We start from the raw sequence: 461,373 nt of genomic DNA on the forward strand, positions 1-461,373 counted from the left end.
CACGTAATAGGTTAAGCGTGAAAACAACGTCGTACGCGGTGACGGGCTCGCCATCCTGGAAACGTGCTTCTGGGCGCAGGTCAAACTCAATCCAGTGCCGATCAGGATCAAGACGCACGCCTTCTGCAAGCAGGCCGTAAAGACTAAACGGTTCGCCGGGGTTACTGGCCATCAGTGTGTCGTAAATTTGTGAAATGCCGCTGGCGGGGGTGCCTCGAATAATAAACGGATTGATAGAGTCGAAGCTTGCGCCTACTGCTGTATGCGTAATTGTGCCACCTTTGGGGGCATGGGGATTTACATGCGGAAAGTAGGCAAAGTCCTCGGGGAGCTCGGGGCTATCATAGAGCGATAGCCCATGAACCGTTTCCACCGGCACTACGTTGTTTTCATCAGTATTTAGATCACCGACAACGCTATTTCTATCAACGCTGTTTTTAGCAACGTAGGAGGGCGCCTCGGTATCAGGCGTTTGCTCTATCGCGAGCGCCGATACATTGAAAACTAAGCAGCTGACGAATAACAACGTTTTCGCAAAAAATACACCACGCGGCATTGGTGATTTCCTATGTGAAAAAAGCCTACTGTTATGACAATGCTATCAGTACGGTATGATCAATGGCTGCTTAAAAAAAACGATTATTCTAAACGCTGACGATTTTTACTCGGCATAGTGTCAGCGCTCTGAAAGCGTCAGTAATTGGCCAGGCTGTAGAGCGCCGGGCCGATCAATCGCATTCCAGCGTATTAGGTCTTGCTGGTTGATATTATACTGGGCTGCGATCGCTGAAAGACTGTCGCCTCGCTCAACGCGATGTGTCTCGCTACTAGCGTTTTGCGCGAATGCCGGGCTATTGCCTTGTGCCAATTGAGCCAACACTTGAGCATCGACCTCTTCAGGGACTAGCAGCGTCTGAGCACTACGCGGATCAATGCTGCCATTAAGCAGGCCGGGGTTCAGCTCCGCCAGTGCAGTTTGGCTTACATCTAGCAACTGAGAAGCTTCAGAAAGGCTCACCGCATGGGCTAGCTGCACTTTTGCAAACGCTGGATCAGAGTGGATCTCAGGCAAAATGACACCGTAACGTTCTGGATCATTGATAATCGTTGCGATGGCTTTTAGCTTAGGCACGTATTGCATAGTTTCATATGGCAGGGAAAGGTCCCAGTAACCGCCGTTTAAACCCTGGTCCTGGGCCTGGTGCTGAGCACGATTGACAGTCCCAGCACCGGCATTGTAAGCGGCCAATGAAAGCATTAAATCACCTTCATACCACTGGTCAGCCTGCATTTCTAAGTAGTCAAGTGCCGCATCGGTAGATGTTACAACGTCTAACCGACCATCATAGTTGCCGTTGCGCACTAGGCCTAATGCGTCGCCGGTACCGGGCATAAACTGCCAAAGGCCAGCGGCTCCACGATGGCTTTTGGCAGCGGGGTCAAACGAGCTTTCTACAAAGGGAATTAGAGCAACTTCGCCCGGAAGACCACGCTCGCTTACCTGTTGGCTAATCCAGGCAAGCCAGGGTGTTGCGCGTTCAGTGATGGTGGCGATATTTTCTGGGCTTGACTGATAGTGCTCAATCCACGCATCTACCCTTGCTTGGGCATCTGCTGAGAGCGGGGCATCTTGCCATTGGAAGCTTTTACGTAGCGTTGTCCAGGCGTCTTGAGGCTCTAGCTCCAAAGCTTCCCAGAAATGCGACTGGAAAGCTGAGGGGCTTGGTGTAGCGTCCGGCATGCCAGTATTTGCAGCATATTGCGCGGTGGCGGTAGACGATGTTGATGCTTCATACGCCGATGCCTGAGAACTTGCAGCGGCGGCTAAAATTAGGCCCATAATGACGGAGCTGCCAGCGCTCAGCATCAAGCGCTGGCGAATCGTTCGATAGGTCATAGTTGCATTCGTTTCGTTTCGATAGCGTTATTAAAAACGGTTCTTCCACTCACGTAGAGTAGTGAACGTAGCGAGATCATTATCATTAATACCCTGAGTGCCAGCTGCTTGGCGCACGCTATCGGTGGCCACGCGTAAGTAGGGATTAATTTTCAGCTCGCGTCCTATCGTGCTGGGTAAGGTCGGGCGATCCAGTGCCCTGGCCTTTTCACACTCCTGTAAGGCGTGTTTGACATCATCATTATCAGGGTCCGCAGCACGAGCAAACGCAAGATTCGCTTGTGTGTACTCATGGGCTGCAAAGACCAGCGTATCTTCTGGGAGTTCCGCAAATTGTTTCAACGCTGTGAACATTTGTTCCGGAGTGCCTTCAAATAAACGGCCACAGCCAGCGCAGAAAAGTGTGTCACCACAAAACAGCAGGGCAGGGATGCCCGGCGTAAAATAGCTGATATGGTCAAGCGTGTGGCCGGGCGTCGCCATGACTTCAAATAACCGCCCCATAATGCGGATTTGGTCGCCATCCTCCACAAACTCATCAATACCTTGAATGGTGGGGTTGTTGGGGCCGATCACATGCGGAGAATAACGTTTGATCAATTCGGCTAGGCCGCCGGTATGATCATGATGGTGATGAGTAATCAGAATGCTCTCTAGGCGTAGCGACTCTCGCTCCAGAAACTCGATTACAGGGGCGGCTTCACCCGGGTCCACCACGCAAACGTTTTGACTGGTATCTTGTCTTAATAGCCAAATATAGTTGTCGCTAAGGGCTGGAATCGGTGTCACGCTCATCATCGGCGAGATCCTTTAAGTGTCAAAAAATAGAGCTGGTAAAAAGAACGTATAAATGTAAAACGCAGCTAGAAATGCAAAACATGGCGCTAAATTGGTGCTTAAAAGGCGCTAAAAGCCGTTACTTTGGAGGGAAGTGCTGTTCATGTCAAATTCGACGACGGCTACAACACTCGCCAAGCGCTTGATAAATAGCCAGACGTATTGGCAAAGCGAGGCCGGTCGCTCGCTTTGGGAGTCTCAGCGGGCGTGTCTTGGACCTGTGGCTGAAACGCGAGTGGGCGGGCACAGTTTGGAAATGGGCATGGGGCCTGCAATGCTGACAATGTCAGCCATTCCGCATGCCATACGCTGGTCGCCAACTCGCCAGCTAGCGCATTCAGATACGACCTTGGTGTGCCCGCCTGATCAACTGGCACTGCCAGACCGCTGTTTAGACGTGATGGTTATTCACCACTGGCTTGAGCATCTGCCGGATGCTCATCTGACGCTCAAAGAGGCTGCTCGGGTAACGGCTGATAATGGCATTTTAGTGCTTTTTGGCTTTAATCCTATTGGCGTCAGTGGGCTTGTCCGCCAGTTGCGTAAACGCCAGCAGCAGTACCCTTGGAGTGGCGAGTGGCGTTCGTCGAACCGCCTTCGCGACTGGTTGGCGTTTGTCGACTTTGATGTTCAGCGCGTAGACTATTGCTGCTTTAGAGGGCGCATAAACGCCAAGTGTGGTGAGTATTGGGAGTCTTTGGGGCGTCGGCATAACCTGCCACTCGGTGAAAGCTATATGATTCTTGCCCGGCGCAAGCAGCGCCAGGCGCCCGTTCAGCGCCTGAGATTTGGATTAAAAGCACCGGCGTCTCCGGCGTCATTAGGCGTTACCCGCTCTGGCTCATCCGCTCACTTGCAATCCTATCAAGAGCATCAGGCTCCAACGCATTCAAAGAGAGATCAAGAGATTGACTAATAAGGCTGCCGAGCACCTACCCTGTGTGACGGTGTATACCGATGGCGCTTGCCGGGGTAATCCTGGCCCCGGTGGCTGGGGCGTCGTGCTGGCGAGTGGTGAGCATGAAAAGACCTTAAAAGGCTATGAGGCAGATACGACTAATAACCGTATGGAATTGATGGCCGCGATTATGGCGCTACGCACACTCAATACACGCTGCGAAGTGGCGCTGTGGACTGACTCTCAGTACGTGCGCCAAGGTATCACTCAGTGGATTCATAACTGGATCAAGCGGGGGTGGAAAACTGCCGCCAAGCAGCCAGTTAAAAATGCCGAGCTATGGAAAACCCTTCACGAAGAGACTCAGCGCCATCAAGTGGCGTGGCATTGGGTGAAAGGGCATAGCGGCCATCCCGGCAATGAGCACGCCGACACGCTGGCCAATGAGGCTATCGATGAGCACCAGAAGAGGAAAGTGTGATGCGGCAAGTCATCTTAGATACTGAAACGACGGGTATTGACCCTAAAGATGGGCATCGCTTAGTTGAGATTGGTGCCGTGGAGATGGTTAATCGTCGTTTCACTGGACGTACCTACCACCAGTATATAAATCCTGAGCGTCATATCGATGCTGAAGTAGTGGCTATTCACGGTATTGATAACGCTAAAATAGCCAATGAGCCGGTGTTTGCCAAAATAGCCGATGAGTTTTGGGCGTTTATTGAGGGCGCTGAGTTGGTGATCCATAACGCGCCCTTTGACGTGGGCTTTATAGATCATGAGCTCGGCATGCTTAATAAGCAGCGCAGCGGTTTGTCATTAGGGCCTGTTCGTGAGCACTGCGGCGTTCTTGATACGCTGACGATGGCTAGGAAAATGCATCCTGGTCAGCGCAATAGCCTTGATGCGCTGTGCAAACGCTACGATATTGATAATGGTCACCGTGTGCTGCACGGCGCTTTGTTAGACGCCGAAATCCTCGCTGACGTATATCTAGCGATGACGGGCGGGCAGACGGCGCTGACATTAGATGCCGCCTCTGCCTCCGAGCAGCAGCAAACCGACACCTCTAGTGAAGGGCTGTCGATTCAACGTTTAACGCTAACCCCCGGTCAACTGAGCGTGGTTCGCCCCACCGAGCAGGAACAAGCAGCGCATGAAGCTAAGTGTGAAGCACACCAGCTGACTTGGTTTGAGGACGCAAGTAACGATGCTTAGGCGAGAAATTCCCTATGATGAGCAGGCAGGGCGTGTTATTCGGCTATCGCGCAGCTTATTGGCGCCTGCTCCGTTAAGCGGCAGTGATCAACTCACTCCGTTACAGCCTTTTCAGCCCTGGACCGAGCAGATGCAGCCGCTGTGCTATTGGGATGATGAACCCGTAGCCCTGCTTGTGGAGGCCCAGGCTGAAAGTGGTTGGATTGATGGTCGTCAGTGGATGAGCGAGCTGCCCACCGCATGGTTTAGCCTGCTATCGACAGCCTTACAGGTAGGCGCATGGTTAGAAAATCATCGTTTCTGTAGCCGCTGTGGGGCTTCTGCCACCAAACTGGCTGCCGAATTTGCGATGCACTGCAACGCCTGCGGACATCGTAATTATCCGCGCATTTCGCCGTGCATTATTACCTTGGTGACCAGCGGTGAGGCGATGCTCCTTGCTCGCAGCCCGCGTTTTCCACCTGGCCGCTATTCGACCCTGGCTGGATTTATTGAGCCAGGTGAGTCTGCAGAAGAGGCCGTGCATCGAGAGGTATTTGAGGAAGTGGGGGTGCATATTGATCAACTACGCTACCACCAAAGTCAGGCGTGGCCTTTCCCTCATTCACTGATGTTTGGCTACTTTGCCGAAGCAACGACGCGACGCATACGTATTGACGGTGTCGAAATCAGCGATGCGGCGTGGTTTTCCCCTCGTCAGCTGCCGTCTTTGCCACCGCCGTATTCGATATCGCGTGAACTTATCGAGACACATTTAGCACGCTGGCGCTGAAAAACGCCGCGTGCTTAAACATGCTTACTTGCTAGGAAACAGGCTGGTCAGTTTAGTGGCCAGCATCACATTGCCGGTTGCTTTTAGCTTTCCAGTCATGAACGCAGTCATGCCGTTGATGTCGCCATTCATGATGCCTTTCAGCGTCTCGGTGCTTAGGCTTAAGCTGACGGAAGGGTCATCGTGTTCGCCTTCTTGAACATCAAGCGCGCCATCTTGAATGTTCAGATAGTGGCTGCCCGCATCTGAGAAATGAAATTGAAAAATTTCGTTCATCCCCTTGGCGGCTTCTGGATTGAAACGTGCTTTCAGCTTATCAAGGGTAGTCGTTGACATCATAAATCTCGCAAGTAAGTAGATAAATTAGCTTAAGGTTATCGATAGTAGTTCAAAGAAACAATCGGATATGGGACGAGACTATTTCATACGTGCGTTTCAATCAAGCGCTACAATTATGCGTCTTTAGGATACATGTGAGCATTGTCTCTGTTTTAGAATTTAATTACCTAGTGGAGAACGTAAATGAGTGAATGGGTTGCAGAATTAGGTACGTTTTTAGTCCAGACAGCCATCGTGATAGCGATGCTGGTGATTGGTTTATTGCTCGTAACTCGCTCTAGGCAAGCTAAAGAGCGTGGTCTGACGCTTCGTGTTGAGCCGCTTAATGACCAGCGATTGGATCGTAGCCGCCGCCTGCGTTTGGCCACTGCGCTGCCTTCTGCGCGTAAAAAGCTGCTAAAAACATTTCGTCAAAATGAGAAAAAGCGCTTAAAGGTTCAAAAAAACGATCAACAAGCGCCACCAGCATCTCGTGTATGGGTGTTGGATTTTTATGGTGATTTAAAAGCCTCACAAACCGAGCATTTTGCTCAAGAGATCTCCGCCATTATCGACGTGGCTAGTGAAGAGGATGAAGTGGTGATCCGGCTGGAGTCAGCGGGCGGCTTAGTGCATGCCTATGGCTTAGCGGCTGCACAGATGGACCGGCTAAGTGCTGCGGGCCTTATTACGACGGTATGCATCGATAAAGTGGCGGCCAGCGGTGGCTATATGATGGCCTGTACCGCGCAGCATATTAAGGCTGCTCCTTTTGCTGTTATTGGATCGATAGGCGTTGTGGCGCAAGTGCCTAACATCCATAGACTGCTCAAAAAGCACGATATTGATGTCGAGTTGCTAACCGCGGGAAAATATAAGCGTACGTTGACCGTACTTGGTGAAAATACCGATGAAGGCAAAGACAAGTTCTTGGATGATTTAGAGAACACCCATCGATTATTTAAACACTATGTTACAGAGCGTCGTCCCACCATGGACATTGACTCGCTGGCCACCGGTGAAATTTGGTACGGCAGTGAGGCATTGCCCCAGCTGCTTGTCGATAGCGTAGGGACCAGCGAAGCCTATTTGACAGAGCGTATGGCGCAGGTACAGGTTTATACCGTCAAGCTTGAGGCGCCTAAAACAATGAGCCGGAAGCTTGGCTTAGCCGTTTCAGCGGGTGTCGAAACAGCAGCGCTCAAGGCACTGGGACTGATCGAGGCGGCTGGATGGCAGCGCCGCTAGCACTCATTCTGAGTAGTGGTGCGCCAATGCATCAAGAATGGCTTTGGCGCTTTCACTGCTTAATGAATAGTAGATGGTTTGTGATTCTCGGCGTGTGCTGACCAACTCATCACGCCTCAATATCGCTAAATGTTGGGATAGAGCTGACTGACTCAAGGCAAGCTGTTGATTTATTTGAGTAACTGACAGCTCTTTTTCAGCAAGTAAGCACAGTATTTGTAAGCGTTTTTCGTTTGCCAATGCTTTCAGTAAGCTGGTTCCCGCCTCAATAGCTCGGCAGTTGTGTTCAAGCAAACGTGTCGCGGCGCTTGTAGAAGCAGACATAGTGATCTCCTCGCCTACACTGTTACATAAGCTTATTTATATGCATTGTTATAATTTATCTCGGCATCGTCGCGTCGCGAAGATCAAGTTGTTTAATGATCAGTAATTTAGCGAGTTTTGTCCAAGGCTTTGTTTAACGGTTTATCAATGGTAAGTCCTTTGGTGCATTGTCGACAATAGAAGGGAGTGTTGCATCCTTCTATGGCACGTTAGCCGATAGTATGAGGGTGCTAAGGCGATTTACTTTATACAGTGTCAACAATGCGTTTGCATAATAACGATGAGAACACTATGAGTCGCTACCACAATGCTTTCCAGCAGTCGGTTGAACACCCTGAAACATTTTGGGCCGAGGAGGCTAAACGTATCCCCTGGTACACGATGCCCCGCACGATACTCAGCTATGACGATCAGCATCACGCACGCTGGTTCAGCGATGGAGAAATGAACCTTTGCTATGCAGCTTTGGATTACCACGTTGAGCAGGGCAGAGGTGATCAAGCGGCCATTTTCTGGGATTCCCCCGCCACGCAGTCTAAGCAAACTATCAGCTATCGGGACTTGCGTGATCGCGTCGCTCATTTCGCCGGTGCCTTAGCCCAGCTAGGCGTTGAAAAGGGTGATCGTGTCATTATTTATATGCCTATGATTCCCGAGGCATTGATTGCGATGTATGCCTGTGCACGGTTGGGGGCAGTTCATTCGGTCGTCTTTGGGGGCTTTGCACCCCATGAGCTGGCCGCACGTATTGAAGACGCTGAGCCCAAGGTGGTGGTCGCGGCCTCGTGTGGCATCGAACTAGGTAAAGTGCTGCCTTATAAACCGATGATTGATCAGGCGATTACTCTCAGTGCTCATAAGCCAAACGCTTGTGTCGTTTACCAGCGCGCAGCGCATCAGGCACCGCTAGGCGCTAACGACTATGACTGGAATCAGTTAGTCGCAGGAGCGCCATTTGCCGATTGTGTCCCGGTGAAGGGCACTGACCCGCTCTATATACTTTACACCTCAGGTACGACCGGTAAGCCCAAGGGTGTGGTGCGTGACACCGGTGGATACGCGGTGGCATTGGCGTATTCAATGGAGGCTATTTATGCCATGAAGCCCGGTGAAGTGTTTTTCACCGCATCCGATGTAGGCTGGGTGGTCGGTCATTCTTATATTGTTTACGCCCCCTTACTGCTGGGTTGCACGACTGTTGTATATGAAGGTAAGCCGGTTAAAACACCCGATGCAGGCAGCTTCTGGCGTTTAATTGAAGAGTATCAAGTCACCAGCTTCTTCACGGCGCCCACTGCATTCAGGGCAATGAAAAAAGAAGATCCCGATGCCGAGCTGCTGAAAAAATATGATATCAGTAGCCTGAAGCATCTTTACGTCGCCGGTGAGCGGCTTGATCCTCCGACGTTTCATTGGCTTGATGACTTGCTTGAAGTGCCGGTTATTGATCACTGGTGGCAAACTGAAACCGGCTGGCCGATTGCGGCAAATTTGCCTGGTATCGAACCGATGCTGACCAAAGCCGGTTCCGCGACGTACCCTGTACCAGGTTTCAATGTGCAGGTGCTTAACCGCGAAGGAGGCCAAGCTGAGCCTATGGAGCAGGGCAGTGTCGTCATTAAGCAGCCGATGCCTCCAGGCTGCTTAATTGGCGTATGGCGAGACCCTCAGCGTTTCCACTCGGCGTATATGGCGGCGTTTCCCGGCTACTATTTAACCGGTGATGGCGGCTATTTTGATGAGCAGGGCTATTTGTTTATTATGGGCCGTACCGACGATGTTATTAATGTTGCAGGGCATCGGCTTTCTACTGGAGAGATAGAAGAAGTGGTGGGTGCACATCCTGCCGTCGCAGAGTGTGCGGTAATTGGTATTCATGATGAGCTGAAAGGGCAACTGCCTATCGGGCTGGTGATTCCCAAAGATGGCTTCACAGGCGATGAGGCGACTCTGGAGGCAGAGCTAATCGCTCGAGTTCGTGAGCACATTGGGCCTATTGCCTGTTTCAAGCAGGTGTTAGTGGTTGATCGATTGCCTAAAACTCGCTCGGGTAAGATCTTGAGAAAGCTGCTGCGTACGATTGCTGATGGAAAAGAGTTTGGTATTCCTTCTACCATTGATGACCCTGCTAGCTTGGCCGATATTCATACGACTATGCGCCAGCGTTCGGTGGGTGCCGCCGACAAAGCTACGCCGCTTTGATTGATGCCATACGCCGCTCACGTAGTTGAGCGGCTTTCATTGCGCGGTAGAAGCCGTATAATGCTGCCCCCTAGCGCCACCTTGCGCTAATGACCTCGAGGGTTCCCTAACCCCTCTTCTTATGTACAAAAAGGCTTATCGACATGTTCGCATTGAGTGACGCTCAGCACCGCCGCTGCTTATTAGTAATGGTGGCCTTTCACATTGGCATTATTGCCGCCAGTAATTATCTTGTTCAGTTGCCGTTTACGCTGTTTGGATTTCATACCACCTGGGGAGCCTTCAGCTTTCCGTTTATTTTTTTAGCCACTGATTTAACAGTGCGCTTATTTGGCAAAGGGCCCGCCCGCGCTATCATTCTTCGCGTTATGCTTCCTGCCCTGGTGGTGTCCTACGTGGTCTCAGTTGTGTTTCCACGGGGGAGCTTTGCCGGTATTGCAGCGCTTTCTGAATGGAATCTATTTGTCGCTCGCATCGCGCTCGCTAGCTTCTTAGCCTATGTGATAGGTCAGCTGCTTGATGTCCAGGTGTTTGACCGTTTACGCCAGTTATCCTGGTGGGTCGCGCCAGTGTGTTCAACGGTGCTGGGTAACCTTGCCGATACGTTCGCATTTTTCTCTACGGCGTTTTACAACAGCCCTGATCCGTTTATGGCGGCCCATTGGGTTGAAATTGCCGCCGTCGACTATGCAATCAAATTAGCGATCAGCCTGTTATTCTTCTTGCCACTGTATGGCCTGCTACTCGCCTGGTTATCGCGCCGTTTAGTTGTTTGGACAGGGCAGGTAGATAGCGTGCCGCGCACTGCCTAAAAACATTGTTTGTAAAAACATTGCTAAGACATAGGAGCTTGCATGACTGACGCTGCCATCGTTGATCTCCACTGTATTGATATGCCCGCTGATGAGAATGCCTCTGACGCTACTCCGCTGGTGATAATTCACGGCTTGCTAGGAAGTGCTGACAACTGGCGCTCGCATTTGAAAGCGTGGCAGCGCACGCGTCGGGTCATTGCTGTCGACCTGCGCAACCATGGCAGGTCTCCTCATGCTGAGGGCATGCGCTACGCAATGATGGCGGACGATGTTATAGCACTGCTCGACAGCCTTTCAATTGAGCGTGCGCATGTGCTGGGCCACTCAATGGGGGGCAAAGTAGCAATGAGCTTGGCCCGCCTGTCGCCTGAGCGGGTTGTTTCGCTGATCGTTGCCGACATAGCGCCAGTCGCGTATGAGCATGGCCACGATGATGTGTTTGCCGCACTCGAAAGCGTTCGTGAAGGTAAGCCTAAAACGCGCAGTGAGGCCGATGTAATGTTGGGCGAACATGTCGACTCTCGCCCCACGCGGCTTTTCTTAGCGACTAACCTGGTGCGTAACGACGATAACGTGATGGCGTTAAGAGTGGGGCTAGATCAGATCAAACGGGGTTATAGCGATATTATTGGCGAGCCGGACGGTGAGCAACCCTACGAAGGGCCGACGCTGGTGCTGCGTGGGGCTGATTCCCCTTATGTCGCTGACGCCATGATACCCGCACTACGTGAGGTAATGCCCAGCGCACGCGTCGTAACGCTTAAGAATGCCGGTCATTGGCTGCACGCCGATCAGCCTGAGGCTTTCCAGCAGGCCGTTGAGATTTTTTTAAACGCTCAATAAGCGAGATGGCGATCAAAGCTCTGTAACGGTAAGTCCATATTGCTCTGGATGACGCAAAAAACGGTTTAAAATTCGATAGCTATCAACATCAAAGAGCGTGGGGGTATCGGCTAACGCTCTGGCTTGTTCAATGCTCGCCGCGCTACCGAGGTAGCACCACTGGCGAACCACGTGCCAGGCAGGAGGGGAGTTGCCTGTCGGGCGCTCTTCAATAGCAATGCTGCCAGGCCAAGGCCATGCATTGATTTGCAGTTGCTGTAACGCGCCCTTTGCGCGCTGTGTGTGAGCAACTATGGGTTCTTGCCCGTTACACGCTCCATTGCACTTGCCCAGCTGGTTAGCAAAACAGCGGCCCTTTCCCTTCTCAAGTCCCATAACGCGTGGGCAAAGCTGGTGTTCCTCAACGATTGAGCGAAGTGCCTTCTTAGCATCCGTTGCATTGCGAAATAAACCATACAGCTTTTTACTCTGTGGTTGGTTGAGGGCGCTACCGCTAATGAGCTCAGGGCAGTTTGCGCCTTCCGGCCAATGCCAGGTCGCCAGTTTTCCCTGTTTGCGTAGCTGCCGATTCATAATGGGCATTAATCTTTTCACTAGCTGCGCTTCGCGCAATTGAGCGCCTAGATCGCCGGCTGCCTCCTCCCATTCAATCTGCTGAACCTGTTGCGCCAAGCGCATCTCTTTATCGTCCTGGTGGTCACGCTGAAAGTGGCCCAGCACGCGGCTGCGCAGATTAATGCTTTTACCCACGTAGAGTGGCAGTCGATTGTGGCCATAAAATAAATAAACACCCGGCGTGGCGGGTAATCCTTCGAGTTGAGCGCTATCAAGATGCGCAGGCAGCGTGCGGTGGCGCTGCTCTTCATTAAGAAGGTTCTGCCACGTATCGGTACTGTGTTCCTTCTGCCAGGCCTGCCATAGGGACCACAGCGCATTGACATCGTCACCAGCCCGATGATGGCGAAGGGGAATGATATCGTAACGGCTGAGTAATGCTTTGAGATTATGCTGCCGCTCTTGAGGCGCTAATCGCCGCGACATGCGTAGCGTGCAGATAATCGATGTGCGGTAATCCAGACCTGCGCGTTTAAATTCGTTGCGTAAAAAACTGTAGTCAAAGCGTGCGTTATGCGCGACTAAATGCCCATCGCCAAGCCACTCGCGCAGCGGCTTAGCTATCTGCACAAATCGTGGGGCGCTGCTTAGCATGCGATCATCTATACCGGTCAGCTGGCTAATTTGTGCCGGGACCTTACCCTCTGGGTAGATCAAGCTCGACCAACGATCAATCACCTCGCCGTTAGCAATTTTTAATGCCGCTATTTCGGTAATACGGTCACGTGTCGCGCGTGTTCCCGTTGTTTCTAAATCAATAAAAATGAGGGCGTTTTCGCTCATGCGCCTCCCAAGCGATAAGTAAGCAGTTAGAGTACATGTGGGTCTACTGCCAAACGTGAGAGAGGGAGCGTGTCGTCTATAAGGCCCATTTGCAGCAAGTAAGTTTCAAATGCGGTGTAGCGGTGACTGTCAACGGCGGCAGGGCTCAGTGCCATGCGGCGTAAGATATCCTGCCAGGCGGCCGCGTTGATGTCATTGTCGAGCACGGGATGAGTGGCGGTTAATAGCGCCCATGCTGCGTCATGGTTTTCAACTATCCAATTGCTGGCCTCTTCAATAGCGGTTGTGAAGCGTGACCACGTATCTGCGCGGCGCACGACGGAATCACTGTTCGCGAGCACCACTAGCCCATCGTGGCGAGGGATGTCCAGCTCCTCAAAGCGTATCAAGTGCGTGGTAATCCCTTCGGTTGCTAGCTGCGGCGGTAGGTAGTGAAAGAAACCATCAGCCACTGCGTCTGCCTGGCCCTCTCTCAATGCTCTTGTCGGATCAAAGTGTAAATTCTGAGGGGCAGAAAAATCATCTGTTTGTTGTACAGAGCGCGGCACTAGTCGTGGGATACTTAAATTAAGTCCTTCGCGGGTGGTGTAGCCATAATGCAATCCCGCTAGATTTTTTGCGTTATCAAGCTGCTCAGGCCCCATTACGACTACCGCTGTTAATGCTGTTTCAATCAGTGTCGCAATTCGAATAATAGGGGCGCCTTCATGGGCATAAAGGTGTAGCAAAGGCTGGCGCGTTAACGCTAAATCTACCTCCCCGGCCGTTAGTAGTTTGATAGCGATAGATGGATCTGCCGGTGACTGAATGTCTACCTCAAGGCCTTGAGCGGCATAGTAGCCACGTTCTTTGGCCACCACGAGCGCTGCATGCTGGGGGCTTAAGTACCAATCCAGCATTAGCGTAATGTTTTTTAATGGCGGTGGCTCTAGCGCAGGCGCCGGTGTCAGGGCCATGGTCGGCACTTCATCTTCGCTGACATCCTCAATAGGAGTCCACAGTGAAGGTGGCACTACCACAACGGTTTCTAGCGTCAGCGGAATCGCTGTCTGGTCGTTTTTCTGATCGTCGCTGTCAGCGTGACAAACGGAAGTGAAGAGCAACAAAGTGACAATAACGGTGAGTAACGCAAAGTGCCACTGGCGTGATCGGCAGCGCAGCATAGTCAGTAACTCCAAATCTTGTGACGGCGAAGTGTAGCCGCCGAGTAAAGCTCCTGACCAGCCCTTTAGGCATAAGCGTAAGCCGTCAAGACACAGTAAATTAAATGGTTACATGCAATAATAGCGCTGTATTGAAGTAGAGGCAGAGAGTCATGGATGCAATTTATATGTTCTTTTTGGTGGGCGGCGCGCTGATGGCGCTGAGCATCTTGGCAAGCCGCTTATCTTCAATGATGGGTGTACCTGTACTACTTATTTTCCTAGGGCTGGGCATGCTGGCGGGTGAAGAGGGCGTGCTTGGTGTGGTGTTTGATGATTACTCCATGGCGTTTGCTATTGGTCATCTCGCGCTTGCCATGATCTTGTTAGATGGCGGCTTGCGTACTCGCCTTAAAACCTTCCGGGTTGGTTTTAAACCGGCACTTTCTTTGGCCACGTTTGGCGTTTTTATCACCAGTGGTATCGTTGGCTTAATCGCGATGTGGATTTTTGATCTCACGCTGGTGCAGGGGTTATTAGTCGGTGCGATTGTTGGTTCGACCGATGCTGCTGCCGTATTTTCAATGCTTAGTGGCAGCGGCGTTAATCTTAATGAGCGGGTAGGGGCTACGCTTGAAATAGAGTCAGGCACCAACGACCCGATGGCGATTTTCCTGACGCTAATGTTGGTGGAGTTGCTGGTAGGTGAGATTGGCGGCCCAACGGACACGCTGCTATTTTTCATTTCGCAATTTGGAATTGGCTTAATTGTTGGGATCGGCGGTGGCTGGCTAAGTGCCAAATTGCTGCGCTGGCTCGACTTAGCACCGGGCCTTTATGCAATGTTAGCGCTGGCGTTAGGATTTAGCGTTTTCGGCTTCGCCAGCGTATTGGGCGGTAGCGGATTTTTGGCGATTTACCTAACCGGTCTGATGATTGGCAATCAGCCGGGGCGGCACCTCAATTTCATTTTGCCTGTACATGACGGCTTGGCATGGCTCAGTCAAATCGGCCTATTCTTGGTGCTGGGTTTATTAGTAACGCCCAGTGAGCTATGGGACGTAGCGCTGCCTGCCAGCTTGGTGGCGCTAGCGCTGATATTTATCGCTCGCCCATTGGCCGTGCTGATTGCTATTAAGCCATTTTTCAAATTCCGCTGGCGCGAAACCTTCTTCATATCCTGGGTAGGGTTGAGAGGCGCCGTTCCGATTGTGCTGGCCATCTTCCCGGTTATAGGCGGGGTCGAAAATGCCTCTCTGTACTTTAACATCGCCTTTGCTGTTGTATTGATGTCACTGCTGATCCAGGGCGGCTCGCTAACGCTAATGGCCCGGTACCTAAAGGTAGAGGTGCCGGTTGGCACCGTCCCCAACCGACGGGGTCCGCTGGGTATTTTGCCCGAAAATGACTTTGAGCTATTTGTTTATGGCGTAGAAAATCAAGATTTAGAAGACGTGCCTATTCGCCTGCTGCGTTTTCCTTCTGGGGCATTAATTTCTGCGCTGTTTCGTAATCACGCCATGCTGCAACCGAAGGGCAGTACGCGCCTGCAACTGGGCGACGTGATTTGCGTTATTGGTCGCTCAGCGGATTTGAATACCCTTAATCGGTTGTTTAATGGTGATGCGAAACTAAAACAGGAGCGCGAGTTCTTCGGCACCTTTACGCTGGATGGCACCTCACTAATGCAAGATGTGGCCCTAGCCTATGGTTTAACGTTAAGCGACGGAGAGGCGAGCATAACGCTGGCTGAATTTGTTGCCATGCGCGTAGGAGGGCATCCAGTGCTAGGGGATGATGTGGACTGGCACGGCATTCACTGGGTAGTCAGCGAGATGGAAGGTGGAAACATTACTCGCGTTGGTATTCGATTGTACTAAGGGCGTTGACTTACAAGGAAAAGCTGGTAGTATATGCACGCATAAGCCGGAGGGATGGCAGAGCGGTTGAATGCACCGGTCTTGAAAACCGACGTAGGTGAATAACCTACCCAGGGTTCGAATCCCTGTCCCTCCGCCACCTATTAGGAAAAAGCCGCTGATTTCAGCGGCTTTTTTGTGTCTGTAACAAGGGAAATACAGTTGGGGAAATCCTATGCCTGCTTTGCAGCGAGAGAGTACCTTGGCTGCAAGTATCTGCGGCTCTTACAATTACGTTTGGGCCATCTCAATTAGGTTCAACTCAGAGCTGCCTTAGTTCAGCCTCGCTGGAGTGACGCACCACAGAGAGATGCGGCCTTAAGATTGCAAACGCCTTCTGAGATCATCCAGTAGCCATTGTCCAGCATGCCCTAGGGGCCGGTTACGCTTATGCGCGGCATAAATTGTTAACCCTTCCTCAGGCGTTGGATCGTTCTCAATGCGCAGTGGTACCAAATTTCCAGCACTGACTGACTTCGCTATGAGATGTTCCGGCATGCGGCACCAACCGAAACCACCCAGCAGAAAATCTAGCCGTCGGCCAAGATCCGCGAAGCGCCAAATTCTTGCGCTTGCAAGCCCAAAGTTAGCGCTTCCTGGATCGATCGGATCCGATAGAACGAGCTGAACATGTGGCTCCAGGTCGAGTTGCGTCGCCGCTCGTCCAAGTTGTGCCAGCGGATGCCCAGGAGCTACCACAGCCTGCATCCGAACGCGAAGCAGTGGATAGGCAGTCATATCATCCGGAATGGCAGGAAGCAGCAAGCAGATACCAATGGCTGCCGAGTCGCTTCTTAGCTTCCGCAGCGAACCTCCCAATCCTTCGGTCGAAAAATTGACGGGCAAATTCAGAAAGGTCTGGTTTAAGGCAGATAGGCTTTCGATGAGGGGTGCCGATGGAACTAAAGGATCGATTGCAATGACAAGCTCTGGTTCCAATCCCATGCGCACTCCCATAGCGACTCCCTCAAACCTAGCGGCGCTTGCCAATACTAATCGCGCCTGCTCGACAAGCACTCGTCCTGTGTCCGTTAATACGGGACGGTAGCCACTACGCTCAAACAGCGAGACGCCCTGTATATCCTCAAGCGTCGCGATCGTTTGGCTAATTGCCGATTGGACGCGACCCAGTTTCCGGCCCGCCGCTGAAAAGCTTCCCTCATCAGCAATCGTCACTAAAACGCGTAGCTGATCAAGTGTAAGGCTTTCTATCAAAGTGGATTCTCCTCAATCTCTATCATAAAAACCGATTGACTTAATCATAATTTAATCACTTCCGGTAATTAACAAATGTCTTTATATTTTCCAAACACACTCATTTGGAGAGACACGCCGATACGGCGCTATCTTCTTTACTTTTTTGGGGATTTAAAATGGAAAAGCTTTTGGTTATAGAAGCTAGCCCTCGCGGTGAAAGCTCAGTATCACACAACATGGCGCGGAGATTTGTACAAGAGTGGGAAACCGCTCACTCTGATGGTGTCATCATCAACCGCAACCTTTTGGAGACAGGACTTCGGTTCGTTGACGCTGCATGGCTACAAGCCTACTTCACACCTGTGGATAAACATTCACCCGAAATGGCTGCCGCATTGCAGCTTTCAGACGAACTTGTTGCGGAATTGCTCGCCGCTGATCACATCGTTATTGCAACACCTGTTTACAATTACAATGTTCCGGCTGTCCTGAAGGCTTGGGTGGATCACATTGTTCGTAAGGGTTTGACGCTTGGCTTTGATGGAAGCGGTTTAGTGACTGGCAAGAAGGCGACTGTACTGATCGCATCTGGAGGTGTATACACTGAGGGCTCACCCATTAAGAACCGCGATATCGCAACTCAATATTTGCGTCTGGTACTGAATGTCATTGGTATTTCCGACGTAACGCTAGTGGCTGGAGGTGGGGCAAAGGCGGTAGATCTAGGCGAGGAAAGCATGGCGAGCTTCGTGGAAAAGCTCGGCAAGCAGCTTGAATGGGCTTCTAAAGTTTAATATCAGGCAGTCCGGCATACGGCCTGTGCTGTTTATCGATATGCTGAAAGTTGCCAGTTTAATCGGCAGCAACGCTTATAAGCGCGAGTAGATGGCCAGCACTATTTTGAGCGAGAAGCTTGATATTTCGGTTTGTCAGGCGTGAAACAACCGGATGCCGAAAGACGTAAAGTTGTGGCTATCAATCTGGCCGATGCCGAATTGGCGACCGAGCTTGTCATACCTGAGAATAAGGATGTCATGAACGATGCGGCCCTGTTCGGCGTACATCTGCTGACAGACTTATCTCTGTGATGCGCATACTCAGATGCGCCGCTTCACGCTTGATGGTACTGCTGACGGCACGGATCAACTGCCAGGGATAGGCAGCGCTAAAGCTTGGCACCGAGCGGGACAGTTGGAGAACAAGCAGAATGTCTTTGATGATTTTATCGCGGTCAGTGAGTTCCTTATAACGCAAGGCATCACGATGGAAACTGGTTTGGTTGTCCAGGGCGAATCCAATGGTGGGCTGGTAGTGGATGCTGTAGTGAACCAACGACCAGACCTTTATGCGGCAGCCTTACCTGGCAGGAAACTCAGCGACCGTTTTGGGGCATCGGTTTCCGCGCTTCGTGTACAGTAGACCAAGTGTACCGGCTGTCACTACTTCGTAATCCGCGAAGATACGATTGATGCACGTGATCTGTTGCAACACTTTGAGCGAAACCATACTTATTTGTCTCTTTTTAACCTGGCGTGGGTGCGGATCGCCTACATAAACAGCCGAAGGATCAACCCTTGCTCATTCTCATTCAACATTATGACTGACTCCCCAAAAGTCGTTTTTTTCGAGTGCGAAGGTCGTCTTGTTCTAGAGCCGCCGAAAATATTGGCCTCCAGCTAAGAATGTGGTGCTGCAAGAGTGTAATAAGCTCGCCCGTCTCACCGGCATCAATAAGTTCAATAATGCTGTAATGCTCCCCGACTGATTCACGTTGTCGGTCCACCCCTGCACCCGAGCGAATACCGAAGAGGCGCATCCTATCTCGAAGGGAGAGTGCTGTCTTGGCTAACAGTTCATTTCCAGACGCCATGAACATGGCGTTGTGAAAGGAACGGTCGGCGACAAGATAAGCACGAACATCATCCTCCTTGACGGCACGTTCGATTTCGCGGGCATAGTGTTTTAGCGGTTCTGTGTCGCATGGCGTATCGGCCATCATCAATTTTGCGGCCTGTATTTCTAAAAGATCGCGCATAGCGAAAAGATCGTGCAGCTCCTTCATCGACGGTCGCGAAACCCTAAAGCCTTTATTTCTAACAGGCTCGACCAACCCGGAATTTGCCAATTCGAGCAATGCTTCACGAACGGGAGTCGTTGAAACATCGAGCTCAGCTGATAATGCAGGGACGGAGTAGAGCGTCCCTGGAAGGCTCTCACCTGAAATGATTTCGGAGCGAAGCTGCTTCAGGATGCGCTCGCGAAGATTCTGTTGCATTGGCGTGTTCACTCAGATTTTTGGATGCATTTTTTCAATGATAATTCGTTACCTTTGACAAGGCCAGAATCCAAATGCATTATTGTAGCGCGCTACAATAATGCATTTAAAAGTGCGAGGTCGACTCATGACTGAACAAAGGTTCAAGGGATATTGCACGCTCTGCCGTTCACGCTGTGGCTCAGAGACGGTTGTGCGTGGTAACCGTGTTGTGTCTATTGAGCCCTTGCGTGACCACCCAACTGGCGGTGCTCTTTGCGCGAAGGGGCGAGCTTCTCCCGAGATGGTTCACAGTCCTGAGAGGCTACGCACTCCTTTACGGCGAATTTCTCCCAAAGGCGCTCCGAACCCCAAATGGGAGGCAATTTCTTGGAACGATGCGCTTGACGAAGTTGCTAGCCATCTGGGTGACATCAGGGACGTAGACGGTCCCGAAGCGGTTGCTTTTGCGATTACCACGCCGAGCGGTACCCCCATGGTGGATAGTTTCGAGTGGGTTGAACGTTTCGTTAGGTGCTTCGGCTCGCCCAATCTTATCTACGCCGTTGAGGTTTGTGGCTGGCACAAGGACTATGCCCATGAACTAACCTTCGGACGCGGCATCGGTTTTGCCGACTATGAAAATGCCGACGTTATCCTCCTTTGGGGTCATAATCCGGCAAGGACATGGCTTGCCCAGGCTAGTCGAATTGCCGAAGCTCGCAGCCGAGGCGCGAAGGTTGTCGTCATTGACCCCAAGCCAAATGGATCTGGGCAGCAAGCCGACGTTTGGCTGCGAGTGCGTCCAGGAGCTGATTCGGCGATCGCGATGGGCGCCATCCGCCATCTAATCAAAACGAACACCTATAATGATGCGTTTGTCCGCCGGTGGACAAACGCCTGCGTGCTGGTCAACCAGCAAACGGGCCATCTTGTCCGCGCGGAAGATCTCTGGGGCGGGGAAGGGCCCAAGCATCTTGTTGTGGTCGATAAGAGTGGAGTACCGCGAAGATTCGATCCTTGGGCCTCTGAAGCAATGGCTGATGATTTCAAACTCAACCATGAACTTCGGCTGACCGATCGAAACGGTACCGAATTTATCGCCAAGACGGTTTACTCCTTGCTTGAGGAAACTGCCGAACCTTTTACACCGGCACATGTCGCTGACGTCAGTTGGGTAGATAGGTCCGCACTTATACAGTTTTACGCCTTACTCGAGGGTAATCCAAAGCTGGCATACCATTCTTGGACGGGGGTCGGGCAACATACCAATGCCACTGCCATCGAGCGTGCCATTGCGAGTATGTATGCCTTGACGGGCGCGTGCGATATACCTGGCGGAAATATATGGCCGACACCGCCACCGACGCGTACCGTCAATCAGCTTTCACTGTTACCGAAAGGGCAGAAGGAGAAGGCCCTTGGACTTTCTGAGCTGCCCCTTGGACCTCCATCCCGCGGATGGATTACCGCCCGCGATTTCAGCCGTGCAGCTACCGAACATTTACCTTACCGAGTTCGGGCATTGATGAGCTTCGGTACTAACTTTGTGGTATCGCAGGCTGATGCTGAGCGCAATCTGGCGGCGTTACGCGCATTAGACTTCCATGTACACGCGGACATTTTCATGAACCCGACAGCGGAGTGTGCTGACATCATACTACCGGTGAATTTGTCCCCAGAGCGTGATGCATTAAAAATCGGTTTCGAAATCAATCAGGCGGCGGTTGAGACCCTCCAGTTTCGCCCCAAAATGATCGATTGTGAGTTCGATGCTCGCGCCGACTATGACATTGTTTTCGATCTTGCCTGCCGTCTGGGTCTTGAGGTGGATTTCTTTGGCGGTAGCATAGAGGCGGGGTGGAATTGGCAGCTTGAGCCATTGGGAGTGACGGTCAATCAATTGCGACAATCCCCCGGCGGAAAGAGGTTTCCCCAACCATCGTCATTGCAGAAACATGGCCAGCTCGCGCTAAAGGATAGGCTTAAAGGATTTCCTACTAGCTCGGGGCTTGTCGAACTCTATTCTGAGCAACTTCTAGACATTCACTACCCCGCCATTGCCTGCCATGTCGAGCCTTTGGAAAGCCCAATGCACGCGGATAGCAAGGGAGCGAACTTCCCTCTTACATTGACTACTGCAAAATCCGGCTGGTTCGTGCACAGCTCTCATCGGCATATTACGTCCCTCCGTAAGAAATCACCTGACCCCATGATAGAAGTTAGCGGGACGCTTGCGCGTTCACGTGGGCTGTCCGAAGGAGACTGGGCCTATGTCGCGACCACTGCCGGTAAAGCTCTGCTGCGGGTGAAACTGAATGAGGCGCTGGACGATCGTGTGGTTCTGGCTGAATTTGGCTGGTGGCAGTCTTCGCTAGCTCTTAACCGTGCTGAAACTCCAGTATCTGGTCCAAACACAAGTAATATAAATGCGGTACTGAGCGATACAGCACACGATCCTGTCAGCGGTTCAGTTCCATTGCGTGCCATCCAGTGCGAAATCAGCCCGCACCCAACCCGGAATATCGGGCGTTGGAACGGTTGGCGTGATTTCAACATTGTTCGAATACGGCCAGAGGGTAGCAATATCATCGCTATTGAACTGGCACCTGCGGACGGTCAGGCCCTGCCGGAGTTTCTGCCAGGGCAATATGTCGCTACCAGAGTCGGCCCAGATGGCCCAGCCCGTTCCTATTCATTGACCGGCTCTGGCTTGTTCTCCAACACACTATCGATTGCCGTTCGGCGTCAGGGCACAGACCTCGAAGGGCTGGAAGGAAAATCGCTCTCGGCTTCCCTTCATAAATTATCTATCGGTGACGGCCTCCAGCTTGAATCTCCAGCCGGGGTGTTTAATCCTCCAACGCATGGTGACCGACCCATTGTCTTCATCGCAGCTGGTATTGGCATCACACCGTTTATCAGTGCACTGGAACGCCTCGTGGCCGAAAGTGGAAACACTGAAATCATGTTGCTTCATGGATGCCGAAGTGGGGACGAGCACCCCTTTTCAAACAGGCTAAAAGAGTTTCGTACGGCGCTGCCTAATCTGCATAGCATCACCGCATATTCTGCTCCTCTACCGTCCGATGAGATTGGCAAGGATTACACGGTTCACGGTCGGGTAGATTTTTCGGCGGTCACTCTGCTCCAGTCAAGAAGACCACTCATCTACATCTGTGGATCCCCTGGCTTCATTGACAGTGCGAACCAGGCGATGAAAGCACTAGGCATTCCGGCGTTTGACATCATGTTCGAGGCCTTTACCTCGCCTAACCCTGTTCCCCTTGAGTTACAGCCTCAAATCGTTCACGTAGCAGGAACAGGGAATAGCTTTGAGTGGCGACCAGAAATGGGCTCGATCCTTGACGCCGCCCTTGAGCATGGCTTTTCGCTACCGAGCGGTTGTCGCGTCGGTCAATGTGAGAGCTGTATCTGCGAGCTTATTGATGGAGAAGTCGCGCATCTTAGCGGCAGCGAATTGGAAGCAAATCAGTGTTTAACCTGTCAGGCCGTGCCGTTGACAGAGATTACAATCGCCACGTAAGAATAAAACAAAAAGGAGGTAAATGAAGTGTGCACTCCAAGACGAGATCCCAAGTCAGCCCAAGCGGGAAATGAGAACATGGTTATGCGCTTATCACGCGTCATGGTCTCACCCTGTGGTCTGCTCGTGAAATAGTGCTAGCAGAGAAAGGAGCATAGTACTACCAGAGGAAGGGTATTCGTCGATGTCTGCCGGATGGTGGAACACCAGCATATCGATTGGGATAACACTATAAAAACTGACCAGCGCCACTCTGACCTACCGTCATCATCGCGGTATTAATCACTGACCTCCAGGCGGAACCACATCATGTTTAAAACATTCACTAACGGCTTTGTTAACGCGTTTGATCGCTACATGCCCGACCCGCTAATTCTGGTACTTTTCATCACATTAATTGTGTTCTTAGCTGGCATTGTTTTTCAAGGCCAAGCACCTGTGGCAATGCTCGGCTATTGGCAAGATGGGTTTTGGAATCTGCTAAGTTTTGCAATGCAGATGACGCTTATTCTTGTGGCAGGGTTCTCTGTAGCGCGTACGCCAGTATTTATGGGGCTGGTAGATCGTATCGCTGGCGTAGCGAAAACGCCTGGACGTGCCATTTTAACAGTGAGTTTCACAACGTTAGTCCTATGCTGGATTAACTGGGGCATGGGCCTAGTGGCTGGTGCAATTCTTGCCCGCGAATTGGCCCGGCGAGTCGAAGGTGTCGACTATCGACTATTGGTGGCCAGTGCCTATGCGGGCTTCATCAGCTTTCATGCTGGCCTATCAGGGTCAGCAACGCTACTTATTGCAACGCCAGGGCACTTTCTTGAAGATCAGATCGGTTTGATCCCGACCAGCGAAACAATCTTCAGTGCACTGAACCTAAGTATATGCGCGGCGATCCTTATCGTGTTACCGCTGACCTGCCGCTTATTGATGTGGGGTATCGATAAGCCTGTGACTGTAAATTCTGACAACCTAAAAGAAGACGTCGTTAAGGACAGCCCATCAGAGGCGCTGCGTCCGGCTGAACGTTTAGAGCGGTCCAAGACATTAGCATGGGTAAGTGCGGCATTGGGCTTTGCTTCGGTGGTCGTTTATGCCGTAAATGGGGGTGGCCTCAATCTAAACATCATCATCTTCGTGCTCATTTTTCTAGGCTTGGCTCTGCACGCTAGCGCACGCAGCTTTCTTGCCGCTATCGATGAGGCGGCGCGCGGGGTTTCCGGCGTGCTTATCCAGTTTCCGTTCTATGCTGGGATTATGGGCATGATGAGTGCTTCAGGTCTGGGGGCTGAGTTAGCACAAGCGTTTGCCAATATTTCGACGCCTGGCACATTGCCGTTTGTGAGTTTTCTATCGGCGGGCATACTCAATATCTTCATTCCATCGGGAGGAGGGCAATGGGCGGTTCAAGGGCCTATTCTTGTCGAGGCGGCCCAGTCGCTAAACGCAGATCTCGCGGACGTTGTTATCGCGTTTGTGTGGGGTGATGCTTGGACCAATTTGATTCAGCCATTCTGGGCACTGCCCGTATTGGCAATTGCTGGGCTCAAGGCGCGCGATATTATGGGTTTCTGCGTGATAATGATGGGCACAACAGGCGTCGCGATTTCCGCCATATTGTTGTTATTTTGAAAAAAAAACGGGACAGAGTTCGTTTGGCCTACCTGTGTCGAAGCGCTATGTTTTCTGGTATTTCGTGATATTTATTTGCCTCTAGCTTTCACAAGGTTGTTGTTAATATAGCGCTTCATTGCTGGGGTTACTTGCTAGATAGCGTCCTGGGCAGTCTGTTCATTGTGCCGCTGCAGTAGAGCAAAGGCTCAAATTCGCTTTCCCATCTGGAGATACTCAACCTCGCCAACGACAGTGGTATAGGCGCGACCCGTATAGTTCACTCATAGAAGCCACTTTAATGCCTCTGACTCGCCAGGGGCATTTTTTTCTAAAATTCTCCTGTGTGCACGAGCTATCTTTCATTAAGAGTCATTTAGTCACTTATCTTTTCATCATCCTTGGTTGAACCTATTCTTCTGCTTGTTGCTCAATAGATATGGGTACGGCAAAAGGAGATCTGCCATGAACAGTGTAGATAAGTGCCAAAAGTGCGGTAAGGAATACAACCCCGACGTTGAGATCGAATCTAAAGCGACACCTACATGTGATTCTTGTGGGGCAGCGCTTTTTGAGCCAACCGCGGAAGCAGACTTTGAAAGAGAAGGTGAGGAACATCTTATTGAAAAAGGGCTGCGAAAAATCGCGGGTGAAATAACAGGCGATAAGAATTAATTCCGTGGCTAGGATTTAATCTTTCCTATCATTTACCTCTAATGTCGACTTCTAAGCCCCTACGCTTGTCGCGGTGGGGGGCTTAGAGCTTTGCTGAAAAGGCTTCTAGCTTTCTAGAGAACCCGGCTGAGCCGTATCAAAAACCAGACGTATTAATCTTTGTCCCTCGCATACAGTCACCGTAGGCCATCGTGTCGCCCATTTTTTCTGCTACATCGCGGCAATCTGCGGTTCGTGATGAAGAAGGACCTGAGCTGCAGCCTGCCAGCAGTACGGCAATTAAACACAGTGGAATGAGTGCTTTCATGGATAACTCCTTATCAGTTAAATAATCCTGCTACATTTAACAGCATCTATGCGGTCTATGTCGATTGGCTAAAATTTATGCGTGCGAATGCGAAGCATATCTCCGCCATTGATATGCGAATATTCCTCAGAGCCGTAAAATGGCAATCAACCATCGGGTCTGCTCGTGACGGAACGTCAACGTAGGCACTAGTGTCTTAGCTGAAATATTCTTTAACGAGGAGTGGCGTATGGAGCGTGTATTCGCATGGGATCATCGACGCGAGCAAGTGGTTTATCGTATTCCAGGGCATACGCATGATGATGGTAGAGAAGATAGCGACTTCTCACCTGTCTGGCTGCCGAGCAGCGAGTCAGAGTTGCCGGATGGCATCTCCGTCGATGACCTGCGAAAAGTAACCGTTAAGGATTGATTCTATCGATGGAAAAATACCAATCCTGCTGAAGCGGACCACCTGATACAGGCGTTAAGTATTTGAGAGACAGATAATTGTGAATAGGAATATCATTCAAAAGTCTTCTAAGAGCGGTTAACATTATTTAATTCACGTTAGGCCCCGTTGTTTATCTAAAAATAATCGTTATTATGCTGTCAGCTTGATGCTATTAATTCACTAAGGAAGATCTACCATGTTGAAAGGATTGATTGTCTGCTTTGCGGTGCTATTTGCTCAATTGGCAGTGTTGCATGTGATCGATGCACGTCTATATAGCTCTCCTCAAGATGCCCGTCAAACGGCAGTCACGACCGTGACCGCCCACAAAGATGATGAAGAAGAAGCACAAAGTTAAATAATTCTTCCATCAGACGATGACCTAGTGGCACGGCTCGCGTCACTAGGTGTTCGTAAGAGTTAGATTTATTTAGGTATCTCATTTAGCCAGCCTTTAAACGTTGCCCACGAACGCTGGTCGGCGTTTTCTCGGTAGGCAGCGCTTCCAAACACGCTAAATGCGTGCGGGGCACCGAAATAAATACCGACTTCGTAGGCAATGCCCGCTGTTTCAAGCTCACCTGTGAGTAGTGCAACGTCGAATTACCATTTGCGTAGACGACAAGTACTTGCGTCTGGAACTCAGTAACGGCATTCTTGTCCGTCGGTAGAATACTATTAGGGAGCATTAACACATGGCTTACAACGACTCACGTATGGCACGCCCCCAGTCCGGTGGTGTGGCAAACAGTGTCAGTACGAATAAAGTATTGCGTAATACCTACGCACTGCTGGCGATGACACTCTTGTTTTCGGCAGTAACAGCGGGTGCCGCTGTTGCAATGGGCATCCAGCAAATGAACATTATCGTGTTCTTTGTCGGTGCTTATGGACTGATGTTCCTTGTCCATAAAACGGCGAATTCAGCGACAGGGTTGCTGGCTACGTTTGCGTTTACGGGGTTCATGGGCTTTACCCTTGGGCCGATTCTTTCTGCCTACCTAACGCTCCCAAACGGCGGTGCATTGATCATGAATGCGCTTGCTATGACCGGGCTTACGTTTGTTGGTTTGTCCGCTGTGGCACTTACGACCAAAAAGGATTTTAGCTTTTTAAGTAATTTCCTGATGGCTGGTGCCATCGTGCTGATTCTTGCCATGGTCGCGGGTATCTTCTTCAATATTCCCGCGCTGTCACTAATGGTATCTGCAGGCTTTGTACTGTTTGCTTCAGCTGCCATTCTGTATCAAACCAGTGAAATCATTCACCGCGCTGGTGAGACTAACTACATTCTCGCTACCGTGACGCTTTACGTATCCATCTACAATCTGTTTATTAGCCTCCTGTCGATTCTGGGCATTATGAGTAACGACTGATTTTAAACAGCGTTAGACGATAGGACAGGCCCTTTTGGAGGGCCTGTCTTTTTTTTTGAGCTAGCTGTGACTAGGTATTAAGATGATGCAGTACGGTTTACTGGTGATGGGCGCCCCTTATAGCAGTCCTGCACCGCATTCTGCTTTACGTTTTGCCCACGCAGCTATTGCGCGGGGGCATCGGTTAGCGGGAGTTTTTTTCTATCACGACGGTGTTCATAATGCGTCTTCACTAATGGCACCTCCGCAGGATGAACTCAATCTCAATGAAGCTTGGCTCGAGCTTCATCGCCTACATGACGTACAATTAGATGTCTGTATTGCCGCAGCGTTGCGTCGAGGGCTAATGAGCGAATCAGAAGCGCAGCGGCATGGTAAGCAAGTCTTTAATATTGAAAAGCCCTTTGAATTAACCGGCCTTGGACAATTGCTTGAATTACAGCAGCGGTCTGACCGGTTTATTACTTTTGCTTAAAAGGGGAGTCAATGGCGACACCTGACACACTGCTGGTGATTATTCGCCATGCACCTCACGGCTCTAGTTGGTTGCGTGAAGGGTTAGATGCAGCACTGGTTGCAGCGGCTTTTGGGCAGCCGGTGGAGCTGCTATTTATGGGGCAGGGTATAATGGCACTATTAAAAGGGCAGGGTAGTGGCGCGCCAGGTCAGAAAGCCTCGCTGCCAACAATCGATATGCTAGAAATGTACGATATTGATAAACTCTGGGTGCCTAAAGAGGCACTACAAAACCTAGATATATCCACAGATGCGCTTGTCGACGGCGTAACGTTAATAGCGAATGTAGATATACCTGATTTATTGCAGCAACACGCCAAAATACTTAGCTTTTAGTGAGGCAATGACCATGTTACACATCCTCACCAATACGCCAGATAGTAGTGCATTTACTCAAATGCAGCATGCGGTAGGGGCTCAAGATACAGTGCTATTGGTTGAAGAGGCGGTGACAGCCGCTCTTAATCCTACTTGGAGCGCATGGCAGCACTTCCATCAGCGTATCTATTTGCTTTCTGAAGACCTTACTTCTAGAGGCCTTGCAAACATAGCTGCTGATAATGGACTACCTACTGTAGATGTAGACGGTTTTGTAGTATTGACAGAGCAGAATGAAAAAACAGTAACGTGGTATTAAGCATGTCTATCGGAAAAGTATACCGTTATCTTGACTTAGAAAAAAAATGGGGCCTCGATCCTGAAGGATATCTAGTTAACCAAACGGACTGGAGTAAATCAGTGGCTGAGTTAATGGCCAATGAAGAAGGTTTGCCGTTAACGCCTGCACACTGGGAAATAATTGATGTCGTCCGGGCTTTTTATCAGCGCTATGAAATGGCACCGGCGATGAGGCCGTTGGTAAAAGCAACCAAAACGGCACTGGGTGAAGAGAAGGGGCGTTCTATCTACTTGATGCAGCTTTTCCCAGGCAGCCCACCTAAAAGAATTGCCCGGTTAGCCGGTTTGCCAAAGCCGACTAATTGCCTCTAACACGCATTTTTCTATCACGTTAAGCAACATCGCCGCGCGTACACACCGAAAGCACCACTGCATCGCTATGGCTGGTCGACACGAGCGCATGGCCCATATCACTATCGAAGTAGATACTATCGCCTTCGGCTAAGACTAGCGGGGCATAAAACTCGGTGTGGAGCATGATATCGCCATGCAGCACCATTAAAAATTCTTCGCCATCATGGCGCACCCATTGTTGATACTCATCGAAACTGCGGGCGCGTACGATAGTTTTGAAGGGGATCATGCGCTTTTGGGCTAGCTGATGCCCGAGCAATTCATGTTCGTAGGTAGGCGTAGGATGTAGCTGGCCTTTACCTTTACGGGTTAAATCGCGACGGCCCATGGTGTAACGCTCACGCTTAGGTGGCGTCAGCAGTTGGGGCAGGTCAATGTTCAGGCCCGTCGTCAGTTTCTGCACCACGCTAAAGGTAGGTGACACTTGATCATTCTCAATTTTAGACAGCGTTGAACGCGCAAGCCCTGTACGTTGGCTTACATCTTCCAGCGTCCATTGGTTAGCAAGACGAATTTGCTTGAGTCGTTCGCCCAGGCGCAGCGGTTCAACAAACGGTTTGCTTCCCGATGCAATACGCAGCGCGGCATGCTCTTCAGTAGTTGCGGTCATAAATCGTCACATTGGCTGCGTTAACGTGGGGCATTTGAATATAAATATGATACCACAGCTCAAACTCACTCCCATTAGCCAGGCCCAATAGAGTCGGGCCTTAAGGCACTTCGGCGAAGGGCAGACCAAGCAACGCTTTTAGATGCGCCTCGACACCACTGGCTAACGATTTTGGGTTATAGCCACCTTCAAGCACCGAAACAATGCGGTTATCGGCGTATCGTGTAGCGATTTCCATAGCAAGATGAGTGATCCAGTAAAAGTCTTCATCCTCCAAGCAAATGTCGCCCATTGGATCATCACGATGGGCATCAAAGCCTGCAGATATCATAACTAAATCTGGCTTAAAAGCATGCAAAGCGGGCATCCAATGGCTTTCGATAATGCGCCGGAACTCGGGCCCATCGGTGCCTGCTTCTAATGGCGTATTCACAACGTTTTGCCACTCACTGCGCAGATAGCGCCACGGATAAAACGGGTATTGGAAGCTTGTGCAAATAAGAATGTCAGGATCGTTTTTGAAAATATCAATCGTGCCGTTGCACTGGTGCACATCAAAATCCAGTATGGCAATACGCTTTGCACCATATTTTTCGCGGGCATGGGCTGCGCCAACGGCAATATTATTATAAAAACAGAAGCCCATCGCATCGCTGGCTTCCGCATGATGCCCAGGCGGCCTAACGGCACAAAACACATTATCTGCCTGGCACTTAAAAACCTGATCAACCCCTTTAATAACAGCGCCGGCAGCCATTCTAGCGGCTTGCAGGCTGTCAGGATTCATCATGGTATCGTCATCCAATGCGATGATGCCTTCTTTGGGTAAACACTTTTCCAGCGAGCGAAGATGACGCAAGGGGTGTACCCTGGCTAATGCCTCTTCACTCGCTTCTTTAGCGTCAGCCTGCATGGTCTGCTGTAGTAAACCAGCAAGCGATAGGTGGGCGCGAATAGCCTCCAGACGCTGTGGGCTTTCCGGATGCTCTGGCCCCATATGATGCAATGAGCAATCGGGGTGGGTAAGGTAGGCGGTAATCATTCAAGCGCTCCATTATTATTGATGACACCTTAATCGCCTCCAGGCCCTACGCGACAGTCTCAATAAGTCGTACAGCCGCTATTTATGTCAGGGGAGATCCCTTTGTGAGCACGCGCTTCTTACACCATTTTTTTCAACCTCGTACACTCGCGGTGTTTGGTGCCTCTGAAAAGCCCTCATCGCTGGGCGGTTTAGTGCTGAGAAACATTCAAGAGGGCGGCTTCAAAGGGTCGCTATGGGCCGTGAACTTGAAAGGCTATGCTCAGGTATTCGGAGTCCCGTGTGTTAGCCGCGTAAGTGAGCTGCCCGAAGTGCCCGACCTAGCCGTGGTGTGCTCACCTATTGAGGGTATACCCAGTTTAATTAAAAAGCTTGGGCAAGCAGGTGTCAAAGCCGCTCTGGTACTGTCTGGCGGTGCTTATCTGGATCGTGATAAGGGCAATAAAGGCTCTATCCGTGAAAGGATGTTGAGTGCGGCTCGCGTTTCGGGTATTCGGGTATTGGGTCCTGAATGCATGGGGCTGATTGTACCGGGCAAAAATCTTAATGTTTCTTACGCCAGTCAGCCGGTAAAAGCGGGGCGTGTCGCTTATTTGGGCCAGTCCGGCATGCTGGCCAATGCAATGATAGATTGGGCCGCTGGGCGAGATGTAGGCTTTTCGCATCTAATTACGGTTGGCGATAGCGTAGACGTTCTATTGCCGGATCTTATTGATTACGTTAATCAATACTCGCCAGCTCAGGCTATATTGCTACACCTCGAGCGGGTTAATGATGCCCAGCATTTTATGACGGCCGTGCGCGATGCATCGCGTAATCGCTTAGTGCTGGCGATAAAAAGCGGGCGCACGCCCGAATCTGACATTTCGGGCATGGCGCCAACGCCCGGCATTGCGAATCGCGATGTGGTATTTGATGCTGCCTTTGCCCGGGCTGGCGTTGTGCGCGTTGATGATTCTGATGAGCTGCTTGATGCACTAGAAACGCTTTCACGCATGAAACCCCTGAAGGGGGATCGCCTGGCCATTGTCTCGAACGGATTGGGGCCAGCCATGCTAGCTATCGATAAGCTGATTAGCGCTGGCGGTAAGTTAGCCGAATTTAGCGCTGAAACGCAGGCGGCGTTGCATCTTAGCCAGGTCGATATGAGTAAGCCGGGAGAGAACCCGGTGGATTTAGGCGGCAATGCGTCGCCAGAGCGATTTGTTCAAGCGCTAGAAATTGTCGCATCTGATGCCAATGTCGATGCCGTACTGGTCGTTCACGCGCCCACTCGTATGGCGCCATCGCTCGTCACGGCACAAGTGTTGATTGATAATCGTAAGAAGTTTCGTCGCAACTTACTGACCAGTTGGATGGGCCTAAAAGAAGCTCTGAATGCACGTCATATATGTAATTTAGCCGGAATCCCTACCTACATTTCACCGGAGAAAGCCGTTAAGGCCTTCATGCACATGGTGATCTACCAGCGTGTTCAGGCGCTGCTGCAGGAAATTCCGCCCAGCTTACCTTTTTCAACGAGCCCTGAAATACGCGCTCAGTGCCGCACGCTCATCAAGCAGGCAAAAGAACAGGGCCGGCAAACGTTAACTCACTCTGAAACTGCTCAAGTGCTTGAGGCATACGGTATTCCCACGGCACCCAGCGTGTATTTATCTAGCCCTGAAGAAGCGCTTGAAAAAGCCGTAAGCATTTCGGGAAGCAAAGCCCTCAAGGTTGTCCATGAAGGCAATTGCCGTCCTTATCGCTACCGTAAGCATCCGCATAAAATTTCTGCAGGCTTGTTGCAGGATTTAGAAACCCCAGAGCAGGTGGCTGAGGGTATTCGTCAGCTGGGCGATAAAGTCGCGGAAAAATTCCCGGAGTATGCGATCCGCGAATACTGTTTGCAGCCCATGCAGCGCGGCAAGCATTCCATGCAGATCTGCGCAGGAATTACCCGTGATCCGGTGTTTGGTCCCCTTATTGTCTTTGGTATCGGCGGTTATAAGGTCAATGTCTTGGCTGATCGCCAGGTAGCACTGCCGCCGCTGAACATGAGCCTAGCCGCCGACGTAGTGGGCAGAACGCATGCGGCCTCGTTAATCCGCGAACACTCCGCCGACCCTGAGCGGGATATACAGCATCTGTGCCAAATGCTGGTTAAATTATCGCAGATGGCGTCAGATCTTAGCGATCTACGCGGGCTTGAAGTGAATCCGCTAATACTTAATCGCGATGGTATGATCGCCGTTGATTTCGCAATGGATCTAGGTACGCCGTCGCGCTTTGCGATCATGCCTTATCCAGAAGAACTACGTGAATGGATGACGCTAAAAAATGGCTGGAAGGTCGAGGTCAGGCCTATTCGTGCTGAAGATGCGCATTTAATTACCACGTTCCACCGCCAGCTTTCAGAAGAGAGCATTCGCTTTCGCTACTTCCACAATAAATCCAATTTAACGCAGCGTGATTTGTCGATTTTGTCGCATATCAATTACGACCGCCAGATGGCCTTTATCGCTGAATATTTAGGTGAAGACGATAACAAAGAGATGCTTGGCGTGGCGCGGGTGTGGAACGACCCTGACAATATTCGTACCGAGTTTTCAATCATCATTCGTGATGACCTGCAGGGGCTCGGCATTGGCAGCCTGTTAATGAAGAAGATGATCGACTACTGCACTAACATCGGCACCCTGGAAATGATCGGCAAAATCATGGTCGATAACCATCCGATGCGGGCCTTGATGAAACACTTAGGTTTTAAATGCCGTTACAACATGGAAGAGCAGGTGATTGATGCCGTGCTACGCCTCAATGAACCTGAAAGTGAGTGGCAGCGGCATCGCCTTGAGAGCCTGCCAGACTAACCGCGAAAAGGCCTGCAGCTAGCTCTGTAGGCCTTTTGAACACTGTTTTATGTACTTGGCTAGTTAAGGCGCTAAGCGAAAGCGGCTCCACTCATGGCTATCGCGACGCTCAAACCGCAGCCGGTCGTGCAAACGGCTGGGCTGGCCTTGCCAAAACTCGATCATGTCAGGTGCTACGCGGTAGCCGCCCCAGTGAATTGGGCGCGGTATATCTTGTCCGTCGTAGGCTTGTTCAAAGCGCTTTTGACGCTCTTCAATCCAGTTACGCCCTGGAATCACAACGCTTTGCGTAGCAATCCAGGCACCAAGCTGGCTCCCGCGCGGGCGGCTGGCAAAATACTCATCTGACTCTTCGGTGGGTATCCGCTCAACGAGTCCTTCGATACGGACTTGCCGGGAAAGTGATGGCCACCAAAACGTCATCGCCGCGTAGGGCACATTGCTTAACTCACTACCCTTATGGCTATGGTAGTTGGTGAAAAACACCATTCCGCGTTCATCAAAGCCTTTTAACAGCACTACCCGTGCGTGAGGCCTGCCTTGGCTATCCACACTCGCCAGCGTCATGGCATTGCCATCCTGGCCTTCTTTTTCCAGGGCGAGAGTGAACCATTCATCAAATAGTACAAAAGGATCGTTGGGTGCCAGCGACTCATCTAGCCTGCCGCCTTCATAATCACGCCTAATATCGGCTATGTTACGTGTCATCGAATGACTCTCCCTTGAATTTCATCCATGGTCGCCGGTTTCACCTCAAAGCTCAAACCGCTACTCTCGATTCTCAAAGAATTTAGAGCGATCCACTTGGCTTTCGCCAGCAAGTGAGTACAGCGTTATTTTTGATAGAACTGTTAATAGAATTATTTTTGGCGCAACTGCCGGCTACGAAAACGCGCATAGCCCATACAGCCCGCAAACAGGGCAAGCGAAACGATGGCTTCCGAAATGCCACGAAAGCTTTGCCCTGGAACGCTTGCCAGCATGACACCTTGAGTGAAATAGAGCAGGCTGACGAACGCAAGCCATGCGTGTCCACGCGCCCGCCGGCCAATAATCGAAGGTAAGAACAGCACAAGAGGAAGCACAAAAGCCACGACAGGGCGCCAGTTGAATTCATCGCCCTGTACTAAAAAGCTTCGATAAATAACTAATACCAGCAAGATGGCACTACTGATTAGCACCAGCTGGCGGCTTTTTAGCGTGAGCTTATCTAATCCATGACGTGCCTCGATATCTTCCAGCCACTGCCTCATAAAGCATTCTGCCGCATGACATCCAACGCTAACGCAAGTCGAGCCAGCCGTTTTCCCTGTGCAACGCAAAGCGCGCGCTCATGCGCATCAACAGAGTGATCGCTGCGAGCTCCAGCTAGGTGGCTCGCACCATAGGGCGTTCCGCCCGTGCGTGTCTCTAATAGCACTGTTTCGCTATACGGCACACCCGCGTAAACCATGCCATGATGCAGCAAAGGCACCAACATCGTCAGCAATGTGCTCTCCTGACCGCCATGTAGGCTTGAGGTTGATGTGAATGCGCAGGCAGGTTTATCAATCAGTGCACCGTTCATCCATAGGCTGCTAGTGGAATCGATAAAATACTTAAGCGGCGCTGCCATGTTGCCAAATCGCGTTGGGCTGCCCAGTGCCAACGCGCTGCAGTTGCGCAGATCGTCTAGATCAGCATAGATCGCGCCCTCAACAGGAATTTCGGGATCAACGGCTTCACAGGTTGTTGAAACCGGTGCCACAGTGCGCAAACGTGCCTGAATACCGGGTACGCTTTCTACGCCGGCTGCGATTTGCTGCGCCATGGTGGCGGTAGCGCCGGAGCGAGAGTAGTAGAGAACCAAAACGTATGGGGTCATATCACTCATCATCATTCCTGAATAAGGTCATAAAAGCGGTCTTGGTAAATACAGATAAGCCTATCTGTCCTATGGTACCAGAGCTACCGGCAATGCTGGGTAGGAGGCAAGCGCAGTTCGTGTACCTGGACGGCGCAAGTAAACCCAGGCACGAGTGCCGTCCTCAAGAGTTATAGTCCTACGATCGTAGCGTACGCCCAGTCGTTCATAGCGGTCTAGGCGGCGCAATTCAGCGGCGTCTATAGTGAGTAGCAGCCCATTGACTTGACTCCCGGGCTGGGACGAAAGGTCGAGACCATTGCGCTGATAACCCACAAGCACGGCGTCTTCAGGAGAGCCGAAACTCCCCATGACGGCCAGGCGCACCGGAGCATAGCGCAGCGTACCGTATACAAAGACCTGATGGATGCGCTGCTCGATGTCGTCTAGATCGTCTGGGCGATCATAAAACCATGGGCTGAGCATGGTTAGCCACAGCCATCCTGCCATGCCCACAATCCCCACACCGCTGCCGATCGCTAGGCGTTTCAACCAAACTGTTTTAGCCAAAACAGAGTGCCTCTCACTGAATGGTAAATAAGTGCAGGCATAGCTTGGCGCTCTGAATAGATGATGACAAGCCCTATGTTATCGACTTATTTAATCTGTTTAAGCACAGTCTTCGAGTTTGTTAGGATAGTCATTAGACCCTGTCAGAGGAGCCTGCAATGAATCAGCCACTTCGTGATGATATGGATTTTCGAGCTCTCGTCGGTGATGTTAGGCCGCTACCGGCAAGTAACCGCGCCGATCCTACTGCTCATCGTCAATGTCCTTCTGACGCTCAGCTGGCACGGCGTGAGTGGGCAGAAGAAGAGCGAGGAGCGCGCAATTTTTTATCCGACGACTTTGTCGACCTGCTTCCTCCTTTTGATCCTATCGAGTATCGCCGTGAGGGCATACAGCAGGGCGTTGTCGATAAATTAAAGCACGGCGGTTATAGCGTTCAGTCCCAGCTCCATCTGCTCAGGCGTCCTTTAAGCGAGTGTCGGCGGCTGCTTTTTCCTTTTATTCAGGAAGCCTATGCCCACGATTTACGCTCGGTGCTGATCGTGCATGGCCGCGGGCGTGAGATTGATAGTCCGGCTAACGTTCTGCGCTCTTATCTTGCCAAGTGGCTCAGCCAATTTGAGGAAGTGCAGGCGTATGTATCAGCCCAGCCGTCTGAAGGAGGGCTAGGCGCCACGTGGGTAATGCTGCGTAAAAGCGATCGCGCTAAAGCCAATAACCGCGAGCGCCAGCAAAAGAGACGTGGCTAATTGAATTAGATTCATCACAAGATGCTATTATTGTAACATTAAGCCATTTTAAGCCATTAATGTCCTTGTTTTAGATCTTTAAAAACTGATGGCTTGATATTAATTGATCTACTTAATAACCATGCTTCATAATGTGCTATATTTAGATCATAGCAGATATTTTTTTCAACTATGTTCGCTTAAGAGCATCTTATGATTACTGAAAATAAATCACCCGCCGCGATTGCTGAAACGTTAGGGGAGCGCCTAAAGCAGGCGCGCCTCAATCATGACATGACGCAAGCAGAAGTAGCAGCTCTAGCGGGTTTATCCAGAAAGGTGGTGCTGAATGCTGAAAAGGGAAAAATCCAATTAGAAGGACTGGTAGCCATCATGATGGCTCTCGATATGACGGCCCAGCTAGAGCACTTTTTACCACCACAAACTATTTCACCACTGCAGCTTTCCAAGCTACAGAGCAAGCAGCGTCAGCGTGCCTCTGGCCAGAGAAAAACCAAGGATGAGGAGCCGCTTGAATGGTAATGGAAGTTATCAACGTCAGCTATCTCGACCGCTACGTAGGGGCAGTGAGTTTCGATACTCGTACCGGCGTTGGTGCCTTTGAATACGATGGCGCCTTTATTAACGACGGCGTTGAGCTTTCTCCTATTAAAATGCCACTTGGCAAAAAAATATTCAGCTTTCCTGAGCTCAATATTGAAACCTTCAAGGGCCTGCCAGGACTCATTGCCGACTCACTGCCCGATGACTTTGGTAATGCCGTGCTTAATGCATGGGTGGCCAGCAAAGGCGGGCAGGCTGGCGATATTACGCCGCTGCAAAGGCTGCAATATACCGGCAAGCGGGGCATGGGAGCGCTGGAGTATTCGCCCGCCACGAAATTAAAAAGTCTCAATGCCTCCGCTCACGTTGAAATAGCCACCTTAGTCGGCATTGCGCAGGAAATACTCGATAGCCGATCAACCTTTTCCGTTGAGCTTAACAAAGACGGCCAGGAAGACAGAGAAGCCATGATGGCACTACTGTCTGTCGGAATGAGTGCTGGAGGCGCTCGTCCTAAAGCGGTTCTGGCGTTTAATCAGGATTTCACCCAAGTGCGCTCGGGACAAACACGCGTACCGGGTGGGTTTGCTCACTTTCTAATGAAGTTTGATGGTGTCAGTGAGCATAATAAAAATCGTGAGACGTTTGGCGACCCGCTAGGCTATGGTGCCATGGAGTACGTTTATCACCTGTTAGCGAAAGCCTGCGGCATTGAGATGATGCCTTGTAAGCTGATTAATGAAGGTCCGCGGCGTCACTTTATAACGCAACGGTTTGATCGAATCGGCAATCGTAAACTGCACGTACAAACCCTGAACGGCATAGCCCACGTTGACTATAAAAAACCAGGCTCATTCTCATACGCTGAATTATTTGGTGTGGCGAGACAGCTACAGCTTTCTGCCGCAGATGCCGAACAGCTCTTTAGACGCATGGTTTTTAATATAGTGGCTAGAAACCATGATGATCATGCGAAAAATTTTGCATTTATGCTGAAAGGGGGAGCCTGGTCACTTTCACCAGCCTATGACCTTGCTTACAGCTACAAACCGGGGAGCCCGTGGGTGAACAGCCACTGGATGAGCCTCAATGGTAAGCGCGACCATTTCTCTCGCAGTGACCTTTATTCGCTAGAAAGGCTGAGCCCTTTGTTTACCCGCAAAAAAATCAACGCCATGATTGATGAAACCATTGCACACGTTGCCCAGTGGCGAAAGCTTGCCGGCGAACACGGCGTGCCGGAATCATTGATAGACGAAGTGGCGTCAAACCTTAGGCTCGCGCTTTAAAATCAAAAAAAACGGCAAAGGCGCTGGGCCTTTGCCGGCTGATACTCAATGTTACTTGCTGGCAACTAAGCGGCGTTCAAACAACGCCTGGCGCTCTTCAACATCCGTTTGATAACGAACGCTAAAAGCATTCAGCGCACGCAAGGCATCTTCTGGATGCTGGTCGTCGCGCAGGGCCATTGACGTAAAGCCACAGCGGCGCATGTAGTCCAATTGATCAACCAAGACATCGCCGACGGCACGCACTTCACCTGCGTAGTGAAAGCGCTCACGCAGCAATCGAGCGACCGTGTAGCCGCGCCCGTCGGTAAAGGCAGGAAAATCAATCGCAATGGCCGCCACACTGCCGATCTGCTCACTCAGCGCGGGGGTTAATTCGGTATCACTGGTAAGCAGCGGCGCCAGTTCAGCATCTTCTTGATTCGCTTGCCATAACGCCAGCGGTACAAACGCAGGGCGCTGTTCAGGCAAGGTATCGGTGTCATAGGAGACGCACCAGGCGTTCTCGGCCGCTAGCTCGCCATTCACAATTAAATGATCAGCGTGCACCGGCGTCTGCTCTAGCACCTCCGCCTCATCATTGAGCGCGTCTGTCGTTGGGGTGCTTTTATTTGGCATGCTCTTATTTGGCATAAACATGCTCCTTGAAGGGTTTTAGGCCAATACGACGGTAAGTATCTAAGAAGCGCTCGTCTTCATGGCGCTGGTCCACATAGACCGCCAATACTTTTTCGACCACGTCAGGTACATCTTGGCGGAAGAATGAAGGGCCCAAAATTTTTCCCAGCGAGGCATCGTCGGTAGAGTTACCGCCAATCGATATCTGATAGTACTCTTCACCCTTTTTATCGACGCCCAAAATACCGATATGGCCGACATGGTGATGCCCGCAGGCATTCATGCAGCCAGATATATTCAGATCCAGAGGGCCAAGGTCATACAAGAAATCCAGGTCTTCAAAACGTTCCTGCAGCGCTTGTGCGATAGGAATAGACACTGCGTTGGCTAAGCTGCAGTAGTCGCCGCCTGGGCAGCAAATAATATCGTTGAGCGTTCCTACCGTAGGGTTCGCCATGCCGAGCGCGTCTAGCTCTTGCCAAAGCGCCTGCATTTCATCGACAGGAACATCGGACAGCACTAAGTTCTGTTCATGCGTCACGCGCACTTCGCCAAAGCTGTAGCGGTCAGCCAAATCTGCGACGGCTTCCATCTGATCAGCGGTGACGTCACCCGGGGCATGCTCTCGGCGTTTAGACAACGTCACCGCTTTATAACCAGCCACCTTGTGATTAGTGACGTTGTTGGTCACAAAGCGCGCAAAACTGCGATTATCCGCGCGCAGGCGATCAAAATCTTCAGTGGCTGAGGCGGCTACTGGACGGCGATCAGGCTCAGGGAAGTGGTCTTTAGCGGCGTCGACAGCGGCTTGATTAAGCGTTTGAGGGCCGTCTTTTAAGTGCGCCCACTCTTCATCTACCCGGCGGCGGAATTCATCAATCCCAAGCGCTTTAACGAGAATTTTGATCCGCGCTTTGAACTTGTTGTCGCGCCGGCCGAACTGATTGTAAACCCGTACACAGGCTTCCAGATACGTCAGCAAGTGCTGCCAAGGCAGGTCTTCACGCACTACGTCAGCAATCATGGGCGTTCGGCCTAAGCCGCCACCGGCCAATACTTTAATGCGCAGTTCACCCTCGGCGTTGTACCAAAAGCGCAGACCAATATCATGCACTTGAATCGCTGCGCGGTCTTGCGCTGCACCGCTAACCGCGATTTTAAACTTACGGGGCAAATAAGCGAATTCGGGGTGCAGGGTAGACCACTGGCGGATTAGTTCGCACCAGGCGCGCGGATCTTCCACTTCATCATTGGCGATACCCGCGAACTGATCGCTGGTCGTGTTACGAATGCAGTTGCCGCTCGTTTGAATCGCGTGCATCTGAACCTTGGCGAGATCGGCCAAGATATCCGGCACATCTTCGAGAGCCGGCCAGTTCAGCTGTAAATTTTGACGCGTGGTAAAATGGCCGTAGCCACGGTCATAGCGGCGAGTAATCTCAGCCAGGGCACGCAGCTGATGGCCAGCCAGCATGCCATAGGGAATTGCAATGCGCAGCATTGGCGCATGCCGTTGAATATAAAGGCCGTTTTGCAACCGTAACGGACGGAACTCTTCTTCGCCCAAACGCCCAGCGCGATAGCGTTCCATTTGGTCGCGAAACTGAGCGACACGCTCATCAACCAGCGTTTGGTCGTGAATATCATAACGGTACATGTGGCACGATCCTGCTAAAAAGCGAAATGGTCACGTTGAGACGGGGGTTAGCGTAGTACCACCTTAACGCGGGCGTCATATTCTACAAAAGAATATATAATTATCTTTTTAGTTCTAAAAGCTATTTAAAATCCATTGAGGCCCAGCGACGGCGCTGCCAGACCCACACAAATCCGATCGAGTTAACCAGCCGGTATAATAACTGCACCAGCCATACACCCAATAAGCCATGTCCTAAGTCAATACCAACCCACCAGGCCAGCGGTAGAAAAAACAACCACTGCATACCCAGGGTTAGAATCATGACAGTACGTTGAGCGCCAGCGCCCATTAACGCCTGAGCAAGCACCAGCGCCGCCGCATCCATAACGATCATCACACCGGTTAGCTGAAGCGGCACGGCGCCCATTGCGATGAGTTCTGGGCTGCTAAAAAAAGCGCTAAGTATCTTTTCAGGCATTAGCAGCATAGGCAGCGCCAACAATAACAGCAGCAGCCAGGCCACGCGAAGCGCATCCAGACCCCACTGATGCGCTTCGCGCTGGGCATCTCGCCCTAGGGCTTCGCCCACTAAGCTCATCGCGGCAACGCCGATGCCGACACCCGGTAAAATCAGCAGGAGCGATAGATTAATTAGGACATGCCCAACAGCAACGCTAGCGGTGCCTAGCTGACTTAATAGCCAGAATAAAACGGCATAGCCCGCAGCGAACCAAAGCTGCTGGATAGAATGCGGTATGGCTAATGCGAGCGTTGAGCGTAGCGTGGCGAAGCTAGGCAGACATGTCAAAAAATGCGTATTGAATGCACTTTTCAAGCTAATCCGGCTCCACACTACCAAGCCGACAAAAAGCGATAGGGTCGTGCCTGCACCGGCACCGCTGGCCCCCATTTGCGGCAGGCCGGCAACGCCGTAGATCAAGCCCGCACTAGCGACGACATTCAGCAGGTGCACCGCCACAATAATCTGCAAATAAAGCTGCGTCTGCTGACGACCGTTCCAGTAGCCACGAAAGCATAGCGTTAGCGCAATGGCTGGTAACGAGATGATCCGCCAACGAAAGTAGTTAACGGCAACCTCATGTACATCCAGCGCCGAGGTGATAAAGCCAATTAAAAGAGGCGCCTGCCACCATGCCAATATCGACAGCGGAAGCGCCACAGCAGCGCCTATCATTAACCCTGACTGCAGCGGATGGCAGCGTTCTGTGGCAGATACGTCGGCGCGCTGAGCCGTCTGTGACTGCACGCTAGAGGAGAGGCCAAAGACAACAGCGGTGAGCATAAACATCGCGTAGCCGCCAACGCCAACACCGGCCAATGCGACTTCACCCAGCCGTCCTACAAGCGCCGCGTCGATCAAGTTGAGCACGCTTTGTGACAGCATGCCCAACATAATCGGCAGGGCTAGGCGAATTACCTTACCGTGACGGCGAGTGACAAACAGACCCATCGATGCCAATCAGCTTGGGTCGTAGGAAAGCACCGGTGAAAGCCAGCGCTCCATCTCCTCAAGCGGCATGGGCTTACGGGCAGCGATTGCCTCAACCTGGTCACGGGTGATTTTGCCGGTCGAGAAATATTTCGACTGCGGATGAGCAAAGTACCAGCCCGCAACAGCGGCAGCAGGCCACATAGCAAAGCTTTCAGTTAATGCTAGGCCGGTATTCTCAGTCGCATTGAGCATTCTAAACAGCGTGGCTTTCTCAGTATGATCAGGGCAGGCCGGGTAGCCGGGAGCAGGGCGAATACCCTGGTATTTCTCAGCAATTAACGCATCGTTATCTAACACTTCTTCTGGCACATAGCCCCAGAACTCCTTACGTACACGCTCATGCATACGTTCGGCAAAAGCTTCTGCGAGTCGATCCGTTAATGCCTGGACCATAATCGCGTTATAGTCGTCACCCGCCGCCCCATAGGCTTTAGACAGCTCATCGACACCGTGGCCGGTGGTCACCGCGAAGCCGCCAATCCAGTCGGCTTTGCCGCTTTCCTTGGGGGCGATAAAGTCAGCCAAGCTGTAGCAAATGCCGTCGCGGCCTTTTGTGGTTTGCTGGCGAATATGATGGAGGCGCTCAACGACCTCGCTGCGCGACTCGTCGGCATAAACCTCAATCACGTCATCGTCAACGCTATTGGCAGGCCAAAGCCCGATAACGCCCCGTGCCTGCACGCGCTTTTCATCGATTAGCTTGCGCAACATGCTTTTCGCGTCTTCAAACAGGTTACGAGCAGCTTCACCAACAACGTCATCATTGAGAATCTTGGGATACTTACCCGCGAGCTGCCAGCTCATGAAGAAGGGCGTCCAGTCGATAAACGCTACAAGCTCTTCGAGATCATAGTTATCGAATGTTTTTAATCCGACCATCGTGGGTTGAGCGGGCGTATGGTTGCTCCAGTCAGTGCGAAAGCGTCGCTTGCGTGCTTGGGTATAATCGAGGTCTGCCGCTTTAGGGCGGCGCTTAGCGTTACGCTCACGAACTTTTTCATACTCTTCGCGAATTTCAGCCACATAGGTGGGCTTTTGAGCAGAAGAGAGCAGCCGCCCCGCGACGCCTACTGCGCGCGAGGCATCGGTGACATAAATGACCGGGTGCTCATATTGAGGCTCAATTTTGACCGCTGTGTGGGCCTTAGATGTCGTTGCACCACCAATCAGCAGCGGTAAATCCATGCCGCGGCGCTGCATTTCTTTAGCCACACTAACCATTTCATCCAGCGACGGCGTAATGAGGCCGGATAGGCCGATAATATCGGCGTTATGATCCTTCGCTGCCTGCAAAATTTTATCGGCGGGCACCATCACGCCAAGATCAATCACTTCGTAGTTATTACACTGCAGCACCACGCCGACAATGTTTTTGCCAATATCGTGAACATCGCCTTTTACCGTCGCCATCACGATCTTGCCTTTGGCTTTCACCTTTTCGCTTTTCTCGGCTTCAATAAAAGGAATCAGATAAGCCACCGCCTGCTTCATCACCCGCGCGGACTTAACGACCTGGGGCAAAAACATTTTCCCGTCGCCGAAGAGGTCGCCAACGACATTCATACCGTCCATTAACGGACCTTCGATGACTTCGATAGGGCGCTCGGCCTGGCTACGAGCTTCTTCAGCATCGCCTTCTATATAAACCGTAATACCTTTCACAAGCGCGTGTTCAATACGCTTATTGACCGGCCAGCTACGCCATTCAAGGTCTTCTTTTTTGGGCCCGCCGCTACCGTCCCCTTTAAACTTATCGGCAATATCGAGCAGGCGCTCAGTACCGTCGCTGCGGCGGTTTAACACCACATCTTCAACCGCATCACGCAGCTCTGCAGGCAAGTCGTCGTAAACGGCTAGCTGGCCCGCATTGACGATGCCCATGCTGAGACCCGCACGGATCGCATGATATAGAAACGCCGAGTGAATCGCTTCGCGCACCGCATTATTGCCGCGAAACGAGAACGAAACATTGGAAACGCCGCCTGAAATCATGGCGTGGGGCAGGTTGTCACGAATCCATTGAGTAGCTTCAATAAAGTCGACCGCGTAGTTATTGTGCTCTTCAATACCTGTCGCGATCGCAAAAATATTAGGATCAAAAATAATGTCTTCAGCAGGGAAGCCAATCTCGTCCACCAGCAAACGATAGGCACGCTGACAAATTTCCGTTTTACGCGCAAAAGTATCCGCTTGGCCTTCTTCATCAAAGGCCATTACGACGATAGCAGCACCAAAACGCCGGCATTTGGTCGCCTGCTCGCGAAAGGCGGCTTCTCCCTCTTTTAATGAAATGGAGTTAACGACCGCCTTGCCTTGGACGCACTTCAGGCCTGCTTCGATGATCTCCCACTTGGAGGAGTCGATCATAATAGGCACACGGGCGATATCGGGTTCACCGGCAATTAGATTAAGAAAGCGCTCCATGGCTTCCTTAGATTCAAGCATGCCCTCGTCCATGTTGATATCAATCACCTGAGCGCCGTTCTCTACCTGCTCAAGGGCGACTTCTAACGCCGTGGTAAAATCTTCTTCAACAATCAACCGCTTAAAACGTGCCGAACCGGTGACGTTCGTACGCTCGCCAACGTTAACGAATAACGAGTCGGCTTGAATATTGAACGGCTCAAGCCCTGATAAACGGCAGGCATGGCTAAGCTCGGGAACAACGCGGGGCGCCATATGGCGTACGGAGTCGGCAATGGCGCGAATATGGTCTGGCGTTGAACCGCAGCAGCCGCCAATGATGTTGACCATGCCGCTGGCAGCGAACTCACTGACAATCTCAGACATCTCCTCTGCTGTCTGATCATACTCGCCAAACTCGTTGGGAAGCCCAGCATTGGGGTGCGCCGAAACGAAGGTATCGGCCTTCTTGGAGAGTTCCTCCACATAAGGGCGCAGCTCCTCAGCACCTAGCGCGCAGTTTAGTCCTACGGAAAGCGGCTGAGCGTGGCGCACCGAGTTCCAAAACGCTTCAGTGGTTTGGCCCGAAAGCGTGCGCCCAGAGGCGTCTGTGATGGTGCCCGAAATCATCACTGGTAATCTTTCACCACGATCATCGAATAGCTCTTCGAGCGCATAAATGGCCGCTTTTGCGTTGAGTGTATCGAAGATCGTTTCGATCATAATCAGGTCAGCGCCGCCGGCAATAAGTGCTTCAGCAGCCTCATAGTAATTTTCGCGCAGCGCATCAAAGGTTACGTTGCGCTTGGCGGGATCATTAACATCTGGCGATAGAGAGGCCGTGCGCGACGTAGGGCCTAGCACGCCAGCAACATAGCGGGGCACGCCGGTTTCAGCCGCGACCGCATCGCAGACCTGGCGCGCCAGGCGTGCCGATTCGTAGTTGAGCTCTACGACCAGCGCTTCCATACCGTAATCAGACTGTGACAGCTGGGTACTGTTGAACGTATTGGTCTCAATAATATCAGCACCGGCCTCAAGATAGTCGCGATGAATTCGCGTGACTAAATCGGGGCAGGTGAGCGCTAGTAAATCGTTATTGCCTTTGAGATCCGAGGGCCAATCGCTGAATCGTTCTCCACGAAAATCTTCCTCACTCAGCGAGGCATTCTGCAGCATGGTACCCATGCCGCCGTCCAGAATCAGGATGCGTTGGGTAAGGCGCTGCGTGAGGGTTGCGATCAAAGCACTATCAGCCATGGCAGGGGGAATTCTCCAGCGTCACAGTCGTCAAAGGGGATGTTGTTATCGTCGGAAAAGCAGCATCAGTGGTTAAGCGGCGCATAATGATAACAAAAGGCAGTACAAAAGGCCCCTCTAGGAGCCGCCAGACAATGCCGGTGGGACAGACAGGTGATCATCTACCGACAAAAGTAGTCTTTTAAATAGCCTACTAAATTACTCGGGATTGTGTCAGAGCGGTGTTTTGCTTACCATAGTAACAAATGACATGTGAAGTGGTTCAGTCATTAGGCTTAGCCACTACCACGGGAGGAAGACACCCCTCATGACCACGACTAGCGAAAACAACACCAGCGTCGATACTCAAGGTATCGATATCACTGATAGTGCTCAGGAATATCTCTCCGAGTTGCTTGAAAAGCAAAACGTAGAAGGTATTGCAGTACGCATCTTCATTACCCAGCCAGGCACGCCGTACGCGGAAACCTGCCTGGCTTACTGCCGCCCCGGTGAAGAAGAACCCACCGATGTCACGCTGGAACTCGCGAAAATAAACGTTTTTCTCGATAAGAACAGCCTGGCCTTTCTGGAAGAGGCGGTCGTCGATTTTAACGCGGACCGCATGGGCGGCCAGCTGACGATCAAAGCACCGAACGCCAAAATGCCCAAGGTTAACGCAGATAGTCCGCTTGAAGACCGTATTAACTACGTTCTTTACAGCGAGATTAATCCCGGCCTGGCAGCACACGGTGGTGAGATAAAGTTAATAGAGCTAACCGAGCAGCAATACGCGGTCTTAGCTTTCGGCGGCGGTTGCCAGGGCTGCTCAGCGGTTGATTTAACGCTGAAAGATGGGGTGGAGAAAACCTTGATGGAGCGCATTCCGGAGCTTGCCGGCATCCGCGACGTCACCGACCACTCTGATACCACCAACGCCTATTATCAGTAATATGGCAGCAATAGGCTGAAGCCGCTGTCATTGATTTATTGATAATCTATCGTTGTTGAGCAAAACACCCAGCCCCTGTGCTGGGTGTTTTCGTGAGCATGGGAGCAAAATGGCCTATCAGCGTTCTGGTGCCCCTGATTGAGGCGTTTTATCAGCAAGCGATGCTGGCAACTCCGTTAGTTGTTGCTGTAACGCCTCCATCCGGCTCCAAAGCTTTTCTTGCCACTCTTGTTGGAGCACGGCCTCGTTCTGCGCATGCAGCTGGGCCTGCTGATTTAGTGCTGTTTGAGCCTGGTTTAGCTGCTCCGTTAACGCTTGGTGCTGCTTCGTTAGCGTGGTGATTTGCTGCTCATGCTCGCTCACCTGCTGTTCTCGCTCACCGGCATCGAGCTGCGTTTGGTGAAGGGCCTGCTGCTTAACGTTTAATTCTTCGCTTAGCGCCTCTATACGTTGCTGGCTCTGAGCAAGGCGTTTTTGAAACGCCTTTTCCTCCTGAGTACGTGTTTGCTGTGCCGCATCTAGCATCGCCATTAGCCTACCCTCAGCGGCTTCGTGGCGCTGCTCTTCTTGTCCAAGACGCTGCTCTGCGGCTAAACGCTGCTGGTTAAGCTCGTCCGCCTGAGCCTGCGCATTCTCCTCTGCCTGTTTCAGCAAGTTCTGATGCGCTTGTTTTAGCTGAACGCTTTCATCGCGCGCCGCTTGGGCTAGCTGTTGCCAGTGATGCTCGTTTGTCTGACTGGCCGCCAACTCACGATTGAGCGCTTCCATACGTTGCTCAACGTGGCGTAGATGTTCGGCGAGGGCGCTTTCACGCTGCTCGGCATCAGCCGCTTGTCGACCGGCTTCTTGCTCTGCCTGCTGGGCGGCCTCTACCTGTCGGTTGGCTTCTTCGCGGTAATGCACTAGCGCTTGATTTGCGGCTTCTTGAGCTTCTTGCCATAGCTGACTAGCCGCCATCACCACAGCTTCGGGTACGCCCTTGGGCGGGGGAACATCGCGATTTTGTTCGCGCTCACTGCGCCATAGCCTGAAGTGCTCACTAATTGTCGTAAAGCTACCCGTGCCTAAGACATCGCGGATGCGCTGTACGCTGGGATTGTCGCCACGCGTCAGCAGCACATCTATGGCTTGCTGCACATCGCTGTACTGAATGCCGTTGCGGGCCATCGAGCTTTCCTTTTTAGCTAAATTCGTATTCCTATTGTCGTGATAATTTACATAAAAGGCAATTATTACATATTACATTTTACGTAATATTATTTATTTATCGATGTATAAATTCAAGATTACCCGTATTATCTTGAATTTATACACCGATAGATGCAGACTTTGCCCATAGTCATCTAGCAATTGCATAGCCAAAGAGAAGGGGATTATTCAATGCCAGATAGACAGCCTCTTGCCGAAGCAGAATTTATAACGCTTAACAAAGTGTTAACAGCTGAGCCTGCTGGCGGCAGGATTGCTGCTGAAAATGATGCCCAGGCAGTCATGGCATGGCTTAAGGAATACGAAGATAGCAGCCAAACGTTTAAGGCGTATCGGCGTGAATCTGAGCGGCTATTGCTTTGGTTAAGCAGCCAAGGGCTCACGCTGCCTGATATAAATCGTGAAACGCTACATCGTTTTGAAGCATTTCTTGCCGATCCACAGCCCAGCGAACAGTGGGTTGGCCCTTCAAAGCCACGCGTGCACCCAGCATGGCGCCCGTTTCGCGGCCCGTTATCACCACCTAGCCGGCGCCAGAGTCTCGTCATACTGCAAGGAATGTTTAGCTGGCTGGTGGAAGCAGGCTGGGTCAGCCATAACCCGTTTCGCTTGATGCGCGACAAATCAAGACGCCTGAACAACCAAACCCCGCGCATTGAGCGCTATTTGGAAAGCGAGCTATGGGCGTGGCTATGGCAATGGCTGAACATACCGTTAGAGAGTGGCAAAAATAGCCGCATTCATTTTGAACAGGCAAGACGACAGTTCATATTTGGCTTTGCCTATTTACTTGCGCCACGCATTAGTGAAATGGCCGATGCCCGCATGGGTGATTTTCAACGCAGCGAAGGGCGCTGGTGGTGGTCCGTGGTGGGTAAAGGCAACAAGATAGCGCGCATCCCGCTACCTGATGACATGCGGGCATGCCTGCACCAATGGCGCCAAGCGATTGGCTTGCCTGAGCAGACTAGCGAGCTGGAAGCTGTAGCACCGGTGCTGCGCTCACTGGATGGGCAGCGCGGCCTTGGCCACAACCAGCTTTATCGCCTGATTCGCGCCACGTTCCAAAAGGCGGCGGATGCGCTTGAAGATCAAGGTGGCGAGCCTGTGCACGTTGCCACACTGCGCCGGGCGACACCACACTGGTTACGACATACCTCTATCACTCACCAAGCCCAGTCAGGCATTAGCCTAAGGCATTTAGCGGAAAGCGCCCGCCACGCTCGCTTAGAAACAACCTCACGCTATTTGCATAGTGAAGACAACGAGTGGCATCGCGAGCAGCAACGGCATCGATTACAGCACCCGCACGGTAATTCAGATACCAATGACTCCCTCAAGCCGCCGCTGAGTCGTTATAATAAGCAGATTGATAATCTCTAAACGAGAGCATTTAAGCAGGCAATCCCTATTTAGAAGGACATACCATGAGCACTTCCGGCGCCGAACTGGCCCAGCAAGAGCTGATTGAAGATTTCGAGATATTCGATAATTGGATGGATCGCTATCAATACATTATCGATATGGGCAAGCAGCTAACTGACTTCCCTGATGAATGGAAAATCGAGGAGCTTAAAATACAAGGCTGCCAGTCAAATGTATGGATGCGCCATGAAGAGCAGGGCGATAAGCTGATTTTCAAAGCAACGTCGGATGCCGCCATTGTCTCTGGCCTTATTGCGATACTGCTGCGCATTTACAGTGAACGAACGGCGGCTGAAATTCGCGCTACTGAGCCTCACTTTTTGGCCGACTTAGGGTTGGATAAACATCTTTCGCCCACGCGCAGCAATGGCTTGCACTCCATGCTAGAAAGAATTTATCTGGTTGCGCAGCAAAAATAGCTGTAAGAAGAATTGCTTAGCGGGGAGGGTGCTCACAGCACGAGTCATCGTCCTCGCGGCAAAGTTGCTCACTTCGTCCCCCAGGAACAGGGTCCATGCCGCCTGCGTGGCCAGGATGGCATTTAACGATACGCTTAATTGCCATCCAGCCGCCGGCAAGGGGGCCGTGCAGCTGAATAGCCTCAATTGTGTAAGATGAGCAGCTAGGCCAGAAACGGCAGCGAGGGCCTAGTAGCGGGCTAAGCGTATACTGATAAACTCTCACCAAGCCAATCATTACTTTCATTAACGCCCAGCGCGGGCCTGATCGCAGTGCTGATTTCCAGCTTGCCATTGCTAAGACTCGTGTTTTTTACCGTACAGTTGATCAGGGTCGATTAACGGCGTACTGGTAATTACGGCCTGATTTTCATCTATCGCAATATAGAAGCAGCTGCGACGACCGGTGTGGCAGGCAGGCCCCGTTTGATCGACGTACAGAAGGAGTGTGTCAGCATCGCAATCCAGTGCTGCGGATACTAACTGCTGCTGCTGACCCGATGACTCGCCTTTACGCCACAGTGTTTGCCGCGAGCGCGAGAAATAACAAACGCGATGAGTCGAGAGCGTCTCCTCTAATGCCGCGCGATTCATCCAGGCCATCATCAATACTTCTTTTGAATCATGCTGCTGCGCAATGGCAGGAATCAAACCATCAGTATTGAATTTGACAGCGGCGAGAAGGGCGGCAACAGAAGGTAGGCTATCGTCAGGTGACGCTCCCTCTAACTGCTTAAAGAGAGTATTTGGCGCAACCTGATCAAAACGGGACATTGAATATACTCACTAGCAATTCGATTAAGAAGTGGCTCGACAGCGCTGACAAAGCCCCTGTAGTTCAATAGTTTGGCGCTCGATCTTAAAGCCTTGCCGCTGAGCAAGCGCGACGAGCTGCTCGCTGATTTCATCTAAATGCAGCTCTTCGACATAGCCACATTGACGACAGATCAGCAGTTGAAAACCGTGAGCATGCTCAGGACAGGCGCAGGCTACGTAGGCATTCAAAGATTCAATGCGGTGGACAAGCCCCTGATCAATCAAGAACTCCAAGGCACGATAAACCGTCGGCGGTCGAGCCGCGGCATGCTCAGTGGAAAGCTTATCAAGCAAATCATAAGCTTTCAGCCCACCGCCATTTTCAGCAATTAACTCCAATACTCGCCGACGAATGGGAGTAAATCGCACGCCACGGATATGGCACTGAGATTCAGCCTGCTGCAGTAATGTATTCGCTTGGGTCATGGGCAACTCAGTGAACGCTGACAGCGCAAATTTCGACTAGAACCTAATGTTTATAGACCTAGTTTTTATAGACCTAGTTTACGCATTCGCAGACGAGGTGTCTTTGCTTTCGACTAATTCGCTCTGGCGCGCAAAATGATGTTGTGCAAAGGCCACGCGCTCAATAGTAGGCACATTGTCTGGCTGCTGCTCAATAAGATCAAGCCGGCGGCGCAAACCTTCGCCATTGGTCATTTGAATGGCAAGACCAGGGCGAGCGTTAAGCTCAAGCAGCATCGGACCATGCTCGCGATCCAACACCATGTCAGTACCTAGATAGCCTAGTCCCGTCATCTCATAACAGCCTGCCGCTAAATGAAGCAACGTATCCCACTGAGGAACCACTAAGCTTGCTAAGTCGTGCCCCGTATCCGGATGGCTAAAACAAGGCATATCAAATTGAACGGCACGCAGTGCAGCGCCAGTGGCTATGTTTAAGCCAACACCCACCGCACCTTGGTGGAGGTTCGCTTTGCCATCGGATGCCGCGGTAGAAAGGCGCATCATCGCCATCACCGGATAGCCTTTGAAGACAATCACCCGTATATCGGGCACGCCTTCATAAGTGTAGTCCATCAAGCTTTCATCGAAGTTAATCAGCGTTTCAATCAAGGCCACATCAGGCGAGCCGCCCAGTGAATAGAGGCCAGAGAGAATGTTCGAGACATGACGCTCAATATCGGTAATGGACTGGCGCATACCGCTGGGCTTGATGAAACCGTCTTCATCAACATGCTCAATTACCAGTATGCCTTTACCGCCGCTGCCTTTGGCAGGCTTGATGACAAACCCGCCGTGCCCAGCCAACATTTCACTAATGTGCTTCACGCCAAACTGAGTGGTCACAGTACCGATCAGTTCTGGCGTGGTTATTCCATACTGCTGAGCCAACAGCTTAGTCTTGAGCTTGTCATCGACAAGCGGATAAAGGCGACGACGGTTATAGCGGCCAATATAGCGAATATTGCGCCGATTCATACCGATAATACCTTTATCGCGCAGGCGCGTTGGCCAGGTCCAGTTTTTCAACCAACTCATGAAAGCTTCTCGTCGTCAGTAATTGGCTTAAAGCGGCGCAGCTCTAACAAACGATAACCGGTGTAATTACCCAGCAATAGAATCAGTGCCATCAGTATCAACTGCACACCTAAGAAGTTGAACGTGATATGGCGTACCCAAGGATTGTTCATCGCCAAGTAAGCAAGAACAGCCGTTACCAAGCTACCGCCACCTTGAATTAGCACCTGCTTTGGACCTTCTTCCTCCCATAAAATCGACATGCGCTCGATAGTCCAAGCGAGAATAATCATCGGGAAGAAGGTGATGGTAAGCCCTGCGCTGAGCCCCATACGGTAGGCCAATACGGTAAAGATCGAGATAATCGCAATGACCGTAATGATGACCGCCGACACCCTAGCTACCAACAGTAAATTAAGATAGGACAGGTAGTTACGAATAATAAGGCCCATGGCAACGATCAGTAAAAAGCCGATCAATCCAGTGGTAAGAGAGATTTGAATGAAGGCGAGGGCAATCAGTACCGGCATGAAGGTACCGGATGTTTTAAGACCCACTAGCACTCTCAACAATACCACCATCAATGCACCAATCGGGATAAGCAAGATAGTCTGGAATAGCGCCTGCTCTTCTAATGGCAGGCTATGGATAGAGAAATTCAGCAGCGTATCGTCAGAGTAATGATTACGCACCGCAGCGGATGCAGGCTGATCATGGGTCATCATTGAGAATGAAACCCGAGAATTCGTGCCGCCTTGAACTTCAAGCACCGCTCGGCCGCCTGTTTCCCAAAGCAGCAGGTTATCAGGCTTGCCTTGCTCGCCGGTAGCGGGATTGAAGATAGACCATTGCTCGCCGTCAGCGGCAAAGACTTGGATCCAGCTGCTTAGCGTTTGACGGCGACGGCCGTCCTCCAATATAAGACCGCTGACTTCACGGGCTAATACGCCGGACTGATTAAGCAGGCGTACTACCAGGGCTGCAGGGGCTTCTTGTGACAGCAGCAACCGCGCACTTTCTTCCTGACGTTCGCCGTTAAGATCACGAATAAGCTCACGTGCAAAGGTAGCGTTATTAGCGCTGCGCGCCCAGGCCTGTTCAATTAGCTGGCTAGCAGCGGAATCATAGGGGCTTTCCCATGGCGTGGCGGCAGTTAATGTGGGCGGTGTTTGGATCGGAGAGCGTGCGTCTTGAGATACGAGCATCTGGACCGAGTAATACAGCTGCTGGCTACCCGCAGCGTTACGGATAGTCCACTGTGCCGTGCGACCTAACTCATCGGCCTGATAAGCAAGACCGTATCCTGAGGAAGCCGTGTTTTCGGTTAACACTCGATAGCCTGCTTGATGGGAAGGCAGCGCCATATCGACCTGCACAGGCCCATTCTGAGCGTTGAAGGTAATGCCCGCCTCAATTTCCCATACCTGGCGCTGTTCACCCGGTAGCCAGGGGATTTCGAACTGCACATGGCGATGCACGCTAGACGCAATACCAACAACCAATAAAAAGCCGACAATAATATAAAACATTAACCGGGACATGCAGATTCCTTTCAGGGTAAAGCGCCAGGGAGATCAGTTACTCTTCGGTGTCGTCTTCATCAACCGCTTCATCTTCAGCAGCTTGATCGGGTGACTCGCCACCTGGAAACTCAGGTCGATCGTGCAAGAACGTATCGGCCACATCGATCAAAGCGATATCCATCAAGAATCGCCGACCAAGCAGCACAGGATAATCAAGGTGCGTTCGATCATTGAGGGTAAAATCAACGTTTTCACGTATCGGGCCCAGCGTCATTAATAATGAGATAACCGGGCGTGACTCTTCGCCAGAGGCTTGAACAATGCGCACTCGACGAACTATCGGCGCTTCAATCCATTCATCTCGCTGAGCTTCAACGGCAATATCGTCCTCATTGAGCGCCAGTTTGAAACGTACCCAGTCTTCACCATCGCGCTCAAACCGCGTGATATCGGATGCAGACAAAGATGACGTATTAGCACCGGAATCCACCCGCGCTTTAAGATAAGTCCCCATGCTGGGCAAACCCACCCATTCGCTGCGACCCAGCAGCGTTTTGGTGGTTAGGCTTTCATCGACTTCACATTCTTCGCGAATGATGACGGGCTCGTCATCGCGTGCTTCCAACTGCTGTACGTCTTGGCGCAGGTAGCGCAGAAGGCTGCCCACTTCACGCACATCCGCGGTTAAAACCTGCTGCTCATCAAGTTGACGCGACTGTAGCTCAGAGCGAGCATCGCATTGCTGCATCAGCTGGCTTTCTAGCTCAAGGATACGTGAATTGAATGACGCCTCACTTAACGGCGGCGGGCCACTAGGTTCCGGCTGGGTTGCTGCACAGCCTGCGATTGAGAGCGACAAGCCAGCTACTAGCCACAAAACACCTGGGCGCATAACGAGTGATATCCTTGGACAATAAGTGGAAGGATGATAAGGAGAAGGGGGACTAGTGTCCAACGCCATTGAGGTTTTTCCAACACCTACTTTACTTAGGGTGTCTTATGCGCAGTGACTACAGCTCATGAATCTGATCGAAGCAAGGAGGCCCAAGAGAGCGAGGTTATTAACAGAATCAGAGATATGCCGACCCATGAAGCTTGTTCATATGGCTGAATATGTGCCACCGCGTGAACCGGCGGTGGATATTATAGCACTGCGTTAGAGGCCGCTAGCGTGACCGAGAATTACCCGTCAAACAGCGCGCTTTTTCTTTTGAAAAGACGCGCTGTTCATCCCAAGCCTTATAGGAGTCGGCGTCGCCACCGACTATGCCAGATACGAGACTGGGTTAACCAGATTTGCTTGCTAACGCAGGTAAAACATTAGGGGCAAGAATCTGTGACAGAATTTCAGCCTCTGTATCGCCTGGGCCGTACCATAAGTAGAGAGGCACTCCTGAGCGGCCGTGTTGCTCTAAAAAAGCGGTGATGGCGGGGTCGCCATTGGTCCAGTCGCCCTTCATTGTGATCACGCCCGCATGCTCAAATGCCTGCTGCGTGCTGGGCATATCGATTGCCCGCTGTTCGTTGATCTTACAGGTGACGCACCAATCTGCGGAAAAATAGACGAAGATGGCGTGTTCTTGTTGCCGAAGCTCGGCCAAGCGGCCCGCGTCGAAGTCGAGCGAGCGTGTTTCAGCTGAGTTAGTGAGCGCATTGCCCCTTTCGTCTTGCTGGGCAAAGGAACCCGGAACCAGGACGCTTCCCATCAACGTGAGTCCGGCCGCTAGTCCTGCCGGAAGCCAGCTTAATCGTTTGGCGCTGCGTTGGCGCAGTCCGGTGAACCAAAGCCCTATCGCCAGCAGCATTATCAGAGCGAGGCTCGCAATCATGCCGTTGTTGTTGAGCTGGCGGCCAAGCACCCAAGCCAAGGCTAGAGTGGTTAGAAACATGGGGATGGCCATGATATGCCGGAAGCTTGCAAGCCAAGGGCCAGGGCGAGGAAGGCGGCGACGCAGCACCGGCACGAAGCCAAGCAGTAGAAAAGGCAGGGCAATGCCCAGGCCCAGGCCTGCGAAAACTGTCAGCGCGGCAACCGTGGGAAGTACCAAGGCTGCGCCAAGAGCCGTAGCCATAAAGGGGCCGGAGCAGGGCGTTGCGACGAAGGCAGCAAGCACGCCTGTCCAGAATGCACCGGCTACGCCATCCTGGCTTGCTAGCTTACCCCCGGCATTGATGGAGCCCAGCTCAAAAAGGCCTGCCAGGTTAAAGCCGATGGCTGCGGTCAACAGTGTCAGCACCACGATGACCCGTGGATCTTGCAGTTGAAATGCCCAGCCAACATGGATGCCTGCTGCGCGCAGAGCAATAATGGCCGCGCCAAGTATTAAGCAAACGACAACCACTCCAGCGGTATAGGCTAATGCCTCGCGCCGGACTTCGCGCTCGCCACCGGATAAGCGCGCAAGGCTAAGCACTTTGAGGCTGAGGATCGGGAAAACGCAGGGCATGATATTGAGCAGAACACCGCCTAGCAGGGCACCGAGAAATGCTGTCAGTAGTAAAGTAGAGCTACTTTGTACGCTGGCGGCTGCACTTACCACGTGCGTGCTATCACTATGGCTAACGAGTGCCAGGCCAATGCCGGTGCCCAATGACAGCAGCGCCTCGAACTCGTCAGTCGGGCTGCCTGCTTGCCAGGATTTTGCCAGCTTGGTTTCTACCATTAGCGTATCGCCTTCACGGCTAAATATCTGCTCAGAAGCGGGATCCACGATGTTGTCGGTGGCGACAAATAAGTGTGGATTGCTCAGCGCCACGCTAGCAGGAAGAGGGATGCTGACACGCAAATGGCTATCGTCGGTCGTCATGAAGCTGGCTGGTGAGCCTAGAGGCCTGGGCTGTGCTTGGCGCCATTCATCGAAGCGCGCTTTGCGCTCATCCGTAATATGGCCATCGCCTGCGATGAGCGTAATGGCAAGCGTTGATTGTTCGGGAACGCAGGCGTCAGCGCGGCAAGCAAGGTAGTTGAAAACAACGGAGATTGGTAGAGAGGTCCCCGGCGCCACCGAAGCATCTATTTCAACAGGGAGCAATAGCGCGTAAGGATGCTCAAAGACATGATTCATCAGGTCGCCGGTCATCAGCGTATGTGGGACCGGATAGGCGGCATCGCCCACGCTGACACCATCCGGCAATTGCCAGTCGAACTGCGGTGCCAGGCCAATACTGCCCGGCTGTTTCCAATACCCATGCCAGCCGGATTGCGGCTCCATGAAAACGGCTAACGTGCTAGAGGCACCGGCAGCGGGTTGATCCGTTTCCGCGATCAAGCTGCTCTTGATCAGCACATCGCCCGAGGTGCCGGGAAACCCTTGGGCTGCGCCGACTTGAGGAGTCAACATTAAAACCAAGCAAAAGAGGGCACAGTAGCGGTAAAGGAATAGGGGCATTGGCTATCAGCCCGCTTGATACGGGCGGCTCCATTAAAGGGTATACCGCGCCGTGGCCTGCGCGAAATGGCGGTGGGCTATTGGCTGACACGCTCGACAGCTTCGGCTAAGGCGGTGTCTTGTGGCCCAAGCTTTTCAGCTATCTTGCCGTCGGCATCAATTAGCACAACGGTTGGTATCTGTTGAATGCCGAAGCTACGGTGTATCTCGCCGTCTGCGTCGAGCAGCACGGGAATGGCCGTCTCAGTGGACTCGAGATAGCTTTCGACATCGGACTCTTTGGTCCAAAGGCCAGAAATAATGCCCACCCACTGTACATTGTCATCTTCGCTCAGTTGGTTGACGGTTTCGCGAACGCGTTGGCAAGCGGTGGCTGTGTCCGGCTGGCTCTCGGCAAGATAGGACTCACACCACGTGGCAAAGAACACCACACCCAGTGGCTTGTCTGACGTTGCTTGGGATAGGTCGATGGTATCGCCGTCACGCGTTGTGATGTTAAGGTTCGTAACCGTATCGCCCACCGTTAAGGCGCTGGTATCGATATCCCCGACGGCAACACCTTCGGTCGTTGCTGAGCTTGGATCAGTGGGTTCCAGCAATGCCTGTAGCGCCTCTTCCAATACCTTATCGTCACGATGGCCAATGTGAGTGATGTGACCACTGCGATCAATCAGTACGTGCTGCGGGGTGACTCGCAGATTCAGTGCTTCGGCCAGCGTGCCATCATCTATCGTGATAGGCATGGTCAGACCCATTTCCTCGCGGTACTCACGTGCGGACGCTTCGGTATCAGCGTAACCGGTGTTCACGGCGATGACCTGAATGTCATCACCATGCGCTTCCTGGAATGCCTGAAATCCTGGCATTTGCTGACGGCAGGGCACACACCAGGTTGCCCAGAACTTAATATACACCGGCTTGACGCCATACAGTGTGCTGAGATCAATGATGTCACCATCCAGCGTGGTAACGCTCAGCTCGGGCCCAGGTTGACCTATTAGCGACTCACCAGCGGTTTTGGCACGCTGCTCGCCATCGGCATCCTGATCATAGACTTGATCGGTTGTTTGTTGATCGCCTGCTTGCACTGAGCCCATATAGCCCACCAACAGGGCGAGCAGTATCGCAACGGAAAGTTTCATGTTTATTATCCGCATTGGTTTGATCCTTTTGGCAAATTGTCCGGGTCGGGTTCAGTCGTTCTGGGCTCATTTAAAGAATGAGTGAAAAGGTTCAGGCCGATAAAAGTAATATGATTGTGAGCGACGCCATGGTCTAAAAAAAGCACCAAGAATGACGGATTTTTATGTACCATGGCGTTATGGGCATACTTCGCTTTTCACTTGATCGCCAAGGCGAGCAATCTCTTTCAGAGCAAATACGTTTAAGCATCGCTGACGCCATTCGCCAGGGGTATTTGTATGAGGGCGCGCGGCTGCCTTCATGGCGTGATCTTGCGGCGCAGTTAGGCGTTTCGCGAGGCACCATTAAAACGGCTTATGATCGGCTAAGCGATGATCAGCTCGTCCTTTCAAAGGGGGCCGCCGGCACTTTTGTTAGCGCCGTACTCCCCTTGGCGCCACAAGTGACCGCTGCGACTTCGCGCTTGCCGCTGCCTGAGCTTTATCAGGATCTGGATAGCGCGCCCAAGCTGTTTCAAGTGGGCGTGCCAGCACAAGACGGGTTTCCCTTTAAGCATTGGTCACGCATCATGCTGCGCTGTACGCGACAAGCGGTGGCTGAGCCACTACGTTATCCAGACCCGCGCGGAGAGCACGTCTTACGCAAAGAAATTGCTGCCTATCTAGCCGTCTCCCGCGGGCTGCTCTGCTCTGCCGACCAAATTATCATTACCAATGGTTATGCGGGTGCGCTGGGCCTGGCATTGCACTTGCTGCGACTGGATTCACGCCAAGTGTGGGTTGAGAACCCCGGCTATCCACTGACGTGGCACGCCTTATCGCTAGCAGGATATATCCCGGTTCCCGTTCCAGTGGATGATCAGGGGATTTGTGTTGAGCAAGGGATAGCGCTGGCAGCAGATGCCCGTTTGGCGATTGTGACGCCAAGCCAGCAAGCCCCCTTGGGTGTACAGCTGTCGCTGGACCGGCGCCAAGCACTGCTAATATGGGCACAAGAAAAGGCTGGCTGGATCATCGAAGATGATTATCTAAGCGAGCTGCAGCTAAGCGGCCAAGCAACACCGGCACTGGCTTCGCTGGATCGAAACGGTAGGGTGATCCACATCGGTACGTTCAGTAAAACCATCAGCCCACGCTTGCGGCTAGGTTTTATGGTAGTGCCGGCCAGCTTGTCAGAGCGCGCTGGCGATACGGCGGCCGCTTTATCGCCAGCGTCTGGACTGCCTAGCCAACTCGCCGTGGCGGAGCTTCTGCGCGATGGCCATTACTTACGCCATATTCGGCGTATGAAGCGTTTGTATATACAGCGCCGGAATGCGCTGCTTGCGCTCATGAGCGCATCAGTTTCAGCCAAGAATATAGCGGGCCTGTCACTGTTGCTCAGCCTGGATGATGATGTTGACGACGTTGCTATTGCCGAGGCTGCGAAGGCCTTTAACTTAGCACCGGCACCGCTGTCACCCTGGTATGCCACGCAAACCAAAGCACGCAAAGGGTTGCTCTTGGGCGTGACCAATCTATCGAGTCCTGCACTCGAAGAGGGTTATCAGCAGTTGGCGGAACTTGTCGCTCGCCATCGATCCTAGTAGCTGGCTTTACGTTATGGCAGCGGGTTAGTCAGTACGCCAACCTCGACCAGCGCGGCCTGCGCCTGATGCCATGCTTGAGTGATAGCGGGCTCACCAAACGCTAAACCCTGCAGATACACAAAGCGAATATCCTGAATGCCGATAGTGTTGAGAATAAGCGTGAGGTAAGGCGTCAGAAAATCCGGTTGCGGATTACCTCCCTGTAAGATGCCGCCAGCGCTCACCAGAATGGTGGTCGGACGATCTTGCAATAATCCCTGCTTGCCCTCAACCGAGGCGATAAACGTACGGTTAATACGTACCACATGGTCTATCCAAAGTTTCAGCGCAGCCGGTACGCTGAAGTTGTGCATCGGCATTGCGATTAACAAGCGATCACTCTGCTCGAGCTCACTAATCATTTGCTCTGACTCTGTCAGGTCAGCATTGGGGCTGTCGCCGATGTTATAGCTAACGAGCGCAGAGGCGTAGCGGTGGGTCAGAGGCGACAGAGGGGCGGTTAGCAAATCACGTTCGATTAAACTCACTCTGGAATTTATGAGCATTTCCTCTGCCAGAATCTTTTCAGCCAGACGATAGCCTAACGCATACTTACCATGCGGGCTGGCATGAACGAATAAGATGTTATTCATGACAAAATCCTATGAGCTATAATGAACAGCACACCATATTTAACATAATATATATTAAGCGAACCAAAAGGAATGGCCAGAGAGCGCTGCGGTTTGTGATTCATGAGCGACGTCATTGAGCCTCAGTTTCTATAAACCCCATCGCCGTTGAGTCTGTTGCCCTGAAGAAAAATCCACTATCTGAAATTTATTGCTGCTGTTGAGGTTCATAATCTCTTCTTTTTTATAGCGTGTCGAAAGCGTTTTATGGCTAGGCATTTGCTAAAGCGTTTATTGTTATAGGCGTCATTTGGTCAACACTTAACTGCACCGTAGGCGGCCTTCATCCCTTCCTGTACCGCATCGCGGAAACCATGCTGCAGCATGGCATTTAACCCTTCAGTAGTGGTTCCGCCATAATCTAAAAAGCGGGCCACCATGTCGGCAGGCGACGCGTTCTCATCCAGCATCAGTTGACTAGCGCCTGACAGCGTTTGCAGTACGCCGCGCTGGGCCACTGTTGGAGAAATTCCTTGTGTGATTGCATGCTGTATCAGAGCATCAGCCAAGAGCGCAGGAAAAGCAGGGCCGCTGCCCGTTAACGCGGTCAGATAATCGATTTGCGATTCATCTTCTACTTCATCGCTTACGCCACAGGCAGAAAACAGGCGCTGAACGAAAGCGCAATCTTCCGCGCTCAAGCCTGGCATTGCGCACCAAGGGGTATAGGAGCGCCCTACTGACGCAGCTGCGTTGGGCATGGCACGCACGATTCGATTGCTCCCCGTTGCCGCAGCCAGTGCGACTATTGGCACCTTGGCCATTAACGAAATCACCAGCCGATTTTCAAGTGAAAGCGTTAGTAGGGAAAACTGCTCAGGCCTCACAGACACCACGACGACCTCAGCAACTTCAAGCAGTGCGTCAGCGCTCTCGACACAGATCACTCCTGGCCAGTCCTGATAGCGGTTATGCTCTCGACTGGCCGTCACCACCAGCTGGTTTGGTGATATTAGTCCGCTAGATAACACTGAGCGGCCCAACGCACTGCCTAACCAGCCGTTACCCCCGATAATGCCGAGCGTTAATATCGGTTTCATCCGTCATCTCCTGTTGTGCCGCCATCTCTTTGGGCGTAAACCTCGCTCTATGCCGCGCAGCAAATCGCTCAAGATCGGCATGGGCGCACATCTGCCCGGTAAAAATATTAATGTACTGAGCCACTCGGCCGATCCGCGTATCTTGGGTCTCCTGGGTATGCATCGAGATATAGCCGATCTGAATCAAATAAACCGTGCGCGCACGGGTATCGGCTTCCAATGAGTCGTAGCCAAAGCGAATAAACATTTCTCGAAGTGCTTGCAGGCGTAGGTTATCGGCCTGGCTAACTCGCTTGGCAACCGCGAGATCTTGCAGACTCCAACTTCTGATGGCGTACTCAAACTCAGAATCAAATACCGCCGGGTCAAACCAACAATCAAAGACATTGAGCGTGGCTTCCACGATAGAAGACGCATATTTCTCCGATTGCTCAATGACGGCCTGTGTATTTTGACGCTCCCATCGCTGTAGCAGTGCAGTAAGCACCTCTTCGCGATCTTTAAATAACCAGTAAAAACTGGTTCGCGATGTCTTTAACTTCTTTGCTAACGGTACGATCTTGACGGCACTGACCCCCGAGGCAATCAGCAGCTCGTAAGCAGTATCAATCCAAGCCGTTTGGTTAATCGTGTCGCGTCCATTTTTCACGTATTTTTCTCTTTGCCATGCTGATGAAGTCGATCATATCAGGAAATCTGTCACCTTAATGTACATAACTGTCAATTATATTGACAATCTCGCACAGAGAGGGCTAGCGTGTGTCAACCATCAAAACAACAAGGGAAGACGACCGTGAAAAACGACCCTTTGCTACAGCCGTTACAACTAAAACATTTAACTCTGAAAAATCGGGTAATGCTGACCTCTCACGAACCGGCCTACCCCGAAGATGGCATGCCTAAAGAACTATACCGGGCTTATCATGTTGAACGTGCTAAGGCAGGTATTGCCCTGACCATGACGGCCGGATCGGCGGCGGTTTCCCGAGACAGTCCGCCGGTTTTTAACAATATCCTGGCGTATAAAGACGAAGTGGTGCCGTGGATGCGCGATCTCACCGAGGCATGCCACGAACACGGTACGGCGGTAATGATTCAGCTAACGCACTTGGGCCGCCGTACCCGCTGGGATAAAGGTGATTGGCTACCGACCGTTTCGGCATCCAATCGTCGGGAAGCCTCCCACCGCGCCTACCCGAAAAAAGCCGAGCTTTGGGATATAGAACGGTTGATCAAGGATTACACCGATGCCGCCGAGCGCATGTACGCAGCGGGCTTGGACGGCATGGAAATCCAAGCGTACGGCCATCTGATGGATCAGTTCTGGTCGCCATTAACCAATGAGCTAGATGCGCCTTATGGAGGCAGCCTGGAAAATAGACTCCGGTTTACCTTTGAAGTGCTTCAGTGCATTCGCGAGCGCGTTGGCGAAAAGTTCTTGCTTGGCGTGCGCTACACAGGTGACGAATGCCTGCCTGGCGGCTTCGATGCCCGGGATGGCATGACTATTTCTCACCGATTGAAAGACAGTGGCCTGGTAGATTTCCTCAATGTCGTCAAAGGGCACATTGATACCGACCCGGGTCTAACGGACGTAATTCCGATCCAGGGCATGCCCAGCGCACCCCACCTGGATTTTGCTGGCGATATCAAGCGCGAGGTCGATTTCCCCACTTTCCATGGAGCCAAAATTCAGGATGTTGCAACGGCTCGTCATGCAATTGCGTCCGGCAAGGTCGATATGATCGGCATGACCCGTGCCCATATGGCCGACCCGCACCTGATGAAGAAAGTCATTGAGGGACGGGAAGAGGAGATCCGCCCCTGCGTGGGCGCCAACTATTGCCTGGACCGCATCTATCAGGGCGGCGCCGCGTACTGTATTCATAACGCCGCGACCGGCCGCGAAACCACCATGCCGCATACCATCCCCCCCGCTGATACCAAACGTAAGGTAGTGGTGATTGGCACAGGTCCAGGCGGGATGGAAGCCGCTCGCGTAGCTGCTGAGCGTGGACATGAAGTCGTCGTATTTGAAGCGGCAGATGCCCCCGGCGGGCAGGTTCGCTTAACGGCACAGAGCGAGCGCCGCCGAGAAATGATGGGTATTATCGACTGGCGCTTCGAGCGCTGTCAGGCAATGGGCGTCACGTTCCACTTCAATGTCTTTGCCGAACAGGATGAAGTGCTCGGCGAATCGCCGGACGTGGTCATTGTGGCGACGGGTGGGCAGCCTAATGAAGAGGCGCTTAAAGAGGGTAATGAGCTGGCAGTTACGGGTTGGGATCTGCTTTCAGGACATGTAACGCCAGGCAATAACGTACTAGTCTATGACGATGCCGGTGACCACACCGCCCTGCAAGCCGCTGAGATTATTGCTAAAGCAGGCGGCAAGGTCGAATACATGACAGCCGACCGCGCCCTGGCGCCAGAAGTCATGGCCATGAACCTGGTGCCCTATATGCGCACGTTACAAGTGCTGGATACCACATTCACTCCGACGTTCCGCCTGACAGGCATCAAACGCGATGGTAATGAGCTGGTTGCCTCTGTCAGCAGTGACTACACCAATGTTGCCAAAGAGCGGCGCGTGGATCAGGTCGTCGTTAACTTTGGCACCTTACCTATGGAAGATCTTTACGAAGAGTTGAAGCCGCTATCGAGCAATCAAGGTGCCGTCAACTATGAGAACCTGATTGTAGGCAAACCACAGCCTGTGGCTATCGAAGGACAGTTCCAGCTATTCAGGATTGGGGATGCTATTTCGCATCGAAATACCCACGCAGCAATTTATGATGCCCTTCGCATCGTGAAAGACCTGTAGAATCCTGGCGCTTAAGTGAGCCGGTTTCGACCGGTTCACTATATAGTTCCGTCAGAAACTTTTGAATTATTTTTGTATTAAAGCTAGCGGCTCGGCACAGACATAAAGCGTGTATCGTCAAAACAGTAAAGGGGTTCGATAAAATCTAGGTGTGTAAATACGATAAAATGAGGGAAACCAAATCAGTTACTATTCTAGAATTTACTTTAAATTTTTTTAGCAATTGATGTAAAAAAAGCTGCTAAACATCTGATCTATAGTGAACCAAGTTTAGTGCTTTGCTTGATTGTCTACTCTATGCTGGATAAATATGCCCACCACCCGTATACAAACACGCAGGCTTCATACAGGAAACATCCACATGGTTCGATCACTACGCTTGGGCTTGTTTACACTGCTTTTTTTACTGGTTGGCTGTGCTGGCGTTGATGTTGAAGACTACGCAGATTCTGATCCGCGCCTGGATATCGCCGAATACTTTACCGGCACTACCCGCGCTTGGGGCATGGTGCAGGATTACTCAGGCGAGGTACAGCGACGTTTCAGCGTTGATGTCGAGGGCAGCTATGAAAATGACACGCTGACGCTGGACGAGTCTTTTGTCTTCTCAGATGGTCAAACCGACCGCCGGGTTTGGACATTTAAGCGCATTGACGAGCACCACTGGATCGGCACAGCTAGCGATGTTGAAGGTCCCGTCGAAGCCCGTCAGTACGGCCATGCTTTCCATATGCGCTATCCACTCGAAATTGAAGCCAGTGGACGGATGATAACCTTCACCATGGATGACTGGATGTACCTGCAGCAAGACGGCCGCTTAATCAATCGTACCGCTATGCGCAAATTTGGCCTGACATTCGGCGAAATCACCCTGGCATTTGAGAAAATTGATCGCTGATAAACGTTTATTTATTCACTAACAAAAAAGCAGCCTGCTCTTCAGCAAGGCTGCTTTTCCCATTTCATACTGACGCTTACCTAAATACGGACCTTTTATCTAGCAGGTGCATTTTATTCAGAAGCGGTGTAAGAGCCGTCTTCTTGATGAACTTCATTACCGGTAATCGGCGGTGTAAATACACAAGCAACCGTCATGCCTTTCTCTTTACCACGCAGCAGATGCTCATCGTGCTGGTCTAGCATGTAGACATCGCCTGCTTTGATCGGCCAAATTTTGCCATCGGCTAAAGTTTCTACTTCGCCTTCACCTTCATAACAAAACACCGCTTCGTAATGGTTTTTGTAATGAATGTGCGTCTCAGTACCGGGGAAAATGCGGGTAATGTGGAACGAGAAACCTGCATTATCGTTGGCTAAAATAAGGCGAGTACTGTCCCAGTTACCGTTTTCGGCGGTCACAAGACGTTCTGTTTTACGCGCTTCTTCAAGGTTACGAACGATCATAAAAGTACTCCGTTTCAAAGTGACTGGCGGTTACCAGCCACTATATCCCCAATTAAAAAACGTACTGCTATCGTCTTAATTTACGTAACAACAGCTTACTTTCCAGCCACTGACTTGACACACATCTCAAGAATATCGAGACCCTCCAGCAGATCTTCATCGGTAATGGTCAGCGGGCAAAGGCATTTAACGACTTCACCATCTTGGCCGCTGGTTTCAATCACCAGGCCATTCTCGAAGGCTTTGCTGGTAATCTTATCAGCGATATCACCCGACACTACGTCAATCCCGCGCATCAGGCCGCGGCCGCGTTCAGTTGCCGGCATACCGCTTTCTGTTAGCAGCGCCGCCAGCTTTTGGAAACGCTCTTCTACAATACGCCCTTTACGCTGAACATCACGCTCAAAGGTGTCATCGGACCAATATTTTTTAAGAGCAGCGGTGGCCGTTACCATTGCTAAGCTAAAACCACGGAACGTACCGTTATATTGGCCCGGTTTCCATTTATCCAGCTCAGGACGCATAAGAACATGCGCAAACGGCAAGCCAAAACCAGAAAGTGATTTTGAATTGGTAATAATGTCGGGCGTAATACCGGCATGCTCAAAACTAAAGAACTTACCGGTACGGCCGCAGCCTGCTTGGATGTCATCAATAATTAGCAGGATGTCGTGGGCACGACAAATACCTTCTAAACGTTTCAGCCAATCCAGGCCTGCCACGTTAATACCGCCCTCGCCTTGCACGGTTTCAATAATGACACCGGCAGGAATATCTAGACCACCAGACTTATCGCCGAGCAGTTTTTCGAAATAATCAAGCGTGTCAGTATGCTCACCCATATAGCCATCAAAAGGCAGGAAGCTAGCGCCTTGAGTGGGTATGCCGCCGGTTGCTTCACGGAATTTACGATTACCGGTGGTTGCTAGCGCCCCCATGGTGACGCCATGGAAACCGTTGGTGAAGGTCACAATATTGTGGCGACCCTTGGCAACACGCGCTAAACGGATGGCAGCTTCTACGGCATTAGTGCCTGTCGGACCTGGCAAGTGCACTTTATACTCAAGCCCACGTGGCTTGAAGATGACCTCTTCCAGTGTTTCTAAATAATCACGTTTTGCATTAGTCCACATATCCAAACCGTGCACAACGCCATCAGTGGCCAGGTAATCAATCATCGCCTGTTTCATGTGCGGATTATTGTGGCCGTAATTGAGCGTGCCCGCGCCGGCTAGAAAATCAATGTACTCACGACCATTCTCATCGGTTAGACGCGCATTTTGCGCTTTGGTAAACACCACCGGAAATGAGCGTGAATAAGTACGTACGTTGGATTCCATGCGTTCAAGTGTCTGGGTCTGCATTAGCGACCTCCTTAGTTGATCATTTTGCTTTAGGGCGTCTTTAGCCCGGAGCAACATGAGCGGGAAAACAGTATGTTAAGAACGTGCTTTTACTTTAATAAAAGCGGCGTATTAGATTCGACCTGTTTGAAACGGGCCGATACGCACCAAGTTTTCCGGATCATGCTCTCCTCCAAGCTGTTCAGTAGAGAAGTATTCGCGGCTGTTAAGCGGCGCATGCCAGCGTGCTGCTAGGCGGCGAAATAACCCCCATGAAGCCTGGTTATCGGGGGTAATAGTCGTTTCCAAGTGATGTACATCGTCAAGCTCAGGACGCGACATGATGGCTTCCACCAAACGCCGAGCAAGCCCGGTGCCACGTGCCTTTTCACCAACTGCCACCTGCCACAGAAAATATGTGTCGGGAGCATTGTCTTTTACATAGCCGGATACGAAACCAACGATTTCACCGCTTTCGTTGGTTGCTACGGCACACGTATCACGAAACTGAGTGGCGAGTAGCAAATAAGCGTAGGCGGAATTGACATCCAGCGGCGGGCAGGCTTTAACCAGCTCATATACGCCCCAGCCATCGTCTGCATTCGGCTTACGTATAAATAATGGAGTCTCTGCATGCCCTACCACGGCATCCGCGACCGTTGGCCTAGCAAGGTCTGCAGAAGGAGTAAAAGGTTGCGTCGGCGTACTCATAGTTATGCTTTGCTGTAGCGAATTTGACGACCATTATAACAGCTGATTATGAGCAATTCAAAAACCATATTATTCTCCGCCCCTATTTCCATAATTATTTGTTATGCAAGGCCGCTAGAAAATCGCATTTATAATCCAAGCGACTTATATAATTTAAGAGACTTACGTGCGTGTCAGCGTTCGCATAGTAACGAACTCTTCTGCCCCGGTTGGGTGAATACCCACCGTCCGGTCAAAGTCCTGCTTGGTCAGCCCCGCCCTTACCGCGATGGCAATTCCCTGGATGAGTTCACCAGCATCGTCACCGACCATGTGAGCGCCCACAACAACATCGGTCGCGTCGTCCACTACCAGCTTCATTAAGGTACGCTCTTGGCTACCCGAAAGCGTGTGCTTCATGGCACGAAAGTCGGTGCTGTAGACGCGGATATTAGTAAACTTTTCACGCGCATCCTCTTCAGAAAGCCCCACGGTGCCGATATTAGGATGGCAAAAAACAGCCGTTGGTATCGTGGCGTAATCTAACGGCTTGGGCACACTGTCTGAAAAGTGATAATCAACGACCTGCATCGCTTCTGCCAGGGCCACCGGCGTTAATTCGGGCCCAGCCGTTAAGTCACCCAGTGCTAGCACCGAGGGAACATCCGTTTCAAAACGCTCATTAACGGGCACTTTTCCCGATTCATCCAACGCCAAGCCAAGATGATCAAGCCCTAAATCGCCAATATTGGCTTTACGCCCAGTGGCGGCTAACACTACATCGACTTCAAGCATGTCACCGCTGGTGAGGTGGACCTTATAGGCATTGTCGGTCGCTTCAATGCGTTCGATATTGGTATTGAAGTGAAGGTTGACGCCCTTTCTTTCCATTTCAGTGCGGGTGAACTCGCGAACCTCTTGATCAAAGCCTTTCAAGAATAGCTCACCGCGATAAACAAGGTGCGTCTCGCTTCCGAGCCCATTAAAGATGCTGGAAAACTCAACCGCAATATAGCCACCACCCAGCACGAGAAAACGCTTAGGAAACGTATCCAGGTCAAAGATTTGATTTGAATCTAAGGCATATTCGCTGCCTGGAAAAGTAGGAACCCAAGGCCAGCCACCGGTGGCGAGCAGAATTTTTTGTGCGGTCACTGACGTGTCGCCATGCTCACCGCTTAGCGTTACGGTATGGGCATCGACCAACCGTGCCCGGGCATTAAATAGAGTAACTCCAGCGCTTTCTAGCATGCGCTGATAAATACCGTTTAGACGTTTAATCTCGCTGATTTTATTGTCGCGCAAGGTCGCCCACTCAAAATTCGCGGGTCCGGGAAGCTGCCAGCCAAACCCTGCTGCATCGTCAAAACTGTCATGAAAATGCGCAGCATATGAGTAGAGTTTTTTAGGCACGCACCCAACGTTGACACAGGTTCCGCCCAGGTATCGATCTTCGGCAATTGCCACGCTAGCGCCGGTTGCTGCAGCCATTCGCGCGGCACGCACACCGCCAGAACCAGCGCCGATCACCAGCAGGTCGTAGTCGTATTTGGAAACGTCTGCCATGGTTTGCTCCTATCGATTAAAAAATTTTAATGCCAACAATTGCAACTTATCTTTGTTGACCTAGCTCTCAGAGAAGGTTAAAACCATCCGCTACTATTTGATACTTGCTATTGCTTCATATTATCTGAAGCTGTAAGCGACTTAATATTATGGAGACTCTATGTCTGATGCTATTGCGACGCTACTGGATAATAATCGTGCCTGGGCTGAGCGCATGTGCGAGGAAGATCCTGAGTACTTTAAGCGCCTCTCCAGTCAGCAAAACCCTGACTATTTGTGGATTGGTTGTTCCGATAGCCGCGTGCCAGCCAACCAAATCATTGCGCTCCCGCCTGGGGAGGTATTTGTACATCGTAACGTAGCCAATTTACTCCACCATACAGACATGAACGCTCTGTCGGTGGTTCAGTTTGCCGTGGACGTGCTGAAAGTTAGCCATATTATGATTGTGGGTCACTACGGCTGTGGCGGCATTAAGGCGGCCATGACCGGAGGCGAGTGCGGCGTCGTCGATTACTGGCTGCACTCTGTGCGCGAACAGTACAACCAGCATAGAAATGCTCTCAGTCATCTTCCTATAGAGGATCAGATTGACCGTATGTGTGAAATTAACGTCAAAGCACAGGTTAATAGTCTATGTCGCACTAAGATTTTGCAGCGTGCCTGGCAGCGCGGTCAGGATATCTCAGTACATGGGTGGGTCTACGGATTAAGCGATGGCCGTGTCAAAGACCTTAACTGCACTATCACTGGCTTAGAGCAAGTCGAAACGCTTTATCGCATTGATCGCCTGCATCAAGGCGATTAAACGCCCTTACCGCGCCTGCCACTTGCGACAGGCGCGTTTCTAGCTCAAACAGTACTCACTTAGTTAATAGCGCAGGTAACGCCGGTCCCCTTTAAGCCACAGTAGCCATTAGGGTTTTTATCGAGGTACTGCTGGTGATAAGCCTCAGCGTAATAAAAAACATCCAGCGGCTTAATTTCCGTGGTAATACGCCCCTTACCCGCGTTACTCAATGCCTGTTGAAAAGCAGCGGCACTCTTTTCAGCCGCCGCTTGCTGGGCAGCCCCCGTTGTGAAAATGGCTGAACGATACTGCGAGCCAGTGTCATTTCCCTGACGGTCCCCTTGAGTAGGGTCGTGCTGCTCCCAAAATACTTGCAAGATCGTTTCAAGCGTCACTTGCTGAGGGTCAAAGATCACTCTCACTACTTCAGTGTGGCCAGTGCGCCCTGTGCAGGTCTCGTCGTAAGTCGGATTCGGAGTTTCGCCTCCAGCGTAGCCTGCTGCCGTCACGTAGACACCAGGCAGCTGCCAAAAAAGCCGCTCTACGCCCCAAAAGCATCCCATACCCAGCACTATTTGCTCATAGCCCTGGGGAAATGGTGGATGTAACGAGTGGCCACTAATAGTGTGTGTTTCACTCGTTTCAATCGGGGCGTCGCGGCCTGACAATACGCGGCCTGTACTTGAAACAGTACTTGAAACAGTACTTGAAACAGTGCTGGAAAATAGCGACATATCGCCCTCACTTATTGCTGTTTGAGAATTTCAGGATTACCAGAGCGGGTAAACGTATAAATCAAATCCACCGCTTGGTTAGCGCCTGATACGGCCTGCAAATAAAGATTACGCAAAAGCGTATAGCGTAAGGTTAGTTCTGCAATTGGCGAGAAAATTCCTACCCCGTAACTAATACGAAGATCGTCCGTCAACTGACCACTCACGGCAACTTGGCTATCGTCACCAGCGCCGGTGGTATCTAGGGACAAGTCATCAATACCAAAAGCCTGGCCGATTGAGCCCACTGCACCGCCTGTCCGCCCCAGTGACATGCCAATTAACGCGGTTGTCAAAGCGCTATCAATACCGCCACCCGCAGCATCCGGCGCGCGGCCACGTAGAAGATAAGATAATGCGCTCGATTCATTCATCGCAGGCTCAGAGAATATCGCTACATTAGGTTCTTGGGCGTTGCCCGTTACCCGCAGACCAGCGATGACATCGTCCTCGGTTACATCCGGATTGCGAATCGCTTCGAAATCAAGCCTAGGCTGGCCAGGAGGACCGCTGAACAGTATTTCTCCGCGACGAATCAACAGGTCCTGCCCAAAAGCCTGGAACCGACCGTCAACCAGATTCACATCACCAAACAGCTGCAATGCCCCGCCGCTTTGACGAATTTCTAGCGATCCCCCAAGGCCTGATTTTAAACCGTAGGCCGCGAACTGCATATCGCCACCCAGGGTCAGGGTTACCAGTATATCGAGCTCCATACCGGTCGCTGCAAGCTCATCCGACGTACTTGGACCTTCACCGCTGGCAGCAACACGCTGCCTTTCAATCTCCGCCTGGCGATCCTCGCGCTCGGTAATAATCACTTCATCGCCACTGGGCGTTACTGCGGATGCCGGCATATCGCCAATTTCAAGGCGAGCCCAGGGTACATTGATATCGCCCCTTACTTGCAGCCTTTCCGGCGTCACTCGCACGCGAATATCCGGCGCGGCTTCCAGCCGACCAAACTGCGGCAATACGATCAGGATTGGCTCCTTCACGGCGTTCAAGTCCACGCCAATACGCCAGTCATCGCCGCTTGGCCAATAAGCATCACCGGTTATTTCTAAACGCCCGCGCTCAGCCGCTAGAAATCCATTAATATCGCCCTGCTCACCATCGAATGAAACAATGAGCTCACCATCTTGAACATCAACCGGAATGTCAGGGCCATTAACTTGGATACTGCGCAGCCCAAGCTGGCCCTGTAAATCAGGCTGACTGGTCGTTCCCGTTATTTGTACGCTGCCCGTCAAATCCCCGGCTAAGCGGTCCATACCCACAACCATCGGCCGATAAGGTTCTAGCGAAACATTATTGGCGCGCAGCTCCCCATTCAGCACGCCGCGCCCTAACGGATCGTTAATCGAGAGGTTAAAATTCAGATCACCCGCCTCTGCGAGAGACAGCGCAATGTCCGCATCAGCTTGAGCCTGGTTAGCCTCAACTTGCGCATCTAAACTGATTTTGGGCAATTGCACTGGCTGGCCATAGTCATTGACCGCTGTAATTGCCACATCGCTTAAGATGCGTAGATCCGCCTGCCATTGAGCGCCGCCCCGACGCCAGTTTGCGGCAAGATCCGCCGTGGTATCACCTTCTAACTGCCACTCTTCGGGCAAAAAGGGCTCTAGCATCTCCATTGGAACTTCACGCACCGTCAGCGTTGCATTACCTTGTTGCGCCGAGGCAGTAATTACCTCTTCAGAACACACAAGGCCACCTTCTTCACGACGCAAGCAAAACGGTGACAAGCGAGCCTGACCATCGGCAAGGTTGTAGCGTAAATCTAGCGGCGCTTCGAGGCGGATGGTGCCCGCTTCAGAATCAATTTCTAAGGGCGTTAAACGTGCCTGATATTGTTGACTTTGCTGATTAAAGCGGCCTTCTAATGCGATCAAAGCACGGCTTAATACTGCATCATTTTGCCCCAGAACCGTCAGCTCTAACTGATGTTGCGAAAGACGGCCGGACAACGTCGCTGTAATATCTGACAGTGATTGACCACCCGCTAATACGTTGGTCATGGCTAACTGAACATCTAACCGCGGATCTTCTAGCCCTTTCACATCAGCGGTTAGCTCAAGCTGTTCAATACGGTTTTCAGCAAAGCGCAGTGCGTCACCTTGCAAGTTGGCAATTAATTGAGGTTGGTTAAAGCTACCGCTTGCCTGCAGTGTACCCACTAAGGTGCCGGCAAGATCCGGTGACAGCGTTTGCAATTGGCGCAGGGCTATATCCGCATTCAACGACATCGCTTGTTCACTGATTTGGCCTGCCGCTTCTATGCGATTATTGCCTTGAGTGAACAGCAGTTCATCAATATCAACTTCCAAATTACTGTTAGCGTCAAAAGCAGCTTGCAGAGTTAGCGGATAGTCGCGCAGCTCGCCATCAATGGCGAGATTGGGCACGCTTATAGCCCACTGATCCTCCAACTGGCGCACTGACAGCTCAATGTCACCATTTAAATTACCGTCCAATTGATCTACAAAAAGCCCCGGGTCAAACTGATCCAAGCGCACACTCGCATCTACCTGCAACGGTGCTAACCAATTGACGGTACCTTCGCTACTCAAAGTGCTATCGCCCACGGCCAATGTGAGAGGCTGCCAGCTGAAGTGCTCAAGATCGCCTTGCCCCCTGAGGTTAACTTGGGTTTGCGGAACACTGGGACCCTGCACAGAAAGACCTAGCTGGGCACTATAGTCGCTAATAGTACCCGTTAGCTGTAGGTCTAAATCGTCGATGATATAAGGATCGACGGCATCGCCGCCCTCAAGCGTATCGGCAACCTCGTTAGCAGCAGTGGCTGTCTCATTACCCAGCAACGGCCACTGCACTTGCTCACTTTGCAAGCGCAGCTGGAAAGGCAACGTGGGTGCTAGCGCATCAATCTGCCCGCTAAGTGTAGCGTTCACCACTCCGGCGGCCTCAAGCTGCGCCTCAAGCGCATCCATTGAGCCAGACAGCACCAGGGTCAGCGTTTCACCGTTCAGCTCTGGAAACAGTTCAGGTAAGAAAAGCTCTACATCTAAGCGGGCTGCTAAAGGATAGTTGCCGCTCAGGGTAGTCTCTGCCGTTAATTCTGCCTGGGCATCCTGGGTCACGACCGACAGCTGCGTTACTTCAACGTCGCTACCGTCAGTTAAAAGCCCTAATCGAAGGCTCTCAACACTATATTCAACGGCGCCTTCTAAGCGGAAATCACTGACGGTAAATTCAGGTATCTGAACATTGACGGGCAGTGTGATATCCGGCAGCACAAGACGCTCTCGTGCTTCAAGCGGTTGTTCGACTGATTCGGCGATTTCTACTGCATCATTTTGTGGCTGATGGAGCGCTATAGAAGCATCAATAGCCTCACCATAAAGCGGCGTATCTATACCTTGGGTTAACAAAATACCAGGGGATGGCGGTAAATAGACGCGAGGCGCCTCTAAATGCGTTGGCGCGAGGCGTACCTCGTTACCTTCGGCAACGGCTGAGGAATTTAACGAACGCCAAGATACCTCGGTGCCATCAGCAAGTCGGAGGCTGACATCCTCTAGCTGTAACGAGCGCAGTTCGATAGGAAAGGGAAAGCGGATCGATAGCGGCGCACTGTCTTCTTTGGGAGGGGACTCCTGCTCACTGGCTGCTCCTAGCCGAATATCAGCCCCCACAACACGAAGCGTATCAATGCATAAGCGCTTTGACAGTACGCAGTCATCGGCCCAGCCCAATTCAAACTCATCAATACCAATGCGCGTTTCACCCAGTCTTAGCTGAAAATCCTCAATCACGAAATGATCGAGTAAACCGCCTTCATGATGGGCATACGAGAAAAAATCGCGCTGCTCGCCTTGTGAAAGCAACATGCCCGTTCCCCATGGGGATAGCGCGGTACCCAGAATTAACGCTACAAGCCCAAACAGCCAAATGGGCAGCAGGATAATGATACGCACCAGACTCCAAACCAACAGCCAGATTCGAGATTTCGAAGACAGCACATGGCGCTGTTCAGCAGTAGATGATTCAACCTGTGACAAATCTTTCTCCTAGAATTCCGGTCCGATGGAAAAATGCAAGCGAAAAGCATCTTCATCGTCAAAGGGATGGGCAATGTCTAAGCGAATTGGTCCCACCGGCGAGATCCAGCGTACGCCTGCGCCCGCACCGGTTTTCAGATCATCGGGAGCCCAGTCATCAAAGGCATCACCATTATCAACAAACGTGGCCGCCCACCAGTCGCCGGTAACACGCCGCTGATACTCCAGTGTCGACGTCAGCATTTGCTGACCACCCCGTAGACGCCCTTCATCATTACGCGGAGAGAGGCTTTCATAGGAGTAACCGCGTACGCTGCGATCACCGCCGGCAAAAAAGCGTAGCGATGGAGGCAACTTATCAAAGTCTTCCGTTTCTATCGCCCCTACACTGATGCGCGCTAAAAAGCGGTTATCGTTACCGATGGTACGAATCCATTCCGTATCCCCCGTCATGCGTGCAAACTGGGCATCCGAGCCCCAAACGGTGTCTGAGTATTCGAACGAAAGCTGCTGACGATCGCCCCATAGAGGGAAGCGCTGGGGCCGCGTGCGGGTACGCGTCCACTGAACACCGGGATAGAAGAGCCAAACTTTATCGGCCTCGCCGCCCTGTACAAAGTCTACATAGCTGGTGCGAAGGTACAGCAGCTGGACCCAGTCATTGTCAAACTGCCAGCGCCGCGCAAATTCCACGGTGCCTTCTAGCAACTCAGTATCGTTGTCATCAAGATTACGAACGCCGTATTGAAGCCGGTAGCTATCGCGTAACGGGTTTTCAAGAGGTATGTCGTATACCCCGGTGAAACGTTGCTCTGGTGCAGATAAATAAAGATCGTGGTCAAGGCTATGGCCATAGCGATTGATCCACGGCTGTTCCCAGCCAAAGCGAAGGCGCGGGCCCACATCGGTGGCGAAGCCGATACCTACCTCAAACTGATGGCGATCCGCAGGTTCAACGCTGACATCAATAGGAAGCTCTTTATCATCGGGTTTATTAATACTGAGTGCACCGGCTAAGGCAGCACTGCTCAAACGCGGGCGCTGCGGTTGAGAGGGCGTAGCCTCACTCCACCAAGGATCACTCTCGCCAGGAGGCGCAATAGTTAACTCCTGAGCGGTTGCGAGACGTGGGCGCACGGAAATAGAACTGAACCAGCCTGTGTCAGCGAGACGTTGACTATAAAGCGCTAAATTTTCTGCCAAATAGGGATCGCCAGACTCAAAGGGCTGTATACGGCGAAGACGGTCAAGTTCAATATGACTACCCTTGATCGAGGTGGGGCCAAATTGATAACGCGCACCGCTGTCAAAATCCATGTACAAGCGAGCACTTTGCAAGTACGGGCGAACCTCCATGCGCTTGTCGGTAAACCCCCAGTCAAAATACCCGCGCTCAATGGCTAGGCCGGACAGTTGACCACTAAGGCGATCCCACGGTGCATGGCGTAATACGTCACCCTCTTTAAGAGGAAACGCCTCTAATGCATCTTGAAAAGGCGGGTCATCTCTCGCACCGCCTTCAACGTTAACGGATAGTGTTTCGACTTTTACTTGCGGCCCCGGCTCAATGGTCAGCCACACACGGTCATCGGTGTTTCTTTCCAGCGTTATCTCTGGCTCATAGTAACCATATACGCGCATGGCTTCTTGAGTCCGGCGGCGCACTTCGCCCTCTAAGCGAGCGTCGGTATATTGCTCGGCGTCGACATTCTGTAAGTAGGCTTTAATGTTTTTATCGACTTCTCCGGTGACCCCCTCAATGGTCGCATCAACGGCCAATGCCCCAGATGATGCACAAAAAAGTGGTAGCACTACAAAAAAAACTCGCCCTGTAGCTGAAGTCCATCGCTGTTGTCTTCCCATACATTTTTTTCCTAAACTATATCAGCGGCTTCATCGTTCTACCCATTTAATGCATTAGCAAATCACAGGTGTCGACGTCAGAATATTCTTTCTTTAACGCAACATTTCTAACTGAGCACTGAAGGCGAGCTGCGCTTGACGCACCTGGCGCAGATCGCTTTCAAGTGTACCTAAGCGCTGGCTCCACTGCTGCTCTAATGCCTGCAAAGCTTCTTGGTCAACCGGGTCTTCACTATCAGCGATCGCTGCTTCAAACGAGTCGAATCGCGTTGCGAATTCGTCTCTTTGCGCTGCCAACTGCCCTTCCCAAGAGCGGCTAGCGCTGTCGATCTGGCTATCCTGTTCTTCAAGCCGCTGGTCAGTGAGTTGCTCTAAATGGGCAACTTCTTCAACCAAACTTTGTCGACCCGATACGCCCGTCTGCTCTAGTGTATTAAGCGATTCACGAATCGCCATCAGCTGACTATCGCGAAGCGCCGCCCGCTCTTGAAACTGCTTTATCTGCTGTGCGAGAGCATTAATCGAATCACTTGAAACCATATCATCACTATTAGTGAGCAGGCCGTACAGCTCTTCGCGAGTATCAATAAGCGAAACAGATAGCTGCTCTTGCTCTTGGAACAGCGTCGACATTTGCGCCTGCACAAAGGTAATCGTGTCTTGCACATCACCGTCGCCTGAATCAAGCCGGGCATGAACATTGGACACCTCTCCGCTGACCACGCGCAGTTCATCTAACAATCGTTCACGCTCATACCAAAGTCCAGCCGCTGCTGCGATCAAGACTCCCATGATCAAAAATATGAATAGCCACAGCGGCCAGAGCGCCGGCCCTTTTCGATGGCGTATAGGTTGCGTCGTCAAGCTTTGATCCACGTCGGGTACAATACGAGAGGAGGCGCTAGCGTCTGGCATGACATTTCCTCAAAGAGTCTTCGGGTCGGCACGGCGGCCTATTCCCCGGTACATTATTCCACAGCTGGCAACGAACTCAGGATCATAAATATTACGTCCGTCTAGTACTAGCTTAGCGTCTAATAACGACGCTAGCCGATGCCAGTCAGGATTCCAATACGTTTTCCATTCTGTGACTAGCATCAACACGTCGGCCCCTTCACACGCCTGATAGGGGTCATGGGTAAACGTACGCAGGTCATCGCGCTCACCCACAAAAGCCCGAAGCGCTGGGACGGCGGCGGGGTCATGCAACTGAACCGTCACGCCCTGGGCCCATAATGCCTCAAGCAGCGTCAGCACCGGGGCATGATCGATACGTGCGGTACCAGGCTTAAAGGCAGCGCCCCAAATCGCGACTGTTTTGCCCGCAAGCTCGCCGCCAAAGTGCGACCATAGTTTACGAAACAGCGTCTCTTTTTTCTGCTCGTTGATGTCCATTACCTGCTCAAGCAGGGCTGAGTAGCGGCCGCTCTGCAACTGAACATCGGCTAAGCGCATCAAGTCACGCGAGAAGCTAGGGCCACCAAAACCACAGCCTGGATACAGATATTCAAAACCGATGCGAGAATCGGCACCCATCCCTTGGCGAACATGCTCAACATCAACGCCTAGCGTATCCGCCAAACCGGCTATTTCATTCATGTAACTAATGCGCGTCGCCAGCATGCCATTAATGGCTAGCTTCGTTAACTCGGCGGCACGGCGCGGCATGCACTGAAATACTTCGCTGCGCCGATTAAACGCGCGTAAAAGCTCTCTTGCCACTTGCTCGCCGGTGGCATCATCACAACCCAGCAGCCACCTCGTCGGGCGAGTAAATGAATCCCAAGCACGGCCTTCTTCTAAGGTGTCAGGAAGGGCTACGCTGGTGTGCTGAGCGCCCATCAGCGTATGCAGGCGCTCGGTTTCCCCTACCGGAAAGGTCGAATTATTGACCAGTACAATACCATGCTGATCGGCTAACAGCGGATCTTCAAGCAGCGTGCTGGCAGCGCCGCGTTGAGCAGGTGATAACGCTAACCAGATAACGTCAGGGATAGCGGCTTCTGACAGCTGCTCAATGACTTGAAGCGTGCCCTCCGCTAAGCCCTGCTCAAGGTGCGCCCTCAACTGAGGTTCGCTCCGTAGCCAGTCGACCTGTGAAAGAGCAGACCAGGGCGCGTCCGCGTGTGGCAGCCACTGTACTTGATGGCCTACCCAAGCTAACGCGGCAGCGGCGGTCGCGGCACTTAATTCGCTTCCATAAAGTAGCACCCGCATGCATTACTCTCCTAGGTGGTAACGCGACAGCAGCGTTTGAAAAGCTTTTCCAAGCTCAAGATGACGACGAGCATAAGCGAGCGTAGCAAATACGTAGCATGGCTAACAGCTCATGGAATCACAGGTCTATCAACAATCGTAATCATCTCCTTGGGAATAGCCTTCGATGCGTGCAAGCAGCGAGCGCCAAATCCAGCCACGGGGAGCACGGCCTTGCGAATCATAGAGAGGTCCTTTTCATGCGTTCCGACACAGGAGTGGTTAGAATGTCCATAATACTGAAGGCGCGGGTGGATGCCACCTCGCATTAGACGATAACGATTGGGCAGCGTGTAATTATTTCACCAGCTGTGCAATGACAACGGAAGCCACACTATGCAAGCGACACCACAGGATAGCACTGCTGACCACTATCAAGGCAACGTCGATGCAGCGGAAGTCGCTAAATTTGAGGTACTTGCGAGCCGCTGGTGGGACCAACAGGGCGAATTTAAACCGCTGCACGAGATAAATCCGCTGCGCTTGGATTTTATTGATGCCCGCGCTGGTCTAGCCGGGAAAAAAGTCCTTGATGTAGGCTGCGGCGGCGGCATTTTAAGCGAGTCTATGGCACATCGCGGGGCTAAGGTGACAGGCATTGACTTGGGTGAAGCCCCCCTAGCGGTCGCCCGCCGGCATGCGCAAGAGCATGGCGTTGAAGTCGATTATCAGCACATTAGCGTAGAGGCCATGGCGGCCAAGCAGCCCGGCTTTTATGATGCGGTTACCTGCATGGAAATGCTTGAGCATGTGCCCGACCCCGCATCGGTGATCAGAGCCTGCAGTGCCCTTGTAAGACCGGGCGGCTATGTATTTTTCTCAACGCTAAATCGAACCGCAAAATCCTATGCGTTTGCCATTTTAGGGGCGGAATATGTACTCAAACTGCTGCCCCGCGGCACCCATAGCTATGCAAAATTTATTCGCCCGTCAGAAATGGCCGCTTGGTCGCGCAACAGTGGCTTAGAAGTGCGTGAACAGACAGGACTTACCTACAATCCTTTAACACGCCGCTATCGCTTGGCTAGCCACGATGTCTCGGTCAACTACATGATGTACTGCCGCAAGGTGAGCAGTTAAATGACGAAGCAAGCACCGCAAGCGATTCTCTTTGACCTAGACGGCACCCTCGTCGATACCGCACCGGATTTGGCGAATGCCACCAACGTGTTGCGCAGCCATCATGGCTTAGCGCCACTCCCGTTTGAGGTAATACGCCGTGAGGTATCTAACGGCGGTAATGCGCTGGTGACGCTGGCGCTTGGGCTCGATATTGATTCGTCACAACATATACAGGCACGAGAGTTTTTACTGGATGCGTACGAACAGGCCGTCGCTGTTCATAGCCGAGTTTTTTCGCCTTTGGACGTTTGGCTGAATGATTGGCATCGCAATGGGCAACCGTGGGGAATTGTGACCAATAAACCGCGCCGATATACCCTGCCACTGCTCGAAAAGCTGAATTTACAGCCAGGGGCGCTGCTATGCGCGGATGACTTGAGTGTCAAAAAACCGGCACCTGAACCACTATGGGAAGCTGCCAAGCGCTTGAACGTTAAGCCGGAGCAGTGCTGGTATGTTGGCGATCATGTTCGCGATATAGAAGCCGCCGTAGCAGCCGGAATGACGGCGGTAGCGGTGGGCTATGGCTATATTAGCAAAGAGGACAACTATAAGGACTGGCCTGCAGACATCTGGTTTGAAGAATGCGAAGCGCTCGTCGATGCCCTAAGCGAATTTAAACGCTAAGCGCCGTCAGGCATCGAGACATTTATTATATGCGCGGCGGCTGAGCATCTAGCTTCTGGCCGCTGACTCCCGTGCTGTCAGGCCCCATTAACCATAAGTAGGTCGGCATAATGGCTTCGGGTGAGCGCAGCGCAGCCGGGTCTTCACCTGGGAAGGCAGAACGGCGCATTTGAGTGCGCGTAGCACCTGGATTCAGCGAGTTAATGCGGATATTGGGTTGGCTCTGTAATTCATCGGCCAGTACGTCGACAAACCCTTCAGTGGCAAACTTAGAGACAGAATAAGCGCCCCAATAGGCACGGCCTTTGCGACCAACACTGGAAGAGGTAAAGATTACCGAGGCATCATCAGACTCTTGCAATAACGGCAGCAGCGCCTGGGTCATCCAAATTGGGCCATTGATATTGACCTGCATGACTTGCTGCCACAGCTCGGGATCGTACTGATCAAACGGTGTGATACGGCCTAACAGCCCTGCGTTGTGCAAGAGGCCATCCAAACGGCCGAACTCTTTGTCCAGCGTTTTGGCCATATCATGAAAATCTTTAAGCGTGGCACCTTCAAAGTTCAGCGGAAAAATGGCTGGCTGAGGCCCACCTGCCGCTTCGATTTCATCATAAACGCGCTCTAGCTTAGCAATAGTGCGTCCTAGCAAAATAACGGTCGCCCCATGCTGGGCATAGCTCAATGCGGCTGCGCGGCCAATTCCATCGCCTGCACCGGTTACCAACACAATGCGATTTTCCAATAGACTGGGCGCTGGTTGATAGTCGATCTTGCAGCTCATGCTGATTCCTTCAAGCAAACGTTGTTAACTGGCTGATTGGCGTAAAAAGTCGTTCGCAAGACCTGCGGCGCTGCTTTGTGGGTAGTCGTCACGCACTTGCTCAAGCAACTCTCGACTACCTTCTGCTTCACCTTGACGCGCCTTGACCAGACCCAGCTTATAAAGAGCATCAGGCACTTTACTGCTGCCGCTATAATCATTGATAACGCGGCTAAAGGACTGGTCGGCCTCCCCTAGCTCGCCTTCTGCGGCGTAAAGTTCACCCAACCAATAATGACCGTTAGCCGTTAAGCTAGTATCTGGGTGATCAGTAACAAAGGCTTCAAACGCTGCAATGGCTTCTGAAAAACGCCGGGCTTGCACGTGTGCAAAGGCTGCCTGGTAATCAGCCTGCGCGTCTTCACTTACATTTTTAGTAGAAGGCGCATTCACGACTTGCTCAGCGGCTTCAGGCTCTACGGCCGGTGTGGACTGCTCAATCTGAGTAGGGCCACTGCTCATCAACCGGTCTTCAATATCCAGGTACTGCTGCTGAGATTGACGACGCAACTGCTCTAGCTGGTGGCGTAATTCTTCTATTTGCCCCCGCAGTTGTTGAAGTTCTTGCTGATGTTCCTGCACCTGATTAAACAACACCAGATTGCCGCCAGACGATTCTTCACGCTGCGCCTGCTGATAAAAGCCATTGCTGGGAGCATTGGAAAGGTCTTGGACAAGCGGCTGTTGTGCTACGGCAATTAACGGCAATACGGACAGCGGGAGCACTAAGGCTCCCGCACCGCACAGCCTCCCAAAGTAACGTTTGAGACTGTGATTCATAACAACTCCATCGATGAAAAACGGCGTGCCATAAGCACGCCGAAATCAACCGTAGTTAAATACTTAGTAGTTAAATACAACGCGACGGTTTTGTGAAGAGGCGCTTTCGCCTTCACCACTCACTGCCGGACGTTCTTCGCCATAGCTAACAACGCTCATTTGCGAATTGGAAACACCTTGGATGTTTAAGAAACGCTTTACCGCTCCCGCACGACGCTCGCCTAGCGCCATGTTGTATTCGCGAGTACCGCGCTCGTCCGTATGCCCGTGGAGAACCACTTGTGCATTCGGGTTGGCACGTAGGTAACGCGCATGGGCCATCACTACAGATTCATATTCGCTTTTGATCGTGTCACGGTCAAAATCGAAATAAATGGTGCGCACTTCCGGAATGCGCGAATCAGCTTGCTGACCAGAACCTGAGCCTGAACCAGTAGATGAACCGTACTGGCTACCTGTGCCTGTACCGGAAGTGTTAGAACCTGTAGTGCTGCCGTCCTGGCTACCGTACGAGTCACCATCTTGGGTTCCGCCGGTGCTGGAACAGCCAGCGATTACCACGATAGATAGCACTGCTGCTAATGAGCGAGCCAACGGTTTAAGTTGCATAATCAGACTCCTTGCCTGAAAACTAAAATTTTCGATTTTCGATGTTAGTTAATTAAGTCGATCAATTTAAGAAGGGTGACCAAGCTGGATCACGTACATCACCTTGTGCTGATGGCAGTCTAAATGAAGAGCGTCCATCGGCAGAAACAGCACTTAGTACCCCACTATTACCCTCTTGGGTAGCGAAGATTACCATGGTCCCGTTCGGCGCAACACTAGGAGATTCATCTCTTGTTGATTCACTCAATACGACTAAGCGATCGCCGCTTAAATCTTGCCGTGCCACTTGATACCCGCGACTAGAACGATGTATCAAGAATATCTGCTCGCCATCAGGAGAATAGCGACCGCGAGCGTTGTAGTTGCCGGTAAATGTCAGGCGTTTAGCCTCACCACCGCCCATCGAATACTGATAAAGCTGTGGGCCACTGCTGCGATCAGAGGTAAACAGCAGACTCTGGCCGTCTGGCGCCCAAGCTGGCTCAGTATCAATACTATTATTATTGGTGATGCGCTCTACTGAACTGCTGCCGACATCCATAATATAAATTTCGGGCTGGCCATCTTTAGACAGTGACATCGCAATACGACGACCATCTGGCGACCACGCAGGTGCACCGTTAATGCCGTCAAATGACGTTGCCTGAACGCGCTGACCGGTTGCTACATCTTGAATATAGATGGCAGGGCGCTCTGTTTCAAAAGATACGTAGGCAAGCTTACTACCGTCGGGTGACCATGATGGTGACATAATCGGCTCATCAGAGGTCAATACCTGCTCACTGCGACGCCCATCGGCATCGGCAACGTACAAACCAAACTGCATATTATCGCCAATACCTTGGGCAGTCACATAAGCAATTTTGGTTGAGAACGCACCACGGATGCCGGTGATTTCTTCAAAGATTTGATCACTAATATAGTGAGCAGCACCGCGAAGATCATTACCTCTTACGGTGACTGTCTCACCGATCATCCTACGCTGACCGCTAATGTCCATGAGCTCAAACTGCAGCTCAAAGCCACCATCGGTTGGTTGCGCGCTGCCGACGACCAAGTAGCGCACATCAAGAGAATGCCATGTGCCGAACTGAACATCGTCAGACTGGCTGGGCGTCTCAAACATAGCGCTACGTGCTAGCGGGGCAAAATAGCCACTGCGTTCAAGATCATCCTGCACAATCTGTGCGACATCTTCGGGCATGCCGTCTGAACCTGCGAACGGCACCACGCCAATGGGTAGCGCCTGATCGCTACCTCGAGTAATTTCAATCGTCAAGTTGTCGGCACTCACTGCACTACTGACGAACAGCAGCACACAGAACAACCACACTTTGCTCAAGCTTTGCATCAGCGAACATCTCCCGGAGTAAATCGCAGATTAAACTGACGTAAATTACGCTGCTGATCGGCTGGTAAATCTCTCAATTCACCAAACGGTGCAGCATGTTCCACGGCCTGCATGACAGACCTGTCAAAAGCACTATCGCCGCTTGATGTCACAATCGACGTTGCTAACAGTTCACCCGATGGACCAAGACGTACCTGTAGCGTAGCACTCATCGAATCACTTGCACCGGCCGGAATCAACCAGGCCTGCTCAACCGCACGACGAACGATATTGATAAAGCTATTGGCCGCCTGCGCAGCCTGCTGTGCATTGGCAGCTGCTTCGGCTTCACCGGCTAGCTGGCGCTGCATGGCGGCCTCCGCTGCTTCCGCGGCCTGACGTTGACGCTCCGCTTCTGCTTCAGCTTCACGACGCTGCTGCTCTTGTGCCTCACGCTGACGCTGGGCTTCGGCTTCCCGCTCGCGTTCGGCCTCTTGCTCCTCACGCTGGCGCGCCTCTTCAGCTTCACGTTTTTGTGCGGCTTCGGCCTCATCTTCTTTACGCTGCTGCTCTGCCGCTTCGCGTTGACGCTCGGCTTCGGCGGCCTCTTCTTCTTCGCGCTGCTGTTCCGCGGCTTCCTGCTCGCGCTCGGCTTCGGCGGCTGCTTCCTCCTCACGCTTTTGCTCCGCCGCCTCCTGCTGGCGTCGGGCATCTTCTACTTCACGCTGACGTTCTGCGGCGGCTTCTGCTTCAGCTTGACGCTCCGCTGTCTCTGCTGCCTGCTGCTCAGCTTGCTCGGACGCTTCTGCCGCACGGCGCTGAGCTTCGGCTTCTGCCGCCTCGCGCGCTTCTTCTAATGCCTGAGCCTCAGCTTGAGAAGCGCGTTGAGCCGCTTCTGCTGCTGCTTGCTCGGCCGCCTCTGCAGCGGCTTGTTCAGCAGCCTGCTGCTCCGCGGCGGCTTGCTGCTCGCTTGCAGAAGGCTCATCGGGAGCATCAGGCTCTGTAGGCGCGTCAGCTGGCGCACTCATGGCCGCCTGCTGATCCGTTGCCTGCTGCGCTTGATCGGTAAATGTCTCCGTACTCACTAACGTCGCCTGAACAATCGAAGAGCTATCAGGCTCTGCCGTTCGGCTGGGCAAGCTAACCAAGCTAAACAGCACAATGGCAGCGTGCACGCCTATCGCCAAAACGGTGGGCCATTTATAGCCAACATCTTGGGGGTCGTGAGAAGACTTTCCTGCCATATACGCTTTGCCCTTACCCATCTTGCGGCGGCTCAGAAAGCAGCCCAACGTTGGCAACCCCCGCACCTTGGAGGGTACTCATAAGCACAACAATTTGGCCATAGGCCACATTGCGGTCGCCACGCACCATCACCGGTGTTCCAGGACGCCGTTGCAAAATAGCCACCACGCGCTGGGACATTTCATCGAGCGTTACTGAGGTGGAGTCCTCGCCGAGAGTGATGAAGTAACCACCGTCACTGTCAACCGAAATAATGATCGGATCATTTTCCTGCTCATCAATCGGCTGAGACGAAACCTGAGGCAGCTCAACTTGCACGCCCTGAGTCAACATAGGCGCAGTGATCATGAAAATCACCAGCAGTACCAGCATAACGTCGATAAAGGGGACGACGTTAATCTCCCCCATCGGCTTGCTTTTACCGCTACGATTAAATGGTCCTTGCATAGCCGTCTCCCTTAACTTGCGCTCGGTTTGCTGTCACGACCCTGCAGATTACGGTGCAAGATAGCGTGAAACTCTTCCGCAAAATCTTCATATTTGCCGAGCAACCGAGAAGCGTCATTAGAGAGACGGTTATAGAAAATAACCGCTGGAATAGCGGCAAACAGGCCCATCGCCGTTGCAATCAGCGCTTCCGCAATCCATGGCGCAACCGTTGACAAGGTTGCCTGCTGGGTCAACGACAGTGCCTGAAATGACCCCATGATACCCCAGACCGTCCCGAACAGACCGATATAAGGGCTTGCAGAAGCAACAGTGGCTAGAAAGACCAAGTGCTGCGTTAAGCGATCCTCTTCCCGTGACCACGCCACGCGCATACTACGCTGTACACCCTCTAACACGGTGCTAGCGTCACTCGTTTTAGGCATTAGCCGGTTGAATTCACGAAACCCAGCTTGGAAAACGTGTTCAGCCCCGTGTCGAGGGTCATCAACTGGAATCTCTCGATAGAGCTCATTCAAGTCGACACCGGACCAAAAAGACTCTTCAAATTGGTTGTATTCTTGCTTGGCACGGCGCAGCGCTATGCTGCGCTGAAAAATCACCACCCAAGAGAGGATTGACGCCACCACAAGTAGCAGCATTACCAGCTGTACGACGGTACTGGCATTCATTATCAGGTGGGGAATGGACATGGTGTTATCGTTCACAGGTGCCCTCATCAATCTATTAGGGTCGGTATTTCCGACGCAGTGAATGGCCTCTTGGTTAAGAGGCCTGTATCAAAATCTTAAGCGCGGGTGGCCAAGCTTTTGGCCGTAAACGCTCTTTACTCAAGCATGCTATCTCGACTGTGGCAGTGCATAGGAGTTCCTCAGCGCGCCAAACTTGCTGCTCGAAGGTCATCCGACAGCGCCCGACGTTAGTTACCCGTGCACTAATTTCCAACGCATCGTCCAAACAGGCAGGCTTTGCATAATCACAGGCCAAGCGGTATACCACTAGCTGTGTACCTTCGTCTAGCAGCGTTTGCTGATTAAGGCCTAGTTCGCGTAACCATTCACTGCGCGCACGCTCCATAAACTTCAGATAATTAACGTAGTAAACAATGCCGCCTGCATCCGTATCTTCCATATAAACACGTAGCGGCAGGCGATAACTAGCGGCGGTAGAGACACTCACGGGCGTCGCTCCCCTTCCATGTCGGACGCCTGTTCGTGAGGAACGCGCTCAAAGTGTAGCCAAGCCTGACGTGTGACGACGCGCCCACGAGGTGTACGCATGATTAAACCTTGCTGAATAAGATAAGGCTCAATCACATCTTCTATGGTGTCTCGCTCCTCGCTAATCGCTGCGGCTAATGAATCAATACCCACCGGGCCGCCATCGAATTTATCGATCATAGCCAGTAAGAGCCGCCGGTCCATATGATCTAGCCCATGATGATCTACATTGAGCATATTGAGTGCTGCGTCTGCGATTGCTACATCAACCACACCGTTGCCCTTCATTTCGGCGTAATCGCGCACACGGCGCAATAGGCGATTCGCTATACGAGGCGTTCCTCGTGAACGACGCGCCACTTCAATAGCTCCTTCGTGGCTGGTTTCTACGCCGAGTAGGCGCGCTGAGCGCGAAACAATTTCGGTAAGCTCTTCCAGATTGTAAAATTCAAGACGCTGAACAATGCCAAACCGATCGCGCAGTGGTGAGGTTAATAATCCTGCACGGGTGGTGGCGCCGACCAACGTGAAACGAGGAAGGTCTAGCTTTATGGAACGCGCAGCGGGGCCTTCACCAATCATGATATCCAGCTGAAAATCTTCCATGGCGGGATATAAGACTTCTTCGACGACGGGAGAAAGGCGGTGAATTTCATCGATAAAAAGCACGTCGCCAGGCTCTAAATTGGTCAGCATAGCGGCTAAGTCGCCGGCACGCTCAAGCACTGGCCCGGAGGTAGACTTCATGCCCACCCCCATCTCAGCGGCGATAATATGAGCCAGCGTGGTTTTACCTAACCCCGGCGGCCCGAACACCAGAGTATGATCTAGGCTCTCTTCACGTAACCGAGCGGCGCCAATGAAGATTTCCAGCTGTTCGCGAACGCGGGGCTGGCCAATATACTCATCCAGCCGCTTGGGGCGAATTGCGTAATCAATGCGCACCTCACCGTGCTCAGGCTCAGCGGCGATCAGCCGATCGTGTTCTAACATAAGTGCTCTTTTTTCAAGTGCATTTTTTAAGTGCGTTTTTTAATCGTAAATTCAACAACGGTCTATGCTCAACCTTTACGGCTAGCCATTCATACGTTGCGTCAGCGCGGCTTTAATAAGCGCCTCCGTCGACTGATTAGAGTCTATGTCCGCCAACATTTTTGATGCTTCGGTGAGTTTATACCCCAAACTTACCAATGCGGCCTCCGCATCGGCGAGGTTGTCTCGTGCAGAGCCCCGGCCATTGGTAGCCTCAAGAGGCAGTAATGCATTGCTACCATCTTCCCACTCTGGAAAGCGATCGCGCATTTCGATGATCAGCCGCTCGGCGGTTTTTTTCCCCACGCCTGGCAGCTTGGTTAGCGCCTTACTGTCATCGTCTCGGACACAGCGCATAAAGGCATCTTCGTCCATGCCCGACAAAATCGCTAACGCCAGCTTAGGCCCCACGCCGTTGACCTTTATCAGTGCTCGAAACAGAGCACGCTCATGCTCTCTTCCAAAACCGTATAGCAGGTGAGCGTCGTCACGAATGGTTAGATGTGTGAATAACGAAACGCTTTCCCCGACTGCAGGTAATGCTACCAACGTGTTCATTGACGTTTCTAGCTCGTAACCTACGCCATGAACGTCGATCACGATCCAAGGCGGTTGCTTTGCCAGTAACTGGCCACTCAGACGTCCAATCATAAAGTCGCTCGCGCTCGGGTGAAAACGATAGAGTAAAAACAGCCGTTTACTATAAAGTGACTATGTACAGATGACCAGTAGTAAGACTTTACATATTGTCGATTTAAAGACGCCAGCGCCCTGCAGAGCGGCTGCGACCCCGCGTCACCGTGCCAGTAAGCCCCGTTGCGCTGTAGGCATGGGTTAACGCAATGGCAAGCGCATCGGCGGCATCTGCTTGCGGAGTGGCCGAGAGCTGCAAAATAGCCGTCACCATATGTTGCACTTGAGCTTTATCCGCACCACCCTGGCCCGTCACCGACTGTTTGATTTGTCGTGCGGCATACTCGGCAAGACTTAACCCGTGATTTGCCATACAGACTAATGCGGCTCCTCTTGCTTGGCCCAGTTTAAGTGCTGAATCCGGATTTTTAGCCATAAAAACACGCTCAATAGCTACTTGAGAAGGCTTGTGCAAACCGACGACTTCGCTGAGTCCTGCATAAATTTGTGCCAAGCGTTGCTCTAAAGCGCCGTCAGCGGTGCGGATACAGCCGCTCGCTACGTAGCAAGGCTTGACGCCAATCACATCAATAACGCCGTAACCCGTCACGCGGGAGCCAGGATCAATGCCCAGTATGCGTATGGGTACAGCAGGCTTTCTCTCATCCATAACACCGTTACTCGAGTGGATTAGGCCTAACTATCAGAGCAGCATACAAAAACACCGACGCCGTAGCGTCGGTGCTGGTCAACGGTACAGGCGCTTTATTCTGCGACTGTTTCCGCCTTAACTTTTTGACGTAGGCGGATGTGAAGGTCTTTTAGCTGCTCTGGGCTGACTTCACCCGGCGCATTGGTCATTAAGCAGGCCGCGCTTTGGGTTTTCGGGAAAGCAATCACTTCACGAATAGTCTTAGCACCGACCATCAGCATCACCAAACGGTCCAGACCGAACGCTAAGCCACCATGCGGGGGCGCGCCGTATTGAAGCGCATCCAGCAAGAAGCCGAATTTCTCCTGGGCCTCTTCCTCACCAATGCCAAGAATATCAAATACGGTGCTCTGCATGGCTTGGTCATGAATACGAATAGAGCCGCCACCGAGCTCGGTACCATTAAGCACCATGTCATAAGCCCGCGAAAGCGCTTTAGCTGGATCAGCCTTGAGCTCCTCAGGTGTGCACGAAGGTGCCGTAAACGGATGGTGTAGCGGACTTAAACGACCGCTGTCATCGGCCTCAAACATGGGGAAGTCGACAACCCAAAGCGGCGCCCATTCCTGGGTGTAAAGCTCCAGGTCAGCGCCCAGCTTGACACGCAGCGCTCCAATGGCTTCGTTGACGATACGCGCTTTATCTGCACCGAAGAAAATAATATCGCCATCTTCTGCGCCTACGCGATCAAGCAGCTCTTCAACGATATTTTCCATAAACTTGACGATCGGTGACTGCAGACCCTCAAGCCCTTTAGCGCGCTCGTTGACCTTAATCCATGCCAAGCCCTTAGCACCGTAAATGCCAACAAACTTGGTGTACTCATCAATCTCTTTACGCGAGAGCTTAGCACCGCCGGGCACTTTGAGCGCCGCTACGCGGCCATCATCGGCACTGGCCGGACCAGAAAAGACTTTAAAATCGACCTGCTGCATTAGGTCATCAACGTCAGTCAGTTCAAGCGGGATGCGCAAGTCTGGCTTATCAGAGCCAAAGCGATCCATCGCTTCCTGCCACGTCATCCGCGGGAACTCAGGAAGCTCAGCGCTTAACACTTCTTGGAACAGCTGGCGAATCATGGTTTCAGTAATCCCCATGATATCGTTCTCATCTACAAACGATGCCTCAATATCAATCTGGGTAAATTCAGGCTGACGATCGGCACGTAAATCTTCATCACGGAAACATTTGGCAATTTGATAGTAGCGATCAAAGCCGGCCACCATCAAAAGTTGCTTAAACAGCTGAGGCGACTGCGGCAACGCAAAGAAGCTACCGGCATGCGTACGGCTAGGCACTAGATAGTCACGCGCCCCTTCTGGTGTGGCGCGTGTCAGCACAGGGGTTTCGATATCTAAAAACCCCTGACCTTCAAGGTAGGCACGAACGTTGTGAGAAATACGTGAACGCAGACGCAGTTTTTCAATCATGTCAGGGCGACGCAGATCGATATAGCGATACTTTAAACGCACTTCTTCGCCCACTTTCCCATGCTCATCAAGCATGAAAGGCGGCGTAATTGCCGCGTTGAGCACTTCAACATCTTTTGCTAACACTTCAATCATGCCCGTCGGCATGTTGGCATTTTGGGTGCCTTCTGGACGCAACCGCACACGGCCTGTAATGCGCAGGACGTACTCGCTGCGAGCGCGGTCCGCATGAGCGAACGCATCGGCGGTATCGGGGTCGACCACGATCTGAGCGATACCATCGCGGTCGCGCATGTCGAGGAAAATTACTCCACCGTGGTCACGGCGGCGATGAACCCATCCGCATACCGTAACCGTTTGATCCACCAAAGTTTCATTCAGCTGGCCGCAATAATGGCTGCGCATGTCAAATCCTGTTCTGTTACGTGGCAATTAATGTGTCGCGGGTCGTCCCAACCCTGGCAGCCTCGGCTATGCCGCGGCGCCCTTGTCTGTAGGAGTAGCGCTCTTAGAGGTAGCACTGGTATCACTGGTTTTGCCAGCATCTGTCGATGCCGTTTTGCCATCAGCGACTAAATTCTTTTTGCTACCCGTTTTAAAATCAGTTTCATACCAACCGCCGCCGGCCAAGCGAAACCCTGCAGCGGATACCAAGCGAGCCAAACCATCGCTATGACACGCTGGACAATCCTTTAAAGGATCAGCACTAATCTTCTGCAGTTTTTCCATACGATGGCCGCAGGCCTTGCACTCATATTCATAGATGGGCATGTTGATGACTCCTTATAAAGCTCAACGCTGACAGGTTCAGTTCTGACAGACGTGTTTCTGACAGAAAAATAGCAAAAATAAACGCTGCCGGGCTGCCAATATGTGGCCAGTCGGGATAAATTCCAAGGCTGCGGTTGATCAAGCGCCGCCATTATACCCTTTTGTGACCCCTGCCAAGCAAGGTTATGCAGACCAAGGCAGTTTATGGAGATAAGAAAATGCCCCACGCAGTGATATTGGATGCTAAGAGCTTAGGCCCCCAGATTGACTTAGCCGCCATTCGTGAGTCGGTTTCTCACCTTGAGGTGTTTGAGCAAAGTTCGACACAACAGGCGGCTGAACGCCTTGCTGACGCAGATATTGCGATTGTAAACAAGGTCGTTCTAGACGCAAAAACGTTGCAACAGCTGCCCAAACTGCGGTTGATATGTGTACTAGCAACGGGGCTTAATAATATTGACCTTGAGACGGCTAAAGCTAATAACATTGAGGTCAAAAACGTAGCGGCTTACGGCACTGCCAGCGTTTCGCAGCACACTTTAATGCTCATGCTCTCACTAGCCAATCGCCTCCCCCTTTATCAGCGCGACGTGGCCGCAGGTAAGTGGCAGCGCAGCGATTTTTTCTGCCTGCAGGACTATCCTACGCTACAGCTTTCAGGCAAACATTTAGTCATGGTTGGGCAAGGAGAGCTGGGCTCTGAAGTTGCTCGTTTAGCGGAAGCGTTCGGAATGAACGTCTCTTTTACCGCCCGACCAGGCAATGAGACCAACGACAAACGCCCGTCCCTTGATGATCTGCTTGATGATGCTGACGTTATTAGTTTGCATTGCCCGCTTAGCGACGCTACTAAGCATTTGATTAATCGGGAGCGCCTGGCTAAGGCCAAACCATCGCTGCTACTGATTAACTGCGCCCGAGGCGGCATGATTGACGAGGTTGCTGCATTAGACGCGCTACGCAGCGGCAAACTAGGCGGACTGGCGGTTGACGTACTGCCGGCAGAACCCCCCAGAAACGGGCATCCACTGCTTGACGCGCTCGCCGAACCGCTCAATTTGATTGTCACTCCACACAATGCCTGGGTCACACCCGAAGCCAGACAGAACATTGTGAGTTTAACGGCAAACAATATTAGCGAATGGAAAACATCTCAGTGAAAAACACCTGAAAATCATTTACGAGGCTGAGATGCCTTAACGGCGCTAGGGGCGTGGCGATCATCCAGGGTGTCATTACAAAACCTGGATGAGCCACACTCCTGAGGTGAATGCGCTGTACTGCGGGCTATTTAAACGTACTCTTGTTTGATAAGCACCGCGCTATTTCTTGGCACCAGAGCTCGACCGCGGCGCAACAGCAAGGACCGCGTAAATGCAGCACCAAACAGTAAAATCAATGAGCTGTAGTAAACCCAAAGTAAAATCATCACAACAGACCCTGCTGCGCCATAGGTTGAAGCGGTAGCGGTATGCGCTAAGTAAATAGCGATAACGCTACGACCTATAGTAAATAGTACCGCGGTGACAACAGCCCCCAAAAATACATCTTTCCACCGCAGCACGACATCGGGCAGTACTTTAAAAATAGTCGCAAATAGCAATGTCACCATGGCCACTGAAATAAGCGATTCTAAAGACGTCGTAAATAAACTGGCAAACGGCAGTAAGTTGTCTGTCGCTAGCAGCACTCCACGCAGCACGACTCCTAAAACTAATGACACCAGCAGGATAAACCCGATGGATAGGACAACCGTAAGCGATAGCAGACGGTTTTTAATAAACACGAAGGCGCTATTAGACGTTGGCTTTGCCGTCACTCCCCATATCGTGTTAAGCGAAAATTGCATTTGCGCGAATACGGTCGTGGCCCCCACGATCAGCGCGATGAACCCCAACACCGTCGGCAACAGCCCCGACTCTTCAATGCGCGACTGCGCGACCGCTTGTTCGATCGCCGTCGCGGCATCGGTTCCTAACGTACCCTGCAGCTGCGCGACTATTTGACCTTGGGCAGCTTCTTCGCCCAATACAACGCCGATTACCGTCACCGCAATGATAATAGTAGGTGCCAATGAGAACAGCGTATAAAAAGCGAGCGAGCCTGCATAGCTAAACGCATTTCGTTCTAGCCATAATGAAACGGCATCTTGCATTACATTCCACCAGAAGGTTGCCGTTTTTTTAATCATATTCACTTCCCATGTAATCGTTTAGACGCGTTTTGTAAGGCTTATCGGTATGCTACGTATATAGCATACCGAACCACAACGTTTAACGCAGTTTTCTGACACGTGACATGTCATCGTTGCTGCCATCCGTAACGGCCAAGCTCATGCTTGCAGAAAGTCCCGCGGTAGCTTCACCATCTGCCGCCATAAACGCTCTACACCAGGCTTGTGCACCATCGAGCAGCGATATAGGCGGATCTCAAGCGGTATATCCCAGTGTTGCTCACCGGCTCTGACCAAGCGCCCACTTTTCAACTCTTCGCGAATACAAAAATCAGGTATCCATGCCACGCCAGCACCCTGTAACACCATTCCTTTCAGGCCTTCGGCCATGGCGGTTTCATAAACGGTGCGTAACTTCATCCGTAGCGGATCATTTTTGAGCAGCATGCGTACCGTTCGGCCTAAAAATGCGGCTTGGGTATAGGAGAGATAGGGGATGGAGGCGTCATGCTGCAATGAAAATAGCGGCTTACCCTGCTCGTCTGGCAACGAAACGGGCAGCATATTGACCTTGCCGATTGAGAACGAGGGAAATACTTCGGCATCTAGCTGCATAGTGGCAAAAGGATCGTAATACGCGAGCATTAAATCGCAGTTACCCTCGCGCAATACGTGAATAGCCTCTCCTACGTTCATAGCCACTAAACGAGTGGGCAGCTCCCCCAGGCCTTTTTGTAACCGAGAAATCCACGGTGGATAAAAACTCAACGCTAAAGAGTGCGCCGCGACGATATCTAACGCTTCATTAGCAATAGACAAACCACGTAAATGGCTCAGCGATTCGTTCAGCTGTTCGACAAGGTTTCGCGCTGTGACTAAAAAAAGTTGGCCTTCGGGCGTTAACCCAACGGGCGTTGTGGAACGATCTACCAAAGTTACATCAACAGCTTGCTCTAGCGCGCGAATACGCCGACTAAAAGCCGGCTGTGTAACGTGTCGCTGGCGTGCTGAGGCCGAGAAGCTGCGTGTGCCGGCAAGCGCCACGAAATCCTCCAGCCATTTTGTTTCAAGATTCACCCATGACTCCTTGTTTTACTCGTCATCCACGCAGAGCTGCTTTTATTATCAGAGGTACCTGCATTATTGGACAGGAGCCGTTAAGTAAGCTGCCCGAGAAACTACTTTCATCCACATTGAACGCTGATTAATTTCATCCATTGTTACACGGCGGCATTGTTCAAAATCATTTTCTAACATCACCGCGACGCTGGCAGCAAACTCTGGGCTAGGTATAAACGCGGTGATTTCAAAATTTAATCGAAACGAGCGATTATCTAAATTGATAGTGCCTACCGTGGCTGCTTCACCGTCTACAAGCATTACTTTTTGATGTAGAAATCCCGGAAGATAACGGTATATTTTAACACCCGCTCTTAACATGTCAGGCAGGAATGAAAATGCTGACAAGAATACTAATAAATGGTCTGGTCGCTCAGGAATCATCACGCGCACGTCTACACCGCGCATCGCCGCTAAGCGCAACGCATCCTGAACGCCTTGATCGGGTACAAAATAAGGACTAGTGACCCACAGACGATGTTTCGCACTATGAATAACCTGCTGCACTAACAGGCTGGCAGTGTCCTGGCGGTCAGCGGGACCAGAAGGCACTATGACGACATGATGGTCGGTTGCTGTAGACGTATCGGCTATCCAGTTCAGGCTAATCACTTCGTCCGTTGCCCAGTGCCAGTCTTCCCAAAAGGCCTCCTGCAAGCCCAACACACTGGGCCCTTGCAGCTTTAAATGCGTGTCGCGCCAGGCACCGTGTCGCGGGTCCTCACCTAGGTATTCGATACCCACGTTTAAACCACCTACCCAACCCTCTTTCCCGTCAACTACCGTGACTTTACGGTGGTTACGGAAGTTGAGCTGAAATCGATGTTTAAACCCTCGCGATGACCGAAAGGCACTGACTGACGCGCCTTCACGCGTTAAATCGCCCAGATAGCCTTCGTTTAATTTGCGGCTACCCACTTCATCATAAAGAAAATAAACCCGCACGCCACGCTTAGCCGCACGCTGCAGATGACTCAACAAACGCTGGCCCAGCGCGTCGTTGCGCACGATAAAAAACTGTATCAACACATAGTTTTCAGCGCGATCAATGCCGTCAAAAAGGCTCTCAAACGCGGCGTGACCGTTGACCAATAGCGTCGCTTGATTACCGCGCGTCAATGGCATCATGGCCAGCTGTTCAACGGCCTGGATATCGGCACTGCTTGAAGGCGCCACGTAGGGCTGCACATTGGCTCGATAACGAACTAATACCCGGCGCAGTACGGTGTCACGCTGGCCGCGAGCCGATACGTAGCCGTAGAACCGCGGTCGACCAAAAAACCAATAGGCTGGAAGTGCAACATACGGAAAAGTAAGCAGCGATATAATCCACGCTACCGCTCCTTGAGAGGTGCGGCTAGACATCAGCGCCATGATGGCCGACACGATGCCTAACAGATGTATCAATAAAATGCTGGTCCCTAATAACCAAGAGGCCATAGCTACGTCCTTATATAGGCAAGGGCCTCGCCACAAGCGAGGCCCTTTTCGTTTTAAAGCCTAATCAACCATACTTCTTTACTACGCAGACTGAGCAATAATTTCTTTCCACTTAGCCGGTCCTGTTTGATGCACCGATGTACCCTGGCTATCCACAGCAACGGTCACAGGCATATCTTCAACTTCAAATTCGTAAATAGCCTCCATGCCCAGATCTTCGAAACCAACTACCCGCGATTTTTTAATCGCCTGTGCGACGAGATAAGCCGAACCGCCAACGGCCATCAGATAAACCGCTTCGTTGTCGCGGATGGCATCAATGGCTGTTTGACCACGCTCTGCCTTACCGACCATGCCGAGCAAGCCTGTTTCTTCCAGCATTGTACGAGTAAATTTATCCATCCGTGTTGCCGTGGTGGGTCCTGCTGGTCCAACCACCTCGTCGCCAATCGGATCAACCGGCCCGACGTAGTAGATAAACCGCCCTTTCATATCCACTGGCAAGGGCTCACCTTTTGCCAACATATCTATCATGCGCTTATGAGCGGCGTCTCGGCCAGTCAACAGCTTTCCGTTTAACAATAGCGTATCGCCCGGCTGCCACGTTTTGACGTCGGCTGGGGTGACGGTGTCAAGATTAACACGCTTGACGTTCTCGCCTGCTTCACGAGTAATTTCTGGCCAATCTTCCAGCTTCGGCGCTTCAAGCACCGCAGGGCCTGAACCGTCCAGAGTAAAGTGAGCGTGGCGAGTAGCCGCACAGTTAGGAATAATCGCGACCGGCTTGTTAGCGGCGTGAGTTGGGTAGTCTCTCACTTTAATATCCAAGACCGTGGTTAAACCACCTAAACCCTGCGCGCCAATACCACTCTTATTGACCTTATCAAACAACTCTAGGCGCAGCTCCTCAGCACGATTACTCGGCCCACGGGCCTGTAAATCTTGTATATCGATAGGATCAAGCAACGCTTCTTTAGCAATTAGCATGGCTTTTTCAGCAGTACCGCCAATACCAATGCCCAGCATACCGGGCGGGCACCAGCCGGCGCCCATCTTCGGCAGCTGCTCCATAACCCAGTCCACCACGCTATCTGAAGGATTCAGCATGGCAAACTTGGATTTTGCCTCACTGCCACCACCCTTCGCGGCCACATGAATATCGACGCTGTCACCAGGCACAATCGAATGATGAATAATGGCCGGGGTGTTGTCTTTGGTGTTGGCCCGCTTACCGTCTGGATCAGCCAGTACCGAGGCGCGCAGAATATTATCCGGCAACAGGTAAGCACGACGAACACCTTCGTTGATCATGTCGTCCAAGCTCATGTCCGCCTCCCACGTTACGTTCATACCCACATGAACGAACACGGTGACAATACCGGTATCCTGACAAATAGGACGGTGGCCTGTGGCGCACATGCGTGAATTAATCAGAATTTGCGCAATGGCATCTTTCGCAGCGGGGTTCTCTTCACGCTCATAGGCGGCAGCCATGGCGTCAATAAAATCTTTAGGATGATAGTAAGAGATGTACTGCAGAGCATCGGCAACGCTTTGAATAACGTCGTCCTGGCGAATCACGGTCATGGACTAACAGCTCCTAGGTTATCGTCTAGTCAGCGGCTTTCTTTCGCAACTGCGAAAGTGCCGTCTTAGCGTGAGCCAAGTATACCGTATTGCCCCTCACGCGGCAGCATCCCTAGCGATACCAGTGACAACGCAGTTCAGTTTGTAAAAAGAGATTCAAACATTCAAGATAACGGTATAAACCCTAAAAAAACTAACTCGGCTGGCAGCGCGGGCATAGATACAGCCGTCTTGAACCCACCATGATTCGCTGGATGACCTCGCCACAGCGGTGACATTGCAGCCCGGCACGATCAAATACTGCAAAGCGCCACTGACTGCGTGGCTCACCGGCGACCTTAGCCTGCTTAATCCAAGCATCACAATTGGTGATGCCTGCCGTTTGGTACGTTTGAAGCGTGGTTTCAATAATGCACTTCGCCAACATCTGCTGCTGCCCTGGCGACAAATCTATCGGACGCGTTTTCGGAGAAAGCTGCGCAAAAAACAAAATTTCCGAGCGCAGATAGTTGCCCAACCCTGCCACCAACCCCTGATCAAGCAACAGCGCCCCTAAGCTACGTTTGTGGAACTGCTTAAGATTTAGACGTTGCTGGACGTCGCCAGCCGTGACTTCCTGGCTGAGCAAATCAGGCCCCAGCCGAGATAAAAACGGATGCTGCGCGAGATTATCCTCGTGCCAAAGGGAAATATCAGAGGCACTGTAAAGGCTTGCGCTACGCCCTTGCGCCGTCAATCTAACACGCAGCGTGCGCTTTGTGTCAGGCGGTTGATCGGCATCATGCTGCTTCCAAACACCGTACAGCTGGTTGTGCGAATACAGCACGCGCCGATCACTAAACCGGATCAACATCGCCTTGCCCCACGTATCAACCCGCGTAACACGCGCACCAACAAGAGACGCGGCCTGCTCAGCAAGCTCTGGGAAAGCAAACCAAGCAGCGTCTATCTCACGCTCGCCTATCTGCTGCTGTACACGGTCTGCCGCACGGCGAATTTCGGGCCCTTCCGGCATACGTCTCCTATCCCAATACCAGCTGTTTTTCCTTCATTTGATGCAGCTGGTCGCGAAGACGCGCCGCCTCTTCAAACTCCAGATTTTGCGCTGCTTCAAACATTGCATCTTCGAGCTTGTTAATCGCACCCAAGAGATCTTGCTTACTCATACTGGCGATATCATAGTCAGCGGCTGACTCAGCTACTTTGCGCTCATTACCGCGGCGGCGGCTGCTTTTCTTACCAGGCGCTTGCGCCGCTTCAAGAATATCGGCGACCGAACGAGTCACCGTTGTCGGCGTAATACCATGCTCTTCGTTATGCTCTGTTTGCTTAGCGCGCCGCCTATCCGTTTCATCAATGGCCTTGCGCATTGAGTCCGTAATACGGTCCCCGTACAAAATAGCTTTACCATTAGCATTACGGGCAGCGCGGCCGATGGTCTGTATCAACGAGCGCTCAGAGCGCAAGAAGCCCTCTTTATCGGCATCCAAAATTGCCACGAGCGATACTTCCGGAATATCGAGACCTTCGCGTAACAGGTTTATACCTACTAGCACGTCAAACTTACCTAAGCGCAAATCACGGATAATCTCTACCCGCTCCACAGTGTCGATGTCAGAGTGTAAGTAACGCACTCGAATGCCGTGCTCATCAAAGTAATCCGTGAGATCTTCTGACATACGCTTGGTAAGAGTGGTGACCAAAACGCGCTCACCCACGGCGGTGCGCAGTCCAATCTCCGAGAGCAGATCATCTACCTGAGTGCTGGCTGGGCGCACCTCAATTTCAGGGTCTAGCAGTCCGGTGGGACGTACCACTTGCTCAACCGTCTGACCGGTGTGCTCGGCTTCATAACGGCCTGGGGTGGCGGAGACAAAAATAGTCTGCGGTGAAATCGCCTCCCACTCTTCAAACTTCATGGGCCGATTATCCAGCGCTGAGGGCAGTCGAAAACCGTACTCGACCAGTGTTTCTTTACGCGAACGATCGCCTTTATACATCCCACCGACCTGCGGCACGCTGACGTGAGATTCATCGATAAACAGCAGTGCGTCGTCTGGTAAATAGTCGAAGAAGGTCGGCGGCGGCTCGCCCGATGCACGCCCGGAAAGGTAGCGCGAGTAGTTTTCAATACCGTTGCAATAACCAAGTTCAAGCATCATTTCTATATCGTAAAGCGTGCGCTGCTCCAAACGCTGGGCCTCCACCAACCGCTCGTGTTTGCGCATCCACTCTAAACGCTCTTTGAGCTCCTCTTTAATGTCATCGATGGCGCCTAAAATCGTTTCCCGTGGCGTAACGTAGTGCGATTTTGGGTAGATGGTCATTCGCGCCACCTCGCCATGGACGGCACCGGTTAGCGGATCAAACATGCGAATCGTGTCGATTTCATTGTCGAACAGCTCGATTCGCACCGCCTCTTCTTCAGAATCAGCGGGGAAGACATCGATGACGTCGCCACGAACTCGGTAAGTACCGCGCCGGAAATCCATATCATTGCGGGTGTACTGTAGCTCGGCCAAGCGGCGTAAAAAGGCGCGCTGGTCAATCAGTTCACCGCGGGAGAAATGAAGGCGCATTTTCAGATATTGCTCGGGATCACCCAGGCCGTAAATAGCCGACACGGATACCACAATTAGCGCATCACGGCGCTCAAGCAGCGCCTTGGTGGCTGAAAGACGCATCTGCTCAATATGGTCATTAATCGACGCATCTTTCTCGATAAACGTATCGGATGCCGCCACATAGGCTTCAGGCTGATAATAATCGTAGTAGGAGACGAAATACTCAACCGCGTTATCAGGGAAAAAAGACTTAAACTCACCGTAAAGCTGGGCAGCGAGCGTCTTATTTGGCGCCATGACAATCGTTGGGCGCTGCTGCTGCTCAACCACATTCGCCATAGTGAAGGTTTTACCCGACCCCGTAACCCCGAGCAGTGTCTGATGGGCAAGCCCTGATTCCAGGCCACTAATCAGCCCTTTAATAGCGGCGGGCTGATCGCCAGCAGGCTGAAATTTAGACTGCAATCGAAAGGCTTTGCTCATCGTGACTCCAAAACAAGGGGGAATTAGCTAAAAACAAACTAAACAAGCCGCGTGGCGATCTCGACGGTGGACTCAGTCATCAAGCGCTGGATGGGGCAACGGTGGCTTATATCTTCCAGCCTGGCGCGCTGATCAGGATCATCAATACCCTGCAGCATTAATGCGACATCTAACTTATAGATACCTTTTTTTTCCTGGCTATCATCTCGCTGCACGGTGACGGTAATTCCCTCAAGCGACCACTCTTTACGCTTGGCGTACATCGACACTGTGATCGCCTTGCAAGTGCCTAAGGCAATATCAAAATAGTCATGGGGATCCGGTGCACTACCATCACCGCCAACAATGGCCGGCACATCGGCAAACATATCTTCTAAGCCATTGACCTCAATGCGCTGCCTAAAAACGTTGTTGCGTTCACTGATAATGGTAATCGGTATATGCATTAAGAAACCTTTACGCCCAGCTTAAGTTTTTCAATCGCGTTAATAAGCGTTTGACGCGTTGCCCGGCCATCCACGTCGGCGCCGTGCCTTCCCACCTCAGCACTGTCAACGCCTTCAAGCATCATAAGCGCCGTGGTGATTTTATTAACTTGTTCGACCGTTTTAACTTGCTGAAATGTTAATGATTGTTGCGCCATACCGTTTCCTTACCTGTTGGTCAACACCTGATAAACTGTGTAAAGCTGATATCAAATGAAGAGTTTAGCACGCTAATAGTGCCTTGCAATTGATGCACTGCGCCCGCATTAAATGCCGTATCAGTACGTATTTTATACGCTGGCACCTTACCATTTTCTTTAGGAGTTTTTATGGCGACCGTTCCCTCAAGCCACCCCGCCCTTGGCTGCGTCCGCCTAACCCATTTAGCGGCACTGGATGTAAAAGGCGTCGATGCAGAAAAATTCCTTCAAGGACAAACCAGCGCTCAGGTAAGTTTGGCTGATGGATGCTTTGCACCACTTACCTGTTTCTGTACGCCAAAAGGGCGAATGCTAGCTAATGCCCAACTACTTCGGTTGAGCAATGAGCATTTCCGTCTGCTGCTGAGCACAACATTAGTCGATAGCTTAGCCAGTCATCTTAAAAAATTCGCTGCTTTTTATCGCGCGGAACTGATTCTGCAGCCTAATCTAACCTTCATCGGCGCAAGCGTGGGTGCTCAGACGCTGGCGGATCAGCTCGGACTGCAGCTTCCCGACAACGTCGGCACCCACTCTAATAGCGAGCTGGCTGTAAGTTTGCAGTGTCTAGGTGAGACACCACGCTTTATATTCTGTTTCGACGACGCCAACAATGACGCTACCGTGGCCATACAAGATGACGATGCAGGCCGCAATGCTTGGCAGCTTGAAGATATTCGCAGTGGCTTAGCGTGGCTAACCGATGCTCAGCAGGATCACTTCCTGCCCCAGATGATAAATTGGGAAGCGCTTGGCGGGATTAGCTTTAAAAAGGGTTGCTACACCGGCCAAGAAGTCGTCGCGAGAGCACACTTCCGGGGCCAGGTTAAAAAGCGCCTGATGCGCGTCAGCGTCGAGACAACAGCACTGCCAGAAGCGGGCGCCAGCCTGGTTAATAGTGATGATAAATCGGTAGGCGAAGTGGTGATCAGCGCGCCGGACTCGCTAGGTGGCATTGAACTGCTGGCGGTTATGAGCACTAAAATCGCCGAAGAAATGACGCCCATCTTTTTGTCAGGACTACTCGCCACCCTTTTACCACTGCCCTACCCGATTGAACGCGTAGATCCCGAGCAACTAGCGGTCAGCCTTAACAGCTAAGGCTGCATGCTAGGCAAACCAAATAGCGTTGCGGCGACAGCACTGGTCTGCCCCGCGACCTGCTCGGCTGTTTGCCCGCGTAGCCTAGCCACCGCATGGCACACATCGACTAGCCTACTTGGCTCATTGCGCATTCCCTGGCAGCCACTTAATGGCATATCGGGGCTATCGGTTTCGAGCATAAAAGCGTCATCGGGCAGTGCTTTTACCATGCGCTGTAATCGCTTGGCGCGCTCATAGGTCACTGCCCCACCTAAATCTAGCTTGAAACCAAGCGCTAAAAACTTCTGAGCTTGCTCAATTGAACCTGAAAAGGCATGAATCAGACCTGCTTTAGGCAGCGAAAACTGGCTAAGGCGCTTAGCAACGGAGTCATTGGCATGCACACAATGCACCACGACCGGCAAAGAATGTTTCTGAGCCAGCCTTAACTGAGCATCAAAGTAGTGCCACTGGGCATCAATAGTCGCTTCAAAGCGAGCATCAATACCGCACTCGCCCACCGCCACGATTTCTGGATGCTTAATGAACAGTTGATCAAGCGCGGCAAGGTCCGCCTCCTGATGCTGCGTCACAAAGTAAGGATGCAAGCCCACGCATGCCGACGTATCAACGCGCTCGGCCAGCGCCAGCACATGCTGCCAGCGCTCTCGGGTCGTACCAGGAATGACAAAGCGCGAAACGCCCACCGCCTTCGCGGCCTCAAACACCTCTGCTCGGTCATGATCGAACTGCGGGAAGTCGAGATGGCAGTGAGCATCAATCAGCATAGAGCTACTTAGACATATAAAAAACTAGTGTTCGCGCGTAGGCTGGAAGCGGATGTCTGGCCAACGCTCTTGGGTCATCTGAAGGTTTACCCGGGTCGGTGCAATGTAGGTCAGATAGCCACCCCCATCGATCGCCAAGTTGGTGCTGGCCTTACGCTTGAATTCCTCTAGCTTCTTGGCGTCTTCACAATAGACCCAGCGCGCCGTCTGTACGTTGACCCCTTCGTACAGGCAGTCGACCTTGTATTCTTCTTTCAGACGATGGGCAACAACATCAAACTGCAGAGTACCTACGGCGCCGAGAATCAGGTCGTTATTATCCATCGGCATAAATACCTGCGTTGCGCCTTCTTCAGAAAGCTGCTGCAAGCCTTTTTGAAGCGCTTTCATCTTCAGGGGGTCTTTTAGCCGCACGCGCTTAAATAGCTCAGGAGCAAAGTGAGGAATACCGGTAAAGCGCATATCTTCGCCAACGGTAAACGTATCGCCTATCTGAATAGTCCCGTGGTTGTGCAGACCAATAATGTCGCCGGGCCACGCTTCTTCCACGTGAGAGCGATCAGACGCCATGAACGTCAGCGCATCGGCAATCTTGACGTCTTTACCAATACGCACGTGACGCATCTTCATGTTCTTTTCGTACTTGCCAGAACATACCCGCAAGAAGGCAATACGGTCCCGGTGATTGGGATCCATGTTGGCCTGGATCTTAAACACAAAGCCGGTAAATCGATCATCATCAGCAAGGACGTCACGCGTGTCGGTTTGATGCGCTTGAGGCGGCGGTGCGTACTCAACAAAACCGTCAAGCATTTCGCGCACGCCAAAGTTGCCCATAGCAGTACCAAAATAAACGGGCGATAAATCGCCACGGCGATAAGCCTCAAGATCAAACTCATGAGAAGCGCCACGAACCAGCTCAACCTCCATGCGCAGCTCTTCGGCCTGCTCTTCTCCCAGCGCCGCATCTACCTCGGGGCTATGCAGGCCTTCAATGCGCTTATCATCAGGAATTCGGCTACCCTGGCCCTGAGTGTAGAGATGGATGACGTCGTTATAAAGATGATAAACGCCCTTGAAGTGACGCCCCATACCAATTGGCCAGGTCATTGGCGCGCACTGGATATTTAGAACCGTTTCTACTTCATCCATGACTTCAATAGGGTCGCGGGTATCGCGGTCCATCTTATTGATAAACGTCAAGATCGGCGTGGTACGTAGCCGACATACCTCCATCAGCTTGATGGTGCGATCTTCAACGCCTTTGGCACCATCAATTATCATCACCGCTGAGTCGACCGCCGTTAGCGTGCGATAGGTATCTTCAGAGAAGTCTTCATGTCCGGGCGTATCCAACAGATTGACGATGCGCCCCCCGTAGGGAAACTGCATCACCGAGGTCGTTACTGAAATACCCCGCTCCTGCTCCATTTTCATCCAGTCCGAGGTGGCGTGGCGGTCATTACGCTTACTCTTAACCGAGCCGGCTAGCTGGATGGCGTTTCCAAACAGCAGCATTTTTTCGGTGATCGTGGTTTTACCGGCGTCGGGGTGCGAGATAATAGCGAATGTCCTGCGAAGCTCAGCTTCACGGGCTAAATGAGTGTCTTTCATTGTGCCTCTTTAAATATGTAGTCTCAGCGCAGCCTTCTATTTAACGATCACCGCGCGTTGAGCAATGTCTATTGCGCTAATTGTACCGCCTGGAGGCTGCTGTTGTCGCGGGTGGCGTCAAGGTCGCATCACCTAATAGATGGTCAAAAAAAACGCTGACAGAGTCAGCGTTTTTAAAATACTTATTTGAAGTACTTACCGATAAATACCCGACATGGCACTAATCAATGCTTGAACGCCGGTGTTTAGAAGCGGTCTGCACGAAACGGCGCCATATCGACAGCCGTCTCTTTGCCTTCCATCATATCCGCCAGCAGCTGGCCCGTGGCTGGACCTAGGGTAAACCCTTGATGCCCATGGCCAAAAGCGAGCCATAGGCCGGGGTGACGCGGAGCAGGACCAATAATCGGCTTCATGTCGGGAAGACAAGGCCGCGCGCCTTTCCAAGGAGCTTCATCACGCCGCTCGCCTAACGGAAATACGCTGCGGGCTACTTTTTCTGCAGCATCGAGCTGCTTAGCATCGGCTAGCGCCTCTAAACGATCCAGCTGTGCCCCCGTTGTTAGCCGCACACCCGCATTCATTGGCGCAAGCAAGTAGCCAACCTCTGCATCCATTAACCAGTAATTGAGCTTAGCCGGTGTCTGCGTGGCGTAATGCATGTGATAACCACGCTTCACGAAGGTGGGGAAGCGATAACCCAGTTCTTTTAGCCAATTACCCGCCCAAGGGCCTAACGCGACGACGACATTATCTGCTTCAATCGTTTCAGATGGCGTTTTTACCTGCCATCGATCACCAATTTGCTGAACCGACTGAATATCCGCCTGCACAATACGCCCACCGTCGCGGTTAAACGCTTGTGCGTACGCTGCCACCAAAGCGCCAGGGTCAGCCACGGTCCATGAGTCAAGCCAGTGAATTGCACCCACAATGTTACCGCTCAGCGCAGGCTCTTTGACTATAAGTGCTGCTCGATCCAATTCTTCAAATTGAACGCCATAAAGGCGTCTCGCCTCTTCGGCATCTTTTAATCGAGCCACCAGCTTTTCAGGAGTACGGTAGAGCTCAAGCCACCCATCCCTGCGCACTAGGTGCTCTGCCCCAGCGGCCTCAATCATGGGCCCATGAGTTTTGAGCGCCAACTGGATCAACGATGCGTACTCCGGCACGATTTTTTGGTAAGCCTTAGGAGCTGAGTTCATCCAGTAGCGCAACAGTGGAGAGGCGGCATTTATCATACCCGCTAGGCGATAGCGAATATCTACTCTGCGGTTGGGCAAGACGCTTAGCAGCGTTTTAATATCACGCGGGAAAGGATAAGGCCTGACGGCTTCACGCTGAATAATACCGGCATTGCCAAAGGAAGTTTCTCGACCCGGCTCAAGGCGATCCACCAGGGTGACATCATGCCCGCGCTGACGCAGATGCCAGGCAATACAGACACCCACCATGCCTGCCCCCAAAACAACCGTTTGACGCGCCATCGCGATCCACTCCCTTTGCGAATTAGGAATTACTATTACCAGCAGAGGTTAAAAAATAACTTATTGAAAAATATCACTAAACAAAGGGCTTTGACAGAGCTTAAAACTCTTTTTTAACCCGCATAATTAGCAATTAATGCTACCAAAGCATGGGGAATCGCTATTGCTACTGTAGACAAGCTAGCCAACATCATTTTTTCTCGGCGCATTTTTGCTCTTGATGTAAAAGACGAAAAATCGAAAAACAGAAACGCAAAAAACCCAATTAAGGGCATCAAGAAAAAAAAGAGTAAGAGTAAGAAAGGAAAATATAGAAATGGGGTGGATGATGGGGCTTGAACCCACGACCACCGGAATCACAATCCGGGGCTCTACCACTGAGCTACACCCACCACAACCTAAAAACGCAAATATTGTCACTGGGGTGGATGATGGGATTTGAACCCACGACCACCGGAATCACAATCCGGGGCTCTACCCCTGAGCTACACCCACCAAAGACAATCTTACGTAAAACAAGCGTGATTGAAGATAGGATTCTGACAGGTTAATACCACTGAATACGGTGGCACGCCCAGCAGGAATCGAACCCGCAACCTACGGCTTAGAAGGCCGTTGCTCTATCCGGTTGAGCTATGGGCGCACAAAGAGCATCCAAAAATAAGAATACTGATGAGCACTAGACCACAACCAATGCTTTAGAAAACAAGCTATCAGCTTTCACGTTAGGTGTGGTCGGGATGGAGGGATTCGAACCCCCGACATCCTGCTCCCAAAGCAGGCGCGCTACCAGACTGCGCTACATCCCGATTCTATCACCCTAGACGCTACCGCTTTGCCCGTCCAAGCGAGGCATATATTACTATTTTTAAATTTAAAGTCAACAACTAAACGGGTTATTCGTTAAGTCGCTTTGCCTGGATGCCCTAGCATGCGAAAATTGCCGCCTTTAAAAGCGTGCCGTTACATCAGCATGACGATGCATAGCCCTTATTAACGTCACCCTTATCAACGTCCACAGGGATTCCAGAACATGACCGCCCAACTAATCGATGGCAAATCCATCGCTGCTACTGTCCGCCAACAGGTTGCCGAAAAAGTCGCCGCACGCCGACAAGCAGGTTTACGGGCACCGGGACTAGCCGTTGTTGTGGTTGGAGATGATCCCGCCTCTCAAGTCTATGTCAATAATAAGCATCGCGCCTGCGAGCAAGCCGGTATTGTCTCGCTTCAGCACGCCCTGCCAACCAACACGTCACAGCATGAGTTAGAAGCGCTTGTCGACCAGCTCAATAGCGATCCGAACATAGATGGCATATTGGTGCAGCTACCGCTGCCTAAGCATCTTGATGCTGGGCCTATCTTAGAGCGCATTCGACCCGATAAAGATATTGATGGCTTTCACCCGTATAACATCGGTCGTTTAGCGCAGCGTATGCCTGCGCTACGCCCCTGCACCCCTAAAGGCATTATGACGCTGCTCGCTCAAAGCGATATAGCCTTACGCGGCCTAGATGCCACCGTGGTGGGCGCATCTAATATCGTTGGTCGCCCAATGGCGTTAGAACTTATGTTAGCGGGCTGCACCACGACCGTATGCCATCGCTTTACGCAAAACCTTGCCGAGCACGTCAGCCGCGCCGACATATTAGTTGTGGCTGTCGGCAAACCGGGCCTGGTTAAGGGTGAATGGATAAAGCCTGGCGCTGTCGTCATTGATGTAGGCATTAACCGCCAAGAAAACGGCACGCTAATCGGTGATATCGATTTCGCAGTGGCAGCCGAACGAGCAAGCTTCATCACGCCGGTGCCTGGCGGCGTTGGCCCGATGACAGTAGCGACGCTGCTTGAAAACACGCTAGAGGCGGCAGAGCAACACGACCTAACGCAGTAATCACGACGTCCAGGACGGCATTCCCCTTTTACTCAGGAGCATTGTGCAGTGAAGCGCATTGGTATTATTGGCGCGATGGCGCAAGAGGTTGACGCCTTAGTCAGCCAGCTAGAAGACGCTCAACGCTATGAACACGCAGGCTTTGTATTTCATACGGGCAAACGCTATGGCCTTGAAGTCATCGTACTGTTATCGGGCATTGGCAAAGTAAACGCCGCGGTAGGTACGGCAATTTTGCTCGAACGCCATCAGCCCGATGCCGTCATTAACACCGGTTCAGCAGGCGGATTTGCTGCTGATTTAGCCATTGGCGATGTCATCATTTCAGAAGAAGTACGCCATCACGACGTTGATGCCGTGGTATTTGGCTACGAAATAGGCCAGGTGCCGGGCATGCCCGCCGCCTACCTCGCTGATACGCAGCTTCGCGGTATTGCTCGTAACGCTATCGCCTCGCTAGGCGAGGTTCAGGTACGTGAAGGTTTGATTGCTACCGGTGACGCCTTTATGGCTGACCCTGCGCGCGTCGAAGCTACTCGGGCTCAGTTTCCTACGATGCTGGCCGTCGAGATGGAGGGCGCCGCCATTGGGCAAACGTGCCATCTTTATCAATGCCCGTTTGTGGTGATTCGTGCCCTTTCTGATATTCCTGGCAGCGGTGACAACCATCTTTCATTTGATCAGTTCTTAGAAGTAGCGGCCGATCACTCATCACGCATGGTCGATCAAATGCTTCAACAGCTGGGCAACGCCGATTAACGGCAACAATATAGCGCTCGCTGATTAAAGCCACTTCTACCGTCGGCAGCGTGGCCGACGGTATAACGGTTAAGCCTACGCCTTGACTGCCCAGCTAAGCGTCTCGCCCGCTAAAAGCGGAACAATTTGCTCGCCCTGCGCATAAGGATAGCTTTCAGGCAAACGCCACTCACGCCGCTCCAGCGTGATGCGGTCAGCATTCGGCGAAAGGCCGTAAAAACGCGGGCCATTAAGGCTTGCAAAGCCTTCCAGCTTGTCCAGCGCATTCATCTCGTCAAAAGCCGTTGCGTAAAGCTCAATGGCTGCAGGCGCTGTGTAAGCACCAGCACAGCCACAGCTTGACTCTTTAGCATCCTGCGAATGCGGTGCGCTATCGGTGCCGAGAAAGAACTTATGACTACCGCTCGTGGCCGCTTTTAACAGCGCCTGACGATGCTGCTCACGCTTCAAAATGGGCAGGCAGTAATAATGCGGACGAATACCGCCCACCAGCATTTTATTACGATTAAACAGCAGGTGATGCACCGTAATAGTGGCGGCCACATTATCCGGCGCTTGAACGACAAACTCGGCCGCCTGCTTGGTAGTAATATGCTCAAACACCACCTTCAGTGCCGGATGGCGTTCCAGCAGCGGCTTCATAACCTTCTCAATGAACACTGCTTCACGGTCAAAAATATCAATTTGCGCATCGGTCACTTCACCATGCACTAGCAAAGGCATACCGACCTTCACCATCATCGCAATCGCTGCGTCGCAGTGCGCCAAATCGGTGACACCAGAGTCGGAATTGGTCGTTGCGCCAGCCGGATAAAGCTTCACTGCTTTGACAATACCGCTTTGTGCAGCACGCTCGATCTCCTCGGGGGGCGTGGTATCGGTGAGATACAGCACCATCAAAGGCTCGAAAGTGCTACCCACTGGCAAGGCTTCTAAAATACGCTGGCGGTATTCAAGCGCTTGAATAGTAGTAGTCACCGGCGGCGTTAGATTTGGCATAATGATCGCGCGCCCCATCTGAGCGGCGGTATGTCCTACAACGGCTTTTAATGCGCCATCGTCACGTAAATGAAGATGCCAATCATCTGGGCGAGTCAGAGTTACAGTGTCCATGGCAAGTCCTGTGCTGAAGTAAAGTCGCTAAAACAAGGGTACGCACAGTATACGCAATTAGCCGTGTGGATAAATCCACTCTTCAAGCCCCCACAGCCTTGCTCAAGTGTCGTATCATGACCACACTTTTACACTGACTGTTTTCACAAGCAGGTTTATCGGCAAGGATCGGATTGTTTATGCAGAACGTGCGTCGCTATGCAGACATTATTGCCAGCCTAGAAGGATTAATGTGGCTTAGTCTCGCCTGGTCTATTTCGCTGTCTGTCCATATCGGCAGCACTGAACCCACGCTTGCCATACTGTTGGTGATCGGCGCTCTGGTGGTTTTTAGCTGGGCTCACCGGCCACTGCGCTACTTACTGCACCGCTATCATATTCGCAAACGGCGCACCGATATGTGGATACATATTTTAGCACTACCGCTCTTACTCGCGATGTTCTTCCACATTATGCTCGCTGCTTTGCTGAGTAGTGCCTGGCTGCCGCCTAAAATGCTGCTGTTTAATATACTGGCCTCTGCCGGCTGGGCAACCTATGTGATGACGCTGTTTATCAAGTTTGTCATTCACGGTTTAAAAGCCAAAACGAAGTAAACGTATCATGCAAACCGCCCTTCCTCTTCCGCTGTCCACACCCAACCGTAACTTGGTGAGACTCACCATGGTACGTGGCATCACCTGGACAGGCTTTTTAATCGCCATCATTGTCGGCGTTGAACTGCTGGCCTTCGACTTACCGGTCACTCCTGTTGTCGGCGTAGTCATTGCCATGGGCGCGCTCAACATTGCCACCTGGTGGCGCCTGGGACGCCCTCGAGCGGTGACGCATATTGAGTACCTACTGCACTTACTCGCTGACATCACCGGTTTGACGCTGCTGTTTTACTTTTCGGGTGGCTCTACCAACCCCTTTATTAATTATTACTTAGTGCCTATTACCATTGCGGCAGCCACCCTACCTTGGCGCCATGCATGGATCATTGCCGCGTGCTCGATGGCCGGCTATACGTTTTTAATGTTTTTGTATCATCCGATTCATCAACTGGGGCATATTAATAGCGACGATCTGCTTAACCTGCACGTGCTTGGCATGTGGCTTAATTTCGGCCTGTCTGCAGGACTCGTGACTTTCTTTATTTATAAAATGGCCCACGCCCTGCGCAGCCGTGACCAAGCGCTGTCGCGCACGCGTGAAGCCGCGCTGCGAAACGAACAGGTTCTGGCGGTGGCCACTCAAGCCGCGGGCACTGCGCATGAACTGGGAACACCGCTGTCTACTATGGCCATTCTACTCAAAGAAATGCAGGGTGACGCCCCTACCAACTCAGTGCTACATGAAGACATCGTGCTACTACGCCAGCAGGTGGATATATGCAAATCACGCTTACAAAATTTAGTGCTAAATGCTGATCGTCGGCGGATGGCTGAACCTGAAGTGCTTGATGCTGAAACATGGCTAGCAGGAGTGGTACAGCGCTGGCTAGTGCTGCGGCCAGACGTGAACCACCTGTTTAGCGTGACCGAGAAGCGTGGGCGCCCCTGGTTAGCGGTCGATGCCACTCTTGACCAAGCGCTCATGAACTTACTCAACAACGCCGCTGATGCAAACCCGGACCAAGTTGCGATCCGCCTAGACTGGCAGGGCGATAATGTGGTGATTGATATTCGCGACCATGGCCCCGGCGTTGCCATGTCGATTGCCGACCAGTTAGGCGAAACCTTCGTTTCTACTAAAAGCAAAGGGATGGGGATCGGCTTATTTTTAACGCATGCCACCATCAACCGCTTTGGCGGCGGTGTGAGCCTGTACAATCACCCCGAAGGAGGTACGCTGACAGAAGTAACGCTACCTCGCTGCGCGGCGCCTAATTAATCGACGCACGCTTAAAGCATCTCCAGCAATGGATTAAGGACATCATGCCAACTCAAGAGCAACGCCTGCTGATCATTGATGACGACGAAATGTTTTGTCATGTCTTAAATCGCGCACTCACGCGGCGCGGCTATAGCGTTACTGTTGCTCACGATGCGGAGCAGGCGATTACGATGGCCGCACAGCACTTGCCCACCATGGCGACTCTTGACCTGAAGCTTGAAAATAGTTCTGGCCTAAAGCTGCTGCCTGAACTGTTGGCTATCTCGCCTCATTGCCGCATCGTCGTGCTGACCGGTTATTCCAGCATTGCCACGGCGGTGGAAGCCATTAAGCTCGGCGCCGCAAACTACCTATGTAAACCGGTGGATGCAGACGATGTATTGATTGCTTTTGAGCGCCAAAGCGGTGATCCCGACATTGAACTGGCGGACAACCCTCCATCAATTAACCGCATTACTTGGGAACATATTCAAAAAGTGCTGCAAGAGCACGACGGCAATATATCTGCCACCGCTCGGGCATTAGGCATGCACCGTCGCACTCTTCAGCGTAAGCTTCAAAAACGCCCGGTACGTCGTTAGATTAACCACCGACGACCGTGCAAGATTGGCAGCGGACTGAAAGCTATGCGCGATTAGTGCGCCGTCCAGCCTAGATCAATATTAAAACTGGAGCCGGTGACGGCGCCCGCCGCATCAGAGGCCAGATAAGCGATTAACTGGGCAACCTCTTCAGGCTCGATTAAGCGCTTTATCGCAGCCTGTTTTAGCATTATTTTTTCGACAACATCCTGCTCATCCATGTTATTCAGCTTGGCCTGGTCGGCAATCTGATTATCCACTAGCGGCGTTTTCACATAGGCTGGGCAAACTGCATTTGCGGTAATACCTTGCTCCCCGCCTTCAAGCGCAGCCGTCTTAGTCAAACCAATCATCCCGTGCTTAGCACTGGTGTAAGCCGCTTTTCCCGGCGATGCCACCTGCGCATGGATTGACGCTACGTTAACAATTCGACCCCAGCCCTTTTTTCGCATGTGCGGCCATGCTGCCTGGGTCAGTAAAAATGGTGCGGTCAGCATTAAATCAATGATCTGGTGCCACTTCTCTTCGGGAAACGTCTCGATGGAGGCAACATGTTGAATACCCGCATTATTGACCAGTATATCGACACTACCAAAACGCTTGACCGCCTCAGTTACGGCCCCACGGCACGCATCCGGATCGCTCAGGTCGGCTTCATAAAACACAGCGCCCGCTTTTCCCGCAACAGCCTTTCCCGCTGGATTAAAATCTACCGCGAGCACCTGGTGCCCTAGCTTGCAAAAATGTTCCACCACAGCAGCACCGATACCACTGCTAGTACCGGTTACCAACGCAACACGCGGCGCGGTAGTCGCTTGAGAAGGCATAGGCATTTTCCTTTCGTCAGGGTTGATTGCGATGACATTTATCACTACAGAGTACTTACGGGCCGATAACCGTCAATTATAGCTAGCGTAGTGAGCGTCTATTGGCGAAAAGCGTTGGGCTCAGTCACAATAGGCGCTCATTTATCGCGTAACTAACGGCAACTTATTCACGCAATTATTGCCTGTTAGCAGCCTGTCCAGCCTATCGTAAAGGAGTGCCATCTATGTTTGTGGTTATTTTTGGTCGAATGTCATGCCCTTTCTGCGTGCGTGCAAAGCATCTCGCGGAACACTTAGAAAAGGCCGGTAAAATTGAAGGTTACCGCTATGTCGACATGCCGTCCGAAGGCGTGACAAAAGAAGATATTGCCAAAACTGCGGGTAAGCCTATCCATACAGTACCTCAGGTGTTCGTCGATCAGGTACATGTTGGCGGCTTTACGGAGTTTGACCAGTTTGTGCGCGACAAACAGCTGCTTGCTGGTTAACGCTGGTCATTGTTGCCATGAACATTGTTGATATTAACATTATTGACATTAACCTAGTTTGTTCTCCGTCTTAAAAGCTTAGCGTTAAAACGTTCGTTAATACCCGTTGAACTCTTGCCTCTCGCATTTGCCTATAATAAGCAGTGACTCAACGGCTCACGCTAGGGTGCGCCGCTTTTGGGCAAGGAGTTCACCATGCAGCGTAATGAGTTTGTTCAGCAGCTGTGGCTTGACTATATACATACGCATTCCGACATCGGAGCGCTGAGGCTTTGGCCTCTCTCGACCACCGCCGACTACCTAACGTTAGTGACCCTTAATCATGGCCCTTTTGCCGCCACTGCCCTAACGGGAAGCTTGGCTCGTATGGGGTATCGACCAATCGGCCGCTATGCAATGGCTGACAAAGGCCTCCTGGTTAGCCTTTTAGCGCCGAGCGATGGCGGCAGTTGGCTGGTACTGGCCGAACTACAAATGGGCACGCTATCAAAGGCTCCACGCAAAGCGATCGAAGCGCTGGTACAGCAATCGCATCCACAGGACTGCAAAGGCCACAATTTGCTGTGCCGTGGCAGGCCCTGGCCCATGCCATCGTGGGAGCTTTATCAACAGTTGCTATCGGCTCATCCGCTTGCCGCTTGGCTGGCTGTTATGGGCCCGCGCTTGCATCATGCAGGCTTTGATTGCACGCAGCTGGGCGAGCCATTAATAGCTCTGGATCAAAAACTCCACGAGCTAGGCATGCCAGGTTTAAACGAGCATCAAAATGGTGTCTTTGCTATTTCGCCACTGCTTGACCACCGCTTCTACCCCACAACATCGCAAAAAGTAGTGTTTGGCGAGGGCGATGAGCATCGGGTTTGCCTAGGCGGCTTGTCGCTGGTTCAAACGCACACTGAAAGCGCTCATGGCCGCATTGCTGAGGTACTTCTGCCTGATCACACCCGCTGCGAAATGGCGTAGACGTCGCCCTTAGCGAGCCCGCCTTACGCCATTCAAGTAATGTAAGCTACCCGCTTATTATTCGGCGTCAAAGGTCATTTCGGGCACGTGGTCTGGAACGATCAACTTGCCCGCCGTTTTCTCAATAATCTCTTCGACGCTGACACCTGGGGCGCGCTCTTTGAGAATAAAAGCGCCGTCTTTAATTTCAAGATAGGCCAGATCGGTTAAAACACGGCTAATACACCCAGCGCCGGTCAAGGGTAGCTCACATTTTGCCAGCAGTTTGGATTCGCCATGCTTAGATGCATGGGTCATGGTGCAAATAATATTATCCGCGCCAGCAACCAGATCCATAGCACCGCCCATGCCTTTGATCAGCTTGCCCGGGATCATCCAAGACGCAATGTTTCCCTCCTGATCAACTTCAAAAGCACCGAGCACGGTCAGATCCACGTGACCGCCGCGAATCATGGCAAAAGATTCTGCAGAAGAAAAAATCGCCGCGCCGGGGCGCGCCGTTACCGTTTCTTTACCCGCATTGATCATGTCCGAATCAAGCTCGTCTTCGGTGGGATACCGGCCCATCCCCAGCAGACCATTTTCAGACTGCAGCATGACGTCGATACCGTCTGGAATATAGTTGGCTACCAGCGTAGGAATACCGATGCCCAAATTGACGTAAAAACCATCTTCCAGTTCACGTGCGACACGCTGAGCCATTTGTTCTCTTGTTAACGCCATGGTGACTTCCTCTTTATTGAATCGATAAGTGAGCAGCTAAAGGACATTTGAAAAAATAAATATTTAAAAAAAGCTAACGAATTAGCTACGCACCGTGCGTTTTTCAATGCGTTTTTCAAACGTGCCTTGAATAATCCGATCCACATAAATGCCCGGCGTGTGGATCTGGCTAGGCTCAAGCTCACCTGGTTCAACGATTTCTTCAACTTCCACCACGGTGATTTTTCCTGCGGTGGCGGCCATAGGATTAAAATTTTGCGCCGTATGACGATACATAACGTTGCCATAGCGGTCGGCCTTCCAGCCCTTCACAATGGCGAAGTCACCAATAATCGCTTCTTCTAAAATATAGTGTCGACCGTTAAATTCACGTACTTCCTTGCCATCTCCAATGGGCGTGCCGTAGCCCGTCGCGGTATAGAACGCCGGAATACCCGCCCCGCCTGCACGCATTTTCTCTGCCAGGGTGCCTTGAGGGGTTAATACCACGTCAATCTCATCGTTGAGCATTTGTTGCTCAAATAGAGCATTCTCACCGACATAAGAAGCCAGAATTTTACTGATTTGACGTTCTTCAAGGAGCAGTCCCAGGCCAAAGCCATCGACACCGCAGTTATTAGAAACCACGGTAAGGTCGTTAACGCCACGTCGCTTAATTTCAGCAATGAGGTTTTCTGGGATCCCGCAAAGGCCAAAGCCGCCAGCGATCACCGTCATACCGTTTTCAATACCTTCCATTGCTTCTTCATATGAAGATACGCGCTTATCGAAACCTGCCATTGTCATGCCTCACATTGTTGTCGTTGAATGTAATGGGTAATCAATATTGCCGCTGGTGCGCAAACTGCGTAGTGCTGCTACCGCTATCCAAACACCTTCTTGCCCAGTGGGACAATACCGAAGAGCGGCTGGGTCAGCGCTTACGCTGCAGTTTGGCCGTCTAAGCATCGCGGCAATGTCTGTCTTTGCATGTAATTTACTATCCGCTGCGCTGGTTAGATTTCGTCAGCAATATTTTAAAATCAATATTACCGTGCACGATGTCATCAACGAAGAAGTAATGAAAATGGTGCGCTCACGATACCACTCACAGCACCCGGCATTTCTTGCCACGCAGGCATATTGACTCAGCAAGAGCTATCAGTCGCCGCCCATGCACTGCGCAACGTATTGCTTGAATTTGTTAAGGCACCGTCGACACCTCACGACTAAAGAACCGTTTTCTAAAGGCTAACCTTGCTGTTTATGCTGGGCAGCGCGGCTTTGATCCTTTAGCATTCAGGGTTAATTAGCGATTGATCTGACGTTAAGGAAACGTGGTATGCCTATTGTAAAAGGGCTGGTTAGCGCACTGCTGCTGGTGCTCAACACGCTGGTTTGGGGTGTACCTCTTATTCTACTGACCTTGCTGAAAATTATAACGCCGGGGCAGCGACTAAAGCAGTGCGTGTTGCGCGGCTTAAATGCGGTCGCGCTTAATTGGATTGGTTGTAACTTATGGTGGATGCGTCACTGGCTTCAACCTGACGTAAACTTCAGCATTCCCGATCATCTTAGCCCTCAACAAAGCTGGTTAGTGATATCTAATCATCGCAGCTGGACTGATATTTTCATGCTGTTTATGGCATTGCATCGGCGTATTCCAATGCCGCGATTTTTTTTAAAGCGCCAGTTAATTTGGATTCCTATCGTCGGCTTGGCTTTCTGGGCGCTAGAATTTCCTTTTATGCGTCGATTTAGTCGAGAGCAGATAGCCAAAAATCCTAAATTAGCCGTCATTGATCGTGCAGCGACCGAGCGTATGTGCCAACAGGCCCGCAACACTCCGATTGCCATTTTTAACTTTGTTGAGGGTACGCGCTTTAGCGTCGCCAAACGCGAAGCGCAGCAGAGTGCTTATCGCCACTTATTGCGCCCTAAGGCAGGCGGCGTGGCGCAGGTACTTAGCCTGCTAGGAAACCAATTGGATGGTATCCTAGATGTGACGATAAGCTACACCAACTCGTCGCCCACTTTTTGGGGATTTTTGTGCGGTAAAGAAGCCCCCATTGCGCTATACGCACGGCAACTAGACATTCCTTTGTGGGTTAACACACCAGACCACCACGACGAAAAGCAGCATAAGGAACGCTTCCACACATGGATCAATGCACTCTGGCTGGAAAAAGATGGCCTGCTGGACGACCGAACCGCGCACGACTGACAGCCCTACTGGGCTGCTGTCTGTTTGCGGGGATGCTAACCGGCTGTGCCAGCGGCCCGCAATCGTCGTCTCAAGGAGCAGCACCTAGCGCCAGCCAGCTCAGCGGCGACTGGGTGCAAGTACGCCGTGGCGATACCCTGGGGGAATTGGCCGCAAGAGCTAGCGTACCGCTAGAGCGTCTGCAGCGCTTTAATCCAAGCGTCGATGCACGCCGCCTTGAAGTCGGCCAGCGGCTATTGATTCCCACTCAGCAAGAGCGTGCGCCTTCCGGCGGGCCTTATCGTTATCAAATTCGACCCGGCGATACTTTTTCAAGCATCGCGCGGCATTTTGGCACCACCAGTGGACGTATTCAGGGTGCCAACGCGGGCACATCAGCTACCAGCTTACGAGTAGGCCAAGTCATTAGCCTACCGCTAAGCAGTACGGCGACGAGAAGCTCAGCGAGCTCAAGCGGCGGATCGTCAAACGCTAGCCCGCCGACAGCCGTCAGTGCACCCAGCCAGCCGTTGCCCGCATCAGCACGACGCTGGCCCTGGCCGCTTGAAGATTATCGCGTGGTTCGCCGGTTCGGCCCTGATAGCCGAGGCACGCTACAGCCCATGTTGTTGGCTACTCAAGCCGGTGCCCGCGCCCAGTCCGTGGCACCAGGAGAGGTTCGCTTTGCCAACGGGATGCGCCAGCTAGGCGAGGTGGTCATCGTGCACCATGCCGATAATCTGCAAAGCGTGTACGCCCTGTGTGAGCGTATCTTGGTTAAGGTAGGACAGCAGGTCAGCGCCGGTGACGCACTGTGCGAAATAGGCCAAAGCGATTCGACTCAGCGCTATGACCTATTGTTTGATTTACGCCAAGGCGGCAAGCCTATCGACCCTAGGCAGGTACTTAGATAGACGAGTCAAGCGGAATATAAACGCACAGCCTGGCCGGTGGCTCATAAACCTTCATCGAGCCAGGCACTGCCCTGACACTGCGCTTTAAGCTCTACAAAAGCCTCATCCACTGCTCCCATGAAGCCCTCAGCCGTCTGGTCTGCATAGATGCTGTCTCCCACCGCCACATCACAATTACGTGGCACCAGTAATGCTTCGCCTTTGGGCAGCGCACGCCCTAAGCCTCTTAGTAGCACCGGGGTTACACCAATCTCCGGGGTTTCCTTGAGCATGTGATAAACGCCTTTTTTCATTGGCTGCATCGACTCAGGCTTACCGCGGCTGCCTTCAGGGAATAGGATAAGTATATCGCCAGCTTTCAGTGCCGTTTGGCAATCCGCCAGTAAATCCTTGCGCTCAGCGCTGCCATCACGATGCACTGGGATAATATCGAGCACGTTCGTCGAAAACCAAGCCAGCCAGCGATTGGAGAGAAAGTAATCCGCTGCCGCGACAGGACGAACCCGGTGTAACTGCGACCACGGAAACAGGCTCATCAGCACCAGCGTATCAAGATGGCTATTGTGATTGGCGATAATGACATGCGGCCCTTGCTTAGGCAGCCGCTCGCGTTGATAAACATTAAGCCCAATAACAATGATAATGAGAGGCCTAACCACAAGCATGAAAGACAGTATCTTCAGCCAGCGTTTCATGGCGGTTCCCTTAATAAGCAAAATAGCGATAGAAGTGGAAGAAGATAGGCGCGGTATAAATAATGCTATCGAGTCGATCCAGAATGCCGCCGTGACCAGGTATTAACTGCCCCGTGTCCTTGATACCTAGATCGCGTTTGACAGAAGAAATGACGACATCGCCAAAAAAGCCTGCCACCGCAATCATCGCCCCAACCACCAAACTCAGTTGCCAGGAAAGTCCCGTTAGATAAGGACCAATCATGCCCGAGCAAAGCGTCACCGTGACACAGCCACCAATAAAACCTCCCCAGGTCTTATTCGGGCTCACTAAGGGAATAATCTTGCGTCGACCCACCTGTTTGCCCCAAATGTACTGGCATACGTCATTGAACTGAGTCAGAAAGATCACAAAAAGAACGGGGCCAAGATATCCTGCAGCATGATTTATCACCGGCAGTGTTAATAGCGCGGCCAGGTGGCTAATACAGTAAACAGCTAGCATCACCATCCAATGAATAACACCGGCTGAGCGGATAAAGCCATTATTGTCACCCAGCAGCAGCATCCGTACAGGCAGGAATAAAAATACATAAACAGGTACGAACACGTTGAACATGCCGTACCAGTCATGCCATATCCAGAAATACTGCAGCGGAATGGCCAGGTAAGCCCAAAACAACACGCGACGATCGGTGAGCCGGGTCGGCACAATCGAAAAGAATTCCTTAAGTGCTAAATAGCTAAGAAATGCAAAGAACACAATTCCCGCTTGGCGATTGAGCATCAGCACAACAAATAGCAGACCAATCATCCACCACCAGGAGCGAATACGCAGCTTTAGCTCCTGATAATCCCGGGTCGGGTTCTGCTGCGCCAACCACAGTCGAGACAAACTGGCCACGCACAGCAACCCCAGCACAGCAAGCACGACCGTTCGTGCATGGGGTGCAATCTCAAACATGATCCGCACCCTGCTCTGTCGCCCGCTCAGGATCGCTGCTGATAACATGCGATTGATCCACAAGATAGCAATGAATAGCGCGGGTACGGCGCGCAATCGTCCAGGTACAGCCAACAACAAACACTAGCGTCACCACAAACATAGCGACACCCTTCGGCCACCAAAAAGATTCTAATACGCTAACTAAGCAGGCGGCGGTCAATAGCGCCATACGGTGTTGCTTAGCCATAGGCCCGAGAAAGCGCATAGGCGCACCCATCGAAGCACCCAACACACGAACGTAGGCCGTTGCCACCGCTAGCATAGCCGCCAGCCAGCCCATCCAAATACCGGCTGGCTGCCAGCTTGCGGCGGCATAGCCCGCGGCGACAAGCAGCAAGGTATCTGCAAGCCGGTCAGGCATGTCATTGTACAACTCACCAGAAGGCGTTGACTTGCCACCTTCCATGGCGACCATGCCATCGAAAAGATTGCACAGCAGCCGCCCCTGAATACCGGCAATAGCCATTATCGGCAGCAGCCAATCGGCACCCCCTTCCGCATGGCGCCAAAACACCAACATCAGAGCAGCGAACGCTGCAAAGCCGATACTCGCAAGGGAAATCTGATTGGGAGAGATCTGCCGTTTACTCAGCCAGACAGTAATACGTTGAGCGAAACGATGGTCACGGGTTTTGATGGGACGACGCGTCCCCTGAGAGGTGGTCAAAAGTCGATACTCCTAAGCATCACAGATGCAGCCATACTAATTCAGCGGTTAACAACGAAGCAACGCCTTTGAGCTGTATTCGCGCCTGCGCTTATTCGTCGTACTCCCAAGCGACGGCGAACACGTTTCAATGTCGCTATGCCCAGCTTATCTTTTAATCCGAGGCGCAAGACGCTAGAAACATGCTAGCGCCTTGCGCGGCGTGCTGTTATTAACCGCGATAATAGCCCGCTTTTACAAAGGGCATGGGCGTCACCACCATCGGCAGCTGTTTACCGCGCACGACCGCATACACAACGCTTTGCGGGGCTTCCTGCTCGCGGTTCACATAGCCCATAGCAACCGGCGTACCGATACTGGGACCAAAACCACCCGATGTAACTATTCCTACGTCATTGCCTGCCGCATCTACCAATGGGGCACCTTCGCGCACCGGCGCCCGGCCTTCAGCCAAAAGTCCTACACGCTTGCGGGTATGATCTTTGGTATCGACTTGATGCAAAATCACATCGGCACCTGGGAAGCCACCCGGACGCTCACCGCCATGACGACGCGGCTTGCCAATTGCCCAAATGAGCCCAGCCTCTATCGGCGTGGTTTGCATATCCATATCATGGCCATAGAGGCACAGCCCCGCCTCTAACCGCAGCGAGTCACGCGCGCCCAGCCCAATCGCCTCGACCTCGGGCTCGGCAAGCAGTCGTTCAGCAAACTCTTCGCAGAAATCGGCGGCGACGGATATTTCAAAGCCATCCTCGCCGGTGTAGCCGCTACGGCTAACCCACACTTCCTGGCCTGCAATGATAAAGCGGCCGTGCTGCATAAACACCAGCTCGCAAGCTTCGGGGCAAAGCCGCTGCATCACATCACGTGCCAGCGGGCCCTGCAGCGCCAGTAATCCGCGCTCTAAGGGCTCGATAGTATGGGTCGCTGACAAACTCAACCGCAAATGCGCCAAATCTTGATCTTTGCAGGCGGCGTTAACGACAAGATAAAAATGATCACCGGCATTCACCAGCATCAAATCATCAATGATTCCGCCTTCAGCGCTGGTGAAAATCCCATAGCGCTGAGCGCCCTTTTCCAGTCCGACGAGATCAGCGGGTATCAGCGTTTCAAGAGCCTGCGCTACGTTGTCGCCTGAGACCAGAATTTGCCCCATGTGCGAAACATCAAACAGACCGCACTGATGGCGCGTATGTTCATGCTCTTTTTTAACACCCAGCGGATATTGCACCGGCATATCGTAACCAGCAAAAGGCACCATTTTTGCACCTAGCCGACAATGTAATGCGTGAAGCGGCGTTTGCTTTAACGTTGTCATGAGACATTCCTCACTTAAATGGATCACTTAAAAGAGAACGGGAAGCCACCGACTAAGTGTCTTCCCGCCTCTGTAATGACTGACACCATGCACTCAATAGCGCGTCAAGCGCTTAGCGCATTATTGATCGTGGTCTAGCTCTTCACCCGGCAACACGTCTTTGCCGTCAAAATAGTCCTTGGTCAGTTTAAAGACTACGGGTGAAAGTAGTGCCAGAGCAATCAAGTTAGGGATCGCCATCATTGCATTAAAGGTATCAGCCATTAGCCAGATAAAGGTCAACTGCGCAATAGCCCCTAGCGGGATCGCCAATACAAACAGCACCCGATAGATCATGATAGAGCCGGTTCCGAACAGGAATTGGCAACATTTCTCTCCGTAGAATGACCAGCCAAGAATGGTGGTGAAGGCAAAAATAGCCAATGCCACCGCTACGATCTGGTTACCATACCCAGGTAACGCTGCATCAAATGAAAGTGCGGTCAGCGATGCGCCAGCCTCTCCCTCCATCCATACGGTAGAGGTCAAAATCACCAATGCGGTAATCGTGCACACGATAATCGTATCGATAAAGGTACCCAACATGGCAATCAATCCTTGGCGTACCGGGTTTTTAGTTTTTGCCGCTGCGTGTGCAATAGGTGCACTACCCAGGCCTGCTTCATTAGAGAAGATGCCTCGGGCGACACCAAAGCGAATGGCTGCCATGACAGCAGCACCGGCAAAGCCACCGGCCGCCGCCATCGGATTAAAAGCGTAGTAAAAGATCAGGCCAAACGCTTCGCCAATCTGATCAGCGTTGATAATCAACACCAGCAGGCCAGCCACCACGTAGGCAATCCCCATAATCGGCACCAGCTTACCGGCGACTTTAGCAATACGTTTGATACCACCCAGAATCACTGCACCTGCCAATACCATAATGACGATGCCCGTCAGCCAGTGAGGTACGCCGAAGGTGATGTCCATAGCATCCGCCACGGAGTTGGACTGGACAGTATTACCAATTCCAAACGCCGCCACAGCGCCAAAGAAAGCGAATACGCCACCTAACCACAGCCACTTTTTGCCTAGACCATTTTTGATATAAAACATCGGCCCGCCGACATGGAACCCCGTGCTATCGGTTTCACGGTAGCGAACGGCCAAGACTGCTTCAGCAAACTTGGTCGCCATACCCACTAATGCAGTAATCCACATCCAAAAAACCGCGCCGGGCCCACCTAGCGCAATGGCAGTAGCCACACCGGCAATATTACCGGTCCCGATCGTGGCAGAAAGCGCTGTCATCAAAGCATCAAAAGGCGATATTTCCCCCTCATCGCTGTCTTTCGACACGACGTTATCAGCGCTTGCCTTGGGCTCACGACCAGCCCACATTAGCTTGAAACCCATGCCGAGTTTTCTGATCGGCATCAGTTTCAAGCCAAGCTGTAGGTATATACCCACGCCCAGCAACAGAACCAGCATGAGTGGCCCCCAGACCACGCCATTAATGGCTCCTAATAGGTTAGTTAACATTTCCACGCGCTTCTCCTCACCCTTAGATTTGTTGCATTTATTGGCTATACATGACAGACGGAATGCCGATCCTAAGAACTGCTTCTAAGAACTGCTTCTAAGAACTGCTTCTAAGAACTATTCCTAAGCACTGTCTGTAAGAACACTTTGGCGATCAAACATGACGCTGTCACGGAGTTATCACGCATGTTTTACACTATATACTTAGTCAGCTCATAGGGTGATGTCGCTTGCTCATAGCGTATGCTGCTTTTTTTATAACTGCGTGCAATGCTGGGCTCCTAACGAAACCATGTCCTGATCAAGCTCGCAAAGGAGTGATCAAGAAACTTGTTTCCGATTGGAAACACGTTAACATGCAGCATTATTCGTTTGCCGGCTACCCACTGACAGTCGCCAAGGCGAGCCACAAGCGCTAGTATGCTTAGATACAGAAAACCGCTTCATATAGGAAATTATCATGAGCAACCTTCCCGCAAATCTTCGTTATGCTGCAAGTCACGAGTGGGTGCTTGATCATCAAGACGGCACCCTCACAATAGGTATTACCGATCACGCTCAGCAAGCGTTAGGTGATGTGGTTTTTGTCGAATTACCTGAAGTAGGTGCAGTGCTTACGAAAGGTCAGGAGTTCGGTGTTATTGAGTCTGTCAAAGCGGCATCTGATCTTTACTCACCCGTGAATGGTGAGGTCATCGATGTCAATGAAGCGCTTGAAGACTCTCCAGAAACAGTCAATGACTCTCCTTATGACGGCGGCTGGATCATGAAAGTACGCATTGATGACGCGGCTCTCGAAGACCTGCTAGACGCAGATGCGTATCAAGCAACGCTTGGCGCTGACGACTAATACGATAGTAGAGCCTGCCGTTTCTGGCGGGCTCTTCGCTTTTTGCCGCTGCACGGTTCTCTTCTAACGTCCGGAATCTACCTCATGTCTTTTGAAACACGCCGCCTGGCCGAGCTGGCCGATCACGATGCTTTTATTAAACGTCATAACGGCCCCAATGCCGACGACGTATCTAGCATGCTAAACGCGCTCAACATGAAGGACATGGACGATTTAATTGAGCAAACGGTGCCAAGTGACATTCGCCTTGGGCGCGAGCTAGCGCTTGACGATCCGCGCAGCGAAGCAGAAGCACTCGATTACTTAGCGCAGCTTGCGCGGCAAAATCGCGTGGTTAAAAGCTATATTGGCCAAGGCTATTACGGCACTCATATGCCCGCGGTTATCCAGCGCAACGTGCTAGAGAATCCCGGCTGGTATACGGCCTACACGCCCTATCAGCCAGAGATCTCCCAGGGCCGTCTTGAAGGCTTGCTAAATTTCCAGCAGGTCGTGATGGATTTAACCGGCATGGAGCTTGCCAATGCTTCACTACTTGATGAAGCAACCGCCGCTGCCGAAGCCATGGCGCTTTGCAAACGTGGCAATAAGAAAAGCAAGTCCAACGCCTTTTTCGTGGCCGACGACGTTTTTCCGCAAACGCTGGATGTCGTCAAAACACGCGCCGAGTTTTTTGGCTTTGAACTGATTGTTGGTGCCGCTGAAGATCTAGCCCAGCATGATGTGTTTGGCGCCTTGGTTCAGTCCCCCTCAGCAACTGGCCAGGTGCGTGATCTTGCGCCGCTCATAAGCCAAGCCGCTGAACGCAATATTATGACCTGCGTTGCCACCGATCTATTGAGTCTTGTGGTGCTGAAAGAGCCCGGCCAGCTGGGTGCCGACATCGTCGTTGGCAACTCACAGCGCTTTGGCGTACCGATGGGCTTTGGTGGCCCACATGCGGCGTTCTTCGCCACCTCCGATAAACTTAAACGCTCCATTCCTGGGCGCATTATCGGGGTGTCTAAAGATAGCCGTGGCAATACGGCGCTGCGCATGGCGATGCAAACGCGCGAGCAGCATATTCGTCGTGAAAAAGCGACGTCTAACATTTGTACTGCACAGGCGTTGCTGGCCAATATCGCCGGTTTCTACGCCACCTATCACGGCGCTGAAGGCCTACGTAAGATTGCTGGTCGCGTTCACCGCCTGGCAACGTTACTTGCCGAAGGTCTCAAGCAAGCCGGCTTATCGCTCGCCCATGACAGCTGGTTTGATACGCTGTGCTTAACCGGTGTGGACGCAGGCAAGATTCATGGCCGCGCCATGACCCACGACATTAATCTACATTACTTTGCCAATGGCGATGTGAGCATCAGCCTGGATGAAACCACCACAGCTCACGACATCGCGACGCTGTTTGACGTTTTACTTGGCGATGAACACGGCCTGTCTGTCGCGGTACTGGACGAGCAGGTCATCTCAAGCGGCACATCGGGCATTCCCTCTAGCTGCCAGCGTGAAAGCGATTTTTTGATCCACCCAACCTTTAGCCGCTACCGCAGTGAAACGGAAATGCTGCGCTACTTAAAGCGCCTTGAGAATAAGGATCTATCGTTAGCACACGCGATGATCCCGCTCGGCTCCTGCACCATGAAGCTTAACGCCACCAGCGAAATGATACCCGTCTCCTGGCCATCGTTTGCGCACCTGCATCCCTTTGCGCCTCGCGATCAAGTCGCCGGCTACCATCAGATGATCGACGAACTCTCGGCTTTTCTGGTCGAAGTGACCGGTTACGATCATCTTTCGATGCAGCCAAACTCCGGTGCACAGGGCGAATATGCCGGATTAGTAGCCATTCGTCGTTATCAGGCCGCTCAGGGTGAAAGCCATCGCGATGTCTGCTTAATTCCTAGCTCTGCCCACGGCACCAACCCTGCCTCAGCGGCCATGGTGCAGATGAAGGTGGTGGTGGTTGAATGCGACCAAAACGGCAACATTGATATGGCGGACCTGCGCGCTAAAGCCGAGCAACACCGCGACCAGCTATCAGCCATTATGCTGACCTACCCTTCTACGCACGGCGTGTTTGAAACGAGCGTGCGGGAAGCCTGCGACGTTGTTCATGACAATGGTGGCCAGGTGTATATCGATGGCGCCAACATGAATGCCCAAGTAGGTTTAACGCGACCCGGTGATTTTGGTGGCGATGTTTCCCACCTCAACCTGCATAAAACCTTCTGTATTCCTCACGGTGGCGGCGGCCCGGGCATGGGGCCTATTGGCGTTAAAGCGCACCTTGCGCCCTATGTCTCTAACCACGTCGTAACGCCCATCAGCGGCGTCAATGCTGATAGCGGCGCCGTCTCCGCGGCAGCCTTCGGCAGCGCGTCCATTCTGCCTATTTCCTGGGCTTACATTAAGATGATGGGCGCTCGCGGGCTGCGGGAAGCAACCGAGCTTGCCATCCTCAACGCCAACTACATTGCCAAGCGCTTAGAAACATCCTTTCCTATTCTTTATCGCGGAAAGAATGGCACAGTGGCACACGAATGCATCATTGATATTCGTCCGCTTAAAGGCGCCTCTGGGATTAGCGAAGAAGATATCGCTAAGCGCTTAATGGACTATGGCTTCCACGCGCCGACTATGTCCTTCCCGGTGCCTGGCACGCTGATGATTGAACCGACTGAGTCTGAGTCGCTGTATGAAATCGACCGTTTCTGCGATGCGATGATTGCTATTCGGGAAGAGATTGCGCGTGTCGAGCGTGGCGAGTGGCCGCTGGATAACAACCCGCTCGTGAATGCACCGCATACTCAGGCGGATCTTATGGATAACGACTGGCAGCGGCCCTATGACCGCCAGCTAGCGGCGTTCCCAACGCCAGCTGTCCAAGCGTCTAAATACTGGCCCGCCGTTAACCGCGTCGACAATGTCTTTGGCGATCGTCAGTTGATTTGCTCTTGCCCAAGCATCGACGAATACCGCAACTCCTAACGTCGATTAATCACAACGCCTCTGCTGCCGAGATATTCAACGGCAACAGGGGCGTTTTTTCTTGCAGGCGCTGAGCATGAAATCCGTTCAAAAGCTTCTCATAGCGCTTTGGCAAAACGGAGTCACGCCGACGTAATAGATACAGCACTTCATTGACCGCATTTGGCAAATTAAGCTCTTTAACCTGACGCTGCCAAGGCGAAGTTTCTAGTACCAGCCGCGATACCACCGTAAAACCCAGCCCCCTGGCGACCGCGTCTAACACCATGCTCACTTCATTGGTAAAACCCTGATGCCGGAAATGCGTCATCGAACGAAACTCATCCGGATAATTTGCGCGCAGCAGCGCGTTAGCATGGTTGATGCCATCGTAATAATTCAGAAAGCCAATACCCATTAAATCTGACAAGGTGCTGCCAGCAAAATCAGCGGGTACGACTAAGCACAGCGGCTCCTGGTGCCAAAGCGAGCAATCAAGCTCAGAATGGCTCATCGCCTCCGTCACAATGCCTATGTCGTAACGCCCATCAAGAAGGTCATTCACAATTTCATGGTTAAAGGCAAAGCTATAATTGACCGTTAAGTTAGGATGCATTTGCTGCTGCCCTAAGATAAACGGATAAAACATCAGACCGACACTTCCAGGGGATGCTATCCGGCAATCGCCGCTGTCTAAAGAGTCATCGTCCAGACCATGGCGGAACTGCTCGTGATCGGCAAACAGCTTCAAAGCATAGTCGTAGGCTCGGCGGCCCGTTTCGGTGAGCGTAAAGCTACGCCCCTTGCGTTCCAGCAGCTCTTTATTTAAGTATCGTTCCAACTTGCGGACATGCTGGCTTACGCCAGGCTGAGTCATTTCTAAACGATGCGCGGTGCGTGTAAAACTCCCTGTTTCTACAAGCGTGATAAAGGTACGAAAATACTGGGCATTAAACATAGTTAATCGCCATGGCCTTGGGAACATTCTTTTGGAGCAGTTTTTGGGAACAGCTTTTTTGAGACAATTTCTACAAGGCAGTGTTTAAAAAAATCTATAAAACGGCCTTTACGAAACAGTCTTACTAAGCAAAAGGCTCTTTAGTCGCCATCACTTTATAACGCTTATAATAGCACAGCTGCGATACGCTCCCGTTGCGCTGTACCCACTGCTTGAGCGTGATAGTATGCATAAAGCAGTTATCAAACGATCATGGACAGCCTCACTAATGACCGCAAACGTTCAACCTCGCGCGACCCTTTCGAGCATCATTTCCCCCGAGGGAAGCCTCGAAGTACTTTCTCAACATGAAGTAAATCGACTCCATAGCACGTCTCAAAACGGTCTGCATGACCTGCTAAGACGCTGTGCACTGGCAGTGCTGAATTGCGGTAACCCCACCGACGATAGCCTCGCTATTTTAGAAGCCTACAAAGATTTCGATATTGAGGTATTGCAACAAGATCGCGGCATTCGCCTAAAACTGACTAACGCACCAGCAGAAGCATTTGTCGACGGCCGCATGATTCGTGGCATTCGTGAACATCTTTCGTCGATCATTCGCGATATTGTGTACGTTTATAATGAGATTCAGCACCATGACCGCTTTGACCTAAGTACAGGGGAAGGCACCACTAATGCGGTTTTTCATATCCTGCGCAAAGCAGGCACGCTGAAGCCCGGTCGTGACCCAAGTCTCGTCGTCTGCTGGGGCGGCCACTCCATTTCACGGGAAGAGTACGAATACACTAAAGATGTCGGTTACCACCTAGGCCTACGCGATTTAGATATTTGTACCGGCTGCGGGCCTGGCGCCATGAAAGGGCCAATGAAAGGCGCGAACGTCGCCCATGCGAAACAGCGACGCAAAGAAGGCCGTTATTTAGGCATTTCAGAGCCCGGCATAATCGCGGCCGAAGCGCCTAACCCTATCGTCAATGAATTAGTCGTTATGCCGGATATTGAAAAGCGCTTAGAGGCCTTTGTGCGTTTAGGGCATGGCATCATCGTTTTCCCTGGCGGCGTGGGTACCGCAGAGGAGATTCTCTATTTGCTAGGCATTTTGCTGCATCCCAGCAACAAAGACATTCCTTTCCCGTTAATTTTTAGCGGCCCTGCTGATTCGGCAGCCTACTTCCAAAAAATAGACGAGTTTTTAGTCTATACCCTTGGCGAAGATATTCGTCGCTACTACACCATCATTACCGGTGATCCGGTAGCCGTTGCGCGTAGCATGCGTCAAGGTATCGATGAGATCGCTGAATTCCGGCGCGCGCATCAGGACGCTTTCTACTACAACTGGCGCCTGACGATTGCACGTGACTTTCAAGCGCCCTTTGAACCGACCCATGAAGCAATGCGCGCTCTGGCACTGCATCGCCAACAGCCTACTCACGAGCTGGCGGCTAATCTCCGCCGCGCTTTTTCAGGGATTGTCGCTGGCAACGTAAAAGAACCCGGTATTCGTGCAATTAAAGCCCATGGCCCCTTCGAGCTGACGGCTGAACCTGAGTTGATGCACCGCCTAGATGAGCTATTAACCTCCTTCGTCGCTCAGGGCCGTATGAAACTTGATGGGCAGCCCTACACGCCCTGCTATGTGTTGAAATAGCCGAACGTGTAATCAAATTGCCGCCTACTCACCATTCAGCCGCCTAGGTAAGGCGGCTGACTTTTTAGCAATCACCGGACCCGCCCATGCTAATTGCGTTTATTACGTTGTTGATTGCTGGAATCGTCAAAGGCGCGATAGGGTCAGGTGTCCCGGTTATTGTCGTACCTATTCTCACGATGCTTTACGACGTGCAGCTCGCTATCGCGATTCTGATTGCACCTAACCTGTTTAGTAACGCCTTACAGATATGGCAATACCGTCATGATTTATTGCCACTGCGCTTTTTAGCCGTTTTTTCTATCGCCGGCGGCCTGGGCATCCTATTGGGAACTTGGGGGCTCGTAATATTATCGCCCGACATGCTGTCACTCGGCGTGGCTTGTGCGATTGTCTTGTATCTGGTTATTAAATTAACCAGGCGCCATTTTACGCTCTCTTTTGAAACGGCTAAACGCGTGGTTATTCCTGCAGGGCTAATGGCAGGTATTCTTCAAGGAGCAGCAGGCATGTCGGCACCGGCTTCGGTGACTTTTCTTAATGCGATGCAGCTCGAACGACGCGTATTTATTGGTTCAATATCGGTTTTCTTTGTTGCGATTACCAGCGTTCAAATGCCGGCACTCATTGCCACTGGCATTCTCACATGGGAGCGCTTCCTGCTCAGCATGGCCGCCTTGATGGTGTTGCTAATTACCATGCCGTTTGGCGCAAGCTTAGGCAAACGTCTACCTCACCGCTGGTTCGACAACCTTATCATGCTGCTTCTTGCCACCATCGCATGCAAAATTTTTGTAGATACCTTGTTCATCCGATAGTACCAACGCTGGGCATTCAGGCATGCAGGGGAACCAATTTATAAAAATCAGCCCTAACGTAATGACTTAAAGAGCGTACGACTCACTCATTAACTGCTGAAAGGAATTCACAATGCCGATGATTGACCAACTTAATAGTGGCAAAACGAAAGACTTCGCAAAACATTGCTATGAAAGCAGCTCGACAGACAAACTTCGTAATGCTGTTGAAGGCCAGCCAGATCAAGCAGAAATGGCCCATTGGGGTCTTAGCGAAGGTGAATGGAAAGAGGCAATGGCCGCAGCGTTAGCGGATCAAATGGAAGGAAAGTAACGACGCCGTGTAGGCCCTAACCAATCAAAAAAAGCGCTACCGGTCAACCGATAGCGCTTTTTTACGTTGTGGCATTTTTTCAGTCGCTACTTTTCTGAGGATGCCATGGCATCTCCATATTGATCGCGTAAACGCGCTAGCCTGTCTATTTCACTAGCCGTCAAATCGGATGAATCCCACAGTGCCTGATCGTCTTGACCGCGCACGCCTTCCACACTAATCGTTAGCGTCGCGCTTTCAGGAATCTCCACGTTTCCCCATGGCCCAAACCGGTTGGGTGCAAGGCTTAGCGACTGAGTCTCCCCCGCCTCAATGCCACCGGCAATGATGTAATAGAAGGTTTCATCGACCCAGGGCGTTTCCCGGCCTGGACTCATCACAACGCCCCTCAGGGCAAGCTGCGATAAGGCCTGGGCGGTGCCATTGGTCATTTTAAGATCAATAACCGGTTCGGGAGCGCCATAAGGACTCTCGCTGATATAAAATCGAGCTTCATCAATGCTAAAACGCGCTAGCTGCTCTTTATCGCTTGCTGCTTTCGCCTGCTTTTCTTGAAGGCGGGACAATGTTCGAATGGCCTGCTCGCGTTCTCTTGAGCGCCGCTCTCGCAGTATCTCGTCAGCACGCTTAATGACTTCGTCTCCCGTTAGCCCATGCATTTGAGCATTAGCCAACTCGGCAATCTCAGCGGCATTCATACGTTGCGGATTAAGAATATCGATGCCATCAAAGGTCGCGGTAGCAATGATGATCAGCGCTTTATCAAAATCGTTTCGTTTATAAACAGGCAGTGATTCACGCACGTTTTCGACTGAAACGACTGACGCTGGCATGGAGCTAGTATCGATTTTTGGATCTGAGCAACCAGCTATCACCAACAACGATAGTGATATGGCAGACAGCCTGATAAGGCTCCACATACAATCACCTCAAAACAGCAGATAAAATTGCTGAGGAGCTTAACGGAAAGCGCTACCTACCACTACCCCTTGGCTTTTTTTAGTGAGCCCTTTGCATACTCAAAATAATAGGATTTCTGTTCGATTCAAACTCTCCGCCATGGATTTTTCGGCCCTAGCTCAAAGAAGAGGCTTAACTAGGCTGGCCTCACCTGAATAACATTTGTTATTTAAACCGTATTTAACGCTTCAGCCGGTCCAAAGTGTTCAAAATGGCGCATTGATGCCGGCACACCTAACCGCTCCAACTCGCGATTGACCAGCACCATAAAGGCATGAGGACCAACAAAATAGCAGCGGGCCTCTGGCGTCAAATAATTTGCTAGCAACGCATCGTCGATTCGACCTTGATGATCACCACCCGCCTGATTTTCGTAAATAGTTACCGTATTTAGTTGCTCAGGGTAGGACGTGCGCAGCACGGCCAGAGCATCGCCGAACGCGTGATGTTCAATATCTAATGCGGCATGCAAATAGGTGACGTTTCTGCCTAACTTAAGCGCCTGCTTGGCAATTGGCAGCAAGGGCGTTTGACCAACGCCGCCGCTAATCAGCAGCAGCGGCTCGTTATCACCGGCCAATATCAACTCACCGGCGGGAGGCAGCAGCTCAATAGTGTCGCCGATGCTCAACTGGTCATGAAAGTGTCGACTTGCAACACCATGGTCTTCGCGTTTGATGGAAAGCCGGTAAGAGCGGCCATTGGGTACATCTGAAAGGCTGTAATGCCGATAAACCGACTCCCCGTTGATAAACAGCTTCACACCAATATACTGCCCTGGTAGATGGACAGCGACTTCTTTACCGTCTTCAGGTTCTAGAATGAATGAACGAATGACGCTGCTTTCCTGCTTGGTTTGCGCAATCCGAAAACGGCGCGTGCCACGCCAGCCCCCGGGCTGCTGTTCAAAGGTGTTATAGCGCTGTTTTTCCATGTCTATCAGGACATCAGCCAGCTCCTGATACAGCCCACTCCACGCATCGGCTATTTCAGGCGTAACGGCATCCCCAAGCACCTCGCCAATGGCCGCCATTAAGCACTCACCGACAATAGGATACTGATCCGGCTGAATGTCCAAGGCGACATGTTTATTGACCACTATTTCTAAGGTTTCACGCGCTTTCTGGGGCGATTGGCGCAGTTGAACATAGGCCAATATCATGCCTGCTAGCGCGCGAGGCTGGCCGCCATTTTTTTGATGTGTCGAGTTAAATAATGGCTTGACCTGAGGATAGCGCTCAAACATAAGCGGATATAAACGCTGAGCAATGGCGTTGAGATGCTCAGCCACTACAGGAGCAGTCATTTGAATAATGTCTTCTTGCGCAGGAGTCAACATAAGCACCTCATAAGATATATTTTAAATACACCTTTAAGATACCAAGCTTTCCTCATGGCGTAAATCATGGCGTAAACATATCGTGAATATCGTTTCAGCATGCCTTTGCACGCCGTACAATGGAGTTTTTCTTGCGCTGATGGCTTTCTATGCACCTAACTCGCTATACCGATTACTCAATTCGCGTACTGCTATATCTCGCGGTTAAGGGCGAAGAACGGTCGACGATCAAAGAAATAGCTGAGACATTTTTCATTTCAAGCAATCATCTAATGAAAATTGTCCAGGAGCTCAATCAAAAGGGATATCTCACCGCGATACGCGGTAAAAAGGGCGGGCTGCTGCTTTGCCGGCAGCCAGAAACAATTTCTTTAGGGGCGTTGATTCGCGACACTGAAAGCGAGATGGCGCTGGTCGAGTGTTTTCGTGACGATAACAGCTGTGTAATCACGCCCTCATGCCGATTGAGGCCGATATTAGCGGAAGCGCTATCGGCATTTCTTAGCGTATTAGATCAATATACTCTTGCCGACTTATTGCAAGATCGCTCTCAGCTTGCAACGCTGATGCGGATTCCTGTATTCACTATTAGTGAATAGCTAATGGCTGGCCTGATGGACTAGCGGACCACACGAAACACTCAGACAAAAAAACGCCGCTCGGTTTTAACCTAAGCGGCGTTTTTCAACATATTTGGTCGGAGCGACAGGATTCGAACCTGCGACCTTTGCAACCCCATTGCAACGCGCTACCAAGCTGCGCCACGCTCCGCTGTCTTTGTTGGCCTTTACATCTTTGCCTCAAGACGGTGCGTATACTAGCCGGTTCGTGAACAAATGAAAAGACCTTATAGCGTTTCTTTTCAAGTATTTGTCACGCCCCACTGTTACCTTTCATACCCTCTTCACTCGCGTTGATCAGCTTCAAGCAGAAGATACGCCATGGCGTCATACACACCAGGCGCAGCCACGAGCAAATGCTCTGAGTAGAGATCAGCTGGCACCGCTGACGGCACTTCGTATAAGTGCCCTACTCGTGCGCCCGCCTCTCGTGCTATTACCCATCCTGCAACAAAATCCCAGGGCGAAACACTTTCGTAATAGGCATCTAAGCGTCCACAGGCAACATCGCATAAATCTAGCGCGGCCGCGCCATTGCGACGAAGATCTTGGCAGTGCATTAATACTGCTTCTAAACGTTTTAGCAGCTGTTTACGCGATTCATGACGATACGGAAAGCCTGTACCCACCAAGCTATGCATCAGCGAATCTGCATTGCTCGGCTGAATGGGTTGACCATTACAAAAAGCCCCTCCACCTTCCACAGCACTAAAGGTTTCGCCTAAAAATGGCGCATGAACAACGCCCACTTTGGCAATACCCTCTTCCAGCCATCCTATCGATACGGCGACGTGACGCAATCCCTGCGAGAAATTGACCGTGCCATCGATAGGGTCAACAACCCAAAGATGTGATGCTTCCACATGCACAGCGCTTTCTGGAGCGAGTTCTTCACTCATTCGTGCTTCGCTTGGAAAGTGCTCCTCTAACCGCTTACTAATAAGTTGATCAACGGCAACATCAACATCCGTTACCAGTTCATTGTCTTTTTTCATCCGCCGTGAAAAACCTTGTTGCTCACGAGCGCGAACAATCATCTGGCCTGCTTCTTCAGCAATGGAAATGGCGATTTTGAGCCGCGACGATAGCGTGTGGTCAGTCATTGAATCTCCTATTTAGGATGACTAATGGATATAACTACACACCATAAGCTGACAAGGGATAATTTTCGAGTCGCATTAGCTTTTAATGAATATATTTAGCGCGGACTAGCCCCTCTTATCTGAGCGTAACGTTATACCCATTGTTGTTAATCCTTCATTCAAAAATTCAACGACATTCAGAAGGCAAAAATTTAGGATCGATCTCGTTGTCACCACCCACTCTGCACTCCCAATTAATACCCTCACCACCTTCCCCATTAGGATCAAAAACTAGCGTGCCACCTGCTAAATCACTAACAACCGACGTATCTTGCATTGTGATTACTGTTACGCCCGACTCACCTGGAGAAACATCAATACTTGCAACATACCTGCCCGAGAGCTGGTCTGGCGCAGAGAGCCCTGCTTGCTCATTATCATCAGGAAATGCACCGTGCGTTATATGGTACTCAGAAATAGCTGCTTTTACAGGCGACATTAAACTCAAGGCCTCACCCACCTGCGCACGCCCTACATAGTTCTGATACTGGGGCACCGCGAAGGACGCCAAAACCCCAATAATAGCCACAACGATCATCAGTTCGATCAGCGTGAAGCCGCGCTGATTACTGCACCGGAGTACACGCATTTCTCTTAATGATAATGGCACAGTTAAGCTCCTGATATTTCTCAATAAAATTAAATATAAAGCTAATTATAATGAATTATAAAAATTAAAAATAGCTCACTTTATTTAATATTACAAGCTAGAAACAACTGATAATTAATTTAAAACCACCCTATTATTATCATCAAAAATCGCGCTAAGCTGGCAGACTAAGCTGCCCAATAAAGATACAAGCATTCGTTTATGCCTATCTAACATAGGTCTTCAGATGAGTCAGTCCTATATTAAGCCTACGGTAAGCCATCCTATGCCTAACGCTGACGCTTTTAATACTAAACGCCGCCTTGTCCATCATGGGCTATTGACGGAATCACAAGCAGACGCGGTGGAAATAGAGGAAAACAATCTAAAAATATTTTATTTTCAGCATGTTATTGATAGCGGGCTGGTTAAAACTGTCGAAGCAGCGGTAATAGTGGGCTATGAGCATAGGCTTCCTATCATCAATCTTGATGACGTTAATATTAATAGCTTACCACCACCATCTGAATACCCAGCTAAGCTACTGCAGCGCCTTCAAGCTTTGCCATTGTCGCGCCATGGCCATCATTTAATCGTGGCGGTCGCTTATCCATTGACATTGACAACGCTGGATGAACTGCAAATAGCCACGGGACTTAATGTTGAATGCATACTCGCACCTGCAGATCAAATCTCTGCATCTCTTAATCGCTATTTTTGTTTAGATGAGCATGAAGATGACACGCTAAATAAACTGGATACTATTGATGCAGCTATTAACGACTTAAACACATTGGCTAGGCAGCACATGGATCACGCAAGGCCCCTAGAAAAGTCCTTTCAGGACAGTGATGATGCGCCCGTCGTAAGATTTGTTAATAACATCGTGTCGGATGCGGTTCGTCGTGGCGCGTCCGACATTCATTTTGAGCCCTATGAAACACTTTATCGCGTACGCTTTCGCATAGACGGACTGCTCGTTGAAGTTGCACAGCCTCCGCTAGCATTGTGCAAAAGGATTGCTGCTCGTTTAAAAGTCATGGCGCGCTTAGACATCTCAGAACGACGGCTGCCGCAGGACGGCTCACTAAAACTCAATATGTCGCGCACGCGCGCTCTCGACTTCAGGATTAATTCGCTGCCAACGGTTTATGGTGAAAAGATAGTGCTTCGAATTCTAGATCCCAACACCGCCCAGCTAAGCATCGAACAGCTAGGCTTTACCGATGAACAGCGTGATCACTATCAGCAAGCGTTAAGTCAGCCTCAAGGAATGATCCTAGTAACAGGGCCTACCGGTAGTGGTAAAACCGTTTCGCTCTATACCGGTATTAATATTCTCAATAAAGTTGAGCGCAATATTTGTACCGCAGAAGACCCTGTTGAAATCAAGGTGCCCGGTATCAACCAGGTAAGCGTGCTACCAAAAATAGGCCTTGATTTTGCAAGCTCCCTACGGGCATTTTTGCGCCAAGATCCGGACGTAATCATGGTCGGTGAAATTCGAGATCTTGAAACAGCTGATATTGCTGTCAAAGCAGCGCAGACAGGCCACTTGGTGCTCTCGACTGTACACACTAACTCAGCTGCTGAAACGCTCACCCGCCTTGCTCAAATGGGCATTTCATCATTTAACATCGCTAGCGCCGTGAAACTCATCCTTGCCCAGCGCTTGGCGCGCAAACTTTGCCCACATTGCAAAGAGCCTGCGGAAATTCCTCATGAAATATTACGTAAACAAGGCTTCTGTGATGACGAAATTCTTCACTCGACTATCTACAAAGCTGCCAGCTGCAGCCACTGCACGCAAGGTTATAAAGGTCGTATCGGACTTTATGAAGTGGTGCCTATCACCGATGCCATTCGCCAGCTAATACTGCGTGATGCTAACGCGCTGGATATCGATCAACAGGCCCGTCGAGAAGGCTTTCTCAGCCTTCATCGCAACGGCTTATTAAAAGTAATGCAGGGTGTTACTAGCCTTGAAGAGATCCACCGAGTGAGCAAGGAGTAAGGCATGGCCAACACGACACACCTGCGCCCAACTCGTGCCATTAAGCTTTCGCGCTGGAAATGGATCGGCAAAGGGCCTCAAGATAGGTCATTAAGTGGTGAAATGATAGGACGCAATAAGGCTGAAATAGCCGCAGCATTGCGCAAGCAAGATATCGTTATCAGGCGCATCAGCAAGAAAAGCAACGTAGTCGGCAGTAGCCGCATTAACGCTAGTGACATCACGCTATTTGCTCGCCAGATGGCAACAATGATTCGAGCGGGCATTCCCTTACTGCAAGCGCTTCAAGTGGTCACTGAAAGCTTGAAGAAACCTGTTATGGTGGCCGTCATGCAACGGCTGATGATTGATATTTCGTCAGGCTCTAGCTTTTCTGACGCCTTAGCCCATCATCCAAAACACTTTGATCGGCTGTTTGTTAACTTAATAAATGCAGGTGAACAATCTGGTGCGCTGGATCAAATGCTCGATCGTGTTGCCACCTATAAGGAAAAAGTGGCGTCGTTGAAAGCGCGTGTTAAAAAAGCGCTGTGGTATCCCTGCACTGTTTTGACGATTGGCACTGCAGTGACCATGCTGCTGTTAATTAAAGTTGTGCCCGAGTTCGAGGCTATGTTTCAGAATTTTGGCGCGGAGCTACCGGCACTAACGCAGATGACAGTGAATTTGTCCGAGCTTGCTCAGCGCTACTGGCTCGCAGTGCTGGCCGTAACGGGTATCGCTGTACTGCTACTCAAAATAAGCATTCAGCGTTCCCCAAGAGTTACCTATCGCATGCATACAGTGCTGCTTCACTTACCCGTGATAGGCGATATTGCACATAAATCCGCTCTGGCGCGCTTTTCACGCACTTTAGCAACGACGTTCGCGTCTGGCATCCCCCTGGTCGAGGGTCTAGATATAAGCGCCGGAGCCACAGGCAGTAAGGTGTATGAGCGTGCGGTGCTACAAACACGTCGGGATGTCGCCACCGGGCATCCGTTACATTTCTCTATGCGCATGACAAACTGCTTTCCATCTATTGCTATTCAAATGGTAGGGGTCGGGGAAGAGGCTGGCTCATTAGACGCCATGCTTAATCGCATCGCCGATTATTATGAAGAAGAAGTAGATAATAAAGTCGATGCGCTAACATCGCTCATGGAGCCCATTATCATTGTTATATTAGGTGTTGTGGTAGGTGGCGTTGTGGTCTCGATGTATTTACCTATCTTCGAGTTGGGCTCTGCTCTCTAATGTTTCTATCATTTCAAAATGCTAAGGAGCGACATGTACCATCCTTCACTTATTGTATGGCTACTGACTTTAATGGTTGGGCTGTGCTTGGGTAGTTTTCTCAACGTCGTGATTACACGCCTGCCAGTAATATTAATGCGCCATTGGCGCAGCGAGGCTCGTGCAGCTCTTGAACTAGAGGAAGAACAATCAACGCGCTTTAACTTAGCAACACCTGGCTCTATGTGTCCACGCTGTGAAACCCCTATTGCTTGGCACGACAATCTGCCTATTATCAGCTGGATAAAGCGTCGTGGGCGCTGCGCCGAATGTAAAATCGGCATTAGCTTACAATATCCCTTAGTGGAAATAGCCGGCGGCCTGCTAGCCATAGCCGTGTTATCGCTTCACGGACTAAACGCACAATCAGCATTTATCTATGCCGCCTGCCTGATGCTGCTGGCGCTCGCCGTGATCGACTTTCGCACTCAGCTATTACCCGATGTAATCACCATCCCCTTACTATGGGCAGGTTTGCTGTTCCAGCTCATCTTCCAACCCTTTATGCTCTCGAATGCCATCATTGGCGCAATGGCAGGTTACTTAATCCTGTGGAGCTTTTATTGGCTATTCAAACTGATCACTGGTAAAGAAGGTATGGGCTTTGGCGACTTCAAACTACTCGCGGCACTTGGCGCTTGGCTGGGATGGAGCTTTTTACCACTATTGCTAATCCTTTCCGCAGGGCTTGGAGCTGTTGTAGGGCTCATTGCACAAGCCTGTTTGCCACATCTGCGTGGGAAGCCACTCCCCTTCGGCCCATTCCTAGCGCTCGCGGGCTGGGTAGCATTGTTAGTCGGTGATGAGCTTATGTCGCTATATGTCAGTATGATTATTTAACACTTAGTCATTTAAAACTTAGCCATTTGACACTTCACTATATGAGGCACTAATGATTATCGGATTAACCGGGGGGATTGGATCAGGTAAGTCTACCGTTGCTCGTGCCTTCGAAACGTTTGGCGCCGCCTGGATTGATGCCGACGATGTTGCTAGAGAAGTCGTTGCCGCCGGGGAGCCCGCGCTGATCGCTATTAAAAATCGCTTTGGTGATCGTATCATTTGCCAAGATGATGGCACGCTCAATCGCGCCGTTTTACGTGACATTGTATTTAAAGACCCAGAACAACGACAGTGGCTAGAATCAGTCACGCACCCCAAAATACGCGAGCGTATTCTAGAGCACTTGAAGCGGCTTAAATCCCAGGGCGCGCCGTATGTTCTGCTAGTGTCACCGCTACTGTTTGAATCGGGTCAAAGCGAGCTGGTCGGCCGCTGCATCGTTGTTGATGTGCCCCAAGCGCTGCAACTATCCAGGACGCTAATGCGAGATGGGGTGAGTGAAAGCCAGGTGCGTGCTATTCTCGCGGCCCAACTTACACGCGACCAACGGCTGGCAAAGGCAGATGATGTGATTGATAACAGTGGTGACCACGCGAGCATGAGAAAGCAAGTGGCACGACTTGATGCATCCTACCGACAGCTGCTTAACTGCTGATCCATCGCATTTGTTACCGCAAACGGAGTTTTTATGGCTAGCCCTGCAAATGATTCCCCACTCGAGGTTAACTGCCCACAGTGCGCCAAGCCCGTTCAGTGGCTACCAGAAAGTACGTATCGCCCTTTCTGCAGCAAGCGCTGTCAGCTGTTAGATTTAGGCGCCTGGGCCGACGAATCACACCGTATATCAGGTGAATCGGCGATGGATGAAGCTGATATCGAAACACTGTTAGCGCAAGCGGATAAAGATGCGCCCCTTTCTTAGACAAAAACGTCAATCAAAGCGGCCTTAGCGAGCCACGTGACTAAACATGACTACCAATAAACCAGGATCATCGTCGCCCGCCGCCTATCAACTGCTGCTCAAACTAGAGCAGCAGTTTGACTATTTGCTCGCCACCATAGATACCGCTGCCTCGCTATACGAGCAACAATCACCGGCGACCTGGGTCTTTCATCAAACGACGCCTTCGCATCACTGGCTGCGGGAAGCACTGTTCGATATGTGGCATGAGCAGGATCAAGATGGCCGTAAGCGCGCCACTAACCACATCTAGCTAAGCATTTCTCAGGTAGGTAAGGTTTCTTTCCAGTGCCAGGGCAACAGTGCACTGAGATCGTCTTCGTTCAGCGTCGGCAGCGTTTCGAAGACGTGCTGCAGGTAGCCGTAAGGCGACAGGCCGTTGGCTTTGGCCGTTTCGATCAGGCTGTAGATTGCCGCGCTTGCTTGCGCTCCGCTTGGCGTGTGGCTGAACAGCCAGTTCTTACGGCCAACCACGAAGGGACGGATGGCGTTTTCGGCCGGATTGTTATCCAGCGGGATGCACCCGTCGTCAAGGAAGCGGGTCAGGCGTGGCCACTGGCCATCCAGATAGTGCAGGGCTTTCCCTAGCGTGCTTTTGGGTAGCACCTGCGCCTGGGACTTGTCGAGCCAGGTGCGCAGTTGAGTGATCAGTGGGCGGCTCTTTTGATCGCGTAACGCCTGGCGTGCTGCAGGTGCCAGCGCTCTGGCCTGTTTTTCAACGCCATAGAGCTTGCTGATCTGGTTCAGCGCCCATCCGGCCTTGCCGGTTTTATTTTTCGGCTGCGCTTTCTGAGCCTCGATGAACTTGCGGCGAGCATGCGCCCAACATCCAGCATGGGTGATGTCATTACGCCGCACGACCTCGGCATAGCCTTCATAACCATCGGTGAGCAGGCAGCCACTGTAATCGCCCAACAAGCGTAGGGGCACACGCCCGGCACGACTGGGGTCATAGTCGAACAACACGACCTGTTGACCCGGCGGACCACCGCGCTGCACCCACATGTACGAGGTGGCGCTGGCCTTGCGGCCTTCTTCCTGATTAACCTGCAGGGTGGTCTCATCCATGTGGATCAGCGGGGCGTTTAGCAGTTGCTTACGCAGCGTCTCGATCAGCGGCAAGAGGCGCTCACCGGTCTGCACCATCCAGCGTGCCAGTGTATTTCGAGGCAGATGGGCACCGTGGCGGGTAAAGATCTGGCTCTGCCGGTAAAGCGGCAAGGCATCCTGGTACTTCGCGGTAGCGACATAGGCCAGTAAGGTGGCACTGGCATTGCTCTTGGGCAGCAGCTTGGCCGGTGCCGGGGCGGTCTTGACGTTTCCTTCGCAGATTGGGCAGGCGTATTTACGCCTCACATGACGGATCACTTCTACCCGTGCGGGCACAACATGAAGTTCTTCACTGACCTCTTCACCGATGACCTTAAGCTCGGTGCCGTCTTCGGCACAACAACGCTCGGTAGCGTCCAGCGTATGCACCACCTCGACACGAGGCAGTTCAGGCGGCAAGGCGACGCGTCCGCCGCGGGTACGCTTGTTGGCCGAAGGTGCGACATTATCAGGCGGCGTTGCAGAAGCGTCGCCATCGGCGACGTCAGCGGGCGCCTCATCTGCGGCACCTTCGTCGTCATCGACGATGAGTTCGGCCTCATTAATCAGCAGATCGCCCTGCTTGATGCCGTACTTTTCCGTGGAAGGGCCAAACTGGCGTTCTAATGCCAGGCGGAACTGCTCATAAAGTGACTGTTTGGTGGCTTCCCACTGCGCCTCTTTTTTCTCCATCAGGCGATGAAGTTGCGCAATCTCTTGCTGCTGCGCTTTGACCTGGCGCTGCAGTTGGGAGATGTCCTGGGCGGGGGGCGTGGTGCTTTTCATGCCTTGAAGTGTATCAAAAAACCATTAAAAAGCGGAGCAAAAAAATCAGCCAACACACTTAAAATTCAATGCTTTATGAGGCTGCATGGCCTTCAGGTCATAGCCGTCTAGCAGCCAGTTCAGTTCCTGGCCACTTAAGGTCACGGCGTCACCGTCCAGGTGCGTTGGCCACTTGAATCGCTCACGCTCCAGGCGCTTATACCAGACGACAAAGCCGTTACGCTCCCAGAACAGTAGTTTGATTTTATCCCGCTGGCGATTGCCAAAGACAAACAACGCCTTATCAAACGGGTTCAGCTCCATGGCCTCCTGAACCAACAAGGCCAGCCCGTCGATCTGTTTGCGCATGTCCACCGATTCGCGACAAAGGTATACGGTCAGGTGAGTGCTCGGACGGATCATGGCGCCACCGCCACTTTTACAAAGCGGGCAGGACGATGACGGGGTGGCACCGGTAAGCCGCGAACGTTCAAACGTTTTTCCCAGAGCAGTAGATCGGCTAAGGTAAGTTCTTGTTGCGAGGCGTATTCGCTGAGGGGAATCTCGCGCACCGAGGCGTGATACAGATGCCCGAGCCAAAACGCCTGCATGGAGTTGAGTTCTTGGATCATGAGGATCTCCTGGATGAAGAAACCTCAGTGTGGTCAGCAAAACTCCGCTTGAGAAGATGTGGTTAGTGGCGCGTTTACAGATGGCCGTGAAACACGCAATTACATTGCTATAGTGGCAGCGAACGATGAACTGCTTGCCGCGATAGGCGCTATTAATCAAGCTAAAAAAGTATTTAGCGAACTGCTACAGCGCACGAAAGAAGCTCACCCACAGTCTCTCAGTGATGCTAAAAACCACCTACCTAAGCGCCACCCGCATGTTGATGCGGTGCTTCAACGCAACGGGCTAGCACGCTTGCATCTTAAGCAAAGTTGGCGGCAGCTACCTATCGCACAGGCACCTATTTCACGCGTTCGTTTTGCGTGGTATAGCAGCGGCCGTTCCATTAAGCGGCTAACGGTACAAGAAGCGGAACATAAGCTATTACAGCTAGATACCGATGCCTCTCATATCCGCATCCAATTGCGTCAACTAGCGGGCATCCCAAGCGGTGAAATCCTTGCTCAGGTACAAACACAGGCACCGCTGATGCGTGCAAATTTATTTTTTACCGAACCGCTTGCAGATGGACACTCAAGACGAGCATTAAATGCTGCTATGCCCATATTTGTACCCGATAACAACCAGCGGCTGCCACACATTAATCTGCCTGCGCTACAACCTCCCACGACCCGTACTCGCGCTCGACGGCGTGATGAGAAAATAGAACAGGAAATGTTTCTACCGAGCATACGCGTTTATCGCTACCGGTAGTGAAAAGTATATTTACACACGCTTTTAAGACTGCTCGCCGCCAGGCACCGTGTCTAATTGCCACAATCCATGAGAAAGTAGCGTCTCAGACAGTTCTGCTAAATCATAATGCGTAAAATCATACTCGCTTAACAATGCTTCAAAGCGCTGCTGAAAAATACGCCCCTGCTCATGCTGTTGCTCTTCCTGCTTCGCGTCCAAGTCATCTTGTTCGAGCGTTGCAAGTGATCTTACCGGCGGCCCCGTAGGAATATCGAAATCACTATCGGGGTCATCTAACTGGCGCAATGCTTGCGCAAAAGCATCGTCTAATTCACGAAATTTACGCAGCTTATCGCGCTCATCTAACTGCTTTTGAACCTTTTGATATTTCATCGATGTTTCATTTACACCTTGCTTGAAATGATTGATATGACTACCAACGCAGCATTTTCTCTAAAGCAGATATCAAACACATGAAACGATTAGGCAATATTTAATTACCATCTACTTGCCTGGATGACGATATGATCGCCATATTTTCCAAAGCGATAAGAACGACCACTAGCAAAGTACTCTACAGAAAAGATAAATACAGCTATCGCATACCGCCATATTGCTGTTATTTACCTCATTAATATAGCGTAAATGAGTTACGCCGTAGGGACAAAGACCATGCTTATTTTGCATAGTTCAAGCGGTGTCAAAAACAGTTCAGACCCAGTCATTACTCGCACCGGCTGTGTGCCTTAGCATGCCATAGATCACTCGTGCACAAAGCAACAAAGCCTTCGGCGCTCCCCAAGAGCCTTACGGGAGAACATTCTGCATAGAGACTGACAAGCAGCTACTTGAGGTACAGGCAGCATAGCTGGCCCTGAGCCATACGTGCTGGATGCAGACAGTTAACACGCGATTAAGATAAGTCTTACGAGGTTGAAGCATAAACATGCATGTTGCCAATAAAAAACCGGCATTTCTATAAAGAAATGCCGGTGACTAAATAACTTAGTCTTCCATGCGTACCAGCCAAGATTCAACGGCTTCATCGCCATGCTCATCTTTCCAGCTACGCAGACCTTTATGATTGCCGCCACGCGTTTCGATCACTTCGCCCGTTTTAGGGTTTTTATAAATTTTAAGACGACGCTTGCGACGCGCATTGCCACTTGCGGTGACTTTAGCACCACTACGTTGCTCAGCAGCAGGATCTAATAATGCAATAACGTCGCCAGGACGCTTCCCAAATTCTGTCATCAGAGCTTCAAGTTTAGCTTTGAACTCTAATTCGCTTTTTAGCCGCTGATCACCCTCTAGACGCTGAAGGTCTTCTTGCAGCTGTTTTAGCTGTTGTTCTTTTTGAATATATTCGTTAAGTAATGACATCGGGGTTCCTTTAGTATCATATCCAACTGAACAGGGTCCAACTGAACAGGGTCCAACTGGCTTAGGTGCAGACTTTACAACACTGGCACCCACTAGTTCAGAATGCTAGGACATTATTCCTGTAAATCAGGTAACTGACAACAGTCTAGTTGATTTTTACTCAATTACTATTCGTTTTTAAAACTTATAGCATTTTAATCAGCTTGAACCCTAACCAGCTTCAATCAATATGAAAGCCCGACTATTCATCTATTACAAACACAAGCGCCGCCCTAATGGGCGGCGCTTTTACAAACCAATAACTAATATACTATTAGTCTTGGCCCATTTGCTGCTTGATTAGATCACCGATAGTGGTCGGACCACCTGCAGCTTCCGGCTCTTGATCACGCAGTTTCTTAAGGTTCTGACGCGTATCGTCTTGATCTTTCGCTTTAACCGACAGATTAATCTGACGGCTCTTACGATCAACGCTAACAATACGTGCTTCGACGCTGTCACCTTCATTCAATACATTACGCGCATCTTCAACGCGATCAGCACTGATTTCAGAAGCCTTCAGCACAGCAATAACATCAGTCGCCAGCTCAACCTGAGCTTCTTTAGCATCAACTTCAATGACGCGACCGGTTACGATGCTGCCCTTATCGTTAACTGACAGGTACTCAGCAACGGGGTCGGAATCCATCTGCTTGATACCCAGCGAGATACGCTCGCGCTCTGGATCAATAGACAGAATAACGGCTTCAGCTTCGTCGCCTTTCTTAAAGCTGCGTACGGCTTCTTCGCCAGTATCAGTCCAAGAAATATCAGACAGGTGAACCAAGCCGTCGATACCACCTTCAAGGCCGATGAAGATACCGAAGTCAGTGATTGACTTGATGGTACCTGAAACACGGTCGCCCTTGTTGTAATCAGTGTTGAAAGTTTCCCATGGGTTAGCAGTACACTGCTTGATACCCAGAGAAATACGACGACGCTCTTCGTCGATATCCAACACCATGACGTCAACATCATCGCCCACTTGAACGACTTTAGACGGATGGATGTTTTTGTTAGTCCAGTCCATTTCAGAAACGTGAACTAAACCTTCAACGCCTTCTTCCAGTTCAGCAAAGCAGCCGTAGTCAGTCAAATTAGTGACGACCGCGTGCACTTTCATGCTTTCCGGATAACGCTCTTTGATATTGACCCACGGATCTTCGCCCAACTGCTTCAGACCCAGTGAAACGCGATTACGCTCACGGTCAAACTTCAGAACTTTGACGTTGATCTCGTCGCCAACAGCAACGATTTCAGACGGATGCTTAATACGCTTCCACGCCATGTCAGTAATGTGCAGCAGGCCGTCAACACCACCCAGGTCTACGAAAGCGCCGTAGTCTGTCAGGTTTTTAACGATACCTTTAATCTGCTGGCCTTCTTGCAGAGTGGCCAGAAGCGCTTCGCGCTCTGCACTGTTCTCTGCTTCCAAAACCGCACGACGAGATACAACAACGTTGTTACGTTTCGGATCGAGCTTGATGACTTTAAAGTCTAGCTCTTTATTTTCCAGGTGCGCAGTATCGCGAACTGGACGAACGTCAACCAACGAACCCGGCAAGAAGGCACGGATAGAGTCAACTTCGACCGTAAAGCCGCCTTTAACCTTACCGTTAATGACGCCCTTGATGATTTCGTCTTTCTCGAAGGCTGCTTCCAGAATCTTCCAAGCTTCTGCACGCTTGGCTTTTTCACGGGACAGACGCGTCTCACCGAAACCATCTTCAACGGCTTCAAGTGCAACGTGTACGTCGTCACCGATAGCGATGTTCAGATTACCGTGTTCATCGCGGAACTGTGATGCAGGGATCTGACCTTCAGATTTCAGACCAGCGTTGACAGTAACCCAGTCACCGTCAATGTCGACAACTTGAGCGGCGACAATAGCGCCTGGCTCCATGTTGATGTCGTTAAGAGACTGTTCAAACAGCTCAGCAAAGCTTTCGCTCATGGTGTTCCTACGTAATTACGTTGTTGAGGCATAAATGCCTTCTCCGCACCACCAGCAAGTGCGGGCCTAATGTCACTCAGCCTTCGGGGGTGTTAACGCTGGTTAGACCTGACCGGGCTCACCGATGTGAGTTTAGTGCCCTGCCACGTCGTGACACCTATCCAAAAGCGCCGCAAGGGAGAATCACACGCCGCTTACAAGCCCACGCTGGGTTAGCAGTTCGGTCAGTCGATCAACCACTTCCGGTATGCTCAGACGCGTGGTATCAAGCGTTATGGCATCATCTGCCGGCTTGAGAGGTGCCACGCTGCGCTGCATATCACGTGCATCGCGTGCCTGAATCTCCTTTAAAAGACTCGGAAGACTAGCATCCACCCCGGCTTCCTGCAACTGCAGATAGCGCCGGCGAGCGCGTTCGTCGGCGCTCGCCGTTAAAAAAATCTTCAACGGGGCATCAGGAAAGACCACCGTACCCATATCGCGACCGTCCGCCACAAGCCCCGGTGCTTGACAAAAATCACGCTGACGTTGCAATAGAGCTTGGCGCACTAATGGCAAAGCGGCCACCTGCGAAGCACGCTCACCGGCGTCTTCTGTGCGAATGGCTTGGCCGACATCATCACCTTCAAGCATTGTTCGCGGCCGGCCACCCTCAATCGGGAACGCAACATCCAACTGCTCAGCTAAACGCGCTAAAGCAATCTCATCGTCTACGGCCACATCATGATTAATGGCCGCCTGCGCCGTTAGCCGATAAAGCGCACCGCTATCTAGCAGATGCCAGCCCAATCTCTCTGCTACTAAACAGCTGATAGTGCCTTTACCGGCACCGCCGGGGCCATCAATTGTCAGAACGGGGACACGGTCATTCATGCGCGCCCTCCACGCTGATGCCCATGCCTATACGCGCGGCTAACTCAACAAAATCCGGGAAAGAGGTGGCCACGTTGGCACAGTCTTCAATGACAATGTCATCACCAGCGCGCAGCGAAGCGATCGCAAAGGCCATAGCAATACGATGATCACCCAGGCTATCAATACGTCCACCGCCATAGCTAGCGACCTGCGCATTACCATTACCGGTAATATCAATGCCGTCTTCTACCACGGCGTGCTGAACGCCCAGAGTAGCAAGGCCATCCGCCATTGCCTGAATACGATCTGATTCTTTAACGCGCAGCTCTTCTGCACCTCTAAGCCGCGTTATGCCCTCTGCATTTGCAGCGGCAATAAACAGCGCAGGAAATTCGTCAATCGCCAGCGGCACTTGATCAACGGGGATATCGATTCCCTTTAGCGGTGCATAGCGGATACGTATATCTGCCACCGGCTCACCGCCCACTTCGCGCTCGTTCTCTAGCAGCAAATTAGCGCCCATTAAGGTAAGGATATTAATCACGCCTATGCGCGTTGGATTGATCCCCACGTGCTCAAGGGTAATATCAGCCTCTGGCGTAATCGCCGCCGCGACTAAGAAAAACGTCGCCGAAGAGATATCCGATGGCACATCAATAGGGCCTGCGGACAGCTTGCCACCACCCTGAAGCCAGCACGTATCGCCATCACGTGAAACCGCATAGCCGAAACCGTTAAGCATGCGCTCAGTGTGATCACGCGTGGGGGCAGGCTCACGCACCCGCGTTTCGCCCTGTGCGTACAATCCGGCTAATAATAGGCAAGACTTGACCTGCGCACTGGCCATAGGCATATCGTAATGAATGCCTTTCAACGCAGCGGCACCGTGAATTTTGAGCGGCGGACGTCCGCCCTCAGCGGTATCGATCGTCGCTCCCATTAGGCGCAGCGGATCGGCTACGCGCCCCATCGGCCGCTTAGTTAGCGATTCATCGCCGGTTAGCTCGCTGTCGAATGCCTGACCGGCAAGCAGACCAGAAAACAGTCGCATAGCGGTGCCGGAATTACCCACGTAGAGCGGCCCAGCAGGCGCCTTGAGACCGTGAAGACCTACGCCATGGATAGTGACTCTCCCCTGATGCGGCCCCTCAATCGCCACGCCCATTTCACGAAATGCCTGCAGCGTCGCTAAGCTGTCTTCGCCCTCTAAAAAGCCTTTAACTTCCGTTACACCTTCCGCCAGCGCACCCAGCATTATAGAGCGATGAGACATAGACTTATCGCCCGGCACGCGCAAATGCCCTTTTGCTTGGCCGCCTGGCCGCACACGGTAGGTCACCTTACCTTGTGGTTGCATATGATATTCCGCCTGATAGCTGGTTTTATTCAATAAAGAGTCGAAATAGCGCCGGGCATGGCTGGCGCGATCAAAGGTGGCAATCAGCGCATCGCTATCACCGGCCTCTACCGCATGACGAAGGCGCCCAAGCCCTGCTTCAAAATCATCTAGCGATGCCAATACCGCATGTTTATTGGCGATAAAAATGTCTCGCCACATCACCGGATCGCTACCCGCAATTCGCGTAAAATCACGAAAGCCACCCGCCGCATAGCGAAAAATATCGAGTCGCTCATCCTGACGAGCAAGCGTATCAACTAGCGAAAATGCCAATAAATGCGGCAAGTGGCTGGTTCGCGCCAATACCTGGTCATGGCGTTCAACGTCCATCTCCAACACCTCGGCACCGCAGTCTTGCCATAGCCTGCGAACCCGATCCAAAGCATTGCGGTCGACGTCGGGCTCTGGCGTCAGGATCACTTTATGATCCACATATAGCTGTGGATTAGCGGCTGCCACACCGCTTTTTTCCGAGCCTGCAATCGGATGCCCTAACACCAAGTTAGTCGGCACTCTGCCAAACACACGCTGCGCGCAGGCCCGAATGGTTGCTTTAGTACTGCCGACATCCGTCATAACGACATTCGGGGCAGCACTTGGCAGCGCATCGGCCAGGTTAGCCATAACGCTCTCCATGGCCAGTACCGGCACTGCCAGCACAATCATAGAGGCCCCTTCCACCTGCTCAGCAAGGCAAGTGCCACCTGAATCGATCAAGCCCATTTCAATCCCGCGAGCGATCTCATGCTCGTCAGGATCGCAGGCAACTATCTGCCCCTGAAAGCCCGCCACGCGAAGTGCGGATGCCAATGAACCGCCAATTAACCCTAAGCCAACAATTAACAGCCGCGACTCATGTGAGGCAGACTGACGGAGATGTTCCGGTACCATCAATGTCACAGCACGCCTATGGGATAAGAACCTAGCACCCGCAAGTCAGCCGCGCGAAGCCGTACTTCTTCAAGCACCGCGGCAACACGCGGCTCATCACGATGGCCTTTAAAATCAATGAAAAAGACGTAATTCCAAACACCAGTACGCGAAGGACGCGTTTCAAGGCGGGTTAAGTCAATTTGATGGCGATGGAACGGCTCTAGCAGCGCGTGCAACGTACCCGGCTGGTTGCGCATAGCGACCACAATGGAGGTCTTGTCCTCGCCAGCCATCGGCACATCCTGATTACCAATAATCAAAAAACGCGTGGAGTTATCAGGGCGGTCTTCAATCTTCTCGGCGATGTGCTCTAGGCCATAAAGCTTCGCCGCCATATCGCCAGCAATCGCCGCGCTGTGCCACTCGGTTTTCACCAGTTTTGCCGCTTCGGCATTAGAAGACACCGGCACACGCTCAGCATGAGGATAGTGGGCATCCAGCCATTTACGGCACTGGCCGAATGACTGCGGGTGTGAATAAATGCGCGAGACTTTGTCACGGCGGGTCGTTTCACTGACCAGCAAATGATGATGAATACGCAGCACCACCTCACCACAAATTTTGATCGAAGAGTCCATAAAGGTATCAAGGGTGTGGTTAACCACACCTTCAGTGGAATTCTCCACGGGCACAACGCCATAATGAACGGCGCCCGCCTCTACCTCGCGAAACACCTCATCGATAGCCGCCATTGGCAGGCTAACGGCGCTTTCACCAAAGTGCTTAAGCGCCGCCTGCTGTGTAAACGTACCCTCAGGACCTAAATACGCCACTTTTACCGGCTGTTCTAATGCCAAACAGGCCGACATAATTTCGCGAAACAGACGCGCCATTTCTTCGGAATCGAGCGGCCCTTTGTTCAAAGCCATAATGCGGCGCAGCACCTGAGCCTCACGCTCAGGGCGATAAAATACCGCGTCCTTGTCTTCAGCCAGCTTAACGTTGGCTACCTGCTGAGCGCAGCTAGCACGCTCGCTGATCAGCGTTAGAATCTCGCTATCAAGCTGATCGATACGCTGGCGAAACTCGTCTAAGTTGATCGACGAATTGGACATGGTGATTTAGCCCCTTGTTTGTTCAAAATCAGCCATAAATGCAGTTAATGCATCTACCGCAGATTCAGGCACCGCGTTATACAGGCTGGCACGCATACCACCGACGCTACGGTGGCCTTTTAAATTCAGCAGACCTGCGGTATCGGCTTGTTGTAAGAATGTTTTATCCAGCGCCGCATCGGCCAATACAAAAGGCACGTTCATCCGCGAACGGTTGACCTTAGCAATGGGATTGCTATAAAAATCGCTGGCGTCAATCGCAGCATACAGTTTGTCGGCTTTACGCTGGTTAATAGCGTCCATAGCGGCCAAACCGCCAACATCATCTTTAAGCCACTGAAAGACTAAACCGGCCAAGTACCATGCGTAGGTCGGCGGGGTATTCACCATCGACCCTGCTTCAGCCAGCATTTTATAGTCAAACAGAGAGGGAATATTCGCCTGCGCCTGGCCTAACAGATCGTCACGAACGACCGCGAGCGTTAATCCGGCAGGACCAATATTTTTCTGTGCCCCGGCATAGATAACGCCAAACTCGCTAACGTCGATGGGCCCCGAAAGAATATTCGACGACATATCGCAGACCAATGGCACATGACAACCATCAGCCCGCTGCGTGTCAGGCGTATAGTCAAACTCCAGGCCACCAATTGTTTCGTTAGAGGTGTAATGCAGATAGCCAGCGTCGCCACTCAGTTTGATGCTATCACGTGCGGGCACCGCGGTATGGCCATTGGGCTCACTGCTGGCCGACACATGGCAGTCAAAGCCAAGGCGCTTAGCCTCAGAAAGCGCTTTTTTGCCCCAGATACCCGTCTGAATAAAGTTGGCGCTACCGCCCTGACCCAGCAAGTTCATCGGCAGCATGGCAAACTGCATGCTAGCGCCACCTTGCAAAAACAGTACTTTATAGTTATCGGGCACGTTCAGCAGCTGACGAAAATCGGCCTCAGCACGCTCTGCAATGGCAATAAACTCATCGCTGCGGTGGCTCATTTCCATAACAGAAAGGCCACGACCTTGGTAATCCAGCAGCTCTTCACGCGCCCGTTCAAGCACGGCTACTGGCAGGGCCGCGGGCCCTGCGCAGAAATTATAATGACGTGTCATCAGTCCCCGTTTCCTGTGCATCATCGGATGATTCGCCTGCCTCGGCACGCTCAAGGCCGTTTTGTTCAAGACCGCCTTCGACAAGAGCACCAAGCTCATCAGCTTCTTCCGGCTCACCGATTTCTTCCGGCTCATCAACGCGGACTGTCTTGACCAGCTTCTCTTCTTTACCCAGGCGAATCAGCATCACGCCCTGGGTATTACGCGACGTGGTAGAAACTTCTTCTACGCGGGTACGCACTAGCGTTCCACGGTCTGTGATCAGCATCATTTCATCGCTGTCATAAACCTGCATCGCTGCCACCAGCGCTCCATTACGCTCGCTGGTTTGCATGGCGATAACACCCTGACCACCGCGGCCACGCAGCGGAAACTCTTCAAGGCGCGTACGCTTGCCGTAGCCGTTTTCACTGGCGGTCATGATATAGATCTGACCGTCGGCGGTTTCGGCCGCAGCACTCTCAACTGAAGCGTCTTGCGCTTCGCCTTCGGCATCTGCTTCAGCATCAATCTGCTGACTCTTCGGAATAATCAGGCTGATGACTTCTGCATCACCCGCCAAGCGCATGCCGCGCACACCACGGGCGGTACGACCCATAGCGCGGGCATTGCCCTCTTCAAAGCGAATAGCCTTGCCATTAGACGACAACAGCATGGCATGGTCATCACCCGTGGTAATTGCCGCACCGACGAGGCGGTCACCTTCTTCCAGATCAATCGCAATAAGACCGACGCTGCGCGGACGTGAGAACTGCTCAAGGCTCGTGCGCTTCACGGTACCTTTGGCCGTCGCGAAGAAAATATAGTGCTCGGGATCGTAATCACGCACCGGCAGAATAGCGTTTACCGCCTCGCCTTCTTCTAGCGGCAGCATGTTCACCAGCGGTTTACCGCGTGAACCACGGCTAGCGTTCGGCATTTCATACACTTTAAGCCAGTACACTTTGCCGCGGTTAGAGAACAGCAGCACCGTATCGTGCGTCGATGCCACCAGCAGGTGCTCGATGACATCTTCATCTTTCATCGCCGTTGCGGACTTACCGCGACCACCACGACGCTGCGCCTGATAATCAGACAGCGGCTGCGTCTTGGCATAGCCAGAGCGCGACACGGTGACCACCATGTCCTCTTCGGCAATCAAATCTTCAATCGAAAGATCTAGATGACTGGCTTGAATTTCAGTCCGACGGTCGTCAGCAAACTGATCACGTACGGCGTGCAGCTCTTCACGAATAACTTCCATCAAGCGATCTGCCGAGGCCAAAATCTCGGTCAGCTCAGCAATTTTCGACAGAATAGACAGGTACTCATCAAGGAGTTTCTCTGTCTCAAGACCCGTCAAACGATGCAGGCGCAGCTCAAGGATGGCCTGGGCCTGGGCAGGCGACAGACGATACGACGTGGCTGCCGTGTTTAAGCCGAACCCTTCGTCTAGCTCTTCTGGCTTGCATGACGTAGCGCCCGCCCGCTCAAGCATCGCGGTTACCTGGCCAGGCGGCCAGGTTTTAGCCAGCAGCTTTTCACGCGCTTCTGCAGCGTTGGTCGAGGCCTTAATCAGCTCAATTACTTCATCAATATTAGAGATAGCGACAGCCAAACCTTCAAGCAGATGGCCACGCTCACGCGCTTTTTTCAATTCATAAAGCGTACGCCGAGTCACCACTTCGCGGCGGTGGCGAATAAAGGCTTCAAGCATCTCTTTGAGATTCAGCGTGCGCGGCTGGCCGTTTTCAAGCGCCACCATGTTAATCCCGAACACGTTTTGTAACTGCGTCTGGGCGAACAGGTTATTGACCACTACTTCGCCGGACTCGCCGCGCTTGATTTCAATCACCACGCGCAGGCCGTCTTTATCCGATTCATCGCGCAGCTCAGCGATGCCTTCAATTTTTTTCTCTTTCACCAGCTCGGCGATTTTTTCAATCAACCGCGCCTTGTTCACCTGATACGGCAACTCGGTGATGATAATGTGGTCGCGACCGGTTTTATCGTGATGCTCAATCGTATGGCAGGCGCGCACGTAAATGCGCCCGCGGCCAGTACGGTACGCAGACAAAATGCCCGCACGGCCATTGATAATCGCGCCGGTGGGGAAATCAGGACCAGGGATGTACTCCATCAGGTCATCCACCGACAGCGTGTAGTCATCAATGAGCGCCAAACAGCCGGCGATCACTTCACGCATGTTATGCGGTGGAATATTGGTCGCCATGCCTACAGCGATACCAGACGAGCCGTTGATCAGCAGATTAGGTACTTTGGTGGGCAGCACGGCGGGGATACGCTCGGTGCCATCGTAGTTATCTACCCAATCAACGGTATCTTTTTCAAGATCAGCCAGTAGTTCATGGGCAAGGCGCGACATACGCACTTCGGTATAACGCATTGCAGCCGCGTTATCCCCATCAATAGAACCGAAGTTACCCTGACCGTCGACCAGCACATGACGCATTGAAAAGTGCTGAGCCATACGAACGATGGTGTCATAAACCGCGCTATCACCGTGCGGGTGGTATTTACCGATAACATCGCCAACGACACGCGCCGACTTCTTATACGGTTTATTCCACTCATTACCTAGCTCATGCATGGCAAACAGCACACGCCGGTGAACCGGTTTCAGGCCGTCACGTACGTCGGGTAACGCGCGACCGATAATGACACTCATCGCATAGTCGAGATACGACTGTTTGAGCTCGTCTTCAATATTGACGGGCAAGATTTCTCTGGCGATGTCACCCATGAAAGTCAGATCCTTGGCACTGCGAGAGTTGAAAGCGCTTAAAAATACCGCCCATGAAGGCACAGCATCTGGGCGCGCAAATATTCCCCATCATACCACCGCAAAAGCACCAAGGGCAGCCAGAGAGCCCAGCAAAGCCTTTTAGAGGCTAAATGCCTCTTTTGTGATCGTTAATGCGCTCAGCGTTTCACGCACATCACCCTCAATAGCGGCGGCTTTATTAGCCTTTAGCTCCAATAGCACAAACGTTAAATCCGCTTGGGCGATCAGCGTACCGTCCTTACGGATAATACGGTGGTGGCATAGCCCACTACGCTCCCCAACGTGGACAATACCGGTAAGAATTTCCAAGTCATCACCATGGCGTGCCGCGGCGAGATAATCAATATTCAAATTGACGACAACAAACGCCCTCCCTGCCTTATGAAGCGTTTGAATCATTTCGGGATATTGATCAAAAAAATCCCAGCGCCCCTCCTCCATAAACTCTAGGTAGCGGGCGTTGTTAACATGGCCATAGCCATCCAGATGATATCCCCGCACGCGCAGCTGAACTCGCGACAACGATGCTGTCATAGCCATTTCTCTCTCTTTAGCTGTTCAAAAACTAGCTGTTAAGAAAGCTAGATATGCAAAAAGTCAATCAAACACAAGTTTGAAACAGATGCAACAATGTGGATTGCCGGTAGCGTACTGGTAGGAATGCCACTCTTTCGCCATAATGTGCCACCTTTTGAACAGGATTGGCCTCATGTGGTTTAAGCACTTGCATATATACCGCCTGCACGACGCGCCTGAATTGAGCATCGATGCGCTCGCTAGCGCTTTAGATGAGCATTCCGCCAAACCACTGGGCAACGCCGATGCGCGCCGACTTGGCTGGACAGCGCCAGCAGGACGTCTGGGTAGCGGGCAGCTTGTACATGAAATCCAAGGGCATCGCCTGCTTTCAGCTCTGCGCCAAGAGCGCCTACTGCCTGCATCTGTCGTAAAAGAAGAAGTTGACGAGTTGGTAGCAGACATCGAGGCCAGTGAAGGCCGCAAAGTGACTCGCAAAGAAAAGACCGCCTTCAAAGAGCAAGTAACCGAAGACCTGCTGCCCCGCGCGTTTGTTCGTAGCCAGAAAATTGATCTCTGGTGGGATACCCGCGGCCAGCTGATTGGCATCAATGCCAGCTCGCGCACCCGCGCCGAGGATATCCTGGATTTGCTGCGAGAAACGTTAGGTAGCTTGAAAGTCACGCCGCTCAGCTCGCAGACGCTTCCTATCCGTGCGATGACGACGTGGCTAGGCGACGCCGCCAGCCGCCCTGCCGATCTGCAGCTAGGCGATCAGGTAGAGCTCAAAGCAAAAGGCGATGATGGCGTGCTCCGGGCCCGGCAAGTCGATCTTGATAGCGATGAAATTCAGCAACTGCTTGAAAGCGGCCGCCAAGCTAGCAAGCTCGCCATTAGCCTGGAAGGACGCTTAAGCTTTGTGCTGCATGACGATCTTGCGTTGAAATCATTGCGGTTTGGCGATGCGCTCATTGAAGAAGCCGACCATGCTGACGACGGCGATGACGCCCTTGCTCGCCTGGAAACGGACTTTATTTTAATGGCGCAAGCATTGTCTGAAGACATTCCTCGCTTAATAGAATGGTTAGGCGGCGAGACACAGCGGGAACCTGCGGCTCAGTAATGGGCTCTCAGTTCTCCATAGGGATTCAGTTCTCCGCAGGGATAGCGCATTCCTTCGCCTCGATACTATTCGTCGACACTTTTTATTTATCAGCTAACGGTTCGCATGACTCAACACAATAACGCTACCAACGTCTCTAACACGGCAGATCCATGGACCGATATTCGGCCCTTTATGGATAATGAAGTGGCCGATGTGCTTGCCAGGCTCTCCCGCGATAACGAGCTGCTGGATGCGCTGACGCGTTTTCGGCTGCCTCGCCTAGCGCGCTGGGCCCCTTCGATTGCACGTACGTTTGCTAGCCGTGCAGTGCGCCGTGAAGTCAAAGACGTATCGAGCGTTTATGAGTTTCAAATGCGCATTGCGCATTATATGGAGCGCATGATTCGCACCACCACGGATGCGTTTGAAGTCACCGGGCTTGATAAACTCGACCCTAACGGCGCGTACCTCTTTATTGGTAATCACCGTGATATTTCCCTAGACCCGGCTTTTGTTAACTACGCGCTGTACCAGGCCAATCGCGACACGGTACGCATAGCGATTGGCGACAATTTGCTTAAAAAGCCCTATGTCACCGATCTGATGCGGCTCAACAAAAGCTTCATTGTTCCGCGCAGCGCGCGGGGCAAGCGAGCAATGCTGGCGGCCTATCAGCAGCTTTCAGCCTATATTCGCCACACCATTACCGAAGATCAGCACTCCATTTGGATGGCGCAGCGTGAAGGCCGTGCCAAGAACGGCATCGACCACACCGAGCCGGCCATAATCAAAATGCTCATCATGGCCAAGCGCCTTTCAGAACGCGACATGGTCTTTGGTGAAGCCATCGCCGAGCTAAAATTGGTACCCGTATCGATTAGCTATGAGTATGATCCTTGCGATGTGCAAAAGGCCCAGGAGCTGCATGATGTGGACACTCAGGGCAGCTACGCTAAGGGTGAATTTGAAGATATTCGCTCTATTGTGGCCGGCATCACAGGCTCTAAAGGCCGCGTAAGGCTGCATTTTGGCAGCCCGGTTGGCTCGGACATGGCAACGCCGGATGAAGTAGCCGCCGAAATTGATCGCCAAGTTATCGGCGGGTATCGGCTTTTCCCAAGCCATTACCTAGCCTTAGAAGCACTTGGTGAAGCGCCTGAGCTAGTGGCACGCAAGGCCATCACTCGACAAGATAGGGAACGCTTTAATGCTCGACTAGCCGAGGTTCCGGCGCCGCTGCGCCCTTACTGGCTTGCTCAGTACGCAAACCCTGTTAAGCATAAAGCGGGCCGTTTGACGCTTTAAGGTAAGGCCGCTTATAGCAGACAAGTCATGCCCGTTAGCTGAAAAAATGCTATGGTCAGAATATTGATTGGTCTCGCTTGGTGTTAATGCTGATCGCGATCTTAAGGAGACACCCATGTCCGGTTCAGAAATTCAGAAAACACGTGTCATCAACGAGCTACGTGGTTTCATTCGCAAGTTGCTGGAAGACCCAAAAATTCTCGAGCAATCATTGGCCATTGCGCGTCAGCAGCTAACCGAGGGCAACAGCCCTGCGGCGATGGTGCGTATCGCCAACGAAATCTCTGACACCACCAGTGTGCATATTCCAGAAGATCCCGCTGAGCACTCTGACGCCGACAAACTCTTTTTAGAGCTACTGCGCGAAGTGGTCCAAGAAGAGCAGGCGCTGTATTAAGCGCTACTCACGACAGCGCCATCGGCGAAGTGTTTAGCGACTTCGCCGCCTTGTTTGTTCCCGCCTCACCCGCACTCTTATCCACTCGGAACTAATCTTCACCATGTCTAACACCGCCACGCGCAATATTTTGGTGACTAGCGCGCTCCCTTATGCCAATGGAGCCATTCACCTCGGTCACTTACTTGAGTATATCCAGACTGATATCTGGGTACGTTTCCAGAAAAGCCGTGGCCAACAGTGCTACTACGTGTGTGCAGATGATGCTCATGGCACCGCTATTATGCTGCGTGCTGAGCAGGAAGGCATTTCGCCTGAAGCGCTGATCGAGCGCGTTTCACAGGATCATCAAACGGACTTCGCGCGCTTTGGGGTTGGGTTCGACAACTATCATTCCACACACTCCTCTGAAAACCGTCACTTCAGCGAAATGATTTATAAGCGCCTGCGCGATAAAGGCCATATTGCTACGCGCGATATAGAGCAGATGTTTGACCCGCAAAAAGGACTGTTTCTCGCCGACCGCTTTATCAAAGGCACCTGCCCTAAATGCGCTTCTGACGACCAGTACGGCGACAATTGTGAGAAGTGTGGCGCAACGTACACTCCCGCGGACTTGATTAATCCGGTCTCGGCTATTTCCGGCGCAACGCCCGAAGTACGCACCTCGACACACTATTTCTTTAAGCTGCCCGACTTTGCGGATTTCTTACAGCGCTGGATTGATGATGGCCACGTGCAGCCGCAAATTCGCAATAAGCTCATGGAATGGTTTGAGTCTGGCTTTAACGAGTGGGATATTTCCCGCGACGCTCCCTATTTCGGTTTTGAGATTCCCGACGCGCCGGGCAAATACTTCTATGTGTGGCTAGATGCGCCGATTGGCTACCTGGCGAGCTTTAAGAATCTGTGCGACCGAGAAGGCATTGATTTCGACAGCTACTGGAAGAAAGGCTCTGAGGCCGAGGTCTATCATTTTATCGGCAAAGATATTGTCTACTTTCACGCTCTATTCTGGCCGGCCATGCTGCATGGTGCAGACCTGCGCACGCCCACTGCCGTCAACTGCCACGGTTTCCTAACCGTTGATGGTGCCAAGATGTCAAAATCTCGCGGCACCTTTATCAAGGCAGCCACCTATGCGGACCATCTAAACCCTGAGTACCTGCGCTATTACTTTGCTGCCAAGCTGACGTCCAAAGTGGATGACCTAGATTTAAACTTGGATGATTTTGCCGCACGGGTAAATTCAGACCTAGTTGGCAAGGTGGTCAATATCGCCAGTCGCTGCGCCGGTTTTGTGAAAAAGCTCGGCGGCGGGCAGCTAGCGGAGCACTGCGCCGAACCTCAAATGGTCGCCCGTTTTATTGCGGCCGGTGACGAGATCGCCCAAGACTTTGAAGCGCGTGAATTTAGCCGGGCCATGCGCCACATTATGGAATTGGCGGATGAAGCGAACACTTATATCGCTGAAAAAGAGCCCTGGGCACTGGCTAAGCAAGAGGGTCGCGAAGCCGACGTGCTTGAGATTTGCTCGGTAGGCATTAACCTGTTCCGCCAGCTAATGGTTTACCTTGCCCCGGTCATCCCAGCTATGGCTGAACAAGCGCGCGCGTTCCTTAACGTTGACTCGTTAGACTGGCACAGCCGTCAACGCATACTGACCAGCCATTCGATCAATAAGTTTAAACCCCTAATGACCCGCGTTGAGCGCGACAAAATCGATGCGATGATTGAAGCGTCGAAGGAAGATCTTGTGGAAGAGCAAAAACTCAAAGAAGCGCCGAAAGGTCCGTTGGCAAAAGACCCAATCGCTGCCGAAATTGACTTTGAAACCTTTGCCAAGGTTGACCTGCGCATCGCGCGCATCGTTAAAGCTCAGTATGTCGAAGGCGCTGATAAACTGCTGCAGCTGACGCTCGACTTAGGCGGCGAAACGCGCAACGTGTTCTCCGGCATTCGCTCAGCCTATGCACCAGAAGCACTTGAAGGGCGCTTAACGGTAATGGTAGCTAACCTAGCCCCGCGCAAAATGCGCTTTGGCCTATCAGAAGGCATGGTGCTCGCCAGTGCTAATGAAGAAGGCATTTATTTACTAACGCCTGACAACGGAGCCGAACCAGGCCAGCGCGTCACGTAACGTATATAAAACACGCTATGTTAAAGGCAGAGACAGTGCGCTCTGCCCTTTTACGTTTTTAAACATTCATACTGCCACTTCGTACGACGTTAGTGCCGAGCAACCTATAGGCTAGCCCCTCATCAATCATTCAATCGCCCCCCTAGCAACTGCCGAGCTTTGTTCGCACAATACGCCATCATGAGTGAGCTATTTATTATTTTGATCAGCACTGCGCTGGTTAACAACTTTGTATTAGTCCAGTTTTTGGGGCTGTGCCCCTTCATGGGCGTCTCCAATAAACTGGAGTCGGCCATGGGAATGTCGCTTGCCACCACGTTTGTATTGACCTTGGCATCGGCAGCAAGCTTTGTGGTTTATCACGGCCTACTAGTGCCGCTGGACGTAACGTACCTGCGCACCATCAGCTTCATTGTGGTCATTGCCGCGGTGGTTCAATTCACCGAAATTATGGTGCGCCAGCTGAGCCCGCTTTTGCATCAAGTGCTGGGTATTTTTCTGCCCCTTATCACGACTAATTGCGCGGTATTAGGCGTCGCGCTGCTATCGCTAAACCGCGACCTTAGCTTTTTTCATACCACGCTATACGGGCTAGGGGCGGCGCTAGGGTTCTCATTGATTTTGGTTTTGTTTGCCGCGATGCGCGAACGTTTAGCGGGTGCAGACATCCCGGCACCGTTTAAAGGTGCCGCCATTGCGATGATTACCGCAAGCCTTATGTCATTAGCATTTATGGGCTTTTCTGGATTAGTGCAGGGATGAAGGCCGCGCATAATGATTAACACACTGGATGTCATCAGTATTGTTAGCGCAGTGGCGGTGCTTACGGGCCTAGGCATTGGTTTTGGCGCCCTTTTAGGCCTCGCCAGTGAGCGCTTCAAACGTGAAGATAACCCGTTAGTTGAGCAAATTGATGCGCTCTTGCCCCAGACCCAGTGTGGCCAATGCGGCTATCCTGGGTGCCGCCCCTATGCCGAGGCGATAAACCAGGGCGATGCGCTCAACAAATGCCCCCCGGGTGGCGAAGCAACGATTCACGCGCTGGCTGATTTGTTAGGTCGCGAGCCAGCACCGTTGGATGGCGAAGTGCAAAGCGAAGTTAAGGTAGCGTTTATTCGCGAAGCGGAGTGCATTGGCTGCACAAAATGTATTCAAGCCTGCCCCGTCGACGCCATTATTGGTGCCGCCAAGCTCATGCATACCGTGATTGAAGATGAATGTACCGGCTGCGACCTGTGTTTGGACCCTTGCCCCGTTGACTGTATCGATATGCTAACGCGCAGCACGCCTCTCAACGATTGGCAGCCACTCAGGGCGCAGTCATCTAACGTTATTGCCAGCGACCGATCAGCGCTGTCTGAGGATGCTCATGCCGACCGCGTTTGATTTTCCAGGCGGTATTTACCCGCCCGAGCGCAAGCGTCGCTCTCAGCAATCGGCACTGCTTGAAGCACCGCTTCCTCGCCAGGTGATACTGCCCCTTCACCAGCATAGCGGCCAGCCCTCCACGCCCTGCGTTAACGAAGGTGATGTGGTGAAGGTCGGCAGCATTATCGCCCGCCAAGAAGGCATGATTTCAAGCCATCTACACGCCAGCATTAGCGGCGTCGTTGCCAAGATTAGCGCGACCCAGATAACCATCGACAGCGATGGACGTGATGACTGGCAGCGCTTGCCTGCGATGAACTGGCAGCTTAGCGAGCCACCTGCCCTTTTAGAGCGCTTAAACGACAGCGGTATTGTTGGATTAGGCGGCGCAGGCTTTCCCACCCACATTAAGGCACGGGTGATGGAACAGCATTCGATTCATACGCTGGTGATTAACGCCGCCGAATGTGAGCCTTACATCACAGCCGATGACCTCACGCTGCGCCACTATGCCGGTGATGTGCTCGAAGGCGCGCAGCTAATAGCCAAACTATGCGGTGCAAGGCATATCGTCATTGGCATTGAAGACAACAAGCCTGAGGCCATTGAAGCGCTTCGCGAGGCGCTGCCACTTAGCCAACCTCTGATCGTTCAACTCAACGTCATTCCTACCCGCTACCCCAGCGGCGGCGAGCGACAGCTGATTAGAAAGCTGCTCAACCTAAACGTGCCAAGCGGTGGCCTGCCCGCAGACGTAGGCGTGGTGTGTCATAACCCCGGCACCCTACTAGCCTGCCTTCAAGCTGTACGCGACGGGCAGCCACTAATTTCCAGAGTGGTGACTCTGACAGGCGACGCCATTACATGCCCTGGCAATCGCTGGGTGCGCCTAGGCACCTCTATTCAGGAACTGCTGGAGCAGGTAGGCCTTAACCGCGCACAGCTGAGCCATGTCATCCAAGGCGGCCCCATGATGGGCTCCCCGCTGCTAACGCTAGCGACACCGGTCACGAAGCTCACCAACTGCTTAATCGCCGCAACGTTCGATGAGTTGCCGCAGGCTCCGGCTGAATTGCCCTGCATTCGCTGCGGCGAGTGCGAAAGCGTGTGCCCGGTGGCGCTATTGCCACAGCAGTTGCACTGGTACGCACGTGCCAAAGACGATGCCAGGATGGAGCGCTATCATCTGTTTGACTGCATTGAATGCGGAGCCTGTAGCTATGTCTGCCCGAGCCACATTCCGCTGGTCGATGATTATCGCGATGCCAAAAACCGCCTACGCCATCAGCGTATAGAAACGCTGAAAGCCGAGCATGCCAAGCACCGCTTTGAGTTCCGCCAAGCGCGGATCGCTAGGGAAGAGGCTGAGAAACAGGCCCGGCGCGAGGCCCGCCAGTCACAAAACCGCCGAACGCCGCCTGCGACTGCACCCGCTAACAGCGGAGAAGTTGACCTACGCGGTTTGCGGATTGCTCATGCTGCAGCCAAAGCGTCGGTCAAAAAAGCCGAAAAAACCTTGGCTCGGGTGGCCCAGGAAGACCCAAAACAGTCACTTGAAGATCTCGAAATACAGCTTGCGACCGCGCAGGAAAACTTTCGCGCTGCCGATTTACAGCTGGCCCAGGCACGCAAGCAGCAGGCCGCTGAAGCGCCCGCGCCCGCTCAGAATAAGGAATCATTATGAGCATGATGCAGGCCTCTCAGACAGGCAGTGGGAACACCGCAGCCAAAAGGCCATCAACTGCGAACATCATGCGCTGGGTGATCATTGCCACCCTACCGGGCATCGTCACGATGAGCTATTTTTTTGGCCTTGGCGTACTGAGCAACATGCTGCTAGCTGCAGCGTTCGGTATGGCGTTTGAAGCGGCCATACTGCGGCTACGTAAACGACCGATATGCGTCACCCTGAATGACTCAAGCGCCCTGCTGACAGGTATTCTTCTCGGCGTATCACTGCCGCCTGCCAGCCCCTGGTGGCTAATCGGCGTGGGCATGGTGGCAGCCATCATCGTAGCCAAACAGCTATACGGTGGATTAGGGCACAATCCTTTTAACCCAGCGATGGTCGGCTATGCGCTGCTGCTAGTGTCATTTCCCACCTATATGACGCTGTGGGCACCCCCTCAAGGCGCTGTACCCAGCGACTTATGGGCTCAAATTAGCGGATCGCTACCGACAGCCCAGCTTGATAGCTTGAGCGGCGCCACGCCGCTGGATGCGTTTAAACATAAAAGCGAGGCGATGCTTGCCAGCGAATTCTGGGCAGCTCAGCCACTGCCCTCAGGAACGCTAGCCGCCTGGCGTTTAATCGCTATCGCCTGGCTAGCGGGGGGCCTACTTTTATTGGTGAAGCGCATTATCAGCTGGCACATTCCGGTAGCGATGCTGAGCAGCATGATGTTGCTGGCTACGCTGTTCTACCTTAACAATCCAAGCCACGCTGGCTCTCCGCTACTGCATCTGGTGACGGGTGCAACGCTATTCGGGGCATTTTTTATCGCCACCGACCCCGTTTCTGCGGCCACCAGCCGGCGCGGAAAACTCATCTATGGCGCCGGTATTGGCGCACTGATCATGATAATCCGCAGCGTGGGTGGCTATCCCGACGCGGTTGCTTTTGCAGTGCTGTTAATGAATCTCTGCGTACCTCTGCTGGATCTGTATAGCGTGCCTCGCCCAACGGGCCACGCAGCGCGCGGAGGTCGGCGATGACGCCACGCCAAGCTATGCAGCGTGGCGCAATCGCACTGGGCACCTTTGCACTGGTAACCGCCGGTAGCGTTGCTTTCACGCGCACACTCACCGTCGACCGCATAGCAACGCACCAGTTAGCTTATCAGCACCGTCAGCTTCAACAAGTGCTGCCCAGCGCGCTGGCTAATACGCCCATGAAGCGCGTATTAGAGAGTAGCTTCACGCTCCCCAACGCCGAACGCCTTGGGCTAGCTTCTGGTGCTCAGGGCTGGCGGATTAGCGATCAAGGCCGCAGCGCGCTGGCTTTCCCGGTAGTGACACGCCAAGGTTATAATGGCGAAATTCATCTTTTAATTGGCATTGATGGACAGCAGCGAATTACTGGCGTACGCGTTACCCAGCATCAGGAAACGCCGGGTTTAGGCGATGACATTGAGCGTCGCCGCAGTGACTGGATTACCGATTTTGACGGTCTGGATTTAGACAGCCTGCGACCCGACGACTGGGCGGTTGATAAAGACGGCGGTCATTTTGATGCCTTTACGGGGGCCACCATTACGCCTCGCGCCGTGGTTAATGCCGTGCACAACGCATTGCAATACGCCGCCGACACGCCGCTAGCTATTCCAAATGAGGAGCCAGGCACATGAAATCCAGCGCCATGAGCCAATGGCATCAGCTTGCTCGCGAGGGCCTGTGGTCCAATAACCCTGCACTTGTGCAGCTGCTAGGGCTTTGCCCGCTGCTTGCCGTTAGCACTAGCGTCGTCAACGCCCTGGGGTTAGCGCTTGCCACACTAATGGTGATGGTCGCTGCCAGTACCACCATTTCGCTGATTCGCCACCAGGTACCCAGCGCAGTACGCCTGCCCGCCTTCGTGATGGTGATTGCGGCCTTTGTTACCTGCGCAGAGCTACTGATGGCCGCGTATGCCTACCCGCTTTACCAAGTGCTGGGGATATTTATTCCCTTGATTGTCACCAACTGCGCCATTCTGGGTCGCGCGGATGCGTTTGCCTCGCGCCAACCCGTGCTGCCCGCGGCAATAGATGGCTTTATGATGGGCCTAGGTTTTGGCGCCGTATTGATACAGCTGGGCGCACTGCGTGAATTGCTGGGCCAAGGAACGCTGTTTAGCGATATGACACTGCTATTCGGCTCGGCGGCAAGCAGCTGGCAACTTACTATCGCTGATGGCTATCAGTTTCTATTCTTTGTGCTGCCACCGGGGGCTTTTTTCGTGGCTGGGATGCTAATCGCGCTAAAAAATGTTCTCGACCTGCGCCAACGCTCCCGAGCCAGCCCGGTAGTGGCTCCTCGCACAGAGCGGCGCGTACGCGTGACAGGTACGATTAAATAATCGACACGTATTATTCAACGCGTCGGTTTAATACGCAGTTTGGTTTTATCATTTAAGAGAACATCCATGAATGCCCTAAAGCGCCATGAAATTTTTTCCCGCCTGCAGGCAGAAAACCCACACCCGACCACTGAGCTTAATTGGCATACACCGTTTGAGCTGCTGGCCGCCGTACTGCTATCAGCTCAATCCACAGATGTCGGTGTCAACAAAGCCACTGCGCGACTTTACCCGGTGGCCAACACGCCCCAGGGGATCATTGATTTAGGGGTCGATGCGCTTAAAGGCCACATCAAAACGATCGGTTTATATAACACTAAAGCCGAAAATCTGATGAAAACCTGTCATATGCTCGTCAATCAGCACGCAGGCAATGTGCCTAATACTCGCGAAGCGCTAGAAGCACTGCCCGGCGTCGGCCGTAAAACGGCGAATGTGATTCTTAATACGGCGTTTGGCCAGCCCACCATGGCGGTCGATACGCATATCTTCAGAGTCTCTAATCGTACCGGCATCGCACCAGGTAAAAACGTTGTCGAGGTAGAGCAAAAGCTGCTGCGCCATGTACCCAAAGCGTTTCTGCATGATGCGCATCACTGGCTGATACTGCACGGACGCTACACCTGTATTGCGCGAAAACCCCGCTGTGGCAGCTGTATCATTGAAGATCTATGCGACTTTAAAGACAAAACTGAGCTTGCCTAATACCTAACACCCAACACCCAACACCAGCGCACGGCTTACGCGCTAACAGCTAATAGTTGGCGATACGCATCGCGCCAGGCGGGCCATTCCCATGCAGTGGTCGCCAGGGGTGCCGGGCGCGTCGTCGAGTCTGTCAACCAGTCGTAAAGCCGTTGATAAAGCCCTTCCCGCGTGCCGTCATAGCGATAGGCCGGCGGATAAAGCGCCGGGAAGCAAAGCCTGTCAGGCACCAGCGGAAGCGCCCCGCGCTGGGCCGCTTCCATAATGGCCAGCCCCTGAAACTCATGCCAGGTAGTTGAGACGACAATACCCGCGCCTTCTAGCAGCGCGCGGTATTCAGCCTCTGGCTGCGGGCCCCAGGCAACAACATGCTTAGCTAGACGCTGTTCCGCTTGCTCAAAAATGTCGGGGGATTGACGAAAACGCTGCCCCAGCACGGCAAGCTCAAACGCTACGCCTTCAGCACTTAGCCTAAACAGCACCTCAAAAAAATCATTCGGGTTCTTGTCATACTCCCAGCGGTGGTTCCATACAATAAGCTGAGGGCGTCTAGGCGTATCATGCAAAGAAGTTGACCTTATTGATAGAGGCACTGGCAGCACATGAGCGCGTTTACGCAGCGCTTCAAGCGGATTGGCGGCAGGCAAATTTTCCGGCATTTTTTTCAGAAATGCCCGTGCGCCATCAATAAAAGAATCGCGATTATAGGCGCTGTTAAATACAACGCTATCGGCTGCCAAAGCGGTGTAGAGATTGACCATTTTGGCCTCTACTTGCGGCATCTGGTCGCTGGATTCCGGATAGGCGAACTGATTCTCATGAAAGTAGACGATCTTTTGCGCTTGACCAAGGTGCGGAAACAGCCCAATTAACGTTGCGAGATCGACCATTGAAGTCGCCAGCACCACGTCAAACGACTGGCTGAGAGTGGCATGCTCTTTTAACATCCAGCTCAGCGGGTTACCGCGAATTCGCCAAGCGAAGTGACGCGGTGGAAGGCTTAATAGTGTCCATGACACATCATCCAGCTGTGCCATCAAGCTCTGCGCCCAGTATCGATGGCTAACAGCTTCATAGGCTGATAACAGTAATACCCGCATTAAAACCCCTGTTGTTCAAGCTTACCCGCCAGCATTTCTAATACCTCAATACCTTGAACATCGGTAGGTAGCCACGGCAAACTTGGCCGCGGAAATCGCGCAAATAACGTATCTATGCGCGCAAGATAGCTGGCTTCCTGCTCGCGCCGCGCCTGTAAAAAAGCACCGTCCGCATCCGTTGGGATCACTCGATTAACCAGCGTCCCTGCGACGGGAATATGCGCCTCTTCGAGCGTTCGAACGGCGCGATCTGTTTCTAGGATGGGCAGCCGCTCGGGCGTCATCACAAACAGAAAGCTACAGGCTGTGGTGTCTTCAATGCGTCGTCGCGCCTGATGAAACAGCCGCCGTCGATTGATCAATGTCGTGGCCACTTCCCGGGTACGCTCGTCTAAATCATTCAAAGGGTCTTCACTAGGATCATCAAACGGTGTTGCCACATCACGGCCCCGCTTTGGAGTGAGGTGGTCCAGCACCTTGCCAAGCTCTGCGGACTTGCGATTGTGGGCCAGTAACCCGTCGGTCCAGGCGGCCATCGCTTCAGGCAATGTTAACAGCCTTAACGTATGGCCAGTCGGCGCCGTATCGAAAATAATCAGATCGTAGGGCGCGGTGTCGTCGATCATCAATCGCGCTAACCGTTCCAGTAACGCGGCCTCCTGGGTGCCGGGAGACTGGCGGGTTAGACGCATCTGACGCTCCAGCTCCTGCATCATTTCAGGAGCCGCGTAGCGACGCATCTGCTGGGTCACGCGCTGAAGGTGGGCTTCCACCTCGATATCAGGATCAATTTCCATCGCGTCCAGGTTGGGCAGCAGTCGCCGCGGAGCATCACCTAACGAGCGATCGAAGACATCACCTAAGCTGTGCGCCGGGTCGGTCGACACCACCAGCACACGCTTTCCCCGACTGGCCGCGAGCACGGCTAAAGAAGCCGCTACCGTGGTTTTCCCAACACCACCTTTGCCGCCTACCCACAGCAGGCGACGATTGAGTACTGCTTGCATGGCATTCCTCACTTGTTCGACGTAGCGCTCTCTAAGGCAAGACAATAGCCATCAGCAGCAACGGAAATGGTCCAGCGGCGAACGCTCCATGCCCATTCGCGTGTGCCAATCATGGAAACGCTCCAGTAACAGCGGCTGAAGCTCAAGGGTGTAGTACGAGGCCGGATTCTGTAAGCCCATCATTTCAGAGAACACCAACAGCATAAACAGGTCGTCTTCGTCGCGTCGCGCTCGCGCAATAGCGCCTCGATAGCGCGAGTTATATACCTCTTCAGAAAAGAAACGGGCCTGGTTCAGCCAGGCCCGTAACTTGTCACGACGCGGCGATGACCCGTGCATCGGGTCATCATGCATAGCAATTACTCCCTTTCAGTCATACTTGCGTTAATCACCTTGGGCAGCCATTTCAGCGCGCGAACGCTTGAGCGCGGAGGCACATTCCATCGCCACCATAATAGCCGCCACCAGCACCACAATATCCATCACCAGTAAGAACATGTTGCCCTGGTTCCAGAACGTGCGCAGCTGTATCAGTAGCGCCAGGATCGTCATGACCAATAAAAAGCATAGCGGCGCCAGCGTATACCACATAGGGCGCTTCAGGCGCACAAGCATGACAGTAATCACGAGTAGCGTTAGGCCTGCCAGTAGCTGGTTGGTGGTGCCGAACAGGGGCCAGATAATCAGACCACCCGAACCATCGGCACCGCCTGCGCCAAACGCTAGCAGCAAGCAAGTGCCTACCGCTAGCCCCGTGGCAATCGATGGTTTTTTCATCCACGGCTGGTCGTAAATATCGCCCCACTCTTGAAAAATGTAGCGCTGTAGGCGAAGGCCCGTGTCCATGGTAGTGCCCGCGAAAAGCGCCGCCATCACAGTGAGTAGCGTCGCCGCGGTCACCTCAGGCAACCCAAGACCGTTATGAATAATAAAGGCGCCACCTTGTACGAAGGCATTGACGCCGCCCTGCCCGAAGGAGCTATACATCGCCTGCCAATCGCCAAAGGTGGCAAAACCGGCGGTCGCTGCCAAAATAGCCGCTAGCGCCAACATGCCTTCGCCCACCGCGCCGAAATAACCCACAAAACGAGCATCGGTTTCTTTATTCAACTGCTTAGACGTAGTGCCTGATGAAACAAGCCCGTGAAAGCCCGAGATGGCCCCGCAGGCAATAGTGACAAACAGCAGCGGTATTAACGACGGCGTGCCTTCAGGAACATCGCTATTAAATGCGGGCGCTACTAGCACCGGGTTCAACAGCACCAGGGCCCCATAAAGAATGAGCAAGCCAATGAAGAGCTGCAGCCCGTTAATATAATCCCGTGGCTGCAGCAGCATCCACACCGGCAACAATGACGCAATCGCCGCGTAACCGAACAGAATAACAATCCAAATAGCATTGCCTGATATACCGGCCACTTCAACAGGCATTTGAATAGGCACAGAAGGCCCAATACCAATCAGCGCGTAGAGCGCAATGACGCCGATAACCGATACCACCGCCAGGCTCATAATCCGGCGATAAATCATTTGCCCGATAATTAGCGCCACAATAATAGCGCCCCAAACCGGAACGACTGCGCTTGGGAAGTTCATCATTAATCCGGCAATCACCACGGCGAAGACCGCATTAACCATCAGTAGCACTAGAAAGATAACGATCATAAAGATACTACGAGCACGCTTACCAACCACGTCACCGGTTAATGCCCCGACCGATTTAGCCCGATTGCGTACGCTGGCCCAAATAGCACCGAAGTCATGAATACCGGCAAAGAAAATAGTGCCGAACACTACCCATAAAAAAGCCGGTGCCCAGCCCCATATAACGGCGATCGCAGGCCCCACAATCGGAGCTGCTCCCGCAACGGAGGTAAAGTGATGACCCCATAAGACGAATCGATTGGTCGGCACATAGTCAATGCCGTCCTCAAACTCATGGGCAGGGGTTTTAAAATCAGGATCCAGTTGATAAATCTTCTCCGCAATAAACTTGGAGTACACGAAGTACCCCACGGCCATTGCGCCAAGACCTACCACTAGAAGGAAAATAGCACTCATGGGCGCCGCTCCTTTGGGTTTGATTGTTATTGTTTATTTAATAAACCTGGGAATTGCTGCTCTTATCACCTTACAGAGTGGTATGAGGAAACGCTTACGTCCATAACAATACGGCGCTAATCGCGGGAGTTGATTCTAAAGTTGTACTTAAAGCAGCGTAAATCTCGATATAAGCCTTATTAGCCCGCCTATTTATTTAGCAATACTCATTTACCAGCATTCGGCCAAGGTCGTCTTGGCCGCACTCCTCTAGCTCACTACACTGCATATTAACGATTGATCACGCATGCACTCAGAGCTATGCACACGGTGCGCCCGGCACTACCACTGATAAAGACAGGAGATTTTCATGGCCAAAGTGCTTGTGGTCGATGATGAACCCAATATCGTGCTATCGCTGGAATTTTTGATGGAGCAGGCAGGTTTCGAAGTAATGACGGCTGAAGACGGCGAGCAGGCAATGGCGTGCGTTAATGATAGCCAGCCCGATTTACTATTACTCGACATAAGCCTGCCGGGTATGAGCGGTTTTGACGTGTTAGAACGCCTGCGTGGCGATGCTGCCACCGCGCATCTGGCGATTATTATGCTAACCGCGCATGGCCGCGACGTAGAGCGTGAAAAAGGCATGGCTCTGGGCGCCGATGACTACATCACTAAACCGTTTTCAACCCAATCATTGGTGGAAAAAGTTAAAGCGCTGCTGGCTGGAAAGCAGCTATGACGCGAGATGGGCTGCCCAAGCGCCAGCATCTTGTTGGTTTATGGCTTCTGCTTAGCGGTATTAGCCTGTTTGGCGGTACGGTGTTTGCCGTTTGGCTGGATACTCAGCTGGCTCCTGCCGGTTGGGCAAGAGCAGCCCTATGGGTCGGCAGCGTCTCTGGTGGCGCCACGATTTTTGTAGCGGGATTGATACTTGAACGCATGTTATTTACCCCGCTGCGACACCTCCAAGCCCAGCTTGTACGCTTGGTCGGCAATCCCGATGCCTACGATGAACAGTTGCCTGAAGGTTGGCTAAAAGGGCTTGGTCCAGACTTACGCCGTGTCAGCGAAAACTGGCAAGCAGATCGCAGCCGTTTGTCGACCGCCCATGCGGAAGGCGCACGCAGCGCTGCACGTATTCGCCAGGAGCTTGAAACGCTGCTGCAAGTCCTCGAAACGCCTCTGTTGCTGTGCGATCACCATCGCCGCGTGATGCTATTCAATCAAGCCGCTGAAGATTTTTTTATCGACAATTCGGGACTGGGTTTAGGCAAACGCCTGGACGCTCTACTCCCCGTTAGCAGCCTGCAGCAAGCGCTTAGCCAGCTACCTTGCGATGGCTCCCCGCGCGAACTTTTGGTGCCCTGCGATAATCGCTGGCTAAAAGTGATACTGCGCCGCGTACCGGGCAGTGACGGCGAAACGCTGCTCACCTTTAGCGATGCAACAGCGTCCTGGTCGAATGAAATGGGCGTGAGAGCAGAGCTTGCCCATATACTTACGCCACTCCGTCAGCATACCGCGAGCTTGACCAGCGCTGCCGATGCGCTGATTCAACTACGTGACCAAAATGACCCCAGCACATCGTTATTACGCCAACGTTTCGAGCGCGTTATTCAAGAGGAAGGAGCTACGCTTGGCGAGCACGTCGCAAGAATAGGCCAATTGCTCGACGATATGCAGCATCAAGGTGAGCGCTTAACGCCCATGTGGTCCAACGACTTCTGGCAAGCACTGGATGAACGTCTTGATCCTGAGCGGCGCTTAATTACTCCTGTGGGAATGCCCGCCTGGTTTAAAGGCGATGCGCCCGCGCTGATCGCCCTGTTTAACTCTTTGGTAAAGCACCTCAGTAACTACTTACCTGACAGTGGTTTTGAAGGTGAAATATGCTTGGGCAATAAACGCGTCTATTTAGATCTTATTTGGCGCGGCAAAGCGATACCGGAGCATGAGCTGGCCGGATGGCGCCAGCAGCCTTTGACCTCGCTACCGCTAAACCCGAGCGTTGCGGATGTGCTGCGTCAGCACGCTAGCGATATTTGGAGCCTTGCCGACGACAACGGCGTATATGCACGCTTGCGCCTGCCGCTGCCCGCCATGGAGCGCGTGGGCGCCCCGCGTGAAATTGCGCCTCCCCGCCCTGAGTTTCACGATTTTGGCATTGCCGACCTCCCCCCCCCCAGCGATGCGCTCGCCAGCCGCTCACTGCGCAGCCTCGAAGTGGTCGCGTTTGATACTGAAACCACTGGGCTTGAGCTGCGCCGGGGAGACACGGTCATTAGCCTGGGTGCCTGCCGCGTCGTCAATGCGCGCCTGCTGGCAAGTGAGACCTTCGATCAAAAGGTCGACCCACAGCGCCCGATACCGCCGGCGAGTACCGCCATCCATGGCCTTGTTGATGCTGATGTGGCGGGCGCGCCGCTGCTGGATGTCGTGCTCACTCGCTTTCGCGACTACGTGGGTGAAGCCGTGCTTCTGGCCCACAATGCCGCATTTGATCTGCTTGCGATTAGCCAGCAGGGCGTCGCCTTTGATATACCGGTAATCGACACACTGCTGATTTCTAGAGCGCTGGATGAAGCGCTGGTCGGCCACGACCTCGACAGCCTTGCTCAGCGCTATGGCCTGACATTCCCTCCTGACACTCGCCATACCGCCCTGGGAGATGCGCGCGTAACGGCCAAGCTGTGGCTTGCACTGCTGCCACGCCTAGAAGCGCGTAGCATTGATACGCTTGAACAACTGCTAGCGCTGCAAGCGAATGCCTTTGATCGACAGGATGCCAGCGCCTTATGAAACCCAGCGGCGAAAAATCACGTAAAGCAGAACGCTTAATGGCCTTAGTGGCCGTTGCCTTGCTGCTGTTCTGCCCACCGCTGATTATAGTCGTAGACCGCTTAACCACGCTTCACGTAGGCTGGCTGCCGCTGTATTTATTTAGCGCTTGGGCCGTCGTGATCGGCTTAACTGCGTGGCTAATGGAACATCATGCGGATCGCTGACTATGCGCACTGAGCCGATTATTCTTGGCACAGCCTTTGGCTACCTTGCGCTACTTTTTTTAGTCGCTGCCTGGGGTGACCGACGGGCTGAGCAGGGCCGCTCGTTGATCGGATCACCCACTGTCTATGCCCTTTCTATTGCCGTTTACTGCACCGCATGGACATTTTATGGCAGCGTGGGCCGAGCCGCAGCGCATGGTCCTAGTTTTTTGCTTATCTACTTAGGCCCTACGCTGGCCATGCTGCTGGCGCCCTCCGTTATTCGCAAAATGGTGCGCATCGCTGCACGCCAGCGTATCACTTCTATTGCCGACTTTATTAGTGCCCGCTATGGCAAAAGTGCCAGCTTAGGCGCGCTGGTAGCGCTAATGGCGCTGATCAGTATCACGCCCTATATTGCGCTGCAGTTAAAAGCGATTACCGTCAGCCATGCGGTGCTGATCAACTATCCCTACACGCCCGATACCACGCTGATCGATGAACGCTTTTGGATGGACAAATCGCTTTGGGTCGCGTTGGTATTGGCCGTGTTTATAATTCTCTTTGGCACCCGCCACCTGGATGCCAGCGAACGCCACGAAGGCATGGTTGCCGCTATCGCTTTAGAATCGCTGGTCAAGCTGGTGGCCTTTATGGCGGTCGGTATCTTCGTGGTTTTTGTGATGTTTGAAGGACCCGGCGCGCTATTTTCGCAGGTGGCGGCCACGCCCGAGCTAGTAGACAGCATGCGGCTCGATCGCGTGCCGGGTGGCGTTACCGGCTGGGTTGGCATGCTAGTGCTGGCCTTTCTGGCATTTTTAACGCTGCCTCGCCAATTCCAAGTGTTAGTGGTCGAAAACGTTGATGAGCAGCATTTAACGCGGGCGAGCTGGCTATTTCCGCTTTATATGCTGCTGATTAATCTCTTCGTCATACCGATTGCCCTGGCGGGCATGCTGCTAGGCGCTAGCGCAGGTGACCCTGACAGCTTTGTGCTGACGCTGCCGCTCTCAGCAGGCGTGGAAGGCTTACCGCTGTTAGTGTTTATCGGTGGCCTATCGGCGGCCACCGGCATGGTGATTGTTGAAACCATTGCCCTTTCCACCATGGTCAGCAATCAACTGGTGATGCCGCTACTGCTCCGCTCACGACGATTACACCTGAGCACTAAAGGGGAGCTGGCCGGCTGGCTGCTGGGTATTCGCCGCGTAGCCATTGTGCTTATTCTATTGCTCGGTTATCTCTACCACGCCTTGATTGGTGATTCCTATAGTCTCGTCACCATCGGGCTTGTGTCCTTCGCGGGGGCCGCCCAGTTTGCCCCAGCGTTGTTGATTGGCCTTTATTGGCGCGGCGCTACTCGCCAAGGGGCCACGTGTGGATTGATCGCCGGCTTTTTAGTGTGGTGCTATACACTGCTGCTTCCGGGCTTTGCTCAGTCAGGCTGGTTGAACGCTGCGCTGCTTAACGAAGGGCCTTGGGGAATCACTTGGCTCACTCCCTACGCCCTGTTTGGGCTCGAAAACTGGGACATTTATAGCCACTCACTGCTGTGGAGTATGCTGGTAAACGTCGGGCTTTTAGTGGGCGTGTCGCTGTTTACCCGCCCTACGCCCCTTGAGCAAACCCAAGCCGCGCTCTTCACTGAGGCTATGCATCCGAACCTGACCACTGCCCCGCTATGGCGTGGGCAAACCACTCAAGGCGCACTAAATGAGTTGCTTGTTCGCTACCTAGGCCTTCAAACCACTCGCCGCATCTTCAGCTATAGCAATAACAAAAACGCGTTTGAGGCGGATCAGCCGGCCACCACTGAGCTCATCACCCGCGCAGAGCAGGCCCTCGCTGGGTCATTGGGCAGCGCCTCTGCGCGGGTGCTGATCAACTCAGTGGTACGCGGTGAAGCGCTGGATATTGAGTCGATTCTTAGCATTCTTGACACCACCTCACAAACGCTAGAGTACAACCGCCGGTTAGAGCAAAAATCTCAAGAGCTACTACAGATTGGCGAAGAGCTACGTAGTGCCAACGAGCGCCTGCGTGAGTTAGACCGCTTAAAGGATGAGTTTGTGGCCATGGTCAGCCACGAACTGCGCACACCGCTAACGTCCATCCGCGCCTTTGCTGAAATCTTGAGAGATAGCGATCAGCTACCCAGCGAGAAGCGCCAGCATTTTCTTGGCGTAATCGTGCATGAAAGCCAGCGGCTATCACGCCTAATTGAAGAGATACTGGATCTTGCTCGCTTAGAAAGCGGCCGTTTAACGCTAAACCCGGTGCCACTCGACCTGACAGCGCTAGCACGGCACAGCATTAACGCTATTGCGCATCTGCATGAAGAACGCGGCGTTGCTCTAGACATCAGCTTAGAGGTTGATCCTGCAATGATCGTTGGCGATCAGGATCGCCTAGAGCAAGTTATCATCAATCTACTTGATAATGCGGGTAAATTTGCTGATCGACTACAGCCAACAGTACGCCTGGCGCTGTATCGCCATCGTGACCATTATCGCTTAAGCGTTGAAGATAACGGTGCGGGTATCAGCATAGATGAGCGCGAGCGGGTATTTGAAAAATTCCATCAACTACAGCAGGACGGCGATATCCCCCGCGGTCGGCCAAGAGGCAGCGGTCTAGGCCTGCCGATCAGCCGGGGCATCATCGTTCATCTGGGGGGGAGACTCTGGGTGGAGGATGCTAAACACTTAGGCGGCGCTTGCTTGACACTAGAACTACCCGCCGCGCCGAACAGCTAATTCGCGGTTTATCACCTTGAGAGGCACATCGGCCATTTTACACAATGACTAGCGGTCTGCGCTGTTCATATCCGTGCTATTCATTTCTGTATCACGACGCGGGTCTGGCTCGAACATGGCCTCACCCACTTCATCAATATAGCGCTGTGCTTTAGTAAGCATCATGGCGTCACACGCTTCACGGCTAGGCAGCATATCGGAACGTTCAAAGCGATGTTCGAGCGTTTCCTCTGACGTACCGGGCTTGCGAATCCAACCGCTCACGCGGTATTGGCCACTCTTATTATCGGGCTGGGGCACAATCCAGTATCCCTTGTATTCCACCGGTTCAGCGGCATCAGTGGTAGCACCTGAGGCAGCTTGGGAATGACTACCAAAGAGTCCGGATAAGATTTTTTTAAGCATCATTATTCCTTTGCTTGTAGGACGGCGGTTCGTGCCTGCCGCCCTACAAGATAAACGCAGCGTTGTATCAGCGCTTCATTAGCTCTGTTTACGTCCTTTGCCAGCGGCAATACGCAGACGTAGCGCGTTAAGCTTAATAAAGCCTTCCGCATCTTTCTGATTGTAGGCGCCCGCGTCATCTTCAAAGGTCGCAATCGACTCATCAAAGAGCGATTCGTCAGACTTACGGCCAACAACGATTGCATTGCCTTTATAAAGCTTCATGCGCACAACGCCAGCGACGTTTTTCTGCGTTTCGTCGATAGCCGCTTGAAGCATGCGACGCTCAGGGCTCCACCAGTAGCCGTTATAGATCACTTCTGCATATTTCGGCATCAGCTGATCTTTCAGGTGAGCTTCTTCGCGGTCTAGCGTCAGTGACTCAATAGCGCGGTGGGCACGCAGCATAATGGTGCCCCCTGGCGTTTCGTAACAGCCGCGAGACTTCATGCCCACATAGCGGTTTTCTACAATATCTAAACGGCCAATGCCGTTATCGCCGCCCATTTTATTGAGCTTCTCCAGCACTTCGTGGGCTTTCAACGGCTCACCGTCGATGGCTACGATATCGCCCTTGTCAAACGTTAGCTCAACGTAGGTTGCCTGATCGGGCGCGGCTTCAGGAGAAACGCTCCAGCGCCACATATCGTCTTCTGCTTCGGCCCACGGGTCTTCCAAAATGCCGCCTTCATAAGAAATATGCAGCAGGTTGGCATCCATGGAGTAAGGCGATTTTTTCTTCTTATTGGCAAAATCGACGGGGATATTGTGTTCTTCACAATAAGCCATCAATTTTTCACGCGAGGTCAAATCCCACTCACGCCAAGGGGCGATGACTTTAACGCCCGGCTTTAATGCATAGCCGCCAAGCTCAAACCGAACCTGATCGTTGCCTTTACCGGTAGCGCCATGAGAAATGGCATCGGCACCGGTTTCGTTAGCGATCTCAATCAAGCGTTTAGCGATCAGCGGACGAGCAATAGACGTGCCTAGCAAGTACTCGCCTTCATAAACAGTGTTGGCGCGAAACATGGGATAAACGTAGTCGCGGACAAACTCTTCGCGCAGGTCTTCGATGTAGATTTCTTTTACACCAAGGGCTTGCGCCTTAGTGCGGGCGGGCTCGACCTCTTCGCCCTGACCGATGTCGGCAGTAAACGTAACTACCTCGCAGTTGTAAGTTTCTTGCAACCACTTAACGATAACGGATGTGTCCAGGCCGCCTGAATATGCCAGTACAACCTTTTTGACATCGGACATTCTTTGCTCCTCATTGACTATACGAAATTCATTAGCGAAAAAGGCACTATCATTTAGCACACGGCTAAGCGATATATCTTTGCAACAGACCTTGAGTATAGCGTTCTCAATGCCCAGCGAATACCGCCAACGACGCTTGGGGGGTAAAGCTGCTAGAATCAATCCATTCAAAGCGGTGGCATACCGCTTATCTTGACTGATTACTCGCTTTACTAAGGAGAGCTGCATGAGCGAGGCAATTGCCCGCGAATTAATGGCCCAACGTTTTCGTAGTTACCTACCCGTGGTCATTGACTTAGAAACCGGGGGATTTAATGCCCAAGGAGACGCTGTGCTTGAGATAGCCGCCGTCACGCTAACCATGGATCCGGAAGGCAACCTGCTTCCTGATGCTACCTATGCTTACCATATTGAGCCCTTTGAAGGGTCCAATGTGGAGCAGTCGGCGCTCGATTTTACCGGTATCAATCTGGACGATCCGCTGCGTCGCCAAGTGGCGCTGAGCGAAGCTGACGCGTTGGGAGAGATTTTTCGCCCAATCCGTAAGTCGCTCAAAGCGCATGACTGCACGCGAGCTATTTTGGTGGGTCATAACGCGGCATTTGACCAAGGTTTTTTGAATGCAGCGGTTAATCGCTGCGGCATTAAGCGTAACCCTTTCCATCCGTTTTCAAGCTTTGACACGGCAACGCTGGCAGGTTTGGTATATGGCCAAACGGTTCTGGCGCGTGCCTGCAGGGCTGCCGGCATTGAGTTTGACAATAAGGCCGCGCATTCCGCTCGCTACGACACCGAGCGCACCGCCGAGCTATTTTGCGCCATGGTTAACCGCTATAAAGACCTTGGCGGTTGGGAGTTAGCCCAGCGCGAGCAAGAGATGGATGGCCCCGATTAACCAGCGATAGCCGCTGATGCAGCCATCATAGCTTTGCACTAAACTTTGCCGCACTGCATAACCTAAGCTTAACCTGCCACCACTAGCGATTTTTCCTAGCGATGGTATATGACTTCGATTTACCCTATCCGTTTTCAAGAGATGAGACGTTCCATGGCCCAGCATAATGCCTTTTACGCCCAGTCCGGTGGCGTCACCGCCGTAATTAACGCCAGCGCCTGCGGCGTTATTGAAGCCTGCCGCCAAGCGCCCGATAAAATTGGCAAGGTGTACGCCGGTCATAACGGCATTATCGGCGCTCTAACCGAAGACCTCATCGATGTCACCCAAGAGTCTGACGAAGCGATTGCCGCACTGCGCCACACGCCCGGTGGCGCTTTCGGCTCCTGCCGCTATAAGCTGAAAGATATCGATACGCATCGTGCTCAGTACGAGCGCCTGATTGAAGTCTTTAAAGCTCACGATATCCGCTACTTTTTCTACAACGGCGGTGGCGACAGCGCCGATACCTGCTTAAAAGTCTCGCAGCTTTCCGAAAAGTTGGGCTATCCGCTCACGGCCATCCATGTGCCCAAAACCGTGGATAACGATCTGCCGATCACCGATAACAGCCCTGGCTTTGGCAGCGTTGCTAAGTATATTGCTACCTCAACGCTTGAAGCGTCGCTGGACATCGCCTCTATGTGCGCGACGTCCACTAAGGTGTTCGTGCTTGAAGTGATGGGTCGCCATGCCGGCTGGATTGCCGCCGCGGGTGGGCTAGCAGGCCAAGAGGAAGGCGAGCCGCCGCACCTAATCATCTTCCCGGAAATCCCCTTCAACCGTAGAGTGGCAATGGCACGGGTTGAAGAATGCGTTAAGCAGTACGGTTACTGCGTGATAGTGGTGTCAGAAGGTGCCCGTTACGAAGACGGCACGTTCTTAGCCGATGCGGGCAATACCGATGCCTTTGGCCATCGCCAGTTAGGCGGCGTAGCACCGACGCTTGCCGGCATGATCAAACAAGACCTGGGTTACAAATATCACTGGGCGGTAGCAGACTACCTTCAGCGTGCCGCGCGCCACTTGGCGTCTAAAACCGACGTTGAGCAAGCCTACGCGGTCGGCTACGAAGCGGTAACGCTGGCGCTTGCTGGCAAAAATGCCATGATGCCGGCCATTCGCCGCATTTCTCAGAACCCTTACCAGTGGGATGTGATTTCTGCCCCACTGTCTCAGGTGGCTAACCAAGAGAAGTTCATGCCCCGCGACTTTATTAGTGCTAACGGACTTGGCATTACGCAGGCGTGCCGCGACTATCTTTCACCGCTCATCCAAGGTGAAGATTTCCCACCTTTTGAAAACGGCCTGCCTAAAGTAGCCAAGCTGAAGCTAGCCAAAGCCGAGCGCAAACTGCCGGTCTTTACGCTGTAAACAAGTAACCTAGTTCTGTAAAACAGCCCGGCAGTAAAAAGCCTAGCGGTAAAACGCACCATCAAAAACGGGGGATGACATCAATCATCCCCCGTTTTTTTATGCTTTGCGTTTAGCGCAATAGCCAGGAAAGCACCAGCAGCAGCAGTAAAATCCCCGCGACGCCCTGCCAGAAACGTCGTGGCTCCTGACGGCTTTCATCTTGAGCAGAGCGACGGCCAAGCGGCACGCGTATCGCATGCATAAACTCTGACATGCGCCTAAAGCGCAGCGCTCGCTGTGGATCCAGCGCACGGCGCAGTGCATCGTCTAAGTCGGGGGAGATTTCAGGGTTCGTGGTGCGTGCGCTGCGAAACGACAGCTCTTCAAGGTCGGTATGGCTGCGCAGCCGATTTGGCGTCAATGTATAGGGCAGAGCCCCGGTCAACAGCCAATAGACAGTTGATGCTAACGAATATTGATCGCTGCGACGGCCGATGGCATCTCCTAGGGCATACTCTGGCGCAGTGTGCTCGTTGAGGCCAACTTGACTGAGCAGCTCGCCAGAATGTCGATGTCCTTCGCCATCCCGCATGTGGCAAGCGCTAAAGTCTGTCAATACCAGCTTACCGTGTAGATCGATTAGAATATTATCAGGGCTAATTTGCTGATGAATAATATCTCGGTGATGCAGAGCCTGCACCGCCTTACCGAGCTGATTGGCGATATCAAGCCGCTGCACCAAGCTCGCCTGCGGATGGCGTTCTGCCCACTGGCGAAGCGTTTCTCCCTCGATATGCTGCATAAGGTAGTAGAGGTAGCGACGCGAACGAGACCGCTCCATTACTTTGACGACAAAGGGGGAATTAACGCGCTCTACGACCCATTGCTGCAGCAGAAAATGCTCAAGGTAGGCATTACGCAACGAAAGCTCGGGGCTTGGTGCTTTCATCACCATTTCACGCTCGGTGTGCACATCGCGAACGCGATAAACGCGAGACTGCGCGGTTCGTGACAGCACCGCGAGCACCTCAAGGCCATCTAAGCGATCGCCCGGCGCCAGCTCAGGCGGAATGGGCAAATCGCCATAAAGCTGCCCAGGGCGCTCGGTTGTTTCCTCCGGCAATTCATCTATGCGAACTAGCTGGAAGCAAAATTGATCGCCTCCATAGCCACGCTCCTGAGCGCGCTGCTTCGCCTCATCCGCTAAACGCTCACAGGCAGCGTCTAAATCGCTCGCGTCTTGGCGAATCAAGCGCACGTAGTCTGAAGGCAGTAACGTGCCGCGCACACCCTGGGTAGTGAAAAGAAATAAATCGCCCTGTTTCAACGCTATATGGGTGTAATCAATGTCGACACTGCCGTCCATGCCCAGTGCCCGCGAAGGATAGCGGTAGCCGCCCACGTCCGTTACGTGGTCGCGGCTTAGCTGCTCAAACTCTGCGCCGCGCAAGCGAAAGACCAGCGTATCGCCCATATGAAATAGATGAGCTTCACGGCCGCGAAAGACCATGGCGGACATAGAGGAAACGAAGCTGCCCTCTTTAACATGCTGGCTTTGGCTATAGCACCAGCTATTCAGTGCGCGCAGGACGCGGGTGGCAGATGTTTTGACATCCCAGTGCTCAGGCGTTGAAAAATAGTCAGCCAGAAAACCGCGTACGCTTAGGTCACCGGCCTGTTTGGCCATGGTGTTGCGTGAAATCGAGTCGCTAATCACCGCACAGCCGCCTTTGGCGCGCAGTAGCGGTGCCTCAGGAAAGCGTACTGACATTGAACTGCGATGTAGGCATCGATCGGGGGCGACAAACGCTTGACCATAACTGATGAGCAACTGGGCGTGCGACAAGGCATCCTCCTAGGCTGTCGACTCGAGCACTTATGATACACACTGTGAACCAGGAGCGATGCTCACCAAACGTCTCTATCGGCCGATTCAAAGTGTCTCTCGCCTATTTAAGCGCTGAAATGTTATAAAATCGCCAACCTTTCTCAGCCTCCCGTTATGTCACATTGGCAATCGTGTAGCCATATTCGTATAATTCCGGCTATCAAAGCCTCTGAAGCGATTGCTTAGCCGCAGCAAGACTCAGCCACTGTACTATCAAGGAATCAACGATGAACTTCGATAATATCCCTGCCGGAAAGGATCTCCCCAACGACGTTTACGTGGTGATCGAAATTCCAGCTAACCATGACCCGATCAAATATGAAATTGACAAGGATATGGGCGCGCTGGTCGTTGACCGCTTCATGGCCACCCCCATGTTTTACCCAGCCAACTATGGCTTCATTCCCCACACCCTAGCCGACGATGGCGATGCCCTTGACGCCTTAGTCGTCACACCGCATCCCGTTCAGCCTGGCAGCATTATCCGTGCACGCCCGGTTGGTATTCTGAACATGACCGATGAAGCCGGTGAAGATGCCAAACTGATATGTGTGCCCCATGCCAAGCTGAGCTCACTGTACGACAACATTCAGGAAGTCACTGATCTACCTGAACTGCTGCGTCAGCAAATCGCTCACTTTTTCGAGAATTACAAAGATCTAGAAAAAGGCAAGTGGGTAAAAGTAGAGTCTTGGGAAGGTGCCGACGCGGCGCGTAAAGCGATTGAAAAATCCGTTAGCGCCTATCAAAAAGCGTAATAATTAGCACCTAAGCGGGAATTCATACCCGCTTAATGCATCTAAAGGCCGCCTTCGGGCGGTTTTTTGCGTTATCAGCCTAGCGATAAGGGCTAGCGCACGAGCGGCCGCGTCATGTCACCGCAGCGAGTAAGTCAGACGCTTAAGCTTGCGGTATGCTGTTTACCTGCATTGCGATGCCATTAATTAAGGATATACCTTGTTACCTTTTAAGCGCCTAAGCCGATTTGCTTTATTCACCCTTCTACTTATCGGACTACCGCTGATGGCTCACGCCCAGTGGTTCTCTTCCTCGAGTAATCAAGACGCATTTTTGCCCGTTATGGAGGCATTTGAACCCACTGCTTGGCATGATGACGACACCCTTTATATCGGCGTGGACATTGCTGATGAATATTACCTTTATCGCCACCAGTTTGCGGTTAGCAGCCAAATCGAGAGCGTCGACCTAGGCGAGCCTAACATCCCCCAGGGCACGTTTATTAACGATGAATTCATGGGAGATGTGTACGTATTCAGGGATCAATTAGTCTTTGAGGTCCCCTTAAGCACCCCCTACTCAGGCCCGCTTGATATCACTCTAACCTTTCAAGGCTGCGCGGACGCAGGGCTCTGCTACCCCCCGGAACAAGCTAACCTTCAGGCCAGTGAGACACAGCCACCCAGCCAATTCGCTGACTGGCAGGCCGATAACAGCAGCTCCGACGCAGCGGCCAACGCCTCAGGACAAGATACAGCTGACACCGCAACGCAGAGTGACTTTTCAGCCCCCCAAAGTGAAGACAGCCGCTTCAGCAGCTTGATTAGCAGCGCAAGCCTGCCATTGGCGCTGGGGCTATTTTTTATCGCTGGCTTAGGGCTTACCTTTACGCCCTGCGTGCTGCCGATGATTCCTATTCTGTCATCGATTGTGGTCGGCCAGAACCCTACTCGCTCTCGGGCATTTGTGCTTTCTGCCAGTTATGTATTAGGCATGTCAGTGACTTATGCGCTTGTGGGCGTATTGATGGGGCTGTTTGGCGCCGGACTTAATCTTCAGGCGCGCTTGCAGTCGGCACCGGTCTTAATCATCTTTGCGGTACTCTTCTCGCTCTTTGCTTTAGCAATGTTTGGCGCGTTTAACCTCAATCTATCGCCGCGCTTAACCAACCGCATTGATGCTTGGCAGGCACGCGCTCAGCGCAGCGGCCCTGCGGGTTTAGCTGTAGCGGGCGCCCTTTCAGTGCTAGTGGTATCACCCTGCGTCACGGCGCCGTTAGCAGGCGCGTTGGTATTTATTTCGTCTACCGGGGATGCTGCGCTTGGCGGCGCAGTGCTGTTTGCGCTGGGCTTGGGAATGGGTGTGCCCCTTCTTTTAGTCGGCACGTTCGGCGCCACCTTGCTACCACGCAGCGGTGCCTGGATGAACGGCGTAAAAATTGGCTTTGGCCTGCTGCTGCTGGGGGTGGCTATTTGGATGGTAGAGCGCTTGGTCGCCGCACCCGTCGCGCTGCTGCTATGGGCTGCGCTAGCGATTGGAAGCGCGCTCGCTTTAGGCGCTTTAAACGTCAATCAGCCGCTGGGCTGGCCGCGCGCGCGCCAAACGCTTGCGCTTATGCTACTGACTTGGGGCGTACTGCTGGTGATCGGAGCCGCCCAAGGGGGCAACAATCCGCTGCGCCCACTCGCGGCAACCCCCAATCCAGCAAACGCTGTACAGGCACAGGCACTCAGCTTCACTGAAGTCGACACATTGAGCGCTCTTGAGGATGAAATTGCTAACGCAAAAAGCAATCATCAGCCGGTGTTTGTGCACTTTACTGCCGACTGGTGCATTTCATGCAAATTAATGGAACGCGATGTATATCCAGATGCACGCGTTACCGCAGCGTTAAGTGGCTATAAGCTGATTGCCGCCGATGTCACGCACACCGATAGCAACAGCCGAGAGCTGCTAGACCAGTTCAATTTATTTGGTCCGCCCAGCCTGCTATTTTTTAATCAAGGCCAGGAACTGCGCGATGCCCGCATTCAGGGCGAAGTAACCGCCGACCAGCTTCAGCAACATCTTGAATCTGTCAGCCAGTGGATAGCGGCCCAGTGACATGCATAAAGGGCTCGTATCGTGGATATCGCCGGCCAGATACTGCCCAGCATCCTCTAAGACTACGTCAACGCTTGCCGGGCCGGCTGCTGGACATCGTGGCACTTTTTCGGCAAACTCCGCTCCCATATTAGCTAAAAACTTCCTTTTTAGGGGTGAGAACGAGGTAACGTTCACTAACATGCCGCGTTCTCTTCATTTTAAAATCTGGTTTACTGCGCTAGTTCAGCGCCGCATAGCACCTCCGCTTAGAGGCTGAGTTTGCTCTGTGACTACCTTTTATGACATTGATGGGGCTATGCCATGGATATCCGCAAAGTTAAGAAACTGATTGAGCTTCTCGAAGAATCCAATATTAGTGAGATTGAAATTCAAGAAGGCGAAGAATCAGTCCGCATAAGCCGCCATCCGAACGGTGCGACTTGGCAGCAGCAGCCAATGCCCCAGTATGCGCAGCCAACCTATGCGCCGGTCGCAAGCGCACCGCCTGCGGATATTGAATCTGCCGGTGTAAGCTACCGTGGTGAAGCAGTTAACTCACCGATGGTTGGCACCTTTTATCGCAGCCCAGCACCGGGCGCTAAATCCTTTGTGGAAGTAGGCGACACCGTTAAGCAAGGCGATACCATATGTATCATTGAAGCCATGAAGATGATGAACCAGATTGAAGCTGACCGTGACGGCGTGGTGGAAGCTATTCTGGTGGAAGATGGCGAGCCGGTGGAATTCGATCAGCCTATGATCGTTATCGCTTAATCTTTCATTTTCAACACGGGTGGACTCTCCCATGCTGGACAAGGTATTAATCGCGAATCGCGGCGAGATTGCCCTTCGTATCCTACGGGCCTGTAAAGAACTGGGCATTAAAACCGTCGCGGTACACTCCAAAGCTGATCGTGAACTCATGCACGTTCGTTTGGCAGATGAAGCCGTTTGTATCGGACCGGCATCGTCAGCGCAGTCTTACCTGAATATACCGGCCCTTATCAGCGCGGCCGAAGTGACTGACTCAACGGCCATTCACCCGGGCTATGGCTTTCTGTCGGAAAACGCCAACTTTGCCGAGCAGGTAGAGCGTTCAGGCTTTACTTTCATAGGGCCCCGCGCAGAAACGATTCGCCTGATGGGTGATAAAGTCAGCGCGATTCAATCGATGAAGGAAGCCGGTGTTCCTACGGTTCCAGGCTCCGATGGGCCACTCGGCGATGACGATGCTGTCAATCTAGCGACGGCTATGCGTATCGGCTATCCGATCATCATCAAAGCAGCCTCTGGCGGCGGCGGGCGTGGCATGCGTGTGGTGCATACTGAAGGCCACCTGCTGTCGGCGATTACCGTTACGCGTACCGAAGCACAGGCGGCGTTTGGTGACGGCACGGTCTACATGGAAAAATTCCTTGAGAAACCGCGTCACGTAGAAGTGCAGGTGCTGGCTGATGGCCAAGGTAACGCTATCCATCTTTATGATCGCGACTGCTCTCTTCAGCGCCGTCATCAAAAAGTGCTTGAAGAAGCCCCAGCCCCCGGTCTTGATCAGAAAGCGCGTGAGCAGGTGCTTGAAGCCTGCCGTCAGGCGTGCATTAAAATCAATTACCGTGGCGCCGGCACCTTTGAGTTCTTGTACGAAGACGGCAAGTATTTCTTCATTGAGATGAATACCCGCGTTCAAGTCGAACACCCGGTTACTGAAATGGTTACCGGCGTGGATATCGTCAAAGAACAGCTGCGCATAGCCTCTGGCCTTCCGCTGTCTATTCGTCAAGAAGACGTGAAGATCGCTGGCCACTCTTTCGAGTGCCGGATTAATGCCGAAGATGCCCGTACCTTTATGCCTTCGCCCGGGAAAGTGACGTTATTTCACTCGCCGGGTGGCCTGGGTGTGCGTATGGACTCGCATCTTTACACGGGATACACCGTGCCTCCCCACTACGACTCCCTGATCGGCAAGCTGATCACGTGGGGTGCAGACCGCGAAATTGCGCTGACGCGCATGCGCAATGCGCTTGATGAACTACTTGTGGAAGGCATCAAAACCAATATCGATCTGCAGAAAGATTTGGTTCGTGACAGCCACTTCCGCGAAGGCGGTGTCAACATCCACTACCTGGAAAAGAAACTCGGCGGCTAACGCCACTCCAGCGCTATGTTCGATACCCAACGGGGTGGCCACGTCCACCCCGTAGTTGTCTTTACGGTACTGTCTTTACTGTAGTTGTCTTTACTGTAGTTGTCTTTACTGTCTCTATTTTTAAATTCGCCTTGCGGAGAACCTGCATGCCCTGGCTTCAACTCAAAGCTCATGTCGCACCCGAGCAAGCAGAATTTCTGGAAGAGCTGCTGCTCGAAGAAGGCGCGACTGCCATTGGCCTTCAAGATGCCCACGACGACCCGGTATTTGAGCCTGAACGCGGCACCACTCCGCTTTGGCAAGATACGATTCTGACAGGGCTTTATGATGACCTTGAAGGCGTTGACGACATGCTTACGCGCATTGAGGCGGCCTGGTCGGAGCACATGCCGAGCGAACCCTGCCCCACGATCGAGTATGAGCTACTTGCCGACCGCGACTGGGAGCGTGAGTGGATGGATGATTTCACCCCTCTACGCATGGGCCAGCGGCTATGGATTGTGCCCAGCTGGCACGAGCCGCCTGAGGCAGACGCGGTCAACCTGATTCTAGATCCAGGCCTTGCGTTTGGCACCGGCACGCACCCGACTACCGCGCTGTGCCTAGAGTGGCTGGATGAACTGGCAGTGGCTGGCCACTTAGCGCAGCAGCATGTGCTTGATGTAGGCTGTGGCTCGGGCATTCTCGCTATCGCCGCCCTAAAGCTTGGCGCACACCATGCCGACGCTACCGACATTGATCCCCAGGCATTGCAAGCTAGTCGTGATAACGCAGAACGTAATAGCATTGCCGAACAGCAGCTATCGCTTTATTACCCTGAGCAGTTAAGCGATGACGTTCGTTATCCTGTGGTAACCGCTAACATACTGGCGGGCCCACTGGTTGAGCTAGCGCCGATGATTGCCGGGCACGTGGCCCCAGGTGGGCGCATTGCGCTATCGGGTATTTTAGCCAATCAGGCCGACGATGTTCAGCAAGCCTACACGGCCCAGGGCATCATCATGCAAGATCCGGTGATTCGTGAAGGCTGGGTAAGGCTCTCAGGCCAGCGCCCAGATTAAAGCACCCTGCGGCCTTCAACCTAACGGCGAGTAGGCGTATCATACGCACCCTCGAAAGCGCTTACTCGTCGCCAGACCAGCATCCACATAGCCTACGCCATGACGTTAATGAACACCCTACCCAGCATTGGTCGTTATCGATTATCAAATCGCGTAATCCTGGCACCAATGGCCGGCGTTACCGACCGCCCCTTTCGTCAGCTATGCCGACAGCTGGGTGCTGGCTGGGTGGTGGGCGAAATGGTTACGTCAGACCCTAGCCTATGGCATACGCGTAAATCACAGCTGCGAATGGACCACCAGGGCGAGCCAGCCCCGCGTGTGGTGCAAATTGCGGGTGGTGATGCTGATATGCTTGCCCAGGCAGCCCGCCTGAATGCTGAACTAGGTGCTCAAATTATTGATATTAATATGGGCTGCCCCGCTAAGAAGGTGTGTAATAAAGCGGCAGGGTCTGCCCTGCTTCGCGATGAAGCCTTGGTCGCTGACATTTTGCAGGCGGTGGTGGGCGCCGTTGATATTCCCGTGACGCTTAAAATCCGCACGGGCTGGTGCGCGGCATCGAACAACGCCCTGCGCATTGCTCAGTTGGCCGAGGCCGCAGGCATTCAAGCGCTAGCCGTACATGGCCGACATCGCGAACAGCGCTATACTGGACAGGCAGAGTACGACACGATTGCCGACATCAAATCTCGTCTCTCGATACCGGTGATTGCTAACGGCGACATAACAAGCCCTGAAAAAGCCGCCGAAGTTCTCGCTTACACCGGTGCTGATGCTGTCATGGTAGGCCGTGGTGCGCAGGGAAATCCGTGGATATTTCAACAGATTAACCACTATTTCCAGCATGGCACGCGAATGGCGCCACCCAGCCTAGCCGAGCGCCAGCAGGTGCTTAATGGGCACGTTGGCGCACTGCATGAATTTTATGGTGACACGATGGGCGTACGCATAGCGCGTAAGCATGTCGGCTGGTACCTCAGCGACGACCCGCGCTTTACGCCGCCTCAACAGCACGCGCTGAAGCAGCAGTTCAATGCGTTAGCATCACCCGAAACGCAATTTGATTGGATCAACGACGCGATGGCTCCCGATGCCGCCACACGTTTGCTAGCCAAAGGAAGCTATGCTGCATGACCGAACGCGATCTTCTCTCTAGCGATACTGTTTCTCACCTCACCCGCATGCTGGCTAATCCAACGGTGAGCACACCACCGCAGCCTCTGCGGGAGGCCGTGGAAACAGCGATGCGCCGCTACTTCGAGCATCTCGATGGCAGCCAGGCAACTGACCTATACGCCATGGTGATGGCCGAAGTAGAAGCTCCTTTACTGGCCTGCGTCTTGGAGCATACTGACGGCAACCAGACCCGGGCCGCTGATGCACTGGGCCTGAACCGCGGCACCCTGCGTAAAAAGCTAAAGCTTTACGGACTTATCGAAGGCGACGCCCCATAACACTGGGGCGTTGTTGTTTTTATTTACCCACGTTGACTTCACAACGCTGCACACGAGCATCCCCATGGCTGATAACCCTACTTTGACTGACAGTAACGCTACTCCCGTCCGCCGCGCCCTTCTGAGCGTTTCTGATAAAACTGGCATTGTAGAATTCGCCCGCGGCCTAACTGAGCATGGCGTTGAACTGCTTTCAACCGGTGGCACTTTCCGGCTATTGCAAGAAAATGCCATTGCGGTGAAAGAAGTGTCTGAACATACCGGCTTTCCCGAAATTATGGATGGTCGTGTCAAAACGCTTCATCCCAAAATTCACGGCGGCATTTTGGCACGGCGCGGCCAGGATGATGCGGTCATGGCCGAAAACGACATTACCCCTATCGATATGGTCGTCGTTAACCTCTACCCCTTCGCCGCGACTGTCGCTAAGCCTGATTGCACGTTAGAAGATGCTATCGAGAATATCGATATTGGCGGCCCTACCATGGTACGCGCCTGCGCTAAAAACCACGCGCATACAACAATCGTCGTGAATACCGCTGACTACGCCCGCGTGCTTGGTGAGCTGGCCGCTCAAAATGGTCAAGTAAGCACGGCAACGCGGTTCGATTTAGCGGTCAAAGCATTCGAACACACCGCCGGCTATGATGGCGCTATTGCCGACTACCTGGGCCGCAAGGTTGACGCTGCAGACGAAGCATTTCCCCGCACCTTTAATCTTCAGCTGCATAAAAAGCAGGATATGCGCTACGGCGAAAATCCCCATCAGCAGGCAGCGTTCTACGTTGACCCGCAGGCTAGCGAGCCAAGCGTTGCCACGGCAAAAATGCTGCAAGGCAAACCGCTATCGTATAACAACGTTGCCGATACCGATGCGGCGTTTGAATGCGTCAAGGCTTTTAAAGAGATCGCCTGTGTGATCGTCAAGCATGCCAACCCCTGCGGCGTTGCCGTTGGTTCAACAGCGCTAGCGGCTTATGACAAAGCCTTCGCCACCGACCCTACCAGCGCATTTGGCGGCATCATTGCCTTCAATACAGCGCTGGACGCTGAAACCGCCCAGGCAATTATCGATCGCCAGTTTGTCGAAGTAATTATCGCCCCCGGGATTAGCGATGACGCTGCCGCCATTGTGGCCAGCAAGCAGAACGTTCGCCTACTGGATGTCAGCGATCATTGGTCAGGCGAACACCAGACTGCATTTGATCTCAAGCGCGTCAACGGTGGGCTATTAGTACAAGAGCGCGATGAGGGAATGGTGGCACGCGAGGACTTGACGGTTGTCAGCCAACGCGCTCCCAGCGAGCAAGAACTGCGCGACCTAGCCTTTGCTTGGCGAGTGGCTAAGTTCGTTAAGTCCAACGCCATTGTGTATGCCAAAGATGGGCAAACAGTGGGCGTGGGCGCAGGACAAATGAGCCGCGTTTACTCAGCCAAAATTGCGGGCATCAAAGCCGCAGACGAAGGCCTTTCAGTGCCTGGGTCGGTCATGGCATCTGATGCCTTCTTCCCGTTCCGTGATGGCATTGATGCCGCGGCAGCAGCGGGTATTACCGCGGTTATTCAACCCGGTGGCTCAATGCGCGATCAGGAAGTGATCGACGCCGCCAATGAAGCAGGCATTGCCATGGTATTTACCGGCATGCGCCACTTCCGCCACTAAGCCTTTTCACTAGCACCGCTGGCCCACCCAGCACATAACAAGCCCCCATTGGCACTCTGCCAATGGGGGCTTGTTAATGACAGTGGCTGCCGATTAAAAGACAGGCTTCAAAGCGCTAGCCAAGGTCAATGCATAGATACTTTGTTTCAAGGTATTCTTCCAACCCTTGATGACCGCCCTCGCGACCTAAGCCCGATGCTTTAACCCCACCAAACGGTGCCGCTGCGTTAGAAATGGCGCCAGTATTAATCCCTACCATGCCATATTCTAGCGCTTCAGCGACGCGCCACACGCGAGCCAGATCACGCGAGTAGAAATACGCGGCTAGGCCATACTGAGTGTCATTGGCCATTGCTATCGCGGTTTGCTCATCGTCAAACGGGAAGACAGCGGCAAGCGGGCCAAACGTCTCTTCGTGAGCCACTTTCATTTTATCGGTGGCAAAGCTAATCAGCGTCGGCGTAAAGAAATTACCGCCCAATGGATGGGGGTGCCCACCCAGCAGCAGCTCAGCGCCATTATCTATCGCGTCCTGCACGTGCTCGCTGACTTTCTTGACCGCATTTTCATCGATTAACGGGCCAAGATTAATATTCGCTTTGGTGCCATCGCCAACGCGCAACTCACTGTTCATTGCCACCGCCAGCTTTTCACAAAACGCGTTGATGACACTGGAGTGGACTAAGAAGCGGTTGGTGCATACACAGGTTTGCCCAGCATTACGAAATTTCGCCGCCATAGCACCATCTACTGCGGCATCTAAATCAGCATCTTCAAAGACAATAAATGGCGCGTTGCCACCCAGCTCTAGCGAGATTTTCTGAATATGCTCAGCCGCCTGCGCCATCAGTTTACTACCCACTTCGGTAGAACCGGTGAAGGTGATTTTGCGCACCTTCGGCGAGTGCGTCATCGCTTGCGCAATATCACTGGCGCTGCCCGGCACTACGTTAAAAACCCCACGCGGAATGCCCGCACGCTCAGCTAATAGCGCTAATGCCGTGGCTGAAAACGGCGTTTGGCTCGCAGGCTTGACGACAATCGTACAGCCAGCGGCCAGCGCAGCGCCCGCTTTACGGGTGATCATCGCCGCCGGGAAGTTCCACGGGGTAATCGCGCCCACAACGCCCACTGGCTGCTTAGTCACGACGATACGCTGATTGGCGTTTGCCGCGGGAATCGTTTCACCGTAAACGCGCCGGGCCTCTTCAGCAAACCAGCGCAAAAAGCTTGCAGCATAGGCAATTTCGCCCGCGGCTTCTTTAAGCGGCTTGCCCTGCTCGTAGGTCATCAGCATGGCTAAGTCTTGCTGATGCTCAAGCATCAGGTCGTGCCACTTTAATAATAAGTCGGCGCGTTCCTGAGCGGTCAATGCACGCCATGCAGGCAGAGCGGCGTCGGCGGCATCGATGGCCCGCTCAGTCTCAACTTTACCTAACCGCGGAATATTGCCGATAGCCTCACCGGTTGCCGGATTCAAGACCGTGATCTGCTCGCCGCTATCGGCTGCAACCCAACTGCCGTCGATATAGGCAAAAGGACAATACAGCTGCGTTTCTTTAAGCGCTTCCATGACAGACTCCTGACCAAATGATGGCCGTGTAGGCTTGTTAACACTTCATGCTAAGACGAAACACCCCTATAAACCAAGTTTCTAGCGTGCCTTGATTATCGGCTAGCGGCATCAGATTCAATTAATCAGCATTAGGAATTCTTGCCGAGTCGCCTGGTCGCTGCGAAACCTGCCTAGCATGACGGATGAGGTCATACTGGAGTTTTGCTTCTCGACGCCACGCATCATCATGCAAAGATGGCGAGCCTCAATGACCACTGCGACGCCCTTTGCCTGCGTGACTTCTTGAACGGCATCGGCGATTTGTAGGGTGAGATTTTCTTGGATCTGCATACGTCGTGCAAACATATCAACAATGCGCGCAAATTTAGATAGCCCCAGCACCTTGCCGTTAGGTAAATAGGCGATATGGCACTTGCCAATAAAGGGCAGCAGATGGTGTTCACACATTGAATAAAGCTCAATGTCTTTTACCAGCACCATTTCGTCTGTGTGCGACTCAAACACGGCACCGTTAATAATTTCTCCCAGCGACTGATTATAGCCCGCATTCAAAAACTGCATGGCTTTCGCTGCCCGCTTTGGCGTATCCCGCAATCCTTCCCGATCGGGATCTTCTCCCAAAGCAGTGATTATCTGGCGATAGTGGTGAGCAATATCATCGGACATGTTAAGCCTCATCAAGAACGGTGCACAAATGCAAAAAGACTGACACCTACGTCAATTCTTTCTTTACGCGAATTAATATTAGACCCGTCTGAATATAAAATTTACGAGTATCTTGGCCAGCAGTTAATGTACAAAAAATCGCTAGAAAGACTGCTGAACCATTATTGTCTGGAATAACCTATTTTAACGTAAGCCTCTCATTTATGGCAGCGTCGCAGCTAACAAGGCGATGCGAACACACCGCTCAGCTCTACACACTACGCGGCCATTCCCCTCCCGCGCTATGCCAACCAACGCGGGGTTTTTAACTGCAGGCACTGCTGCTCTAACTGGCGGATATGCTGATCCCAGTAACCGCTATCCGCCAACCACGGAAACGCTCGTGGGAAAGCGGGGTCATTCCAGCGCGATACCAGCCAAGCAGTATGACGAATCAACCGATAGCTTCTTAACGGTTCAATTAACGACACCTGCTCCGTCGGAAACGGCAGCGTTTCCTCATACCCTTCGGTAATCTCATTCAAGTGTGCTCCCCAGCCCTGCGGGTCGTCGGTGGGTAGCATCATCCAGATATCCTGAATCGCGGGCGCCATAAGGCAGTCATCAAAATCGACCAGCGTAAACTGCTCATCGCGGCCAAGCACATTGCCTAAATGACAGTCACCATGACACCGAATCATGCTGGTAGCAGGTACGCTGTGCTTTGAAAGCTGCTGATGCACTTTCGTAATGACGTTTTCATACGCTCGACGCTGATGACCACTCAATCGCTCACTTGTCAGCACACGCTGCTGAGCATCAAGGATACCGCTTGCCATCTCTAATCGCGGGCGGTGTTGAAAAGCTTGTTTAGCGGAGATTTCGTGTAAGCGCCCCAGCACCTCGCCCATTGCAAATAAGTGAGCAGGGTTATCAAGCTCCGGGGCCTGACCAGGACAGTGAGGAAATAACGCAAAGTTAAATACTTTAAACTTATGTAGCGACTGGCCCTGAGTGTTTCGCCAAGGCGCCACGACCGGCACATCGTTATCAGCTAGCTCTTGTAAAAAATCATGCTCTTCCTGAATCACCGCCTCTGACCAGCGGTCAGGCCGATAAAACTTAATAATCCAGTTTTTGCCATCCTCATCGCGAAACATTAGCACGCGGTTTTCGTAGCTATTTAGCGCGAAAGGCTCACCCGCTGGCCAAATATCAAGCGACTCGGCTGCAGACATCACTAAATCGGGCGAAAGAGAGCTAAACGGGTGTGACATAGGTCACTCCTGGGGTCGGCAAAAAACCTATTCTATCAACCCTTGCCCAGGGGCGTCCGCGCTACTGCCCAAATATCGACGCGCTTAGCACCTGACTCCAGCGCGGCACACGCCATTGCATGCCCAGTAGCACCGGTAGTCACCACATCGTCAATAATCACCAAATGCTCCGGTGGCGGTATCTGAAATGCAAAAGCATCGGCTAAATTGGATGCCCGCTCACGGCGATTCAACGTGCGCTGGGAACGGCTTCTCTTAACTCGCTGAGCAGTGTGCAATGGAACAGCCAATCTGTGGCTGAGCTGTTTTGCCAGCCAATATGATTGGTTAAATCCACGCTCACGGGCATTTGCAGGGTGCATCGGTACTGACACGAACGCTTGCCCAGTTAGCTGGGGCTGCGTCATTAACATCAGTTCGCAAAGCAATACCCCAGCCCTCGGTGAGGCGTTGAATTTAAAATCATGTATTAGCTCTTTAATGGCACCCTGATACAGCAACCCCGCCTGAGTCGCCAAAAAGGCCGGAGACTCCGTTAAGCAATGCCCGCATAATCGCTGGCCGTGCTTCACCGGCTCACTGCATTGGCGGCAGGCATATAAATTCCATGGAAGCTCATCGGCACAAGCATCACACCACCCTAGCCCCTGCGCCGTAGGAGCTAGGCAAAAAGCGCAATAGCCCGGCATGCTTCGCTTTATCCAATAACTCCCTCTTTGCAGGCCTTGCTTCAAAAACGATTTCTTAGAAAACATAGACCGCTCTTCACCCATTTAAACAAATATCAAACTAGGCGTTGACTTGTATCACAAAAATGATAATATACGCCTCGTCTTCGCGGATGTGGTGGAATTGGTAGACACGCTAGATTTAGGTTCTAGTGCCGTAAGGTGTGGGAGTTCGAGTCTCCCCATCCGCACCAATTACTTGTTAGTTTTAAATCAGTTAGCTTTAAAATTTTCTCTGAATTAGTCAGCATATCAGGCACCCATGAGGTGCTTTTTTTGTGCCTGCTCGTTGCACAGCTGCACTTACTTAAGCAGAACCAAGTGCACGGCTTAAGCTGAACCGAGAGCAAGGCAAAATCAGCCGCGACTACTTTTAATGCAAAACCGTTGCGCTGTTTAATTGCTAATTGATGTTGCGGGTTAATTGCTAATTGATGTTGCGGGCGTATCAATGATGTTTGCAGAGCGGCCATACAGGCCGCCCAGGCAGAGCTGGTGTAAAAACTATACTCAGTAAAAGCTATACTCAGTAAAAACTATAGCCTCAATCCGCCGTCACACTCAATGATGCGCCCGCTGAAATAATCATTTTCAACAATGAAAGCGACACTTTGGGCAATATTATCGGGATCCCCCAAACGTTTTAACGGCACGCTAGAGGTAATGCGCTCCAACATATCTGGGCGCATACCAGCAGTCATTTCCGTGGCCACAAATCCAGGTGCAACGGTACCTGTACGAATGCTATAGCGCGCCAGCTCCTTACTCCAGGTTACCGTTAACGCATGCACTCCCGCCTTGGCCGCCGCATAGTTACTCTGCCCCATATTGCCCGCACGCGAAATGCTTGAGATATTGACGATTACCCCCTCATGCCCTGCCTCAATCATCTGAGTAGCCGCTTCACGCCCGCACAGAAAAACGCCGGTTAAATTAACATTGATGACGTTTTGCCAGCTTTCCAGCGACATACGCTTCTCAACGTGGCCATCTTTCGCCTTGACCAGCAGTGCGTCCTGGGTAATGCCTGCGTTATTCACGCAGCCGCTTACCGGCGCCATGCGTTTTGCAATATCGGCAAATGCCTGAATAACGGAAGCCTCTTCCGCAACGTTTACCACAAAGGCCTGCGCATCAACCCCTTCAGCAGAAAGCTGTGATACCGCCTGAGCCAATGCTTCACTACTCATATCCAGCAGCGCCACGCGCGCGCCCTGCTTGCCCAAACGCAGGGCCGTGGCATAGCCCAATCCTCGTGCGCCACCGGTTATAGCAATGACTTTATCGGTAATAACCATCACTGACTCCTTTAAGAAGATTTACGCCGCCTCATTGTGCACCGCACAACAAGGGATTTACTAGCCCGAATCGCACGGCACTAACGCTAAAACGCACATCTTTAGCTGCTTGTTATTCGTATTTCTGGCACCATATTAGCCAGCTACGACGGTTATTGAGTCGTTTATTTCTGGAGTTAACCATGCCTATTTTGATTTTTATATCGCTGTTCACTTTACTAGATTTTATTGTGCTTTTTTCAATTGGCAGCCAAATAGGTTTGATTACTACCCTATTGTTAGTGCTTGGCACAGGCTTTGCCGGGCTACATCTTATTCGTAAAGAAGGCGTCTCAACCTTCGCCCGTGCACGCCAGCGCATGCAGGCAGGTGAAGTCCCTTCTAGCGAGCTTCTGACTGGCGCCGCACTTATTTTTGGCGGCGCCTTACTGATGGCACCGGGTTTCTTGTCGGACGCACTTGGCCTTGCATGCCTGATTCCCAGTGCACGCCATTTAATGCTTAAAGCATTAACGTGGCTAGGCATTAAGACCATTGCAGGACAGCAGCAAGGCCCGCATACATCGTCTACCCACTCACGCTCAACGCGCGCCGACAACGATGACGGATGGTTTGATGGGCCAGCTAAAGACTCCGCAACTTCCTCATCGGATCAAAAAGGCCCCATTGAAGGTGATTTCATTAGCCGTGATGAGTCGTCACGCCATCGATAACGCACCGTTTGGAAGAAAATCTGCACAAAAGCAATTTTTTATTGCTCTCCCCCCTTGAAAGGCCACCTGCAGCCCCCACTTTTTAGCCAGCACATAATTTCGGTGACTGCTTAATGTAGCAGCCGCCATTAACAATGAAGACCGCAAGGTCTTCACGTCTCGCGGGGACTCCCACGAGAACATTTTTTAGCTAGCTGCCCTCAATAAGGGCTTCAACCTACTTAGGAGAACGTGAATGAACATCCGTCCTTTACATGATCGTGTCATCGTCCGTCGCGTTGAAGAAGAACAGAAAACGGCTGGTGGCATCGTGCTTCCTGGTAATGCACAAGAAAAACCTACCCGTGGTGAAGTATTAGCCGTCGGCAATGGTCGCATTCTTGAAAATGGCGAAGTACGTCCGCTAGACGTTAAAGTCGGCGACAACGTGATCTTTAAAGATGGCTACGGCGTTGAGAAACAAAAAGTCGACGGCGAAGAAGTTCTGATTATGAGTGAAACCGATATCCTTGCCGTTGTTGAAGGTTAATCCTCATTTCAGCTATTTACTTTCACGTTTTTGAATTCAATTTAGGAAGTAACCACTATGTCAGCTAAACAAGTTAAATTTTCTGATGACGCACGCAAACGTATGGCGCGCGGCGTTGATGTTCTTGCCAACGCAGTAAAAGTAACGCTAGGCCCGAAAGGCCGTAACGTGGTGCTGGAAAAATCCTTCGGCTCCCCCACCGTTACTAAAGACGGTGTCTCTGTCGCTAAAGAAATCGAACTGAAAGACAAGTTCGAGAACATGGGCGCCCAGATGGTTAAAGAAGTTGCTTCACAGACTTCTGATGCGGCTGGCGACGGCACCACCACCGCTACCGTTCTCGCCCAAGCAATCATTGCTGAAGGCCTGAAAGGCGTGACTGCCGGCATGAACCCGATGGACCTCAAGCGCGGCATCGATCAAGCCGTTGCGGCCGCTGTTAAAGAAATCAAAGCAATGTCCGTACCTTGCACCGACACCAAGTCGATTGCTCAGGTCGGCACGATTTCTGCCAACGGCGACAAGCGTATTGGTGAAATCATCGCTGAAGCGATGGAAAAAGTAGGTAAAGAAGGCGTCATCACCGTTGATGAAGGCCGTGGCTTTGAAGATGAGCTAGAAGTTGTTGAAGGTATGCAGTTTGATCGCGGCTACCTGTCTCCCTACTTCGTTACCAACCAGGACACCATGACGGTTGAACTGGAAGATCCTTACATCCTATTAGTGGATAAAAAGATCTCCAACATCCGTGAGCTGCTGCCGGTTCTTGAAGCCGTTGCTAAGCAAGGCAAGCCGCTAGCTATTATCGCTGAAGATATCGAAGGCGAAGCGCTTGCAACGTTGGTGGTTAACAACATGCGCGGTATCGTTAAAGTCGCTGCTGCTAAAGCACCTGGCTTCGGCGACCGTCGTAAATCCATGCTGCAGGACATTGCTATCCTGACCAACGGCACGGTCATTTCTGAAGAAGTTGGCCTGACGCTTGAGCAAGCTACCCTGGATCACCTGGGTACGGCTAAGCGCATGACGATGTCTAAAGAAAACACCACGATCATCGACGGCGCTGGTGCAGAAAACGACATTGAAGCTCGCGTTAACCAGATCCGCGCGCAAATCGAAGATACGTCTTCTGATTACGACAAAGAGAAGCTGCAAGAGCGTGTTGCTAAACTAGCAGGCGGTGTTGCTGTTATCCGCGTTGGTGCTGCGACCGAAGTGGAAATGAAAGAGAAGAAAGCACGCGTTGAAGACGCTCTGCACTCTACTCGTGCAGCCGTTGAAGAAGGCGTGGTACCTGGTGGCGGTACAGCACTCGTTCGCGTTATGGCTAAAGTACAAGGCCTGACTGGCGAAAACGAAGACCAAAACCACGGTATCAACATGGCGCTGCGCGCTATGCAGTCACCGCTTCGTCAAATCGTGACTAACGCTGGTGAAGAAGCTGCCATCGTAATTAATCGCGTTAAAGATGAAGTAGGCAACTTCGGCTACAACGCACAGACCGGCGAATACGGCGATCTGTTCGAAATGGGCGTTCTGGACCCCGCTAAAGTAACCCGTACTGCGCTGCAGTCCGCTGGTTCTGTTGCAGGTCTGATGATCACCACTGAGTGCATGATCGCAGAAGACCCCGAAGAGAAAGAAGGCGCTCCTGATATGGGCGGCATGGGTGGAATGGGTGGTATGGGCGGCATGATGTAACGCAACCCTGAGCCCTTTGCTCAAGATGACTAGCTGTTAATGTCATCACCAACAACCCCGCCTTGTGCGGGGTTGTTGCGTTATAAAGACCTGCACGGCATTAACGCTACATCATAACTTATCGTCCATTCAGCTAAGCCAACGTGCTATTATCAGGCCGATTTTTTAAGGCTATAGGGCGATAACGCATGTTGCAGCATATCCGTATCGTGCTCGTACAGACCTTTCACCCAGGCAATATTGGGGCTGCGGCGCGGGCAATGAAAACCATGGGTTTGACTGAGCTGGTGCTGGTTAACCCACGCTCATACCCTGATGTAGAAGCCACTCGCCTTTCCGCGGGCGCTAACGATGTGCTTGATAATGCCCGCATTGTCAGCTCGCTAGACGCCGCTGTTATCGACTGTGTTCAAGTGGTGGGGGCTAGCGCGCGCCTGCGCAGCCTACCGTTGCCCCACTATGATGAACCCGACGATATGGCCTTAGACGTCATTCAGAATGCGCAAACTGCACCGGTAGCATTAGTATTTGGACGAGAGCGCTCAGGGCTTACAAACGATGAGATTCGCTGCTGCACCCACCAGGTCAGCATCCCAGCCAATGCCGATTACGGCATTCTGAATTTATCTCAAGCGGTGCAAATTTTAGCGTACGAAGTGCACCGTGCATGGCGTAAAAGCGCAGATAACGATTTCGCATATCAACGGCCGCTGGAAGCGATACCCCCTAGCCGTGAACAGTTTCTACACTTCCAAGCGCATCTCGGGGAGTTAATGCAAAAAAGTGGCTTTTTAACCCAACCCCACGCCCGCACTGAAGAGCAGCTCCAAGCACTCTTTGCTCGCGCGCAGCCTAGCCGCAAAGAGCTTTCTCTGCTGCGAGGCCTACTAAGCGCTTTTGAGTCTTATTTGCCTAAGCAGTGAGGCATGATTACTCATAAAAAAGGGACAACGCCTGTTGTCCCTTTGCATATCAAAGCCACATGCTTACAGCATCATTGCCGCCAGCCAGCCAAAGCCCACTAGTGGAATATTGTAATGCAGAAACGTCGGCACAACGCTGTCCCAAATGTGATCATGCTGACGATCCACATTAAGACCGGAGGTCGGCCCCAGGGTTGAATCAGACGCAGGTGAGCCCGCATCTCCCAGCGCCGCTGCCGTACCTACCAGCACTACCGTGGCCATGGGCGAAAAGCCAAACTGCACCGCTAAGGGCACAAAAATAGCGGCAATAATGGGAATGGTTGAGAACGAAGAGCCAATCCCCAGCGTTATAAACAGCCCGACCAGCAGCATTACTAGCGCAGCTAAGCCTCGGTTATCACCCAGTACCGCAAAGGCACCCGATACCAGCGTGTCGATTTCACCCGTGGTTTTCATCACTTCGGCAAAGCCCGCCGCTGAAATCATGATAAAACCAATCAGCGCCATCATTCGCATGCCGCTGGTAAAGAGATCATCAGCTTCCCGCCACTTGAATATTCCCCCAAGCGAGAGCAAACCAATACCTACCAAGCCACCTAAAATCATTGAGCCGCTATATAGCTGCAGCCCCAGCGCAGCGACAATGGCAACGCCCGACATTATAAGCCCCAGCATGTGAGGCTCGGCGGGCGTATGCCCTTCCATCACGTTAGCGTTAGCAATGTCTTGAGCCTGATAGTCACGCGGGCGCCGATAGCTCCAAAATAGCGCGACGATTAGCCCTAACGCCATACCGCCTACCGGGATCGCCATGGCCATAGGCACCATGCCACGGGTAATCTCTAAGCCTAACGGCCCGCCGGCGCTATTTAAGTTAGCGAGCAATATATCGTTGAGGAAGATCGCCCCAAAACCGACTGGCAGCAGCATGTACGGCGCAGTTAATCCAAACGTGAGTGCACAGGCCACCGCGCGCCGATCTAGCCTCAAGCGATTCATCACGATTAAGAGCGGCGGAATAAGCACGGGTATAAAAGCGATATGCACAGGAATAGCGTTTTGTGACGAGATGGCAACCAGCAAAACCGCCGTTAGCAGCAGCACTTTAACGCGCGCTTGATGTGCTGGCGTGGTTTGTTTGCCCAGTAACGTAATCAGACGATTCGCCAGCATGTCCGGCAAACCAGAGCGGGAAATCGCCACTGCAAACGCGCCTAGAGTGGCATAGGCCAATGCAACTTGGGCACCGCCACCCACGCCTGCATTAAACGCATCCATGGTTTGCTCAAGGCTCAACCCACCCACCAAGCCGCCCACTAAAGCACCCAGCACCAGCGCGAAAACCACCGAGACACGCGCCAGCGATAGCGCAACCATCACCAGCACCGCCAGAATTACTGCATTCATGAAGATCCCTAAAGCTATTGAAAGGCTATTTACAGCGAAGGTGGCGGATTTTAGCAGAATAAAACCACAAACCTAAGCGGGGGGGCTCAGCAAAAGTACTGATTCTTAGCGGATCTCTTTTGTGTATTATCAACTGGAAAACTTTGTGCGTAAAAATACGCGACTATCCAATGATTGTTACACCAGCCTCCGATATAATCTGCCGATGACTGAATCTAATCCGAACGCCTCATTGCCCGCCGCCAGCATTCCTGGCGATGCGCTGCCCCCCGTGGAGCAGCACGCCCTGCAATACGCAACGGTGCGCAACGCTCACGAAACCGAATTGATTGAAGACTATGTTGAGCTGATAGGTGATTTGCTGATGCACCGTGGCGAAGCCCGTGCAGCGGATATAGCCAATCGCATGGCGGTTAGCCAAGCGACTGTATCGAAAATGATTCGGCGTTTAAATGAGCTGGAGCTAGTGACTAGCAAGCCCTACCGATCGCTGTTCCTCACCGAGGCTGGCCAAAAAATGGCCGAGACGTCGCGTGCTCGCCACGACATCGTGCTGCACTTCCTGCGTGCACTGGGTGTTAAAGATGCCACCGCCCGCATTGATGCTGAAGGCATGGAGCATCACGTAAGCGATGAAACACTCACGATCATGCAACGCTTTACCGACCACCAGCAAAATTAAAAGCTAATCACCACTGCCTGATACTCGGGCGGGCATTCCCAGCCTCCCGATACCCGGCAGCTTTAACGCAGGCCGCATAACATCAAAACCAACGCTGAGCCCTAAAAAATTAATCTCAAGACCCTCTTCCAGCGCGAACATAATGCCGATCATGCCGCCTAGTGAAAACTGGTAGCCAGTGCCGCTGGGGGCAGGCGCAAACACGCCGTTAAAAATATAATCCTTACCGATAGCCGTCACAGGCAGCGTTACCTCAAACCCTGGTACTTCACGTATTACCCAGGCAATAAAGCTATTGCTATTAGGCCCGGGCCACACGCGGTAAAGGTCGGCTTGAGGATAATCCGTGGCGGCGGCCTCTATTTTCGGAATCATCTGGCCAGCCGCTTCCCCGCGATAATCGGCCAACAGCGTAGGCGCATTTCCAAACCAAGTCCGGTCAGGCGTATCAATAGAGGACACCACCGTGGGCTGGCGCCAGCTCAATACCTGATGTAGCCGATAACTGTCAGCATTTTCCGCTTTGGTTGCGATCCAAATATGCTCGCCAAACGCCCCTCGCCAATTGTATGCCCGGGCCGAATAGACCTGCACAACAGCCTCAGAATAGGCTGCAGGGTCAGGCGCAATACCCGTCGAGGTGCGATCTAACGATGACCAATGAACATCCGTGACCACCTGATTCGTCACCAATAACCATGCAGGTCCCACTAACAGCAGCGCCAAAAGCGCCACGAGGCTGAGCAGCCATCGCAGTAGCGTTTTCATCGTAATACCCGTAAGGCTAATATTAAATGTAAGTACCGCACTAGCTTACAAGACGCAAGCGTATTGCTTGACGAGTCTGTGCGTCAGCAGTATTTAAAGGAGGGAAATAAAATAATGCAGGCTAGAAATGGTGGTAGCCCCAGAAGCCACATCCCGGCACACGCAGCCACCACTACCGTTGCTCCCTTCCGGGCCTGGCGGGGTTCGCAGTTTAGCGTTGCGGGAGGACCTAAGGGGCCACCATAACGGCACACTCTGTATGAAATAAGTGTGCTAATGCTGATGTGGTGGCTACGCCCTGATTTGAACAGGGGACCCCATCATTATGAGTGATGTGCTCTAACCAGCTGAGCTACGTAGCCTTTTCCTCATCAACGGGTGCAGATTATGCCTATCTTAAATGCGAAAGGCAAGCCGGATTCCGACTCACCTTCCCCACCTAAATTAGCTTATTGAATGGCAGCGCGCACGGCCTCTGCGCCAGGCTCGCCATTACGCGTTGTCACGCCGTTTAACCACTCATCCAGGATACTGTCATTGGCTTTTAAGTAGTCACGCGCGGCGTCACGGGGCGCGACACCATCATCCATAATCGCGCTCATCAGCTGGTTCTCCATTTCCAGCGTAAAGGTCATATTGCGTAATAACACCCCCACATTTGGGCACTCATCCACAAACCCCGCGCGTGTATTTGTATGCACCGTCGCGCCCCCTAGCTCCGGGCCAAAATAATCATCGGCGCCTGAGAGATAGGCCATCTCAAAGTTAGAGTTCATGGGGTGTGGCTCCCAACCTAAAAACACCATCCACTGCTCATTCGGGACGCGCGCACGCAACTCCGCCAACATCCCTGCCTCGCTGGAGTTCACCACCTGCCAGTCGCCTAACTCATAGGCGTTATCATCAATCATTTGCTCGATTAGCTCGTTGCCATCGTTACCTGCTTCAATGCCGTGCACGCTGCGGTCAAACTGATCTGCATGCGCCGCCAGGTCATTGACCGATGTCACACCCGCATCATAAACGTATTGCGGCACGGCCAGTGTGTACTTTGCCCCTTCCAGGTTAGCTACCAAGCGCTCGACCTCCCCTCGCTCTATATAAGGGTCGCTAATAGATGCCATTGAAGGCATCCAGTTGCCCAGAAATACATCAAAATCATTGTTGCGCATCCCCGCGTAGGCAATGGGCACAGAGACCGTATCTATGCTTGATGCATAGCCGAGCCCTTCAAGCACTTCACTGGCCAGCGCGGTGGTCGCGGTAATGTCTGTCCAGCCGACTTCAGCAAAGCGTACGCTGCTGCATTCGCCGGCATAAGCCACCGCTGGTAATCCGGCGGCCAGCAGTAAAGCACCGGCGTAACACGTCGAAATTTTACTCATGTTCGTTGTCCCCTTGAAACGTCTGATGCGAGCGCACTGAGAGCTCAGCTCACATTCAGAAAAAAGTACGTCGCCTGTATAGACCGATCTTTTATTGATTGAACGTTCAATAAAAAAATGCCATCATGGTTAGGTAATCATGCTTAACAGTGGGTTTCAAGTTTCACTCACGCTAAGTATTCAACGTATACAGGTGAGCGTTCGCAGGAGATCAACGTGCCAAAGGTTGGAATGGAACCGATACGCCGTCAGCAGTTAATCCACGCAACGATGGCTGCCATTGATGAAGTTGGTCTAGCCGAAGCCACCGTGATGCGCATTTCTCGTCATGCGGGCGTATCTGCGGGCATCATCAGCCATTACTTTGGCGGCAAAGATGGCCTGCTGGAAGCAACCATGCGGCAAATCCTCACCGATCTTACCGAGGCCGTTGCCGCGCGCCGCCATGCGTTAACAGACGACTCTCCGCGCGCCCACATTAGCGCTATTATTGAGGGCAACTTTGACCGCACCCAAGTCACCGGCCCCGCTGCCAAGACATGGTTAGCCTTTTGGGCGAGCAGCATGCACAAGCCCATGCTTCAGCGCTTGCAAAACGTCAATGACCGGCGCCTTTACACCCATTTATGCCATCAGTTTAGACGCGTAATGCCACGCCATGATGCCCGCAGCGCCGCCCGCGGTTTGGCGGCGATGATTGACGGCCTATGGCTGCGCGGAGCGTTAACGCCCGCAGGGCTTGATGCAGATGAAGCCCGGCTTATCGCGCAGGCCTACCTTGATCAACTGCTTGATCATCATGGCTGTGCAACGTCTGCATCCGATACATATCGCTAGTTTTTATTCGAGGAGACCTACATGGCCGCTCAAGACATACAGCCTCTCTATATTGATGGTCGCCAGGTAAGCGCCACGTCAGGTGAAACCTTTACCGTCACCAATCCTTTTAATGGCAGCCTGATCGCTACGATCGGCCAAGCCAGCCAGTCCGATGTTGACACCGCCGTTGAAGCCGCTCAGCGCGGCCAGCGTGAGTGGGCCGCCATGACCGGCATGCAGCGTTCGCGCGTATTATTGCGCGCCGTGGCATTGTTACGAGAACGTAATGACGAGCTTGCCGAATTGGAAACCCGCAATACCGGCAAGCCGATTAGCGAAACGGCGAGCGTTGATATCGTGACCGGCGCCGATGCGCTTGAGTACTACGCTGGCCTGGCGCCTGCTATTGAAGGCAATCAGATCCCCCTACGTGGCAGCTCTTTTGTGTATACCCGTCGCGAGCCGCTGGGGGTTATTGGTGCGATTGGCGCCTGGAACTACCCGATCCAAATAGCCTGCTGGAAAGCAGCGCCTGCGCTGGCTGCCGGCAACGCGGTGGTATTCAAGCCTAGCGAAGTTACCCCGCTCACCGTGATGAAATTAGCAGAAATCTTCACTGAGGCAGGCTTGCCTAACGGCGTCTTTAACGTGGTCCAGGGCGACGGCCGCGTGGGCGCCATGCTCACCCAGCACCCGGGTATCGCCAAAGTCTCGTTCACAGGCGAAGCGGGGACCGGTAAAAAAGTCATGGCTGCCGCCGCAAGCTCGACGCTAAAAGACGTCACTATGGAGCTGGGAGGAAAGTCGCCGCTGCTGGTCTTTGCCGACGCCGACCTGGACCGTGCCGCTGACGCTGCCATGATGGCCAACTTCTATTCCAGTGGCCAAATCTGCACAAACGGCACACGGGTGTTTGTTGAGCGCAGCGTCAAAGACGCCTTTGAAGCCAAGCTGGTAGAGCGCGTTACGCGTATTAAGGCGGGTGACCCTATGGACCCTAGCGTCAACTTTGGCCCGCTGGTCAGTTTCGAGCATCAAGAGAAAGTGCTTTCCTATATCGCTCTGGGCAAAGAGCAAGGTGCTCGCCTGCTCGTAGGCGGTGACGACTGGAGCACTGGCAGTTTTGCAGATGGCGCCTGGGCTGCACCCACCGTGTTCACCGACTGCACCGACGATATGCGTATCGTGCGTGAAGAGATCTTCGGCCCGGTAATGTCAGTGTTGGTTTTCGATGACGAAAATGAAGTTATTCGCCGCGCCAATGACACCACATATGGACTTGCCGCCGGTGTCTTTAGCGAAAGCCTAAATCGTGCCCACCGCGTGATTCACCAACTGGAAGCCGGTATTTGCTGGATTAACACTTGGGGTGAGTCACCCTCCGAGATGCCGGTAGGCGGCTATAAAGAGTCGGGTATTGGTCGCGAGAACGGTATCGAGACGCTTAATCACTATACCCAAACCAAGTCCGTACAGATTGAAATGGGCCCGTTTGAGTCAGTGTTTTAAGGAGTTATTATGTCTCAACCACGCGAATTTGATTACATCATTATCGGCGCAGGCTCCGCGGGCAACGTGCTTGCTACTCGCCTGACCGAAGACAACAGCGTCAGTGTGCTGCTACTTGAAGCGGGCGGCCCAGACTATCGCCTCGACTTTCGCACCCAAATGCCAGCGGCCCTGGCATTCCCACTGCAGGGCAAACGCTATAACTGGGCATTTGAAACCGATCCCGAACCGCATATGGATGGCCGCCGCATGGAGTGTGGCCGAGGCAAAGGTCTGGGCGGCTCCTCGCTGATTAACGGCATGTGCTATATCCGCGGCAACGCCCTCGACTACGACAACTGGGCCAAACGGCCCGGTCTTGAAGATTGGGACTACCTCAGCTGCCTGCCCTACTTCAAAAAATGCGAAACCCGCGACACCGGCGCTAATAGCTATCACGGTGGCGAAGGCCCGGTCAGTGTGACCACGCCAAAAGCGGATAACAACCCGCTCTATCGCACCTTTATTGAAGCTGGTAAGCAGGCAGGCTACCCGGAAACCGAGGACGTAAACGGCTACCAGCAAGAGGGCTTTGGCCCCATGGACCGCTTTGTGACGCCGAAGGGCCGCCGTGCGTCCACTGCCCGTGGCTACCTAGACACTGCCAAAAAACGCCAAAATTTAACCATTGAAACTCACGCGGTTACTGACGTTATTGAGTTTGAAGGTAAACGCGCCGTTGGCGTTCGTTATGAACAGAAAGGCGAAAAGCAGCAGGTCTACGCACGCCGTGAAGTTCTTTTATGCGGGGGCGCTATCGCCTCGCCGCAGATTTTGCAGCGCTCAGGCATCGGCAATCCAGAACTGCTGAAAGAGCTTAATATCGAGACGGTTCACGCCCTGCCCGGCGTGGGTGAAAATCTCCAGGATCACCTGGAAATGTACATTCAATACGAGTGCAAGGAACCTATCTCGCTCTATCCGGCGCTGAAGTGGTATAACCAGCCTAAAATTGGCGCGGAATGGCTTTTCAATGGCACCGGCGTAGGCGCCAGCAACCAGTTCGAAGCCTGTGGATTCATCCGCAGCCGTGATGAAGAAGAGTGGCCCAATCTTCAGTACCACTTTTTACCCATTGCCATCAGCTACAACGGCAAAAGCGCGGTGCAGGCTCACGGCTTCCAGGCCCACGTTGGCTCTATGCGCTCAGAAAGCCGTGGCCGCATTCGCTTAACGTCGAAAGATCCTCACGCGGCGCCGAGCATTTTGTTCAACTACATGGCTAAAGAAAACGACTGGCAAGAGTTTCGCGACGCCATTCGCCTCACCCGCCATATCATCGCCCAGCCAGCGTTTGAACCATATCGCGGTCGTGAAATAGCCCCTGGCGCTGACGTTCAGTCAGATGCTGAAATCGATGCATTCGTTAAGGAACACGCCGAAACGGCCTACCACCCCTGTGGCAGCTGCAAAATGGGTAGCGATGAACTCGCGGTGACCGATGGCCAGGGCCGCGTCCATGGCATTGAAGGTCTGCGCGTGGTCGATGCGTCACTTTTCCCGGTAATCCCTACTGGCAATCTAAACGCTCCGACCATTATGCTGGCGGAAAAAATCGCGGACCGTATAAAAGGTAGCGCACCGCTGCCTCGCGCCAGCGTTGACTACTATGTAGCAAACGGCGCACCCGCCCAACGCGTCTAAACATAAGCACACCTGAACATTTAGTCCGTTTATCACTCAAAACGTCATGGCTCATTGCCATGGCGTTTTTTTATAGTGTGTGTGGCTATAATGGCCTTAACCCTACCTAAATACTTGCACCAAACGGCACCCATCTGCCAATATTCAAACAGGCGTTCGACCCACTATTGTATTGCCTTTTTACTAACAACAGCAGGCTGAAATAAAAGGCCTGAAACAGAGAGAGAGTCTATGCTCACCCTACTCCTTATCGTGCTCGCCATCGCAGGTCTGCTCGTGGTAATGCGCCGTGAAGCTGGCGCTCCCGCGGCGCTGATCGTGCTTGCCGTGCTGGGCCTCGTTGGCCTGCTGTTTGACGCGAAAGTGATCGGCCTGCTACTGCTTATTGCCGCTGCGGCGGTTGCCGCCGCTGGCCTCCCCGCGCTGCGTAGCCAATGGCTAACGCCGCGCCTATTTACCATGTTTAAAAAGGTGGCACCGAAAGTATCGGCGACAGAGCGCACGGCTTTAGAAGCAGGTAGCGTTTCGTGGGATGGCGAATTATTTTCAGGCAAGCCTCAGTGGGACAAACTGCTGGCTTTTAAAGACGACGGGCTGCGCGACGATGAGAAAGCCTTTCTAGCCAACCAGTGCGCCAAAGCGGCGGGGATGTGCAATGCCTGGGATATCGCCCATGAGCGCGCCGACCTGCCCCAGCAACTGTGGGACTACCTGAAAAAAGAAGGCTTCTTCGGCATGATTATTCCGAAGGAGTACGGCGGGCTTGGCTTCTCCGCGAAAGCCCAGTCGATGGTGCTGCAAAAACTCTCTGCCAATGAAACGCTGATGGTCACCGTGGGCGTTCCCAACTCACTCGGCCCCGGTGAACTGCTGCTTAAATACGGCACCCAAGAGCAAAAAGATCACTACCTGCCGCGCTTATCCGACGGCCGTGAAATCCCTTGCTTTGGCCTCACCGGCCCTCGCGCGGGCTCAGACGCCACGTCCCTGCCCGACACCGGCATCGTCTGCAAGCAGACCATCAATGGCGAAGAGGTGCTGGGTCTTCGTCTTAACTTCGAAAAGCGCTGGATCACCCTCGCCCCCATCGCCACCGTTGTGGGCCTTGCGTTTCGCTTGTTTGATCCAGAGAAACTGCTGGGTGACGAAGAAGATCGCGGCATAACCTTGGCCTTGATTCCCCGTGACACCGCTGGCATGGAAATAGGTCGTCGCCATCACCCTATCGGCAGCCCGTTTATGAACGGACCGATTGTGGGTAACGATGTCTTTGTACCGCTGGACACCATCATTGGTGGCCAGGACATGATCGGCCAAGGCTGGCGCATGCTGGTGGAATGCTTATCTATTGGCCGCTGTATCACGCTGCCATCAGGCGCTACCGGCACTGCGCGCTATGCGCTGGGTTGGAGCGGCGGTTTCACCCGTGTTCGTCGTCAGTTCAACGTGCCGGTGGCGGAAATGGAAGGTGTGCAAGAGCCGCTCGCACGCATGGCAGCGATGGCCTACATTTCCCAGGCAACCGTGTACCAAACCGCGAACATGATTGATCACGGCGAAAAACCCGCGGTGCCTTCAGCGATTCTGAAAAGTCAGCTAACCGAGTTTCAGCGCGTGCTGCTTAGTGACGCCATGGATGTTCATGGCGGTAAGGCCGTGACGCTTGGCCCGCGCAACTATTTGGGCATCGGCTACAGCGCAAACCCGGTGGCGATTACCGTGGAAGGCGCCAACATTATGACCCGTAACCTGATGATCTTTGGTCAGGGCGCTATCCGCTGTCACCCGTATGTGCTGGATGAACTGGCCGCTAAAGACGCAAACGATATTCAGGCGTTTGATAAAGCCTTCTTCAGCCATGCAGGGCTGATTTTCGGCAACGCAGCTCGCGCCTTAACCCTCGGCTTTAGCCTGGGTAAAGCTAGCGTGCCTTTCGATGCTCCTGCCGCTATGTATGCCCAAGACGTGGCACGTCTCTCTGCGGGCTTCGGGCTATGTGCCGATGCCGCGATGGCAAGCTTAGGCTCAGCGCTTAAGAAGCGCGAGATGCTTTCTGCACGCCTGGGCGATGTGCTTTCGAATCTTTATCTCACGTCAATGGTGCTGAAGCAGTGGCAAGCCGGCAGTAAGGTAGAAGGCGAAGAAGCGCTATTGCACTATAGCTGCCGCTTTTTACTCCAGCGTGCCGAGCAAGCGCTTGTGGAGGTTTTCGATAATCTCCCCAATCGTATCCTGGGTAAAACGCTCAATGCCTTGGTCATGCCGGCCGGCCGTCGCTGGAATAAGCCCCATGACGATCTTGCCCGCGACATCGCCAAGCGCGTTTCCACCCACAGCGCTCTGCGCACAAAGCTGCTGGATAACACTTGGGACGTGGATGACGGTGAACAGCGCAACCCGCTAGCACGCTATAACGCCCTGCTGGTTGACTATGACCGCGCCGAGGTACTCTATCGCACGGTGAATAAAGCCTATTCAAAAGGTGAGATACCGCAAACGGCGCTTCACCCGGAAGCTCGTATTGAGGCCGGTTTGGAAAAAGGCCTCATCAGCGAGGACGATGCCATCTTCATGCGTACCTTTGAAGCGGAAGTGTTGGAAATGCTCACCGTCGATGACTTCGCCTACGATGCCTTTGCCAAGAACAAATCCACGCTAATTGATCATAACGGCCAATCCTCGCCAGCACCTCAGCAGGAAGAAGCCGGCATTAAATAACGCTTTTTGCTCTGCTCGCCTTCAACCGGCCCCTGATAATAAGGGGCCGTTTTTTTTGCGCCCACGTTATCTACCTACCGAGCAGTCTATAAGGCGATGCTAGCCTAATGCGTCCAAAAGAACATTGAATGTTCGAAAATGATCACCTATAGTTTCGTTAGTGAAAAAAACAATAAACCTCCTACTGTTCACACCATGACGGTAAGCGAGTTTTTTATGTTAACGGGGCCCGCCATGACACTGCGAAATCGAAACACTGAAAAGTTACCTACCGATATTTTTGACGCGCTCATTATCGGTGGCGGTATTAATGGCGCGGCCACGGCAGCGGCACTGGCAGGAAAAGGCGCAAAAGTTGCCTTGATTGACCGTGGCGACTTCGCCGGCAGCACCAGCATGCACTCCTCCAATTTAGTATGGGGAGGCATTAAATATATGGAAAGCAACGACTTTTCACTGGTTCGAAAGCTGTGTAAAAGCCGCAATCACTTGATTAAGAGCTATCCTTCCACGGTGCAGGAAATCCGCTTTCTAACCACTATTTCAAAAGGTTTTCGCCACTCACCGCGCTACCTATGGGCAGGCACCTGGCTTTATTGGCTAATGGGTAATGGCTTTACCAAATTGCCACGACTACTCTCATCGAAAAAGATCAAGCACGAAGAGCCCATCATCAACACGCAGAACTCGGTCGGTGGTTTTGAATACTCCGATGCTTATCTTCACGATAATGATGCACGGTTTGTGTTTAATTTTATGCGCCACGCGCTCAACTATGGCGCGGTTGCCGCAAACTACGTTGAGTCACTCGGTGCCGAGCGCGAAGGTGATTTATGGGTCACCAAGGCCCGCAACGTAATGGATGGCAGTACCTTTGACATTCGCGCCAAGGTACTGATTAACGCGGCAGGCCCCTGGGTAGATCAACATAATGAGCTAACACGTCAAAAAACGACGCACCACCATCTTTATTCCAAAGGTATTCACCTTATCGTCCCGCAGTTAACCGATTCCCAGCGCGTGCTGGCGTTTTTTGCTGACGACGGGCGGCTATTTTTTGTCATTCCAATGGGTAATCGTACCTGCATCGGCACCACCGACACGCATATGGAGCACCCGGAGGTTGACGTTACCGCTGACGATATCGCCTTTGTGTTGGAAAATATCAACAAGCGTTTAACGTTAGACAAACCGCTTAGCCAAGACGACATTATCTCGACACGCTGCGGAGTGCGGCCGTTAGCGATTAAAGGCGATCAAGGCAGTGACCGTGATTTCTTGCAGCTTTCGCGTAAGCACGTGATCGATACCAATGACGACAGCGCCCATATCAGTATCTTTGGCGGCAAACTCACCGACTGTTTAAACGTTGGTGATGAAATTGCCGAGGAGATGACGCGCTTGGGCGTAACGCTATCCGCGCCTGATTTTAAATGGTATGGCGAGCCAGCAGACGCCGTGAAGCAGCAGTTTATGGATCAGGCCAAACGCATGAACTTAGATGCGATGACCGCAGCTACTTCATCAGAGCCTCTCTCGACGCGCCTCTGGCGGCGCTACGCTGACCAAGCTGTTCAGATGCTAGCCAAAATCCAAGCGGACCCTGCTCAAGCTGACATCTTAATTGAAGGTACCGAATATATTCGCTGCGAGTTAGAGCACGCCCGCGACCACGAAATGATCACCCAGCTTGAAGATTTTCTACGTCGTCGCGCCAAAGTCTCGCTTGTCGTACCCCATGAACAGCTCCGCCAATCCAGTGGCTTAAAAGAGGCCTGCCGCGTGTTATTTGGCGACGATGCTGAAGAGCGCTTCAATAGCTATTTTGAACTGCACCGGGATACCTCACGGCCAGCGATGCCCGCGGCTGACGCTTAAGCTTTTAGCCGCTACAAAAAAGCCCCCTTACGTAATAAGGGGGCTAATTGTTGCTTACCGGTTAAAACCTCGCGCCCTACTCTTCGTCTTCAATGCGCAGCTGAGAATCTCCAGAGAGCACTTCATCCCAGGCCTCTTCCAGCGTGTAGCCTGAACGACTGTCTACGGTATCGATGACCTCAACCGCATGCTGTAGTGACTCACGATTGCCCTTTAACGCCACGACCAGCCTAGCGAGATCTTGCTTGCTGAAAGAGCTAGCGATGCTATCGGCTTGTTGGCTAAGTTCGATGCAGTTCATTAGTAATACCTCATGGTATGGTCATCCGCTGCCGGTCCGTTAATCGGTTACCAAGCAGCCATCTTATTGAGAAAGAAGGGTGACATTGCTACTCATGCTGGACCGGATAAGTGTCCAGTTCGGTAATTGCGAGGTGGTCACAAGCGTTACAAGACCTTCGCCTTTAGCACTGGGTAATCATGAAGCGCTATGGTTCTGTAGCAGGGATCAGTTCAGTGGCTCGGGATAACGAAGCACTCACCTCATCCATGAATTCACTATGGGTCACGGCAACAAAGCGAACAATGCATCATTGGCCGCAGGCGCCGTTGTAACCCAACTACATCAACGGCGATTAAGCGCTGGCGATGTGAAGCGCAACATCATGTTGAGTGAGTAAACGCTGAATTGCCTCTGGAGGTTTACGGTCAGTGAATAGCGCGTCAAGCTGATCCAAATTACCTTGGCGCACTACTGGATTGCGATGAAATTTCGAATAGTCTGCCGCCAAATAGATACGCCGCGAATTCGCGATAATGGCCTGAGCAACGCGGACTTCCTGATAATCAAACTCCAGCAGAGAGCCATCCTCATCGATACCGCTGATGCCGATAATGCCGTAGTCCACTTTAAACTGATTAATAAAGTCGATAGTGGCTTCGCCAATAATACCGCCATCGCGAGAACGCACCTGGCCCCCGGCAATAATGACGGTAAAATCCTCTTTATGCTGCAAGATGGCGGCGACATTAAGGTTATTAGTAATAATCTCCAACCCCTGGTGCTCTAGCAACGCTTGAGCCACCATTTCATTACTGGTGCCGATATTAATAAACAGTGACGAGTGATTAGGAATATTTTGAGCCAAACAGTGGGCGATGCGTTCTTTCTCCTCCAAGTGCAGCGTCTTGCGGGTGCTATAGGCGGTATTGACCGTACTGGACTCGATCCCTACGCCACCATGGACGCGCCGAACCCGCCCTTCATCAGCCAACGTATTTAAATCGCGGCGGATGGTTTGCGGCGTCACCGAAAAGTGAGCGGTGAGTTGTTCAATGCTCATATAGCCGTGCTGCCGAACTAGCTCGACAATGGCATCCTGACGAAATTGTTGGTTCATAAGCCCGGCCTGTTCGATTTTTATTGGTATCAGAGCGTAGTAGGTTAGCAAAATTTTCGAAACCTAATAACAATCATCCACCATTCGCTCTATATCTATTAATAGGCCGAGCAGTGGCAAGCTCTCCTAAAGCGGCCACACCAGCAAAATGAGCGGTATAGAAACGGCTAACACCACCACTGACAGTGGCAAGCCCAGCTTCCAATAATCACTAAACCGATACCCACCGGGCCCCATGACCAACGTGTTTGACTGATGCCCAATCGGCGTTAAAAACGCACAGGATGCACTGATCGCCACGACCATTAAAAATGGATCAAGCGAAACGTCGAAGCCATTGGCCAAACTGACTGCAATTGGCGCCATCAGCAGCGCCGCTGCCGCATTGTTAACCACATTAGAAAGTAACATGGAGAGAAGGAACAATCCGATCATGGTGACCACTACCGGCCAGTCGCTGCCAAAACGCAGCAGCGTATTGGCCACCAGGTCCGCCCCTCCGCTGGTTTCTAATGCTTCGCCAACCGGAATCATCGCTGCTAGCAGCACGATCACAGGGCCATCAATCGCCTGATAACCCTCGCGTAACGGCAGTACGCCGATCAATAGTGAAATGAGCGCCGCAGTGCTCATAGCGACGGCGGCAGGCAATAAATCAAACAGCATGGCCACAATGGCCAGAGCAAAAATGGCAATAGAAAGAAGCAATTTACGCGGCTGGCCTAGATGTAGCTCACGCTTAGCAAGCGGGAGACAGCCTAATGAGGCCAGGCTTTCGGCAATTTCGTTTTCACTGCCTTGCAGCAGCAGTACGTCACCGTTTTTAAAACGAATATCGCGCAAACGCTGCTTCAAGCGCCCGCCGTCCCGGGCAACGGCAACTAAGTGCAGCCCAAACTGATGGTTTAATCGCAGCTGCCGCACGCTGCGATTAATCATCATAGAATCATTGCGCACAACCGCTTCAATTAACTGTAGCCCCTCAGTATTGACCGGCGCGGCCTCCTTCGCTGGCTGTTTCTTGTTAGCCTGCTCAGCGTCAGGATGCTCGGATGCATCCGGCTCTGCTTCAGCATCCTCTTCCAACTCGGCAATCGCACTAAGCCCTACTTTGTCTTCCAGCATTTGGAGTTCATCGGGCCCTGCCTCTAACAGCAGAATGTCGCCCTCTTCCAAAGCACCGTGAAAGTTATAGCCTGCACGTCGATCATCATCACGCACCACTGCCAGCACAGGGATCGTTTCGTCCAGCTCGTCGCGCAACTGCTGCAACGTTAAGCCTTTGGCTTTGGATCCCTCTGCCACTTTTAATTCGACCAAATAGTTGGCGGTATCAAACATTTCCTCTGTGGAGGCTTGCCCGCTGCGTTTTGGCGTCAGGCGCCAGCCGATCAACACAATAAAAGCCAGCCCCGCCAGCGCGACAGCAACACCCACGGGAGAGAAGCTAAACATACTGAACGCTTCGCCCGTCACTTCCCGCCGATAGCTGGAAATAATGATATTGGGCGGCGTACCGATTAACGTGGTCAGGCCACCGAGCAATGACCCAAATGCCAGCGGCATTAGTAGTAAAGAAGGCGAGGTGTTGTGCTCACGGGCTAGCCGCATCGCCACTGGCAGCAGCAGCGCCAAGGCACCCACATTATTCATAATGCCCGACAGCAATGTGACGGTGCCGACCAACACCAACAGTTGGAGCAGCAGGTTTTCACCGACTTTAAGCACTTGATTTGAAATAATATCGACCACGCCAGAACGCTCAAACCCACGGCTAAGAACCAGCACAGCGGCGACGGTAATTACCGCCGGGTGGCCAAAACCGGCGAAGGCACCTTCAGCGGGCACAAGACCCAGCATCACAGACCCTAACAGTGCTGCCAGCGCGACCAAATCATAGCGAAACCGGCCCCATATAAAAGCAGCCAGCGTTAGTCCAAGTACGATAAATACTAAAGTACTTGGCGCCAAACCGATAACATCTGCTGCCATGCTAATCACCTCCGTGTGCCGCCATTGAATAAGAGCAAGGCGATTGCACCGCCCTATCAGTTTACTTGTCGAACTGCCGTATAAGCTAACGGTGCATACATCACCTATACATTAGGCGATATTTATACAGCCGTATATGACCTGCAGATGGCGCGTGAAAAATATAACTAACTCACTGCCTACACAAGCATTCACTGCACTCTACCGTTGAAATCGATAAGATAGCGGTCAAGGGTTATTCAGCACACTGGAGATCGTATGGATTTATGTCACCGCCTGCGCGAAGCTGCCCAGCCCCACTGGAATGCCTCGGTCAATCATCGTTTTGTGGACCAATTGCTTGAAGGCAAGATTGCGGATAACGTTTTTGCTCGCTATTTGGTTCAGGATTTTCACTTTTGCGATAGCTTTATACGATTACTTGGCGCTGCGGTTTGTGTCGCCGACGATCCAGATGCCCGCCTAACGCATGCACGCCAGCTTTCGGTACTGGCGGGTAGCGAATATCGCTATTTTATTGATTCGTTTGCAGCATTGAACATTCCCGAAGCACAGTGGAAAAACCCGGAACTGGCCGAGCCAACCCACGCGTTTATTGCGCTAATGGAAAGCGCCTGCAATTCACAGGATTACGCCTTTATCCTGGTGGTACTGGTAGTCGCTGAATGGCTCTATCTCGAGTGGGCTCAGCGTGCTCAAGAACCGCTGCCTATACGCCCTGAACACCGCGACTGGATTGTGCTCCATAACGAGCCTGATTTTGTTCGCTGGGTTAATTTTTTATGTAACGAGCTAAACCGCGTAGGCGCCGAGCGTGATTTTGAAACGCTTAGCAAGCCGTTTATTGAAGCCAGCCAAATTGAGCAGCGTTTTTTTGATATGGCCTTTGAGGTACAACGCTAAACTGCCGATAGTTAAGCGGTAGCTATTAATGCTTTAAATACCCTAGGCCGTAAGCAACAAAAGCCGCCCACTGAACTGACCCCAAAAACTTGGACAGTTAAAACTAAGCGGCCAAGGCCTGATTTCGGTACTGCACCGGACTCAGGCCTTTTAATTTGGTCTTAATACGCTCGTGGTTATAGTAATGGATATAGTGTCGGATGCCCGCCTGTAACTGCTCAATATTGTCGAACCGATTCAGGTAAAAATATTCAGACTTCAGCGTCCCAAAGAAGCTCTCCATCGCGGCATTATCCAGGCAATTCCCTTTGCGTGACATGCTCTGAATCACGCCATGCTCGCTGAGCTTACGCCGGTAAGCGGGCATCTGATATTGCCAGCCTTGATCAGAATGCAGTAGCGGAGCGTCTTGGTCGGCCAGCTTGGCGAAAGCTTTCTTGAGCATCCCTCCTACCAGCGAGAACTGCGGCCTTTTCTGCATTGTATAGGACACGATTTCTCCATTGTAGAGATCCATCACAGGCGACAAGTACAGCTTTTCGCCTCGGACATTGAACTCCGTGACGTCGGTTACCCACCGTTGGTTGGGGCGTTCAGCCTGAAACTGACGAGCAAGAAGATTGGGAACACTCGCCTGTTGTCCACGATAGGAGCGGTATTTCTTCGGGCGTACCAGCGACTTCAATCCCAGGTGCTGCATTAGGCGTTGGACCGTCTTGTGGTTGACCTGGTCTCCCGCTTGGCGCAACGCTGCTGTAATTCGTCGATAGCCATAGCGCCCTTTGTGACGCTCGTAGAGGGTGTGAATGCGACACTTCAGACCAGCATGTCGATCCTCCAGCTGAACTCTTGCCTGATAATAGAATGTGCTACGCGACAGTTCTGCTACTTTTAGCAGCACCGCCAAAGGGTGGCCTTGCTTCAGCTCAAGGACTACCTGCGCTTTTTCGGCGCGGCTTGTTCTTTGGCCTGACGCAAGGCCTTCAACTTTTTTAGGTAGGCCACCTCTGCACGCAAGTATTCGTTCTCTTGGAGCAGTTGCTTCAGCGAACTATTTTCAGTCACTGGAAGTGGGGGTTTGGAAGGCTCTGCTGTGGGCATCTTTGTCGGGCGACCTCGGGCTTTAGGCTCCAACGCTTGGAAGCCTCCTTCATGATACTGCCTTTCCCATTCCCGTATGACACCCGCTCCACCTCGAATATCAAGCAGGGTAACTGCTTGTCGGGCAGAGAGATCCTCTTGCCTCATGCGTTGCAATACAGATAATTTGAACTCAGCGCTGTAACGGCTGAACTTCTTCTGCAAGCCGCTCAGGCCATGCAGTTCATAGCTTTTGACCCAACGTCTGACGGTTGCATGGTCAAGACCGTAGTGTCTGGCCAGCCTCTTGTAACCCTGTTGCCCTTCTGTGTAGCTTTTCACTACTAATAGCTTGAACGCTTCATTGTATTTCGCCATGAAAAACACCCCAATCGTTGGATGGGTGTCCAACTTTTGGGGTGCAGTTCACACAGCGGCTTTTGTTACTAGCATGATGCCTTAGGGAAGCAATACGGTTGAGCCCGTGGTTTTGCGGCCCTGTAGCGCATCCTGTGCGTTACCGGCCTCGGCCAGCGGATAGCGATTGGCGATATCAATCGTAATTTTACCGCTCTCAAGCATGGCGAAGAAGTCATCGCACATTGCTTCCAAACGCTCCCGTGTGTCCGCGTAGCCGTTAAGGCTGGGACGAGTGACAAACAGCGCACCCTTCTGATTCAAAATACCAATATTCACGCCGTCAACCGGGCCGGAAGAGTTGCCAAAACTAACCATTAGAGCGCGGGGCTTTAAACAATCTAACGATGTTTCCCACATATCTTTGCCCACAGAATCGTAGACCACGTCGCACATTTCACCATTCGTCAGCTCACGTACGCGCTCGACAACGTTCTCTTCGCTGTAATTAATCGTCGCCCAGGCACCGTTCGCCATCGCGAGATCCGCTTTTTCTTGCGAGCTAACCGTACCGATCAGCTTGACGCCTAACGCTTTCGCCCATTGGCAGGCAATTGAACCAACTCCGCCGGCGGCCGCATGGAATAAAATGGTTTCGCCGCCTTTCAGCTCATAGGTTTGACGAAGCAGATACTGAACGGTCAGGCCCTTGAGCATACTGGCCGCCGCCGTCTCAAAATCAACCGAGTCAGGCAGTTTGATGACCTTTGCCGCTGGCAGTGTGTGCAGCTGAGCATAGGCGCCTAGCGGGCCTTGCGCGTAGGCGACGCGATCACCGACGCTTAAGTGTGTGACACCTTCACCAACTGCATCGACAACGCCCGCGCCCTCAGTACCCAACCCGGAAGGCATAGAAGGCGCTGGATAAAGGCCGGTACGAAAATAGATATCGATAAAGTTAAGGCCGATCGCTTTATTGGCAATGCGCACTTCACCTTGATCTGGTTCAGCAGAGTTCACATTGACCAGTTCAAGCACATCGGAGGCGCCGGTACGTGTAAATTGGATACGCTGAGACATTAGATTGTCCTTATTGATTGTTAAGTTTAGTCACTATTCAACTGGTTAATAATAGATAGCTGATGAATAGCAGACGTGCGGCTGATACGGCTATCGAAGCGTGTTGCGCCCTATAAATCAAGCTCGCATGCTAGCGCATTTGAATACGTGCCTCACCTGAACACTGAAACGCTGCTGTCATGCCCCCATGCTAGACTCAATGCATATCTATCGTCGAAGGCTTAGGGATTTTTCATGACCCACCCTGCAATTCAACTGCCCACGCTGATTGCTCACCGGGGCTATTCAGCCGCGGCCCCTGAAAATACCTTGTCGGCAGTGCGCGCCGCTTATCAGGCCGGGATCGACTGGGTAGAGTTAGATGTGCAGCTACTCGGTGACGGCACGCCGGTGATTTGGCACGATGCTGACGTAGCGCGCTGCTCGAATAGCCGCGGAGCACTTGCGTCGATGGACTTGGCCAATGCCCAAACTTTAGATGCAGGCAGCTGGTTTGGCGATGCCTTTTCGGGCGAAAAAATGGTCAGCTTAGAGACAATGCTAGCGCTGCTTAACGAGTTGGGCATGGGCGTCAATATGGAGATTAAGGTCAACAAAGGCCGTGATCCCATCGCACTGGTTGAGCGCACCCTGCCGGTAATGCTGGATACGCTGCCCTCCGAACGGCTGATTATTTCTTCCTTTGATAGCCGCGCGCTTGTCCACTGTCGTCAGTTTGCGAACAGCGACCGACTAGCCCTGGGCGTACTGTTCGGCAGTGTGCCTAAAACCTGGCGCGCACAGTGCGAGGCTATTGAGGCTTTCAGCGTGCACCCCGACTGGCCGCGCTTAAAGCGTATCCAAGCCGAAGCCATACTGCGCGATGGCTATAAGCTACTCTGCTACACCGCTAACGACCCAAGTGCCTTTCATAGCCGCTGGGAATGGGGAATTAGTAGCGTTATCACCGATGAGCCAGCCGCATTTAAACGCTTTTTAGATAGCCATTGATGCTGTGAAACATTAGTGGAAACGGTGAAACATGCGTGGACCCGATGAAGGCGCTTGCTCAATCGCCTGACGCGGCACCAGGCAAATAGTGGATCACATCATGAAAGCGTAGCCGTGCATCACCAGCGTTGCGCATGGCGTGAGGGCGGTCAGCGAAAAAACGTATTCCTTCGCCCTCGCGCAGCGTCTGCCAGCGCTGATCAATACGCAGCTCCATCTCACCGTCAATCACCACCATATGCTCAACCACGCCGCTCGCATGCGCGGAAGATTCGCTCATGGCCCCAGGTGCCAGCTCAATCATAAACATTTCAAAACCGAGCAGTGGGTCGTAGGGAAACAGTAGGCTCGCCTGCATACCGGCACTGTCTGCCCCCCACACGGATTCCAGTCCATTGCGATGCAGCTCGCCTAATGCCGGTTTTTGACTATCAAAAAGCGTTGAAAACGATACCCGAAAGCCGCTCGCAATCTTCCACAGCGTGGAAACAGTCGGGCTAGATTCGCCGCGCTCTATTTGCCCCAGCATGGCTTTACTGACGCCTGTTTCAAGCGCGGCCCGGTCTAGGCTCCACTGACGCTCCTTACGTAATCGCTTTACCGTGGCGGCCATGTGACCCGCGATAGCCGGTGCGCTGATTTCATTCGCTGACATCCCTCTCGCTCCTGCTTATGTAAATCATTTGCGCGCATCCGCGCCAACACGTGAGATATCTGCGCGCATTGTGCGCTATAACGCACAATGATAGCATGCTTGAAATGTGCGCTATAACGCACAGTGTCGCGCTATTTGACGACTTATGTTGGCACGCTTTGCGGGAGGCCTCATGCAAGTGACATCAGAAAACTCTTCACCCCAACCGCCAGCGCGGAGGCCTTCGCTATGGCGCGACATGAGTGTCTCAACCGTAACTGCGGGTTTTGTCGCCGTCACTATTGGCTATACCAGCTCGGCGGCGATTATTTTCCAAGCGGCGGCCGCTGCCGGCGCATCACCGGCACAAATCAGCTCTTGGCTATGGGCGCTAGGCCTTGGCATGGGGGCGACCTCACTGGGCCTATCGTTACGCTATCGCATGCCGTTGCTTACTGCATGGTCTACTCCCGGCGCGGCCTTCTTAGCGACGAGCTTACCTGGCATTCCCATGCAAGAGGCTATCGGCGCCTTTCTATTTTCGGCGCTGTTAATTACCGTGTGCGGCGTCACCGGCATGTTTGAGCGCTTAATGCGCTACATACCCAGTGCGATTGCCTCGGCCATGCTGGCAGGCATTCTGCTGCACTTTGGGTTAGATCTTTTCGTAGTCATGGCAAGAGAGTGGCTGATACCACTGATAATGCTCGCTGCCTGGGTAGCAGGACGACGGTTATGGCCATCGCTGGCAGTGCCTGGCGTCTTGGTAACGGGCTTGGCTGTCGCCGCCTTGCAAGGGCAAATTAGCCTAAACGATGTTCCGCTTTATCCCTCCACCCCTGTCTTTACGGCACCGGTATTTACTCTTTCTACGCTCATTGGCATTGGCATACCGCTGTTTGTCATCACCATGGCCACACAAAACTTGCCGGGTGTCGCGGTGCTGCGCGCGGCCGGCTACCACCCCAATAGCTCGCCACTGATTGGCTGGACAGGCGCCACTACGCTGCTATTAGCGCCGTTTGGCGCTTTTGCGCTTAATATGGCGGCCATTAGCGCGGCGGTGTGCCTGGGCCCTGATGCTCATGAGAACCCACATCGGCGCTACACCGCGGGCGTTGCAGCGGGTGTTTTCTATATCATTTTAGGTATTTTCGGTGCCACCGTTACGGGCGTCTTCAACGCATTGCCTGCGGCACTTGTTACGGCGTTAGCGGGTATTGCCCTGCTAGGCACCTTAGGCGGTGGCTTAGCTAATGCGTTTTATGATTCCAAGCAGCGTGATGCAGCTATCGTGACATTCTTACTGACCGGTTCGGGTATTACCCTACTGGGAATTGGTGGCGCATTTTGGGGGCTAGTGGCAGGCCTAATAGTGTTAACGATAACCACAAAAAAGCCCAGCGCGGCGTGAAACCAGCGCTGGGCTTTTAAAGTCAATTACGCACGATTCAACTACATTGCTGACAGCTTTTCATCATCCAGCACGCCTGACATTCGAACCATCGCCAAAGCTTCATCCAGGCTGCCCATTTCTTCAATCATCACCAGCTCATTCTCTAAGCTCACCGGCTTGCCAGCGGTCTCTGACAACAGCTTCTCTAATGAAGCTACGTCCATGGCGTCGTCTAAATGGTGAACATCCACTGACGCGCTATCGCGGCCCGGCAGATAGATGGTGCCATTAGAGAGATCCACGGCGTACGCAATCACCCCAGGGACGATAAAAAACAGTAGTCCGACGCTGTTGGCGATAGCAATAACCGGATCAATATCACCGCTTAGCTGGCCTTTTCGCTCAGGATGAAAAATCGTACCACAACCACTTAGTGCCACTACAGAAGCCCCAACGACGGCTCCCGTCAACCAGCGACGCACTACATGATGCATGAAGGTTCCCTCAAGTAATAAGAATAACGGTCGTCGGTATAGAATATTGTGACTTAGCGTCTTAATGCCGACGACCGCACCGTAAACCAAAGCAGTTTAGCACAATCTATCAAAAGCATAGGCAGCTGATGGTAAGTAGGATTTTGCCGCTTTAACGACTAGGCCGTACAATGTCATCATCCAACGCTGACGGGGCTATCACGCCCTACGATTAAGCACTGATGTTTAAGTACACGTACCTAAGGAATGCTCACGCCCATGCGCGCCAGCCAACTATTGATTGCCACGTTAAAAGAAACGCCGGCCGATGCCGAAGTCATTAGCCACCAGTTAATGTTACGCGCCGGGATGATTCGTCGCTTAACGTCGGGCCTGTATACGTGGCTGCCGCTTGGCCTTCGCACGCTGCGAAAAGTGGAAGCCATCGTGCGTGAAGAAATGAACCGCGTAGGCGCTCAAGAAGTGCTAATGCCCGCTGTTCAACCTGCTGAACTTTGGCAGGAATCAGGCCGTTGGGAGCAGTATGGCCCTGAGCTTTTACGTGTGAAAGATCGTCACGACCGTGACTACTGCGTGGGCCCCACCCACGAAGAAGTTATTACCGATCTGGTGCGCAAAGAAATTGCCAGCTACAAACAGCTACCGGTCAATTTCTACCAAATTCAAACCAAGTTTCGTGACGAAATTCGCCCACGCTTTGGGGTGATGCGCTCGCGTGAGTTCATCATGAAAGACGCTTATTCTTTCCACCTTGATGAAGACTCGTTAAAACAGACCTATCAAGACATGTACGACGCCTACACGCGTATTTTCACGCGTTTAGGTCTTAATTTCCGCCCCGTTATTGCGGATAACGGCTCCATTGGTGGTTCCGGCTCACACGAATTCCACGTCTTAGCAGACTCCGGCGAAGATGACATCGTGTTCTCTAACGCGTCAGACTACGCGGCTAACATGGAGAAAGCCGAGGCACTGCCCACACCAGTTGGCAGTCAAGCCACTCGTTCGAAGCCTTGCGAAGAGCTGCGTCTGGTCGAGACGCCCGATGCCAAGACCATCGCAGCCTTAGTTGAGCAGTTTGATCTGCCCATTGAGAAAACGATTAAAACACTAATGGTGCAAGCAGCCGAGGGTGGGCTGATCGCGCTGCTGATACGCGGTGATCACACGTTAAACGAAGTTAAAGCCGAAAATCTTCCTCAGGTAGCCGCCCCGCTCACCATGGCCACAGAAGAAGAAATTCGCGCTATTGTTAGTGCAGGTCCTGGCTCACTCGGCCCCGTAGGTCTTGAGATGCCGATCATTATTGATCGAAGCGTCGCCCTTATGAGCGACTTTGGCGCAGGCGCCAACGTGGATGGCAAACACTACTTTGGCATTAACTGGGAGCGCGATGTCGCCTTGCCTGATATTGCCGACCTGCGCAACGTGGTCGAAGGAGATCCCTCCCCAGACGGCCAAGGCACGCTGTCTATTAAGCGCGGCATTGAAGTGGGCCATGTTTTCCAGCTGGGTCAACAATACTCACAGGCTATGAACGCCAACGTACTGGGCGACAATGGCAAAACCAGCCATCCATGGATGGGTTGCTACGGCATCGGCGTAACTCGCGTGGTCGCGGCGGCCATTGAGCAAAACCACGACGAATCCGGCATTATTTGGCCCAACGCGATAGCACCGTTCCAAGTGGCGCTGGTGCCGATGAATGCACACAAATCTCAGCGCGTGCGCGAAGAGTCTGAACGGCTATACCAAGCACTGAGCGCGGCAGGTTTAGACGTATTGCTGGATGACCGCGATACTCGCCCAGGGGTTAAATTTGCCGACCTAGAACTGATGGGTGTTCCTCACCGCTTAGTAATTGGCGATCGTGGCTTAGACAACGGCGAACTGGAATATAAAGGCCGCCGAGACAGCGAAGCGACCATGGTGTCTGCAGATCAAATCATTGACTTTCTACGTGAAAAAGCTAGCTAAGGCATGAGTGAAAGCCACCGCGCAGCTAACGGCGCGGTGGCTCTTCAATCAAACCTGCTGCTAAAAACTGCCCCAGCAGCTCGGCGATGTCTTTACGGACTTGCTCAAGCGAAACCGGCATAAAAAAGGCCACCAGCGTTTGGCTAAGCTCCTCCATAGTAAGCGCCTCATGTTGCAATAACGCCCACACCGCCCGGCTCGTCACGTTCATTCTGTGAATGGCCCCGCCCTCTTCGACGATCACAAATAGCTCATCGCCCAACGGATACTCATACGCAGCTTGGCAAGCGTGCCAACAGCGCTGATCGTTGCGATCCAACGCAGCGACTCCAGTTGCAGGCAGGTCTTGTGACATTAGCGCATCGTTTGATGGCCGCGCATTCATCACCTTTTCTAGCTCACGCCCCACGAAATCGGCGGCTTGAAAAGCGTCGGCGTAACGCAATAGAAAACATGGGACATGCTTCATCAAGGACCAAAACTTAGCCACTAATACTTGGTCAGAGAGCGTATCAGCGAAATTCTGCTTTAATAGTTGCCACAGCCCCTCGCCGTGCTGAAGCGCTGTTAGCTGCGGGGAAGTAACACTATCAGCACGATCAATCAGTATAATCGCGCCAACCGGGCACTTTTCGCCATGGCTGACTAACAGCGTTTCATCCAGTGCAACATAGCCATAGCGGTCATCGCTTGGCCCCTGATGATGATTGATAAAGTCCCGAAACTCTGCGTCTAAAGAAGCGGGAAGCGGCAAACGCAGCCTCGGAGCAACGCCAAGCGACAGACCCTCACCTTCAGGGGTTAATGCCACTACGTCATCGCCAAACACTCGGTAACCGGCAGCCGCAAAAGCGGCGGTAAGCATACTTTTACCTGCTCGATGCGAGTCAGGAAAAATCACGAGCTGATCATTTATTTGCGCTGCACCACAGTGCAGGCCAATGTACTCAGGATGGCGATGCAAAAACGCCCCGGCTAAATCAGCAATAACGCTGCATGCAGCGCTGACGGGCGTATCCAGCCACATACCATTTGGCAGCGCTGGCGCCTGCTGCCAAAAACCATCTTCTTGCTGCCAGACGCAAATCTCCGGAGCAGTCGACTGAAGCGGACACTCACTTAACGGCCACCCTGGCATCGCCGCCTGTAGAACCGGCAGAAGTGGCTGAGCACCCACCAGGCGAATACAAGGACCAATACCGGCTAATGCATAATCATTGGCAAGACAGTCTGAGGCTGGCATCACTCACCTCACCATAAATGCTTTAGTACACGACTCATACGCAGCTCGATCACACCGTCGCGTTCAAATCGAGAAAGCTCATCGAGGCGTGACCTGTAGGCCCGAGACTCATAGCCACGGGACGAACCATGGCGACGATTGTCGTGCGAGTTGGAGTGGCGGTGTCGAGAATGGTTAGGTCGAGAATGACGTGGCCTTGAATGGCTGGGTCTGGAGTAACTTGCTCTTGAGTAGCTCGCTCTTGAGTAACTAGGCCGCGAACGATGGTCGTGGGCTTGCGCTTGATCCATTGAAAGCAGCGTAGGTGCCACGTAAAGAGCTGCCGCGCCTAAGCCTAAGCTGGCTAACACCTGACGGCGGGTACGACGCTGCTTTAATAAGGTAGGCTCTTCGATTTGGCTCATCTCTTTTCTCCGCAGTTATCGAACACTGTTTGATTTCTGCATTCACTTTAACCAACGCGTCGTCAGAGTGCCACTCAACCAAGCCTTTTCCCTATTGTTTGCTCATTGTTACAAATGTTGGCTTATCATTAAGCTAGGTAAAACCTATAACACCTTACGATCTTCGACTTTACTATGCTCGGTGCCGGGCGGTAGCGGATGCCCTTTAGCTAGCTCAGCACGCGTTGCTTCACGCACCTCAAGAATATTTACCCGATAGTTAAGCGTACGCCCTGCCAAAGGATGATTAGTATCGATAGTGACCCGATCATCCCTAACATCTAACACAGTCACAATTTGTGGGCCCGCCTCGCCTTCAGTTTGAAAATTGCCGCCGGGGACTAGTTCTGCGCCACCAAACGAGCCTCGGCTGACGTCTTGAATCAATGCCTCATTGCGAACACCGTAGGCATCAGCGGGCAACAGCTGGATACTTAACTGAGCGCCAACCACTTGGCCTATCAGCGCATTTTCTAGGCCAGGGACAATATTATCGTGGCCGTGAAGGTACTCAAGCGGCTTACCGCGCGCGCTGGAATCATCTAGTATTCGCTGACTGCCATCGCTGAGAATATCTCTAAGGACATAGTGGAAGGTCACAACCTGATGCGCCTTAATCGACATTGAAAACTCCTCTCCGGTAAGCTGTCGGCTTTGTGATGAATGACAGCCCCAGTTTATCACTTGGTCGTTGCCAACGTCTTTCCAGGAGTAGCGTTTAATGCCCAACCTTTTCCCCCAGCGCAGTTGGCTTGCAGCGCTGGCTATTTATTGCCGTGCGTCCGTTATTACCATGCTTTTTTTGGGGTTTTCAGCAGGCCTGCCTTTTCTATTGGTGTTCTCAACGCTTTCAGCCTGGCTGCGCAGCGACGGCGTTGAAGTGGCGGCCATAGGCTTTTTTGCCTGGATCGGCATGCTCTATTCAATAAAATTTTTCTGGGCGCCCGTGGTTGATCGGCTGGCGCTTCCGCTACTCACTCGTGCGTTCGGCCAACGACGTGGCTGGATGCTTTTGGCACAAAGCTTAATTGCAGCAGGCTTAATTGGGCTGGCGGGTCTAAGCCCGGTTGGCAACCTGGGCTGGGTAGCCGTTTTTGCGCTGCTGGTCGCCTTTGGCTCCGCCACTCAAGATATTGCCATCGATGCCTATCGCATTGAGTCTGCCGAGGATGATGTCCAGGCAGCCATGGCATCCACTTATATTGTCGGCTATCGCGGGGGGCTACTTGCCGCCGGCGCTGGGGCGCTTTACATCGCCGCATCTTCTTCATGGAGCATGGCCTATCTGACCATGGCAGCGCTGATGAGCATTGGCGTACTCACGGTATTACTGCGCCCCGAGCCAAAGCGTGCATCGCTCTCTATTCAGTTAATTCATGAACCTAAAGTTCGGGCGTTTATTCGTTCAAGCCGCGGAAAACCCAAAGTCTTACGCCGCCTTGGCGCCTGGAGTATTGGCGCACTGGTATGCCCGTTTACTGACTTTTTTAGACGCTACGGGGTGAAAGCACTGTGGATTCTGGTCTTTATTGCAGTGTTTAGAATCAGCGATTTGGCCATGGCTTCGATGGCGAACCCGCTTTATATAGATTTAGGGTTTTCACTGGCGACCATTGCCAATGTTACCAACATATTTGGCATTGGAATGAGCATTGCCGGCGGGGTTTTAGGTGGACTGCTGGTCGCGCGCTATGGCATCGGCCCACTGCTTATTATCGGTGCAGGATTAGTAATGGTCACTAACTTGCTGTTTGCCGTACTTGCAATCGTAGGTAATCAGCTGCCCATGCTGGTGGTCACGATCATTGGCGACAACCTTGCCAACGGGCTAGCTAGCGCCGTGTTTATTGCCTTTCTCTCTAGCCTTACCTCGCGCGCTTACACCGCAACACAATACGCGCTGTTCTCGTCACTGATGACGCTACCCGGAAAATTCTTAAGTGGTTTTGGCGGGCTGTTGGTCACGGCGCAGGGTTATCCGAGCTTTTTTGTGATCGCGACCCTGCTGGGAATACCCGCTATCGTGCTAGCGATTTGGATCAGCCGAGATAAACAGCTGGTGCCCACACCTGAACCTTACGCTCATTAAACTCAATGGCGTCTAACCAGAAGACATTCATTAGCCTAATGCGCGCAAGTTATGCAAAACGCCTAGCGATGGGCTTCTAACCAGTCCAACGCCCCAGAGGTGGTACGCCACTGATCGCGCATCAAGGTGCGGTACTGCCATGCTTCCGCACGGGAACCGGGGTCGACCTGGCCATCCGCATGGGGCATAGAGGGGCGCGGGCTTTCAGAGCAAATAAGCTCTAAGGCATGGCGATTATGGCCAACCACATCGCTAAGCGCAGTCTCTGCCGCTTCAAGATGTTGTAACCGATAGAGGGCGAGGGTTTTACCCATTAACAGCCCCAGCACTAACGAGCCGTCATCATCATTCTCTTCGGCTAAGGCCAGCGCTTCTTCGTTGCGATCATCACGCAGCAGTTGATCAAGCACCAGCTCACGCAGCCCAAGGCTATCTTCTTGATCGATGAGTAGCAGCTCTTCTGCTAATTCGCGCGAGTGCTGGCGCGCCCCACGCTCCATGCCTACCACCAACGCTAACCCGGTGCGCAGCAACATCGCATTATTCGCATCATCCCAGCACAGGTTACCGTCACCCGCGGCACGGGCCTGCTCTAGCCAGCGTGAGAGGCGCAGTGCCAAGGGCTCTAGCAGGGTTGGGGCCATCCAGGGCAGGCTGCCAAATCGGCTGGTCAATGCCAGAGTGAGATCCTGCACCACTTGCGGCGCGTCCAGCCATTCCGGGTGAGCGCATACCGCCGTCATCCACTCAACCGCATTACCCCAGGGGTCATCGCGAAAGCCCAGCGCTACATCTTCATCCACCAGCACTTGAAACTGCTCATGCCAAGCGGCAAACAGCGTCGCCTCACGGGCACTTGAGTGGTAAAGCAATCGACCGCTTTCCGGGTCCGTTTGAATATCGATTTTGGGGGCGGTAGGCAGTGCGGCAAGCAGCGCCTGCAGCGCTACCAGCGGCGTAGCCAAATCTTCTTCAGCGCTCAGTAGCTGGTCAGCGAGCGTTGCGCCGGGGTTTTCCGCCAGCGCGGCTAAAAACTCCATTTGATCTTCATCTAGCTCGCCTTGACGAACTAACCGTCGGTACCAGAAATTAGCCCGTTCCTTAGCTTCCTGCTCATGCCCCTCATGAAGCAGCAGCATGGCCTCAATGTAAGCCAGCGTGGGCGAATCAGGCAGCGCCTGCTGAGCTTTGACGAAAGCACCGCGAGCGCTGTCCAAATCGTCGTTATCAAGATGCATTAAGCACAAACGTTCAAGCGCCACGCCGCGTAAAAATAGCGGCCCGCGCTCCATCACTTCGTCGAGCAAATCGGCACGTTTGCGGGTAAAGCCGCGCTCTTGATAAATATCCAGCAGTATCTCGAAGGCAGGCTCAGCCTGCTCGGGTAGACGTGACCAATCGCTACCGTCAAAGAGCGATTCGAGGATTTGCATTGCGCGGCCGGTCTGGCCACTTTCCGCAGCGATAAGGCCAGCTTCTAATAGCGCCTGAGCGGGCGCCTGCTGGCTATCCAGCGCAGCCTTCAAGGTAGCGCCCTTCCATTCGCGCAGCGAGAGCATCCACATCATCTGCTCGGGAATGTCAGTAGGAAACTCAACCTGATAGCAGCACTGCTTAAATTTGCGACCGGAATCACACCAGCACGGCTCGTTGCGCCCAGGCGTGGCAAGCGGCTCGCTGCCAAAATCCAGCCGCTCTAACGGCGCCTGCGACCACAGCACCGGGGCCAGCGCCTGTGCCATAGCCACGTCGCCGTTAAAGGCGTCCGCGCCTTTGGCGCGCACCCAGGTCATGAAGTCCGGATAATGTTCTTGCTGCCTGATTGCCGAGAGTGCCCCGGAGGCAAATCCCAGCAGCTGATCGACCCATACCGCTAGCATTGCCGTCTCCACTGCGTTAAACGATGTCTATCAATCGTGTGTCTATAAATAACGATGTCTAAAATGAAAGCGACATAGTTTATCACGAAGGCCGTCATCGCCGCAGTGGCAATCGTTTTATCGTTAATGGGCCCGCGCTATAAGAGGTAACGTCCGCGCATGCATGTCCAGTCGAGCACCTAGTCGCACCAAATTCCAGTAGTGGCCGTTTAGCGCACGCGAAAGCAAAAGCGTCTCCGCGGGAGGTTGCAAGCGGTCCATGGCAGCCCACACTTTTGGGGTAAGCTCACGCAGGCGACGATGGACTCTCACATCGCTGAAATCCTGTTCGCCCGGCGCAAACAGTGGCGCAATGCACTCGGCCGACTCGCTGTACAGCGCCAAAGGCGCCCCCTGCCCTTGGCGCCCGCCCATTTTCATTAATGCCTCATCCATCCCCATGGGGTCATGTTTCAGCGTGGCATCCAGCAGTTGCATCATCGCCTTTATCTGCGCCTCAGGCACCGCGATGACCGCGCCTAAATCATAAATGACCAGCCGGCCCTGGGCATCCACAGCAAAGTTGCCCGCGTGAGGGTCGGCATGCAGCTCACCGAACGTAAACAACTCTTGGGTAATCCAATCCGCCAACGTTTGAGCAATGCCCTGGCGCGTTGCGTCATCCGCCTCCGACAATTCACGTAGCGGCGTGCCATCAACAAAACGCATTGCTAATACGTGCTGGCCGGAGAGCGCGGGGAGTGGCTCGGGAATCATCAGGCGCGGGTCATCCTTATAGCGCTCACCGTAGCGAGCCAGTGCTTCAGCCTCGGCGACGTAATCCAGCTCCTTGCGCAGGCTGTCGGCCAGCTCTTCAAATAGCGCATCCAAACGAGCCTGAGGGACTTTGAACCAGCGGCCTAGACGCATGATGCGCCGCACCTGAATCAAATCACTTTCAAGCACCTCGGCAAGGCCAGGATATTGCACCTTGAGTACGATCGTTTCACCCTCGTGAGTGGTTGCCCGATGCACCTGCCCCATCGAAGCACTGGCGAAGGGCCGCTCTTCAATCTCGCTGAAGTAATGATCAATATCGCCATACTGGAGCACCAGCGCTTCACGGATGCGCGGCCAGGGCATTGGCTCGGCTTGGCGCTGCAGGCGGGCAAGCTCCTCAGCTAGGTCGGGAGGCAGCAGGTCATCCCATTGAGACATGACCTGGGCGAGCTTCATGGCCGGGCCCTTTAACTCTGATAACCCCTCAAACAGCGCCTCGCCAAGGGCACGGCAATCCGCCTGCCCACCTAAGCGCGTTTTAAGCAGCGCACCGCCAGTACGTGCGCCCAAGCCCATTAAACGCCTTGTTCTGCCACGCTCACGCATTCATTGCCCTCTCTTGACACTTAATGACCTTTCCCCCAAAACTAACATCATGAACTCGATGAGATTTCCATCTAATATTGGTTAACGAAGAGCTCAAAATTCACACGTTATAGGGCTCAGTCGAGGTAAGAAAAATTGATTCTATATATTGCCGAAAAGCCGAGTGTCGGGCGCGCAGTTGCAGACGTGCTGCCCAGACCACACCAAAAGGGTGATGGGTTTATCAGGGTTGCTAATGGCGATGTCGTCACCTGGTGTATTGGTCATTTACTGGAGCAAGCTGAGCCAGATGCTTATGATCCTGAATACAAAAAATGGAAAAAAGAACATCTACCCATCATTCCGATCAAGTGGAAACATCACGTAAAAAGCCAAACCCGCTCGCAGTTTAATACTGTCAAAAAACTGATTAAAGAAGCCGATCAACTGGTCAATATGGGTGACCCTGACCGAGTCGGTCAAATCTTGGTCGATGAAGTGATCAATTATTCAGGTGTTAATAAAGCTAAACGCGAAGCTACCTTGCGCTGTCTCGTTAACGATATGAACCCTGCCGCTATCAAAAAGGCGATGAATGATCTTCGCCAGAATACTGATTTCATACCGTTAGCAACATCAGCCCTGGCAAGGGCAAGGGCCGATTGGCTCTATGGCATCAATATGACACGCCTCTGCACCCTTCTTGGCCAAGGCGCTGGTTACAACGGCGTTTTGTCAGTTGGCCGGGTGCAGACCCCCGTGTTGGGCTTGGTTGTTCACCGAGACCAAGAAATCGAAAACTTTATAACTAAGCCATTTTATGAAGTCTTTATAACGCTTCAGACAGTGGCTGGTGAGTCTTTTACAGCAAAATGGAAGCCTAGCACTGCCTGTGAGCCTTATATGGACGAAGAAGGCCGCGTGCTTTCAAGAAAGCTTGCCGAGGTCGTTCTGCAAAAGGTGATCGGACATCCAGGCAAGGTCATCGCAGCTAAACGTGACAAGAAAAAACAGCCCGCCCCCCTGCCCTACAGCCTGTCTTCACTGCAAATTGATGCATCAAAGCGGTTCAACTTAAGTGCTCAGAAGACTCTGGACGTATGCCAACAGTTATATGAACGCCATAAGCTGATTACCTACCCACGTTCAGACTGTCGGTATCTGCCGAAAGGCCACTATGGCGAGCGCCACACGGTGGCTCAGTCGATTGCCAAAACATCGGCGACGCTTTCTGATAGCGTACAAAAGGCTGACCTCGATCTTAAGAGCAAGGCGTGGAACGATGCCAAGGTGGGTGCTCACCACGCGATTATACCGACATCCAGAGCAGTGCCAGATGATCGTCTATCTCAGGATGAGAAGAATATCTACGGGCTAGTTGCCCGCCAGTACCTGATGCAGTTTTACCCAGCATTTGAGTATGCGGAACACCAAATAGACAGCGAGGTGGAAGGCGGCTTGTTCGTTGCCAAGCACAAAGCAGTCATTTCTAACGGCTGGAAGGCCCTGCTACCACCTCAAAAGACGTCGAAACAAGACGCAGAGCTTTCATCAATGGCTCTTCCCAACGTGAAGTCGGGAGACCCTGTTACCTGCATCGACGGCAAAATGGACGAGAAACAAACCAGCCCTCCGAAACGCTTCACAGACGCAACATTACTTTCAGCCATGACGGGAATAGCGAGATACGTATCAGACCCTGAAATCAAAAAAGTGCTCAGGGATACAGACGGACTCGGCACAGAAGCCACCCGTGCTGGAATTATCGAACTTTTGTTTAAACGGCAGTTTCTGACGAAGAAAGGTAAGGAAATTCACTCGACAGAAGCAGGCAAGCATCTTGTGAACAGTCTGCCTAAACGGATGGTCGTTCCTGATATGACCGCACACTGGGAATCTCAGCTTGAGGCAATCAGCGAAAAACGGATGCGTTACGGTCAGTTTATGCAGCCCCTCACTGATGGCCTGAAAGCGCTAATTGCTGAAGTAGAACGCGGTGACTTTTCTGCGCTACGTGGCATGGGTAAGAAAGCGGTGCGGAAAAGAAGAGCCGTGAGAAAAAAGTAACGCCCACCCAACCATACTTTCTGTCGGCGCAACGTTTATCTTAATGGCGTCATCTGTGCTTTGTGAGAATTACCGTAAAACCATCACACGGCTATGACCGGCCGCACGCTCTACAACCTAAACTCAAGCAATAAGAGCCACACCACCCATACTGTGCCACTTACCGAGTCATGAGTGTCGCTAATACTGTAATGAAATTAATTCGTTTTTGCTCAATCAATGACTCAGCGTAAAATGCCTACAGCCTTTAACTATAGACAATTTTAAGACTGCTGAGCAATAAACGCAGGCCATTAGGATACCCAATCACCATGAGCAACGAATTTACATTTTCTCTTAAAAGTATTCGTTTAGATGAAAACTATCATCCTTCCGAAAATACGCGGCTCACTACTAACTTTGCCAACTTGGCTAGAGGCAAGAATCGCCAAGAAAACTTGCGTAATACTTTAAACATGATTAACAATCGGTTCAATGCACTGGCACATTGGGACAATCTTAAAGGCGATCGCTATACTGTCGAACTTGAAATAATCTCCGTTGAGATGAATATTGGTATTGAAAGCACTAGCAATTCGCTCCCTCTGATTGAAGTATTGAAAACCAATATTATTGATCGAAAAACGAATGAACGCATTGAGGGTATTGTAGGAAATAATTTTTCCTCTTACGTGCGAGACTATGACTTTAGTGTACTGCTACTGGGGCACAATAAAGATCAGCCCACCTTTAGCACGCCAGATGATTTCGGCGGCCTGCATGGAAAGCTATTTCAGTGCTTCGTAAACTCAAATACATACAAAGATCACTTTAGCAAACCGCCTGTTATATGCCTAAGTGTTTCAGGTAGTAAAACCTATCAACGGACTGAAAACCAGCACCCGGTACTAGGTATGGAATACCAGCAAGACGAGTATTCTTTAACTGATGAATATTTCAAAAAAATGGGATTAAAGGTTCGCTACTTTATGCCCCCGAATAGTGTTGCGCCTTTGGCTTTTTATTTTACCGGCGATTTGCTTGGTGATTACACTAATCTTGAGCTTATCAGCACCATCAGCACGATGGACACCTTCCAAAAGATTTACCGGCCAGAGATTTACAATGCTAATTCTGCGGCAGGAAAATCCTATCAACCAAGTTTGAAGCACCAAGATTACTCATTAACTCGAATTATTTATGATCGAGAAGAACGCAGCGGACTGGCTATTGAACAGGGAAAATTTGTTGAAGAAAATTTTATCAAACCATACCAAGCGATTCTTGAGCAGTGGTCCACTAATTACGCTCTGTGATTAATCGAAAAATACAAGGTTATCTATTATGAAAAAATTGCTACCCACTTCAACTGCTGGCAGCTTACCTAAACCGTCTTGGCTTGCACAACCTGAGACACTCTGGTCACCCTGGAAATTGCAGGATGAAGAATTAATTGAGGGCAAACAAGATGCTTTACGTTTGTCGCTGCAAGAACAACAACAAGCGGGTGTTGATATTGTTAGTGATGGCGAGCAAACGCGCCAACACTTTGTCACCACATTTATAGAGCATCTCAGCGGCGTTGATTTTGAGAAGCGTAAGACCGTTAGAATTCGTGATCGCTATGATGCGAGCGTACCAACAGTCGTAGGCCCTGTGACTCGCCTAAAGCCAGTTTTTGTTGATGATGCCACGTTTTTACGCCAACAAACAAAGCAACCTATAAAATGGGCCCTGCCAGGCCCCATGACGATGATCGACACGCTTTATGATGATCATTATAAAAACCGCGAAAAGCTAGCTTGGGAATTTGCCAAAATCCTTAACCAAGAAGCCAAAGAATTAGAAGCGGCAGGTGTTGATATTATTCAATTTGATGAGCCTGCGTTTAATGTATTCTTTGATGACGTTAATGATTGGGGAATTGCTACGTTAGAAAGAGCAATTGAAGGCCTTAAATGCGAAACGGCTGTACATATTTGCTACGGCTATGGCATCAAAGCCAATACAGATTGGAAAAAAACATTGGGTTCAGAGTGGCGACAATATGAAGAAGCTTTTCCCAAGCTGCAAAAATCTAATATCGATATTATCTCATTAGAATGCCACAACTCTCATGTTCCAATGGAGCTACTCGAGCTCATCCGAGGTAAAAAAGTAATGGTAGGCGCGATTGACGTGGCCACCGATACTATTGAGACACCAGAGGAAGTAGCCAAGACCCTACGAAAAGCACTTCAGTTTGTAGATGCCGATAAGCTCTACCCTTGTACCAACTGTGGCATGGCCCCATTACCTCGTCGAGTAGCAAGCGGCAAGCTAAAGGCCTTGAGTGCGGGTGCAGAAATTGTCCGGAGAGAACTCTCGAATTAGTACTGATATACAGCTTGAAGCGCTTGAGTTTTTAGGGGGCTGGGCTGAAAATCACCGTGACATTTTGAATTAGTTTTCGGCGCTGATGCGCTCGTCATAGGTGATGCGAGCTTGTTCAATAGTATCCAAGCTTTGCTCAGCCCACACCCATACACCACAAAACGCCGCCCCAAGTCCGAGGCCAAGATCTGTTAAATGATATTCCCCCTTGGGCGGCACAGCTGGATACACCGTTCTAATCACTAAACCCTCGCGCTCCATCTCCCGCAGCGTTTTCGTTAACATCTTCTGGCTGATGCCGCTGACCGTTTTGGCAAGTTGCGTGAAGCGCATAACGTCATGTTCAGCCAGTACGTCGAGGATGATCATCGTCCACTTGTCGGCCACCCTGCCAATCACTTCGTTGACCAGCGCTTCGATGCGCGGATCGGAGGCAATTCCCCCGAAAAATAATCGCAGAGATAAGTGGAATTTTTAACCTGAATCAACAGGAGATTCCACATGCGCAAATCGCGTTTCACTGACAGCCAGATCATGGCGATTCTTAAGCAGGCCGAGTCCGGTGTGCCGGCTCCGGAGCTTTGCCGGGAACACGGCATGAGCAGCGCCAGCTTCTATAAATGGCGCGCCAAATACGGCGGCATGGACACCTCCATGATGAAACGCCTTAAAGAACTGGAAGACGAAAATCGTCGTCTCAAGAAGATGTACGCCGAGGAGCGACTCAAATCCGAGTTACGCCAAGAGGCCCTTGAGGGAAAGTGGTAAAGCCATCTCATCGACGAGAGATAGCGAAGAAGGCCGTTGAAGCAGGCCGATGCAGTACTCGGCTCCACCTTAGGGTCTTTAGCATCAGCGAGACCTGTTATCGCTACCAGGCCACGCTGAGGCCATTGTCGACTGGCTGGTGCATTTGGCCCACAACCAGCGTAACTGGGGGGTTGGGCTGTGTTATCTATATTTACGTAATGTGAAGGGTTTTGGCTGGAACCATAAGCGCGTCTATCGGATTTACAGGGAGCTGGAACTGAACCTGTGGATCAAGCCGAAGAAGCGCCTTGTTCGGGAAAAGCCGGAACCGCTCGCCGTGCCACAAGCACTGAATGATTGCTGGTCCATGGATTTCATGCATGACCAGCTGTGCGATGGTAGAACGTACCGCCGGTTCAACGTGATCGATGATCACAACCGGGAAGGCCTGATCATTGGTGCGGATTTCTCCCTGCCGGTAGAGCGCGTGATTCTGTCCTTAACCCAATTGATCGAGTGGCGAGGGAAGCCCAACGCCATTCGCTGTGACAACGGGCCAGAGTACATCAGCAAGAGCTGATCAATTGGGCGAAGCATGAACACATTGAATGAAGGTACATCCAGCCCGGTAACCCGCAGCAAAACGCTTACATTGCACGCTACAACCGAACGGTTCGTTCGGTGACGTCCAGGCATTTGCAATGCGTTGGCTCTGGACGTATAACCATGAACGACCCAACATGGCGTTGGGCGGAATAACACCGAAACAAAAGATGGCCATGGCCGCTTAACGGATTCTACTTATCGCCCCGGTTATAAATGGGGGGGTTGCCTACTGGGCGAGTGCTTCGGCGAATTTTCGGTGTCACCGGCAAAATAATCTGCTCAGGTGGGGCCTCGGGATGACTGATATGGTTAAGCAGCAGTTCGGTTGCCTTGACAATCATTTGTTCGACCGGCTGTTGCAAGGTCGTGAGAGAATGACTGGGCCATGCTGACATTGCCATGTCGTCAAAGCCTATGACTGAAACTCCTTCAGGTACCGATAAATGCAGCTCATCGCGTAATGTCTCCATACCGGCAATAGCCATTAAGTCATTCGCAGCGAACAGTGCATCCGGCATTGTTTCAGGTCTTCGAGTTGAAAATAAACGGCGCGTCGCATCGCAGGCCTCATCGTATCGATAATACCCTACATCATAAGCAAAGCAGGTTTGGCCTTCTGTGGCCAAGCCTGCTTTGAAGCCCTCTTCACGTTGACGATTGGTTGTCGATTCGGGTATTCCCGCTAAATAAGCAATTCGTTGGCATCCTTGTGAAGCAAGATAACGACCTGCCCAATAACCGCCTTGATAATTATCGCTCCCAACTTGACTAATACCAGAATACTCGACGGTACGATTTATAATGACGACGGGAATCCCAAAGTCCGCGACTTCTTTCGCCTGATGTTGGTTTAGCGTAATGGCCAGCATCAGCACCCCTTCAACTTGGCTGCGAATCAGGTCGTCCACCACCATGTCAAAGTCGCCATTTTTTGGTGCAAAAAACAGCAACAGGTGATAACCCTGTTCCTGTAAAAAGCGGGAGGCTTTCTCTAGTAAATATGCATAAAACGGATTCTGAAGACTATAAGTGACTACGGCGATCGTCCGACTTGAGCGAGTAATCAAAGAACGCGCGATCGTATTGGGTCGATACCCCAGCTGTCGCGCGGCATCCATCACTTTTTTACGCGTCTTTTCTGAAACACTAGATGCCTGCGAGAAACTGCGGCTCACAGCGGATTGCGACACCCCGGCTAGGTGAGCGACATCGCGTGAAGTGATGGATTTTCTTTTCATTGATTCAACTTATTCAGGCGAGAGAAGTAACGGATTTAAGCCAACCTAGCAAAACGAGAAGGCCCGGTCGCCCAGGCCTTCCGTTAGTGTCAGCTTTTGGGAGCTATTTTAGAAACGAACCTTATCAGCACCTTTAAGCTCTAGCATTTCCCGTGCTTCATCAGGGGTCGCAATTTCAAACGAGAGCGCCTCCAGAATCTCGCGCACTCGCTTAACTTGCTTAGCGTTAGTTTCTGCTAATTTACCAGGTTCCAGCCATAGCGAATCTTCTAGCCCTACCCGTACATGCCCGCCGATAGCAGCCGATTGCGCCGCGATTCGCATTTGGCTACTGCCAGCGCCTAAAACCGACCATTCGTAATGTTCTCCAAAAAGCCGATCCGCAGTACGTCGCATATGCATTACGTCCTCGGGGTGTGGGCCAATACCACCCAGTATCCCAAATACGCTTTGTACAAAGACCTTGCCCCCAACCACGCCTCTATCCAGTAAATTGCGGAGGTTATACAGGTGGCCAATATCGTAACATTCGTACTCAAATCGCGTGCCATTTTCGGTGCCTAGCGTGATGGCCTTTTCAATATCTGCAAAGGTATTTTTAAAGACTAAATCTCGGCTATTCTCTAGATGGTCACGCTCCCATTGATGCTCAAATGACGAGTAGCGATTAAGCATAGGAAACAAGCCAAAGTTCATAGACCCCATATTCATAGAGGCCAATTCGGGCTGAAACTCCATGGCAGGCCGCATACGTTCTTCGACCGTCATGTGTGGGCTTCCTCCCGTGGTCAAGTTAATCACCGCGTTGGTTGATGACTTGATCTTAGGTAAAAACTGTTCGAATACCGCCGGATCTTGAGTAGGCTTGCCATTATTCGGGTCGCGAGCATGCAGATGCAGAATAGCTGCCCCCGCCTCGGCCGCCGCAATACTTGCTTCGGCAATTTCATCCGGCGTTACCGGTAAATGTGGTGACATTGATGGTGTGTGAATTGCACCAGTGACTGCGCAGGAAATGATTACTTTACGCTTGTTAGCCATTGTTAGGTCTCCTTGTTTTGGTTTAACTACTATCTTTTTCAGCCATTAAGCGTTGATGCGCTATTAGTGACATCAGCCGACGATCTCGCCATTCATGACGAGCCGCTAGTTCAGCACGGGGCAATAAAGCGCGTCGCTCTTCACCCACTATTTTTAGAGTGGATGCATCCCATGGGTTTTCTTGCCCGCGCTGCTGGTCTACTTGGTGATATAGAGGCCCATAACGACTGGCATAATCCTCGATTCCAGCCGGAGCGTTGAGATCGATGGTTTCAAACGGCCCCATAAATGACCAGCGCAGCCCCAGCCCGTGTTTTACAGTTTTATCGAGATCTTCCGCAGATACATACCCATCGCGAAACAATCGTAGTGCCTCATTAAGTAATGCACCTTGTAACCGATTGAGCACAAAACCTTCGATTTCTTTACGTACTAAAATAGGCACTTGCTGTGCCGCTTCCATTAGCTGCAATGTCGTGGTCGTTACGTCCTCAGATGTCTGTGGGGTTGGTACAATTTCAACAAGGGGAATTAAGTAAGGTGGATTGACGGGATGTGCAACTAAACAACGCTCTGGATGTTGCAAGCGCTCACTAAATTGCGAAGCTGCAATGCCGGATGTAGAGCTGGCCAAAACAGTACCGGTAGCCACCACTGCTTCGAGCTCACGATAAATAGTTTTTTTACCCTCCACATTCTCTGGGCCACACTCTTGCACATACTCAACGCCCTGCATGGCGCTGGTTAAGTCTGCATCAAACCGAATGCGCGTCATTATTTGGTCAACATCAGCCACTAACTCGGCCTGCTGCAAATCATTTAATGATTGCCGGATAGCATCGCCTGCATTTACCAGCGCGTTGGCATTAACGTCATAAACACTCACTAAAAATCCAGCCCGAGCAAAGACAATTGCCCAAGCACGACCAATTAACCCAGCCCCAACTATGCCAATTTTCATTTGAGACACTGCGCCAGCATTCACCCGTTGTGTATCTGGTTGCATGACTATCGAACCTCTGATTTATAGCGTTTCGACATTGGCGCACACGCTTAACGCCTGCCCGGAAATATTCGAGCCACCTGGGGCGGATAAAAATAGAGCCATCGCCGCTATGTCCGTAGGCTCCACCATTTTTCGCATGGAAATCTTGGCTAGGTTTTCTTGCTCCATTGCTTCATAGGTGATGCCACGCTTAGCCGCTCGATCTTCAATGACTTTCTCTATCCGTGGGCCACGTACAATGCCGGGTAAAATAGCGTTTACCCGTACGCCATCTGGACCTAACTCGCAGGCAAGGCTTTTGGTTAAGCCGACAACAGCCCACTTGCTTGCCGCGTAGGGCGTTCGATAGGCAAACCCCAAACGACCTGCCACTGAGGCCAGATTAATCATTAGGCCCTGGCTTTCGCGAAGCAATACCGCTGAATGGTGAGCGATACGATATTGTCCGTTCAGGTTGATATCGATAGTGTGCGTCCACTCCTCTTCGCTAATTTCCTCAACGCTGGCGGTTGGTCCGGCTATCCCGGCGTTGTTGACGACGACATCGAGCCCTCCCAACTGCTTCACGTCTTCAAAAAGTCGATCAATATCCTTCGCGTTACTTACATCTCCTAACGTATAGGTAATCCCCTTAGGTAATGACATGAGTGCCGCTTCGTCTACATCGCAAACATGCACCAAAGCGCCAGCTTCTTTAAAAGCCTGGGCAATCGCTAAACCAATCCCGTTAGCGCCTGCCGTAACGAGCACCTTTAGCCCCTGACGCGGAATGAGACTTTCGATAACTGACATGATTGTTTTCCTTGTTAGTTGAAGTAGTAATGGGGTATCAAAGTGACGGTAACCACGTTGATAGTGCAGGTATCAAACTAATAATCAGCACATTGACGAGTACAATGGCTACGAATGGCAGGATCGCCCACGTCAATCTAGCGACACCGATTTTGGAGATTTGCGAGGCAACGAAGAGATTCAGCCCGACAGGCGGTGTGAACATACCCATTGCCAGGTTTACCACCATGATGATGCCGAAATGAACAGGGTCGAAGCCGAAGCTAATCGCAATAGGTAACAGTATCGGCACAAAAATAAGAATTGCCGCCGCGGCCTCGATAAACATGCCGACAAACAGTAGCAACACATTGGCCATAATAATAAAAGCTAAAGGGCTCTCAATGGTTGTTAGTACAAAATCTGACACCATAGTGGGTACACGTAAGCTCTGAAGAATACGTCCGTACAACCCTGCAGCGGCGATAATGCTCAACACAATTGCAGAGGTAACGGCCGAGTCTTGTAAAATACGTACCAAATCTCTCAGTTTTATTTCGCGGTAAACCATGAAACCCACAATAAATGAATAGGCAACTGCGATAACGGCCGCTTCAGTTGGCGTTGTGATACCCCCATAAATACCTCCCAAAATTATCACGGGCATCAGAATCGCTAATAATGCTTTTCGGGCGGCCTGTAGCATTTCCTTAACAGTACTTTTTTGGTTGCCGCCAATACCGTTTTTACGCGCAAACACATAGGCAAAAACTAACAATGAAATGGCAACCAGGATGCCTGGCAGTATGCCCGCAATAAACATATCGCCTACCGACACATTCGCGGCAATAGCGTACAGAATTAGCGGAATGCTGGGTGGGATAATGACGCCCAATGCACCAGAGGCGGCTTGGTTGGAGGCTGCGTAACTTCCGGGATAGCCTTTTGCAATCATCGCAGGAATTAATATAGAGCCAATCGCCGCAGTGGTTGCCGCTCCTGAGCCAGAAATAGCCGCAAAGAACAACGACGTGACAATGGCGACCATTGCCAACCCCCCTGTCATACCGCCTACTAGCGTGTTGGAAAAATTAACCAATCGCTCGGAAATGCCGCCATGCTGCATGAGAAACCCCGCCAGAATAAAAAACGGAATCGCCATTAAAGGAAACGAGTTTACGGAGCCAATCAGTTGCTGAGTAACGATTAGCATGGGCATTAAATCGCCATGCCAAACGGTGATGGCCGATGCTAACCCCAGTGAAAAGGCAATGGGTACGCCAACAAGAAACAAGCCGAGTAAGAGGAGGAACAACAGAAGCGCCATAATTAGCTGACCTCCGGCGGTTGATGCTCCGCCTGTTTGAGATGCTCTTTGCCTAAGATTTCATCTATGAGCAGAGCAACACTGTTAACCAGAATCACGATTCCCCCTAAAGGCACCGCCATGTAGGGCCACATCATCGATACGCGTGTACTTGGGGCCGTCTGATTAGAGACACGCCCCACAAGATCAAATCCATACTTCACAATGATCAGTGCAAATAGCGCCGAACAAAGCACAACGGCCACTCTCAATACGTAAGCAAAACGCACGTTTGCATATTCCAGAAGGATATCAACCGAAATCAAAGTGCCTTTGCGGTAGGCGTATCCGGCACCAATAAAGGTTAACCAAATCATTGCAAAGCGAGCTATTTCATCAGAGAAAAATAACGGTTTACCCACTACAAACCGAGCAAACACTTGCCAAAAAATCAGTACGGTCATCGTCAGTAATAAAAATGCTAAGCCCCACCCCACCACGCGATTAAATTGATCGATGGCTTTATTGACCTGTATTAGCAAAGACTTCATAGCAGCCCCACCATTGATGAAAGTGCGGGGGAGATCCCCCGCGTGTTGTCAGAGGATCAGTATTCGAAATTCAGAGCCGCTTCAACGAGGTCTTCACCTACGGTCGGTGACCATTGTTCAATCACCGGACGTACAGCATCGCGGAAAGGTGCAAGATCAGGCTCGGTGACCGTCATTCCAAGTTCTTCAAGCTGAACTTTATAGCGCTGTTCAAGTTCCTGACTTGCTTCACGCTGAAAAGGCAAAGCAATTTGCGCGGCCTCAAGAATGATTGTTTGATCTTCTTCGCTAAACGAATTGAATAAGTCTAACCCCATCATCAGTGGTGCAGGTGAGTAGACGTGCTGCGTTAGATTTAGGTAGTCCTGTACTTCGTAAAAGTTGACATCATAAATAGTCGCCAGAGGGTTCTCTTGGCTATCCATGACCCCCTGCTGAAGTGCGGTGTAGACCTCTGTCCATGCCATTGGTGTCGCGTTAGCGCCTAATGCCTCCCAGGTATCTACCTGTACCCGGCTCTCTTGGGTACGGTGATTAATTCCATCAAGGTCTTCAGGCGTGTTAAGGGCACGCACGGAGTTTGTGTTATGGCGAAAGCCATTTTCCATCCAGGCTAAGAACTTAACGTTCATTTGTTCTTCAGCGAGTGTCGCCAGCTCTTCACCGTATTCACTATCCAAAAACGCATAAGCATGGGCGTTATTTTCAAAAATATACGGCAGATCAAACAACAGGAATTGGTCAACAAAGCCACCCATCGGGCCTGTTGAAGTAATACCCGCATCAATAATGCCGAAGCCCATTCCCTCAACCACTTCCCGTTCAGCACCCAGCGCATTGTTGTAGTGCGGTTCAATGGTCAAGCGCCCTTCTGAGAGACGTTCTAATTCTTCACCAAATTTCAAGACCCCCACCCCCTGCTGGGAATCAGGGCCAAGAGGCAAACTGACATCAATTGAGCGCTCAGCTTGCGCAGTTGCAGTGGTAGCCATGGCTATGGCAATAGCCCCAGCCATTACCGACACTTTTTGCGGCGTAAGATAGACGTGATGCATTTATTTAGCTCCTATTGTGATTGTTTTTTGCGACAGATTTTTAAATGCTCAGCTGCGCTGTAAAACCTTTTACCCTTTACCGCTCAACATCAACAGTTCTAAAATAAAAAGACTACGTATTCAATACAATGACTTTTATATATCAATATAATCTAGTAAAGCACTGATAAAAAAGGAATATACTTTAGTATAACCAAGTGAATACGTAGTCTTTTATATCCATTTTTATTTTTCTGCTTTAAACAAACGGTGCTTGTCAACGGGTAATCTTTCCGAAAAAACAGGGTGCTCAAAATTAGAATTTTCCGTGAGCTAAACGCAGGTAGATTCTGCATGAAAAAATCACATTTTTCTGACAGACAAATCATGGCAATTCTAAAGCAAGCCGAGAGCGGCCTACCTGTTCCTGAGCTCTGCCGTGAATACGGCATGAGCAGTGCTAGCTTTTACAAGTAGCGAGCCAAATTCGGCGGCATGGATACCTCCATGATCAAGCGTATGAAAGAGCTCGAAGATGAAAATCGGCGGCTTAAAAAGATGTATTCAGAAGAGCGTCTCAAGTCCGAGCTGCGCAAGGAATCCCTGGAGGGAAAGTGGTAAAGCCATCTATCCGTCATGAGATGGCATACAAAGCGGTTGCGAAGGCCCGTTGTAGCATTCGCGTGGCCTGCGTTACCTTCAGCGTCAGCGAATCCTGCTATCGCTACCAGGCCAAGCTCAGCAGTGAAAACGCCGAGATTGCCGACCTGCTAGTGCGGTTGACTCAGCACCAGCGCAAATGGGGCTTTGGCCTATGTTTTCTGTATCTGCGCAACGTGAAAGGCTATCCCTATCCCTGGAACCACAAACGCATTTACCGAATTTATCGGGAACTGGAGCTGAACATGCGTATCAAGCCCCGCAAGCGGCTGGTACGTGAAAAGCCCGAGCCGCTGGTGGTACCCACGGTGATCAACGCCAGTTGGTCCATGGATTTCATGCATGACCAGCTAGAAGATGGACGTAGTTACCGGCTGTTCAACGTGATCGATGATTACAATCGGGAAGGCCTGGGCATTGAAGTGGATCTGTCTTTACCCTCTGAGCGGGTAATGCGAGCATTGGATCAGATCATCGAGTGGCGTGGAAAACCTACCCAGATTCGCTGTGACAACGGGCCAGAATACATCAGTGCCGTGCTGGCTGCCTGGGCTGAGAAGCGGAGCATTACCTTGGTCTTTATCCAGGCAGCAGAATGTGTATATCGAGCGCTACAACCGAACTGTGCGCTACGACTGGCTGGCCCACTATCTATTCCACTCCATTGAGGAAGTTCAGGAATATGCAACGCAGTGGCTATGGACCTATCATAACGAACGGCCCAACATGGCCCTCGGAGGCATTACTCCTCAACAGAGACTGGCCATGGTGGCTTGAACTCTACTTTTGAAGCCCTCTAAAAATGGGGGATTACCCACGAACAAAAGGATAACTGTATAAAAGGGTTTTATATATCTTTCGACACTCTCGTCAACATACCCTGCACCGCCATCACCCAATCCCGGATAGCCAGAATCGTCGGATCGTGCTGGCGGCTTTCTGGATAGACCAGGAAAAACGGTTTGCCTTCTAATTCCGGACCGAATGGCTGTACCAGCCGCCCATCCTGCAATTCATCCTTAATAAGTTGTCGGCTCATCAGCGCCACTCCCTGCTCACCGACGGCAGCAGAAATAGCGTGAGTTTCGTCAGAAAACACTAGCCCGGCTTTGACGTTAAGCCCCGCGACCCTCGCCCGTTTCTGCCAAAAAGCCCAATCAAGTCGAGTAGATACTTCCCCCTGAGCCGAGAAGTGGATCAGTGAATGTGAAGGCAGCTGAGCTACATCGCTCAAGCCAAGGCGTGGGCTGCAGACGGGTACAAAGGTATTATCAAACAGCTTCTCTGCCACTAGCCCTGGCCAGCGTCCATCGCCATAGCGAATCGCAATATCGGTTGTTGCCGCATCCAATGCTACCGGCTCATGAGAGACATGAACGCGCAGATCAATATCGGGATGAGCATCGCGCAGCATACACACCCAGGGAAGCAACCAGCGCATCGCCACCGCTGGTGTTGTTGAGAGCGTTACGGGATGACGAACCTGCGCAGCGTTCAGCCGCCCAACAACATTGCTGATGCTATCAAACGCGGTCTCCAGTACTTGAAACAGCTCGTGACCCTGGGGTGTCAGTACCAACTGACGAGGCTTTCGAACAAAGAGAGACACTCCCAACGCCCTTTCAAGCCCCCGGATTTGATGACTAATGGCGGTGGCCGTCACCGACAACTCCTGTGCCGCCTGCTTGGCGCTTTCATGACGGGCAGCAGCCTCGAAAGATCGAAGCGCCGAAAGTGAAGGTAATGGGCGATGACTCATAAGTGAATTTTACTCATCTATAGCGGCAAGAAATGATCGTTTGTTGAAGCTTATAAGCACGGCATAAGCTGCATCTACGATTAAGAATAGATGAATTCAGCTCACAATTGGAGACACAACATGTCACATGTCCTACATATAGATGCGAGCGCCCGCCCCGGCATTGCAGGCGTTGACCACCACGGCTCGCATAGTCGCCATCTGTCCCACCGATTCGTCAGTCAGTGGCAATTACGCCGCCCGCAAGACGTGATCACCTATCGAGATATAGGCCAACGCCCACCATCCATCGTTAATCACGACTGGATTGCATCTACTTTCACATCTGAAGAGCAACGAGAACCCTGGATGAGGGATGCACTAGTCGAAAGCGACCAGCTGGTTGATGAGTTGATTGCTTCGGATATCGTGGTCATTGGCACGCCGCTCTACAACTTCGGCATGCCCGCAAGCCTCAAAGCATGGGTCGATCAGGTAATTAGGCCAGGGCGAACGGTCGATATTGACAAGACCCAACCGGACGATCCTTACATCGCCAAGCTCACCGACCGAGAGCGGCATGCCGTCGTTCTCACCGCCAGAGGCGGCGTGGATATGGCACCCGGCGAAGCAATGGCGCACATGAACCATCTGGAGCCAAATCTGGCCTCAGCGTTTGAGTTTATGGGTATTACCCGGCTGCATTACATTGCCATTGAGGGGCAGGAAATAGGTGGCGAAGTGCTGGCCGCGTCTACTGCTCAAGCACTACGCAACGTTGAAATGCTGGTGAGTGAGTTACAGGTGACGTTTAGGGACGCTCCAACGCCCGAACTTGCTTAAATACGTAGAAGAGCTATTTTTGAAAAGCAATCTTTCCAGAAGTCCTTGAGATGATTAGGTGCGAAGATAATGTCATTCATAATCTCCGCACCTTTCAAGCGTGTTACATCACAGGCTGACCATTAACCGTTAACGTGCCGTCTTTCCACACAACGTGCTGCATATCACTTGTCGGGTCTAACAAGCCTGCAAACGGCATTGGAATCATACCGATAACGAGATCAGGAGGCGTTGTCAGGCTGACATCCAGACTCACTCGATTGGCAAGATACGTCAGTGCGTCGGCTTCGCTCATCACGTCATCTGAGGCCTGCAACAGCTCAGGCTGCGGCAGCTCTTCATCCCAAAGCGCGCTGTACAAGGCAGGTTTAGAAAGATTGGCTCCATCAAAGCTTATATCGGCCGTGAGGCGCGGCTTGAAGTCGATACCCATCATAGGCAGCACAACATGTGCTTCCAAAGGCTGGAAGGCAATCGACGGATTGGCAATCAGTACATCGTAGCCGCTCTCGATAGCCTGGGTTAGCAGTTCACGCTCTTCTTGCTCATCACCTCGCTCACCGCTTTCTTCGTATTCTAAACGCATTGCTTCCAGCGGTGCATAGGCTTCTTGCAACGTCTGAAAGGCCTGTACATCCCAATTATTGGCCGTCATCTCAAACGAAATGCTACCTATAGATGTATCGTCTGTACCCATATCGGCGACTGTGAAAGAGGCACCTGAATTAACAATTGGCGAATCACCCACGGATTCAGACTCAGCTTCAAGCGCTATATCTGTCATATAGACGCTGACACCCTGCGCCAAAAACTCAGCTCTGGGTATTGCCAAAGACTGCTGCATTACACGGTTCTCATCTCCTTGTGTATGCAACGTAGCGCGAGGCGATATAATCCGCACCGAGTCGTTTTCATTATTAATGAGGACCTCACGCGCCTGCCCTTCAACATTCCAGGCATTGAGCTCTTCACGATTTAAATCCACCACCAGATCATGAAGCGTGCTGTCGACATCAACCGTACTTAAAGAACTAGACGTAAGCTGGCCGTTTATCGAACTGCGAGTGGCCACCAAGTCAACGTCGATATCACCCGTTACAAACTGTTCATTCGGATGAATCGTACCCGTGATCGGGCTTTTAATAACGCCATGATCGACCAGCAGGTTTACCTGCGCGTTGGCATTTTCAACACCTACCATGCCGATCGTTGCGGTCACCGTTGTTTTGAACAGGGTTTTATCAATCGTCACATCCCTTGCGTACCAAGAAAGCGAGTCATCCATCTGCGCAAAGCTTTGGGTAAGCGCCTTTTCAACCTCATTACCCACTACCGCCTGCGCACCTAAATATCCCCCGCCCCCCAACACTACAACGCCAGCAGCAGTTAAAATCAACGATTTAGAGGTTGCAGGCATGTCTGTATCCTTAATAAAAATGATTATTAATTGTCCTTTATTTAAAGATAAAAACCTACCGCTAATTCAGGCTTATTGTTAACCGCCCAGAAGCATCATGTTGCCGATCAAGCCCAACAAAAAACCCGCCACTGCACCTAGGGCAGGCATGCCCCGCATCTCAAGCTTTGAGCTCGGTGCAATATCTTGAAAGACCAGATACAAAATCGCCGCACCTGCCAGTAGCGATAACAGCAATATGTAAATAATAGTCATCATAGAATATTAGCTATCACACCCTAATTATTAGGATACCCATCATTGGTTGAGTTAAGAGGCTCGCCGTTACCCAGGCCGCTCTTCATCACGCAGCGTTAATACCTCAAAACCTTGGGAGGTAACCGCAATCGTATGCTCCCATTGCGCCGACAGTGTTTTGTCACTGGTGACGACCGTCCAGCCATCTTTCTTGGTTTTTATTTTAGCCTTGCCCTGATTGATCATAGGCTCAATGGTAAACACCATGCCTTCTTTTAGAACAAGGCCTTTTCCTCTCTGCCCATAGTGCAGCACTTCCGGCTCTTCATGCATTTCCCGACCAATACCGTGGCCGCAGTATTCACGCACAACCGAGTATCCGCTATTTTCAGCATATTGCTGAATCGCATAGCCCACATCACCCAACGTAGCGCCGGGCTTAACAGCGTTTATTCCTTGCCACATAGCTTCGTAGGTTTTATCAACCAGCCGTTTTGCTATGGGCTTTACATCGCCCAGCATGTACATCTTGCTAGAGTCGGCAATAAACCCGCCCTTCTCTAAGGTAATATCGACATTGACAATATCGCCTGATTTAAGCGTTTGCGCATCGGATGGAACGCCGTGGCAGACCACCTGATTAACCGACGAATTGAGCACATACTGATAATCATATTGCCCTTTACTTGCGGGGCGGGCCTGCAGATCATCAACGATATATCGCTCGGCCCAATGATTGATATCCATCGTAGAAATACCGGGCACAATGCGCTGATCAAGATAGTTGAATACCGATGCAAGCAGTCGACCGGCCTCGCGCATTAGGCGCAGTTCCTCTTCACTTTTCAGAATCACTTTAGCCACCGACCACCTCCCCGACATTAATATCGGCTTTCTTCATTTGCTCTCGCACAATCTCAGAAAACGTCATGCCTGGATTGGTCTCAGCCAACATGCCGATTTTTATCCAATATTCCGCCTGCGCATTAATAGAGCGCACCATAACAGCGCTGGCCCTGCGAATATCTTCATGTAGCTGGTCATCTATTTTCACAATTCCCATAAGCACACCCTCAAAGCATACGAAACATATACGAATCATATACTCACTAGGAATTACCTACAAGCCTGTATGCCATGGACATCTTCTAACTAAGGGTTCACTTACCAAAAATAGAAAACACGTTTGATTAATCCACAATTGTCCACTTTAGCCTTACTTGGTAGGTTGATTTTCATATAAATATGCCTTCCGTATATGCCTCATTATTAAAATGACAATCCTCTTGAAGTGGAGACAACGATGTCCTTAAAGGCAAACTCAAGCGAAATCGGCGCTATAGAGCACAAAAAGAAAAAGCTACCGATGCCAGATGTCTTTATCATCTTGTTCGGCTTCATGATTTTAGTGCTGATTGCCTCCTACTTCATTCCCGCCGGTACTTACGAGAGAAGTAGCGTTAATGGCTTGACGCAGGTATCTACCGATAGCTTTCGCTATATCACGGCTCCGTCACTAAATTTAATGGATTTATTTACCTCCATTCATAAAGGATTGGTGGCGGCTTCTGGCGTCATCTTTCTGATTTTGATCGTCGGTGGCGTTCTTAAGGTTATCGAATCGACGGGCGCACTTAGCGCCGGTATTCATCGCATGATTGGCCTAGCCAAGGGTCGGCAAAACATTCTCATCGTGATTTTCTGCACCACATTTGCAACGCTAGCCTCCGTGGGTGTGGGCGCGAACCTAGCCATTGCATTTATTCCTATCGGCCTGTTTCTGGCGCGCTCGTTGAAACTTGACCCTATTGTTGGAGTAGCGATTATCTTTCTGGGCTCTTATGCGGGCTTTGCCGCCGGCGTTTTCGACCCCACGGTAACCGTTACCGGGCAGACCATTGCCGAGCTGCCTTTGTTCTCAGGCTTTGTCTACCGCAGTGCGATTTTTGTGGTCTTTCTCGCTATTACTGCCGCGTATATTTGCCATTACGCCAAGCGAGTTAAGAGCAAACAGGCTAACAGCAACGCTGAAAATGTAGCGGTTAGCGCGACCGGCGAAGCCCAGGAAGCCGATGCTGCGCCTGATTTCACTTTTTCCCACAAAGTTATTTTAACGATGTTTGCCGCCTCCTTTGCGTTCTTCTTATACGGCGGCTTTTCGTTTGGCTGGGGCATTACGGAGCTTTCCGCGACCTTTCTTATGCTCGGAATTATTACCGCCGCAGTCGGCAAAATATCGCCCAATGCGTTTATCAAGCGGCTGATGAATGGCGCGGGTGAAGTGATGTATGGCGCGCTGGTCGTTGGGGTAGCGGCAGCCGTGATCGTATTGCTCAAGCAGGCCCAGCTGATTGACACCATTGTACATAGCGTCGCCAGCTCGCTGGATGGTCACGGCAAAATCATGGCGATGCAGCTTCTTTACCTCTTTAACCTGACCTTTAACGGCATTATTACTTCCGGCACAGGGCAGGCGGCGATCGTCATGCCTATTATGGTGCCCATTGGCGACATGCTTGAGGTAACCCGTCAGTCCACCTTCATTACCTTCAAGCTAGGCGATGCTGTGACTAATATTGTTACGCCGCTTTCCGGCACTCTAATGGCCTGTTTGGCTATCGCTCGTATTTCCTATGTGGAGTGGTTCAAGTTTGTATTGCCGCTGGTGATACTTTGGATCGCCGCAGGTAGCGCCTTCGTGGCTATTGCGGTCAGCATTAATTACGGGCCTTTTTAAGGCCCCTTTAGCGCAACAGTACCGAGATTTATTGCGAGGCAGTGATAAGCCGGTGGTTTAAAAAGCTCAGAAATGCCTTCATGTGAGCAGGCATTTGGCGCTCTGCCATGACCTGCACTTGAAGGCTGCGAAGCGCCAGCTGCGGCTCCAGCAGCGGTTTTAACACCAAGCCTTGCGCTTGCGTTTTACCGCTCACCGCCACGGCGCTACACAGCCCAACCATATTAGGGTGCTCGCACACCATAGTGTAAGTAGCGCCCAGCGAGTCGCAGGAAAAGCTGGGCTGTATGCTGATACCTGAAAGGCTGCATGCCACATCAAACAAATAGCGCATGGTGGACCCATTCAAGGACATGCTAAGCGGATACTGGCTCAGATCTGCCACGTGCAGTTCAGCCTTGCTGGCCAAAGGATGATGTTTGGACATCAGCGCCCGGATCGCCGCGTTATGGCTAGAGACGACGTGAATACCGATATCCGGTGAAAGGCTAAAGGTCAGGGCAATATCCGCCTCACCCTCTTTAACGAGTTCCGAGGCGCGCACTGAATCCACCATATGCAGATCAAAGCACGTGTCCGGGCATTGAGTAATAAATTCAGAGATAACGCTGGGCAGAAAATGCCAGGCCATACCATCGGGGCATGCCACGGTGATTTTACGCTGCTGGCGCGTCATCACGTCGTGCATCTGTTCGATGACGCTGCTGACCTCCAACTGGTTACGCAGCGCATAGGCTTGCAGCAGCCTGCCCGCTTCGGTGAGCTGCATGCCGCGAGGCTGACGATTGAACAGCTTTATATCCAGGCGTTGCTCAAGGTTCGTGACCTGACGACTCACCGCAGAGACGGCAACGTGCAGCTCTTCTGCCGCGGCAGAAAGCGAGCCCGTTTTAGCCACGCTGTGAAAAAAGCGCAAGTTGAGTTCCTGCATCGTGCTCTTCCCCATTTTTGATTAACGCCTGGCGAGCGCAGCTGATTTCTAATGATTAGAAAGAGTACTTGAAAGATTCATAATAGTCGCAAAGGTAGCCAAGAATTACTCTTTTTTAGTGGCGTCTTACGCACAGTTCTTTTCGACGACTTCCAACATTCCAACGACCATAAGGGGGGTTCATGGATACAACGCAGCGTTCAGGTCGCGAACACGCGCTTCAACTGGCGGTTAACGAGCTTACCAACGGCAACTTTTATCGCAGCCTGGCACGCCGAGTGGCGCTTAAAACGGTCAGCCAAGACCCCTCGCGTCAAGACACTCTGCACGACTACTTGAACAATGAAATGTCGCCACTGCTAACCGAGCTAGGGTTTGACTGCCAGATCATTGCTAACCCAAGCGCCGGCCAGCCTCCCCTGTTGATCGGCCAACGTATAGAAGACCCCGCGCTTTCTACGCTGTTACTTTATGGCCATGGCGATGTCACCGATGGTCAGGAAGACAAATGGGCCAATGGCATCGACCCATGGGCACTGACCTTCATTGACGGTCGCGTTTATGGCCGCGGCACGGCTGACAATAAGGGCCAGCACAGCGTTAACCTCAGCGCCCTTGAGGCGGTGATCAAGGCTCGCCAGGGTAAGCTGGGTTATAACGTCAAAATACTTTTTGAGATGAGCGAAGAGATCGGTTCACCAGGTCTGGAAGCGGCCTGCCTTGCGTATAAGGAAGCGCTGAAAGCCGACCTATTTCTCGCCTCGGATGGCCCACGCATCCGCCACGATATGCCCACGCTATTTCTTGGTTCGCGGGGCATACTCCAGCTAAAGCTTTCGTTGGCGACCGGCAACGGCGGCCGTCATTCTGGCAACTGGGGCGGCATCATCACCAACCCTGCCGTCGTGGTCTGTAACGCCATTGCCACGCTGCTCTCCGCAGAAGGCAGAATTCAAGTCGGCTTCCTCAAAGCACCGGCGATTCCAGCAGAGGTTTCCCAGCTCATTCGCGACTTGCCGGTAGGTGGCGGGGAAAACGACCCGACGATCAACCCCGCGTGGGGTGAAAACCAGCTTAGCGATGGCGAGCGCCTGTATGGCACTAACACGTTAGAGATTTTAGGCATGAGCGCAGGCAGAACAGACAAACCGGTGGGCGCGATTCCTGAAAGCGCTGAAGCCGTTCTACAGCTGCGCTTTGTGAAAGGGACTGACTGGCAGACCATAGAAAGCCATTTACGCCAGCATCTTGATACCCACGGCTTTAAGGCTATTCAGATTGAAATGTTAGGTGGCTATACCGCAACTCGGCTAGACCCTCATCATCCGTGGGTCGGCTTTGTGGCGAAATCAGCCCGTCTAAGCCTTAAAGAAGACGCGCATATTTTGCCTAACCTGGGTGGCACGATCCCCAATCACTGCTTTTCGGAGGCACTCAACTTGCCGACGGTCTGGCTGCCCCACTCCTACCCATCTTGCAATCAGCATGCGCCCGACGAACACCTGCTTGAAACCATCGTTGAGCAGGGACTTAAGATGGCCGCTGGCGTATTCTGGGATTTAGGCGAACCTCAAGCAAAAAAACTAGCGACGAACGAGGCAATCTAAGCAATTTTCGGGAGTAGTGATATGAGTAAAAACCAAAATGGGGTGAGTCTTACCAGTGTTCAAGCGCTGGATCAAAACGACCCTTTAGCCAATTTTAAGCGCCGCTTCGCCCTACCGAAAGGCGTGCTGTACTTAGATGGTAACTCCCTTGGCGCTCAGCCCATCGCTGCTAAAAAGGCCGTGGACGATACCTTGGATCAGTGGCGTGACGAGCTGATTAAGGGCTGGAACCAGGGTTGGTTTGACGCTCCCGAGCGATTAGGCAATCTATTAGCGCCGGTGATTGGCGCCCGGCGCGGTGAAGTTACCGTTACGGACAATATTACTTTGAACATCTTCAAGCTGCTTGGCTATATCATCGGCCAGCGCCAGGGAGAGCGCAAAGCGGTGCTTAGCGAGGGTGGCAACTTTCCTACCGATGGATATATCGCCCAGGGTTTTTGCCGGATAAGCGGTGCAGAGCATCGTTTTCTTCCTGAAAATAGCGACCTGGCAGAGCACTTGGACGGCGTGGCAGTGGTAGTGCTTAGCCAGGTCAACTATCGCACCGGCAAGCTTCGCGATATAACGGCCACCACTCGATTGGTACACGCACACGGCGCTGAAGTGATTTGGGACTTGGCTCACTCGGCAGGCGCGCTACCGATCGACCTTAACGGGAGCGGCGCCCGCTATGCGGTGGGCTGTACCTATAAATATCTCAACGGCGGCCCTGGCTCACCGGCTTTTCTTTACGTGCATAGCAACTATCAAGACCAAGGCTGGCAACCGCTTTCCGGTTGGCACGGGCATGCATCGCCCTTTGCGTTTGATGCTGACTATATCCCGGCTAACGATATTTCTCATTTCCGCACAGGCACGCACTCAGCCATCATTTACGCAGCGCTGGAAGCCTCTCTAACCCTGTGGGCCGAGGTCGACATGGCAGCCGTAAGAGCTAAAAGCGTGGCAATGAGTGAGTTATTTCTTGCGTGTTTAGGCGATATTTTTCACCGCCACGGTATTGAAGATATCACCCCGGCGTCCAGCCAGCGCGGTAGTCAGGTATCACTTATCGACACCCAAAACGGTTACGCTATCGTTCAAGCGCTCATTGCTCGCGGTGTTATCGGCGACTACCGTGAGCCGGGGCTAATGCGCTTTGGCTTTACGCCACTTTACCTTAGCTTTGAAGACGTTTGGCTGGCGGCTCAACACTTTAGAGAAGTCGTGGAAAGCGGCGAGTACCGAGATCCACAGCTTCATGTTCGTGGCGCGGTCACGTAAGGCAAAATATTGCTCATTACAGGCTTGGATCTCGCTTACTCGCCAAGCGGTTAGGCCGCACAACAAACCAGCTGGCCAACACCAAGCTGCCAAATAACGTATAGACCGCAATAAATACCCAATCAGGGGCACTGTAGTAAAGCAGGTTCTGGAGCCAATATTGAATAAATGAGCCGCTGTAAGCTATGACGCCCGCCTTTTCGCGCAGCGCCATTTCCCACGTGGTTAAGGGGCAAACAAACCCCAACCAAGCCTGCCCCACTACATAACCAATGGCGCATAGATGAATGATACGAAAAGCGCTGTTGCGCACCCACTGCCAGTGCAGGAAATAGCCTGCATAGACGGCGAGTAACCCAAGCACCACAAAGGCCACAAATAGCACGTGGAAGACGAGGATGGCGTCGGCTAGGCGTAGTAAAAACAATTCTGGCATAGGCAAAGACTAATCAAGGTGGATACGCAAAATAACCTTTTCACTTGCAAGGCCGCTAAAAACAATAGCACATGCTACAGCTGTCCTTCTTCGCTGGTGAATGCTTCCCACCGGCGGCTCTTGCGAACTATCTCCCAGGTAATTATTTTCACTTATAAATCAGCGCCCTATCAGCTAGTTAAGCAACTTGTAAGTCGCTATCTATTTATAAGCCGATTTGAAGCCTACTATTTAGGACTACCTAAAAGCGTGAAAATTCGCGAATAAAACAATGTCTTTCAGTTCCCCCTGATTGGGGCCATACTGGTTCAACAATGCATTGGGGACTAGGTGCATTCGCGACAATACTTTAAAGCTATCCTCAGATTGGTTCTTACTGATGCTAAGCAACTTCATTTATTAATGACAGGAATAACATCATGAGCAAAGGTCAAGATAGTAAAAAAAATCTCAAAAAGAAACCGCTTTTAACACCCAAGGAAAAGAAAGCAGCCAAAGCGTCAAAGAAAAATGAAACCAACGTGCTAGGCCATTAAGCGCGCCTAAAAATCAGTCATCTTAAAACTCAGCCAAGGTTAGCTCAAAAGAGCTAACCTAAAAAAGGAAATGCGGCCAACGCAGCGTGTTAATGTTACCAAAACACACTGACCCACAGTAAAAGTCGCAGCCGCCTACTATTACTCTTCCTTTCTCTAAAATACTAAATGCCATTCACTAACCACTATTAATGCATAAAATCTAATCACATTGCTTTTTTGCGCTTTTCAAGATGAATAGCCCACCAAACAAACCAGACAAATGAATCGCCCCAGGTTTCGTAGACACCTCCAGGCCTTATACTAAAGGTATCTAGGAGGAACCATGAGCCATCCCCGCTACACTGAAGAATTCAAAATCGAAGCCGTCAAACAGGTGGTAGAGCGCGGCCATCGCGTGGCCGAGGTCGCTGAGCGGCTAGGCGTGTCAGGGCACAGCTTGTACAACTGGATCAAGCGCTACGATAAGCCGGTAGAACAACGGCAAGAAGATGATGATCTCCAAGCTGAAAACCGTCGTTTGAAGGCCGAACTCAAACGCGTATCAGAAGAGCGAGACATATTAAAAAAGGCCACCGCGTACTTCGCCAGGGAGTCCGACTGAGGTACGCGTTTATTCAAAATTATGCGAGCCAATACGCGGTACGTCGCTTGTGTCAGATGATGGCCGTGCATCCCAGCGGTTACTACGCATGGTGTAAAAAAGCGCTCTCTAATCGAGCTCGGGAAGATGAGCGCCTACTGGGATTGATCAAGCACTCCTGGCTTGAAAGTGGCGGTGTATATGGCTATCGCAAGGTCTACCAGGACTTGCGTGAAGCTGGCGAAACTTGCGGGAAGCACCGTGTGGCGCGTCTTATGAGTAGGGAAGGTTTACGCTCTCAGACGGGCTATCGACGACGCCCTGGCGGCTATGGCGGTGGAAAAGCGGCTGTTGTATCCCCTAACCATTTAGCCCGTCAGTTTGAAGTAACAGCGCCAAATATTGCTTGGGTGACGGACATCACGTACATCCGCACTTACGAAGGCTGGCTTTACTTAGCGGTAGTTATCGACCTGTTTTCTCGTCAAGTGGTTGGCTGGTCGATGAAGTCTCGCATGACCACGGAGTTGGTACTGGATGCTTTGTTATCAGCAGTCTGGCGACGCAAGCCACAAGGAACGGTGATGGTGCATTCGGATCAAGGAAGCCAGTTTAGCAGTGGAGACTGGCAAAGCTTTCTGAAAGCGAATCACTTGGTAGGCAGCATGAGCCGACGTGGTAACTGTCATGACAACGCCGTTGCTGAAAGCTTCTTTCAACTTCTCAAGCGAGAGCGAATCAAGCGACAGATTTATTCAACACGCGAAGCGGCTAGATGTGACGTGTTCAATTACATTGAAATGTTTTACAACCCAAAGCGCCGACACGGCACAAGTGATAACTTGTCACCGGTTGAGTATGAAAGGCGTTACTTCAAGAGCCTAACGGGTGTCTAGAATATCCGGGGCGATTCAGTAACGCCATGTTGATATTGGCCGGGTAAACCGCAACAATTAACGCAATTAACCCGCACCCTGCCAGAAACCGCGTTTTGGGAATCAAAATACCTATCGCTCCCAACAATTCAAAAATGCCGCTAATCAACACCAGCTCTTTGTGATAACCCAAATAGTCAGGCATCACCATTACAAAAAAATCAGTAAAGACAAAATGAACAACACCGCCAACAAGGAAGAACAAAGAGATGATAAGCAACGGGATTCTGGGCATGTTATTTCCTATATTTTGTATTATTGTGCGTTAAAGAACACATCGAGGTTGGTTATACAGCATGCTAACGTCTTTTTGCTACCTGCTTTCGGCCATGAGCTGCCTTTTAGTCGTCTCTGATATAACGCTCGCATTTGCGGCTGGTTTGGAGCGCAGTGGCAAAACAGTCCGACAACATGCGTTTGCTATGTGTGTTCTTTGACATTTCTTAGTTTCTCTATGGCTACAACCACCTCATACTCAACAGATTGATCAGAAAACAAGAGATGTTCACTTGGGTAAATAGTTTCAACTATTACTCGATTCTCTTCTCTGAACCAAGGCTGACTCTGGTAATGCTTAAACGCAAAGTCTTTAGCCACATCCAAGGAGGTTGTCCACGCTTGGCCATACGACTCATTCTCAAGCTCATGAGCGTCACACCCACGATATATTTTTATCATAGAGTCTAGTGATTCAATATCGTTTGGTTCCAAACGAGCTATTAGCGTTATTTTTGGATGCCAACACTCATTCTCTTGGCGCGTATATAGTTGATGAAGCCCGTTATATGCGTAGCATGAAAATGAATACCGTAGCGCGTCAAAAACCTGTAAAACATCTTCGTCTTTAATATCGTCTGCCAGCATACAATAGTGCGACCTGATAGATTCTTCAGCTTCATTGCCAACAAAGCTAAGCAAATCGGGCTTTATACCTTTAGCCTCGAAAGCCATGATTACATCGATGTATTCTCTAATAGCATCAATAGCAATAATCTTAAAATCGGAAAAAAATGGTTCGTTCAGTTTAGATTCTATAGAACAAACATTGATCCTCATGTCGTTTGACATAAGTTCATAATATGGCGTATCAAACATTATTTCTGCTCAAATTTAGACACATAACGCCCGCATTTGCGGCTGGTTTGAAGCGCAGCGGAAAACCAGTCCGGCAACATGCGCTTGTTATGTGCGTTTAAATATGTGCTCACTCTTAATGTTCTTGAACTTGTTTAAAATCGAACTTTAGGCGAGTGGGTTCAAATATAAGACATCTGGCCACTTCTGCTGAATCAAGGTCAAAGAGGCAGATATTATGACCTTCAGCCAGAGAGCTTTTATACGCTATCCCATCGTATCCTTTGGACCTAATAAACTCTGATATTATTTGAGTTGGTGCATACTCTGACTTTAAGTCCGAGGCTTTTGTAGGTTTAGAAAACGCATTATCGATATCTGACCAAACGGCTTTAATAACTTCTTCATTCGTTGGCTCCTCGAATAAGTATTTTAAATCAAAAGTACTATTCCCGTGCTCTACTGAGAAGTCGAGGATATTGAGGTCTTTCGTTATTTTCAAATAAGCCACGGTTAAAATCGCTCCTAACCAAGGACGAACTTCAGCCATGGCAGTTTCTTTGTCTGTAGCAACATAAAGATGCGGAATTCCCTTTGAGTTGGCTCTCCCTTCAGCCGCACTATCTGATAGTGGTTTCATACGTTCCGGATGAAAAGGACACGGAAAATCATCTACATGAATGTATTCATCTGTATCAGGGTCAGTTTGGTAGTACGGTCGCCAAGAGTGACCGTTTTGGGCCCGCCAAACATTAGCCCCCATCTTAATTGTGCGCTCACGTTCCCCACACGTATCCACAATAGAATTTAGAAACTTTATAGATTCATCATCTAAAATAAAACGATGCTTTGTATCTACTGCATTCCTAAATGTCAGATAGCTTCGCCATGACTTAAAACTCATATCGATTCCTAAGAGAGCACATAACGCATGAATTAAGCCGAACCGGGAAGCGGTTTCGGCTTGAATGAATTGTTAGACCTCTGACCCGGGCTGTGCAAGAGAAGAGGCCGCGTGTAGTTGGAATGAGACCTCGTACTCAAACAGGCTAACGTTAGGCACAACGCATATTGCATAGCGCAAAGTGTCGGTAATCTGTTTGGCAACAACAAGGCCATTTACTCGCTTGTTTTTGCCAATTGTTTGACTGACCCAGCCCATATACCGCATGAGCTGACCCACGGTGTAATCGGGCGTTCGGCCTCGCTTTAGCTCGAACACATAGAAATCGCCCGCCTCGTCCACTGCCAACAAATCAATTGGCCCGACAGCCGTAGGAAACTCAATACCATCACGGCCAGTTGGATCGACGTAAACGCGCAGGCGACGACCATGAACCGGAATAGCCGCAAGATTTTGGGCCAGGAAATCTCGGAGCTGATACTCCAACCCAAACGACGCTTCTTCGTTGGGCTCTTGGCCATCAGATTCATTTGGTTCGAGAATTTCCGTTAGAGCCGAACTATTAGCTGCGTTCGTGCCTGGAGGTAGAAGCCGAAATTCTCTTTCGGTTTCCTGAAGTGTCCAGCCGATTTTCTTTAAGCCCGCCCGAAGTTGCTGTGAAGTGCTGCTAAGGCCATCGCATCCAGCAGGGATATTTTCTGGATTTTGACGCAGCCATTCTTTCATGGGGTGCATTGCGACACTCCCGTTCGTTTGCGGCATCAGAACGAAATGGCTCTTGCGAGTAATAGTCACAAACTCTCCTCAGGGGTCTAACGCCTGCATTTGCGGTTTGGGTGAAATGGCGACTGTTTTGCGTGTTTTTGCAAAACGGGTGACAGTTTACCCAAATCCGGCAAGATGCACTGGTTATGCTTTTTATTCACTGAGCCCCCAGATGTTTGAAATCTTTGCTACATAAAGATGTTTTTCTAACGAGTTTTCGTGAAAGTAAATCTTTCCTGATGGACGCAACAAACTTACCCATTGCATCTTCTTTCGTTTGATGGTTTTGAGTATTGGAAGCATGCACGGTATCGAGGAATGCGTAACCATTAAGAATTACTTCGTCTGGACAATACAGCCAGCATTTATTAAGTTTATTTAGGAACTCAGATTTCAATTCTTGTGAGTTTGGCACGCCAACATAGAAGCCTTTTAAACAGCGTATTAGTTCTTTGTAACTTTCTTCTTTTCTTTGGTATTGCTCCCAAATTCTTTTTCTCCACTCATTAAGAAACCAGGCAAGAATAGCCCCGAAAAGCGGCGCTGAGAATTTCCAGAAGTCTACAGAAGATAATATTTCGATCATATTTGAATTCTTAAATGAGCATAACGCCCGCCATCACCGGTGACAAAACCGGAGCGAAGCGGAGGTTTTGGCATCCGGTGCATGGCCTGGTTATGTAGTTAAAGGCAAAAAGCGGCACCACCGCTCACCAACATTATCTCGTACTAGCAGCAAGCCGCGCGCCCAAGGCGACGAACAGAGCCCCAAGGCCTCGATCCATCCATAAGCCAACTCGCCGATTTTGCCTCAAGAATGCTCCTAACTTTGACCCCGCCAGAACCAAAGGTGGTTCTATGAAAGCCGCCACGACAATGATCAGAGTTCCATGCAAAAACAACTGAGCACTCGCAGGGCCAGCGCCTTCCACGACAAACTGCGGCAAGAAAGCAAGGAAAAATATGGCTACTTTCGGGTTAAGTGCAGAAACAAGGACTCCTTGCCAGTAGATAGAATTCATCCGTTGATGGCTGCCATCCTCACTAGATATGAATGAATCTCCGCGCGACAGAAGCATCTTGATGCCAAGCCAGATCAAGTATGCGGCACCTACCCACTTCACAACAGAAAATGCCAAAGCAGAAGTAGCAAGAATCGCTGAAAGGCCTACCGCCGCCATAACTACATGCAACGCCGCACCTGTCCATATGCCAATCATCGCAGCGAATCCATGTCGACGCCCGTTGCGCAAGGTCTGCCCTAGAATGAAAGCTATATCTGGGCCAGGGGAAAGGTTTAGAAGAGCCGCCGCGGCAAAAAATGTCGCCCAGTGAATTATTGTGTACTCAAACATTTCGAAATTCCTATGCCCTGAACTGTAGCAGCCAACGTGTAGTAACTACATAACAGCGTATTAGACGGCGCGCTCGATGATTGAATGAACGTGCTGGCACTTTTTCCGGCAAATGCAGCCTGTCAGATTCTCCCAAGCCTATGACTTTTCGAGTCATTAATTTCCATTAGGCTATATATCCAAAACTCGCGTGCGTGCTGCATTTCCCGGCACGACCGCTTTGGGTCGAAAGCGGCCATTGAGAGCCCTAAATTACGCCTCTGCTCTACTGTCCTGGCTCCGATTAATTATCTTCACAGATTTTGCAATCCACTCACCTGGGAAAATTAAACAACTCTACTTAGCCTAAAATTTAACAGACTATGCGTGATCACGTCATTAGCCATTAGCCGTCTATCACGTAGCTTTCTCCACTCCCTTATCGCGGCTACCATGCTGATTGGTCGTCGGACGCTGCCTGAGAGGCAAATGCTGGACGACCTCTCCGTTTAAATTAGCGGAGAGGTCGCTTTACTGAGAGGTGTCGCTTGTTAAGGCGTTTGCGCTTCGTCGCGCATTACATTGAGCGAGGTGATTTCAATGCTAAGCGCAGTACGCGTTTTTTCTAAATCACTTACCTGCTCACCAACATTGGTAAGTTGCGCATTGGCCTCATCAACCTGGGCGTTTAGCTCATCAAGTCGTGCTTCAGCTTCACTGCGGGCCTCTTCTGCGTCTTGGCGCGCCTGCTGGGCGGCATCGCGGGCAGCTTCGGCCTCTTCATGGGCTTTTTCGACCTCACTTACCTGTTCACCAACCGCGTCAAGTTGCGTATTGGCCTCATCAATCTGGGCGTTTAGGTCATCGAGCTGTGCTTCGGCTTCACTACGGGCCTCTTCTGCGTCTTGGCGCGCCTGTTGAGCCTCGTCACGGGCAGCTTCGGCCTCTTCATTGTCTTTTTCGACCTGGGCGTACGTCTCATTCAGTTCATCAAGGCGACTCTGCCTTTCGTCTATCTGCTCGTTAAGGGTGCCCGTTTCTTTTTCACGGGTCTCACGCTCACCGCGTAACGCGGTCAAATCATCTTCAGCATTGGCAATGTCTGCACGTGTCGACGCTAGCGCCGCCTCAGCCTCTGCTTGCTCAACCTCAAGGTTGCCCATCCGCTGCTGCAGCGTTGCTAAGTCAAGCTCTGCCGCTTCTACGTCGGTCATCTGTGCTTGAATCTGCTGGTGCTGACGCTCAGTTTCTGCCAGGCGTGTTTCCAGTGCCTCCATACTGTCTTTACGCGACCCAGCAATGGTGTGCGCGACGGCGGCCCAGATCACTGCAATAACGGTGATGGCTAAAATCACCTTTACACGGTTATCGCTTAACAGTGCTGTTGTTGATGATGAGTTCGTCCCTGCCATTGGTGCATCCTCTCTTTATTGGTAGCTACTAGTATCGTTAATGCGGGCCGCTAGCGCTTGCAGATCAGCGGCCCTTTGTCTGATTAAATATTATCATGGCAATACTACAACGAGTGGGTTCAGCATTGCTCTTAGTTACTGAGACGACATCTTTTAGCCTCGACGTTAGCGGATAGTAATGAGCAGATAGCAGTTCGCCACATCATCCGCCATTGGCTACCTTCATTTCTGGATCACGAACACGGTAAGCTTGCGACAACCTCTCTGCTGAGTAACGTACTCAATGAAAGATACCCACTGGATTATCGGCCCTGGTGCCATTGGCCGGCTGTTGGCCCATTCGCTTTCGCCTTTAGCGGCCACAACGCTAATCGGTCGCCGTGCGCTGCCTGAACAACAAGCGGTTACCACGCCAGAAGGCGAGCGGCGTTTACAGCGCTTGAAGTTGCGCACGTTGGAGCAGGTCGCACCTGAGACACATGACCTGCCCCGCTATGTGCATATCACCACTAAAGCAATGGCCGCTGAGGCAGCGCTGGCAAGCCTTGCTGATGTGATGCCTACGACGACTCCGCTGGTACTTTGGCAAAACGGTTTTTTAGCACAGCCGCGTATTACCCAAGCGTGGCCCGGGCCTGTGTTGTGTGCCACCACCACTGAAGGCGCTTACTTAACGGGCGATGATGGCGTGGTGCATGCGGGGCATGGGCATACGTTTATAGGGGATCTAAACAATCAGCACAGCGGCCTCGCGCAAACGCTTGCCCAAGCATTAAACCAGGCAGGGCTTGCTGCTACCGCGGTGGACGATATTCGTAGCCGCCTATGGCAGAAGCTGGCGGTGAACGCGGCGATTAATCCGCTGGTGGCACTAAATGGCTTGCGTAACGGCGAGTTACGGGATGCGGCGTATTCAGGCCACTTAGTGGCCGTGGTGAGTGAGGTTGCGGCGATTATGGCAGCCGAGGGCATTCAGCCGCCGAGTGAGGCAACCGATGAAACCGCGTGGCTGTCGATGGTGTGGCAGGTAGCGAAGAACACTGCCAATAATAAGGCGTCGATGTTGCAGGATGTGGAAGCAAAACGCCCCACTGAGCGTGGGGCGATTTTGGGGCCGTTGATTGAAAGTGCTCAGCGACATGGGCTGGCCTGTGAAACGCTACAAGGCTTAGATACCAATATCGCAGCGTTAGAAGCCAGCTATGGGTGCTAGGCAAGCGGGTGCCAATATTAGCTGACGGGAATCATCACCACGTCACGAAAGCTCGCACGTTCCGTAAGCTGCTGGTACCAGCGCTCTAAGTGGGGATGCGGTTGCCAAGCAATGCCGCTGTTCCATAAGTTGTAGAAGAATGGAGCAATGGCAATATCGCCCAAACCGAAAGCATCGCCAGAAAACCAGCGCTGGTTAGCGAGCGCGTTATCCATGATGGCAAAGGCCGCCTCACACTCTTTAACCGCTGATTCAATGGCCGCGCTGTCGCGTTTTTCTAACGGTGTTCTTACGTAGCCCATCAGGATCAAGCGATGTTTAGGCGAAAGCGTGCTATTCGACCAGTCCATCCATTTTTCAGCCTGTGCTCGCTCGGCGGGAGCCTCAATCCATAGCTTGCGCTGACCATACTGCGCGGCAAGGTAACGAATGATGGTGTTGGATTCCCAAAGAAGGCTGTTGGTGGCATCGTCTTTGAACAGCGGCACCAGGCCATTGGGGTTCATGACGAGGTACTCCGCAGTGTCATTCACCCCGTGTTGAAGCCCCGCATGGATTAGCTCAAAGGGCAGTTCAAGCTCTTCTAACACCCACAGCACTTTTTTAACGTTGGTAGAGTTGTTGCGGCCCCAAAGCGTAATCATGGCAATCCTTGTTGTGTGAGCATAGTAAGGAGGCTGAGTTTACCTCCCATCGCTACTGTTTATCTTGATAAAACTGCATCAGGCTTGAGAAGTCGAGCTTGCCGTTACCTTTGGCTTTGTGCAGGGTGAACAGCGAGCGTGCGGCGGAGCCCATGGGCACCGCAGAGGTACTTTGCTGACTGACATCCATGGCGAGACCTAAATCTTTGATCATCAGGTCCACCTGAAAACCGCCCTGGTAATTTTTGGAAGCGGGTGCGTTTTCCATCACGCCTGGATAGGGGTTATACACATTTAACGCCCAGTTACCGCCAGAGCTTTGCTTCATGATTTCTGACAGCACGGCAGGATCGAGGCCATTTTTGACGCCCATATTGATCGCTTCACAGGTGCCTGCCATCAGGATGGATAGCAGCATGTTGTTACACACTTTAGCCACCTGCCCCGCCCCATGATCACCGGCATGGAAGATATTTTTGCCCATTACGTCCAGCACAAGCTTAGCTTGCTCAAACTGAGCATCGCTGCCGCCAACAATAAATGTCAGCGTGCCCGCTTGAGCGCCACCTACCCCGCCAGACACCGGTGCATCCACAAAGCCAATGCCTTTTTCAGCGCCGGCAGCGGCCACACTTCGGGCGGTGTCTGCGTCAATGGTAGAGCAGTCAATCACCAGCGCGCTTTGCTTGATGACATCAAATAGCGGTGCATCACCGTCCACATACAGCCCGCGCACGTGCTTGCCTGCTGGCAGCATTGAAATCACAAAGTCGGCATCCGTGGCGGCTTCCTGGGCAGAGCGAGCCACTTCACATCCATGAGATTTAGCGATCTCAAGCGTCTCGGCCGAAAGATCAAACGCACGCACGTTAAAGCCTGCTTTAGAAAGATTGGCCGCCATCGGGCCACCCATATTACCTAAGCCAATAAACGCAACAGTGGTCATTGTTATTATCCTTATTTGTTAGTGACAAAATTTAAGACAGATCGGCAAGCGGATTTTTATCCCAGGGCGACGCTAACAGCTCGTGAATAAAGGCGTCATCAACCGATGCGACATCAGGATAGCTCCACGCGGGCTGGCCATCTTTATCAACTAGCAGCGCCCTCACGCCCTCAGGAAACTCGCGATGACGGCAGCACTGTACTGAAAGCGCCATCTCAGACTGAAACACCTGCGCCAGCGACATATGCTTGGCGCGCGTTAGCTGTTCATCAATCAGTTTGATTGATGCCGGGCTGCCGTGTGCCAAGGTTTGCTGGGCTTTGCTGAACCACTTGTTCTCGCTTTTTACCGCGGTGATCGCCGCGACGATTTGCTCAACGCTGTCGTGATCCATTAATTCGCGAATCAGCGGTGAATGCTGATAAATGGGCGCTTCAAGCTCAGCGAACACCGGCTGAGATGTCTGTTCAAGCTCACGCATAACGCGGTTCACCACGCCGTTGGCGTCGGTATTTTCACCTTTTCCCCAGCGAGCATCGGTTAACTGCTGCAGCAGCGCATCACGGTGGTGGCTGGCAATACAGCGGTCGGCTAGGCCAAGATGTACCGCATCCGGCGCGTTAATCTGGCAGCCTGTCATGGCCAGAAAGCGCCCGGCGCCGTTTGGCAGTCGATTCAAAAACCAGCTGGCACCCACATCAGGATAAAGGCCGATGGTGACTTCCGGCATGGCTAAACGTGAGGTTTCCGTCACAACACGATGGCTGCTGGCACTCAACAGCCCCATACCGCCGCCCATCACAATGCCATTGCCCCAGCAGATGACCGGCTTAGGAAACGTGTGTAAGAGATAGTCGAGCCGATACTCGGTTTCGAAAAAGCGCTCGGGGAAGCTAGGGTCGCCTTCACCGGCAATGGCTTTATACAGATTGACCACATCGCCACCGGCGCAAAAGGCTTTTTCACCAGCGCTATCCAGCAGTACCGCGACTACCCGCTGATCTAACGCCCAGGTATTTAAGCGGGGCAACATCTCTTCGCACATTTCAAGCGTCAGCGCATTTAGCGAACGCTCGGCATTGAGTTTTATTTCTGCAATCACATGCCCATCATGGGTGGCATGTTCGGTAAACAGTACGCTGCTCATTGGCCGTCCTTATTCTCTTAAAGCTCGGTGGCGCCGTCTGCCAATACCCGGCGAGAAATGATCAGGCGCATAATTTCGTTAGTGCCTTCAAGAATTCGGTGTACCCGGGTATCGCGCACGTAGCGCTCCATGGGGTACTCCTTGATATAGCCGTTACCGCCATAAAGCTGAAGCGCTTCGTCGCATACCTTAAAGCCCACATCGGTGGCAAAGCGTTTTGCCATGGCGCAGTAGGCAGTCGCATCGACGTGACCTGCATCTAACTTGGCTGCGGCCATACGTACCAGTTGTCGTGCGGCAACCAGTTCAGTGACCATATCGGCTAAACGAAACTGCAGTGCCTGAAACTCCGCCAGCCGTTTACCAAACTGCTTACGCTCCAGCATGTATTCGCGGGCTTTGTTGATCGCCTGCTGCGCCGTACCAATTGAGCAAGTCGCAATATTGATTCGGCCCCCGTCGAGCCCTTTCATGGCAATTTTAAAACCGTCACCTTCATTGCCAAGCAGATGATTAGTAGGCACACACACGTCTTCGAACGTGATCATGCGCGTCGGCTGGCTGTTCCAGCCCATCTTCTCTTCTTTGCGCCCGTAGCTGATGCCTTCAGCGTTAGCATCTACCGCAAAGGCAGAAACGCCGCCGGCGCCTTCGCCACCGGTGCGCGCCATCACCACTAGAAAGTCGGTACTGCCTGCACCGGAAATAAACATCTTACTGCCGTTCAGCACGTAGTCGTCGCCATCACGCTTGGCAGTGGTTTTCAATGAAGCGGCGTCTGAACCTGAATTGGGTTCGGTTAAACAGTAGGAGCCTAAAAGCTCCCCGGTGGCGAGTTTTTCGCCCCACTGCTTGACTGCATCTGGCGTGCCAAAGTCTGCCAGCATCCAGGTCACCATATTGTGAATAGTGAGATAGGCGGTGGTCGACGTGCAGCCCATGGAAAGCTGCTCAAAAATGATACTGGCATCTAAGCGCGAAAGGCCTAGCCCGCCCACGCTCTCGGGTGCGTAAAGCGAACAAAAGCCCAGCTCCCCCGCTTTACGAATCACATCAACGGGAAAGAATGAGGTTTGATCCCACTCAGCGGCGTGTGGCTCTAGCTCGTTTTGGGCAAAAGCACGCGCCATATCAGAAAAGGCAACCTGGTCTTCATTAAGCTCAAAATTCATGGCGTATCTCCGCTAATGTGCGTACACACTGGCTGTTGTCGTTGTAATTGACGTTAACGTTAACTTATCTATTTACCCCCTAACAAGCAACACAACCAAGCGTGCGACCTTAGGTGTAGAAAGGGTCAGCCATCACAAAAGTAGCGCTAAAAAAAGGCGCCATACGGCGCCCAAGATCGGCAAGCAAGAAGCGTTAAAGCGACGCTTCTACTTAAAGTTTTTGCGGTACATTTTATCCAGCTCACCAATAATGCCGCTACGAAAGCTCAGCACACAAACCACAAAGATGAGGCCCAAAATTACGCTAACCCAGTTGCCTAACGGCGATTGCGCGAGGATATGCTGCAGGCCAACCACTAGCCCTGCGCCCATCAAAGGCCCCAGCAAGGTACCCACGCCGCCTAGCAGCGTCATCAAAATTACCTCACCGGACATATGCCAATGTGCATCGGTTAACGAGGCAAGCTGAAACACAACCGTTTTGGTCGAGCCGGCTAAGCCCGCCAAGCCCGCAGAGATCACAAACGCCACTAGTTTATAGGCATCGGTGTTGTAGCCCAGCGATACCGCCCGAGGCTCATTCTCACGGATAGCCTTGAGCACCTGACCAAACGGCGAGTGCACGGTGCGCTGAATGAGCGCAAAGCCTGCGATGAATATCGCAAACACAAAGTAATACATCGACAGGTTACTGCTCAGACTGATCACTCCAAACAAATGCCCGCGGGGGACGCCGTGCAGGCCATCTTCACCGCCGGTAAACGGTGCCTGGATATACATAAAGTAAACTAGCTGAGCAATCGCCAAGGTCACCATGGCGAAATAGATACCCTGGCGCCGAATAGAGAGCACACCAAACAGTACGCCTAATAGCGTTGCCATTAACGTGCCGGCGAGAATACCTAGCTCCGGCGTTAACCCTGGGTAGCTGGCCAGCAGGTAGCCGGTCACATAGCCGCCGGTCGCTAAGAAAGCCGCATGCCCAAAAGACAGCAGCCCCGCATAGCCAAGCAGCAGGTTAAACGCGCAGGCGAACAGTGCAAAACAGAGCACTTTCATTAAGAAAACGGGGTAGACCATGAAAGGCGCCACCAGCCCCACTACAATCAACGCCAGATAAAACATATTGCGGCGAAATTTGGCGCGTTTTTGGCGTTCAAGCACGGCCGTTGGCGCTAGCGTCGTTTGAGGTTCTGTCATGTTTATGCCTCCTTACCGAATAGCCCAGCGGGGCGCAACATGAGCACGAGGATCATGACAAGAAAGATCACCGTATTAGATGCTTCGGGGTAATACACTTTGGTTAAGCCTTCGATAATCCCCATCGCCAAACCGGTGATAATAGCGCCTAAAATCGAGCCCATCCCGCCGATGACCACCACCGCGAATACCACGATTAGTAGGCTTGAGCCCATGGTTGGTGACACGGGATACAGCGGCGCCGCTAACACGCCGGCAAACGCGGCTAACCCGACGCCGAACCCATAGGTAAGGGTTATCAGCAGCGGGACATTGACGCCAAAAGCCTGCATCAGCTGGGAGTTTTCGGTGCCCGCCCGCAGGTAGGCGCCTAACCGCGTACGCTCAATCATAAACCAGGTGAATAGGCACATCGCCAAAGCGGCCACCAGCACCCAGGCGCGATAAGTGGGCAAGAACATAAAGCCAAGGTTCAAGCCACCTTGAAGAATCTCGGGCGTAGCATAGCGCGCCCCGGAAACACCAAAGAAATTGACCAGCGTACCTTCAAAAATAAGCGCTAAACCAAAGGTTAGTAGCAGCCCATAGAGATGATCCAAATGGGCGATGCGGCGCAGTAAAAACCGCTCCAGCAACACACCGAAAGCACCGACCACAAGTGGCACTAAGAACAGCGCCAGCCAATAGTTAATGCCCAGATAGCGAAAGCCCAGTAGCGCAGCGAAGGCGCCCAGCATGTATTGCGCCCCATGGGCAAAATTGACGATCTTCAGTAGGCCGAAGATGACCGCCAGGCCCAGGCTAAGCAGTGCGTAAAAGGCGCCGTTCACTAGACCCAGCGTTAGCTGGCCCATGAAGACAGCCATAGGCACGCCGAATATCATCGTCATGATGTGAATCTCCTCGCCATCAAGCGGTTGGCGGCATAACGCCGCCAACCATTGCTACACATCACGTGTAAAATCACTCCAGATGAGTTCTTATCCAAACTAGCTCTTATCCAAATCAGTTCTGTACCAGCTTGCACTGGCTTTCGGATAGCGGACGGTAGGCTTCTTCGGCGGGAATAGTGCTGAGGATCTCGTAAAGGTCCCATTCACCGGTAGACTCTTCAGGCGTTTTTACCTGGGCAAGGTACATGTCGTGCACCATGCGGCCATCTTCACGAATACGGCCATTGCGTGCGAAGAAATCGTTGATCGGCATCTCAGCCATTTGGGCACGAATGGTTTCAGGGTCGTCAGTACCGGCCTCTTCAACGGCTTTCAGGTAATGCATGGTGCTGGAATAAATACCGGCTTGTACCATCGTTGGCATACTGCCCACTTCATCAAAGTAGCGCTGCGCCCATTCACGCGACTGCTCGTCCATATCCCAGTACCAGCCGGTGGTCAGCAGCAGGTTTTGGGTGGCTTCTAAACCAAGCGCGTGAACATCGTTCAAGAAAATCAACAGGCCCGCTAGCTGCTGACCAGATTGAGTCAGGCCAAACTGGCTGGCCGTGGTGATGGCATTAACGGTATCGGCTCCCGCATTGGCTAGGCCAACAATTTTGGCACCCGACCCTTGGGCCTGCAGGATATAAGACGAGAAATCGTTAGTCGGGAACGGATGGCGGACACCGCCGACGATTTCACCACCGCTGGCTTCAACTACCTTGGTTACATCGGCTTCCAGGGCATGGCCAAAAGCGTAGTCTGCTGTCAGTAGGAACCATGTGTCGCCGCCCTGCTCTACGACCGCTTTTGCAGTACCGTTAGCCAGCGGATAGGTATCGTATACCCAGTGAATGTGGTTAGGAGTGCAGTGTTCGTTGGTAATACTGGACGCCGCCGAGCCAGACACAATGCCGAGTCCGTTATTTTCCTCAAGCACTTTAGTGACCGCAATCGACACTGAAGAGGCGACCAGACCCGCCACCATATCGACGTTATTCTGGTCGATCCAGCCACGCACCGTATTGGCACCCACGTCGGCACTGTTGCGGTCGTCTGCGCTGAACAACACAATTGGGCTACCGTTTACGCTGCCGCCGAAATCCGCAACGGCCATTTCAAGTGCGGTTAGCCCGCCGGGGCCTGCCAAGTCACGATAAGTACCGGACATATCGGCCAGGTAGCCGATTCGAACTTCGCTATCGCTCATTTCGGCGTGAGCAGTGGAAACAGCAAAGCTAGCGGCAGCCGCAACGGCAATGCTGGCTGCCAGCTTTGTTTTGGTCAGATTTTTCATAAAGGTCATGTTCGTCTCCTGGCCTTTAGGGCCTTTGTTGTTGTGTAACGACATACTTTGAGCAGAGTGCGTTTTATCGGCGCGCTATACGCCTAACATGGAGTTGAGATGCTCGCGGCGCGACGGTAGTTGCGCGGCGGTAATTTCCTCAACAATCTGGCCGTGATCCATCACGAAGTGGCGGTCGGCTAGCGGTGCTGCAAAGCGAAAATTCTGCTCTACCAGCACAATGGTCATACCGCGCGCTTTCAACTGAATTAATACCTCGGCTAGTTTCTGCACAATCACCGGAGCGAGGCCTTCGGTAATTTCATCAAGCAGCAGCATGCGTGCGCCGGTGCGCAAAATTCGCGCCATGGCCAGCATCTGCTGTTCGCCGCCGGAAAGCCGTGTGCCCTGGCTTTTACGCCGCTCATAAAGATTCGGAAACATGGCGTAGATTTCATCCAGACTCATGCCGCCTGAGCTAACGGTCGGGGGTAACAGTAGGTTTTCGTGAACATCAAGACTGGCAAATATGCCGCGTTCTTCCGGGCAATAACCAATGCCTAAACGCGGAATATGATGCGGCTTCATCGCAAGCGTTTCATTGCCATTAATCACGATAGAGCCCGTACGCCGCCCCACCATGTTCATAATCGCTTTCAGCGTGGTGCTGCGTCCTGCACCGTTGCGGCCAAGCAGTGTCACCAGCTCGCCGCGCTTAACGTTAAAATTTACGCCGTGCAGGATATGCGATTCACCGTAAAACGCGTGTAGATCCTGAACACGTAACATTTCCAGGCTTTGAGTATTTTTGATTAGAGCAGGGTCGGTTAAAGCAGAGTCGATAGGCGCTTGCTCTTCAGCAGTCTTCATACGACGGCCTCCTCTTCAGCGGCATCACTGCCCATATAGGCTTCGCGAACCAGCGGATTACGAGACACACTTTGATAATCGCCTTCTGCTAATACTGATCCTCGCGCCAATACGGTGATGCGATCACACAGGCGGCTAACAACGCTCAGATTGTGTTCTACCATCAACACGGTGCGCCCTTTCGATACACGTTTAATCAAGGCCACGATACGATCAACATCTTCTGCGCCCATGCCCTGCGTTGGCTCATCCAGCAACATCATGGTCGGGTCTAGCGCCAAGGTAGTTGCCAGTTCAAGCGCTCGCTTGCGCCCATAGGGCATTTCCACCGTTAAGGTGTCGGCGTACTCACGAAGGCCGACTTCTTCCAGCAGCTCAAGAGCGCGTTCATTGAGATGATCGAGCGACTTCTCTGATTTCCAGAAATGAAACGATGTCCCCAGCTTGCGCTGCAGCGCCACTCGTACATTTTCTAATGCCGTCATATGGGTAAATACGGCTGAGATCTGAAACGAACGCACCAGGCCTAGCTGAGCAATCTGGTTCGATTTTTTACTGGTGATCGACTGGCCACGGTACAAAATATCGCCGCGTGTGGGCGGTAAAAACTTGGTCAGTAGATTAAAGACGGTGGTCTTGCCCGCGCCATTAGGACCAATCAACGCGTGGATATGCCCTTCCTGTACCTGAAGATTGACGTTGTCTACGGCGGTAAAGCCGCGAAACTCTTTGGTCAGCCCTCGTGTTTCGAGGACAGGTCCCTGAATGACATCGTTTGCACTCATGGAGTGACAAGCCTCTTATTGTTTTTGTGCTAGATCTTTACAGGTAAGCAGAGTCCTTACCACTGCCTTGACCTGAACGTAAGGTATGTGTGCAAACTAGCAACTCTAGCCGTAGCAATACAATTACAACTTTGGTCTATCGGCTTTACACACCCAAACCAATGCACACTGTAAATACTTAACTATCAAATATTTAGTCACTTTCAACGCATTTCAACTGCGCACAACTATTGCTTTACGTTAACGTAAACTTGTTTTAGCCTCATTGGCAGTGTTCCATAGGAGCTATAGCTAAGCTGTATATCTAGGAACAAGCCTTTTGAGAGAACGTCGACCATGAGCAAAACTTACTCGATCAGCGAGTTGGCCAGCGAGTTTGACTTAACTACCCGCAGCATCCGTTTTTATGAAGATCAAGAGTTGCTCCACCCTACTCGGCGCGGCCAAACGCGCGTTTACAGCAGCAAAGACCGGGTGCGGCTTAAACTCACTATCCGCGGCAAGCGGTTGGGGTTTTCGCTGGCTGAAATTCGCGAACTGTTTGAGCTCTGGGATGAGACGCGCAGCGGCAGTAAAAAGCAGCTGCACTTAATGCTCAGCAAAATTGGCGAGCGGCAAGCGGCGCTTGATCAGCAAATGAAAGACATCACCATGGTGCAGCTAGAGCTTGAAAGCGCCGAAATACGCTGCCGCCAAGCGCTGGAAGAACTGTTCGAAAAAGAACCCGGCGAAAAAACGTCCAAACCAAAACAGCCGAAAGAAGAACAGTCGGGTTCAAACAAGCACCCCCAATCCCCCTCTTCCGCCAGCGTCTAGTCATCACAGTTCACTAACCGTTATCAGTACAATTTATAAAAGGTGATTGACCATGTTTTCACACTACTCAGAACTCAATTTTGGCCTCGATGACGAACTGAATATGCTGCGCGAGCAGGTCAATGCCTTTGCCGCCAGCGAAATTGCCCCGCGCGCTGCCGAGATTGATCGCAACAACGAGTTCCCCAACGACCTGTGGAAGAAGTTTGGCGACATGGGGCTGCTGGGGATTACCGTTTCTGAAGAAGACGGCGGCAGCGGCATGGGCTATCTGGCTCACTGTATCGCCATGGAAGAAATTTCTCGTGCTAGCGCATCGGTTGCCCTTTCCTACGGCGCTCACTCTAATCTGTGCGTCAACCAGATCAAGATTAATGCGACCCCTGAGCAGAAAGCGAAATATCTGCCCAAGCTGATTAGCGGCGACCACGTAGGTGCCCTGGCAATGTCAGAACCCGGTGCCGGCTCTGACGTGGTGTCGATGCAGCTTCGCGCCAAGAAAAATGGCGATCACTACGTGCTAAACGGCAACAAAATGTGGATCACCAACGGTCCGGATGCGGACGTACTAGTGGTGTATGCCAAGACTGATCCAGAGGCCGGTTCAAAAGGGATCACCGCGTTTATCATCGAAAAAGGCATGCCCGGTTTTTCTACCGCTCAAAAGCTCGACAAGCTCGGCATGCGTGGCTCTAACACCTGCGAACTGGTGTTTCAGGACTGCGCCGTACCCGCTGAAAACATCCTGGGCGGTGAAGGCAAAGGTGTTCGCGTGTTAATGAGCGGGCTGGACTATGAGCGCACCGTGCTGGCCGCGGGCCCGATTGGCATTATGCAGGCCGCCATGGACGTGGTGATGCCGTATATCCACGAACGTAAGCAGTTCAACCAGTCGATTGGCGAGTTTCAGTTGGTGCAGGGCAAAGTCGCTGACATGTACACCACGTTGAACGCCTGTCGCGCCTATTTGTATGCCGTGGCGGGCGCCTGCGACCGCGGCCAGACCTCGCGCAAAGACGCGGCGGGGGTCATTCTTTACTGCGCTGAAAAAGCCACTCAGGTAGCGCTGGATTCTATCCAACTGCTGGGCGGCAATGGCTATATCAACGAATACCCCACCGGGCGCCTGCTGCGTGATGCCAAGCTGTATGAAATCGGCGCGGGCACCAGTGAGATTCGGCGGATGTTAATTGGCCGCGAACTCTTCACCGAAACCCTTTAGCAAGCGGGTTTCATAAACGTCTTTAACAAACGTCATTAGGGTCGCGCCATGAGTACTATCAATAGCCAAGTCAATCCGCGTAGCGATGTGTTTCAAGCCAATGAAGCCTCACTGCTCGGCGAAGTTAATAAGCTGCGCGAGCTGACGGCCACCGTTGCCCAAGGTGGCGGTGCCAAGGCCCGCGAACGCCATGAAAGCCGCGGCAAGCTGTTTGTGCGCGACCGCATTGATCACTTGATTGATGAAGGCTCTCCTTTTTTAGAGTTTTCCGCCCTGGCGGCTCATAACATCTACGATGGTGATATTCCCGCCGCAGGTGTTGTGACCGGTATTGGTCGCGTCTCTGGCGTTGAGTGCGTCATTGTGGCCAACGATGCCACGGTTAAAGGCGGCACATACTTCCCGCTGACCGTTAAAAAGCATCTTCGCGCCCAGGAAATTGCCCGCAAGCATCGTCTGCCGTGCATTTATTTAGTCGACTCCGGCGGCGCCTTTTTGCCCCGCCAAGATGAAGTCTTTCCTGATCGCGACCATTTCGGGCGCATTTTCTATAACCAGGCCACTATGTCGGCGGAAGGCATTCCGCAAATTGCCGTGGTTATGGGTTCCTGTACCGCAGGCGGTGCTTACGTTCCCGCCATGGCCGATGAATCGATCATCGTTAAAGAGCAGGGCACGATTTTTCTCGGTGGCCCGCCACTGGTCAAAGCCGCGACCGGGGAAAGCATTAGCGCAGAAGATTTGGGCGGTGCAGACGTTCACGCCAAGATCAGCGGTGTTGCCGACCATTACGCCGAAAACGACGTCCATGCGCTGCAGCTTGCTCGCGCCTGCGTCTCGCGCTTGAACTGGCAAAAGCGCGGCCAATTGGCGATGCAGGCGCCCAAGCCACCCAAACTCGACCCTGCTGAGCTATACGGCATTGTCGGCACCGATCTTAAAAAACCCTATGACGTGCGCGAAGTCATTGGTCGTATCGTTGATGACTCCGACTTTGATGAGTTCAAACGTTACTACGGCGAAACCTTGGTGACCGGCTTTGCGCATATCCATGGTTTCCCGGTTGGCATCGTGGCCAACAATGGCGTGCTGTTTTCAGAAAGCGCCGTCAAGGGTGCGCACTTTATTGAGCTGTGCGCCCAGCGCAAGATTCCGCTGATCTTTTTACAGAACATTACCGGCTTTATGGTTGGCTCTAAGTACGAGCACGAAGGCATCGCCAAGCATGGCGCTAAGCTGGTGACCGCCGTGGCCTGCGCGAAAGTACCAAAGTACACCGTACTGATTGGGGGTAGCTTTGGCGCCGGTAACTACGGCATGTGTGGCCGTGCTTATGATCCCAACCTACTGTTTATGTGGCCTAACGCACGCATTTCCGTCATGGGGGGTGAGCAGGCAGCAGGCGTACTGGGGCAGGTCAAACGCGAGCAGCACGAGCGCGAAGGCCGCGAGTGGAGCAAAGAGGAAGAAGAAGCCTTTAAGCAGCCCACCCGCGAGCAGTATGAACATCAGGGCCACCCCTATTACGCCAGCGCCCGCTTATGGGACGACGGCGTGATTGATCCGCTGCAAACCCGCGATGTGCTGGGGCTTTCCCTCGCCGCGGCGATGAATGCTGAAGTCGAAGAGACGCGCTTCGGCGTGTTCCGGATGTAGGGGCAAATACAATGACTGATTCAGCACTGATGACTTACTCAACACTGATTCTAGAAAACGGCGTGGCGCGCCTGACCTTAAACCGCCCAGAGGTGCATAACGCCTTTGATGACAGCCTGATCGCCGAACTGAACGAGCACCTGCATACGCTGCATGAGCTTGCCGCCACAGGCGAGGTGCGCGTCGTCGTGCTGGGCTCCGAAGGCAAAAGCTTCTCAGCGGGTGCCGACTTAAACTGGATGAAGCGCATTGTCGATTACGATCTTGAAGACAATTTAGCCGATTCCCGCAAGCTTTCCGCGCTTATGCACGGCTTGGATACGTTGCCCTGCCCCACGGTTTGCCGTGTACAGGGGGCAGCCTATGGCGGCGCGGTGGGTTTGGCTGCCTGCTGCGATGTGGTAATTGCCTCAGATAAAGCCAGATTCTGCCTGTCGGAAGTTAAAATCGGCCTCTCACCGGCGGTGATTAGCCCCTATGTACAGCGCGCGTTAGGTGAACGCCAGATGCGCCGCTATGCGTTAACGGCGGAAATCATCGATGCCCCCACGTCGTTGGCGCTCGGCTTAACTCACCAGGTCGTAGAGCACGAGGCATTAGATACCGCCATAGACACCATGATAGCCACTCTGCTGGCGGGATCGCCCCAAGCCCAACGTACTTCTAAGGCACTGATGGCCACGGTTTCTCAAGCGCCTGATGCTGAGGAGACCCGCGAGCATACCTGCCAGGTGATCGCCAAGCTGCGGGTAAGCCCAGAAGGCCAAGAGGGTTTATCCAGCTTCTTTGAAAAGCGCCGCCCCGCCTGGGCCGAATCTAACCATGCATCTCACGCTTCGGAGCGTCGCTCATGAGTCACTCGCCTTTTGATACCTTACTGGTCGCTAACCGGGGCGAAATTGCCTGCCGAGTGATGCGCACCGCGCGCCGTATGGGTTTAAAAACCGTCGCGGTCTATTCCGATGCCGACGCCACTGCGCGGCACGTGCGTGAAGCCGACGAGGCCATTCGCCTTGGCCCCGCTGCCGCGCGCGAAAGCTATCTTAATATCGACGCGGTCATTGACGCTGCCAAGCGCACCGGTACCGGCGCGATCCACCCGGGCTACGGCTTTCTATCCGAAAATGGCAGCTTTGTTAAAGCATTAGAACAGGCGGGCATTATTTTTGTGGGGCCGCCCGCATCAGCAATCGCGGCAATGGGTGATAAATCCGCGGCGAAGGTGCGCATGGCCAACGCCGGCGTGCCGCTGGTACCGGGCTACCACGGCGATGATCAGAACGATGCCCTGCTGCGCGCTGAAGCAGACAAAATAGGCTACCCGGTGATGCTAAAAGCCAGCGCGGGTGGCGGCGGTAAAGGCATGCGCGTGGTGGAAAGCGGCGATGCGTTTCAGGCCGCGTTAGACGGCTGCCGACGCGAGTCTAAAGCCGCGTTCGGCGACGACCGCATGCTGATCGAAAAGTATCTGGTGCAGCCACGCCATGTGGAAGTCCAGGTATTTTGCGATCGCTACGGCAACGGGGTGTATTTGTTCGAGCGCGACTGCAGCGTTCAGCGGCGTCATCAAAAAGTCATCGAAGAAGCGCCCGCCCCCGGCATGACCGCCGAGCTGCGCAGTGCCATGGGCAACGCCGCCGTTCGCGCCGCTCAAGAGATAGGTTACGTAGGCGCGGGCACCGTCGAGTTTTTGCTAGACGGTTCGCCAGGACAAGATGGCTCGTTCTACTTTATGGAGATGAACACCCGCCTTCAGGTTGAGCACCCGGTCACAGAGATGATCACCGGCCAAGACCTGGTTGAATGGCAGCTGCGCGTGGCCATGGGTGAACCGCTGCCCTGCTCCCAAGACGAGCTCACCATCAGCGGGCATAGCTTTGAAGCGCGCATTTACGCTGAAGACCCGGAGCAGGATTTTTTACCCGCCACCGGCCTGCTCACCCACTTTACGCTTGATTTAGAAGGCGCTGGCTTAGACTCTTTTGAAAATCAGGATCAGGTACGCCTGGACAGCGGCGTGGAAAGTGGCGATGCGGTGTCCATGCACTACGACCCCATGCTCGCCAAACTCATTGTGCATGGCGCTGACCGTAATGCAGCGCTAGCCACCCTTAACCGCGCGCTAGCGGCCTTGGATGTTCAAGGGGTAGTGACCAACCGTGCCTTCTTAATGCGTTTGGCGACTCACCCGAACTTCAAAGATCTGGGTGCTAATAACGTCGAGCTGGATACGCGCTTTATCGAGCGCAACGAAGCCACTCTTTTCGCCCCGCGCGTCTTTAGCAATGAAGACTACGCCAGCGCAGCGCTGATTGGCCTTAATCAGTTGGCTAACGAATGCCACAGCGATTCTCCCTGGGACCGTCACGACGGCTTTCGCCTGAATGCGCCTCACACTATCCGCATCGCGCTGTGCGACCCTGCCAGTGCCCAGACTGCCGAGGGCGAAAATGCCGTGGTAACAGTGGAAGGCAAGCGCAACGCCGGTGAATCACTCTGGAACCTGACTGTCGGCGATGAAACACTCACGGCCAGCGTACAGCCGCTCACCGGCGATGCGGTAGCGGTCACGCTAAACGGCCATCGCCGCCGGCTACAGGCGCGCCGAGACGGCAATGTAGTCGTCATGGCCGACCCCAGCGGTGAAACCCGGCTATTCTGGCGGCGTATTGATGCCATCAATCACGGCCAGCATGAGGCGGAATCGACCCTGACCGCGCCCATGAATGGCACCGTCGTCGCGCTGCTGGTAGCGCCCGGCGCGGCCGTTGAGAAAGGCATGCCGCTGATGGTCATGGAAGCGATGAAAATGGAGCACACCATGATTGCACCTGCCGACGGCAGTGTGGAAACCTTTCATTTCCAGGCAGGCGACACCGTTAATCAAGGGGCCGTGCTGCTCGATTTTGCGGCCAACGAATAAGGAGCTCACCGATGGCACTGCCTACGTCAGTCAGGCTTTTCGAAATGGCCCCCCGTGACGGCCTACAAAACGAGCCGGGGGCAATCGTGCCTAGCGCAACCAAAATTGCTCTTATCGAACGGCTTGCTAGCGCGGGCATCACGCATATTGAAGCCGCAAGCTTCGTCTCGCCCAAGTGGGTGCCGCAAATGGGTGATGCGGCTGAAGTGATGCGCGGCATTCAGCGTCAGCCGGGCGTGGTCTACTCCGCGCTTACTCCCAACCTTAAAGGGCTGGAAAACGCACTGTCCGTCGGTGTGGAAGAAGTCGCGGTATTTGGTGCCGCGTCCGAAGCCTTCTCGCAGAAGAACATCAACTGTTCGATTGCTGATTCGCTGGCGCGCTTTGAGCCCGTATTGGAGCGTGCACGAGATGCCGGTGTACGGGTGCGTGGCTATGTCTCCTGTGTGCTGGGCTGCCCTTACGAGGGAGATATTGCCCCTGCTAAAGTGGCGGAAGTCGCCAAGGCGCTTTATGAGATGGGCTGCTACGAGGTGTCGCTGGGCGATACGATTGGTGTCGGCACCCCGCTGGCGGCCAAGCGTATGATTGAAGCCACTCGGCAGCACGTGCCTATCGAGCATCTCGCCGCTCACTTTCATGATACCTACGGTATGGCGCTGGCTAATTTATATGCAGTAATGGAAGAAGGCATTAGCGTTATCGATGCCGCCACGGCTGGCCTTGGCGGCTGCCCGTATGCCAAGGGTGCGTCCGGCAACGTAGCCACCGAAGACGTGCTCTATTTGCTTGAGGGGCTAGGCATTAAAACGGGAATCGACCTGCAGGCCATTATCGATACCGCCTTCTGGGTGACAGGCGAGCTAGGCCGCAAGCCAGGCTCTAAAGTGGCGTTGGCGAAAGGTCTTATACAACAATAACGAACGCCCATAGCAGCCGCCAATCAGCCTCTGGCTATCCGTCTGACAAGAAAAAATATCGGAGAGATCGACCATGTCCTCACCAGCATTCACCTTACCCAGCTACACCAGCAGCACGGCAGACAAGCCTTTACTCGGCATGACTATCGGTGACAAATTCGATCAGATAGCGCACCAGCATGCCGATAACGATGCGCTGATCGTCGTGCATCAAAACATCCATTGGAGCTATCAAAAGCTTCAGGAAGAAGTTAACCGCTGTGCCCGTGCTCTGCTGTCTATTGGCGTTAAAAAAGGCGATCGCGTAGCGATCTGGGCACCCAACTGCAGCGAATGGACGCTAACGCAGTTTGCTACCGCTAAAATTGGCGCCATTCTGGTCAACATTAATCCTTCTTACCGAACCCATGAGCTTGAATACTCGCTGAATCATTCCGGCGCACGCTTTTTAGTCACCGCCAACCAGTTCAAAAACTCCGATTACAGCGAGATGCTGTATGAGCTAGCGCCAGAACTTAACGATTGCATGGAAGGTGAACTGAAGTCGCAAAAGCTGCCAGATCTTGAATGCATCATCAACTTAAGCCACGACAAGCTGCCCGGCATGTGGCGCTGGTCAGATCTAATGCAGGAAGCCGACAAGGTTAGCCAAACCGATCTCAATGATCTGCAGGCCACGCTGCAATTTGATGACCCGATCAATATTCAGTACACCTCTGGCACTACCGGCTTTCCCAAAGGCGCCACGCTTTCCCATCACAATATTCTTAATAATGGTTTTTTCGTTGCCGAAAGCATGGGCTTTACGAGCCAAGACCGGCTGGTCATTCCGGTGCCGCTGTATCACTGTTTCGGCATGGTAATGGGTAACTTGGGCTGTATTACTCACGGCGCAACGATGATCTACCCCGATGAAGGCTTTGATCCAGGCAAAGTGCTTAAAGCGGTTGATGAGCTAAAAGCCACTGCTCTCTATGGCGTGCCGACGATGTTCATCGCAGAGCTTGATCATCCTGACTTCCCGACCACCGACCTTTCATCCCTGCGCACGGGCATTATGGCAGGCTCGATCTGCCCGACTGAGATCATGAAGCAAGTGATCAGTAAGATGAATATGAAAGGCGTTCAGATCGCTTACGGCATGACTGAAACTAGCCCGGTTTCTACCCAAACCGGCGCCAATGATAGCGTTGAAAAACGCGTTTCTACCGTGGGCCGTACCCAGCCTCATCTTGAAAATAAAATTGTCGACCCTGGTAACGGCGGCATTCTACCCCGGGGTGAAATCGGCGAACTCTGCACCCGTGGCTACAGCGTAATGCTGCGATACTGGAACAATGACCAAGCCACCGCTGAAGCAATCGATGAGGCTGGCTGGATGCACACTGGTGATCTAGCCACCATGGACGAAGAAGGCTATATCCAAATCGTAGGCCGCATAAAAGACATGGTCATTCGCGGCGGCGAGAACGTTTACCCTAAAGAAGTTGAGGAATTCCTGTACGCCCACCCTGCGATCTCCGATGTGCAGGTCACCGGCGTGCCTGACAAAAAGTACGGAGAAGAACTGATTGCCTGGGTAAAACTTAACGGCACCGCCGGCGACGTCACCAGCGACGACCTACGCGAGTTCTGCAAAGGCAAAATCACCCACTTCAAAGTTCCACGCTACTTTAAGTTCGTTGACGAGTTCCCGATGACGGTCACCGGCAAAATTCAAAAATTCAAAATGCGCGAAATTTCCATTCAAGAACTAGGCTTGGAACAAGAGAAGTAATCCGCCATGCCATCCTTCCATCCGCTAGCGGACCATTATCAGCGCGCCCTGCGCGCTGATGACGTGCTTGCTCAGATCGATGTTCACTATCCGGACGGCCCCACGCTGCATCAGCTTGCCCCGTTGGATCAGCTACATATTGGCGGCGTAGCGGCCTCTTCCCGGCTGCTCGAACGGCTCAGCGCGAGCTTGGATATTCGCGCCCACCCGAAAGTGCTGGATATCGGCGCAGGGTTAGGCGGACTGATGCGCCAAGGCGCCGCGCTCGGCTTTCAAATGACCGGGCTGGATATTACGCATGGGTTCAGCGCACTCAATCAAGCGCTGAGTACGCGAGTTCAGCAACCTGATGCCCACTTGCTTTCCTGGGTAACGGGCGACGCAAGTGCTCTGCCGTTTGCGGACAATAGTTTTGATGTGGTGCTGTTTCAGCATAGCCTACTCAATATGCCCGATGCGCCCCGGGTGCTGGCGCAAAGCCGCCGCGTACTGCGCCCGGGCGGGCAGCTAGTAATGCACGAAGTGGTCAGTGGGCCCAACGTAGCAGCGCTGCGTTTCCCGGTACCCTGGGCAGTATCGCTTGAGCACTCTCACCTGCTGAGCCTAATAGAGTTAACCCAGCTGCTTGAAGCGGGTGGTTTTGCTATTGAGCACGTAGATGATTGGAGTGATGCCGCCTTAGCGTGGCGCCACCGCCAGCGTAAAAAAGAACAGACGCCGCGACAGGCCGTACTCTCGCCCCAGTGGGTGTTCGGAGAACGCTTCATCGGTATGGGCAAAAACCTAGTCGATAACTTGGCGGAAGGTGCAATTAAAGTGGTAGAGATTCAAGCCAGTTGCTAATCTGAATGCAAATAACGTTTTCTCCTCCTGCGATAGGTGTACGAGAAATGCCAATAAAACGCTTGGCAAGCACCCTAGTTTGTTGCTCTGTTCCGTGGTTAAGCAGCTACGCCGATGATACCCCGCCGGTAATGGCCTACACGGCTGCCGACAGTGAGCTTATGCAGCTAGACAACGGGGTTATCTTGGAAGGTAGCGATCTCAGCAGCCTAGACACGTATACCAGTGGCTTTCGGCTAACGGCAGGTTTTAGCCCTTGGCGCCTTCCCCAACTGGATATCGGCGCTGAAATTGCCTATCGCGAAAGCGAAGAAGTCGCCATTGCCTCCAATATTAACCCGCTGATTATGGATACGCTGAGCTTGGGCGGCGCCATTATTGCCGGAGTTCGCATGGGCGCCTTTAGCGTCTATGCGAAATCCGGCATCACCGAATGGCGCGGTGAAAGCAATGTGGAAGGTGCCGACGAAAGCGGTAGCGCAATGCTGCAAGGCTTTGGTGCGACCATGACGATTAATCGGCTGGTCAGTCGCTTAGAGTATGAACGCATCGATGCCCCCACGCTCAACCACCTCAATATGCTAAGCGCCTCGTTGCATCTGCCGTTTTAACGGTTTTCATCTTCTGAAGGCGCTGGCGGTGTCCAAACTGGTACATCTTCGCGCTGTGGCTCGTTCCAATCTTGCTGCATAGCGCTGTTCAAAGCGCTTTCCAGCTTCATAAACAGCTCGCCGTAGCGGGGGCTAAAGCTAATACCTTGCTCTATTTCTTTCCAAACGTTAAACAGCTCATCTTCATGGGCCTTTTCATTCTGCACAAAAGCCCAGGTCATTTGCTTAGCCCGCATGGGGTGAACGCCCATGGCAGTTAGCGCATGACCGCCCAACTCTAAGGCAGAATGATAGGTTTCACTCACCACATCATCGGCACCAGCTTCTCGCAGCCGATAGCCGTGGCCACGGTCGAAAGCCCGCGCTAGCACCCAGAGTTTGGGATAGAACTGCTTGACGTGCTTAACCATTTGCACAGCGCGGTCAGGGTCGTCTATTGCGATAACGATCAACCGCGCGTTCTCAATCCCAGCGGTTTCTAGCAAATCGGAGCGGGTGGCGTCACCAAAGTAGCTTTTAATATTGATCTTACGCAGGTTCTCGATCTGCTCGATCTCATGATCCAGCGCCACAATAGGAATGTTGTTGGCGCGTAGCAAACGGCAGATAATTTGCCCAAACCGACCGACGCCAGCCACGATAACGGGCGCCTCTTCTTCGATCGTATCAGCCTCACGATCATCGTTGGAGGCAGTTCGATAGTACGGCAACACTAGCCTGTCGTAGACGATAAACAGCAGCGGCGTTAAGAACATCGACAGGGCCACAACGAGCGAAAGAATCTGAGCAATATCAGCCGGTATAACGCTATTTTGTACGCTATAGGTAAGCAATACAAAGCCAAACTCGCCGGCCTGGGCAAGGCTTAAGGTAAACAGCCAGCCGTTACTGCCCCGCACTTTGAACAGCAGCGCCAAGCCCAGCAAGACGATGCCCTTGACCACGATAACCGCCAAGCCTAACGAAAGAATCGTGCCCCACTCTGCTGCCAGCACAGAAAAATTGATCCCCGCCCCAACGGTAATAAAAAACAACCCCAGCAGCAGGCCTTTAAACGGCTCAATATTGGCTTCAAGCTCGTGCTTGAACTCACTGTTAGCGAGCACCACACCGGCTAGAAATGCACCCAACGCCGGCGATAAATTAACTAGGCTCATTAGTGCGGCAATACCTATCACCAGCATTAGCGCCGTGGCGGTAAACACCTCACGCAGGCCAGAGCCAATCACATAGCGAAACAGTAAAGGCACTAGGTAGTAGCCACCAACCACCACGCTCCCAATGGCCGCCACGACCACCAGGGCATGTGCCCAGCCAGGCAGGCTGGATACTAGACTTAAGCTTGCGTGGGCGTCATCACCGCCGGCGCTCATTAATGCAGGCAGCGCTAGCAGCGGAATAAGCGCCAGCATGGGAATAACAGCAATATCTTGAAACAGTAAAACCGAGAAAGCACTGCGCCCACCTTCGGTTTTAACAAGCCCTTTTTCATTTAGCGTTTGGAGCACAATCGCAGTAGACGACAGTGCAAAAATAAACCCGATAGCTAATGACGTTTGCCACACCAAGCCCAGCCACCAAGCGATAGCCGCACCGGCTGCCGCCGTTAGCACCACCTGAAGCCCTCCCAATCCCAGCAGGCGTACGCGCATGGCCCACAGCGCTTTGGGATCAAGCTCCATACCGACTAAAAATAGCATCATCACGACGCCAAATTCCGCGAAGTGCTGAATCGTATTGGTCTCTTGACCGACCAGCCCTAGGATGGGGCCAATGACCACGCCGGCAACCAAATAACCCAACACTGACCCCAGACCAAAGCGCTTGGCGAGAGGAACCGCAATCACCGCGGCCAGCAGATAGATAAACGCTTGAACAAAGTAGGCCGTCATTTTTTCATCCGCCGTAAGGGTAGAGCACGAAACCAACTAAACATGCCAAATTGGCAATAACCGTCAGCCAAAAAAAGACTCGGAAGCTGGTTTTTTGCGTTTTATGCCGCCACCGCTGCTGCGCCAGCAGTGCCCCTGGCCAGCCACCGGCTAGTGCAAGCAGGTGAAGCGATTTTTCACTCACCCGCCGGCGGTTTTTAATCGCCGCTTTTTTATCGATAACATAAGTGATGTAGGTGATCACGCTAACCACCGCATAAAGTGCCGCAATATAAATCAATATGGTTGAACCTGAAAAAGATAAGCAATGATCGTCGCTGTCGACTACTTACGTCGCTGAGAAGGCTTGCCACCGGCGGTAGGCTTACCCCGCGCGATGTGTCCTTTACCCGTCCCTTTCGCGCCAGCTTTGCCCTTGGCGCCGGGTTTATTTGCGCCAGGCTTTCCTACCGTCGAGCTTTTGCCTTTGGCATGGGGCTTACCTGATCGAGCAGTTTTAGCTCTTGGGTCTTTGTGTACTTTGCCGCTGCCAGCCTTGGCGCCAGGCTGGTTTTTCTTTTCAGTATTTGAACGTGCGCTGTAGTTGGGTCTGTCAATTTTAGGTTTGCTTTTCTTCTTCTCTGGCGCAGCCTCTGAGCTTTCGGTCAGCGTGACGATGGTATCGATCTCTTTAACGGTTAGATCGCGCCAGTCGCCCAGCGCTAAGCCTTTAAGCGGTACGTTCATAATCCGCGTGCGAATTAGCTGCGTAACGTCATAGCCAAAATATTCGCACATGCGGCGAATTTGGCGATTGAGCCCTTGCACCAAGGTAATCGTGAATACAAACGTCGACTCTTTGCGCAATTTACAGCGCTTGGTTACCTTGCCGAGAATAGGTACACCATTCTGCATGCCGTCAATAAACTCATCGGTAACCGGCTTGTTGACCGTCACCTGATACTCTTTTTCATGATTGTTATTAGCGCGTAAAATCTTATTAACCAAGTCGCCGTTATTGGTTAAAAAAATCAGCCCCTGGGAGTCTTTGTCGAGCCTACCGATGGGAAAAATGCGCGCGCCGTGTTTTACAAACTCAACGATATTGTCTTTTTCGCTGGATTCGGTGGTGCTGACAATGCCCACCGGCTTATTCAGCGCAATCAGAACCAGATCATCTTCCTCCTGAGGCTCAATGTCTTGGCCATTAACTTTAACCAGATCCCCCGCGACCACCTGGTCGCCGGTAGTGGCGCGGCGACCGTTAATCCAGACGTTGCCCTGCTCCACAAAACGGTCGGCTTCGCGTCGCGAGCACATACCGCTTTCACTAATGTACTTATTAATACGAGTAGATTTTCGTAACGACATAAAACGTTAACCAGCGGTAATAGATCAAAAAAACGCTGCCGCCCAGTGACAGCAGCGCTCAATAAACACGAAAAACGGGCTAGCCCGTGTTGCGCAGCCCTGCCGCAATGCCGGCCATGGTGACCATCAACGCACGCGAAAGGTCTGCGCTAATAGCACCGTCGGCGTCACGATTACGCTGCAGCAGCTCCGCCTGAAGGCCGTGGAGCGGGTCGATGTAAGGATTACGCACATCAATCGCTTGGCGAATCAGCGGCGTGTTCTCTAGCAGCTTTTCTTGCTGAAGAATATCGAGAACCGCATCTTCCAATGATGCGAAACGATGGCGTAATTTTTTACCCAGCGCTTTTAGCGAAGGTTCATCCACCAAACGGTGCTCGTAATACGCTGCAATCGCCACGTCAGCTTTGGCCAACAGCATCTCAAGCATGTCCAAGTAGGTACCGAAGAATGGCCAGTCCTTGCGCATTTCCTGCAGCACTTCGCGCCCGCCGGGCTGTTCCAGCCGCTTCGCAAAAGCTTCGCCACTGCCCAGCCATGCGGGCAACATTAGGCGAATCTGTGTCCAGGCGAAAATCCATGGAATCGCGCGCAGCGTTTCGACGCCGCCATCTTGACGGCGCTTGGTGGGCCGCGAGCCTAGCGGTAGTCGCCCTAATGCTCCTTCGGGGGTGACCGCACGGAAATACGGCACAAAATCGGGGTCTTCCCTCACGACGCCTACATAGGCGGCATGGCCGACCTTCGCGAGCTGGTCCATCTCCTCGCGCCACTGAGGTTCTGGCGCACGCGGCGGCAGCAGCGTCGCTTCAAGCACCGCACAGGCATAGATTTCCATAGAACGCAACGCGATATCCGGCTGGCCAAACTTGAAGCGAATCATCTCGCCCTGTTCGGTCACCCGCAGGCTGCCGTTCACCGAGCCCGGGGGCTGAGAGAGAATCGCCGCATGGGCAGGACCGCCGCCACGACCTACTGTGCCACCGCGACCATGAAACAAGGTTAAGTCCACGCCATGGCGCTCGCATACAGCCACAAGCGATTCTTGGGCACGGTACTGAGCCCAGGCTGCTGCAAGCTGACCGGCATCTTTAGCCGAGTCTGAGTAACCAATCATGACCTCTTGGCGGTCGCCAATTAGCGCACGATAGCCCGGTATTGAGAGCAGCTGATCAACCACGGCGCCGGCATGATCCAGGTCGTTGAGCGTTTCAAACAGCGGTGCAATCGGCAGCGTCATCTGCCCACCGACTTCTTTCATCAGCAGCGCTACGGTGAGCACATCTGAAGGCTCTGCGGCCATGGAGATAATGTAAGTACCCAGCGCTTCGGTGTGCTCTTGAGCAATCACTTTAAAGGTGTCCAGCACTTCACGAGACTCGGCCGAGCAGTCCCAGCGACGCGGAATCAGCGGTCGACGCGAGGCAATCTCAGACAGCAGGAATTCTTGGCGCTTGGCTTCGTCCCACTCTTGGTAGTGGCCAAGCCCAAGTGCACTGGTTAGCTCTTCGATAACCTGGGCATGGCGGCTCGCTTCTTGGCGCAGGTCCAGCTTGGTTAGCGTCACGCCAAATACTGCCACTCGACGCAGGGTATCAAGCAGCGCGCCGTTGGCAATGGTATCGAGGCCAACATCGCACAGCGAGCGGTAGCAGGCGAGCAGCGGCGAGTAGAGCTGATCGCGGGTTTCAATAATAGGCCCGCCGTCATAGTTACGTCCGTCCAGCTCGGCCTTAGCCCAGTCGCGGGTCGCTTCGACTCTTGCTAGCAAGCGCTTGAGAACTTCGCGATACGGTTCCGCCACATCACCGGCTTCGGCTTTAAGTGCACTATTGGCCTTCCACATGGAAAGCTCGGTTTTCAACTGTTCAAGATCGCGCAAATACAGATCGGCGGCCATCCAGCGACCCAGCAATAGCACTTCGCGGGTCACCTTAGCGGTAACGTTGGGGTTGCCATCGCGATCGCCGCCCATCCAGGAAGCGTAGCGTATAGGCGCGGCATCCAGAGGCAGCCGCTCACCTGCTGTATCCAGCAGCAGGTTGTCCAGATCGCGATGAAAATCAGGCACCGCCTGCCACAGTGAATTTTCAATGACAGCAAAACCCCACTTGGCCTCATCCACCGGTGTTGGCCGCTCGTGGCGGATCTCATCGGTGTGCCAGGCTTGGCTAATTAGCTCTTCCAGGCGCCCCTGGGCACGGGCGCCACGCTCAGGATAATCTTCCGAGCTTTCAATAGCGGTTAAGCATTCATCAATCGCATCGTATTTTTGAATGAGCGTACGGCGAATAACTTCGGTGGGATGCGCAGTCAGAACAAGCTCAACGCGCATATTGGCGAGCGTTTCGACCAGCTTACGCGGTGAATTACCGGCTTTTTTGGCACGCTCAAGCAGTTCGCCGAGCACTGGTTGGAAGCCGGGTTTGTAATCTTCAACGCGACGAAAACGCGCCCGGTAGTGCTGCTCGGCAATATTAGCCAGATTCAAAAACTGGTTAAACGCCCGAGTGACCGGCAGCAGGTCACGCTCGGGTAGCTGGCGAAGATACTCAATTAACTCACGCTGCTGCAGCGAATCACCCTGACGCCCGCGCTTGGCATGGGCGCGAATCGTTTCAATTTTATCGACAAATGCTTGGCCTAAATCATCGGCAATCGTTCGCCCCAGGCTATCACCTAGAATGCGTACGTTATCGCGCAGGGATTCGTGTAGGTCTTGACTCATTGGCATGGCCTCCTTGCAAAGGTCGCATCATCATTAGATTAAGCATGATTAAATCAGGAATGGCTGGGGTGTTTTTCTTGTGCTTTAGCTGCCTGCCAGTGGGCCTCCATTTCATCTAGAGAGGCATCTTGTAGCGGCCGCTGGGCAGCGCTAAGTTCGCGCTCAATATGGCGAAAACGGCGTTCGAATTTAGCATTAGTGGCACGCAGGCACTGTTCAGGGTCTGCATTCAGCGTGCGGGCAAGATTGGTTACCGCAAACAACAGGTCGCCCACTTCTTCTTGGGCATGCCGCTGGTCGCCGGCGGCAAGCGCCTCCTCGACTTCGGCCAGCTCCTCACGAATTTTGGCTACTACGCCTTCAGCATCAGGCCAATCGAAGCCCACCCTTGCGGCCCGTTTAGACAGCTTAGCGGCGCGGCTAAGTGCAGGTAGCGTGCGCGGCACGTCGTCGAGTACCGACGGCATATCGGCGGCTTTTTCGGCGCGCGCTCTTTGCTCACGCTCTTCGGCTTTCAGCGACTCCCAGCGGCTGTTGACCTGCTGAGACTGTATCTCTTCAGCGCTCACGCCCGGCGAGCGGCGCGAGGCAAGCGTGCCGTCGGGAAACACGTGGGGATGGCGGCGCAGCATCTTAGCGGTCAGCGTATCGACAATGTCAGCAAAGTCGAAGCGCTGCTCCTCTGCACCGAACTGAGCATAATAAACCACTTGGAAAAGTAGGTCGCCTAGCTCGCCGGGCAGTTCATTGAAAGCACGCCTTTCAATGGCATCGGCCACTTCATACGCTTCTTCCAATGTGTGCGGCACGATGCTGTCCCAATTTTGCTGCAGATCCCACGGGCAGCCCTGCTCGCAATCGCGCAGCACCTGCATAAGGGTCAGCAGATCATCCATACGGTGGCGCATTATGCTCCTCCCTTGCGACGTTGGTGATCGGGGTCGGCGTTACGCAGGCGGCGCACTTCGGTGACGTTAGGCAACTGCTGAATACGTGAAAACAGACGACCCAGTGACTCAAGGCCATCCACTTCTAACGTTATCCGCAGACGAGCGATGCTCTCGTCGGTATTGGTTAAGGTATTGACGGCGAGGACGTTGACCTTTTCATTACCCAATAAGCTGGTGACATCACGCAGCAGCCCCGAACGATCCCAGGCTTGAATTTCAATCGTCACCGGATAGCGCGTCTGGGCACGCTCGCCCCACTCTACCTCAATAATGCGTTGAGGCTCGTCCAGGCGTAATTGCAAAATATTGCTGCAGTCCTGACGATGAACGGTGACGCCACGCCCTTGAGTGATAAAGCCAACAATTGGCTCGCCGGGCACCGGACGGCAGCAATTCGCCATACTGGTTTTGAGATTGCCTACGCCAAGCACCGTAATATCGCTTTTCGTGGCCTTGCTCGATTGGCGCTTAGGCTTGGCAAGCAGCCGGTCGAGCTGCTCTTGGTCATCGGTCTCGCCGAACAGCTGCTGCGCCTGGTGAAGCACTTGGCCAATACGTAAGTCACCGGCGCCGATTGCGGCATACATATCCTCAGCATTGAGGTAGTTCACGGCCTTCGCCAACCTAGGCAGGTCAAGGTCTTCGACATCTAGACGGCGCATCTCGCGGTCAAATAGCGCGCGCCCTTCGTCAAGGTTCTGATCCCTCGCCTGGTGCTTAAACCACGCTTGTATTTTGGCTCTGCCGCGGGAAGTTCGCACGTAGCCCAGGCTAGGGTTTAGCCAGTCGCGGCTAGGCCCGCCTTTAGTGGCCGTTAGAATCTCCACCTGCTGGCCGGTTTTCAACTTATAAGTCAGCGGCACAATGCGGCCATTAATTTTGGCGCCCCGGCAACGGTGGCCTATTTCCGTGTGCACGCGGTACGCAAAATCGATGGGGGTCGCGACACGCGGCAGGTCAATCACATGGCCATCTGGGGTAAAGACGTAGATACGGTCAGGGGCGACATCGCTGGCCAGTCCTTCGCGGAGATCGCCAAAGCCGCCAACTTCGTCCTGCCACTCCAGCACTTGACGCAGCCAAGCGATTTTTTCTTCGTAGCTACGACTTTTAGCGTTGGTATCATGGCCTTTGTAGCGCCAGTGGGCACAAACGCCTAGCTCGGCTTCTTCGTGCATGGCGAAGGTGCGAATCTGAATTTCGAGCACCTTGTTTTCTGGCCCCATCACGGCCGTATGCAGTGACTGATAGCCATTTTTTTTGGGGTTGGCGATATAGTCGTCAAACTCATTGGGCACATGATGCCAGCGCGAGTGAATAATCCCGAGTACGGTGTAGCAGTCGGTCACCTCAGGCACCAAAATGCGCACCGCGCGCACATCGTTGACCTGGGAGAAGTCGATCCGCTTGCGCTTCATCTTTCGCCAGATTGAGTAGATGTGCTTGGCGCGACCATCCACGTCATAGCGGTGAATGTGCTGAGCTTCCATCAAGGCTTTGATGGTTTCCACGACATCATGAATATAACGGTCGCGGTCAAGGCGCTTTTCCGCCAGTAGCTTAGCAATCGCTTTGTATTCATCTTCGTGCAAATAGCGAAACGAGAGGTCTTCCAGCTCCCACTTAAGTTGACCAACCCCTAGCCGATGCGCCAGCGGGGCATAAATATCGGCAACTTCACGGGCAACCTGTAAACATTTTTCCAGCGGCGCATCTTTGACCTGACGCAGCGCACAAGTACGCTCGGCGATTTTGATCAGCGCCACGCGCACGTCACCGACCATATTGACCAGCATTTTGCGCAGATTTTCCTGCTGATTATGCTGCCCCATAGCATGGTCAGGCGCCAGCGGATAGCTGATCGCAGCCATTTGCAATACGCCATCAATGAGGCTGGAAACCTCACTACCAAAACGCTTGGAGACGCCCTCAAGGCTGAGTAAACCCTCTCGCACAGAGCGATAGAGCACTGCGGCTTCAAGAGTGGCTTGATCGAGCTTCAAATCACCAAGAATATCCGCCATTTCCAGCCCCATTCGGAAGCTAGAGCCGGGCGATAGCCAGACGCGATGCGTACGTGGCGCCTCAATTTCCAGCGTTTCGGCTAGTTTACAGGCGTCGACTAATCGCTCAGGATCCCTTAGGCGCACATCTTCTTGCAGGCGCGTTAACCATTGTTGTATGTCTACCTGCCCGCTAGCAGTGAGCGGTTGGTCCTCACGCACTTTTACCATGACAATAATTCATCCATTCAGAGAAGTGGTCTCCACACGACCGCCTCCGTGGCTCGATGCGATGGGCGAAAATAAAACCCGGCACTTCCAACCTATCAGCCTACAAAGCGCTTGCTTAACTAACAACAACTTAAATAATCTTTGCTTAAAACCATTTACTTAAAACCGTTCACTTAAAACTGCTTACTTAAAACCATCCACCTAAACACCATCAACCTCAAACAGCACCAGCGTTTCCATATGCGCAGTGTGAAGGAACATATCGGCGACGGCCACTTGCTTCACACGGTAACCCGCATGCACAAGATGTGCCGCATCTCGAGCAAGCGTTGCGGGGTCACAGGAAATATAGACCACTCTGGGCACCCGATGGTGAGCTAGCGCCTGACATATTGCCTCACCGCCGATGCGTGGCGGATCAAGCACCAGCGCGTCGCTATCACGGTGGGTGGCTAACAGCGCTTTAACGTTCGCGGGGTCGCTCAAATCTCCCTGCTCACCGCTTACCACCAGTTGATTACGCGCAGCATTGTCGGCAATGCGCGCCACCATGGCGGGGTTTCCTTCTGCCGCATGTACTTCAGCGCCGGCTGCTGCGATGGGCAGGCTGAAATTGCCAATACCCGCAAACAGGTCGAGTATTTTTTGCCCAGGCTTAGGCGCTAGCCATTCAATCACCTGAGCCACCATTTGCTGGTTAACCTGAGCGTTGACTTGTAAAAAATCGCCTGGCGCAAAGCTGAGCGCAAGCGGCGGCTGCCCGTCGAGCGTCAGCGATTCTTCCAACACCGGCGGCGCACCATCCCAGTGCAGCGTGGGCGTTTCACGCCCCAGCCAAGTGCCCAACGTTACCCGCTGGCTTTGCGCAAAGGCCTTCCAGCGCTCGGCATCCGGTGCGTGTTCTTTTAACTGACGGACTAACACTACCTGCGCACTCGGCGTTGCCAGTAGTTCGATATGACCTACCTGGCGCGGAGCCTCTAGCGTTTGCAGCAGTTCACGCAGGGGCGTTAGCAGCTGCTGTAAGGAGTCAACCAATACTGGGCACTGTTCAATGTCGACCAGCCGATGGCTATGGGCGGCCCGAAAACCTAGGTGGGTACCGCCTTGGCTATCTACTTTGACGCCTAACCGGGCACGCCGCCTATAGCCCTGGTCACTGCCCTGAATCGAACTAATGTCGCCCAGCGTGATGCCCTGACGCGCAAAGAGATCGCGCACCACGTCGCGCTTATGCGCACGCTGCGCGTCAATATTCAAATGCTGCAAATCGCAGCCGCCGCAGCGGCCAAAGTGTAGGCATGGCGGCGTTACGCGCTGCTCAGAGGTGGTCAACAGTGATTTGATATGCGCTTCGTCGTAGCGTTTGCGCGTCAAGTGAATAGCGACATCAACCCGCTCACCCGGCAAGGCCTGAGCGACAAACACGGTCTTACCATTGGCCGCATGGGCAACACCACGGCCATCATGCGCTAAGCGCTCAATCACTAACGGTGAGCTATCTTCGGAGAGGGCATGCACCCCTTTGCCACCTGGCGTACCCGCTAAACCAGAATGGCCCGATGCAGGCCTTGCTGGCCGCCGCTTTCCCAACATAGCCATCGTTATACTCCTGGGGCAAAAAGGCCGGTGGAAAGATAGCGGTCACCGCGGTCACAGACGATAAACACGATCACGGCATTTTCCGTTTGCTCTGCGATACGCAGCGCACCTGCCAAGCTGCCACCGGAGGACACACCCGCTAAGATGCCTTCTTCACGCGCTAGACGTCGCATATGCTCTTCCGCCTCTTGCTGGCCGATATCCAGGGTGACATCCACGCGAGGCGCTTCAAAAATAGCCGGCAGATATTCTTTTGGCCAACGCCGTATACCTGCGATGCTCGCGCCATCGGCAGGCTGCAAGCCAACAATTTGAATCGCCGGGTTCTGTTCTTTCAAATAGCGCGATACGCCCATGATGGTGCCAGTGGTGCCCATGGAGCTTACAAAGTGAGTCACTTCACCGCTCGTTTGCTGCCATATCTCAGGGCCGGTTGTACGGTAATGCGCCAGCGGGTTATCCGGGTTAGCGAACTGGTTGAGCGGCTTACCTTCCCCTCTGGCTATCATGTCATCCGCAATGTCGCGCGCCCCTTCCATGCCTCCCGCTTTGCTTGCCGAAACTAATTTTGCCCCATAGGCAGCCATTGCCTGCTTACGCTCATCCGAGGCGTTTTCTGGCATTACCAGCACCATCTGATAGCCTTTAATCGCCGCTGCCATGGCAAGCGCAATACCGGTATTGCCTGAAGTTGCCTCTATCAGTGTATCGCCGGGAGAAATCTCGCCGCGGGCTTCTGCCTCTATTAACATAGACAGCGCTGGGCGATCTTTAACCGATCCCGCGGGATTATTACCTTCAAGCTTAGCTAGCAGAGTATTGTTGCGCCCAGCACTAATTCGCTTCAGCCGCACCAACGGCGTATTACCCACCACATCTTCTAGCGTAGGATAGTTTTTAAAATCGTTTTTAAAATCGTTGTTGAGATCGTTCTTGAAATAGCTCATCGAACATTCCTTATCGTAACCGTTATGCTGCATTATATCGGTGCTGCCTCGGCCTGGACAGGCAACCTCATTGAATCAGCGAGCTTCTTTCATGTCTTTGAATACCCGTCTTCTGTTTGCCTTACTCGGTTTACCCCTTTTGGTATACGCCATCATGGCCGTACTCCTGGTGGTACAGAACGGTGCCCAGACGCATACCATGAAAAAAGAGCGCCTAGAAAATGCTGTCGAACTAATAACACCCAGCCTCAGTGAGGCGGTAGCTGATGCCGACGTTGAGCTGCTTGAGAACGTAGCGCGTCAACTACTGAGCCTCAATGGGCTTAGAACGGTAGCGGTGTTTAATGAGCAAGGCAGCCGCCTATTATTACTCGGCAAGTCCGCCCTCGCGTCGCTGAGTCCACCGGCGGATCAGCAGCTTATTATGGAAGACGATAGGTGGCGATTACGCATACCGCTCACGACGGTCAACGCTGACGATTTAAATATCCTAGGCTGGCTAGATGTAGAAATGGATATTCGTGCGCTGACGCTTGAGCGCTATAAATTGATTGCCAGCCTTAGCCTAGGTGGCATGCTGCTAGGGCTGCTATTGTTTTTAATCGCCTTTGCCATCAGCCGATACGTTACCCGGCCTATTGAAGAAGCCAGCCATGCTCTGTATCGATTGTCCCGCGGCGATTATCAACTGCGCTTAGCGTCCTCGGGTGCCGCTGAGCTCAATCACCTCTATAACCATGTCAATACGCTTGCGGAACACTTTCAGCAGTCGCAGCGCGATATGCAAACGCAAATAGAGCAGGCCACCAGCGAACTGCAAGCATCAATGAAAACCATTGAAGAGCAGAACATAAAGCTCGATTTGGCTCATCGCAGCGCGCTGCGTGCAAACGCTGTAAAGTCTGAATTTCTTGCCAATATGAGCCATGAAATCCGTACACCGCTGAACGGTATTATAGGCTTTTGCCGATTACTGGGCCGCTCATCACTGGACACCCGCCAGCAGGAGTGGCTTCAACACGTGCATCGCGCCTGCGACAACCTGCTCATGCTGGTTAATGACGTGCTCGACTTTTCTAAGCTTGAGGCCAATCGCCTGACCCTAGAAGAAGCCGATATTGATATCGTGACGCTGGTCGATGAGGTGATGGGGCTGCACGCGCCAGAAGCCCAGCGTAAGCAGTTGCATTTAGTGGCGATGGTATACGACGATGTGCCGACACCGCTATGCGGCGACCCGCTACGTATCCATCAGGTATTGAACAACTTAATCAGCAATGCGCTTAAGTTCACCCATCAGGGTGAAGTGATTGTTCGCGTCATGCTGGATAACCATGAAGGGCAGCATGTGGTGCTGAGCATCAGCGTCAGTGACACCGGTATTGGCTTAAGCGACACCCATCAGCAGGCGTTATTTAACGCGTTTACACAAGCAGAGCCCAGCCATTCGCGCCAGTTTGGCGGCACCGGCCTAGGGCTTACCATTTGTCGTCAGTTGATTGAACGCATGGGTGGTGAGATCAGCGTTGAAAGCGAGCTTGGCACGGGCACTACGTTCTCGTTTACGCTGCCAATGCTGGCGCATAAAGCCATTGAGCGCCCCCCGGAAATCAGCCTCGATAATCCCCATATACGCCTGTATGAAGAACACCTGCCCACTCGGCATATGCTGGAGCATTTGCTTCAGCGCTGGCAAGCGATACCGATGCCAGTAGATGCCTTAGAGCAGGAGCAGCTGCTAATCCTTGGGTTAGAGCACAATGATTTTAGCCCCGAACGTCAAACCCATTGGCAAAACGTGATTAATCAAACCCCGTGCCCGGTGTTGATTTTAGCCAATAGCAATAGCTTTGACCTGCCGCCTCTGCGCTTAACCTATGGTGGCGAAACGCTTTATAAGCCCTTTTCACGTGATCAGTTGGCAACCTCGCTGGATCAACTGCTGTTACCTGCGCTTGTTCCCAGTAAGCCTGCAGACCATCCCAACTTGCCACCTACTGAGTCATCGGTCTTAAAGCTTTTGATTGTGGACGATAATGCGCCGAACCGGGAGTTGCTTAAAAGCATGCTAGAAAGCCCGACAATTCACATCACAGCGGTAGAAAGCGGTCATCACGCGCTAGAGTTTGCACGCAACCATAACGTTGATATGGTGCTAATGGATATTCGCATGCCGGGGCTAGACGGCGTTCAAACCACTCATGCACTGCGCCGTCTGAGCAGCACCTGGGCACGCTGCCCAATTGTGGCCGTTACCGCCCACGTACTCAGCAGTGAGCGCGAAAAGTGGCTGGCGGAAGGTTTAGATGACGTACTCATCAAACCCATCGATGAGACGCAGCTGCACCAGCTACTGAGTAGATTTTTAAGCCATACGCACCGACTGGCCGATTTTAGGACGCCACCGTCCTCACCGATGGGCGCCAAAATGGCCATTAAACCGCGCTATGCCAATACCAAGCCCGCGACATTACCGGTGGTGGATTTGGAGCTGGGAGCGCACCTAGCGGGCGGCAAAGACTACCTAGCGCGCGAGCAGCTAAAGCGGCTAATTGATGGCCTTGACGAGAGTGAAAAACAAATGCGCAGCGCCTACTCACAGCAAAACTTGGCGACGCTGCTGGATTGGGTACACGGATTGAATGGCGCTAGCCGCTACTGTGGCGCGCCTGAATTGGCGTTGCTGGTAGAAACGCTGGAAACCCGGCTTCGCACCAGTGGTTTAGACCATGTACATGGGCTCTTAGAAGACCTATATAGAGCCATGGCAAAGCTGCGAACGTATCGCCCGCTGCTACTTAGGCATTAATGCAGGCTCTTTCAACCAACGCTATAGGTTAATCGCTGGCTTGATGGTTAAGCGGTTAGCGCTCCAGCACCACGAAGGCCACCGCATACTCCGCTTCATCGCTTAGCGTAACATGGCTCGCCGTGACGCCCGCCGCCAGAAGGAGCCGTTCAGCTTCACCACTAAGCAAAAAATGCGGCTTACCCAAAGTGTCATTAAGCACCTGAATATCACACCACTGCATGCCTTCTCGCAGGCCCAGTCCGAGCGCTTTCACAAACGCTTCTTTAGCGGCAAACCGTTTGGCCAAGAAGGCGGCAGGCTGTGACTTTTGCAACCATGCAGCATGCTCATCGGGGCCTAAAATACGCTGAGCAAAGCGTGGACCGTGACGCTTTACAGCCTGTGCAAAGCGTTCAACGCGGGCAATATCAGAGCCAATTCCCACTATCATCGCCAACATAACCTCTAAACAGAGAAACCGCTCATTAGTGCCCGCAGCATCCGTTATGGTGATGCTCAGAATCACCTTCATGGCCAGCGCTCTCGCCATGCGAATGATCGTGTTCCAGATCATGGGCATCTAACGCGGCCATTAAGCCAGCTTCTTGACCGGCAATGATCAAGCGTTTCATCTCCTGCACGGCCTCTTTGAGACCCACGAAAAGCGCGCGCGCAATGATTGCGTGACCAATATTGAGTTCGTTAACGCCCGGCAATGCAGCAATTGCCTCAACGTTGTGATAGTGCAAACCGTGACCGGCATTAACGACTAAACCCAGCGACACAGCGTGAGTAGCAGCAACAGTTAAGCGATGGTATTCCGCATTCGCGGCGTCGCTACCGCACCGAGCCTCGGCATAAGCACCGGTATGCAGTTCGATAGTAGGTGCGCCAGCGCGATGGGCTGCGTCAATCTGAGCTTCCTCAGGATCGATAAACAGCGAAACATCACAGCCTGCTGCGCGCAAACGCTGGCAAGCGCTCTCAATCACGTCAAAGCCGCCAACAACATCCAAACCGCCTTCAGTGGTTAACTCTTCACGCTTTTCAGGCACTAAGCAGACATGCGCGGGACGCACCTCCTCAGCCAGGGCCAGCATCTCTTCGGTAACGGCCATTTCTAAATTCATGCGCGTATTAAGCATCTCGGCCAAAATGCGCACGTCTCGCGGCTGTATATGGCGACGGTCTTCACGCAAATGCACCGTAATACCATCGGCACCGGCTTCCTCGGCGACTAAAGCCGCCTGCACGGGGTCGGGATAACGCGTGCCTCGGGCTTGGCGAAGTGTCGCAATGTGATCAATATTGACGCCTAACAGTATCCGAGGGGGATGCATAGTGCCTCCAACGCAGTAAGAAGATAAGAGTTGAAATTATTAAATACAGCCATTAAGAGCGATGACGACGGCGAGCCAAATCAAGCATCAGCTCTCGTGAGCGCAAAACAGCGGTACCCAGATGAGGCGCTAGCGCCGCGCGCATAACGGCTTTAAGCGCATTGGCAAGCCCTTCATGCTGCCAATCGCCTTGCTCAATGTAGCGCAGCGTTCGGCCATCTAGCCCGCGCTCGGCAGCGGCAAATGCCCTGCTAGCGGCATCGAAACGATAGCGCAAATGGGGGTCTAAAACGCCACCGTCAAGCGTTGTAAACTGCGGCGTTGCCTCCAGCGTTTCTAGCAGCGCCCATTCATAGCGGCGCAGCGCTAGCGCACGTTCTGCAGGAGCCGGCAATGCTTCTAACAGCACCGTATAAAACGCGAACACGTCCGGCGCCGACAGCTCTAATGGCATAAGCCGTGTGGCGATTTCATTCGCATAGAGCCCGCACAGCAGCCCTTCACCTGCCAGTAGCGCTGTTTGCCCACGAGACTCCATCAGCGTAAGCCGCTTCAACTCACGCGTACCTTGCCAAGTCACAAAGAGCGGTGTGAATGGCTGCAAGCGCTGGCGCGACTTTGAACCAGGCCGCTGACCGCCGTGAGCAACGGCACGCACCCTACCGTGGTTGAGTGTTAGTAGATCTACTAACGCGCTGGTTTCACGGTAAGGCCGCCGGTGCAGCAGAAAAGCCGGCTCCGGCGGCATCGCTAAGCTCAATCTAGGTCGTAACCTAGGCTTTTCAACGCGCGTTCATCGTCTGACCAGCCGCGTTTTACTTTAACCCATAGGTTGAGCATTACTTTTGTGCCTAGCGCGCGCTCCATATCCAGACGCGCTTCACGGCCAATGCTCTTGATCCGATCGCCATTTTCACCAATCAGTATGACTTTCTGACCTTGGCGCTCGACCAGAATCAACGCACTGATGTGCGTCACACGCTCGGTCTCGCGAAACTCTTCAATTTCAACGGTCATCTGATAAGGCAGTTCATCGCCCAGTTGGCGCATGACTTTTTCACGTACCATCTCAGCTGCCATAAAGCGCATGCTTTTGTCGGTAATCTGATCTTCGGGGAAAAAGTGAACGCTTTCAGGAAGGTATTTAGCCACCTCGTCTTCTAGCGTGTCTACCTGGGTGCCGTGCTTGGCGGAAATAGGCACCACCGCAGCGAAATCGCGACGCGCACCGACCTCTGCTAGCCACGGCAACAGGTCGCCTTTTTCACTTAGCCGATCAACTTTGTTAACGGCAAGAATCACCGGCGCTTTTACATGTTCCAAGCGCTTGAGAACGGCCTGGTCTTCTTCCGTCCAGCGGGTGCGGTCAATGATGAACACCACACAATCAACGTCGCGCAATGCCTGAGTCGCCGCTTGGTTCATAAAGCGGTTAATCGCCTTATTACGATCTTTGGACATAATATGCATGCCCGGGGTATCGACATAGACAAACTGCGTCTCTTCAACCGTTTTAATGCCCATCACCTGATGCCGCGTGGTTTGCGGGCGCCGTGATGTAATCGACACCTTCTGCCCTAGAATACGGTTCATGAGGGTGGACTTGCCCACGTTGGGTCGACCGACAATGGCAACGAATCCACAGGATTGGCTCATGATTTGTCTCCAGGACTTTTTTCAAGATACGAAAGCGCTTCTTCTGCCGCTTGTTGTTCAGCATGGCGGCGGCTAGGGCCTTTACCGGTGGTATGCTCAGTCAACAGGTCAATGTAGCATTCCACGGTAAAGGTCTGGGCATGCGCCTCACCCTTCACGCAGACAACTTCATAGCGCGGCAATGCTGCTTGGCGCGACTGAAGAAACTCCTGCAACCGGGTCTTGGGATCTTTTTGGGTATCTTGTAGCGAGATATTGCCAAGCCGTTCTGCATACCAATCCAATACGCGGTCACGCACAACGTCCATGCCTGCATCCAGATAGATAGCGCCAATGATAGCCTCAACCGCGTCTGCCAAAATTGATTCGCGCCGATGCCCGCCGCTTTTCATTTCGCCAGACCCTAGCCGTAAACATTCGCCAAACTCCATTTCACGCGCAAGCTCGGCCAACGTTTGGCCTTTCACTAATCGCGCGCGTAGGCGTGAAAGCTGGCCTTCACGCGCCTGTGGAAAGAGCTGAAACAGTGCTTCGGCAATCACAAAATTGACAATAGAGTCACCTAGGAACTCCAGGCGCTCATTGTTACGACCACCGAAGCTGCGGTGGGTCAAGGCCAACTCCAATAGCATATCATCGCCAAAGGTATGGCCGATTCGTCGGCAAAAAGCGTTCAAGGAATTACTCACAGCTCTCCTACGTCATTGACGTTAACTAAAGTGACATAACTGACTAAACTCAACGTAAGCAAAACCTTCATTCAATGCGCCGCACGCTGGTAAAACTCGGCAACCCGCCGTCCCAGTGCATCCATACCGCAAAGGCACGACCAACAATATTCTCTTCCGGCACAAAGCCCCAATAGCGGCTGTCGTTGGAATGATCACGATTGTCACCCATCATGAAATAGTGCCCTGCAGGCACTTCCACTTCACGCATTTGCGGGCCAGGGTCGCGCGGGTTGTTATAAACAAAGTGGTCAGCGTCGCCTAGCGTTTCTGCTAACAGTAGCTGTTCAGGAGAGGCCTCAGGGCCCTCTTCAGTCAACTCTTTAGCAATCGGCTCACCGTTGATGTAAAGCTGCTTGCCCTCATAACGAATGCGATCTCCCGGCAACCCCACCACGCGTTTGATGAAATTCACCGAGGGCTCGTCAGGAAAGCGAAATACCATCACATCGCCACGTTCGGGGTCATCCACTTCGATAAAACGGGTATTCACCACCGGCAACCGCAGGCCGTAGGCAAATTTATTGACCAGGATAAAGTCGCCCACTTCGAGCGTAGGCCGCATTGAACCCGAGGGAATCTGGAACGGCTCAACAATAAAACTACGCACTACGAGCACGATCAACAGCACCGGAAAAAACGAACGGGCGTAATCGACGGGCCACGGTTCTTTCAGCAGCTTTTCACGGGTGGGTTCGTCTAACCCTTCCTGGGTATTGGCATCAGCTGTCGCAACACGCTGGCGACGTTTAGGCCTTAACAGCACCACATCGAGTAGGTAAATAACGCCCGAAAGCGCAACGGCGAGTACCAGAAGTAATGAAAAATCCATGGGTGGTATTCTTTCCTAGTCGTTAACCTTGAGCACAGCAAGGAAGGCATCCTGAGGGATTTCCACGCGCCCTACCTGTTTCATGCGTTTCTTACCTGCTTTCTGCTTCTCGAGCAGTTTCTTTTTACGGCTAACATCGCCGCCATAACATTTAGCCGTTACGTTTTTACGCAGCGCTTTTACCGTTGAACGTGCCACGACCTGGCCACCGATAGCGGCCTGAATAGCTACGTCAAACATCTGCCGTGGGATCAGTTCTTTCATCTTCTCCACCAGCAAACGTCCGCGATGATGGGCGTGATCGCGGTGGATAATAACCGCTAGCGCGTCTACTTTATCGCCATTAATAAGCACATCAAGGCGCACCAGTTTAGCCATCTCAAAGCGCTCGAAGTTATACTCAAGCGATGCATAGCCTTTGGAGATCGACTTCAGACGGTCAAAGAAGTCCATGACCACTTCCGACATTGGCAATTCGTAAGCCAGCTGAATCTGGTTACCCAGAAATTGCATGTCTAGCTGAGTACCACGGCGCTGTTCGCATTCCGTAATGACATTGCCAACATACTCCTGAGGAACCAAAATATTAGCGCGCACTACCGGTTCGCGCATTTCATCAACATCGGCCATATCTGGCAATTTAGACGGATTGGAGACGTAGTTAAGGTCGCCATTTTTCATCGCCAGCTCATAGACAACGGTCGGCGCGGTGGTGAGCAGATCAATATCATACTCACGCTCAAGCCGCTCCTGAACGATTTCCATGTGCAGCGTACCAAGAAAGCCTACCCGGAAACCAAAACCCAATGCATCTGAGTTTTCAGGCACATAGGCAAGCGAGGCATCGTTAAGCGCAAGCTTTTCCAGGGCGTCACGAAAATCTTCGTAATCATCCGCACTCACCGGGAACATACCGGCGTAAACCTGCGGCTTAACTTTCTGGAAACCGGGCAACCGTTCTACATCGGGTGTTTTAGTGTGGGTAATGGTATCGCCCACAGGCGCGCCGTGAATCTCTTTGATACCGGCCACAACAAAGCCGACTTCACCGGCACGCAGAATATCAGTCTGCTTACGCATGGGCGTAAACACACCCACTTCGGTGGCATTCCAGTCGCGGCCCGTCGATTTGATGCGGAGTTTATCGCCTTTGCGCAGCGTGCCATCAAATAGCCGCACCAGCGATACAACGCCAAGATAGTTATCAAACCAAGAGTCGATAATCAGTGCTTGCAGCGGCGCATCCGGATCACCTTTTGGGGGCGGAATGTCGCGCACCAGACGTTCTAAAAGTGCATCAATACCAATACCGCTTTTGGCTGATACCTGGCAGGCATCGGTCGCATCAAGCCCTATGATCTCCTCAATTTCCTGTGAAACCTTGTCACAGTCAGCCTGAGGCAAATCGATTTTATTAAGGACAGGGAGAACTTCCAGGCCTTGTTCAATCGCGGTATAGCAGTTGGCCACCGACTGGGCTTCCACACCTTGCGCTGCATCTACCACCAGCAGAGCACCTTCACAGGCATAGAGCGAACGCGACACTTCGTAAGAGAAATCAACGTGCCCCGGCGTATCGATAAAGTTGAGCTGGTAAACCTGGCCATCGGCAGCCGTATAATCCAGCGTCACCGACTGAGCCTTGATGGTAATACCACGCTCGCGCTCAATGTCCATGGAATCGAGCACTTGCTCTTTAAGCTCACGTTCAGTTAACCCTTCACAGGTCTGAATTAAACGATCAGAGAGCGTCGATTTACCGTGATCAATGTGGGCAATAATAGAGAAATTACGTATGTGCTTGAGCTTTCCGTTGGGAACGTCTTGGGACATCGAGTCTGTTCTGCCTTAGTGATACGCAAGCGGCCGCAACAGCAGGCCGCTTCGAGAGTTCAAAGCTCGAAAACAGCTGCCGTTAGAACATAAAGGGCCATTTTCGACAAAAGATATTCGCCATTGTAGCGATATGCGCAGGATAGGAACAGCAGTCCGGCGAGAACCGCCGGACTAGGTGTGAAAAAAAGGTGTTTATTCTAGGCGTAACGCGACGAACAGCGAGCGGCCTTCGCGGAATAGACGTATTGGAATAGCGCGATCAGAGGGCAAACCTTCGACAATTTTCATCAGCTCGTCCGACGAGGACACGCTGCGATGATCAACACTCACCAGCACATCGCCGGGGCGAATGCCGGCATCAGCAGCGACGCTGTCAGGCTCAACCTGGCGAACCTCTACACCGCCAGGAATATTTAGCTGCTCGCGCGCTTCTTCGCCAACTTCTGCCACCGTTACCCCAAGGCGCACCTGATTATTACTACTAGCTTGGTCAGATTGCCCCTCAGCGTCTGGCCAGTTACCCAGCTCAACGGACTGAGAAATTTCTTCACCGTCGCGAATCAAGGTTAACGCTACTTCTGAACCAGGCTCCCCACGGCCAATCAGGCGTGGCAATGAGCTAGAGCGTTCGACCTCTTCACCATTGACCTCAATAATCACATCGCCCGCTTGCAACCCCCCCTGCGCGGCAGGACCTTCAGGATCGAGATCGGCAATCAAGGCGCCAATCGCGTTTTCCATGCCGAAAGATTCTGCTAAATCGCGAGAGACAGGCTGAATCATTACGCCCAGCCAGCCTCGATCTACCCGGCCACTTTCACGCAGCTGATCGACCACATCCATCGCCACGTTGATGGGAATCGCAAACGAGACGCCCATAAAGCCGCCACTACGGGTAAAAATTTGCGAGTTAATGCCAACCACTTCACCGCTTAAGTTAAACAGCGGCCCGCCCGAATTACCGGGATTGATAGCGACATCCGTCTGAATAAAGGGCACATAAGCATCGCTTGGCAAGGTACGATTAATCGCACTCACGATACCTGCGGTGACCGAATGATCAAAGCCAAAGGGCGAGCCAATGGCAGCCACCCACTCACCTACCTTCAGTGCGTCAGAGTTGCCCAGGGTCAATGTCGGCAGATCGGTTGCATCAATCTTCAGTAGCGCTACGTCAGTTTGTGGGTCAGAACCAATCAGCTCGGCATTCAGCTCACGACGGTCGTTTAGGCGCACCAATATTTCATCAGCATCCTGAACGACATGAGCGTTTGTCATGACATAGCCGTCATCACTAATGACAAACCCCGAGCCTAAAGACTGGCGCTCTTCGCTACGCCCCTGCCCGCCACCTGGGGGCGATGGCTGGTTACCACCAAAGCTCTCTCCAAAAAAATGACGGAAAATTTCCGGGATTTCCTGTCCACCAAACCCTTCATATCCAGGCGAACTGCTGCGCTGGATCGTTCGGCTTGTCGAGATATTCACCACACCTGGCGCGGCGGCTTCAACGAGCTCGGTGAAATCCGGCAGGCTTTGGGCACTAGCAGCCTGCCCAACCGTTAGTAAAGCCACCATGCATACCCAGAGCGTGGAAGGGAGAATCAAGCGCTTCATGCAAGAGCTCCTACTGAACGTAATAATCATCAAAGACCGTGCAACTCGTAGTGAGGTGCGGGAGAACTAACAGACCAAACGCGGGCGAAAGCGTTCACTTCGCTCACGCAATAATACTTTCATACTAATAGCACACATGATTAGGGTCGCAAAAAACACCAGTGGCGCAAGCCATAGAGCAGTGCTGACTAACGGGACTAAACCAGCCAACAAGAGTGCCGCCATTAAGGGGAATGCATATACAAAAAAAGCCAGCAGCGTAACTGACGTTCGCGGCAGGCTTATGGTGACCTGTTGGCCTAATGGATAGCATTGCTCAACTGCCTGGTCGGTGTCGACTGAGGCTGCCCGTGGAAGCGCAACGACTAATTGCCGGCTACGCTGGCGAGCCAGCAGCCCTACCCCACAGCCTCGGCCCCTAGCGCACTGCTCGCAGCCTTCTTGAGCGGCCACCTCGACAACAAGCCCGCCATTAACATGGGCAACTATCGTGGCCACGCGAAGCAGAGAGGCGCAGGCAGCTTCCATCACTGCGTGGCCTGTTTTGAATCGCTAAGGATCTGCACGATCACTCTCACCATCAGTATCTTGATCAAAAGTAATTGAGCGAGCAATTCGCTGGAGAGTAGTGACCGGCATTTCGCCAATGGCAATCAACTGCCAGCGCCCCTCGTCGGTAGTGTAATGCTCAATAGCCACGGCAGATACGCCCAACTGCTGCACACCTTCGCGCAAGCCGCCAGTTTCATCTTGCTTAAGAGGTTCGACAAAAATACTGACGGTGGCTAAACCGTCACTATAAACACGCTGCTGAACATCGCTGCCAGAGAAGGCAACCGGCTGGCCCACAAAACCTTCGGGCAACCAGGTCGTGCGCCACGGAGTACTAAGCGCAACCTTTGGAGAATCTACGCGGATATTTCCAGTGTACTGCTGAGGCGATTGAAGCTGAGTAATTTGGAAGGTCTCAATAATGCGACCCTGCTGATCAATAAGCACGTGCTTGAGCAACAGCCCCGTCTCACGATCTAACCACCACTCGTGAGCAAAACGCCATTGATCAAGAGGCTCAAAAATTAGCTTTACGGCGTCTCGACCAGCGACACGTGCATCTTCCTCAAGATCAATCTGATAATATTCTTCAAGGTGAGCTGCCCATCTCGCAGGGGACGAAAGTCCTCCGTTGCCGCTGTCTTCGGTCCACGCAAGCCTGCCTACCGGCGAACGCCGTTCGATGCTGACTGAGGGGCCATCCAGATACTGCACTACCTGCTGACGTATGCCGTCTTGAATACGATGCGAAAGCGCCAGTGTACGTACATTGATGGCATCTATAGCCACGGCTCTTGCCTGAAAAGCATAGCAGTGGCTAGCCCATAAGCCACGCTCTAGCCACTCGGCGCCGGTACTGGGTGTCGAAACCAAGGTATCCGCACACTCATACCCAGAATTAGCTTGGGCATCGCTTTGCGCTTGTGCCTGAAGCGAAAACATACCGACTGACAGTGCCAGTACCCATGCATGCCCAACTCGGGAAGGCATTAATAATTCGAACGCTCTGTTTCTTAGCACGCTCTACTCACCTAACAGTACTCCGCCGAGTGATGGCAGATAATTAGCGCTGGCCCAGCGGCTCAGTTACCGCTGAAGAACGCATGAGCGGCATCCAGCTGTCGCCACTTCCGTAAGCAGCACTTTGAGTATGTTGCTCTAAGTAGGACTGCAGCATACCGATTTGATCAACATTGATGTTAGTCCCTTGCGAGGCACTAACGCCCTGAGTTGCCTGAGTAGAGAAGCCAGCTTCACTAATATTCATCAAGCCGCTCGGAGCTGACTGACCACTAATGCGAAAAGGCGTTGGCTCAAACATAGGCATATCGGCATTTGATGCCATAGCAGGCTGTCCGGCTAAATTGACCGGCTGCACTTGGCTAGTCGCATTAGGTGATGATGCGGCAATACCGCCACCACCCTGGCTCTCAGATAAACCGTTGCCAAAGAACTGTACGCCAGTGATCACCATTAGCGATACGGCGGCCGCGACACCTGCGCCGCGAGCGAAGGAAATCCCACCGCTTCGCGTGGCAACACGCTCTTCAATATCCATGGAAGGAGCGGACTCGTCGCGCAACCGGGCCATGATGCCGGCAGAAAGATCAATACTTACATCAACCCCTCTTTCACGCTGCATCATGCTGCGTGCTAAATGGTAACGCCTCCATGTCTCTGCGGCACCGTCATCATTAGGCAGTGCTTTCAACACTCGGCGTAGCTCAAGCTCATCACTCTCGCCATCCATTAACACCGAAAGTGATTCCCGTGTGTTTTGACTCATACTTCACACCCTCACACTGTTTAAAAGAAGTACTGAGGCAACGCTTGCGAGTTAAACGCACTATCGCCCCGACGACTTCACTGGCCAAAACAAATCTTAACAACTGCTGTTTAAGGCCCATCATTTCAATCTTTTGCCAATTAGCACTTTTGTCAATTAAGACGCTTGTCAATTAAGACAATGCCTACTAATCAAGGCAGTCAGCTCTATGACGCGTCATTTCCCAGACAGTTCACAAAAAAGTAAAAGCTAATTCTTGTGAAGGCATTCCTTGCCAGCCATATTGCTTGCTACTTATGACCATCATTCATCGCGACTGTTCCGTGCCGTGGAAACAAGCGGGCGAATATGTTCGTCGACCGCTTCGCGAGCGCGAAAAATACGTGAGCGCACGGTGCCTACCGGACACTGCATCACCTGCGCTATATCTTCATAGGCAAGGCCATCTAACTCGCGCAAGGTAATTGCGGTACGCAGATCGTCGGGCAGGTTATCAATTGCCTGATAGACCGCTGCCTCTAATTGGTCTCTGGCAATGGCGGCTTCTGGCGATTCAGAGTCTGCCAACCGACCGCTTTGATCGATAATCTCAGCATCAACAATATCTAAATCGCTACCGGGCGGCCGACGCCCCCGCGAAACCAAATAGTTTTTCGCCGTATTGATCGCAATCCGATACATCCACGTATAAAAAGCACTTTCCGCGCGAAACTTACCTAAGGCACGGTACGCCTTAATAAATGCCTCCTGCGCCACATCCTGAACTTCAGAGTGATCGTGTACGTAGCGGCTAATTAGGCCAATAATTTTATGCTGGTATTTTTTTACCAGCAGATCGAAAGCGCGCGTATCACCTTTTTGAGCACGTTCAACAAGCTGTTGGTCTGTTTCCCGAGTGCCCATTCACACGCTCCTCAAGCCCGTACGGCATGCGCCGAGCCCCATTCCTATTAGCCCTAACCAGTGGGCGTTCACAGCAAGCAGCATAGCGTCCCTTGGGCATTGATTAATAATAAGTGAAAGTAAACGGCGAACGTATCGTCCGCACCTGTTGCCACATTCTATGATAAAGCTATATTTTTTTAACAAGCTAAGTTTTTTAACAACCTAAGTTTTTTAACAATCTAAGCGCGTTGACCCGCTACATTTTATAACAATATGGCGCCAGTGTTACGCGTTCTGTGCGGCGCATCAAGCGCTTAATCTGAATACATAAAAACCCTGTGGCTGACACTTTTCGACCCCCGATAGTTCCACAGCAATTGATTTTTACCTACTCAGCAAGCGATAGTAGGCGCCACTTTTATCGCTCCCTCACTTTTTTCAACCATTACGCAAGCACAGGTAGCAAGATGTCAGAACAACAGGTTAATAACCTTAACGTCCTCGCTCAAGACGTACTCACCACACCAGAAGCCCTCAAGAATGCAGTGCCGCTTACTGATGCAGCAGAGCGCACCGTCATTGAGGGTCGCCAAACCATCCAGAATATCCTAGATGGCAATGACCCGCGACTGCTGGTCGTTGTCGGCCCATGTTCAATTCACGATGTCGATGCTGCGCTGGATTACGCTCGTCGCCTACGCACATTGGCCGATCAAGTCAGCGACAGCCTGTATATAGTCATGCGCGTATACTTCGAGAAGCCGCGCACAACGGTGGGCTGGAAAGGCCTTATTAATGACCCGCATCTCAACGATTCTTTTGAGATCGATGAGGGCCTGCACATCGCACGCAAGCTGCTGGTCGATCTTGCCGAAATGGGCCTACCTTTGGCCACCGAAGCGCTGGATCCAATTTCGCCACAGTACATGCAAGACTGTATCAGTTGGTCAGCCATCGGCGCACGTACCACCGAGTCTCAGACTCACCGCGAAATGGCGTCTGGCCTTTCTTGCCCCGTCGGGTTTAAAAACGGTACAGACGGCAGCCTTGATGTCGCCATTAACGCGCTTGAGTCTGTTGCCAGCCCGCACAATTTCTTGGGCATTAACCAGGCCGGCCAAGTGGCCATCATTCGTACGCGCGGCAATGCCTACGGCCATGTAGTACTGCGTGGCGGTAACGGCAAGCCCAACTACGACAGCGTAAGCGTGGCACTCGCAGAGAAAGAGCTGAAAAAAGCCAAGCTCTCACCCAACATCATGATTGACTGCTCTCACGCCAACTCCAATAAAGATGCGGCGCTACAGCCATTAGTACTAGAAAACGTCACTAACCAAATTTTGGAAGGCAACACCTCCATTATCGGGTTAATGGTTGAGTCTAATATTGGCTGGGGCAATCAGAAACTAACCGAAGACCTCAGCCAGCTTCAGTATGGCGTATCCATTACCGATGCATGCATCGACTGGGACACCACGGTAGAAGCATTCAAGCACATGAACGATAAACTCACCGTTCCACTAGCTAAGCGCATTGCCCAGTAAGCCTATTAATCAAGTAAGCGCTTATTAAGAAAACCGTTTAATCCCCGCTAAGGCGGGGGTTTTTGTTTCTTAACAGCGCTGCTCCGAACACGCCTCCCTGAGCAGTTCTCCCTAAAAAATCCCTGCTAAAAAGCCTCTCTAAGAAAACCTCTCAGAAATCTCATCACGGCGGTACTTTATTGGACAATTTCACGCCGAAAAGGCGGCAGTGCATCCAGCAAGGCTTGCCCGTAACGGCGGGTAATTACGCGCTTATCTAGCAAAGTAATCGTGCCGCGATCGCTTTCTTTACGAATCAATCGGCCACAGGCCTGGACCAGCTTTATAGAGGCATCGGGCACGCTAATGCGCATAAAGGCATTACCGCCCTGGCTCTCTATCCACTCTGCTAAGGTGGCGCCCACCGGGTCATCGGGTACAGCAAACGGCAAGCGCGTAATGACCACATGAGTTAGATAATCGCCTGGCAGATCGATACCTTCAGCAAAACTAGCCAAGCCAAAAATAATGCTGCCATCGCCTTTATCAACCGCTGCACGATGCCTTTCGATCAACTCACGCTTGGGCAGTGCATCCTGCGCCAATACGCGAGCTTTAACGCTAGCAGGCAATGCTTTATCGACTGCGCGCAGCTGCGCACGGGAAGAAAACAGCACCAGCGCAGCCTCTTTGTCGGCCAACTGAGAGACAAAGCTGACGATGGCTCTCTCGTGAGCCTCCCTATCGCTAGGGTCAGTCGCTTCTTTCGGCACTCGCAACACGGCGTTGGCATAGTCAAACGGGCTAGGCAATGCCTGATAACGATAGCGATTAGCCAGGCCCGCGCGCTCTTGTAAGCGCTCAAAGCGACCTAGCGCCGTCAACGTTGCCGATGTTACGACGGCGCCGTGACAGCGGCCCCACAAATGCTTAGCCAGGGTGTGGGCAGCCGAAACGGGGCTGGCCGAAAACTCAATTTCCGGCTCTCCAGCCACGCGGCTAAGGGTAATCCAACGAGCGCTGGGCGCCTCATTAGCCGCATCCTGCTCGCTAAATGCCTGCCACAATGCATGAGCTTCTAAGGCCCGCCCATGCAGGAGCGCCACAAGTGGCAGCCACGTTTCGGCCTGTTCGCGATCCAAGCCGGTTTGCTTATCAGGGTCCAGGCTTTCACGCAAAATGTCGCTGATACTTTCAAGACAGCGCGACAGCGAAGCAAACATCACCAGTAGCTGCTGGGCCTGCTCGCGCAACGCATCCGGAATCTGCCCCTTCTCGAATCGCAGTTGATGTGTCGCCTCTTCATCGGCTAACCCATTCGGCCGCCCCGCCAGTTGATGGCCCACGCTAAACACATCACCCAGCGTAGGCTCAAGGTTATGAATCAACTCAGGCAAGCTTGTCAAAAGCCGGGCGACGGTGGGCTGGACGGCCAACCCCTGATGCAAGTCAGTCAGACTGGTTCTTAACGTCTTCAACCAGCGCAAACAGCCATGCACCGCAAAACGGTGCGCGAAGTGTGAAAGCGCCTTCTCAGGCAGGTGGTGGCCCTCATCAAACACGAAAATGCAGTCTGCCGGGTCGGGCAAAATAGCACCGCCCCCCAGCGCTAAATCAGCTAGCACAAGATCGTGGTTGGCAACGATAACGTCGGCATTTTCAAGCTCGCGCCGCGAACGGAAAAACGCGCAGGCACCAAAATGCCCGCAGCGCCTGCCCGTGCACTGGCGATGATCGACCGTTAAACGGCGCCAATGCGCATCGTCAATGGCCGCCGGCCAATTATCACGATCACCTTCCCACTCCCCCTGGCCGTATGCCTGCGCCATATCGCTAGCGAGCACGCTAAAATCGCTACTTTGTGTTTGCAACGACTGCTCAAAAAGCGAAAGCGTTGGGTTGGGGTCAGTGCCTTCCAGCTCTTGATCCAAACGTGCAACGCACACATAGCGACCTCGCCCTTTCGCTAATGCGTAGCGAAAGGCAATGCCACTATGGCTAGCCAGCGAAGGCAAGTCCTGGTTGAGCACCTGCTCTTGGAGGGCGACCGTTGCGGTCGATACAATTAACCGCTTGCCTCGCGCCTTAGCAATCGGTAGCGCGGCAATCAAATAGGCCAGCGTCTTCCCCGTACCGGTACCCGCTTCCAGCACGCAGACATGGGTATCGTTAGTCCGCTTACCCTCGCTATCACTTTCGATATTACCGAGGGTGCGGGCAATTTCGGCGATCATCATACGCTGCCCGTAGCGTGGGGTTAGCCCAAGGCTTTCCACCACGCGACGATAAGCGTCTTGAATCTCGCCTTTTAGGGCTGTATCAAGCATGCGGTTTAGAGCATACCTTCCGGCGGATGTACGCAGGGCAGCTTGTCGTTGATGTACTGCTCGATTTCCGGCAGTGAAAACGCATCTTCCTCTCCGACAAAGCTAATCGAGACGCCCTTCGCACCTGCACGCCCGGTGCGTCCAATGCGATGCACGTAGTCTTCGGGATCTTCAGGCAGGGTGTAATTGATGACGTGGCTTACGTCTTCAATATGAATCCCACGGCCGGCCACATCGGTTGCGACCAATACCTGAATTTCGCCTTCACGAAAGCTTTCCAGCGTTTTGATACGCTGATTTTGCGGCACATCGCCCGACAACATCGCCACGCTCACGCCAGCTTTGCTAAGCAGATCATTCAGCTTACGCACCAAATCACGACGATTACCGAAAACCATGACGCGCTCAAAGCTTTCCTGCTGTAGCAAATTAACCAGCAAGCGTTGCTTATCGTCATCTGACACCAAGTAAACGCGCTGATCTATATCTGCCTGGTTTTCAACCGTCACTGCTATTTCGACGTGGGCAGGATCAAGCGTCCACTGGCTGGCGAGATTGAGAATGTCGTCGGTAAAGGTAGCCGAGAACAGAAACGTTTGACGCTCTTCTGTTTTCGGCGTGTAGCGAATAATCCGCTTCACGTCAGGGATAAAGCCCATCGACAACATACGGTCGGCTTCATCCAGCACCAGTACTTCGACTTCACTGAGATCAATATCGCGCTTTTGATGGAAGTCCAGTAAGCGCCCTGGCGTTGCCACCAGAATATCGATTTTGCTACCCAGGCTCTCACGCTGCTTCTGATAGTCCATACCGCCGACGACGCTGGCCACATTGAGCTGCGTAAAGCGTGCTAAGGCTTTGGCATCTTTTTCAATCTGCAGCGCTAGCTCGCGGGTAGGCGCAATGATCAGCGCGCGTGGTGCACCCGGCTTTTGACCATCGGGCGTGGGCTCTTCTAGGAAGTAGCTCATGACTGAGATCAAAAATGCGGCTGTTTTACCGGTTCCCGTTTGCGCTTTGCCGACAATGTCACCACCTAAAAGCGTCTGGCGCAGGGCCTCAGCTTGAATAGGTGTGCAGTACTCAAACCCTTGGGCATGAATAGCGCGCATCAGTGGCAGCGGCAGATCAAAGTCATGAAAGCGCCACTTGCCGGCCACGGCGGGCACCTGAAACTGACGAAGATCCCAGCTCGACTGGCGACGACGCGGCTTCCGACGGCGGCGTTTTGGCTTGCGGTTCTGGGCCGGTGCTGTGGTCTGTTCCGACTCGCTCATAGGCTGTCTATCTGTCCATTGCTGTGGAGGTTAGGCATTAAGAAGTGCGCATTGTACCAGGGCTTGGCGATAAGAGCGCGTCCTGCTGTCGAAGGAGGCCCAAGGCCTGTTAGAATAGCCGTCAAATCGACGTAAGGAGCGCGACATGACGCGTAAGAAAAAAACCCGCTCACTGGCCGACAAGGTCACTATACGTACTGGACGGCGCAAAGATTACAAAAAATGGCGACACGACAACCCTGATCAGGTGGTTTCCTCGGTGCGTTTTGTAGCTAAAAAGCAGCAGCAGCGCAAGCTGCAAGCGGTGAAAAAGCTCGCCCGCCAGCAGAGCGGCCAAACCATTGCTATTCATCCTGACAAGCCTGACAGCCCTAAAGGAAGCGACTCGTAATGCGCTTGGTTTCGTTCAACATCAACGGCATTCGTGCACGCCTTCACCAGCTACAGGCACTGATCGATACCCAGCAGCCTGATGTGATTGGCCTGCAGGAAATCAAAGTACAAGACAGCGAATTCCCACTCGCTAACGTAGAAGCGATGGGCTATCACGTTTTTCATCACGGTCAAAAGGGGCATTATGGCGTTGCCCTAATGTGCCGCCAAGCGCCGCAAGACGTTTTTTACGGCTTTCCGGATGATGAAGAGGACGCACAGCGGCGCATGATTGGCGTACGCCTGCTAGCTGACGATGGTGAACCCGTAACGATCTGGAATGGCTACTTCCCTCAGGGTGAAAACGTTACGCACCCGACCAAGTTTCCGCATAAAGAACGCTTTTATGGCCAGCTCGCCAGATTGCTTAACGAACAGCATCGACCTGACGAGCGGCTAGCAGTGATGGGCGACTTCAACATTTCGCCCGAAGACCAAGATATCGGCATTGGTGAAGCTAATCGCAAGCGCTGGCTACGCGAAGGCAAAGCCAGCTTCCAACCGATTGAGCGTGAGTGGCTCACTGGCATTAAAGCCTGGGGATTAATCGATAGCTATCGTCTTTGCTATCCGCATACCGACAATCGCTTCAGCTGGTTTGACTACCGCTCCAAAGCGTTTGATCAAGACCCCAAGCGCGGCCTGCGCATTGATTACATCTTGGTCACCAAGCCGCTGGCCGAATGCACCACTGACTCAGGCATTGACTATGACCTGCGAGGCATTGAGCGTCCTTCTGATCATGCGCCGATTTGGAGCGACTTTAACCTAACGCTCAAAGCTTAGCTAAAACTGGCTAGCCACTGCTCGGCTTCATCGTCACCCAACGCTGACGCTCGAGTGAAAGCCTGCTTTGCCTGCTGATCATCACCCCAGGCGTAAGCTAACTGGCCATAGGCACGCCAATCAGCGGCGGACTCGGTATGTAGCGCTAAGGCCTGCCAGGCATTCAGCGCATTTTCAACATGCTTTGCCTGCTGCCAAGCGCTGGCCAGCAGGCGCAACGTTGATTCCTCTCGGACAATAGCGCCTTCACTCAGCGCCTGCTCAAGATACTCTGCCGCCCGGGCCGGCGTCCCTCCCGCAAGATGCAGCTGAATTAACAACCAGCGATCTTCAGGCTGCGTTAGCTTACCCAGCTGCCATGCCATGTCCCATAGGCCAGCGGCAACGTTCGCCTGTCCCGCCTGCTGAGCCAGCCCAGCCGCCTCTCGCCATTGAGCGGCATCGCTTTGAGTATCCAAACCATCCAGCAAACGGCTCAGCGACTGCTCACTCTGCCCTGCGTTTCGATAAACGGCCAGCATCAAGGTGTGCTGAGCGTCACTCGGCTGTGATGTTTTTTCCAGCGCCGTCTCAAGCCAGCCAGCGGCTTCATCCCAGCGCTCTTGCTGGGCAAGCAATCGGGTTAGCTGCCAGCTAGCATCAGCATCTTGATGATTAGCCAACCACTCACTAAGCAGTTCAATTGCCTGGTCACGCTGACCGGCAGCGCGACGCAATGACGCTTCTTCTCGTAGCCACTGTGCCGCCTGCTCGCTATCAACACCATTTAGTCCGCGGGCAATGGCCAGCCTATCGGCCGCCTCACCTGGCTGGTCCTGGCGCATCAATGCACCGGCCGCAAGCTGCTGATAGAGCGCGCTAGCCCAGCGATCTGACTGATTACCGCCGACTAATCGCTCCGCCTGCGACGTCGCCCGCTCGACAACATCACTTAATAGACCTTGCTGCAACTGACGCTGCAATCCAGTGAGATCAGCAATAACATCGCCCGGCAGCGCAGGGCTTGCAAGCGCTCCGGCAGACCAGACGCTGAGTAATACAATAGACATCAGACGTTTCATAGCGCTACCTCAACTCAAACTCGATCCGCTGGGTGGCATTGCGCAACTGATCGCTGGGTTCAAATTGCCACTGGGCAATGGCTTGCTGCGCAGCCTCTTCAAACACCCGGCGCGGCTGCGCGTTAGTGACGCGTATGGAAGATGCATCAACGCTGCCATCACGACGAATCATAAAGGCCACTTCTACAAAACCTTCCATGCCCCGGCGCTGCGCACGCGATGGATAGCTGGGGTTAACCCGGCTAGTCGGCGTGGCCTGACCAACGCTCACGGGCTCATTAGAGGGCGCAGGCTCAGCCTGTGGCGCGGCTTCACGTTCGGCGGGCGCGGCTTCGGAGGCACTAGGCGCAACCTCACGCTGAGTAGGCGCGGGCTCCGCGGGTGCCGACTGAGGCCGTGGCGTTGGCGCAGGCTCTGGCGTCGGCTCCGGGGTCACTTCGGTCAACTCAGGTAGCTCACTGTCCATCTCAACCGGCTCGACAGGCTCATCCGGCAATTCAATTTCAGGCATGCTAATCGCGCTGTCTGACACCGGCGGTGGCTCTGGTGTCGGCATAGGAGGCGGCGCCTGCTGCGGAGCAGCCTCGGCGGGTTGCGGTGCTGGGGCTTCTTGCTCAGGCGCGACGTCTGGCATTTCCACCATATTCATTGCCATGCTCATGGTGATTTTTTCTGGCGTGCGCTCCGGCGGCGTCACCAATTGCGCCAGCAGCCAAAACAAGCCTACCGCCAATACCGCGCCGCCTAACAACGACAGCCCATGTCGCATCATGGCCCGCTCCGACTCGCTGCCACCGCTACCTGGTCGACCCCCGCCTCACGTAAACGGTCCATGACCTCAATCAATAGTCCGGTGGTGGATGCGCGGTCTGCCTGGATAACGACAGAGCCATCTTTACTCAACATACCGGCAACTTGCTGACCAATCCGGTGCACGTCGACAGGGCTACCGTCGACCCATACCGCACCCTCAGGCGAAATAGCCACTAGCACCTGAGCATCCGGGCGTGGGCTGGCAGCACTGGACTCAGGTCGTTCAATCTCGACACCGCTCTCTTTGACAAAGCTCGTGGTGACGATAAAGAAAATCAACATAATAAACACGACATCAAGCATCGGAGTGAGGTTGACCTCATTGCTCTCCGCATTGTTATCTATAGAACGGCGTCTACGCATCACTTTCCTCCAACGCCCGAGCCAAGCGATCATGCAGCCGCTGGTCTTCACGACGAATAACGTGTTCTAAGCGGCTAATAAACAGTAGCCCTACCACCGCAATGGCCATACCGGTCAGCGTGGGCAGCGTGGCTCGCGCCACGCCGTCCGCCATAGCGCGAGCCTGGTGGGTTTCACTTAGCGACAGGCTATCAAACACACTGATCATGCCTGTCACCGTACCCAGCAGACCTAACAAGGGGCATAGCGCCACCAGCAGTTTCAGCCATGGCAGCGGTTTGCGCAGTTTGGCCACCAAGGCTTCTGCCCATACTTGGCGCAATGTTCGCGCGCTCCAACTGGTGTGATCGCTGCGAGCGGCCCAGCGGTGCAGTAGCTGACGTCGGGCCACGCGCCAAGTGATGCGGTAGTACCACCAGCGTTCCATGGCCATGGCGAAAACCAGTACGGCCACCACCGCTAGCACCACTAATACAGCACCGCCAGCTTCCACCAAGCGCTCAACGGGTTCGAGCCATAGAGGAAGAGAGGACATGTTAAGTCACCGTATGAGCGGGCGCGTGAGTCTCAAGGTGGTCGGCCAATGTCGCACTCGCCTGCCCTTCGATCACGTGCGTTAAATAGCGGCTACGGCCAGCAAGCGCGGTCTGCACAAAGAGCAGCGGCACCGCTGTAATGAGACCAAGCACGGTGGTAACTAGCGCTTGGCTGATCCCACCTGCCATTAGCTGGGGGTCACCAGTACCAAAGACGGTAATCGCCTGGAAGGTCACAATCATACCGGTCACAGTACCCAGCAAACCGAGTAACGGCGCAATAGCCGCCAGCAGCTTAACCATGGGCTGGCTTCGTTCAAGCTTTGGCAGTTCAGCCAATACCGCTTCGTCTAAGCGTGCCTCTAATGCCTCTGAGGTTTGATGTTTATCCATACCCTCAAAGCGCAGCAGTACACGCCCTAGCGGATTATTGGTTTGCAGCTGGCTTAGCGATTGGCGCTGACGCTGCACGCGCATACTCACCAGCACCAGATACGCGTACTGCCCTAAGCCAACCACGAGGCCAATAATACCTAGCACCACAACGACATATCCCACATAGCCGCCCTGCTGAAAACGCTCCCATAAGCTGGGCTGCTGAGCGAGCGCTTGCAGCACGCTGCCCTGGGTTGGGTCAACGGCGAACACACGGCTCTCATCCTGAAAATAAGCAGGCAATAGCGCACCAATTTGCCGTGGGGTACGAGGCAACACCGCTAAACCGCCGTCTCCCTCGCTGCGCTGGAGCAATTCAGACGCGTTAAAAATAGCAAAATCGCCCAGCCGCACAACGGCTTGAGGCGCTATGTCGCCATTCGCGTCCGCCACCGCTAGCTCAAGACGCTCCGCGCGCCCTGTGCTGGCGGTCAATGCGGCTAGCCGGTCCACCACGTTTTCTAACTGGTGGCGCTCCAACACTTCCACATTATCCAAGCGCGGTGGCAGCGCCTCTTCACTTATTGCCAGAAGGCTGTCACCGCCTAGCTCATTGCGAACATCCGCACTGTGCTGAGCAAGACTCGCCAGTAAGCCAGACATTGCCTCACCCTGTTCAGACTGACGCTCAGTTAACTCACTGGCCTGCTGTGCCTGTTCTGCCTGCTGCGCCTGTAGCGCTTCGTACTGCTGCTGAGCATCCTCATTCTCAGCACGCGCCTGCTCCAGCGCAGCCGCTAATGCCTGCTGATCGTCTATAAAGCCCATTAGTCGCTGCTGATCACGCGTTTCGGCGGCCTCGCGAGCCTCGCGCAGCGAGGTGGTGCTATCAGTCTGCGCCATTGAAACGCCGCTGACCGCTACCAGCCCCACTAAAGCGCAAGCATAGCCAATTCGGCGAAATGATAATCGCTGAAGAGATAACCGATGAAGAGCTAAACGATGCGTCGACAGGTAATCAGTAATTAAGCAAAAACGGCTCATGGCTGCTCTCCCCGCGGTTCACTGGCACTGATCGAGAGCGGCAAGGTTAATAGGTCAGGGGCACGCTGGTCTTCCGCCATGCGCAGCCCGTTGCGCACTTCGCGCAGATAGGAATCATCCAGGGCCTGCCATGCGGCGTCTTCTGCATTCCAAACGCCACCTTCACGCCCATCCGGTGTCAGGTAGTAAAAGCCGATACGCCCAATACGCAAGAAGTCCACTTCCCGCTCACGCCCATCTTGTTGCAAACGGCCGCGCCAGCTGTCGATTTCGCGCCCGTAGTTAAGCTCAACGCGCCACGCTTCAAGCAGCCCGCCAATACGTTCAATGGTATCCGCGCCCTGCTCATCTTGCTGGCGCTCAGCGCGCGCCAGGCGCTCATCGCGTAGAAATGGCAGATCACTTTCGATCCACTGGCTTAGCTGCTCGGACATATTTTGTTCAATCACGGGAAGCGCTGCACGGGTTTCTTCAAGGGTATCTAACGCGGTAGCAAGGCGCTGCTGACGCTCGGCTTCTGAGGCTAAACGTCCGGCCAAGGAGGCATTATCAATCGTTAACTGTTGGCTTTCACGCTCTAAACGACGCAACTCTTCTAGCTGAGAGCGCGTTTGCTCATCAGCGGCATCTATCTGCTCTTGGAGAGCTGCCTGGGTTTGCTGGGCTTGTACACTTTGGGCCGCTTGAGCCACTGCTTGATCACTTGCCATTAGCGCGCTGCTGGCCAGCACCCCCGCTAGCCAACATCCACGCAAAGCAAAGAAAGGCCTGTTCAGCACGTCGACTCTCCGTCACTGAGTAGCGGGCAACTGCTGCCGCCCGACTAGAAACTAATTAGGTATTAGAACGATTTGCGTTCATCTCTTACGCTGCATAGCCTACCACCAATAGAATTAATGACAATATTTATCATTAACAATTAGCCGATTTTACGCTCAACATTTGCATAAAAAAAAGCGGCAACTCTGATGAGTTACCGCCTTCAATAATAGTCTCGCAAGCCTAACCTAGCTTTCAGCGTGCGCGATTAAAACGCCCAGTCGTCGTCTTCAGTGGCGACGGCTTTACCAATCACGTAGGAAGAGCCTGAGCCTGAGAAGAAATCGTGATTCTCATCGGCATTGGGTGACAGCGCGGCCATAATAGTAGGGTCAACATCAGTGACACTGCTGGGAAACAGTGGCTCAAACCCTAGGTTCATCAGCGCTTTGTTGGCGTTGTAATGAAGGAATTTTTTAACATCTTCACTCAAGCCTACCTCGTCATACAGCGACTCGGTGTAGCGCACTTCGTTATCGTACAGTTCCAGCAACAGCTCATAGGCGTAATCTTTCACCTCTTGCTGTCGTGCCGGTGTCGCTTCCGCCAATGCCTGCTGGAACTTGTAGCCGATGTAGTAGCCGTGAACCGCTTCATCACGAATGATCAAACGAATCAAGTCAGCGGTATTGGTCAGCTTGGCATGGCTTGACCAATACATCGGCAGGTAAAAGCCGGAGTAAAACAAAAACGACTCAAGGAAAACGCTGGCCACTTTACGCATCAGCGGATCATCGGAGCGGTAGCGCTCTAAAATCAGCTGAGATTTCGCCTGCAGCGTAGGGTTCTCTTCACTCCACCGGAACGCATCATCAACATCGCGCGTGGCGCAAAGCGTAGAGAAAATAGAGCTGTAGGAGCGCGCATGCACCGACTCCATAAAGGCGATATTGGTATAAACCGCCTCTTCGTGAGGCGTCCGCGCGTCTTCCATCAGCACCGGCGCACCAATGCTGCTTTGAATGGTATCCAGCAGCGTAAGGCCGGTAAACACTCGAATTGTCAGCTGCTTCTCTTGCTGAGTCAGCGTATTCCACGACTGGATATCGTTAGAAAGCGGCACCTTTTCGGGCAGCCAGAAATTGCTGGTTAAGCGATTCCAGACTTCCAGGTCTTTATCATCCTGAAGTCGGTTCCAGTTGATCGCGTCAACCCGCGACAAACGTTGCATGGTGTTCATGGCAGTGCTCTCAAAGCTCGGTTAGCAAAACGTAGCGTTCAATAATAGACACGGGGCGCAAAGCGCTTTGCTGGTTACAGCGTACACGAAACACAGCCTTCCACTTCGGTGCCTTCTAACGCACTCTGACGCAGACGAATGTAGTAAAGGGTTTTGATGCCTTTACGCCAGGCGTAAATCTGCGCTTTATTGATGTCGCGCGTACTGGCGGTATCCGGGAAGAACAGCGTCAGCGATAGGCCCTGATCAACGTGCTGCGAAGCTTCGGCGTAGGTATCAATGATTTTTTCCGGACCAATTTCATAGGCATCCTGGAAATAATCAAAATTAGCTTCATTCAGGAACGGCGCGGGATAATAAACACGGCCAAGCTTGCCCTCTTTACGAATCTCAATTCTTGCCGCCACCGGATGGATACTGGAGGTAGAGTTATTGATGTAAGAGATCGACCCGGTAGGCGGCACGGCCTGCAAATTACGGTTATACAAACCGTGTGCCATGACCGATGCTTTCAGCTCCTGCCAATCCTGCTGACTCGGTAAGACAATCCCGCTTTTCTCAAACAGCTCACGCACTTTATCAGTACGCGGCAGCCACGCTTGATCGGTGTATTTATCGAAAAACGTGCCCGAGGCGTAGGTGGAATCTGCAAAGCCCGCAAAAGTGTCACTTTGTTCAATGGCTAAGCGATTAGATGCGCGGATGGCATGGAAAGCCACGCAGTAGAAATACAGGTTGGTAAAATCCAAGCCTTCATCAGAGCCGTAATAAATATGCTCCCGCGCCAGATAGCCGTGCAAGTTCATTTGACCCAAGCCTATCGCCCGCGACTGCGCATTGCCTTCAGCAATAGAAGGCACGCTGCGTAGATTGCTCATTTCCGACACGGCCGTGAGGCCACGGATAGCGATTTCTACGCTGGTACCGATATCGCCTGCGTCCATTACTTTGGCGATATTCATCGAGCCCAGATTACACGAGATGTCTTGGCCCACATGGCGGTAGCCAAGGTCTTCGTCATATTCGGTGGGCGTATTAACCTGAAGAATCTCAGAGCAAAGGTTACTCATATTGATACGGCCAGCTATCGGGTTAGCCCGGTTGACCGTGTCTTCAAACATAATATACGGATAGCCCGACTCAAACTGCAGTTCAGCCAGCACTTGGAAAAACGCTCGCGCATTAATTTTGTGCTTGCGAATACGCGCATCCGCCACCATTTCGTGATACTTCTCGGTGACGCTGATATCACCAAACGGCACGCCGTAAACACGCTCTACATCGTAGGGCGAGAACAAATACATGTCGTCGTTGCGCTTGGCGAGTTCAAAAGTAATATCCGGAATCGTTACGCCCAACGACAGCGTTTTGATGCGAATTTTCTCGTCGGCGTTTTCCCGCTTGGTATCCAAGAAGCGCAGGATATCCGGGTGGTGGGCATTAAGATACACCGCCCCAGCCCCCTGACGGGCGCCTAGCTGATTAGCGTAGGAAAAGGCGTCTTCCAGCAACTTCATAATCGGAATGATGCCCGACGACTGGTTTTCTATACGCTTAATGGGCGCGCCAGACTCACGAATATTGGTGAGCAAAAAGGCCACACCACCGCCGCGTTTAGAGAGCTGCAGCGCGGAGTTAATCGCCCGGCCAATCGACTCCATATTGTCTTCAATACGCAGCAAGAAGCACGATACTAGCTCGCCACGCTGCTGCTTACCGCAGTTCAAAAAGGTAGGCGTAGCGGGCTGAAAACGTCCACTGATAATTTCATCAACTAGCGACTTGGCCAGCGCTTCTTCACCGCGTGCAAGCGTCAACGCCACCATGCAGACACGGTCTTCGTAGCGCTCTAAGTAGCGCTTGCCGTCAAACGTCTTCAGGGTATAGCTGGTGTAATACTTAAAGGCGCCCAAAAAGCTGGGAAAGCGAAATTTGTACGCATAGGCCTGTTCAAACAGCGCTTTTACAAAGGCAAAGCTGTACTGCGCAAGCATTTCGGCTTCGTAATACTGCTCTTCAACCAAGTAATCGAGCTTTTCTTCCAGCGAGTGGAAGAACACCGTATTCTGATTGACGTGCTGTAAAAAATACTGCCTCGCCGCCTCGCGGTCTTTGCTTAGCTGCAGTTCGCCATCGGCACCGTACAGATTGAGCATGGCATTAAGCGCATGATAATCCAGAGTACGCGTCTCAGAAGCCGCCGTTGGCCGCTTTGCTTCTGCCCCGTTTTGTGTGACTGAGTTTTTTGTGGCTACGCTTGTCGTTTCCAAAACTCTACTACTCCTTTGCGGACATTGGCGACGTCATCGTCGGTGCCTAAAAGTTCGAACCGATACAGCAGTGGGACACTACACTTCTTCGCAATGATACGACCAGCTAGACCATACGCATCGCCAAAATTAGTATTTCCCGCTGCAATCACCCCCCGCAGGAGATGACGGTTATGTACATCGTTGAGAAAATGAATGACCTGTTTTGGCACCGCGCCTTGCGCCCCGCCGCCGCCATAAGTGGGCGTAATTAAAATAAAGGGCTGGTCGATGCGTACAGCAGGCTCATCTCTATTCAGCGGCAGCCGCGTTGCGGCCAAACCAAGCTTTTCTACAAAACGATGGGTATTACCTGACTTGGTAGAGAAATAAACCAACGTGCCCGCTACCGATATTTCTGAGCAATTTGCCAGCATGTCAATGATCTATCTAGGCCAGTGCTTGAATACGATCAGGACGGAAACCCGACCAGTGATCTTCACCTACAACGACGACAGGAAGCTGGCGATAGCCAAGCGCTTCGACTTCTTCTTGCGCACCAGACTCCGCAGTAATATCGATAACCTTATACTCAAGGCCCTGCTTATCAAGCGCGCGATACGTAGCCGTACATTGCACACACGCAGGCTTGCTATAAATCTGAATTTCCATGGATATTCCCCTGTTCAAAGCGGCATTTTTAGGATAGAGCACATGTAGCGCCCCTCCCCTCTCAAAGGCACCATGGATACTATATATAGACCACTTAAAAATCAATTCAAGCACATGTGGTATTTTTCTTTTTAGTTGTATTGACAATTCAGCGCTAACTCTGCGCCCTATAACGAAAAAACCGCCCACTAAAAAGTGGACGGTTTTTCACAGCTTTACGAGCAAACGTTGCTAGTAAATCACTGCAGTATCAGCTAATCGCTGCTTGGTAGCGACGCTCAACGTCTTCCCAATTCACAACGTTAAAAAACGCGGCAATGTAGTCAGGACGCTTATTTTGGTATTTCAGATAGTAGGCGTGTTCCCAAACATCCAGAACGAGCAGCGGCGTGTTGCCGTGCATCAGCGGGCTATCCTGGTTCAACGTGTTTTCCATTACCAGCTTCTTCTCGGGCGTCAGAGACAGCCACGCCCAGCCGCTGCCAAAACGACCAACCGCCGCTTTCTTGAACTCTTCCTGGAAAGCTTCTAAGCCACCCAGTTCAGCGTCGATTGCTTTAGCAACACCGCCCTGCGGCTTACCACCAGCGTTGGTCGATAGCATCTGCCAAAACATAGAGTGGTTGGCATGGCCGCCGCCATTGTTGATAACCGCTTGGCGCTTGGCTTCTGGAACGCGATCCAGATTAGCAACCAGCTCTTCAACGGGAACATCTTCAAGACCTGTACCTTCTAACGCGGCATTCAGGTTAGTGATGTAGGTTTGATGGTGACGAGAATGGTGAATTTCCATCGTCATCGCATCAATGTTCGGTTCGAGAGCGTCATATGCGTACGGCAGTTCGGGTAATGTATGTGCCATATCATCATCTCCTTGAGTGGCTTTCGTTGCTTACACTACTGATATGCGGTCAGCCCGCAGATTTTCAACCACCGAAGTGGTTTTTCTTACTCTTTATCTTAGCACCTACAGCTTACTCTCAAGCTCAGGCAGGATCTCGAACAGGTCACCAACCAGGCCGTAATCGGCCACTTGGAAGATCGGCGCTTCGTCGTCTTTGTTGATCGCGACGATTACTTTAGAGTCTTTCATGCCCGCCAGGTGCTGAATCGCGCCAGAAATACCCACCGCGATGTACAAGTCTGGGGCGACGATCTTGCCCGTTTGCCCGACCTGCATGTCGTTAGGCACAAAGCCTGCGTCTACCGCGGCGCGAGATGCGCCAATGGCCGCGTCCAGCTTGTCAGCAATGCCGTCGAGCAGCTTGAAGTTCTCGCCATTGCCCATGCCGCGACCGCCGGAGATCACCACCTTGGCGCCGCCTAGCTCGGGGCGATCGGACGTCGCCAGTTCTTCTTTGACAAAGCGCGACTGGCTGTTTTCAACCACCGTATCGACCGCCTCTACCGGGGCGTTGTTACCTTCGCCCACGGCATCAAAGCCGGTGGTGCGAACGGTGATGACTTTCAGCGCATCGTCACTTTTCACCGTGGCAATCGCATTGCCGGCATAAATCGGGCGCTTGAAGGTGTCAGCGCTTTCGACGGCAATAATGTCAGAAAGCTGGCTAACGTCTTTTAACGCGGCTAGGCGTGGCAGGACGTTTTTGCCGGTCGTGGAGGCGCTGGCGAGGACGTGGGTGTAATCACCGGCAAGCTCAACCAGCAGCGCGCCCATGGGCTCGGCTAGCTGATGGGCGTAGACCGCGTTGTCGGCCACGCGCACTTTGCTAACGCCATCCAATTTGGCGGCAGCCTCAGCGGCGGCCTGTACGCCTTCGCCGACAACCAGAACATCAATATCACCACCCATCTCTTTCGCGGCCGCCACAACGTGGGCGGTGGCGCCAGCTAGTTGGCCTTCGTGCAGGTCGGCAAGTACCAAAATGCTCATAAAGTCAGCTCCTATTAAAGTACCTTGGTTTATTAAAGTACTTTGGCTTCGTTTTTCAGTTTGTCGACCAGCTCGTCTACCGAGGCAACTTTGACGCCGCCTTTGCGCTCAGGCGGCGATTCCACTTTGAGCAGGCTGACCTTGGAGGCCACCTCAATGCCGTAGTCGGCGGGGGTTTTAACATCCAGCGGCTTTTTCTTGGCCTTCATGATGTCGGGCAGCTTGGCGTAGCGTGGCTCGTTGAGCCGTAGGTCGGTGGTCACAATCGCAGGCAACGTCAGGGCGATGGTTTGCAGACCGCCGTCGATTTCGCGGGTGACGTTAACGCTGTCGCCGTCGACCGCCACTTCAGAGGCAAACGTGCCTTGGGGCAAGCCGGTCAGCGCGGCGAGCATTTGGCCGGTTTGGTTATTGTCGGTGTCAATCGCCTGCTTGCCGAGAATCACCAGGCTGGGCTGCTCTTCGTCGACCACTTTGGCCAGCAGCTTGGCTACCGCCAGGGATTCCACGCGCTCGTTAGTTTCAATATGAATAGCGCGATCGGCGCCCAGCGCCAGCGCGGTACGCAGTTGCTCTTGCGCAGCTTTAGGGCCGACAGAAACGGCGATCACTTCCGTGGCCACGCCCTTCTCTTTTAGACGCACTGCTTCTTCCACGGCAATTTCGCAGAAGGGGTTCATGGCCATTTTGACATTCGTCAGATCAACGTCTGAATGATCCGCTTTAACGCGAATTTTGACGTTGTAGTCGATGACGCGTTTAACCGCGACGAGTACTTTCATAGATTCCTCGCTTGTCTTGTAAGAAAAGCCGTTAACCGGAGACGGCACCCGCCAAGCAGGCACCTCCTATCAAATACCAACGTGTTATCAAATACTAACGTGTTATCAAATATCGACTTGAAACACTTAACCTAGGCGCCGCTAGGCGCTAATAGCCGAGCCACGCCCTAAAATTCATGTGCGCGTTTGATTGCCACAGCGTTGAAAAACGCTACCAATTTGCCACAGCCTACCGGCTAGCAACAATAGCCACTGGTTCAAGCCTGGGCTATAAGGCTGAGAAACAACGCGGCACAGCGTTGAGAAATGCTGCTTTAGCCATCGTAGGCGTGACGTGACACAGGTATTATGCCTATGATGAGCAACAACCAGAAGCAAACGACCGTTTTAAATTAAGGCCAGCCTTTTATGCACTAGCTCTCTTGTCAGCTAGTTTCAGTAATCGGCGGCACTTAACGAGAATAAGGAGAAACCGGGTGGAAACTGTTGAACGCGATGTAATGGACTTCGATGTCGTCATTGTCGGCGCCGGCCCGTCCGGGCTTGCCGCTGCTTGCCGCCTGATGCAACAGGCCAACGATGCAGAGCAAGAGTTCACGGTCTGCGTGGTAGAAAAGGGTTCCGAAGTTGGCGCGCATATTCTGTCAGGCGCGGTGTTTGAACCCCGCGCGCTAACAGAACTATTCCCGGACTGGAAAGAGCGCGGCGCACCGCTGACGACCCCGGCGATTCGCGACGATGTTTTCTTACTGAAAGACGCCGAAAAAGCGCAAAAAGTGCCTAATGCGCTCGTACCTAAGAGCATGCATAACACCGGCAGCAAGCAGCCACGCTACGTTATTAGCGCGGGCAATCTATGCCGTTGGCTGGGCGAGCAGGCCGAATCGTTAGGCGTTGAAATATTCCCAGGCTTCGCTGCCCAAGAGGTCATTATTGAAGATGGCGCCGTGCGCGGCATCCTCATTGGTGATATGGGTGTCAGCGTCGACGGCACGCCCAAAGATGGCCATATGCCCGGTATGGAACTGCGCGCCAAATACACGCTGTTCGCAGAGGGCGCGCGCGGCCACCTAGGCAAACGTTTAATTAAAGACTTCTCATTAGATGCGGGGTGCGACCCTCAGCATTACGGCATCGGCTTAAAAGAGCTGTGGGACGTGCCTGCTGATAAGCATGAACCCGGGCTAGTAGTACACGGTTCAGGCTGGCCGCTAGATAAGAACACCCACGGCGGCTGGTTTCTCTATCACGCGGAAAATCAGCAGGTCGTGGTGGGTTTGATAATGGATTTAGGCTATCAGAATCCATGGCTGTCGCCGTTTGATGAGTTTCAGCGCATGAAACACCACCCAGTGCTTAGCCAGTATTTAGAAGGCGGCAAGCGGGTTGCTTACGGCGCCAGAGCCATCACTAAAGGGGGGTTAAATAGCCTGCCCAAAATGACCTTTCCAGGCGGCCTACTTATAGGCTGTGATGCGGGCACCCTCAATTTTTCTAAAATTAAGGGTCTGCACACCGCCATGAAATCAGGCCTGGTGGCGGCAGAGAGTGTATTTGAAGCAATCAAGGTTGGCGACGAAGGCGCGCAGGAATTAACCAGCTTTACTCACAAATGGGAAGCTAGCTGGGCCTATCAAGAGCTGAAAGAAAGCGCCAGCTTCGGCCCTGCGATCCATAAATACGGCACCGTTGGCGGCGGCGCATATAATTTTGCGCACCAGCTGTTGGGCAACAAACTGCCCAGCGTGCACGACACCACCACTGACTATGGGGCTTTAAAACCTGCGGCTGAGTTTGAAAAGATCAACTATCCCAAGCCGGACGGTAAGCTTTCTTTTGACAAGCCCACTTCAGTATTTCTGTCGAACACCAACCATGAAGAAGACCAGCCGTGTCATTTGCATCTGGATGACCCAGAGCTACCGATTCGCGATAACTTGCCCAAGTACGCCGAGCCGGCGCAGCGCTACTGCCCGGCCGGTGTTTATGAAGTGGTTGAGGATAGCGCCGGACAGCCACGCTTTCAGATTAACTTTCAAAACTGCGTGCACTGCAAAACCTGCGATATTAAAGACCCGGCGCAAAATATCACCTGGGTAGCACCAGAAGGCGGCGGTGGGCCTAACTACCCCAATATGTAATCCATACTCTGCGATGCCATCAGTCGCGTTATGGCTAGCGAATAGCCGTAACGCGCTGAGCACACGTGCTTTCCCGCCACGCTATCAAAGCACGGCTTTTTGCGGCGTTTCCAGCAGTTCAATCGGTGCACGGCGGGCAATAAGCCGCCGCCGTCCAGCCTGATCAAAGCGCACATCAATGACCGGATCACTGGCATTTCCCTCTACTGCCGCGATTTCCCCCTCTCCAAACACCGCATGCAAAAGCCGCTGTCCGGGATAAAAATGCGTGCCTGCAGCATACGCTGCTTTAGCCTCTTCAACCTGCGCCGCGGCAAGCACAATATCGTCACGACCTAAGCGCATTAAATAGCGTTCAACTAATCCAACCGAAGTCACCTGCAACGAAGTCGCTGGCGCACTGCTGCTCGCCAAGCAAGACGCCACGCGCATACTGTCCTGCCAAGCGCTTTCAGCAATAAAGCGACTAGGACGATGGGCACCACCATCATGAAGTACTAACAATTGCTCTTGAGCTCGCGTAATCGCCACGTAGAAAAGCCGCCGCTCCTCCTCTAAGCGCTCGTCGCTGAGTGGATTATCGCGACTGTAGTGGGGAAAATCTTCCTCATTGACACCGGCCACGGCAACCAGTGGCCATTCCAGCCCTTTGGCGCCATGTACGGTACTAATAAGCACGCCACCCGCCTGGTTCTCTACCGGGCGTTCTAGCAGCTCGATAAAGGCATCGGGATCTTGGACGCTCTGCGCCTGTTCGATTAGCACGTCAAGAAGCCGAACGTCCTCTTCGCCCTTGTCGCGACGCGCGGCGGCCCGCTTGAGCGTTTTTTCCGCGTCAATGCTGTCGACGACATGCCTTAACAGCTTTGCTGGCGGCCAAGCACCCAGTTGAGGCAACTCACACAGCAACACCCAGCGCTTTTTTAACGTGCGGCGCTGGATTGGCTTTAACTCTGTCAGCATCGGATCATGCCGCTCTGGCCACTGCTGAGTAGCGGCCAGTTGCTGGGCTAGACGCTGCAGCCGCTCACGGGCAACAAACGGAGTCGGCTGGGAAAGTAGTAACAAGAGCTGCTGTGGGTCACGCAGAAGACCTGGACGGCGTGATAGCTTTAAATAGCCCGCCAGCGCCTGCACCAGCGGCAGACGAAAGACAAATCGATCCTCTCGCTGAAGGCGAAACGGAATACCGGCCTGTAACAACGCCAGTTGAAACGGCACCGACAGCGCCCAGCTGCGCACCAGCACACTGGTTTCATTAAGCGCCCGCCCCTGGGCCTGCCAGTCCATCAACGCATCAAGTAGCAAGCGGCTACCTTGTCCTACTAGCAGCCGGGTCTCTGGATTATTGGGTGCAGCGAGGCACAGCTGGTTAGGGCGACGCTGATTAGCGGCGATAGCATGATTAGCGGCCAGCGCCAGGGCATGGCCGTGGCGAAAGGTAGTCGAGAGCGGATAGTCGGTAGCATCGCCAAAAGTGGCGGTAAAATTCTCTAGCATGGTATCGGGCTTCGCACCACGCCACTCATAAATACACTGATTAGCATCCCCGACGGCCATTACGCTGGCGTGAGTACCAACGAGCACGGATAAAAGACGCTGCTGCGCGGCGTTAATATCCTGATATTCATCAATAATAACGTGATCGAGAAATCCTTCAACACGATCCCGTAGCGCGCTATCCGCTTCTAAAGCCTGCAGCGGTCGATAAAGTAAGTCGGCATACGTCATTACACCTTCTGACGCTAATAGCCGCTCTGCTTCGACAAAAGCGGCCGGAAAATAGTCGGTATCGGCATCGAAATTAAGCCGCTCGTAAAGCGCCTCAGGCGTTATCATTTCCGCTTTCACTAAGCCACAAAAGTGCGCCAGGGTTTCAAGCCGGTCGCCTTCCAGGGCAGCATCACGGCGCTCGACGGCATCCTGCAGCACATTAAGGCTCGCTTGACGAAGTAGCCTTTCTAACTGCCAATCGGCGGATAACAGGTGACGTGAGGCAAGCGCGCCCCAGCGGCTTAGGCTTTGTGTTAAGCGGTGCCCCAGCGAATGAAAGGTCCGCACATCGGGCAGCACTTGCCCGGCAGGCGCCATCGACGCTAAGCGGCGCTGAAAATCATCCTTCGCAGAGCGGTTAAACATCAGTACCAAAATACGCTTGGACGGCACGCCGCTTGCCAATAAATACAGCACTCGGGCAGCCATGGTCGTGGTCTTGCCTGCCCCCGCGACGGCCGCTACTCGCGCGTGCCCAGTACTATGATTAACAACGGCTTGCTGTTCAGCGGTTAACTTCACGGCGCCTCGCCTGTTGTATCATCGTCCAGCTGGCCCAGCGCAAACCAGTCCCCGGCGCTGATTAAGCCAATCTCGGTCACGCCATTACCAACATCGCGGGCCTCTGCGGCCTCAACCAACTGATAGTAGACGTTGCGATGCAGCCGTGCGGCTAGCCCAAAACGTACCGGCAGCTGCGGCACTCGCTCACCCTGGGAGTTTAAAGTAACGCTAAGCGGATGGTCGGCATCTAAGCGAACGACGTCATCAAACTGGGTGGTGAACCACCAGGCATCGTCATGAAAGTCGGCTTCAACAGCGACCAGCGGAAGATCTTCAACCTGAACGCGCCAGCGCTCAACTGGCGTCACTAAGCAGTAGCCGTCGGCATCTTGGCGCAGCAGCGTTGCTAGCAAACGGGCCACCTTAGTGCGGGCAAACGGCCGCCCCTCGTGCCACCAGGTGCCATCAGCATGAATACTTAGATTCATGTCACCGCAAAGCGCTGGATGCCACTCGTCTAAAGGAGGGATAGCGCTGGCATTTTCTTCTGCTGAATCGCGCTGCTGTATCAGTCGATCAATATTCATCACCCACCTCGTTTAATCATGCCGATGACCCTACCAGGCTACACAAGCCCCGATTGCGCAAGCGCCTCTTTAACATGTGCGGGGGTATCAGGCGCGGCCGCACGAAACAGTTGATAAAAATTCGCGGTGGTTTGCATCGCGACTTCATCAACGCTGATGCCCCGTTCTTGAGCAATACACTCGGCGACGGCCACTACCCAGGCAGGCTGGTTGGGCTTGCCACGATGAGGTACTGGCGCCAGATAAGGGCTATCGGTCTCAATAAGCAAGCGATCCAACGGCAGCTGGCGGGCCAGCTCTCGCAGCGCCGCTGCATTACCGAAAGTAATAATACCCGAGAGGGAAATATAAAAGCCTAGCCGCACCGCTTCACGCGCCATCGCTAAGTCCTCAGTGAAACAGTGTAATACACCGCCCACTTGAGGGTCGCTATGTTCGCGCAGCAGGGCCAGGGTTTCCTCTTTGGCTTCTCGTGTGTGAATAATCACCGGCAGGGCAAGCTCCCGCGCGGCAATCAAATGACGCTTGAAGCGCTCATGCTGCACGTCAACGGGGACGCTATCGCGGTAGTGATAATCCAGGCCCGTTTCCCCGATGGCTACCGCGCCGTACCGCTCAGCAGCGTCTTTAATATCCTCAACGCTGGGCTCTCTTTCAGGCGTATGCAGCGGGTGCAGGCCTGCCGAAATCGCCACATCTTGATGATCACGCGCTATCGCCGCTAGCGCAGGCATATCATCTAAGTTGACCGCAACGGCCAGAAATTGACTAACGTGGGCAGCGCGCGCAGCCGCCAAGGTGACGGCGAGATCGCCTCCATGGGTCTGGTCGGATAAACGATCTAGATGACAGTGGGAATCGACAAACATGCGGGTCTCGACAGCGAAGGAAAAGAAGCTAAACAGTGTTATTCAGAGCAGTGTTATTCAGAGCAGTGTTATTCAGAGAAGTATTATTCAGAGCGTGAACGAGGGCGCGGCGCCATCTAACTGGCCGGCAAGCAGCGTTTCAATCCGTTCACGTACTGATGAATCTTGCGGGCTAAAGTGCATGCCAATACCAGCAATACGTTGACCGCTAACGCCTTCGGGCGACACCCATGCAACCTGCCCAGTCACTGAGCGACGCTGGCTTTCGCCCGGCAACGTGAGTAATAAAAAAACCTGCTGGCCCATCGCGTAAGGCGTTAGCGTGGGAATAAAGATGCCGCCGCGATTCAGAAAAGGCATGTATGCAGAGAGCAGCGTTGCTACATCGGGAACGTTGAGTGATAGCGCTTTCTGAGCTGTCATAGCGACCTCGTTGCATGGCGAGCGATAAGAGCGTTAACGCGGCTATGAACGTAGCAGCGCCGCCCAGCGCACTAGCCATGCTTCTAGCACCAGCTGGGGATTGGGGTTGGCCCCCGCCGACAATAGCCGCCGCTGCTCACGAGCGTAGTCCAGCAAGCGAAACCAGTCTTGCACTCGACCATTTTTAACCGCTTGCCGATAAAGAGGCTCAAGATCAGGGTTATGCAGCACCGCCGCATCGCCGGATAAACCTAAGCGAATCAAGTCTTCAAGCCAGGCAATACCGTACCACAAGATGGCATCAATCGCCTGGCGATCCAAGCGCGCGGCTTCTGAAACGGGCTCGGCGCCGCGTACTAGCTGCTCAAAACTGTCGTGAATCTTATGGCGCAGGGCGCGCTCTTCCGGCGCCGCCAGCTCAACGGCAAGCAGCGGCAGACCGCCCGCCACTTGCCACCAAAAGTAGGCTTCATCAGCGCTGTTAAGCTGCTCAATTAGCCATCCACGGCACGCTTCAAAGGCAACAGTAGGTAGCGACCACTGCTGGCAACGAGAGCGGACGGTAGGCAGCATGCGCGAAGGCACGTCTGACAGCAGGATAAACAGCGTCTTTTCACCGGGCTCCTCAAGGCTTTTAAGCAGCGCATTGGCGGCAGCGATGTTCATTGCCTCCGCGGGAGAAATAACAATGACGCGATAACCGCCCTGCTGAGCCGTTTGCGAGACAAAGCGGTTAACCTCGCGAATGGGATCAATACGAATCTGGCGCTTGCCCTCTTCCGGCGAGACGCGCAGCAGGTCCGGATGATACCCGGATGCCAGCATGGAACAGCTATGGCAGTGCCCACAGGCAAGATCTGCAGGGCCTGCACATAGCGTTCGGGCGATCAACGCTTCGGCAAGCTGCTGCTTGCCAACGCCATGCGCACCGTTAATGAGGAGCGCATGGGGCATTCGTCCCCCGTCAGCCAAGCGGATTAACTGCTGCCAGGTGGCTTGATGCCACGGCATAACGCCGGTTAATACCATTCAGCAACCCGCGCCATCAGCGCTTGACGAATTTGTGCTTGAACGTTGTCTAGTGTGTATTGGGCATCAATCACGGCAAAACGCTCGGGCGCCTGCTCGGCACGCGCTAAATAGGCGCTCCGCACGGCCTGAAAGAAATTGGCGTGCTCTTGTTCAAAACGATCCCGCTGCTCTGAGCGGTCACGTAGTCGTGATTCTAGGCGTTGCTTCGCAGCTGCCTCAGGCATATCGAGCAGCAGCGTCAAATCGGGCGCAAGGCCCTGCTGAACAAACGCTTCTAATACAGCGATGCGCGCTACAGGGATGCCTCGACCGCCGCCCTGGTAAGCAAAGGTAGCATCGGTAAAACGGTCGCACACCACCCAGGCACCACGGGCCAGCGCAGGCAGGATTTTTTCCGCCAGATGCTGTGCTCGCGCAGCAAACATCAACAGCAGCTCAGCGTCGACATGCAGCGACTCTAGAGGGGCGGGGTCCAACAACAATGCGCGAATAGCTTCGCCGCGCTCGGTACCACCCGGCTCGCGGGTACGCACCACCTCCAGGCCCTGGGCTTTCAAACACCCGGCGACGAAGCCTACATTAGTGGATTTTCCCACGCCCTCACCGCCTTCCAGCGTAATGAAGCGTCCACGCTTAGTCATCGTGCTTCCTTACTGTGGTGATGAATCGTCAGTGATGAATCATTGGCGAAAGATCTCGACGATTATCGATTACGAATATAGCGATTGACGGCATTATTATGCTCACGCAGCGTACGCGAGAACTGGTGAGTACCATCCCCACGGGAAACGAAGTAAAGCGTTTCACCCGGCAACGGATTCACCGCGGCCTCTAAAGACGCGCGCCCCGGCATGGCAATGGGCGTTGGCGGCATGCCGTCAATCACATAGGTATTGTAAGGCGTTGCCTCACGCAGGTCAGCACGGGTAATCCGCCCGTCATAACGCTCACCCATACCGTAAATAACCGTTGGATCAGTTTGTAAGCGCATGCCTTGCTCCATGCGCCGTTTAAACACACCGGCAATCTCATTGCGCTCCTGCGGTGCACCGGTCTCACGCTCAATTAACGAGGCCATAATGAGCGCTTCGTAAGCAGACTCAATCGTTAAATCATCGCCGCGCTCTTCCCAAACGTCGTCAAGAATACGCTCCATGCGCGCCAGGGATTGCCGCAAAACATCCACATCGCTCATACCTAGGTGATAGCGATAGGTATCGGGAAAAAACCAGCCTTCCGGAAATACGTCTTCGCGGCCAAGCAGCGTCATGACCTCGGCATCGCTCATATCTGCTGTACGGTGTGCAAGCTTCGGTGCTGCATTCAGCAACTCGCGCATTTGCCGAAATGACCAGCCCTCAGGAATAGTCAGCGAGTAGGTCACGACCTTGTCACTGCCCAGAAGCGCCATCATTTCCAGCCCACTCATTTCAGGCAATAGCTGGTACTCGCCAGTACGTAAACGCGGCATACGCTCTGGCTCGACCTTCGCCAACAGCTGGAATGCCCAGGCATCGTCTACCACGCCTTGCGCTTCTAGTTGCGCAACCACCTGATTGAATCCGGCACCAGAAGGAACCTGGTAAAGCATTGGCGCATCGAGGGCGAGCGGCGCATTTAACCGACTCTGCCAATAAAAATAGCCGCCCACTACGCTTGCAGCCCCAACGACCACTAGTACTAACAAAGCGGTAAATAACCGTTTCACCATGACACCTCGTTGAAAATTGCGGGGCGATATACCTAATAGGATTCTGGCGCATAGCCTAATAACTGGTGCGCCAAACGCTGCAGAGAATCCCCTTCACATGCAGGCCAGCGCTTTAGCACTGAGCCGTCGGCTGCCAATAGCGTGTTAACGGGCCACATACCCTGGACAGAGTTCGCCACCCAGCATTGCTCTACCGCCGGCAATTGACTAAGCCGCAGCGTTGCTTGCTTTACAGCCCCCTGATCCACTAGTGCGGCACTCAGGGTGCCTGCAACACCGCACTGGTCAGTCAGCGGTGTAAACACCTCCCCCGCCTGCTGCCAGAACACGTTCATGCTGGTAGCCTCCACGACAACATCGTCGCTATCGACGAGCAGGCCTTCAGCGATACCGGCATCGTTCCACTCTTGGCGAGCCAGTACGTTTTCCAAGCGGTTAAGGTGTTTTATACCCGCCAGTCGCGGCTGACGACTTAAGCGAAGGTCACAAAGCCGTACCGTGACCCCCGAACGCCAGCGCTCAGCCGACGGCTGAAATGGCGTTCGTCGGCTGAGCAAGCGCGGCACTACTGTGTCCGGCTGAGCATAGCCGCGGCCACCGGTGCCCCGAGTCAGGATAATTTTCAGCACTTCCAGGGTGGCCGTAGGCGCGCCCTGCCAAGTCGCCTCAAGCGACGCTGGGCAAGGCACGTTGATACCCAGTCGTTGGCACCCTTGCCTCAGGCGCGCCATGTGGTAATCCCACAAGACGGGCTTGCCCGCGCGCAACAGCACGGTTTCAAACACGCCGTCACCGTACGCGAGCCCACGATCATCGAAGGGCACTTGACCCTCAAACGCAGGCTCATCAGCTGACAGCGGGGGCAGCATCATCGCTGACTAAACTTTCTTAAATAGCAGCGAGCCGTTAGTGCCACCAAAGCCAAACGAGTTAGACAGCGTCATCTCAATAAGCATGTCACGGGCGGTATGCGGCACGTAATCAAGATTGCAGCCTTCCTGCGGGTTATCCAAATTAATCGTTGGTGGCGCCACCTGATCACGGATAGCTAAGATGCAAAATACTGCTTCTACCGCACCAGCCGCACCCAGCAAATGCCCAATCATTGATTTGGTCGAGCTGACGGCCACGCTATTAGCGGCATCACCCAGCACGCTTTCAATAGCACGGCTCTCGGCTAAATCCCCGGCGGCCGTCGACGTTCCATGAGCATTGATATAATGCAGCTTGGACACATCTATCTGGGCATCTCTAATCGCATTACGCATAGAGAGCGCCGCGCCGCGACCATCTTCGGGTGGCGAGGTCATATGGTACGCGTCGTCACTCATACCGAACCCCACTAGCTCAGCATACATGTGCGCGCCACGGGCTTTGGCATGTTCATACTCTTCAAGTACCAGTACACCGGCACCGTCAGATAATACAAAGCCATCACGATCCTTATCCCACGGGCGGCTAGCAGCCTGCGGGTCATCGTTGCGCGTGGAAAGCGCGCGCGCGGCAGAAAACCCACCCAGACCAAGCGGCGTGGTGGCCATTTCTGCCCCGCCACAAACCATGACGTCAGCATCGCCATAGGCAATCGTACGCGCGCTGTAACCAATATTATGCGTGCCTGACGTGCAGGCCGTCGTAATCGCAATATTGGGCCCTCTAAAACCATGCTGAATCGCCATGTTGCCGGAAATCATATTGATGATAGAGCCTGGCACAAAGAACGGTGACACCTTACGAGCGCCGCCTTTATTCAACGCGTTGTGGTTATGCTCAATCATTGGCAAACCACCAATGCCTGAGCCAATAGCCACACCGATACGATCGGCATTTTCTTCGCTGCACTCGATGCCCGAGTCTTCAACTGCCTGGGCACCCGCTGCCATGCCGTATTGGATAAATAGATCCATTTTACGGGCGTCTTTAGGGCTCAGATACGGACTAATATCAAAGTTTTTAATAGAACCACCAAAGCGGGTGTTAAATCCGCTGGTGTCGAAATGTTCAATCGGTGTAATGCCACTTTTGCCTGCAACAATGTTAGCCCACGACTCATCAACACTATTACCCACCGGAGTCACCAGGCCTAGCCCAGTTACCACTACCCTTTTCCGTGCCATCTGCTTTCCTCCATGCATCCATGGTGATGCAACCCACTTGGGTCATTTGCTGCTTAAATTTGGTCAATAGTATAACGGACTTTGAACGTTATAAGCATTGTTGCAGCAAAGCAAAAAAGCCGCCCTGCGAAAGGACGGCTCTTAAGGCGGGTGCTAGCACCCCACCCAGGTTCGATGCATCGATACAGCCCTTACTGGTGGGCGTTCACGTAATCGATGGCTTCTTGAACCGTGGTGATTTTTTCAGCTTCTTCATCAGGAATTTCAGTATCAAATTCCTCTTCCAAAGCCATTACCAGCTCAACGGTGTCGAGCGAGTCAGCACCCAAGTCTTCTGTAAAAGAAGAACTGTTTTGGATGTCTTCTTCTTTAACGTTCAGGCGTTCTGCTACAACTTTCTTCACGCGCTCTTCAATAGTACTCATTAACGTACTCCAGTCGTTCACATTAGCCGTTTTTGATAACCAGCTATTTGGAAACCGCAAGCCAAAAGCTGCGGGGTAGTTTATAGACGCCCTTGGATCGACGCAACCGCCAAGCCCAAGGCCATCAACGCATATTCATGCCGCCGTTAACGTGAAGCGTCTCTCCGGTAATATAACCGGCTGCTTCACTGGTCAAAAAACCCACCGCTGCGGCGATCTCTTCCGGCGCCCCTAAACGAGCCAACGGAATTTGCTTAAGCAACATTTCATGCTGCGCCTCAGGCAGCGCTCCGGTCATATCAGTGGCGATAAACCCCGGCGCCACTGCGTTAACCGTAATGGCGCGCGAGGAAACCTCTCGAGCCAAAGCGCGACTAAAGCCCTCCATTCCCGCTTTGGCGGCCGCATAGTTAGTTTGGCCCAGGTTGCCCATGGTTGCCACTACAGAACTAATCGACACGATACGCCCAAAACGCGCTTTGGTCATACCACGCAAGCAGGCTTTGCTTACACGGTAGACAGATTTCAAGTTGGTATCCATGACGGAGTCCCACTCGTCCTCTTTCATGCGCATTAGCAAATTGTCGCGCGTGATACCCGCACTGTTAACCAAAATAGTCGGCGCACCAAAGCGCGCAGTGATGGTTTTCAACACGTCATCAATGCTGGCCTGATCAGTCACATTCAAGCATAGGCCGGCTCCTTCAATGCCATTCTCTTTGAGATCGGCATCAATTTTTTCAGCGCCCGACTCGCTCGTGGCCGTGCCAATCACAACACGGCCCTGGCGACCTAGCTCGCGGGCAATCGCTTGCCCAATGCCACGACTCGCACCAGTTACTAGTGCCACTCTACGTTCTTGCGTCATAACGTTCTGCCTTCAACCGTGTCTACACGTTAGGATAGCGATCAAAACAGCCTGCGGTCACGCTTTGCCAATCAACGTTTCACGCGCTAGCGCTAGCGCCGAGTTAAGGCTGTCAGGATCATTCACTGCCAGCCCCTTACTACCCTTCACGATACGCTTATTAAGACCAGTCAACACCTTTCCTGGCCCGCACTCAATAAATACCTCAACGCCCTGGCTTGCCATCACTTCAACGCAAGCACTCCAGCGCACCGGCTGATACAGCTGCTCAATAAGGCGTGTACGCAGTGTCGCAATATCGGCATGGGCCTGGGCATCAACATTCTGGATCACTTGATAGCGCGGCGTTCGCAGCTCAATAGTCTGCATAGCCGCCTCCAACCGTTCAGCAGCAGGTCGCATCAACGCACAGTGCGATGGCACCGAAACCGGCAGCGCCATAGCGCGCTTAGCACCCGCCTCTTGGCAGGCTACCATTGCCCGCTCAACGGCCGCTTTAGCGCCGGCAATAACCACCTGCCCCGGAGAGTTATAATTGACGGCAGAAACAACATCACCCTGAGCCGCCTTTTCACAAGCAGCCTCGACAGCATCATCTGCCAAGCCAAGGATCGCCGCCATGCCACCTTCACCCGCGGGCACCGCCTCCTGCATAGCCTCACCGCGCAGACGTACTAAATTGACGCCTTCGGCAAAGCTCATGACGCCAGCACACACCATCGCACTGTATTCGCCCAAGCTATGGCCAGCCATCACACTCGGGCGCGGCCCCTCTAACTCCTGCCAGACGCGCCAAATAGCCATGCTTGCAGAGAGCAACGCAGGCTGGGTGCATGCAGTTGCATTAAGCGATGCTTCAGGACCTTCTTGGACGACTTTCCACAAGTCATAGCCCAAAGCATCAGACGCTTCCTCAAATGTCGTTCCCACTACACTATAGCGCTCGGCCAGCTCTCGCAGCATTCCTAGCTGCTGAGAGCCTTGCCCGGGAAAAATGAGGGCAAGGGGTTGAGACATGTCGTTCACCTTTGCTCTAGTAGGCATTTGCTCATATGAGCGATAGGCGAGGCTATTGGCACATCCTGATGCCACCTATAACCCGCAAAAAACTCTTACCGTTTATTATCTACTCATGGCTAGTAAGCACCATCATTTTCACATGATGACGCCTGCCAGCGGCCTGCGATCCTCGCAGGTAAATTGTGTTCTACTTCCTTTAGAGCCCGCTGAATAGCGTAGTAAAAACCATCGGCATGCGTACTGCCGTGACTTTTCACCACAATCCCACGCAGCCCTAATAAACTAGCCCCATTATAGCGAACAGGATCAAGCTCTCGCTTCAACCGCTTCAACACAGGCTTGGCCAGTAGACTTGCCAAACGACCACTCAGACGCGATTCAAATGCCATCTGTACGCGTTCGACCAACATACTTGTCAAGCCTTCGCTTGCCTTAAGCACAGCATTACCTACAAAGCCGTCGCATACCACTACGTCAAGCTGACCCTTAAACAGATCACCACCTTCGGCATAGCCTTCATAGGTAAAGGCATCATCGTTAGCATACTCACGCAGCAGACGATCGGCCTCCCGCACGCTAGCGCTTCCTTTGGTTGCTTCTGAGCCAACGTTAAGCAGCGCCACCCGAGGCACCGCCGTACTATCGACACATTGCGCCATCGCCGCGCCCATGAGCGCAAAATCAACCAACCGACTCGCAGGCGAATCAACGTTAGCGCCTAAATCAAGCAAATAGCAGCGACGCCCAGCGCGAGCCGGGATTGCAGTACTGATCGCCGGGCGAGAAATACCCTTGATCATTCCCAGCTCTCGCCGTGCAAGCGCCACCAACGCGGCCGTATTACCCGCGCTGACACCCGCATCTGCTTCGCCCCGAGCAACGCTGCGCAACATATGCGCCATGCTACTCGAACGACCTTTGCGCAATGCCCAGGCAGCCGTCGCAGATGGCATGATGCTATCGGGAGCATCACAGACCACCAAACGCGACGCTGCCGCAGCCAATGGCTGCGGCAAGCGCGAAAGCTCAGCAAGAATCTGCTGACGCGGGCCAAACAAAATCAGCTCTAGGCCTGGGTTTTCTACCACAGCCCTGGCAGAGCCAGCGACAATTGCACGAGGGCCTTGGTCACCCCCCATTACATCAATCGCTAGACGCATACCGCACCGAATCCGTTTAGCCGCTTAACAGTGCCGTTGAGACTTATACCTCAACAACCTTACGACCACGGTAGAAGCCATCTGAGGCAACGTGGTGACGCAGGTGAGTAGTACCGGTTTCTTTGTCCTGAGACAGAGTCGGGCCGGTCAGTGCATCGTGGCTACGACGCATGCCGCGCTTGGAACGAGTTTTACGATTCTGCTGAACTGCCATGGGTGTTTACTCCAAGGTATTTAAGGTAAAGGGTGCTTATTTTTTGCCTTTCAAGACATTCAGCACCGCGAAAGGGTTCGTCGCTGGCGTTACTTCTGTCGCCGCGCCTTCTGTTTTGCTGACCAGCTGCTCCGCCGAGACATGACATTCGGCTTCATCGTGATAGACCACCTGAGGCAGGCTAAGAATCAATTCATCCTCAACCACGGTCAGAAGATCCAGCTGTTCCTTTTCCACCAGCACCGGTTCATGACTCGCAGGCAGCTCGGCCGCTAAGGCTTCATCAGTGATCATTCCAAGCAGAAAGTCACTGTCCACCTGTTGAGGCAGCGGCACCAGGCAGCGTCGGCAGGCAAGCGCTAACGCCGCTTGCAAGTGGCCACGAATTTCACGACGGCCTTGAGCATCGACGCCAAACTCAAGCACGACATGACAGTCGCCAGTTTGGACACCCGCTTCATCGGCAAGACGTGGCAGCTTATCAAGCGCTACCAAGCCTTCGATTCGTTCGTGGCGGGCTGCAAGCTTATAAGGCTCAACCCGGCTGGGGAGTTGTGAGGTCAACATAGGCGCGCAATGATAGGCACTCCCCCTGCTGGTGTCAAAGCCGTCGGTGCAATTCTTCATAGCTTCCTCAATAAATAACCCGAATAGGGCTCAATAAACAGCCCATCTGGGGCTTAATCAATCCCCCAATAGGCAGGTTTAACTGCTTTCGCTACACTCTACTGCTTCGACGCTCTACTTAAACACTGCATTAACCCAATCACAGCAGAAACAACCGCTGCCAGGAGCTTTTGTGACTTCACCAATGACCGAACCATTAACAACCGAGCTGATACTGGCCTCCAGCTCACGCTGGCGACGCGAGCTACTTGACCGCCTGCAGCTTCCTTACCAATGCTACTCGCCTGACATTGATGAAACACCGCGTAGCGGCGAAACACCGCATGCGTTAGTGCATCGCCTCGCGCTTAGCAAAGCCAATGCTGTTGCAACGCGCTTTCCACATCACTGCATTATCGGTTCCGATCAAGTCGCGGTATTTGAAGGCGATATTATCGGCAAGCCGCATACGTCAGAAAAAGCACGCGCCAACCTTGCTCGCTTTTCCGGCCAGCGCGTCACATTTCTCACCGGGCTCGCACTTTTAGATACACGCCATCAGCGCCATCACGTGCACGTGGAGCCTTTCGAGGTCGTTTTTCGCACCCTGAGCACCCAGGAAATCGAAAATTACGTCACCAAAGAGCAGCCGCTGGACAGTGCTGGCAGCTTTCGAATGGAAGGATTAGGCATTGCGCTGTTTGAAAAACTGGAGGGTCGCGACCCCAACGCGCTGATTGGGCTACCGCTGATTGCACTATGCGATATGCTACGCCAAGCAGGCCTAGACCCGCTTGGCGCCTCATAACAGGCAGCCGCTTTATCTATACAGGTATGCCTAGTCTAGACAAGCATACCCATACCGGCGCGCTCAAGCTAAAAGCGCAGCGGGGTGTTAGGGGCGTGAACGCCCAATACCTCAGCAGTAACCTGGGCAAAGCGTCGCGTCAGGCGCTCAAACGGATCAAGGCTCGGCGTGTAATCAATCCACTCGGTATCGCCAACCTGCTCGCGCGCCACCTGCTCAAGGCTACCCAACTGATCGACTAAACCAAGCTCAAGGCTCTGCTCGCCGCTCCAAATCAGGCCAGAGAAAATATCCGGACTATCGCTGAGCCGATCGCCCCTTCCAGCACGCACATCGTCAATGAACTGCCGATGGGTTTGGCTAAGCACGCCCTGCCAAAACGTCTCGGCGTCGTCATCTAGCGGCTGAAAAGGATCTAAGAAGGCTTTGTTCTCGCCCGCGGTCAGCACACGACGCTCAACGCCGAGACGAGATATAGCCTCCTCAAAACCAAACCCTGCATAGATAACACCGATTGAGCCGACCAGGCTCACAGGCGATGCGACAATGTCGTCGGCCGCCGCGGCAATGTAATAGGCACCGCTGGCACCGATATCTTCAATGACCGCAATAATCGGCTTATCACCTTGCTCTCGTAGCCGCATGATCTCCGCATAGATACGCTGTGACTGCACCGGACTACCGCCAGGACTATTGATATGCAGCACCACGGCGGCTGCGCTTTCCGCCTCCCAGGCGCGGTTAAGGCCCTGAATAATACGCTCAGCATTGGCAGGTGAATCACTGGCGATCACGCCATTCACCGCCACAATACCTAAATGGCGCTGGGTAGGTGCGGTCGAGCTAGGACTGTTCCAAAACAGCCCATAAAGCGTAGCAAATAGGACCACTAACACCACTGCGAACATCATCAAGCGGAAAAACAGTTTCCAGCGCCGCGTACGCCGCTGCTCGGTTAAAACACCGCCGACCCAACGGTCCATCATGTCCACCTGGGCTAAGCGTTGACGCTCACGCAGCGTTTCAGCGTCGTCTCCGGGCGCACCTGCTACTGGGTCTACGCTTTCTGATGAAACTTCGGCACCTTCTGTCCAGCGATCGTCACTCATAAAATACCCTTATATAGACGCAGGCTACTTGCCATGCAATCGCTCAAAAAGCTCATCGACGCTATGCGCCAACCACTTAGGATGGCTCAGCGATAGGCGCTCTGGCGTATGCACGCCATAGGTTACTCCAATGCGATCCATACCAATCGCTCGTGCCATTTCCAAGTCGTACTCGGTATCGCCTACCATCACCGCCCGCTCAACCGGGACCGAAAGCTCTGACAACAGCTCGGCAAGCATTTGCGGATGGGGCTTCGAGCGCGTCTCATCCGCCGTACGACTAGATTCAAACCACGCACCGCTTCCCGTCTCCGCAAAAATGCGATCAAGACCACGGCGACTTTTGCCCGTCGCCACCGCCAAGCGCTGCCCCTCGCGTTCGCGCAGACGAGCAATGTGCGCTTCTACGTCGGCAAAAAACATCATTGGCGTTGCGTCAGCGTGCACAAAATGGTGCGAGTAACGCTCGCGAAGGCGCTCCGCCTGAGCCGGAAGAATGCCTGGGCAAAGTTTAGCAATCGCCTCGGGCAGGCCTAGGCCGATAATATCCTCAACGTCCGGCGCTGAGAGCGCGCCCCACTCTGCCTCTAAGGCAGCAGCCTGCATGCACGAGACAATACGCGGCACCGAGTCCATCAGCGTGCCATCCCAATCAAATATTATCAGTTCGTACTGCATTACAGATCCTTCTTGGCAGGCATATAAACAAAGGGCCGCTTATCGACGGGCGCGCTTGAGGGTTTCTTCCAAAACCTCTGGCAGCGGTGCTTTAACCGTTACCGGGCGGCCATTCGTAGGCTCAGGAAAGGTCAGCGCACGGGCATGCAAGAAAAGTCGCCCCAGCCCTAGCTGCTTAGTAAGAAAGCCACTTTCACGGGTGGCGTACTTATCGTCCCCCAGCAGCGCATGGCCTGCATGGGCAGCGTGAACGCGAATTTGATGCGTGCGCCCCGTCACCGGCTCAGCTTCGATCAGGGTGACTTTCTCAAACGCTTCAACCACCGAAAAATGCGTCCGCGACACCTTCCCGTTAGGGTCAACCCTAACCCGCCGCTCCCCATTACCTGCATCAAACCGGTCCAGACGAGCGCTTTCATAGGTTTTGCGCGCAGGCCAGCGCCCGCTCACTAGGGCTAAGTAGCGCTTATCCATGCCGTGCTTTTTTAATGACTCGTTGAGCGTCACTAGCGCATCGCGGGATTTAGCAAGCAGCAAACAGCCTGACGTATCGCGATCAAGCCGGTGAACCAGCTCTAAGAAACTCAAATCATCACGCACTTGACGCAGCGCTTCGATCAAGCCAATTTTAACGCCGCTGCCACCGTGCACTGCCAGCCCTGAGGGCTTATTAAGCACCATCCAATCGGGGCCTTCCATAATAACGCTGCCGACTAACAGATCACGCAGATTATCACTGACCTCTTTAACCGCTTCACGCGGCGCCAAACGCAGCGGCGGCACGCGGACCAAATCCCCGGCCTGCAACCGATAATCCACCTTAACGCGCTTTTTATTAACGCGGACTTCACCCTTGCGCACGATCCGATAGATAAGCGCCCGCGGCGCTCCCTTCAAACGTGTCATGAGAAAATTATCAATTCGCTGCCCTGCTTGTTCCGGGGCAATATCCACCCACTGTACTTCACGCCCTTCGGACATTACTTGCTTACTCCTGCTGTTACTCTATGACGTCAGGCTAAAAACGGCATTCTAGCGTAGACCCAAGAGCATTGCGTCAATTGCTGGTCGTTGTCTTTACTGTTATATTCAAAAATGCTCACCAGCCTAGCGCAGAAAGCTGTCTTATCTAGCGCTATCACTAGCTGATCAATAGCTAATTGGCAAAATTACTTAGCAGAATGTATCAATGCTGAGTTTGGTTAATGCGCCTGCCCGACAAACACGCAGGCCTGAGCACGAAAAGCGGCACCAGTGTACGCATTGCCCGTTTTTCCGGCATCGAAATATGATCTAAAAATGCAGCAAATCTGCCGCCCGTTCTTTTTGTCGGCAGATGAACGAAAGCCCAGCCCTCAACGGCGGGTAGAAACTTAAAAAACGCTACGTGCTGAGCAGCCCCTCCTTTTTCGTCACAAGGTGCCGACTGACTCAGGACGACAAGTTCAACGCTGTGCCGGTGGCCGGCGTTGGTGAATCGATGAATGCCAGGTGTTGGCGGTGTCAGCAGGGCCGGATGGACGTGACAGCCACCGGAACATGTCCTGCCTCCGCCACGTACTCAACGCCCTATTGGCCGGGTCGGCGATGACGCCTTCCCGGTTTTACGCGTCAGCATAGCTATGCGCCGAGCACAAGCACTCAGCAACCAGCGATTCACCTACGCCATGCCGTAGGTAGTTCGCCGGCACTTAACGCTATGTGAGACAACATGAAACGGATGCTTATTAATGCGACCCAGCCTGAAGAGCTGCGTGTCGCCTTGGTTGATGGACAACGCCTGTACGATTTAGACATCGAATCCGGCGCTCGAGAACAGAAAAAAGCTAATATCTATCGCGGCAAAATTACCCGTGTAGAACCTTCACTAGAAGCTGCCTTTGTCGATTACGGCGCCGACCGTCACGGCTTTTTGCCGCTTAAAGAGATCTCTCGCGAGTACTTCGTTAAAGACGTTTCCGGACGTCCGAGCATTAAAGAAGTGCTCAAAGAAGGCCAAGAGGTCATCGTTCAGGTCGACAAAGAAGAGCGTGGCAACAAAGGTGCCGCGCTGACAACATTTGTCAGCTTAGCAGGCCGGTTTTTAGTTTTAATGCCGAACAATCCTCGTGCCGGCGGCATTTCGCGCCGCATTGAAGGCGACGAACGCAGCCAGCTCAAAGATGCTATGGGCCAGCTGACCGTGCCGGACAAAATGGGCCTGATAGTGCGCACCGCAGGCATCGGCCGCAACCCAGAAGAGCTGCAGTGGGATCTGGATTACCTAGTTCAAGTATGGGAGTCCATCACAACGGAAGCTGCTAAACGCCCGGCTCCGTTCCTAATCTACCGTGAATCTAACGTCATCATCCGCGCCATGCGCGACTATCTACGCCAGGACATCGGCGAAGTATTGATCGATAGCCCAGAGGTTCATGCCGAAGCGCTGGGCTTTATCCGCCAAGTTATGCCCTCATATCAGCAAAAAATTAAACTTTACGCTGATGAAGTCGCACTGTTCTCGCGCTTCCAGATCGAATCGCAAATCGAGACAGCCTATCAGCGCGAAGTAAAGCTGCCGTCTGGTGGTTCGATTGTCATCGATCACACAGAGGCCCTGGTCTCCATCGACATTAACTCTGCCCGCGCCACCCGCGGCAGCGACATTGAAGAAACCGCGCTACAGACCAACTCCGAGGCAGCCGATGAAATCGCTCGACAGCTGCGCCTGCGCGACATCGGTGGCTTGGTGGTTATCGACTTCATCGACATGGGACCTGCGCGCAACCAGCGTGACGTTGAAAACCGCATGCGTGACGCGCTCAAACTAGACCGTGCGCGAGTGCAAATCGGCCGCATCTCGCGCTTTGGCTTGATGGAAATGTCTCGTCAGCGCCTGCGCCCTTCGCTGGGTGAAACCAGTGGCGTGGTTTGCCCGCGCTGTAATGGCCAGGGCACCATTCGCGACGTGCGCTCGCTCTCGCTTTCCATCATGCGCCTGATTGAAGAAGAGGCCATGAAAGAGAATAGCGCGCAGATTCGCGCCATTCTGCCGGTACCGGTCGCCACCTACTTACTCAACGAAAAACGTAGCGTGCTGGCAGATCTTGAATCTCGCCAGGGTGTTCGCGTAGTGCTGCTGCCTAATCCTGACATGGATACGCCGCATTACGATGTCCAGCGCCTGCGTGATGACCACCTGGATGAAGACGACACCCAAAGCCTTTCAAGCTTTGAGCTGTCTACGGATACCGAAGTAGGTAAAGAACCTGCACCGAGCTTTGTCCCTCCCGCTCAACGTGCTGAAGCTGCCGTGAAAAGCGTTACTCACAACGCACCGGCACCAGCGTCGCTACAAACTGAAGAAACAGCGCCTGCTGCCGCGCCTACTGCGACCAAAGCAGCCGTAGTCCCTAGCGAGCAGCCTAGCGTTATTGGTCGCTTCATGCGCGGCTTTGCAAAGCTTTTAGGCAGCGACGATACGTCCGCTGAGCCAGCGGCTGCGGCGAAGGTTGAAACGCCAGCGCCACGTCGTCCAAGTGAGCGCAGAAACAGTCAGCGTAACAGCGAGTCTCGTCAGCGCCCTGCGCGCGGTGAGCGCAATGACAGCAGAAACGAATCGCGCAGCGAAAGTCCTGCCAAAACGGAGCAAAAGGCTGAGCCGCGCAGCAACACGCCACGCTCGGTGAGTGATGATAATAGCGATAAACGCAGTGGCCCTAGCCGCACGCGTAATCGTCGCCGCCATCCTCAGCAAAACGAAAACACTGCGCAAGACAGCGTTAATACCGCAAAAGACAGCCACAGCAATGATGTTGCTAGCAAGCCCGCCGCCCAGAAAGAGCCGCGGCGCGAACCTGCGCGCGATAATCACCGTGAGGAAGCGGTTAAACAGCCGGCTAACGCTACTGCTCAGCCGAAAGTCCAGCAGGATGACGATAAGCCCAAGCGTACGCGTAACAACCCGCGTAATCGTTCGCGTACACAGGCCATTAATCCTCAGGCAGAAGCCGAGCAGCTAAAACTGCAGGCCGAAGCGCCCAGCGAAGCACTAGAGGCCACGCCAACGCCAACGCCAACGCCAACGCCAATCGAACGGCCCGCAGTGGCCAGTGAAGTGCCTATTAGCGAAGCACAGACGGCGAAATTGGCGGATAACGACAATGACGCTGACAACACGACGACGGCTGAACGCTCCGTGGCGGAGAATGCCAAAGCGCGCAGATCAACGCACCAGCGCCGCCAGCCGAAAGCGGCTACGACAGCGCCCGAGGCAGAAACTACTGAGCTGCAAGACGCCTTTGCTAAACCAAGCGAGCCGGTGACGCCAGCCAGCAACGCGCCTGCGGAAGAGCCTTCGCAAGCAGCGACCGAAGCTGAAACGCTCACGGAGCAGCCAGACGCTCAGCACGCCCCGGCAAGTCAACATGCGCTCCACGTTGACGAACCCGTCGTGCCTGAACGCGCTGAAACACCGCGCGCTGTCGAGCAGATCAACAGCGTGGATCAGAGCGAACCAAGCAGTAATAGCCAGACCGCTTCCAGCGACGCTGAAGAAACGCACCAGCAAGCAGCCACTTCTAGCGTTTCTGAACATACCGTTGAAGCTCAACAGCCAGCGCCGGCGGTTGAGGAACAGCCTAGCGAGATATTGCAAGGCGCTGAGCAACAGGCTAACTCTGCACCAACAGCACAAGCAGAGCCCCAGCCCAGCCTCCCGTTAGCCAGCGAAGTGCAAGCTGAGACAACGACCGCTGAAGAAGTACCTGCTGAGGTATTTGTTGAAGCACCTGTTGAGGCACCTATTGAAGACATGCCGAAGCCTCGTCGCCGCACTCGTGCGCACAACGATCCACGCGAGAAACGTAAACAGGCACAGCAAGACACGCTCCCAGAATAATTTAATGGTGTGTGGCAACAGCAAAAATCCCCGCTTCGGCGGGGATTTTTTTGTTTCGTATTTGCATTAGCTTATGTATTAACGCCGCTCAGTTTAGGGCAGATTTAAGAATTAATTAAACGCGGTTCTGGCGATAGTCGTACGCCAAAGCGTGCCTCCACCTGAGCAGCAATGTAGCTGGCTATTTTCATCAAGCCATGGCGATCGCCGCCACCAAAATGCACCAGCACCAGCGCCTGATGTTGATGAACCCCAAAGGCACCATCGCGCATCCCCTTTAAACCGCACTGGTCAATCAACCACCCAGCCGCCAGCTTTGTCTGCCCTTTCATTTGGCGGAAATGCGGCATGTCAGGATACTGGCATAGCAAATGAGCAGCCTGCTCATCCGATATCAGAGGGTTTTTAAAAAAACTTCCTGCATTGGCAAGCACCTTTGGGTCAGGCAACTTTTCACGCCTAATCGTACAAACCGCCTCAGCGACCTCAAGCGGCGTGGGCACCGACGATAATCGAGCGGCAAGATCACCATAGCCAAGCTGCGGGGCAGGCTTTCGTGATAAACGCAGAACTAACTGAGTAATGACTACTTTATCCGCCATCGCCCCTTTAAACACGCTGTCGCGATAGCCAAACTGGCATTCCTGCGCGCTTAACCAGGCAAGTTGGCCGGAGGCAAGCTCCATGACCTGCACCGACTGAAGCGTATCGGCAAGCTCTACACCGTAGGCACCAATATTCTGTACCGGCGCCGCTCCGCAGTTACCAGGGATCAGCGCAAGGTTCTCGATCCCCCACAGCCCTCGCCGGGCGGTCGCCATTACTAAGGCATGCCAGTTTACGCCCGCGCCCACATGCGCTAGCACATGGCCCTGCTGCTGGCTGAGCCACCATTGACTAAGCGCCGGACGTACCGTCAAGCCCGGTAACTGCTCGGGCAGTAGCACATTACTGCCGCCGCCTAATAGCGTGATTGGCCACCCCTGGCAGCGCGCCTTCGCGAGGGTACTACGCAGCGCGGACAAGGTACCTGGGGCTGAAAAACGCTCAGCCCGGCATGGTAGCGCCAGCGTATTGGCGGAAGTGAGATCAACATGACGAGTCATATCCAATGCAGCCACTTTAAACACTTGGCTCGGCAAATAGCGCCCGTACTCGCTCCAAATCTTCAGCGGTGTCGACACCGGCGGGATTTACTTCGCAGGCTAAAGCCACCTGAATAACGTGACCATGCTGTAGTGCACGCAGCTGTTCGAGCTGTTCAAGCTGCTCAAGACTCGACGCTGGCCAATCGAGATACGCCTCTAGGAAACGCACACGATAAGCATAAATGCCGATATGACGCAGCCATTGATCGCTCGCTAGTAGCGTGGGCGGCTGTTTAAAATGCTCGCGATCCCAGGGAATCGGCGCACGAGAAAAGTACAGCGCTCGCCCCTGTAGAGTGCGCACCACCTTGACTACATTGGGATTAAACAGCGACGCCACGTCGCTAATCGGCTCTGCCAGCGTTGCTATCGATGCCTCTTGGTCCTCAGCCAGGCGCAAAGCCACCTGGTCGATCAAAGCTGGAGGAATCAACGGCTCGTCGCCCTGGACGTTAACCAGCAGCGCATCCGCCGGCAACGCCAAACTATTCGCCACTTCGGCCAAGCGATCAGTGCCAGAAGGGTGATCATCGCGCGTCATGATCACCTCAGCGCCATAAGCCTGCATAGCATCGCGTATGCGCGCATCGTCGGTTGCAATCACCACCCGACTAGCATGGCTTTGGCAAGCACGCCGCCAAACGTGCGCGATCATTGGCTCACCGGCAATCTCAAGCAGCGGCTTACCGGGTAACCGGGAAGAGCCATAGCGCGCGGGTACAACAGCGGTAAATTCAGGAAAGGTGACGTCAGGCGCCGTAAAATCAGTAACAGCCATTAAGCGTCTCCAGTGCGTCCCGGCGACGTAGGCAGCTTTTCATCGGCATCCATTGCGCGGGCTTCTTCCGGTAGCATGACAGGGATGCCTTCTTGAATGGGATAGGCCAAGCCATCGTAATGGCAGCGAAGCTCTTGCCCCTCACGATCATATTTTAATTTACCGTTACACAACGGGCAGACCAGCATTGCCAGCAGTTCCTTATCCATGCGAACGTCTCCTTTAGGAAAGTGCCGACAGTCGCGCTGCCAGCCAGTGCTCAAATTCGGATGGAAGCGTCGCTTCCACGTCTAATATCCAGCTATTGGGCGGTGCCAGGTCATAACACTTTACGGCGTCTTTGGCCGTCATCACCACTGGCCGCGACTCTGCAAAGCTTAGCGCCTCAGCACTGAAACGCTGATGGTCTGCTAACGGGTGCCAGTCACCCTCGACTCCGAGGGTAGATAACGTTCGAAAAAAACGCTCGGGATGACCGATGCCCGCCACGCCATGCACCGGCAATGCAAACGGCAAAGGTGTTAACGGAAAGCGGGTGCCGTCTGCCAGGCGTCGCCAACACACCGGCGCCAGCTGCATATGAGTGACCGGCGCAACGGGCAGCGGCTGCTTTAAATCCCCATTGACGATCACCGCATCGACTCGCTGCAGCCGACTAGACGATTCGCGCAGCGGCCCGGCCGGCAGGCAATAACCGTTACCAAGGCCGCGGGCGCCATCAACAACGAGCAGTTCGATATCTCTAGCCAATGCCAGGTGCTGCAAACCATCGTCACTGAGAACAATATCGCATCCCGCCGCTATCAGTGCCTGGACACCCCGCACGCGATTGGGATCTGCCACCACCGGCAGCCCGGTTTGCTGTGCCAGCATAAGCGGCTCATCGCCACTTTCCACCACCTTCGTAGTGGCCGTCACTCGCAGTGGATAGTACGGCGCTTTTCCGCCATAGCCGCGCGTCACAATCCCCGGCGTGAAGCCCTGCCCTACCAGCCAGCTAGCAAGCCAGGCCACCAAGGGGGATTTACCCGTTCCGCCAAGGGTGATATTGCCAACCACAATGACCGGCACAGGTGCCTTCCATGAGGTTTTTCTTCCGCGACGGTAGGCTTGTTCACGACGCGCCATGCCCCGCTGGTAAAGCGCCCCTAGCGGCTTAAGTACCGCTAGCCAGCGGCTGCCTTGATAAGCGCCTTTCAGCCATCGTTCTGCTAGCGTTTTCGCAGGCAGCTTCATACCGCTTCTTGGAACTGTAGTTGATACAGCGCCGCGTAGGCACCGTCCGCTTCTAGCAGCGCCTGATGGGAGCCTTCCTCGATGATACGCCCTTGATCCATCACCACGATTCGGTCGGCTCGCTCAATAGTCGAAAGCCGGTGTGCGATGACCAGCGTGGTACGCCCCTCACAAACACGCTCAAGGGCTTTTTGAATATAGCGCTCAGATTCAGTGTCCAGTGCTGACGTTGCTTCATCTAATACTAGCAGCGGCGCATCCTTAAAGATGGCTCTGGCAATTGCCAAACGCTGACGCTGCCCGCCTGACAGCATAACGCCATTTTCACCGACCGTGGTGGCGTAGCCGTTGGGCAGTTTATCGATAAATTCATGCGCATAGGCAGCCTCAGCGGCGGCTTTAATCGCCTGCATATCAGGATTAGCCACGCCGTAGGCAATGTTATCGGCAATCGAGGCATTAAATAGCGTCACCTGCTGAGAGACCAGCGCAATCTGTTGACGCAGCGGCCCAAGCGCGTAGTCATCAACATTGATGCCATCAATAGTAATCGCGCCCTGGCTAGACCGATAAAAACGCGGCAACAGGCTGACCAGTGTCGATTTTCCGCTCCCCGAGCGCCCGACGATGGCGACTAACTCTCCAGGTGCCAGGTGAAGGTTAATGTCATGCAGCACGTCAGGCTGGTCGTCGGCGTAGCGAAAGCTGACGTTATCAATCACGACATCGCCTTTTAAACGGCTGGCTATGTGCTTTCCAGTGTCCTGTTCCGGCGACATATCCAGCAGTCCAAACAGCTCCGATGCCGCGGCCAGTCCTTTCTGGATCTCACCATTAATCTCAGTCAGTTGGCGCACTGGCTTAATCATCAGCGCTGCCGCTGTAATAAACGCCACGAACTCACCGGGCGTCATGCTGGCCATTAGCGAGGGCGACATGGCAAGCCAAACCAGCAGCGCCATGGAGATAGCCACGAGCATCAAAATCACCGGCGAGCTAACGGCGCGCGTCATGGCTTCCTTCATGCTTTGACGGCGATTCTCTTCGCTCACCCGCTCAAAGCGCTGCTTCTCATAAGCTTCAGCACCATGCGTACGCACGACGCGATAACCCGAAAGGGCTTCCGAGGCAATGTGGGTCACATCGCCCATAGAGTGTTGAATGCGTTTTGAAATACGTCTAAATCGCTTACTTACATAGCTAACCACCACGGCGATGATTGGCGTCACACCCAAAAACAGCAGTGTTAACATCCAGTTCGTCCAAAGCAGATAGAGAATCAAACCAATTACGAAGAGGCCTTCGCGAAGAATGATGGTCACTGCTTTGGTGGCCGCTCCAGCCACCTGCTCAACGTGATAGGTTACTCGCGACACCAGCTGGCCGCTCGAATGATGATCAAAAAACCAGCCGGGAAGATGAAGCAAATGGGCGAAGACATCGCAGCGCAGCGTGTGGATCACATAGCGCCCAACGTAGGACATGAAGTAGGTACTGAGGAAGGTGCCGACCCCACGGGCGAAAAACATAATAATGACAAACAGTGGCAGAAATAGCCGGAAGGCTGCATCTGGGTTTTGAATGCCATCAATCAGGCGCTTCATCATCTCCGCCAATGCGGTACTTGATGCGGCATAAACCACAAACCCCACCAGCGCCAGCGCAAACGCCTGCCAATGTGGCTTAACGTAGCTCAACAACCGCTTATAGACATCCCAACTTGAATCGGTCACACGCGCTCCTGGCAATAGTGTGCAGTGCGCTGAATTCTACCTCAAGGCGGCTTGCTTCAACACCGGTTGCGTTGTCCAGATAGCTTACGTGTCGTTTTGATTTGTATGAGATCGTTAGCATCTAGCCAAAAACGCAGCGCGCCATCCTGCGCGGTGCTCCATAAACAGCTATTTTCATAGCGAAAACGTCGTACCACTTGATCAGCCGGGTGCTGGAACTGATTGCTCTTTCCTGCGCTGAAAATAACGTGTCGGGGCGTCGTATGGCGCACAAATTGAATGCCCGAGCTCGTCCGGCTGCCGTGATGCCCAGCCACCAGCACACTGACCGGCGAGCGCACATCCTGTAATAAACGTCGCTCTATGTCGGCACCAACATCGCCGGTTATCAACAGCCTGTGCTCGCCTACGCTGACTTCCAATACGCAGGAGCGGTCGTTAGCAGAAAGCGTATTAGCACCGGCATGTGGCCAGAGAATACGAAAGCCAACCCCATCGCGCTCCCATGCCTGGCCTCGCGCGCATGCAACGCTTGGCACGGGCAGTGATTCCCCCAAGGGGGCCAGCCACTGATTGACCTGATGATCAGAGAGTAACGCCTCAACCCCTCCTGCGTGGTCGTTATCGGCGTGGCTAATAATCACTTGATCAAAACGCTGCCCCGGCGACCACAGCGTCTCTAAGGGCATAAACCCACCTCTAAACCGCGGCCCGGCATCATAGAGAAGACGATAATTCTGGCTACGCAGCTCGATCAACTGCCCCTGGCCCACATCGTGCACGCTCACTCTAATAACGCCTTGCGCAAACGGCGGCGCAAGCGACCACCAAGGCAACGAGACTATCAGCGCGGTCGAAAGCAACCGTAGTACAGGCAGAATACCCGGCAACCCCCAGCACAGTGACAATAGCAGCAGTGCAAAGGCTAGCGGATACGTCAGCAACCGGTCAGGCTCCCAAAGCGGCCATTGTTGCGACGACAGTGTCAGTAAAAGATGAAAAACGTTGAGCGCTGCCTCAAATATCCACCACGCCACATGGCCCACGAGAGGAAATGGCGCTAGCAGCCAGCCTAATAGCGCCGTAGGCACCATGATCGAGCTAACCCAGGGCACGGCAACTAAGTTAATCAGCGGAGCCATCGGGGCTACTCTGCCAAACGCCACCAGCACCGCGGCAGCCATGAGCGGGGCTAAGAGTAATTGCGTTCGGATCAGCGCCCAGCACCACCCTTTAATACCCCGCGGGCGTTGACGCCCCTGCCAAATAACGATCAACCATGCGACGGCAACAAAGGACAGCCACATACCAGGCCGCCATAAAGCCAAAGGATCAAACAACAGCACTAGCGCGAGTGCCAGCCACCATGCTTGCCAAGCGCCGGGGGCATGTCGGCCACTAAGTATCCACAGGCCAATTAGCGTCATCACCATTGCTCGCATAGCGGGCGGCGCCATTCCCGCGAGCAGGGCGTATGCAACGCAGCCCACTGCTGCTGCCCACCATGGCCAGACTCGCATGCGCCAGTTGCCGGGAGTTAATAGCCGTGCAGCGAGCTTTGCTAATAGCAGTACAAACGAAGCTACCAAGCCAACGTGCAATCCCGAAATCACCACCAAGTGGGTGGTGCCGGTGGCATTTAGTAGCGACCAATCATCTTGTGTCAGCTGACCGCTTTCACCCAGCGTCAGCGCCGCCAACCAACGCTGGGTGCGTTCGTTGAGTGCTTGTTGTGATAAGAAGCTTAGCGCTAGCTGGCGTAAGGAGATGCTAGCGGTCGATAGTCGTTCAGGCGGGGGATCCTGACGCAGATACCCCGTCGCATGAATACCCTCTCGCCAGAGCCATTGCTCAAAATTGAAGGCATACGGATTGGCAAAACCGTTAGGAGGACGCAAACGCAGCGTCATTCGCCACTGCTCCCCTGGCTTAAACACCTCATCGCTATAGGCCGATACCCGCACTTTGGAAAGTGCCGAGCAGCTAGGTCGCTGCGCCGGGCTATGGCACGTATCAAGCGCAAGCAATAGCCGAGTAGCCTGAGAGGATGGTACAGAGAGCGGCTGAGCTGTTAAAACGGTTGCTTCAACAACGACATCTTCACCGCTTAACCCGGCCGGCAGGCGGCCAGACCACTCGCGCTGTACGTTAACAAACACCCAGAGACCGATTAAAAGCCAAATACCAAAACGTGGGCGCCACGTGATCACCAATAACGTAGCCACAAAGCCCCACCCGAGCGCGCTGGATGTCACCCCTACCAAAGTGCTATACCAAGCAAAAAATCCCCCGCTCAATGCCGCAAAAGCGGCTGGCATAGCAACACCGAACCGCATGCAGCTCTCCTTTGTGTTGGTTCATTCACTGCCCAGCATAGCTTAAGGGCGACGCTATATGGATAATAGGCGAGATCGATAGGTAAGAGTGTCCGCTATGCCGCGCCGATTCCTGCAGCGCTACATGCCCAAACCCGACACTATCAGGAAACAGCGCTCATTACGGTTTTTAGCGCCGCTGATTGCAGACCCGGGGTTGTGGCTTTTAACTCGCCGAAGCGTTGCGAATGCGTTTAGCGTGGGCGTGTTTTGCGCCATGCTACCCATTCCTTTTCAAATGGTGGTAGCAGCGCTGGGCGCTCGTTTAACGCGCTGTAACTTAGCGCTATCGATCGGCCTAGTATGGATTACCAATCCTCTAACGATGCCACTCATTTTCTACGGCAACTACCGAATTGGCACATTTATACTCGGCGCGCCGGTGCGTGAGGCTCCTTCTAAGATTTCAACGCACTGGATTGCCGAACAGATGCACGACATTATGCCGCCGCTGATTGTCGGATCGTTAGTAACAGCGATTTTTTTAGCTATCGTCGCCAATATTGGTATTCGCCTGATTTGGCGCTGGCACGTTTCTCATAATTGGAAACGCCGCCGCCTAAAACGTCGGCAGCGGCGTGCGCGCATCGAAGCAGAGTTTGATGACTGAGCTGGATAACTAAGCTAGATGATTAAAGCGCGGGCGCTTGCTCAATTAGTTTTCCTGCATCTAGCTTGAGTACGCGATCTTGATGAGCAGCCAAGCCAACGTCATGAGTCACAATGACAAACGCGCAGGCACTTTCTTTTGCCAACTCATCCATCAGTGCCAAAATAGTGGCTGCCGTGGTCTGATCCAGGTTGCCCGTCGGCTCATCCATTAATACCAGGTTTGGATCCGTCACCAGCGCACGAGCAATCGCCACGCGCTGACGCTCGCCCCCGGACAGCTCGCCAGGCCGATGATTAGCCCGCGGCGTCATACCTACTCGCTCAAGTATTTGCATAGCGCGCTGCTCGGCCATTTTTTTCGACTGACCGCGAATAATCAACGGCAAAGCGGCGTTTTCAACAGCACTGAACTCCGCCAACAAATGGTGGAATTGATACACAAAACCAATATAGCGATTACGAAAGTTACCAAGCGCCGTTTCATTTAAGCCTGCTAGCGGCTCTCCGGCAATGGTCACGCTGCCTTCACTGGGGCGGTCAAGGCCGCCCAGCAAATTCAATAGCGTTGTCTTACCTGACCCCGAACTGCCGACGATAGCCACCCGCTCTCCGGCACGCACCTGCAAGTTGAGCTGGTCCAGCACCGTGAGTTCTTGGGGCCCTTCGCTATAGACCCTGCTTAACGCCTGGCAATCGAGCATCACCGCCGCTTCTTGGCGTGTGTTCAGAGGCATCGTATTCATAGACATCCTGGCATCCTTATTGCTGCTCTCGTTATTGCCGCTCTCATGACTATTCATAGCGCAATACATCGGCAGGCTGAACCCGCGCTGCGCGCCAAGCAGGATAGAGCGTTGATAGGAACGTCAATCCAAAAGCGGCCAACACGATACGACTGACATCACTCCACTCCAGACGTGAGGGCAGATCACTGATGAAGTAAACCCCGGCATCTAGGAACTGAATACCCAGCGTTCCTTCGACCCAACCAATGAGGTCCGCAATCGTTAGCGCGAGCAGCACACCCACCGCAACACCAATGGCGATACCAATAATCCCGATCGCCATGCCTTGAACAATAAAAATGCCCATAATCGAGCTTGGCTTAGCACCAATAGTGCGCAGAATGGCGATATCTGCCCGCTTGTCGGTGACAACCATGACCAGTGTCGAAACGATATTAAACGCTGCTACGGCAATAATGACGGTGAGCAGTAGCGCAATCATGCGCTTTTCCATTTGTATCGCTTGAAACAGATTACCTTGGGTAAACGTCCAGTCGCTGCCGCGATAGCCGGAACCAAGCTCATTGATAATGGCCTGAGTTTCGCTGCTAGCCGCAAACAGATCATCCAATTCTAAGCGCAAGCCGCCCACTGCATCGCCTAAACGCGCAAGGGTCTGCATATCTTCAATATTGGCATAAGCCAAGTTGGCATCAAGCTCAGCGCCGACGCTAAAAATACCGCTGACGGTAAAGCGCTTTAAGCGCGGAAAGACCCCGGCGGGCGTAATCGATGCTTCGGGCACTAACAGCGTGACCCGATCGCCCACGCCAACACCCAAACTGCGTGCCAGTGCCGAGCCCATCACCACGTGCCATTCACCGGGTACAAGGTCAGCCAACTTACCTTCACGCATGTGATCGCTGATGATGGACACCTTATCTTCCCAATCAGGATTAATGCCATTGACCATGGCGCCTTGATTGCGACCACCGACCGAAAACATACCCTGCTGTTCAACATAAGGCGCTGCGCCAATAACCCGCTCACGCTGCATCAACTGCTCAGCCAACGACTGCCATTCAACTAAGCCTTCCCGGGACTCAATTTTAGCATGGGGCACCATCCCCAAAATGCGTGTGCGCAGCTCATGATCGAAGCCGTTCATCACCGACAACACCAGGATAAGGACCGCAACGCCCAGCATTAATCCCAGCATTGAGGTCAGCGAAATAAAAGAAATAAAGTGGTTTCGGCGTTTAGCGCGCACGTAGCGCAGCCCCACCAGAAAAGGCAAACGATCAAGCATGGCGTGATTCCTTATCAATAAGCGCTCATGGTACGGTTTTTTTAATGTCTCTGCATGCTCAAACAGCCATTAGAGCGGTCTACACCGTGAGGGTTCACAGCGCATGCTTGCAACTTACCTCGCCACCGCCTACATTGCGGCGATTTACTGCTTGTCGCAGAGTAAGCTAGTGTTACTAGAGGCTGCCTGCAATCTACTCGATACACTCTTCGCAAAGGGCATTCAAGACGTTGGCTACCATGACTTATCGCTTACTACCCGAATGGCATCCACAGGATGGTATTCAGCTTACTTGGCCTCGTCACGACGGCGATTGGGCGCCTCTACTTGCTTGCATCGAAGCGACTCTTGAACGCATTGTAGTGGCCACTACGCGCTATCAACGCGTCCTTATTTGCGTACCGAATGAGCTGACGAAAGAACGCTTAGCGGCCACGTTCGCAGCCTATCAAGTGCCGAGTGAACGACTGCTGCTGATCGTTGCCCCCACCGATGATACCTGGGCGCGAGATCATGGGCCGATTACCGTCGTAGACGACGATGGCCAGCGACTAATGCTCGATTTCACCTTCACAGGCTGGGGCGGTAAGTTTCCCGCTGAGCACGATAATCAACTGACTCAGCGACTTGCTGACGCAGGCGCTTGGTCATGTCCCATAGCGTCGCGGGATTTAGTACTGGAAGGCGGCGGTATCGAAACAGATGGCGAAGGCACCTTACTGACCACCGAAGCCTGCTTACTGAACGCTAATCGCAATCCCACGCTCTCGCGTACAGACGTAGAAGCACAGCTGGCAGCAGATTTTGGCGTTGACCGCGTGCTGTGGCTGGCTAACGGTCATCTAGAAGGCGATGACACCGACAGCCATATTGATACGCTCGCACGCTTCTGTGATCCGGCGACCATTGCCTACGTGCGTTGCGATGATCCTAATGACGCGCACTACCCGGCACTAGCGGCGATGGAGCAAGAGCTTCAACATTTTCGACAACGTAATGGCGAACCCTACCGTCTTATTGCGCTGCCCTGGCCACAGGCCTGCTTCGACCCAGACGACGGCCATCGCCTACCGGCGACGTACGCTAACTTTTTGATCATCAATCAAGCCGTACTAGTACCCACCTATGGTGACCCAGTCGACGTCGCAGCACTTCAGGCGCTAGCGTTAGCATTTCCTGAGCACACGCTTATCCCGATCGAGTGCAATAGCGTTATTCGCCAACACGGCAGCCTACACTGCTTAACCATGCAGCTACCTCAAGGCACGCTGGCAGCGCTCACTACTTGATAAAGGAGTCATCATGTCGACTACGCTAACCGTAGGCGTTGTTCAGCAGCCCGCTTGGCCAGATAAAGCACAAAGTCTAGCCGTGAGCGAACAAGGTATTCGCGATGCCGTTCGCCAAGGTGCTCAACTGGTGTTGCTTCAAGAGCTACATGCCACCCATTATTTTTGCCAGTTTGAGGATCCTGCGCTGTTCGACTTGGCTGAACCGCTTGATGGGCCAACGGGACAGCGCCTGGCCATGCTTGCCCAGGAGCTTGATATTGTGCTGGTCGGCTCGCTATTTGAACGTCGTGCGCCGGGCCTATACCACAATACGGCAGTGGTATATGACCGGGCTAAAGGCCGCGTAGGTCAGTATCGCAAAATGCATATCCCCGATGACCCAGGCTTTTACGAGAAGTTTTACTTCACCCCAGGCGATTACGACAGCGCACGCGGCGAAGGATTTACGCCGATTGAAACTTCGCTAGGGCGCTTGGGCGTGTTGGTCTGCTGGGACCAATGGTATCCAGAAGCAGCGCGGCTGATGGCTCTCGCGGGCGCGGACTTATTGCTTTATCCGACGGCGATTGGCTGGGACCCAAGCGACGCCGAAGCCGAGCAAGTCCGTCAGAAAGACGCTTGGACAATTATTCAGCGCGCTCACGGCGTGGCGAATGGCCTGCCTGTGATAGTAGCCAACCGGGTAGGATTTGAAGCAGACCACTCAGGCGTCGGTGGCGGCATTCAGTTCTGGGGCGGCAGCTTTATTTGCGGACCGCAGGGGGAGTTATTAGCGCATGCAAAAGAAGAGGCGGAGCAGCTAGTGGTTACACTGGATATGGCGCGCAGTGAAAACACGCGACGCATATGGCCTTATCTGCGAGACCGTCGCGTGGATGCCTACGCAGATATGACTCGCCGCTATCGTGACTAGGAGCCGCATGTTCTTCATACGTTAAGCGCAATATTCGTTTCACTAGCATACAAAAACGCCTGCCCCAATGAAGATAGGGGCGGGCGTTTTTCATTCCACACTGGCGTTGGCTAGCGGGTAGATTACTTCCAGAAATCGCGAATCGACGCGATACCTTGAGCACCCACGGCGCGCGCATGATTCGCGTCAAAGCGGGTCATGCCTCCCAGTGCAAAAACGGGCATACCTGCACGCTCAACCAATTGCTGGAAATCATGCCACCCAAGCGGTGAAACTTCCGGATGCGAGGGCGTGGTACGTAACGGCGAGAGGCTGACAAAGTCGCAGCCTAAAACCGCCGCTTTTTTCAGCTGTGTTTGATTATGTGTTGACGCAGATAGCCATTTATTTTCCGCAATGGGACGACGCTCAAGCTGCATTAAACGTTCGCTGGTCAGATGAATACCGTCGGCATCAACCTGCTCTAGCAGCGCTGGTTCACCATTGAGAAGCAATCGTGCGCCGTGCTCGCGACACATTTGCAAGGCTCGCTTCGCGCGCGCAACGTAGGCCGCATCGTCCAGCTGCTTTGCACGCAGTTGAACTAAGCGGACATGATCTTCGCGCAGCGCGCGCTCTAAAAATGCATCAAACCGCGCATCGTCAGCCTCTTCCCCAGTGATCAGGTACTCGGTGGGCAGTCTTACTGCACGCAAGATAGGCAAATTAGCAGCGGGGAAGGGATAGTTTGAAAGCTCGCTCATGGGCACCCAGCGAACTGCCTGCCCTTCACGGCCAAAAGGTTCGCCAGCAAACTCATGCACCTGCCATACATCCAACAAAATATGCTTGTCAGGATACTCATGGTGCACGCGAATCAGTGGCTGGGCACAGATAATTTCAATCCCAAGCTCTTCATGCAACTCACGCTTTAGGCCTTCAAGCCCGGTTTCGTAAGGTGCAAGCTTGCCCCCCGGAAATTCCCATAGCCCGCCATGGTCAACGTTTGACGGCCGACGAGCGATCAATACTTGCTTCCGATCGGCGCTCACAATTGCAGCCGCCGCGACGTGAACCCGCCGTTTCACCTTTACACTCATTGCGTCTTTATCCACTGTCTGCGCAGCGACGCTACTGCCGCCGCTGCTATCTCACTGCGTTTGCCCTTTACCCCAGCCATCGCGTCAGCGCTGGAGGTAATTCGTTAGCTACGGTAATCCGCGTTGATAGACACATAGTCATGGGAGAGATCAGACGTCCACACCGTGGCACTTTCGTCACCGCGTCCCAAATTAATGCGAATAGCAATCTCAGACTGCGCCATCACTGCACTTCCCGCTGCTTCGGTGTAGCTGGCTGCACGTCCGCCATTTTCGACTAAGCGAACGTCACCTAAATCAATCACCACACGATTAACGTCAAAATCGCTGACAGGTGCCCTACCCACTGCCGCTAAAATACGCCCCCAGTTAGCATCAGAGGCATACAGCGCGGTTTTCACCAGCGGCGAATGCGCAACAGTGAAAGCCAAATCAAGCGCCTCTTGGCGGCTATTCGCCCCATCAACGTGAAGCGTCACAAACTTCGTTGACCCTTCTGCGTCGCGAATAATAGCCTGAGCAAGCTCTGTCATCACCACCTGCAACGCATCGCGGAATGCCGACACGTCACCCTCATCGACAATGCTAGGCCCCGTGCCGGTGGCCGCTAACATGCAGGCGTCGTTGGTCGACGTATCGCTGTCCACGGTGATGCAGTTAAACGAGTGGTCGACTGTCTCGCGCAGCAGGCGATCTAACAGCGGCGTCTCGATGGCAGCATCAGTCACCACAAACCCCAACATGGTCGCCATGTTGGGCTTAATCATGCCCGACCCTTTGGTAATGCCGTTAATCGTCACCTGCTGGCCATGAACCTCCAGCGTCGCGGTTGCACCTTTCGCCCGAGTATCGGTCGTTAAAATACCCTGTCCCGCATGCTGCCAGGCGATACCGTCACTAGACAGGCTTTCAAGGGCGGGGACAAAGCCCGCCAACAGGCGATCCATCGGTAGCGGTTCACCAATCACACCGGTTGAAAACGGCAAGACATCCTGCGCCGAAACACCCACCTGCTCAGCAAGCGCTGCACAGCTGGCGTGGGCATCGCGCATGCCTGTTTCACCGGTACCGGCGTTTGCATTGCCGGTATTAATCAGCCAAAAGCGTGGAGAGCGCCCCTGAGCACGGCAGTGCTCAAGGTGCTGCTTCGCCACTGCCACAGGCGCCGCACAAAATGCATTGCGGGTAAAGACACCGGATACCGTTGCTGACTCAGGTAGCTCAATAACTACTAAATCACGACGACCCGGCTTTTTAATACCCGCCATTGCCGTTCCCAGGCGCACCCCTTTAAGGGGCAGCATCTCTGGAAAAGGAATATTTCCAACTGCCATGACTCTCTCCTTTAGGCAGGCCCATATAGAGACGCTTTCGCCGTTAGTTCAGCTTGCCGCAGCACTGTTTATACTTCTTACCCGAGCCACAAAAACACGGATCGTTGCGACCTACTTTAGGCCCTTCACGACGCACTGGCTGTCCATCAACGACTGGCTCGTCTTGGGCGTTTTCCTGCTGTTCGTCGGCAGGGTCATCATGTCGGCTTGCCGCGGTGGTCGCTTCGCGCTCCAACGTTTCACGCCGGCTACGCTCAAGAGCATCTACCTCTTCAGGTTGACGTACCTGAACGTGACTAAGAATACGCGTTACGTCGGCTTTGATATGGGTCAGCAGGTGCTGGAATAGCTCGAACGATTCGCGCTTATACTCCTGCTTGGGGTTCTTTTGAGCATAGCCGCGCAGGTGAATACCGCGACGCAGGTGGTCCATTGACTGCAGGTGCTCTTTCCAGCGAGTGTCTAGCACTTGCAGCATTACCTGCTTTTCAAAGCGTCGAATGAGTTTTTCACCCGCCGCATCAATTTTGGCGGCATAGGCTTCACGGTGCATCGTTTGCAGGCGCTCGCGCAGCTGCTCCTCGCCGAAACGCTCATCTTCTGCGGCCCATTTAACGACGGGCACATCAAGATTAAATTCCGTTTTGAGATGCGCTTCTAAGCCAGGCAAATCCCACTGCTCAGGCAGACTCTGAGGAGGCACATAGTCGTTAATCGCCTCTTCCATTACCTCTTCGCGAATACCAATAACGGCGTCAGCGACGTTGTCTGCCGCAAGAATGTCATTACGCTGCTCATAGATCACACGACGCTGATCGTTGGCAACGTCATCGTATTCCAGCAGCTGCTTACGAATATCGAAGTTGCGACCTTCGACTTTCTTTTGCGCACGTTCAACGGCGTTGGAAACCATCTTATGTTCAATAGCTTCACCTCGCTCAAGACCTAATGCCTGCATCAAACGCTTAACACGATCAGAGCCAAACAGGCGCATCAAGCTATCTTCAAGCGACAGGAAGAAACGCGTTGAACCGGGGTCACCTTGACGTCCAGCACGGCCACGCAGCTGATTATCGATACGCCGTGACTCGTGACGCTCCGACCCCACAACGTGCAAACCGCCAGCAGCCAACACGCCATCATGACGCACCTTCCACTCGGCCTTCAGCTCATCAATTTGCGCTTGGCTAGGGTTATGCAGCTTGGCAGCTTCAGCCTCCCAGTTACCCCCAAGCATAATGTCGGTACCCCGACCCGCCATGTTGGTGGCAATCGTAATCGCGCCTGGGCGGCCAGCCTGAGCAATGATTTCAGCTTCACTTTGGTGCTGCTTAGCATTAAGGACATTAAACGTGAGTCCTGCTTCGCGCATCAGCGTGGCCAGATATTCCGATGTTTCAATCGAAGCAGTACCAACTAAGACCGGGCGCCCTGCTTCCGTCTCCGTTCTTACGTCCTTAATGATCGCTTCATATTTTTCTTCAGCGCTCAAGTAAACCAAGTCGTTCAGGTCTTTACGTGCCAACGCCCGATTGGTCGGGATAACAATCACGTCTAGGCCATAAATCTGGCGGAATTCAAACGCCTCAGTATCGGCCGTGCCCGTCATCCCAGCTAATTTCTCGTACAGCCGGAAGTAATTCTGGAAAGTAGTCGATGCCAGCGTTTGGCTTTCACGCTGCACGGTGACGCCTTCTTTTGCCTCAACGGCTTGATGCAAGCCTTCCGACCAGCGGCGACCTGGCATTGAGCGGCCGGTGTGCTCATCAACAATCACCACCTGACCTTCCGACACAATGTAGTCAACGTCGCGGCTATACAGATAGCTAGCACGCAGTGCTGAATGCATATGCTGCAGCAAATTAAGGTTTTGTGCGGCGTAAAGGGACTCTTCGGCGCCCAACAGGTTTTCAGCTCGCATGAGCTCTTCAACCTTGTTGTGTCCCTGCTCGGTCAGCTCGACTTGTTTTTGCTTTTCATCAACAACAAAGTCGCCGGTTACCGGGGCATCTTCATCTTCAGATGCTTCGCCTTGCTCAAGCTGCTGGGCAAGTACGTTAACTACTTTATAAAGATCGGTATTTTCATCGACCGCCCCAGAGATAATCAGCGGCGTGCGCGCTTCATCGATAAGAATCGAGTCAACCTCATCGACAATCGCGAAATGCAGGCCACGCTGCACTTTATCTTCCAACGAGAATGCCATGTTATCGCGCAGGTAATCGAAGCCAAACTCGTTGTTGGTGCCATAGGTTATATCGCACTGATAAGCATGGCGCTTTTCTTCACCGGTTTGACCAGAGAAAATAACGCCTATGCTCAGGCCTAGAAACTCATAAAGCGGACGCATCCACTCAGCATCACGACGCGCCAAGTAATCGTTCACGGTAACGACATGCACGCCTTTACTGGTCAGCGCATTGAGATAAACCGCCAACGTAGCGACAAGTGTTTTACCCTCGCCCGTTTTCATTTCAGCGATACGGCCACGGTGCAGCGTCATCCCACCGACCATCTGGACATCGAAGTGGCGCATCCCCATCACGCGCTTACTGGCTTCGCGAACGATAGCAAACCCTGGCGCTAGCAAGCTATCTAACGGTTCGCCCGCATCCAGGCGCTGACGAAGCTCGGCAGTCTTACCCTGTAAGTCAGCATCGGTAAGAGCCTCAAACTCCGCTTCCAGAGCGTTAATCTGCGGCACATTTTTATGCATGCGTTTTACTTCGCGGTCATTCTTAGACCCGACGACTTTACGTAACAAATTATTAAGCATGAAGTATCCAGATATTCACGAGCGCCCCCTCAGGAGCTACCCTTTTTTTCTGCAAGCTCTTTTTATTCAAGAGCAGAGACAAAGTAGCCTTATCAACGAACTCGGCATGAGGGCGGACCGCGCTGGGTCAAAACATCGCTCGCCGCGACAAGGGCTGTTAGCGGGGCAAGCCAGTTAAATCGCGCCCGAATAGGCGTCACACTACGGCGATGCTGAGACCAGCGGCGCAGTGCGCGACGCCTTTTGGCAACCCAGTGCGACTGGGCGCGTAAAATAGCAGGCACCCAAAAACAGATAGTAACGTTGCGCTCGCCGCCGCGAAAAGCGTCCGCGGGGCTTAAGCTCGCAGGTAGAAGGCAACTTACTAGCAAACCAGCCAGCCACCAACGTGCTATACCGTAGCGGCGTTGGCGCCGCGGCAAAGCAGTTTGTACTTCAAGCGTGGGCGACATGCTGTAGACCGGCTCCTGAGCGTGGTAGGCTCTGCAAATGGGTAATCGGCTTGGATCCGCCGATGTGACGATTTAGGGGTACCTAGGAATTAAGCGTATGAGTATAAAGGTTAAGCGTTCTCACGCACAGCCCATCGCCCGTCTGCTGTCAAAGTCCGGTGATATTAGCCAGTTAATGCGCCTATCTCGCCTAATCGATCAGGCGCAGCGCCACCTGCGAGCCCACTTACCCGAAGAAATGCGCGAACATATCTTCGTGGGCGGCTTTCGCGATGGACGCCTAACCGTTATTAGCGGCCAAGCCAGCTGGCTGACCTGGCTGCGCTTCGAACAGCGCCGCCTGCTAGAGCTGCTGCACCAGCTGCCTGGTTTTGAAGGCGTGAATGGCTTCACGTTTAAAGTTCGCCCAGTACGGCCCATCGTCGCTCCTGCCCGCAATACTCGCAATTTGTCATTAGATGCAGGCAAAACATTAGCTGATTGCGCCGAAGACACCACCAACCCCGCATTAAAACGAGCTCTTGAAAGACTTGCTTCACACGCTCGTCCACCTACCAAGTAAGCAACCGCCCTCCCGAGCACACCATTAGCTTCTTTAAGCGGACCTAAAATGCATAAAGCACCACATGAGTGGTGCTTTATAAAACTGACAACTAAATATTCAGCAGTGGATGTCTGCTTTACGCCATCGCAGGAGCTGCATAGGAGATGGGTGCAACCGCTTTTTCTTCTTCAAAGGTAATGATTTCGTAAGCATCGGGCTGTGCCATTAGTTCTCGACACAGCTGATTATTAAGCGCGTGACCTGATTTTACACCTCGGAATTCACCAATCAGGCTATAGCCCAACTGATATAAATCACCAATCGCGTCCAGGACTTTATGCTTAACAAACTCGTCTTCATAACGCAGGCCACCTTCGTTAACAATGCGATAATCATCTACCACGATCGCATTATCTAGACTGCCGCCTAGCGCAAGATTATTAGAGCGCAAAAACTCTAAATCACGCATAAAACCAAAGGTACGTGCACGCGACACTTCTTTAACGAAAGACGTGGTTGAAAAATCAATCAGCGCGGTCTGCTTTTGCTGCTCAAACACGGGGTGGTCAAAGTCGATCGCGAACGAGACCTTAAACCCTTGGTGAGGCAGAAAAACGGCTTCTTTGTCGCCATCGGTGACGGCCACACGACGCTTGATACGGATAAATTTCTTAGCCGCATCCTGCTCTAAAATACCCGCCGACTGAATCAAAAATACGAACGGGCTAGCACTGCCATCCATAATGGGCACTTCAGGCTCGCTTACATCAACGTAAGCATTATCAATACCGAGCCCTGCAAAGGCGGACATTAAATGCTCAACCGTGGCTACTTTAACCCCGTTATACGAAAGCGCCGTGCATAGTCGAGTATCTTCTACCAACTCAGCTTTTGCGGGCACGTGCGCAGCGGGTTCCAGATCGGTTCTAACAAACACAATCCCTGTATTGGCCGGCGCCGGACGCAAAGCCAGATGGACTTTCTTGCCAGAATGCAGGCCCACTCCGGTAGCGCGAATGACGTTTTGAAGGGTGCGTTGTCTGATCATGGATAGTAGTCGTACTCTTGTGACGGTGATTACCGCAGGGAAAAAGTTATCAAACAGTGTTCACTTTAACAGTGAGAGAGCGTTTTAGCCAATAAAACGCTTGCTCACTGTTAAAGCCTGCCTGATAAAGAGGATCAATCCGCCTGGCGGCGTAAAAACGCAGGGATGTCCAGATAGTCATCGGCTTCGGTCGACCGGCGCTTTTCAGAACGCGGTTTAGCATTGGCTTCAGGCGCTTCAGAGCGGGCCGTCGCCTGCTGACGCATTACGGTTGGCTGCTGCAGTTTGCGATAGTCAGATGAAGACTCTGCCGCCGAACGACGTGCCGGTTCACGCGCAGCCGTTTTCGCTTTGTGATTGCCATCTAAGCCTGCAGCCACAACGGTGACACGCAGCTCATCGGACATTTCCATATCAATGGAGGTGCCCACAACAATAGTAGCGTCTGGAGAAGCAAATTCTTGCACCGTCGCGCCCACATCATTGAACTCACCAATCGACAGATCAGGTCCTGCAGTGATGTTAACCAGAATACCGCGTGCGCCATGAAGATCGATATCTTCCAATAGCGGGCTACGGATAGCTTTTTCAGCCGCTTCACGAGCACGATTCTCACCGGTCGCGCCGCCGGTACCCATCATCGCCATGCCCATTTCGGACATCACCGTGCGCACATCTGCAAAGTCGACGTTGATAATACCTGGGCTAGTGATCAGCTCAGCAATGCCCTGAACCGCCCCGAGCAGCACATCGTTAGCAGCGCTAAATGCTGTCAACAACGTGGCATTTTTACCCAGCACAGAAAGCAGCTTTTCGTTGGGAATCGTAATCAACGAATCAACGTGCTGAGAGAGCTCTTTCATGCCCTCTTCAGCTGCACGCATACGCTTAGGCCCTTCAAAGGGGAAGGGGCGCGTTACCACCGCAACGGTGAGTATCCCCAGCTCCTTGGCGACCTGTGCAACAACCGGCGCACCGCCAGTGCCGGTACCACCGCCCATACCGGCAGTGATAAACACCATGTCGGCGCCTACCAGCAATTCAGCAATGCGCTCACGGTCTTCCATGGCCGCCTGACGGCCCACTTCAGGATTGGCACCTGCGCCCAATCCTTTAGTGATCTCACTGCCTAGCTGCAATACCGTTTTAGCCGACACGCGCTTTAATGCCTGCGCGTCAGTATTGGCGCAAATAAACTCTACGCCCTCAATATTGCTTTCGACCATATGGTTAACAGCATTGCCGCCACCGCCGCCAACACCCACCACTTTGATGACCGCACTGCTCGAGGGTGCGTTATCTACCAATTCGAACATAAGCCCCGTCTCCTGAACCGCGCTTGCGGCCCTGTCAGAAATTTCCTTTGAACCAGCCTTTAAATCTTGCCAGCGTCGAATGGTCTTCCTTGATATCACGCCGGGCAAGTTCGTTACGGCCCTTATGAGCTGCAACAACTCCCCCGTGGCTTTTCAAGCCTTGCCCATGACGCGTTTCCTGCAAGGCATAGTGCAGCAAGCCAACACCCGTAGCATAAATCGGGTTACGGACGACATCCGCCAAACCTTTTACATTTTGAGGGCAAGCGATACGAACGGGCATATGGAAAATTTCTTCCGCCAATTCGCTAACGCCTTCCATGCGCGAAGTACCGCCGGTAAGCACTATCCCTGCAGCGACCATATCCTCATAGCCACTGCGACGTAATTCATCTCGTATTAGCGTAAACAGCTCTTCGTAACGTGGTTCTACCACTTCAGCCAGCGCCTGACGTGATAAATCACGAGCAGCGCGATCGCCGACGCTAGGAACTTTAATCATTTCATCACTTGCCGCTAAATGAGTAAGCGCACAAGCATATTTAACTTTGATTTCTTCTGCATGCTGCGTGGGCGTACGCAGTGCCATTGCAATATCGTTGGTGACCTGGTCGCCAGCAATAGGAATAACCGCTGTATGACGTATAGCACCTTCGGTAAAGATAGCCATATCGGTAGTGCCGCCGCCGATATCTACCATGCACACGCCCAGCTCACGCTCGTCTTCTGTAAGCACGGCCATGCTTGAGGCAAGCTGCTCTAAAATAATGGCGTCTACTTCCAAGCCACACCGCCGCACGCATTTTTCAATATTCTGCACCGCGTTTAACGCCGCGGTGACCAAATGTACCTGAGCTTCTAAGCGTACGCCTGACATACCTAATGGCTCACGAATGCCGCCCTGAGCGTCAATCGAAAATTCTTGAGGTAACACATGAAGGACACGCTGCCCTTCTGAAATAGCACGAGCACGAGCCGAGTCAATAACACGCTCAATATCTGAAGGGGTTACTTCACGCTCTTTAATGGCCACGACGCCATCAGAGTTCATTGAGCTAATATGGCTGCCCGCGACGCCAACATATACCGAGTGAATATCACAGCCAGCCATTAACTCAGCTTCTTCTACTGCCCGCTGAATAGACTGCACGGTGGATTCAATATTGATCACCACGCCGCGTTTCATTCCACGCGAAGGATGCGAGCCAATACCGGCAATTTCAATTCCGCCGTCATCGGTAGGTTGACCGACTATCGCGACGACCTTGGACGTTCCAATGTCCAGCCCGACCACCATATTGGATGCGTTGGGTGAGCCTGCCATGAGTCGGTAAATCTCCTTGCGTCATGTTTAAAGGTAAATATAAATAGGGAGGCACTTAATCCAACGTTAAACATTGAAGGCGTACAACCCGAAATAATCAGTGATGTTTCTCACATCATGCTAAGTACAAATAGTCGAATTTAAAAAACTATTTAACCAGCGCCTGGGCCATAGTATAGAAACAATAGTAGCAATACGACTAGTACAAACACACAATAATAGGCTTTGAAAGCAAAATGAAGGCTAATATCGACTTTTCAGCGATGGCAACCACTCACTTTTACACCTTATTTGCACTAAGTAATAGCATTGTTACTCATCTGGCTCCTCAAATTCACTTTCTCCATGCCACGCAACGGCAACGCCATTAGGGTAGCGCAGATCAATATAGCGAATCTTGTCACCAAGAGAATATAGTTCTCGTTGCCATGACGCAGACAACCTGGCTAAGCGGACTTCGTGCTCCCGACGACCCAACATTACCCAAACACCATCATTTAACTGTAACCGCCAAGCACCCCTTGGCTCTAAACGCAGTTGCGTAAGATCAAGCGATAGCTGTGCAAAGTGAGATTTTAACCGCTGGTAATAACGCAATACTTCTTCACTGCTTCCGTTAGGCCCTGCTAAATCTGGGAGCCCGGACGGTGGAGAAAGCGGCGCAAAAGCAAAAGCCTCGCCCTTGGGATTAACTAAGAAGTCATCATTCCAACGTGCAACGGGCTGCTGCTCAACCAACTCAAACACTAAGGCATTGGGCCATTCACGGGAAATACGCACTTCGTTCAACCAGCCAATATCGAGGGCTCGATCACGTAGTTCACCAAGATCTGCCGACAGCCAGGTGGCATTTACCACCAGCGGAGCAAGCTGAGTGCGCAAATAATCAGCGCTCACGTACTCCCATTCGCCGCGAATAGACACCCGTTCGATGGGACGATCTAGCCACAACCAAAGCGCACGCCCGCCTGCTCCCATAAGCAAAGCAAGCAGGATAATCCCCAGCCAAGCATTGCGCCTTTTCATAAGGCACTTTTAAATAAGGCATTATTCATGCTGTTACTACTCGCCTGCGGTGTTGAGTATTTGTAGCACGAGATCATCAAAATCAATCCCAGCGTAAGCGGCCGCCTGAGGAACCAGGCTATGATCGGTCATACCCGGCACTGTATTGACTTCTAGTAGCCAAAAGCGCCCTTCTCCGTCGTGCATAACGTCAACCCGACCCCAGCCCTCGCAGCCAATGGCGGCAAACGCTTTCTGGCAGAGCACTGCAAGCACGGCTTCTTGTTCAACAGACAAGCCGCAGGGCAGATGATACTGAGTCGTGTTAGAGATATATTTGGCTTCGTAATCGTAAAACCCACCCGGCACCTCAACGCGAATCGCCGGAAGCACCTGATCGCCCAGCAGCGCGACGGTGTACTCATCCCCAACGACAAAACGCTCCGCCATGACGCGCGCATCAAATTGCGCTGCTTCTTGGTAGGCCGCTTCCAGCGCTGCCTGACTTTTCACAATGCTGATACCAAGCGTTGAGCCTTCATGCACCGGCTTCACAATTAACGGTAAACCAAGCTCAGCTACCACGGCAGCCCAGTCAGAGCTTGCATCCAGCATAATACTTTCAGGCGTTGGCAGACCCACCGCGTGCCATACTTGCTTAGTGCGCTGCTTATCCATACCCAGCGCAGAGGCCAAAACACCGCTGCCGGTATAAGGGATATTGAGCAATTCCAAAGCGCCCTGTAGCGTTCCATCTTCTCCACCGCGACCGTGCAGAGCGACAAATACTACGGAAGGCGCCAGCTGTTCCAAGCCGACTAAACCTTTATCGCGCAGATCATAGCCACATACCGCCACGCCTTTACGCTTCAGCGCATTCAGAATCGCGGCACCGCTTTTAAGCGACACATCACGCTCAGCAGACGTGCCGCCGTAAACCACAACGACGTTTTCAGGGGATTGTGTATTGGTCACATCAACGCTCACAGTTCTACCTCATTCATCACTAGCTGCGCCTGCGCCAGGCGAAGAGAAATTCCGCCCACATCGCCTGCCCCTTGAGTAATTAAAATATCATCGGGGCGTAGCACGTTGGCGAGTAGCGTTGGCAGCTCATGCTTGTGCTCTACAAATAGCGGATCCACTTCGCCACGTTGGCGAATAGAGCCTGCCAGCGTTCGCCCTTCCGCCCCGGGAATCACGGCCTCACCGGCACTATAAACATCCAGCAACACCAGCGTATCAACCTGGGAAAGCACCCGCACAAAGTCTTCGTACAAATCACGGGTCCGGCTATAGCGATGGGGCTGATAGAGCATTACCAAGCGGCGTTCGGGCCAGCCTGCGCGAATAGCCTGAATCACCATGTCGACTTCACGCGGATGGTGACCGTAGTCATCTACCAGCATGATGTCGCCATCTCCTTTTGGTGCAGGAAAGTGGCCATGCACCTGGAAACGACGCCCTACCCCAGCAAAGCCCGCTAAACCGCTTAAGATAGCGGCATCGCTAACGCCAGCATCGGTGGCTACGACAATCGCCGCCATAGCATTCAATGCATTGTGACGCCCAGGCATCGCTAAACGTACCCGTAGTGGCTCAACGTCTCCCGGGCGCAGCGCAGTAAATGTGACTTCACCGCCGCACTGAGAAAAATCTACAATGCGATAGTCGGCATCGCTGTCAAACCCATAGGTCACGAATTGGCGCTTAACTTGCTCGCAGAGACCGCGAATGTGCGGATCATCAATGCAGAGTACCGCCAACCCATAAAACGGCAGGTTGTGCAGAAACTCGATAAAGGTGCTCTTCAGGCGTTCGAAGTCCCCACCATACGTCGCCATATGATCAGCATCGATATTAGTAACAATGGATACCATCGGCTGAAGATGCAAAAACGAGGCATCCGATTCATCGGCTTCAGCGACCAAGTAATCACCGGCGCCCAAGCGTGCGTTAGCGCCAGCACTGGTGAGTTTTCCACCAATCACAAACGTCGGATCAAGCCCGCCTTCCGCGAGCAGCGTCGCCGTTAAGCTGGTCGTCGTCGTTTTACCATGGGTACCGGCAACCGCGATGCCGTGTCTAAAACGCATCAGCTCCGCCAGCATTTCTGCCCGACGCACGACCGGCACGCGATGCTCATGGGCCCAGCGAATTTCTGGATTCGTGTCATCAATGGCACTTGATACGACCACCACGTCCGCCCCATCAACGTGGGCTTCAGCGTGGCCAATCTCGATACAAACACCACATTGACGCAGCCGCTCCACCGCGGATGAGGCGCTCATGTCACTACCACTAACGGTGTAACCCTGATTGGCAAGTACCTCTGCGATACCGCACATACCGACACCACCGATGCCCACGAAATGAATACGCCGGATGCGGCGCATTCCCGGAGCCGTTGTACAACCACGCTGGGGCGTCATGGACTTGATTAGATCGGTCACGCAGAGTCTCCTAACGACACCATCGCCAAACACCCTTCCACTAAGCGCTCTGTGGCGTCTAAATGGGCGGCTTGGCGTGCTTTAGACGCCATCATTGCCAGGGTATTTGGGACGAGTAATTCATTTAAAAAATCGGTTAAACGCTCAACGGTCAGATCTGACTGAACAACGCACTGTGCCGCACCGGCGTTTACCAGCACCTGGGCATTGATACGCTGATGGTCATCAACCGCGAAGGGAAAAGGCACCAGCAGCGCGGGCTTGGCCGCCGCCGCCAGCTCAGCGACCGTTAAGGCGCCCGAACGGCATACGACAAGGTCAGCCCAGTCATAGGCAGCGGCCATATCATCGATAAACGCACTGACTTCTGCGACAACACCGTACTGCTGGTAAAGCGCTGTTGTATCCGCATCACGACCTTTGCCTGCCTGATGGCGCACCTGGGGGCGTTGCTCTTCAGGCAGCTGCGCCAAAGCAGGCGCCAGGCGTTCATTGAGCGCAACCGCGCCAAGCGAGCCGCCCACTACTAACAATCGTAGAGGGCGCGCGGACAGTACAGACACATCACGCGGCGCACTGCCTAGGCTGGCAATATCGTCACGCACCGGATTGCCGATAACGTCGGCGCGCGCGCCAAAGGCTTCCGGAAATGCCGCAAAGGTGCGCTTGGCGAAGCGTGATAAAACGCGGTTGGTGAGCCCCGCCACAGCATTCTGCTCATGAATAATCAGCGGGATGCGCATTAGCCATGCCGCAAGCCCACCGGGGCCGCTGGCAAAGCCGCCCAGCCCTACCACAACCTGGGGTTTAAAATCGCGAATAACTGCACGCGCCTGCAAAACGGCGCGGGTAAGATTCAGCGGCGCCTTGAGCCAGCCCATTAACCCATTGCCGCGCAGTCCGCTTACTGCAATGGTGTGCAATGTAATGCCCGCTTCAGGAACAAGGCGATTTTCAATGCCCCTAGGGCTGCCTAGCCATTCAACGTCTACTTGCTGCGCTTGCAGTGCCCGAGCGAGTGAAAGCGCAGGAAACACGTGGCCACCGGTTCCACCTGCCATAATCAGCACTCTTCGACGTGCGTTCGTGGTCACATTAAACTCCTAAAATGCCTACGATAAACGCGGCTCATGGCGCGGCTTATAAGGCGTAGAGGAACGCCGAGGACGATGGCGTGTTTCGGCATCGACGCGCAGCAGCAGTCCCACCATCATACCGGTCACCAGCAGGCTTGAGCCGCCATAGCTTATCAGCGGCAGCGTTAGTCCTTTGGTAGGCAGCAACCCAGAGCTCACCGCGATATTGATAAATGCTTGAGCCGCAATGACAAATCCAATACCGTAACTGACGTAGGCACCAAACAGATGGCCCGCCAACTCAGCACGCCGCCCCACCCACATTGCGCGAGCAATAAAAATAGTAAACAGTAAGACAACAATAATGGCGCCAATCATACCGAGCTCTTCAGCAATGACGGCAAAAATAAAGTCGGTGTGCGCCTCAGGCAAATAGTGCAGCTTTTGCACACTATTGCCCAAACCAGTGCCTGTAACATGGCCGCGACCAAACGCAATTAACGCCTGAGTCAACTGATAGCCCGTAGCGAACTGATCAGCCCAGGGGTCGAGAAAACTGGTCCAGCGCGCCAGTCGATAGGGTTCAATGATGACCATCATGACCGCGCCAGAACCGAGCAGCCCGCCACTACCAACCAGTAATACCAGCGATGCTCCGCTCATCATCAGCATACCGATGACACAAATAGCGAGCACCACCATGCCGCCAAAGTCAGGAGCTAGAAACAGCAGACCAACCGGTGCGGCCAGCACAGCCAACGGGCGCCACATGCTAAATGCCCGCTGACGGAGATCATAAGTAAAGCGCGACATAAACGCCGCCATGTAGAAAATAAGCCCAATTTTGGCAAACTCAGAGACCTGTAAGCTAGGCAATGGTCCCGGTAATGCAATCCAGCGCTTACTACCATTAATCTCTTGACCAACGAACAGCACCAGAATCAACAGAAAAATACTGGCCATGAGAATCAGTGCAGCATTTTGGCGCCAGACTTCAAGCGGCACGCAGAGCATAAAGATACAGGCGACAATAGAGATCACTAGAAAAACGCCATGCTGGCGCGAGTAGTGAAAGGTATCTTCCAACAGGCCAATCGATGCTGAGCTCACCATGACCCACCCCAGCCCAGCTAAAGCTACGGCTGCAATAATCAACCAAATATCGCAAGGTAGATCACGGGTCGTAAGTGCAGCGCGTAAACGCTGAAGTCTGCTCATAGAGAAGCCTCGGTGACACGCTGCGCCTTCTGCTCGATCCAGCGTCGAAACATATCGCCGCGCTCTTGATAATTGGCAAACTGATCTAGGCTGGCACAGGCGGGGGATAAGAGCACGCAATCTCCGGGTTGGGCGAGTTTAAAGGCAGCCTCCATGGCTTGGGATAAATTGTCTACTTCTTGGACACTCACATGCTTAATTAACGCGCCTGCTAAGCGCGGGGCATCTAAGCCGAATAGCAACACATGCCGCGCGCATGAGGCAAGCGGCGCCGCTAAAGGAGAAAAATCCGCCCCCTTACCGACTCCGCCAGCCAATAGAATCAAGCGCCCTTCCAGCGAAGCGCCAATACCGTTAATGGCCGCTAACGTAGCCCCCACATTGGTGCCTTTAGAGTCGTTCACCCAGGTAACGCCGTTAATACGCGCCACCACTTCACTACGATGCGCCAAGCCTTTAAATTCACGCAGCGCCTCACACATGGGCGCTTCGGCAAAGCCTAGCGCCTGCCCCATGGCCAGCGCGGCAAGTGCGTTTGCGTAATTGTGCTGGCCGGCCATAGGCATCTCATCAACCGCCAGCCAAGGCTTATTACCCTGCATTAACGTCAACGTATCGTGACAAAGCGTTAAGCCCCATTCAGAACCGCTGGGCGCTTTCGTTGAGAAGTGAGCAATCTGGGCAACCCGCTGGTCGGGCCACGTTAAAGGCTCATCGGCGTTGACAACGGCGTGCTGAGCTCCGATAAAAATTCGCTGCTTAGCCGCGCGATAACCGTGCATATCACCATGACGATCCAGATGATCTTCCGACAAATTTAAAAAAGCTGCACAGCTGGCGCCTAAACGAGGCGTTGTCTCAAGCTGGAAACTGGAAAGCTCTAGTATGAAAAGTTCAGCATTAGGATGGCTGGCCAATAAATCCAGCGCGGGAGTGCCTAAATTACCGCCGACAGCTGCATCAACACCAGCGGCAGCCGCCATGTCGCCCAATAGAGTGGTAACCGTCGACTTCGCATTAGACCCGGTGATCGCCGCAATAGGCGCATGGGCTGCACGCACAAAGAGCGCAATTTCACCCACCACCATTGGCTCACCGGTGTCAGGGCTTAACTGATCAGCGAGGCTTTCTAGTCCTGCCATACGAGAATCAAGACCGGGGCTCACTACGACCTCTTTTACATCGCTTAAATCAAGCGCTGTGAGCGAACCACAGTGAATAGCAACCCCAGGGTGAGCAGCGCGAAAGTCATCCAACCCCGGTGGCGCGGCGCGCGTATCGGCGACCATATAGGGCAGATTTAAGCGCGTTAAATGACGGCAAATAGCGCGACCTGAGACCCCTAGCCCTACTACCAGCGTCAAACCTTTAGCTACTCGAACCATCAACGGCTCCTTGTCGCACAATGCCACGCCTAATAGGCGTAGCCGTCATGACTACGTGCATTAACGAATTTTGAGCGTCGCAAGGCCGAGTAACACCAGCACTACGGTAATAATCCAGAAGCGTACGATGACGCGAGGTTCGGGCCAGCCTTTCAATTCATAATGGTGGTGCAACGGCGCCATACGGAAGATGCGACGCCCGGTCAGCTTGTACGACCCCACCTGAAGAATTACTGACACCGTTTCGAGGACAAAAATGCCGCCCATGATAAATAGCACTATTTCTTGGCGAACAATTACCGCCACCACGCCGAGCGCAGCGCCCAGTGCTAGCGCGCCCACATCGCCCATAAAAACCTGCGCGGGATAGGTGTTAAACCACAAGAAACCCAGCCCAGCACCGGCAATCGTGGCGCAAAAAACCGCTAGCTCGCCGGTGCCAGCAATAAACGGAATGTGCAGATAGTCGGCAAACACGGTGTTGCCGCTCGCATACGCGAAAACCGACAAGCCCATCGCCACCAGCACGGTAGGCATGATCGCCAGGCCATCAAGACCATCGGTCAAGTTCACCGCGTTGGAGCTACCGACAATGACAAAATAGGTGAGAACGATATAGAAAACGCCCAAAGGCAGGGCAACGTCTTTGAATAGCGGCACGAGCAAACTGGTTTCAACCGGCGTAGAGGCGGTGACATAAAGCAGCACCGCGGCCCCTAACCCAACGATAGATTGCCAAAAGTATTTCCAGCGAGCAGGCAGACCCCGCGGGTTTTTCTCAACCACTTTGCGATAATCGTCCACCCAGCCAATGGCGCCAAAGCCTAAGGTGACCGCCAAGACAACCCAAATATATAGATTCGTTAAGTCCCCCCATAGCAAGGTACTGATCGCAATAGCCAGTAGTATCATTGCCCCGCCCATCGTGGGCGTGCCTGCTTTAGAGAGATGCGACTTAGGCCCATCATCACGCACTGCTTGACCAATTTGCCCTTCAACCAAACGCCTGATCATCCATGGCCCTAGCCACAGGCACAGCATTAATGACGTGAGGGCACCTAAAATCACCCGCAGGGTTAAGTAATTAACAACCTGGAAAGCAGATTGGTACTGCGATAAAAAATTCGCCAAGTGAAGTAACATGAACGGCGTTTACCTTATTTCATCCGAACGCAGCGCTTTAACGACATGTTCCATGCCTGCGCTGCGCGATCCTTTCACCAGCAACGTGGTATCAGGCGGCAAAGTATTAGTGACATGGCGCGTTAGCGCCTCGTGATCGTTAAAATGCAGCCCTCGACCAAAGGCATCGCTGGCGGCACGGGCGGCCTCGCCTAGCGTCAACAGTTCATCAATCCCTAGTGCCGCGGCATAGCGGCCAATCTCTGCATGCAGCGCGTCCGACTCACTGCCTAGCTCACCCATCGCACCTAGCGCACACCAGCGGGGCGCAGGAAAGCTTGCCAGCGTATCCAAAGCCGCCTTGACCGCGCCAGGGTTAGCATTATAGGTATCGTCGAGCACATTCGCCCCACGTAAACCGGGCACAACGGCCAACCTACCTGCTAACGTTTGCAGAGACTGAAGGCGTTCAACAACCTGCTCTGCAGTAACGCCTAGCACTAACGCCGCTGCCGCTGCTGCCAGCGCATTACTTACATTATGCTTACCCAACAACCGCAGTTGAACGCGGCCTAACGCTTCGCCATTATGCATAAGCGTGAAAGCATAACGTCCTTGAGGATCACAGGAAAGCGCTGAGGCACTAACATCAGCCGAGCTGTGAAAGCCAAAACTCACTAATCGCCGAGGTGCATTGCGCGCGGCCCAAAAGGAAAAATAGCGATCGTCGCGATTCACTATAGCTGTACCGCTCTCGCTTAGGCCGTCCAGCACTTCGCTTTTCGCCTGTGCGATCTGGCCCATTCCGCCAAACTCACCGACATGAGCGCCAGTCACGTTGGTAATAAGCGCAACGTCAGGCTTTGCCATGTGAACCGTCCAGGCAATTTCACCAAGGTGGTTCGCCCCAAGCTCTATCACAGCAGCGGCGTGGCTCGGCGCTAACCTCAACAGCGTAAGCGGCGCACCGATATCATTATTCAGATTGCCTTGAGTGGCTAAAACATTCCCCAAAGGTGCCAGCAGCGCCGCACACATTTCCTTAACAGACGTTTTACCACTATTGCCAGTCACGGCCACTAAAGCGCCGTGCCATGCTTGGCGATGCGCCCCGGCGAGCAACCCTAGACCTAAGCGCGTGTCGGGGCATACCAACTGAGGCAAATCGCTATCGATAGGCGTATCGACTAAAGCCGCTGCAGCGCCGAGTTCATAGGCATGCTTTACAAAGTCATGACCATCAAAATTAGGGCCTCTTAGCGCCACAAACAAACATCCGGGCTCGATTTTACGGCTATCGATGACGATCGAGCTGATCAACACTTGTGCATTGGCGGCAGGCACGGCAATGCTGAGCATTGTGGCTAGCTGACCGAGCGTCCAGCGCATTATAAGGCTCTCCGTACAGCAAAGGCGCGCAGGATCTCTTGACTGTCTTCATAGGCGTGGCGTACCCCCTGAATATCTTGATACGCCTCATGCCCTTTTCCAGCGATAAGCACCACGTCCTGAGGACTAGCATCGTGAATAGCGGTCGCCACTGCCTGGCGACGATCCGCTATTTCAATGGGCTGTGCAGCAGCGGAGAAGCCGGTCAATATTTGCTGACGAATGTCCGCAGCTGCCTCATAGCGAGGATTATCATCGGTAACCACAACGTTATCCGCGAGCTGTTCGGCGATCTTGGCCATTTCGGCACGCTTTCCCGTATCGCGATCGCCACCACAGCCAAATAGGCACCATAGCTTGCCTGCACTGCCTAAGTGCGCTCGCAGCGCTTGCAATGCGCTGCGCAGAGCGTCCGGCGTATGAGCATAGTCGACGACCACGCTAGGCGTATCAGTATCGCGGTAGAGCGCCATGCGGCCGGGCACGGGGGTGAGCGATGACGCGGCCTCAAAGAGCACATCAATCGACTCCCCCATCCCATAAAGCACGGCCATTGCCTGCAGCACATTGTCTAAATTAAAACGGCCCATGAGTTTTAACGACAGTATTTTCTCGCCTTCCGGCGTTGCAATCATTGCCTGCTGACCATGCTCAAAGGCCTGCCAATCCATCACTCTGAACGTGACCGCCTCGTCTTGGCCCGTCGCCAAGACTCGAACGCCTTTGGCGCAGCCTGCCAGCATTAAACGCGCCAACGCATCATCACCGTTCACAACCACTAAGCTAAGCTCTGAGCGACGAAATAGCTTCGCTTTTGAAGCCGCATAGGCTGCCATACTGCCGTGGTAATCCAGGTGATCGCGGGTCAAATTGGTAAACACGCCCACGCTAACGTTGACGGCCTCCAAGCGCCGCTGATCAAGCGCGTGAGAAGAGACTTCTACCGCGACACGACGAACGCCCTGCTGCGCAAGCTCGCCCAGCGCCGCTTGAAGCATCAGCGGACCCGGCGTTGTTAAGCCGCTATCATTAAGCGCACCTGGGCGCCCCATGCCTAACGTACCAATGACACCCGCTTTGATTCCCAGCGCCTCGCTGAGGGCCGCGATGTAATGCGTCACTGAGCTCTTACCATTGGTACCGGTAACGCCGATGACCTCAAGATCAGACGGCACTTTAAACAGCGCGCTGCCGAACTCGCCCAGGCGCGTCGACAGATGAGGAAGCGCCAACACCCGCCCTTCTAACTGCATATCGTCATGCAGCCCTTGCGCCAAGATAAGCGCAGCGCCAGCCTCAATGGCCAGATCAATAAAATCGCGACCGTCACGCAGACTACCCGGCACCGCTACAAAAATGTCCCCCGGCTGCAGCTTGCGCGAATCTGTTTCGATCCGCACCTCTGCAGGAAGCGTAGGTAGGTCAACGGGCAGCGGTGACGCTGGCCATACCTGCCTGAGCGCCGTCAACACATCGCCTGGACTCAGCGTCATGCCATCTCCTTAAAAGCTACTCCGCCTCATGATCCGGCGGCACGTCTAACAAGCGTAAAGCATTACCCGTCACACTGGAAAACACGGGTGCCGCAACGGCGCCGCCGTAAAACTCACCCGCTTTGGGATGATCAATCATGACAACGGTAACAATTCGCGGGTCTGAAATAGGTGCAATCCCGGCAAAAACACTGCGATAAGCATCGGTGGTATAGCCCTGCTGGCCTATTTTACGCACCGTGCCCGTTTTCCCCCCTACACGGTAGCCTTCAACGCGTGCTCGTCGTCCGCCGGTATAGGCGGCAACTGAGGTTTCAAGAATATTAAGCAGATCATTGGCAACAGTGGGCGACATCGCCGGTATACCCTGAGGTGGTTCAGACAGGCGCAGTAAAGACGGCGGCAAACGTTCGCCGTTGTTTGCAATAGCGGTGTAGGCACTCGCCAACTGGACCGCTGAAACGGATAGGCCATATCCATAGGAAAGCGTTGCCCGCTCGCTACGCGACCAACGCACTGGAGCAGGCAAACTACCCGTCGACTCACCGGGGAAACCGGTGCCAGGTGCCTGCCCTAATCCTAACTGATTATACTTTTCCCAAATCGCAGTATCGCTGAGGCGTAGCGCCAAACGAGACATGCCCACGTTTGAAGAGTGCTCAAGGATCCCCGCTAGATCTAGCTCACCGTAGTTACGGAAATCGCGAATGGTAAACTGATCCAGCCGCATCCAGCCAGGCGAGGTGTCTACCAAGGCATCACGATCAACGACGCCACTTTCCAGCACGGCGGCCATGGCCAATGGCTTCATTACAGAGCCTGGCTCAAACACATCCACCAACGCCTGATTACGCAGCCCACGAGGATCAAGCCCCGCCCGGTTATTGGGATTGTAGGAAGGCAGGTTGGCCATTGCCAACACTTCTCCAGTGCGTGCATCCATCATCACCAGCACGCCGCCATCCGCATCATGCTCAGCGACCGCCGCTCGCAGCTCGCGGTAGGCCATGTATTGGATGCGCTGATCAATCGCTAAAATCAGCTCGCCCCCTGGCTGGGCCTCACTAATCACACCCAGCTCGCGCACCAAACGGCCTCGGCGATCTTTAATAACGCGGCGCTGCCCCGGGTGTCCGGCTAAGTAGGACTGATAGGAGAGTTCTAACCCCTCCTGGCCGATATCATCTACATTGGTCACCCCCAACAGCTGGGCAGCCACCTCACCGGCAGGATAATAGCGCTTATATTCACGCTGGGGATAAACGCCAGGGGTGCGCAAGTCGAGAATTCGCTGAGCGGCAGCAGGCGTCATTTGGCGACGTAAATACATAAATTCACGTTCACTATAACGCGAGACTCGCGACTCAAAATCGTCCAGCGTCATTCCTAGCGCTTGCGCTAACATCACACGCTGGATAGCGTCTACTGGCAATTCTTGGGGGTTGGCCCATAGCGTTACTACGGGTGTAGAAATTGCCAGCGGCTCGCCATTGCGATCTGTAATCATGCCCCGGTGGGCAGGTATCGCTTCATGACGCAGGGTTCTAGCATCCCCCTGACTCTGCAAAAAGGGACGATCAATAACCTGCAGAAGAGTGATGCGACCGATGAGGATCGTAGACGCTAAAGCAATAGCGATAAGAATAAAAAGAAAACGCCCGCCGCCTAAAGGAGGCGCAACGGGCTGCTGACGAGAGGTGCCGCCTCGACGCTCACGCATCATGGTCGAATCACCTCGACATCGTTGACATCAGGAATTCGCATACCCAGGCGATCAGTCGCAATTTGCTCAATGCGCGCAGGTGTTGACCAAGCGCCCTCCTCAAGCAATAGCTGCCCCCATTCAGTCTGCAACTGACTCTCCTCTTGCTCTAGCTGTTGCAACTGAGCAAATTGAACCCGCGTCATGTAAGTCGTGACGACGACGCTCAACCCAGAGGCCATGCAGAGTAAAAACAATAGGCTAATAATGACGGGCCAAGTGCGCAGGCGCAGCTTAAAAGGCCATTCGGTGCGTAGCGTGGTTGCCCACTGCTCAATCCGATCCATGCTCATGATTACATCCGTTTACGCGCAGCCCGCATCACGGCACTGCGTGAACGAGGATTAGCATCTACTTCCTCGTCGCTTGGCCGCACGCCTTTGCCCAGCGCCTCAAGGCGGCGATTCAACTGATCGTCGCGGATAGGCACGCCGCGCGGCAAGTGAGTATCGCCGCGCACGTGATGACGAATAAAGCGCTTCACACGACGATCTTCCAATGAGTGAAAGCTGATCACAACCAAATGCCCACCGGGTGCCAGCGCCTCTAACGCGGCGTCAAGCGCGCTGTCCAACTGCTCAAGCTCACCATTGACAAAAATGCGCAGCCCTTGGAATGCTTTCGTCGCGGGGTGGCGCCCTTTCTCCCAGGCAGGATGAGCGACTTTTAGCACTTCGGCTAAATCCACCGTATGGGTGAACGGCTTTTCAACTCGCCGGGTAACCACGGCACGCGCTAGGCGTTTGGCATAGCGCTCTTCGCCATAGGTTTTGAACACGTAAGCAATGTCGGTTTCGCTCGCCCGCGCCAGAAATTCAGCAACGCTTTGTCCCTGGGTAGGGTCCATGCGCATGTCCAGCGGCCCGTCGCGCATAAAACTAAAACCGCGCTCAGGATCATCCAACTGTGGCGATGAAACGCCCACATCGAGCAGTATCCCTGAAAGCTTTCCGAACACGCCCTGCTCACGAGCAAACTCGCCCAGCTGGGCAAACTCACGCTGAGTAATGTGAAAGCGTGAATCGTCTATTTCAGCGGCAGCTGCAATGGCCTGAGGGTCGCGATCCATCGCCAGCAACCGGCCCTGCTCATCAAGCCGTTCTAAAATCACGCGTGAGTGACCACCTCTCCCGAAAGTACCATCTAGATAAACACCTTGGATGTCATTGACCAAGGCATCGACAGCACCCTCCAGTAATACGCTGGTATGGCGAAAGCGGTTAGCAACCTGTTCAGCGTCAGGAGAAGACATGTTTCTCTCACAGAAGATTTGGGAAGGCGTGCATGCACGCCTTGGTATAAAAAGGGGGAGTCGGCCGATAAGCCGGGTTCTGTCGTGGACAGCCATTCCTCTAGGCGCTGCGTTACCACAGCGCTCAAGCAACCTACCCGGACCCAGCGCGGGCCACGCCATTGGGTCCCTATTTGGTCTTGCTCCGAGTGGGGTTTACCATGCCACGCACTGTTGCCAGGCGCGCGGTGCGCTCTTACCGCACCCTTTCACCCTTACCGGCCCTCAGCATTTATATCCGAGGGCTTAGGCGGTCTACTCTCTGCTGCACTTTCCGTCGGCTCGCACCGCCCAGGCGTTACCTGGCACTCTGCCCTATGGAGCCCGGACTTTCCTCCCCCAACACCTTTTAAGGGGTATCAGCGGCGACTGTCTGGCCAACTCCGGCGGCAAGCATACCAGCGCCCTCGCCTAGCCTCAATGCTCACCTTTGATTGCTTGCAAACGAGCGTACCAAGTTTGCTTGCGTCCACCGAGCATTCGCGCAGCAATCGCGGCGCCCTGCTTCACTCCAACGCCCTCCGCCAATAGCGTTTCTAACAGCGTATCTGCTGAAATATCCTGGCGCTCACTTTGCGTAACGGGCGGCGCACCGGCCACGATCACCACAAACTCGCCACGCGCCTGATTCGGATCCGCCGCCAGCTGTGCCAATAACCGCTCTGGGGTGCCGTGCAGAAACGTCTCAAAGGTTTTCGTCAACTCACGCGCCAGCACTACGTCCCGCTCAGCCATCTGTTCTTGCAAGGCCTCCAGGGTATGCACGATGCGATGAGGAGATTCATAAAACACCAGCGTCTCTTCGCGGGTTTTCCAAGACTCTAACGCCTGACGGCGAGCGCCTGGCTTAGCGGGCAAAAAACCACCAAACACAAAGCGATCAGTCGGCAAACCTGCCCCCGAAAGCGCTGTAATCAGTGCGCAAGGGCCGGGGATCGGCACAATGTGACGATTACGAGCGCGCAGCTCGCGCACTAGTACAAAACCTGGATCGCTAATCAGCGGCGTACCTGCATCACTGATCAGCGCAATGTCTTCGCCCGTAGCAAGATAGCTGTCTAACGTATCAACCCGGCGCGCCTCATTATGCTCATGCAATGAAAGCATCGGCTTATTCAGCCCTAAATGTGCCAAAAGACGGGCACTATGACGAGTATCTTCCGCGGCAATGCGCGATACTTGCCCTAATACTCGGACGGCACGTGAGGTTAAGTCTTCTAAGTTCCCAATTGGCGTAGCAACCACGTACAATGTGCCCGGATTATGATCTGTCATTGATGACTCTCGATTCGTTGATGGCTTGCTCTGCCGGTGCGCTATGCTTGTGCAGTGGCCTCGTCAATCGCAGGCAAGCTGCGACAGCGCAAATGTACATTTTAAGGAAGGATACATGAAACAGTCATTACGTGGCTTACTCGCCGCTGCCCTCATGGCACTTCTGGTTGCGGGCTGTGCTATGCAGCCGCCCAACGTGGTTGACCGCGTGTCCGGCGAGGACGCCGGCCAATTACTCAGCCAGGCAGAACAACAAGCACCGGAGCAAGCCGCTAAAACCCGCCTCGAAGCAGCCAGCATTTTGGCCGGTCAAGGCGAGCGTGATAAAGCGTTTGAAACCGCCGATGCCATTGATGAAAGCCTCTTATCGGAAGGCGATCGCGTGCGTTGGGCGCTGCTTTTCTCTGAACTGGCACGGGCGCTAGATGACCCACGTGCCGTGCTACGCGCAACTCAGGTACTCAACGACGAACTGCCGATGCAGGCCAATCAACAGGAAACCCTGGAGGAACGCCAGCGCTGGGCACGAGAAGCGTTAGATCAGCAGGGCATGGCCAATGTTGCGCTACCCGAGCTTGAAGGCCAAGAAATACGCCGCATTGTGGTTGCCCTACCCGAATCGGGCCCGCTTAGCAGCGTTGCTAATACCATCGCGACCGCCATGCGCAACCATCATGACACCAAAGGCGATAACACAGAGCTAAGCTTTCTAGATGCCTCACGTTATTCACTGGATGAGCTGTACCAGCAGGCTCAGCAGATGAATGCTCAGCTAATGATTGGCCCGCTTGATAAAGACCAGGTCACTCAGCTAGAACAGCGCGACAGCGTACCCCTGCCGACACTGGCCCTCAATTACGGCAGCGGTGACCACAACCAGGCACAGCGCCTGTTCCAGTATGGTCTGTCCGCTGAAGATGAAGCTCGCCAAGCCGCTCGACGCGCTTGGCAAGATGGTCACCGTCAAATGTCAATGATGGTGCCCGATAATGGCTGGGGTCGACGCGTAGGCGAAGCCTTCTGGAACGAGTGGAAAAGCCAGGGTGGCGAAATTACCAATGCCGTTCGCTACAATCCTGAAAGCTCTGTTTCTACCGCAGTCCAAAGCGCACTCAATGTTAGCGGTGAACGTGCACGCTTAGGCAACATTGATGCCCTCTTTCTACTTGCCTTGCCAGAATATGCTCGCCAAGTACCGCCTACGATGGATTACTACTACGCCCCTGACTTACCCATCTACGCCACCTCACATCTACACGAAGGGCGCCTACAGACCCGCCTGGACCAAGACCTTAACGATGTGATGTTCATGGATATCCCGTGGCAAATTCCGGACGCGGCCGTCGGTGGCGAAGAAGCACTGCCCTTCTCAGCCTCTTACCGCAGCTTACGCGATGAGTCCGATGCCTCAATGTTCCGCCTAATGGCGATGGGCGTTGATGCTTACGAGCTGGCTATTCGCTTTTCTAACCTAGCGGAGTTAGAAGGTTTAAGTGGCAGCACCGGCACGCTGTCCTTGAGAAGTGACGGACGCATTTACCGCGAACTGCCATGGGCGAAGTTTCAAAACGGTGCACCCGCCCCTATTTTAATTCCTAACTTGGATAACAGTGGCGAATAATGCCCAAACCGCTCGGGCGCGCGGCGCGGCCATAGAGCAAATGGCTGCTCAATGGCTGTGCCAGCAAGGCCTCACCCTCGTTACGCAAAATCATTACGTGAAAGGGGGTGAGCTTGACTTGGTGATGCGAGATGGCGATATTCTTGTGTTTGTCGAAGTCAAACATCGCACCACCACGCGCTACGGGCACCCGCTGGAAACCGTCACGTATCAAAAGCAGCAGCGCCTAATACGCGCTGCAAGGCTATATCTCGCTCGCGGCGGGCTTTCATCGCCCTGTCGGTTTGATATCCTGGCAATTATTGGCAAGTCGCCCAACTTAGAGTTTCATTGGGCGAAAGCTGCTTTTGATGCCTTTTGACTCTATCTAACCAGGAAGCCCTGATGGACTTTCAGACTCGTATACTTGGCCATTTTAACGACAGCATTGACACCAAGACCTACGCCAGCGAAGTACTTCCACCGTTTATTGAAGTGGCGAGCCAAATGATGGTGCAGTGTCTCGTCAGCGAAGGAAAAATTCTTTCTTGCGGCAATGGCGGTAGCGCAGGCGACAGCCAGCACTTCTCATCTGAGCTACTCAATCGCTTCGAGCGAGAGCGCCCTAGCCTACCTGCATTGGCGCTCACTACTGACACGTCTACGCTTACGTCGATTGCGAATGACTACAGCTACAACGAAGTCTTTTCCAAGCAGATCCGCGCGCTCGGCCAGCCTGGCGATGTGCTATTGGCCATTTCCACCAGCGGCAATTCCGGCAACATCGTACAAGCCATTCAGGCCGCCCATGACCGTGATATGACCGTGGTTGCGCTAACCGGACGTGACGGTGGCGATATGGCATCACTGCTGGGGCAGGATGACTGCGAGATTCGCGTCCCCGCCACCTCTACGGCTCGCATACAGGAAGTTCATCTGCTGGTTATTCACTGCCTATGTGACCTCATTGATGAACAGCTGTTTGGCAGCGCCTAAACGCCTATCGGCTTCGAAGTTTTTATCAGTATTTTTCTTACCAGCATGTTTCATATATAACTATGCGTAAACCACTTGCATCATGGAGCTATACGATGACCCAGCGCCTCTCTCCCCGCAGCTTAATGGCGGCCACCCTTTGCGCAGTACTGCTGCTCAGCGGCTGCGCCAATAACTCCGCGTCCAATCAGTCTAACTACTCCCAGCGTAGTAACGATGTTGAAGCCGTTGATGCCACCATCGAGCGTGAAGTTGAGCGCGCGCTAGAACGAGCCGATGCACGCCTGGGCGATGCGCGAATACGCGCTAATAGCTTTAATGGTGCGGTCTTACTGGTTGGTCAAGTGCCAAGCGAAGAGCTTCGCGACATGGCCGGCGAAGTGACAGGCAATTTGCGAGGCGTTAATGAAGTACATAACGAGCTGACCGTTGCGGCACGCCTTCCGGCCAGCCAACGGCTGACCGATACGTGGCTTACCACTAATGTCGTTAGCCACTTAGCGACTAATGATCATATCGATTCTGGAAAAATAAAAGTAACCACTGAAAACGCTAGCGTCTACCTGATGGGGATTGTTACGCGTGAAGAGGCAGACCGTATCGTCAACGCCGCTTCCGCCGTGGGCGGCGTGCAGCGCATTGTTAAGGTATTTGAATACATCGACTAACTGCGCCGCCATTAAAAAGCCTCGCTCTTATCTAAGAGCGAGGCTTTTTTATTACGCAATGCCAAGGCTGGTTATTTAACAACCCTTAGCGTTGGCTTTTTCTTCGGCTTAGCATCGTCACCCGACGCTTTTGAGGAAGCCTTGGAACTATTGCCTTCCTCAGGAACTGGCGCGGTGATCGACAGCTCTGGCTTAGCTAACTCTCGTTTGGCTGAGAGCTCTCGTTTTGTAGCTGAAGGCTCTGACGGATCAGAAGCGTTACCGTCATCCTCAATGTCACCAAAGGACTCGGCCCCATCTTCAAGTTCGGGCTCATGACCAAACACCATCCCCGCGCCGTTTTCACGGGCGTAAATAGCAATTAATGCTGGCGTAGGAATCATCACCTGCATCGGCTGGCCACCAAAGCGAGCATTAAAACTGATCGCCTCGTTTTCCATGAAAAAATCACGCACCGCCGTCGGCGCCGCGTTTAATACAATCTGGCCATTTTGCACTAGCTGGCGAGGCACCTCGACACCTGGCTGAGTGGCATCCACTACCAGGTAAGGTGTTAACTCATTATCTAACAACCACTCATAAAGCGCTCGGGCGAGATAGGGGCGACTCGATTTCATCTAGACTCCCTCCTCCAACAGTAAGGCTCCCTGCCTTTACTCAAGGCAAGGGAGCCGAATGAATTCAAGCGCGCATCTCTTTTTCACGCTCACTTAAAGATGCCTTAAACGCTTCACGCTCAAATACTCGCGACATGTAACTCAACAAGGGCTTGACCTGCTTTTCGGGCAGTTCAATATTGAGATCCGGCAAACGCCAAAGAACCGGTGCTAAACAGCAATCCACCAGCGTAAACTCTTCACTCATGAAGTAAGGCATGTCTTCAAAGATCGGCGAGATACCAATGAGGCTCTCGCGTAGTTCTTTACGTGCTTTATCCGCTTCTTTTTTTCCACCGCTGCGAATTTGGTCGACCATTGGGCACCACTCGCGCTCAATGCGGTGCATCCATAGGCGGCTTTGTGCACGCGCCACAGGATAAACAGGCAATAGCGGAGGATGCGGGAAACGCTCATCCAAGTACTCCATCATGACTTTGGATTCATACAGCACCAGGTCACGATCTAATAGCGTCGGTACGCTATTGTACGGATTGAGGTCTGCCAGCTCTTCCGGTGGTTTTTCGTCGAGTACATCGACGATATCAACGGCAACCCCCTTCTCGGCCAACACAATGCGCACACGATGACTGAAATGATCATCACTACCCGAGTAAAAGATCATCGACGACCGCTTGGCCACAACACCCATGAAAGCATCCTCGCATCAAAACAATCTTGGATAATAACACGCCAGCACTCCCTTAGGGGAAGCTAGCTTGCTTTGCTTTTGTTGCCATGCTGGCAGTCAAAAAGGTGCGCAGCCTTTGTCGCACGCCCCATTGCCCGCCAGAACCGGCGAATTAGTGAATGTCTCGCCAATACTCGCGCTTGAGCAGGTAAGCCATCACCCCAAAAATGAAAATAAAGATCAGTACTTTAGGCGCCAATGCTTGAGCCTTAAGCCGGGAAGGCTCACCAACATAAGCAAGAAAATTAGTTAAATCATAAACGACCTTCTCAAACTCAGCGGGCGCCAGCTCGCCTGGCTGGGTTATTTTAAGCCCCTCGCAGGATGAGCCCTGAGCAGACAGCGCATTCGCGTCCCGGCCATCTTCCTGAGCGCAGACCAGCGCCTGCACACCTTGCAAAGGCTCCAGCACATTAGGCATAGCCACTGAATCGGATACCGTATTGTTAACACCCGTCGGCTGACTAGAATCTTGATAAAAACCGAGTAAAAAAGCGTAAATCCAATTAGGACTGCGCAGACGCGCCTGCAGGGTCAAGTCTGGCGGCACAGCACCAAACCACACAGTGGCATCGTCACTTTCAAGCGCTATAAGCATTTGATCGTTATAGGCTAATTCAGACGAAAAAATTAGATTCGCCTCAACCAAGTCCTGCGGAATCCCTAAATCATCAGCCGCCCGAGAAAAACGCTGATATTCCAGCGAATGGCAGCCCATGCAGTAGTTCACAAACAGCTTCATGCCATTTTGCAGCGACGCTTGATCCTGCAGGTCAGGCTCCATCGAATGGGCCGCGCCAGCACTAGCGGCTGCCAACGTAGCGATGAAACACCCAACGACTAACATTCTCAATCGGCGCATTCTCATTAGCCGGTCACCCTACTAGGAAGCGGCTTTGTCTTCTCAAGCTTGGTATAAATCGGCATTAACAGGAAGAAAGCAAAATAAACAAAGGTACACACCTGCGCCAACATGGTTCGTCCCGCGGTTGACGGCAGAACACCTAAAATTCCTAGGAGCACAAAACTAACAACGAATAAAAGCAGCATGGCTTTGGACATCCACCCTTTATAGCGCATAGACCGCACCGGACTGCGATCAAGCCAAGGCAAAACGAAAAGCACCGCAATGGCCCCTCCCATAAACATAATGCCCAGAAACTTAGCCTCTAAGCCAAATACCGAGAAGGTGATAGCACGCAGAATCGCGTAAAAGGGCGTGAAGTACCAAACGGGCGCAATATGATCGGGTGTTTGCAGAGGATTGGCGGGTTCAAAGTTGGATTTTTCAATAAAATATCCGCTGCCTTCCGGAAAATAAAACACCACCACGCAAAAAACGAACAAGAATATGGCTACGCCAACAAGGTCTTTGACAGTGTAGTAAGGGTGAAAGGGTATTCCATCTAACGGCACACCTGCCCCACCTTTGTGCTGCTGGATATCGATACCGTCAGGGTTATTGGAACCCACTTCATGCAGCGCAATAATATGCAGCACCACAAGCGCTAGAATAACGATGGGTAGAGCAATAACATGTAACGCAAAAAAACGGTTAAGGGTGATACCTGAAATAAGATAGTCACCGCGTATCCACTGCGCCAAATCAGGACCTAACCCCGGAATAGCAGAGAATAGCGACGTAATGACCTGCGCGCCCCAATAAGACATTTGACCCCATGGGAGCAGATAGCCCATAAAAGCCTCGGCCATTAATACCAGATAGATGCTCATGCCAAATATCCACACTAGCTCGCGCGGCGCCTTATAAGAGCCATATAAAAGCCCCCTAAACATATGCAGATAAACAACGATAAAGAAGGCTGAAGCGCCCGTGGTGTGCATATGACGTATCAACCACCCCCACTCCACGTCGCGCATAATATATTCGATAGATGCAAATGCACCCTCAGCAGAGGGATTAAAACTCATCGCCAGCCAAATGCCCGTCAGAATTTGATTAACTAAAACCAGCAGCGCCAATGAGCCAAAACAGTACCAAAAGTTGAAATTCTTTGGTGCGTAGTAGCGGGAAAGATGATTTTGCCACATCCGTGTAGCGGGGAAGCGGTCATCTATCCAGCGCATAACCCCTTTTTCAGCCTTAGCCTTATTGCACTCTTCCATCAGGCCTCCTCATCTTCGCCAATGACAATAATGTCATCGCTTGCAAATCGATAAGGCGGCACCTCAAGATTGGTTGGCGCAGGAACGTTACTGAACACGCGGCCAGCCAAATCAAAGCGCGAGGCGTGGCAAGGACAAAAGAAGCCGCCCGGCCAGTTATCAACACCCACCCCGGCAGCATCTGGCTCTGGCCGGAAAAGCGGCGAACACCCCAAGTGAGTACAAATACCCACAAGCACGCCAATTTCTGGCGTCACAGAGCGCAAGCCACCGGCAATATAGGCCGGTTGCTGCGGAACATTGGAATCTGGGTCTGCCAAGCTCGTCACATCTATTGCCTGCGTTCGCGCAATCATTTCGGGCGTGCGGCTAATAATCCACACAGGACGGCCGCGCCACTCAACGATCACCCTCTGCCCTGGCTCAAGACGCGAGATATCTGCCCGAACGGGAGCACCAGCCGCCTTGGCCCGAGCACTAGGCTGCCAAGAAGCCACAAAGGGGACCGCCACCCCGATAGCCCCAACCGCCCCGACAACGGAGGTGGCCACCACGAGGAAACGGCGTCGGCTTTTGTTAATGCCGCTATCTGCCATTTCAGATCCCTCCCCCTAGCCTACCCGCTATGCTGAAAAGCCTTGCGGTGAACAATAATGACCGACCGTACACGACGATGACAATTCGGACAGCCTATCTTTTTGAGATTCCAATAAAAAACGCCCAGGTCGATGACCTGGGCGTTTTGCAGCGCTGGTTAAAATTAGCGCTTGGAGAACTGCGGACGACGACGTGCTTTGCGTAGACCAACTTTCTTACGCTCAACTTGACGTGCGTCACGCGTTACGTAGCCAGCGGCTCGTAGCGAAGGACGAAGGTCTTCGTTGTAGTTCATCAGGGCGCGAGTAATGCCGTGACGAATGGCGCCAGCTTGAGAAGAGCCGCCGCCGCCAGCGACAGTCACGAAGATGTCAAACTGGCTTACCGTTTCAGTCAACTCAAGCGGCTGACGAACAACCATACGACCCGTTACACGACCAAAATAAAGGTCAAGGTCTTGATTGTTGACGGTAATTTTACCAGAGCCCGGCTTCATAAACACGCGAGCGGTGGAAGTCTTGCGGCGCCCGGTACCGTAATACTGCTGTGTCATGGCGAAGATTTCCTCAGATGTTCAGTTCAAGCGGCTGTTGGGCAGCATGCGGATGCTCAGCACCGGCGTACACTTTCAATTTAGTGTACATGGCGCGGCCCAAAGGACCTTTCGGCAACATGCCTTTAACGGCAGACTCGATGATGCGCTCAGGGGCATGATCCAGCATTTTGTCGAATGTCATAGAGCGCAGACCGCCCGGGTAACCAGTGTGGCGATAGTAGGTTTTAGCCTTCGCCTTGTTACCGGTCACGTGGACTTTCTCTGCGTTGATCACGACAATGTAGTCGCCAGTATCAACGTGAGGGGTAAATTCGGGCTTATGCTTGCCACGTAAGCGGCGAGCAATCTCGGTTGCCAGACGACCGAGCGTTTTGTCCTTAGCGTCGACAACATACCAGTCGCGCTGGACGGACTCAGGCTTAGCACTGAACGTCTTCATGGATGAAATCACCAGATTAAATGTATTGGGCGACTCACACCGCTTACACGGCGAAGCACCATCCCTATTTTTCTTGGTTGCCTGCATTGCAAGCAACATGTAGCGAGGCGGCATTCTACAGCAAGGACCGAGACAAGTTAAGCCGCATCACCACTTTTTTACACTACCAGCAATGGTTAGGGTTTATGTGCTAGCGCCAGATACTCCTGCGACTGCATTTCTTGCAGGCGCGAAAGAGTACGCTGGAACTCAAACGTCAGCTTTCCATCGCTATACAGCTGCTCGACGGACACTTCTGCCGACATCAGTAGCTTGACGCCGCGATCATAAAACTCATCGACCATATTGATAAAACGGCGCGCCTGATCATCCGTTTTGGCATCCATACGCACAACGTTAGACACCAATACGGTATGAAACTCTCGCGCCAGCTCAATGTAGTCATTTTGGCTGCGCGGGCCATCACATAGCTCTAAAAACTCAAACCAAGCAATATCTTCATGCAGTCGGCGTGCTTTTAGCACGCGACCATTTATCTCTAACGAGGCGTCTGACTCGCCCTCATGCCCAGCTATCTCTCTAAAGCTTCGCGACAGCTCACGCTCAGCCGAATCATTCAGCGGCGAGTAAAAAATGGCGGCACGCTCTAGCGCACGCAACCGGTAGTCAACGCCAGAGTCCACATTCACCACGTCGCAATGACGATTAACAAGTTCGATAGCCGGTAGGAAACGTGCCCGCTGTAATCCTTCTTTGTACAAATCGTCAGGCACGATATTAGAGGTCGCGACCAACACCACGCCTCGTTCAAAGAGCGCCTCCAGCAGGTTGGCAAGAATCATTGCGTCGGTAATATCTTTGACAAAAAACTCATCGAAGCAGATCACTCGATACTCGGTCGCAAACTTCCCAGCAATCAGTGTTAAGGGGTTTTTTTCGCCTTTATAGTGCGTCAACTCATTGTGAACGCGCTGCATAAAGCGATGAAAGTGAGTGCGCATTTTGTCTGAAAAAGGCAGCGCCTCATAAAATGTATCGACTAAGTAGGTCTTGCCACGCCCTACACCGCCCCAAAAGTAGAGCCCTTTTACCTGAGGCAGCATGGGCTCACGAGAAGAAGATGACTTCTTTCCCATTAGCCCCGCCATTTTGGCTTTAAACCCCTTGTGGGCAACCAACGCCTTGGGCATGGTTGTTGGCGCCGCGACAAGCTCATCGTAAAGTCGCTGTAAGTGCGTTACCGCTAGCTCTTGCGCTGCATCATATTGAAAATCATCGCGTTCTAAGTCCGCGCGATAGCGCTCTATAGGCGTCGCAGGACGCGCTTTTGGCACAGACCTACCCGCAGCAGATGTTGATGACATGCAATCGCCTCCTACAGCGTGCAAAGCGGTAGCCACAATCGTTACTACCCGCCTTAAAAGGCTGCGATTATACCCATTGAGGCACCATAACGCATGAGCGGATTGACCCGACTAGCGGACTGACGCCTATAATGGCAGTCTGTTAGCTCACAACAGCTGGCTAATAACGTCGGCTGTTATATACAAGGCGCCAGGGAGAACACTGTGGACGCAAGCTCACCATTAACCTTTGCTGTTATCGGTCTTATCGTCGGTTTTATTGTCGGAATGGGCTGCTATCGCCTATTCAGTAAAAGCCAGCGCGAGACGGCCTCCATGCGCCAGCAGCTGCTTGAACGCGAACATCAAATTGCCGAAATGAAGACCAGCGTAGGCAACCATTTAACCGGCATATACGAACGTCTCAGCAATATTCGTGATGAAGCTAACCAGCTGGAACTTCAGCTCAAAGAGGACGCCGCGGAATGGAACATTCGGGATGCTGCCGTTCAGCATAGCCTGGATCTTTCCGGCATCAATTCAAAACAGCAACCATCAGAAGATAACACCCCGCCCGCGATGCCGCGTGATTACGCTGACGGCAAAGGTGGCACGCTATCCGAAAATTTCGGCTTAAAAAGCCATGAGGTAGCCACTCCCCAGCCACCACGCTATTAATCCACATAGCAGGCCCCGACAGCCGTCAAAAGCCGTTATTAGCGACTGATGGCTAAAAACGCGTCGGGGTCCACTGGTTATAAAGACCTCTAGGCAGGATTATCAATATCCACAAACCGGTGCTCAATCGCATACTCATCGGCCAGCCACTCCCCCAACGCCTGAATACCGTAACGCTCGGTAGCATGATGCCCCGCGGCGATATAATGAATACCCATTTCGCGCGCAAGATGCGTGGTTCGCTCCGATATCTCACCCGATACAAACACCTGCGCACCGGCTTCATACGCAGAGGCTATCATGTCTTGAGCGCCGCCGGTGCACCAAGCAATTCGCTCAATTTCGCCCACTTGCGGCGCTTCAATCATCAGCGGCTCACGCTGCAACGACTGAGAGATTTGCGCAGCTAGCACGTGTATCGAGCTCGGCTGAGTTAAACGCCCAGACCATAAGAGCCCCTCCCCCAGCTCACCATCAATGCACCCCTCCACTTTCCAACCCAAACGCCTAGCCAGCTCGGCGTTATTACCTAACTCTGCATGCGCATCAAGGGGCAAGTGATAAGCGAGTAAATTAATCCCATGATCGAGCAGCGTTTTGATGCGCTTCTGCTTCATACCGGTAATAGCAACGGGCTCGTTTTTCCAAAAGTAGCCGTGATGCACCAGCACCATGTCTGCCTTCCAAGCGACCGCTTCGTCCAGCAGTGCTTGGCAAGCCGTCACGCCCGTCATCACGCGTTTAACACAATCAGTGCCAGCGACCTGCAGCCCATTAATCGTAAAGTCTTTGAATTGGGCGGCGCGCAGCTGATGATCACAGGCTGCCACTAGTTGGTCGCGATATATCATGCTGACTCCTTTCGTTAATGGTTGAATTGCACCCGTGAGGAACTCGCTAAGAAAGTGTTACCATACGGCTATTGTTAAACTCGCTTCTTTTGTCACGATTGGCAAGACTGACTCGTTAAGGAATTTTTTGCATGAGACGCTATGTGCTGCCTTATTTATGGCCAGTCATCACTGGCGTATTGATCGCTTTGCTGATCTTACCGGGGCTCCCAGATCTGTTATCAAACCCGTTTCAAAGCCCAGCGACGCAAGAAACTACTCCTGCAGTGGTCACGGTACCGGCCGTTGTCGAACCAAGCCCCAACCGCCCCGCCCCCGAAATACATCAAGCAGAACCGATGGCACGTAACCAAGGGCCTTCTAGCTACTCATATGCGGTGGATCAAGCCGCCCCCGCCGTCGTCAACATTTACTCTTCGCGCATTGTAGAGCGCGACCAGCATCCGCTGATGTCTGATCCTTTTTTCCAGCAGTTCTTTGATGACCAGGGCGATGACACGACTACCCATCAGCGCATGCTTTCGAGCCTGGGCTCTGGCGTAATCGTGAGTGACGATGGCTATGTGCTCACTAATCACCATGTCATCAACGGGGCTGATGAGATTCAAGTAGCCTTACGCGATGGACGTGAGACGCTAGCTGAAGTGATTGGGACTGACCCTGAAAGCGACCTGGCAGTGCTGCGTATTGAGCTAGACGATTTGCCGGTGATTGAGCTGACCGACTCAGCAGACGTGGCGGTTGGCGACGTGGCGCTGGCCATCGGCAACCCGTTCGGCGTGGGCCAAACAGTGACCATGGGCATTATCAGCGCCACTGGGCGTAATCATTTAGGGCTCAATGCCTACGAAGACTTCATACAAACTGATGCCGCCATCAACCCAGGCAACTCGGGGGGCGCTTTAGTCAATCCTGACGGCGCGCTAGTAGGCATCAATACGGCTATTTTCTCGCGCTCTGGCGGCTCACAGGGCATTGGCTTTGCAATCCCTGCCAATCTCGCCCACAGCATACTCGATGAACTTGTCACTCAAGGACGCGTCATTCGTGGCTGGCTGGGCATCGAGGCTCAGGCACTTTCCCGCGAGCTTGCCGCCTCTTTTGGCCTGCAAACACCGCAGGGCGTTATCGTCGCCGGGGTTGTCAGTGATGGTCCCGCCGATGAAGCCGGACTGGAGCCTGGCGACGTACTGCTCGCCGTTAATGGGCAAGCTATCTTGGATGCGCGCACCGCGATGAGTGACATCGCCTCGATTCCACCGGGCACTTCGCTGCCGCTGACCATCGTACGTAGCGGCGAGCGTATGGACATGACGCTAGTGGTGGGCGAACGGCCGCCTCCAGCTATCCCTATTAACGAAGTCGTGCCACGCCAACGCGACTCATAATAGTGTCTCGTTGGCGTAGCGGATCCGCCCCCAGCACTATTCACAAAGAAAGCTACGAGAAACTTAATCTCGGATGCGGTATTCAGCGGAGCGTGCATGAGCCGTTAGCGACTCGCCCCTGGCCAATACCGAAGCGATCTTGCCCAGCTCGGATGCTCCGGCAGCAGAACAGTGAATGATAGATGAGCGCTTCTGAAAATCATACACGCCTAGCGGAGAAGAGAAGCGTGCGGTGCCTGACGTGGGCAGCACGTGATTGGGCCCTGCACAGTAATCACCTAAAGCTTCCGCGGTGTAACGCCCCATAAAGATCGCACCGGCGTGACGAATATCGTCTAGCCATGCCTCAGGCGCAGCGACCGATAGCTCTAAATGCTCTGGCGCAACGCGATTGATGATCGTCACGGCCTCTTCGGCATCCTGGCAATGAATGAGGGCACCACGGTTGCGCAGCGACTCACGTACAATGCCTTCACGCTCTAAACTCGGCAGCAATCGCTCAATTGCAGCCTCGACAGCGTCTAAATGCTCGGCATCCCAACTAATTAATATCGCCTGAGCATCTTCATCGTGCTCTGCCTGAGAAAACAAATCCATCGCCAGCCAGTCAGGATCAGTTTGCCCATCGGAAACGACCATGATCTCCGACGGACCGGCGATCATATCAATACCCACCTGACCAAACACCGCACGTTTAGCCGTCGCGACGTAAATATTGCCCGGCCCCACAATCTTGTCGACCCGAGGCACGCTTTCAGTACCATAAGCGAGCGCGGCGATCGCCTGCGCACCGCCGATAGTGAATACATAGTCGACACCGGCCAAATGCGCCGCGGCTAGCACCAGCTGGTTTAAGACGCCATCCGGAGTGGGCACTACCATGACTATTTCACGCACCCCTGCCACATGAGCGGGAATGGCATTCATCAGTACCGACGACGGGTAAGCCGCCTTACCGCCTGGAACATAAATACCGGCGCGATCAAGCGGCGTCACTTTTTGCCCTAACACCGTGCCATCAGCTTCTTCATACTGCCAAGAATTCGGCTTCTGACGCTCGTGATAGCGCTTAATTCGCTCTGCTGCCTTCGTCAGCGCATCGCGCTGGCTGGCGGGCAAGTGGTCATACGCGTGCTTCAACTGCTCATGCGTTAACCGCAGCTCGTCCATACAAGTAGCGGAAAGGCGATCAAAACGATTAGTGGCATCGATCACGGCAGCGTCGCCATGCTGCTTAACGCTAGCAAGAATTTCATCAACCCGTGCCTGCACCGCTTTATCGGATACGCCCTCCCAGTCCAGCAAAGCATCAAGACGCTGGTGGAAGTCAGCAGCGCTGGTCGACAGGCGTGATACCGTGGCAGCAGTTTGTTCGCTTGTGAGCTCGTTCATGGATTACCTCAGATCAATCGGCAAGTGCTATCTGGCGCTTTTTGACCGCGCTTTCTAAACGCGCCAAGAGCGGCTGAATACGCTCATGCTTCATTGTCATGGCCGCTTTATTAACCACTAATCGCGTACTGATATGGGCAATGAACTCACGCGGCTCCATCCCGTTCGCCCGCAGAGTATTGCCGGTATCGACGATATCGACAATCTCATCGGCTAGGTTCATCAGGGGCGCAAGCTCCATGGCGCCGTAAAGCTTGATCACCTCAGCCTGAATCCCCTGCTCGGCATAGTAACGGCGAGCTATATTGACAAACTTAGTCGCCACACGACGCCGGGCGCGAGCAGGCAACTGGCCCTTAACCCCAGCCGTCATCAATTTGCAGCGAGCAATATCTAGATCTAGCGGCTCATACAGGCCTTCAGCACCATGTTCAAGCAGCACATCTTTACCTGCGATACCCACGTCCGCAGCGCCTAGCTGAACGTAGGTTGGCACGTCGGTCGCCCGCAGAATTACCAGTTTCACATCGGGCAGATTGGTATCAAATAGCAGCTTGCGGCTTTTGCTTAGATCCTCTGCGGGCGTGATACCCGCATCGGCCAATAGTGGCAGCGTTTCTTCAAGAATACGGCCCTTCGAGAGGGCTAAAATCAGTTGCTTACTCATCGTGTCGGCCCGTCGGTTTTAACCTGGAATACGGCGAATACGCGCACCCAGCAGCTGCATTTTCTCTTCGATACATTCGTAGCCACGATCAATGTGGTAGATCCGATCTACCAGCGTTTCGCCCTCGGCCATCATCGCCGCGATGACTAGTGACGCGGAGGCACGCAGATCGGTGGCCATCACTGGCGCGCCGGAAAGCTTTTCAACCCCTTCAATCAAGGCCGTATTACCTTCCAGTACGATCTTAGCGCCCATTCGATTAAGCTCTTGAACGTGCATGAAGCGATTTTCAAAAATGGTCTCAACCACGCGAGAGTTGCCTACGGCCACCGCATTCATAGCCACAAACTGTGCCTGCATGTCGGTAGGGAAAGCAGGATAAGGCGCCGTGCGAATATTAACGGCCTTGGGGCGCTGACCATGCATATCCAATGCAATCCAGTCATCGCCACTGGTAACCTCGGCACCGGCTTCTTCTAACTTAGCAATAACGGCATCAAGAATGTCTGCACGGGTGCGTTTAACCTTTACCCGCCCACCGGTCATAGCAGCAGCGACCAGGAAAGTACCGGTTTCGATACGATCAGGCATTACATCGTGCTCACAGCCGTGCAGCTTATCGACACCCTCAATAGTAATGGTATCAGTACCATGGCCGCTGATTTTAGCGCCCATTTTGATCAAGCACTGCGCCAAATCAACAATTTCAGGCTCGCGGGCAGCGTTTTCGAGAATCGTTTTGCCTTCGGCCAACGTGGCAGCCATCAGCAGGTTTTCGGTGCCGGTTACCGTTACCGTATCGAAATATATAGTGGCGCCCTTCAGGCGGCCATCGACACGCGCACGGATATAGCCTGCTTCAACGCGTATCTCCGCCCCCATGGCTTCTAAGCCACGAATGTGCAAATCCACCGGACGCGAACCAATCGCACAGCCGCCGGGTAGCGATACATCGGCCTTGCCAAAGTGAGCCAGTAAGGGGCCTAAAACGAGGATGGACGCACGCATCTTTTTAACAAGTTCATAAGGCGCGTGGCAGTGAGTAACCTGCGAACCATCCAACTGTATGCTCAGCTTTTCGCCCATCACCGGTTCAACGCCCATACGGCCTAGCAGCTCTAGCGTGGTGGTAATATCTTGAAGATGCGGAAGATTACCAATAATCACGGGGCCATCGGCCAACAGGCTGGCACACAGAATAGGCAGCGCTGCATTTTTAGCGCCGCTTGCCCACACTTCACCGTCTACCGACCCGTTGCCGGTAATGAGTAATTTATCCATAGGAATGCCGTTATTGAACGTTCTCCGACGCAGTTTGCCACTGCGTCGGAGTAAACGTTTTGATGCTAATAGCGTGGAGAGCACCCGAAGCGATTTCGTCGCTGAGCGCAGAGTAAACTAACTGCTGACGTTTGACCGGAGAAAGGCCGTCAAAGGCTTCGCCAACCGCAATCACCTGAAAATTACAGCCTTCACCCTGGATGTGAAACTGGCATCCGTCGATACGGGACTCAAGCAGTGCTTTTACCTCGTTGGGTTGCATGGGGCAGAAAACTCCTTTGGGGTCATCGTGATTAATGAGCGTAAGCGGGTCGACATAATAAAGAAAAGCGGTGCACTTGGCGATGCCGCACTGTTAAACGGCTAGCGCCGTGGACGGGTTCTCAATTAGATCGTCCAACTCAGCCAATGACGCTAGCCGCTTAAGCGGCTCAGACAAATCAATCGCATCAACGCCGATGGCACGCTGCTGGCAAATACGCAGCCATTCAAACAGCACGCTAATAGCAACGCTGCTGGCTTTATCAACGCCGCTAAAATCAAACGTCACGGCGTCTAGCTCAGTGCTTTTCAGCCACTTAACGCCACTGGCGGCCAAATCGGCCGCCAGTGCTACGTTTACGTCGCCTATGACCCTTAGAGCCGTGGTTTCTACGTGAATAGAGACGTCAGTGTGCGAATACAGCACTGTCACGCATCGCCTCCTTGTTCCAACTCTTCAACGCCTACTTCGGGCGACCACCCATTAATGACCGCATCATAATCGCGGTTATTATCACGCATCGCCTGGTCGAACTGATTACGGAATGTTAGGCCCAAATTAATGCCATTGACGATTACATTGACCACACGCCATTCGCCACCTGAAAGTCTCAGGCTATAGCTCACGGGATACACTTGGCCGTTGTTGGCAACTACTTCCATGGCAACACTAGCTTGGTCGTCGTAGCGCTGAGCCTGCTGGGAATCCAGCACTCGCAGCTCGTCATAATCAAAGGTCACCAATCCACGCGTATAGGTGTCAATCAATGTTTGACGAAACACATCGGCAAAGCGACTACGCTGCTCCGGTGAAGCATTGCGGAAATAGTTACCCATGACGCTAGCACCGATATAGCGAAAGTCAGCTACTTGATCGAGGCTGCTATCCACCAGCGCTTCAAGCTCATTCAAGTTATTGGCGTAGTAGTCTTCTCTACCGTCAAGATCCGCCATTAACGAACTTATATTGTCACGGATCATATCTTCGGGCGATTGAGACTGCGCCAGCGCCTGAAAAGGTAGCGACATTGCAACCAGCATGGTGGCTGCGACAAGCCAACGGCTAACGGCGTTATTTGCTTTTTTCATCACTTTAATCTCCCTACTCGTTATCCTATGAGAACGGCGTTTAACGTCTTGTTGCCATTAACTGCTTGCCATATTGGACACAAATTGTTGAATAAGTTCTTCTAGCACCAGCGCAGACTGGGTGTCACGAATCGAGTCGCCGTCTTCGAGCATGTCAGGATCACCGCCTACACTCAGGCCAATATACTGCTCACCCAGAAGACCTGCGGTTAGGATAGAGGCAATGGAGTCGCTAGACAGCTGGCCTTCAAGCTCGCTATTCAAGCTCAATACCACGCGGGCATCATACCACTGCTGGTCTAGCTCAATGCTTTCTACCCGCCCTACCGTTACGCCTGCCATGGTGACCCGCGCACGCGGCTTTAGCCCGCCGATATTGGCAAAGTTAGCTTCCAACTGAAACGACTGCGAGGGCGCTGAAAGCGTTAGCCCACTGACGCGCAAGCCGAGGAATACCAAGCCCAAAATGCCGGCAATCATAAACAGGCCAACACCAAACTCCATGCTTTTACTACGTCTCATGAAACGACTCCACCCATCAAAGGCCGCCAAACATAACGGCCGTCATCACAAAATCAAGCCCCAGAACTGCAAGCGACGAATACACAACCGTGCGCGTGGTGGCACGTGAGATACCTTCAGAGGTAGGCACCAGATCATATCCTTGAAAGACAGCAATCCACGTCACTACCAGGGCAAAGACCAAGCTTTTGATCACGCCATTGCCAACATCGTTAACGAAGGCGACGTTAGCCTGCATATTGCTCCAATAGGAGCCTTCAAACACGCCTAGCCACTCAACGCCGACTAAATAACCACCCCAAATACCCACCACGCTAAACCCGACGGTCAGAATAGGCAGTGACACGAACCCCGCCCACAGCCGTGGCGCCACGACTCTGCGCAATGGATCAACGCCAATCATCTCCATGCTGGTTAACTGCTCAGTGGCTTTCATTAATCCAATTTCTGCGGTCAACGCAGAGCCGGCGCGGCCAGCAAACAACAGCGCGGCCACCACCGGCGCGAGCTCACGCAGCAGAGACAGCGCCACCATTTGACCCAGCGCTTGCTCAGCGCCAAAATCGACCAAAATGGTGTACCCCTGCAGCGCCAGCACCATGCCGATAAACAGCCCTGACACCAGCACAATAGCCAACGAGAGTACGCCAACAAAGTGCATTTGATGCACCCATAACCGCCATCCCTCCCGAGAGGGAACGCCGACTGCCGACTGGGCAAGAAACACACCAGCGCGGCCTAAGGCTTCCATTAAATCGCACCCTTTGCGCCCCAGACGGGTAATACGCGCGGTGCCGTTTGAGAATTTTGACTGCATTGACCCTGCCTTTGTACATTTTGCCTATTGTCGTAGCGCGGCTTGCCCCAGAATATCGCGATAAAACGCCTCAGCGGGGTAGTGAAACGGCACGGGACCGTCGGGCTCGCCATGAACAAATTGACTAACCCGTGGATCCTGGTTGATATCCAGCGTTTGCGGCGTGCCATGCGCCACTACCTGCCCATCAGCGATCAAATAGAGGTAGTCCGCAATACTCAAGGTTTCTTTAATATCGTGCGAGACCACGACAGAGGTCAGCTGTAGCGCTTGACTGAGGCGCTTAATCAGCTGAACCAAAACGCCCATTGAAATAGGGTCCTGACCAACGAAAGGCTCATCGTACAAAACCAGCTCGGGGTCTAGTGCTACGGCTCGCGCCAAGGCGACTCGCCGCGCCATTCCGCCTGAAAGCTCTGCGGGAGTTAATTCACGCGCTCCACGCAAACCTACCGCCTGCAGCTTCAGCAGCACCAGATCACGCACCATCGTGTCGGGCAAGTCGGTGTGCACGCGCAGCGGAAAGGCGACATTTTCAAACACGTCTAAATCTGAAAATAACGCACCACTTTGAAACAGCATACCCATGCGTTTACGTAGCGTGAACAGCGCTTTGCGTGAGAGGCGATGAACGTCCTGACCATCAATTAAGACTCGTCCTCGGTCCGGTGCCAACTGGCCACCTATGAGCTTAAGCAGCGTTGTCTTGCCGGTGCCACTGGGCCCCATGATAGCAGTGACTTTACCCCGCGGAATCGTCATATTGACGCCACGAAAAATCTCGTGATCGCCACGAGAAAAATAAAGATCTTCAATTTCTATGAAGGGTGTCTCTGTCATAGCTCAGTTGACTCTTAGCGCGACGCGGCTAGGGCTAACTATATATACGCCACTTGCCGCTGCCGCATTTAAAAAAACAGCGTTCTAATACATTATCGAACAACGTACTATAACTCTACTAAGCGCTATCACGCTAACCGATGTTGCGATTATTAAGCACAGCATATCTCAGCACATCTGCCCCAATAGCAGCTGAAGTACTGCCTACTAGCACTGCCAAGATGTTATTCTTAGCGCTTGTCGCCTTTTATATTTTCAATCGCCAAGAGATATCGCTATGCGCCAGCCTCTCGCCTCCCTCAGCTTACTGCGCGAAAGTGCCTTACGTACGCTGCAAATTGAGCAGGCAGCTATTGGTGGCCTGCAGGCCAAGTTAGATGAAAACTTTGACCGCGCCTGCGAGCTTATACTCGCCTGCCAGGGGCGCGTCGTGGTCACTGGCATGGGTAAATCTGGCCATATAGCCGGCAAGCTTGCCGCCACCCTAGCCAGCACCGGCACACCCGCCTTCTTTGTTCACCCAGGTGAAGCCAGTCACGGCGACCTGGGCATGATTACTCGCGCCGACGTTGTGTTGGCCCTGTCTAACTCAGGCGAAACGGCCGAAGTGACCGCCCTTCTGCCGCTACTGAAACGTTTAGGTACGCCGCTGGTCAGCATGACAGGGCGGCCTGGCTCCACGCTCGCTAAGCATGCTGATGCGCATCTAAATAGCGGCGTTGAGCGCGAGGCATGCCCGCTGGATCTCGCCCCCACTAGCTCGACCACTGCCGCCCTAGCGCTGGGTGATGCGCTCGCCGTAGCACTGCTGGAAGCCCGAGGCTTTACGGCAGAAGATTTCGCTCTTTCCCATCCGGGTGGCAGCTTAGGCAAGCGCTTGTTGCTGCGCGTGAGAGACCTTATGCACGATGGCGCACGCTTGCCGCAAATTCCGCTAGGCAGCCCGCTGCGCGACGCTTTATTGGAAATTACCCGCCAAGGGCTGGGCTTTACCTGCGTGGTTGATAGTGACGGTCGTTTAGCCGGGGTATATACCGATGGCGACCTGCGGCGCACGCTGGATCAATACCACAACTTACGCGACGTCTTAGTCGATGATGTCATGACTCGGCCAGGTAAACGTATCGGCCCCGACATACTGGCAGCAGAGGCGGTACGCATTATGGAAGAGGGCCGAATTACCGCACTCGCGGTGGTTGATGAACAACAGCGCCCGGTTGGTGCCTTACATATGCATGACTTGCTTGTTAGCGGCGTTATTTAACGTATTTATCGCAAGATTTAGCGACTTCTTAAAAGAATGGAGGCTTTATGACCCTATCTGCAGCCCTACTTGATCGACTTCGCCGCGTTCGTCTATTGGCGTTAGATGTTGATGGCGTACTCACCGATGGTCGACTTTACTTTCAGGCTGACGGCATCGAAATTAAAGCCTTTCATACTCAGGATGGCCATGGTCTAAAGCTGCTTAAGCGAGTCGGCATCCACGTCGCGCTGATTACTGGCCGCGATTCGCCCATGGTTAGTCAACGTGCCGCAGCGCTGGGTATCGACCATGTCTTTCAAGGCTGCGAGGATAAGCTCGCCACCTTGCGCGGCCTGTGCCAGCGTTTGGATATAGAGCTAGAGCAAGTCGCCTATTGCGGCGATGATCTCCCCGACCTATCGGTTATCAAGCGCTGTGGTGTCGGCATTACCGTCCCCAATGCGCCGGACTATATGCACACTCATGCCGACTGGACAACGGAACGGCTTGGCGGGCACGGCGCGGTACGCGAAATTTGCGATACTCTGCTTGAAGCCCAAGGGCACTGGAGCGCAGTGCTCGACACTTACTTGCACGGCCGCACATAAATGCTTAAGCATCTTAAAACACGCCTAGGATTAACAGGGCTTTTTATCGCCTTGGGCGTGCTATTGGTGTGGCTTGGCCCAGGCGGGCCTCAAAAAACCGCTATCGACCCAGAAGCGCAGGCCCAAGAGCCAGGGCACGTCCTGGAGGATGCTGAAATCACTCTGTTTGGCGACAACGGTAACGTCTTGCAGTCATTAAAAACACCGCGCCTCATCCATACGCCGCAAAGCGGGGAAACCTGGTCTGAGAGCCCTCAGGCCACCCTGTATGACAGCGATGAGCGCCAGTGGCTAGCCAGTGCCGATGTGGGCACGCTTAATACCAATACGCAGTCCCTCGTTATGTCCGGCTCCGCGCGACTTATTGCGCCAGACGAAGGATGGCAGCTGGATACTGAAGAACTGCACTATGATGGCCTCACTCAACATGCATGGAGCGAGGCACCGGTATTACTGCAACAGCCGCCCCAGCAAATGAATGCTTCACATATGGATGTATGGTTAAACGATAGCCAGGTCCGCTTATCTGACGGTGTGCGCGGCACTCATCCACCGGCCACACAACGCTAACAGGAGTCGCCATGAAAGCACTTATCTACACCGCCCTTTTTGCGCTTGCCGTGCCGCTATCCGCGGCAGCCCAAACCAGCTCGTCTTCACAACAGGCCCCCGTGGAGGTCGAAGCCGACCGCCTAGATCTTGATCAGCGCGCGGGCACCGCCGTCTACACCGGGGATGTCAATATTCGCCAGGGCGAAATGCAGCTGCGCGGCGAACGAGTGGAAATTCAACGCAATGAGGCGGGCGAGCTTTCACGGGCAACGTCGACCGGTGAGCGTGCTTATTTGCGCCATCAGGCCGAAGGGCAAGAAGGCCCGACGGAAGGCTGGGCTCGGCGGATTATTTATCACGTCGCCGAACGCCGAGTGGAGCTCGTTGATCAAGCTGAATTGACACAGCAGGACGACAAATTTACCGGAGGTCGGCTTGAATATTTCATCGACCGTGAAGTGATTCAAGCGCGCTCAGACGTTGAAGGTAGCGAGCCGCAGCGTATACGCATGACTATTCAGCCTGAACAATAGAGAGTCTATCGATGGCAACTGCTGACAATGCGCCGATAAAAACACTATATGCCCACCACTTGGCAAAAAGTTACAAACGCCGCCGAGTGGTTAAAGATATTAACTTGGAAATCTCCCAAGGCAGCGTCGTTGGCTTACTCGGCCCTAACGGCGCGGGCAAAACCACGTCGTTTTATATGATTGTCGGGCTGGTCAAATCTGACGCCGGCAAAGTGGGTATTGACGACTTAGATTTAACTCGTGCTCCGATGCATGAGCGCGCAGCGGCAGGCATTGGCTACCTGCCCCAAGAAGCGTCTATTTTTCGCAAATTATCGGTTGCCGATAACATTATGGCGATATTAGAAACGCGCAAAGAGCTCGACCGCCCAGGTCGCGAAGAGCGCCTGGAGGCTCTGCTTGAAGATTTCCATATCACCCATATTCGCGACAACCTAGGCATGAGCCTCTCAGGGGGAGAGCGTCGCCGTGTAGAAATTGCCCGCTCGCTAGCGACCGAACCCGCCTTCATCTTGCTAGATGAGCCCTTTGCCGGGGTTGACCCCATTTCAGTGGGCGAGATTAAAACCATCATTCGCGCGCTGAAACAGCGCCACATTGGCGTTCTGATTACCGACCATAACGTCCGTGAAACGCTGGACATTTGCGATATCGCTTATATTGTCGGCGATGGCCATATCATCGCCAGCGGCCCCCCGGCATCTATCCTCACTAACCAGCAAGTCAGGGATGTTTATCTGGGCGCAGATTTTCGTCTGTAGGCTTATTTTTGCCCATAAATCCCGCCTTATAACGCTTTAACTACCAATGGCATGCTTATTGCACTTGCACCCAGCTCCCACTCGCACTAGGGTAAAGCATTCCGATTAACGAGTGGTTCTCAAATGGTCATGAAAGCTTCTCTTCAACTGCGCATTGGGACACAGCTGACCATGACACCTCAGCTGCAGCAGGCTATCGCCCTGCTGCAGCTATCGACTCTGGATCTTCGTCAGGAAATTCAGCAGGCCTTAGATGCCAACCCCATGCTGGAACAGGAAGATGAGTTCGGTGAAGAGGCCGTAAGCGAGCCTAAAGAGGAGGAGTGGTCAGAGAGCATTCCCACCGAGCTTTCCGTTGATAGCGACTGGTCGGACACCTATCAAGACATTGGCGGCACTGGCAGCAGCAGCGAGGGCCCTGATTTTGAGCGCCAGGCTGCCGAACAGAGCCTTCACGGCCACCTATTGTGGCAACTCGCCATGACCGATTTTAGTGTGCGTGAACAGCTGGTTTCCGAGAGCCTCATTGATGCACTAGATGCCAACGGCTATTTGACCCAGCCGCTTAATGATATTCGTGAAGGGCTACGCGCCCAGGGCATTGATAGCCTTAGCCAGCGCGAAGTCGAAACGACATTATTAAAACTGCAGCAATTCGAGCCCACCGGTATTTTTGCCCGCGACCTGCGTGAATGTTTGATGCTGCAGCTCGCCGCCCTGCCAGATGATACGCCACTGCTGGTGCCTGCTCGTAGGCTAGTGCGTCAGTTTCTTGAAGCGCTCAGCAAAGATGACATGCGCTTACTCAAGCGACGCTTAGGACTCGATGACGAGCAGCTAGCCGATGTCATACAGCTAATTCGCAGCTTAGATCCACGCCCAGGCAGCGCTTATGGCGTGACCAACGACAGCTACATCACGCCCGACTTGGTGGTGCGTCATGATAATGAAGGCTGGCATTTAGAGCTCAATCAGGACGCCCTGCCTCGGTTAAGAATCCAACCTGATTACGCCAGCCTGATAAAGCGTGCGGACAAAAGTCAGGATAATCAGTTTTTGAAAGAACACCTGCAGGAAGCGCGCTGGTTAATTAAAAGCCTTTCGAGTCGTAACGACACGCTGCTGCGAGTGGGCCGTGAAATCATTACCCGTCAAATCGGCTTTCTCGAACATGGCGAAGAATCCATGAAACCGCTGATTTTGGCCGATATAGCCGCAGCCGTTGAAATGCATGAATCAACGATTTCACGGGTGACAACGCAGAAATATATTCATACGCCGCGTGGCGTGTTCGAGCTGAAATACTTTTTCTCTAGCCAAGTGAGTGGCCAGGATGGCGACAGCCACTCCAGTACCGCGATCCGCGCCCGCCTGAAAAAGCTGGTTCACGAAGAAGCGCCCAGCAAACCGCTTTCTGATAGCCGCTTAGTGACATTATTAGAAGAAGGTGGCATTCAAGTTGCAAGGCGTACGGTAGCCAAATATCGTGAAGCCATGGGCATTCCCTCTTCCAGTGAGCGGCGCCGTTTGCGCTAGGATCTGCCAGGTTGCAGCGAAACTCTCGACAAGGGCTTTGCAACGGGGCAAAAAGGGTTACAATCAAAAGGGCTACATATCTAAGTACTAAGTACAGTCCCTAAGTACGGTTCCTAAGCACGGTTCCTAAGTACAGTCCGATAGATAAGGAGTACGTCAATGCAAGTAAATATCACTGGTCATCACGTAGAACTGACTGACGCCTTGCGTGACTATGTTAATGAAAAGCTTGAACGTGTTGAGCGTCATTACGACAATATAACCACTGTGCAGGTCACCCTATCGGTGGAGAAAGAACGCCAACAGGCAGCCTGCACACTGCATGCAGCAGGCGCTGACTTACATGCAGAAGCCCTAGACAGTGATATGTATGCCGCTATCGATGCGCTAGCGGACAAAATTGATCGTCAACTCGTTAAACATAAGGAAAAAGCACAAGCTCGCGCCCAAGGCGCAGGTGTGCGTTAATTCAATGACGTTGGAAACCATACTCCCCCCAGAGCGCGTTCTTTTCGACGTCCCTGGGGGCAGCAAAAAAAGGGTGCTGGAATTTTTCAGCACCTTTATCGCCCAAAATACGCCCAGTTTAGATAGCCAAGAAGTGTTCAGTCGCTTAATCGGCCGAGAACGCTTAGGTAGCACAGGGATTGGTAACGGCGTGGCTATTCCACATGCCCGCAGCCCTCACTGCTCTACGCCTATTGCTGGTTTTTTAAAACTCTCAGAAGCGATTGATTTTGATGCTATCGACGGCGACCCCGTTGATCTAGTGTTTGTGCTGCTCGTACCGGAACAAGCGGATGACACACACCTCTCTTTGCTAGGCCAAGTAGCCACCATCATGAATGATGCGGATACTCGCCAGCGGCTACGCAAAGCAGGCAGTCAGCGCGAACTACTCGACCTCATTACAGCTAAAATTCGTGAGCATTCAGCGGATTAAGCGACAATCAATGACCATCAAGTCCCTATTTAAGCCGTTGGATTAACGCGAAGAGAAACTCTATGCAACTGGTCATCATTAGCGGTCGTTCTGGGTCTGGCAAATCTATCGCCTTACAGGCGTTGGAAGACCTAGGCTACTACGCGATTGATAACCTTCCCGTCATGCTGCTGGGGTCACTGGTCGACGAATTACGCGACCAGAGTGATCGTACCCATCTGGCGGTCAGCATTGATGCACGCAACTTACCGGGGGCTCTTGAACGCCTGCCCTCGCTATTACAAGAGTTGCGCCAGCGCACCATTGATTTCCAAGTTATCTACCTAACCACTGATGCCCGAATTCTTCTAGAGCGTTACTCCGCCACACGCCGCCGACATCCGTTGACGCGCAATAGTGAAATGACCCTTGAAGAGGCTATCAATAAAGAAGAAGAGACCCTGCATGACATACGTGATCTAGCCGATCTATTGATCGACACATCGCGACTGTCAGTACACGACCTACGCCGCCGGATTACTGACCAGGTGGCTCACCAGCAGTGCGACCAGTTGACGTTGACGTTTGAATCGTTCGGTTATAAGCGTGGGGTACCCTTGGATGCTGACCTCGTCTTCGACGTGCGCTGCCTGCCCAATCCTTACTGGGACCCAACGCTGAGACAATCGACAGGCCGTGACGCCAACATCGTTGCCTTCTTAAAAGGCTATCCCGTTGTGGATGCCATGAGTAACGATATCCAGGCATGGCTTGAGCGCTGGTTACCGGCTTATCAGAATAGCCAACGTAGCTACATGACCGTTGCTATTGGCTGCACCGGTGGTCAACATCGCTCTGTCTATATGGTGGAGCAGCTAGCAAAAAGCTTAGCGGCTCGTGTGGGCGAAGTTCAATTGCGCCACCGAGAGCTAGGCCTGCAATATACGCTGAGCGAACAGCCCCCAACGCCGTTGACCAGTCTCTCCTCGACCAGCGATCAATTACCAACGACTTAAGCACGTCTATTGATTAATGACACCACTCGGCGAAAAGGAACCAGGGTGCCAGAAAGAACACTCACACTCACCAATCAACGCGGACTACATGCCCGCGCGGCGACGAAACTAGTTAAATGCGGCCAACAGTTCACGGCTAATATACGTGTCTATAAGCAGCAGCAGGCTGCCGATGCCGCTAATATTATGTCGTTATTAATGCTCGCCGCCCCGTGCGGTACTGAGCTAGCTATACACGCCGAGGGCGACGACGCAGAACAGGCGCTTGATGCGATTCAAGCGCTGTTCGAGGCTCGCTTTGAGGAAGATCAGTAGCCATTTACGCCGATTAGTTACCGGCTACTGTCATCGCATCAATCAACCAGCTACCCGTGTGCACGCTGCCACGGGTATCGGCATCATCACCAATGCCCACTAGGCCCGCGAACATCCGCTCCAGATTACCAGCGATCGTAAACTCTTCGATCGGGTATTGAACCTTACCGTTCTCGACCCAAAAGCCGGCCGCCCCACGGGAGTAATCGCCGGTAACGCCATTAACGCCCTGGCCCATCAGCTCCGTCACCCAAATACCTTTCCCCATCTCTTGCAGCAGTGCTTCGCGAGGCTTCAGCGGTGCTGTCAGGCGTACATTGCGCGCCCCACCAGCATTGCCCGTGGTCTGCATACCCATCCGCCTAGCGCTGTAGGAAGACAGCATATAGCTTTCGATACGCCCCTCATCGATAAAGCGATTATTGCGCGTTTGCACCCCTTCGCCATCAAACGGTGAGCTCGCGGTAGCGCCCACTTCCATGGGTCGCTCTTCAAGGCTAAACCAGTCAGGAAAGAGCACAGTACCAAGCCGATCACATAAAAAAGATGACTGGCGATACAACGCTCCACCGGCGATACCGCCCAACAAATGCCCGATCAAACCACCGGATAACGACGGATCAAACAGCACTGGAAAGGTCCCCGTGGGCGGACGCTGAGCACCCAGCCTACGCAGCGTGCGTGCGGCGGCTTCACGCCCCACGTCAGCGGGGTCACGCAGTGCTCTGGGATCACGCGCAGAGGTATAGTCGTAGTCACGCTGCATGCCGCCGTCATCTTGAGCAATCAGCATGCATGATAGTGAATGGCTACTGCCTTTTTGAGTGCCTAAAAAACCATGGCTATTGGCATAAACGCGCACCCCTTCACCGCTGGACAGCGAGGCACCATCCGACTGAGAAATACCTTCCACGTCACGCCCCGCCTGCTCGCAGGCAAGCGCTAATTCAATCGCTTCATCCGTGGTAAGCGCCCAAGGATAGTGCACTTTCAAATCGGGCAGCTCGCTTGCCATCAGCGCCGCATCGGCTAGCCCTGCGGCGGGATCTTCACCGGTATATCGAGCAATCGCCAACGCTTTCTCTACGGCGGCCTGAATCGACGCGCTGCTGGCATCTGTAGATGAAGCGCTACCCTTACGCTGTCCTACGTAAAGCGTCACGGCAATACCCTGGTCTCGGGATAGCTCAACCGTCTCAACTTCGCCCAGACGCACGCTCACGCCTATACCCTGATCCACGCTTGCACCCACTTCGGCGGCATCTGCGCCCATACGTTTTGCCAACGCTAGCGCCTCTTCGGCCCGCGCGGTGAGTAGCGACTGCTGCGCGGATGCATCAAATGCCTGTGCCATATGGCCTCCTTTTTCGCCGAATCTCTCTCAATAGAATGTCTTCGGCGAATCAATGTTGTACTCGCAGCTGGTATAATGCCGCAACGAATCTTGTCTGTGAGTCACATTATGCGTAAGCAACGTCCCGATCCAGTTGAAGTAGAAGAACAGGAAGAACGCCCTAGCAAGTCGCAACTCAAACGCGAAATGCATGCCTTACAGGCACTTGGGGAAACATTGATCGCTATGCGACCAGCAGAACGCGCCCGTTTCCCCCTCTCTGACGATATGCTGCGCGCAATTGAAGAAACCGCACGCATTCGTTCTCATGAAGGTCGCCGACGTCATATGCAGTACGTTGGCAAATTAATTCGTAAAGAAGATCTCACTGCCATTCAAGGCGTATTCGATTCCATTGATCAGGAACAAGAGCAGCGCGATCACGCCTTTCATCGCCTCGAAAAATGGCGCGAACGCTTAATTGACGAGGGCGATGAGGCTGTCGATCTGTTCATGACTGAACACCCCGACGCCGATCGTCAAACGCTGCGTCAGCTCATTCGCAATGCCCAGCGAGAACGCGAAGAGGGCAAGCCGCCAACGAGCTCGCGCAAGCTCTTCAAACACCTGCGCGAAACCCTGGCACTTTAAGCCCGAGCGTAAGACAGCGCTTACGAATGAGTACCGCCGACCGTCAGCTCATCCAACTTGAGGGTGGGCTGACCAACACCGACCGGCACCCCTTGTCCTTCTTTACCGCACACACCAATCCCGGTATCAAGGGCCATATCGTGACCGATCATCGAAACGCGCCCCATCGCCTCAGGGCCATTGCCAATAAGCGTTGCGCCTTTGACCGGCACAGTCACTTTGCCATCTTCAATTAAGTAAGCTTCACTGGCGGAAAATACGAACTTACCCGACGTTATATCAACCTGGCCACCCGCAAAACTTACTGCGTAAATGCCACGTTTTACGCTTTTGATAATGTCACTAGGCTCATCCTGACCAGCCAGCATGACGGTATTGGTCATTCGCGGCATCGGCATGTGAGCAAATGACTCGCGCCGCGCATTTCCTGTCGGCGCCATTCCCATCAAGCGAGCATTGAGCTTGTCCTGCATGTAACCGGTCAAAATACCGTCTTCGATAAGCGGCGTGTATTGGCCAGGCGTACCCTCATCATCGATACTCATTGAGCCACGACAATCGGTTAGCGTCGCATCATCTACAATATTGACGCCCTTCGCGGCGACCCGCTTGCCCATCTGCCCTGAAAAAGCGGAGCTTCCCTTACGGTTAAAATCCCCTTCAAGACCGTGGCCCACGGCTTCATGCAGCAAAATACCCGGCCATCCTGACGCCAAAACCACGGGCATTTGACCCGCGGGCGCATCAACGGCCTCAAGGTTCACCAGCGCCTGACGCACAGCTTCTTTAGCATAGCGCTCCGCCACCTGCTCATCACGCAGCTTTGCCATTGAATAACGGCCACCGCCGCCCGCGCTGCCGCGCTCACGACGACCATTTTTAACGGCAATAACGCTAACGTTAAAGCGAACCAACGGGCGAATATCCGCCGCCAGAGTGCCATCGCTGGCACGCACCAATACGACTTCATAGGTACCGGAGAGAGAGGCACTCACTTGGCTAATGCTCGGGTCCGCTGCACGCGCCACGCAATCGGCCTGCTTGAGCATGGCCACCTTATCTTCCGCGCTCAGACCTGCCAATGGATCAATCCCGACATAGCGTGACATAGCAGACACCGGGCGGACCAGTTGCCCAGGTAGGCGCTTACCGCTGCGCACAATGCCTGCCGCGGTGCGGCCAGTATCCATTAGCGCATCGGCGGTAATTTGATTTGAGTAGGCAAAGCCGGTTTTTTCACCCGCCAATGAGCGCACGCCAACCCCACCATCAATGCTGTAGCTGGCTTCTTTTACTTCGCCATCTTCTAATACCCAGCCTTCTTGCCAAGTACGCTGAAAATACAGATCAGCGTAGTCTATGCCCGCGCCCATCGCGTAGCCAAGCCCGGTTTCCAGAGCATCTAAATCCAGCCCCCCGGGTGTCAACAAAATGGCGGCAGCCGTGTCTATATCACTTTTATATACGGTCATAGGGGGCCCTCTAAAGTAACCTGCGGCGAAGTCCAAGGGCCTCGCACGCGATAATGAAGTGTCGTGACCCGATCTAGCGCGTCACCAAAAAGCTTGTCTGCGATGAATAGCGCACCGCCAACAATGGGCGCACCGACAGCAATTGCCGCGATAGGTAAACTTTGTGTCACTGGCAGTGTGACGCCAAGCCGCTGATCAAGTTCACGCGTAACCAGGTCGACATTGCCGGTAAGCGTTAAGGTGGTAGCCGGGGCATCAATTTCCAATGGCCCTCGCAGCGTTAGCAGTCCACCGGTGACATCGGCAGTACCACTGACACTGTCAAACGCCGTGCCTTGGCCGGTAACGTCAGAAAAATCTAAGCGTATGCGGCGTAAAATATTATCGAAATTGAGCAGTCCGATTAAACGCGCAGGCGCAGATTCTAGGGTGGCAAAACGGCCATCACGCATATCCGTGCTTAGGGAGCCATCGGCATTGCGCAAATCGAGCTGCCAAGGCGCTCCCGGCCAGTTCAGCGATGCTTTTACGTCGGTACTGCGGCTACGCATCACCACAGGCTGATCAAGCCGCTCAAGCGCCGTGCCGATGTCTCCACCTTGAATAGAGATATCCGCCCAAGTGTGGCTGGTGGTTGAATCTCCTTCCCAGTGAAGCTCGCCACGAGCGGAAAGCTGCCCCATGGTGAGACCGACTGGGGTCAGCGAAAACCGCTGCCCGTCGGTTTGCCAATACGCGGTCAACGGACCAAAGCGACGCGTGCCCATGGCAATCTCTGCTAAGCGTAAACGGCCATTCGGCACATCGGCCAGCCACTCGGGAATCACCGTCGGCGGCTTGCGCTGGGTCTCAACCGCCTGCCACCAGGAATCGGGTGCTGGCGTCTCGCTGTCATGCTCGACATTAGCGAGTTTCAACAAACGGTCTAGCGCAATGCCATCAATCGCAATATCCAGCGGCTGCGGCGAATCACCATTGTACAGCAAATGCCCGGTGACTAGATTACCGCCCACATCAAGATCGACCTGGCCGCCGCTGACACTACCTGACGCGTTGACATTGCCTAAACATTCCGCCTGATAAACCACACAGGACGTTGTTAGCGAGACATTCAGCGGCATTTGGCTATCTGCGCCACTCGGTTGAGATGCGCTTAGCGCCATCATTGGCTTAATAGCCTGCTGCCACGCCAGTGGATCAATACGCGGCACATTCGCAACGAGATTTATCCCAGGCTGAGCTGGCCAAGCAGGCACTTGCTCTGCGGCACTGCCCAGATGCATCGTGCCGGCCAGCGCTTGATGACCGAACAGCCCTCGCGCAGAGAAAATATCAGCTAAGCGGCTTTCAATGCGTCCGGAATCGATATCCGCGGTCAACACCCATGGCCAGGGCTGCTGTGACGTTTTTGCAAAGGGTTCAGGTAGGTGGCTAGTAACGCCGACTAAACGACTTTCCACTCTCACGGTCGGTGTGGGCAACAGGCCAACGTGGCCCTGCCACTGTAGCTGTCCCTCTAGCGGCAAGCGCCCCTGGCTATCGTCTAACCCAGCCAAACCGAAAAGTGCCGCCGTCGCAACGCTACCTTGCAGTTGAATCCCGTCGCCCAGCGTATCAATATCGGCGTTTATTTCACCGCCCAAGACTTGGCCACTCGCCGTGCCAACCAGCCCTCCGTTTTCGCCATTTTGTAACCAGCGTAGATCCCCTTCGGCCGACCGGAGGCGCACCCCCAGCGGTAGATAAGCAATCTCAGAGAAGCGTGGCTGCGCATTGATTTCTAGCTGAAGTGTCTCGGGCGTTTTCAGCGGCAGCGAAAGCGCAATATCGCCATCAACGTCACCGGTTATCCGCAAATCACTCAGCTGCGAAAGATCAATATCAGGCATGGCCTGAAGAAACGACATAAGCGCCGAGCCTTCCGACTGTAATTCCCCGGAGAGCTTAAGCGTCTCATCTTCCATTACCAGCTCGCCCTTGGAAGCTGCCACGCCATGGCTCTGGGCACGCTCTATCTCCGCTTTTAGCACTTTATCCTGCCACTTGAGGCGGCCCTCAATATCGTCAAGGCGCGGCCAGCCGGGCGCAATGGGCAAATGTCCTTGGGTAACGGCCAGCGCTAGCGTCGCGGTAAAGTCATCAGCGCCGACGGTTTCACCAATCGGCAAACTCAGCTGTAATGATCCTTCGGTCACGTAGCCGCCAATATCATCAAGCAGCCAGTCCTGAAGCTCATTATCCATAACACTTAGCGGCAGCCATTGAGCCAACGGGCGTTCAAGGGCATCCACATCGCTAAAATCAAGGTCTAAACCAAAATGACCGCGCTGATTACCGCTGACCAATCCGAAGCCACCCGACACCTGAGCCCCATCCCACTCAACGTTTAGCTGCTTGCCGCTAACCATCGTGTTAGGGCCGTCGTATACCCACTCAACCTCTCCTTCGGCGCTTTGCAACTGCATGGGAGCGGCAAAAAACTCGGGGAAATAAAGGGTGCTGTCGCCGTCACTACTAAACTGCACACGACCGCGAAAGTCACGCGCTTGAACCCAGGCATCAAGCGGGCCGCCGCCGGGCACCTGCTCCCAAGGCGATACTTCGACATCGCTAAGGGCGGCGTCTACTCCCCAACGACCATCCTGCTGCCCCACCTGCAGCCCCTGCACCTGACCGCGCGGCGAAAGCGTTTGCAAAACGCGCGTCAACGATTCGGGCAGCAAGACATAGTCACGCCAAGCAGTAAGCGATGCGAGTTCAAAGGCACTGGTGCGCACTTCCCAGCGACCCGGCTGATGCGTGGCATGCCAATGTCTCGGCAAGGCGGGTCCAACGCTAGCACCAGGCGGCTGCGCCCACTCGACCCTGTCCGCATCGCCACTTAGCCATGCCTCACCGCCATCACCGTCGCGCTGCCACAAACCGCTGGTTTTAATATCCCTTAACACCGCGTACTGAACGTCATGGCGCAGCGTCAGTTCAGGAACTTTGACAGAAACCCTCGCCTCTTCAAGACGCCCGGCGCTCCAACGTCCCCACAGCCGCGCACTGCCACCCGCCTGCTCTAAATAAGGCATATGATCGGGGCGAAACATAGCGGCTAGCACGACCAATTGATCTAACTGAATATCCAACTGCAAAGCAGCCGAAAAGTCGCTAAAGCCATGCTGGCCAGGCTGCATTTCGACCTTTATTTCAGCCGCAGGCAGAGCAATCTCGTGTGCCTGCTGCAGTGACTGTGCAATATTGATAGCACCTTCAAGCCTCGTACGCCGCTCATCACCGGTCAGCAGCAGGGTCTGGGCATGCAGCAGCACGGTATCTTCCCGGCCATGCAACACGACACGCGTGTCATCGACCCACAGCCGTTGGCGCAAAATTAAGCCGGTCCAGTCGTCGACAGTGGCTAGATCCATATCGGGGTCAGGTGCCAATAGCGGGAGCTTAGCAGGCTCAGGCCACTGCCACGCTGCGCCGGCGCCCTGATAAAGATGAAACTGCGTGCCGGTAATGCGAGCGTCGCTAAAGATCGGCGCTAAATTGGCAAGTGACGCCCATGTATCCAGCTGCAAGCCCGCATGGTCCAGCGAAAACAGCGCCTGACCATCCGGCGTCTCCGCATTAACGCCGTCAAGACTTAACAGCAGATCATTACGAGAAAGAGATAGCGACATGCGCTCGATAGTGACAGGCACGCCGATACGCGCTTCAAGCAGCGCTTCAATACGCGGGGTTAAGGCATCGGACTGGCTCATCACCAGGCGGAGTAACAGCAGCAGCACGGCGATGCTGCCCAATACCCATGCCGTGGCCGCCAAGCTCCAACGCACCAGTAAACGAGTCTGCATGATTTACATCAGCACGATATCGTACTGCTCTTGGGAATAGTGCTGTTCAACCTGAAAGCGAATCGTTTTGTTGATAAAGGTTTCCAGGTCTGCCACCGCCGCTGACTCCTCATCCAGTAACCGGTCAACGACTGACTGCGAGGCAAGCACCATGTAGGTTTCAGCACTGTAGGCGCGCTCTTCGCGCAGAATCTCCCGAAAGATTTCGTAGCAAACGGTTTCTGGCGTTCTCAGCGTTCCCCTGCCACTGCAGGTGGTGCAAGCTTCACAGAGCGTTTGCTCCAAGCTTTCGCGGGTACGCTTGCGGGTAAGCTGAACAAGCCCAAGCTCTGTGACGCCCGTGCACTTGGTTTTAGCATGATCGCGCTCTAAAGCTTTTTCTAAAACGCGCAAGACCTGGCGCTGGTGTTCAACGTCAATCATATCGATAAAGTCGATAATGATGATGCCACCTAAATTGCGTAGCCGAAGCTGGCGAGCAATCGCTGTTGCCGCCTCCAGGTTGGTTTTAAAGATAGTCTCTTCAAGATTGCGGTGGCCGACATAGCCACCGGTATTAACATCGATGGTGGTCATTGCCTCGGTCGGGTCAATCACGAGATAACCACCAGACTTCAGCTGCACCCTACGACCCAATGCCTTTTGGATCTCATCTTCGACGCTATAGAGATCGAAAATGGGCCGCTCGCCAGGATAATATTCAATGCGATCAACGGCATTGGGCATGAACTCTTCAGCAAACTCAACTAGCTTGACAAAATTTTCACGCGAATCGATACGCACTTTTTCGATGTCATCACGCATCACATCACGCAGCGTGCGCATGAATAGCGGCAGGTCATCATAAATAACGGTTTGTGGGGCCGCACTGACTTTCCGCTCGCTGACGTTACGCCATAGTCGCAGCAGAAAATTCATATCGCCTTTAAGTTCTTCGTCGCCCACACCTTCGGCCGCCGTACGAACAATAAATCCACCCGTCACTTCTAGCGTTTGCTCGCTAATACTGGCATCCAATAGCGCCTTTAAGCGCTCACGCTCATGCTCATCTTCAATGCGCTGAGAAACACCGTGGTGTGGCGAATCAGGCATATAAACCAAGTAGCGCGAAGGGATCGAAAGATGTGTAGTTAAGCGCGCACCTTTACTGCCAATAGGATCTTTGGTCGCCTGCACGACGAGCGCCTGACCTTCATGTAGCAGTTGAGCGATCGTTTGCTGCTCATCCTGAGGCGTGCCGGGCGGCATCACTTCATGCACATGAATGAAGGCTGCGCGCTCAAGGCCAATATCGACAAAAGCAGCCTGCATACCAGGCAGCACGCGTACCACTTTGCCTTTGTAGATATTGCCCACGATGCCACGCCGTCGGGAGCGCTCGATCAGTGCCTCTTGCAAAACGCCATTTTCCACCAGCGCAACGCGGGTTTCCATTGGCGTTAAATTGATGAGAACTTCACCGCTCATGCACAAATCCTTATAGGTTGACGTATTCCTTGCTAGCGTTACATGCGCCGATCTACCCATGCTTAGCGCGTTAAATGCACTGCCAAATAGGAACTCCCTGTCGGCGTAGCAAGCTCGTCGTCTCAAATAGCGGCAGCCCCACTACTGCAGAATGGCTGCCTTGAATCTCTTTTACAAATATCGATGCTAAACCTTGGATGGCATAGCCTCCCGCTTTATCAGCCGGCTCACCGGTCTGCCAATAGGCAGAGATTTCCTGCTCGTTAATTACGCGCATCGTTACTTGAGTGGTGACGCAGCAAGAGAGCATACCCTCCGGCCCGGTCACGGCTACTGCCGTGAGCACTTGATGCGATCGCCCTGACAATAGGCGCAGCATCGAGGCTCCATCTTGAGCATCCGCCGGCTTACCTAGAATACGCCCATCAACAGCAATAGCGGTATCGGAACCTAAGGTTGGCAAGTCAGTAAGCGACATAGCCGCCTCTACTTTGGCAATCGCTAAGCGACTCACATAGGTCGTCGCCGACTCCCCAGTTAGCGGCGTTTCATCAATATCACAGGGATGAACCGTTACCGGCACCCCGATGGAGGCCAGCAAAGCACGCCGACGCGGCGAAGCGGAGGCCAGGCACAAGACCGGCACTGAAGCGCTCATGAAGCGCTCATGAAGCGGCTAACCGGCGTTCCAATGCCTGAAACATCGTGGATAGCCAAGGCCACAGCAGAGCGCTAATCAAGGAAGGAATCAAAAAGGCCAAATGGATCGAAAAATCGCCCACGATAGTACGCAACCATTGCGCAACAAGCTGCACTAAACCAATGAGCACCAGCACGAGCGCCGACTGCTGCACCAGCGAATAGGCGCGGAATCGGGGGTATACCAAGGCACATAAAAAAGCCAGCAGTGCATAAACCATCGCATGCTGGCCTAGCGCAGTGCCTTCTATTAAATCCATCAAGATACCCAGCACAAAGCCGTGAAAAACGCCGACTCTATCGGGCGTGCGCATACACCAGTAGACCAGCATCAGGCCCAGCCATTCAGGGCGATATACCTGCCAGCCATCGGCCAGCGGCATTACTTGAAGGCACAATGCTAATAACAGGCTTAGCCAAACAAACAACAGCGGAACAATCGGTGCGCGGGCCATCAGGGCACCTCTTGGGATGATACATTTTGATCGGGATTGGATAGTTGAAGCGAAGAGCGCAGCGCTGCTGCGGAAATATCCAACGTCTCATCCCATGCATGTTCGTCAATCTCTTGCTGGGGAGGTGGAAAAAGTAGCAAGAAGTGGCGCGAGCGCTGCAACTGCGCCATTGGCTCAGCCGTTACGCGTGCAAAAGGTTGACCCGGATCATGATAGACCTCGGTCACTCGGGCTACGGGATACCCGGGAGGAAAGCGCCCGGCCAGGCCTGACGTGGTTAGCAGATCACCCTCACGAATGTCTGCCGTATCCGGCACGTGCATTACATTGACGCTGCTGTAGCGCCCGGCACCCTGCACAATAAAGCGCAGACCGTTGCGATTTAGCTGCACAGGCAAAGCATGGCTGGCATCGGCCAATAGCAGTACGCGGCTAGAGTAAGCCGAAACCGCCGTAATTTGGCCGACTAAACCCGATGCATCGATGACAGGCTGTCCCACGTAGGCACCGTTGCGGTGCCCGCGATTAACCACCATTTGATGGCTGAAGGGATCGTTATCCAACGACAACAACTCGGCGGTGATATAGGGAATGTCACGTCGCTCGGCGGCATTGAGCAAATCACGTAATTCGCTATTTTCTGCCGTCAGGTTAGCCATACGCTGACCGCGATGGGAAAGCGTTAGGATTTGCTCGCGCAGACGACGGTTTTCGTCCACCAGCGCCTGCTGATCGGAGAGCGCAAGCGAGCCCCAGTTCAATAGATCGCTAGGCACACTAACGATCCATTGAACAGGCGCCACAACCATCGACATTTGCGCGCGCACCTGCTCCATACGCGTGAAATGATGGTCGACAAACATCAAAGCACTGGCGGCCAACGCGCAAAAAAACAGCCGGTAGCCCGGCAATGGCCCGTGCGAAAACAGCGGTTTAATAGGCAATCCCCCCGCATTAACCGCTGAGATCAGTCGCTCGACAGCAACTCAAAGGTATGCTGATCAATCATTTCCAGCGCTTTACCACCACCGCGCGCAACGCACGTCAGCGGGTCTTCAGCCACAATCACCGGCAGCCCTGTTTCTTCAGCAATCAGCTTATCCAGATCGCGAAGCAAGGCACCGCCACCGGTCAACACCAAGCCACGCTCGGCGATATCAGAGGCCAATTCTGGGGGCGACTGCTCAAGAGCGCTTTTGACCGCGGAAACAATGGAGCCAAGGGTTTCTTGCAGGGCTTCAAGCGTTTCGTGAGAATTTAGCGTAAAGCTGCGTGGAATACCTTCAGCCAGGTTACGTCCGCGCACGTCTATTTCGCGCAGTTCGCCACCCGGATAAGCACAGCCAATCTCTTCTTTAATGCGCTCGGCCGTCGCCTCACCAATCAAGCTGCCATAGTGACGACGAACATAAGCGGTAATGGCTTCATCAAAGCGGTCGCCACCCACCCGAATAGATTCGGAATAGACCACGCCGTTGAGTGAGATAATCGCAATTTCAGTGGTACCACCACCGATATCCACCACCATTGAACCCTGGGCTTCATCAACCGGAAGGCCTGCGCCAATCGCTGCCGCCATGGGCTCTTCAATCAAGAACACCTCGCGGGCGCCGGCACCTTCCGCCGACTCACGAATCGCCCGTCGCTCAACTTGCGTTGACATGCAAGGAACGCACACCAGCACACGCGGGCTAGGGGTTAAAAAGGTGCTTTGGTGCACTTTGCGGATAAAATGCTGAAGCATTTGCTCGGTCACGGTGAAATCGGCGATAACGCCATCTTTCATCGGACGGATCGCAGTGATATTGCCAGGCGTACGACCCAACATTCGCTTGGCATCAGTACCGACTGCCGCAACGCTGCGCATAGTGCCAGACTGGCGAATAGCGACCACGGACGGCTCATCAAGCACGATACCGCGACCGCGTACATAAATCAGTGTATTGGCCGTACCCAAGTCGATCGACAGATCGCTGGAAAACAGCCCCCTCAAACGTTTAAACATGGATGTCGTTACCTAGTGCAGACCGGGAACCCTGTGCGGATGCAAACGGTATCACCGCAACCCCCTGGCAGCAAGCACGAGTCGTGCCTAATACTGCCCGTTAAGGCCAAGATGTGGTACCTTTAGCGGCTATTTTCCACGTCTGCGACACAAGACGTTTTTTTGATATCGGTATGTATACCGCTTAAAGCGGATTATGTTCCCTTACGTTTATGAGGAAATTCCGATCATGGCGCTTGAAGAATCTCATGTGCGCCGGGCTGCCCACCTAGCCCGACTCGCCGTCAGCGATGACCAAGCCAGCGGCTTTGTAGATGATCTAAGCCGGATTCTGGACATGGTCGACCAACTACAAGGCGTTGATACCGAAGGTGTTTTACCGCTATCTCATCCGCTAGATGCGACCCAGCGGCTGCGCGCCGACGAAGTCACTGAAACCAACCAGCGCGATACTTTTCAGCGCTGTGCTCCGGCAGTGGAAAACGGCCTGTATCTCGTCCCCCGCGTTGTTGAATAAATTTGTTGAACAGAAACGCGTTCGAGATTACTGAGCCGCCACTTTCGCCGCTATTTTTTTCGCCCCTGAACGGAGCTTCTGGGTCATGTATGAGAAAACATTAACGCAACTCGCTGTCGCCTTAAAAAAAGGCGAGTTTTCGAGCCGCGAACTGACCACACATTATTTACAGCGTATCGAAAAGGCTGATAGCAAGCTCAACAGCTTCATCAGCGTAACCGCAGAGCAAGCGTTGGCGCAGGCTGACGCAGCCGACAGCACGCGCGCCGCTGGCAAAGCAGGAGCGCTCACGGGCATTCCTCTAGCGCTCAAAGATATTTTTTGTACTCGCGATGTAAAAACCAGCTGTGGCTCCAAAATGCTGGATAATTTTATTGCGCCCTACAATGCCACCGTGGTTGAAAAGCTCAACGCTGCGGGCACGGTCAGCGTGGGTAAAACTAATATGGATGAGTTCGCTATGGGCTCTTCCAATGAAAATAGCTTTTACGGCCCGGTAAAAAACCCCTGGGATCTGAGTGCAGTACCCGGCGGCAGCTCCGGCGGCAGCGCGGCAGCAGTGGCAGCAGGCTTAGTACCCGCGGCGATGGGCACCGATACTGGCGGCTCCATTCGCCAACCGGCGGCGTTTTGTGGGATTACCGGTTTAAAGCCTACTTACGGCCGAGTGTCGCGTTACGGCATCATCGCCTACGCTTCAAGCCTTGATCAGGCAGGCCCCATGGCACGCAGCGCTGAAGACTGCGCGCACCTGCTAGGGGTAATTGCAGGCCACGATGGCCGCGACTCCACCAGCGTTGCGCGTGGCGTACCGGACTATGTAGAAGGGCTTAACGCCCCGCTTTCAGGGCTCAAAATCGGGTTACCTAAAGAATATTTTGGCGACGGATTAGACCCCGCGGTTGAAAAAGCCGTGCGTGAAGCGGTCAGCGTTTACGAGTCGCTGGGTGCCACGGTGCGTGAAGTCAGCTTGCCGCATACGCACTACGCCATTCCGGCTTACTACGTTATCGCTCCCGCCGAAGCATCTTCAAACCTGTCACGCTACGACGGCGTGCGCTTTGGTCACCGCTGCGAAAACCCCAGCGACTTAATTGATTTATATACCCGCTCACGCGCAGAGGGTTTCGGTGAAGAGGTCAAGCGGCGCATTCTGATCGGCACTCATACGCTCTCAGAAGGCTTCTTTGACGCCTACTACACCAAGGCACAAAAAGTGCGCCGCCTGATCCGTCAGGACTTCTTAGACGCTTTTCAAGACGTGGATGTACTGATGGGGCCAGCCTCGCCTACGCCAGCTTTCGACCTGGGTGCTAAAAAAGACCCGGTGTCGATGTACCTGCAGGATATTTACACCATCGCCGTTAACCTAGCGGGCATTCCCGGCATCAGCGTACCCGCCGGTTTTGTCGGCAAGCGTCCCGTTGGCCTGCAGATTCTAGGCACCCACTTTGCTGAGGCGCAGCTGCTTAACGTCGCCCACCAATTTCAGCAAGCGACCGACTGGCACCTACAACGTCCTGCCTTTGCCGAGGAGAACGCCTAATGCAATGGGAAACCGTGATTGGGCTTGAAGTCCACGTTCAGCTCGCTACGCGTTCAAAAATCTTTTCCGGCGCCTCAACGGCGTTTGGCGCTGAGCCAAACACCCAGGCCTGCGCGGTTGACTTGGGTCTGCCGGGCGTGCTGCCAGTGCTCAACGAACAGGCCGTCGCCATGGCCGTTCAGTTTGGCCTGGCGGTGCATGCCGATATTGCTGAAGTATCAATATTTGACCGCAAGAACTACTTCTACCCTGACCTGCCTAAGGGCTATCAGACTAGCCAGATGTATCACCCGATTGTGGGCCCTGGTGATGTTGAGGTCACTTTGGAAGATGGCAGCACCAAACGCATTCGCATTCATCATGCGCATCTTGAAGAGGATGCAGGCAAGTCGCTGCATGAAGACTTCCAAGGCATGACGGGCATTGATCTCAACCGCGCGGGAACACCGCTGTTAGAGATCGTGTCTGAGCCAGACATGAGCAATGCCAAAGAGGCCGCTGCGTATCTTAAGGCGATTCACTCAATCGTTACTTACCTGGGCATTTCCGATGGCAACATGGCGGAAGGCTCTATGCGTTGCGATGTGAATGTCTCGGTGCGTCCGAAAGGCCAAGCAACGTTAGGCACTCGGGCTGAAATCAAAAACGTTAACTCGTTCCGCTTTGTCGAGCGCGCGATTGCCTTTGAGGTTGAGCGCCAAATTGAGCTCATCGAAGACGGTGGCAAAGTCGTTCAAGAAACACGCCTGTTTGATCCAGACCGCGATGAAACGCGCAGCATGCGTACCAAGGAAGAAGCCAACGACTACCGCTACTTCCCCTGCCCGGACCTACTGCCGATAGTGCTTGATCAGGCCTATCTGGACCACCTGCGCGGCCAGCTGCCCGAGCTGCCTGCCGATAAGCGCGAGCGCTTCCAAAGCGAGCTGGGCCTGTCGGCTTATGATGCCAATGTCATCTCTGCTAGCCGGGATATGGCCGAGTTCTTTGAAGCAGTGCATAACGTATGTGGCGATGCCAAGCAGTCGGCCAACTGGGTGCAGGGAGAGTTTTCCGGTGCGCTTAATCGTGAAAACCTGAGCATTGCCAATAGCCCCATTTCCGCACGCCAGTTAGGCGAGCTGATTAGCCGTGTACTCGACGATACGATTAGTGGCAAGGCGGCTAAAGATGTTTTCCAGGCGCTTTGGAACGGTCAGGGCGAAACAGCCGATGAGATCATTGACGCTAAAGGCCTCAAGCAAGTCACTGATACCGTTGCTATTGAAGCCATGATTGATCAAGTGATCGCAGACAGCCCTGCTCAGGTGGCCCAGTATCGCGACTCAGAGCCCGACAAGCGCGGCAAAATGATTGGCTACTTTGTTGGCCAGGCGATGAAAGCGTCACGGGGCACCGCTAACCCACAGCAGGTAAACGGTATATTGAAGCAGAAATTGGATGCGCTGCTTTAATCTCGTTTGAACATTCTTAGACGTTAGTGGCTGCCTCGGCAGCCGCTTTTTTATGGCCTGTTAGCCACTCGCCAGTTGGCTAGGCTGGGTAAAACTCACTAATTGCGCGCAGCCTGCAGCCCATATCTCGCCTGTCAGCTCGGCAATAGCCGCCGTAGGAAAACCAACGCCCTGAGCGCGGCTACCCCCCACCAGCCAACCCGCCAGATCCCCCACCAAGGGCATATGGCTGACCAACATTATCGGCGCACCTTCTGCCTGCTCAAGCAGCCAGTCGCCAACGGCCGAGGGCGCGTCATCGGGAGTAATAAAATCCAGCGTTTCCAGCCCAATGCCCAGCGCATCACACAGCGCCTGTGCCGTCTGCTGCGCGCGCACATAGGGGCTAGCGTAAAGCCTTGGCATGGGCAGCTCGCCCTGGGCAACACGCTGCGCCAGCCAGCTCGCCATTGTTTCAGCTTCCTGCACGCCACGTGGAGTCAACTGGCGTGCATGATCGGGAGATCCCGGCGCGGCCTCACCATGACGCATAATCAGCATACGCTGCATGCTAATCCCCTTTCTTAAGCGGTGACGGGGTTTGAGAAGAAGCATGCTGATTAGGCTGATCACGATGGGCCTGCAGTACGGACTCACGAGGCAAGATAAACTCTACATCACTGCTCTGCTCCCCCATCATTAATGTGCGCGCCATATCCTGTGCCGGCACGCCATCAAATAATACGCGAGAAAGTCCCTCAGCTAAGGGCATATAAACACCCATTTCACGCGCTTTAGCACACACCAATTTGACGGTATTGACCCCTTCTGCGACCTGGCCAAGCGAACTGACGGCCTCTTCCAGCGTGCGCCCCTCACCCATGGCATGCCCGACTCGATAGTTGCGCGACAAGTTAGACGAACAGGTAACGATTAAATCTCCGACCCCCGCCAGCCCCAGAAACGTCATCGGATTAGCGCCTTCAGCGACGGCAAAGCGGCTCATCTCTGCCAAGGCACGCGTCATCAGCATACTGCGGGTGTTTTCACCCATGCCCAGCGCCGCTGCCATTCCTGCGGCTATCGCATAAATATTTTTCAACGCACCGCCCAGCTCGACGCCATGGCGGTCATCGCTGGCGTAAACTCGAAAGTAGCGACAGCCTAATGCTTGCTGAACTCGAGTTCGCGTTAATGGATCGGCGCTTGCAATCACGGTAGCAGTGAGCTGCTTATCGGCAATTTCCGAGGCCAAATTGGGGCCTGCAATCACACCAATGTGCTCAAAGCCGGTTTCTTGCTCAAGCACTTGGCTCATTAATAAAAAGCTATCTGGCTCGATCCCTTTCGTAGTGCTAACCAAAATCTGCTCAGGCGTTAACCATACTTTGGCCGCTTGCACTACGCTGCGAAAAGCCTTTGAGGGAATCGCGATCAGCACCAGCGAGGCATCGGCCAACACGGTTTTAAGATCGGTTGAGGCCTGCACGGCAGGATTGATAGCGTAATGGGGCAGATAACGCCCGTTACGATGTTCCTGGTTAATCTGCGCCACCAGCGCTTCGTCACGCATCCACTGGCGAACGCGGGCGTTATTATCCGCGGCAATGCTTGCCAGCGCCGTACCGAAACTACCGCCTCCAAGCACCGCAACATTGATGGGCACCGCGCCGTTGATTTGCTGCTCAGCCATGATGATGTCCTAATAAGTCTCGCGGAACGTATAGCTACTGTATCAAAATCGATTTATTAAAGCAGACGGCCCGCTTGGATAACCAAACGGGCCGACGGCATAGCAACGCTACATTACCGACATTGCCTAAGGGCGTGCGTAAAACAGCGCCTAAATTAGGCGGTCAGCACGCTATTAAGACGCTTCACGTAAGCGGCGGGGTCATCCAGATGTCCGCCTTCGGCAATAATCGCCTGATCTAGCAATATGTAGGAAAGCTGGGTGAACAGTTCGCCCTCAGCGCTTTCAAGGCGTGTCACTAACGCATGATCCGGATTAAGCTCAAGAATCGGCTTCACTTCAGGCAGCGGCTGTCCCGCAGCTTCCATAATACGGCGCATTTGATAGCCCATTTCATGCTCGGGCAACACGACGCACGCCGGCGAATCGGTCAGGCGGTGGGTCACTTTAACGTCTTGAACACCGTCACCCAACGCTTCTTTGACACGCTTGACCAGATCTTCTTTGGCTTTAGCCGTTTCTTCCTGGGCTTTCTTTTCCTCTTCGTCCTCGACATCGCCAAGATCGAGTTCGCCTTTGGCCACATCGGCAAAGGTTTTGCCATCAAACTCGGTTAAATGACTCATCAGCCAATCATCGATACGGTCAGAAAGCAGCAGTACTTCGATACCTTTTTTACGAAAGATCTCCAAGTGCGGGCTATTTTTTGCCGCATTGAGGCTGTCAGCGACCACATAATAAATCTTCTGCTGACCTTCTTTCATGCGCTCAACGTAATCGACTAAGGCGTGTTCTTGGGCAGCAGTATCGGTATGCGTTGAGGCAAAACGCAGCAGGCTGGCAATTTTTTCACGATTGGCTGAATCTTCTCCAGGACCTTCTTTCAACACGCTGCCGAAGGTATTCCAGAAGGTTTGATACTGCTCTTTGTCGTTGGCAAGTTTTTTCAACATGTCCAAGCCGCGCTTGGTGAGCGCTGCCTTGATCTTGTCGACCTTAGGATCTTGCTGGAGCAGCTCGCGAGATACGTTTAGCGACAGCTCGCGGGTGTCCAACACGCCTTTGACAAAGCGCAGGTATAGCGGCAGGAACTGTTCGGCATCATCCATAATAAAGACGCGCTGAACATAGAGCTTAACGCCGCGTGAACCATCACGATCGAACATATCGAACGGCGCACGGCCGGGCACATACAGCAGGCTAGTGTATTCAAGCTTGCCTTCAACCTTATTGTGACTCCAGGCCAGCGGATCAGAAAAATCGTGCGCCACGTGCTTATAGAACGCTTTGTACTCGTCCTCGGAAACATCACTCTTCGGACGCGCCCATAGCGCTGTCGCTTCGTTAACTGTTTCCCACGTCGTTACTTCACTACCTTCAATGCTGTTGCCTTCGTCATCTTTAGGCGTTTCGGTTTTCGGCATGCGGACCGGCACTTCGATATGATCCGAGTACTTACGCACTAAGCCTTGCAGGCGATAGTCGTCGGCGAACTCTTTTGCATCTTCTTTTAAGTGCAGAGTAATTTCGGTACCGTGCTGCGCGCGCTCGATATCGGCAACGGTAAACTCGCCCTCGCCTTTTGAACGCCACTCAACGCCTTGAGCCGCATCGGTGCCTGCTTTACGGGTACGTACCGCAATTTCATCGGCAACAATAAAGCCTGAGTAGAACCCCACACCGAACTGGCCGATCAGCTTGGCATCTTTTTGCTGCTCGCCGGAAAGCTGCTTAAGAAACTCAGCAGTACCAGAGCGCGCAATCGTGCCCAGGTTGGCGATGACATCTTCGCGATTCATACCCACACCGTTATCGCGCAGGGTAATAGTATTGGCATCGCGGTCATGCTCAATTTCGATGCGCAGCTCACTGTCGCCTTCATACAGCGCATCGTTATCCAGCGCGGCATAGCGAAGCTTGTCGCAGGCATCTGCTGAATTCGAGATAAGCTCGCGCAAGAATATTTCGCGATTAGAATACAGGGAGTGAATCATCAGATTCAGGAGCTGCTTAACTTCCGTTTGAAAGCCAAGAGTTTCTTCATGGGTAGCAGTAGTCATGCGCTTAGCCCCTTATTTATGGATCACGTTTTAGGATCAGGTTGAGTCATGCGCCTCTGCGCCATGCGCCCAGAGGCATAATCTAGTTTCGTGAGCCTTATATGGTGTTAAGCAACGTTTTTTCAAGCAGGTAGGTGATAACTAGCGGACAAGTATTAAGACGGCGTCATATCGGGGTTGGTGTATTTCCAGGCACGATAGCCTTCTAAGCGCTGATCAATACGGTTTAACAGCCATCCCACAATTAGCACATCATCAATAATGCCAATCAGCATCAAAAAATCGGGAATCAGGTCGAACGGCATGACTAAATACGCCAGTGCCAATGCCATCATGGCGAATGCCGACCAAGGAACAGGCCGAAAATCGCCTCGCAAGACGTCCCGGGTCATGGGTAAAAACAATTTTAAAGCCCGCAGAATGCGTTTTGTGACCCAAACGCGTGATTTGAGTCGACGCAAGAACCACCAAGTGGATAATGGAGCCATCGTAATTGAATCCTCCTAGTCTCTAAGTTGTCGGATCATCATTGTAAACATTGGTTCATTTTAGCGGTTGCTCAGCAATCCCTCAGACCTAAATAGACGTCAATCAATAGAGAGAGAGCACCATGTTGGTTTCGCCATTTCGCCATACCGCTCGTGTGCTGTGTACGGCACTGCTGGCTGGAATTCCCACGCTGTCCTGGGCCGCTTCAGATAGCGACCTCCGTGACGCCCTCAGCGCAGCCAGGGAGCAGCAGTGGCAGCGCGTCGACGAGCGCTTGATTGAAGACCACCAGCTGCGCGGCTACGTTGATTATCATCGCATAAGAGGACAGCTGCCGAACGTGTCCCCTGAAAGGGTCCTGCAATTTATGGATCAGTATGCGGATTCGCCACTGGCCGGTTGGATCCGTGGTCAAGCCATTGCTAACTATGGCCATGCGGGCCGCTATAGCGACTTACTTAGTGTGGCTGATGGCGAACCGGCCGGCACCGCGCGCCAATGTTACTACTACACTGCGCTACTCAACGCCCAGCCGCAGCAGGCCAATCAAGCGGGTCTTGACCTGTGGCTGACTGGCGGCTCTCAGCCTGACGCTTGCAATACGCTTTTTGAGCGTCTTCGCGCCAACGGCACGATTGACGCCACGGCGATCTGGGAGCGCAAGATGCTGGCGTGGCAGGCAGGAGAAAACAATCTCTCAAGCTACCTGGGCGGGCTTTTAAACGGACAGTGGCAAACCGCTCTAGACACCGTTGATGACGTTTCAGCACGCAGCCGGGCCATTACCCAGGCCCCGCTATGTTTGGGCCCTGAGTGCGCAGCAACCGCAAGCTTCTATCGAGCGGCGATGCAACGCTTCACCCGCGAAGACACCCCCGCCGCCTTTGCCGCGTGGCAAGAAATAGCACCGCGCCTAAGCCTACTGCCCAGTGACCAGCAGGCCATTGAGGAAGAGCTGGCTTTTTATGCGTTGGTGCGCGAGGTTCCGGGTACGCTTACCTGGGTCGACAGCGTACTTCCATCACTGGATAGCGAGCGCGTACTAGAACTGCGCGTGCGCCGTGCACTGGCAGAACGCCGCTGGGATGATGTCGTCCATTGGATTGCCGAAATGCCGGCCGGCCAGCAAGAAAACAGCCGCTGGCAATATTGGTTGGGACGTGCAAACGGCCAGCTTGGCAATCAGGTAGCCGCCGAATCGCGCTATCAGCAGGCCGCCACGGATCGCAGTTTTTATGGCTTTGCCGCTGCAGAAAAACTCGGCCAGCCTTACCAGTTGAATCTTGAACGCAATCATTTTGACGCAGCATCGCGGCAGCGCATCGCCCAGCTACCGGCCGTCCAGCGTACTGAAGCATTACTGCGCATTGGTGAAGATGGGCTAGCTAACAGCGAGTGGCTACACGCCGTTCAGAGCGGCACACCCCAACAGGCCAGGGCGTTGGCAGACTATGCCGCCAGCCAGCAGTGGCACGCACGTTTGGTGCAAACCACCATTGCAGGGGAGCTATGGGACGCCCTCGACTGGCGCTTTCCCCAGGCCTATCACGACAGCTTCCTACACTGGGGCAGGTTAACCGGCGTAGATCCTTACCTGCTCATGGCCATTACACGCCGTGAAAGCGCCTATAACCCCAATGCCCTTTCACCTGCAGGCGCACGCGGATTAATGCAGCTGATGCCGGGCACTGCCAGCCAGGTCAGCCGCGAACTGGGGATTAGCGATCCTGGGCCTTATGGCGTGCTGGACCCTGAGCTAAACATCCGTTTAGGCAGCACCTATCTGCGCGATAAGCTACAGCGCTATCAAGGCAATCGTCTTGCAGCGACCGCGGCTTACAATGCAGGTCCGGGGCGCGTTGACCAGTGGCTCGGCAATAGCGTAGAAGAGTTTGATCTGTTCGTGGAAAGCATTCCTTTTCGTGAAACTCGCGACTACGTGCAAGCGGTGCTCAGCTATCGAGTGATTTTCGAGAGCCTCGCAAACGGCGGTAATAGTGAAGGCGTTTCTCTGCTTAGCGACGCTGAACAGCAGGTACGCTATGATCGCGCGCTACTTGCCCGCCGCTGAATCTAAGCCAACGGGCGAAGCCGCTTAGCGTGAAATTGCCATTCACAAAACCATGCATTGCTCAGCGCCCCCTCTATAGGGGGCGCTGCGTTAGCGCAAGCCGGATACCAAAGGCAATCAAAACGGTGCCGGTCACAGCATTTAAGATTTGTGCAACCCGCGCACTGGCCAACCACTTACTCGCACTGCCTACCATCAGCACGACGCCAATTTGCCAAACGTTGGCAATCATAAAATGCACGCTCGCTAGCCACAGTGACTTCAGTAAAACAGGGTCGCTTGGTGCAATAAACTGAGGCAAAAAGGCCATATAGAACACCACCGTCTTGGGATTCAACACATTAGACAAGAACCCCTCTTTAACGGGTTGCCAGCGAGAGACGGCAGCGCCCCCTTGCAACACTCCGTTAACGGGCAGCGGCTGCCCACGGCGTGCCGCCAAAAGGCTCGTCACGCCCAGCCAAATCAGATAGCCCGCCCCGACCAGTTTAAGCAGATGAAACGCCCATGCTGACTGCAGTAGAATCAGTGAGATTCCCAACGCAGAAATAGTTGCATGAGCAAATAGCCCGCAGCAAATAGCAACGCTGGTAGTGACTCCATCACGAATACCGCCACGCGCGGTATTACGAATCACCAGCAGCGTATCCACCCCAGGGCTAATGGTTAATAGCGTGATCGCCACCAAAAAAGACAGAAACTGCGGGTCAATAAAGCCAAACTGCATCATGATTGTGTGCTCATAACGAAATGAAAAAATCTTAGGAGTCTGGCTGGACGACAGCCTAATTTACATCTAGAGTAATTGTAGCGGGTGGACAATTGAGTTGCCCGTTTGATTACTAAGCAAGTTAAGGAAATTAGAAAATGGCAACTGGCACAGTTAAGTGGTTCAACGATACTAAAGGCTTCGGCTTCATCTCTCCTGATGACGGCGGAGACGATCTGTTCGCCCACTTCTCCGAAATTCAAGCTGAAGGCTTCAAGACCCTTCAGGATGGTCAAAAAGTCAGCTTTGAAGTGACTCAGGGTAAAAAAGGCCTTCAGGCTTCCAACATCCAACCCGCTTAATTGCGAACGGATGGACAAAGGCCCGCTAATGCGGGCCTTTTTTATTGCTAGTTATTAATTCTGGCGTTCCGATGGTAACGCTGGCCCGCTCTGAGCCTCCTCACTCTCCATCTCTTTAAACTGCTCCTCAAGACGCTGCTCGGCTTCTTCAAAGCGGCGCTCAGTATCTTCAATTAAAGCGTCTACATCGGTAGATTCAAGACCGTCGTCTAACGGCGTGCGCTCTGGAATACTGCTGTTGGTTTCCCAGCTAGGCGGGATATCTTCACTTTCCATCGGTTCAAACGCGGGAGCCTGCTGCTCAACCTCCTGAAACTGTTCCTCAAGACGCTTTTCGGCTTCCTCAAAGCGACGCTCGGTTTCTGCAATCATCTCGTCCACATCGGAACGCGTTGCCTCACCGGGCATTGCACTATCTTCATTAAGCGCATCGTCAGGGTCAGCGGCCAAAGTCTCTTCACCTGCCTCTAACGTTTCACTCTGTGTGGCCCCCTCAGTATTGCTTTCCTCTGTTTCGTCATCACGCAGGGCATCGGCGCGCTCAAGCTGCTCCTCGGCCTGACGCGCCTCGATGTCATTTTCTACTTCTTCAGGCGTTGCCATCTCTGCCGCATTTTCAGCCGCAGCGGGCCCTTCATCCTCGCGTACCATTTCGTCATCCGCCACTTCAGCATTATCAGCGGGTGCCACGGCAGGATCTTCTTGAGAGTCTCCACAGGCGCTTAGCATTAATGCCACGACGGCAAGTGCAGGTATCCACACGCGATTTGCCATTTGATACGTCTCCTTCATAACAATAAAATTCTGAACCCACCCATTAATGCTGATGGGCGGAAGATAGCAACGGGCAATCCTCGGGTATCAGCACGCGCAGCGCAAGCGGCACGACTTCAGCGCAGAAATGATCGTACCAGCGCGCCTCGCCGTCTAGGGTGAGCGGCCAGGGAGGATCATCTGCCTGGGTGGTTACCGTCAGTTGACTAGTGGTGAAGTAACGAACAAATTTTCCGTCATAAGGGAAGTCTTGCAGCTCACCAATCAGCTTGGTCAGTTCGGTAACGGAATTAAAGTCTTTCACCAGCAGCACATCCAAGCGCCCGTCATCAAGCTTGGCGCGCGGGGCTAGCACTTGCCCACCGCCTGACTGGCGGCCATTGCCCAGCGCCAGTAGTAACAGCGACGCGCTCTCCTCCTTGCCATCCCAGTGAAGGTTGCCGCGATAGCTGCGATGGCGCCAAGCCTTTAGTGCGCCCATCAGCGAATAGGCGCCACCGCCCAGCAAACGCTTGAGCGTTTTGGGCGTTGAGGAGGTAATTTCAGCGCCAAAACCGCCGGTGGTCATGTTGACATAATAGCTGGTCGTCGCCTCCCCCTCCTTGCCTGCCGTCACGCGTACAACGTCAATGGGGTGCGAGCTTAGCGTCATCGCTGCCGCTAACGCCGGGCCTGGCTCTAAAGGCAAGCCTACGGAGGTAGCAAAATCATTAGCGCTGCCCAGTGGCACAATACCTAGTGCCGGGCGATGGTCGTGGGCCAGCCGCATCAAGCCATTCATGACCTCGCTAACGGTGCCATCCCCGCCACAGGCAATCACATGCGTTATCCCCATCCCCGCTGACTGCTCAGCGATATCAGCAGCATCGCCACCTTCCCAAGTAGCGCGAACGGTGATTAGCATCCCTGCTTGGCGCTGCTCATCAACGGCGTCGCGCAATGCCGGGTTACCGGCAGATTTACCATTAATAATGAGTAAATAATGCTGCTGAGAGTCTGTCACCGTTATTGTTCCTTTCCTTGGTTAACCACCGTTGCTTACCGTCATGCCAACGCCTTCTCGACCACTTCATATACATTTGAAGATAGCGGCTCTTTTTGAATACGCTCAAGTTGAGACCGCATTAATCCCTGACGGGTTTCATCGAAGCGCTGCCAGCGTGTTAACGGCGTAATCAGACGGGCTGCAATTTCAGGGTTAAGACGGTTCAGTTCAATCACCACATCGGTCAGCAATTGATAGCCCTGGCCATCCAAGCGGTGGAAATTAACCCGGTTCTGAGCAAATGCGCCAATCAGTGCGCGGACCTTATTGGGATTTTTAAGCGAAAACGCAGGGTGCTGCATTAAATACTTAACGCGCTCTAAAACATCGGCCTGAGGGCGCGATACCTGAATAGTGAACCACTGGTCCATCACTAAGGGATCGTGCGCCCACTTTTCTCCGAATGCTTTTAACGCCGGCGACGCAAGGTCGTCACGATCGCTGTGCACCAATAGCGTAAGCGCTTGACGTACATCGGTCATGTTATGGTCGGCGCTGAACTGCGCCTCGCACAGCGCTAGGCCCTGCTCATCTTCGATCGACATTAAATAGGCAAGAGCAATGTTCTTCAGGCTGCGCTGAGCAATTTGCTCTGGCGTCGGCGCGTATGGTTGCTCAGTCACATTGGCTTCGTAAACAGCGATAAACTCTTTTCGAAGAGCCACCGCCAGGGACTGACGGACAAACTCACGGGCAGCATGAATTGCATCCACATCAACGATGGGCTGCTGCTCGGCGATATACGCTTCAGAGGGCAGCGTCAGCATCTCTGCCAGTACCGCCTTATCACTCATGGAGCCGGTCAAAAGCGTCTTAAAGGCTTCCGTTACCCGGTTATCCATGACCTTTTCTACGCCGTTACGATGGGCCGCAATCAGGTCATCTAATGCCAATAAAGCGAGGCGCTGACCTGCATCCCAACGGTTGAAGCCATCGCTATCATGGGTTAACAAAAACGCCAGATCTTCTCGCGAGTAGGGATAATGCAGCTTCACCGGTGCAGAAAATTCACGTAGCAGTGACGGCACGGGCGCTTCAGCCACATCGGTAAAGATAAACGTCTTCTCATTATCACGTAGATGAATGACCGCATCTTTGCCTAATTTTTCATCGTTCAATGTCAGCGTGAGATCTTGCCCAGACTTAGTGCCTACTAGCCCCATACGCACAGGAATATGCAACGGCAGCTTGTTTGGCTGCCCTGGCGTTGCCGGCGTGCGCTGGCGTAATGTTAGGTGATATTCACCGTGAACGTAGTCATATTCGCCGTGAGCATCAATATCCGGCGTTCCCGCCTGAGAATACCAGCGCATGAATTGGCTAAAATCCTGGCCGGAAACCTCCGCCATACAGCCAACAAAGTCTTCAATCGTCACCGCTTGCCCGTCGAAACGCTCAAAGTAAAGATCAGAGCCCTGACGAAAACGTTCTTCACCAACCAAGTTGCGCAGCATGCGTACGACTTCGGCTCCCTTCTCGTAAATCGTCAGGGTGTAGAAGTTGGTAATTTCAATAAAGCGGTCAGGGCGAATCGGGTGCGCCGTGGGGCCAGCATCTTCGGCAAACTGCGCGGTACGGAAAAAAGACACGTCCTGAATGCGCTTAACCGGCGCAGAGTTCGTATCCGCCGAAAAGCACTGATCACGAAAGACCGTAAAGCCTTCTTTCAGCGAGAGCTGAAACCAGTCTCGGCACGTCACCCGATTACCGGACCAGTTGTGGAAATACTCGTGAGCAACAATGCCTTCTACATTCTGAAACGCCGCATCGGTGGCGGTATGAGGATGCGTTAATACGGCGGCGGAGTTGAAAATATTAAGGCCTTTATTTTCCATCGCCCCCATATTGAAATCATTGACGGCGACGATCATAAACAGATCAAGATCATACTCACGGCCGTAGGCCTGCTCATCCCATGCCATCGCTCGCTTTAGCGACGACATCGCATGCTCAGTTTTATCGACATTGTCTTTTTCCACCCAGATCTGCAGCGTGACCTCACGCCCGCTCATGGTGGTGAAGTGGTCTTCGACGCAATGCAGATTGCCTGCCACCAGAGCAAACAGATAACAGGGCTTGGGATGTGGGTCTTCCCACGTGGCAAAATGGCGACCGCCTTCCAAGTTACCGCGCTCAATAGGGTTACCGTTGGCGAGCAGCACCGGCTCACGCTGCTGGTCACCAATAACGGTCACCTTGAACGTCGCCATTACGTCCGGACGATCAGGATAAAACGTAATGCGCCTAAAACCTTCAGCTTCGCACTGAGTACAGTACATACCGTTAGATTGATAAAGGCCTTCTAACGCCGTGTTCTCCTGCGGAGCAATTTCAACGTCGCTTTCCAGCACAAACCGTTCAGGTACCTGGGCAATATGCAGGCCCTTTTCATCAAGCTGATACGACGATGCATCCAGCGCCTTTTCATCAATGGCGAGGGAAATCAGTTTTAAGTGCTCGCCGTTTAATATTAGCGGCGTGTCGGCGTCAGCGTCGGAATGACGCTCAATCGACAGGCGCGCTTTCACACGGGTCGCGTCGGGGTCAAGATCAAACGTCAGCTCGGCATGAGTAACCCGGTAGGCGGGTGGCTGGTAGTCGCTTAAAAAAACCGGCTGCGGATCAGACATAGTGCTTGACTCCTGTATAAAACGATCATTCACATGATTAAATGAGGGCGATGACGGTGGGCTGCGTTAACCACCTAAACTAGTCGCGAAAATTATCAAACTGCAGCGGCAAGTCAGGGCCTTCTTCAGCGCGTAGCAACGCCATGACGCCTTGTAAATCATCACGCTTTTTACCCGTGACGCGCACTTTCTCACCTTGAATTTGCGCCTGTACTTTTATCTTGCTGGCTTTGATGCGTTTGACCACATCTTTTGCCTCTGCTGCATCAAGACCCTGCTTTAGCGCAACTTCTTGGCGCGCCTTAACGCCGGAAAGCACCGGGTCTTGAATATCCATGCAGCGGGCATCAATGCCACGAGCAATTAATCGGCCGCGCAGTACGTCCAACATTTGCTTGAGCTGGAAATCAACGTCCGCTTCTAGCAGCACTTTATCGGCTTCAAGTGTGAAGCTGGCATTGACGCCTTTAAAGTCAAAGCGAGACTGTACTTCGCGGTTCGCCTGATCGACGGCGTTAGCACCTTCGTGCTGATCGAACTCTGAGACAATATCAAATGAGGGCATGATTCAATTCCTGACAAGACATGGCCCACCATTCTAGAGCAGGCAGCCCCCTACCGGCCAATTCTCTTCGCTTTCTGTGTGTTTTAAGCGCCCATTCATTAAACAGCTCTTAACGCAGGTTCATAATTAGTTGTACACAAGTTATTCTAAAGAAGACTCAAAAAAATGTTCAACGCAAAGTGGATGGCTTACGCTAACGCGCTACCTTGACCATCGTTATGATTAAGTGCTTTCCAGGAGACACCATGAGTGATCGCGAGACCCGCCACAAAGCATCGATGGAGAAGCTCAAAGCGCACGTAGATGAGAAAGTCTCCAGCGCCAATGAGCAGCGTGGCCTTATTATCGTCAACACCGGCAACGGAAAAGGCAAAACCACTGCCGCCTGGGGAACGGTGACCCGCGCCTTAGGCTATGGTTACAACGTGGCGGTTGTGCAGTTTATTAAAGGATTATGGGAATGTGGTGAGCGCAATCGTTTAGAAGAAGATAGCCATCTAGAGGTGGCGATTATGGCCACAGGCTTTACTTGGGATACGCAAAACCGACAGGCAGATACCGAGGCCTGTCACGCGGTATGGAAAGAGGCGGAGCGCATGCTAGCCGACCCAGAGATTTACCTGGTAGTGCTGGATGAAATTACTTACATGCTTAAGTTTGGCTACTTAGAGATTGAAGCGGTGAAACAAGCATTGGAGAATCGCCCGCCGGAACAGACGGTCATTATTACCGGTCGCAACGCCCATCGTGAGCTAATCGACATGGCCGACACGGTGACCGAAATGCAGGAAATCTGCCATGCTTTCAACAACGGACTTCAGGCGCGTAGAGGTATCGATTACTAGCCTTCTACACACATCGGTTTTAAATACGCGACGCTTAGTCCGCTGTTTTAGATATAAAAAAGGGGCAATTAAATTGCCCCTTTTCACGTCCTCCAGCTTACGCTCAGCCGGCACTACCCATCATTAGCTTGTGAAGGGATTACGCAAGACGATCGTTTCCATGCGGTCCGGGCCGGTGGAAATGATATCGATGCTGGTGCCTACCTGCTGCTCAAGATAGCTAATGTAAGCACGTGCATTGGCGGGCAAATCTTCTACTCGCTTAGCACCCAGGGTCGACTCCTTCCAGCCCGGCAAGTCTTCATAAAGCGGTTCGATAGCTTCAAAGCCCTCCGAATCCACCGGGTTATCCATCACATCGCCATCTTTGCTGCGGTAACCAACGCATACACGGATATTTTCCAAACCGTCTAAGACATCAAGCTTGGTCAAGCAGATACCAGAAACGGAGTTAATTTGCACCGCGTGGCGTAGCGCCACAGCGTCAAACCAACCACAGCGACGTGCACGCCCAGTGGTAGCACCAAACTCATGACCGCGCTCGGCAAGGTGGCGCCCGTCTACGTCGAAAAGCTCAGTCGGAAATGGGCCAGAACCCACGCGCGTGGTGTATGCCTTAGTGATACCCAGCACGTAATCCAAGTACAGCGGGCCAACGCCAGAACCGGTTGCAACCCCACCAGCAGTCGTATTGGAGCTAGTAACGTAAGGGTAAGTACCGTGATCGATATCCAGCAGTGAACCCTGGGCACCTTCAAACAGAATGTTCTCACCGGCCTTACGCAGGTCGTGCACCATACTGACCGTATCGCATACCATCGGGCGCAGCTCTTCAGCCATCTGCATGGCCGCGTCGAGTACTTCTTGAAAATCGACTGCCGGTTCGCCGTGGTAATTAACTAGCACAAAGTTGTGGTAGTCGAGCACTTCTCCCAGCTTAGAAGCGAAACGCTCGCGGTGCAGCATATCGCCTAAACGCAGGCTACGGCGCGCCACCTTGTCTTCATAGGCGGGGCCAATGCCGCGGCCGGTGGTGCCAATCTTAGCGATACCACGGGCTTTTTCACGCGCCTGATCCAGGCGTACGTGATAAGGCAGAATCAGCGGGCAGGCGGGAGAAAGACGCAGGCGTTCGCGCACAGGCACGCCCTTGGCTTCCAGCTCACGGATCTCTTTGATCAACGCTTCAGGTGAAAGCACTACGCCATTGCCGATCACACACTTTGTGCCTGGACGTAGAACACCTGAAGGGATCAGGTGCAGGACGGTTTTTTCACCGTCGATGACCAGCGTATGGCCAGCATTGTGACCACCCTGAAAACGTACCACGGCAGATGCGGACTCGGTTAGCAGATCAACGATCTTACCTTTGCCCTCGTCACCCCACTGGGTGCCCAGCACTACGACATTCTTACCCATTATGATGCACTCGTCTCTTGTGTCAGGGTCGTTGGCTGCCAACGACCATCGATAAGCTCAAGACAGCGGTCACAGTCGTGCTCCGCCGGCCCAGTACGCTGCCCAGGCAGCGCTTGAATCACGCGTTCGCCCTGCTCACGCAGCGCGACAATGGCAGCGTTGAGCGACTCATCCTGATTAGCAGGCGCCCAAATGCTACCGCGACTCGGCGATGCTAACGCCAGCGAAGCTAGCTGTTTCAGATCCATAGAGAAACCCGTGGCTGGGCGCGCACGCCCAAAGGCCCGACCAGTATCGTCATAGCGTCCGCCTTTAGCGAGCGCATGCCCATAGCCAGGAACGTAGGCGGCAAACATCATACCAGTATGGTATTGATAGCCACGCAGCTCAGCCAGATCAAAGTACAGCGACACGTCAAAGCGTGCGAGCACACCTTGATAAAGAGCATCCAACTGATCCAATGCCGCCGTTACCGTGTAGGGCGCGCCGGCAAAACGATCCCGCGCCTGATTTAATACATCCGCCCCGCCGTGCAGCTCGCCAAGTGCCAGCAGCATCTCGGCCAATGCCGGCTCTGAGACACTCGCCTGCACAACGTCCGCCAGTTGGCCGGGAGACTTTAGTGCCAGGGCATCAAAGAGCGCTCTTTCTTGCTCATGACTCAGCGCCGCCGCCTCAACAAGGCTACGATAAATACCGATATGCCCCAGCGCTAGATGAATTTCTTCAGCGCCAGCAGCCTTTAAGCTGGCCAAGGCGAGATAAATAATTTCACTGTCGGCATCGAGACCCGCATGACCAAAAAGCTCTGCACCTACCTGCACTGGGCTTCGCCCGCCCTGATGCTGATCAGCCTTAGCGCGCAGCACATTAGTGCAATAGCATAGCCTCACCGGCCCCTGGCGTCTTAATGAGTGGGCATCCATACGTGCCACTTGCGGCGTAACATCCGCCGAAACCCCCATCATACGGCCCGTTAGCTGATCGGTCAGCTTAAAGGTCTGTAGATCAAGGTCCGTACCGGTACCCGTGAGTAAAGAGTCTAAAAACTCTACCGGTGGTGGCATTACTTGTTCATAGCCCCAGCAATGGTAAAGATCAAGCAGCGCACGGCGCAGTTCTTCCATACGGCTTGCCTGAGGCGGAAGCACCTCATCCATGCCGTCGGGCAGTAGCCAGCGGTCAGCGATGGTCATGTAAACAATCCTACAGACGATGAAGGCCCAACAAATTCAAGCAGTAACGGCTCAAGACCGTCGATGCCGCTCGCATTAAATGAGGGCCACAAAAAAACCGGGCGACGCCCGGTTAACAAATTCTATCACGTTTATTGGCTAGGTGAACCCCGCCTGGACATCAACCAGCCAAGACGAGGAGCACCACAACCATCGGCGAATTATTCGCCGCTGTCGTCACCACTTTCCGGCTCAGCGCTGCGCAAATAGCGGAAGAAGTCACTATTAGGTTCTAAAACCATCAGATTGCCATCGCCAGCGAAGCTTTCACGATAAGCATTCAGGCTACGCCAGAAAGAAAAGAACTCCTGATCTTGACCATAGGCTTCGGAGAAGATCGCAGCGGCCTGGGCATCACCCTCACCACGTAACGTTTCAGAACGTTCGTTAGCCTGGGCAAGCAAGACCTGACGACGACGATCCGCATTAGCGCGAATACGCTCGGCCTCTTCTTGACCCTGTGCACGCCACTCGCGGGCCTCACGCTCACGCTCAGAACGCATACGCTCAAAAACAGCAGCGGAAACGTCGTCAGGCAAGTCGATTCGCTTAATACGAATATCACGAATGGCCACGCCCAGCTCTTCACGCATCAGCTCATCAAGCTCAGCGGTTGGCCCAACCATCAAGTCATCACGGCGTTCAGCGATAATCTCTTGAAGATTAAGACGGCCAAACTCGTTACGCAGGCTTTCATCAACGCGCGGCTGAATCAAGCGAACGGCCATCAATTCATCGCCAGCCGTTGCTTCGTAATAACGGGTGGGATTAACGACCTGCCATTTCACATAGGAATCTACGATGACCGCTTTCTGCTCAAGCGTCAGATAGCGGCTGGTATCCGTGTCCAATGTCAGTAAGCGAGTGTCAAACTTACGGATCGTCTGGGCAATGGGCACTTTTGCGTGCAAGCCAGGCTGAATATTTTCTTCAACGACTTCACCAAAACGCAATTTAACAGCGCGTTCGGTTTCGTCAACGACGTACAAGGTGTTGCTCGCAAGCCATGCGACTGCGGCTAAAACACCAACCACTAGCAAGGATCGATTATTAATCATTTACCGGCCCTCCCTGCGGATGGAGCTACTATTGCTGTTGCCTGAAGAGCTACTCTGAGTACTGCGTAAACGTTCAATCACGTCAGGGTCTAACTGCTCTTGGCTGCTATCACTATTGCTATTAGACGATGAGCCGGTTCGATTACCACCGCTACCGCCACGCATTTGATCTAGCGGGAGATACATTAAAGGCGCGTTCTCACTGACGTCTAAGAGCACTTTAGGCGTGCTGCTGAAAACGTCTTCGATCGTGTCTAAATACATGCGCTCACGCATGGTGTCAGGCGAATTACGGTACTCGGTCAACAGCGAGTTAAATCGGTTGGCCTGACCTTGCGCCTCGGCAACAACCGATTCGCGATAACCTTGACCTTGCTCTACCACCCGCTGCGCCTGACCTTGAGCCGCAGGAATGATAGCGTTCGCATAAGCCATCCCTTCGTTGATAGTGCGCTGACGATCCTCACGAGCGCGGATAACGTCATCGAAGGCATCGATAACAGGTTCAGGCGCTGAGGTAGACTCAATGTTGATGGTTTGCAGACGAATACCGGCACCATAGTTGTCGAGGTAAGACTGTAGACGACTAGAGACAGAGCTGCCCAAAATTTCACGCCCAGAGGTAAGGATATCGATCATATCGGTACCGCCGACCACGTGGCGCAGCGCAGAGTCCAGTGCGTTCTCAATCGAAATGGCGGGATCACGAACGTTCAGTACAAAATCGCGAGGATTAGCGACTTGGTACTGCGCCGAAATTTCCACTTCTACAATGTTTTCATCGCGCGTCAGCATCGACTGCATTTGTGTCAATGAGCGCACTCGGGTCACATTGACCATGCGCACTTCATCTATCAGCGGTGGGTTCCACTGAAGACCTGGATCGACGATACCCTGGAACTCACCGAAGCGCAGTACAACGCCACGCTCAGATTGGTCAACGAGATAGAAACCCATGGCAGCCCAGATAGCCAGCGCAACGACAATTAACAGACCTGGCAAAGCAAGAGGATTACGGTTTTTACCGCCACTGCCCCCATCACTTTTTTTGCCACCGCCCTTCTTGCCGCCGCCAAAGATGCCGCTCAGCTTTTCTTGGAATTTCTTCAGGGCCTCATCAAGGTCAGGCGGGCCTTGGTTATTGCCCCCTTTATTACCATTGTTGTTGCCACCACCGTTATTGCCGCCGTTGTTGCCATCTTGGCTTCTGTCGCCGTCGTTTCCACCTCGTCGGCCACCGCTGCTCCACGGGTCGTGCTTGTCCCCACCACCAGGCTCATTCCAGGCCATACATCGTCTCCACTAAGAAATTCACTAACGGACGTGACTCCATCGGTAAGAGAAGCCGTCGCGTTTTGATATTATTGCTATATAAATCTTGTCTCATTCTTATGCGAAACAGAAAATCGGCAGTGCACTGAACATCTTAATAGCAAGACTACCACTCATCGGTTTCACGTAGTGCTTTAGGTAAATACGTATTAGCGCGCTCGCCCAATTGCGCCACCAGCTGATTAAAATCACGCCGAGGCAGACGCACACCCAATACAGAATGACCCTGTTCGTCAAAAGACTCTGTGCGAACGGCATTAAGCTCATGCAACCCTGCACGCAGCTTACCTTGCTCAGGACTGAGTGTCAGCGAAAAGCCAATGACATCGTTTGCCAATCGCTCGCTGAGCGCCTCATGCAGCAAATCAAGGCCTTGCCCTTCCTGCGCCGAGAGCCAAACGACTTCCGGTACGCCTTGGCCATCACGCTCTATGCGTGGCGCACTGCCCAGCCTATCAATTTTGTTCATAACCTTGAGTACCGGCACATCATCAGCACCGATCTCTTTTAACACTAGCTCTACCTGCTTCACGTTGAGTTCACGGTCAGGGTCAGCAGCGTCAATGACATGCACCAGCAGTGACGCTTCAGACGCCTCCTGCAGCGTTGCCTGAAACGCCTCAACTAGCTTATGTGGCAAATGGCGAATAAAACCAACGGTATCCGCCATAACCACAGGGCCAACGTCTGCAATCTCAAGACGCCGCAGCGTCGGATCCAGCGTTGCAAACAGCTGATCCGCGGCATACACATCGGCATTGGTTAACGCGTTAAACAACGTTGACTTACCAGCGTTGGTATAACCCACTAACGAGACGCTGTGGATTTCAGCGCGAGCACGGGCACGGCGATTCTGATCGCGCTGACTACGAACCTTATCAAGCCGTTTATGAATCGATTTAATCCGACCACGCAAAAGGCGTCGGTCAGTTTCAAGCTGAGTTTCACCCGGGCCACGCAGGCCAATACCGCCTTTTTGGCGCTCTAGGTGTGTCCAGCCTCGCACTAAGCGAGTGGACATATATTCAAGCTGGGCAAGCTCTACCTGCAGCTTACCTTCATGAGTTCGTGCCCGCTGCGCAAAGATATCGAGAATAAGACCGGTACGGTCTAACACTCGGCATTTGAGCTCTTGCTCAACATTGCGCTCTTGAGAGGGGCTTAAGCTATGGTTGAAGATAACCAGTTCTGCTTCATGAGCCGCAAGCAATGCCCGCAACTCTTCCAACTTACCGGATCCAATAAACGTGCGTGAATCTGGGCGATGTCGGCTAGCAGTGAGTAGAGTCGCAGGCTCTGCACCAGCAGAGCGCACGAGCTCTAAAAACTCACCCGGGTCTTCACGTTTTTGTTCATCATGGAAATCAACGTGAACAAGAACTGCCGTTTCACCGGCGTCTGGGCGTTCGAAAAACAATCAATACCTCGTGGACTCTCTTGCTTATCCAGCGGTGTTAAATCTCTGCATCCTGCTCTGCCGGATCTTGCGCAGGCAAACGTACATTGCGAGAAGGCACAACCGTGGAAATAGCGTGTTTATAAACCATCTGGCTGACGGTATTACGCAATAAGATAACAAACTGGTCAAACGATTCAATCTGGCCCTGCAGCTTAATGCCGTTGACCAAAAAGATTGAGACCGGAATGCGCTCCTTGCGCAAAATGTTCAAGTAAGGGTCTTGAAGGGACTGCCCTTTGGACATGTTGCTCTCCCTAAAACTGTCGTTGGGGTTAATTATCAATGGCGCGCCCTACTGGTGCTACGCCGCAATCTTGTTGCCCGAAAGGCCAAGCCAACTGGCCGCTCGAAAACACACATTCACTAGATCACCATCTTACGCTAAGCACTGCTTTCACGCACGATTTTCAGCACCTTATCCATCACATCATCACGCTGCGAATCTATCCACGTTAACTCTGGCCAGCTTCTTAGCCACGTCAATTGACGCTTAGCAAGCTGGCGCGTTGCTATGACGCCCCGCTCAACGAGAGTGGCATAATCGTACTCGCCGTCCAGATATTCCCAGACTTGGCGATAGCCAACGCTTTTCATTGCAGGCAGGCCTGAATGTAAGTCATTACGCTTTTTGAGGGCGGCGACTTCATTTATCAAGCCTTCACCCAACATTAGTTCAAAGCGCTGCTCGATACGCCTGTGCAAGAAGCTGCGATCGTTAGGCGCTAGTGCTATCGACAGCACCCGCCATGGAAAGGTTTCCGGCTGCTGCTCTGCCCAAAGCTCACTCATCGGCCGACCGCTGGCGTAATAAACCTCCAGGGCACGCATGATGCGCTGAGGATCATTAGGGTGAATGCGCTCAGCGGAAACCGCATCAACCTGTGATAAGCGCTTATGGAGCGCCAAAAGCCCCTCCGCCTGGCACTGATCCTCAAGCTGCTGACGGATCAACGAATCCGCTGAGGGAAGATTGGCAACGCCCTCCATCAGTCGCTTGAAATACAGCATGGTGCCGCCCACCAGCAGAGGCACCTTGCCAGCCGCGCTAATTTGTCGCATGTGCGCCAGCGCATCTTCACGAAAATCAGCGGCCGAATAAGGCTCCGCTGGGTCACGAATATCAATCAAGCGATGGGGCGCACGGGCGAGCTCTGTAGCACTCGGCTTTGCGCTACCAACATCCATGCCCCGGTAAACCATGGCTGAATCAACGCTAATGAGCTCGTGCCCTAAGCGCTCATGCAATGCTATAGCGGCATCGGTTTTACCCGCAGCCGTAGGGCCCATCAAAAAAATCGCCCAAGGGCGCGAATCAGCCATGCGCAGTTGAAACTCCCGATTAAAAAAGGCGCCTTAGCGCCTGTTGAACAAACCATCACTGGCCAAGCGAGCAGCGGCTACTGACCACGTAGAAATAAACGATCGAGCGCCTTTAAACCCATTTGCGTCCAGGTGGGGCGGCCGTGGTTACACTGGTCGCTGCGCTCGGTGCGCTCCATATCGCGCAGCAATCCATTCATTTCATCAAGAGTAAGCCGCCGATTGGCGCGCACGCTACCGTGGCAGGCCATCGTGGAAAGCAGCTCATGCAGCCGGGCCTCAACCTGGTGAGTGCGGCCATAGCGGGCGAGCTCCTCCAGCATCTGGCGCACCAGCGCTTCAGGATCAGCCTGTGCCAGTAGCGCTGGCATCTGGCGAACCAGCAGCGTCTCTGGTCCGGCAATATCAAGCTCAATACCCAGCTTGGCAATCGCCTCTTGCTCGCTCTCGGCCGTCGCCACCTCCGCCCCACTGGCAGCAATAGAAACAGGCACCAGCAGCGGCTGAGCATCTAAGCCTTTCGCGGCTGCCAGCTGTGTTTTCATGCGCTCGTAAACAATGCGCTCATGAGCAGCGTGCATATCCACCAGCACGAGCCCCTGCGCATTCTGCGCCAAAATATAAATACCGTGCAGCTGGCCTAGCGCAAACCCAAGTGGCGGCGGCGCTGTCGGGTCATCAGCCGGCATTGTCAGCGGCGCTTCTCGCACTTCGCTAGCGCCATGACTGCTGCCCATTGCGTTAGCGCTTAGATCAGTCGAGCCGCCGGCCTGCGGGGTCAACAGCGTTTCTTCATGATTGGGATGAAGCGCCTGATAGCCCTGCATGAAGCGGCGCACACGCTCAGCGCCCGGGTGACGATCCGGCGAATGAGTAAGCGCAATCCCCTGCTGCTGCCAGCGCGGCTGCTCGGCGTTTTCTGCTACGCCCTCTTGCTGATGACCGCCATCGTTCTCATTCGCCTCATCGCCGTCAGCATCATGATCAACGGCAGGCTTAGAAGACGCCAGGCAGTGGTGCAGGCTCGAATACAGAAAATCATGCACCATACGGCCATCACGAAAGCGTACTTCATGCTTGGTCGGATGAACGTTGACATCGACAACGTCAGGATCAAGCTCAAGATAAAGCACAAACACCGGGTGACGGCCATTAAACAGCACATCACGGTAAGCTTGGCGCACCGCATGGGCGACTAGCCGATCGCGGACCACACGCCCATTCACAAAAAAGTATTGCTGATCGGCCTGCGAGCGTGAATGAGTAGGCAGCCCCACCCAGCCACTTAACCGCAGGCCGCCCGCCTCGCGTTCAATATAGCGAGCATGCTCAATAAAATTCTTACCTAGCAGCGACGCAATTCGACGCTCCCGGGCTGCGACAGAGTGCCCTGAAGGCAATTGATGAACGACTTTCTGATTGTGCCGCAGCACCCACGTGATGTCGTAACGCGACAGCGCCTGTCGGCGAAACGCTTCTTCTACGTGAGCAAATTCTGTCTTTTCGGTACGCAAGAATTTACGCCTGGCAGGCGTGTTAAAAAACAAATCGCGCACACCAACACTAGTGCCACGGGGATGCGGCGCTGGAGTAACTCTAGCCTCCATCCCACGTCCCTCTGCCACCACTCGCCAGCCATGGCGAGGGTCATCCTCAGCGTTAGAGATCAGCTCTAAGCGTGAAACCGAGCTGATAGACGCCAACGCCTCACCCCGAAAACCTAACGAGCTAACGCCTTCCAAGTCTTCCAGGCTACCGATTTTACTGGTCGCGTGGCGCGCCAAGGCCAGCGGCAAATCCTGCTCACCGATGCCGATACCATCGTCACGCACCTTGATGAGCCGCGTACCCCCTTGCTCAATATCGACATCAATACGCTGGCTGCCGGCATCAATGGCGTTTTCTATCAGTTCTTTGGTTACCGATGCAGGGCGCTCAACGACCTCGCCAGCCGCAATCTGGTTGGCCAAGCGCGGGTCGAGCACATGAATACGCGATGCGGTAGCGGTTATATCAGTCAACACAGCACCTCATGAGCTGGGAATCTGTAGTACTTGGCCAACGCGAATGGCGTCACCGTTTAAGTCATTGGCTTGGCGAAGCTGGCCCACTGGCACTCCGTGGCGTATGGCAATCGCCGACAGCGTATCGCCAGACTGAATGCGGTACTCATTACCTGAAGGCCGGCGCTGGTTATCACGCTGCCAAGAAAGCAAGCTGGCGGGCGGCGGGTAGCGCTCAAAATGCTCGCGCAAGCCGCCAAAAATAGCCTGTGACAGCCCCGTTTGATGCACTGGGTCACGTAAGCGACGCTCTTCATCAGGGTTGGAAATAAAGCCAACTTCAATCAATAGTGACGGAATATCCGGCGATTTGAGCACCATAAACCCGGCCTGCTCGACGCGTGTTTTATGCAGTTGATTGACTCGGCCAAGCTGTTCCAGCACCTGTCCACCGATAGATAACGAATCGTTCAACGTGGCCGTCATGGTCAAATCTAGCAGTACGCCACGCAGCACTTGGTCCTTATCACGCAACGAAAGACTGCCATCAACGCCGCCGATAAGATCAGAACGGTTTTCGCTATCGGCCAGCCACTGCGCGGTTTCCGAGGTTGCCCCGCGTTGAGAAAGCGCATACACCGAGCTGCCTTGAGGACGCGGACTGGTGAAGGCATCGGCATGCACGGAAACAAAGAAATCGGCTTTTTGCTCGCGAGCCAGCGCTGTACGCTGACGCAGTCCTATGTAGTAATCACCGTCGCGTGTCAGTACCGCCTTGAACCCTTCGGTGCTGTTCACTTCAGCGGCTAAGCGCCGGGCAATTTCAAGCACGACATCTTTTTCACGGGTACCCGAAGGGCCAATGGCGCCGGGGTCTTCGCCACCGTGTCCTGCATCAACGGCAATAATAATATCTCTTCGCGGATGCGGTCTGGCTTCCTGCACTTCTACTGGCTCGGCGGGTGCAGACACCTGCGGGCTACCCGGCACTTGCTGTTGAGCTACAGCACGTTGAGACTGAATTTCCTGATCCCGAATCATTGCTTCAATGGGATCAATGGGGTTTTCAACGGCACTCTCACCGGGGTACTCAAGATCAACGACAAGACGATGCCCGTATTGATCGTTGGGCGTTAGAGTGAAGTGGCGCGGCTCTATCTCACGGTTAAGCTCAAGCACTACCCGCAAGCCACCACCGTCACGCAACCCTGAGCGAACCGACGTGATGGCACTGTCATGCAGTGGCAGGGTGCTGGGGTCGGTATCCATCTGCGTATCGTCTAAATCGATCACTAACCGCGCGGGATTTTCCAACGAGAAGACGTTGGCATTTGCGGCAGCCGACAAATCAAATACTAGGCGCGCATGATCAGGTGCCGCCCATAAACGCATACTCTCCACGGTGGCCGCCTGGACATTGACAGCCACTAAGGTAAAAAGCCCCGTGGCCAGCAGACGGCATGCGCTTGCTACTGCGCCCTTCATTTCCATTGAATCACACCATTCTCCAGCTGGTCGGAACGAACCTGACTTATTTCACTCACTTGACTCTGCAATAATGCCAGCACAAGCCTACCTTTATCACTGCACGCCGTTAATGCGGCCAAACGCCCGTGAGCAGCTACCTCTAGCGCTAAGCGAAGATCAGGTGCAGGCAACCACCCCTCGCCACGACTGGGCCACTCGACAATACTAAGGGCATCGTCGGCCAGCACATCGCGACCACCGATAAATTCAAGCTCTTCTGGGTCAGACAGTCGATACAAATCCAGATGATACACACGCTGAGGTCCAATCTCGTAAGGCTCTACAAGCGTGTAGGTAGGGCTTTTTACGGCCCCAAGATAGCCATAAGCACGCAAGATACCGCGTGATAGCGTCGTTTTACCGGCGCCTAACTCACCCTCAAGATATACCAGCCCGCGGCCTTGCAAAGCATGCCCTAGCGCTTCGCCAAAAGTGACCTGGGCATCTTCATTGTCTAATTGCACCTGCATGTGGGCTGCCTTCAAGGATTAATCAATTTTCGCGCATAGGATGCCAGATCGCTGGCCAGCAGGCCACGCTCGCCTTCTTGCTCAGCCGCATGATCGGCGGCTAATGCATGCACCATCGTGCCAAGCCAAGCACTGAACTCAACCTCACCGCGCTGGGCAATCAACGCCCCTAACATGCCACTCAGCACGTCGCCCATTCCTCCGCTGGCCATGCCTGGGTTGCCATACGGGCAAACGACTAACCCCGCAGGGCCGGCGATTAAGCTGCCTGCGCCTTTTAATATCACCACGCCACCACGTGCTCGCTGCAGTGCCTGAACAGCAGCGGGTCGATCAGCCTGAATATCGGCCACTGTGCATCCCAGCAGCCTTGCCGCCTCGCCAGGATGCGGTGTCAAAATCCAGTTATCCCGTTGAACATCAGGCCACTGGCGCGCCAAAAGATTCAAAGCGTCGGCATCGACGACCAACGGCGCATCCGATTGCAACGCACTTTGTAGCACGGCCTGCCCCCAAGCCGCCTGCCCAAGCCCGGGCCCCACAACGACAACATCCGCATTGTGGGGCAACTCGCTGGCCTCAGCACCACCGCGCACCCCGTGCGCCATCACTTCAGGGCAGCGCACCAGGCTGGCAGTGATATGTTCAGGCGCCGTTGCCAAACTTACTTTCCCCGCGCCCATGCGCGCAGCTGCCTGACACGCCAATAAAGCCGCCCCGCCAAACCCAGGCGCGCCCCCCATCACCAGCACATGACCCATTGTACCTTTATGGCTAGTGCGCAGCCGCGGTGTAAAAGCGCCCGCCAACAGGGATTCATCCAGCCGCCAAGCGGTGGGGGGAATATCAAAATACGCCTGGGCTTTAACACCCAGTGAGCGAAAATCAATCTCGCCGGTGCAGGCCGGCGCATCGCCCGTGTGTAAGCCGATTTTATCGCCGATAAAAGTCACCGTGCAGGCAGCGTTAACTGCCACACCGGGCATAGCACCGGTATCGGCCACCAGCCCAGAGGGAATATCAATCGCTAGTACCGGCCGATCAGCGGCATTGATCATCTCAATGACACGCTTGAAACGCCCCTCTACTGCACCATTCAAACCGGTCCCCAGCAGCGCATCAATAATCACTTCGCCCGTTAACGCAATACCTGCATGCCACTCTTCGCAGCCAACACCCGCCGAAGTTGCCAGCTCTGCCGCGCGGGCCGCGCTACCGCTCAGTTCATCAAGAGGCTTAAGCGTTATCCGCTGAACCTTTAAGCCGGACTGCATGCCCAGCGCCGCGAGCACGTGACCATCGCCGCCGTTATTACCATGGCCACACACCACCGTTAAACTGCGCGCCTGGGGCCAGCGTGAGCGAAAACAATGCCAAGCACTGGATGCAGCGCGCTGCATTAATGCAAAGCCATCAATACCGCCGGCAATTGTACGTCGATCAAGCTCGCGCACCTGGGCGGCTTTATATAGAGGGCGTAGCATGGAAGTATTCGGGACCGTCACGATCTCTCCTTTCACGTATTTTGATGGCTGCCAATGCGTTAGCATAGCGCGCTTATAGCCTTGCCGTAGACTGGCGACCGCGTTGCTGGCGACTGCTTAACTTGTGTTACTAGACTGACGACGACCTGACTATATTATTTAACTCACTCTCTATTTGATTCACTATTTATTGCTTACCTACTTATTAGATTAATTATGCCGGATTCCACTGCCGCTGAACGTTCTAGCGATGCACTGACTGACGAAAAGCTTGCTCGCCTTGCCGACCTGATAAAGACCTGGGGGCAGGAGCTCGGCTTTCAGCAAGTCGGCATCACCGATACTGAACTGTCTGCCCACGAGGCGCATCTCGACGCATGGCTAGAAAAAGGCTATCACGGCGAGATGGGCTTTATGGCCAAACACGGCACCAAACGCACGCGACCTGCACAGCTAGAACCCGGCACCCAGCGCATTATCTGTGTCCGAATGGATTATCTTCCCCCCGAGGTAGAAACCACCAAGGTTCTTGGCCAGCCCAGCAAAGCCTATGTATCGCGCTACGCGCTGGGGCGTGATTATCACAAGCTAATCCGTAAACGGTTAGCCCTATTAGCAAAAAAAATTGAACAGGAAGTCGGCGCGTTCGGCTACCGCGCGTTTGTCGATTCAGCGCCGGTTATGGAGCGCGCCTTGGCCCAAAAAGCCGGACTGGGCTGGTTTGGCAAAAATGCCATGCTGCTCAATCCCAAAGCAGGCTCGCTGTTCTT

430 protein-coding genes, 8 tRNA genes, 2 other RNA genes and 3 pseudogenes (2 of these 443 running past the window's edge) are annotated in these 461,373 nt (G+C 53.0%); 157 read left to right on the forward strand and 286 right to left on the reverse strand.

Annotated features, from left to right (window positions below; genetic code table 11):
• The 3 genes from CIK78_RS10915 to gloB all read right to left on the reverse strand — a co-directional run.
• Nucleotides 1-556 carry the start of an extracellular solute-binding protein gene (locus CIK78_RS10915; RefSeq protein WP_096279939.1) on the reverse strand. Its footprint begins 1,385 nt before the window's first position, so the window shows 556 of its 1,941 coding nt (coding positions 1-556); it begins with the start codon at nt 554-556; its stop codon lies off the left edge, out of view.
• Nucleotides 557-676: 120 nt separating this feature from the next.
• Nucleotides 677-1,897: a transglycosylase SLT domain-containing protein gene (locus CIK78_RS10920; RefSeq protein WP_096279941.1), complete on the reverse strand. Its 1,221-nt coding sequence runs from the start codon at nt 1,895-1,897 to the stop codon at nt 677-679.
• Between the two features lie 30 nt (nt 1,898-1,927).
• Nucleotides 1,928-2,695, reverse strand: a complete 768-nt coding sequence (gene gloB / locus CIK78_RS10925; RefSeq protein WP_096279943.1) for a hydroxyacylglutathione hydrolase — start codon at nt 2,693-2,695, stop codon at nt 1,928-1,930.
• A gap of 142 nt (nt 2,696-2,837) precedes the next feature.
• Between gloB and CIK78_RS10930 the strand changes: the two genes are divergently transcribed.
• Genes CIK78_RS10930 through nudC form a run of 4 tightly spaced genes read left to right on the forward strand, consistent with a single transcriptional unit; the run spans nt 2,838 to nt 5,622 of the window.
• Nucleotides 2,838-3,650, forward strand: a complete 813-nt coding sequence (locus tag CIK78_RS10930; RefSeq protein ID WP_096279945.1) for a methyltransferase domain-containing protein — start codon at nt 2,838-2,840, stop codon at nt 3,648-3,650.
• Nucleotides 3,643-4,113 (forward strand): ribonuclease HI, encoded by a 471-nt coding sequence (gene rnhA, locus CIK78_RS10935; RefSeq protein WP_096279947.1) that lies wholly within the window; start codon nt 3,643-3,645, stop codon nt 4,111-4,113. Before CIK78_RS10930 ends, rnhA begins: the two co-directional genes overlap by 8 nt.
• Nucleotides 4,113-4,850 (forward strand): DNA polymerase III subunit epsilon, encoded by a 738-nt coding sequence (dnaQ, locus tag CIK78_RS10940; RefSeq protein WP_096279950.1) that lies wholly within the window; start codon nt 4,113-4,115, stop codon nt 4,848-4,850. The genes rnhA and dnaQ overlap by 1 nt, the downstream gene beginning before the upstream one ends.
• Nucleotides 4,843-5,622: an NAD(+) diphosphatase gene (gene nudC / locus CIK78_RS10945; RefSeq protein ID WP_096279952.1), complete on the forward strand. Its 780-nt coding sequence runs from the start codon at nt 4,843-4,845 to the stop codon at nt 5,620-5,622. The genes dnaQ and nudC overlap by 8 nt, the downstream gene beginning before the upstream one ends.
• Nucleotides 5,623-5,646: 24 nt before the next feature.
• Here the strand turns inward: nudC and CIK78_RS10950 are convergent, their stop codons facing one another.
• The gene (locus CIK78_RS10950; RefSeq protein ID WP_096279954.1) at nt 5,647-5,958 is read right to left on the reverse strand and encodes an SCP2 sterol-binding domain-containing protein; all 312 of its coding nucleotides are present in this window, start codon (nt 5,956-5,958) and stop codon (nt 5,647-5,649) included.
• Nucleotides 5,959-6,144: 186 nt separating this feature from the next.
• Between CIK78_RS10950 and sohB the strand changes: the two genes are divergently transcribed.
• Nucleotides 6,145-7,188 carry a protease SohB gene (sohB, locus tag CIK78_RS10955; protein WP_096279957.1) on the forward strand — a complete coding sequence of 348 codons (1,044 nt, stop codon included), beginning with the start codon at nt 6,145-6,147 and terminating at the stop codon, nt 7,186-7,188.
• A gap of 3 nt (nt 7,189-7,191) precedes the next feature.
• On the opposite strand, the gene CIK78_RS10960 is transcribed toward sohB, so the two are convergent.
• A complete protein-coding gene (locus CIK78_RS10960; RefSeq protein WP_096279959.1) occupies nt 7,192-7,512 on the reverse strand; it encodes a metalloregulator ArsR/SmtB family transcription factor in 321 nt (106 codons plus the stop codon).
• 261 nt (nt 7,513-7,773) lie between these two features.
• Between CIK78_RS10960 and CIK78_RS10965 the strand changes: the two genes are divergently transcribed.
• The 3 genes from CIK78_RS10965 to CIK78_RS10975 all read left to right on the forward strand — a co-directional run bounded on the left by CIK78_RS10965 (nt 7,774) and on the right by CIK78_RS10975 (nt 11,372).
• Nucleotides 7,774-9,714, forward strand: coding sequence for a propionyl-CoA synthetase (locus CIK78_RS10965; RefSeq protein ID WP_096279961.1), 1,941 nt, complete (start codon nt 7,774-7,776; stop codon nt 9,712-9,714).
• A gap of 143 nt (nt 9,715-9,857) precedes the next feature.
• Nucleotides 9,858-10,526, forward strand: coding sequence for a 7-cyano-7-deazaguanine/7-aminomethyl-7-deazaguanine transporter (locus CIK78_RS10970; protein ID WP_096279963.1), 669 nt, complete (start codon nt 9,858-9,860; stop codon nt 10,524-10,526).
• Between the two features lie 42 nt (nt 10,527-10,568).
• Nucleotides 10,569-11,372 carry an alpha/beta fold hydrolase gene (locus CIK78_RS10975; protein WP_096279965.1) on the forward strand — a complete coding sequence of 268 codons (804 nt, stop codon included), beginning with the start codon at nt 10,569-10,571 and terminating at the stop codon, nt 11,370-11,372.
• Between the two features lie 12 nt (nt 11,373-11,384).
• Here CIK78_RS10975 and CIK78_RS10980 read toward each other — a convergent pair whose 3' ends face one another.
• Together CIK78_RS10980 and CIK78_RS10985 are read right to left on the reverse strand one after the other, a co-directional pair.
• Nucleotides 11,385-12,770, reverse strand: coding sequence for a 3'-5' exonuclease family protein (locus tag CIK78_RS10980; RefSeq protein WP_096279967.1), 1,386 nt, complete (start codon nt 12,768-12,770; stop codon nt 11,385-11,387).
• 26 nt (nt 12,771-12,796) lie between these two features.
• Entirely contained in the window at nt 12,797-13,933 is a 1,137-nt protein-coding gene (locus CIK78_RS10985) for an ABC transporter substrate-binding protein (protein ID WP_096279969.1), read from the reverse strand.
• A gap of 152 nt (nt 13,934-14,085) precedes the next feature.
• Between CIK78_RS10985 and CIK78_RS10990 the strand changes: the two genes are divergently transcribed.
• Both CIK78_RS10990 and CIK78_RS10995 read left to right on the forward strand, forming a co-directional pair.
• Entirely contained in the window at nt 14,086-15,792 is a 1,707-nt protein-coding gene (locus CIK78_RS10990) for a potassium/proton antiporter (protein WP_096279971.1), read from the forward strand.
• A 48-nt stretch (nt 15,793-15,840) separates the two neighbouring features.
• Nucleotides 15,841-15,931, forward strand: a tRNA-Ser gene (locus CIK78_RS10995).
• 218 nt (nt 15,932-16,149) lie between these two features.
• Here CIK78_RS10995 and CIK78_RS11000 read toward each other — a convergent pair.
• Nucleotides 16,150-17,046, reverse strand: a complete 897-nt coding sequence (locus CIK78_RS11000) for a LysR family transcriptional regulator (protein WP_096279973.1) — start codon at nt 17,044-17,046, stop codon at nt 16,150-16,152.
• Nucleotides 17,047-17,204: 158 nt separating this feature from the next.
• Between CIK78_RS11000 and CIK78_RS11005 the strand changes: the two genes are divergently transcribed.
• From CIK78_RS11005 to CIK78_RS11010, 3 genes are all read left to right on the forward strand, one after another.
• Entirely contained in the window at nt 17,205-17,822 is a 618-nt protein-coding gene (locus CIK78_RS11005) for an NAD(P)H-dependent oxidoreductase (protein WP_096279975.1), read from the forward strand.
• A gap of 141 nt (nt 17,823-17,963) precedes the next feature.
• Nucleotides 17,964-18,116, forward strand: coding sequence for a hypothetical protein (locus CIK78_RS17870; protein ID WP_176483393.1), 153 nt, complete (start codon nt 17,964-17,966; stop codon nt 18,114-18,116).
• A gap of 13 nt (nt 18,117-18,129) precedes the next feature.
• Nucleotides 18,130-18,447 carry a prolyl oligopeptidase family serine peptidase gene (locus tag CIK78_RS11010; RefSeq protein WP_096279977.1) on the forward strand — a complete coding sequence of 106 codons (318 nt, stop codon included), beginning with the start codon at nt 18,130-18,132 and terminating at the stop codon, nt 18,445-18,447.
• A gap of 175 nt (nt 18,448-18,622) precedes the next feature.
• On the opposite strand, the gene CIK78_RS11015 is transcribed toward CIK78_RS11010, so the two are convergent.
• A complete protein-coding gene (locus CIK78_RS11015) occupies nt 18,623-19,303 on the reverse strand; it encodes a GntR family transcriptional regulator (RefSeq protein WP_096279979.1) in 681 nt (226 codons plus the stop codon).
• A 127-nt stretch (nt 19,304-19,430) separates the two neighbouring features.
• Between CIK78_RS11015 and CIK78_RS11020 the strand changes: the two genes are divergently transcribed.
• The 3 genes from CIK78_RS11020 to CIK78_RS11030 all read left to right on the forward strand — a co-directional run bounded on the left by CIK78_RS11020 (nt 19,431) and on the right by CIK78_RS11030 (nt 25,109).
• A complete protein-coding gene (locus CIK78_RS11020) occupies nt 19,431-22,829 on the forward strand; it encodes a molybdopterin-dependent oxidoreductase (protein WP_096279981.1) in 3,399 nt (1,132 codons plus the stop codon).
• Nucleotides 22,830-23,138: 309 nt separating this feature from the next.
• Nucleotides 23,139-24,455 (forward strand): TIGR00366 family protein, encoded by a 1,317-nt coding sequence (locus CIK78_RS11025; protein ID WP_096279983.1) that lies wholly within the window; start codon nt 23,139-23,141, stop codon nt 24,453-24,455.
• 444 nt (nt 24,456-24,899) lie between these two features.
• The gene (locus CIK78_RS11030; protein WP_096279985.1) at nt 24,900-25,109 is read left to right on the forward strand and encodes a hypothetical protein; all 210 of its coding nucleotides are present in this window, start codon (nt 24,900-24,902) and stop codon (nt 25,107-25,109) included.
• Between the two features lie 136 nt (nt 25,110-25,245).
• Here CIK78_RS11030 and CIK78_RS17875 read toward each other — a convergent pair whose 3' ends face one another.
• Nucleotides 25,246-25,416 carry a hypothetical protein gene (locus CIK78_RS17875; protein ID WP_176483394.1) on the reverse strand — a complete coding sequence of 57 codons (171 nt, stop codon included), beginning with the start codon at nt 25,414-25,416 and terminating at the stop codon, nt 25,246-25,248.
• Between the two features lie 229 nt (nt 25,417-25,645).
• Between CIK78_RS17875 and CIK78_RS11035 the strand changes: the two genes are divergently transcribed.
• Nucleotides 25,646-25,828: a hypothetical protein gene (locus CIK78_RS11035; protein WP_096279987.1), complete on the forward strand. Its 183-nt coding sequence runs from the start codon at nt 25,646-25,648 to the stop codon at nt 25,826-25,828.
• Between the two features lie 217 nt (nt 25,829-26,045).
• On the forward strand, nt 26,046-26,207 hold the full coding sequence (locus CIK78_RS17880; protein ID WP_176483395.1) for a hypothetical protein: 162 nt from the start codon (nt 26,046-26,048) through the stop codon (nt 26,205-26,207).
• A 68-nt stretch (nt 26,208-26,275) separates the two neighbouring features.
• Here CIK78_RS17880 and CIK78_RS11040 read toward each other — a convergent pair whose 3' ends face one another.
• Nucleotides 26,276-26,410, reverse strand: coding sequence for a dienelactone hydrolase family protein (locus CIK78_RS11040; RefSeq protein ID WP_096279989.1), 135 nt, complete (start codon nt 26,408-26,410; stop codon nt 26,276-26,278).
• Between the two features lie 134 nt (nt 26,411-26,544).
• Between CIK78_RS11040 and CIK78_RS11045 the strand changes: the two genes are divergently transcribed.
• The 5 genes from CIK78_RS11045 (at nt 26,545) to CIK78_RS11065 (ending at nt 28,731) form a co-directional block, all read left to right on the forward strand.
• A complete protein-coding gene (locus CIK78_RS11045; RefSeq protein ID WP_096279991.1) occupies nt 26,545-27,225 on the forward strand; it encodes a Bax inhibitor-1/YccA family protein in 681 nt (226 codons plus the stop codon).
• An 85-nt stretch (nt 27,226-27,310) separates the two neighbouring features.
• The gene (tusD, locus tag CIK78_RS11050; RefSeq protein ID WP_096282355.1) at nt 27,311-27,700 is read left to right on the forward strand and encodes a sulfurtransferase complex subunit TusD; all 390 of its coding nucleotides are present in this window, start codon (nt 27,311-27,313) and stop codon (nt 27,698-27,700) included.
• Nucleotides 27,701-27,711: 11 nt separating this feature from the next.
• A complete protein-coding gene (gene tusC, locus CIK78_RS11055; RefSeq protein WP_096279994.1) occupies nt 27,712-28,077 on the forward strand; it encodes a sulfurtransferase complex subunit TusC in 366 nt (121 codons plus the stop codon).
• A 13-nt stretch (nt 28,078-28,090) separates the two neighbouring features.
• Entirely contained in the window at nt 28,091-28,378 is a 288-nt protein-coding gene (gene tusB / locus CIK78_RS11060) for a sulfurtransferase complex subunit TusB (RefSeq protein WP_096279996.1), read from the forward strand.
• A 2-nt stretch (nt 28,379-28,380) separates the two neighbouring features.
• Entirely contained in the window at nt 28,381-28,731 is a 351-nt protein-coding gene (locus CIK78_RS11065; RefSeq protein ID WP_096279998.1) for a TusE/DsrC/DsvC family sulfur relay protein, read from the forward strand.
• A 19-nt stretch (nt 28,732-28,750) separates the two neighbouring features.
• On the opposite strand, the gene CIK78_RS11070 is transcribed toward CIK78_RS11065, so the two are convergent.
• Together CIK78_RS11070 and CIK78_RS11075 are read right to left on the reverse strand one after the other, a co-directional pair.
• Nucleotides 28,751-29,383 (reverse strand): XRE family transcriptional regulator, encoded by a 633-nt coding sequence (locus CIK78_RS11070; protein WP_096280000.1) that lies wholly within the window; start codon nt 29,381-29,383, stop codon nt 28,751-28,753.
• Nucleotides 29,384-29,483: 100 nt separating this feature from the next.
• A complete protein-coding gene (locus CIK78_RS11075) occupies nt 29,484-30,425 on the reverse strand; it encodes a histone deacetylase family protein (RefSeq protein ID WP_096280002.1) in 942 nt (313 codons plus the stop codon).
• Between the two features lie 104 nt (nt 30,426-30,529).
• Between CIK78_RS11075 and CIK78_RS11080 the strand changes: the two genes are divergently transcribed.
• On the forward strand, nt 30,530-33,277 hold the full coding sequence (locus tag CIK78_RS11080) for a bifunctional acetate--CoA ligase family protein/GNAT family N-acetyltransferase (RefSeq protein ID WP_096280004.1): 2,748 nt from the start codon (nt 30,530-30,532) through the stop codon (nt 33,275-33,277).
• A gap of 63 nt (nt 33,278-33,340) precedes the next feature.
• Here CIK78_RS11080 and pdxH read toward each other — a convergent pair whose 3' ends face one another.
• The 4 genes from pdxH to CIK78_RS11100 form a co-directional block, all read right to left on the reverse strand.
• Nucleotides 33,341-33,985 carry a pyridoxamine 5'-phosphate oxidase gene (gene pdxH / locus CIK78_RS11085; protein WP_096280006.1) on the reverse strand — a complete coding sequence of 215 codons (645 nt, stop codon included), beginning with the start codon at nt 33,983-33,985 and terminating at the stop codon, nt 33,341-33,343.
• Nucleotides 33,986-34,137: 152 nt separating this feature from the next.
• Nucleotides 34,138-34,530 carry a DUF2069 domain-containing protein gene (locus CIK78_RS11090; RefSeq protein WP_096280008.1) on the reverse strand — a complete coding sequence of 131 codons (393 nt, stop codon included), beginning with the start codon at nt 34,528-34,530 and terminating at the stop codon, nt 34,138-34,140.
• Nucleotides 34,527-35,150 carry an NAD(P)H:quinone oxidoreductase gene (wrbA, locus tag CIK78_RS11095; protein WP_096280010.1) on the reverse strand — a complete coding sequence of 208 codons (624 nt, stop codon included), beginning with the start codon at nt 35,148-35,150 and terminating at the stop codon, nt 34,527-34,529. Before wrbA ends, CIK78_RS11090 begins: the two co-directional genes overlap by 4 nt.
• Nucleotides 35,151-35,210: 60 nt before the next feature.
• On the reverse strand, nt 35,211-35,690 hold the full coding sequence (locus CIK78_RS11100) for a gamma-glutamylcyclotransferase family protein (RefSeq protein WP_225734413.1): 480 nt from the start codon (nt 35,688-35,690) through the stop codon (nt 35,211-35,213).
• A 158-nt stretch (nt 35,691-35,848) separates the two neighbouring features.
• Here CIK78_RS11100 and smrA point away from each other — a divergent pair, with 158 nt between their 5' ends.
• The 3 genes from smrA to CIK78_RS11115 all read left to right on the forward strand — a co-directional run bounded on the left by smrA (nt 35,849) and on the right by CIK78_RS11115 (nt 38,271).
• The gene (gene smrA, locus CIK78_RS11105) at nt 35,849-36,439 is read left to right on the forward strand and encodes a DNA endonuclease SmrA (protein WP_096280012.1); all 591 of its coding nucleotides are present in this window, start codon (nt 35,849-35,851) and stop codon (nt 36,437-36,439) included.
• A gap of 192 nt (nt 36,440-36,631) precedes the next feature.
• Nucleotides 36,632-36,961, forward strand: coding sequence for a helix-turn-helix transcriptional regulator (locus CIK78_RS11110; RefSeq protein WP_096280014.1), 330 nt, complete (start codon nt 36,632-36,634; stop codon nt 36,959-36,961).
• Nucleotides 36,955-38,271, forward strand: a complete 1,317-nt coding sequence (locus CIK78_RS11115) for a type II toxin-antitoxin system HipA family toxin (protein ID WP_096280016.1) — start codon at nt 36,955-36,957, stop codon at nt 38,269-38,271. The genes CIK78_RS11110 and CIK78_RS11115 overlap by 7 nt, the downstream gene beginning before the upstream one ends.
• 51 nt (nt 38,272-38,322) lie before the next feature.
• Here the strand turns inward: CIK78_RS11115 and CIK78_RS11120 are convergent, their stop codons facing one another.
• The 4 genes from CIK78_RS11120 to metH form a co-directional block, all read right to left on the reverse strand.
• Nucleotides 38,323-38,904: a DUF934 domain-containing protein gene (locus CIK78_RS11120; RefSeq protein WP_096280018.1), complete on the reverse strand. Its 582-nt coding sequence runs from the start codon at nt 38,902-38,904 to the stop codon at nt 38,323-38,325.
• Entirely contained in the window at nt 38,894-40,546 is a 1,653-nt protein-coding gene (locus CIK78_RS11125; RefSeq protein ID WP_096280020.1) for a nitrite/sulfite reductase, read from the reverse strand. The genes CIK78_RS11120 and CIK78_RS11125 overlap by 11 nt, the downstream gene beginning before the upstream one ends.
• Nucleotides 40,547-40,667: 121 nt before the next feature.
• The gene (locus CIK78_RS11130; RefSeq protein ID WP_225734412.1) at nt 40,668-41,999 is read right to left on the reverse strand and encodes an MATE family efflux transporter; all 1,332 of its coding nucleotides are present in this window, start codon (nt 41,997-41,999) and stop codon (nt 40,668-40,670) included.
• Nucleotides 42,000-42,008: 9 nt separating this feature from the next.
• On the reverse strand, nt 42,009-45,704 hold the full coding sequence (gene metH, locus CIK78_RS11135; protein ID WP_096280022.1) for a methionine synthase: 3,696 nt from the start codon (nt 45,702-45,704) through the stop codon (nt 42,009-42,011).
• A 307-nt stretch (nt 45,705-46,011) separates the two neighbouring features.
• Between metH and nfuA the strand changes: the two genes are divergently transcribed.
• Complete coding sequence (gene nfuA / locus CIK78_RS11140) at nt 46,012-46,635, forward strand: Fe-S biogenesis protein NfuA (protein WP_096280024.1); 624 nt, start codon at nt 46,012-46,014, stop codon at nt 46,633-46,635.
• A gap of 117 nt (nt 46,636-46,752) precedes the next feature.
• On the opposite strand, the gene CIK78_RS11145 is transcribed toward nfuA, so the two are convergent.
• Nucleotides 46,753-47,802, reverse strand: coding sequence for a DNA-binding protein (locus CIK78_RS11145; RefSeq protein WP_096280026.1), 1,050 nt, complete (start codon nt 47,800-47,802; stop codon nt 46,753-46,755).
• A gap of 213 nt (nt 47,803-48,015) precedes the next feature.
• Between CIK78_RS11145 and CIK78_RS11150 the strand changes: the two genes are divergently transcribed.
• Both CIK78_RS11150 and CIK78_RS11155 read left to right on the forward strand, forming a co-directional pair.
• The gene (locus CIK78_RS11150) at nt 48,016-49,227 is read left to right on the forward strand and encodes a site-specific integrase (protein ID WP_096280028.1); all 1,212 of its coding nucleotides are present in this window, start codon (nt 48,016-48,018) and stop codon (nt 49,225-49,227) included.
• 44 nt (nt 49,228-49,271) lie between these two features.
• Nucleotides 49,272-49,688: a SufE family protein gene (locus CIK78_RS11155; protein WP_096280030.1), complete on the forward strand. Its 417-nt coding sequence runs from the start codon at nt 49,272-49,274 to the stop codon at nt 49,686-49,688.
• Nucleotides 49,689-49,704: 16 nt separating this feature from the next.
• Here the strand turns inward: CIK78_RS11155 and yidD are convergent, their stop codons facing one another.
• From yidD to CIK78_RS11195, 8 genes are all read right to left on the reverse strand, one after another.
• Nucleotides 49,705-50,022 carry a membrane protein insertion efficiency factor YidD gene (yidD, locus tag CIK78_RS11160; protein ID WP_096280033.1) on the reverse strand — a complete coding sequence of 106 codons (318 nt, stop codon included), beginning with the start codon at nt 50,020-50,022 and terminating at the stop codon, nt 49,705-49,707.
• 2 nt (nt 50,023-50,024) lie between these two features.
• Nucleotides 50,025-50,501, reverse strand: coding sequence for a phosphoribosyl-AMP cyclohydrolase (hisI, locus tag CIK78_RS11165; protein ID WP_096280035.1), 477 nt, complete (start codon nt 50,499-50,501; stop codon nt 50,025-50,027).
• Between the two features lie 24 nt (nt 50,502-50,525).
• Nucleotides 50,526-50,969, reverse strand: coding sequence for a Fur family transcriptional regulator (locus CIK78_RS11170; RefSeq protein WP_096280037.1), 444 nt, complete (start codon nt 50,967-50,969; stop codon nt 50,526-50,528).
• A 78-nt stretch (nt 50,970-51,047) separates the two neighbouring features.
• A complete protein-coding gene (locus CIK78_RS11175; RefSeq protein WP_096280039.1) occupies nt 51,048-52,046 on the reverse strand; it encodes an alpha-L-glutamate ligase-like protein in 999 nt (332 codons plus the stop codon).
• On the reverse strand, nt 52,043-53,566 hold the full coding sequence (locus CIK78_RS11180; RefSeq protein ID WP_096280042.1) for an inactive transglutaminase family protein: 1,524 nt from the start codon (nt 53,564-53,566) through the stop codon (nt 52,043-52,045). The genes CIK78_RS11175 and CIK78_RS11180 overlap by 4 nt, the downstream gene beginning before the upstream one ends.
• A 37-nt stretch (nt 53,567-53,603) precedes the next feature.
• Entirely contained in the window at nt 53,604-54,440 is an 837-nt protein-coding gene (locus CIK78_RS11185) for an ATP-dependent zinc protease (protein ID WP_096280044.1), read from the reverse strand.
• Nucleotides 54,441-54,834: 394 nt separating this feature from the next.
• Nucleotides 54,835-56,889: a thioredoxin family protein gene (locus CIK78_RS11190; RefSeq protein ID WP_096282358.1), complete on the reverse strand. Its 2,055-nt coding sequence runs from the start codon at nt 56,887-56,889 to the stop codon at nt 54,835-54,837.
• Between the two features lie 125 nt (nt 56,890-57,014).
• Nucleotides 57,015-58,079, reverse strand: a complete 1,065-nt coding sequence (locus tag CIK78_RS11195; protein WP_176483396.1) for a TlpA disulfide reductase family protein — start codon at nt 58,077-58,079, stop codon at nt 57,015-57,017.
• Between the two features lie 164 nt (nt 58,080-58,243).
• On the opposite strand from CIK78_RS11195, the gene CIK78_RS11200 reads away from it, so the two are divergent.
• On the forward strand, nt 58,244-59,665 hold the full coding sequence (locus CIK78_RS11200; RefSeq protein ID WP_217990284.1) for a PLP-dependent aminotransferase family protein: 1,422 nt from the start codon (nt 58,244-58,246) through the stop codon (nt 59,663-59,665).
• A gap of 14 nt (nt 59,666-59,679) precedes the next feature.
• Here the strand turns inward: CIK78_RS11200 and CIK78_RS11205 are convergent, their stop codons facing one another.
• The 3 genes from CIK78_RS11205 to CIK78_RS11215 all read right to left on the reverse strand — a co-directional run bounded on the left by CIK78_RS11205 (nt 59,680) and on the right by CIK78_RS11215 (nt 62,028).
• Nucleotides 59,680-60,300, reverse strand: coding sequence for an NAD(P)H-dependent oxidoreductase (locus CIK78_RS11205; protein ID WP_096280049.1), 621 nt, complete (start codon nt 60,298-60,300; stop codon nt 59,680-59,682).
• A 293-nt stretch (nt 60,301-60,593) separates the two neighbouring features.
• Nucleotides 60,594-61,379: a pyrroline-5-carboxylate reductase dimerization domain-containing protein gene (locus CIK78_RS11210; protein ID WP_096280051.1), complete on the reverse strand. Its 786-nt coding sequence runs from the start codon at nt 61,377-61,379 to the stop codon at nt 60,594-60,596.
• Nucleotides 61,342-62,028 (reverse strand): TetR/AcrR family transcriptional regulator, encoded by a 687-nt coding sequence (locus tag CIK78_RS11215; RefSeq protein WP_096280053.1) that lies wholly within the window; start codon nt 62,026-62,028, stop codon nt 61,342-61,344. The genes CIK78_RS11210 and CIK78_RS11215 overlap by 38 nt, the downstream gene beginning before the upstream one ends.
• A 144-nt stretch (nt 62,029-62,172) precedes the next feature.
• Here CIK78_RS11215 and CIK78_RS11220 point away from each other — a divergent pair, with 144 nt between their 5' ends.
• Complete coding sequence (locus CIK78_RS11220) at nt 62,173-64,203, forward strand: NADH:flavin oxidoreductase (protein WP_096280055.1); 2,031 nt, start codon at nt 62,173-62,175, stop codon at nt 64,201-64,203.
• Nucleotides 64,204-64,564: 361 nt separating this feature from the next.
• Nucleotides 64,565-65,101 carry a DUF3833 domain-containing protein gene (locus CIK78_RS11225; protein WP_096280057.1) on the forward strand — a complete coding sequence of 179 codons (537 nt, stop codon included), beginning with the start codon at nt 64,565-64,567 and terminating at the stop codon, nt 65,099-65,101.
• Nucleotides 65,102-65,214: 113 nt separating this feature from the next.
• On the opposite strand, the gene CIK78_RS11230 is transcribed toward CIK78_RS11225, so the two are convergent.
• The 4 genes from CIK78_RS11230 to gorA form a co-directional block, all read right to left on the reverse strand.
• Complete coding sequence (locus CIK78_RS11230) at nt 65,215-65,607, reverse strand: ectoine synthase (protein WP_096280059.1); 393 nt, start codon at nt 65,605-65,607, stop codon at nt 65,215-65,217.
• A gap of 95 nt (nt 65,608-65,702) precedes the next feature.
• Entirely contained in the window at nt 65,703-66,971 is a 1,269-nt protein-coding gene (ectB, locus tag CIK78_RS11235) for a diaminobutyrate--2-oxoglutarate transaminase (RefSeq protein WP_096280061.1), read from the reverse strand.
• 111 nt (nt 66,972-67,082) lie between these two features.
• On the reverse strand, nt 67,083-67,661 hold the full coding sequence (gene ectA / locus CIK78_RS11240; RefSeq protein WP_096280063.1) for a diaminobutyrate acetyltransferase: 579 nt from the start codon (nt 67,659-67,661) through the stop codon (nt 67,083-67,085).
• A gap of 162 nt (nt 67,662-67,823) precedes the next feature.
• Nucleotides 67,824-69,206: a glutathione-disulfide reductase gene (gene gorA, locus CIK78_RS11245; protein ID WP_096280065.1), complete on the reverse strand. Its 1,383-nt coding sequence runs from the start codon at nt 69,204-69,206 to the stop codon at nt 67,824-67,826.
• A gap of 160 nt (nt 69,207-69,366) precedes the next feature.
• Between gorA and can the strand changes: the two genes are divergently transcribed.
• Nucleotides 69,367-70,014 carry a carbonate dehydratase gene (gene can / locus CIK78_RS11250; protein ID WP_096280066.1) on the forward strand — a complete coding sequence of 216 codons (648 nt, stop codon included), beginning with the start codon at nt 69,367-69,369 and terminating at the stop codon, nt 70,012-70,014.
• Nucleotides 70,015-70,073: 59 nt separating this feature from the next.
• Here the strand turns inward: can and msrA are convergent, their stop codons facing one another.
• The 6 genes and pseudogenes from msrA to CIK78_RS18085 all read right to left on the reverse strand — a co-directional run.
• Nucleotides 70,074-70,730: a peptide-methionine (S)-S-oxide reductase MsrA gene (gene msrA / locus CIK78_RS11255; protein WP_096280068.1), complete on the reverse strand. Its 657-nt coding sequence runs from the start codon at nt 70,728-70,730 to the stop codon at nt 70,074-70,076.
• A gap of 11 nt (nt 70,731-70,741) precedes the next feature.
• Nucleotides 70,742-74,797: a translocation/assembly module TamB domain-containing protein gene (locus CIK78_RS11260; protein ID WP_225734411.1), complete on the reverse strand. Its 4,056-nt coding sequence runs from the start codon at nt 74,795-74,797 to the stop codon at nt 70,742-70,744.
• A gap of 9 nt (nt 74,798-74,806) precedes the next feature.
• Complete coding sequence (locus tag CIK78_RS11265; protein ID WP_318781612.1) at nt 74,807-76,609, reverse strand: autotransporter assembly complex family protein; 1,803 nt, start codon at nt 76,607-76,609, stop codon at nt 74,807-74,809.
• Nucleotides 76,610-76,753: 144 nt separating this feature from the next.
• The gene (locus CIK78_RS11270; protein WP_096280073.1) at nt 76,754-77,575 is read right to left on the reverse strand and encodes a hypothetical protein; all 822 of its coding nucleotides are present in this window, start codon (nt 77,573-77,575) and stop codon (nt 76,754-76,756) included.
• 9 nt (nt 77,576-77,584) lie between these two features.
• Entirely contained in the window at nt 77,585-78,877 is a 1,293-nt protein-coding gene (locus CIK78_RS11275) for a nucleotide sugar dehydrogenase (protein WP_096280075.1), read from the reverse strand.
• A 116-nt stretch (nt 78,878-78,993) separates the two neighbouring features.
• A pseudogene (locus tag CIK78_RS18085) lies at nt 78,994-79,101 on the reverse strand (UTP--glucose-1-phosphate uridylyltransferase); the annotation flags it as partial.
• 151 nt (nt 79,102-79,252) lie between these two features.
• Here CIK78_RS18085 and ubiG point away from each other — a divergent pair.
• Together ubiG and CIK78_RS11290 are read left to right on the forward strand one after the other, a co-directional pair.
• Complete coding sequence (gene ubiG / locus CIK78_RS11285; RefSeq protein WP_096280077.1) at nt 79,253-79,996, forward strand: bifunctional 2-polyprenyl-6-hydroxyphenol methylase/3-demethylubiquinol 3-O-methyltransferase UbiG; 744 nt, start codon at nt 79,253-79,255, stop codon at nt 79,994-79,996.
• Nucleotides 79,997-80,665 (forward strand): HAD-IA family hydrolase, encoded by a 669-nt coding sequence (locus CIK78_RS11290; RefSeq protein ID WP_096280080.1) that lies wholly within the window; start codon nt 79,997-79,999, stop codon nt 80,663-80,665.
• Between the two features lie 25 nt (nt 80,666-80,690).
• Here CIK78_RS11290 and CIK78_RS11295 read toward each other — a convergent pair whose 3' ends face one another.
• The 13 genes from CIK78_RS11295 to CIK78_RS11355 all read right to left on the reverse strand — a co-directional run bounded on the left by CIK78_RS11295 (nt 80,691) and on the right by CIK78_RS11355 (nt 91,700).
• On the reverse strand, nt 80,691-81,452 hold the full coding sequence (locus tag CIK78_RS11295) for a YciK family oxidoreductase (RefSeq protein WP_096280082.1): 762 nt from the start codon (nt 81,450-81,452) through the stop codon (nt 80,691-80,693).
• 24 nt (nt 81,453-81,476) lie between these two features.
• Nucleotides 81,477-82,271: a tol-pal system protein YbgF gene (gene ybgF, locus CIK78_RS11300; protein WP_096280084.1), complete on the reverse strand. Its 795-nt coding sequence runs from the start codon at nt 82,269-82,271 to the stop codon at nt 81,477-81,479.
• Between the two features lie 63 nt (nt 82,272-82,334).
• Complete coding sequence (gene pal / locus CIK78_RS11305; protein WP_096280086.1) at nt 82,335-82,880, reverse strand: peptidoglycan-associated lipoprotein Pal; 546 nt, start codon at nt 82,878-82,880, stop codon at nt 82,335-82,337.
• Between the two features lie 61 nt (nt 82,881-82,941).
• Entirely contained in the window at nt 82,942-84,231 is a 1,290-nt protein-coding gene (gene tolB, locus CIK78_RS11310; protein WP_096280088.1) for a Tol-Pal system beta propeller repeat protein TolB, read from the reverse strand.
• Nucleotides 84,231-85,475 carry a cell envelope integrity protein TolA gene (tolA, locus tag CIK78_RS11315; RefSeq protein ID WP_096280090.1) on the reverse strand — a complete coding sequence of 415 codons (1,245 nt, stop codon included), beginning with the start codon at nt 85,473-85,475 and terminating at the stop codon, nt 84,231-84,233. The genes tolB and tolA overlap by 1 nt, the downstream gene beginning before the upstream one ends.
• On the reverse strand, nt 85,468-85,902 hold the full coding sequence (gene tolR, locus CIK78_RS11320) for a protein TolR (RefSeq protein ID WP_096280092.1): 435 nt from the start codon (nt 85,900-85,902) through the stop codon (nt 85,468-85,470). The genes tolA and tolR overlap by 8 nt, the downstream gene beginning before the upstream one ends.
• Nucleotides 85,903-85,913: 11 nt before the next feature.
• On the reverse strand, nt 85,914-86,594 hold the full coding sequence (gene tolQ, locus CIK78_RS11325) for a protein TolQ (protein WP_225734419.1): 681 nt from the start codon (nt 86,592-86,594) through the stop codon (nt 85,914-85,916).
• Between the two features lie 73 nt (nt 86,595-86,667).
• Nucleotides 86,668-87,081, reverse strand: a complete 414-nt coding sequence (gene ybgC / locus CIK78_RS11330; protein ID WP_255249100.1) for a tol-pal system-associated acyl-CoA thioesterase — start codon at nt 87,079-87,081, stop codon at nt 86,668-86,670.
• The gene (gene ruvB, locus CIK78_RS11335; RefSeq protein ID WP_096280096.1) at nt 87,078-88,115 is read right to left on the reverse strand and encodes a Holliday junction branch migration DNA helicase RuvB; all 1,038 of its coding nucleotides are present in this window, start codon (nt 88,113-88,115) and stop codon (nt 87,078-87,080) included. Before ruvB ends, ybgC begins: the two co-directional genes overlap by 4 nt.
• Nucleotides 88,116-88,196: 81 nt before the next feature.
• A complete protein-coding gene (gene ruvA, locus CIK78_RS11340; protein ID WP_096280098.1) occupies nt 88,197-88,805 on the reverse strand; it encodes a Holliday junction branch migration protein RuvA in 609 nt (202 codons plus the stop codon).
• A gap of 103 nt (nt 88,806-88,908) precedes the next feature.
• Nucleotides 88,909-89,457 (reverse strand): crossover junction endodeoxyribonuclease RuvC, encoded by a 549-nt coding sequence (gene ruvC / locus CIK78_RS11345; protein WP_096280101.1) that lies wholly within the window; start codon nt 89,455-89,457, stop codon nt 88,909-88,911.
• A 95-nt stretch (nt 89,458-89,552) separates the two neighbouring features.
• Nucleotides 89,553-91,334, reverse strand: a complete 1,782-nt coding sequence (gene aspS / locus CIK78_RS11350) for an aspartate--tRNA ligase (RefSeq protein WP_096280103.1) — start codon at nt 91,332-91,334, stop codon at nt 89,553-89,555.
• A gap of 66 nt (nt 91,335-91,400) precedes the next feature.
• Nucleotides 91,401-91,700 carry a zinc ribbon domain-containing protein gene (locus CIK78_RS11355; protein ID WP_096280105.1) on the reverse strand — a complete coding sequence of 100 codons (300 nt, stop codon included), beginning with the start codon at nt 91,698-91,700 and terminating at the stop codon, nt 91,401-91,403.
• Nucleotides 91,701-91,918: 218 nt separating this feature from the next.
• Between CIK78_RS11355 and CIK78_RS11360 the strand changes: the two genes are divergently transcribed.
• Entirely contained in the window at nt 91,919-92,860 is a 942-nt protein-coding gene (locus CIK78_RS11360; RefSeq protein WP_096280107.1) for a D-2-hydroxyacid dehydrogenase, read from the forward strand.
• A 131-nt stretch (nt 92,861-92,991) separates the two neighbouring features.
• On the opposite strand, the gene CIK78_RS11365 is transcribed toward CIK78_RS11360, so the two are convergent.
• From CIK78_RS11365 to CIK78_RS11400, 8 genes are all read right to left on the reverse strand, one after another.
• Nucleotides 92,992-93,891 (reverse strand): YihY/virulence factor BrkB family protein, encoded by a 900-nt coding sequence (locus CIK78_RS11365; RefSeq protein ID WP_096280109.1) that lies wholly within the window; start codon nt 93,889-93,891, stop codon nt 92,992-92,994.
• Nucleotides 93,892-94,032: 141 nt separating this feature from the next.
• On the reverse strand, nt 94,033-94,950 hold the full coding sequence (locus CIK78_RS11370) for a LysR substrate-binding domain-containing protein (protein ID WP_096280111.1): 918 nt from the start codon (nt 94,948-94,950) through the stop codon (nt 94,033-94,035).
• Between the two features lie 63 nt (nt 94,951-95,013).
• Nucleotides 95,014-96,432, reverse strand: coding sequence for a cardiolipin synthase (cls, locus tag CIK78_RS11375; protein WP_096280113.1), 1,419 nt, complete (start codon nt 96,430-96,432; stop codon nt 95,014-95,016).
• 81 nt (nt 96,433-96,513) lie between these two features.
• Nucleotides 96,514-98,019, reverse strand: coding sequence for a fumarate hydratase (locus CIK78_RS11380; protein ID WP_096280115.1), 1,506 nt, complete (start codon nt 98,017-98,019; stop codon nt 96,514-96,516).
• Between the two features lie 193 nt (nt 98,020-98,212).
• Complete coding sequence (nei, locus tag CIK78_RS11385) at nt 98,213-99,034, reverse strand: endonuclease VIII (RefSeq protein ID WP_096280118.1); 822 nt, start codon at nt 99,032-99,034, stop codon at nt 98,213-98,215.
• 7 nt (nt 99,035-99,041) lie between these two features.
• Nucleotides 99,042-101,066 (reverse strand): excinuclease ABC subunit UvrB, encoded by a 2,025-nt coding sequence (uvrB, locus tag CIK78_RS11390; RefSeq protein ID WP_096280120.1) that lies wholly within the window; start codon nt 101,064-101,066, stop codon nt 99,042-99,044.
• Between the two features lie 38 nt (nt 101,067-101,104).
• A complete protein-coding gene (locus tag CIK78_RS11395) occupies nt 101,105-101,512 on the reverse strand; it encodes an OsmC family protein (protein ID WP_096280122.1) in 408 nt (135 codons plus the stop codon).
• The gene (locus CIK78_RS11400; RefSeq protein WP_096280124.1) at nt 101,512-101,709 is read right to left on the reverse strand and encodes a hypothetical protein; all 198 of its coding nucleotides are present in this window, start codon (nt 101,707-101,709) and stop codon (nt 101,512-101,514) included. The genes CIK78_RS11395 and CIK78_RS11400 overlap by 1 nt, the downstream gene beginning before the upstream one ends.
• A 171-nt stretch (nt 101,710-101,880) precedes the next feature.
• On the opposite strand from CIK78_RS11400, the gene CIK78_RS11405 reads away from it, so the two are divergent.
• Complete coding sequence (locus CIK78_RS11405) at nt 101,881-102,852, forward strand: folate-binding protein YgfZ (protein WP_096280126.1); 972 nt, start codon at nt 101,881-101,883, stop codon at nt 102,850-102,852.
• Here the strand turns inward: CIK78_RS11405 and CIK78_RS11410 are convergent.
• From CIK78_RS11410 to CIK78_RS11440, 7 genes are all read right to left on the reverse strand, one after another.
• Nucleotides 102,849-103,622: a TatD family hydrolase gene (locus CIK78_RS11410; RefSeq protein ID WP_096280128.1), complete on the reverse strand. Its 774-nt coding sequence runs from the start codon at nt 103,620-103,622 to the stop codon at nt 102,849-102,851. The genes CIK78_RS11405 and CIK78_RS11410 overlap by 4 nt on opposite strands.
• Nucleotides 103,623-103,646: 24 nt before the next feature.
• Nucleotides 103,647-105,236, reverse strand: coding sequence for a peptide chain release factor 3 (locus CIK78_RS11415; RefSeq protein WP_096280131.1), 1,590 nt, complete (start codon nt 105,234-105,236; stop codon nt 103,647-103,649).
• A gap of 245 nt (nt 105,237-105,481) precedes the next feature.
• Nucleotides 105,482-106,723, reverse strand: coding sequence for an FAD-binding oxidoreductase (locus CIK78_RS11420; RefSeq protein WP_096280133.1), 1,242 nt, complete (start codon nt 106,721-106,723; stop codon nt 105,482-105,484).
• Between the two features lie 317 nt (nt 106,724-107,040).
• Nucleotides 107,041-107,115 (reverse strand) — tRNA-His (locus CIK78_RS11425).
• Between the two features lie 28 nt (nt 107,116-107,143).
• Nucleotides 107,144-107,218: transfer RNA gene (locus tag CIK78_RS11430), tRNA-His, on the reverse strand.
• Between the two features lie 71 nt (nt 107,219-107,289).
• A tRNA-Arg gene (locus CIK78_RS11435) sits at nt 107,290-107,366 on the reverse strand.
• A gap of 89 nt (nt 107,367-107,455) precedes the next feature.
• Nucleotides 107,456-107,532 (reverse strand) — tRNA-Pro (locus CIK78_RS11440).
• Between the two features lie 224 nt (nt 107,533-107,756).
• Here CIK78_RS11440 and folD point away from each other — a divergent pair.
• Together folD and mtnN are read left to right on the forward strand one after the other, a co-directional pair.
• Nucleotides 107,757-108,617, forward strand: coding sequence for a bifunctional methylenetetrahydrofolate dehydrogenase/methenyltetrahydrofolate cyclohydrolase FolD (folD, locus tag CIK78_RS11445; RefSeq protein WP_096280136.1), 861 nt, complete (start codon nt 107,757-107,759; stop codon nt 108,615-108,617).
• Nucleotides 108,618-108,665: 48 nt separating this feature from the next.
• Entirely contained in the window at nt 108,666-109,376 is a 711-nt protein-coding gene (gene mtnN / locus CIK78_RS11450; protein WP_096280138.1) for a 5'-methylthioadenosine/S-adenosylhomocysteine nucleosidase, read from the forward strand.
• 75 nt (nt 109,377-109,451) lie between these two features.
• Here the strand turns inward: mtnN and pyrC are convergent, their stop codons facing one another.
• Complete coding sequence (pyrC, locus tag CIK78_RS11455) at nt 109,452-110,489, reverse strand: dihydroorotase (protein ID WP_096280140.1); 1,038 nt, start codon at nt 110,487-110,489, stop codon at nt 109,452-109,454.
• A gap of 179 nt (nt 110,490-110,668) precedes the next feature.
• Here pyrC and CIK78_RS11460 point away from each other — a divergent pair, with 179 nt between their 5' ends.
• From CIK78_RS11460 to CIK78_RS11470, 3 genes are read left to right on the forward strand one after another with little or no spacing between them, the layout of a single operon-like run.
• The gene (locus tag CIK78_RS11460; RefSeq protein WP_096280142.1) at nt 110,669-111,085 is read left to right on the forward strand and encodes a hypothetical protein; all 417 of its coding nucleotides are present in this window, start codon (nt 110,669-110,671) and stop codon (nt 111,083-111,085) included.
• A 7-nt stretch (nt 111,086-111,092) separates the two neighbouring features.
• The gene (locus CIK78_RS11465; protein ID WP_096280145.1) at nt 111,093-112,364 is read left to right on the forward strand and encodes an ATP-binding protein; all 1,272 of its coding nucleotides are present in this window, start codon (nt 111,093-111,095) and stop codon (nt 112,362-112,364) included.
• A 44-nt stretch (nt 112,365-112,408) separates the two neighbouring features.
• Nucleotides 112,409-112,948 carry a response regulator transcription factor gene (locus CIK78_RS11470; protein WP_096280147.1) on the forward strand — a complete coding sequence of 180 codons (540 nt, stop codon included), beginning with the start codon at nt 112,409-112,411 and terminating at the stop codon, nt 112,946-112,948.
• Nucleotides 112,949-113,001: 53 nt separating this feature from the next.
• Here CIK78_RS11470 and CIK78_RS11475 read toward each other — a convergent pair whose 3' ends face one another.
• Nucleotides 113,002-113,775, reverse strand: coding sequence for a 3-hydroxybutyrate dehydrogenase (locus tag CIK78_RS11475; RefSeq protein ID WP_096280149.1), 774 nt, complete (start codon nt 113,773-113,775; stop codon nt 113,002-113,004).
• A gap of 224 nt (nt 113,776-113,999) precedes the next feature.
• On the opposite strand from CIK78_RS11475, the gene CIK78_RS11480 reads away from it, so the two are divergent.
• Together CIK78_RS11480 and CIK78_RS11485 are read left to right on the forward strand one after the other, a co-directional pair.
• On the forward strand, nt 114,000-114,263 hold the full coding sequence (locus CIK78_RS11480; protein WP_096280151.1) for a GrxA family glutaredoxin: 264 nt from the start codon (nt 114,000-114,002) through the stop codon (nt 114,261-114,263).
• Nucleotides 114,264-114,458: 195 nt separating this feature from the next.
• On the forward strand, nt 114,459-115,226 hold the full coding sequence (locus CIK78_RS11485) for a DUF1338 domain-containing protein (protein WP_096280153.1): 768 nt from the start codon (nt 114,459-114,461) through the stop codon (nt 115,224-115,226).
• A 57-nt stretch (nt 115,227-115,283) separates the two neighbouring features.
• Here the strand turns inward: CIK78_RS11485 and CIK78_RS11490 are convergent, their stop codons facing one another.
• Nucleotides 115,284-115,949: a CoA transferase subunit B gene (locus tag CIK78_RS11490; protein WP_096280155.1), complete on the reverse strand. Its 666-nt coding sequence runs from the start codon at nt 115,947-115,949 to the stop codon at nt 115,284-115,286.
• An 81-nt stretch (nt 115,950-116,030) separates the two neighbouring features.
• Nucleotides 116,031-116,729, reverse strand: a complete 699-nt coding sequence (locus CIK78_RS11495; RefSeq protein ID WP_096280157.1) for a CoA transferase subunit A — start codon at nt 116,727-116,729, stop codon at nt 116,031-116,033.
• A 175-nt stretch (nt 116,730-116,904) separates the two neighbouring features.
• Between CIK78_RS11495 and CIK78_RS18160 the strand changes: the two genes are divergently transcribed.
• The 3 genes from CIK78_RS18160 (at nt 116,905) to CIK78_RS11510 (ending at nt 119,045) form a co-directional block, all read left to right on the forward strand.
• Nucleotides 116,905-117,075, forward strand: a complete 171-nt coding sequence (locus tag CIK78_RS18160; RefSeq protein ID WP_328515358.1) for a hypothetical protein — start codon at nt 116,905-116,907, stop codon at nt 117,073-117,075.
• Between the two features lie 195 nt (nt 117,076-117,270).
• A complete protein-coding gene (locus CIK78_RS11505; RefSeq protein WP_096280159.1) occupies nt 117,271-118,152 on the forward strand; it encodes an acetyltransferase in 882 nt (293 codons plus the stop codon).
• A gap of 32 nt (nt 118,153-118,184) precedes the next feature.
• On the forward strand, nt 118,185-119,045 hold the full coding sequence (locus CIK78_RS11510; protein ID WP_096280161.1) for a M23 family metallopeptidase: 861 nt from the start codon (nt 118,185-118,187) through the stop codon (nt 119,043-119,045).
• A 41-nt stretch (nt 119,046-119,086) separates the two neighbouring features.
• Here the strand turns inward: CIK78_RS11510 and CIK78_RS11515 are convergent, their stop codons facing one another.
• The 5 genes from CIK78_RS11515 to CIK78_RS11535 all read right to left on the reverse strand — a co-directional run bounded on the left by CIK78_RS11515 (nt 119,087) and on the right by CIK78_RS11535 (nt 124,243).
• Nucleotides 119,087-119,740 (reverse strand): lysophospholipid acyltransferase family protein, encoded by a 654-nt coding sequence (locus CIK78_RS11515; protein ID WP_096280163.1) that lies wholly within the window; start codon nt 119,738-119,740, stop codon nt 119,087-119,089.
• 10 nt (nt 119,741-119,750) lie between these two features.
• Nucleotides 119,751-120,683 carry a phosphatidate cytidylyltransferase gene (locus CIK78_RS11520; RefSeq protein WP_096280165.1) on the reverse strand — a complete coding sequence of 311 codons (933 nt, stop codon included), beginning with the start codon at nt 120,681-120,683 and terminating at the stop codon, nt 119,751-119,753.
• Nucleotides 120,676-121,392: a CDP-alcohol phosphatidyltransferase family protein gene (locus tag CIK78_RS11525; protein WP_096280167.1), complete on the reverse strand. Its 717-nt coding sequence runs from the start codon at nt 121,390-121,392 to the stop codon at nt 120,676-120,678. Before CIK78_RS11525 ends, CIK78_RS11520 begins: the two co-directional genes overlap by 8 nt.
• A gap of 211 nt (nt 121,393-121,603) precedes the next feature.
• The gene (gcvT, locus tag CIK78_RS11530) at nt 121,604-122,716 is read right to left on the reverse strand and encodes a glycine cleavage system aminomethyltransferase GcvT (RefSeq protein WP_096280169.1); all 1,113 of its coding nucleotides are present in this window, start codon (nt 122,714-122,716) and stop codon (nt 121,604-121,606) included.
• 120 nt (nt 122,717-122,836) lie between these two features.
• Nucleotides 122,837-124,243 (reverse strand): sodium:alanine symporter family protein, encoded by a 1,407-nt coding sequence (locus CIK78_RS11535; protein ID WP_096280171.1) that lies wholly within the window; start codon nt 124,241-124,243, stop codon nt 122,837-122,839.
• A 454-nt stretch (nt 124,244-124,697) separates the two neighbouring features.
• Here CIK78_RS11535 and gcvH point away from each other — a divergent pair, with 454 nt between their 5' ends.
• Both gcvH and gcvP read left to right on the forward strand, forming a co-directional pair.
• On the forward strand, nt 124,698-125,087 hold the full coding sequence (gcvH, locus tag CIK78_RS11540; protein WP_096280173.1) for a glycine cleavage system protein GcvH: 390 nt from the start codon (nt 124,698-124,700) through the stop codon (nt 125,085-125,087).
• A gap of 84 nt (nt 125,088-125,171) precedes the next feature.
• Entirely contained in the window at nt 125,172-128,069 is a 2,898-nt protein-coding gene (gcvP, locus tag CIK78_RS11545; RefSeq protein ID WP_096280175.1) for an aminomethyl-transferring glycine dehydrogenase, read from the forward strand.
• A gap of 10 nt (nt 128,070-128,079) precedes the next feature.
• On the opposite strand, the gene CIK78_RS11550 is transcribed toward gcvP, so the two are convergent.
• Nucleotides 128,080-129,006 (reverse strand): LysR family transcriptional regulator, encoded by a 927-nt coding sequence (locus CIK78_RS11550; protein WP_096280177.1) that lies wholly within the window; start codon nt 129,004-129,006, stop codon nt 128,080-128,082.
• A gap of 268 nt (nt 129,007-129,274) precedes the next feature.
• Here CIK78_RS11550 and ppnN point away from each other — a divergent pair, with 268 nt between their 5' ends.
• The 3 genes from ppnN to CIK78_RS11565 all read left to right on the forward strand — a co-directional run bounded on the left by ppnN (nt 129,275) and on the right by CIK78_RS11565 (nt 131,788).
• On the forward strand, nt 129,275-130,657 hold the full coding sequence (gene ppnN / locus CIK78_RS11555) for a nucleotide 5'-monophosphate nucleosidase PpnN (RefSeq protein WP_096280179.1): 1,383 nt from the start codon (nt 129,275-129,277) through the stop codon (nt 130,655-130,657).
• Nucleotides 130,658-130,743: 86 nt separating this feature from the next.
• Nucleotides 130,744-131,475: a sulfite exporter TauE/SafE family protein gene (locus CIK78_RS11560; RefSeq protein WP_096280181.1), complete on the forward strand. Its 732-nt coding sequence runs from the start codon at nt 130,744-130,746 to the stop codon at nt 131,473-131,475.
• A 112-nt stretch (nt 131,476-131,587) separates the two neighbouring features.
• Nucleotides 131,588-131,788: a hypothetical protein gene (locus CIK78_RS11565; protein ID WP_096280183.1), complete on the forward strand. Its 201-nt coding sequence runs from the start codon at nt 131,588-131,590 to the stop codon at nt 131,786-131,788.
• Between the two features lie 86 nt (nt 131,789-131,874).
• Here the strand turns inward: CIK78_RS11565 and CIK78_RS11570 are convergent, their stop codons facing one another.
• Together CIK78_RS11570 and CIK78_RS11575 are read right to left on the reverse strand one after the other, a co-directional pair.
• Complete coding sequence (locus CIK78_RS11570) at nt 131,875-132,708, reverse strand: DUF6694 family lipoprotein (protein WP_318781605.1); 834 nt, start codon at nt 132,706-132,708, stop codon at nt 131,875-131,877.
• A gap of 209 nt (nt 132,709-132,917) precedes the next feature.
• Nucleotides 132,918-134,087 carry a globin domain-containing protein gene (locus CIK78_RS11575; RefSeq protein WP_096280185.1) on the reverse strand — a complete coding sequence of 390 codons (1,170 nt, stop codon included), beginning with the start codon at nt 134,085-134,087 and terminating at the stop codon, nt 132,918-132,920.
• Nucleotides 134,088-134,236: 149 nt separating this feature from the next.
• Here CIK78_RS11575 and CIK78_RS11580 point away from each other — a divergent pair, with 149 nt between their 5' ends.
• Nucleotides 134,237-134,686, forward strand: a complete 450-nt coding sequence (locus CIK78_RS11580; protein WP_096280187.1) for an Rrf2 family transcriptional regulator — start codon at nt 134,237-134,239, stop codon at nt 134,684-134,686.
• Between the two features lie 95 nt (nt 134,687-134,781).
• Here the strand turns inward: CIK78_RS11580 and CIK78_RS11585 are convergent.
• The 3 genes from CIK78_RS11585 to CIK78_RS11595 all read right to left on the reverse strand — a co-directional run bounded on the left by CIK78_RS11585 (nt 134,782) and on the right by CIK78_RS11595 (nt 136,459).
• Nucleotides 134,782-134,858: transfer RNA gene (locus tag CIK78_RS11585), tRNA-Pro, on the reverse strand.
• Nucleotides 134,859-134,991: 133 nt separating this feature from the next.
• Complete coding sequence (locus CIK78_RS11590; RefSeq protein ID WP_096280189.1) at nt 134,992-135,810, reverse strand: inositol monophosphatase family protein; 819 nt, start codon at nt 135,808-135,810, stop codon at nt 134,992-134,994.
• A 166-nt stretch (nt 135,811-135,976) separates the two neighbouring features.
• Nucleotides 135,977-136,459, reverse strand: coding sequence for a pilin (locus CIK78_RS11595; protein WP_217990285.1), 483 nt, complete (start codon nt 136,457-136,459; stop codon nt 135,977-135,979).
• Nucleotides 136,460-136,685: 226 nt separating this feature from the next.
• Here CIK78_RS11595 and pilB point away from each other — a divergent pair, with 226 nt between their 5' ends.
• The 6 genes from pilB to CIK78_RS11625 are packed head-to-tail and all read left to right on the forward strand — an operon-like array spanning nt 136,686 to nt 141,784.
• Nucleotides 136,686-138,452 (forward strand): type IV-A pilus assembly ATPase PilB, encoded by a 1,767-nt coding sequence (pilB, locus tag CIK78_RS11600; protein WP_096280193.1) that lies wholly within the window; start codon nt 136,686-136,688, stop codon nt 138,450-138,452.
• Nucleotides 138,453-138,455: 3 nt separating this feature from the next.
• Nucleotides 138,456-139,688, forward strand: a complete 1,233-nt coding sequence (locus CIK78_RS11605) for a type II secretion system F family protein (RefSeq protein ID WP_096280195.1) — start codon at nt 138,456-138,458, stop codon at nt 139,686-139,688.
• Nucleotides 139,689-139,721: 33 nt separating this feature from the next.
• Nucleotides 139,722-140,567, forward strand: a complete 846-nt coding sequence (locus tag CIK78_RS11610) for an A24 family peptidase (RefSeq protein WP_096280197.1) — start codon at nt 139,722-139,724, stop codon at nt 140,565-140,567.
• A 52-nt stretch (nt 140,568-140,619) separates the two neighbouring features.
• Nucleotides 140,620-141,225 (forward strand): dephospho-CoA kinase, encoded by a 606-nt coding sequence (coaE, locus tag CIK78_RS11615; protein WP_096280199.1) that lies wholly within the window; start codon nt 140,620-140,622, stop codon nt 141,223-141,225.
• Between the two features lie 33 nt (nt 141,226-141,258).
• Entirely contained in the window at nt 141,259-141,492 is a 234-nt protein-coding gene (gene yacG / locus CIK78_RS11620; RefSeq protein WP_096280201.1) for a DNA gyrase inhibitor YacG, read from the forward strand.
• Between the two features lie 46 nt (nt 141,493-141,538).
• Nucleotides 141,539-141,784 carry a hypothetical protein gene (locus tag CIK78_RS11625; RefSeq protein ID WP_225734410.1) on the forward strand — a complete coding sequence of 82 codons (246 nt, stop codon included), beginning with the start codon at nt 141,539-141,541 and terminating at the stop codon, nt 141,782-141,784.
• A gap of 11 nt (nt 141,785-141,795) precedes the next feature.
• On the opposite strand, the gene CIK78_RS11630 is transcribed toward CIK78_RS11625, so the two are convergent.
• Genes CIK78_RS11630 through CIK78_RS11640 form a run of 3 tightly spaced genes read right to left on the reverse strand, consistent with a single transcriptional unit; the run spans nt 141,796 to nt 144,017 of the window.
• On the reverse strand, nt 141,796-143,406 hold the full coding sequence (locus CIK78_RS11630; RefSeq protein WP_096276661.1) for an IS66 family transposase: 1,611 nt from the start codon (nt 143,404-143,406) through the stop codon (nt 141,796-141,798).
• Nucleotides 143,407-143,451: 45 nt separating this feature from the next.
• A complete protein-coding gene (gene tnpB / locus CIK78_RS11635) occupies nt 143,452-143,808 on the reverse strand; it encodes an IS66 family insertion sequence element accessory protein TnpB (RefSeq protein ID WP_096276659.1) in 357 nt (118 codons plus the stop codon).
• Nucleotides 143,805-144,017: a hypothetical protein gene (locus CIK78_RS11640; protein WP_096276657.1), complete on the reverse strand. Its 213-nt coding sequence runs from the start codon at nt 144,015-144,017 to the stop codon at nt 143,805-143,807. Before CIK78_RS11640 ends, tnpB begins: the two co-directional genes overlap by 4 nt.
• Nucleotides 144,018-144,075: 58 nt before the next feature.
• Between CIK78_RS11640 and CIK78_RS11645 the strand changes: the two genes are divergently transcribed.
• The gene (locus CIK78_RS11645; protein WP_255249101.1) at nt 144,076-144,771 is read left to right on the forward strand and encodes a DNA replication terminus site-binding protein; all 696 of its coding nucleotides are present in this window, start codon (nt 144,076-144,078) and stop codon (nt 144,769-144,771) included.
• Between the two features lie 24 nt (nt 144,772-144,795).
• Here CIK78_RS11645 and CIK78_RS11650 read toward each other — a convergent pair whose 3' ends face one another.
• The 9 genes from CIK78_RS11650 to CIK78_RS11690 form a co-directional block, all read right to left on the reverse strand.
• The gene (locus tag CIK78_RS11650) at nt 144,796-145,146 is read right to left on the reverse strand and encodes a hypothetical protein (RefSeq protein ID WP_096280203.1); all 351 of its coding nucleotides are present in this window, start codon (nt 145,144-145,146) and stop codon (nt 144,796-144,798) included.
• Nucleotides 145,147-145,758: 612 nt separating this feature from the next.
• Entirely contained in the window at nt 145,759-146,136 is a 378-nt protein-coding gene (locus CIK78_RS11655; RefSeq protein WP_096280205.1) for a histone-like nucleoid-structuring protein, MvaT/MvaU family, read from the reverse strand.
• Between the two features lie 313 nt (nt 146,137-146,449).
• Nucleotides 146,450-148,129: a 30S ribosomal protein S1 gene (gene rpsA, locus CIK78_RS11660; RefSeq protein WP_096280207.1), complete on the reverse strand. Its 1,680-nt coding sequence runs from the start codon at nt 148,127-148,129 to the stop codon at nt 146,450-146,452.
• Between the two features lie 183 nt (nt 148,130-148,312).
• Complete coding sequence (gene cmk, locus CIK78_RS11665; protein ID WP_096280209.1) at nt 148,313-149,002, reverse strand: (d)CMP kinase; 690 nt, start codon at nt 149,000-149,002, stop codon at nt 148,313-148,315.
• Nucleotides 148,995-151,274 (reverse strand): bifunctional prephenate dehydrogenase/3-phosphoshikimate 1-carboxyvinyltransferase, encoded by a 2,280-nt coding sequence (locus tag CIK78_RS11670; protein ID WP_096282363.1) that lies wholly within the window; start codon nt 151,272-151,274, stop codon nt 148,995-148,997. Before CIK78_RS11670 ends, cmk begins: the two co-directional genes overlap by 8 nt.
• Before the next feature lie 5 nt (nt 151,275-151,279).
• Nucleotides 151,280-152,371, reverse strand: coding sequence for a prephenate dehydratase (gene pheA, locus CIK78_RS11675; RefSeq protein ID WP_096280211.1), 1,092 nt, complete (start codon nt 152,369-152,371; stop codon nt 151,280-151,282).
• Between the two features lie 6 nt (nt 152,372-152,377).
• On the reverse strand, nt 152,378-153,481 hold the full coding sequence (gene serC, locus CIK78_RS11680; protein ID WP_096280213.1) for a 3-phosphoserine/phosphohydroxythreonine transaminase: 1,104 nt from the start codon (nt 153,479-153,481) through the stop codon (nt 152,378-152,380).
• On the reverse strand, nt 153,465-156,224 hold the full coding sequence (gyrA, locus tag CIK78_RS11685; RefSeq protein ID WP_096280215.1) for a DNA gyrase subunit A: 2,760 nt from the start codon (nt 156,222-156,224) through the stop codon (nt 153,465-153,467). The genes serC and gyrA overlap by 17 nt, the downstream gene beginning before the upstream one ends.
• A gap of 141 nt (nt 156,225-156,365) precedes the next feature.
• Nucleotides 156,366-156,800: a thioesterase family protein gene (locus tag CIK78_RS11690; protein WP_096282364.1), complete on the reverse strand. Its 435-nt coding sequence runs from the start codon at nt 156,798-156,800 to the stop codon at nt 156,366-156,368.
• Nucleotides 156,801-156,975: 175 nt separating this feature from the next.
• Here CIK78_RS11690 and CIK78_RS11695 point away from each other — a divergent pair, with 175 nt between their 5' ends.
• From CIK78_RS11695 to nth, 11 genes are all read left to right on the forward strand, one after another.
• Nucleotides 156,976-157,905 carry a recombination-associated protein RdgC gene (locus CIK78_RS11695; RefSeq protein WP_096280217.1) on the forward strand — a complete coding sequence of 310 codons (930 nt, stop codon included), beginning with the start codon at nt 156,976-156,978 and terminating at the stop codon, nt 157,903-157,905.
• A 105-nt stretch (nt 157,906-158,010) separates the two neighbouring features.
• On the forward strand, nt 158,011-159,192 hold the full coding sequence (locus CIK78_RS11700; protein WP_096280220.1) for a 1-acyl-sn-glycerol-3-phosphate acyltransferase: 1,182 nt from the start codon (nt 158,011-158,013) through the stop codon (nt 159,190-159,192).
• 115 nt (nt 159,193-159,307) lie between these two features.
• Nucleotides 159,308-159,589, forward strand: coding sequence for a hypothetical protein (locus tag CIK78_RS11705; RefSeq protein WP_096280222.1), 282 nt, complete (start codon nt 159,308-159,310; stop codon nt 159,587-159,589).
• 103 nt (nt 159,590-159,692) lie between these two features.
• Nucleotides 159,693-161,729, forward strand: a complete 2,037-nt coding sequence (gene metG / locus CIK78_RS11710) for a methionine--tRNA ligase (protein WP_096280224.1) — start codon at nt 159,693-159,695, stop codon at nt 161,727-161,729.
• 180 nt (nt 161,730-161,909) lie between these two features.
• The gene (gene rsxA, locus CIK78_RS11715) at nt 161,910-162,491 is read left to right on the forward strand and encodes an electron transport complex subunit RsxA (protein ID WP_096280226.1); all 582 of its coding nucleotides are present in this window, start codon (nt 161,910-161,912) and stop codon (nt 162,489-162,491) included.
• 12 nt (nt 162,492-162,503) lie between these two features.
• Nucleotides 162,504-163,115, forward strand: coding sequence for an electron transport complex subunit RsxB (gene rsxB, locus CIK78_RS11720; protein WP_096280228.1), 612 nt, complete (start codon nt 162,504-162,506; stop codon nt 163,113-163,115).
• Complete coding sequence (gene rsxC, locus CIK78_RS11725; protein ID WP_096280230.1) at nt 163,099-164,781, forward strand: electron transport complex subunit RsxC; 1,683 nt, start codon at nt 163,099-163,101, stop codon at nt 164,779-164,781. The genes rsxB and rsxC overlap by 17 nt, the downstream gene beginning before the upstream one ends.
• Entirely contained in the window at nt 164,778-165,812 is a 1,035-nt protein-coding gene (locus CIK78_RS11730; protein ID WP_096280232.1) for an RnfABCDGE type electron transport complex subunit D, read from the forward strand. The genes rsxC and CIK78_RS11730 overlap by 4 nt, the downstream gene beginning before the upstream one ends.
• Entirely contained in the window at nt 165,809-166,444 is a 636-nt protein-coding gene (gene rsxG, locus CIK78_RS11735) for an electron transport complex subunit RsxG (RefSeq protein WP_096280234.1), read from the forward strand. Before CIK78_RS11730 ends, rsxG begins: the two co-directional genes overlap by 4 nt.
• A gap of 11 nt (nt 166,445-166,455) precedes the next feature.
• Entirely contained in the window at nt 166,456-167,154 is a 699-nt protein-coding gene (locus CIK78_RS11740; RefSeq protein ID WP_096282365.1) for an electron transport complex subunit E, read from the forward strand.
• 66 nt (nt 167,155-167,220) lie between these two features.
• Nucleotides 167,221-167,859: an endonuclease III gene (gene nth, locus CIK78_RS11745; RefSeq protein WP_096280236.1), complete on the forward strand. Its 639-nt coding sequence runs from the start codon at nt 167,221-167,223 to the stop codon at nt 167,857-167,859.
• 35 nt (nt 167,860-167,894) lie between these two features.
• Here nth and CIK78_RS11750 read toward each other — a convergent pair whose 3' ends face one another.
• The 4 genes from CIK78_RS11750 to CIK78_RS11765 are packed head-to-tail and all read right to left on the reverse strand — an operon-like array spanning nt 167,895 to nt 172,027.
• Nucleotides 167,895-168,959: a DUF3524 domain-containing protein gene (locus CIK78_RS11750; RefSeq protein WP_096280238.1), complete on the reverse strand. Its 1,065-nt coding sequence runs from the start codon at nt 168,957-168,959 to the stop codon at nt 167,895-167,897.
• On the reverse strand, nt 168,959-169,966 hold the full coding sequence (locus CIK78_RS11755; RefSeq protein ID WP_096280240.1) for an ArsA family ATPase: 1,008 nt from the start codon (nt 169,964-169,966) through the stop codon (nt 168,959-168,961). The genes CIK78_RS11750 and CIK78_RS11755 overlap by 1 nt, the downstream gene beginning before the upstream one ends.
• A gap of 51 nt (nt 169,967-170,017) precedes the next feature.
• Nucleotides 170,018-170,320, reverse strand: a complete 303-nt coding sequence (locus CIK78_RS11760) for a cory-CC-star protein (RefSeq protein WP_176483397.1) — start codon at nt 170,318-170,320, stop codon at nt 170,018-170,020.
• Between the two features lie 30 nt (nt 170,321-170,350).
• Nucleotides 170,351-172,027 carry a carbon starvation protein A gene (locus CIK78_RS11765; protein ID WP_096280242.1) on the reverse strand — a complete coding sequence of 559 codons (1,677 nt, stop codon included), beginning with the start codon at nt 172,025-172,027 and terminating at the stop codon, nt 170,351-170,353.
• Between the two features lie 349 nt (nt 172,028-172,376).
• On the opposite strand from CIK78_RS11765, the gene CIK78_RS11770 reads away from it, so the two are divergent.
• Genes CIK78_RS11770 through CIK78_RS11785 form a run of 4 tightly spaced genes read left to right on the forward strand, consistent with a single transcriptional unit; the run spans nt 172,377 to nt 177,752 of the window.
• The gene (locus CIK78_RS11770; protein ID WP_096280245.1) at nt 172,377-172,751 is read left to right on the forward strand and encodes a response regulator; all 375 of its coding nucleotides are present in this window, start codon (nt 172,377-172,379) and stop codon (nt 172,749-172,751) included.
• A complete protein-coding gene (locus CIK78_RS11775) occupies nt 172,748-174,811 on the forward strand; it encodes a 3'-5' exonuclease (RefSeq protein WP_096280247.1) in 2,064 nt (687 codons plus the stop codon). The genes CIK78_RS11770 and CIK78_RS11775 overlap by 4 nt, the downstream gene beginning before the upstream one ends.
• Nucleotides 174,808-175,017: a hypothetical protein gene (locus CIK78_RS11780; protein WP_096280249.1), complete on the forward strand. Its 210-nt coding sequence runs from the start codon at nt 174,808-174,810 to the stop codon at nt 175,015-175,017. Before CIK78_RS11775 ends, CIK78_RS11780 begins: the two co-directional genes overlap by 4 nt.
• A 2-nt stretch (nt 175,018-175,019) precedes the next feature.
• A complete protein-coding gene (locus CIK78_RS11785; RefSeq protein ID WP_096280251.1) occupies nt 175,020-177,752 on the forward strand; it encodes a sensor histidine kinase in 2,733 nt (910 codons plus the stop codon).
• Nucleotides 177,753-177,800: 48 nt separating this feature from the next.
• On the opposite strand, the gene CIK78_RS11790 is transcribed toward CIK78_RS11785, so the two are convergent.
• Together CIK78_RS11790 and CIK78_RS11795 are read right to left on the reverse strand one after the other, a co-directional pair.
• Nucleotides 177,801-178,157, reverse strand: coding sequence for an HlyU family transcriptional regulator (locus tag CIK78_RS11790; protein ID WP_096280253.1), 357 nt, complete (start codon nt 178,155-178,157; stop codon nt 177,801-177,803).
• A 78-nt stretch (nt 178,158-178,235) separates the two neighbouring features.
• Nucleotides 178,236-179,456 (reverse strand): argininosuccinate synthase, encoded by a 1,221-nt coding sequence (locus CIK78_RS11795; RefSeq protein ID WP_096280255.1) that lies wholly within the window; start codon nt 179,454-179,456, stop codon nt 178,236-178,238.
• A 226-nt stretch (nt 179,457-179,682) separates the two neighbouring features.
• Here CIK78_RS11795 and rnt point away from each other — a divergent pair, with 226 nt between their 5' ends.
• Nucleotides 179,683-180,351 (forward strand): ribonuclease T, encoded by a 669-nt coding sequence (gene rnt / locus CIK78_RS11800; RefSeq protein ID WP_096280258.1) that lies wholly within the window; start codon nt 179,683-179,685, stop codon nt 180,349-180,351.
• Between the two features lie 153 nt (nt 180,352-180,504).
• A complete protein-coding gene (locus CIK78_RS11805; RefSeq protein WP_096280260.1) occupies nt 180,505-181,764 on the forward strand; it encodes a 6-phosphofructokinase in 1,260 nt (419 codons plus the stop codon).
• 112 nt (nt 181,765-181,876) lie between these two features.
• Here the strand turns inward: CIK78_RS11805 and CIK78_RS11810 are convergent, their stop codons facing one another.
• Nucleotides 181,877-183,592 (reverse strand): bifunctional protein-serine/threonine kinase/phosphatase, encoded by a 1,716-nt coding sequence (locus tag CIK78_RS11810; protein WP_096280262.1) that lies wholly within the window; start codon nt 183,590-183,592, stop codon nt 181,877-181,879.
• Between the two features lie 269 nt (nt 183,593-183,861).
• Between CIK78_RS11810 and ppa the strand changes: the two genes are divergently transcribed.
• The 8 genes from ppa (at nt 183,862) to purH (ending at nt 192,784) form a co-directional block, all read left to right on the forward strand.
• Nucleotides 183,862-184,392, forward strand: coding sequence for an inorganic diphosphatase (ppa, locus tag CIK78_RS11815; protein ID WP_096280264.1), 531 nt, complete (start codon nt 183,862-183,864; stop codon nt 184,390-184,392).
• Nucleotides 184,393-184,591: 199 nt separating this feature from the next.
• Nucleotides 184,592-186,475 carry a protein-disulfide reductase DsbD gene (gene dsbD / locus CIK78_RS11820; protein WP_225734482.1) on the forward strand — a complete coding sequence of 628 codons (1,884 nt, stop codon included), beginning with the start codon at nt 184,592-184,594 and terminating at the stop codon, nt 186,473-186,475.
• 303 nt (nt 186,476-186,778) lie between these two features.
• Nucleotides 186,779-187,231 carry an acetyl-CoA carboxylase biotin carboxyl carrier protein gene (gene accB / locus CIK78_RS11825; RefSeq protein WP_096280266.1) on the forward strand — a complete coding sequence of 151 codons (453 nt, stop codon included), beginning with the start codon at nt 186,779-186,781 and terminating at the stop codon, nt 187,229-187,231.
• A 31-nt stretch (nt 187,232-187,262) separates the two neighbouring features.
• The gene (gene accC, locus CIK78_RS11830) at nt 187,263-188,603 is read left to right on the forward strand and encodes an acetyl-CoA carboxylase biotin carboxylase subunit (RefSeq protein ID WP_096280268.1); all 1,341 of its coding nucleotides are present in this window, start codon (nt 187,263-187,265) and stop codon (nt 188,601-188,603) included.
• A 146-nt stretch (nt 188,604-188,749) separates the two neighbouring features.
• Nucleotides 188,750-189,664: a 50S ribosomal protein L11 methyltransferase gene (gene prmA / locus CIK78_RS11835; protein ID WP_096280271.1), complete on the forward strand. Its 915-nt coding sequence runs from the start codon at nt 188,750-188,752 to the stop codon at nt 189,662-189,664.
• A 99-nt stretch (nt 189,665-189,763) separates the two neighbouring features.
• Nucleotides 189,764-190,801 carry a tRNA dihydrouridine synthase DusB gene (dusB, locus tag CIK78_RS11840; protein WP_096280273.1) on the forward strand — a complete coding sequence of 346 codons (1,038 nt, stop codon included), beginning with the start codon at nt 189,764-189,766 and terminating at the stop codon, nt 190,799-190,801.
• Entirely contained in the window at nt 190,798-191,121 is a 324-nt protein-coding gene (gene fis / locus CIK78_RS11845; protein ID WP_096280275.1) for a DNA-binding transcriptional regulator Fis, read from the forward strand. Before dusB ends, fis begins: the two co-directional genes overlap by 4 nt.
• A 64-nt stretch (nt 191,122-191,185) precedes the next feature.
• Nucleotides 191,186-192,784, forward strand: coding sequence for a bifunctional phosphoribosylaminoimidazolecarboxamide formyltransferase/IMP cyclohydrolase (gene purH, locus CIK78_RS11850; protein ID WP_176483398.1), 1,599 nt, complete (start codon nt 191,186-191,188; stop codon nt 192,782-192,784).
• 115 nt (nt 192,785-192,899) lie between these two features.
• Here the strand turns inward: purH and CIK78_RS11855 are convergent, their stop codons facing one another.
• The 4 genes from CIK78_RS11855 to CIK78_RS11870 form a co-directional block, all read right to left on the reverse strand.
• Nucleotides 192,900-194,357 (reverse strand): NAD-dependent succinate-semialdehyde dehydrogenase, encoded by a 1,458-nt coding sequence (locus CIK78_RS11855; RefSeq protein ID WP_096280278.1) that lies wholly within the window; start codon nt 194,355-194,357, stop codon nt 192,900-192,902.
• Nucleotides 194,358-194,474: 117 nt separating this feature from the next.
• Nucleotides 194,475-195,026 carry a GTP cyclohydrolase I FolE gene (gene folE, locus CIK78_RS11860; protein WP_096280280.1) on the reverse strand — a complete coding sequence of 184 codons (552 nt, stop codon included), beginning with the start codon at nt 195,024-195,026 and terminating at the stop codon, nt 194,475-194,477.
• Between the two features lie 281 nt (nt 195,027-195,307).
• Complete coding sequence (locus CIK78_RS11865) at nt 195,308-196,282, reverse strand: serine/threonine protein kinase (protein ID WP_096280282.1); 975 nt, start codon at nt 196,280-196,282, stop codon at nt 195,308-195,310.
• A gap of 35 nt (nt 196,283-196,317) precedes the next feature.
• Nucleotides 196,318-197,037 carry a ComF family protein gene (locus CIK78_RS11870; RefSeq protein ID WP_225734481.1) on the reverse strand — a complete coding sequence of 240 codons (720 nt, stop codon included), beginning with the start codon at nt 197,035-197,037 and terminating at the stop codon, nt 196,318-196,320.
• A gap of 82 nt (nt 197,038-197,119) precedes the next feature.
• On the opposite strand from CIK78_RS11870, the gene CIK78_RS11875 reads away from it, so the two are divergent.
• Nucleotides 197,120-197,204: transfer RNA gene (locus CIK78_RS11875), tRNA-Leu, on the forward strand.
• Nucleotides 197,205-197,546: 342 nt separating this feature from the next.
• Here the strand turns inward: CIK78_RS11875 and CIK78_RS11880 are convergent.
• Nucleotides 197,547-198,308, reverse strand: a complete 762-nt coding sequence (locus CIK78_RS11880; RefSeq protein WP_096280284.1) for an SDR family oxidoreductase — start codon at nt 198,306-198,308, stop codon at nt 197,547-197,549.
• A gap of 182 nt (nt 198,309-198,490) precedes the next feature.
• On the opposite strand from CIK78_RS11880, the gene CIK78_RS11885 reads away from it, so the two are divergent.
• The 4 genes from CIK78_RS11885 to CIK78_RS11900 all read left to right on the forward strand — a co-directional run bounded on the left by CIK78_RS11885 (nt 198,491) and on the right by CIK78_RS11900 (nt 202,174).
• Nucleotides 198,491-199,021: an FxsA family protein gene (locus tag CIK78_RS11885; RefSeq protein WP_096280286.1), complete on the forward strand. Its 531-nt coding sequence runs from the start codon at nt 198,491-198,493 to the stop codon at nt 199,019-199,021.
• Nucleotides 199,022-199,256: 235 nt separating this feature from the next.
• A complete protein-coding gene (locus CIK78_RS11890; protein ID WP_096280288.1) occupies nt 199,257-199,550 on the forward strand; it encodes a co-chaperone GroES in 294 nt (97 codons plus the stop codon).
• 57 nt (nt 199,551-199,607) lie between these two features.
• Complete coding sequence (gene groL / locus CIK78_RS11895; RefSeq protein WP_096280290.1) at nt 199,608-201,251, forward strand: chaperonin GroEL; 1,644 nt, start codon at nt 199,608-199,610, stop codon at nt 201,249-201,251.
• Between the two features lie 188 nt (nt 201,252-201,439).
• The gene (locus CIK78_RS11900) at nt 201,440-202,174 is read left to right on the forward strand and encodes an RNA methyltransferase (protein ID WP_096280292.1); all 735 of its coding nucleotides are present in this window, start codon (nt 201,440-201,442) and stop codon (nt 202,172-202,174) included.
• Nucleotides 202,175-202,237: 63 nt separating this feature from the next.
• Here the strand turns inward: CIK78_RS11900 and CIK78_RS11905 are convergent, their stop codons facing one another.
• Entirely contained in the window at nt 202,238-203,584 is a 1,347-nt protein-coding gene (locus tag CIK78_RS11905; RefSeq protein WP_096280294.1) for a Na+/H+ antiporter NhaC family protein, read from the reverse strand.
• Between the two features lie 205 nt (nt 203,585-203,789).
• On the opposite strand from CIK78_RS11905, the gene mntR reads away from it, so the two are divergent.
• Nucleotides 203,790-204,266, forward strand: a complete 477-nt coding sequence (mntR, locus tag CIK78_RS11910) for a manganese-binding transcriptional regulator MntR (protein WP_096280296.1) — start codon at nt 203,790-203,792, stop codon at nt 204,264-204,266.
• A gap of 3 nt (nt 204,267-204,269) precedes the next feature.
• Here the strand turns inward: mntR and CIK78_RS11915 are convergent, their stop codons facing one another.
• The 4 genes from CIK78_RS11915 to CIK78_RS11930 form a co-directional block, all read right to left on the reverse strand.
• Complete coding sequence (locus CIK78_RS11915) at nt 204,270-205,034, reverse strand: DUF3750 domain-containing protein (RefSeq protein ID WP_096280298.1); 765 nt, start codon at nt 205,032-205,034, stop codon at nt 204,270-204,272.
• A gap of 137 nt (nt 205,035-205,171) precedes the next feature.
• Nucleotides 205,172-205,268, reverse strand: an RNA gene (gene ffs, locus CIK78_RS11920) — signal recognition particle sRNA small type.
• Nucleotides 205,269-205,319: 51 nt separating this feature from the next.
• Nucleotides 205,320-205,396 (reverse strand) — tRNA-Met (locus tag CIK78_RS11925).
• Nucleotides 205,397-205,483: 87 nt separating this feature from the next.
• Nucleotides 205,484-206,419, reverse strand: coding sequence for a choline ABC transporter substrate-binding protein (locus CIK78_RS11930; protein ID WP_096280300.1), 936 nt, complete (start codon nt 206,417-206,419; stop codon nt 205,484-205,486).
• 216 nt (nt 206,420-206,635) lie between these two features.
• Here CIK78_RS11930 and betI point away from each other — a divergent pair, with 216 nt between their 5' ends.
• From betI to CIK78_RS11955, 5 genes are all read left to right on the forward strand, one after another.
• The gene (gene betI / locus CIK78_RS11935; protein WP_176483399.1) at nt 206,636-207,256 is read left to right on the forward strand and encodes a transcriptional regulator BetI; all 621 of its coding nucleotides are present in this window, start codon (nt 206,636-206,638) and stop codon (nt 207,254-207,256) included.
• A gap of 21 nt (nt 207,257-207,277) precedes the next feature.
• On the forward strand, nt 207,278-208,747 hold the full coding sequence (gene betB, locus CIK78_RS11940; protein ID WP_096280304.1) for a betaine-aldehyde dehydrogenase: 1,470 nt from the start codon (nt 207,278-207,280) through the stop codon (nt 208,745-208,747).
• A 9-nt stretch (nt 208,748-208,756) separates the two neighbouring features.
• Nucleotides 208,757-210,430 carry a choline dehydrogenase gene (gene betA / locus CIK78_RS11945; protein WP_096280306.1) on the forward strand — a complete coding sequence of 558 codons (1,674 nt, stop codon included), beginning with the start codon at nt 208,757-208,759 and terminating at the stop codon, nt 210,428-210,430.
• 231 nt (nt 210,431-210,661) lie between these two features.
• The gene (locus tag CIK78_RS11950) at nt 210,662-213,148 is read left to right on the forward strand and encodes an acyl-CoA dehydrogenase (RefSeq protein WP_096280308.1); all 2,487 of its coding nucleotides are present in this window, start codon (nt 210,662-210,664) and stop codon (nt 213,146-213,148) included.
• Nucleotides 213,149-213,382: 234 nt separating this feature from the next.
• Nucleotides 213,383-215,026 (forward strand): FAD-dependent oxidoreductase, encoded by a 1,644-nt coding sequence (locus CIK78_RS11955; protein ID WP_096282370.1) that lies wholly within the window; start codon nt 213,383-213,385, stop codon nt 215,024-215,026.
• A gap of 76 nt (nt 215,027-215,102) precedes the next feature.
• Here the strand turns inward: CIK78_RS11955 and CIK78_RS11960 are convergent, their stop codons facing one another.
• From CIK78_RS11960 to CIK78_RS11970, 3 genes are all read right to left on the reverse strand, one after another.
• Complete coding sequence (locus CIK78_RS11960; protein ID WP_096280310.1) at nt 215,103-215,327, reverse strand: hypothetical protein; 225 nt, start codon at nt 215,325-215,327, stop codon at nt 215,103-215,105.
• Between the two features lie 334 nt (nt 215,328-215,661).
• The gene (locus tag CIK78_RS11965) at nt 215,662-216,426 is read right to left on the reverse strand and encodes a DeoR/GlpR family transcriptional regulator (protein WP_096280312.1); all 765 of its coding nucleotides are present in this window, start codon (nt 216,424-216,426) and stop codon (nt 215,662-215,664) included.
• Nucleotides 216,427-216,552: 126 nt separating this feature from the next.
• On the reverse strand, nt 216,553-218,418 hold the full coding sequence (locus tag CIK78_RS11970; RefSeq protein ID WP_096280314.1) for an SLC13 family permease: 1,866 nt from the start codon (nt 218,416-218,418) through the stop codon (nt 216,553-216,555).
• Between the two features lie 258 nt (nt 218,419-218,676).
• On the opposite strand from CIK78_RS11970, the gene CIK78_RS11975 reads away from it, so the two are divergent.
• Nucleotides 218,677-219,321, forward strand: coding sequence for a TenA family protein (locus CIK78_RS11975; RefSeq protein WP_096280316.1), 645 nt, complete (start codon nt 218,677-218,679; stop codon nt 219,319-219,321).
• Nucleotides 219,322-219,424: 103 nt separating this feature from the next.
• Here the strand turns inward: CIK78_RS11975 and CIK78_RS11980 are convergent.
• Together CIK78_RS11980 and CIK78_RS11985 are read right to left on the reverse strand one after the other, a co-directional pair.
• Nucleotides 219,425-220,779, reverse strand: a protein-coding gene (locus tag CIK78_RS11980; protein WP_255249071.1) for an IS3 family transposase whose coding sequence is annotated in 2 segments (ribosomal slippage) — nt 219,425-220,297 and nt 220,300-220,779 — 1,353 coding nt in all. Because the reading frame shifts where the segments join, the coding sequence is not laid out codon by codon here.
• Between the two features lie 81 nt (nt 220,780-220,860).
• Nucleotides 220,861-221,838: an NADPH:quinone reductase gene (locus CIK78_RS11985; protein ID WP_096280318.1), complete on the reverse strand. Its 978-nt coding sequence runs from the start codon at nt 221,836-221,838 to the stop codon at nt 220,861-220,863.
• Nucleotides 221,839-222,072: 234 nt separating this feature from the next.
• Here CIK78_RS11985 and CIK78_RS11990 point away from each other — a divergent pair, with 234 nt between their 5' ends.
• On the forward strand, nt 222,073-222,828 hold the full coding sequence (locus CIK78_RS11990) for a glycerophosphodiester phosphodiesterase family protein (RefSeq protein WP_096280320.1): 756 nt from the start codon (nt 222,073-222,075) through the stop codon (nt 222,826-222,828).
• A 58-nt stretch (nt 222,829-222,886) separates the two neighbouring features.
• Here the strand turns inward: CIK78_RS11990 and CIK78_RS11995 are convergent, their stop codons facing one another.
• Nucleotides 222,887-223,483, reverse strand: coding sequence for an XRE family transcriptional regulator (locus CIK78_RS11995; protein ID WP_096280322.1), 597 nt, complete (start codon nt 223,481-223,483; stop codon nt 222,887-222,889).
• A 172-nt stretch (nt 223,484-223,655) separates the two neighbouring features.
• Between CIK78_RS11995 and CIK78_RS12000 the strand changes: the two genes are divergently transcribed.
• Nucleotides 223,656-224,876, forward strand: coding sequence for a benzoate/H(+) symporter BenE family transporter (locus tag CIK78_RS12000; RefSeq protein WP_225734517.1), 1,221 nt, complete (start codon nt 223,656-223,658; stop codon nt 224,874-224,876).
• Nucleotides 224,877-224,917: 41 nt separating this feature from the next.
• Here CIK78_RS12000 and CIK78_RS12005 read toward each other — a convergent pair whose 3' ends face one another.
• Nucleotides 224,918-225,352, reverse strand: a complete 435-nt coding sequence (locus CIK78_RS12005) for a hypothetical protein (protein ID WP_096280326.1) — start codon at nt 225,350-225,352, stop codon at nt 224,918-224,920.
• Between the two features lie 258 nt (nt 225,353-225,610).
• Here CIK78_RS12005 and CIK78_RS12010 point away from each other — a divergent pair, with 258 nt between their 5' ends.
• On the forward strand, nt 225,611-227,329 hold the full coding sequence (locus tag CIK78_RS12010) for a proline--tRNA ligase (protein ID WP_096280328.1): 1,719 nt from the start codon (nt 225,611-225,613) through the stop codon (nt 227,327-227,329).
• A gap of 25 nt (nt 227,330-227,354) precedes the next feature.
• On the opposite strand, the gene CIK78_RS12015 is transcribed toward CIK78_RS12010, so the two are convergent.
• From CIK78_RS12015 to CIK78_RS12025, 3 genes are all read right to left on the reverse strand, one after another.
• Entirely contained in the window at nt 227,355-228,572 is a 1,218-nt protein-coding gene (locus tag CIK78_RS12015) for a PqqD family protein (protein ID WP_096280330.1), read from the reverse strand.
• Nucleotides 228,573-228,580: 8 nt separating this feature from the next.
• A complete protein-coding gene (locus tag CIK78_RS12020; RefSeq protein ID WP_096280332.1) occupies nt 228,581-228,976 on the reverse strand; it encodes a hypothetical protein in 396 nt (131 codons plus the stop codon).
• Nucleotides 228,977-229,120: 144 nt separating this feature from the next.
• Nucleotides 229,121-229,639: a peptidylprolyl isomerase gene (locus CIK78_RS12025; protein WP_096280334.1), complete on the reverse strand. Its 519-nt coding sequence runs from the start codon at nt 229,637-229,639 to the stop codon at nt 229,121-229,123.
• Between the two features lie 97 nt (nt 229,640-229,736).
• On the opposite strand from CIK78_RS12025, the gene CIK78_RS12030 reads away from it, so the two are divergent.
• A complete protein-coding gene (locus CIK78_RS12030) occupies nt 229,737-231,104 on the forward strand; it encodes an MFS transporter (protein ID WP_096280336.1) in 1,368 nt (455 codons plus the stop codon).
• A gap of 62 nt (nt 231,105-231,166) precedes the next feature.
• Here the strand turns inward: CIK78_RS12030 and CIK78_RS12035 are convergent, their stop codons facing one another.
• Together CIK78_RS12035 and CIK78_RS12040 are read right to left on the reverse strand one after the other, a co-directional pair.
• Nucleotides 231,167-232,984, reverse strand: a complete 1,818-nt coding sequence (locus CIK78_RS12035) for an SEC-C metal-binding domain-containing protein (RefSeq protein WP_096280339.1) — start codon at nt 232,982-232,984, stop codon at nt 231,167-231,169.
• Between the two features lie 123 nt (nt 232,985-233,107).
• Nucleotides 233,108-234,349, reverse strand: a complete 1,242-nt coding sequence (locus CIK78_RS12040) for an AarF/ABC1/UbiB kinase family protein (RefSeq protein WP_096280341.1) — start codon at nt 234,347-234,349, stop codon at nt 233,108-233,110.
• Nucleotides 234,350-234,484: 135 nt separating this feature from the next.
• Between CIK78_RS12040 and CIK78_RS12045 the strand changes: the two genes are divergently transcribed.
• The 3 genes from CIK78_RS12045 to CIK78_RS12055 all read left to right on the forward strand — a co-directional run bounded on the left by CIK78_RS12045 (nt 234,485) and on the right by CIK78_RS12055 (nt 238,747).
• Nucleotides 234,485-236,395, forward strand: coding sequence for a DNA topoisomerase III (locus CIK78_RS12045; protein ID WP_096280343.1), 1,911 nt, complete (start codon nt 234,485-234,487; stop codon nt 236,393-236,395).
• A 311-nt stretch (nt 236,396-236,706) separates the two neighbouring features.
• Nucleotides 236,707-237,690, forward strand: a complete 984-nt coding sequence (locus CIK78_RS12050) for a DUF1852 domain-containing protein (protein ID WP_096280345.1) — start codon at nt 236,707-236,709, stop codon at nt 237,688-237,690.
• Nucleotides 237,691-237,718: 28 nt separating this feature from the next.
• Complete coding sequence (locus CIK78_RS12055) at nt 237,719-238,747, forward strand: methionine synthase (protein WP_096280347.1); 1,029 nt, start codon at nt 237,719-237,721, stop codon at nt 238,745-238,747.
• Between the two features lie 69 nt (nt 238,748-238,816).
• Here the strand turns inward: CIK78_RS12055 and CIK78_RS12060 are convergent, their stop codons facing one another.
• A complete protein-coding gene (locus CIK78_RS12060; protein WP_217990286.1) occupies nt 238,817-239,134 on the reverse strand; it encodes a helix-turn-helix domain-containing protein in 318 nt (105 codons plus the stop codon).
• A 114-nt stretch (nt 239,135-239,248) separates the two neighbouring features.
• On the opposite strand from CIK78_RS12060, the pseudogene CIK78_RS12065 reads away from it, so the two are divergent.
• Nucleotides 239,249-240,288, forward strand: a pseudogene (locus CIK78_RS12065) (IS3 family transposase).
• 6 nt (nt 240,289-240,294) lie between these two features.
• On the opposite strand, the gene CIK78_RS12070 reads toward CIK78_RS12065, so the two are convergent.
• The 7 genes from CIK78_RS12070 to CIK78_RS12100 all read right to left on the reverse strand — a co-directional run bounded on the left by CIK78_RS12070 (nt 240,295) and on the right by CIK78_RS12100 (nt 247,071).
• Entirely contained in the window at nt 240,295-241,341 is a 1,047-nt protein-coding gene (locus tag CIK78_RS12070) for a LacI family DNA-binding transcriptional regulator (RefSeq protein WP_096280351.1), read from the reverse strand.
• Between the two features lie 108 nt (nt 241,342-241,449).
• Nucleotides 241,450-242,382, reverse strand: coding sequence for a 3-keto-5-aminohexanoate cleavage protein (locus tag CIK78_RS12075; protein WP_096280353.1), 933 nt, complete (start codon nt 242,380-242,382; stop codon nt 241,450-241,452).
• A 22-nt stretch (nt 242,383-242,404) separates the two neighbouring features.
• On the reverse strand, nt 242,405-243,388 hold the full coding sequence (locus CIK78_RS12080; protein WP_226938653.1) for a 3-hydroxyacyl-CoA dehydrogenase: 984 nt from the start codon (nt 243,386-243,388) through the stop codon (nt 242,405-242,407).
• An 18-nt stretch (nt 243,389-243,406) separates the two neighbouring features.
• The gene (locus tag CIK78_RS12085; protein WP_096280357.1) at nt 243,407-244,180 is read right to left on the reverse strand and encodes an SDR family oxidoreductase; all 774 of its coding nucleotides are present in this window, start codon (nt 244,178-244,180) and stop codon (nt 243,407-243,409) included.
• 37 nt (nt 244,181-244,217) lie between these two features.
• The gene (locus CIK78_RS12090) at nt 244,218-245,486 is read right to left on the reverse strand and encodes a TRAP transporter large permease (protein WP_096280359.1); all 1,269 of its coding nucleotides are present in this window, start codon (nt 245,484-245,486) and stop codon (nt 244,218-244,220) included.
• 2 nt (nt 245,487-245,488) lie between these two features.
• Entirely contained in the window at nt 245,489-246,016 is a 528-nt protein-coding gene (locus CIK78_RS12095) for a TRAP transporter small permease (protein ID WP_096280361.1), read from the reverse strand.
• A 56-nt stretch (nt 246,017-246,072) separates the two neighbouring features.
• On the reverse strand, nt 246,073-247,071 hold the full coding sequence (locus tag CIK78_RS12100) for a TRAP transporter substrate-binding protein (RefSeq protein ID WP_096280364.1): 999 nt from the start codon (nt 247,069-247,071) through the stop codon (nt 246,073-246,075).
• A gap of 333 nt (nt 247,072-247,404) precedes the next feature.
• On the opposite strand from CIK78_RS12100, the pseudogene CIK78_RS12105 reads away from it, so the two are divergent.
• Nucleotides 247,405-248,487: pseudogene (locus tag CIK78_RS12105) on the forward strand (IS3 family transposase).
• Between the two features lie 70 nt (nt 248,488-248,557).
• Here the strand turns inward: CIK78_RS12105 and CIK78_RS12110 are convergent.
• Nucleotides 248,558-249,469 carry a LysR substrate-binding domain-containing protein gene (locus tag CIK78_RS12110; RefSeq protein ID WP_096280366.1) on the reverse strand — a complete coding sequence of 304 codons (912 nt, stop codon included), beginning with the start codon at nt 249,467-249,469 and terminating at the stop codon, nt 248,558-248,560.
• A gap of 120 nt (nt 249,470-249,589) precedes the next feature.
• Between CIK78_RS12110 and CIK78_RS12115 the strand changes: the two genes are divergently transcribed.
• Complete coding sequence (locus CIK78_RS12115; RefSeq protein ID WP_096280368.1) at nt 249,590-250,291, forward strand: NAD(P)H-dependent oxidoreductase; 702 nt, start codon at nt 249,590-249,592, stop codon at nt 250,289-250,291.
• Between the two features lie 103 nt (nt 250,292-250,394).
• On the opposite strand, the gene CIK78_RS12120 is transcribed toward CIK78_RS12115, so the two are convergent.
• The 4 genes from CIK78_RS12120 to CIK78_RS12135 form a co-directional block, all read right to left on the reverse strand.
• On the reverse strand, nt 250,395-251,708 hold the full coding sequence (locus CIK78_RS12120) for a DUF945 family protein (protein ID WP_096280370.1): 1,314 nt from the start codon (nt 251,706-251,708) through the stop codon (nt 250,395-250,397).
• Nucleotides 251,709-251,786: 78 nt separating this feature from the next.
• Nucleotides 251,787-251,966 carry a hypothetical protein gene (locus CIK78_RS12125; RefSeq protein WP_225734516.1) on the reverse strand — a complete coding sequence of 60 codons (180 nt, stop codon included), beginning with the start codon at nt 251,964-251,966 and terminating at the stop codon, nt 251,787-251,789.
• A 66-nt stretch (nt 251,967-252,032) separates the two neighbouring features.
• The gene (map, locus tag CIK78_RS12130; RefSeq protein WP_096280372.1) at nt 252,033-252,809 is read right to left on the reverse strand and encodes a type I methionyl aminopeptidase; all 777 of its coding nucleotides are present in this window, start codon (nt 252,807-252,809) and stop codon (nt 252,033-252,035) included.
• Nucleotides 252,802-253,008, reverse strand: coding sequence for a ParD-like family protein (locus tag CIK78_RS12135; RefSeq protein ID WP_096280374.1), 207 nt, complete (start codon nt 253,006-253,008; stop codon nt 252,802-252,804). The genes map and CIK78_RS12135 overlap by 8 nt, the downstream gene beginning before the upstream one ends.
• A gap of 240 nt (nt 253,009-253,248) precedes the next feature.
• On the opposite strand from CIK78_RS12135, the gene CIK78_RS12140 reads away from it, so the two are divergent.
• Nucleotides 253,249-254,682: an AbgT family transporter gene (locus CIK78_RS12140; RefSeq protein ID WP_096280376.1), complete on the forward strand. Its 1,434-nt coding sequence runs from the start codon at nt 253,249-253,251 to the stop codon at nt 254,680-254,682.
• A gap of 28 nt (nt 254,683-254,710) precedes the next feature.
• Here CIK78_RS12140 and CIK78_RS12145 read toward each other — a convergent pair whose 3' ends face one another.
• Complete coding sequence (locus CIK78_RS12145) at nt 254,711-255,613, reverse strand: LysR family transcriptional regulator (RefSeq protein WP_096280378.1); 903 nt, start codon at nt 255,611-255,613, stop codon at nt 254,711-254,713.
• A gap of 182 nt (nt 255,614-255,795) precedes the next feature.
• Here CIK78_RS12145 and CIK78_RS12150 point away from each other — a divergent pair, with 182 nt between their 5' ends.
• The gene (locus CIK78_RS12150; protein WP_096280380.1) at nt 255,796-257,220 is read left to right on the forward strand and encodes a M20 family metallopeptidase; all 1,425 of its coding nucleotides are present in this window, start codon (nt 255,796-255,798) and stop codon (nt 257,218-257,220) included.
• A 21-nt stretch (nt 257,221-257,241) separates the two neighbouring features.
• Nucleotides 257,242-258,486, forward strand: a complete 1,245-nt coding sequence (gene kynU, locus CIK78_RS12155; RefSeq protein ID WP_096280382.1) for a kynureninase — start codon at nt 257,242-257,244, stop codon at nt 258,484-258,486.
• Between the two features lie 16 nt (nt 258,487-258,502).
• On the opposite strand, the gene CIK78_RS12160 is transcribed toward kynU, so the two are convergent.
• On the reverse strand, nt 258,503-258,922 hold the full coding sequence (locus tag CIK78_RS12160) for a DUF2784 domain-containing protein (RefSeq protein ID WP_096280384.1): 420 nt from the start codon (nt 258,920-258,922) through the stop codon (nt 258,503-258,505).
• Between the two features lie 861 nt (nt 258,923-259,783).
• Here CIK78_RS12160 and CIK78_RS12165 point away from each other — a divergent pair.
• Nucleotides 259,784-260,937, forward strand: a protein-coding gene (locus CIK78_RS12165; RefSeq protein ID WP_096277116.1) for an IS3 family transposase whose coding sequence is annotated in 2 segments (ribosomal slippage) — nt 259,784-260,021 and nt 260,021-260,937 — 1,155 coding nt in all. Because the reading frame shifts where the segments join, the coding sequence is not laid out codon by codon here.
• Here CIK78_RS12165 and CIK78_RS12170 read toward each other — a convergent pair.
• The 7 genes from CIK78_RS12170 to CIK78_RS12200 form a co-directional block, all read right to left on the reverse strand.
• On the reverse strand, nt 260,915-261,211 hold the full coding sequence (locus CIK78_RS12170; protein ID WP_225734504.1) for a DoxX family protein: 297 nt from the start codon (nt 261,209-261,211) through the stop codon (nt 260,915-260,917). The genes CIK78_RS12165 and CIK78_RS12170 overlap by 23 nt on opposite strands.
• 185 nt (nt 261,212-261,396) lie before the next feature.
• On the reverse strand, nt 261,397-262,071 hold the full coding sequence (locus CIK78_RS12175; protein WP_096280386.1) for a hypothetical protein: 675 nt from the start codon (nt 262,069-262,071) through the stop codon (nt 261,397-261,399).
• A 115-nt stretch (nt 262,072-262,186) separates the two neighbouring features.
• Nucleotides 262,187-262,954, reverse strand: coding sequence for an RES family NAD+ phosphorylase (locus CIK78_RS12180; RefSeq protein WP_096280388.1), 768 nt, complete (start codon nt 262,952-262,954; stop codon nt 262,187-262,189).
• 72 nt (nt 262,955-263,026) lie between these two features.
• Nucleotides 263,027-263,749, reverse strand: coding sequence for an endonuclease NucS domain-containing protein (locus CIK78_RS12185; protein WP_096280390.1), 723 nt, complete (start codon nt 263,747-263,749; stop codon nt 263,027-263,029).
• Nucleotides 263,750-263,876: 127 nt separating this feature from the next.
• A complete protein-coding gene (locus tag CIK78_RS12190; protein WP_096280392.1) occupies nt 263,877-264,305 on the reverse strand; it encodes a hypothetical protein in 429 nt (142 codons plus the stop codon).
• Between the two features lie 133 nt (nt 264,306-264,438).
• On the reverse strand, nt 264,439-265,074 hold the full coding sequence (locus CIK78_RS12195; RefSeq protein WP_096280394.1) for a LysE family translocator: 636 nt from the start codon (nt 265,072-265,074) through the stop codon (nt 264,439-264,441).
• A gap of 530 nt (nt 265,075-265,604) precedes the next feature.
• Complete coding sequence (locus CIK78_RS12200) at nt 265,605-266,465, reverse strand: DUF2203 family protein (protein ID WP_096280396.1); 861 nt, start codon at nt 266,463-266,465, stop codon at nt 265,605-265,607.
• A gap of 283 nt (nt 266,466-266,748) precedes the next feature.
• On the opposite strand from CIK78_RS12200, the gene CIK78_RS12205 reads away from it, so the two are divergent.
• Entirely contained in the window at nt 266,749-267,678 is a 930-nt protein-coding gene (locus tag CIK78_RS12205) for a 2-dehydropantoate 2-reductase (protein WP_096280398.1), read from the forward strand.
• Nucleotides 267,679-267,695: 17 nt separating this feature from the next.
• On the opposite strand, the gene CIK78_RS12210 is transcribed toward CIK78_RS12205, so the two are convergent.
• The 9 genes from CIK78_RS12210 to CIK78_RS12250 all read right to left on the reverse strand — a co-directional run bounded on the left by CIK78_RS12210 (nt 267,696) and on the right by CIK78_RS12250 (nt 276,662).
• Nucleotides 267,696-268,322, reverse strand: a complete 627-nt coding sequence (locus tag CIK78_RS12210; protein ID WP_096280401.1) for a glutathione S-transferase N-terminal domain-containing protein — start codon at nt 268,320-268,322, stop codon at nt 267,696-267,698.
• Between the two features lie 52 nt (nt 268,323-268,374).
• Nucleotides 268,375-269,268 (reverse strand): 3-hydroxyisobutyrate dehydrogenase, encoded by an 894-nt coding sequence (gene mmsB, locus CIK78_RS12215; protein WP_096280404.1) that lies wholly within the window; start codon nt 269,266-269,268, stop codon nt 268,375-268,377.
• A gap of 31 nt (nt 269,269-269,299) precedes the next feature.
• The gene (locus tag CIK78_RS12220; protein WP_096280408.1) at nt 269,300-270,415 is read right to left on the reverse strand and encodes an enoyl-CoA hydratase/isomerase family protein; all 1,116 of its coding nucleotides are present in this window, start codon (nt 270,413-270,415) and stop codon (nt 269,300-269,302) included.
• Nucleotides 270,416-270,432: 17 nt separating this feature from the next.
• The gene (locus tag CIK78_RS12225; RefSeq protein ID WP_096280410.1) at nt 270,433-271,587 is read right to left on the reverse strand and encodes an acyl-CoA dehydrogenase family protein; all 1,155 of its coding nucleotides are present in this window, start codon (nt 271,585-271,587) and stop codon (nt 270,433-270,435) included.
• Between the two features lie 207 nt (nt 271,588-271,794).
• Nucleotides 271,795-272,787: a branched-chain amino acid ABC transporter permease gene (locus tag CIK78_RS12230; protein ID WP_096280413.1), complete on the reverse strand. Its 993-nt coding sequence runs from the start codon at nt 272,785-272,787 to the stop codon at nt 271,795-271,797.
• Between the two features lie 2 nt (nt 272,788-272,789).
• On the reverse strand, nt 272,790-273,677 hold the full coding sequence (locus tag CIK78_RS12235) for a branched-chain amino acid ABC transporter permease (protein ID WP_096280416.1): 888 nt from the start codon (nt 273,675-273,677) through the stop codon (nt 272,790-272,792).
• Nucleotides 273,678-273,792: 115 nt separating this feature from the next.
• Nucleotides 273,793-275,028 (reverse strand): ABC transporter substrate-binding protein, encoded by a 1,236-nt coding sequence (locus tag CIK78_RS12240; protein ID WP_096280419.1) that lies wholly within the window; start codon nt 275,026-275,028, stop codon nt 273,793-273,795.
• Nucleotides 275,029-275,103: 75 nt separating this feature from the next.
• Nucleotides 275,104-275,796 carry an ABC transporter ATP-binding protein gene (locus CIK78_RS12245; RefSeq protein WP_096282372.1) on the reverse strand — a complete coding sequence of 231 codons (693 nt, stop codon included), beginning with the start codon at nt 275,794-275,796 and terminating at the stop codon, nt 275,104-275,106.
• 77 nt (nt 275,797-275,873) lie between these two features.
• On the reverse strand, nt 275,874-276,662 hold the full coding sequence (locus tag CIK78_RS12250; RefSeq protein ID WP_096280422.1) for an ABC transporter ATP-binding protein: 789 nt from the start codon (nt 276,660-276,662) through the stop codon (nt 275,874-275,876).
• A 336-nt stretch (nt 276,663-276,998) separates the two neighbouring features.
• Here CIK78_RS12250 and CIK78_RS12255 point away from each other — a divergent pair, with 336 nt between their 5' ends.
• The 9 genes from CIK78_RS12255 to CIK78_RS12295 all read left to right on the forward strand — a co-directional run bounded on the left by CIK78_RS12255 (nt 276,999) and on the right by CIK78_RS12295 (nt 287,430).
• Nucleotides 276,999-277,478 (forward strand): MerR family DNA-binding transcriptional regulator, encoded by a 480-nt coding sequence (locus CIK78_RS12255; protein WP_096280425.1) that lies wholly within the window; start codon nt 276,999-277,001, stop codon nt 277,476-277,478.
• 52 nt (nt 277,479-277,530) lie between these two features.
• On the forward strand, nt 277,531-278,700 hold the full coding sequence (locus CIK78_RS12260) for an isovaleryl-CoA dehydrogenase (protein WP_096280429.1): 1,170 nt from the start codon (nt 277,531-277,533) through the stop codon (nt 278,698-278,700).
• Between the two features lie 48 nt (nt 278,701-278,748).
• The gene (locus CIK78_RS12265) at nt 278,749-280,356 is read left to right on the forward strand and encodes a carboxyl transferase domain-containing protein (RefSeq protein ID WP_096280432.1); all 1,608 of its coding nucleotides are present in this window, start codon (nt 278,749-278,751) and stop codon (nt 280,354-280,356) included.
• A 29-nt stretch (nt 280,357-280,385) separates the two neighbouring features.
• The gene (locus tag CIK78_RS12270; RefSeq protein WP_096282373.1) at nt 280,386-281,210 is read left to right on the forward strand and encodes an enoyl-CoA hydratase/isomerase family protein; all 825 of its coding nucleotides are present in this window, start codon (nt 280,386-280,388) and stop codon (nt 281,208-281,210) included.
• Nucleotides 281,207-283,279: an acetyl/propionyl/methylcrotonyl-CoA carboxylase subunit alpha gene (locus CIK78_RS12275; protein WP_096280435.1), complete on the forward strand. Its 2,073-nt coding sequence runs from the start codon at nt 281,207-281,209 to the stop codon at nt 283,277-283,279. The genes CIK78_RS12270 and CIK78_RS12275 overlap by 4 nt, the downstream gene beginning before the upstream one ends.
• An 11-nt stretch (nt 283,280-283,290) precedes the next feature.
• Nucleotides 283,291-284,199 carry a hydroxymethylglutaryl-CoA lyase gene (locus CIK78_RS12280; protein ID WP_096280438.1) on the forward strand — a complete coding sequence of 303 codons (909 nt, stop codon included), beginning with the start codon at nt 283,291-283,293 and terminating at the stop codon, nt 284,197-284,199.
• 73 nt (nt 284,200-284,272) lie between these two features.
• On the forward strand, nt 284,273-285,976 hold the full coding sequence (locus CIK78_RS12285; RefSeq protein WP_096280442.1) for an AMP-binding protein: 1,704 nt from the start codon (nt 284,273-284,275) through the stop codon (nt 285,974-285,976).
• A 6-nt stretch (nt 285,977-285,982) separates the two neighbouring features.
• Nucleotides 285,983-286,819, forward strand: coding sequence for a class I SAM-dependent methyltransferase (locus CIK78_RS12290; RefSeq protein ID WP_096280445.1), 837 nt, complete (start codon nt 285,983-285,985; stop codon nt 286,817-286,819).
• Nucleotides 286,820-286,866: 47 nt separating this feature from the next.
• Entirely contained in the window at nt 286,867-287,430 is a 564-nt protein-coding gene (locus CIK78_RS12295; protein WP_096280448.1) for a hypothetical protein, read from the forward strand.
• On the opposite strand, the gene CIK78_RS12300 is transcribed toward CIK78_RS12295, so the two are convergent.
• The 8 genes from CIK78_RS12300 to cysM all read right to left on the reverse strand — a co-directional run bounded on the left by CIK78_RS12300 (nt 287,427) and on the right by cysM (nt 299,133).
• Nucleotides 287,427-289,322, reverse strand: a complete 1,896-nt coding sequence (locus CIK78_RS12300; protein WP_096280451.1) for a monovalent cation:proton antiporter-2 (CPA2) family protein — start codon at nt 289,320-289,322, stop codon at nt 287,427-287,429. The two genes, CIK78_RS12295 and CIK78_RS12300, sit on opposite strands and share 4 nt — an antisense overlap.
• 4 nt (nt 289,323-289,326) lie before the next feature.
• Nucleotides 289,327-289,602, reverse strand: coding sequence for a DUF1294 domain-containing protein (locus CIK78_RS12305; RefSeq protein WP_096280454.1), 276 nt, complete (start codon nt 289,600-289,602; stop codon nt 289,327-289,329).
• 44 nt (nt 289,603-289,646) lie between these two features.
• Entirely contained in the window at nt 289,647-290,672 is a 1,026-nt protein-coding gene (rluF, locus tag CIK78_RS12310; RefSeq protein WP_096280457.1) for a 23S rRNA pseudouridine(2604) synthase RluF, read from the reverse strand.
• 79 nt (nt 290,673-290,751) lie between these two features.
• Nucleotides 290,752-293,400 carry a phosphoenolpyruvate carboxylase gene (gene ppc, locus CIK78_RS12315; RefSeq protein ID WP_096280460.1) on the reverse strand — a complete coding sequence of 883 codons (2,649 nt, stop codon included), beginning with the start codon at nt 293,398-293,400 and terminating at the stop codon, nt 290,752-290,754.
• Nucleotides 293,401-293,453: 53 nt separating this feature from the next.
• On the reverse strand, nt 293,454-294,308 hold the full coding sequence (gene mazG / locus CIK78_RS12320; protein WP_096280463.1) for a nucleoside triphosphate pyrophosphohydrolase: 855 nt from the start codon (nt 294,306-294,308) through the stop codon (nt 293,454-293,456).
• Nucleotides 294,308-296,584 carry a GTP diphosphokinase gene (gene relA / locus CIK78_RS12325; RefSeq protein WP_096280466.1) on the reverse strand — a complete coding sequence of 759 codons (2,277 nt, stop codon included), beginning with the start codon at nt 296,582-296,584 and terminating at the stop codon, nt 294,308-294,310. Before relA ends, mazG begins: the two co-directional genes overlap by 1 nt.
• Nucleotides 296,585-296,785: 201 nt before the next feature.
• The gene (gene rlmD, locus CIK78_RS12330) at nt 296,786-298,186 is read right to left on the reverse strand and encodes a 23S rRNA (uracil(1939)-C(5))-methyltransferase RlmD (RefSeq protein ID WP_096280471.1); all 1,401 of its coding nucleotides are present in this window, start codon (nt 298,184-298,186) and stop codon (nt 296,786-296,788) included.
• Between the two features lie 2 nt (nt 298,187-298,188).
• Nucleotides 298,189-299,133, reverse strand: a complete 945-nt coding sequence (gene cysM, locus CIK78_RS12335; protein WP_096280474.1) for a cysteine synthase CysM — start codon at nt 299,131-299,133, stop codon at nt 298,189-298,191.
• A 91-nt stretch (nt 299,134-299,224) separates the two neighbouring features.
• On the opposite strand from cysM, the gene CIK78_RS12340 reads away from it, so the two are divergent.
• On the forward strand, nt 299,225-301,942 hold the full coding sequence (locus CIK78_RS12340) for an ATP-binding protein (RefSeq protein ID WP_096280477.1): 2,718 nt from the start codon (nt 299,225-299,227) through the stop codon (nt 301,940-301,942).
• A 55-nt stretch (nt 301,943-301,997) separates the two neighbouring features.
• Here the strand turns inward: CIK78_RS12340 and acpS are convergent, their stop codons facing one another.
• The 12 genes from acpS to rpoE form a co-directional block, all read right to left on the reverse strand.
• Nucleotides 301,998-302,375: a holo-ACP synthase gene (gene acpS, locus CIK78_RS12345; RefSeq protein ID WP_096282374.1), complete on the reverse strand. Its 378-nt coding sequence runs from the start codon at nt 302,373-302,375 to the stop codon at nt 301,998-302,000.
• A gap of 34 nt (nt 302,376-302,409) precedes the next feature.
• The gene (gene pdxJ / locus CIK78_RS12350; protein WP_096280480.1) at nt 302,410-303,264 is read right to left on the reverse strand and encodes a pyridoxine 5'-phosphate synthase; all 855 of its coding nucleotides are present in this window, start codon (nt 303,262-303,264) and stop codon (nt 302,410-302,412) included.
• A 52-nt stretch (nt 303,265-303,316) separates the two neighbouring features.
• Nucleotides 303,317-304,012, reverse strand: a complete 696-nt coding sequence (gene recO, locus CIK78_RS12355; RefSeq protein WP_096280483.1) for a DNA repair protein RecO — start codon at nt 304,010-304,012, stop codon at nt 303,317-303,319.
• 8 nt (nt 304,013-304,020) lie between these two features.
• Nucleotides 304,021-304,920: a GTPase Era gene (gene era / locus CIK78_RS12360; protein WP_096280486.1), complete on the reverse strand. Its 900-nt coding sequence runs from the start codon at nt 304,918-304,920 to the stop codon at nt 304,021-304,023.
• Nucleotides 304,917-305,609, reverse strand: coding sequence for a ribonuclease III (gene rnc / locus CIK78_RS12365; protein ID WP_096280489.1), 693 nt, complete (start codon nt 305,607-305,609; stop codon nt 304,917-304,919). Before rnc ends, era begins: the two co-directional genes overlap by 4 nt.
• 67 nt (nt 305,610-305,676) lie before the next feature.
• The gene (lepB, locus tag CIK78_RS12370; RefSeq protein ID WP_096280492.1) at nt 305,677-306,480 is read right to left on the reverse strand and encodes a signal peptidase I; all 804 of its coding nucleotides are present in this window, start codon (nt 306,478-306,480) and stop codon (nt 305,677-305,679) included.
• A gap of 15 nt (nt 306,481-306,495) precedes the next feature.
• A complete protein-coding gene (gene lepA, locus CIK78_RS12375; RefSeq protein ID WP_096280495.1) occupies nt 306,496-308,313 on the reverse strand; it encodes a translation elongation factor 4 in 1,818 nt (605 codons plus the stop codon).
• A 195-nt stretch (nt 308,314-308,508) separates the two neighbouring features.
• On the reverse strand, nt 308,509-309,933 hold the full coding sequence (locus CIK78_RS12380) for a DegQ family serine endoprotease (RefSeq protein ID WP_096280498.1): 1,425 nt from the start codon (nt 309,931-309,933) through the stop codon (nt 308,509-308,511).
• Nucleotides 309,934-309,999: 66 nt separating this feature from the next.
• Nucleotides 310,000-310,461, reverse strand: coding sequence for a SoxR reducing system RseC family protein (locus tag CIK78_RS12385; protein ID WP_096280500.1), 462 nt, complete (start codon nt 310,459-310,461; stop codon nt 310,000-310,002).
• 24 nt (nt 310,462-310,485) lie between these two features.
• The gene (locus CIK78_RS12390; protein ID WP_096280502.1) at nt 310,486-311,475 is read right to left on the reverse strand and encodes a MucB/RseB C-terminal domain-containing protein; all 990 of its coding nucleotides are present in this window, start codon (nt 311,473-311,475) and stop codon (nt 310,486-310,488) included.
• Between the two features lie 73 nt (nt 311,476-311,548).
• The gene (locus CIK78_RS12395; protein ID WP_096280504.1) at nt 311,549-312,271 is read right to left on the reverse strand and encodes a sigma-E factor negative regulatory protein; all 723 of its coding nucleotides are present in this window, start codon (nt 312,269-312,271) and stop codon (nt 311,549-311,551) included.
• A 303-nt stretch (nt 312,272-312,574) separates the two neighbouring features.
• Nucleotides 312,575-313,174: an RNA polymerase sigma factor RpoE gene (gene rpoE, locus CIK78_RS12400; protein WP_096280508.1), complete on the reverse strand. Its 600-nt coding sequence runs from the start codon at nt 313,172-313,174 to the stop codon at nt 312,575-312,577.
• 449 nt (nt 313,175-313,623) lie between these two features.
• On the opposite strand from rpoE, the gene CIK78_RS12405 reads away from it, so the two are divergent.
• Nucleotides 313,624-314,700: a 3-deoxy-7-phosphoheptulonate synthase gene (locus CIK78_RS12405; RefSeq protein ID WP_096280511.1), complete on the forward strand. Its 1,077-nt coding sequence runs from the start codon at nt 313,624-313,626 to the stop codon at nt 314,698-314,700.
• A gap of 176 nt (nt 314,701-314,876) precedes the next feature.
• Here CIK78_RS12405 and dinG read toward each other — a convergent pair whose 3' ends face one another.
• Nucleotides 314,877-317,006, reverse strand: coding sequence for an ATP-dependent DNA helicase DinG (dinG, locus tag CIK78_RS12410; protein WP_096280514.1), 2,130 nt, complete (start codon nt 317,004-317,006; stop codon nt 314,877-314,879).
• 5 nt (nt 317,007-317,011) lie between these two features.
• Nucleotides 317,012-318,286: an ATP-dependent RNA helicase RhlB gene (rhlB, locus tag CIK78_RS12415; protein WP_096280517.1), complete on the reverse strand. Its 1,275-nt coding sequence runs from the start codon at nt 318,284-318,286 to the stop codon at nt 317,012-317,014.
• A gap of 145 nt (nt 318,287-318,431) precedes the next feature.
• Between rhlB and CIK78_RS12420 the strand changes: the two genes are divergently transcribed.
• Nucleotides 318,432-318,677, forward strand: coding sequence for a hypothetical protein (locus CIK78_RS12420; RefSeq protein ID WP_096280520.1), 246 nt, complete (start codon nt 318,432-318,434; stop codon nt 318,675-318,677).
• Nucleotides 318,677-319,504 (forward strand): exodeoxyribonuclease III, encoded by an 828-nt coding sequence (xthA, locus tag CIK78_RS12425; RefSeq protein WP_096280523.1) that lies wholly within the window; start codon nt 318,677-318,679, stop codon nt 319,502-319,504. The genes CIK78_RS12420 and xthA overlap by 1 nt, the downstream gene beginning before the upstream one ends.
• On the opposite strand, the gene CIK78_RS12430 is transcribed toward xthA, so the two are convergent.
• The 13 genes from CIK78_RS12430 to CIK78_RS12490 form a co-directional block, all read right to left on the reverse strand.
• Nucleotides 319,501-320,565: a tetratricopeptide repeat protein gene (locus CIK78_RS12430; RefSeq protein ID WP_096280526.1), complete on the reverse strand. Its 1,065-nt coding sequence runs from the start codon at nt 320,563-320,565 to the stop codon at nt 319,501-319,503. The genes xthA and CIK78_RS12430 overlap by 4 nt on opposite strands.
• 4 nt (nt 320,566-320,569) lie before the next feature.
• Complete coding sequence (locus CIK78_RS12435) at nt 320,570-321,337, reverse strand: TonB family protein (protein WP_096280529.1); 768 nt, start codon at nt 321,335-321,337, stop codon at nt 320,570-320,572.
• Entirely contained in the window at nt 321,334-321,741 is a 408-nt protein-coding gene (locus tag CIK78_RS12440) for a biopolymer transporter ExbD (RefSeq protein ID WP_096280532.1), read from the reverse strand. The genes CIK78_RS12435 and CIK78_RS12440 overlap by 4 nt, the downstream gene beginning before the upstream one ends.
• Nucleotides 321,734-322,276 carry a MotA/TolQ/ExbB proton channel family protein gene (locus CIK78_RS12445; protein WP_096280534.1) on the reverse strand — a complete coding sequence of 181 codons (543 nt, stop codon included), beginning with the start codon at nt 322,274-322,276 and terminating at the stop codon, nt 321,734-321,736. The genes CIK78_RS12440 and CIK78_RS12445 overlap by 8 nt, the downstream gene beginning before the upstream one ends.
• Before the next feature lies 1 nt (nt 322,277).
• Nucleotides 322,278-323,696, reverse strand: a complete 1,419-nt coding sequence (locus CIK78_RS12450; protein WP_096280537.1) for a MotA/TolQ/ExbB proton channel family protein — start codon at nt 323,694-323,696, stop codon at nt 322,278-322,280.
• Nucleotides 323,693-324,475: a DUF3450 domain-containing protein gene (locus tag CIK78_RS12455; protein ID WP_096280540.1), complete on the reverse strand. Its 783-nt coding sequence runs from the start codon at nt 324,473-324,475 to the stop codon at nt 323,693-323,695. Before CIK78_RS12455 ends, CIK78_RS12450 begins: the two co-directional genes overlap by 4 nt.
• A 248-nt stretch (nt 324,476-324,723) precedes the next feature.
• Nucleotides 324,724-325,695, reverse strand: a complete 972-nt coding sequence (gene nrdF, locus CIK78_RS12460; RefSeq protein WP_096280544.1) for a class 1b ribonucleoside-diphosphate reductase subunit beta — start codon at nt 325,693-325,695, stop codon at nt 324,724-324,726.
• Between the two features lie 74 nt (nt 325,696-325,769).
• Nucleotides 325,770-327,875 (reverse strand): class 1b ribonucleoside-diphosphate reductase subunit alpha, encoded by a 2,106-nt coding sequence (gene nrdE / locus CIK78_RS12465; protein ID WP_217990309.1) that lies wholly within the window; start codon nt 327,873-327,875, stop codon nt 325,770-325,772.
• Nucleotides 327,876-327,946: 71 nt separating this feature from the next.
• Nucleotides 327,947-328,381 carry a class Ib ribonucleoside-diphosphate reductase assembly flavoprotein NrdI gene (gene nrdI, locus CIK78_RS12470; RefSeq protein ID WP_096280550.1) on the reverse strand — a complete coding sequence of 145 codons (435 nt, stop codon included), beginning with the start codon at nt 328,379-328,381 and terminating at the stop codon, nt 327,947-327,949.
• Between the two features lie 13 nt (nt 328,382-328,394).
• Nucleotides 328,395-328,616: a glutaredoxin-like protein NrdH gene (gene nrdH, locus CIK78_RS12475; protein ID WP_096280553.1), complete on the reverse strand. Its 222-nt coding sequence runs from the start codon at nt 328,614-328,616 to the stop codon at nt 328,395-328,397.
• A 250-nt stretch (nt 328,617-328,866) separates the two neighbouring features.
• Nucleotides 328,867-329,478, reverse strand: coding sequence for a superoxide dismutase (locus CIK78_RS12480; protein ID WP_096280556.1), 612 nt, complete (start codon nt 329,476-329,478; stop codon nt 328,867-328,869).
• Nucleotides 329,479-329,583: 105 nt separating this feature from the next.
• A complete protein-coding gene (locus CIK78_RS12485) occupies nt 329,584-330,510 on the reverse strand; it encodes an FAD-binding protein (protein WP_096280559.1) in 927 nt (308 codons plus the stop codon).
• Nucleotides 330,511-330,542: 32 nt separating this feature from the next.
• A complete protein-coding gene (locus tag CIK78_RS12490) occupies nt 330,543-331,292 on the reverse strand; it encodes an electron transfer flavoprotein subunit beta/FixA family protein (RefSeq protein ID WP_096280562.1) in 750 nt (249 codons plus the stop codon).
• Between the two features lie 476 nt (nt 331,293-331,768).
• Between CIK78_RS12490 and CIK78_RS12495 the strand changes: the two genes are divergently transcribed.
• On the forward strand, nt 331,769-333,433 hold the full coding sequence (locus CIK78_RS12495; RefSeq protein WP_096280564.1) for an electron transfer flavoprotein-ubiquinone oxidoreductase: 1,665 nt from the start codon (nt 331,769-331,771) through the stop codon (nt 333,431-333,433).
• 84 nt (nt 333,434-333,517) lie between these two features.
• Here the strand turns inward: CIK78_RS12495 and CIK78_RS12500 are convergent, their stop codons facing one another.
• From CIK78_RS12500 to CIK78_RS12570, 15 genes are all read right to left on the reverse strand, one after another.
• The gene (locus tag CIK78_RS12500; RefSeq protein WP_096280567.1) at nt 333,518-335,728 is read right to left on the reverse strand and encodes an ATP-dependent helicase; all 2,211 of its coding nucleotides are present in this window, start codon (nt 335,726-335,728) and stop codon (nt 333,518-333,520) included.
• Nucleotides 335,725-336,297 (reverse strand): DUF1285 domain-containing protein, encoded by a 573-nt coding sequence (locus CIK78_RS12505; RefSeq protein WP_096280570.1) that lies wholly within the window; start codon nt 336,295-336,297, stop codon nt 335,725-335,727. The genes CIK78_RS12500 and CIK78_RS12505 overlap by 4 nt, the downstream gene beginning before the upstream one ends.
• Nucleotides 336,298-336,335: 38 nt before the next feature.
• Nucleotides 336,336-337,166 (reverse strand): TatD family hydrolase, encoded by an 831-nt coding sequence (locus tag CIK78_RS12510; protein WP_096280573.1) that lies wholly within the window; start codon nt 337,164-337,166, stop codon nt 336,336-336,338.
• Nucleotides 337,167-337,253: 87 nt separating this feature from the next.
• The gene (locus CIK78_RS12515) at nt 337,254-337,589 is read right to left on the reverse strand and encodes a PilZ domain-containing protein (RefSeq protein WP_096280576.1); all 336 of its coding nucleotides are present in this window, start codon (nt 337,587-337,589) and stop codon (nt 337,254-337,256) included.
• Nucleotides 337,590-337,631: 42 nt separating this feature from the next.
• The gene (locus CIK78_RS12520; RefSeq protein ID WP_096280579.1) at nt 337,632-338,618 is read right to left on the reverse strand and encodes a DNA polymerase III subunit delta'; all 987 of its coding nucleotides are present in this window, start codon (nt 338,616-338,618) and stop codon (nt 337,632-337,634) included.
• Complete coding sequence (gene tmk / locus CIK78_RS12525; RefSeq protein ID WP_096280582.1) at nt 338,609-339,262, reverse strand: dTMP kinase; 654 nt, start codon at nt 339,260-339,262, stop codon at nt 338,609-338,611. The genes CIK78_RS12520 and tmk overlap by 10 nt, the downstream gene beginning before the upstream one ends.
• A 62-nt stretch (nt 339,263-339,324) precedes the next feature.
• A complete protein-coding gene (gene mltG / locus CIK78_RS12530) occupies nt 339,325-340,332 on the reverse strand; it encodes an endolytic transglycosylase MltG (protein WP_096280584.1) in 1,008 nt (335 codons plus the stop codon).
• A gap of 32 nt (nt 340,333-340,364) precedes the next feature.
• Nucleotides 340,365-341,201, reverse strand: coding sequence for an aminodeoxychorismate lyase (gene pabC, locus CIK78_RS12535; RefSeq protein ID WP_096282375.1), 837 nt, complete (start codon nt 341,199-341,201; stop codon nt 340,365-340,367).
• Nucleotides 341,202-341,210: 9 nt separating this feature from the next.
• The gene (fabF, locus tag CIK78_RS12540; RefSeq protein WP_096280586.1) at nt 341,211-342,449 is read right to left on the reverse strand and encodes a beta-ketoacyl-ACP synthase II; all 1,239 of its coding nucleotides are present in this window, start codon (nt 342,447-342,449) and stop codon (nt 341,211-341,213) included.
• Nucleotides 342,450-342,640: 191 nt separating this feature from the next.
• Nucleotides 342,641-342,874, reverse strand: coding sequence for an acyl carrier protein (gene acpP / locus CIK78_RS12545; protein ID WP_008956801.1), 234 nt, complete (start codon nt 342,872-342,874; stop codon nt 342,641-342,643).
• Nucleotides 342,875-342,998: 124 nt separating this feature from the next.
• Nucleotides 342,999-343,742 carry a 3-oxoacyl-ACP reductase FabG gene (fabG, locus tag CIK78_RS12550; protein ID WP_096280590.1) on the reverse strand — a complete coding sequence of 248 codons (744 nt, stop codon included), beginning with the start codon at nt 343,740-343,742 and terminating at the stop codon, nt 342,999-343,001.
• A 57-nt stretch (nt 343,743-343,799) separates the two neighbouring features.
• The gene (gene fabD, locus CIK78_RS12555) at nt 343,800-344,759 is read right to left on the reverse strand and encodes an ACP S-malonyltransferase (protein ID WP_096280592.1); all 960 of its coding nucleotides are present in this window, start codon (nt 344,757-344,759) and stop codon (nt 343,800-343,802) included.
• 119 nt (nt 344,760-344,878) lie between these two features.
• On the reverse strand, nt 344,879-345,922 hold the full coding sequence (gene plsX / locus CIK78_RS12560) for a phosphate acyltransferase PlsX (RefSeq protein ID WP_096280596.1): 1,044 nt from the start codon (nt 345,920-345,922) through the stop codon (nt 344,879-344,881).
• Nucleotides 345,923-345,965: 43 nt separating this feature from the next.
• A complete protein-coding gene (gene rpmF, locus CIK78_RS12565; protein WP_096280598.1) occupies nt 345,966-346,136 on the reverse strand; it encodes a 50S ribosomal protein L32 in 171 nt (56 codons plus the stop codon).
• 36 nt (nt 346,137-346,172) lie between these two features.
• Nucleotides 346,173-346,703, reverse strand: coding sequence for a YceD family protein (locus CIK78_RS12570; protein WP_096282376.1), 531 nt, complete (start codon nt 346,701-346,703; stop codon nt 346,173-346,175).
• A 244-nt stretch (nt 346,704-346,947) separates the two neighbouring features.
• On the opposite strand from CIK78_RS12570, the gene CIK78_RS12575 reads away from it, so the two are divergent.
• Nucleotides 346,948-347,550, forward strand: a complete 603-nt coding sequence (locus tag CIK78_RS12575; protein WP_096280600.1) for a nucleoside triphosphate pyrophosphatase — start codon at nt 346,948-346,950, stop codon at nt 347,548-347,550.
• Between the two features lie 68 nt (nt 347,551-347,618).
• Here the strand turns inward: CIK78_RS12575 and sppA are convergent, their stop codons facing one another.
• From sppA to CIK78_RS12590, 3 genes are read right to left on the reverse strand one after another with little or no spacing between them, the layout of a single operon-like run.
• Complete coding sequence (gene sppA, locus CIK78_RS12580; RefSeq protein ID WP_096280603.1) at nt 347,619-348,659, reverse strand: signal peptide peptidase SppA; 1,041 nt, start codon at nt 348,657-348,659, stop codon at nt 347,619-347,621.
• A 24-nt stretch (nt 348,660-348,683) separates the two neighbouring features.
• Nucleotides 348,684-349,337, reverse strand: coding sequence for an HAD-IA family hydrolase (locus CIK78_RS12585; protein WP_096280606.1), 654 nt, complete (start codon nt 349,335-349,337; stop codon nt 348,684-348,686).
• 39 nt (nt 349,338-349,376) lie between these two features.
• The gene (locus CIK78_RS12590; protein ID WP_096280609.1) at nt 349,377-350,318 is read right to left on the reverse strand and encodes an RluA family pseudouridine synthase; all 942 of its coding nucleotides are present in this window, start codon (nt 350,316-350,318) and stop codon (nt 349,377-349,379) included.
• Between the two features lie 730 nt (nt 350,319-351,048).
• Here CIK78_RS12590 and rne point away from each other — a divergent pair.
• Nucleotides 351,049-354,216 carry a ribonuclease E gene (gene rne / locus CIK78_RS12595; protein WP_096280612.1) on the forward strand — a complete coding sequence of 1,056 codons (3,168 nt, stop codon included), beginning with the start codon at nt 351,049-351,051 and terminating at the stop codon, nt 354,214-354,216.
• Nucleotides 354,217-354,320: 104 nt separating this feature from the next.
• On the opposite strand, the gene murB is transcribed toward rne, so the two are convergent.
• Genes murB through CIK78_RS12625 form a run of 6 tightly spaced genes read right to left on the reverse strand, consistent with a single transcriptional unit; the run spans nt 354,321 to nt 361,447 of the window.
• Entirely contained in the window at nt 354,321-355,322 is a 1,002-nt protein-coding gene (gene murB, locus CIK78_RS12600; protein ID WP_096282377.1) for a UDP-N-acetylmuramate dehydrogenase, read from the reverse strand.
• Nucleotides 355,323-355,338: 16 nt separating this feature from the next.
• The gene (gene kdsB / locus CIK78_RS12605; protein ID WP_096280615.1) at nt 355,339-356,142 is read right to left on the reverse strand and encodes a 3-deoxy-manno-octulosonate cytidylyltransferase; all 804 of its coding nucleotides are present in this window, start codon (nt 356,140-356,142) and stop codon (nt 355,339-355,341) included.
• Complete coding sequence (locus CIK78_RS12610) at nt 356,142-356,351, reverse strand: Trm112 family protein (RefSeq protein WP_096280618.1); 210 nt, start codon at nt 356,349-356,351, stop codon at nt 356,142-356,144. Before CIK78_RS12610 ends, kdsB begins: the two co-directional genes overlap by 1 nt.
• 13 nt (nt 356,352-356,364) lie before the next feature.
• On the reverse strand, nt 356,365-357,378 hold the full coding sequence (gene lpxK / locus CIK78_RS12615) for a tetraacyldisaccharide 4'-kinase (RefSeq protein ID WP_096280621.1): 1,014 nt from the start codon (nt 357,376-357,378) through the stop codon (nt 356,365-356,367).
• The gene (gene msbA, locus CIK78_RS12620; RefSeq protein ID WP_096280624.1) at nt 357,375-359,111 is read right to left on the reverse strand and encodes a lipid A export permease/ATP-binding protein MsbA; all 1,737 of its coding nucleotides are present in this window, start codon (nt 359,109-359,111) and stop codon (nt 357,375-357,377) included. Before msbA ends, lpxK begins: the two co-directional genes overlap by 4 nt.
• 56 nt (nt 359,112-359,167) lie before the next feature.
• Nucleotides 359,168-361,447 carry a DNA internalization-related competence protein ComEC/Rec2 gene (locus CIK78_RS12625; RefSeq protein WP_096280626.1) on the reverse strand — a complete coding sequence of 760 codons (2,280 nt, stop codon included), beginning with the start codon at nt 361,445-361,447 and terminating at the stop codon, nt 359,168-359,170.
• A gap of 97 nt (nt 361,448-361,544) precedes the next feature.
• Here CIK78_RS12625 and CIK78_RS12630 point away from each other — a divergent pair, with 97 nt between their 5' ends.
• On the forward strand, nt 361,545-362,096 hold the full coding sequence (locus tag CIK78_RS12630) for a DUF2062 domain-containing protein (RefSeq protein ID WP_096280629.1): 552 nt from the start codon (nt 361,545-361,547) through the stop codon (nt 362,094-362,096).
• A 22-nt stretch (nt 362,097-362,118) separates the two neighbouring features.
• Here the strand turns inward: CIK78_RS12630 and CIK78_RS12635 are convergent, their stop codons facing one another.
• Both CIK78_RS12635 and CIK78_RS12640 read right to left on the reverse strand, forming a co-directional pair.
• Nucleotides 362,119-362,847, reverse strand: a complete 729-nt coding sequence (locus tag CIK78_RS12635) for an ATP-binding cassette domain-containing protein (protein WP_225734267.1) — start codon at nt 362,845-362,847, stop codon at nt 362,119-362,121.
• A gap of 43 nt (nt 362,848-362,890) precedes the next feature.
• Nucleotides 362,891-364,132, reverse strand: coding sequence for a lipoprotein-releasing ABC transporter permease subunit (locus tag CIK78_RS12640; protein WP_096280632.1), 1,242 nt, complete (start codon nt 364,130-364,132; stop codon nt 362,891-362,893).
• A 239-nt stretch (nt 364,133-364,371) separates the two neighbouring features.
• Between CIK78_RS12640 and CIK78_RS12645 the strand changes: the two genes are divergently transcribed.
• Together CIK78_RS12645 and CIK78_RS12650 are read left to right on the forward strand one after the other, a co-directional pair.
• On the forward strand, nt 364,372-365,421 hold the full coding sequence (locus CIK78_RS12645) for an agmatine deiminase family protein (RefSeq protein WP_096280635.1): 1,050 nt from the start codon (nt 364,372-364,374) through the stop codon (nt 365,419-365,421).
• A 13-nt stretch (nt 365,422-365,434) separates the two neighbouring features.
• Nucleotides 365,435-366,337: a carbon-nitrogen hydrolase gene (locus CIK78_RS12650; protein ID WP_096280639.1), complete on the forward strand. Its 903-nt coding sequence runs from the start codon at nt 365,435-365,437 to the stop codon at nt 366,335-366,337.
• Nucleotides 366,338-366,459: 122 nt separating this feature from the next.
• On the opposite strand, the gene CIK78_RS12655 is transcribed toward CIK78_RS12650, so the two are convergent.
• The 4 genes from CIK78_RS12655 to CIK78_RS12670 form a co-directional block, all read right to left on the reverse strand.
• Nucleotides 366,460-367,416, reverse strand: a complete 957-nt coding sequence (locus CIK78_RS12655) for a Nudix family hydrolase (RefSeq protein ID WP_096280642.1) — start codon at nt 367,414-367,416, stop codon at nt 366,460-366,462.
• A gap of 104 nt (nt 367,417-367,520) precedes the next feature.
• Entirely contained in the window at nt 367,521-368,750 is a 1,230-nt protein-coding gene (gene argJ / locus CIK78_RS12660) for a bifunctional glutamate N-acetyltransferase/amino-acid acetyltransferase ArgJ (RefSeq protein ID WP_096280645.1), read from the reverse strand.
• A 43-nt stretch (nt 368,751-368,793) separates the two neighbouring features.
• Complete coding sequence (gene secA, locus CIK78_RS12665; RefSeq protein WP_096280647.1) at nt 368,794-371,526, reverse strand: preprotein translocase subunit SecA; 2,733 nt, start codon at nt 371,524-371,526, stop codon at nt 368,794-368,796.
• Between the two features lie 92 nt (nt 371,527-371,618).
• A complete protein-coding gene (locus CIK78_RS12670) occupies nt 371,619-371,978 on the reverse strand; it encodes a hypothetical protein (protein WP_096280650.1) in 360 nt (119 codons plus the stop codon).
• 97 nt (nt 371,979-372,075) lie between these two features.
• Here CIK78_RS12670 and CIK78_RS12675 point away from each other — a divergent pair, with 97 nt between their 5' ends.
• Entirely contained in the window at nt 372,076-372,540 is a 465-nt protein-coding gene (locus CIK78_RS12675; protein WP_096280653.1) for a DciA family protein, read from the forward strand.
• Nucleotides 372,541-372,658: 118 nt separating this feature from the next.
• Here the strand turns inward: CIK78_RS12675 and lpxC are convergent, their stop codons facing one another.
• From lpxC to rsmI, 17 genes are all read right to left on the reverse strand, one after another.
• A complete protein-coding gene (gene lpxC, locus CIK78_RS12680; protein ID WP_096280656.1) occupies nt 372,659-373,570 on the reverse strand; it encodes a UDP-3-O-acyl-N-acetylglucosamine deacetylase in 912 nt (303 codons plus the stop codon).
• Between the two features lie 134 nt (nt 373,571-373,704).
• Nucleotides 373,705-374,886: a cell division protein FtsZ gene (gene ftsZ / locus CIK78_RS12685; protein WP_096280659.1), complete on the reverse strand. Its 1,182-nt coding sequence runs from the start codon at nt 374,884-374,886 to the stop codon at nt 373,705-373,707.
• 34 nt (nt 374,887-374,920) lie between these two features.
• The gene (ftsA, locus tag CIK78_RS12690; protein ID WP_096280661.1) at nt 374,921-376,210 is read right to left on the reverse strand and encodes a cell division protein FtsA; all 1,290 of its coding nucleotides are present in this window, start codon (nt 376,208-376,210) and stop codon (nt 374,921-374,923) included.
• A gap of 312 nt (nt 376,211-376,522) precedes the next feature.
• Nucleotides 376,523-377,236 carry a cell division protein FtsQ/DivIB gene (locus tag CIK78_RS12695; protein WP_096280664.1) on the reverse strand — a complete coding sequence of 238 codons (714 nt, stop codon included), beginning with the start codon at nt 377,234-377,236 and terminating at the stop codon, nt 376,523-376,525.
• Between the two features lie 36 nt (nt 377,237-377,272).
• Nucleotides 377,273-378,202 carry a D-alanine--D-alanine ligase gene (locus CIK78_RS12700; protein WP_096280667.1) on the reverse strand — a complete coding sequence of 310 codons (930 nt, stop codon included), beginning with the start codon at nt 378,200-378,202 and terminating at the stop codon, nt 377,273-377,275.
• Complete coding sequence (gene murC, locus CIK78_RS12705; RefSeq protein ID WP_176483439.1) at nt 378,199-379,647, reverse strand: UDP-N-acetylmuramate--L-alanine ligase; 1,449 nt, start codon at nt 379,645-379,647, stop codon at nt 378,199-378,201. Before murC ends, CIK78_RS12700 begins: the two co-directional genes overlap by 4 nt.
• A 17-nt stretch (nt 379,648-379,664) precedes the next feature.
• Nucleotides 379,665-380,762, reverse strand: a complete 1,098-nt coding sequence (murG, locus tag CIK78_RS12710; protein ID WP_096280672.1) for an undecaprenyldiphospho-muramoylpentapeptide beta-N-acetylglucosaminyltransferase — start codon at nt 380,760-380,762, stop codon at nt 379,665-379,667.
• A gap of 18 nt (nt 380,763-380,780) precedes the next feature.
• Complete coding sequence (gene ftsW / locus CIK78_RS12715) at nt 380,781-381,962, reverse strand: putative lipid II flippase FtsW (RefSeq protein ID WP_096280675.1); 1,182 nt, start codon at nt 381,960-381,962, stop codon at nt 380,781-380,783.
• The gene (murD, locus tag CIK78_RS12720; RefSeq protein WP_096280678.1) at nt 381,959-383,347 is read right to left on the reverse strand and encodes a UDP-N-acetylmuramoyl-L-alanine--D-glutamate ligase; all 1,389 of its coding nucleotides are present in this window, start codon (nt 383,345-383,347) and stop codon (nt 381,959-381,961) included. The genes ftsW and murD overlap by 4 nt, the downstream gene beginning before the upstream one ends.
• 60 nt (nt 383,348-383,407) lie before the next feature.
• Nucleotides 383,408-384,490 carry a phospho-N-acetylmuramoyl-pentapeptide-transferase gene (gene mraY / locus CIK78_RS12725; protein WP_096280681.1) on the reverse strand — a complete coding sequence of 361 codons (1,083 nt, stop codon included), beginning with the start codon at nt 384,488-384,490 and terminating at the stop codon, nt 383,408-383,410.
• A 9-nt stretch (nt 384,491-384,499) separates the two neighbouring features.
• On the reverse strand, nt 384,500-385,858 hold the full coding sequence (gene murF / locus CIK78_RS12730) for a UDP-N-acetylmuramoyl-tripeptide--D-alanyl-D-alanine ligase (RefSeq protein WP_096280683.1): 1,359 nt from the start codon (nt 385,856-385,858) through the stop codon (nt 384,500-384,502).
• Nucleotides 385,858-387,351: a UDP-N-acetylmuramoyl-L-alanyl-D-glutamate--2,6-diaminopimelate ligase gene (locus CIK78_RS12735; protein ID WP_096280685.1), complete on the reverse strand. Its 1,494-nt coding sequence runs from the start codon at nt 387,349-387,351 to the stop codon at nt 385,858-385,860. The genes murF and CIK78_RS12735 overlap by 1 nt, the downstream gene beginning before the upstream one ends.
• A gap of 16 nt (nt 387,352-387,367) precedes the next feature.
• Nucleotides 387,368-389,074, reverse strand: a complete 1,707-nt coding sequence (locus CIK78_RS12740; RefSeq protein ID WP_096280688.1) for a penicillin-binding transpeptidase domain-containing protein — start codon at nt 389,072-389,074, stop codon at nt 387,368-387,370.
• Nucleotides 389,071-389,406 carry a cell division protein FtsL gene (gene ftsL / locus CIK78_RS12745; protein WP_096280691.1) on the reverse strand — a complete coding sequence of 112 codons (336 nt, stop codon included), beginning with the start codon at nt 389,404-389,406 and terminating at the stop codon, nt 389,071-389,073. The genes CIK78_RS12740 and ftsL overlap by 4 nt, the downstream gene beginning before the upstream one ends.
• A gap of 2 nt (nt 389,407-389,408) precedes the next feature.
• The gene (gene rsmH, locus CIK78_RS12750; protein WP_096280694.1) at nt 389,409-390,365 is read right to left on the reverse strand and encodes a 16S rRNA (cytosine(1402)-N(4))-methyltransferase RsmH; all 957 of its coding nucleotides are present in this window, start codon (nt 390,363-390,365) and stop codon (nt 389,409-389,411) included.
• 52 nt (nt 390,366-390,417) lie between these two features.
• Nucleotides 390,418-390,789, reverse strand: an RNA gene (gene rnpB / locus CIK78_RS12755) — RNase P RNA component class A.
• Between the two features lie 32 nt (nt 390,790-390,821).
• Nucleotides 390,822-391,679, reverse strand: a complete 858-nt coding sequence (gene rsmI / locus CIK78_RS12760; RefSeq protein ID WP_096280697.1) for a 16S rRNA (cytidine(1402)-2'-O)-methyltransferase — start codon at nt 391,677-391,679, stop codon at nt 390,822-390,824.
• A 115-nt stretch (nt 391,680-391,794) separates the two neighbouring features.
• Between rsmI and CIK78_RS12765 the strand changes: the two genes are divergently transcribed.
• From CIK78_RS12765 to CIK78_RS12780, 4 genes are all read left to right on the forward strand, one after another.
• Nucleotides 391,795-393,300, forward strand: coding sequence for a penicillin-binding protein activator (locus CIK78_RS12765; RefSeq protein ID WP_096280699.1), 1,506 nt, complete (start codon nt 391,795-391,797; stop codon nt 393,298-393,300).
• Nucleotides 393,290-393,661, forward strand: coding sequence for a YraN family protein (locus CIK78_RS12770; RefSeq protein WP_096280702.1), 372 nt, complete (start codon nt 393,290-393,292; stop codon nt 393,659-393,661). Before CIK78_RS12765 ends, CIK78_RS12770 begins: the two co-directional genes overlap by 11 nt.
• Before the next feature lie 23 nt (nt 393,662-393,684).
• Nucleotides 393,685-394,275 (forward strand): phosphoheptose isomerase, encoded by a 591-nt coding sequence (locus CIK78_RS12775; RefSeq protein WP_096280705.1) that lies wholly within the window; start codon nt 393,685-393,687, stop codon nt 394,273-394,275.
• Between the two features lie 95 nt (nt 394,276-394,370).
• Entirely contained in the window at nt 394,371-394,943 is a 573-nt protein-coding gene (locus tag CIK78_RS12780; RefSeq protein WP_096280710.1) for a BON domain-containing protein, read from the forward strand.
• A 71-nt stretch (nt 394,944-395,014) separates the two neighbouring features.
• Here the strand turns inward: CIK78_RS12780 and CIK78_RS12785 are convergent, their stop codons facing one another.
• From CIK78_RS12785 to zapE, 8 genes are all read right to left on the reverse strand, one after another.
• Nucleotides 395,015-395,560: a ClpXP protease specificity-enhancing factor gene (locus CIK78_RS12785; protein WP_096280713.1), complete on the reverse strand. Its 546-nt coding sequence runs from the start codon at nt 395,558-395,560 to the stop codon at nt 395,015-395,017.
• Nucleotides 395,561-395,624: 64 nt separating this feature from the next.
• Nucleotides 395,625-396,251, reverse strand: a complete 627-nt coding sequence (sspA, locus tag CIK78_RS12790) for a stringent starvation protein SspA (protein ID WP_096280716.1) — start codon at nt 396,249-396,251, stop codon at nt 395,625-395,627.
• A gap of 151 nt (nt 396,252-396,402) precedes the next feature.
• The gene (locus CIK78_RS12795; protein ID WP_255249124.1) at nt 396,403-397,137 is read right to left on the reverse strand and encodes a cytochrome c1; all 735 of its coding nucleotides are present in this window, start codon (nt 397,135-397,137) and stop codon (nt 396,403-396,405) included.
• Between the two features lie 20 nt (nt 397,138-397,157).
• Nucleotides 397,158-398,417 (reverse strand): cytochrome bc complex cytochrome b subunit, encoded by a 1,260-nt coding sequence (locus CIK78_RS12800; RefSeq protein ID WP_096280719.1) that lies wholly within the window; start codon nt 398,415-398,417, stop codon nt 397,158-397,160.
• On the reverse strand, nt 398,417-399,013 hold the full coding sequence (gene petA / locus CIK78_RS12805; protein WP_096280722.1) for a ubiquinol-cytochrome c reductase iron-sulfur subunit: 597 nt from the start codon (nt 399,011-399,013) through the stop codon (nt 398,417-398,419). The genes CIK78_RS12800 and petA overlap by 1 nt, the downstream gene beginning before the upstream one ends.
• A 164-nt stretch (nt 399,014-399,177) precedes the next feature.
• Entirely contained in the window at nt 399,178-399,567 is a 390-nt protein-coding gene (rpsI, locus tag CIK78_RS12810) for a 30S ribosomal protein S9 (RefSeq protein WP_096280725.1), read from the reverse strand.
• Nucleotides 399,568-399,580: 13 nt separating this feature from the next.
• The gene (gene rplM / locus CIK78_RS12815; protein WP_096280728.1) at nt 399,581-400,009 is read right to left on the reverse strand and encodes a 50S ribosomal protein L13; all 429 of its coding nucleotides are present in this window, start codon (nt 400,007-400,009) and stop codon (nt 399,581-399,583) included.
• A 176-nt stretch (nt 400,010-400,185) separates the two neighbouring features.
• Nucleotides 400,186-401,373 (reverse strand): cell division protein ZapE, encoded by a 1,188-nt coding sequence (zapE, locus tag CIK78_RS12820; protein ID WP_096280731.1) that lies wholly within the window; start codon nt 401,371-401,373, stop codon nt 400,186-400,188.
• Nucleotides 401,374-401,577: 204 nt separating this feature from the next.
• On the opposite strand from zapE, the gene CIK78_RS12825 reads away from it, so the two are divergent.
• Nucleotides 401,578-402,030, forward strand: coding sequence for a DUF1043 family protein (locus CIK78_RS12825; protein WP_096280734.1), 453 nt, complete (start codon nt 401,578-401,580; stop codon nt 402,028-402,030).
• Nucleotides 402,031-402,119: 89 nt separating this feature from the next.
• Here the strand turns inward: CIK78_RS12825 and CIK78_RS12830 are convergent, their stop codons facing one another.
• On the reverse strand, nt 402,120-402,881 hold the full coding sequence (locus tag CIK78_RS12830) for a Nif3-like dinuclear metal center hexameric protein (RefSeq protein ID WP_096280736.1): 762 nt from the start codon (nt 402,879-402,881) through the stop codon (nt 402,120-402,122).
• A 131-nt stretch (nt 402,882-403,012) separates the two neighbouring features.
• Here CIK78_RS12830 and CIK78_RS12835 point away from each other — a divergent pair, with 131 nt between their 5' ends.
• Nucleotides 403,013-404,269 carry a Do family serine endopeptidase gene (locus tag CIK78_RS12835; protein ID WP_096280739.1) on the forward strand — a complete coding sequence of 419 codons (1,257 nt, stop codon included), beginning with the start codon at nt 403,013-403,015 and terminating at the stop codon, nt 404,267-404,269.
• A gap of 63 nt (nt 404,270-404,332) precedes the next feature.
• Here the strand turns inward: CIK78_RS12835 and hisD are convergent, their stop codons facing one another.
• The 9 genes from hisD to CIK78_RS12880 form a co-directional block, all read right to left on the reverse strand.
• Nucleotides 404,333-405,661: a histidinol dehydrogenase gene (gene hisD, locus CIK78_RS12840; protein ID WP_096280742.1), complete on the reverse strand. Its 1,329-nt coding sequence runs from the start codon at nt 405,659-405,661 to the stop codon at nt 404,333-404,335.
• A 13-nt stretch (nt 405,662-405,674) separates the two neighbouring features.
• Nucleotides 405,675-406,328 (reverse strand): ATP phosphoribosyltransferase, encoded by a 654-nt coding sequence (hisG, locus tag CIK78_RS12845; RefSeq protein ID WP_096280745.1) that lies wholly within the window; start codon nt 406,326-406,328, stop codon nt 405,675-405,677.
• A gap of 18 nt (nt 406,329-406,346) precedes the next feature.
• On the reverse strand, nt 406,347-407,609 hold the full coding sequence (murA, locus tag CIK78_RS12850) for a UDP-N-acetylglucosamine 1-carboxyvinyltransferase (RefSeq protein WP_096280748.1): 1,263 nt from the start codon (nt 407,607-407,609) through the stop codon (nt 406,347-406,349).
• Nucleotides 407,610-407,619: 10 nt separating this feature from the next.
• On the reverse strand, nt 407,620-407,871 hold the full coding sequence (locus CIK78_RS12855; RefSeq protein WP_096280750.1) for a BolA family protein: 252 nt from the start codon (nt 407,869-407,871) through the stop codon (nt 407,620-407,622).
• Nucleotides 407,872-407,964: 93 nt separating this feature from the next.
• Complete coding sequence (locus tag CIK78_RS12860; RefSeq protein ID WP_096280753.1) at nt 407,965-408,303, reverse strand: STAS domain-containing protein; 339 nt, start codon at nt 408,301-408,303, stop codon at nt 407,965-407,967.
• On the reverse strand, nt 408,300-408,959 hold the full coding sequence (locus tag CIK78_RS12865) for an ABC transporter substrate-binding protein (RefSeq protein WP_096280757.1): 660 nt from the start codon (nt 408,957-408,959) through the stop codon (nt 408,300-408,302). The genes CIK78_RS12860 and CIK78_RS12865 overlap by 4 nt, the downstream gene beginning before the upstream one ends.
• Nucleotides 408,960-409,016: 57 nt before the next feature.
• Complete coding sequence (gene mlaD / locus CIK78_RS12870) at nt 409,017-409,481, reverse strand: outer membrane lipid asymmetry maintenance protein MlaD (RefSeq protein ID WP_096280760.1); 465 nt, start codon at nt 409,479-409,481, stop codon at nt 409,017-409,019.
• 16 nt (nt 409,482-409,497) lie between these two features.
• Complete coding sequence (gene mlaE, locus CIK78_RS12875; RefSeq protein ID WP_096280762.1) at nt 409,498-410,298, reverse strand: lipid asymmetry maintenance ABC transporter permease subunit MlaE; 801 nt, start codon at nt 410,296-410,298, stop codon at nt 409,498-409,500.
• Between the two features lie 24 nt (nt 410,299-410,322).
• Nucleotides 410,323-411,138: an ATP-binding cassette domain-containing protein gene (locus tag CIK78_RS12880; RefSeq protein ID WP_096280765.1), complete on the reverse strand. Its 816-nt coding sequence runs from the start codon at nt 411,136-411,138 to the stop codon at nt 410,323-410,325.
• A 277-nt stretch (nt 411,139-411,415) separates the two neighbouring features.
• On the opposite strand from CIK78_RS12880, the gene CIK78_RS12885 reads away from it, so the two are divergent.
• The 10 genes from CIK78_RS12885 to CIK78_RS12930 all read left to right on the forward strand — a co-directional run bounded on the left by CIK78_RS12885 (nt 411,416) and on the right by CIK78_RS12930 (nt 418,627).
• Complete coding sequence (locus tag CIK78_RS12885) at nt 411,416-412,402, forward strand: KpsF/GutQ family sugar-phosphate isomerase (protein ID WP_096280768.1); 987 nt, start codon at nt 411,416-411,418, stop codon at nt 412,400-412,402.
• A gap of 47 nt (nt 412,403-412,449) precedes the next feature.
• Nucleotides 412,450-412,992, forward strand: a complete 543-nt coding sequence (locus tag CIK78_RS12890) for an HAD-IIIA family hydrolase (RefSeq protein WP_096280771.1) — start codon at nt 412,450-412,452, stop codon at nt 412,990-412,992.
• Nucleotides 412,993-413,562 (forward strand): LPS export ABC transporter periplasmic protein LptC, encoded by a 570-nt coding sequence (gene lptC, locus CIK78_RS12895; RefSeq protein ID WP_096280773.1) that lies wholly within the window; start codon nt 412,993-412,995, stop codon nt 413,560-413,562.
• 11 nt (nt 413,563-413,573) lie between these two features.
• On the forward strand, nt 413,574-414,077 hold the full coding sequence (gene lptA, locus CIK78_RS12900) for a lipopolysaccharide transport periplasmic protein LptA (protein WP_096280776.1): 504 nt from the start codon (nt 413,574-413,576) through the stop codon (nt 414,075-414,077).
• Between the two features lie 11 nt (nt 414,078-414,088).
• Nucleotides 414,089-414,838 (forward strand): LPS export ABC transporter ATP-binding protein, encoded by a 750-nt coding sequence (gene lptB, locus CIK78_RS12905; RefSeq protein ID WP_096280778.1) that lies wholly within the window; start codon nt 414,089-414,091, stop codon nt 414,836-414,838.
• Between the two features lie 123 nt (nt 414,839-414,961).
• On the forward strand, nt 414,962-416,374 hold the full coding sequence (locus CIK78_RS12910) for an RNA polymerase factor sigma-54 (protein ID WP_096280782.1): 1,413 nt from the start codon (nt 414,962-414,964) through the stop codon (nt 416,372-416,374).
• Between the two features lie 159 nt (nt 416,375-416,533).
• Nucleotides 416,534-416,842 carry a ribosome-associated translation inhibitor RaiA gene (gene raiA / locus CIK78_RS12915; protein ID WP_007114683.1) on the forward strand — a complete coding sequence of 103 codons (309 nt, stop codon included), beginning with the start codon at nt 416,534-416,536 and terminating at the stop codon, nt 416,840-416,842.
• A gap of 4 nt (nt 416,843-416,846) precedes the next feature.
• Complete coding sequence (locus CIK78_RS12920) at nt 416,847-417,317, forward strand: PTS sugar transporter subunit IIA (RefSeq protein WP_096280785.1); 471 nt, start codon at nt 416,847-416,849, stop codon at nt 417,315-417,317.
• A 62-nt stretch (nt 417,318-417,379) separates the two neighbouring features.
• Nucleotides 417,380-418,312 (forward strand): RNase adapter RapZ, encoded by a 933-nt coding sequence (gene rapZ / locus CIK78_RS12925; RefSeq protein ID WP_096280788.1) that lies wholly within the window; start codon nt 417,380-417,382, stop codon nt 418,310-418,312.
• Nucleotides 418,313-418,357: 45 nt separating this feature from the next.
• Complete coding sequence (locus tag CIK78_RS12930) at nt 418,358-418,627, forward strand: HPr family phosphocarrier protein (protein ID WP_096280790.1); 270 nt, start codon at nt 418,358-418,360, stop codon at nt 418,625-418,627.
• A 13-nt stretch (nt 418,628-418,640) separates the two neighbouring features.
• Here the strand turns inward: CIK78_RS12930 and pmbA are convergent, their stop codons facing one another.
• Entirely contained in the window at nt 418,641-419,981 is a 1,341-nt protein-coding gene (gene pmbA, locus CIK78_RS12935; RefSeq protein ID WP_096280792.1) for a metalloprotease PmbA, read from the reverse strand.
• Nucleotides 419,982-420,089: 108 nt separating this feature from the next.
• Between pmbA and yjgA the strand changes: the two genes are divergently transcribed.
• Complete coding sequence (gene yjgA / locus CIK78_RS12940; RefSeq protein ID WP_096280795.1) at nt 420,090-420,611, forward strand: ribosome biogenesis factor YjgA; 522 nt, start codon at nt 420,090-420,092, stop codon at nt 420,609-420,611.
• 20 nt (nt 420,612-420,631) lie between these two features.
• On the opposite strand, the gene tldD is transcribed toward yjgA, so the two are convergent.
• The 7 genes from tldD to CIK78_RS12975 all read right to left on the reverse strand — a co-directional run bounded on the left by tldD (nt 420,632) and on the right by CIK78_RS12975 (nt 430,557).
• Nucleotides 420,632-422,083 carry a metalloprotease TldD gene (gene tldD / locus CIK78_RS12945; protein ID WP_096280798.1) on the reverse strand — a complete coding sequence of 484 codons (1,452 nt, stop codon included), beginning with the start codon at nt 422,081-422,083 and terminating at the stop codon, nt 420,632-420,634.
• Nucleotides 422,080-425,931, reverse strand: a complete 3,852-nt coding sequence (locus CIK78_RS12950; protein WP_096280801.1) for an AsmA-like C-terminal region-containing protein — start codon at nt 425,929-425,931, stop codon at nt 422,080-422,082. The genes tldD and CIK78_RS12950 overlap by 4 nt, the downstream gene beginning before the upstream one ends.
• A gap of 3 nt (nt 425,932-425,934) precedes the next feature.
• Nucleotides 425,935-427,398, reverse strand: coding sequence for a ribonuclease G (gene rng / locus CIK78_RS12955; protein WP_096280804.1), 1,464 nt, complete (start codon nt 427,396-427,398; stop codon nt 425,935-425,937).
• Nucleotides 427,399-427,468: 70 nt separating this feature from the next.
• The gene (locus CIK78_RS12960) at nt 427,469-428,056 is read right to left on the reverse strand and encodes a Maf family protein (protein ID WP_096280807.1); all 588 of its coding nucleotides are present in this window, start codon (nt 428,054-428,056) and stop codon (nt 427,469-427,471) included.
• 7 nt (nt 428,057-428,063) lie between these two features.
• Complete coding sequence (gene mreD / locus CIK78_RS12965; RefSeq protein WP_096280809.1) at nt 428,064-428,552, reverse strand: rod shape-determining protein MreD; 489 nt, start codon at nt 428,550-428,552, stop codon at nt 428,064-428,066.
• On the reverse strand, nt 428,552-429,496 hold the full coding sequence (gene mreC, locus CIK78_RS12970) for a rod shape-determining protein MreC (RefSeq protein WP_096280812.1): 945 nt from the start codon (nt 429,494-429,496) through the stop codon (nt 428,552-428,554). The genes mreD and mreC overlap by 1 nt, the downstream gene beginning before the upstream one ends.
• A 23-nt stretch (nt 429,497-429,519) precedes the next feature.
• A complete protein-coding gene (locus CIK78_RS12975) occupies nt 429,520-430,557 on the reverse strand; it encodes a rod shape-determining protein (protein WP_096280814.1) in 1,038 nt (345 codons plus the stop codon).
• A gap of 229 nt (nt 430,558-430,786) precedes the next feature.
• Here CIK78_RS12975 and gatC point away from each other — a divergent pair, with 229 nt between their 5' ends.
• From gatC to gatB, 3 genes are all read left to right on the forward strand, one after another.
• Nucleotides 430,787-431,074: an Asp-tRNA(Asn)/Glu-tRNA(Gln) amidotransferase subunit GatC gene (gatC, locus tag CIK78_RS12980; protein ID WP_096282380.1), complete on the forward strand. Its 288-nt coding sequence runs from the start codon at nt 430,787-430,789 to the stop codon at nt 431,072-431,074.
• A gap of 85 nt (nt 431,075-431,159) precedes the next feature.
• Nucleotides 431,160-432,620, forward strand: a complete 1,461-nt coding sequence (gene gatA, locus CIK78_RS12985; RefSeq protein WP_096280818.1) for an Asp-tRNA(Asn)/Glu-tRNA(Gln) amidotransferase subunit GatA — start codon at nt 431,160-431,162, stop codon at nt 432,618-432,620.
• A complete protein-coding gene (gene gatB, locus CIK78_RS12990) occupies nt 432,620-434,074 on the forward strand; it encodes an Asp-tRNA(Asn)/Glu-tRNA(Gln) amidotransferase subunit GatB (protein WP_096280821.1) in 1,455 nt (484 codons plus the stop codon). The genes gatA and gatB overlap by 1 nt, the downstream gene beginning before the upstream one ends.
• Before the next feature lie 60 nt (nt 434,075-434,134).
• Here gatB and sixA read toward each other — a convergent pair whose 3' ends face one another.
• The 4 genes from sixA to CIK78_RS13010 form a co-directional block, all read right to left on the reverse strand.
• Nucleotides 434,135-434,623: a phosphohistidine phosphatase SixA gene (gene sixA, locus CIK78_RS12995; protein ID WP_096280824.1), complete on the reverse strand. Its 489-nt coding sequence runs from the start codon at nt 434,621-434,623 to the stop codon at nt 434,135-434,137.
• Between the two features lies 1 nt (nt 434,624).
• Nucleotides 434,625-435,746 carry an NAD(P)H-dependent glycerol-3-phosphate dehydrogenase gene (locus CIK78_RS13000; protein ID WP_096280827.1) on the reverse strand — a complete coding sequence of 374 codons (1,122 nt, stop codon included), beginning with the start codon at nt 435,744-435,746 and terminating at the stop codon, nt 434,625-434,627.
• 155 nt (nt 435,747-435,901) lie between these two features.
• Entirely contained in the window at nt 435,902-437,806 is a 1,905-nt protein-coding gene (gene htpG, locus CIK78_RS13005) for a molecular chaperone HtpG (protein WP_096280831.1), read from the reverse strand.
• 155 nt (nt 437,807-437,961) lie between these two features.
• Complete coding sequence (locus CIK78_RS13010) at nt 437,962-438,294, reverse strand: DUF1232 domain-containing protein (protein ID WP_096280834.1); 333 nt, start codon at nt 438,292-438,294, stop codon at nt 437,962-437,964.
• Nucleotides 438,295-438,416: 122 nt separating this feature from the next.
• Between CIK78_RS13010 and CIK78_RS13015 the strand changes: the two genes are divergently transcribed.
• Nucleotides 438,417-440,366 (forward strand): transglycosylase SLT domain-containing protein, encoded by a 1,950-nt coding sequence (locus tag CIK78_RS13015; protein ID WP_096280837.1) that lies wholly within the window; start codon nt 438,417-438,419, stop codon nt 440,364-440,366.
• A gap of 73 nt (nt 440,367-440,439) precedes the next feature.
• On the opposite strand, the gene CIK78_RS13020 is transcribed toward CIK78_RS13015, so the two are convergent.
• A complete protein-coding gene (locus CIK78_RS13020; protein ID WP_096280839.1) occupies nt 440,440-441,096 on the reverse strand; it encodes a LysE family translocator in 657 nt (218 codons plus the stop codon).
• A gap of 137 nt (nt 441,097-441,233) precedes the next feature.
• On the opposite strand from CIK78_RS13020, the gene CIK78_RS13025 reads away from it, so the two are divergent.
• A complete protein-coding gene (locus tag CIK78_RS13025) occupies nt 441,234-441,437 on the forward strand; it encodes a cold-shock protein (protein ID WP_096280842.1) in 204 nt (67 codons plus the stop codon).
• 54 nt (nt 441,438-441,491) lie between these two features.
• Here the strand turns inward: CIK78_RS13025 and CIK78_RS13030 are convergent, their stop codons facing one another.
• The 4 genes from CIK78_RS13030 to CIK78_RS13045 all read right to left on the reverse strand — a co-directional run bounded on the left by CIK78_RS13030 (nt 441,492) and on the right by CIK78_RS13045 (nt 446,451).
• Entirely contained in the window at nt 441,492-442,211 is a 720-nt protein-coding gene (locus tag CIK78_RS13030; RefSeq protein WP_096280845.1) for a hypothetical protein, read from the reverse strand.
• Nucleotides 442,212-442,254: 43 nt separating this feature from the next.
• Nucleotides 442,255-443,214 carry a lipid kinase YegS gene (yegS, locus tag CIK78_RS13035; RefSeq protein ID WP_096280848.1) on the reverse strand — a complete coding sequence of 320 codons (960 nt, stop codon included), beginning with the start codon at nt 443,212-443,214 and terminating at the stop codon, nt 442,255-442,257.
• Between the two features lie 41 nt (nt 443,215-443,255).
• Complete coding sequence (gene pepN, locus CIK78_RS13040; RefSeq protein ID WP_096280851.1) at nt 443,256-445,886, reverse strand: aminopeptidase N; 2,631 nt, start codon at nt 445,884-445,886, stop codon at nt 443,256-443,258.
• 79 nt (nt 445,887-445,965) lie between these two features.
• Nucleotides 445,966-446,451, reverse strand: coding sequence for a YajQ family cyclic di-GMP-binding protein (locus CIK78_RS13045; protein ID WP_096280854.1), 486 nt, complete (start codon nt 446,449-446,451; stop codon nt 445,966-445,968).
• A gap of 245 nt (nt 446,452-446,696) precedes the next feature.
• Between CIK78_RS13045 and cobO the strand changes: the two genes are divergently transcribed.
• Nucleotides 446,697-447,296 carry a cob(I)yrinic acid a,c-diamide adenosyltransferase gene (cobO, locus tag CIK78_RS13050; protein WP_096280856.1) on the forward strand — a complete coding sequence of 200 codons (600 nt, stop codon included), beginning with the start codon at nt 446,697-446,699 and terminating at the stop codon, nt 447,294-447,296.
• Nucleotides 447,297-447,419: 123 nt separating this feature from the next.
• On the opposite strand, the gene CIK78_RS13055 is transcribed toward cobO, so the two are convergent.
• From CIK78_RS13055 to CIK78_RS13105, 11 genes are all read right to left on the reverse strand, one after another.
• Entirely contained in the window at nt 447,420-448,715 is a 1,296-nt protein-coding gene (locus tag CIK78_RS13055; protein WP_096280858.1) for an adenylosuccinate synthase, read from the reverse strand.
• The gene (locus tag CIK78_RS13060; RefSeq protein ID WP_096280861.1) at nt 448,715-449,911 is read right to left on the reverse strand and encodes an ATP phosphoribosyltransferase regulatory subunit; all 1,197 of its coding nucleotides are present in this window, start codon (nt 449,909-449,911) and stop codon (nt 448,715-448,717) included. Before CIK78_RS13060 ends, CIK78_RS13055 begins: the two co-directional genes overlap by 1 nt.
• Nucleotides 449,912-450,111: 200 nt before the next feature.
• Entirely contained in the window at nt 450,112-451,008 is an 897-nt protein-coding gene (gene hflC, locus CIK78_RS13065; protein ID WP_096280864.1) for a protease modulator HflC, read from the reverse strand.
• On the reverse strand, nt 451,009-452,298 hold the full coding sequence (gene hflK, locus CIK78_RS13070; protein WP_096280867.1) for an FtsH protease activity modulator HflK: 1,290 nt from the start codon (nt 452,296-452,298) through the stop codon (nt 451,009-451,011).
• A gap of 148 nt (nt 452,299-452,446) precedes the next feature.
• A complete protein-coding gene (hflX, locus tag CIK78_RS13075) occupies nt 452,447-453,757 on the reverse strand; it encodes a ribosome rescue GTPase HflX (RefSeq protein ID WP_096280870.1) in 1,311 nt (436 codons plus the stop codon).
• 37 nt (nt 453,758-453,794) lie between these two features.
• Nucleotides 453,795-454,043, reverse strand: a complete 249-nt coding sequence (gene hfq / locus CIK78_RS13080; protein ID WP_007114649.1) for an RNA chaperone Hfq — start codon at nt 454,041-454,043, stop codon at nt 453,795-453,797.
• A 137-nt stretch (nt 454,044-454,180) separates the two neighbouring features.
• Nucleotides 454,181-455,119, reverse strand: coding sequence for a tRNA (adenosine(37)-N6)-dimethylallyltransferase MiaA (gene miaA, locus CIK78_RS13085; RefSeq protein WP_096280873.1), 939 nt, complete (start codon nt 455,117-455,119; stop codon nt 454,181-454,183).
• A gap of 77 nt (nt 455,120-455,196) precedes the next feature.
• A complete protein-coding gene (mutL, locus tag CIK78_RS13090) occupies nt 455,197-457,140 on the reverse strand; it encodes a DNA mismatch repair endonuclease MutL (RefSeq protein WP_225734277.1) in 1,944 nt (647 codons plus the stop codon).
• Between the two features lie 9 nt (nt 457,141-457,149).
• A complete protein-coding gene (locus CIK78_RS13095; RefSeq protein ID WP_096280876.1) occupies nt 457,150-458,613 on the reverse strand; it encodes an N-acetylmuramoyl-L-alanine amidase in 1,464 nt (487 codons plus the stop codon).
• Nucleotides 458,604-459,119, reverse strand: coding sequence for a tRNA (adenosine(37)-N6)-threonylcarbamoyltransferase complex ATPase subunit type 1 TsaE (tsaE, locus tag CIK78_RS13100; protein ID WP_096280879.1), 516 nt, complete (start codon nt 459,117-459,119; stop codon nt 458,604-458,606). The genes CIK78_RS13095 and tsaE overlap by 10 nt, the downstream gene beginning before the upstream one ends.
• A gap of 11 nt (nt 459,120-459,130) precedes the next feature.
• The gene (locus CIK78_RS13105) at nt 459,131-460,603 is read right to left on the reverse strand and encodes an NAD(P)H-hydrate dehydratase (RefSeq protein WP_096280882.1); all 1,473 of its coding nucleotides are present in this window, start codon (nt 460,601-460,603) and stop codon (nt 459,131-459,133) included.
• Nucleotides 460,604-460,819: 216 nt separating this feature from the next.
• Between CIK78_RS13105 and queG the strand changes: the two genes are divergently transcribed.
• Nucleotides 460,820-461,373: the start of a tRNA epoxyqueuosine(34) reductase QueG gene (gene queG, locus CIK78_RS13110; RefSeq protein WP_096280885.1), read on the forward strand. 568 nt of this gene lie beyond the right edge of the window; only the first 554 of its 1,122 coding nucleotides appear in the window; the start codon lies at nt 460,820-460,822; the stop codon falls past the right edge of the window.

The organism is Halomonas sp. JB37, from assembly GCF_002332255.1.
GTDB classification, from domain to species: Bacteria; Pseudomonadota; Gammaproteobacteria; order Pseudomonadales; family Halomonadaceae; genus Vreelandella; species Vreelandella casei.

Coding starts and splice junctions, on each gene's coding strand:
- purH (WP_176483398.1), top strand. CDS start 191,186: ATGGCTGATAACCCTACTTTGACTGACAGTAACGCTACTCCCGTCCGC.
- folE (WP_096280280.1), bottom strand. CDS start 195,026: ATGTCCGATGATATTGCTCACCACTATCGCCAGATAATCACTGCTTTG.
- CIK78_RS12135 (WP_096280374.1), bottom strand. CDS start 253,008: ATGGGAATTGTGAAAATAGATGACCAGCTACATGAAGATATTCGCAGG.
- tmk (WP_096280582.1), bottom strand. CDS start 339,262: ATGACTAAGCGTGGACGCTTCATTACGCTGGAAGGCGGTGAGGGCGTG.
- relA (WP_096280466.1), bottom strand. CDS start 296,584: ATGGTAAAAGTGCGTGAGGACCAACCGCTCACTGCTAGCGGGCAGGTA.
- tusB (WP_096279996.1), top strand. CDS start 28,091: ATGTTACACATCCTCACCAATACGCCAGATAGTAGTGCATTTACTCAA.
- CIK78_RS11470 (WP_096280147.1), top strand. CDS start 112,409: ATGCCAACTCAAGAGCAACGCCTGCTGATCATTGATGACGACGAAATG.
- CIK78_RS12080 (WP_226938653.1), bottom strand. CDS start 243,388: ATGCAACCAGATACACAACGGGTGAATGCTGGCGCAGTGTCTCAAATG.
- CIK78_RS12405 (WP_096280511.1), top strand. CDS start 313,624: ATGTCAGAACAACAGGTTAATAACCTTAACGTCCTCGCTCAAGACGTA.
- murF (WP_096280683.1), bottom strand. CDS start 385,858: ATGCGCTGGACGCTCGGTCAGCTAGCCACAATGCTCAGCATTGCCGTG.
- CIK78_RS12380 (WP_096280498.1), bottom strand. CDS start 309,933: ATGAAGCGCTTGATTCTCCCTTCCACGCTCTGGGTATGCATGGTGGCT.
- CIK78_RS11180 (WP_096280042.1), bottom strand. CDS start 53,566: ATGTCCCGGTTAATGTTTTATATTATTGTCGGCTTTTTATTGGTTGTT.
- CIK78_RS12795 (WP_255249124.1), bottom strand. CDS start 397,137: ATGTTAGTCGTTGGGTGTTTCATCGCTACGTTGGCAGCCGCTAGTGCT.
- CIK78_RS12515 (WP_096280576.1), bottom strand. CDS start 337,589: ATGACAGCTCAGAAAGCGCTATCACTCAACGTTCCCGATGTAGCAACG.
- lepB (WP_096280492.1), bottom strand. CDS start 306,480: ATGGATTTTTCATTACTTCTGGTACTCGCCGTTGCGCTTTCGGGCGTT.
- CIK78_RS11775 (WP_096280247.1), top strand. CDS start 172,748: ATGACGCGAGATGGGCTGCCCAAGCGCCAGCATCTTGTTGGTTTATGG.
- mreD (WP_096280809.1), bottom strand. CDS start 428,552: ATGGCCCGCGCACCGATTGTTCCGCTGTTGTTTGTTTGGCTAAGCCTG.
- accB (WP_096280266.1), top strand. CDS start 186,779: ATGGATATCCGCAAAGTTAAGAAACTGATTGAGCTTCTCGAAGAATCC.
- CIK78_RS10970 (WP_096279963.1), top strand. CDS start 9,858: ATGTTCGCATTGAGTGACGCTCAGCACCGCCGCTGCTTATTAGTAATG.
- pdxJ (WP_096280480.1), bottom strand. CDS start 303,264: ATGCATCCCCCTCGGATACTGTTAGGCGTCAATATTGATCACATTGCG.
- rne (WP_096280612.1), top strand. CDS start 351,049: ATGAAACGGATGCTTATTAATGCGACCCAGCCTGAAGAGCTGCGTGTC.
- lptC (WP_096280773.1), top strand. CDS start 412,993: ATGCTTAAGCATCTTAAAACACGCCTAGGATTAACAGGGCTTTTTATC.
- CIK78_RS11930 (WP_096280300.1), bottom strand. CDS start 206,419: ATGAGTAAAATTTCGACGTGTTACGCCGGTGCTTTACTGCTGGCCGCC.
- CIK78_RS11955 (WP_096282370.1), top strand. CDS start 213,383: ATGACACTGCGAAATCGAAACACTGAAAAGTTACCTACCGATATTTTT.
- CIK78_RS11210 (WP_096280051.1), bottom strand. CDS start 61,379: ATGAAACCGATATTAACGCTCGGCATTATCGGGGGTAACGGCTGGTTA.
- CIK78_RS10990 (WP_096279971.1), top strand. CDS start 14,086: ATGGATGCAATTTATATGTTCTTTTTGGTGGGCGGCGCGCTGATGGCG.
- CIK78_RS12290 (WP_096280445.1), top strand. CDS start 285,983: ATGCCATCCTTCCATCCGCTAGCGGACCATTATCAGCGCGCCCTGCGC.
- CIK78_RS11400 (WP_096280124.1), bottom strand. CDS start 101,709: ATGGCGCAACAATCATTAACATTTCAGCAAGTTAAAACGGTCGAACAA.
- hflK (WP_096280867.1), bottom strand. CDS start 452,298: ATGGCCTGGAATGAGCCTGGTGGTGGGGACAAGCACGACCCGTGGAGC.
- CIK78_RS12255 (WP_096280425.1), top strand. CDS start 276,999: ATGAGCAAAACTTACTCGATCAGCGAGTTGGCCAGCGAGTTTGACTTA.
- tsaE (WP_096280879.1), bottom strand. CDS start 459,119: ATGCAGGTGCAATTAGACAATGAAGATGCCCAGGTCACTTTTGGCGAA.
- CIK78_RS11705 (WP_096280222.1), top strand. CDS start 159,308: ATGTCCGGTTCAGAAATTCAGAAAACACGTGTCATCAACGAGCTACGT.
- prmA (WP_096280271.1), top strand. CDS start 188,750: ATGCCCTGGCTTCAACTCAAAGCTCATGTCGCACCCGAGCAAGCAGAA.
- CIK78_RS11640 (WP_096276657.1), bottom strand. CDS start 144,017: ATGATCCAAGAACTCAACTCCATGCAGGCGTTTTGGCTCGGGCATCTG.
- CIK78_RS11490 (WP_096280155.1), bottom strand. CDS start 115,949: ATGGCGTTAACAAGAGAACAAATGGCTCAGCGTGTCGCACGTGAACTG.
- CIK78_RS12030 (WP_096280336.1), top strand. CDS start 229,737: ATGCCCAACCTTTTCCCCCAGCGCAGTTGGCTTGCAGCGCTGGCTATT.
- CIK78_RS12245 (WP_096282372.1), bottom strand. CDS start 275,796: ATGTTACGTGTTCAGGATCTACACGCGTTTTACGGTGAATCGCATATC.
- nudC (WP_096279952.1), top strand. CDS start 4,843: ATGCTTAGGCGAGAAATTCCCTATGATGAGCAGGCAGGGCGTGTTATT.
- CIK78_RS11190 (WP_096282358.1), bottom strand. CDS start 56,889: ATGTTGACTCCTCAAGTCGGCGCAGCCCAAGGGTTTCCCGGCACCTCG.
- ectA (WP_096280063.1), bottom strand. CDS start 67,661: ATGAGTACGCCGACGCAACCTTTTACTCCTTCTGCAGACCTTGCTAGG.
- CIK78_RS11755 (WP_096280240.1), bottom strand. CDS start 169,966: ATGCAAGCAGTACTCAATCGTCGCCTGCTGTGGGTAGGCGGCAAAGGT.
- CIK78_RS11890 (WP_096280288.1), top strand. CDS start 199,257: ATGAACATCCGTCCTTTACATGATCGTGTCATCGTCCGTCGCGTTGAA.
- tolQ (WP_225734419.1), bottom strand. CDS start 86,594: ATGTCCATTCCCCACCTGATAATGAATGCCAGTACCGTCGTACAGCTG.
- rpsA (WP_096280207.1), bottom strand. CDS start 148,129: ATGAGCGAAAGCTTTGCTGAGCTGTTTGAACAGTCTCTTAACGACATC.
- lepA (WP_096280495.1), bottom strand. CDS start 308,313: ATGTCCCAAGACGTTCCCAACGGAAAGCTCAAGCACATACGTAATTTC.
- tusC (WP_096279994.1), top strand. CDS start 27,712: ATGGCGACACCTGACACACTGCTGGTGATTATTCGCCATGCACCTCAC.
- CIK78_RS11965 (WP_096280312.1), bottom strand. CDS start 216,426: ATGAACCAACAATTTCGTCAGGATGCCATTGTCGAGCTAGTTCGGCAG.
- CIK78_RS11515 (WP_096280163.1), bottom strand. CDS start 119,740: ATGAAACGCTGGCTGAAGATACTGTCTTTCATGCTTGTGGTTAGGCCT.
- CIK78_RS12175 (WP_096280386.1), bottom strand. CDS start 262,071: ATGTTTGATACGCCATATTATGAACTTATGTCAAACGACATGAGGATC.
- CIK78_RS12445 (WP_096280534.1), bottom strand. CDS start 322,276: ATGTCCTCTCTTCCTCTATGGCTCGAACCCGTTGAGCGCTTGGTGGAA.
- CIK78_RS12780 (WP_096280710.1), top strand. CDS start 394,371: ATGACCCAGCGCCTCTCTCCCCGCAGCTTAATGGCGGCCACCCTTTGC.
- CIK78_RS11605 (WP_096280195.1), top strand. CDS start 138,456: ATGGCCAACACGACACACCTGCGCCCAACTCGTGCCATTAAGCTTTCG.
- CIK78_RS12610 (WP_096280618.1), bottom strand. CDS start 356,351: ATGGATAAGGAACTGCTGGCAATGCTGGTCTGCCCGTTGTGTAACGGT.
- rpmF (WP_096280598.1), bottom strand. CDS start 346,136: ATGGCAGTTCAGCAGAATCGTAAAACTCGTTCCAAGCGCGGCATGCGT.
- CIK78_RS12920 (WP_096280785.1), top strand. CDS start 416,847: ATGACGTTGGAAACCATACTCCCCCCAGAGCGCGTTCTTTTCGACGTC.
- murC (WP_176483439.1), bottom strand. CDS start 379,647: ATGACGCCCCAGCGTGGTTGTACAACGGCTCCGGGAATGCGCCGCATC.
- CIK78_RS17875 (WP_176483394.1), bottom strand. CDS start 25,416: ATGAAAGCACTCATTCCACTGTGTTTAATTGCCGTACTGCTGGCAGGC.
- CIK78_RS11700 (WP_096280220.1), top strand. CDS start 158,011: ATGACTCAACACAATAACGCTACCAACGTCTCTAACACGGCAGATCCA.
- CIK78_RS11510 (WP_096280161.1), top strand. CDS start 118,185: ATGCTAACCGGCTGTGCCAGCGGCCCGCAATCGTCGTCTCAAGGAGCA.
- CIK78_RS12095 (WP_096280361.1), bottom strand. CDS start 246,016: ATGAAGTCTTTGCTAATACAGGTCAATAAAGCCATCGATCAATTTAAT.
- cmk (WP_096280209.1), bottom strand. CDS start 149,002: ATGAATGACCGTGTCCCCGTTCTGACAATTGATGGCCCCGGCGGTGCC.
- CIK78_RS12295 (WP_096280448.1), top strand. CDS start 286,867: ATGCCAATAAAACGCTTGGCAAGCACCCTAGTTTGTTGCTCTGTTCCG.
- lptA (WP_096280776.1), top strand. CDS start 413,574: ATGAAAGCACTTATCTACACCGCCCTTTTTGCGCTTGCCGTGCCGCTA.
- petA (WP_096280722.1), bottom strand. CDS start 399,013: ATGGCAGATAGCGGCATTAACAAAAGCCGACGCCGTTTCCTCGTGGTG.
- CIK78_RS11120 (WP_096280018.1), bottom strand. CDS start 38,904: ATGCCAAATAAGAGCATGCCAAATAAAAGCACCCCAACGACAGACGCG.
- CIK78_RS12785 (WP_096280713.1), bottom strand. CDS start 395,560: ATGAAATCGAGTCGCCCCTATCTCGCCCGAGCGCTTTATGAGTGGTTG.
- CIK78_RS11565 (WP_096280183.1), top strand. CDS start 131,588: ATGCCGATGATTGACCAACTTAATAGTGGCAAAACGAAAGACTTCGCA.
- CIK78_RS10975 (WP_096279965.1), top strand. CDS start 10,569: ATGACTGACGCTGCCATCGTTGATCTCCACTGTATTGATATGCCCGCT.
- fabF (WP_096280586.1), bottom strand. CDS start 342,449: ATGGCACGGAAAAGGGTAGTGGTAACTGGGCTAGGCCTGGTGACTCCG.
- CIK78_RS12150 (WP_096280380.1), top strand. CDS start 255,796: ATGGATACAACGCAGCGTTCAGGTCGCGAACACGCGCTTCAACTGGCG.
- CIK78_RS11075 (WP_096280002.1), bottom strand. CDS start 30,425: ATGATTACCGCCTACCTTACCCACCCCGATTGCTCATTGCATCATATG.
- lptB (WP_096280778.1), top strand. CDS start 414,089: ATGGCAACTGCTGACAATGCGCCGATAAAAACACTATATGCCCACCAC.
- CIK78_RS11115 (WP_096280016.1), top strand. CDS start 36,955: ATGGTAATGGAAGTTATCAACGTCAGCTATCTCGACCGCTACGTAGGG.
- metH (WP_096280022.1), bottom strand. CDS start 45,704: ATGGCTGATAGTGCTTTGATCGCAACCCTCACGCAGCGCCTTACCCAA.
- CIK78_RS13015 (WP_096280837.1), top strand. CDS start 438,417: ATGTTGGTTTCGCCATTTCGCCATACCGCTCGTGTGCTGTGTACGGCA.
- CIK78_RS13020 (WP_096280839.1), bottom strand. CDS start 441,096: ATGATGCAGTTTGGCTTTATTGACCCGCAGTTTCTGTCTTTTTTGGTG.
- nfuA (WP_096280024.1), top strand. CDS start 46,012: ATGACCACGACTAGCGAAAACAACACCAGCGTCGATACTCAAGGTATC.
- rsmI (WP_096280697.1), bottom strand. CDS start 391,679: ATGACAGATCATAATCCGGGCACATTGTACGTGGTTGCTACGCCAATT.
- CIK78_RS11905 (WP_096280294.1), bottom strand. CDS start 203,584: ATGAATGCAGTAATTCTGGCGGTGCTGGTGATGGTTGCGCTATCGCTG.
- serC (WP_096280213.1), bottom strand. CDS start 153,481: ATGACACGTCATTATAATTTCTGCGCAGGGCCCGCGGCCCTGCCAGTA.
- CIK78_RS11855 (WP_096280278.1), bottom strand. CDS start 194,357: ATGGAAGCGCTTAAAGAAACGCAGCTGTATTGTCCTTTTGCCTATATC.
- CIK78_RS11750 (WP_096280238.1), bottom strand. CDS start 168,959: ATGCGGGTATTACTGTTATCAGCCTATGAAGCTGTTAGCCATCGATAC.
- CIK78_RS12000 (WP_225734517.1), top strand. CDS start 223,656: ATGCAAGTGACATCAGAAAACTCTTCACCCCAACCGCCAGCGCGGAGG.
- CIK78_RS12110 (WP_096280366.1), bottom strand. CDS start 249,469: ATGAGTCATCGCCCATTACCTTCACTTTCGGCGCTTCGATCTTTCGAG.
- nrdI (WP_096280550.1), bottom strand. CDS start 328,381: ATGCTGGCAAATTGCTCAGAAATATCGGTAGCGGGCACGTTGGTTTAT.
- rng (WP_096280804.1), bottom strand. CDS start 427,398: ATGAGCGGTGAAGTTCTCATCAATTTAACGCCAATGGAAACCCGCGTT.
- CIK78_RS11795 (WP_096280255.1), bottom strand. CDS start 179,456: ATGTCCGATGTCAAAAAGGTTGTACTGGCATATTCAGGCGGCCTGGAC.
- CIK78_RS11575 (WP_096280185.1), bottom strand. CDS start 134,087: ATGTTGACTCCTGCGCAAGAAGACATTATTCAAATGACTGCTCCTGTA.
- CIK78_RS12235 (WP_096280416.1), bottom strand. CDS start 273,677: ATGACGATGATATTCGGCGTGCCTATGGCTGTCTTCATGGGCCAGCTA.
- CIK78_RS13025 (WP_096280842.1), top strand. CDS start 441,234: ATGGCAACTGGCACAGTTAAGTGGTTCAACGATACTAAAGGCTTCGGC.
- rsxG (WP_096280234.1), top strand. CDS start 165,809: ATGACGCCACGCCAAGCTATGCAGCGTGGCGCAATCGCACTGGGCACC.
- dusB (WP_096280273.1), top strand. CDS start 189,764: ATGACGTTAATGAACACCCTACCCAGCATTGGTCGTTATCGATTATCA.
- CIK78_RS11395 (WP_096280122.1), bottom strand. CDS start 101,512: ATGCATATACCGATTACCATTATCAGTGAACGCAACAACGTTTTTAGG.
- CIK78_RS11690 (WP_096282364.1), bottom strand. CDS start 156,800: ATGACAGCATCGTTGTCGCGAGTTCAGCTGCGCGTGCGGGGATATCAT.
- CIK78_RS11915 (WP_096280298.1), bottom strand. CDS start 205,034: ATGAAAACGCTACTGCGATGGCTGCTCAGCCTCGTGGCGCTTTTGGCG.
- mazG (WP_096280463.1), bottom strand. CDS start 294,308: ATGCGCCACCGTATGGATGATCTGCTGACCCTTATGCAGGTGCTGCGC.
- CIK78_RS12585 (WP_096280606.1), bottom strand. CDS start 349,337: ATGCAGTACGAACTGATAATATTTGATTGGGATGGCACGCTGATGGAC.
- ruvA (WP_096280098.1), bottom strand. CDS start 88,805: ATGATTGGACGTCTGAGTGGCCAGTTACTGGCAAAGCAACCGCCTTGG.
- CIK78_RS12200 (WP_096280396.1), bottom strand. CDS start 266,465: ATGGCAGGGACGAACTCATCATCAACAACAGCACTGTTAAGCGATAAC.
- CIK78_RS11885 (WP_096280286.1), top strand. CDS start 198,491: ATGCCTATTTTGATTTTTATATCGCTGTTCACTTTACTAGATTTTATT.
- CIK78_RS11730 (WP_096280232.1), top strand. CDS start 164,778: ATGAGCATGATGCAGGCCTCTCAGACAGGCAGTGGGAACACCGCAGCC.
- ruvC (WP_096280101.1), bottom strand. CDS start 89,457: ATGGATGAGAGAAAGCCTGCTGTACCCATACGCATACTGGGCATTGAT.
- CIK78_RS11590 (WP_096280189.1), bottom strand. CDS start 135,810: ATGACTGACCACACGCTATCGTCGCGGCTCAAAATCGCCATTTCCATT.
- hisG (WP_096280745.1), bottom strand. CDS start 406,328: ATGAGTAAGCAACTGATTTTAGCCCTCTCGAAGGGCCGTATTCTTGAA.
- CIK78_RS12435 (WP_096280529.1), bottom strand. CDS start 321,337: ATGATGCGACATGGGCTGTCGTTGTTAGGCGGCGCGGTATTGGCGGTA.
- CIK78_RS12280 (WP_096280438.1), top strand. CDS start 283,291: ATGGCACTGCCTACGTCAGTCAGGCTTTTCGAAATGGCCCCCCGTGAC.
- yidD (WP_096280033.1), bottom strand. CDS start 50,022: ATGGCAAGCTGGAAATCAGCACTGCGATCAGGCCCGCGCTGGGCGTTA.
- CIK78_RS12085 (WP_096280357.1), bottom strand. CDS start 244,180: ATGTCAGTTATCGAAAGTCTCATTCCGCGTCAGGGGCTAAAGGTGCTC.
- CIK78_RS12520 (WP_096280579.1), bottom strand. CDS start 338,618: ATGGTATTAACCGGCGTTATGCCGTGGCATCAAGCCACCTGGCAGCAG.
- CIK78_RS11015 (WP_096279979.1), bottom strand. CDS start 19,303: ATGCAACAGAATCTTCGCGAGCGCATCCTGAAGCAGCTTCGCTCCGAA.
- dinG (WP_096280514.1), bottom strand. CDS start 317,006: ATGCTTGATACAGCCCTAAAAGGCGAGATTCAAGACGCTTATCGTCGC.
- CIK78_RS12835 (WP_096280739.1), top strand. CDS start 403,013: ATGAGACGCTATGTGCTGCCTTATTTATGGCCAGTCATCACTGGCGTA.
- CIK78_RS12075 (WP_096280353.1), bottom strand. CDS start 242,382: ATGGCTAACAAGCGTAAAGTAATCATTTCCTGCGCAGTCACTGGTGCA.
- CIK78_RS11560 (WP_096280181.1), top strand. CDS start 130,744: ATGCTAATTGCGTTTATTACGTTGTTGATTGCTGGAATCGTCAAAGGC.
- rsxB (WP_096280228.1), top strand. CDS start 162,504: ATGATTAACACACTGGATGTCATCAGTATTGTTAGCGCAGTGGCGGTG.
- CIK78_RS11950 (WP_096280308.1), top strand. CDS start 210,662: ATGCTCACCCTACTCCTTATCGTGCTCGCCATCGCAGGTCTGCTCGTG.
- cobO (WP_096280856.1), top strand. CDS start 446,697: ATGAGTGATCGCGAGACCCGCCACAAAGCATCGATGGAGAAGCTCAAA.
- lpxK (WP_096280621.1), bottom strand. CDS start 357,378: ATGAAGCTGCCTGCGAAAACGCTAGCAGAACGATGGCTGAAAGGCGCT.
- CIK78_RS12950 (WP_096280801.1), bottom strand. CDS start 425,931: ATGCAGACTCGTTTACTGGTGCGTTGGAGCTTGGCGGCCACGGCATGG.
- secA (WP_096280647.1), bottom strand. CDS start 371,526: ATGCTTAATAATTTGTTACGTAAAGTCGTCGGGTCTAAGAATGACCGC.
- pyrC (WP_096280140.1), bottom strand. CDS start 110,489: ATGGACACTGTAACTCTGACTCGCCCAGATGATTGGCATCTTCATTTA.
- CIK78_RS11770 (WP_096280245.1), top strand. CDS start 172,377: ATGGCCAAAGTGCTTGTGGTCGATGATGAACCCAATATCGTGCTATCG.
- CIK78_RS11475 (WP_096280149.1), bottom strand. CDS start 113,775: ATGCCTTCTCAAGCGACTACCGCGCCGCGTGTTGCGTTGGTAACCGGT.
- CIK78_RS11270 (WP_096280073.1), bottom strand. CDS start 77,575: ATGCCAGACGCTAGCGCCTCCTCTCGTATTGTACCCGACGTGGATCAA.
- CIK78_RS18160 (WP_328515358.1), top strand. CDS start 116,905: ATGTCTGTCTTTGCATGTAATTTACTATCCGCTGCGCTGGTTAGATTT.
- CIK78_RS11145 (WP_096280026.1), bottom strand. CDS start 47,802: ATGGCCCGCAACGGCATTCAGTACAGCGATGTGCAGCAAGCCATAGAT.
- CIK78_RS11150 (WP_096280028.1), top strand. CDS start 48,016: ATGCCAGATAGACAGCCTCTTGCCGAAGCAGAATTTATAACGCTTAAC.
- CIK78_RS11460 (WP_096280142.1), top strand. CDS start 110,669: ATGCAGAACGTGCGTCGCTATGCAGACATTATTGCCAGCCTAGAAGGA.
- CIK78_RS11695 (WP_096280217.1), top strand. CDS start 156,976: ATGTGGTTTAAGCACTTGCATATATACCGCCTGCACGACGCGCCTGAA.
- ybgF (WP_096280084.1), bottom strand. CDS start 82,271: ATGAATCACAGTCTCAAACGTTACTTTGGGAGGCTGTGCGGTGCGGGA.
- CIK78_RS11125 (WP_096280020.1), bottom strand. CDS start 40,546: ATGTACCGTTATGATATTCACGACCAAACGCTGGTTGATGAGCGTGTC.
- CIK78_RS12670 (WP_096280650.1), bottom strand. CDS start 371,978: ATGTCGCCCACGCTTGAAGTACAAACTGCTTTGCCGCGGCGCCAACGC.
- ftsW (WP_096280675.1), bottom strand. CDS start 381,962: ATGAGCAGACTTCAGCGTTTACGCGCTGCACTTACGACCCGTGATCTA.
- acpS (WP_096282374.1), bottom strand. CDS start 302,375: ATGATAGTGGGAATTGGCTCTGATATTGCCCGCGTTGAACGCTTTGCA.
- CIK78_RS12960 (WP_096280807.1), bottom strand. CDS start 428,056: ATGAGCGCTTCAGTGCCGGTCTTGTGCCTGGCCTCCGCTTCGCCGCGT.
- CIK78_RS11200 (WP_217990284.1), top strand. CDS start 58,244: ATGTACCATGGCGTTATGGGCATACTTCGCTTTTCACTTGATCGCCAA.
- zapE (WP_096280731.1), bottom strand. CDS start 401,373: ATGTCATCAACATCTGCTGCGGGTAGGTCTGTGCCAAAAGCGCGTCCT.
- CIK78_RS12765 (WP_096280699.1), top strand. CDS start 391,795: ATGAAACAGTCATTACGTGGCTTACTCGCCGCTGCCCTCATGGCACTT.
- murB (WP_096282377.1), bottom strand. CDS start 355,322: ATGACTCGTCATGTTGATCTCACTTCCGCCAATACGCTGGCGCTACCA.
- CIK78_RS11870 (WP_225734481.1), bottom strand. CDS start 197,037: ATGTTTTCTAAGAAATCGTTTTTGAAGCAAGGCCTGCAAAGAGGGAGT.
- CIK78_RS12775 (WP_096280705.1), top strand. CDS start 393,685: ATGGACTTTCAGACTCGTATACTTGGCCATTTTAACGACAGCATTGAC.
- miaA (WP_096280873.1), bottom strand. CDS start 455,119: ATGGCTGATTCGCGCCCTTGGGCGATTTTTTTGATGGGCCCTACGGCT.
- CIK78_RS12655 (WP_096280642.1), bottom strand. CDS start 367,416: ATGAGTGTAAAGGTGAAACGGCGGGTTCACGTCGCGGCGGCTGCAATT.
- hfq (WP_007114649.1), bottom strand. CDS start 454,043: ATGTCCAAAGGGCAGTCCCTTCAAGACCCTTACTTGAACATTTTGCGC.
- argJ (WP_096280645.1), bottom strand. CDS start 368,750: ATGGCAGTTGGAAATATTCCTTTTCCAGAGATGCTGCCCCTTAAAGGG.
- can (WP_096280066.1), top strand. CDS start 69,367: ATGTCTGATGCTATTGCGACGCTACTGGATAATAATCGTGCCTGGGCT.
- CIK78_RS12830 (WP_096280736.1), bottom strand. CDS start 402,881: ATGATATATCGCGACCAACTAGTGGCAGCCTGTGATCATCAGCTGCGC.
- CIK78_RS10965 (WP_096279961.1), top strand. CDS start 7,774: ATGCGTTTGCATAATAACGATGAGAACACTATGAGTCGCTACCACAAT.
- CIK78_RS11090 (WP_096280008.1), bottom strand. CDS start 34,530: ATGAGGCAGTGGCTGGAAGATATCGAGGCACGTCATGGATTAGATAAG.
- CIK78_RS12485 (WP_096280559.1), bottom strand. CDS start 330,510: ATGAGCATTTTGGTACTTGCCGACCTGCACGAAGGCCAACTAGCTGGC.
- tolR (WP_096280092.1), bottom strand. CDS start 85,902: ATGCAAGGACCATTTAATCGTAGCGGTAAAAGCAAGCCGATGGGGGAG.
- CIK78_RS12070 (WP_096280351.1), bottom strand. CDS start 241,341: ATGAAAAGAAAATCCATCACTTCACGCGATGTCGCTCACCTAGCCGGG.
- CIK78_RS12160 (WP_096280384.1), bottom strand. CDS start 258,922: ATGCCAGAATTGTTTTTACTACGCCTAGCCGACGCCATCCTCGTCTTC.
- fabG (WP_096280590.1), bottom strand. CDS start 343,742: ATGACGCAAGAACGTAGAGTGGCACTAGTAACTGGTGCGAGTCGTGGC.
- CIK78_RS13095 (WP_096280876.1), bottom strand. CDS start 458,613: ATGGAAATGAAGGGCGCAGTAGCAAGCGCATGCCGTCTGCTGGCCACG.
- CIK78_RS12505 (WP_096280570.1), bottom strand. CDS start 336,297: ATGAATATTGATCGACTGATACAGCAGCGCGATTCAGCAGAAGAAAAT.
- ppc (WP_096280460.1), bottom strand. CDS start 293,400: ATGAGTCAAGACCTACACGAATCCCTGCGCGATAACGTACGCATTCTA.
- CIK78_RS11380 (WP_096280115.1), bottom strand. CDS start 98,019: ATGACCGTGATTCGCCAGGACGACGTTATTCAAAGCGTTGCCGATGCT.
- betA (WP_096280306.1), top strand. CDS start 208,757: ATGTCTCAACCACGCGAATTTGATTACATCATTATCGGCGCAGGCTCC.
- CIK78_RS12115 (WP_096280368.1), top strand. CDS start 249,590: ATGTCACATGTCCTACATATAGATGCGAGCGCCCGCCCCGGCATTGCA.
- pabC (WP_096282375.1), bottom strand. CDS start 341,201: ATGCTGCCCCCGCTGTCAGCTGATGAGCCTGCGTTTGAGGGTCAAGTG.
- CIK78_RS12195 (WP_096280394.1), bottom strand. CDS start 265,074: ATGTTTGAGTACACAATAATTCACTGGGCGACATTTTTTGCCGCGGCG.
- CIK78_RS12180 (WP_096280388.1), bottom strand. CDS start 262,954: ATGAGTTTTAAGTCATGGCGAAGCTATCTGACATTTAGGAATGCAGTA.
- CIK78_RS12480 (WP_096280556.1), bottom strand. CDS start 329,478: ATGGCACATACATTACCCGAACTGCCGTACGCATATGACGCTCTCGAA.
- gcvT (WP_096280169.1), bottom strand. CDS start 122,716: ATGACAACGTTAAAGCAAACGCCGCTTCACGCATTACATTGTCGGCTA.
- CIK78_RS12735 (WP_096280685.1), bottom strand. CDS start 387,351: ATGACGCTGAGTCCAGGCGATGTGTTGACGGCGCTCAGGCAGGTATGG.
- CIK78_RS11985 (WP_096280318.1), bottom strand. CDS start 221,838: ATGTCTCAGCGTATCCAATTTACACGTACCGGCGCCTCCGATGTGCTT.
- CIK78_RS11155 (WP_096280030.1), top strand. CDS start 49,272: ATGAGCACTTCCGGCGCCGAACTGGCCCAGCAAGAGCTGATTGAAGAT.
- CIK78_RS12090 (WP_096280359.1), bottom strand. CDS start 245,486: ATGGCGCTTCTGTTGTTCCTCCTCTTACTCGGCTTGTTTCTTGTTGGC.
- ftsL (WP_096280691.1), bottom strand. CDS start 389,406: ATGAGCATGGATCGGATTGAGCAGTGGGCAACCACGCTACGCACCGAA.
- htpG (WP_096280831.1), bottom strand. CDS start 437,806: ATGACTACTGCTACCCATGAAGAAACTCTTGGCTTTCAAACGGAAGTT.
- CIK78_RS11020 (WP_096279981.1), top strand. CDS start 19,431: ATGACTGAACAAAGGTTCAAGGGATATTGCACGCTCTGCCGTTCACGC.
- CIK78_RS12575 (WP_096280600.1), top strand. CDS start 346,948: ATGACCGAACCATTAACAACCGAGCTGATACTGGCCTCCAGCTCACGC.
- nrdF (WP_096280544.1), bottom strand. CDS start 325,695: ATGAACACCATGCAACGTTTGTCGCGGGTTGACGCGATCAACTGGAAC.
- rsxA (WP_096280226.1), top strand. CDS start 161,910: ATGAGTGAGCTATTTATTATTTTGATCAGCACTGCGCTGGTTAACAAC.
- xthA (WP_096280523.1), top strand. CDS start 318,677: ATGCGCTTGGTTTCGTTCAACATCAACGGCATTCGTGCACGCCTTCAC.
- CIK78_RS11970 (WP_096280314.1), bottom strand. CDS start 218,418: ATGGCAGCAGATGTTATCGGTTTGGCGCCAAGTACTTTAGTATTTATC.
- CIK78_RS11990 (WP_096280320.1), top strand. CDS start 222,073: ATGACCCACCCTGCAATTCAACTGCCCACGCTGATTGCTCACCGGGGC.
- pheA (WP_096280211.1), bottom strand. CDS start 152,371: ATGTCCAATTCGTCGATCAACTTAGACGAGTTTCGCCAGCGTATCGAT.
- accC (WP_096280268.1), top strand. CDS start 187,263: ATGCTGGACAAGGTATTAATCGCGAATCGCGGCGAGATTGCCCTTCGT.
- ppnN (WP_096280179.1), top strand. CDS start 129,275: ATGACCGCAAACGTTCAACCTCGCGCGACCCTTTCGAGCATCATTTCC.
- CIK78_RS12260 (WP_096280429.1), top strand. CDS start 277,531: ATGTTTTCACACTACTCAGAACTCAATTTTGGCCTCGATGACGAACTG.
- mlaD (WP_096280760.1), bottom strand. CDS start 409,481: ATGAGACGTAGTAAAAGCATGGAGTTTGGTGTTGGCCTGTTTATGATT.
- CIK78_RS12490 (WP_096280562.1), bottom strand. CDS start 331,292: ATGAAAGTACTCGTCGCGGTTAAACGCGTCATCGACTACAACGTCAAA.
- CIK78_RS11550 (WP_096280177.1), bottom strand. CDS start 129,006: ATGTTTAATGCCCAGTATTTTCGTACCTTTATCACGCTTGTAGAAACA.
- CIK78_RS11865 (WP_096280282.1), bottom strand. CDS start 196,282: ATGTCACACCCGTTTAGCTCTCTTTCGCCCGATTTAGTGATGTCTGCA.
- cysM (WP_096280474.1), bottom strand. CDS start 299,133: ATGAGCTATTTCAAGAACGATCTCAACAACGATTTTAAAAACGATTTT.
- recO (WP_096280483.1), bottom strand. CDS start 304,012: ATGCCGCCGGAGCCGGCTTTTCTGCTGCACCGGCGGCCTTACCGTGAA.
- folD (WP_096280136.1), top strand. CDS start 107,757: ATGACCGCCCAACTAATCGATGGCAAATCCATCGCTGCTACTGTCCGC.
- CIK78_RS12285 (WP_096280442.1), top strand. CDS start 284,273: ATGTCCTCACCAGCATTCACCTTACCCAGCTACACCAGCAGCACGGCA.
- CIK78_RS12420 (WP_096280520.1), top strand. CDS start 318,432: ATGACGCGTAAGAAAAAAACCCGCTCACTGGCCGACAAGGTCACTATA.
- CIK78_RS12630 (WP_096280629.1), top strand. CDS start 361,545: ATGCCGCGCCGATTCCTGCAGCGCTACATGCCCAAACCCGACACTATC.
- CIK78_RS11415 (WP_096280131.1), bottom strand. CDS start 105,236: ATGAAAGACACTCATTTAGCCCGTGAAGCTGAGCTTCGCAGGACATTC.
- CIK78_RS11365 (WP_096280109.1), bottom strand. CDS start 93,891: ATGATTAAAAAAACGGCAACCTTCTGGTGGAATGTAATGCAAGATGCC.
- CIK78_RS12240 (WP_096280419.1), bottom strand. CDS start 275,028: ATGACCTTTATGAAAAATCTGACCAAAACAAAGCTGGCAGCCAGCATT.
- ectB (WP_096280061.1), bottom strand. CDS start 66,971: ATGCAGACCCAGACACTTGAACGCATGGAATCCAACGTACGTACTTAT.
- CIK78_RS12910 (WP_096280782.1), top strand. CDS start 414,962: ATGGTCATGAAAGCTTCTCTTCAACTGCGCATTGGGACACAGCTGACC.
- CIK78_RS12625 (WP_096280626.1), bottom strand. CDS start 361,447: ATGCGGTTCGGTGTTGCTATGCCAGCCGCTTTTGCGGCATTGAGCGGG.
- CIK78_RS12880 (WP_096280765.1), bottom strand. CDS start 411,138: ATGACAGAGACACCCTTCATAGAAATTGAAGATCTTTATTTTTCTCGT.
- ruvB (WP_096280096.1), bottom strand. CDS start 88,115: ATGTTAGAACACGATCGGCTGATCGCCGCTGAGCCTGAGCACGGTGAG.
- CIK78_RS12035 (WP_096280339.1), bottom strand. CDS start 232,984: ATGCTAGCGGTATGGGTCGATCAGCTGCTGGGATTTGCCTCCGGGGCA.
- CIK78_RS12225 (WP_096280410.1), bottom strand. CDS start 271,587: ATGAATTTTGAGCTTAATGAAGACCAGGTTGCCTTTTCTGATATGGCG.
- lpxC (WP_096280656.1), bottom strand. CDS start 373,570: ATGATCAGACAACGCACCCTTCAAAACGTCATTCGCGCTACCGGAGTG.
- CIK78_RS12170 (WP_225734504.1), bottom strand. CDS start 261,211: ATGCCCAGAATCCCGTTGCTTATCATCTCTTTGTTCTTCCTTGTTGGC.
- ppa (WP_096280264.1), top strand. CDS start 183,862: ATGAACTTCGATAATATCCCTGCCGGAAAGGATCTCCCCAACGACGTT.
- CIK78_RS12250 (WP_096280422.1), bottom strand. CDS start 276,662: ATGAGTGCAAACGATGTCATTCAGGGACCTGTCCTCGAAACACGAGGG.
- hisD (WP_096280742.1), bottom strand. CDS start 405,661: ATGAACGAGCTCACAAGCGAACAAACTGCTGCCACGGTATCACGCCTG.
- CIK78_RS11225 (WP_096280057.1), top strand. CDS start 64,565: ATGGTTCGATCACTACGCTTGGGCTTGTTTACACTGCTTTTTTTACTG.
- cls (WP_096280113.1), bottom strand. CDS start 96,432: ATGGCCTCTTGGTTATTAGGGACCAGCATTTTATTGATACATCTGTTA.
- CIK78_RS11610 (WP_096280197.1), top strand. CDS start 139,722: ATGTACCATCCTTCACTTATTGTATGGCTACTGACTTTAATGGTTGGG.
- CIK78_RS12120 (WP_096280370.1), bottom strand. CDS start 251,708: ATGCCTGCAACCTCTAAATCGTTGATTTTAACTGCTGCTGGCGTTGTA.
- CIK78_RS11405 (WP_096280126.1), top strand. CDS start 101,881: ATGGCGACCGTTCCCTCAAGCCACCCCGCCCTTGGCTGCGTCCGCCTA.
- CIK78_RS11995 (WP_096280322.1), bottom strand. CDS start 223,483: ATGTCAGCGAATGAAATCAGCGCACCGGCTATCGCGGGTCACATGGCC.
- pepN (WP_096280851.1), bottom strand. CDS start 445,886: ATGTCTGATCCGCAGCCGGTTTTTTTAAGCGACTACCAGCCACCCGCC.
- CIK78_RS12015 (WP_096280330.1), bottom strand. CDS start 228,572: ATGCCAGCCTCAGACTGTCTTGCCAATGATTATGCATTAGCCGGTATT.
- CIK78_RS11625 (WP_225734410.1), top strand. CDS start 141,539: ATGACTACCAATAAACCAGGATCATCGTCGCCCGCCGCCTATCAACTG.
- CIK78_RS12005 (WP_096280326.1), bottom strand. CDS start 225,352: ATGCATCATGTAGTGCGTCGCTGGTTGACGGGAGCCGTCGTTGGGGCT.
- CIK78_RS11410 (WP_096280128.1), bottom strand. CDS start 103,622: ATGCTGATTGATGCTCACTGCCATCTCGACTTCCCGCAGTTCGATCAT.
- CIK78_RS11900 (WP_096280292.1), top strand. CDS start 201,440: ATGTTGCAGCATATCCGTATCGTGCTCGTACAGACCTTTCACCCAGGC.
- CIK78_RS12020 (WP_096280332.1), bottom strand. CDS start 228,976: ATGAGCCAAATCGAAGAGCCTACCTTATTAAAGCAGCGTCGTACCCGC.
- era (WP_096280486.1), bottom strand. CDS start 304,920: ATGAGCCAATCCTGTGGATTCGTTGCCATTGTCGGTCGACCCAACGTG.
- gcvH (WP_096280173.1), top strand. CDS start 124,698: ATGAGCAACCTTCCCGCAAATCTTCGTTATGCTGCAAGTCACGAGTGG.
- CIK78_RS12430 (WP_096280526.1), bottom strand. CDS start 320,565: ATGAAACGTCTGATGTCTATTGTATTACTCAGCGTCTGGTCTGCCGGA.
- CIK78_RS12635 (WP_225734267.1), bottom strand. CDS start 362,847: ATGTCTATGAATACGATGCCTCTGAACACACGCCAAGAAGCGGCGGTG.
- CIK78_RS11780 (WP_096280249.1), top strand. CDS start 174,808: ATGAAACCCAGCGGCGAAAAATCACGTAAAGCAGAACGCTTAATGGCC.
- CIK78_RS11110 (WP_096280014.1), top strand. CDS start 36,632: ATGATTACTGAAAATAAATCACCCGCCGCGATTGCTGAAACGTTAGGG.
- CIK78_RS12855 (WP_096280750.1), bottom strand. CDS start 407,871: ATGCAACCCAACGAGGTAAAAGCACTGCTTGAGTCCCGTATCGACGGA.
- CIK78_RS12025 (WP_096280334.1), bottom strand. CDS start 229,639: ATGTCGATTAAGGCGCATCAGGTTGTGACCTTCCACTATGTCCTTAGA.
- CIK78_RS11765 (WP_096280242.1), bottom strand. CDS start 172,027: ATGAGTGCTATTTTCCTTCTAGTGGTAGGTCTTGGCGCAATGGCCGTG.
- CIK78_RS11355 (WP_096280105.1), bottom strand. CDS start 91,700: ATGCCCATCTATGAATATGAGTGCAAGGCCTGCGGCCATCGTATGGAA.
- CIK78_RS11960 (WP_096280310.1), bottom strand. CDS start 215,327: ATGAACTGCATCGAACTTAGCCAACAAGCCGATAGCATCGCTAGCTCT.
- murA (WP_096280748.1), bottom strand. CDS start 407,609: ATGGATAAATTACTCATTACCGGCAACGGGTCGGTAGACGGTGAAGTG.
- CIK78_RS11785 (WP_096280251.1), top strand. CDS start 175,020: ATGCGCACTGAGCCGATTATTCTTGGCACAGCCTTTGGCTACCTTGCG.
- ftsA (WP_096280661.1), bottom strand. CDS start 376,210: ATGGCAGGCTCACCCAACGCATCCAATATGGTGGTCGGGCTGGACATT.
- CIK78_RS11505 (WP_096280159.1), top strand. CDS start 117,271: ATGCCTATTGTAAAAGGGCTGGTTAGCGCACTGCTGCTGGTGCTCAAC.
- CIK78_RS12590 (WP_096280609.1), bottom strand. CDS start 350,318: ATGTCCGAAGGGCGTGAAGTACAGTGGGTGGATATTGCCCCGGAACAA.
- CIK78_RS11030 (WP_096279985.1), top strand. CDS start 24,900: ATGAACAGTGTAGATAAGTGCCAAAAGTGCGGTAAGGAATACAACCCC.
- CIK78_RS11760 (WP_176483397.1), bottom strand. CDS start 170,320: ATGCATGATGACCCGATGCACGGGTCATCGCCGCGTCGTGACAAGTTA.
- rlmD (WP_096280471.1), bottom strand. CDS start 298,186: ATGGCTATGTTGGGAAAGCGGCGGCCAGCAAGGCCTGCATCGGGCCAT.
- CIK78_RS12570 (WP_096282376.1), bottom strand. CDS start 346,703: ATGTTGACCTCACAACTCCCCAGCCGGGTTGAGCCTTATAAGCTTGCA.
- rplM (WP_096280728.1), bottom strand. CDS start 400,009: ATGAAGACGTTCAGTGCTAAGCCTGAGTCCGTCCAGCGCGACTGGTAT.
- CIK78_RS12385 (WP_096280500.1), bottom strand. CDS start 310,461: ATGGAAGCTGCCTGCGCCTCTCTGCTTCGCGTGGCCACGATAGTTGCC.
- CIK78_RS13055 (WP_096280858.1), bottom strand. CDS start 448,715: ATGGGTAAGAATGTCGTAGTGCTGGGCACCCAGTGGGGTGACGAGGGC.
- rpsI (WP_096280725.1), bottom strand. CDS start 399,567: ATGACACAGCAGTATTACGGTACCGGGCGCCGCAAGACTTCCACCGCT.
- msrA (WP_096280068.1), bottom strand. CDS start 70,730: ATGTCGCTATTTTCCAGCACTGTTTCAAGTACTGTTTCAAGTACTGTT.
- gorA (WP_096280065.1), bottom strand. CDS start 69,206: ATGGCAGACGTTTCCAAATACGACTACGACCTGCTGGTGATCGGCGCT.
- tolB (WP_096280088.1), bottom strand. CDS start 84,231: ATGCAAAGCTTGAGCAAAGTGTGGTTGTTCTGTGTGCTGCTGTTCGTC.
- CIK78_RS11480 (WP_096280151.1), top strand. CDS start 114,000: ATGTTTGTGGTTATTTTTGGTCGAATGTCATGCCCTTTCTGCGTGCGT.
- tnpB (WP_096276659.1), bottom strand. CDS start 143,808: ATGATCCGTCCGAGCACTCACCTGACCGTATACCTTTGTCGCGAATCG.
- ftsZ (WP_096280659.1), bottom strand. CDS start 374,886: ATGTTCGAATTGGTAGATAACGCACCCTCGAGCAGTGCGGTCATCAAA.
- plsX (WP_096280596.1), bottom strand. CDS start 345,922: ATGCGTCTAGCGATTGATGTAATGGGGGGTGACCAAGGCCCTCGTGCA.
- CIK78_RS11630 (WP_096276661.1), bottom strand. CDS start 143,406: ATGAAAAGCACCACGCCCCCCGCCCAGGACATCTCCCAACTGCAGCGC.
- tolA (WP_096280090.1), bottom strand. CDS start 85,475: ATGGGTAAGGGCAAAGCGTATATGGCAGGAAAGTCTTCTCACGACCCC.
- CIK78_RS12205 (WP_096280398.1), top strand. CDS start 266,749: ATGAAAGATACCCACTGGATTATCGGCCCTGGTGCCATTGGCCGGCTG.
- CIK78_RS11195 (WP_176483396.1), bottom strand. CDS start 58,079: ATGAAACTTTCCGTTGCGATACTGCTCGCCCTGTTGGTGGGCTATATG.
- CIK78_RS12340 (WP_096280477.1), top strand. CDS start 299,225: ATGTCTTTGAATACCCGTCTTCTGTTTGCCTTACTCGGTTTACCCCTT.
- CIK78_RS10960 (WP_096279959.1), bottom strand. CDS start 7,512: ATGTCTGCTTCTACAAGCGCCGCGACACGTTTGCTTGAACACAACTGC.
- CIK78_RS13045 (WP_096280854.1), bottom strand. CDS start 446,451: ATGCCCTCATTTGATATTGTCTCAGAGTTCGATCAGCACGAAGGTGCT.
- CIK78_RS11790 (WP_096280253.1), bottom strand. CDS start 178,157: ATGCTTAAAAAAATCTTATCCGGACTCTTTGGTAGTCATTCCCAAGCT.
- CIK78_RS11205 (WP_096280049.1), bottom strand. CDS start 60,300: ATGAATAACATCTTATTCGTTCATGCCAGCCCGCATGGTAAGTATGCG.
- sppA (WP_096280603.1), bottom strand. CDS start 348,659: ATGAGTGACGATCGCTGGACAGAAGGTGCCGAAGTTTCATCAGAAAGC.
- CIK78_RS11655 (WP_096280205.1), bottom strand. CDS start 146,136: ATGTCATTACTTAACGAATATATTCAAAAAGAACAACAGCTAAAACAG.
- rluF (WP_096280457.1), bottom strand. CDS start 290,672: ATGTCGTTACGAAAATCTACTCGTATTAATAAGTACATTAGTGAAAGC.
- CIK78_RS11670 (WP_096282363.1), bottom strand. CDS start 151,274: ATGGTACCGGAACATCTCCGTCAGTCTGCCTCACATGAGTCGCGGCTG.
- mntR (WP_096280296.1), top strand. CDS start 203,790: ATGACTGAATCTAATCCGAACGCCTCATTGCCCGCCGCCAGCATTCCT.
- sixA (WP_096280824.1), bottom strand. CDS start 434,623: ATGCAGCGTATGCTGATTATGCGTCATGGTGAGGCCGCGCCGGGATCT.
- CIK78_RS11580 (WP_096280187.1), top strand. CDS start 134,237: ATGCACCTAACTCGCTATACCGATTACTCAATTCGCGTACTGCTATAT.
- uvrB (WP_096280120.1), bottom strand. CDS start 101,066: ATGAGCAAAGCCTTTCGATTGCAGTCTAAATTTCAGCCTGCTGGCGAT.
- kynU (WP_096280382.1), top strand. CDS start 257,242: ATGAGTAAAAACCAAAATGGGGTGAGTCTTACCAGTGTTCAAGCGCTG.
- murD (WP_096280678.1), bottom strand. CDS start 383,347: ATGGTTCGAGTAGCTAAAGGTTTGACGCTGGTAGTAGGGCTAGGGGTC.
- fis (WP_096280275.1), top strand. CDS start 190,798: ATGACCGAACGCGATCTTCTCTCTAGCGATACTGTTTCTCACCTCACC.
- dnaQ (WP_096279950.1), top strand. CDS start 4,113: ATGCGGCAAGTCATCTTAGATACTGAAACGACGGGTATTGACCCTAAA.
- nrdH (WP_096280553.1), bottom strand. CDS start 328,616: ATGGAAATTCAGATTTATAGCAAGCCTGCGTGTGTGCAATGTACGGCT.
- CIK78_RS11010 (WP_096279977.1), top strand. CDS start 18,130: ATGCGCCGCTTCACGCTTGATGGTACTGCTGACGGCACGGATCAACTG.
- smrA (WP_096280012.1), top strand. CDS start 35,849: ATGAATCAGCCACTTCGTGATGATATGGATTTTCGAGCTCTCGTCGGT.
- CIK78_RS12125 (WP_225734516.1), bottom strand. CDS start 251,966: ATGATGACTATTATTTACATATTGCTGTTATCGCTACTGGCAGGTGCG.
- mlaE (WP_096280762.1), bottom strand. CDS start 410,298: ATGCAGTCAAAATTCTCAAACGGCACCGCGCGTATTACCCGTCTGGGG.
- CIK78_RS12275 (WP_096280435.1), top strand. CDS start 281,207: ATGAGTCACTCGCCTTTTGATACCTTACTGGTCGCTAACCGGGGCGAA.
- pal (WP_096280086.1), bottom strand. CDS start 82,880: ATGCAACTTAAACCGTTGGCTCGCTCATTAGCAGCAGTGCTATCTATC.
- CIK78_RS12645 (WP_096280635.1), top strand. CDS start 364,372: ATGACTTATCGCTTACTACCCGAATGGCATCCACAGGATGGTATTCAG.
- CIK78_RS10920 (WP_096279941.1), bottom strand. CDS start 1,897: ATGACCTATCGAACGATTCGCCAGCGCTTGATGCTGAGCGCTGGCAGC.
- CIK78_RS13030 (WP_096280845.1), bottom strand. CDS start 442,211: ATGGCAAATCGCGTGTGGATACCTGCACTTGCCGTCGTGGCATTAATG.
- raiA (WP_007114683.1), top strand. CDS start 416,534: ATGCAAGTAAATATCACTGGTCATCACGTAGAACTGACTGACGCCTTG.
- hisI (WP_096280035.1), bottom strand. CDS start 50,501: ATGTCCCGTTTTGATCAGGTTGCGCCAAATACTCTCTTTAAGCAGTTA.
- CIK78_RS11070 (WP_096280000.1), bottom strand. CDS start 29,383: ATGACCGCAACTACTGAAGAGCATGCCGCGCTGCGTATTGCATCGGGA.
- CIK78_RS11485 (WP_096280153.1), top strand. CDS start 114,459: ATGCAGCGTAATGAGTTTGTTCAGCAGCTGTGGCTTGACTATATACAT.
- rpoE (WP_096280508.1), bottom strand. CDS start 313,174: ATGGGCACTCGGGAAACAGACCAACAGCTTGTTGAACGTGCTCAAAAA.
- CIK78_RS11290 (WP_096280080.1), top strand. CDS start 79,997: ATGACGAAGCAAGCACCGCAAGCGATTCTCTTTGACCTAGACGGCACC.
- CIK78_RS11570 (WP_318781605.1), bottom strand. CDS start 132,708: ATGTGGAGCCTTATCAGGCTGTCTGCCATATCACTATCGTTGTTGGTG.
- CIK78_RS12270 (WP_096282373.1), top strand. CDS start 280,386: ATGACTTACTCAACACTGATTCTAGAAAACGGCGTGGCGCGCCTGACC.
- CIK78_RS11975 (WP_096280316.1), top strand. CDS start 218,677: ATGGATTTATGTCACCGCCTGCGCGAAGCTGCCCAGCCCCACTGGAAT.
- betB (WP_096280304.1), top strand. CDS start 207,278: ATGGCCGCTCAAGACATACAGCCTCTCTATATTGATGGTCGCCAGGTA.
- CIK78_RS12220 (WP_096280408.1), bottom strand. CDS start 270,415: ATGAGCAGCGTACTGTTTACCGAACATGCCACCCATGATGGGCATGTG.
- CIK78_RS12390 (WP_096280502.1), bottom strand. CDS start 311,475: ATGCCTTCCCGAGTTGGGCATGCATGGGTACTGGCACTGTCAGTCGGT.
- sohB (WP_096279957.1), top strand. CDS start 6,145: ATGAGTGAATGGGTTGCAGAATTAGGTACGTTTTTAGTCCAGACAGCC.
- rsxC (WP_096280230.1), top strand. CDS start 163,099: ATGCCGACCGCGTTTGATTTTCCAGGCGGTATTTACCCGCCCGAGCGC.
- yacG (WP_096280201.1), top strand. CDS start 141,259: ATGGCTAGCCCTGCAAATGATTCCCCACTCGAGGTTAACTGCCCACAG.
- pilB (WP_096280193.1), top strand. CDS start 136,686: ATGAGTCAGTCCTATATTAAGCCTACGGTAAGCCATCCTATGCCTAAC.
- CIK78_RS12640 (WP_096280632.1), bottom strand. CDS start 364,132: ATGCTTGATCGTTTGCCTTTTCTGGTGGGGCTGCGCTACGTGCGCGCT.
- CIK78_RS11175 (WP_096280039.1), bottom strand. CDS start 52,046: ATGAGTTGGTTGAAAAACTGGACCTGGCCAACGCGCCTGCGCGATAAA.
- rsmH (WP_096280694.1), bottom strand. CDS start 390,365: ATGTCTTCTCCTGACGCTGAACAGGTTGCTAACCGCTTTCGCCATACC.
- CIK78_RS12650 (WP_096280639.1), top strand. CDS start 365,435: ATGTCGACTACGCTAACCGTAGGCGTTGTTCAGCAGCCCGCTTGGCCA.
- CIK78_RS12890 (WP_096280771.1), top strand. CDS start 412,450: ATGACCCTATCTGCAGCCCTACTTGATCGACTTCGCCGCGTTCGTCTA.
- CIK78_RS12885 (WP_096280768.1), top strand. CDS start 411,416: ATGCGCCAGCCTCTCGCCTCCCTCAGCTTACTGCGCGAAAGTGCCTTA.
- CIK78_RS11740 (WP_096282365.1), top strand. CDS start 166,456: ATGAGCCAATGGCATCAGCTTGCTCGCGAGGGCCTGTGGTCCAATAAC.
- CIK78_RS12510 (WP_096280573.1), bottom strand. CDS start 337,166: ATGTTTGTCGATTCCCACTGTCATCTAGATCGTTTATCCGACCAGACC.
- aspS (WP_096280103.1), bottom strand. CDS start 91,334: ATGCGCAGCCATTATTGCGGCCAGCTGAATGAAACTTTGGTGGATCAA.
- pmbA (WP_096280792.1), bottom strand. CDS start 419,981: ATGGCACAGGCATTTGATGCATCCGCGCAGCAGTCGCTACTCACCGCG.
- gyrA (WP_096280215.1), bottom strand. CDS start 156,224: ATGGGTGACATCGCCAGAGAAATCTTGCCCGTCAATATTGAAGACGAG.
- CIK78_RS12190 (WP_096280392.1), bottom strand. CDS start 264,305: ATGATCGAAATATTATCTTCTGTAGACTTCTGGAAATTCTCAGCGCCG.
- CIK78_RS12040 (WP_096280341.1), bottom strand. CDS start 234,349: ATGCGTGAGCGTGGCAGAACAAGGCGTTTAATGGGCTTGGGCGCACGT.
- CIK78_RS11465 (WP_096280145.1), top strand. CDS start 111,093: ATGCAAACCGCCCTTCCTCTTCCGCTGTCCACACCCAACCGTAACTTG.
- gatB (WP_096280821.1), top strand. CDS start 432,620: ATGCAATGGGAAACCGTGATTGGGCTTGAAGTCCACGTTCAGCTCGCT.
- CIK78_RS10980 (WP_096279967.1), bottom strand. CDS start 12,770: ATGAGCGAAAACGCCCTCATTTTTATTGATTTAGAAACAACGGGAACA.
- CIK78_RS13010 (WP_096280834.1), bottom strand. CDS start 438,294: ATGGCTCCATTATCCACTTGGTGGTTCTTGCGTCGACTCAAATCACGC.
- CIK78_RS11185 (WP_096280044.1), bottom strand. CDS start 54,440: ATGCGCCCAGGTGTTTTGTGGCTAGTAGCTGGCTTGTCGCTCTCAATC.
- CIK78_RS11880 (WP_096280284.1), bottom strand. CDS start 198,308: ATGGTTATTACCGATAAAGTCATTGCTATAACCGGTGGCGCACGAGGA.
- CIK78_RS17880 (WP_176483395.1), top strand. CDS start 26,046: ATGTTGAAAGGATTGATTGTCTGCTTTGCGGTGCTATTTGCTCAATTG.
- CIK78_RS12695 (WP_096280664.1), bottom strand. CDS start 377,236: ATGAAAAGGCGCAATGCTTGGCTGGGGATTATCCTGCTTGCTTTGCTT.
- tusD (WP_096282355.1), top strand. CDS start 27,311: ATGCAGTACGGTTTACTGGTGATGGGCGCCCCTTATAGCAGTCCTGCA.
- wrbA (WP_096280010.1), bottom strand. CDS start 35,150: ATGAGTGATATGACCCCATACGTTTTGGTTCTCTACTACTCTCGCTCC.
- CIK78_RS11025 (WP_096279983.1), top strand. CDS start 23,139: ATGTTTAAAACATTCACTAACGGCTTTGTTAACGCGTTTGATCGCTAC.
- gcvP (WP_096280175.1), top strand. CDS start 125,172: ATGTCTTTTGAAACACGCCGCCTGGCCGAGCTGGCCGATCACGATGCT.
- CIK78_RS11065 (WP_096279998.1), top strand. CDS start 28,381: ATGTCTATCGGAAAAGTATACCGTTATCTTGACTTAGAAAAAAAATGG.
- nei (WP_096280118.1), bottom strand. CDS start 99,034: ATGCCGGAAGGGCCCGAAATTCGCCGTGCGGCAGACCGTGTACAGCAG.
- CIK78_RS12140 (WP_096280376.1), top strand. CDS start 253,249: ATGTCCTTAAAGGCAAACTCAAGCGAAATCGGCGCTATAGAGCACAAA.
- nth (WP_096280236.1), top strand. CDS start 167,221: ATGAATGCCCTAAAGCGCCATGAAATTTTTTCCCGCCTGCAGGCAGAA.
- CIK78_RS11230 (WP_096280059.1), bottom strand. CDS start 65,607: ATGATCGTTCGTAACCTTGAAGAAGCGCGTAAAACAGAACGTCTTGTG.
- groL (WP_096280290.1), top strand. CDS start 199,608: ATGTCAGCTAAACAAGTTAAATTTTCTGATGACGCACGCAAACGTATG.
- CIK78_RS12395 (WP_096280504.1), bottom strand. CDS start 312,271: ATGAGTCAAAACACACGGGAATCACTTTCGGTGTTAATGGATGGCGAG.
- mltG (WP_096280584.1), bottom strand. CDS start 340,332: ATGGTGAAACGGTTATTTACCGCTTTGTTAGTACTAGTGGTCGTTGGG.
- CIK78_RS11295 (WP_096280082.1), bottom strand. CDS start 81,452: ATGAGCTGCAAGATCGACTATCAACCAGCGCCCAGTCTATTGGAAAAT.
- hflC (WP_096280864.1), bottom strand. CDS start 451,008: ATGATTAATAATCGATCCTTGCTAGTGGTTGGTGTTTTAGCCGCAGTC.
- mmsB (WP_096280404.1), bottom strand. CDS start 269,268: ATGACCACTGTTGCGTTTATTGGCTTAGGTAATATGGGTGGCCCGATG.
- CIK78_RS12010 (WP_096280328.1), top strand. CDS start 225,611: ATGCGCGCCAGCCAACTATTGATTGCCACGTTAAAAGAAACGCCGGCC.
- CIK78_RS11520 (WP_096280165.1), bottom strand. CDS start 120,683: ATGTTTGAGATTGCACCCCATGCACGAACGGTCGTGCTTGCTGTGCTG.
- CIK78_RS12265 (WP_096280432.1), top strand. CDS start 278,749: ATGAGTACTATCAATAGCCAAGTCAATCCGCGTAGCGATGTGTTTCAA.
- CIK78_RS12300 (WP_096280451.1), bottom strand. CDS start 289,322: ATGACGGCCTACTTTGTTCAAGCGTTTATCTATCTGCTGGCCGCGGTG.
- CIK78_RS13060 (WP_096280861.1), bottom strand. CDS start 449,911: ATGACCATCGCTGACCGCTGGCTACTGCCCGACGGCATGGATGAGGTG.
- CIK78_RS10930 (WP_096279945.1), top strand. CDS start 2,838: ATGTCAAATTCGACGACGGCTACAACACTCGCCAAGCGCTTGATAAAT.
- yjgA (WP_096280795.1), top strand. CDS start 420,090: ATGCGTAAGCAACGTCCCGATCCAGTTGAAGTAGAAGAACAGGAAGAA.
- CIK78_RS10950 (WP_096279954.1), bottom strand. CDS start 5,958: ATGTCAACGACTACCCTTGATAAGCTGAAAGCACGTTTCAATCCAGAA.
- CIK78_RS12055 (WP_096280347.1), top strand. CDS start 237,719: ATGAAAAAATTGCTACCCACTTCAACTGCTGGCAGCTTACCTAAACCG.
- CIK78_RS12975 (WP_096280814.1), bottom strand. CDS start 430,557: ATGTTTAAACGTTTGAGGGGGCTGTTTTCCAGCGATCTGTCGATCGAC.
- tldD (WP_096280798.1), bottom strand. CDS start 422,083: ATGACCGTATATAAAAGTGATATAGACACGGCTGCCGCCATTTTGTTG.
- CIK78_RS11130 (WP_225734412.1), bottom strand. CDS start 41,999: ATGGGTCTGTTTGTCACTCGCCGTCACGGTAAGGTAATTCGCCTAGCC.
- CIK78_RS11035 (WP_096279987.1), top strand. CDS start 25,646: ATGGAGCGTGTATTCGCATGGGATCATCGACGCGAGCAAGTGGTTTAT.
- rapZ (WP_096280788.1), top strand. CDS start 417,380: ATGCAACTGGTCATCATTAGCGGTCGTTCTGGGTCTGGCAAATCTATC.
- mraY (WP_096280681.1), bottom strand. CDS start 384,490: ATGTTACTTCACTTGGCGAATTTTTTATCGCAGTACCAATCTGCTTTC.
- coaE (WP_096280199.1), top strand. CDS start 140,620: ATGATTATCGGATTAACCGGGGGGATTGGATCAGGTAAGTCTACCGTT.
- CIK78_RS12050 (WP_096280345.1), top strand. CDS start 236,707: ATGAGCAACGAATTTACATTTTCTCTTAAAAGTATTCGTTTAGATGAA.
- gatA (WP_096280818.1), top strand. CDS start 431,160: ATGTATGAGAAAACATTAACGCAACTCGCTGTCGCCTTAAAAAAAGGC.
- CIK78_RS11005 (WP_096279975.1), top strand. CDS start 17,205: ATGGAAAAGCTTTTGGTTATAGAAGCTAGCCCTCGCGGTGAAAGCTCA.
- CIK78_RS12800 (WP_096280719.1), bottom strand. CDS start 398,417: ATGGAAGAGTGCAATAAGGCTAAGGCTGAAAAAGGGGTTATGCGCTGG.
- CIK78_RS12675 (WP_096280653.1), top strand. CDS start 372,076: ATGAGTATAAAGGTTAAGCGTTCTCACGCACAGCCCATCGCCCGTCTG.
- kdsB (WP_096280615.1), bottom strand. CDS start 356,142: ATGGCTGTTACTGATTTTACGGCGCCTGACGTCACCTTTCCTGAATTT.
- CIK78_RS11170 (WP_096280037.1), bottom strand. CDS start 50,969: ATGACCCAAGCGAATACATTACTGCAGCAGGCTGAATCTCAGTGCCAT.
- CIK78_RS10985 (WP_096279969.1), bottom strand. CDS start 13,933: ATGCTGCGCTGCCGATCACGCCAGTGGCACTTTGCGTTACTCACCGTT.
- CIK78_RS12450 (WP_096280537.1), bottom strand. CDS start 323,696: ATGAGCCGTTTTTGCTTAATTACTGATTACCTGTCGACGCATCGTTTA.
- CIK78_RS11420 (WP_096280133.1), bottom strand. CDS start 106,723: ATGGCGCGTCAAACGGTTGTTTTGGGGGCAGGCATGGTGGGTGTCTGT.
- CIK78_RS11650 (WP_096280203.1), bottom strand. CDS start 145,146: ATGAAATATCAAAAGGTTCAAAAGCAGTTAGATGAGCGCGATAAGCTG.
- CIK78_RS12865 (WP_096280757.1), bottom strand. CDS start 408,959: ATGAAAAAAGCAAATAACGCCGTTAGCCGTTGGCTTGTCGCAGCCACC.
- CIK78_RS11495 (WP_096280157.1), bottom strand. CDS start 116,729: ATGGCAGGTTTCGATAAGCGCGTATCTTCATATGAAGAAGCAATGGAA.
- CIK78_RS12100 (WP_096280364.1), bottom strand. CDS start 247,071: ATGCATCACGTCTATCTTACGCCGCAAAAAGTGTCGGTAATGGCTGGG.
- CIK78_RS12210 (WP_096280401.1), bottom strand. CDS start 268,322: ATGATTACGCTTTGGGGCCGCAACAACTCTACCAACGTTAAAAAAGTG.
- CIK78_RS11275 (WP_096280075.1), bottom strand. CDS start 78,877: ATGCGGGTGCTACTTTATGGAAGCGAATTAAGTGCCGCGACCGCCGCT.
- CIK78_RS12440 (WP_096280532.1), bottom strand. CDS start 321,741: ATGCGTAGACGCCGTTCTATAGATAACAATGCGGAGAGCAATGAGGTC.
- gatC (WP_096282380.1), top strand. CDS start 430,787: ATGGCGCTTGAAGAATCTCATGTGCGCCGGGCTGCCCACCTAGCCCGA.
- CIK78_RS13105 (WP_096280882.1), bottom strand. CDS start 460,603: ATGCTACGCCCTCTATATAAAGCCGCCCAGGTGCGCGAGCTTGATCGA.
- CIK78_RS12740 (WP_096280688.1), bottom strand. CDS start 389,074: ATGATGCGTGAGCGTCGAGGCGGCACCTCTCGTCAGCAGCCCGTTGCG.
- CIK78_RS11360 (WP_096280107.1), top strand. CDS start 91,919: ATGCCCCACGCAGTGATATTGGATGCTAAGAGCTTAGGCCCCCAGATT.
- metG (WP_096280224.1), top strand. CDS start 159,693: ATGTCTAACACCGCCACGCGCAATATTTTGGTGACTAGCGCGCTCCCT.
- sspA (WP_096280716.1), bottom strand. CDS start 396,251: ATGGGTGTTGTGGCCAAGCGGTCGTCGATGATCTTTTACTCGGGTAGT.
- CIK78_RS11805 (WP_096280260.1), top strand. CDS start 180,505: ATGGCCCAGCATAATGCCTTTTACGCCCAGTCCGGTGGCGTCACCGCC.
- fabD (WP_096280592.1), bottom strand. CDS start 344,759: ATGTCTCAACCCCTTGCCCTCATTTTTCCCGGGCAAGGCTCTCAGCAG.
- gloB (WP_096279943.1), bottom strand. CDS start 2,695: ATGATGAGCGTGACACCGATTCCAGCCCTTAGCGACAACTATATTTGG.
- CIK78_RS11045 (WP_096279991.1), top strand. CDS start 26,545: ATGGCTTACAACGACTCACGTATGGCACGCCCCCAGTCCGGTGGTGTG.
- rhlB (WP_096280517.1), bottom strand. CDS start 318,286: ATGAGCGAGTCGGAACAGACCACAGCACCGGCCCAGAACCGCAAGCCA.
- CIK78_RS12230 (WP_096280413.1), bottom strand. CDS start 272,787: ATGACAGAACCTCAAACGACGCTAGCGCCAACGGCCGTGCTTGAACGC.
- CIK78_RS13000 (WP_096280827.1), bottom strand. CDS start 435,746: ATGGCTGAGCAGCAAATCAACGGCGCGGTGCCCATCAATGTTGCGGTG.
- acpP (WP_008956801.1), bottom strand. CDS start 342,874: ATGAGTACTATTGAAGAGCGCGTGAAGAAAGTTGTAGCAGAACGCCTG.
- ubiG (WP_096280077.1), top strand. CDS start 79,253: ATGCAAGCGACACCACAGGATAGCACTGCTGACCACTATCAAGGCAAC.
- rnt (WP_096280258.1), top strand. CDS start 179,683: ATGAGCGAGGCAATTGCCCGCGAATTAATGGCCCAACGTTTTCGTAGT.
- CIK78_RS12145 (WP_096280378.1), bottom strand. CDS start 255,613: ATGCAGGAACTCAACTTGCGCTTTTTTCACAGCGTGGCTAAAACGGGC.
- pdxH (WP_096280006.1), bottom strand. CDS start 33,985: ATGACACGTAACATAGCCGATATTAGGCGTGATTATGAAGGCGGCAGG.